Raw genomic sequence first — 461373 nt, forward strand, 5'->3', positions numbered from 1 at the left:
GACAGGAAACTGGATCAGCCATCGCCTGAAGCGCCGCAACGGCTCCAAGGCCGGCCTGGCCCTGGCAGAACCTGACTCTCGCTAATGGCATTTTGAACTTTATAAAAGGATCTGACATGAATCATAAAAACAACGCCGTCGCTCTTGATCTTCCTATTCCCGACGTTGCCGAGTTGCCGGACGACGTTCGTAGGTACTTCGAAATCTGCCAGGAAAAGCTGGGCATGATTCCCAACGTGCTGACCGCCTACAGCCAGAATTTGAAACAGCTGGACGGTTTTTCCCGCCTCTACAACGAGCTAATGATGGGCGAGGGCGAGCTAAGCAAGCTGGAGCGGGAAATGATAGCGGTGGTGGTATCCTCGGAAAACAAGTGCTTTTACTGCCTGGTGGCCCACGGCGCCGCGGTGCGTGTTCTGAGTGGCGACCCGACTTTAGGCGAACACCTGGTGATGAACTACCGCACCGCAACCCTGGATAAACGCCAGCGCGCCATGCTGGATTACGCTTCGCTCCTGACCCGTTCACCCGCCGCCGTCGGCGAAGAACAGGTGCAGGCCTTGCGCGACGCTGGTTTTAGTGACGGCGGCATCTGGGATTTGGGCAACGTGATCGGTTTCTACAACATGTCGAACCGCGTGGCCATCACCAGCGATATGCGACCCAATCCCGAATATCACAGCCAGGCCCGCTAACAGGAGGCAGACAATGACTCAGACTCTTCCAGGTAATCCTTTACCCAGTTATACCAGTGGCCCGTCCACCACCCCACTGCTGGGCATGACCATCGGTGAAATGCTCGACCGCACCGCCGGAAAGTTTCCTGATAACGAAGCCCTGGTGTGCCTGCATCAAGGCATTCGCTGGACCTATAAAGAATTCGTGGCCAGGGTCAACCAGGCCGCGCGAGCTTTTCTGGCCATCAACGTCAAGCGTGGCGATCGGGTGGGCATCTGGTCACCCAACCGTTACGAATGGACCGTTACCCAGTTCGCCACCGCCAAGATTGGCGCCATTCTGGTGAATATAAACCCGGCCTACGGTGCCCATGAGCTGGAATACGCCATGAACCTGTCGGGCATCAGCGTGTTGGTCACCGCTGACCGATTCAAAGGGTCTGATTACCGTAAAACCCTGTATGAACTGGCGCCCGAACTGAAAGCGAGCGCTGCCGGCAAGATCAAAGCCCGACGCCTGGCGGACTTGCGTGCGGTGATCAACATGGACACCGAACAACACGCCGGCATGTGGAGCTGGGAGGAATTTATCGGGTTTTCCGACCAGGTGGAGCAGCAGGAAGTTGACAAAGTTCAGAACCAACTGCAGTTCGACGACCCTATCAACATCCAGTTCACTTCAGGCACCACCGGCAGCCCCAAAGGCGCCACGCTTACCCACCACAACATTCTTAACAACGGCTTTTTTGTGGGCGAAAGCCAGCGCCTGAGCGAGAAAGACCGGCTGGTGATTCCGGTACCCCTGTACCACTGCTTTGGCATGGTGATGGGCAACCTCGGCTGCGTCACCCACGGTTCTACCATGATCTACCCCGGCGAAGGCTTCGAGCCAAAAGCCGTGTTGCAGGCAGTGCATCAGGAAAAAGCGACTGCGCTTTACGGCGTGCCCACCATGTTCATTGCGGAATTGGCAGAGCCAGAGTTTGAAACCTACGACTTGTCGACCCTGCGCACCGGCATTATGGCCGGCTCTATCTGCCCGGCCGAGGTGATGAAAAAGGTCAACGGCAAGATGAACATGAAGGAAGTTCAAATAGCCTACGGCATGACCGAAACCAGCCCGGTATCTACCCAGACCAGCTCCCAGGATCCGTTCGAGAAGCAGGTGACCACCGTAGGCCGCACCCAGCCCCACCTGGAAAGCAAAATTGTTGAGCCGGCCAGTGGTAATATAGTGCCCCGCGGCGAGATTGGAGAGCTGTGCACCCGCGGTTACAGCGTCATGCTGAAATATTGGAATAACGCCGAAAAAACCCGCGAAACCATAGACGATGCGCGCTGGATGCACACCGGCGATCTGGCCACAATGGACGAAGACGGCTACATCCAGATTGTCGGGCGCATAAAAGACATGGTGATCCGCGGCGGCGAAAACATCTATCCGAAAGAAGTTGAAGAGTTTTTGTACACCCACCCTGCCATTGAAGAAGTTCAGGTAACCGGCATTCCAGACGAAAAATTCGGTGAAGAACTGGTGGCCTGGGTGAAACTTCGGCCCGATGCAGACCCGGTCGATGCCGATGACCTGATCGCATTCTGCAAAGGCAAAATCGCCCACTACAAGATTCCGCGGAACTACAAATTTGTGGAGGCGTTTCCAATGACGGTGACCGGCAAGATCCAGAAGTTCAAAATGCGGGAAATGTCTATCGAAGAAATGGGGTTAAAAAAATAACACCTATGCCAAGTTCCACATCCAGGCCAAACCCCAGCCCTGGGCCCAATCCGAAACCCAGCTCCATACGCGTTGGCCATCGCTACCGCGCTAACCGCCTGAAGGGCCCTTTTGATGCCATTGTGATCGGCTCTGGCATTGGCGGGCTGGCCGCGGCGGCTTGCCTGAGCAAACTGGGTAAAAAGGTGGTGGTGTTTGAACAGCACTACACCGCCGGCGGCTTTACCCACAGCTACGACCGTAACGGCTACGAGTGGGATGTGGGCGTGCACTACATTGGCGATATGGGCGCCAGCCACACCCTGGGCCGGCGCCTGTTTGACCACATCACCGACGGCCAGCTGAAGTGGGCGCCAATGGACGCCCACTTTGACCGGATTTTTCTGGGCGACAAACACGTCGATCTGGTAGCCGGGCCAGAGGCTTTTAAGGCGGAATTGGTCGCAGCTTTTCCTGATGAAGCCAGCGCCATCGACACCTACCTGGACTACCTGCGCCAGGTGTCCAAGGCCATGCCCGGCATTGTGCTGGGCAAGATTTTGCCTGATCTGGCCGCAGGCCCGTTGGCGAAAATCACAAAACGCAAGGCGCCGGCATTTTTGAACAAGCCGACTCGTCAGGTTCTGGAAAGTCTGACTTCCAACCAGGAACTGATTGCCGTGCTCACTGGCCAATGGGGCGATAACGGCCTGCCGCCGGCCCAGTCCAGCTTTATCATCCACGCGCTGATTGCCCGGCATTATTTACACGGTGGTTACTACCCGATCGGCGGTGCGTCGGAAATGGCGAAAACCATTATTCCGGTGATTCAGAAAAGCGGCGGCGAAGTATTCACCTACGCTGACGTCACCCAAATCGTGATTGAAAATGGCAAATCCGTGGGTGTCACCATGGCCGACGGTAACGAGGTTCGTGCGCCATTAGTGATCAGCAACGCCGGTGTGTTTAACACCTTCAACACGCTGCTGCCAAAAGCGGCGCCAAGCTGGGACTACTATCAGGACAAGCTGACCACGGTAGAACGCTCCATGGCCAGCAACTGCCTGTACATCGGCCTGAAAGACACCGCCGAAAATCTGGGTCTGCCAAAAACCAACTACTGGATCTACCCCGGACCCCATTACGAGCAGCAGGTACAGGAGTTCATGGACGATCCTGACGCCAACGAAATCCCGCTAACCTATATTTCTTTCCCCTCCGCCAAGGACCCCAGCTTCGCCGAACGTTACCCCGGCCGCGCCACCATCGAAATTGTCGCCCCCGGCCCGTTTGAATGGTATGCAGAATGGGCGGGCAAAACCTGGGGCAAGCGCGGTGAAGACTACGAAGCCAAAAAGGAAGAATACGCCCAACGTTTGCTGACCAAGCTGTACCAGAAGTTCCCGCATCTGGAGGGAAAAGTGGATTACTACGAGCTGTCTACGCCGCTTTCTACCAATCACTTTTGCCGTTACAGCCAAGGCGAGATTTATGGCGTGGCACACACTCCAGACCGCTTCGAGCAGGACTGGCTAAAACCCAAAACTCGCATCCCCGGCCTGTACCTGACAGGCCAGGACATCATGACGTGCGGCGTCGTAGGCGCGATGATTGGAGGGCTGTTGACGGCCGTGGCAGTGAGCGGTTTACGCGGCCTGCCACTGGCCAAAAAGATGTTTGTAGGCTAACCCCACTTTTAGCCTCCGAGGCGTGAAATACACCCATCCGTACAAACCCAAAGCCCGCAACTAAAATTTTTGTAGCGCTCCGTACGTCCTCGTGTTAAAAATCGAGTAGATACGGCAGGTTCCCCACCGCCGTAGCAAGGACAAGCCTCAAAGGAGTCGCAGTGCGGTCTTCCCTCAGCTGACTTGCACAACACCGCGTGCGTCCTGCACGTTTTGTATTCATCCCTTTTAAGTGAGGGACTCCAAAATGTTCAAGTTGTGTAAGCCACAGGCGCTAGCCGCCGCTGTAGCCTTGTCGTTTTGCGCTTTCTCTGCACTCGCTGCGGAAGAAGTGCGTGTGTATAACTGGTCGGACTATATTGCCGAAGATACCCTGGCGAAGTTCACCAAAGAAACCGGCATTAAAGTCATTTATGACGTGTACGACAGCAACGAAGTGCTGGAAGCCGCACTCTTATCGGGCCGCTCCGGCTACGACATGGTGGTGCCATCCAACCACTACGTAGCCCGGCAGATTTCCGCCAAAGCGTTTGTGGCACTGGATCACAGCAAACTGCCGAACATGACCAACCTGAACCCGAAACTGATGGCGCAGCTGGAAGTGGTCGACAAAGGCAGCCAGTTCTCGCTGCCGTACCTGTGGGGTACAAACGGTTATGGCTATAACGAAGGCCGCATTCAGGAAATTCTGGGCGATAACGCGCCGGTAGATTCCTGGGCGCTGGTATTTGATCCGGACGTGACCACCAAGCTTGCAGCCGGTGGCTGTGGTATTGCCATGCTGGATTCCGGCGAAGAAATGGTCCGTGCCGCCATGGCCTACATTGGCCTGGACCCGAACAGCAACAGCAGCGACGACATCAAAAAAGGCGGTGAAGTGATCAGAGCCGTGCGCCCGAACATCACCTACTTCCACTCGTCCCGCTACATTGGTGATCTGGCCAACGGCGACCTGTGCGTAGCGGCCGGCTATTCCGGCGACATTCTGCAAGCCGCCGCCCGCGCTGAAGAAGCCAATAACGGCAACGTGATTCGCTACACCATCCCCAAAGAAGGCGCCACTCTGTGGTTTGACATGATGACCATACCGGTCGGCGCGCCCAATGTGGACAACGCCCACAAGCTAATGAACTTCCTGATGCGCCCGGACATCATCGCCGAGGTGTCTAACTATGTGTGGTACGCCAACCCCAACTTGGCGGCAAACGAATTTGTCGATGCGGATATCCTGAACGACACCTCCATTTACCCGACGGAAGCCGTTATGGACAACCTTTACCTGATGCAGGGCCGGCCGCAAGACGCACAGCGTCTGATGACCCGCACCTGGACCAGCGTAAAGTCGGGCCGCTAGGGGTGGCGGACGGCGTAAGCACCTCCGCAAACGCGAAGGTGCTACTCAGCATTCAGGGAATCTCTAAAAGCTTTGACAGCACACTGGCGGTAGACGACGTCAGTCTGAACATCAACAAGGGCGAGATCTTCGCCCTGCTGGGTGGTTCCGGGTCTGGCAAATCCACTCTGTTGCGCATGCTGGCCGGGTTTGAAACCCCGGACAGCGGCCGCATTGTGCTGGACGGGCAGGACATTACCGCCCTGCCGCCTTACCTGCGCCCAACCAATATGATGTTTCAGTCTTACGCGTTGTTCCCGCACATGACCGTGGAGCAGAACATCGCCATGGGCCTGAAGCAGGACAAGCTGCCAAAAGCCGAAATCGCCGCGCGGGTGGCTGCCATGCTCAAATTGGTAAAAATGGACGCCTACGCCAAGCGCATGCCGCAGCAGCTTTCCGGTGGTCAGCAACAGCGTGTGGCCCTGGCCCGTTCGCTGGCCAAGCGGCCAAAACTGTTGCTGCTGGATGAGCCCATGGGCGCGCTGGACAAAAAGCTGCGTTCGGAAATGCAGTTGGAGCTGGTGGATATTCTGGAAAACGTGGGCGCCACCTGTCTAATGGTGACCCACGACCAGGAAGAAGCCATGACCATGGCTAACCGAATAGCCATTATGTCTTACGGGCAGATTGCACAGGTGGGTTCACCCATCGATATTTACGAAAGCCCGAACAGCCGCATGACGGCGGAGTTTATTGGCTCGGTGAATATCTTTGAAGCCAGCATTCAGGAAGACAACTCCGACAATATTCTTCTGACCAGCAAGCTGTTAGACGCACCGGTGTTCATTGACCGCGGCGTAACCACGTCGGCCGAGAACACCGACACCCTGATTGCCCTGCGGCCAGAGAAAATCTATCTGACCAGGGACAAGCCAGAGGCTGAGTTTAACTGGAGCCAGGGCACGGTCGAGAATATCGCCTATCTGGGGGATATCACCTCGTATTACGTAAAGCTAGCCAGCGGCAAGCGTGTTCAAGCCACCATGGCCAACGTCGAACGCCGCGGTGAGCGGCCAACCTGGGGCGATCTGGTGTTTGTGTCCTGGGAAGCTTCCAGCCCCATTCTGCTTTGGAATTAATGCCATGAACAAGAACCCGATTCTCGCCTCGTTGATGGCGCGGGTACGTACACTGCTGTTCAATCGGCGCGTGCTGTTTGGCATTCCATTTGTATGGCTGATGCTGTTTTTCTTGTTGCCTTTCGCACTGATTTTCAAAATCAGTCTGACCTCGTCGGTCATGGCCATTCCACCCTACGAGCCGGTGTTCCGGTTCGCGGAAAACACCCTGTCGGTGGTGGTGAATTTTGGCAACTATCTGTTTCTGCTGTCAGACAGCCTGTACGTGGCCGCTTATTGGGGGTCACTGAAAACCGCGTTCCTGGCCACCGTATGCTGCTTGCTGCTGGGCTACCCCATGGCCTACGCCATGGCGCGAATGCCCAAACACTGGCAGCTGGTGATGCTGCTGATGATCATGCTGCCGACCTGGACCTCGTTTCTGATTCGGGTGTACGCGTGGATGGGCATATTGGGCAATCAAGGGCTGCTGAACAGCCTGCTGTTGTGGCTGGGCGTGATCAACGAACCACTGAAAATGCTGAACACCAATTTTGCAGTAATTCTGGGGATTACCTACGCCTATTTGCCGTTTATGGTGCTGCCGATTTACAGCAACCTGGTAAAAATGGACACGCGCTTGCTGGAAGCCGCCTCGGATCTGGGCTGTCGCTCAATGACCACCTTCTGGCGCATTACCCTGCCGCTGTCGAAAGCCGGCATTTTAGCTGGGTCCATGCTGGTGTTCATTCCGGCGGTGGGCGAGTTTGTGATTCCGGAACTGCTGGGTGGCCCAGACACCCTGATGATTGGCAAAGTGCTGTGGGAAGAGTTCTTCAACAATCGCGACTGGCCGGTGGCGTCGTCCCTGGCGGTTGTCATGCTGGTCATGCTGCTGGTACCCATTGTGCTGTTCCACCGTTTCCAGAGCCGGGAGATGTCGAAACATGGTTAACGCCCGAGGTATCAGTTTCTCTCGCTTTATGCTGGTCATTGGCCTGCTGTTTCTGTACCTGCCGATGTTTGTGCTGGTGGTGTATTCGTTTAACGCGTCACGGCTGGTATCCGTGTGGGCCGGGTTTTCTACCCAATGGTACGGCGCGCTGTTTGAAGACCAGCAGATACTGTCTGCGGTGTGGATGAGCTTGAGAATCGCCTTTTACGCCGCCAGCATGGCGGTGTGCCTGGGCACTTTGTGCGCATTTGTGGTGACTCGCTTCAAACGCATGCGGGGGCGCACACTGCTATCGGCGATGATCAGCGCACCGCTGGTGATGCCGGAAGTGATCACCGGTTTATCGCTGTTGCTGCTGTTTGTGCAACTGGCAGAACTGACCGGCTGGCCTGCCGATCGCGGTATGGTCACCATCTGGATTGCCCATACCACTTTTTGCAGCGCTTATGTGGCGGTGGTGGTTAGCGCGCGTTTGCAGGAAGTGGACCGCTCTATTGAAGAAGCCGCCATGGACCTGGGCTGCACCCCACTAAAAACGTTTTTTGTGGTCACACTACCGGTGATTACCCCGGCGCTGGCGTCTGGCTGGTTGCTGGCGTTTACCCTATCGCTGGACGACCTGGTGATTGCCAGCTTCGTGTCTGGCCCCGGCGCCACCACCCTACCCATGGTGGTGTTCTCGTCGGTGCGCATGGGTGTGTCGCCAAAGATTAACGCACTGGCCACGCTGATTATTCTGGCGGTATCGCTGGTGGCGTTTGTGGCCTGGTACCTTATGCGCCGCAATGAAAAAAAGCGGCGCAGTGGCCGCTTTTTTTAATGCCAAAACCGGGGACAGGTTTTGGGGACAGACTTGAAGTCTGTCCCCAACCTTGTTGGCAAAACCGGGGACAGATTTGAAATCTGTCCCTTATCTTCCGGCTTAACCGATATTTTTCTTCATGAACTTCTGTACCTGGCCAACAATCCCGCTCTGGAACATCAGCACGGTCAACACAAAGATAGCGCCAAGAATGGCATCTACCCAGTCAGCCAGCGGGCCTTGCGACAGCTGGTATTCCAGGTTAACCACAAAAGCTGCGCCCACCACCGGGCCCAGCAGGGTTCCGGTGCCGCCTAGCAGCGTCATCAGAATGACTTCACCCGACATGTGCCAATGGGCGTCATTGAGCGAGGCCAGCTGAAACACCACGGTTTTCATGGATCCGGCCAAACCCGCCAAGCCTGCTGAAATCACAAAAGCGATGATCTTGTAACGGTTGACGTTATAGCCCAGGGAAATCGCCCGTGGCTCATTCTGCTTGATGGCTTTGAGCACCTGACCATAAGGGCTGCCCACAATCCGCTGAACCAGAAGATAGCCGGCTAAAAACACCGCCAGCACAAAATAGTACATGTTGAGATTATCGTTCAAATCGATCAGCCCCAGGAACTGACCACGGGGTATGCCGTGCAAGCCATCTTCGCCGCCGGTGAAACTCGATTGCACAAATAAGAAAAAAACCAGCTGCGACAGCGCCAAGGTGATCATGGCAAAGTAGATACCTTGGCGACGAATAGCCACCAATGCGAAGCAGAGACCCAGCAAGGTTGCTACCAGTGTGCCGGCGATAATGCCAAGCTCGGTACTCAAACCCGAAAAAGTGGTTAATAGATAACCGGTGGTATAGGCACCACTGGCCAAGAAGGCTGCATGGCCAAACGACAGCAAACCGGTGAAGCCCAGCAGCAGGTTAAACGCGACCGCAAATAAGGCAAAGCACAGAATTTTCATCAGAAACACCGGGTACATTACCATCGGTGCCACCATAAGCAGAGCCAGCAACACCAGATTCAGTATCAAGCGCCGGCGATGTTCTGATTTTTGCTGATCGAGCATGGTTTTGTGAATATCAGCCGGATTTACGGAATTGCTCATGGTTACGCCTCCTTTCCAAACAAGCCCGATGGGCGCACAAACAGTACAACCACCATCACCAGAAAAATCACTGCCGACGAGGCCGGTGGGTAGAAGGTTTTGGTCAACCCTTCCACCACACCCATCAAGACTCCGGTAATAATCGCTCCGGAAATCGAACCCATACCGCCAATCACCACCACCGCAAACACCACAATGAGAATATGCGAGCCCATCACCGGTGTGACTGAGTAAATGGGTGCGGCCAGTGCGCCGGCAAAGGCGGCTAGCATCACCCCGAAGCCGTAGGTAAGGCTGACCAACAAAGGCACGTTAACGCCAAAGCCCTGCATCAATTGCGAATCTTCGGTACCGGCCCGCAGATAAGCACCAAGCTTGGTTTTTTCAATCATGAACCAGGTGCCAAAGCACACCAATAGCGCAATCACGATCACCCAGGCGCGATAATAAGGCAGGAACATGAAGCCCAGATTCATGCCGCCTTTGAACACGTCCGGCATGGAGTAACGCAAGCCAGACACGCCGTATATGTTAGTCAGCACGCCCTGAATGATCAGCGCGACGCCAAAGGTTAACAAGAGACTGTAAATATGATCCTGACCGGCGATTTTACGCAGCAGGAAATACTCGATGGCAACACCCACGCAGCCCACCAGAATCGGCGCGACAAACAGCGCCGCCCAATAGCTGATACCCAGGGTATCGAACAAAATGACTGTCGCCATGGCGCCGAGCATGTACAGAGCGCCGTGGGCAAAGTTGATAATTTTCAGAAGACCAAAAATCACAGCGAGACCAAGGCTCAACAGCGCGTAAAAGGCTCCGTTAATCAGCCCAAGCAGTAACTGGCCGAAGAGCACAGCGACGGGGATTCCCAGAATCATGGACATGTAGCTAACTCCAAAAGCAATGCAGGGGGCACCGGAGGTTGGTGCCTGTTCTGCTTGATTCCGAGGGCTCCCCGCCGCGAATGCCGGGAGCCCCGTGGTTCAACCGCTTACTTGCCGGTTATCAGCGGGCACTGGCTTTCAGACAGTGGGCGGAAAGCTTCCTCAGCCGGAATAGTGCGCACGATGTTGTACAGATCCCATTCGTTTGTGGACTCGGCCGGGGTTTTCACCTGCGCCAGGTACATATCGTGAACCATGCGGCCGTCTTCACGAATGCGGCCGTTGGTGGCGAACATATCGTTGATGGGCGTGGCCATCATCTGTTTGCGCACTGTTTGAGCTTCATCCGAATCGGTGGCTTTTACCGCATTCAGATATTGAATGGTGCTGGAGTAGATGCCGGCATGAATCATGGTTGGGCGCACTCCGGTTTTTTCCATAAAGCGATCGGACCAGGCCCGGGCGTCGGCATTCATGTCCCAGTACCAGCCAGTGGTCAGCTGAATACCTTGGGCCGCTTCCACGCCCAGTGCATGAACATCCGTGAGGAACAACACAAGAGCCGCCAAGGTCTGACCGGACTGGGTAAGACCAAATTCACTGGCGGTAGTAATGGCGTTTGTGGTGTCTGCACCGGCGTTGGCCAGAGCCACAACATCAGCTCCAGAGCCTTGGGCTTGCAGAATAAATGACGAGAAATCTGGCGTCGGGAACGGGTGGCGAATAGAACCAATGATCTCACCACCGTTGGCTTCCACTACCTTTGTTACGTCGGCTTCAAGAGATTGGCCAAAGGCGTAATCGGCAGCAAGAATGAACCATTTTTTACCGCCTTCTTTCACGATGGCGCTGGCTGTACCGTTAGCCAGTGGGTAGGTGTCGTACACATAATGAATGTGGTTAGGCGTGCAATGCTCGTTGGTAATACTGGAAGACGCAGACCCGGACACAATGCCCAACTTGCCATTTTCTTCCAGAATGTCGATGACCGCAAGAACAACTGACGATGCCACCAGGCCGGCAATCAAATCAACGTTATCGTTTTCAACCCAACGACGCGCGGTGCTGGAAGCCACATCGGGGCTGTTGCGGTCATCGGAGCTTATGACTTCAATCTTGGCGCCATTGACCGTGCCACCGAAGTCTTCGATCGCCATTTTGAGCGCGACTTCACCGTTGGGGCCAGCGAAGTCCCGGTAGGTACCCGACATATCTGCCAGGTAGCCGATTTTAACCATGTTGTCCGATATGGCTGCATGGGCACCACCGACCAGCATGGTTGAGGCAATGGCCGACGTCAGGAGCTTTTTCATAATTGTCATTGTTGTATTTCCATTAATGTCTTTGTTTTTGTTATCTTCTTATGGCTCGGAGCCAGCTGTTACCTCGTTACGTCTCCTATGGAGTACGCAAATCAACCGGCTCCGCTTTCTGCCTAACAGGCGTCAGACGCCAAAAGACTGGGAGCCCCGTGGTTCAACCGCTTACTTGCTGGTTATCAGCGGACACTGGCTTTCAGACAGCGGGCGGAATGCTTCGTCCCCTGGAATGGTGCGGATGATCTTATAAAGATCCCATTCATTTTTGGACTCGGCCGGAGTTTTTACTTGCGCCAGGTACATGTCGTGAACCATGCGGCCGTCTTCACGAATGCGGCCGTTGGTGGCGAACATATCGTTGATGGGCGTTGCTATCATCTGCTTGCGCACTGCTTGAGCTTCGTCTGAACCCGTGGCTTTTATGGCGTTCAGATACTGCGTGGTGCTGGAGTAGATACCGGCATGAATCATGGTTGGGCGCACTCCGGTTTTTTCCATAAAGCGATCGGACCAGGCACGGGTGTCGTCGTTCATATCCCAGTACCAGCCAGTGGTCAGCTGAATACCTTGGGCCGCTTCCACACCTAGGGCATGAGCGTCCGAGAGGTACAAGATAAGAGCCGCCAGGGTCTGACCGGACTGGGTAACACCAAATTCGCCGGCGGTGGTAATGGCGTTGGTGGTATCGGCGCCAGCGCTGGCCAAAGCCACAACATCAGCTCCAGAGCCTTGGGCTTGCAGAATAAATGACGAGAAATCCGGAGTCGCTAATGGGAAACGAATAGTACCAATGACTTCACCACCGCTGGCTTCGACAACCCTTGTTACGTCGGCCTCCATAGCGTGGCCATAGGCGTAATCGACGGTGAGGATGAACCAAGTTTTGCCGCCTTCGTTAACGATGGCGCTGGCTGTGCCGTTAGCCTGTGAGTAGGTGTCATAAATATAGTGGATATGGTTGGGCGTGCAATACTCGTTGGTAATGCTGGAGGCTGCAGATCCGGACACAATACCAAACTTGCCGCTCTCTTCCAGAATGTCGCTAACCGCGATGCTGACCGACGATGCCACCAGGCCGGCAATCATGTCGACGTTGTCATTTTCAACCCAACGACGCGCGGTGCTGGAGGCAATATCCGGGCTATTGCGGTCGTCTGCGCTGACGACTTCAATTTTTTTGCCGTTCATTTGGCCACCAAAGTCGGCCACGGCCATTTCCAGGGCTATCAGGCCATTTGGCCCCCCCATGTCACGATAGCCGCCTGACATATCGGCCAAATAGCCGATTTTAACCATATCATTGGAGATTTCTGCCTGGGCAGCGCCAGCCATCAGGGTGGTCGCTATGGCGGTGGTTAGCAGCTTTTTTATCATTGTCATTGTCATTGTTATTTCTCCACTACGTTCATACGTGATTTTTATTGGTTTTTAACGTCGATTACTGCACTTACACTTGTTTTTATTGAGCCCCGTTCTGCAAGTTTTTGTAATTACACCCCCAGATAGCCGTTCAGCAGAGAGCGTTTGGAGTCCAGTTCTGCGGCACTTACTTCCGCCACAATCTGGCCATGCTCGACCACGTAGTGCCGATCCGCCAGAGGCGCAGCAAAGTGGAAGTTCTGTTCTACCAGAATAATAGTCAGACCTTTATTTTTGAGCTTCATCAGAACCTCACCCAGCTTTTCCACAATCACCGGGGCCAAGCCCTCGGTAATCTCGTCAAGCAGCAGCATATTGGCACCGGTGCGAAGAATGCGTGCCAGAGCCAGCATCTGCTGCTCGCCGCCTGACAGTTTGGTGCCAGGGCTGGCGCGGCGCTGATACAGGTTAGGGAACATGGTGTAAATTTCTTCCAGACTCATACCACCACTGCGAACAACAGGCGGCAGAGTCAGATTTTCCTCTACATTCAGCGACGCGAAAATTCCGCGGTGTTCGGGACAGAACCCCACGCCAAGACGCGCTATGTGGTGGGGCGCGCAGCTCATGGTTTCTTCACCGTTGATCATGATCGAACCGGTGCGCCGGCCCACCATGTTCATGATGGCTTTGAGCGTGGTGCTACGTCCGGCGCCATTGCGCCCAAGCAGGGTTACCAGTTCACCCCGATTCACGACCAGATCAATGCCGTGAAGGATGTGGGACTCGCCGTAAAACGCATGCAAGCCAGAAACACGCAGCTGTTCGTAGTCTTTTTTTCCAACTTGGTTTTTGACAGCCTGGCTCATGCGCTGGCCTCCTGTTCCGACGCCTGAGGATCGCTGGCGCTGCCCATATAAACTTCCCTCACCCGCGGGTCTGCCGACACGGTTTTGTAGTCGCCTTCGGTAAGCACCGCACCTTGAGCCAGCACGGTAATGCGGTCACAGAGTTTACTGACAACACTCAGATTGTGTTCCACCATCAGCACTGTGCGGCCCGCGGCCGCTTTGCGCACCAGTTCGACCACCTGATCAACATCCTCAGCACCCATTCCCTGGGTGGGCTCGTCCAGCAACATCAACTGCGGCTCCATCGCTAGAGTGGTGGCCAGTTCCAACGCGCGCTTGCGGCCGTAGGCCAGCTCGACGGTGGTGGTGTGGGCGAACTCTGCGAGCCCTACTGAATCCAGCAACTCCATTGCGCGATGGTTCAGTTTGTTCAGACAGTTGCCGGACTTCCAAAAACTGAATGAGTTGCCTTCAAAGCTTTGCAATGCCACCCGGATGTTTTCCAGGGCCGTCATATGTGGGAACACCGCCGAAATTTGAAACGACCGCACCACGCCTTCGCGGGCAATAGCGGCGGATTTCATCGTGGTGATATCTCGACCATTGAATAAAATCTGGCCTCGAGTAGGAATCAGGAATTTTGTGAGCAGGTTAAACACCGTGGTCTTTCCTGCACCATTAGGCCCTATCAGCGCGTGAATATGGCCTTTGCGGATGTTCAGGTTAACGTCATCAACGGCGACAAAGCCTTTGAATTCCTTAACGAGGTTGCGCGTTTCCAGCACGTACTCTTCGCTCATGAGCCAATCTGCCTTTGTTATTGTTGTACATCAGAACTAATCATAGAATGTATTGACGTATACGTAAACGTCAATCCTTAATTTTGTGGTTTTTCCGTGTTTTTTTTGCTGACCACCTATGGACACAACGCTGAAGCCCTCTATTAACGTTGCGGCGGTATGGAGTAAGTCATCGTAGAATGTGCGACCGGCTCATCGACACCCAGGGAATATATAAACACCTCCCCTACCCCCATGGTTTTGCCGACCTTAAGCATGGTGGCACGGGCCCATATGGGCTGATGCGCTACCGGCTTACGCAGGAAGTTGATATTCAGGTTGGTAGTGACCGCCAGCGGCACCAAACCAATTCTGGACAGCAGAGCCGCGTAGAGCGTGACATCCGCCAACCCCATCATTACAGGACCAGACACGGTGCCGCCTGGGCGCAAATGGGTTTCGTCTACGTCGAGCATCATTTCGGCGGTGCCATCGCCCAGCTTGCACAGAGTGCCGAACGCAGCACCTTGCGGAAACTGCTCGTCCAGAAAAGCCTGCAACTGCTCTATTGTCACTTTCATTCGCTGGCGTCTTCTCGGGCGCGGTCGCGCAGAATAAAGCGTTGGATTTTGCCGCTAGGCGTTTTGGGCAGCTCGTCTACAAACTCGATCTCGCGGGGGAAGGCGTGCGTTGACAGGCGCCGGCGCACGTGGTTTTGCAATTCTTCTCTCAAAACCTGGTCATCGGCCGGAATCTGGTCGCTTTTGATCACCACGTAGGCTTTGATGATGGCGCCACGCTTTTCATCGGGCTTGGCCACCACACCAGATTCGGCCACCGCCGGATGCTCCAGCAATGAGCTCTCCACATCCGCTGGTCCTACCCGATAACCCGCAGTGGTAATAATGTCGTCGTCGCGCCCACTGAACGAGAAACTGCCGTCGCCGTTGTTAATGGCCATATCGCCGGTCAGGTAGTAACCATGGGCGAACGGGTCTTTTTCACCCCAGGTGTAGCCATCGAAATGAAACAAAGGTGATGCAGCCACATCAATGGCGACCTGACCGGCTTCGCCGGCACCCACCTCTTCGTTCTTCTCATTCAGTGCCACAACACGATGCCCCAGCGATGAGAAGCCCATGGCACCCTCTTTAACCGGGTGCGCCAGGCCGTGGAAGTTACAGCAGGTCATGCCTGTTTCAGTCTGGCCGTAGTGATCTTTTACCTCACAAAAGTGACGACGGCGAATCCAGTTAACCACTTCCGGGTTCAATGGCTCACCGGCGCTACTCGCTACCCGTAGCCCGAGATTTTCACCTTCAGGCAACACGTGATCATTCGCTTTCAGCAACCGATAGGCCGTGGGCGCCGCCGCAAGATTTGTAATTTTGTACTTGCGGATCATGTCGTAGGTGCTTTCAGGTGTGAACGCGTTGGGGTTGAAGTGGGTCGCGTGACCCATCAGCAGCGGCCCGATAACCGCGTAATACAAGCCGTAGGCCCAACCCGGATCGGCTACGTTCCAAAATGTATCGCTGTCACGAAGGCCCACCGCATCGCGCATGTAAACGTAAAATGACAAGAGTGCGCGGGCTGGAACAGACACCCCTTTGGGCTTGCCCACGGTGCCCGATGTAAACATTTGCAAGAAAGGATCAGTACCTTTGATCAGCACCGGTTCAAACTGGTCGGACTGCTCGCTCAGGGCCTGATAAAAGTCAGCATCACCATGACCAGCTTCCGCCGAATCAACACACAATACCGGCGGGCAGTTTTTAACGTCATCCAGCTTTGAACGGTTTGCCGGATTGGTGACAATCAATTTGGTGCTCGCCCGTTCCAGGCGGTATTCGATGGCGCCAGAGCCGAACGCGGTAAACAGCGGTTGATAGACAGCGCCAATGCGCCAGGCGCCCGCCATAACAATGAGCAGTTCCGGGGTGCGCGGTAACAAACCCGCAACACGGTCGCCCTTACCCACTCCCTGCGTCTTCAGGTAATTGGCAAAACGGGCGGACGTCTGCTTCAACTCGGCAAAGGTAAGAACGCCGTCACCGCCGTCTTCCGTCTCGTAATACAGCGCAACTTTTTCGGCATTGACTGCCCATTTGTCGCAAATTTCATGGCAAACATTCAGCCCGCCGTCCAGGCGACCATCCAATACCTCGGCCTCCAGAGCAGCAAGGTCAAAATGTTTGTACGCATCGACGTATTCCGGAAGGCTCATTTTTTGCTCCTGTTATTTTTGTCTGTGGTTCTACGTGCATCAGATTTATCATAGGCGCTAGTTTACGTAAAGGTAAACTTTAGGCCAAGACCCCGCCGGGCAACCGTTATCTGCTTTTTAGCGTGCAATAATTTTATAAACTGGACGGAGGCGTGGAATCTGCTTGAGTACACCCTGAATAACCGTCATCAAGGGTACAGCCAGTACCACGCCAACAGGGCCCCATAACCAACCCCAGAAAAAGATCGAAACGAATATAATGACCGGATTGATCGCCATGCGGAAACCGTAGATCCACGGCTCGATGAGTAGACTCACCATGGTGGTCATTATCAGATAACACGCGGGCGCAATGGCGATCATCCATAGAGCATCAAGGCTCACCGCGGACACAATGGTCAGCAGCACTAGGGTCAGAATAACGCCCAGATACGGAATAAACCGCGCCAGCCCGGCAAGCAGACCCCACACTGCCGGGTCGGGAAGGCCAATGGCCCAGGCCATCAGCCCGGTGGCAATGCCCACCGAGGTGTTGCTGATGGCCAGAACCCCCAGATACTGGGCAATCTGATGCTGGGAGTCACGGGTAATACGCAGTACACGCTTGCGTTCGCTAAGCGGCAATTGGCGCACAAAATTGCGGATAAGCCGGTCACCACTGACCAGCAGAAAATAGGTTAACGCCAGCGCCAGCGCCAGCCCCGCCAGGGCGCTACTGGCCTTGGTCATCAATTGACCACGCCATGATTCGGTTTGCAAAATCAGGGTGCGGGGTCCTTCGGTTTTGGCACCGCCGTCCCGTTCTGACAACCGCTCTACCGACTGCTCCACCCTTTCGGCGGACTGTGTCACCTTATCGATTTGCTGCATTAGTTGGCTGTCGTCTACGAGCAGCTTGGAAATACCCTCTGGCGCTTTGCCTGCCCATTCCAAAGCCGGGGTAACCACCGCGTACGACAGTCCGACAATTCCAGCCAGCAAAATCAGCACCAACACCAGTGAACTAACCATGCGGGGAATACGAAGCTGGGACAAGCGCGTTACCAGGGGCGACAACACCAGACTGGTCAGCAGTGCCAGCACCATCGGCAGAATTATTTGATGGGCCAGGTAAAGGGTGTACAAAATGCCTAAAATGAATAGCCCGTAAATGGGGGTCGCCAAATCGGCGATGGTTTTCTGCCGCGACGGCTCGGGCTCGCCGGGGCTCACTATGTGTTTTTCTTCCATGCTCGTAATAGGCCTACTGCCGCGCGGCAAAGCCCCTTGAGGAGGGGCCACTGCCGTCAAATGTGTGGAAGCCTCAGTAGCCAGACGGAACACCGGCGGCTGACAAAGCTTACAGACAGCTTACCTGCACCGCTGAATTAGCGCATTAGGGTTAAATAATGGCTCGCCCATTGCGATCAAAACCTTACCGCTTGCCTAAAAACCGTGGTTGCTCAATACCATGATGCTGCAGCCACCGATATATGGTGGGCCGGGACACGTCGAAACGCCTGGCCACTTCGGTAATGTTCCAGCGATAGGTTTCAAGTGCCACCAGCAGGCAACGGCGCCTGTCAGGACTTTCACTCAGCTCTGTAGGCACAGACACACTCTTTTGTTTCAAGCAGGCTTCTGGCAGATCTTCGGCGGTGATTTCGCGGTTATCACAGGTGGCTTCCGCAAAGGCCAAAGCGTTGACCAATTCACGAATATTTCCTGGCCAGTGGTACCCCAGCATCGCGCTCATGGCGTCGGCCCGAATGTGGACGTCCTGGACTTGATCCTGTTTAATCAACTTTCGCAATACGCTGTTAATAACATGCTGGCGATCGGCTCTCTGGCACAGCGAGGGCAATTTTAGAGTCGCACCGTTCAAGCGATAGTATAGGTCAGAGCGGAAAGCCCCCGCCTGAACTAGCTGTTCAAGATTCTGATGGGTTGCCGCCATGAAACGGCAGTTCACCCGAATCGGTGCCTCTGCGCCAACCGGCAGAATTTCGCCTTCCGCAAGCACCCGCAACAGCCGGGTCTGTAAATGCAGGGGCATGTCTCCGATTTCGTCCAGAAACAGTGTTCCGCCTTCTGCCTGTTGAATCAGGCCGCGCATGCCTTTGGCACGCGCGCCGGTAAACGCGCCGGCCACATAACCGAACAGCTCACTTTCAATCAGGGATTCTGGAATTGCCGCACAGTTAACAGCGATGAACGCGCCGCTCGCGCGGCTGCCTGACTGATGTATGGCCTTGGCCAGAACTTCTTTGCCAGTACCCGTTTCACCAAGAATCAGTAGCCCGACATCGCGATTTCGCAGGCGTTTAGCCAACGAAAGGGTACGTCGCATAACCGGGTCGTCGGCGGCCAGCTGATCCAATTCCGGCACGCGTTCGTCGTTACTGGCCTTTACGCTACCGGAGTAATCGGCCGGTTTGGCTTTTGGTTTGATCAGTGTGGCAAACAAGGTGTCTTTATTGGCGTGATGCCTGAAGGCCTTGACCTGATCATCATGATCGTAAGGAATGCTCCAGATATCCCGAAGATCGCATTCAAACAATTCGGTTACCCCGGAAACCCCATTCATAAGGCCGGCTGCATTTTCGGGCATGAGCGAGCGCCCTGCCGTATTGGCGGCTTCGATGCGACCACCTTCATCAATCGCAAGCAGATACTGGCCATTGACCTGGACAAATTCACGGGAAACGCCGCAGCGTAGAACGGTCTGATTACGGTAGCGCCGTAAGAAATAAGCGTCTTCAATCAGGCGTGCATAAAGTTGAGTCAGGTGCAGAGCGAAAGTCTGGCTTTCACGGGCGTTTGGCGAATCCAGGGCCGATATGTCGAGCACCGCAAGCAAATCGCCGGAAGGGTCGCGAATCGGCGCCGACGTGCAGGTAAGGCTGATGTGCGTTGCATCGAAATGGTCAACCCGGTGGCAGGTCAACGCTTGCTGTTCCTGGATGCAGGTGCCCACAGCGCAAGTGCCGGCATACTGCTCGTTCCAATCGGCACCTAGATAAAGCCCGGCTTTGCGCAAACGCCGGTCGTAGCGTCGGTCGCCAAGATATTGAACGGTAATCCCCCGGTGGTCGGTTAGCAGAACCACGTAACCCAGGCCCGCAATAATCCCGTAAAGCTGGTCTACCCCTGCCCGGGCTACGTTCAGGAATTCGTCCACCGAGTCCTGGTGCTCGCGCAAGGTCTGCTGCGTCACAATGCGGGCGCTGCGTGGCCGGCTCGGGTCCATGCCGTAGTCTTCAATGCAGCGTTTCCACGACCGCCCGATCAACTCGGCGCTTGGCGTTAGCGCCGGGTACGAGCCTTTTGCCGCAAAGTTCAGGATTGAATGAATATGACGACTCTGCGCCAGCTGATGGGTCATAACAGGCCTCGCGATGCTGTGCTTATTTTGTTGTTGTTCACGACGGATATAAAGGCAACCAACAAAGAGCATAGACCGCACAACCCCATAACGACATGCTTCGTTGGTACTCTTTATTCGTGCCCCCCGCATTACACCTGTAACACTATTGAACCCTGCTGTGTGTCAGGTGTAACGCCAGAACCCTCTAACGCCGGTTCCAACACCTTTTGCCACACAGTTTAAAAATATTTACTTCATTATTTTCAATGCTTTATATTTCGAAGATTTTTCTGAAAGAACTGGCATGCCTGCTGCAACCTGATAATTGTCATGAAAGGATCAATTCCTGCAGTGGGTGCCCCGCACCCCGGTAACAAAAACAATCCAACACCGGAAAGCTACGATGACGGAGACCAAGATGACTGAAACCAAAATGACAGCGACCCAACAAGCCAGGCAATGGCTTGACAATTTTGAGGAAACCCTGAATTCAGACAACCCCGCGCAAGCCGCCGACATGTTCGAAGACAATGGTTTTTGGCGCGATCTGGTCACCATGACCTGGAACATCAAAACCATGGAAGGGCGCGACGCCATTCGCGATATGCTCAGCGCCACGGCCAAACAAGCCCGGCCCGCGAACTGGCAGATTTCCGAGGAAGCCACCGAGCAGGACGGGGTGATTGACGCCTGGGTTAGCTTTGAAACCGTCGATGCCATCGGCAAGGGCCATCTTCGCTTGCGCGATGGCAAGGCGTGGACGCTGCTGACAACCATGCAGGAGCTGAAGGAATATCCGGAAAAGCGCAAATTTCGCCGCCCCAAAGGCGCAGAGCACGGCGCCAGCAAGTCGCGTAAAACCTGGCTCGAAACCCAACAGGACGAGCAGCAGGAATTAGGCTATAGCCGCCAGCCGTATTGCGTCATTATCGGCGGCGGCCAGGGTGGTATTGCCCTGGCCGCCCGCTTGAAGCAGCTGGACGTACCCACCCTTGTGATAGAACGCAGCGCCAAAGCCGGTGACTCCTGGCGCAACCGTTATAAGTCACTGTGCCTGCACGACCCAGTATGGTACGACCACCTGCCTTATTTGCCCTTTCCCGATCACTGGCCCGTTTTTGCACCAAAAGACAAAATTGGTGATTGGCTGGAAATGTACACAAAAATCATGGAGCTCAATTACTGGAGCTCCACCGAATGCACCGCAGCCCGCTATGACGAAACCAGTAAAGAGTGGGTAGTCGACGTGGTTCGTGACGGCGAAAAGGTGACCCTGCGCCCGCAGCAACTGGTACTGGCCACCGGCATGTCCGGCATCCCGAATATTCCTGACATTCCGGGTATGGACACGTTTGAAGGCGAGCAACATCACTCCAGCCGGCATCCCGGCGGCGAAGCCTTCAAAGGTAAAAAGTGCGTGATTCTTGGCGCCAACAACTCCGCTCACGATATCTGTGCGGCGCTTTGGGAAAACAACGCTGACGTGACTATGATTCAGCGCTCATCGACTCACATCATCAAGTCGGACACATTGATGGATGATGTTCTTGGCGGGCTCTATTCGGAACAGGCGGTTGCCGATGGCATGACAACGGAAAAGGCTGACCTTACCTTTGCGTCTGTGCCTTTTCGAATCATGCCTGACTTCCATATTCCGGTTTACCAACAGGTGGCCGAAAAAGACGCCGATTTCTACGGACGGCTGAAAAAAGCCGGCTTTATGTTGGACTTCGGCGACGACGGTTCCGGCCTGTTCATGAAGTATCTTCGCCGGGGATCGGGTTACTACATTGATGTGGGTGCGTCAGAGTTGGTGGCAGACGGCGAGATAAAGCTGAAAAGCGGCGTCAGTATTGAACACATCAACCCACACTCTGTGACCCTCACAGACGGCACAGAACTGCCTGCAGACCTGATTGTGTACGCCACCGGTTTTGGCTCTATGAACGGCTGGGCAGCACGCATTATTTCTGAAGAAGTTGCTGACAAGGTGGGGAAATGTTGGGGAATGGGATCGGACACCACCAAAGACCCAGGCCCGTGGGAAGGTGAACTGAGAAACATGTGGAAACCCACGCAACAGGAAGCCCTGTGGTTCCACGGCGGCAACCTGCACCAGTCCCGGCACTATTCGCTGTATCTGGCGCTGCAGTTAAAAGCGCGTAAAGAAGGCATTGATACGCCGGTGTATGGACAAGAATCGGTACATCATTTGTCTTGATTAACCACAAGGGCTGGCCGCAATGGTCAGCCCTTGTTATTTCCTGCCAGTTGCTCTCTACCGGATACTCTCTACCCGTTAAACTTTGCTGGTTTACTCTGGGCTGTAAAGCCGCTGAATACTGGAAAAATCCAGATCAGCGTTGCCCTGCCCTGCGTGCAACGAGAACAGATTACGAGCCAGTGAGCCCATAGGAATCGACGCCTGGTTTTTCACCGCGTTGTCGAATGCCAGGCCTAGATCTTTGGTCATCAGCTTTACCAAAAAGCCACCTTCGTAGTTGCGTGATGCCGGCGCCGCTTCCATCACTCCCGGCCAGGGGTTATACACGTTCAACGCCCAGTTACCGCCAGAGCTTTGCTTCATGATTTCCGACAGTACGGCTGGGTCCAGCCCGTTCTTCACACCCAGAGCCAGCGCTTCGCTGGTGCCTGACATGAGGATAGCAAGCAGCATGTTGTTGCAGATTTTGGCCACCTGCCCCGAACCGTGTTCACCGGCACGGAAAATATTCTTGCCCATGTCCTGCAAAATAGGCTGGGCCGCTGCGTAATCGGCCTCTGAGCCACCGCAGATAAACGTGAGCGTGCCGGCCTTTGCGCCACCAACGCCACCGGACACCGGTGCATCCAGAAAGCGGAGTTTGTGCTCTGAGGCTTGCGCCGCTACTTTTTTGGCGGTTTCAGGGGCAATGGTCGACGAATCGATCACCAGGGTGCCTTCAGGCAAAGCTGCCAGTAAGCCTTCAGCGCCCAGATAAACCGCTTCTACGTGCTGGCCAGCGGGCAGCATGGTAATCACGCACTCAGCGCCTTTAACGGCCTCATGGGCGGTATCGGCGGTGCTCGCGCCTTCGGCTTTCAGCGCGCTGACGGCGTCTGCCGACAAATCAAACACGGTGACTTGGTGGCCGGCTTTCAGCAGATTGCTGGCCATAGGGCCGCCCATATTACCAAGGCCAATAAATGAAATAATTGCCATCGTATTTCCCTCTTTTGTTTTAGTGCGGTTTCTTTTGTTAAGTGCTATTAAGTGCCCTGCTCATGGCTGCTCTAACAGGCTCAAACAAAAAATCCGTTAATCCATTCGTTATCGATGTCCGCCAGGGTGGCGTAACGCCATCTTGGTTGCTGGTCTTTGTCGATCAGCAACGCCCGCACGCCTTCGGCAAACTCACCTTTGCTCAGGCAGTTGGTCGACAGCAGCAATTCTTTATCAAACACCTGTTTCACGCCATCCAGGCGGCAGCGCTGCAGGTGTTCCCATACCAACGCAAAAGCCACCGGCGACGCTACCGCTAACGGCTTCACAGCTTTGGCCAGCCAGCCATCGCCAGACGCCAGTTCCTTCAACTGAGCAATGGTCTGCTCCAGGGTGTCGGCGTCGGTGGCACGGTTGATCTCATCAAAGTGATCGCGAACGGGTGAAGCCGGCTGCGCGTCGGTGCTCTGTTGCTCAAACTGACGCAATACCGAGCCTACGACCTCATGGCCATGGCGGTTGTGCCAGTTGACGCGAGTCAGTTCAGCAACGACCTGAGCCTTCAACTCGTGCTTTATAAAACGGTCAGCCAATCCGGTGAACAGCGCATCAGCTCCGTTCACACGGGCACCGGTCAGGCCCAAAAACAGGCCGGTGCGGCCGGGGCAGCGGTTCAGAAACCAGCCGCCGCCTACATCCGGGTAAAGCCCGATGGTGGTTTCAGGCATGGCCAGTTTTGAGCTTTCGGTCACTACCCGATGGGAAGCGCCCTGCATGATGCCCATGCCGCCACCCATCACAATGCCGTGGCCCCAGCACACAACCGGTTTGGGATAGCTGTGAATCAAATAATCCAGTTCGTATTCTTCGGTAAAGAACGCCTTGCCAATGTCCGCGCCTCCGGCCTCCGTCATACTGCGATACAGCGCAACAATGTCGCCGCCGGCGCAAAACGCCTTGTCGCCTTCGGCTTCCAGCCACACAGCGCGTACCCGCTCATCTTCAGCCCAGGCTTTCAGCTGTGGCGTCAGCAGGCGAATCATTTCCAGTGACAGAGAATTCAGCGAGCGCGGCGCGTTCAGGCGCACAACTCCGATGGTGGCGTCGCCTGACGTTTGCCACTGCTCAAATACAATCGGTTGATCACTCATGGTGAATCCTTTGGCCCGTGTGTCGGATTGGCGTTAGCGGTTTTTCCACTGGGGCTTGCGCTTGCCTAGAAACGCGGTAACGCCTTCTTTTTGGTCTTCAGTGGAGAACAGCTCAATGAACAGCTCCCGCTCCAGGCGCCAGCCGTCCTCATGGCTATGACCGTCGCGCGCGTTCATGATCAGATTCTTACAGCGCGAAACGGACGACGGGCTTTGCTTGCAAGCGCCTTCTGCCAGCTCCATTGCTTTCGCCAAACCTTGGCCGGTGGGAACCACTTCTTCCACCAGACCAATACTCAGGGCTTTGTCGGCTTTCACGCGCTCGCCGCACAAAATCATGCGCTTGGCCCAACCTTCGCCTACCAGCCAGGGCAGGTTTTGAGTGCCACCAGCGCAGGGCAGCAAGCCGACGGTGGCTTCTGGTAGAGCCATTTGCGCGTGCTCTTCAGCGATACGGATATCACAGGCCAACGCGCATTCCAGGCCGCCACCCATGGCGTAACCGTTAATGGCCGCAATGGACACGCCGCGAAAGTGGGTTAGCGCGTCAAACGCTGAGCCAAAAGCCCGGGACATGTCTGTGGCGCGTGCAATGTCGCCGTCGGCAAAGGTGTTCAAATCCGCCCCGGCCGAGAAGAATTTCTCGCCTTGGCCAGTAACCACCAAGGCAAAAATGTCTTTGTCAGCGTTCAATTCAGCGATGGTGTATTGCAATGCGCTTAACGAATCGCCGGTCCAGGTGTTCGCCGGAGGGTTACTGATTGTCAGCACGGCAATGTGGCCGCGCTTTTCCAGCTGCAGCTTGTCGCTCTTGAAATCGGGTGTGTCGCTCATAAGATCTCCACAATGTACTGTTAAATGGCTTCCGCTATGAAATCGGCTCTGCTACTGAATCGCTTCCGCGACGCCCGGCTCCAGAATACGGCGAGCCACGATCAGGCGCATGACTTCGTTGGTGCCTTCCAGAATCTGGTGCACACGCAAGTCCCGCAGGTAACGCTCAAGAGGGTATTCCCGAATATAGCCGTAGCCACCGTGCAGTTGCAGGGCATCGTTCACCACATCAAAACACACGTCGGTGGCAAAGCGTTTGGCCATGGCACAGTGCAGTGTGGCTTCGGGGTCGCCGTTGTCTAACTTGAACGCACCAAGGCGCACCATTTGCCGCGCTGCAACCAGATGGGTGGCCATGTCCGCCAGCTTGAACTGCAAGGCCTGAAACGCCGCCAGCGGTTTGCCAAACTGGGAGCGGGCGTGCATGTAGTCACGGGCACGTAGCAGCGCCGCCTGGGCACCGCCCAGGGAGCAGGTCGCAATGTTCAAACGGCCACCGTCAAGGCCCTTCATGGCAATAGCAAAGCCTTCGCCTTCGGCGCCTAAGCGGTTGGCCACCGGCACCCGCACATCTTCCAAGGTGACCGAGCGGGTCGGTTGGCTATGCCAGCCCATTTTTTTTTCATTTTTGCCATAGGACACGCCATCGGCGTCCGCCGGAATCAAAAACGCAGTAATGCCTTTAGCACCGCTGTCAGGGCCGCCGGTACGGGCCATCAAAACCATCACATCGGTGGCGCCGGCACCGGAAATAAATACCTTGCTGCCGTTGATGACGTAATCATCACCAATCCGTTGTGCCTTGGTGCGCAAGCTTGCTGCATCGGAACCTGCGCCGGGCTCGGTCAGGCAGTAAGACGCCAGTTTTTCACCACTGGCCAAGGTTGGCACCACATTCTGCTTGACCTCGTCTGTGCCAAAACTGGCCAGCATCCAGGTCGCCATGTTGTGAATGGTAATGAACGCAGCAGTGGAGGGGCAGGCCGCAGCCAGCTCCTCTACAATCACCGCTGTGTCTTGGCGCGACAGCCCCATGCCACCACAGGCTTCCGGCGTGTAGAGCCCGCAAAAGCCCATTTCTCCCGCTTGGCGCAGCACGTCTCTTGGGAAAATGCTCTCTTCGTCCCAGTGCGCTGCGAAAGGCGCCATGGATTTTTGCGCAAATGCCCGCGCTGCTTCGCGAAACGCCTGCTGGTCTTCGGTCAGGTCAAAGTTCATAGCTGGTTCCTGTTACCGACAAAATCAACGCAACTGAATAGAGAAGTTAGCTTCGGTGCTAGTGGCTTCCGAACTGAACCAGCGCGAGGTGACGGTTTTGGTTTCGGTGTAGAAACGCACAGCCTGCTTGCCATAAGCGTGCTGGTCACCGTAGAACGAACCTTTCCAACCGGTGAACGAGAAGAACGGCAGGGGCACCGGAATGGGAATATTTATACCCACCTGGCCCACTTCAATTTCGTGCTGGAAGCGACGGGCTGCACCGCCAGAACCGGTGAATATAGACGTACCATTGCCGTATGGGCTGCGGTTGATGAACTCGATGGCGTCGCCCAGAGAATCTACTTCGGAACAGCACAATACCGGGCCGAAGATTTCTTCGTTGTAGACGTCCATTTCGCTGGTCACGCCGGCGAACAATGTAGGGCCTACCCAGTTGCCATTCGGCAAGCCGTCCACGGTGCAATTGCGGCCATCCAACAGCAGCTGGGCACCCTGGGCTTCACCGGTTGCGATCAGCGCCTCGACACGCTCTTTGGCTTTCGGGCTGATAACCGGGCCATAGCTGGCGCCGGAGTCGTTCCAGGCGCCGGGACGCACTTTGGCCATGGCGTCTTTCAGCTCCGGAATCCACTGTCGGGCTTCGCCCACGAATACGGCAACGGAAATGGCCATACAGCGCTGCCCTGCCGCGCCCACAGAGGCACCTACAAGAGCGTTAAGCACCTGCTGTTTGTCGGCATCCGGCATGATAACCATGTGGTTTTTAGCGCCTGCGAAGGACTGCACACGCTTCATATTGCGGGTGCCGGTTTCATAGATGTAGCGCCCAACCGGCACAGAACCGACAAAGGAAATCGCTTTAACGGCAGGATCTGTCAGCAGTGTATCTACCTGCTCTTTACCACCGTGAACAACCTGCAGCACGCCTTTAGGCGCGCCGGCCTGTGCGAACAATTCAGCAAGACGTGTCGGTGTCAGGGGATCCTGTTCCGACGGCTTCAGAATAAAGGTGTTACCGCAGGCAATAGCCATAGGGAACATCCACAAGGGAATCATTGCGGGGAAATTGAATGGAGTAATGCCGGTGCACACACCCAACGGCTGAATCCAGGAGTGGGTGTCTACTGCGCGGGCCACATTTTCAACGGTTTCGCCCATCATCATCGACGCAACGTTAGCGGCGTGCTCAACCACTTCGATACCGCGCCACACATCGCCCTTTGCATCGTCAAAGGTTTTTCCGGTTTCCTGGGCCAGGATTTCGGCAATTTCATCGTGGTGTTCTTTCAGCAAAGCCTGATAGCGCAGCATCACCCTTGCCCGCTCTGACACTGGCACTTCTTTCCAGGTTTTGAAGGTTTCAGCCGCAAAATCGATGGCCTTGCGCATCTCTGCAGGCGTGGTATTCGGGGCCTTGGCGATGACTTCATTGGTGGCGGGATTGGTCACGTCAATCCAGCTGTCGGTCTGGCTTTGAACAAATTCACCTGCAAGGTATAGAGGGACATTTTTCATGGAGCGGATCCTGCCTGTTGTGTAGAGCGAGTGTTTTGTTGTTGTGCAAACGTCTTGCAAAACTGTGCAAATGTTGAGCTGTGCCGGATTATCGTGCGGATTAGCTCAAGCGTGTCATTCAGACTAGCACGGTAATTGGGGCCGTGTGATTGACTAAGTTTCGCCAATAATGGACTATCTTTCGATCACGAAAAGCGGGAATTCCATATGGCCCTAACGTCACAATGGCCGGCGCCGCCCGACAGCGTGCGCTACTTGCTACCCGAGCCCAGTGTTCGGCTTCTAAGCTCGCACCCGCTTACCCGCGAGCTCTATCCCATCGCTTTTGGCCACTATCGGCGGGCCAGCGGGCACCACATGCACCGGGAGCAGCCTGCGGACCATTTGCTGATCTATTGCAGCGATGGCCAGGGTTTTCTTAATGTGAATGGCGAAGCGTTTACTGTTAGCGCGGGAGATCTGGTGTTGCTGCCTGCCGGCGCTAGCCACCGTTATACCTCCGACCCTGCTAATCCCTGGACGATTCACTGGGTGCATTACACCGGCCCGTTAGCCGATGCTTTTACCGGCCACATGGGGTTCGACCGGCAAACACCGCTGCTTTATATCGGCCGCCAGCCAAGGCTGTTGGTGGATTTCAACGGTTTGCTGTCGGTGCGGCAAACCGGCTTTCGCACCAGCGGCCTGATTCACGTCGCCAATCGCCTGCGCCAACTGCTGGCGGCAATACCGATGATTGCGGAACACAGCGAACAAGACGCCGGTCCGGATCTGGAAGTGCTAAATAGTTATATGCGGGAAAACCTGGAACAAAGGCTGACGCTGGAGCAGCTGGCGGACTTGGCCGGTTTGTCGCCGGCGCATTTCGCTACCCGCTATCGCGAGCGCACGGGTATTTCACCCATCCAGCACTTTTTGCGTTTAAAAGTGGAACGTGCCTGCCAGCTGCTGGATAGTACCTCCTTGCCTTTTGCGGCTATCAGCCGGCAGTTGGGCTATGATGACGCCTACTATTTTTCACGACTGTTCAAAAAAATCATGGGAAAGTCACCGCGGGATTATAGACACAACGCACGGCACTAACTAAATGGAAGCGTAAGATGCGTCTGCACAACATTAGCAAGCGGCTGTTACGAAATTGATCTGGGGCAACGCTCTGTTTTGATTGATTCCGTAATCTCCGCGAGACTATTTAATGAGCGTCTTTCAGGAGAATAACATGGCCGCAGAACCCATTGTGCTGTTCGATAACGGGCACCACAAATGCCTGATGTTTGATTCGCTGGTTATTGGTGAAGGCGTTCAATCCAACCAATTTCTGCTGGTGGATGGCACACACGAAGCCTTGATTGACCCGGGTGGCGATCTTACCTATACGCCATTGGCCGTAGCTGCATCGCGTTTCATGAATATTCGCGAATTGGATTACGTATTTGCATCACATCAAGACCCGGACATTATTGGGGCCATTGACCGTTGGCTGGTGCACACCCGTGCCAAAGTGGTGACGTCCAAACTGTGGGCTCGCTTCCTGCCCCACCTAGTGTCTGACCATGTGGCTAAACTGGTGGGCGGCAACGTTTATGATCGTATTATGGCGATACCGGATACCGGAGCGAATGTTCGCTTTGGCGACACTTACGTGCAGTGTTTACCCGCCCACTTCATGCACTCGGTGGGTAACATTCAGTTTTACGATCCGATTGCGAAAATTTTGTTTTCCGGGGATTTGGGCGCGTCTATGGGTAGCCCCGATGAACACCTTCCGGTAGCCGATTTCGACAAGCACATTCCTTACATGATGGGCTTTCACCGCCGTTATATTGCCTCGCAGAAGGTATGCCGCCTGTGGGCGAATATGATTCGGGAAATGGATGTACAGGCCATTGTGCCTCAGCATGGTAAGCGCTTTGAGGGCCCGGAAATGGTGGAACGCTTTCTGAACTGGGTCAGCTCGGTAGAGTGCGGGATCGACCTTGTGACTCAGGATAACTACCGCCCACCGGTAGATTACGTCTAAAAGGAATAAACTCTGTTCCCTCCCTTCGTTGTCCAGTAAAATCTCGCGCTCTTAAAAGAGTTTCAACGGGGCCTTTAAAAAGTTTCAACGGGGCTTAAAGGGAGTTTCAACGGGGCTTATCGAAAGTTTCAGCGGGGCTTGAAAGAGCCCCACTCAGCAATCAACGAGGCAGCGCACATGGGCAGAGCCTATCAGAACCGCAAACAATCCATGGCCAAAACGGCCGACGCCAAGACCAAGGTTTACAGCAAGTACGGTCGTGAAATCTATATGTCGGCGAAATCCGGCGGCACCGACCCAGACGGCAACCTGTCTCTGCGCGGGCTGATCGATCGCGCCAAAAAAGACCAGGTTCCCAGCCACGTTATTGAAAAAGCCATCGACAAGGCCCGCGGCGGTACCGGTGAAGATTACTCACCAGCGCGTTATGAAGGCTACGGCCCGGGTAATTGCATGGTGATTGTGGACTGCCTGACCGACAACCCCAACCGCACCTTTGGTGATGTGCGCCTGGCGTTTACCAAAACCAAAGCCAGAATCGGAACGCCGGGCACCGTTGCCCACATGTTCGACCATTGCGCGATTTTTGCCTTCACGGGGCAAGACGAAGACGCCGTTCTGGAAGCGTTGATGGATGCGGATGTGGACGTAACCGACATCGAAACGGAAGACGAACTGATCACTGTGTTCGCGCCCCACACCGAATACGCTAAAGCCCGCCAAGCGCTAGTAGACGCGTTCGAAGGCATTGATTTCGACGCTGACGACATTCAGTTTTTAGCGAAAACGACCACTGAAGTCACCGGTGATGACGTTCCAATGTTCGAGAAATTCCTGGATATGCTGAATGACCTGGACGATGTTCAGAACGTGTTCCACAACGCGGAACTGCCGCAGGAACAAACTTCTTAAGCAGGAATCTTTTCGGCTATGACGACTCTGCTCGCTGACACTCGCAAGCCGCGCGTTATTATTGTAAAAACCGGCGAAACCTACCCACAGATTCGCAAATGCTGCGGCGATTTCGAATCCTGGTTTGTTCGTGGGCTGTCATCGGTGGCACGGTGGGTTACCATCCTGAAGGCCGTGAAAGTGGCACTCATACCGTTACACTTAAAGAGTCAGCCGCAACTGACGCTCTGTTTGGCACCATGCCCTCCCAGTTTTCAGCCCAGCTGACTCACAAGCAATCGGTGTTGAGTTTGCCGCCACAGGCGGTGCTGTTGGGTGCTTCGGATTTCGAGCCACATCAGGCTTTTCGAATTGGTGAATGTGCCTGGGGTGTGCAGTTTCATCCGGAGTTTACCGACGACGTAATGCGCGCTTATCTGGCGGTGCAGGCTTTGGATATAAACGCCGAGGGCGGTGATGCAGATGCTTTGCTGGCCGCGGTTAAGCCGGCACCGGAAGCCAGCAGCTTGCTGCAACGATTTTCGGAATTGGTTCTTTCGGGGCGGTATTAGAACACTGCAGCTGGCATTTACACTTCGGTGATAGGTTTTATGGTGGGCACCTTCACTGGTCAAAGAACAATCCTGCATGGTGGGCTCACGCGTTGAGTTTGGCCTTTGTAATATTCGGCGTGCTGGGTGCTGCTCTGCTCCACGCAGTCTGGAACACTATCGGTGAACTACCAACACTAAATCGAAGATTTTGAGTTGGCATCTGGGTAAACCTACTACGCGGCGATCTGATGCGCAGCATTTTCCCTTCTAATAACGACGGATTTGTGTGGCATAAGATCCATCATTATGGGGTTGGACACAAACCCCTTACAGGCTAGCCCTAAGGCCTCACCCGTTGCTTTTCTGAGGATATTAAGAGCGCCGTTGATGTCGGCGTTTATGATCCCGTGTTTGCTTTGATACAACCCTCGGCGGATTCGCTTTCCGCTGAATAGTGGTAAGACGTTTTTGGGTTTTTCACCGTAAACCGGCAGGACGTCATTATCTAGAGCGGAGGCTTTGGACGTGTACGACTCTTCCTGAATAACGGTGGTGATGCCCAGCCCGTGACACTTGTATTGGATTTGAGAAATCAAAATTGAGTGTGGAATGCCGACAAATTTCTGGTTGTTCACGCGGCCAATATTGACCTCTTGCTTCCAGTGTTTGTTATAACCGATGACCAGTGTGCCGATATTGTTCTCCAGGCAATAAGCGATCACCTTGCTGGAGGCTCTGTGCAGCAAGTCTTTTATTCGGCGATGACGCTTATTAGTCACGGCGCGAATGTGGGCGTATTTGCCTTGGGAGCGAAGTTTGGCCACACGTTTGTTGTACCAGGCATTGATCGATTTCAGCGCTTTACCGTTGATCAGAACAGGGCGAACGCCCGGCTGATCGGTTGCGAGTGCGATAAGGTTGTTGATGCCTAGATCGATCCCGGCCTTGCGGGATTGGTCGAGAAGACGGCAAAAGTTGCCCGCCTCCACAATTTTTGATTCGTTGTAGATGATTTCGATAATGAAGCAGTTGCCCCTGGGTACAATTCTGACTTCAAGCGCAACGGTGTCGCCGACAGACGCGTTCCATTTTTGTGAAAACCGAAACTGCGTTTTGATCGGTGGCAATACACCGTTGGCAAAATACAACGTGCCGTCGACAAACTTGAAGCCGTTTCGACCGATGTGCACGGTGGCCGCTTTGTGGGCGTAACCGGGCTTCTTCGGCTTGGCCTTGAAGCTGGAAGGCATCTTCTTGTACGCCCGCAGAGCCGCAAAATAAGAGGTCCATTCCTGGCCGACAATCTGAGTGCTTCGCTGGGCGATGGCTGATGGAAGCTTGGTGTACAGTTCCGGGTTGTTCCTCTTCAGCCATTTATCGGCGTCGCGATGCGATAGCCTCTGATCTTTGCCATCAGGATGGTGCTGCATCAGATAGGAGGTGGCGTTTTTAATTCGGCGAACAATCTGAGTGCAAACGCTGGCTCCGCGAAACGCCTCATGCTGCTTTCGAATGAGGATTTGCTGGGTGCGAATGTGGGTTGATTTCTCGTTGTTCATGTTGATAATATTACGACCTGACCTAATTGGTGTCAATAATTTATACAGTGAAATTTTCCGATGAAAAGAAGTCATAACTCGTGCGTTTACAAACTCCAATATCATCTGGTGTTGGTGACCAAATATCGGAACAAGTGCCTGAATGACGAGATGCTGCTTTGGCTTGAAGATGAGTTCATCCGACTGTTAAGCGCCGATGACTGCGGTCTGGATGAGTTCAACGGCGAAGCCGATCACATCCACGCACTGATCACGCTTCACCCGATGGTTACACCGGCAAAACTGATCAACACGCTGAAAACCGTCAGCAGCCGAATGACCAAAAAGGAGTATGGCGCCCAGCTCAAAGAGTTTTACTGGGGCACAAACGCGCTGTGGAGTCGGTCATACTGCTTGTTGTCAGTGGGTGGGGCACCGATCAGCGTTCTCCGTGCCTACATTGAGAACCAGGACCGACCAAAATAGTCGCTATCCATCCAACACTAAATCAGAAATTTTGAATTGGAATTTCGCTCATTTCGTTAAAGGGCATTCTGACAAACTTACGATGATGCTTACCATCGCCATCGTACAATTCTCAATAGCTGTGATGATGGTTCCTTTTCTTGGATATCCTGTTCCGGAAGCATGGATTTGGTTGAGCTTGGCAGCTGTGCCGCATACAACATATAAAATCGCTCTGGCAAAGGCCTATGAACTTGGCGAGATGACTAAAATCTATCCAATATCGCGCGGGTTCAGTATTGTATTGGTCACATCTGTAAGTATGTTAGTTTTTCACGACGAATTAACAGGTGTAATGCTTCTAGGTATCCTAATTATCGTTCTTGGTACTTTCGGTCTATCAGTGCCTGAAAATAGCAGTGCTGTACGGCTTAGTGGTGTTGCCCTAACTTTGTGTCTAGGGGCCGGATTGAGCGTAGCCGCATACACCATGCTCGACGGGGTCGGGGTTCGAGTCGGTGAAAATGCGACCACTCTCAAGTCCATCGCTACTTTTGCAGCTTGGCTCTTTATACTTGATGGATTGGGCATGATGACCTTCATGTACTTTTACCGTGGCCGGTCCGCATTTATAGCAGCAGTCGAAACCCGGGGCCGTGGCTTGCTCGCCGGTTTCGCAGCTTTTGCATGTTTCTGGATCGCGATTTGGGCGTTCGCCCACGCGCCTATTGCTTTGGTAGCAGTGCTGCGCGAGACCAGTGTTTTGTTCTCTTTGGTCCTTGGCAAACTTTTCCTCTCCGAAAAAATAGGTGTTCGCCGTTCATTCTTTGCGTTAGTCACGTTTTTTGGAATTGTTATCCTACAATTTTCTTAGATTGAAACTGTTATATGGCGTTGTTGCGGAATTCCAGCCGGAGGCATAATTGACTGCTTCCTCATTCGATGTATGCGGTAACTCCAAAGGAGAACAAGATGAAAGGCTATGAGTACTACCCTATCCGTATTTTCACTCCAAACATGGAGCTTCCTTTTGCCGGGCACCCGACGGTAGGGACTGCGCATCTGTTGGCGGAGCTAGGTATGGCTCTGCGCGACAGGCCGCTCACACTCGACGCCGGAGTCGGGCCTTTAGTCGTGGCCTACGACAAAAACCTAACCCGTTTTACTGTAGCGGCACCAATACATATCCAAACCAGTACTCTAGAAAAAGTAACCGCAGCTCAGTTGCTTGGACTGGAGCCGGAAGAAGTGGTCAGCAAGCCAGTACTTGCTTCGTGTGGACTCCCATACCATCTGATTGAGCTTGAATCGTTAAAAGCGCTCGGCCGCGTTCAACTCTCGCCCAGTATTTGGTCGGAGAACATATCACCCAGCGGCTGCGATCAAATTTACCTCTATGTGGCCGAGAATGCCTCAAGTGCTGAAAGCGTCCTGCGTGCCCGTATGTTCTGTGGCGAGGGAGGACAGCGAGAAGATCCCGCCACCGGAAGTGCCGCCGCAGCCTTGGTTGGCATGCTGGCAGTTGACGAAAAAATCCCTAGCTCACGGCGCTGGAAAATCAGCCAAGGCGTAGAAATGAACCGGCCGAGTCTCATCTTTGCTGAGACCGAATATAATCATAATAACTTGGTAATCCATATAGCTGGTCAAGCGGTGATTGTTGGTACTGGTATAATTGGGAAACTCCCTTCTTTGACTTCGCGCTCAACCAAGAAATTTTAACAGTCGAGTTTGGCATTTTACTCGAAGTGTTCTGACCGAAGCCTTTCTCTACTCGCTAAACTCGTTTAACGCAAGCAAAGCCTGCTCTGCCTTATCGTAAGACACAAATATATGGTCGTGATAATACGCGGCAATTACGTTAGCACTAATATTCTTTGAGGCTAGCCTTGTCGATACGGCAGCTGTTAAACCGACCGCCTCAAGACTTGAATGAACCGTTAATGTAATTTGGCGAAAAGAACTTTCGTACTTTAAACCTGCGTTTTGGGCCTGATGTTTTAGTAGCACCAATGTTAAACCTTCTAGCTCCAAGAACGTAGCCACTGGTCTTAAATGAGCATAATCGCTTAGTTCACCGACAACAGTGCAAAATACAAATTCATCATTCGTCAGTTTCGGTTTCATAGCGCTAAGCAATTTGTCAAGCTCTTTGATTCCTGACATGTTTACCTCTTTTTTCTCTACTTGATTTAACGCTAAGAAGTGAAAAGCGGTCAGCACAACCCCGACAGCTTGTGTACAAGATTACAGCTGTTTGTTCCCTCTGTCCTCCCACCCCACTAAAGCGTGATTAGCCGAAAATTCGCTGCTGCTCCTGAGTTGAAGCAAATGCATCTATTTTCGTCCGTTGAGCAACCGGCGCCTCATTTCACTCAACGCCACGCTCCCCCCTCACTCTGCTTTGGTGAAAATGGCCACGTCTTTTCTCGGTACCTCCAAAATCCACTGATGCTGCTTCGCTATCAACTCCAGTGTTTCTTCTTTATAAAACACCACGTGAGTCAGATCACGCCGGTAGTGCCAGCTTGCAAAGCGGGTGTCGTCCGTCTGAAAGCAGGTCATCACCGCCAGCAAACCGCCAGGTTTTAACAGGCCATCCAGCTGGCGTAAGACCGCCGCAGGCTGGTGCAAATGTTCCAGCACTTCGGTGCAAGTGATGAAGTCGTATTGCTGCTGCAAGACATCAGGCTGTGGATGAAAAAACGGATCGTACAGCGCCATGGTCATACCCGCTTCCTCCAGCATGCCAGCCAACACAGGGCCGGGGCCACAGCCAAAATCCAGGCCGTGAGCTCCGCGGGGAAGTCGGGGCAATAACGGATCAGCCACCTTGGACAGGAAACGACGGTACCCGGGATCGTCCGGATTGTTGTCGTGGTATTGGTAAATGGCTTTTTCCTGTTCGGAGCTTAAATGGCACTCGGGTGCCATCACGGTGCATTGGCATTCCGGGCAGCGCAAATAATGCTGTTGTTTGATGGTCTGAAAATCATGAAGCTGAGCCCGCTCGCAGACGGGGCAGTTGATTGAAAGCGTTGAGGGCATGGGGCGGTTCTGGTTGGGTGGGGCGGGCGTTATCTGGCAACAATGGCAGAGGAGGACATTCACGTCCAGCGCGCTCGCCTGTTATGATGCACCGCTTAATTGAACCCACACCCAGCCGGTGCCCTGCATGACCCAGTCTTCGTCCACACGCCTGAACAAATACATCAGCGAGAGCGGCATTTGTTCGCGGCGCGAGGCCGATCGATACATCGAGCAAGGTAATGTGCGAATCAACGGCAAGCGCGCCAGCGTTGGTGATCAGGTATTGCCGACGGATACGGTGATGGTCAACGGCCAAATAATTGAGCCCCGTGCTGAAGAAGATCAGGTATTCATCGCTCTGAACAAGCCGGTGGGCATTGTCAGCACCACCGACAGCGCCGAGCGCGACAATATTCAGCGCTTTGTCGGGCACACGGTGAGAATTTTCCCTATCGGCCGGCTAGACAAGGATTCTCAAGGGCTGATTTTTATGACCAGCAACGGCGATCTGGTCAACAAGATCTTGCGGGCGGGTAACAATCACGAGAAAGAGTATTTGGTCACCATTGATAAGCCCATCACCAAGACCTTTATTGATGGTATGGCCGGTGGAGTACCGATTCTGGGTACGGTTACAAAAAAATGCCGGGTGTCGCAGGAGTCGCGCTTTGTGTTCCGCATTGTTCTGGTACAAGGCCTGAACCGGCAGATTAGACGCATGGCGGAACATTTTGGCTTTGACGTAACGCGCCTGGAGCGACAGCGCATTATGAACATCAGCTTGGGCAATCTCCCCGTGGGCCAATGGCGGGATTTAACATCAAAAGAGCTGGCGGTGCTGATGGACAGCATTCGGGACTCTTCATCCGATGTTCCAGCCGCAGCTAAAAAATCCGGCAGCAAGGCAAAGCCAGCCACTGCACCAGCGCAAAAGCGCGACAACAACAAGCCACGCACGGGCCCACACACCGGTAACAAACCCCCAGCCCGGTCAGGTGCCAAACCTGCGGGCAAGCCCGGTGCACGGCCAGACAACCGCAAAGGCGTAAAGCCTGCTGCCAAGCCAAAACCCAAGCCGAAGAAGCAGCGCCAGCGCAGTCCAAAACGCTAACGCACACTTTCCTCTGTTTTCTCTATCGGCAGTTTTTTGGTCTATGAGTCTTTGATCGCCGGCGTAGGCCGCACCAGTATTTCGTTAACGTCGACATGAGCCGGCTGGGACACGGCATACATCACCGCGTTGGCAACATCGTCTGGCTGCAGCGCGTTGTCTGGCTGTTGGTCAAAAAAGGGCGTGTCTACCATGCCCGGCTCAATCAGGGTTACTCGAATACCAGAGCCCCGCAGTTCTTCGCGAGCGCCATAGCCAATGGCGGAAACCGCCCATTTTGTCGCGCTGTACATAGATCCCGGAATGGTTACACGCCCTGCGGCAGAACCCGTCAGTAACAGGTGCCCACGGCTTTCCCTCAGCGCCGGCAGGCAATGCTGCACGGTCAGGCCAACACCGTAGATGTTGGTCAGAATCATGTCTTTCCAGACTTCCACATCGGCACCACTGAACCCACCGGGCTCGCCTCCGCGGCCAGCGTTGGCGAATACAGCATCGATGCGGCCAAAACTGGCCAGCGCTTTTTTCACCATTTCACGCTGGTCTGTCTCGCTTTGCACGTCGCAGCGCACTGTTAATACCTGCTCTTTACCGCCCAGTTCCTGCTGCAACTTGTGCAGTTTATCTTCCGAGCGGGCCGCCAGTACCAGGCGATAACCCTGCTTTGCCGCTGCCCGTGCGGTAGCCGCACCAATACCGGAAGATGCGCCTGTAATCAGTAGTACGGGTTGATCGCTCATAATTAGCTTCACCGTGGTCAATGAAAGTTGATAACACTCATCTACTTTAGGCCGCCGGCTCACAGTTTCAACCGCGAGCGGTATAGAATCTGGCAACCAACGCGAGCTTATGTGATGCTTAAAACAGAAACTGCAAGTGGTTAGCGAGGCATTTTTATGATGTGGGCTCTGTATTTACTGATATTTATCGGGTTGTCTTTGCTGGTGTTTTTAGCCGTGTCGTTCATTCTGTTCCGGCCAGACGACTACTCGGCGTTTGATGGCCATGATTTCAAATCACGCACAGCGCTGCCTAGCCTCGCCAACAAAGACGTGATCGAACGCGTACGCAATATGGGCAAAGTACTGGATGGTGTTAGGGGGCGGGCGCGGATTCTTGCCATGCGCGAGTACATGGACAGCATCAGCGATGATCTGCAAATGGTGTCTACCGTCACCGCTACCGAACAACCCCGCGGTGAGTGGGTGATAGCCCCCGGCGCCGATACCCGTCGGCGCATTCTGTACATTCATGGCGGCGCCTGGATGGCGGGTAGCCCGCGCAGCCATCGCAGTATGACCGACCAGCTGTCGCAAATTGGCAAGGCCGCGGTGTTTGCGGTGGACTATCGGCTGATGCCGGAATACCGCTATATGGCCGGCGTGGAAGATTGCCGCAAAGCCTATGAGTGGCTGTTGCGCAATGGCCCGGAAGGCGAGCAGGAGGCTCAGATTATGGTGATTGCAGGGGATTCGGCCGGCGGTAGCCATACCCTGGCGCTGATTGCGTGGCTGCGCGACCAGAGGCTGCGCCAGGCCGATGCGGCCATCGCACTGTCGCCGTCCACCGACATGACCATGACCGCGCCCAGCAATCGAAGCAATATAGCCACCGACCCCATGCTGGGCCCGATGTTTGGTGGGCTGCAAAAAGTGCCGCTGCCGGTTTTGTGGTGGTTCAGTACGGCAACCTTCCGCATGCGACCGGCCAGCCCCGTGGCTTCGCCATTACGCGGACCGCTGCATGACCTGCCACCCACCCTGATTCAGGTCAGCGACTGCGAAATGCTGGCAGACAACGCAAGGCGCTACGCCGCCAAGGCGCAGGCAGCAGGCTCTCCGGTGGAGCTGCATATCTGGCAGGGTATGGTGCACGTGTGGCAAATTTTCGGCCCTATGCTGCCAGAGGCAGACGAAGCCTTTGACGACATGGCGGAGTTTCTGCGAGCTAACACCGGCGCTGCCCATCAGGCTGGGGTGGATTAAACCTGAACCTTTCCCCGCAACGCTTTGGTACGGCCCTTCTGCACTTTTCCGTCAGTGCGCTTACGCTTGGCGGATTTGCTGGGCCTTGTGGCGCGGCGAGCTTTTTGCGGTTTTGCGGCCTGCAGAATCAACGCCTTGAGCCGCTGCAGAGCGTCGTTTTTGTTTAGCTCTAGCGTACGGTGGCTTTGTGCTTTAAGCATAAGCACACCGTCTTTGCTGATGCGCTGATCGTTCAGCGCCATCAAGCGTTCTTTATAAAACGGTGGCAGCGACGAGTTCAGAATGTCAAAACGTAAGTGCACCGCAGAGGAGACCTTGTTGACATTCTGCCCACCGGCACCCTGAGCGCGGATCTGGGTGATTTCGATCTCCCAGTCCGCAAGTTCAACAGCGTTTGTTAATTTAAGCATAATCTACTTTACCACGCCGAACGGGACACTAGTCTGAAGCATGAACAAATATGCGCGCTTCTACCGGCAGGTTTGCCAACTTGCGATGCAGCCGGAATCTAAGGCGGTTGATATCATCTGGCCAGTTATCCGGCAGAGCCACTTCTACCATCAGTGATGGGCCAACCTTGATGGTGCTGGCACAGTCCGGGTGCAAGCCAACATCCCGCATGGCCTCGGACACACAGCTTTGCAACTCTTCAGACGGCGCAGACAAAAGCAGTTCACGCACAGCCGCCGCGGTCATTTTCACCGGAACTACCAGAAAGTAACCTGAAATCAACACCATCATCAGCGGGTCGGCGTACCTGGCCAGATGAGCCCAGGCACCGGTTTCCAGCAAAGCGGCTGCCAAAAAACCGATCAGCACGGCCGCACTCAGCGCCATGTCCATCAGCCACTGCTTCTTTTCTGCCAGCAGCAAACCGGAATGGCTGCGGCCCGTGGCCCAATGCAAATAGGCCCACACCAGCGCGCAACCTATTACGCTGATCACAGAGAAAATCAGAGCCATACCGGCATCAACCACCTGACCGCCGTTGATCAAAGCAGCAATGGCACAGAACAGTGAAATGACACACACCAAGGCAATCGTCAGGCCCTTTACTGCAATCACCAGGGGCTCCAAAGCACCACGACCCAAGGGAAACGCATCGCAGGCCGGTTTGCGCATCAGGCGCGCTGCATAAACCGACAACAGCGAGAGCATCAAGCTCACCAACGAATAGGCGCCATCAAAAAGAATAACCAAAGAATCGACCCACACGCCCCAGGTAATCCCCAAAATTGCAAACAGGGCAGCACCTATCGACGATAAAATCAGCGCCAGGTTTTCCCGCGCCAGAAAAGCAGCCATAAACACCTCCAGTGACTGGAGGCATATACTAATCACCTATACACTGAGGCGTGAGTCGCTGGCCGACGGTTTTCCCGTCGCTAATAAGGGTAAATACGCAATTTAAGGCGCTTTCTAAGTCAATTTCCAAGACACGTGCTAAGGAATTCTCCGAGGCACTTTGCAAGGTACTGCTAGCGTGAAAACATCACAAATACAGATTTTTCTGGCGATTGTGCGCTTTGGCACCGTTGCCGCGGCTGCCCGCGAGCTCGGCCGCAGCCGCACCACCGTCAGCACGGCATTGGCGGCGCTGGAAGACGAGTTGGGCGCGCAACTGTTCGAACGCAGTGGTAACCAGCTTCAGCTGACCGCTGTGGGCCACTCCATTGTGACCGACTGCCGGCGTTTTGATCAGGTAGCAGGACAGATCATGGCCCGTTGCCAGCACCATATTAGCGGTGCCGAAACCGCTCTGCGTATTGGCCGCGATGACTCTCTGCCCGATTCGGCATGGCGCAGCATTCTTCAGCGCCTTAAACAACGCTTCCCCCATACCAGTATTGCGGTGTATCTGGCCTCACCCCGGGAATTGCCGGCGCTGGTGGAGCATCAGTCGGTAGACGTGTGTTACGGCCTGATGCCCGAGCCCACCACCGAAGGCTATGAATGGCGGCGCGAGCTGGCGGATGTGCGCATGTTAACGGTGGCCGCCAGCAGCCACCCGTTGTGCCAGCTGGAACGGGTAACCCAAGATGACCTGGTGACGCACACCGAAATCACCCTGGCCTCTATACGCGATATGCGCCTGGAACCGGAATCCCCGGAAACCGCAAACTATTTAGCGTTTACCCAGTACGAGCTGATACGGGACTCGGTGATTGATGGCGCTGGCTGGGCGGATTTGCCGCTGCCACTGATTCGCGAGGCGTTGGCCAGCGGCGAGCTGACCACCATCCACCACCGCAGTGCCAAATGGTGGAAAGTGTTCAGCGCGCTGGAATCCGAGTACGCCCAGGGTGGCGCCGTGGTGGTCTGGCTGGGCAATGAACTAGAGACTTATCTGGCCGAGGTGGCCAGCTAGCCGGACCCATAGATGTTTTCAGTGCGGCTGAGTTGGCTTTGAACGGCGCTACAGACTGCCATTTAGAGCCAATTGCAACGCTATCGCCGCCATCATTAAACCAATCAGGCCATCAATAACACGCCAGGCCAGTGGCCGCGACAGCACCGGGGCCAATGCGGCACCGCCCCAGGCCAGCAGGCTGAACCAAACCACAGAAGCGGTGCTGGCGCCGATCACAAAAGCCACGGCGCTGCTCTGCTGGGCACCAATCGCTGGCACCAGCAGCAGCGTGTCGAGGTAAACCTGAGGGTTCAGAAGAGTGACCGCCAGCGCAGTCAGTATAACTTTGCGCAAACTGCCTCGAGTGGCCGCGCCAACTTTTAAAGCCGCGCGGCCCCTAAAGACACGCACGGCCGCCTGAAGCGCCAGCCAACCCAGAAAAACCACACCCAGCCAGCGCAAAAATTCCAGCGCCTGGGGCACCGCCATCAGCGCCGCGCTAACGCCGAACATGCCCAGGGCGAACAGACTGGCATCGCACACTGCGCAAATAGCCGCCACCGGCCAATGATGCTCCCGGCGAATGGCTTGGCTCAGCAGGTACGCATTTTGCGCGCCAATGGCGATAATTAAACCGCCGCACACCAGTAAACCGGTTAAGTAACTTTCAAGCACACGCAGGTTCCTTACAAAAGCTTGGCTTTTTAGACGCTGCGCAGAATATCGGCTTTACACCACAATCGCCATTAATGATCCATATTGGAATGATCTGTCGCGGAGTGATTCATCGTCGAGTGGTCCATACCAACATCGTCTTCGCCAGCATCGTCCAGTGACCTGACGTTCAGCACTGCGTGCTGCGCCGGGATGCGTTCAAACGTAAGCGTAACGGGGATTTTCTGCCCGACCTTTAACGGCTGCTTTAAACCTTCCAGCATCAGGTGATAGCTTAGGGGCTTAAACTCCACGCTCTGGCGAGCATCTATGTTCAAGCCATCCGGTAACGGTTTCATGCGCATCATGCCGTTGTCTGCAAGGGTTTCATGGATGGAAACGTCTGTGGCGACTTCGGTGGTGGCGCCAATGAGGCGGACTGCAGCGTCAGTGTGATTATGAATAACCATGTAACCAACACCGACCGCTGCGCCCGGTGGCGTTGGCCGGCTCCAACCGTGCTCTACCATAACACCGCTTACATAGGGAGTGGGAGCTGTGTCGGCAGCAGCCATCAGCGGGATGCAACTCGCGAACGCAGCAACAGCACTAACATGGCGGGCAAAGCGACGAATCAAGGAAGAGGGTTTCATCAAAAGCTCCTGCGGGGTCAAAATCAATAGTTAGCATAGCCTGCCACAAACAGTCACAGCAACGCTGCGACCAATTGTCGCTGGGCCAAATCAGTCAGACGGGACATTATTAATGGGGGGCTTTGGCTCAACAGTAAAAGCGGCCGGACGGCCAAAATAGTAGCCCTGAAACAGCGTGCAACCCATTGCCATTAACGCTAGGTATTGGCCTTGGGTTTCTACGCCTTCGGCAACCAGTTCAAGCTGATGACTGCGGGCAATACTGATAATGCTGGCGACCATTTTTTGGGCTTTGTGATCATCTAACAGTCCGTCAATGAAGCTCTTGTCGATTTTCAGCTCGTCAAGCGGCAGAGTTCTCAGCAAGCTTAGCGACGAATAACCGGTACCAAAATCGTCCATTGATACCCGCACACCCTGTTTACGCAATTCGTTGAGTATGACAAGTACATCATTGGCAAAACCCGGCTGCAAAAATTGCAATACCGATATGTTCACCGCCAGTTTCCACATTTCACCCTGGGCACCCACAAACTCGGAAAACTCGCGAATGCTGGTTTCCATCACAAACCGGCCTAATGCCGGCATAAGTCCGCTGGACTCGGCAATCCCGACAAATTCATCAGGGCCAACGTGGCCGAGTTCCTCGTCGTACCAGCGCACCAGCGCTTCATAACCATAAACGGCTTTGGCACAATCAACCTGAGGCTGAAACACCATGCTCAGCTGCCCCAGGCTCAACGCCTGGCGTAAGCGTTGTTCAATCTGTACTCGGCGGATGTAGGCCAGCTCAAGCTCTTCCCGATAAAGACACCAGTCATTACGGCTCTTTTTGGCCTGATACAGGGCCAGGTGCGCGCTGCGTAAAAGGGTATTCACCGAATCGCCATCACGGGGGTACACCGCTACACCGATGCTGGCACCCAGCTGCAAGGGAAACTGTTCCAGTTCCAGCGGTTTGTCCAGTTGGTGGCTAAGCTGGCGCGCATGACTCTCGATCGCCTGTAAATTCACCGCCTTAATCAGTAACACAAACTCATCGGCGCCCAAACGAGCAACTACGTCCTTTTCGTCGACTACGCTGAGCAGCCTGCGTGCAAATGCGCAGAGCACCTGGTCACCGTATTCTTGCCCAAAACGGTCATTAACGCCGCGAAAGTGGTCCATATTGATGACAGCCACCATAAATCTCTGTTTGCGCCGCAGCAGGCTGTCGATGCTAGCGCTTAGCCCCGAACGATTGCCCACTCCTGTCAGTTCATCGTGTCGCGACAGGTACATCAGCTCTTTGAGGCGCTTGGCTTCGGCTACCGCGATAATACGAAACATGATGAACAAGGTCAGAAAACTGCCTAGGGTCTGTTGATAATTCACATCGGCAGCCAGAGAAATGCACAAGCCAATGACACAATGCTCTCATAGTTACGAGTCAGTTTGTCATATCGGGTGGCGACGGCCCGATACTGCTTGAGCCTGGCAAACGCATTCTCGACCAGGTGTCTGAGCTTATACAAATGCCAGTCGAGCCCCTTGTTTCCCTTTATCGAGTTTTTCCTTCTGGGGATAATAACGCTCATTTCGAGGGCTTCTGCCTCAGCGCGTATCGTCTGACTGTCGTATCCTTTATCGGCTATGAGTATCTGTGCACCTTCAACTTTTTTGATGAGCGCGGGCGCTTCTGTACAGTCATTGATGTGCCCGGCGCTGGCTGCAGGCTGCCGAGCGCGCTCAGTGCATCTGGAATCAATTGCTGAACCTGGTCATGGACCGGCCGGGCAGCAAAATCCTAGAGCACGCCTGGCTGTAACAGCGGCCCGAGGAGCACGGTCAGATTGCGGTACAGAGCCCACGGCGGTGCTGACTGCGGCTGCCGTGTACCCAACGCTTGAAAGCCGCGTTCCAGTTCCTCGGCCTTGCCTGACTGCAGCGCTCGGAACGTCTGCACATAGGCCGCCAGCAAGGACGCTTCGACCGGTTGTATGCAGCCAAAATCATAGACCACCAGTTGACCCTCCTCCGTATAGGCGAAGTTGCCTGGGTATGCAGCAAAAAATTGCCGGAAATCTATCAGCCGCTGCATTTCCGCTGCGTAATCCAGCTCGGCTGTGATGGTTTGCTCCAGCTCCCGGTAAACCCCTTCGAGCTGCGCTGCCGGCGCCCGAAACAGCCGACCCAGAGGCAGCAGACGGCGTACCTGCTTGAGATCCGCGGTGCAGATCGCGGCAATGCCCGGATACTGGATCTTAAGCACCAGAGCCTGACCATCCAGTCCACGGCCGCGATGTACCTGCCCCAGCGAAGCCGCCGCGAAAGGCTGCTCATCAATATGTTCGAATTAGTCTGTCAGCTCGCCTTCGTAGACCCGCTGCAGGTGGGCCTGCAAATGCTGATAAGGAAGCGCCGGCACCTTGTTCTGCAGGGCGCCGAGGGCACGGGATACCGGTTCACGCAGCACATCATACCACTGCGACGCCATCTGCCCGAGCTTGAGAACAGGCCCTTTCATGTCGCCCACCGGCTGCCAGTTGATTCCCGAACGTCCGCGCAGCAGGCGCTGGCCGAGCACGCCACCGGCAATCCGGGTAGCGGTTCCGGCCAGACGCAGAAAGCGGCGGGCAGGCGGCAGTGCCATTAGGGTGCTCCATAAGCGGTTTCAGCGATACTGGGGCGGCCCGCAATCACGACACCGTAAGCAAAAATGACAGTCAGGTTCCGGCAAGTCTTTTAACCTGCCGGTTTGAGACCTAGTCCGACTTCTTCTAATATAGAGCCTAAGCCCACCTGCAGGAGTCCCAGTGGCGAACCCCTCAAGCAAGCCAGCCCGTCCAGCCGGTTCCCGTCGTCAGCCAGGCAAAACCACGAAAGCACTCAATGCATTATTCAGTTTCTGCTTCTGGCTGGGCGTATGGGCATTGCTGAGCAACGCAGAGGGCTGAGCATTCGGGATACCTCTGGCAGCGATAGCAACCTTCGCCGGCTACCGTCTCGAACTGCGTTGCGGCTCACTGCGGTGGCAGGCGATTCCAGCTTTTCTAGGATTCTTTCTGCGCGAGCTATTTTCGGGTGGCTGGGACGTAGCCCGCCGAGCCCTGCATCCGAGTTTACCGGTGTCACCGGCCTGGAAGACATTCGCTCTGACCAGCAGGGATCCGCGTGTTTGCCTGTTTTTATCGGCGATGGTTGGCCTGTTGCCCGGTACACTCTCATCGCACTATGAAGATCAAACGCTGCATGTGCATACGCTGGATCAGCATCAAGACTGGGAAAAAACCGTGGCACAACTGGAATTACGCTTGTCGCAATTACTCGGAGAACAAACCGCATGATGATGCTTGCTACCATATTGCTCGCAAGCATTGCCGTGGGTCTGTGGCGTGTGGTGCGCGGCCCGAGTCGTGCCGACCGCCTGCTCGCCGTGCAGTTGTTCGGTACTACCGGCGCAGCGGTGCTGTTATTGCTGGCCCATGGTCAGGGTCAGCCGGCGTTGATCGAGGCCGCGCTGGTGTTGGCCGTGCTGGCTGCAGTGCTCAGCGCGGCACTGGTCCAACTATTACGCCGGAGCCGACATGATTGAGCTGAACACCTGGCTATGCTGGCTTAGCTGGCCGTTTTTGTTGGCCGGGTTATTTTTCTTTCTGGCCGGCACAGTCGGGCTGTTACGTTTTCCCGACGCCTACAGCCGCCTGCATGCCGTCACCAAGGCTGACACCCTGGGCCTGGGTTTGCTCGTGGTCGGCCTATCGCTGCGCAGCGATAGCTGGCAATCGGTCACTCAGATGCTGCTGGTCTGGCTGCTGGTCATGGCCTCCGGGGCGACTGCCTGCCAACTATTGGCGCGCTACCAGCGCGACGCGGACAGAGCTGACGCCAAAACCCTTCAGGAGCAATCTTCCGATGGCCACTGAACTGGTCTTCGATCTGACGCTGATTCTGTTGCTACTCGGCCTCGCTGGTGCGGCGCTGCACACGCGTAGTCTTTATACCTCCATTGTGCTGTTCATCGTGTTCGGTCTCATGCTGGCGCTCACCTGGGCCCGGCTGGGCGCTGTCGACCTGGCACTGGCGGAGGCTGCGATTGGTGCCGGACTGATCGGCGTCATGCTGCTCGCAGCGCTGGCTCGCAGCGCCGCAGAGTCGACCTCCCAACCAGCCCGTGTGCCGCTGGCGATCAGCTTGCTGCTCGCTGTGCTGGTGCTGGCGTTACTGATCCGCGCGATACAACCACTGGCGGACAGTAACAGTGTGCTACCCGCCCTGGTCGATACGCACCTGGACGAGAGTGGCGTGAGCCATCCGGTCACGGCGGTGCTGCTGAACTTTCGCGCCTGGGATACGCTGCTGGAGCTGGTGGTATTGTTACTAGCACTGATCGGCGTTCGCCAGCTGGGCCGCTCTGGTATGGCTTTACCGCCGGCCTGGCCACTGCTACGCGCTTGGAGCCGAATGCTCGCGCCGCTGACGATCATCGTCGGCGGTTACCTGTTGTGGCGCGGCAGCCATGCACCTGGCGGCGCCTTCCAGGCCGGGGCCGTGCTCGCTGCCGGCGCGGTCATGCTGCGCCTCGCCGGCCTGCTGCCCGCTATTCGCTGGAGCCGCTGGCCGGTCCGCGCGCTTATGTTGGGCGGCGTGGCGACCTTTGCCCTGGTAGCCGCTGGCACCCACTGGATGGGTGCCAGCTGGCTAACCTACCCGCCCGGGTGGGCTAAGCAGCTGATCCTGCTGATTGAAATAACCGCCACCCTATCGATCGCCACCAGCCTGACCGTTCTGGTGATCGGCGAAAACGAACACCCCGCGCCATGACCAATGCTCTGATTTATCTGTGTGGTGGTGTCACCCTCTGGGTGGTGGGCCTGCACGCGCTGCTGGTTCAGCGCAATGCGTTACGCCGGATCATGGCGGTAAATGTGATGGGCAGCGGTGTGTTCATGGTCATGGTCGCGCTGGCCAGCCGGGACGCAGCCGTCGACCCGGTATTGCAGGCCCTGGTCGTCACCGGCCTAGTGGTGGCGGCGAGTGCCACCGCCTTTGCCCTGCGCCTGGCAACCGCCGATCCGCTCGACAAAAACGAACCGGAACGCAAATGAGCGCGGCGTTGCTCAGCCTGCTGATCCCATTGATCTCCGCGCTGGTCTTGCTGCTGTTGCGGGTCCGCGCCGGCAGCCTGGTGATACTGGCGAATGCGACCAGCCTGGGGTGCGCGGCACTGGCCCTGTACCAGGTCGTTATCAACGGCACACAGCAGCTCAATCTCGGCGGCTGGGAAACGCCGCTGGGGATACGCTTCGAGCTCGGCCCGCTCACCGCTCTGCTGCTGGTGTTTACCGCCCTGATTCATCTGCTGGTGGCGATTTATGCCCAACGCAGCCGTCACAGTCAGACCCGTGATACCGACTTCTGGCCCCTCTCCTGTCTGCTGCATGCCAGCCTGGGCGCACTTTGGCTGTCCCGCGATCTGTTCAATTGGTATGTCACCCTGGAACTGCTCGGGCTGGTCGCGGTGGCAATGGTGATTCTCTCTGGGCCGAGGTCACACGTACCAGCGCTACGCTATCTGCTGCTGTCCCTCGCCGCATCGCTGTGTTACCTGCTCGGCGTCGCACTGCTCTACGGCCAATACGGCGTGCTGGATATACGTGCGCTCGCCGGTGTCACATCCAATGACCAGGTCACGCGCCTGGCTCTGTTACTGCTGACGCTGGGGTTGATGGTAAAAGCCGCACTCTGGCCTTTGCATCAATGGCTTCCGGCTGCCCACGCTGCTGCGCCTACGGCGGTCAGCGCACTGCTCTCGGCGCTGGTGGTAAAGGGCCCCCTATTCATCCTCTGGATGCTCTGGGATAACGTGGCTCCAGTAGAGCTCGCCAGGCAGGCGGGTATCTTCTTCGCGGTTGCCGGTATTGCCGCCCTGGTCAGCGGCGGTCTGGCTGCACTGCGCACACCCTGGATCAAGGTGCTGGTGGCGTACTCCACGGTCGCCCAGCTAGGCTATGCCCTGCTGGCCCTGGGTCTGTTGCTGTATTGGCAGGATGCGAACATGTCTATCGCGCTGTGGCTGTTCGTGATTGCCCACGGCCTGGCCAAGGTGTCGATGTTCCTGGCCGCCGGCGAGATGCAGGCGACGCTGAGAAGCCGGCATGTCAGCGCGCTCAAGGGGGCCAGCCAGACCATGCCGATCGCCATGTTCGCGTTCGCAGTCGCCGGCGGCAGTCTGATCGGCTTGCCGCCCAGCGGCGGTTTCGTGGCCAAATGGGTGCTGCTGCAACCGCTATTTCTGGAACCTGCCCGCTGGCCCTGGGCGCTGGGCGTGCTGCTTGGCACTCTGGCCAGTGCCGGCTATGTATTCCGGGTGGTGGCCATCGCGTTTGATCGTGCCGACCCCAACCCGCCGAATTATGATTCCGATGTCTCGGCCCAGTGGCTCGCGATGTTGCCTGCCCTGATTGTGTGGGCCATGGCCTTGATGAGCGAGCCGCTGATCAATTGGTTCCGTGAGGTGGGGCTGTGATAACCGCCTGGACCACCCTGCTGCCGCCGGCAATCATACTCAGCTCGCTGTTGCCCGGCTTGGTCATATTCAGCCTGCGCGAAGATCAGGTGAAGCTGCGCATCGGCCTCAACCTGTTCGCCGTCATCCTCAAGCTATGCCTGGTCGGGGTGATGCTCTGGGGCGTCAATCAGGGGCTGGATTTTCGCTTCGCCATTGGCTTCCTGCCCGGTGGTGGCCTGGTGCTGCAGGGGGGTGCCACCTCGTTGCAGTTCGTTACCCTGTCCTCGGTGCTGTGGCTGGCAACTACCATCTATGCGATCGGCTATCTCGAGGATTCGCCACTGCGCTCACGGTTCTTCGGCTATTTCAGCCTGTGCGTCAGCGCGACGGTGGGCTTGGCTCTGGCCGGGAATCTGGTCACCTTTCTGCTTTTCTACGAACTATTGACGCTAGCAACATTTCCGCTGGTCGTCCACCGGGGCACGCAGAAAGCGTTGCGCGCCGGACGTGTTTATCTTGCCTACACACTGGGTGGCGGCGCGCTTCTATTGATGGGCATTGCACTGTTGCACAGCATCACAGGCAGCCCCGAATTCCAGGCAGGTGGCTACCTGGGGCCCCTGCTCGATGCTCATCGGCCCAGCCTGATACTCGCCTTCGCCCTGATGATCAGTGGTCTGGGCGTCAAGGCTGCATTGATCCCCTTACATGGCTGGTTGCCCCAGGCGATGGTCGCACCGGCTCCGGTCAGCGCTCTGCTACATGCTGTCGCGGTGGTCAAGGCTGGCGCCTTCGGCATCGTTCGGGTGGTCTATGACGTTTATGGCGTTGAGCAGGTGCAGGCGCTCGGACTGGCAATGCCACTGCTGGCTCTCGCAGCGGCAACGATCCTGTACGGTTCATTTAAGGCGTTGCAGCAGCAGGAATTGAAGAAAAGACTGGCCTACTCCACCATCAGCCAGGTGTCCTACATCACCCTTGGGGTCGCGCTGATGGGCCCGATCGCCGCGGTTGGCGCGCTGGCGCATCTGGTACACCAGGGCCTGATGAAGGTGACGCTGTTCTACTGCGCCGGCAATTTCGCAGAAACCCTGGGCATCCATCGGATAAACGAAATGAACGGAGTCGGCAAGCGTATGCCGCTGACAATGACTGCGTTCACATTAAGCGCATTGGGCATGATCGGCGTACCGCCAACCGCCGGCTTCATCAGCAAGTGGTATCTGGGCCTGGGCGCCCTGGAGGTCGGGCAGGATTGGGTGTTGCTGGTGCTGGTGCTTTCTGGTCTGCTCAATGCCGCCTACTTCCTTCCCCTGATCTATCGAGGCTGGTTTGCCGAGCCGCCGACGCAATGGCCGGAGGAACACGCCCTGGGTAACGGACGACCGGGGCTGGGAGAAACCCACTGGATGCTGCTCGCACCGGTACTGTTCACCGCAACGCTGGCCCTGTTGGCCGGCGTGCTGGCTGGCAGTGAGCTAAGCCCGCTGGCCTGGAGCCAACTGATCATCAATCGGCGGTTCGGCTTATGAGTGCTCTATTCTGGTTACTTGTGCCCCTCTCCCCGCTACTCGCGGGCGCCCTGCTGTGGCGCTGGCCAAATCGCATCGGCCCCTGGCTGTGGCTATGTTGTTTACCGGCACTGCTACTCAGCCTGTGGCCCGCTCCAACACTGGAGCCGGGAATACTCTGGCCGGGGGCAGCATGGGCCGCGGAGGATCTGCTCGCTCGCGCCTGGCTGGCATTCAGTGCACTACTCTGGGGCTGCGCAAGCCGTTTCGCGCACACCGATCTGGTCGGCGATCAACACCGTTTTCGCTTCTGGTCCAGCTGGCTATTATCCCTGAGCGGAAATCTGCTACTGGTAATAGCCCAGGATGCCGCCAGCTTCTATGTGGGTTTCAGTTTGATGAGTCTGGCCGCCTACGGGTTGATCGTGCACGAGCGCGGCCCTGCACCCCGCCAGGCGGGACGGCTCTACCTGCAACTGGCCATTTTAAGCGAAATGCTGATTTTCGCCGGCATGCTGTTGCGTATTCACGAAGCTGGCGGCGCGCTGGAGCTGGCGGCCTGGCAAGCCGTCCCTGTCGGCTCGCTGACAGCAATCGTACTGCTGGTTGGTTTCGGTCTGAAGGCCGGTTTCTGGCCACTGCACGTCTGGCTTCCACTGGCTCACCCGGCTGCACCGGCGGCCGCCAGCGCAGTGCTGTCCGGCGCAATGATCAAGGCGGGGATTCTGGGTTTATGGCGGTTCCTGCCAACGCAGGACCCCTGGCTGCAAAACGTCGCCCTGGCGCTATTGGCGATCGGCGCCATCAGCGCATTCTACGGTGTGGCTCTGGGGCTGATACAGAGCAGGGCCAAAAGCGCCCTGGCCTATTCGTCGGTCAGTCAGATCGGCTACCTGCTGGTGGTACTTGGCCTGGCCTGGTTGCATCCGGAGTCCACTGCCGCGGCTGCGACGCTATTGGCTCTTTTTGGCGTGCACCATGGTCTGGCCAAGGGTGCCTTGTTCATGGGTGCAGGCCTGGCAAGTCACTATCGGCTCAGCCCTCTGCACTGGCTGTTGATGGCTTTACCGGCAATGGCACTGGCGGGATTGCCGCTGACCAGTGGTGCGGCAGTCAAGATATTGCTCAAGGATGCGGTTTATGCCAGTGACGTCAGCCACTGGCTGATGCTATTGACAGCAGGCTCCGCAGCAACAGCAATGCTCTTGCTGCGCGCCCTCTGGCTAATGTGGCGGCACCAGCCTGAAGGCCGCGCCGCTTCCCCCCCGAAGGGTCAGTTACTACCCTGGGCATTGCTCTGCGTAATGCCGGCTCTGCTGCCGTGGCTTTGGCCCGAATTGCGCGAAGCGCTGGTAGCCAGCCTGCCGATAAAAACCTTGTGGTCGGCAAGCTGGCCACTGCTCGTGGCCGCGGCGGCCGCCTGGGCAGTCCACCAGTCTGGCTGGACCATTCCCGGGGCACTGCAGAAGTTGCCCAATCCAGCCCGAGCCGGATCGCTCAAGCTCAAGCGAATCATGCAGCGCCCGCCCGTGCCAGCAGTTGAAACGGAGATCCGGCGCCATCGCTGGCGCGACGTCGAGCGGCGCTGGAATCGGCTGTGGGGCAGCGGAGCCGTGATCACCAGCGCCTGGATCATTACTCTGCTGCTGCTCCTGGGCTGGCTGGGCTGAACAGTGTCAGCAGCCCTGCCAATGCTTCCGGCGGGACTGCCTCGCCATTGATTTGTCTGGGTGAGTCACTAGGCTACAGGTCCGTGCAACAGCTAACTTAGACATAGCCTTTAATAAAGCCAAAAAAGAAGCTTCCGCTAGGGTTGCAGGTTTTGCCGTCTTTTCACGGTGGTCATTTGGGATTAGCCATCTGCGACAAATACCTTATTTTAAGTCGCATATAGCAGCTAACTCTCAGATTTTCACAACCTGGAGCACATACCCCGCATCAGACTCTCTTGACGAACTCCGACTTCAGTTTCATCGGTCCAATACCGTCTATTTTGCAGTCAATATCGTGATCACCACCAACCAACCTTATACTTTTAACCTTTGTGCCCACTTTCACCACCAGCGAAGAACCCTTCACTTTAAGGTCTTTAATGACCGTTACGCTGTCGCCGTCTTGCAGTTCGTTGCCGTTGGCATCACGGATCATTTTCTCTGATTCTGCGGCGGCAGCCTCGGTTTCGCTCCACTCGTGGCCGCACTCCGGACACACCAACTGGGCGCCGTCTTCGTAGGTAAATTCAGAGGCGCATTGGGGGCAAGGTGGCAACTGTGACATGGCAGGTTTCCTCGGTGATTGAATAGGGTGCGCATTATAGCAGAATCACCCCCGACCCAGTCACACCGAGCAGCACTTGATCTGAGTGTTAACGTGATAGATCACTTTTACAAAGGAACTTGACCGGTCAGAGCCAGCGCGGCCAGCACAAGGCAGATAAACAAACCCGCAATTCCGGCAATTTTCAGCCCACCCATCAATTCCTGTTCCGGCGTCATAGCACTTCCTTGATTCCAGATGTATCCCAATTCAGCATTGGCCAACATTAAAGTGTCTTATGATGGCGCCGCTCATACGTGCGCAGTCACAAACATCAGTGAGACGTCACACAAACAATTTAATGCGAATAATTATTATTTGCAATTAATTTATCAGAACTGCCCCTAGCCAAATTGCCCATACAACTCAATGGGGGTCGTTCGTGCGCTCCGTCTTATCAAACTGTGGTAGCGAATCGGTGATCTGAAACCAGTCTGACTGCGCGTTTACATATACGTGTTGGGCCGCGACTTTGCCCAAAGGTTTTTCCAGCGCGCCTACCCGCAGCCGCAAAATGGCGGGAATGGCGTCTACCCTGCTATACAGCTGAGAGCCGCAGCGGCCACAAAAGCCGCGGTATTTGCCCGGACTGGAAGCGTATTCTTTTAGCTGGTCTGCGCCGATCAACCACTGCATGTGAATGGCCTGTGCCGGCGCGCTGGCAGAAAACGCACTACCGTGCGCTCGCTGACACTGTTTGCAGTGGCACAAAACCACCGGGCCCAAAGGGCCGTCATACTCAAACTGGACGTCGCCACAAAGACACTGGCCGCTATACGCCATTAATAGATCCCTCTCGTCAAACAGTTGTTCATTCAATGTCCTTTTATAAAAAAAATAACGAGCTAGAAAGAATATTTAATGTTTTGCCGAGCTTTGTGAATGGTAGCTCTGCGGAAAATAGGCTACTGTTAAATGTGTCGAAAGTTTAATCAATACGCAACGCCCGCCATGCAACTTCGGACCCTATTATGCCAAGCTCGTTATCCCCTGTGAACGCGTTTACTGCCTTGCCGGCTTCGGTTCGCCGCTTGCGTGGATTGGCGTTCGCTGCGCTGCTGGCGTGGCCGGTGCCTCAGGCCTTGGCCACAGATACAAATGGCCAAAGCGCGATGGCGCAGGCAGGCGCATGGAACGGCACTATGCGGGCCTATGCAACCAAATCACTGAACAGCGACAGCGCTTTGAGCATGGCTGCTATACCCATGAATGGGCCGGGCCTGGAGCAGTTTATCAATGCCGACACCCTGATGAGCCCTGGCTCCATCATGAAAGTCCTGACCACCTACGCCGCTTTGGAAATTCTGGGCCCCAACTACACCTGGGACACGGACTTTCTCACTGACGGTGACATGTCCGACAGCACGCTCAACGGCAACCTGTATGTACGCTTTGGCGGTGACCCGAAACTGACCTTCGAGCGGCTCTGGGAAACACTCAGAGAACTTAGGGATATGGGCATAACCCACGTCAATGGCGACCTGATTCTGGACGGCAGCTATTTTCAGATTGACGGTGGCTTTCCACCTTTCCAGGACAACGGCAGCAACCCCCACGCCCCGTTTCTGGTGGAACCCTCTCCGTATTTGACCAACCTCAATTTGAGCCAGCTGGAGGTTCGCTCAGACGAACGCGGCACCCGCGCTTGGAGCACACCGAACCTGGCTGAAGTGGTGATCGACAACCAGGTGATCAGCTCCGCCAAAGGTAACTGCCCCGGCCGCGGCTCATTCACCTGGACACCGGTTTTTCACAGTGACCAAAGTGTGACCGTAACGGTTAAAGGCACGCTGCCCAAGGGCTGTCGAACCACACGCTATTTGTCTTTGCAATCCCATGAGCGCTACAGCGCATCAATGATCCGCTCGCTACTGGCAGAAATGGGCGTACAAATCAGCGGTATCAACAGCGTGGGCATTACGCCCGAGAACGCCAAACTGGTTATGCGCACAACCTCACCCGACTTGGTGACCACGGTACGCGACATCAATAAATGGAGCAGTAACGTGATGGCGCGCCAGCTGCTTCTGGGTATTGGCGCAGAAAAGCGCAGAGCCACCGACAACGACGACCGGGTAGCCGCTATTCGCGCTATTTACAGCTGGCTGGAGGGCAAAGGTATTAACACCACCGGCATGGTGATCGACAACGGAGCCGGCTTAACCCGGCACGGTCGCATCAGCGCTCGCCAGGGCGTAGACATTCTGAGAAATGCGTGGAATAGCCGTTATTCAGCGGATTTGATGGCGTCTATGCCATTGATTGCAATGGACGGCACCATGGCCCGCAGGCTACGGAATACTGGTATGAAAGGGGAAGGCCGGATTAAAACCGGTTACCTGGAAAACGTACGCTCCATTGCCGGTTTTACCCGCGACGAAAACAACACCACCTGGGCTGTGGTGGGCATGGTTAATCACAATCCAGCCTGGAATGGTCAAGCGGTGCTCGACCGCATTCTGTATTCACTGCACCACAAACCGCCAGTGCCCACCACCCTGTCGCAATCCTCGCCCTAAAACAATTGTCGCATTGTGCCGGTATGGACAACTAACCGAGAAGCCCGCAGCACCTAGATGTCAAAGGGCTTTTCAGATTTTTGACCGGTAATCTGGCGCAGAGTGAACTCGGTCAGCTTGCCCGCTATGGGCGCGATAAATGTCACCAGTGGAAAAGCCACGCCCCAAGCCACAAGAAACGCACGCAACCAGCGGAACGCAAACTGAGCATCCAGCCCGGTATTCATAAAAGTAATTACCCCAGACATCAACAACGACATCATGCAGGACATGTAAAAACCAAAAATTAGCTGGCGCACTCGGGCAGATCTGAAGCGAGACATTAACATTCCTGTAGCGTCTGAAAGCAAACGGCTGTCGTATTTAGTTTAGCTGCTATAACGTATTTAGATGTCGTACGTATAGTAATAAGTAAGCGATCTTTTAGGTAGCTCTGAATGCTTGATTCCTCTCGGCCACGGCGTATCAAACCTGCAATACTTCTACGATGGGCAGTCACGCTGGTTTTAGTGCTTGCGATTGCCGGTTGTAGCTCTGCCAGGCTGGCTTACCGTTACGCGGACTGGGGCACGGTGTGGTGGATGGAAGACTATGTATCACTCACCGGCGCCCAACAGCAAGCCCTTGAACAGGGCGTTCGCGATTTTCGCCAATGGCATTGCAGCCGGGAGCTGCCCCGTTACGAACGTTGGTTAAGCACCGTTATAGCCGATGCAAATACAGCTGTACTGACGGATTCAGGGCGTATGGAGTTCCACCAGGAGCAACTGCTTGGCTTGCTGCCAGCACTCACCGAAAAAGCGACACCCATGGTAGTGGCCTTTCTTAAAACATTGAGTGACGAGCAGGTTCGGGAATTGGCGGCTAATATGGCCGACCGCCAGCAAGAGCTAGAGCAGGACTTGCTGAAGCGCTCGCCGGAAGCCACTGCCTCGGCTCGCGCCGAACGAACCGCGGAACGTCTTGAATCGTGGCTGGGCGACTTCAGTGATGATCAGTATTTCCGCATTCAGCGCTGGTCTGCAGCCCAAGCCGGCCAAACCGATATCTGGTTGGAAGGCCGCGAGCGCTGGCAGCAAGCGTTTCTGGCAGCCCTGCAACAGCGCCAGCAGGCAGAGTTCGCCAGCGTTATCTCCGATTTGTTGCAAAACCCCGAACAGGCACGTGGGCTGGATTACCAGCAGACCATGGCACAAAGCAAAAATGCGATGGCCACGCTGTTAAGCGACCTGCTGGCAATGGGTGGCGAACCTGCCCTGAAACACGTCAAAGCCAAGGCCACTGAACTGAAGAGCGACGTTGACGTACTCACCTGCCAGCTGCCTACAGCCTGAGGCAGTGCCATTCCGAAGCGCCAACTCAAATGGTTAAATAGCCACCGTCAGCGTTCACACAAGCACCGGTGGTGTAACTGGATGCAGCCGATACCAGATACAGCACTGTGCCCGCCATTTCGTCTGGGCTGGCTACCCGCTTCATGGGTATGTGCGCCATCGCCTGCTTTTTAATTGCTTCGTTGCTGGTCAGCGCGCTGGCAAATTTTGTATCGGTCAGCCCGGGTAAAAGCGCGTTCACCCGTATGTTTTTTGGCCCCAATTCCATGGCGAAAGACTTGGTCATGGAAATCACTGCGGCCTTGGTAATGGAATAAATACCCTGGAAATGGCCCGGGTTAACGCCGTTCACCGACGCCACATTCACAATGGCCCCGCCGCCGTGCTTTTTCATGAGCTGTGCACCCTTGGCGCACATAAAAAAGTAACCGCGAATATTCACATCCACGGTTTTATTGAAGGCGGCCATATCGGTGTCTTCCACCGGCCCAAAATAGGGGTTGGTAGCAGCGTTATTCACCAGAATGTCCAACTTACCGTGCTTTTGCTCTATATGTTCCCAAACCGCGTCAATCTGGTCCATTTCGCCAATATGGCAGGCGAAGGCCTCTGCGCTGCCGCCAGCGTTGCGAATACTGCTGGCCACCAACTCGCAGCCGTCCAGTTTGCGACTGCTGACAATCACGTGGGCGCCTTGGGCGGCTAGTGTGCGGGCGATGCTCTCGCCAATACCGCGGCTGGCACCGGTGATTAACGCGATTTTTCCGTTCAGATCAAACAAATTCGTGCTCATGGATTCCCCTGTTTTTAGCGAAATTGTTAGCGAAAGGTTACCAGGGCGGGGTCTTCCGCCTCCAGGTGGCTGTAATTGTTGAACACTGCCAAACTGCGCCGACTGTCGCTATGGCGCCTGCGGCTACTATAGAGCACTCGGGTAACGCTGGTGTTGGCGATCATGCTGTTCAAGTCCAGAGTGCGTTCATCGCTCAGATCGAGCAGCGCTTGCACGATCACTGCAATGGGGCCACCCGAGGTTGCAACCAACAGGTCACTACCCGCGGCGTAGCTGATTGCCTCATCTAGCGCTGCCAAAACCCGCGCCTTAAACCCGGGCCAACTTTCCGCGTATTCGTGATCAAAGCGGCCACTGGCCCAGCGCTGGACGGCCGCGACAAACTCCACTTGAAACATTTTAGCTGGCGCAGCCAACGCAGCCAGATCCCGCGTCATCACGCTATGGTCCTGCCACTGGGGCCGGTGGCGGTGAATCAGCGCCACATGATCAAACTCATCAAAACCGGACGCCACCTGCATAGCTGGCAGGCCGTCACCAAAACCGCTAGCCATAGCCTCCACGGTTTCCCGGTGACGCCGTAACGTCCCGCCAAACACCACCTGCGGCTTTGCTGTCGCCGCTTGCAAACACCTCAGTGCGCGCCCCAGCACCCGCCCCTGCTGCCAGCCGATTTGCGAGAGGCGATCGTAATCTTCCGCACCAAAACTGGCCTGGCCGTGGCGCACCAGATAGATCGTTGCCATTACAGACTGCTCTTTGAAATCAGCTTCTCACAGCGCATTTGCAAATAATTGGCGGCCTGACCAAACATCGCAAAACGCTTGTCGGCAGTCTGGCCGTGGTAATAGCGGGTGTAGATCTGCTGAACAATCACCGCCAGCCGAAACAGACCATAAACCTCGTAGAAATCGAAGTTTTCGATCTGTCGTCCTGATTGTTGCGCGTAATAGGTGACCACCTCGTCACGAGTCAGCATACCTGGCTGATGGGTTGGCTGACGCCGCAACATTTTGAACGACGCTTCGTCATCCGCCTGTACCCAATAAGCCAGACTGTTGCCCAGATCCATCAGCGGATCGCCAATGGTGGCCATTTCCCAGTCCAGCACGCCGATCACCTCAAACAGGTTGTCAGGATTCAGCACCACATTGTCGAAACGGAAATCGTTGTGGATGACCACCTGGGCGACATCGCCTGGCATCTTTTCATTCAGCCATTGCATTACCGCGGCAAAATCGCCTACGTCATCGGTTCGGGCTTTTACAAATCGCTCGCTCCAGCCACCAATCTGGCGCTGCACGTATCCTTCGCCCTTTCCAATATGGCTCAGGCCCGCGGCTTCGGCATCCACCTTGTGCAGCTCAACCAACTTATCGATCACGTTCTTGCAAAGTGTACGAACGTCTTCTGCTGGCATAGCCAGATCCGCAGGGAAATCCTGGCGTAGAATCACGCCTTCAAGGCGCTGCATTACGTAAAAATCACAGCCCAGAACGCTGTGGTCGTCGCAGGTAGCAACAATCTCCGGCACATAGCTGTACACCGGCTTGAGCGCTGCCATCACGCGGGCTTCGCGCAGCATATCGTGGGCTGAACGGGCAATCTTGCCGAGCGGCGGTCGGCGCAGCACAAACGAACGCGGGCCGTAATCCACCTGATAGGTCAGGTTAGACGCCCCACCGGGATACTGGCGAATTACCGGCTCGCCCTGCAGATTAGCCACCGCCTGCTTCATAAAGCGATCGACCGCTGAGGCATCCAGCTCCTCGCCATCGCGCACCGCCACCGCCTGATCAACCTGACTCATTATATCCACTCCCGTTTTACAAAATTCGACCGTGCCGGCACCTTCAGGATTTGGGCTTCGCACTCATCTTTTTAATCCAGCTCTTACTGCCCTGATGCATCAGCCAGTCAAAAGCCCAGGGGGCGTGGCGCTTGAGCACCCACATACGGCGCTCCTTAACGTGGGGCAGAACCCAGAAAGTGTTGCTTTGAACCGCCCGAAAAATATCATCGGCCACGTCTTCCGCAGAAATCGTGGAACGCTTCATCAACTTGGCGACATTGCCCTGAATACCGGGAATCACCGAACGCATACCTTCGGTCAGATTGGTCTGAAAAAACGCCGGGCATACACAACTGACCTGAATACCGTTCTCGCGCAGCTCCTGGCTCATGGTTTCCGACAGAGCAATGACACCGGCCTTGGACACGTTGTAGCTGTTCATCATCGGCGCCAGCATCAGGCCCGCCATAGACGCAATATTCACAAACGTTCCCGCGCCCTGCTGTTTGAACAAAGGCGTAAACGCCTTACAGCCCCGCACTACGCCCAGCACATTAATGTCCAGAATCCACTCCCAGTCCGCCATCGGCGTGTCTTCAATAGACCCGGCCGACGCCACACCGGCGTTATTCACCACAATATCCACCCCGCCCCAACGCGCGGCCAGATCCTCCCGAACCCGCTCCAGATCCTTCAGCCGGCGAACATCACAATCCACGTAATAGCCCTCACCTCCGGCCTTACAAATCTCCTGCTCCACCAAGGCGCCTTGCTGCGGGTTTACATCGCCAATACACACCTTCGCACCCTCACGGGCATAACGCAGCGCAATCGCCCGCCCCAACCCACTGGCCCCACCGGTAATAAACACTCTTTTTGTCATAATTATGTCCTGATGTGTGGAAAATACGACCTTACAATCGCCGAAGCCGAAGAGCAGCTTGCCGATGTAGCGGATGAAACTGTGCGGAGCCATGGATGGCGGAGCCCAAGCCGCGCAGGGAGCCTTGAGGCGTGTTTCAGCCGTTACGTCGGCAAGCTGCCAGACTCCGGAGCAATCAGTTATATTTACGCAACTCAAGCCGAGCCACCATAGCCCGATGCACCTCATCCGGCCCGTCCGCCAAACGCAACACCCGCGCATACGCGAACAACGCCGTCAGCGGAAAATCATCATCACTCACACCAGCCCCACCGTGAATCTGAATAGCGTCATCCACAATCGTCTGCAGCATCTGCGGCACCAGCGCCTTGATCATCGACACCTCCTGCAATGCTCCAGCGATGCCCTTGGTATCCAACGCCCAGGCGCACTTCAGCGTCAACAAACGCGCCTGCTCGATGGCCATACGCGCGTTGGCAATCTTGTCCACGTTGCCCCCCAGTTTAGCCAAGGGCCGACCGAACGCCTCGCGGGATAGCGCCCGTTTAATCAACAACTCCAGCGCCCGTTCGGCAGCGCCAATGGCACGCATGCAGTGGTGCACCCGCCCCGGCCCCAAACGGCCCTGGGCAACCTCAAAGCCGCGGCCAGGCCCGGCAATAAAAGCAGAGACCGGCAGTCGCACATTATTAAACGCCACCACGCCATGGCCGTAAGGCTCATCAAAGGCACCAAATACCGGCAACATGCGCTCAATGCTGACACCCGGCGCATCCATCGGCACCAACACCATCGAATGACGACGGTGCTTGGCAGCCTCCGTATCGGTTACGCCCATAAAAATGGCGACCTTGCAGTCCGGATGACCCACACCTGTACTCCACCACTTGCGCCCGTTCAGCACCACCTCATCGCCGTCCACCGTGGCAGTGGCCGCCATGGTCGTCGCGTCTGACGAGGCGACGTCGGGTTCGGTCATACAAAAGGCCGAACGAACTTCACCACTCAGCAGACGCGGCAGCCATTCCGCTTTTTGCTGGTTTGAACCATAGTGGATCAGCACCTCCATGTTGCCTGTGTCAGGCGCGTTGCAGTTGAAGATTTCCGGCGCAATAAAGCTGCGTCCGGTCTCCTCGGCAATCAGCGCGTAGTCGGAATTCAGCAGGCCACAACCGTAGGTGTCATCGGGGAAAAACAGATTCCACAAGCCTTGCTCACGGGCTTTGGCCTTCAGTTCGCGGATAACGGGCAGCACTACCCAACGGTTATCCAGCGCCGCCAACTCCCGGTGGTACTGTGCTTCTACCGGAACAATCTCGTCGGCCATGAAGCGTTTTACCCGCTCCAGATAATCCTGGCCCTTGGCTGAAATTGAAAAATCCATTGCTTTACCTCCTACGCTGACTGAGCGCTACTGACACCCGCGGTTTGCGACTGCTGTTCAGTGTACCCAGAAGCAGTGTAGGCACAGGCAAAGTATTACGCGACTGAATTATTCTTATCCTTTACCATTAGTAAAATTGATATCACTGCGCATCTCGGGGATGAAAAACATGGCGGCAAACCGGCCAGACCTGAATCTGCTTCAGGTTTTTGACACTATTTATCGCGAGGGCAGTCTGACCCGCGCCGCCAAGACCCTGCACCTGACCCAGCCTGCGCTCAGCCACTCGCTGGCGCGGTTGCGGGCCTGGTTTAATGACCCACTGTTCAGCCGCCAGGGCAATCGTATGGTACCTACGCCGCTGGCCACCCGATTTATAGACTCCATGCGGCCAGGGCTCAACCAGATACACAGCGCCGTCGCTCAGTTCCATAGCTTTGACCCGGCACATCAGCGTAAGACGTTTTCGCTGGCTCTGCGCGACATTTTGGAATCGACATTTTTGCCCCACCTGATGACGCAGCTAGCGCCCTATCCGGATCTGGACATTGTTAGTCAAAGAGTGGCGCGCCGGGACATGGAAAGCCAACTGGCGGCGGGAAAACTGGATTTTGCAATTGACGTGCTGCTGCCGGTGAGCGAACACACCGGCCACCAATGGTTGCACCAGGACCCGCTGGTGGTTCTGGCGCGCAAAGACCACCCGTGGGTGACTATGGCGCCGACTGAGACCAGTAGCGAGTTATCGGCTGAGCGCTATTTGGCAGCGTACCTGCAAGCACAGCACGTACTGGTGTCGTCGCGGGCCACAGGTTCAGGAGTGGAGGATTTCGAGTTATCAAGACTGGGACTGCAGCGGGATATACGCTTGCGCTGTCAGCACTATTTTGCAGCTTGCCGGGTGGTGGCCAACACTGCACTGTTGCTGACCATGCCGGCGTCTTACGCGCGGCTACTGGCCAGCCATCATGACCTTGCCGTTATGCCAACTCCGGCGCCATTTCCGCCGGTGAATGTTCATTTATACTGGCACAAAGCCTATGAGCAAGAACCCGCACTGGTGTGGTTTCGCCAAAAACTGATACGTGACCCACCTCAATAGGCGCCCACCAGCCCCAGAAAACCGAAGAAGCCGACCGCAGTGATGCCCAATGAGGCAGCCACAATCGCAAACCCCCACCAAATTGCCTTACCCGGGTCAACGGCCAGACCATACCCGCGCAAGGCGCGGTAAAATGCCAGGGGCCCCAATACAAAAGCGCCCCCAATGGCAAACACCAGGCCCACACTGATACCCAAAAATGTCCAGGTGGCCAAGTTGTTGGCGCGCTCCTGCAGCTGTTCGGTAACACCCTGACGCTGCAAAAACAGTCGGCAAAACAGCCAAACCAGAGCGAACAAAATGGCCACAAAAACGGCGCCACCAATAACGGTCAAAATACGATAAAACACACACACCTGCCTTGGTAGAAAGAAATAAACAAAACGCTTGTGCAGTGCACAGGCACAAGTTCGAGAAAATTACTCCTCCGGAAAAAAAGGTTCCGGCAGTTCTTCAAAGCCTGGCCGGGCAAACAAGTAGCCCTGAAACTGGCTGATGCCCTGTTGCCGAAGCCAGCAATATTCCTCCATGGTTTCCACCCCCAGGCGATCACTTGGCTAACCCGTTGGTCCGACATGACCAGCATACCGGTAACCACTGCCAGTTGGTTATCATTATGCTCATTACCACGCAACAGAGTCATATACTGCTTAATCAAGTTCGGCGGACTGGCAATCACCAGGCTGATGCGCGAATGAAAAAGCGACATCCAAACCTTCGTCACAGCCACATTCGTCACACCGGCTTTTTTCATATAGTTTTTCAGACAACGTCATTACCCTCTCTGCGTATATTTATGTAGGATTACGACACATTACCAACTCAGCCGTAAATAACTCATCGAGTCGGCCGGTGGCATTGGCTGCCATCACAGCTACACTCATCACAACGACGCTAACGTAGCGCTTTTTTTGTTTACCAACCAAGGAGTTTGAATGTCTGCTACAACCAACATCGCTATCACACCCGGCGACGGTATTGGCCCGGAAGTGGTCAATCAAGCCGTTCATTGTCTTGAGTTACTACGCCAGCGCTTCAAACTGGATCTGGGTTGGCACCAATTCCCCTGGCCCTCACACCATTGGCACCAGCAACACGGCGAATCCATGCCTGCTGACGCTCTGGATCAATTGCGCGCTTTTGATGCCATTTTGTTGGGCGCCTTGGGCGACCCTGGCCCGGTGACCGATCGCAATCGTTATCTGTTGTCTGACAGCGTGTCGCTGGCGCCCTTACTGCAGATCCGTAAGGGCTTTGACCAGTGGGTTTGCGAGCGGCCCGCGCGCTTGCTGCCCGGCGCTCGCCAGTACCTGGCGGACGATCGCGCACGCGACATCGACATGCTGGTCATTCGGGAAAACTCAGAGGGAGAATACGTCAGCCAGGGCGGGCGCCTGCGCCAGGGTACGCCCCATGAAGTGGCTACCCAGATTGAAGTATTTACCCATTTCGCCAGCGAACGCATCATTCGTTACGGCTTCGAGCAGGCCCGCGCCCGAGCCATTCACCGCAAGCAACACGACGAGACACGCCAGTTTCAGACATTAGATGGCCGCGTCTGTGAAAGCCAGGTTTGCCTCGTCACCAAACGCAACGCCTTGCGTTACTGGGGTGATCTTTATACCGAAGTGTTTGAGCGCATGAGCCTGGAATACCCGGATGTGGCAACCCATCATGAGCTGGTGGATGCCGCCTGCATGAAGTTCGTGCAGAGCCCGTGGGCGTTTGATGTGGTGGTGGCCAGCAATCTGCAGGGCGATATTTTAACCGATCTGGCTGCGGTGCTGTCCGGCGGCTTGGGGGTGGCACCATCCTGCAACCTGAACCCCACCGACCCAAGCATGCCGTCGATGTTCGAGCCCACTCATGGCAGCGCGCCGGATATTGCCGGCCAGGGCCTTGCGGACCCCACGGCCATGCTATTCACCACCGCGCGCATGCTGGATTGGTTAGCTCGTAAAGATCCGGCTATGGCCGCGGCAGGCCATGCCCTGTTTGAGGCCACAGCCGCAGACCTGGCAAAGCACGGCGGCAAGCGACGATCAACCGCAGAGATCGGCGCAGCCGTTTGTGCACGGTTAAGCGCCTGACCTAAAAGTAAACACCGCTGTGCCTAGTCGGCCATAACAAACTCAAGCCGGCCTGGCGCTAAGCGGATATCCATGGGCACCATGCCAAACAGTCGCTGGGCCATGCTGCTATCGTCTAAGCGATATATCGGCATGGTTTCCAGCATTTGCGCCACTACCCGCATAACCGTGTCGGTAACGGGCTTAAGGTCACCGCGGAACAGTGGTGATTCAACGTTGCTTTCCAATAATTGTAAACGACGAAGATACACCGCCTTTTCAGCGCTGTCATAAACCGGAGCACCTTCAAGCTTCAACGAGATATCCACTGGCAGTTTTGCCATCAACACATTGAGAGCTACTTGGCCCTTCAACCCTATTACGACTACGTCACGACCGTCAGGGCCAAGGGTGATGTCCGCGTCATTCAAGCTCAGACTTAATGGCGAGCCGTTTTGCAACTGCTTGCGATCATAATCGCGCACAGCATCCTGCAGGTGGCGTTCAAGCTCACCTTCGGACACTGCGTAAGGAGAAAGGCTGGCGCAACCGCTGGCCAGAACGGCCAGCAAAACAATGCACAACCAGCGTGTGGTGTTCGAAAATCCGATCATTAATGTTGCCTCCGTGGGTTCGGGCTCTATCCTGACCCACGGTTGCCAAGCGGGCAAGTCCCGCTTGGCATTATTGTTGCGCCGACAAAAAAGCTAGAAATTCTGCTTTGCCATCCACGGAATGATACGGTCAAATGCTGCATCCAGCTTTTCACAGGTGGTTGAAAAGCTGAAACGCAGGGCATTGGTGCAGCCCTCGCCAAAGGAATCTCCGGGCACGGCACAGACCCCGGTTTCTTTTAGCATTCGCAACGCCAAGTCGGTGCCATCCACATGGGGGGGTAAATCCGGAAAGGCATAGAAAGCCCCACCCGGCTTGTAGCCGGTCAAATGCGGCGTCTGGGCGATCAGTTCAACAACCTTGTCGCGACGCTCGCGGTAAATATCGACCATGTTCTTTACGCATTGCTGATCGCCGGTTAATGCTGCCACACCGGCGAACTGGGCCGGCGTGTTCGCCACCGACGTGGTAAACATGTGATAGCGCCGCAGCGACTTGATGGCCGCTTGGCTGGAGATTACCCAGCCAACTCTAAGGCCCGCCATGCTGTAAGTTTTGGAGAAACTGCTGATGCACATGATGTTGTCCAGATCCACCGCGCAGGTTAAAACACTGGCAAATTCATCGTCATCAAAAATCAGGTGATCGTAAACCTCGTCGGCATAAACCTGAATGCCGCGATAGGCACATTCTTCCAAGATGGCTTCCACGGTTGAACGCGGATACACCGCTCCGGTGGGGTTGTTCGGATTATTCAGAATCATCGCGTAGGTGCGCGGCCCAATCGCTCGGATAACGTCGTTTGGATCTAACTGGTGGTTGTTTTCCACGTGAGTCGGCACATATTTCACCTCGCCACCGTTCATACGGATCAGCGGTGCATACAGCAGAAAAGACGGATCTGTCACCAGAAACTGACGCCCGGGTGCGGCGGTTGCGGCTATAGCCAGGTACATGGCTTCGGTGGCGCCATTGGTCACCAGGATATTGTCGCGAGTAAGCTTGCGGTTGTAACGTTTGCTGTAATAGTCGCGCAAAGCCGTTACCAATTCTGGCAAGCCCGCATCCATGGTGTAGCCGGTTTGGCCGGCATGAAGAGCATCTACGTAAGCGTCAATGATGTGTTTGGGCGTGGGTAGATCTGGCTGGCCAATGGACAGATGAATCACGTCTTTCATGGTGGCCGCCAGATTCACCATGCGACGAATACCGGGTATGGGAACCGCCTGCATCGCAGGGTTCCAGCTGGCTTTGGTTTTGCGGTATTTGACGGTTCTGCTTCTAGCCTGGCCGCTTTCGTGGTTGGCGGACGCCACCATAAGTTATCTCCTGCAAGCTGCGACGACGTGAGACGGAAAATTCCGCTGTAACTGCAGGTTAGCCTCGTTAGGCAGGCTCTACAAGCACGCATCTACAGGTTGACCCCAGCCTATGCGCTGTCCAGACTGTAAGCACACTCGTTAATCCATTCACGCTCCAGGGTTCAAGGGAAAAACACTCATGGCCACACAGAAAAAACCGGTGATTACCATTCTGACTGCGCCCGGTGATCCGCAACCCGAGGGCTTACATGCTTTGCGGTCGCGCGTAGAAATACGTCACGCCTGGGACGAGAGAACACTGAAGAACACCTTGCCCGGTACCTCGGTGATGTTGGTCACTGATTTTCGCACAGAAGCGCTGGAAGCCGCCTGGCACTGCGCCAATGAGCTGCGTTGGATTCACGCCACCAGCGCCGGCGTGGATGCGCTTATGTTTCCGGCGCTGGTGAGCAGCAAGGTGATGGTCACCAACGCCCGCGGCATTTTCGATCGCACGATTGCCGAGTATGTATTGTGCACCATTCTCATGTTTGCCAAAGACTTCCCGGCATCGTTGCGATTTCAGTCAGCGCATCGCTGGCAGCACCGCGACACGGAAAGAGCAGAAGGCAAACACGTGCTGGTGGTGGGTGCCGGCTCCATCGGTCGACAAATTGCCCGTCTAACGAAGGCCATCGGCATGAACCCCCATGGCATCGCCCGCAGCGCCCGCCCGCAAGATGCAGACTTCGTTGCGGTACACGCCAACGATCAGCTCCATGAGCAACTTGGCAAAGCCGATTACGTGGTCATTGCGGCACCGCTGACACCACAAACCGAGGGCCTTTTTGACAGCGCCGCCTTTGCCGCGATGCGAAAAAGCGCACGCCTGATCAACATTGGTCGCGGCCCGATTGTTAAAACCGATGACCTGATCGCCGCTTTGGAACAGGGTCAGATTGCCGGTGCCGCGTTGGACGTGTTTGAAGAAGAACCGCTGCCGGCCGACCATCCGCTATGGGATCGGGAAAACGTAATCATGACGGCCCATATGGCCGGCGATTTTATTGGCTGGCGGCGGGCTCTGGTGGATCAGTTCCTGCAGAACTTTGATCGCTGGCACCAGAATAAAGAGGTGTTCAATCGCGTTGATAAAGGATTGGGCTACGCCGCCAAAGGCTGAACATACGGCGCCGAACAAAAACAGAAAGAAACAAAAAAGCCGACGGCTGTGACAGCACGTCGGCTTTTTGTTATCCGTTTTGGTTAGCTGCCCGAGAGCGACTGCTCCGACGGGTCAATCTCCATCTGCTGAATGGCAATCACAGCCTGGGTGCGATTACGCACGCCCAGTTTGCGGAAAACCGCCGTAATGTGGGCTTTGATTGTGGCTTCAGACACCTCCAGATCGTAAGCGATCTGCTTATTCAGCAGGCCTTCGGCCAACATACCCAACACACGAAACTGCTGTGGTGTGAGTGACGCCAGTTTCTCGGAAAAATCGGTGGCATCTGAATGCATGCGTTCGATTTTGTCCGCGGCGCCCTCAGGCAACCATACATCACCCTGCAGTACGTCCTGAATGGCCTTGGTGATGGTGGGCAGCGGCGCCGATTTCGGAATGAAGCCAGACGCACCATAGTCGATTGAACGGCGCACTACCTGCAACTGCTCCGAACCCGACACCACCACCACCGGCAAGCCAGGATACTGCCCGCGCATGAACACCAACCCAGAGAAGCCGTGAGCACCCGGCATGTTCAGGTCCAGTAACACCAGATCGGCATCCGGGTGAGCCTCTATCGCCGCTTGCAGCGCCTTGATGCTGTCGACCTCTACGGTAAGAGCATCGGGTACTGCCTGGTTCACCGCCTGCTTCAATGCTGCCCGAAACAGCGGGTGATCGTCCGCGACAATAATTGTTTGTGCCATTCCACGGTATCCTTGAGGTGCCCGGCGCTCGCCGGTCGATTGCTTTGACTGATGGCTACTTTAACTGACGGCTGCTGATCAGATCGTCAACGACGCTTGGATCCGCCAGTGTGGAGGTGTCGCCCAACTGATCGTACTCGTTGGCAGCAATCTTACGCAAAATACGGCGCATGATCTTGCCTGATCGGGTTTTTGGCAAGCCCGTTGCCCACTGAATCACATCCGGAGAGGCAATGGGGCCAATTTCTTTGCGCACCCACTGTACCAGCTCTTTTTTCAACTCGTCGGTCGGCTCTTCGCCCTGCATCAACGTAACATATACGTAGATGCCCTGCCCTTTGATGTCGTGGGGGTAACCTACCACCGCCGCTTCCGCGACTTTCGGATGGGACACCATGGCACTTTCTACCTCGGCGGTCCCCAGGCGGTGGCCAGATACGTTCAGCACGTCGTCAACTCTGCCGGTAATCCAGTAGTAACCATCGGCGTCACGGCGGGCACCGTCACCGGTAAAGTACATGCCTTTGTAAGCGCTGAAGTAGGTCTGAATGAAACGCTCATGGTCACCATAAATGGTGCGCATCTGCCCGGGCCAGCTGTCCATAATCACCAGATTGCCTTCGGCTTCGCCTTCCAGCAACGTGCCTTCGGCGTCTACCAGGGCCGGCTGAATACCAAAGAATGGCACGGTCGCAGAGCCCGGTTTCAAATCGGTAGCGCCCGGCAGAGGGGAGATCAGGATACCGCCGGTTTCGGTTTGCCACCAGGTATCTACAATCGGGCATTTGCCGTTGCCCATGACCCGGTGGTACCACTCCCAGGCTTCCGGGTTGATGGGTTCACCGACCGAACCCAGAATTCTCAGGCTGCTGCGATCGGTGCCATCCATGCAGCTTTCGCCCTGGGCCATGAGTGATCGAATGGCTGTGGGCGCGGTATACAGAATATTCACCTGGTGCTTGTCGACCACCTGGCCCATACGCGAGCTGTCCGGATAGTTGGGCACACCCTCAAACAGCAGCGTCGTGGCACCGTTGACCAAAGGGCCATACAGAATGTAGCTGTGGCCGGTAACCCAACCGAAGTCGGCGGTGCACCAGTACACATCACCATCGTGATAATCAAAAATGTATTGATGAGTCATGGAGGCGTACACCAGATAACCACCGGTGGTGTGCAACACACCTTTAGGCTCTCCGGTAGAACCGGAGGTGTACAGCATGAACAGTGGGTCTTCGGCGTTCATGGGCTCGGGCTTGCAGTCTGCCGAAGCCTTGGCCATCAGGTCTTCATAACGCTGGTCGCGGCCTTCTTTCCAAGCGATATCACCGCCGGTACGAGTGACCACAATAACGGTTTTTACGGTGTGGCGACCGTCGTTTTTAAGCGCCGCGTCGACGTTCTTTTTAAGCGGGATTTTGCGGCCGGCACGAAGGCCTTCATCGGCGGTAATCACGATGCTGGATTTGCCATTAACCACCCGGGAGGCAACCGCTTCTGGAGAAAAGCCGCCAAAGACCACCGAATGGATTGCGCCAATACGGGTACACGCCAACATAACCACAGCGGTTTCAACGATCATCGGCATGTAAATGGTGACCACATCGCCTTTTTTAACACCTTGGCTTTTTAGCACGTTGGCAAATTTGCACACCTGCTCGTGCAGTTCCCGGTAGCTGACGTTGCGGGAGTCCGAAGGGTCATCGCCTTCAAAAATGATGGCGGTCTGGTCGCCACGGCTTTCCAGATGGCGGTCCAGGCAGTTGGCAGACGCGTTCAGTTCGCCATCTTCAAACCACTTGATAGACAGCGCATTGTAATCGTAAGTGGTGTTTTTGACTTTGGTAAACGGCTTGATCCAGTCTACGCGCTTGCCATGTTCGGCCCAGAACTGATCCGGGTTTTCGATGGACTGCTTGTACATTGCCTGATACTGATCTTTATTAATGAGCGCGTGTTGTGCCACTTCCGGGGTTACCGGATACACCTGCTTATCAGTCATGTTGCTCCCCTTTTTCCTGGTCTATTGTCATTATGGGTTTGAAATTCAGAGCGAGCGAACCTAACGGCCCGCCATCGGGATACCTATAGTTAGCTACAGTTCACCACGCCGATGGCCTTTTGTTGAATTAGACGAACGTACTAATTAACGTGAACGTGTGGCAAAGTTGCAAAAAATGACGTCAACAAGACGGCAAATTGCGAGCTTACGCCGGCTTTAAATACGCTTCCACAAACCAATTATAGCACCGGGAGCAAGGCCAAGGTCGGTCATGAAATGTTCGATTCCGAGGGGCACTGACGCGGTGAACAGCGCCTGCTGCAAAGGCTTTGGCGGTATGCCCGGCTGCACCTGCAATGTGAGCGCTTGCGGTTGCGCTGATTTTAAGGAGACGAGCAACTGCTCTACCCTGCGCGCGATGGCATCACCACTGTCGACCCAAAACCGCACACCGGGCGCTGCCTGCGTCAAAGCAGGCAGCAGCAGTGGATAATGAGTGCAACCCAATACCACCGTGTCTACCCCTGCGAGCTCAAACGGAGCCAGAACGTCAGCCAGCTGCTCGTGCGATACACGTTCGCCCCGCGCCAGCGCCTCCGCCCAATGCACCAGATTTGGCTGCCCAATACGGCACACCTGGCAGTCAGAAGCGTAATCCGCAATCAGCTGGTCCAGATACGGCCTTGCCACGGTGGCCGGAGTCGCCAGTATCCCGATACGGCGATTAACACTGATCGCCGCCGCCGGCTTGATGGCTGGCACCACACCCACAACCGCCTGCGATACACATTGGCGCAACGCCGGCAACGCCGCCGTGCTGGCAGTGTTGCAGGCTATAACCACAATATGGCAATCAAACTCTGCCAAAGCGCTGGTGACCAGGCTGCAAGTACGCTTTACAACCTCCGCTTCGAGTTTGTCGCCATAGGGAAATCCTGCGTTGTCTGCCAGGTACACAATAGGTAATTGCGGGCAAAGGCGCCGAATGCTGGCAGCCACGCTGAGCCCGCCTACGCCAGAGTCAAACACCAGCACACTGGGGGGCGACACTTCGTTCACCGATTCGTCCTGTCCGCAATGTGCGCCAGAATTTCCTCAGACATCTCATGAATCAGCTGCCCGGAAATGGTGGTTAATGGCGGCACGGGCGGCGTGTGACCTGGCACAAACCAGCCGGCGTCTGCCAGCTCATCCTGCTGCAACACCAATTCACCACCATCATAGTCGGCAAAAAAACCGGCCATCAACTGATGAGGAAACGGCCAGGGCTGTGACAGCCGATAGCGTATATTGGTTACCTGCAAACCAGTTTCTTCCTTGACCTCGCGGGCCACCGCCTGCTCCAGACTTTCACCGGGTTCGACAAAGCCCGCAATCAGGCTGTACATCGGCCGGCGCGTGCGGGACGAACGCGCCAGCAACATGCGCTCGCCGCGGCGGATAACCACAATCACGCAGGGAGCAACCCGCGGATACCAGGGTATTTCACAATTCTGGCACCAGCGTGCGCGCTCACGGGCGTGAATTACGGTGGCCGTGCCACAGCGCCCGCAAAACCGGTGATCGCGCCACCAGTGCGCTAACTGCACGGCGATGCTGACCAGCGCTATCGGGGCGTCATCGGTGTGCAAGATCACGTCGCGCAGCAACAAGGGTTCCAGGCCTGCCAGGGCGCCGTCTGTCTGGTTGACCACAAACAGCGGCCGGCCCTGAAACTGGCCCAGCGAAACCGCACTGGCGGACAGCGACGCTACTTCATCGGCGGCTAACTGCTGCAACCAGCCGCTGGCGGGTTTCAGCACCATATCGCCGCTGACCCGCAACACCCAGTCACCAGCCTGCAACGGCTGTGGCCCCCAACCCGCAACCCAATTTGCTTCAAGCTCGCGACCACTTTGCTCGCGGGTGCGTTGATAGGCTGGAACGTTTCTCTGAGACATGGTTAAAACTCGATCCTGATATGACACCGGTGCACGATGTTCGCACCGGCACTAAGATTGATGGCTTTAATGTATCATAGCGCCTGCAGCCAAAGCACAGACAGCGCCTGCGCCGTCAGCACAGAATGGCGAGCCGCTTTTCCGGCGGGCTCCAAGCCGGTAAACTCGACAGCTGAATTTCTACGGAGCAACACCCCCCATGGCATTTTTCCAGGGCATTCGCCGCCTGATTCTCGCCATTTTTCGAAAAATCCTGTTTCTTTGGGTGCGCACTCAGGTTACCGGTGCCACGCCCGAAGCTCTGGGCCTGAACCCGCAGCAGCCCGTGTGTTACGTATTGCAGTACAGCTCGCTGTCCAGTCGCCTGGTATTAGAGCAAGAAGTCCTGCGCGCAGGTTTACCCCACGATACTCGCAAGAAAGCGCCCAGGTCTGCTGCCCTGCCCTGGTTTGTTTTTCTTTACCGCCGCGCAGGCAGGCTACTTCGGGGCGGGCGCCAAACGCCGGTGGCCACTGACGACTTCAAGGCGGTGGTTCGGCACGCGATCAAAAACCCCGATCAAGACTGGCACATTGTTCCAGTATCGCTGCTCTGGGGGCGCTCGCCAGACAAAGAAAAATCGCTATTCAAACTGTTGCTGTCAGACAGCTGGTCTGTGGCGGGCCGCTTGCAAAAGTTTTTGATCATTCTGGTGCACGGCCGCAACACTTACGTGCAGTTCGACAAAGCGCTGCGCCTGCAGCCGCTGCTGGAGGAATATCGCAACAGCGAAGAACTGGCCAGCCGCAAACTGGCGAGGCTACTGCGCACTCATTTCCGCCGGGTTCGCCAGGCCGTATTAGGGCCAGACCTGTCACACCGCCGCACACTGGTCGAAGATCTGTTGCGCACACAGGCTGTCAAACAGGCCATCCGTGACATAGCCTCGCAGCAAAACATGGCCGAAGACAAAGTGCAGCTCAAAGCCTACAAATACGCCGACGAAATCGCCGCCAACATGTCGGTAGCGACCGTCCGCGTTATGGACGTGTTACTGACCTGGCTGTGGAATCGCATTTATAACGGCGTTTCGGTGAATAACATTCAGGCTGTCAGAGACGTTGCCCGCGACAACGCGGTTGTTTACGTGCCCTGCCATCGCTCCCACATTGACTACCTGCTGCTGTCATACGTGCTTTATCAGAATGGCCTGGTACCACCGCACATAGCGGCGGGCATCAACCTGAATATGCCGTTAGTAGGGCCCATACTGCGCCGCGGCGGTGCCTTTTTTATGCGCCGCAGCTTTCGCGACAACCCGCTCTACGCCACCGTGTTCAACGAATACATGCACGTGATGCTGACCCGCGGCTACTCGTTGGAATACTTCGTTGAGGGCGGCCGCAGCCGCACCGGCCGAATGCTGCAGCCGCGGCCCGGTATGCTGGCAATGACGGTGCGCAGCTTTTTGCGCAATCATAAGAAACCTATTGTGTTTGTACCGGTTTACGTGGGCTATGAAAAAGTGATGGAAGGCCGTTCCTATTTGGGCGAGCTACGGGGCAGGAAAAAACCCAAAGAGAGCGTGTTTGGCCTGGCCAAAACCGTACGCAAACTCAATAAGTCCTTCGGCCGGGTTGCCCTCAATTTCGGCGACGCCATCCCCTTGGCCGAGGTGCTGGACCACACTCAGAGCGACTGGCGCGAACTATCCTATGGCGATGAATACCGGCCACCCTGGCTGAACCAGGTCGTCAGCGCGTTGTCTGCGCGCGTGGCGCAGAACATCAATGCGGCGGTCGCGGTTAACCCCATTGGCATGACCGCAACCGTGCTGCTGGGCAACGAGCGCCCGGCCATGGGTGAAACCCAGCTGGTTCGTTTGATGGACCAGTGCGCAGACCTGCTGCGAGCCTGCCCCTATGCCGACACAGTCACCCTGCCCGACGGCAGCGGCAGCGACTGGCTGGCGTATTCCGAAGCCATGGGGCTGGTGGGCCGTCAGCCGCAAAAGCTGGGGGACATTATCGTTCTGCAAGGCAGTAACGCGACCCTGATGACCTATTATCGCAACAACATTCAGCACCTGTTTGCCCTGCCCTCACTGATTGCCTGCCTGTTTGAAAACCGCCATTCACTGGCGCGGGAAAACATTGTGTCTCTGGCCAGCATCGCCTATCCCTATTTGCAGAACGAGCTGTTCCTGAAATACCAGGGCGATCAGCAGGTCACCCATATTATTAACCGCTGGCTGGACGTTCTGATCGCCCAGGGCCTTTTGCTAAAGCAAGAAGATGGGCGGATTGCGCGACCGGTTGACGGCACTGATGCCATGGTACGGCTCCGCTTACTGTCGCGGTTTATCATCCAGACGCTGGAGCGCTATCACATTGTGGTGGGCATATTACGCCGCTACGGCTCAGGTAAAATCACCACAGAGGCACTGGAGGAGCAAAGCACTCTTTTAGCCGAGCGCATGTCCATTCTGTTTGGTTTGAACGCACCAGAATTTTTTGACAAGAACCTGTTTCGCCAATTTATCAGCGCATTGCAGAGTAACAAGGTGATTAGCACCGACGAACAGGGGGTGATTTATTACGACGGCAGTCTGGACGAAGTCGCCAAAGATGCCCGACTGGTGCTCAGCGTGGAAAAACAGCTAGCCATTGAAAACGTTACCCGCATGGGAATTTAAAGGCAGGGGTTCAGGGTAGAGCCCGTAAACTGTAGATATCGTAGCGACTGCTCTTACCTTCTACCCGGGTGGTGGGTGTTGCGCCATCTATAGCCGGAGCTTTGCGCGGGCGTTTGACCACCACACGGTAGCGCGCGGCGTTTAACGCCAGCTGAAGCAACTGTGACGTGTCTTCATCCTGCCCCACCAGATGGCGGAACACCTGCATTTCTTTTTTCACCAGAGCGGTTTTGTCCTGGTGGGGAAACATTGGGTCCAGATAAATGACATCCGCCAACGCGTGTTCCGGCTCGCAGGATTCGACCTGGCTTAGAAAATCGAGACTGCTGCCGGCGCGCAGGTCCATGCGCGCAACCACCGGCGCGCACTCAACATTGAGTGCGGCGCGGGCCAAGCCGTCTTGCAGCAAAGCGTGAATGACGGGGTGGCGTTCAAACAGAGTCAACCGGCAGCCCAGGCCCGCCAGAATAAACGCGTCTTGGCCCAAGCCTGCGGTGGCATCCAGCACGTGCAAAGGGGTGCGCGTTTTATGCAGACCCACAGCCCGCGCCACCAGTTGCCCGGTGCCACCGCCGTGTTCGCGACGAAAACCCATTTTGCCGCTGACGAATTCGACCCGAACGGGGCCTGGCGCGCCCTTACCCGTCAGCTGCAAAGCTAGCCCTTGCTCATCCAGGGTCACCAGCAAAGGAACGCTTGTTACGCGGCGCGGATCTGTAGCGGCTACCAGCGACACGCCGAGCTCTGTGGCCAATTCCTGCGCACGGTGCTTATCGCCTAGTGCCGAGCAGGCTACGGCCAGATTTACAGCCAGAGAAACCTGCATTACTTGCGGCCAGGCAGTTTTTGCCAGGTTACTTCGTCGCGCAGGTACACAGGCTGAGCCTGCTGTGCCGACACACCGGCACCCGCGGCAAACTGTTTGGCGGCCATGCGGGCAACGCACGCAGCTCTTGGCACCAAATCAATGCTGGGCAAGGCCACCAACGCAGAGGTCACAGCCTCGGGCATCTGTTCACTCAAAGCCCAACCGGAACCGGCACCAAGCCAATCGGCGTCGTCGGCTCTGGCATGAGCACCTTCAACGTCGCCAGCAGAGCTTTCTGCTGCCGGCATTGCCAGCGCAGAGGGTGCGCAAACCCGCTCTTTTCCGAGCAGTACCGGTGCGCCATCAAGCAGCTGATAACAGCCCCAATACACCTCGCCCATCCGTGCGTCAAAGGCCACCGCCACGCGCTGGCCTTGAGTGGCGCCGGCCTGGATCAAGGCATCCAAGGCCACGGCCGCCAGCGATGACACCGGTATGACCGGTATGTTCAGCCCCCAAGCCAGGCCTTGCACCACGCCGGTGGCAATACGCAACCCGGTAAACGACCCCGGCCCGCAGGCGAAAGCGACTGCATCAAGATCAGCAGGCTCCAGCCCGTGTTCCTGCAACAGGCTGCGAACCATAGGCATCAGCAAACGGGTATGGCCCCGTGGCGCAATTTCAAAACGCTCATAGGCTAAACCCGCTTCTGCACTGCCCAGCCAGAGAGCCGCCGAGCAGCCTGCGGCCGAGGTGTCCAGTGCCAGTAATTTCATCGGCTTACTTCAGCTTGGCGCTGATCTGGGCGCGAATATCGTCCAGACTGCCAATGCCTTCAACTTGAACATAACGTGGCGCGCTGTCCGCATCTTTGGCAGCCCAACCCTTGTAGTAACCGATAAGCGGAGCGGTCTGCTGGTGATAGATACCCAGGCGTTTGCGCACGGTTTCTTCGCTATCGTCTTCACGCTGAATCAACGCTTCGCCGGTTTCGTTGTCTTCGCCTTCCACTTTTGGGGCATCGAATTTCACATGATAAATACGACCACTGCCTTCGTGCACGCGTCGGCCTGACAGGCGGCTGACAATTTCTTCATCGGCAACGGTGATTTCAACCACGTAATCAATAGCGATGCCCTGATTTTTAAGCGCTTCAGCCTGAGGAATGGTGCGCGGAAAGCCGTCGAGCAGAAAGCCGTTTTTGCAGTCCACTTTCTGAATACGCTCGTCAATCAAAGCGATGATGATGTCGTCTGACACCAATCCACCCGAGGCCATGACTTCCTTGACCTTACTGCCCAGATCCGACTCGGCCTTGACCGCAGCGCGCAGCATGTCACCGGTGGAGATCTGAGGAATATCGAAACGCTCTGTTATGAACTGAGCCTGTGTACCCTTACCGGCGCCCGGGGCGCCCAACATGATGATACGCATAGTTTATGCTCCTGAAATAATGACTAAATTGAAAAAGCTATGGCAAAAACACATGCCTTTGCCGCAGCCTCTCTGCTTTTTTACCCGAGTTAAGGCTTAAGGGTGGCGCATTATACGAAGTCGAGCCGTCAAGCGAAAGCCGACCTCAGTATCATGCCCGTTTGTATACAGTGGAATACCGAAATAAAGCCTGCCGTTAACTTAGCGCCGCCGCCATGGCGTCAAGATCGTCGGCCACATCGGCAACTTCCGCAAAGGCCTGTTCCAGATCGCGCTGTTCCAGGCCCAGCCTTGCGGCAAGAGCGTCGGTATCGTCAGGGACAAGTTCATCACCGATACCGATGTCTTTAAGAAGAGCATTTGCCAGCATGACCGCGTTTACATAAAGCTGATGCTCGCCACTGTATTCGCCGCGCTGGTGCATGGCGGCCGCTTTTATAACGGGCCCCGGCAAATTCCACAGCCGATGAAGAACACCACCGATAGTGCCGTGGCCCACTGCCACCATGGATTGGTCAGCACCGCCGAATATCTGCTGCTCCAATTGTTGCATACTGGCTTCTGGCTGCGTTTCACGCAACTCGCTGAGGCGAGCGTACTCTGCCGGCAACAGGTGCCCGATAAGCAGTAGCCCAAAATTATGCAAAAGCCCGCACATATAGGCCATACCGGGTTCGGCTCCGCAGCGGCGGGCCAGGCTGGCGCTCAAAAAAGCACAATACAAGGAATGGCGCCAGAATTGATCAATCCCCAACGGGCCTTCGCGGGGCACATCAAAGGCTTTTACCGCGGCAATACCCATAGCCACGTGGGCAACCCGCTCAAATCCCAGCACCCGGGCGACCGCGTCTTGCACCGAATTGATCTGGCCGCGATAGCCGAGCAGTGCGGAACGGGCGTAACGTATCAGCTGCGAGGTCATGCTTGGGTCTAGCTCAATCACCTCGGCCAACTGTTTTGCGGTCGCCTCCGGATTGGCCGTCAGCTCCAGAATCCGTAAAGCCAGGGCCGGCATCGGCGGCAGTCGGTACAGCTTCTGCAGCCTGGCGGCAACGTCATCCAGCGTCAGCTCTGCTGCCAATGGCCCTTTGCGGGCCGAAAACGGCTCAATACGCGGTGCAAAAGGCAAATTGAAACTCCAGAAAAGTGCGTTACAAAAACGGCGATGATATTCGCAGCGCCCGCCTTAGCCGGTGTTGCGCATACCCGCCGAGATGCCGGCCATGGTGACCTTCAGGGCCCGCTCAACCAGTTCCGGTACCTTTCCGCTATGGCTTCCGTCATGCTCGCCTGTGCCTTCGCTTTGGCGCTCGCGCCGCAGCAGTTCGGCCTGCAGATAATGCAAAGGGTCGGTATACGGATTGCGCACATTCATCGAATGAGCAAATACTGGCTCGTCTGCCAGCAGGTGGTCCTGCTGCTTCAATTCCAGCACCCGGTGAATGCAGCGGCTCAAGCGCTGGCGCAGATTTTCACCCAGGGCCCGCAACGCCGGGTCGTCCACCAAGGTCTGCTCGTAATAGCTGGCGATGCGCAGGTCGGCCTTTGCCAAAACCATCTCCAGCATATCGATGTAGGTGCGGAAAAACGGCCAACCCGCCATCATTTCCCGCAACTGGTCTGTACGTTGATCTTCGGCGGCTGCTTCCAGAGCTACGTCGCTGCCCAGCCAAGCCGGCAGCATCAGGCGCATTTGAGTCCAGGCAAATATCCAGGGTATGGCTCTTAGGCTTTCAACGCCACCACCGGCTTTGCGCCGCGCCGGGCGACTGCCCAAGGCCAGTTTGCCCAGCGCCTGCTCCGGGGTAACCTGTCGGAAATAAAGCACAAATTGCGGGTCGTCCCGCACCACGTCGCGGTAAGCCTTTAACGAGCGTTCAGTCAACCAGTTCATGGTGTCACGCCAACTGTCTTGGGGCTGGGGCGGCGGCGCCAGTGTGGCCTCGATGACCGCAGTGGTGTAGAGCGTCAGACTTTGCACGGCAAGATCCGGCATACCGAATTTGAAGCGAATCATCTCGCCCTGCTCGGTAATGCGGAAGCTGCCGTTGACCGATCCCGGCGGCTGCGACAGGATAGCCCGGTTAGCCGGGCCGCCTCCACGTCCAACCGTGCCGCCACGGCCGTGGAACAAGGTCAAGCGCATATCGTATTCTGCGGCCACTTTTGTCAGCGCTTCCTGGGCTTGGTACTGGGCCCATGCAGCCATCATCTGGCCGGCATCTTTCGACGAATCGGAATAGCCGATCATGACTTCCTGCTTGCCGTCGCAGTAGTCGCGATACCAGTCAATCTGATAAAGCTCGGTCATGCTTTGCGGCGCACCGCTCAGGTCATTCAATGTCTCAAACAGCGGTACCACCGCCATCGGGTACTGCATGCCCGCCTCGCGCAGCAGCAGAATAACGTTCAGCACATCGGACGGCTTACTGGCCATGGAAATCACATAGGAGCCCAACGCCTGCGGCGTTTGCTCGGCCACCACCTTGCAGGTGGCCAGCACTTCCTCCACCGCTTCACTGGGCTGCCAGTTACGCGGAATCAGCGGGCGACGGCCTTTAAGCTCGCGCACCAGAAACGCCTGACGTTCTACTTCTGACCAGGCCTGATAATCCCCAAGCCCCAGATAACCCACAATTTCGGCCACAGCCTCAGCGTGACGGGCCGCTTCCTGGCGAATATCAAGACGGCTCAATGGCAAGCCAAAGGTATGGGCACGGCGAATAGTGTCCAGTAGCGGTCCATTGGCGATGTGTTCAAGACCACACTCAACCAGTGAGCGGTAGCACAGCTCCAGGGGTTCGGTGAACTCACTGTTGGCGAACAATATGCGGTTGCTGTCGGCGGCAGCGCCGCTAATACTGGCTTCGGCCCAGTCACGGGTGCGGCTGAGCTGGTCGCGTAGCTCGCCCAGAATCTGGCGATAAGGTTCACGGGTATCGCCTACCCTTGATCGCAGCTCATCGCTGGCCTGCCACATAGACAGTTCGGCGCGCAGCGCTGTAATGTCTTTCATATACAGATCCGCAGCCATCCAGCGGCCCAGCAAAAACACCTTGCGCGTAACCTGGTGGGTGACGTTAGGGTTGCCGTCACGGTCACCGCCCATCCAGGACGCTACCCGCACCGGAGTGGCTTGCAGCGGAAGGCCTTTACCGGTGGCTTCGACCAGAGCGGTATCCAGGCTTTCGAGGAATCTTGGTAACGCTGTCCACAGGCTGTTTTCGATCACCGCAAAGCCCCATTTGGCTTCATCTACCGCGGTGGGGCGATCGTAGCGAATTTCATCGGTGTGCCAGGCCTCGGCAATCAGTCGGGTCAAACGGCGCACGATTTCGTCGCGCTCGCCGGGCATCAGATCCTGATGGTCCAGCTGCTCCAGGCAGTCCGACATGTCGTCGTACTTCATAATCAGGGTGCGGCGAGTCACTTCTGTGGGGTGGGCTGTCAACACAAACTCCACCCGCAGGTTGACCACCTGGCGGTGCAGTTCGTCAGCGCTTATGCCGCCGGCTAACAAACGCTGGAATACTTCGGAGAATGATTCCACCATCAGGTCAGCGCTGTGACCGCGATTGCGACGGATACCGTGATATTGCTCGGCCAGGTTGGCCAGGTTCAGAAACTGGTTAAAAGCGCGGGTCACCGGCAGGATTTCATCGTCGCCCAGCTGGCCCAGCAGATTCACCAGGCGTTGGCCCGAGCCGCTTTCCTGAAGCCGGTCCGCTTTGGCGGCAGCTCGTACTTCTTCAATTGTGTCGAAACACTGCTGCCCGGGGTGCTGACGGATACTCTGCCCTAACAGCTCTCCCAGCATCCTCACGTTTTCCCGCAAATCCGGATGTAATTCAGTCACATTGGCATCCTTTTGTCATGTTTAGGGCAGCATCAGATTTGTTCCTCGTTAAGATACTAAGGAACCACTGCCGAAGTCTACGCGGCTTGACCGCCTCAGCGCTGACGCTCCACACCTTTCACTGACTGCCAGATGGCGTCCAGCGCCTCCAGGGTTTCGCTGTCCATATCACGGCCCTGAGCCGCAAGCTCGGCCTCGATGGCGCGAAAGCGCGCTTCAAACTTATGATTGGTGCGTTTCAAAGCCTGTTCGGGATTCACTTTCATAAAGCGCGCCAGATTCACGCACACGAACATCACGTCGCCCAGCTCATCTTCCAGGGCATCCCGTTCGCCGCTGCCGTCATTGGCGGCCTGCCAGGCTTCTTTCAGTTCATCAATTTCTTCGTGCAACTTATCGAACACCGGGCCAATGTCGGGCCAGTCAAAGCCATGGCGGGCGGCCCGCTTTTGCAGTTTTTCAGCTCGCGCCATGGCCGGCAGAGTGCGGGCAATTGCGTCCAAGCGCCCCGCGGGCCCGGAACTGTCAGGGGCAGACTTTAGCGACCGCTCCTCCGCTTTGATGCGCTCCCAGCTCTGTTTGATCCAGTCTTCGCCCGGGCGGTTATGGGGATCGATCCGGCTTTCAAGTGTGCCTTCGGGAAACACGTGGGGGTGGCGGCGGATCAGCTTACGCACCAGATTGTCCACCACCGAATCAAAATCAAAATGCCGGGATTCCTGCCCGATCTGACTGTAAAAAATGACCTGGAACAGCAGGTCACCCAACTCGTCTTCCAAGTGGGGGTAATCTTTGCGCTCGATGGCGTCAGCTACTTCGTAGGCTTCTTCCAGCGTGTGGGGCACGATGGACGCAAACGTCTGGCGGGCATCCCACGGGCAGCCGGTGTCTGGATCGCGCAAGCGTTCCATCAGGGTTTTCAAGTCGTCCAGCGAATAGCTCATCAGCGTTTTCTCTTAGCCTCGATGACGTTGGGCAGGTTGCGGATCTGGGACAGCAGTTTGGCCAGTTGTTCCAGATCGGAGATTTCTACAGTGACCGTCAGGTTGGCCGTGTTGTCGTCACGATTGCTCTGAGTGTGTAACGCCAGCACATCGCAGCGCGATGCCGACAGCACTTGGGTGATATCGCGCAAAAGGCCCGAACGGTCATAAGCGTCAACGCTAATATCCACCGGGTATACCGAGGCTTGGCGCACGCCCCAACTGACCTCGATAATGCGGTGTGGCTCTGTTTCCACCAGACCCATGTAAGTGTTGCAGTCCTGCCGGTGAACGGTCACACCGCGGCCAACGGTAATGTAGCCGCCAATATCGTCACCTGGCAAAGGCTTGCAGCATTTGGCCACCTGGGTTTTCAATTGGCCCACACCCACAATGCGAATGTCAGATTCGGTATCGTAGGCTTTGCTTTGCTTGCGCAGCTTCAGTTCGGGCTGTTCATTTTTTGGTTCCAGCATTTGCTGGGCCACATTGGCCACTTGGGCCGGGCGCAGGTCGCCCGCGCCAATGGCCGCACACATGTCTTCAGCGCTGTGGTAATTCACTTTTTTGGCGAGCCGTTCCAGATTGCAGTCGTGCAATGACAAACGCTTGAATTCGTCGTCCAGAATGGTACGGCCATCGCTGATATTACGACCGCGATCCTGCTGTTTGAACCAGCTGATGACCTTGGCGCGGGAGCGCGAACTGCGAATGTAGCCCAGGTTGGGGTTGAGCCAATCGCGGCTGGGTGTCGCATTTTTAGACGTCAGTATGAACACTTGGTCGCCGGTTTTCAGCGGGTAGATCAAGGGCACGATACGCCCGTTGATGCGCGCGCCTCGGCAAGCGTGACCGACTTCTGTATGTACCCGATAAGCGAAGTCTACGGCGGTGGAACCCTGGGGCAGATCAACCACATGGCCCTCAGGCGTAAACACGTAAACCCGATCGGATGTCACCTCGGATTTCAGGTGTTCCGCCAAGCCGGACAAATCGCCCAACTCTTCTTGCCATTCCAGCACCTGGCGCAACCAGTTTATTTTGGCATCGTAACTGGTGGATTTGTTTTTGGTGTCGGTCCCTTTATAAAGCCAGTGGGCGCAGACACCCAGTTCGGCTTCTTCGTGCATCTTATGGGTGCGGATCTGCACCTCCATTACCTTGCCTTCAGGGCCGATGACCGCGGTGTGCAAAGACTGGTAACCGTTTTCTTTGACGTTCGCGATGTAGTCGTCAAATTCGTTAGGAATGTGGCGCCACAGGCCGTGAACGATACCCAACACGGCGTAACAGTCGCGCACCTCCGGAACCAGAATACGCACGGCGCGCACGTCATACACCTGGCTGAAATCAATGCCTTTGCGGCGCATTTTGCGCCAGATACTGTAGATGTGCTTGACCCGGCCCGACACATCGCCCTTGATACCGGCACTATCCAGTTCCGACTCCAGCGAGGCCACCGCCCGCTTGATGTAGCTTTCCCGATCCAGGCGCTTTTCATCCAACAGATTGGCAATTTTCTTGTAAGCGGTTTCGTGCAGGTAGCGGAAAGACAGATCTTCCAGTTCCCATTTGATATAGCCAATGCCCAGCCGGTGCGCCAACGGGGCATAGATCTCAAATACTTCCCGCGCAACTCGCATGCGTTTTTCCGGCAATGCGTCTTTCACTCCGCGGATGGCGCAAGTGCGCTCAGCGAGTTTGATCAGCGCAACCCGCACGTCGTCAACCATGGTCACCAGCATTTTACGCACGTTGTCGAGCTGGCCTTCGCTCTGGCCCAGAACATTGCCTTTCAGGGGATGATGGATAGACGAAATCGCCGCCATCTGCAGCACGCCGTTAATCAGGCCAGCCACTTCGTCGCCAAACTCTTTACGCACGGCTTCTAGCGTTACCCGTTCTTCGCGCACAGCGCGATACAGCACAGCAGCCGTCAGGCTGGCCTGGTCGAGGTGCAGCTCTGCCAGCACTCGAGCCATTTCAATGCCGGTGCGGAAACTGCTGGCGCCGGGGGTCCATTGTCGGTCTTCCCGATAGGCCTTAAGGTCAATAGCCGCGGCTCTTTCGCAAGCCTGGCGTAACAGGCTGTCATCCTCAAGATGGGTCTGCTCGGCCAGCTGACGCACACAGTGGGCAATGTCTACTTCACCGCTGCCGGTCACGGCGTAATCTTCGCGAACTTTTACCATGTCGACTCTTTTTCAGATTAGCCGGAATCGCGCTTAACCAGAATCACGCTCAAAAAGCGCTATGGATTCCACGTGAGTAGTATGCGGGAACATATCCATGACACCCGCTTGCACCAGGCGGTAGCCATTACGCACCATAACACCCGCATCCCGCGCCAAGGTGGCCGGGTTGCAAGACACATACACAATGCGGCTGGCGTTAAAGGCGGTTAAGTACTGGCAGATGTCTTCGGCGCCGGAGCGCGGCGGGTCAATCAGAATCTTGTCGAAACCCTCTTTGGCCCAGCTCTGGCCGGTAAAATCGCCGTGCAAGTCGGCGCCAAAAAAGGTGACATTATCCAGGCCGTTCAACGCGGCGTTCTCGCGGCCGCGCTCAACCATGGCGTCGTCGCCTTCAACACCGACCACTTGGCCACCACTGCGGGCCAACGGCAGGGTAAAGTTGCCCAAACCGCAAAAAAGATCCAAGACTCGCTCACCGGGCTGCACGTCCAGCCAGTCGATGGCGCGCTTAACCATCACCTGGTTGATGCTGGCATTCACCTGGGTGAAGTCCATTGGGTGAAACGCCAGGGTCAAATCAAATTCCGCCAAGCTGTAACTCAAACGTTCATCCTGGTGACCTGCAGATTCCGGCCAGATACGGTGAACCGTGTCCGGGCCTTTAGGTTGCAAATAAATGTGCAGATCGTGGTTTTGACCAAACACAATCAACTTGCTGCGGTCGCCGTCGCTCAAGTCCTCCATGTTACGGAACACCATCACGGCCACATCATCACCGCAGGCAACCTCTACTTGGGGAATGCGGTCAAAAGCATCCATGCCGTGCAGCAATTCGCGCAGCGGCATAATGCGTTCGCCAATACGTGGGTCCAGCACCAGGCAGCGGTCAATATCCGTCAGGAAATTACTGCTCTTTTCGCGGAAACCAACCAGCACTGATTCACGTGCCTTTACAAAACGCACACCCAGCCGCGCTTTGCGGCGGTAACCCATGGTGTCAGCGCGCAGAGGTTTAACCCACTGCTCGGGCTCGATACCACCAAAATGGGCAAAGTGCTCTTTCAGAGTGTTTTCCTTGAACGCAATCTGCGCCTCTGCGCTCATGTGCTGCAGGCTGCAGCCACCGCACACAGCGGCAAAATCGCAGGGCGGAGTCTGGCGGTCGGGAGCCGCGTTCAGTACCTCAAGTGTGCGCAATTCGTCAAATTTGCTGCGGCTGCCAACCATCTTGGCCATCACTGTTTCGCCTGGCAGCGCGCCGCTGACAAATTGCACTTTACCCTCGTTACGGGCAATACCACGGCCATCATGGCCGAGTTTTTCGACCTCGCAGCGCACAGGTTCCTGGGGCAACACTTTTCTGCGTCTTCTACTCATCAATTCTTCTCTTTTTTAATCAGGCTCAGGCGCTAGGAAATACGCCGGTAGACAGGTAGCGGTCACCACGGTCACAAATAATGCCCACGATAACGGCGTTTTCAAGCGTTTGGGAAAGTCGCAGCGCCGCGGCGATGGAACCGCCAGACGATACGCCGCAAAAAATACCTTCTTTTTCGGCCAGCGCGCGCATCGTGGTCTCGGCCTCGACCTGACCAATATCCATTACCTGATCAACCGCCTTGGCATCAAAAATTTTAGGCATATAGGCTTCTGACCAGCGCCGAATTCCCGGTATGGCCGCGCCCTCGCTGGGTTGCAGGCCAACAATGCGGACGTCGGGGTTGCGCTCTTTCAAGTAGCGGGACACGCCCACAACCGTACCCGTGGTGCCCATAGAGGCCACGAAATGGGTTACCCGGCCATTGGTCTGCTGCCAGATTTCAGGGCCGGTGGTGCGGTAGTGCGCCAGTGGGTTGTCAGCATTGGCGAACTGGTCCAGAACCTTGCCTTTGCCTTCGGCCTGCATGCGTTCGGCCAGATCGCGGGCGCCTTCCATACCGTCTTCCTTGCTCACCGCAATGATTTCGGCGCCATAAGCGCGCATGGACGCGCGCCTCTCTTCGCTCATATTGGAAGGCATGATCAACACCATGCGGTAACCCTTTATCGCCGCCGCCATAGCCAGGGCAATACCGGTATTACCGCTGGTGGCTTCGATCAGGGTATCGCCGGGCTTGATGTCGCCGCGGATTTCGGCTTGTTGGATCATGCTAATCGCGGGCCGATCTTTGACCGAACCGGCCGGATTATTACCTTCCAGTTTGGCAAGGATGACATTACTGGTATCGCCTGGCAGGCGCTGCAGGCGAACCAGGGGGGTTTTACCAACATAATCTTCAATGGTTGGAAAATACATAATGAGTCCCTGTGGTACACTTTTGGGGTTAAATCATACGCCTTATAGCGACTCCAGCCCAATACAGCTTATTGCTATCGCAAGAGCCTGGCGTTATAGCTACGAATTAGGTTAACGGCTGCCGGCAACAACACCCGTCGGGCGCAAACACCGAACCAACAGACTGATGCCCGTAGTACGCGGGCAAAATGCCATTTTTTGGAATTGTTTATGGGGCGCTGGGATTTTACCAACCGGGGTATTCGTCACTGGGGCATTCGCAACAAGGTACTGATGGCCACACTGATACCCACGCTGGCTACCACTTTACTGCTGGGCCTGTTTTTCAGTTCAAGTTGGGTTAACCAGATTGAAAGCCTGCTACGGGACCGCGGCGAAGCCTTGTCGCGGCAACTGGCGGCGGGCTCAGAATACGGCCTGTTTACGGCCAACCGGCACTTGTTAGACAGCCTTTCCAACGCCTTGCTGCAAGAGCAGGATGTGCGCTCCATCAGCTTTTTCGACAGCGCCGGCGAGCGTCTTCTGCACACCGGCCCAGACACCCACAAACGCGATATCGCCGAGCAGCTGCAGGGTCAGGTCGCGCAGCAGCTACCGCGCCAGCAGAGTACCTTTTTCATTACGCCGGTTACCCTGCAGGACCTGATGATCGAGAATCTGCTCAATGCCAATGGCGAGGCTGATGTGCCCAGTACCCAGCAAACTCTGGGCTGGGTGGCCGTGGAGATGTCCCATATCCGCACCGAAAAAGAAACCTACAAAGCCCTGTTGATTTCCCTGCTGTTAGTCCTTTCCGGTGTGGTGTTCAGCATGCTGGTGTCGTTGCGCCTGAGCCAGGCTTTCACCAGCCCGGTTTATAAACTTAATAAAGCCGTTGCCGAGCTTAAAGAAGGCAAATTGGAAACCCGGGTTTGTACTCGAGCGGGGCCCGAATTTCAACAGCTTGAGTCCGGCCTGAACGCCATGGCGGCCGCCTTGAGCAAGGCCCAGGCAGACATGCAGAAAAACGTGGACCAGGCCACCGAAGACCTACGGGAAACGCTGGAAACTATTGAAATCCAGAATATTGAACTGGATTTTGCGCGTAAGGAAGCGCTGGAGGCGAGCCGCATAAAATCAGAATTTCTGGCCAATATGTCTCACGAAATCCGTACTCCGCTCAACGGTATTATCGGGTTCACCGAACTGCTGTTAAAAGGCTCCCTGGCCCGCCAGCAAAGAGATCACCTGAACACGATTCGCAAGTCATCGGAGATCCTGCTGACCATCATCAACGACATTCTCGACTTTTCCAAAATCGAAGCCGGCAAGCTAACGTTGGACCGGGTACCGTTCCAGCTGCGGGATATTGTGGAAGAAGTCATGGTGATGCTCGCGCCGGCAGCGCACGACAAAAACCTGGACCTGGTGACCCTGGTTTACAACGATGTGCCCAACAACCTGATGGGCGACCCATTAAGGCTGAAACAGATTATTACCAATTTGCTCAACAACGCCATCAAGTTTACCCACACCGGCGAAGTGGTCCTGCGTGCCAGCCTGGAAGAAGAGGACGCCAATAATGGCTCCGTTACCCTGCGCATCAGCGTAGCGGATACAGGCATGGGACTGTCACGCGCACAACAGCGACCATTGTTTGATGCGTTTAGTCAGGCCGACGCATCAACCGCACGGCAATATGGTGGTACCGGGCTCGGTCTGGCTATATCCAAACGCCTGGCAGAGGAAATGGGCGGCAAGATCGGCCTGGAAAGCGAGCCTGGGAAAGGCTCTACATTCTGGTTCACCCTGACCAGCACGCGGGCCAGCCAAAACGATAGCGACAGTCCCCGTAACGGCCTGCGCGGTGAACGCATGATTTATCTGGAGCAACAAAAAACCACCGGCCTGGCGATGAAGCACCTGTTGCGGGACTGGGGCGTTACCGTAGAGCGGGTTAGCTCTCCTGACGCCATGCAAGAGCGCATCGAACAGGCGCAGCGAGAGCAGGCCGGCTTTGCCGTCGCGCTGATTGGTATTAATCGCCATCTGCTCAATTCCAGCCAATATCGCAGCCTGGTGCACAGCATTGAGGTTGACCGCGATTGTCGCACCCTGTTGCTGACGCCAACCTTAGAAAGCCACGACACCCCCCTGGTGGCCAATGTTAGCAGCCACCTGACCAAACCCGTTCTGCGCGGGGCGCTCTACAATGAGCTGATGTTATTGGTGCACGGCATCAACGCTAACGACCACACGCCCGATCGCGGTTACGGTCTGGCAACACCACAGCCGGAACCCGACAGAGAAAGCCTCAACCCCAGGGTTCTGGCGGTAGACGACAACGAAGCCAATCTCAAACTGGTGCTGACCCTGCTACAGGATGCGGGCGTAAACACGGTAGGCGCCGCCAGCGGCTTTGAAGCGCTGACAAAGGCCCGCTCCCGTCAATTCGATTTGATATTCATGGACCTGCAGATGCCAGGTATGGACGGCGTTGCTACTACCCAAAGGCTAAGGCAACTGGAAACCGCCGGCTGCCAGCGTGCCGCCATTATTGCACTGACCGCTCACGCCATGAGTGACGAGCGAGGCCGGTTGGCGCGGCAGGGATTCGACGGCTATATGACCAAGCCGGTCAGCAGCCGCCAACTGCTGGACGCCGTCGAGCAGCACACAGGATTGGTATGTTGCGACGGTGCAGGCGACGGCGGTCGAGCTAACGAAGTGCGCGACAGCCGCAGAGCACTGCGACCGTCGAGTCGAAAAATGACCAGGGAATGCATCAGTATTGAGGAAAGCCTGCGCCTGGCAGCCGGCAAAGCAGACCTGGCCGAAGAGTTATTCAGCATGCTGCTGGAACAAATAACACCCACCGTAGAAGCCATTGAGCAGCACTGGCACAGCGGCAATAGGCTGGAACTGCTGGAGTGCGTGCACAAGCTGCACGGTGGCGCCCGCTACTGCGGCGTACCGGAAGTTCGGGCCGCTGCAAATCAACTGGAGACCGCGTTAAAAACGGCTGACAGCGATATTGATACCCTGACCGATCAGCTGTTAAAAGCATTGAAGCGGCTATTGAACTGGGGCGACAACACCCATTGGCAGTTACTCTTCAGACAACACAGCAGCCTTACGCACTCTTAAAGCCGACGCATTCCTAACGCCGGCAAGCGTTATCAATCAGTGCTTTCATATCCCGCACGGCTTCTTTCAGGCCGGTGAAGACCGCCCGGGCGATAATAGCGTGGCCGATATTCAACTCGTTAATCCCGGCAATCGCGGCCACCCGCTCGGTGTTGTGATAATTCAGACCGTGGCCTGCGTTAACCACCAAACCCTTCTTGCGAGCGTAGGTGACCGCTTCCACCAATACTTTGAACGCCGCATCCGCAGCCGCGCCGCTGGCCTCGGCGTACTCGCCGGTGTGCAATTCAATTACCGGCGCGCCACAGCGTACGGCGGCATCAATCTGAGTTTTGTCCGGGTCGATAAACAGGGACACTTCCGCACCTATGGCCGCCAGGCGTTCGCAGGCTTTGGCGATGCGGGCTTCCTGGCCCTCAACGTCCAAACCGCCCTCGGTGGTCAGTTCTTCACGCTTTTCAGGCACCAGGCACACGCAGGCCGGGCGGATTTGTTCGGCAAAATCCAACATGGCGTCGGTTACCGCCATCTCAAGGTTCATTTTGGTCTGCAAGGTATCGCGTAACAGCAGCACGTCACGGTCTTGAATGTGGCGGCGATCCTCCCGCGGGTGAATGGTTATGCCGTCGGCGCCGGCTTCTTCCGCCAGCAATGCAGCCTGTACCGGATCGGGATACCGCGTGCCGCGGGCCTGGCGTAAAGTGGCCACGTGATCAATATTCACACCAAGTAATACTCTGGAGTTCATTTTACTGCTCCTGACTGGATAAAAAGTTGGCGGCTGTGCAGTGGTCGCCCTTGTAACAAATAGTCCACCAGCGCACGCATCACCCGTTTGGCGACGCGGCGCGCTTCAATGTCACTGTAATCATCGGCAGCCAGCGCGAGCAGCGCAACGCCACGGAGTTTTTTTACCCGCACATCGGCACCCGGGCGCTCAACAATGCCCTGCTGCGGATGGTATCCGTAAAACCAGCCTGCTTGCACCGGCGCACCGCTATCGGTCGCCAGATCCCAGGCGAAATCGTAACCCAAGGCCAGCGCCAGACTGCGTTCGAAACGCCGCAGCACCGGTTCCAGCTCAGCAGCAGCGGCAAGCTTGGCCATGGCATCCAGATAAGCAGCAAATAACAGCGGATAAGGGTCGGCCGCAGGCAGAATGCGTTGCATCAGTTCATTCAGATAAAAACCGCTGAACAGTGCTTGCGATTGCGCCAGAACCGGCGCCGGGCGAACCTCTACCTGAGTCAGGGTTTTTAGTCCCCCCTTGCCAGCCCAGTCCAACAATAGTGGCTGAAACGGTTGCAACTGGGCTTTGAGCGGGCTTTTGCTGGTACTGGCGCCACGGGCAATCAAGTCAACGCGGCCGTAATTCAGGGTGAACACGTCTATCTGCAAGCTGGTTTCACGCCAGGGCCGGCGATGAATTACATAGCCCGGCTCCTGCATTACCTTGCTGCTCATGGCAGACTCAGAAATCGTTCATGCCCAGGCTTTTCAAAGCCCGTTCACTGTCGGCCCAACCGCGTTTGACCTTCACCCAAAGCCGAAGCATGACTTTGTTGTCGAACATCCGCTCCATGTCAATCCGCGCATCCTGGCCAATGCTGCGCAGGCGGTCGCCCTTATCGCCAATGATGATTTTCTTCTGGCCTTCACGTTCAACCAGTATCACGGCTGATATGTGCAGAGTTTTACCATCGTGCTTAAACTCTTCTATTTCCACCGCCACCGAATAGGGCAACTCGGCACCTAGCTGGCGGGTGATTTTCTCACGCACCATTTCCGAGGCCATAAAGCGCTCACTGCGGTCGGTAATCTGGTCGTCTGGGTAAAAGTGCACGCTCTGCGGCAGGAAGCGGCCGACACATTCTTCCAGCGGTATCAGGTTCGTCTCGCGCAGTGCCGAGACGGGAATCATTTCGGCGAAATCGCGCTTACGCGACAGCATGTCCAGATGCGGTAGCAGGGTTTCCCGTTTTTCCATTTTGTCGACCTTGTTGATCGCCAGAATCACCGGGCATTTCAAGCTCGAAAGCTTCTCCAGCACCAGTTCATCGGCGGTGGTCCAGGCTAACTGGTCAACCACAAATACCACCACGTCGACACCTTTCAAGGCCGAAGTAGCAGCCTTGTTCATGTATCGGTTTATCGCCCGTGGTTGTTCTTCATGCATACCCGGTGTGTCGACATACACAGCCTGCACCGGGCCAATGGTTTTTATACCCAGAACCTGGTGACGGGTGGTTTGCGGCTTGCGCGAGGTAATACTGAGCTTCTGGCCCAGCATGTGATTCATCAGGGTAGACTTGCCCACATTGGGGCGTCCTACGATGGCCACAAAGCCACAACGGCTGTCAGGGTCTTGCGGGCGGGTTGTATCCGTCATCAATCGTTCTCCACACCCAGTTCTTTCAGGGCATTACGGGCGGCTTGCTGTTCGGCTATGCGGCGACTGTTGCCGCTGCCTGTGGTTTTGCGCCCCAATGAGGACAGCGCGCAGGATATGTGAAATGTCTGATTGTGGGCTTCACCGTCAACCGACAGAACGTCATAAATCGGCAGCGGAAACTGGCGCGACTGAAGATATTCCTGCAGGCGGGTTTTCGGGTCTTTCTGGGTATCCTGTAAGTCCAGATTCTGCAGGCGCAAATCAAACCAACGCAATATCTGAGCCTGACAGGTAACAAAATCACTGTCCAGATAGATAGCGCCGATGACCGACTCTACCGCATCTGCCAGTATGGATTCACGGCGAAAGCCGCCACTTTTTAGCTCACCTGAACCCAAGCGCAGATAGGAGCCTAAATCAAACTCCCGCCCAATTTCTGCCAGAGTTACGCCCTTGACCATGCGCGCCCGCAAGCGGCTTAGCTGCCCTTCACGGGCTTTGGGGAAGCGCCTGAACAAATGCTCGGCGATCACCATGTTTACAATGGAGTCACCCAGAAACTCAAGGCGTTCATTGTTTTGATTGCCGAAACTGCGGTGAGTCAGAGCCAGCAGTAAACGTTCCTGGGATTTGAACTGATAACCGATACGTCGCTGCAAGGGCTCAAGGTCGGGCTGAACGCTCATTGGCCACTCATATCGTAAGCGTGCTTGAAGTGCATCACGGCGTCTACGTTACTGATCACCGGCGAGCGCACTTCATAGTCCACCATAATCAGTACCCGATCACCGTCTTTGTCAACGGTAATGCTCTCGGCGCTGAGAGTGCGAACATTGTTCACGCTCAGGCGCTTATTAATCTGTGAACGCACTTCGGCTGGCCCCATTTCCGACAATCCTTTGGTATCGTTCAGACCTTCGAGTGCTTCCTGGATGGTGTAATCATCCATGTACGCTGGCCCAAGCTTCAGCAACAAGGTTAGCAGGCTGCCAAAAAACAGCACCATGACCAGCATGACCAGCCCGGATGCGCCGCGCTGCTTTTTCATATCTGACCCGCTGTTGTTATTCATTCCCTGCATCCCCATGCGGTTTCCCATTATTCTATGCCACCCACCCGGCGAAACGATGGCAAGCTGGCCAGCGACTCCCAGTGCATCCAGATGGCGAAGGCCTTGCCAACAACAAGGTCGTCTGGAACCGTGCCCCAGTAGCGGCTGTCATTGCTGTTGTCACGGTTGTCACCCATTACAAAATAATGACCTTCGGGCACTTGCCATTCGCCTTCACCACCGTTGCCCAGGCGGCCCTTGGTCAGAAAAATATCGTGTTCTACCCCACCCAGTTGTTCGCGCCTGTATTCGTTGGGCGGCAGACGCGCCACAAATCGCGACTCCACTTTTTCACCGTTAATAAACAGCGTTTTATCGCGGTAGCGAATCTGGTCACCGGGCAACCCCACCACTCGTTTTATGTAATTGGTTTTGCGATCTTCAGGGTAGCGGAACACCATCACATCACCGCGATCTGGATCATCGATGCTGACCACTTTTGAGCCCAAAACCGGCAGCCGAAGACCATAAGCAAACTTGTTCACCAGAATGAAATCGCCCACCTCCAGGGTAGGCAGCATAGAGCCAGAGGGAATCTGGAATGGCTCTACCAGAAACGAACGCAAAACCAACACAATGACCAATACCGGAAAAAAAGAACGGCTCAGCTCAACCAGATAAGGCTCTTTTGCGGCTGAGTCTGCCTCAGGCGCCGCGGCATTCGCTTTGGCGGCGCGGCGCGGGCGTAAAAACAGCTTGTCGGCGAGCCAGACCAAACCCGTTACAAAGGTCAGAATGACCAAAATTAGCGGAAAATCGATATCCATTCAGATGCCTACTTATCAGATGCCTGTTTATTAGGTGCCTGTTTATCAGACGCCCAATTTTTGTCGATTTTCTAGTTGTCGATTTTCAATACCGCTAAAAACGCGTCTTGGGGCACTTCTACGTTACCCACTTGCTTCATGCGTTTTTTACCGTCTTTCTGCTTTTGCAGCAGTTTCTTTTTGCGACTGACATCGCCGCCATAACACTTGGCGGTCACGTTCTTACGCAAGGCTTTCACCGTCACCCGTGACACAACCTGGTTGCCGATAGCCGCTTGAATGGCAATATCAAACATCTGCCGCGGAATCAGCTCTTTCATTTTTTCCACCAGTTGACGACCCTTGTGATTCGCCAGTTCACGGTGAACAATCAAGGCCAAAGCATCCACCCGCTCACTATTGATCAGCACATCCAGACGCACAAGATTGGCGGCCTGAAACCGGATAAAGTGGTAATCCAGTGATGCGAAGCCCCGGCTGACGGATTTTAGCCGGTCGAAAAAGTCGAGAACCACTTCGGCCATGGGCAACTCGTAAGTGAGCTGCACCTGTCTGGTGGTGAAGTGCATACTTTTTTGCACGCCGCGTTTTTGCTCGCAAAGGGCAATGACATTCCCCAAATGCTCTTGCGGCACCAAAATATTGGCTTGCACAATGGGCTCACGCATTTCCTCAATTGAGCCAATATCCGGCAACTTTGAGGGGCTGTCTACCGACAAGGTCTCACCCTGTTTGGTAAGCACCTCATAAATAACCGTGGGCGCGGTGGTGACCAGGTCAATATCGTACTCACGCTCCAGCCGCTCCTGAATAATTTCCATGTGCAGCATGCCCAGGAAACCACAGCGGAAGCCAAAGCCCAAAGCGTCAGAGCTTTCCGGCTCGAAAAACAAGGACGCATCATTCAGCGTCAGTTTATCCAAGGCATCGCGGAAATCGTTGTAATCGTCGGAGCTGACTGGAAACAGACCGGCGTATACCTGCGGCTGAATTTTCTTGAAACCCGGCAGCATAGGGGTTTCGTCGGCAAATTTGTGGTGCACAATGGTATCGCCCACCGGCGCGCCGTGAATGGCTTTGATACCGGCAACCACAAAACCTACATCACCCGCTTCCAGAATGTTGGTGTCGTGGGGCTTTGGGTTAAAAATGCCAACTTTGTCTGCATTCCAAGCCTTACCCGTCGACTTGATAACAATTTTTTCGCCCTTTCTCAGCACACCCTGGGTCACCCGCACCAGCGACACAACGCCCAGGTAGTTATCAAACCAGGAGTCGATAATCAGTGCCTGCAGCGGGGCAGAACGATCGCCTGTTGGCGGTGGAATTTTCTGGATCAGATCTTCCAGAACGTCTTCCACACCCATGCCGCTCTTTGCCGAGCAGCGCACGGCGCTGCTGGCGTCTATGCCAATGATGTCTTCAATCTCGGCGGCTACCCGCTCCGGTTCAGCCTGCGGCAAATCCATCTTATTCAATACCGGAACCACTTCCAGGCCCTGTTCGATGGCGGTGTAGCAGTTGGCCACCGACTGAGCTTCCACGCCTTGCCCGGCGTCCACCACCAGCAGCGCGCCTTCGCACGCGTAGAGTGACCGCGACACTTCGTAAGAAAAGTCCACGTGCCCCGGCGTATCAATAAAATTGAGTTTGTAAACCTGGCCATCACGAGCTGTGTAATTCAGGGTCACACACTGCGCTTTGATAGTAATACCGCGTTCACGCTCAATATCCATGGAATCAAGCACCTGCTCCGCCATTTCACGGGAGGTCAGGCCACCGCAGGTCTGGATAAACCGGTCTGCAAGTGTGGATTTGCCATGGTCAATATGGGCGATAATAGAGAAGTTACGGATTCGGCTCAGTTCAGTCACAGACAATGAATACTCGTATAAGACACAGGATTGAGCCCGGAAGGGGCCGTTGCCGGATCCGGCAACGGCGTGATTTTACAGTTTACCGGCCGCCATTGCCATTGCTGTCGGCGGCCGGACTTGAAGGGGCGTTAAGGTTTCATAACCAGATAGAGCGCACGGCCCTGGCGCACCACACGCACCGGCACGGCACGATCGTCGGCCAGATTGCCGGCAATGTCGCGGAAGTCCGCCACTGACGTCACCGCCTTGCGATCGATTTCAGTGATCACGTCATTGGGGCGTATACCTGCGTCGAAAGCCGGGCCACCCTGAACTTCCGCCACTAATACGCCGGCACTGATGCCCTGAGCATCGGTCATGCCCGCCGGCAGCGGCTCAACGCTCAGGCCAAACAGCGAAGACGCACTGTCACCCGGGGTTGCGGGGCTCTGCGCCTGGGCGCCGCGCTCGTCCGGTAGCTGGCCAATTTTCACATCAATAGACATTTCGTTGCCGCCACGCAGCACCGTTAAACGCGCTGACTCACCAATCGGCGTACGCCCCACCATCGGCGGCAGCTCAGATGACAACTGCAATTCTTCGCCGTCATAGGCCAACACAATATCACCGGACTGCAAGCCTGCAGCTTCTGCCGGTGAACCGCCAAGCACCTCGGCAACCAGCGCGCCGCGCGGGCGCTTCAAGCCAAAACTCTCGGCCAGATCACGGTTTACTTCCTGAATAAGCACACCCAACCAACCACGGGATACACTGCCATTGTCGCGAATCTGGCGGAATACGCTCATGGCGTCATCGATCGGAATGGCGAAAGACACGCCCATAAAACCACCGGAACGGGTATAAATCTGGGAGTTAATGCCAATCACATCGCCGTCCAGGTTAAACAAGGGCCCGCCAGAATTACCGGGATTGATGGCAACATCGGTCTGAATAAACGGCACGTAATTTTCGCTGGGCAAGGAGCGGCCAAGAGCGCTGACGATGCCGGCGGTGACGGTATAGTCAAAGCCGAAGGGTGAACCGATGGCAAAAACCCACTCGCCCACTTTCAAATCTTTCGATTTGCCCACCTGAACCACGGGCAGGTCGTCACCGGTTTCAATTTTCAACACGGCCATATCCGAGCGCGGATCCGTGCCAATCAGGCGCGCAGGCAATTCACGACGGTCGTTCAAGCGTACAATAATTTCGTCAGCGCCCTCCACTACGTGATTGTTGGTCAGCACGTAGCCATCCCGGGACACAATAAAACCGGAGCCCATAGACTGGATTGGCTGGGCGCGACCACCGTGGGGATTACCGGAGCCAGGGCCACGGAAAAAATCCTGAAAGAATTCTGGCATCTGCTCAAGCTGGCGCTCATCAAAAGGCAGATTCTGGAAACGGCTTGTATTTTCTGGCGCCGCCGAGGTGGTGCTGATATTCACCACCGCACCGGCATTGTCTTCAACCAGTTCGGTGAAGTCAGGCAGGCCACGTGCCTGGGTGGCTTGGCTCCATGCCAGCAGTATCATCAGGACAGTGGTCAGCAGTGCCGCCCACATCAAAGTAACGAGGTTGGTGGACTGCCTGGCAGCCACAACCGAGGGTGTTTTTAGCATTGAGCAACTCCCGTAATGAGTTCTGAGCTGACCTGAACAGCCAGCGAACAGTATTCACAAATGAGTGTGTGAGGGCAAAGCCCGCTGTTTCAATATACGGACGCTGAAGGAAATTATAACGCTTGGGCAGGGACGTTCTTACTAACCTTCATTAAATGTGGCTGATAATCACCGGGCATGCGGCGCTGCCATAGCCTTGCTACTACAAAGCCCGCACCCAGGCCGAAGCCGGCGGCCACAATAGCGACGCCGTCGCTGCCCGGTACCAACTGGCTTGCAGCCATGCTGGCAGCCACCATTAACAGCAGCGGTAACGCATACACCAATAGCGATGCCTGCAATAACGCCTGCTCCGCAATGCCCAGGGTTACCTCATCGCCCACACCCACATTAAGGGTGTTCAGAACTTGCACCTGATTGGCCCGACCACCGCTGGCAGCCGCCAGCACACGCTGACCGCAGCCACTGCGAGCGGAGCAACTCTGGCACACGCTCTGGCGAATGGTTTGCACCCAGACGGTGTTACCAGACACTGCGACCACCCGACCGCTTTCGGTGATCACCGGCTCGCGCCCTGATGCTCGACCAGGCTTGCGGTGGCGCTGTCAGCATTAGCTCTCTCAACCGCAGCACTGTCAAAACGCACCGACTCTGCCACTTTACGGGCGGTGACCGGAGGCACTTCGCCGACCACCGAAATCAGCACCTGGCGACCGTCTGACTGCACCGGCCGCAAATACACCGTGGTAGCGCCAATACGTGAAGCGCCTGTCGGCATATCCAGGCTGGCAATGTCTTCTACAAACACTGAAAAAGCCGCTAAACCATCACTGAACGCAATCACTTGGCGTTTATCCGATCGCGGGGTGGCCGCAGGTTCAAAACCTGCGGGCAGCCAATCCAACGACCAACCTTGCAGACGGGTCACCAGTTCGGTGGCCGGACTGCCAGGCTCAAGGCTGATGGTGCTGGTCTGATGCTTGTCTGCCGTTGCTATCTGCAACTCGCTGTCGGCAATATCATCGGTAATATCAAGACTGGTGAACTGGAAATGCTCCAGGATCTGGTCGTCGGCGTTACGGGTTTGACTTTTCACCAGCAGGCCGGTGTCTTTTTCCAGCCACAAGCGATAGCTGTAGCGGTAAGGGTCATTAGCGTTCAAGGCAATTTTTACAGCGGCGTAGCCTGCTACGCGGCCTTCTCCCAGCACTTGCGCCTCATACCAGCGCGTCGCAGGCAATAGCTGATCACTAAACGAGTCAGCCAGCGGCCCAGCGGGAATAATAGCATCTAGTGTGACGGTATCCTGAGCTGGCAACACGCAAATAACCTCCATGCCCCGACGCACAATTTCACCGCTCCCGCCGTCCTGAATAACCAGTCTTTCCTCAACCATACTGCCGTTGTAGCGGTGGGCCACTTGCATGGACTGCACCTGCTGGCCGCGGCCGTACACAAACACACCCCGGTAGGAGGTCGTGTTCATGGCCGGGCCCAGGCGCTGCAACCATTTGACCGCTTCTGCGCTATTGGTGGTTTGGGGCTGCGCCTCGGTCGCCTGTGCCGCCGCCGGCATCCACAAACCCATAACCGCAAGGGCCAGGAAAAAACGCAACCATACTGTGCCTGCCTGCCCGTTCACAGTTTAATAACCCCCTGCATCAACGCTGACCAGGCGCGCATAGCCCACCGAGCCCCGACCGGCACCCACACTGTTATGCTGGGCGTGTTCCAGCAGATAACGGTGAATCTGCTGCCGCTGCCTGTCATCCAGGCCCTGCAAGGATACTTCGCCGACCGAAGCCGCCGTTGCAGTCGCATTTGGTTCGGCCGTGGTCTGAGCAGCAACCAGCTCCAGCTCACCGGCGCTTTGCCAGCCTGAACCCGCGCCAAAACCCACCACCAGCGCCATGGCAATCATGGCTACCGCTGGCCAATGCCAACGCTGACGGCCTGTTGCCTTTGCCGCATTGTGCTCTGACGCCGGTACCCCGCCGTCAAGGCGTTGCCAGACACCGGCACTCACATCTGCGGCAGGCGAGACCGACTCGGCTGCGGCGCCCGTGCCATGCATCAGGTCGTGAATCTGCTGCCAGCGTTGCCACTGGCCGCGCACTTCATCCTGGTCGGAAAAGGACAGCAAACGCCGCACAGCGAGCTCGTCTGCTTCGTCGTCCATCATGGCCGACAGGGTTTCTCTGAGACGATCATCCATGGGATGCAACCTCAATTGCTTGCTGAATGGTTGAGCAAAGGGCCAAGATAGCGGTCTACCGCATCCCGGGCCCGAAAAATACGGGAACGCACCGTGCCAATCGGGCATTCCAGTATGCGGGCAATATCTTCGTAACTCAGGCCGTCGTACTCTCGTAGCAAAAACGCCGAACGCAATTCTTCCGGCAGTGCGTCTATGGCTTTATTCAGGGCCCGTTGCAACTGGTCGCGCTGCAGCAGCTTCTCTGGCGAAGCAATATCCCGCAGGCGCTGGCCATCGTCGTAATTTTCCGCGTCGGCCGAATCCGCGCTGCTCTGAGGACGCCGGCTACGGGCTTCCAGATAATTTTTGGCCGTATTAACCGCTATGCGGTAAAGCCAGGTGTAAAATGCGCTGTCTCCCCGAAAACGGTCGATGGCGCGAAAGGCTTTAACGAAAGTTTCCTGGGTAAGATCCATCACCTCGTGACTGTCGAATACATAACGACTGATGATAGACGCCACTCGCGACTGGTATTTCAGCACTAGCAAATCGAATGCAGAGCGGTCGCCATTGCGTACCTTGCGCACCAACTGCAAATCGGTCTGGCTGTCGCCCTGTTCAGGGGCTGTCTGGTCGATACTGGACGTCATGGACGGTTTGCCGGCACTCGCTGGTTCGGTGGCCTGAGTTACGGCCTGCTTGAGAATGGAATGCATCATGATGCTACTGCCCGGCGTCCGTTGATGGAGTCTTCGGGAAAAAAACCCGCTTAAAAGCGGCTTCCCGGTTCTGGCAAATGGACAGCGAGCACAAAGTTTAGTTCAATACACTTCCACATTATGGCCTGTGATACCAACCCAATGCCACAATCCTTCGAGTTCGATGTACTGGTAATCGGCAGCGGCGCCGCCGGTCTGACGGTTGCCCTGAATCTGCCGCCCCATTTGCACGTTTGCGTTCTCAGCAAAGCGGCCATCAGCAGTGGCGCCACGCTCTGGGCCCAGGGCGGAATTGCAGCGGTTCTTGACGGCGAAGACTCCGTTGAAAACCACATTCAGGATACCCTGGACGCCGGAGCAGGCCTTTGCCATAAAGATGCTGTGCGCTTTACTGTAGAACACAGCAGGGCCAGCGTTGACTGGCTGGTTGATTCCGGCGTGGACTTCACCCGCGATAACAACGCCGCTTTTCATCTGACACGCGAGGGCGGCCACAGCCATCGCCGCATTATCCACGCTGCCGATGCCACCGGGCAGGCGGTATCTACCACCCTCGTGGCCCAGGCCCAAGCACGGGCCAATATCACGCTGATGTCTGGCCGGGTCGCAGTAGACCTGATCACCAACCGCAAACTGTCGCTGCCTGGCAATCGCTGCGTTGGCGCCTACGTGCTGAATCTGGACGACAATCACGTTGAATTGATTCGCGCCCGCTTTACGGTCATTGCCACCGGCGGGGCCTCCAAGGCCTACCGCTACACCACTAACCCGGACGGTGCTTCTGGTGACGGCATTGCGATGGCCTGGCGTGCGGGCTGCCGCGTCGCTAATATGGAATTCAACCAGTTTCACCCGACCTGCCTGTACCACCCCCACGCCAAGTCGTTTCTGATCAGCGAGGCTCTGCGCGGCGAAGGCGGGCATTTGAAATTGCCGGACGGCAGCCGCTTTATGGACCGTTTCGACAGTCGTGCCGAACTGGCACCCAGAGACATTGTTGCCCGCGCCATCGATCACGAGATGAAGCGCCTGGGTGCAGACCACGTGTATCTGGACATCAGCCACAAGCCGGCAGATTTTATAAAACATCATTTCCCGACCATTTACGAAACCTGCCTGATCTACGGTATTGATATCACCCGCGAGCCGATTCCAGTGGTGCCAGCCGCTCACTACACCTGTGGTGGCATTATTAGCGACCAGCGCGCCAGAACCGATATCAACCAGCTTTACGTCGTGGGCGAAGCCGCTTTTACCGGCCTGCACGGCGCCAACCGCATGGCCAGCAACTCTTTGCTGGAATGCCTGGTGTATGGCCGCGCTGCGGCGGAAGACATTACCCGCCGGGAAGCCGATATACCCGCCGTGCCAGATGTTCCGGAGTGGGATGAAAGCCAAGTTAGGGATTCTGATGAAGACGTAGTCATTTCCCACAACTGGGACGAACTGCGCCATTTTATGTGGGACTATGTCGGCATAGTTCGCACCACGAAACGCTTGCAGCGTGCCAAGCACCGAGTCGATTTGCTGTCTCGGGAAATTGGCGATTTTTACAGTAATTACCGGGTATCCAACGATTTACTGGAACTGCGCAATCTGGTTACCGTGGCAGATCTTATTATTTGTTCGGCGCTGCAAAGACACGAAAGCCGTGGGCTTCACTACACCCTGGATTATCCGGCGATGCAGGCAGAAGCCCGCGACACTGTATTGGTACCCACCACGTACCGTACTTCTGCACCCTGATATCCCAATATGAGTGATATCAGGTAGTACTAAACCTATAACTGACAGGATGCGTTATGTCTGAAACTCAAGTCACTTCCAACTCGCCCGAGTTCAAGCGTTTATGGTGGCACAGCCGCCGCGGCATGCTAGAGCTAGACAATCTTCTGGTGCCATTTCTGGAGCAGGCATACTGTGATTTGAACCCGGATGACCAAGCCCGCTATGAAAAACTGCTGACCTGTGAAGACAACGACATGTTCGAGTGGTTTATGCAACGCAACAAGTCTGACGACCCGGACCTGCAGCGCATCGTTGAGGTTATTCTGAAACGTGTCCAGCCGGATTGATATCAGACTGCGCCCAACCTTGCTGGTGGGTGCTATCGCCGCCCTGCCCTGGCTGGTGCTAGCGGGTTTTGTAGGTCTATTGTCCATTGACGGCCATGTGTGGCTGTTGGCGATGGCTCCTTTGGCCACCGCTGGTGCGGTTTATGCCGTTCGCCGCCAGGGCTTGCTACGAGGGCAACATTGCGTGATCCGACTGCGCCTTCACGACGGCCAACTATGGGCCTTACACAGCAACGGTGAGGCGGTCGCCGTCAATCCGGGCCCTGGCAGCCGCATTGGTGCCCGCTTCAGTGTTCTGCAATTACGCCAGGCCCACAGCAACCGCTATTACACAACGGTATTGCTGCTTAGCGGCGACCGTGGCAACCTGCCCTCAGACGATGCGCGCCGCTTGCGCCTGTGGCTGAGGCTCGGGCAAAAACCGATGCCCGCCATCGTTTGACCCCATTTGCCTTTGTTTTGCGGAGTTTGTAATGAGCGATAACACCAAGGCCCTGTCGGCTGACAACCCCACTGCACTCTCTAATGCACTCCCTAATGCACTCCCTAATGCACTCCCTACTGCCCACTCCATTACAAACGTGGTAGCAGAGCAACCGCTGCCGGAAAACAACTGGGCAGAGCTGAGTGACCGCCTGATGGTGACGGTCAGCGGAGCTGGCACCGAGAAGTTTTTACAAGGCCAGTTCAGCCAGAACGTGAGCGAAGTAACCGCAGGCAAGTCCCTGCATGCAGCTGCCAGTAATCGCAAAGGCCGAGCCTACGCCCTGGTGCGCATGGTGCGCCACGATGACGCCATTCTGATGGACTTCAGCCGCGAACTGGCGGATGCCACTGAGGCCGAGCTGCGCAAATATTTGATGCTGTTTCGCGGCACCACCATGGCCCGCCCGGATAACAGCAAAATCATCGGCCTCTTTGGCAGTGAACTGGCACAGGCGGTGGCGGGTGAAAAGGCTGCGCTAGTCACCGATCTGCGGCAACCCGGAGACACCCTGACCACTGGGCACGGCCATCTGATTTTGCTGGAGCCTTCCATCGAAGGCCCTGCGCGCTATGAGCTCTGGTCACCGGACGGCGCCTTACCCGATGTACTCCAAACCAAACGTCAATGCAGCCTGGCTACTTGGCAAGCCGGACAAATTGCCGCCGGGGTGCCATGGCTGACCAGCGCAACCGCCGGCGCCTACGTACCACAAATGCTGAACTGGCAACATTTGGGAGGCGTCCACTTCAAGAAAGGCTGTTACACCGGCCAGGAAGTTATTGCGCGCATGCACTTTCTCGGGCAGCTGAAAAAGAGCCTTTACCGGCTGACCGTTACCGCCGATGCAGAACCGGCCGTTGGCGACGCTATCAGCAATGGCGAACGCAACGTGGGCGAAGTGGTCAATACCTTGCAGACCGGGCCGCAGCAATATCATTTACTGGCGGTCATTCGCCATGACGCCGCAAACGGCCCGCTCACACTGGCAGACAACGCCGATGCCAAAATACAGCTGTGCCCTCTGGCGTACGCCGTGCCGGAACGCGAACAGCCGCAGAAGACGGCAGATACATAAAGTGACAGGCAAGCGTCGCCAAATTTGCTATAAGCTAGTCGACGATGCGGATACCCAACAGGCCAGAGGCCCGCGCTTAACCGCTTAATTGCTTAACCGGATCTGATCATTCTATGTCGAACATTGCTGACACCATCAAGAACGACCTGATTACCGCCATCAATAGCGACAAACTCGTGCTGCCCACACTGCCCGAAGCTGCGCTTAAAGTTCGTGACATTGCACAGTCTGAAGACTCGGCAATCATAGATCTGGTCAAAGTAATCAGCAACGATACAGCGTTATCGGCGCGCCTTATTCGCGTTTGTAACAGCCCGTTGTTCCGCGGCAATCGCCCGATCGAGAACCTGAATATGGCGGTTAGCCGTCTGGGCATGACCTACACCAGCAGTCTGGCCATGGGCCTGGCCATGGAGCAGATGTTTCAGGCCACCTCGGACATGATTGACAAACGCATGCGCGCGACCTGGCAAGCCAGCATAGAAATCGCCGGTATTTGTCACGTTTTGGCCCAGAACTACACGCGTCTGAGGCCCGAACAGGCCACCCTCGCGGGCATGGTACACCTTATTGGCATGTTCCCGGTGCTGCGCTATATCGAAGACAATGACATCAAAATCAGCGGCATTGTGCTGGATGAAATCATTGCTGAACTGCATCCCCAGATTGGCGCCATTATCCTCAAACGCTGGGATTTCCCCGCCGACCTGCAGGACGTTCCGTTACTTTATAACCAGTTCGACCGCAGCCCGGCCAAGGCTGATTACAGCGATCTGGTGATGATAGCGAATCTGCAGAGAGTTGCCGGAACCGATCACCCCTGGGCTCAGATGGACTGGAGTAGCATTAGCGCTTTTGAACGGCTTGGGCTGGACCCGGACGGCAGCGACGATGAAAATCTGGACGCCCAGATGGCAGCCGCCATGGCGATGCTCCAGTAGCAAGCAAAGGGTAAGCCAACGCGGGAAAAATCAGGGGCGCTGGGGCAGCGCCCAGTCGATAGCGCCAAGACCCTTGTTACCTAACCATTGGTTGGCTAAGGAAAAGTGATGGCAACCAAAAAATCCGCGATAAGCACTCAGGGGTGATGGGTGCGGCGCTTCCAGCACCAAATGCCTCTGGTGATCAATACCCCGGCCTTTTTTGTGGGCGTAACTGCCCCACAGCATAAACACCACTCCCTGATCCTGCTCATTGACTGCGGCGATCACGGCATTGGTAAACTCTTCCCAACCCTTACCTTGGTGCGCACCAGCGCTTCCTTTCTCAACCGTTAATACGCTGTTCAGCAGCAATACGCCCTGATCGGCCCACGCCTGCAAACAGCCGTGGGCGGGAGGCTCTATGCCAAGGTCAGTGCGGATTTCTTTAAACATATTAACCAGCGATGGCGGCATACGAGTACCGGGCAACACCGAAAAGCTCAAACCGTTGGCCTGGCCCGGCCCATGGTAGGGGTCCTGCCCCAGAATCACCACTTTCACCTGTCCCAACGGCGTACTGTTCAGCGCGTTAAATACCTGGTGCGCCGGTGGATAAATGTTCTTACCCGCCGCTTCCTCTGCTGATAAAAACTGTGCCAAAGAAGCCATGTACGGCTGTTGAAACTCTTCCGCCAGCCGTTCCGACCAGCCGCGGCCGGGCAGCAGTTGCTGCGCCAGCCCCTGTAGCGGCGTCATCGCTTAGCCTTCACTCTTTTTACTATCCGCTTTATGTTCCGGACGCATGGCCGGAAACAGGATAACGTCGCGGATAGACGCAGAGTTGGTCAGCAGCATAGCCAGGCGGTCGATACCAATACCCTCACCTGCTGTGGGCGGCATGCCGTATTCCAGCGCCATCACATAGTCTTCATCGTAGAACATGGCTTCGTCGTCGCCGGCGTCTTTTTCCGCCACCTGGGCGCGGAAACGCTCGGCCTGGTCTTCGGCGTCATTCAACTCGGAGAAGCCGTTGGCAATTTCACGGCCGCCGACAAAGAACTCGAAGCGCTCGGTGACAAACGGATTGCTGTCTTTGCAGCGGGCCAGCGGTGACACTTCTTTCGGGTATTCGGTAATGAACGTGGGCTGCATCAAGCGGTGCTCGGCGGTTTCCTCGAAAATCTCGATGTGCACTTTGCCAAGGCCCCAGCTGGCCTTCACTTTAACGCCCAGGTCTTTCGCCATCTGCCGCGCAAAGCTTTCGTCCGCCAGTTGCTCAGCGCTGACGTTTTCGTTATAGCGCACAATCGCGTCAACCACGGTCAGCCGATCAAACGCTTTGCCAAAGTCATATTCAATGCGGGTTTCGTTACCGTCGGGGTCAACCGCCGTATTCACCACCAGGCTAGAGCCCAAAACCTGCTCGGCAACAGTGCGCAGCATGTCTTCGGTCATATCCATCAGATCGTTGTAGTCGGCGTAAGCCTGATAGAACTCGACCATGGTAAATTCCGGGTTGTGACGGGTCGAGAGCCCTTCGTTGCGGAAGTTACGGTTAATTTCAAACACCCGCTCGAAACCGCCTACTACAAGGCGTTTCAAATACAGTTCCGGCGCGATGCGCAAGTACATATCAATGCCCAAGGCGTTGTGGTGTGTCATAAACGGCCGCGCCGCAGCGCCACCGGGAATCACCTGCAACATGGGGGTTTCAACTTCCATGAAGTCACGGTCGGCAAAAAACTGGCGCATGGCGGTAATGATTTTCGAGCGCGCCAGGAACACCCGGCGACTGTCTTCGTTGACCATCAAATCTACATAGCGATGGCGATAGCGGGACTCGGTATCGGTCAGGCCTTTGTGCTTTTCCGGCAGTGGGCGCAGAGATTTTGTCAGCAGCCGGTAATCGTCCATGATGACGTAAAGATCACCCTTGCCCGAGCGCGCCAATATCCCGCGAACCCCGATAATGTCTCCTAAATCCCAGTGCTTTGTGGCCTTTTGCACATCTTTGGTGGCGTACACCTGAATTCGGCCAGTCACATCCTGAACCACCTTGAACGCCTTGCGATCCAGCATCATGCGGCCGGCTATGGCCACCGGGATCGCCATGTCTTCCAACTGCTGCTTGTTATAGTCCGCGTACTTTTCCAGCAGTTCGGCAGCGGTACTGTCGCGACGAAAATCGTTGGGAAACGCATTGCCCTGCTCGCGAATATCCGCCAGTTTAGCGCGGCGCTCGGCAATCAGCTTGTTCTCATCAGGCTGGGCATCGGGCTGGGCATTGTGCATCTGTTCAGTCATTTTGGCTCACTGGGAATAAGAATCGGGTTAATCCTGATCAAAGGGAAGGGCGCTGGATCACAGCGCCATTTTCAGGCTGGCTTCAATAAACTTGTCGATATCGCCATCAAGTACCGACTGGGTATTGCTGGTTTCTACCTTGGTGCGCAAATCCTTGATACGGCTGTCATCCAGCACGTAAGAGCGGATCTGGCTGCCCCAGCCGATGTCGGACTTGGAGTCTTCCAGCTTTTGCTTCTCGGCGTTACGGGCCTGCATTTCGTGTTCGAACAGTTTGGCTTTCAACTGTTTCATGGCCTGATCTTTGTTCTGATGCTGGCTACGACCGGCTTGACAGGCTACAACAATGCCAGTTGGGTTGTGAGTCAGGCGCACGGCCGACTCGGTGCGGTTAACGTGCTGGCCACCGGCACCAGAGGCACGATACACATCCACCCGCAGATCCGCCGGGTTGATTTCAATAACAAAGCTGTCGTCTACCTCAGGTGCCACAAACACCGATGAAAACGATGTATGGCGACGGTTGCCGGAATCAAACGGCGACTTGCGTACTAAACGATGCACGCCGGTTTCGGTGCGTAACCAGCCGAAGGCGTACTCGCCTTGAATGTGAAGCGTAGCGCTCTTGATGCCCGCCACTTCGCCTTCCTGTAGTTCAACAATCTCGGCCTTAAAACCACGGCGCTCCGCCCAGCGCAAATACATACGCAGCAGCATATTGCCCCAGTCCTGGGCTTCGGTGCCGCCAGAGCCGGCCTGAATATCCATATAGGCGTTATTGGCGTCCATTTCACCGGAAAACATGCGACGGAATTCGAGCTTTTCCAGATTTGCATCCAGCTCGGCAAGATCGTTTTCGATGTCGGCAACCGTGGCTTCGTCGTCTTCTTCAACGGCCATCTCAAGCAGGCCTTCGGCGTCGGTCAGGCCGCTGGTCAGTCGATCAATGGTGGACACGATCAGCTCCAGATCGGAGCGCTCTTTACCCAGAGCTTGCGCTCGCTCGGGATCTTCCCAAACGCTGGGCATTTCCAGTTCGCGCTCTACTTCGGTCAGACGTTCGCTGCGCTGGTCGTAGTCAAAGATACCCCCTGAGCGCTTCAGTGCGCTCGCGAAGTTCTTTGATCTTCATAACAATGGGATTGATTTCCATGAAATGCGGACTCGCTCTGGCAAGTGATGATTAAAACAGTGGCGTGATTCTACCGGAAATCCGCCGTTAAATCAGCCGCCACAAAGCCACACTCAGCGTGCTTTTTTTTGCGCTGGAGACACACACTTCTGCCTGGTTTGCCAATTCAGCAAGAAATTGGCAAGGGTTTCGCAAAAACTGGCATAAGTTTCGCTACGTCACCGTCAACACACGGTTAAATGCCGGCATAACTGCAGGGTTTTGCCGCTTCTTATGCGAACACGAGGTGCCCCATGCACGCACAGTCCGAAACCCGTCACAATCCCGTCCACCAAACCGAAACAGCCCGGCTGCTACTGCTGGCCAATGACACTTACCGCCGCTCTAACCAAAGCGACACGGCCTATGCTCAGCGCGTGGCCGCGCGTATCGAATGCCACGAACAGCTGCAAAGCCTGTTGCTGCGAGCGCCCGAAAATGCTCAGGCGCAAGGTTTGATGGGCAGAGTGGAGATGGACGATGGCAACCTGCAAAAAGCCCGCACCTTGTTTGACACAAGCCTGGCATTGCAACCCGGCCAGGCACAGCAATATATCAACCTGGGTTACTGGGCGCTTAAAGTTGAGCGCCCGGCCCAGGCCGAGCAATATTTTTCCCAGGCGTTGCAGCACGAACGGCAATCTGCTTCCGCATTTAGCGGCATCGCTCATGCAAAACGGCTTCAAAATCAATTTGATGTTGCCTATCTGCATTACCGCACACTGATTCGCAGCGGCCACGCCAACGCCAGGATGTACAGCGCGATGCTGGAGTGTGCCAGCCACCTTAGCGTTCATAAGGCTGACTCGCTGCTGCGTGCCGACGCCATTACCTTGCTCAACAAAAGCCACCTGGCGCACCAGAAAATCGGACGCTTTGTGTGTGAGATTCTGCGCCAGCACTATTCACCCGACACAGCAGCACCAGACACAACCGGCGCAATGGATGAACTGGCCGCTGCAGCCAACGACGAACTGCTGCTGCTGGCGTTGAACCAGATCATTCTGCCCGACCCTGCGGTGGAATCACTGATTACCTCGTTGCGACACCAGCTGGTGAAGCACATTGCCGACAGTGGCGAGCTAGAAGATGGCCTGCAACAGCTCGCGCTCGGGCTGGGTCGTTACGCCGAACGAACCGGTTACGCGCTGGCCACCAAAGATGACGAACAGCAACTGGCAGCGACCATAAACATCAATCTGCGAGCACAACTCACTCTGGGTGACGGCCCGGAGGCGTTGGCCGGCTCGGTCATTATCAGCGCGCTTTACGGCGCACTGTTCCACCAGGATTTTGCCGCAACCCTGGGGCAGTGGAATCTGGTGGATTGGCCGCTGGCGATGCAACCACTGATGGCGGCAAGTTATTACGACCGCGCCTGGGAAGAGGCGGTAAAACAGAATTTTGCAGAGAAAGCAGACGAGCTGCGCCTGGATCGCGACGACACGCCCCAGGCCTGGCCAGCCTGGGCGGAGCTCAATAACAACACGGAAACCAGCCTGAGGGCGCTGATGGCCAACGAATTCGGCCTGTCTGTCGAGCAGCTTCCAGCTACACTAAGGTTGATGGTGTGCGGTTGCCAGAGCGGCCAGCGAGCATTGGAACTGGCGCGCTATTTAAGCGATGTGGAAGTCATCGCGGTGGACGAATCTCTGGCAAATGTGGCCCGCGGCAGCGCCATGGCCGAGGCAACAAATATTGAAAACATTGTGTTCTGGCCATGGTCGTTAGCGCAGCGCTTTATTGCCGACGGCCACCAGGTGCACTGGGTTGAAATAGGCCGCCTGCCCTCGCCGGCAATGGCCGATCTGTCGCTGGCCAACCTGGTAGACCAGGTTGCCGCCTCTGGTGCAGTGGTCCATCTGCATACCGATATGGCCGAGCAAACCCGTGGCGACAAGCAGATACGCCGGCTTATCAGCGAGCACAGTTTGGAGCCTCGCCGTAATACCTTGCAGCAACTGCGGCGCATGGTACTGAATAATCGCTCAGGCGACCTATGGCAGAGCCTGCTGCAAGATGAAAATTTCTACAGTCTGGGCGGCTGCCACGACCGCTGGTTCCGGCCACAGAGCAAGCAGCAGCTAAAATCTGTGTTGGCCATGGTCAGTAACGAAGTGCAGTGGAAGCTGGTCAAGGCCCGCGACGAAGACGGTCACAGCCTGGCCACCGGCCCGGTACAGCAGCAGATTCGCAAGGAAGCCCTAGGCAGTCACGTTCAAAGTCTGCTGGGCCAGCAACTGAGCGTGTATTTTCAGCGTCGGCGCTAAAAATACACCTCTGACCCCACGACATTGCAAAGATCAACGGGCCTTCGCGGCTCGTTGATCTTTGCTTCTATCGATTACTCGCGTCTAAATATAAGGCGAAATTGCTTCACCATACAGATGCAGCTCTTCGAGAATGTGCCGCTGCTGCTGGGTTATATCTGGCTTAACCATCAGGCGCTGGAGTTCCGCGCCATACTCGGCAAGTGACAACCAACCTTTCACCGGCTGGGTCAGTCTTTGCTCGCGAAACTGCTCCCAACGTTCCATTTCCTCGCCGTTCAAGGTGTCCGGATAATTGCGGGCGCGATAACGAAATAGCATTTCGGCCAGGCGCTCGTCGGCAAACTGGAATTCGCTTTCGCCAAGCTGCTGCGGTTCCATTGCCATCGCGCGATCCAATTGCCCACAATCCCCCTGGCTAAGAAAGCCGCCCGCATAGATCTGTTCGTCCGGATCCGTCAGCTTGGTGTCGTAATCACGCTCGAAAGCAGCAGCCACGCGCTGCGCAAAATCTGGCCCTGCCTGGCGCAGAATCGCCAGATGGCGTCGCATCTGCTCACCATCCAGATCCAGCCGCTGCAAGCGTTCCGGCGAGAGCGTTGCCAGCATGGTCGCCGGCGCCAATACCGGGCACTTGTTCAGCTGAATCGCCTTTAACGGGAATCGGCGAACACCTTCAGGCAGCGCAGACTGCGCGGTAAAAACCCGCTCGCGAATCTGCTCAACGCTGGCGTTAATCAGTTCGGCGGGATTTTCACGCAAATCATACACAATTACCTGATTTTTGTTGCTGGCGTGCTCGGCAACTGGCGCTACCAGCGCGCAACTGCCCTGGCTCGCAGGGTACTTTCCAGACACGTGAAAAACCGGCTTTCGAGTGGCGGTATCCAGCATTTTGCGGGCCGCCTGCTTGGATTTGTTGGCCAGCGCAAATTCAAACAACCGGGGCTGACGTTCCTTGATCAGCCTCGCCAACGCAAGCGTCGCGGTTACATCAGACATGGCATCGTGGGCCTGGCCGTGTTCGACGCCATTGGCTCGGGCCAGATCTTCCAAGCGAAAGCTTGGGCTACCATCGGGTTTTAGCGGCCACTCTATGCCGTCCGGGCGCAGCGTAAAAGCCAGGCGCACCACATCAATCAGGTCCCACCGGGAATTACCATTTTGCCATTCCCGGGCGTAAGGGTCGCGCAGGTTGCGGTAAAGGGTATTGCGGGTTACTTCATCATCAAAGCGCAAACTGTTGTAGCCCACCACACAGGTGCCAGGCTGACTGAAGGCGTGGTTGATCATCGTAATGAATTCGGCTTCAGGATAGCCTTCCTGCATGGCTTGCTGCGGCGTTATCCCGGTAATCAGGCAGGCTTCCGGGGCCGGCAGATAATCATCAGCGGGCCTGCAAAAAATAACCAGAGGCTCTTCAATAATGTTCAGCTCACTGTCAGTGCGAACACCGGCAAACTGACAGGGCCTGTCGTGCAATGGGTCGACACCAAAGGTTTCGTAGTCGTGCCAGTAAAATGTGGGGGTCAAAACCGAAAACTCCTGCAAATATCACGGCGATGAGTCTAACAGAAAATACCGCCTGCGCCCGGTTGTAGCCGGCGCACCCATAGCACCGGGCATCTATATACATACAAAAATCATATAATTAGCGTAGCACCAATGTACATACAAGGCTTCACTGCTATAATAGGTGGCACTTCTATCTTTATCTGGGTTTGCATATGTTACCTGACATACTGATTTGCGACGATTCCGAGATGGCTCGCAAACAGATGGCACGAGCTTTGCCAACCGCACTGCGTCACCAGGTCAGCTTCTGCCGCAATGGTAGCGAAGCACTTGCGTACATACGCAACAGCGTGCCAGACCTCCTGTTTCTGGATTTGAACATGCCCGATCTGGACGGCTACGAGGTGCTCGAACATCTTCGCAGCGAACAGATCGAGCTGCTGACAATTGTAGTGTCTGGTGACATTCAGCCCCAGGCAAAGGCTCGGGTTTTCAGTCTGGGCGCCATGGCTTTTCTCAATAAACCGACAGCCCCGGAAAAGGTTGCCGAGCTTCTTGCCCAATACGGCATTTATCGCGAGTCAGACGAATCGCTAGCTTCGGGCTCGCAGCCTGAAACCGACACCCCGAGCCACCCTGCAAACACCAACCCTGACCTGCAGCTATTGCTGAATGACTACCTGCGGGAAATAGCCAACGTCGCCATGGGGCGCTCGTCAGACCTGTTAGCGCGTTTACTGGGTATTTTTGTGCGCCAGCCGATACCGAAAGTGGCTTTTATTGCCAGCTCCGAACTGCACATGACCATCGCCGCAGCCAACGATGAAGCCCATTATTCGGCAGTATGCCAAGGGTTTACGGGAGCCGGTGTTGCCGGCGAAGCTTTGTTGTTGTTCGCCGACAGCAGTTTTCGCGAAATGGCAGAAATGCTGCACTATGACAACCTAGACGGTCCGGAGGTCAATGTTGAGGTGCTTATGGACATGTCCAGCATTTTGTTCGGTGCATTTTTGAAAGGCATTGGTGATCAGATGGATTTACGGCTGGGCCTTAGTCACCCAACAGTGCTAGGACAGCATCGACAAATTGCCGAACTGCTAGACCACCATCATAATCACGAACAGCAATTGTTGTGCATTGAAATCACTTACACCATTGAAAACCATAATATCCAATGTGACATGCTTGTGCTGTTTACCGAAGATTCGCTGCCATTTTTGCAGCAACGTTTGCAATATCTGGCGGAGTAACGAATGCCATCATTAAACCCGGAAAGCGTAAGCTCGTTCCACTGGATGGCTGACATGGTTGAGTCTGTGGAGGTTGGGCTGGTCGTGCTGGACTTGGAATTTCGCGTGCAGATGTGGAACGGCTTCATGGAGCACCACAGCGGGATGACGGCTAGCAAAATTCATAATCAAGTGCTGTTCGAGCTGTTTCCAGATATTCCCCGCGCTTGGCTAAGCGGCAAAGTTGAAGCCGTGACGCTACTGAACACCCGCGCCTTTACGTCGTGGGAGCAGCGCCCTTACCTGCTGCGCTTTCGCAATACCCGGCCGATTACCGGTACCGAAGAGTTCATGTATCAGAACCTCACCATCAGCCCGCTATGCGGCCCATCCGGGAAAATAGACAAAGTGTGCCTGATGATCTACGACGTTACCGATATTGCAAGCAGCAAACGTGCACTGGAGCGTGCTAACGATCAACTTGCCAAGCTAAGCATGATCGACAAACTGACGGGACTGCTTAACCGCGGAACCTGGGAAAATCTACTGGATGCGGAATTTTCACGCCATCAGCGCTACGGCGGCAACAGCACATTGGTGATGTTCGATATTGACCGTTTTAAAGCCATTAACGATAGCTTCGGTCATCTGGTAGGAGATGAAGTCATTCGCCACACCGCGGCAACAACCCGCAGACACTTGCGCCATTCAGACAGCGCCGGGCGTTATGGCGGGGAAGAGTTCGCTATTATTCTGCCAGAAACCGACACGGCAGGGGCTCTCACTATTTGTGAGCGCATTTTGAGCGCCATTTCACGGGAAACTGTCACCGTAAATAGCCACAACATCAGCTACACCGTCAGCATGGGCATCGCGCCACTCAGCGATAGTCCAAAAAATTACTTAGCTTGGTTAGAACAGGCAGACCAAGCTATGTACTCGGCAAAGCAGGGTGGACGCAATCAGATTGTCACTTTCTCTTAACCGTTTTGATGTCAGCTGCGGCTAATCAATAACCACTTAAGCCCCGATCGTAATACTTGCCACCAGAAACGCAAAACGGAGCGCTGACAAATAAGCGCTCCGTTTTTTTTGCACACTATGACTGCATACAGATTATAGCTGGCAGATTAGTCCTGCCAGCTCTGTACCGCCTCTTTTCCGTGCTTTTCACGCCACTCATTAAGAGTCTTGTGGTTGCCGCCGCGGGTTTTCACCACTTCGCCGGTGTGCGGGTTGCGATAGGTTTTCTCAGGACGCTTAGCGCGATTTCCACCGCCAGTGGTGGCGGTTGATGCCGAAGCAATAGACGGATCAATCGCGGCCAGAATTTGCAGGACATCTTTCGGCGATTTGCTGTATTCGCCCATCAGTTCACGGACTTTGTTTTCAAACGCCAATTCGCTTTTCAACGCTTGATCTTCTTCCAGCTTCTCCAGCTCGGCTGCCAGCTTTTCCATCAGCTGTTTCTTTTGATAATAGTCGTTAATTTTCGCCATGAAATTTAAACCTTAAGGTCTGAAATGCTTGATATGAACGATGGCAATATACCGATAGTATGTAGCCACCAAAATGTCGATATCAATAGTAATGAATCAGTAACGCCAAATCAAAGGATTAATGAACTATCCACTGCATTAAAACTTACAATCACTTCAGATTCCAACATCTCTGAATTTTTTTAAAGGCATTATCAATTATCACTGATTTCTTAATGACGATATCGGTACAGATATACGCTGATTTTTCTGCATGAACTCAATCAACACAATTGCCCGCTCATCGCCATCGTAACATTGAAATATTGCCCGCATGCCAGCAAAGGGGCCTTCTGCAACGTCTACATCGTCGCCACTTTTAATGCCACCTGCGGACGCAACCTTGTCAAGACTGGCACGCAAATGATCGATCACTTCATCTTCAACTGGCAAAGGTTTACCACCGAACCCAACAATTCTTATCACACCGCGAGTCGAACGCAGTTTTGACCAGACGGGATTCGATTGCGATAAATTGATAAAAATATAGCCCGAGAACAGCGCCTCTAGCTTGCAACTACGCTTTCCCGAGCGCAGCTTCTCAACCATTACTTTCGGGTAAAAACAGGGAATGTCCTGATTTTGTAAATGCATAAGAGCGCGATCTCCTTGACCGGGCTTGCACTGCAGGACATACCACTTCATAACAGAGCCTATTAGTAATACTTAGTGGATTATACCTACGGCGAAATTGCTGATATGGCGCGCCTACCTACAACCCATCTTTAACATTCAATAGCAGCCAGTCGCAACGACCGCTATCGCCACATAGGCGTAGAGCGTAATTGTAACGCGAATGTGGCAGCAAGATCATTGGCAAATACTACTCACAAACAGCCCGTGAGCTACCCTGAAGTAGACACCGACTGAATTAAGGATGACATCATGAAGCTGAGATTTCTAGGCGGCGCCGGCACCGTTACAGGTTCACGCTATCTTGTTTCAGATGAACAGCATCGCCTTCTGGTAGACTGCGGCCTGTATCAAGGCGTAAAGATCTTGCGCCTGCGCAACCGGGCCCGCTTTCCGGTAGAGCCAGGCAGTATCGAAGCCGTTGTGCTGACACATGCCCACATCGACCATTCCGGCTACTTGCCAGCGCTGGTCAAAAACGGCTTTCACGGCAAAATTTATTGCATTCGCGCCACCCACGAACTGTGCAAGGTTCTACTGCCAGATGCCGGTTTTTTGCAGGAAGAAGACGCCCGTTATGCGGCGCGCAAAAAGTTTTCGAAACACGCCAACCCCGAGCCACTGTTCACCGTAAAAGATGCCCAACAGGCACTCAAGCATTTCGAATCTTTGGACTATCACCAACCCTTTGAGCCGGTGCCCGGCTTCTCCGTAAATTTCACACCAGCAGGGCACATATTGGGATCGGCCTGTGTGCACATACACCATGAAAATTCGAATCGCACCGTTGTTTTCAGTGGCGATGTGGGCCGCCAAAACGACATCATCATGCGACCTCCGGAACCCCTGAGCAACGCAGACGTTCTGGTGTGCGAATCCACTTACGGTGACCGTACTCACGGCACCAGCGACCCGGAAACCGAGCTTGCAGAGATCATCTCGGCAACAGCGGCCCGCGGTGGCTTGACGCTGATTCCGTCGTTTGCCGTAGGGCGCGCGCAAATGCTGCTGTATATAATACACAAACTGATCGCTGAAAAGCGCATACCGGATTTGCCGGTGTTTCTGAACAGCCCGATGGCGATCAAAGCGACCGAGATTTTCTGTCACTTTCATAAAGAGCACCGGCTCAACCCCGCCCAATGCCAAGGTATTGATGAGCACACCGTGTATGTGCGTAAGGTCGAAGATTCCATCAAACTCGATGCCGTTCGTTATCCCTGCATCATCATTTCAGCCAGCAGCATGGCAAGTGGCGGGCGGGTACTGCACCACCTGAAAACCCTGCTACCCAATCATCGCAACAGCGTTGTTTTTGCAGGTTTCCAGGCGCTGGGCACCCGTGGTGATAGCCTGGTTAACGGGGCCAGCGACGTAAAGATTCACGGTGAATATTGGCCGGTGAAGGCGCAAATACACAATCTGACCTCACTGTCGGCCCACGGCGACTACAACGAGATCCTTCAATGGTTGCAACAGGACCCCGCCCTAAAACCAGACAAGGTGTACGTCACTCACGGTGAACCGCTTGCCAGCGACCAAATGCGCCGTCGCCTGCATGAAACCCTGGGTTGGGACGCTGAGGTGCCAGAGCTGGGTGCTGAAGTAGATATATGATGTGACACGGGCTCTGGGTGCGTTTTTTGTAAGCCTGGACTTACACAATAAAGGGTAAAAGGCTTACAACAAAGCGTCGCAGGATTGGTTACACTTTAACGGTCAAGGATGACGCGCTGGCATGGAATGCCAACACACGGAAGATACCCCACGGAACCGGGGGCGCTCGAAGGAGTCGGGCATACAAGGATGGAATTCAGGGAAGATGCGCCCAGGATGGGCGAAGCCTGACGGATCAGGCCGGGGTCATAGTCACGGGTAACGTAGCTGGCAAGGATGTCAGCTGTGCCGTGCGCCCCGTAGCAACCTATTTTCTTATCTCTTGAAACTGCGCCGGCCCCTTTCGGCTCTGGTTTAGCCCTGTGTTGCCGTGTGGATACTAACCACAACAACCGACGAGAACGTCCGGAGTTAAATCATGAAACGCAGCTCACTGCTCGCTACGCTTACTCTTTTGTTAAGCCTTATGTCCGGCTTTGCTTTTGCTCAGGCGGCAAGCATCAATATCAATACCGCCGATAGTACCAGTCTGGCCTCGCTTTCAGGCATTGGCCAAAGTAAAGCCGAAGCGATTGTCGAATACCGAAAGGCCAATGGCCCGTTCGCCAGCACCCAAGACCTGGCAAACGTTAAGGGCATTGGCGCACGAACGGTCGAAAAAAATGCAAACCGGCTGACGATTCAAGACACAAACAGTCCCAAGACACCCTAACAAAACGGGTGGTTGCCATTACGCAACCACCCGTTTTGTTAACGCCAACCAGCCTGGCCGCCGCCTTATAGCATTTCGATCGCCATCGCCGTCGCTTCGCCACCGCCAATACACAGGACCGCAACACCTTTCTTTTTGCCGTAGCGCTGCAGCGCGTACATCAGAGTGACCAAAATTCGTGAACCTGTTGAGCCTACGGGGTGGCCCTGGGCACAGGCACCGCCATGAACGTTCACTTTATCCGGATCTAGCCCCAGCTCGTGAATCGGCATCATCGCAACCATGGCGAAAGCTTCGTTGATTTCGTACAGATCAACGTCGTCCTTACTCCAGCCAGTTTTGGCAAACAACGTTTCCAGCGCACCCACCGGGGCACAGGTGAACTCTGAGGGATGCTGGGATTGCGTGCTGTGGGCAACCACTCGGGCCAAAGGTTTGAGCCCGCGCTTTTCAGCCTCGGATTCGCGCATCAGTACCAGCGCAGATGCGCCGTCAGAAATAGAAGAGGCGTTGGCAGCCGTGATCGTGCCGTCTTTGCTGAACGCAGGACGCAAGGTCGGGATTTTTTCCAGGTTGGCGTTAAAGGGCTGCTCGTCGTGCTCTACCAAAATGTCACCCTTGCGGGTTTTCACGGTTACCGGGACAATTTCGTCTTTTAGCAGACCCTGTTCAATTGCGCGCTGCGCACGCTTGAGGGAGCTGATGGCGTAGTTATCCATGTCTTCGCGGGTATAGCCTTTTTTATCGGCCATTTCCTGAGCAAAAGCACCCATCAAACGGCCCGTTTCAGCATCTTCCAGGCCATCAAAAAACATGTGGTCCTGAGGTGCATCGCCTGGCCCCATGCGGTAGCCACTGCGTGCTTTTAACAGCAAATAGGGAGCGCTCGACATGTTCTCCATACCGCCAGCCACCATGATGTCGTTGCTGCCTGCTTTGATCATGTCATGGGCAAGCATCGCCGCCTTCATACCCGAACCACACAACTTATTGATGGCGGTTGCACCGGTGCTGTCTGGTAAGCCGGCTTTGCGCATGGCCTGTCGCGCAGGGCCCTGACGCAAGCCCGCGGGCAACACGTTGCCCATGATCACTTCCTGCACATCACCCGGCTGTAAACCAGCGCGACGCACGGCTTCAGCAATGCACACGGCACCCAGCTCCGGTGCAGGTACAGAGGATAAACTGCCCTGAAACCCACCCATTGGCGTGCGCACGCCACTGACAATCACTACCTGATCGCTGTTGCTCATATTGGTTTCTTATTCCCTTAATAATTGCATCGTTGTTATCGACGGAAGCTGGTTCGCCCAAGCTTATTTCAATGTTCAAGCCATTGCACGAAAGCTCACGGTTTATGGGGCGCAGCCAGATAGTCCTGGGACTGCATTTCGAGCAAGCGCGATTCCGTGCGCTCGAATTCGAAATTCAGCCGACCACCGGCGTATAACTCTACAATTGGCACCGCCGCCGAGATAATAACTTTTACATTACGATCGTAGAATTCGTCGATCATATTAACAAAGCGCCGCGCCTGGTCGTCTCTATCCTTGCCCAACAACGGCACGTTGCTGATGATAATAGCGTGGAACTGGCGGGCCAGCTCGATATAGTCATTCTGGCTGCGAGGACCGTCGCACACCGCCTCGAAATCGAACCACACCACATCATCGGCGTGGGCACGGGCTGGAATCTTGCGACCGTTTATTTCCATCGATTTACTATGCTTGCCTGCCTCCACCGCCAGATTCTCAAAGCTCTTGGTTAGACTGGCATCGGCTTCAGCCCCCAACGGTGAATGATAAAGCTGGGCCTGCTCCAGCGTGCGTAAGCGGTAATCTACGCCGCCATCCACATTCACCACATCGGTATGTTTTTTTACCAGCTCAATAGCCGGAAGAAAGCGCGCACGCTGCAGGCCGTCTTTGTACAAGCCGTCAGGAATAATGTTAGACGTGCACACCAGAGTAACGCCACGTTCAAACAGACCTTGCATTAAGGTTGCCAATATCATCGCGTCACCAATGTCGGACACAAAGAACTCGTCAAAACAAATAACCCGGGTTTCATCGGCAAATTTTTTGGCCACGAGCTCCAAAGGATTCTTCTGCCCCTTCAGCAGTTTAAGTTCGTTATGAACACGCTGCATAAAACGGTGAAAATGCACCCGCATTTTGCGATCGAACGGTAGAGCCTCAAAAAACGTGTCCATCAGGTAGGTTTTGCCGCGGCCAACGCCACCCCAAAAATACAGACCTGTGATCGGCTCCTTTTTGCCCTTGCCCAGCTTGCGCCGCAGTTTTGACATCTTGCTGCCGCGGGACCTTTCCGCTGCCACCAGTTTGTCGTAAAGTAACTGCAGACGCTTTACCGCATCCTCCTGCGCAGCATCACGCAGGAACTCCGGACGCTGGAGATCCTGCTGGTAGCGTTGCCAGGGTGGCATATTGATAGAACTGGCAGTGGGCATAGACGCTGTCATCAGTGGTTTCCGCGGGTTACTGGTTAATTTTGGCGCTATATTCTCGCGCAATTTGAATTTTTTCGCCATGTGGCGCCAGAGCGCGACAATAAGACGATTGGCTCAAGCTTTTGTCGTGGGCGTATGGAGTCAGTGACGTTATACTCATTACCTGTTCTACGGTTCACTATTTTTAAAAGGACAAAGCAACTTATGACAAACCTGATTATGGCAGCAGTTGCCGCCCTGGTGGTTGGCATTCTGATCGGGGTATTGCTGGGCCGCTCTACCGGGCAAGGCTCATCTTTGCGGCAGCGCCGCACCGAGCAGCAAGTTGATGAGCTACGCAACGAATACACCCGCTATCAGGCGCAGGTTAACGAGCACTTTATGGAGTCTGCCCACCTGCTGCGCCGTTTCAATGACAGCTATCGCGATGTTAATCAGCACATGGCCAAAAGCGCAACTCGCCTGTGTAACGACGACGAACTGATCCATGAGCTGGAACAGAACTCGGCCCAACGTCTGAAAGATGAGCGCAAGGAAGGTTCAGAACCGCCTCGCGACTATGCGCCAAAAGACCCTGACGGCTCTGGTACGCTGGCAGAAGATTACGGTCTGAAAGAAAAAGCCAAAGCTAAAGCCAACGCTAAAACCTGAACAAAGGCTGGTCTAAGCCGGGTTATCGCATTCGATAAACCGGTGGACCAGCCCCAACTCCTTCGCCAAAGCTTCCCCCAACGCCTGCACGCCGTATCGCTCGGTGGCGTGGTGACCAGCCGCAAAATAGTGAATCCCCCGCTCTCTGGCGGTATGTGTTGTGGGTTCTGAAATCTCTCCGCTTATGTAGGCATCCAGCCCCGCATCTGCCGCAGTATCAATAAAACCCTGGGCGCCACCGGTGCACCAAGCCACGGTTTTGATCAGGTCTGGCCCGCCTTCAATATGCAAAGGTTGCCGCTGCAAACAACCTGAAATACGCTCGCCTAGCGCCTGTGGCGTTAATGCCTGGGCAAACTCACCACGCCACACCAGACCGTTCAAAGGCTCCGGGTTATCAATACCCAACACCCGGGCCAGAGTGCGGTTGTTGCCATGCAGCGGGTGATCGTCCAATGGCAGGTGATAACCCACCAGATTGATCTCGTGAGTCAGCAGGGTTTTCAAACGATTGCGCTTGATGCCCACAACACGCTGGTCTTCACCTTTCCAGAAATAACCGTGGTGCACCAGAATCATGTCTGCTTTCAAGTCCACCGCCGCATCCAGCAGCGCCTGCGAGGCCGTAACACCGGTAATCACGGTGTGTATCTCGGCCTTGCCTTCCACCTGAAGCCCGTTAGGGCTGTAATCCTGAAATTTTTCGGGCGTCAGCCAGCTCTCCAGCAGCGCCATAATCTCGTTTCTATGCGCCATAATAGTGCCAGACCTCGATAATCAGGGTGCATCACAGAGCGTTTTTAATGCCTCCAACAGAGCGTCATTCTGCGGCGCTTTAGCGATGGTGATACGCAGAAACTCGCTGATCCGCGGCTTATTGAAGTGCCGAACGATCACGCCTTGCTCGCGCAAACCGTTCGCCAAATCCACTCCAGCCCGTTGCGGGTGGCGAGCAAACACAAAGTTAGCTCTGGACGGAAGCACCTCAAAGCCCAGTTTCTGCAGACCTTCGCTCACCCGCTCACGCTCACGAATTACCCCGTTTCGGCTGTCCTGAAACCAGTCATCGTCTTCATACGCAGCCTTTGCGCCCACCAAAGCAAGGCGATCAAGAGGGTAGCTGTTGAAGCTGTTTTTTACCCGATTCAGAGCCTCTATCAGTTCCGCGTTACCGGCGGCAAACCCCACCCGCAAACCCGCCAGCGAGCGTGATTTTGACAGGGTTTGGGTAACCAGCAGGTTAGGGTAAAGATCAATCAGGTTGATGGCCGTCTCGCCGCCAAAGTCGATGTAGGCTTCGTCAATAACCACTACCCGGTCGGGATTGGCTTTTAGCACCACAGCTATTTCGGTGAGGTTCAGATAGCGGCCGGTGGGCGCATTCGGATTGGGGAAAATGACGCCGCCGTTGGGCTGACTGTAGTCGTCAGGATCAATTGCAAACTCGTCATTCAATGGCACCGTACGAGCCTTGATGCCATAAAGACCGCAATACACCGGATAAAAACTGTAGCTGATGTCCGGGTAAAGTATCGGCTGGTCCTGCTGAAACAGTGCACAAAAAACGTGCGCCAGAACTTCGTCGGAGCCGTTCCCCAGAAACACCTGGTCGGTTTTTATATCGTGGTAGGTGGCGATCGTTGCCTTCAGCGCCTGACCTTCTGGATCCGGATACAGGCGCAGGTTATCGTTAAGCTCGGCCTGAATCGCATCGATGACCTTGGGCGACGGGCCAAAGGGATTCTCGTTGGTATTGAGTTTCACCAGATTAGCGATTTTGGGCTGTTCGCCAGGGACGTAAGGCACCAAATCGTGAACCAGTGGGCTCCAGAATTTGCTCATGGGTTTTCTCCGTGGCGGTCGCCGTTGGTAACGCGGCGTCTAATCTTGTTGAATTCGGTATTCTGCCGAGCGGGCGTGGGCGGTCAAACCCTCGCCCCGGGCCAGCACAGAAGCCACTTGCCCCATACGGCTGGCACCGTCTGCGCTAAATCCGATAATAGATGAGCGCTTCTGGAAATCGTACACACCCAGAGGTGACGAAAAACGCGCGGTACCGCTGGTGGGCAGCACGTGATTCGGACCAGCGCAATAATCCCCAAGGGCCTCGGCAGTATAGCGCCCCATAAAAATAGCGCCGGCATGGCGGATGTCCGCCAGCAACGCTTGTGGGTCGGCAACGGACAATTCCAGATGCTCTGGCGCAATTCTGTTTGATACTCTCGCCGCTTCTGCCAGGTCAGCAACCTGAATCAGCGCAGCGCGATCGGCCAATGAGGTGCGGATAATTTCCGCTCGTTCCATGGTGGGCAGTAGTCGTTCAATACTGGCTTCCACCGCATCCAGAAACCCGGCGCTGGGGCTGATCAGAATCGACTGGGCCTGCTCGTCGTGCTCGGCCTGGGAAAACAGATCCATCGCAATCCAGTCCGGATCGGTCTGACCGTCACAAATCACCAGAATTTCAGACGGCCCGGCAATCATGTCGATACCTACGATGCCGAACACCTCACGCTTGGCAGTAGCGACAAAAATGTTACCCGGGCCCACAATCTTGTCCACCGCCGGCACCGTGTCAGTGCCATAAGCCAGCGCGGCCACAGCCTGAGCGCCACCAATGGTAAACACCCGATCAACGCCGGCAATCGCTGCCGCAGCCAGCACCAAGTCATTCACCACGCCATCCGGGGTCGGTACCACCATAATCACCTCACCCACCCCGGCCACTTTTGCCGGTATAGCGTTCATCAGAACCGACGACGGATAGGCCGCCTTGCCACCAGGCACATACAACCCAGCCCGATCCAGCGGCGTAATCTTCTGCCCCAGCACCGTGCCGTCGGCTTCTTCATACTGCCAGGATTCCTGACTCTGGCGCTGGTGATAATCACGCACCCGGCGAGCCGCGTGCTCAAGGGCATCGCGCTGGTCCTGCGGAATGGTTTTCAAAGCATGCTGTAGCCGCTCCTGACTCACTTCCAACTCGGCCACGCTGCCAACGCTCAAGCGATCAAATTTGGCGGTAAACTCCAGAACAGCCGCATCGCCTCGTGTTTTCACCTCATGCAGAATATGACGCACCGACTCGTTCACCTGATGATCCACGCTGTCATCCCAGGCCAACAGGGCAGATAGCGCGCTGTCAAAGTCTGCATCGGAGGCGTTCAATCGCTGAATGTTAACGGTCATGTGCTAAACCCTGTAGTGAATAAAAACTGAGGTTGAAACTGAAAATTAATGATTATAGGCAACTCGTGCCAAGCGCTCGTAAAGGGCTTGCAACCACTCAAAGTTCGACTAAGGGACTGTGGGGCGGCCTACCAAAACTGTGCGGAGCCATGGATGGCGGAGCCCAAGCGTCACATGGATGTGCTTGAGCGTGTTTTGGTAGGCCGCCCCGCAGGCGCTAGAGCCACCGATGCAAGGGCGCAAGCCGTTTATGGACGCAACCTCGCACGTATCCGTGAACTAACGGCGTTTTTCCACCGCAGCCGACATCATTTCGATAATGGGATTTATACGTTCGTGTTTCATTTTCATAGAGGCACGATTCACAATTAATCGGGTACTGATGTGGTCGATCAATTCCCGCGCCTCCAAACCGTTGGCTTTCAGAGTATTGCCGGTATCAACAATGTCGACAATCTCATCGGCCAGACCCAGAATCGGCGCCAGCTCCATGGCGCCGTAAAGCTTGATGATGTCGGCTTGGCGGCCTTGAGCTGCATAATAGCGCCGCGCCAGATTCACAAACTTTGTAGCGACCTTCAGGCGCCCTGTTGGCACCGGACACCCTTTCGCGCCGGCGGTCATCAGGCGGCAGCGGGCGATATTCAAATCCAGCGGCTCGTAAAGGCCTTCACCGCCGTGCTCCATCAGCGTGTCTTTGCCCGTCACGCCCAAATCAGCGGCACCGTATTGCACATAGGTCGGAACGTCTGTGGCTCGAAGGATAAGCACCCGCACATGTTCGTTGGTGGTAGGAAACACCAGCTTGCGGGACTTATTTACATCGTCGATTAGCTCAATTCCGGCTTCTGCCAGCAAGGGCAAGGTTTCTTCCAGAATGCGGCCTTTCGACAAGGCAATGGTGATGGAATCTGTCATATCGTATCCGGTTTCCCGTTATCTCTTTGCTGCCGTGTTACTTAACCCGGCAAACGGCGAATGCTGGCACCCAGCAGCTGCAGTTTTTCCTCGATACACTCATAACCGCGATCGATGTGGTAAATACGATCAACCACCGTATCGCCCCTAGCTACCAGGCCGGCAATCACAAGGCTGGCAGAGGCACGCAAGTCGGTGGCCATAACCGGTGCGCCAGTCAGGTGGTCAACGCCCTTTATAATCGCTGCGTTGCCTTCCATGGTGATATCGGCACCCATGCGGATCAGTTCTTGCAAATGCATGAAGCGGTTTTCAAACACCGTTTCTATGATGGTGCCCGTGCCCTCGGCGATACAGTTCATGGCCGCAAACTGGGCCTGCATGTCGGTCGGAAAGGCAGGATAGGGCGCCGTACGAATGCTGACGGCTTTGGGCCGTTTGCCTTTCATATCCAGCTCTATCCAGTCTTTACCACTGGTGATGTGGGCGCCGGCTTCTTCCAGCTTGGATAGCACCACGTCCATCAGACCTTCGCGGGTATCTTTCAGCTTTATTCTGCCACCGGTAGCAGCGGCAGCCACCAGATAGGTGCCAATTTCAATTCGGTCTGGCAGTACATGATGGTGGCAGCCATGCAGACGCTCTACACCGTTAATCTCAATGGTAGACGTGCCATGGCCTTTGATATCGGCGCCCATGGCAATAAGGCACTCGGCCAAATCCACCACTTCTGGCTCGCAAGCAGCGTTTTCCAGAATGGTTCTACCATCGGCCAGAGTCGCTGCCATCAGCAGGTTTTCAGTACCGGTAACGGTCACCATATCCATGAAAATGTGCGCGCCTTTCAGGCGGCCATTGGTTTTGGCTTTTATGTAGCCATTTTCCACGGAAATCTCAGCGCCCATGGCTTCCAGGCCCTGAATGTGAAGGTTTACCGGGCGGCTACCAATGGCGCAACCGCCGGGTAATGAGACCTGGGCTTCGCCAAAATGCGCCACCAACGGCCCTAACACCAGAATGGACGCGCGCATGGTTTTCACCAGCTCGTAGGGCGCATGAAAATGTTTGATGGTATTGGCGTGAATTTCCACGCTCATCTTCTCATCAATCATCAGCTCAACGCCCATACGGCCAAGCAGTTCAATCATGGTGGTGACGTCGTGCAGGTGCGGCAGGTTGCTGATGGTAACCGGTTCATCGGCCAACAGTGTCGCAGCAAGAATCGGCAAAGCCGCGTTTTTGGCGCCGGAAATGCGGATTTCACCGTCTAGCGGCCTGCCCCCGCGAATAAGAAGTTTATCCACAACAAATAGTATCCTGTATTTTGCGGGCTATCAGCCCTGGCGCGCAGCCCATTCGGCGGGAGTAAAGGCCTTTGGATGCAGAGCGTGAATGGAGCCATCCATAATCATCTGAAACAGCGCTTTGTTGATCAGCTGTTGGCGCTTGATGGTTGATAAACCTTCAAAAACGTCGCCCACTGCCACAACCATGCAATGTGAACCGTCAACCTGCACCTGAATTTCACAGTCTGGCAGCTCATTCTGCACCAGCGTGGTAATTTCGGCGACATCCATAAACACTCCTTGGATATTGAAAAATCAAGGGGCGGAATTGTAACCAATTCCTCAGCCGGGGTCAGCTTTCGCATTGGATAATCCCCATCAATGCTGGCCGCCAGCGATGCTTGTCAGGTCAATCCGCGTTTACACCCGGCCCGGCAGTGGTAAACCCTGGTAATGCGTCATTCAGATTCGCCAGCGCGGCCAGCGCCAGCAAGCGCTCACCGGGGTGGTCAAAGCGCAGGTTCAGCGAACGCTCGCTGGCGAAGCGCTGCCAACACAAAAGTACCGACAGTAAGGAACTGCTGGCGCTGGATAACCTGGCCAAATCCACGGTAATGTCGCCTTTGGCCCCGGCCAGCAGAACCTCACCGCGCTGGCGCAGGTCGGCAGCGGCCATGGCGTCGGCTTCGCCGTCAATTCTCAGAGTATTATCGCTGAAATCAAGCCTTGGTTGCGGGTTACTCGCGCTCATTATTGCTCTGCTTTTTCGTCAATGGCCTGCTCCAGATCGAGACTATTAGCCGCATCATTCCAGCCGTCGATCACCACCTGCACCTGGTCCCGGTTGGCTTCCATTTCCTGACTGAAACGATCGCGGAATGCCAGTCCGATATTCACCCCTTCCACAATTACGTTTTCCATCATCCACTGATCGTTTTTAGCGCGATACATAGAATAGGTAACCGGGTAGCGATTCCCTGTCTCAGTGATGACCTGCATATCAACAGACGCACGGTTATCGTCGCGAGGGTTGAACGTAGCGCCTAGCACCTCGATGCGGAAGTTGCGCGACTCCACCAGAGCCTGGGCATAGCTCTCAAACAAGCTGCGCTTGAACTTTTCTACAAACTGATCACGCTGTTCGGGAGATGCCTGGCGGGCGTAACGACCCATTACCCGGGCCGCAATGCGGCGGAAGTCAACAAAACCCTCCATTGTCTGGTTCATGCTGCTGTAAAACGCTTCGGAGTCGTCCTGGTATAACCCACGCTCCCGGTTGAGCTGTTCAACCATGCGTTGGGTGTTATCATTTACATAGGCTTGCAACTGTTCTTCCGTGTTAGCTTGAGCAGCCACAGCCAGCAGACTGAGCAAAACAAACAGAAAAATGGATCGATAATGCGCGACGACCATCTTGGTGTCTCCGGTTGGGTGCTTGTTGCAAAGGCCTTAGCGGCCTGAGGCAAAATTACTGATCAGCCGTTCGATATTCATCGCCGACTGGGTAGTGTAAAAGTTGTCACCCGGCTGCAGGGACTCCAAATCACCACCAATGGATATGTCAATATACTGCTCACCCAGCAGACCGGATGTGCGTATCATTGCGGCGCTGTCAGCAGGAATGTTGTTTACATCCGAGTTGATAGACAATGTTACGCGGGCCTTAAACGTGTCGCGATCCAGCTCGATAGCCTCGATCGAGCCAACCTGCACGCCCGCCATTGACACTCTACCCCTCGGCCCCAGGCCGCCCGTATCGGTAAAGTCTGCATACACGGTGTAGGTGCTGCCAGCAGCAGCCAATGACAAACCGCTGACTTGCAGCGCCAAAAACATCATGGCACCCATGCCTGCCAGCACGAACAATCCAACAATTATTTCAGTGGTTCTTTGCGCCATCACCGGCTCCTGTTAATTTCCAGATAATCAGAAATTGCCGAACATTACGGCGGTCAATATAAAGTCCAGCCCAAGCACGGCCAGCGACGAATACACCACGGTTTTTGTGGTTGCCGAGCTGATGCCGGCGGAGGTTGGCACGCAGTCATAACCTTGGTACACCGCAATCCAGGCGCACACAAAGCCAAACACCACACTTTTTATGACGCCGTTCAGCACGTCGTCACGAAAATCAACCGAAGCCTGCATGTTGCCCCAGAACGAGCCTTCGAACACGCCCAGCCATTCCACCCCCACCAGCATACCACCAAGGATGCCCACCATCGAAAACACCAGGGCCAGAATGGGCATGCTCAGAAAGCCCGCCCATAACCGCGGCGCTATCACCCGTCGCAGAGGGTCTACGCCCATCATTTCCATGCTCGAAAGCTGCTCCGTGGCCTTCATCAGGCCAATTTCTGCGGTCAACGCAGAACCGGCGCGGCCAGCGAACAGGAGCGCGGTCACCACCGGCCCCAATTCGCGCACCAGGGTCAACGCAATCATCTGGCCAATGGCCGACTCAGAGCCAAAATCGCTGAGAATCGTGTAGCCCTGCAACCCAAGTACCATGCCAATAAACAGCCCGGAAACCACCACAATGACCAGTGATAGCACCCCAACCGAATATATCTGTTTTAACAGCAGTGGTAAGCCCACCGACGGTTTTGGCACACCGACCAGCACACCAAACAAAAACTGACTGGCTCGCCCGAAAGACGCCAGAAAATCCAGCGTGTTTTTGCCCAGGCGGGCAATCGCATCCATCATTGCTTTGCTCCCAGCCCGAAATCGACGGCTCGTTCTGGCGCCGGATAGTGAAAAGGTACGGGCCCGTCGGGTTTGCCCTGCAAGAACTGCTGCACCTTGTCTGATGAGTGCTCACGCAGCTGCTCTGGCGTGCCCGCGCCGATCACCTTGCCGTCGGAAAGAATACAGGCGTAGTGACAAATACTGAGAGATTCCGGTACGTCGTGAGACACCAGCACGCTGGTCAGACCCATGGCACTGTTCAGCTGTCGAATAAGCTTCACCACCACGCCCATAGCAATGGGGTCCTGGCCGGCGAAAGGCTCGTCGTACATAATCAACTCCGGGTCCAGCACAATGCTGCGCGCCAGGGCCACTCGCCGCGTCATGCCGCCGGACAGCTCTGCGGGCATCAGGTCGCGCGCGCCGCGCAGGCCCACGGCTTCCAGCTTCATCAAAACGATGTCACGAATCATGTCTTCCGGCAGTTTGGTGTGTACCCGCAACGGGAAGGCCACATTCTCGTACACGCTCACATCGGTAAATAGGGCCCCGCTTTGGAACAGCATGCCCATCTTTTTCCGCAGCTGATAGAGCGCACCGCGCCGCAGCTTGGGTATGTCGTGACCGTCAACCAGAACCGAGCCAGACTCGGGCTTCAGCTGCCCGCCAATCAAACGCAACAATGTTGTTTTCCCGGTGCCACTAGGACCCATGATCGCAGTGATCTTGCCACGAGGAATCTGCAAACTGAGGCCATCAAAAATACGCCGCCCAGACCGCGAAAAAACCACGTTTTCCAAGGAAATATAAGCAGCTTCTGCCATAACCCACCCCTTAAAAGAGCCGCTACATTATGCCAAGACGCACTCAAGCTCAATCCGCTATGGCTAAAATGTAACCTTGTGGACTTGCCGCAGCCGCGGTTTTGACCCATTCCGAGACAGCCGCCGGCTGTCCAATGTTATACTCTTCTCCATAGCAGCCCCAGCGGCGACATTTTGGCCATCAGCCGAATTAGGACCAAGAAAAGGAACAGGATGACAGACCCAGTGCCAAAGGATTTCCGAGAATCCGCGCTCAACACCATCCGCATCGAGCGCGACGCCATTACCAGCCTTGAACAGCGTATTGGTGAATCATTCACAAGTGCCTGCCAGGCAATTATGGCTTGCCGCGGCCGTGTAGTGGTGACCGGTATGGGCAAATCTGGCCATATCGGCAACAAAATTGCCGCGACTCTGGCCAGTACCGGCACACCGGCTTTTTTTGTTCATCCCGGTGAGGCCAGCCACGGTGATCTCGGCATGATTACCAGCCAGGACGTGGTGATCGCCATCTCCAACAGCGGCAATACCAACGAAGTCGTCACCCTGCTGCCCCTGTTGAAACGCATGGGTACACCGCTGATCAGCATGACCGGTAATCCGCAATCGGTGCTGGCACAGGAGGCACTGGCCAATCTGGACGTTAGCGTACTGAAAGAAGCCTGCCCGTTAGGCCTGGCACCCACATCCAGTACCACCGCCACATTGGTGATGGGCGATGCTTTAGCCGTTGCCTTGTTGGAAGCAAGAGGCTTCAGTGCCGAAGACTTTGCGTTTTCGCACCCGGGAGGGCGCCTGGGCCGCCGTTTGCTATTGCGAGTACTGGACATCATGCACAGTGGCGATAGTGTTCCGGTCGTCACTGAAGGCACGACCCTCAGCGGCGCGCTGCTGGAAATTTCCCGCAAGGGTCTGGGCATGACCACTGTGGTGGACAGTAACGGCGCCCTGATAGGTGTATTCACTGACGGCGACCTGCGCCGCAGCCTGGATAAAAACGTAGACGTACACACCACCGCAATAGAACAACTGATGACCCGTAACGGCAAAACCATCCGCGCCGACCAACTGGCGGCGGAAGCTCTGAATATTATGGAAGAAATGAAAATCAGCGCCCTGCCAGTAGTCAATGAACAGGGTGAGCTGGTGGGAGCCTTGAACATGCACGACCTACTGCGTGCTGGAGTCATTTAATGGACACTTCGATTGTCGGCAACACTCATGGCCGCCCGCAATGGCCGACCAGTGTGCTCGCCAAGGCAGCCAACATTCGCCTGATTGCTCTGGATGTGGATGGCATTATGAGCGATGGCAAGGTTTACTTCAGTGCCAGCGGTGACGAGCTAAAAGCCTTCAACATTCTCGACGGGCTCGGACTCAAACAACTGATGGCCGCAGGCATTACGGTTGCTGTCATTACCGGAAGGCGCTCACCACTGACCGAAAAACGCATGACCGACCTGGGCATTCCTCACCTGTTGCAAGGCCGCGAAGACAAACGCACCGCACTGCTGGAAATTGTCGATCTGCTGGGTATCCCGGCCAGTGATATTGCATATATGGGCGACGATTTGCCTGATTTGCCAGCGCTTCGCTACGCCGGCCTGGGCATTACTGTGCCTAACGGTTATTGGTTGCTACAGGAGCACGCCGATTTCTGCACCCGCAGTCGCGGCGGTGAAGGCGCCGTGCGCGAAGCCTGCGACCTGATTCTTGCGGCCCAAGGCAAGCTCGACACGGCCCTCGCGCCCTACCTTGAAACCCGCCTTGAGCCCTCCTGCGACTTGGAAAGCCGGCTATGAGCTTTGGTAAAGGCGGCAGCCTGCTTGTTGCGCTGTTACCGGAACAACGCCCCAGGTGGCGAACGGTTGCCCTTTTGGCCACTGTCATTGCCACCGTTGCCCTGCTGTGGCACAGCGACAACGAACTGCCGATGCCAACGCAAGATAGCGAACTGCGCGGTGATAGCGAGCCCGACAGCTTTGTGGTGGATGCCCTGTACACCTCGTACGACGAACAAGGCACCATCAAGATCCAGTTTGTCAGCCCCCGCATTGAACAATTCGAGACCACCGACTACGCCATTATGGCCGAGCCACAAGCCACGATCCAAGGCCAGCCCGGTTCAGAACCCTGGCAGCTCACCGCCAAACACGGCAAACTGCGCGATGGCAACAGTCTGCTGGAGCTTGAGGGTGATGTGCGCATTGTCCGACAGATTGGCGAGCGCAGCGCCATCTTGACCACCACCACATTAACGCTGGATAACCGCACCAATATGGCGTACACCGATGCTCCCGTCGAAATCGTTGACGCCACCGGAACTACCAACGCCACGGGTATGAAAGCCTGGCTCAATGAACGTATTCTGGAACTAGATTCCCAGGTAAAAGGACGCTATGAAACTGGCAACTGAACGTAACACCCCCTTTTGGCGTCGCGTGCGAGGCCGGGGCATGAGCCTCGGGCTGGCAGGCCTGCTCGTCAGCACGCCGGGCCTGGCGTTTGATCTTGATTCCAACATTCCCATCAACGTGGCCGCCAATTCAGCACGGCTGGATGACGCCAAAGGCGTGGCAACCTACACCGGCGATGTTGAACTGGTGCAAGGGGACACCAGGCTGTTTGCTCAAGAGGTGGTGCTCTACCGCGACATAAACGGGCTTAACCGCATTGAAGCCACCGGTACCCCGGCCCACTACGTTCAGCCCACAGCCAACGGAAAAGGGGAAACCGACGCAAAAGCCCTCTCCATAACCTGGTCTGCTGCCGAGAAGCAGCTGACCTTTGAACGCGACGCAGTGATCAGGCAAACTGGCAATATTTTTCGCGGTGAGCTGATTCTTTACGACACCGTGAACCGCGTCGTCACTGCCCAAGGCAGTACCGAAGCAGGCTCCGGGTCAGGCCGGGTAGAAATGACGATCCAGCCGCGCAGCACACAGGAATCCGATGGCCGTTCTCAGAGCCAGTAATCTGGCAAAAAGCTACAAACAGAAAAAAGTGGTGATTGACGTCTCGCTGGAAATTCGCAGCGGCGAAATCGTAGGACTGCTGGGCCCTAACGGTGCCGGCAAAACCACCTGCTTTTATATGATTGTCGGGCTGGTGCAGGCTGACCGCGGCCGCATTACGATCGATAACCAGGACATCACTCCGCTGCCCATGCACGGCCGGGCACGAAAAGGCATTGGCTACCTGCCCCAGGAAGCCTCGGTGTTCCGCAAGCTCAGCGTGCGCGACAACATCATGGCCATTCTGGAAACCCGAAAAAGTATGAAGCGGGCCGAGCGCGAGGCAAAACTGGAGGAACTGCTAGCTGAGTTTCACATCAATCACATCCGCGACAGTTTGGGAATGGCGCTGTCTGGGGGGGAGCGTCGCCGGGTTGAAATTGCTCGCGCTCTGGCTATGGAGCCCGCGTTTATCCTGCTGGACGAACCCTTCGCCGGGGTAGACCCAATATCGGTGAGCGACATCAAGCAAATCATTCGCCATCTGCGAGACAAAGGCATAGGCGTACTGATCACCGACCACAACGTGCGCGACACCCTGGACATCTGCGAAAACGCTTATATTGTATCCGGCGGCCATATTATTGCCTCCGGCAGCTCCGCCGAAATTTTTGCCAATCAACAGGTAAAAGAAGTCTATCTGGGCAATGAATTCCGGCTGTAATAGATCCTCAAAGTGTGCATACCGTGACATCGTAAAAGGTGAATCGGTTGATTCCCCGGCGAACTCTAGTAGACTCGGCAGAGAACTTGCTTGTGAACGCAAACCCCGGTTAGCCAACTTTTTTTTGCGGCTGCCACGCGCCAACCGATCGAGTAATGGACTTCCAAGAATGGTGATGAAAGCTTCTTTGCAGCTCAAGCTGGGCCAGAGCCTGACCATGACGCCCCAGCTCCAGCAGGCAATTCGCCTGCTACAGCTTTCCACCCTCGACTTGCAGCAGGAAATCCAGCAGGCACTGGAGTCCAATCCCATGCTGGAAGCACCGGAAGACGACGATCACGGCGATGAGGAACCTACGCACGCCGACACTAACAACGATCAAAATTCGGACGCCAGCGCAGCAGAGACCTCTCCAGACACCAGCAAAGACTGGGACGAAAACGAAAACGGTCCCGACTGGGCCAGCGAAAACGAAATCCCCGATACCCTGCCAGACGACCTACCGGTAGATACCGCCTGGGACGACGTATACCAGTCGGCGCCGGCACCGGCCAGCAGCAATGGCGACGATAACGACTACGATTTTGAAACCCGCAACTCGCCTACTGAAACCCTGCGCGATCACCTGGAGTGGCAGCTCAACCTGACCACCATGACCGACCGCGACCGCGCCGTGGCTCATGCCCTGATGGACGCCGTTGACGAGCGTGGCTACCTGACCAGCTCGCTGGCCGAGATTTATACCGGCCTGCAGGACGAGCACGACGACGACCCGCTGGAACTGGATGAACTGAAAGCGGTACTCAGGCGCCTGCAGTTTTTTGACCCCCCCGGTGTGTTTGGTCGTGACCTGCAGGAATGCCTGCTGATCCAGCTGAACCAGATGCCGCCAGACACCCCTTGGGTTGCTCAGGCGCGCATGGTGATCACCCACTACATCAGCCTGCTGGGTAACCGTGACTACGCCCAACTGCTGCGCCGTAGCCGCCTGAAAGAAGACCAGCTAAAACACGTACTGGCGCTGATTACCAGCTTGAACCCGCGCCCCGGTGATGTGATTGACCGGACCGAACCGGACTACGTCATTCCAGACGTCATTGTGTACAAGCGCAACGATCGCTGGCGGGTAGAGCTGAATCCAGAAATTGCACCGCGCATTCGCGTCAATGCCAGCTATGCTTCATTGATAAAGCGCGCCGATAGCAGCGCTGACAACACCTACATGCGCGATCAGTTACAAGAGGCTAAATGGTTCATCAAAAGCTTGCAGAGCCGCAACGAAACGCTGCTGAAAGTGGCTACCCGTATTGTGGAATATCAACAGGGATTTCTGGACCAGGGTGAAGAAGCCATGAAACCGTTGATCCTCTCGGAAATCGCCCAAGCCGTAGAAATGCATGAATCTACCATCTCCCGGGTGACCACCCAGAAGTTCATGCACACACCTCGCGGCATTTTTGAGCTCAAATATTTTTTCTCCAGCCATGTCAGCACCGACGCTGGCGGAGAATGTTCCTCAACCGCTATCCGCGCCATGATAAAAAAACTGATAGCAGTCGAAACCTCCAAAAAACCGTTGAGCGACAGCAAGATTGCGGCCATGCTTGGGGAACAGGGAATCCAAGTGGCACGGCGTACCGTGGCCAAATACCGGGAGGCACTGCAAATACCTCCCTCTAATGAAAGAAAGCGACTGGTGTAGCAGCGCCAATGTAACAACACCGATGCAATAGCAGGAGAAGCCTATGCAACTCAACATTTCAGGCCATCATGTAGAACTGACCGAAGCACTCAAAGATTACGTGAACGAAAAGTTCCAGCGCCTGGAGCGCCACTTCGACCAGATTAGCAACACCAATGTGATTCTGCAGGTGGAAAAATTGCGCCAGATAGCCGAAGCTACCGTAAATATCAGCGGTGGCGAATTGCACGCCAAGGCCGAAACCGAAGATATGTACGCAGCGATTGACGCTCTGGTGGACAAACTGGACCGCCAGATCCTCAAGCACAAAGAAAAGCAAGTGTCCCGGATGCATGGTAACTAACACCGGACACAACGCGTAAACGCTTCACGCGCTGCGGCATGACACCATGCTGCAGCCTTTTTTTAATGGAAGTGCCGTCGACCCATGAGCGAGACATCCCTGACCATAGAAACCATCCTTGCCCCGGAACTGACACTTTGCAACGTACCAGCGTCCAGCAAGAAAAGGGTTCTTGAGTTTATTGCAGAGCAGATTCACCTGCATAACGCCACCTTGGGCGACACTCAGATATTCAGCAATCTGATTGCCCGCGAGCGCCTGGGTTCCACCGGAATCGGCCAGGGCATCGCCATCCCCCACTGCCGCCTGGAAGGCCTGGAGCACGTTATTGGCCTGCTGATCACTCTCAGCGAAAGCGTGGATTTCGATGCCATTGACAACCAGCCGGTAGATTTGGTTTTTGCCCTGGTTGTGCCAAAAGAAGCCACCAGCGAGCACCTTGAGCTGCTTAGCCAGCTTGCAGAAAAGTTCAACGATCGGGCTTTTTGCGACCGCCTGCGCCAATCGGAAGATGCCATTACCCTATTTCAGCGCATGACCTCCGGACGCTGATCTGTCCTACTCCGACCGTTCGCACCTAAAGAGTTATTAACGATGAAACTGATTATTGTCAGCGGCCGTTCCGGATCGGGTAAAAGTACGGCGTTGCACGTACTTGAAGACCTAGGTTTTTACTGCATCGACAATTTACCCATTGGCTTGCTGTTCCCGCTGACCAAAGAAACGGCCGCACAAGAGCCGGCCGGCCGCTTGCAAAAAATGGCAGTAAGTATAGACGCGCGCAACCTGTCCGGTGAGCTTGCCAATTTCGAAGATATTCACGGACGCCTGAAGGACACCGGCGTCAGCGCTGAAATCATATTTCTGGACGCCGACGAGCAATCTTTGCTGCAACGCTTTCATGCTACCCGACGAAAGCATCCTCTGAGCGACGATCAGACGTCACTGCGCGAAGCCATCAGCTCGGAAAAAAAACTGCTGGAACCCTTGTCGAACCTGGCTGACCTGTACATCAACACCACTGGCATGGGCATGTACGAGTTGCGGGACATGGTCAAACAGCGGGTGGTCGGCCGCAAAGATCAGGAACTGGCGCTGCTGTTCCAGTCGTTTGGCTTCAAGCACGGCGTACCGGTTGATTCAGACTACGTATTTGACGTGCGTTGCCTGCCTAACCCCCACTGGGACACCTCTCTGCGCAAGTTCACCGGCATGGACCAGCCGGTGATCGAGTTTTTGGAAAACGAACCCATGAGCGCAAAAATGGTTCAGGAAATCATCGCTTTTCTGACCTCGTGGCTACCGGCATTTGCCGACAGCAACCGCAGCTATATGACCATATCCATTGGCTGTACTGGCGGCCAGCACCGCTCGGTTTACGTCTGCGAGCAGATAGGTGCCCACTTCCGCCAGCACAGCAACAACGTGCAAGTGCGTCACTCCGAACTGTTACACCTGAAAACCGTACAGGACGCCTGATTCAACCATGATCCGACGCCATCTGTTTATCATCAACAAACTGGGCCTGCACGCCCGCGCAACGGCCAAACTGGTGGCCACAGCGTCTGCTCACCAAAGCAAAGTCAGAATCGCCGGTAAAGGCCGTGAAGTAGACGCCAAAAACATCATGCAGGTGATGATGCTCGCCGCCAGCCAGGGCACCGAAGTAGAACTGATTGCCGACGGTGAAGACGAGCAACAGGCCATCATTGCGTTGACAGAACTGATCAACGATTACTTTGGCGAGGGCGAATAGTCGCTCACGCAGCGCCTGCAAGTCCGCTATAATACAGCCGTTTTCTGACCGCGGATGAGCCATGACCGATATTCTGGAAAAAAGCCAGGCACGCCAACGCCTTCGCTCATTAGGCGAGGCGCTGGACAGTGGCGCCCTGAAACAGGTCGCACGCATCCTCAATGGCGGCCTCAGCCCCAGTGATATCGCTCACCTGCTGGAATCATCGCCTCCGCGGCAACGGACGCTGCTGTGGAATCTGGTCGACAAACAGCTTGAAGGCGAAGTTCTTCAGTATCTGAACGAAGACATTCGGGGCGATTTCCTAAGCAAATTCAACGCTCAGGAGCTGGCCGATCTGATTGAAGACTTTGAGTCGGACGATCTGGCCGACTTACTTCAGCAGCTCCCCGACACGGTGATTCAGGAAGTTCTGAACACCATGGACGAACAAGACCGCCAGCGGGTGGAAGAGGTACTGTCGTACCCCGAAGACACCGCCGGCGGCTTGATGAACACCGACACCATTACGGTGCGCCCGGACATCAGCATTGACGTGGTGCTGCGCTATCTTCGCCGCCACCGCACCCTGCCCTCCATGACTGACAGCCTGATTGTGGTCAGCCGCCGCGATGAATTTATCGGCATGCTGCCGGTTACTTCCTTGCTGGTATCGAATCCTGCCGCCACCGTGCGTGAAGTGATGGACACCGATATTGAGCCCATCCCGGTCAGTCTGTCAGACACCAAGGTTGCCATCCTGTTTGAGCGTTATGACCTGATCTCGGCGCCGGTGGTGGCGGAAAATGGCAAACTGCTGGGCCGCATCACCATTGATGACGTGGTCGATGTTATCCGCGAGGATGCCGATCACTCGCTGATGCGGATGGCGGGTTTGGACGACGACGAAGATACCTTTGCGCCGGTGTGGAAAACCTCGCGCAGGCGCGCGGTTTGGCTGGGCATTAATCTAATGACCGCGTTTATCGCCTCTGGAGTGATCGGTCTGTTTGAAGAGACCATCACCAAGGTGGTGGCACTGGCGGTGCTGATGCCCATTGTGGCCAGTATGGGCGGCATTGCCGGCAGCCAGACCCTAACACTGGTCATCCGCGGTATGGCCGTTGGTCAGATCAGCAGCGCCAATGTAGGCTGGTTGTTAAACCGCGAGTTTCTGGTGAGTGCAATGAATGGCGTGTTGTGGGCTTTGGTAGTGGCCGGCGCGGCTACCCTGTGGTTCAAGGATATTATGCTGGGCGCTATTATTGCCGCGGCGCTGGTGATCAATCTTGTCGCTGCAGCCCTGGTGGGCACCGTGTTACCGTTGTTTCTGAAGTCGCGTAACATTGACCCAGCACTGGCTGGCAGTGTGATTCTAACCACCGTCACCGACGTTGTCGGGTTTGTGTCCTTTCTTGGCCTCGCGACTCTTTTTTATGCGTGAGTTGTTTAAATCCAGATAGTTTTTACATCTAAATAGCTTTTTACACCTAAGTAACCGGTAATATCATGATTGATCATAACGAAGAAGAGTTTGAATACGACGGCCCCAGCAAGTCCCAGCTCAAGCGCGAGATGCACGCGCTGCAAAGCATGGGCAAGCAAATGCTGGAGCTAAACCATGAGCAGCTCGACAGCCTGCAAATCAGCGACACGCTGCGCCGCGCCATCGACGAATCGGTCCGCATTCGCCAAAACGAAGCCAAGCGCCGGCACCTGCAATACATTGGCAAGATCATCCGTCAGGAGCCCGACCCCGAGGCCCTGCAGGCCGCTATCACCGCGTTCTCCGCGGGCAGTGTAGAGCACACCCGCCGCCATCACCTGGCTGAGCGCTGGCGCGACCGTATCATCACCGAGGGCGATAGCATTATTGGCGAGTTTTTAAGCCACTGCCCGAGTGCGGATATCCAGCATTTGCGCAATCTGGCACGTAATGCCCGCAATGAAGTGCAGAAGCCGCAAAGCGCCGGCCACGGCCGAAAACTATTCCGCTACCTGCGCGAGTGCATTGACGCCAACGAGCAAATGTAAGCCAGCCAAAAGCGTTTTGCGTGCTTACGTAACGGCCGTTACAGGCGGCGATGACTCCATACCGGCATGTGCTGGCGCAGTTGATCCAGCCAGTGTTTGTCCAGCGCTGCGGTTACCATACCGGGGCCATCCTCGCTAACCTCGGCCAGCACACTGCCCCAGGGGTCGCAAATCAAACTATGGCCGTAGGTGCGGCGCTGGCTGCTGTTGTGCCCGCCTTGCCCGGCCGCCACTACGTATAGCTGATTTTCAATGGCACGCGCCCGAATCAGCGCGTGCCAGTGGGCATTTCCGGTTTTCCAGGTAAAGGCGCTGGGCAGGCACACCCAGTCAGCACCTTTGTCACGGAGCGCACGGAACAGCTCCGGGAAGCGCAGGTCGTAGCAAACCGCCAGCCCCAGGCGCCCTGCTGGCGTGTCCACGGTAACCACCTGATCTCCCGCTTCGAAGGTATCCGACTCACGGTACTGGCCGTGGGCATCGTCCACTTGGGCATCAAACAGATGAATCTTGTCATAGCGCGCCACTTCGTCGCCCAGATCATTGAACACCAGGCAACTGGCTCGCACCCGGTCAGCAATGACCGACCCATCCGGGCGCAGAGCCAACGGCAATGAACCGCCTACAATCCAAAGCTTCAGGGTTTTCGCCTGTTGTGCTAGAAAAGTTCGAATAATGCTTTCGCTACCAGCCTCCTGCTGCCCGCAGGGAAGCATTTGATCGCTAGCCAACACTGCGAAATTTTCCGGCAGTACCGCCACCTTTACGCCCGCCTCCGCAGCCTGCTGTAAAAGTGCGGCGGCAGCCTTCAGGTTGTCCTGAAGCTGATGCCCACTGACCATTTGCAGGGCCGCCAAAAGCGCCGGGGATTGCTGTGTCATTGCCACACTCCTTCATTGTTATCGCCAGATATCTTTGTTGTTACTGCCCGATACCTTGCGTTTGTGCCCATTACCAACGCGATTATGAACCCTAACTGCAGCGGAGTTCAGTCACCTGCGCCAAACACACCCTGCAAGTTGGTTTTGGGCTCGTCCCAAGTTCCAGACACTTTATAACTGGCACTGGTCAGCTTGCTTAACGGATCGCCCAGTATTTTATCCAGCACAAACAGAGCACCGCCAATCGGTGCTCCTGCCCCCATTAGCAGAGCCGCCAAAGGCAGATTCTGGGTTAACGGCACCACCACTACAAGCCGCATATCCAGAGTCTCAGAAGCCATATCGGTGGTGCCGCTGAGTTTGAAAGCTCCGGAAGGGCCCACAATCTGTAATTCCGGGTTCAGGGTTAACCGCCCATTGGCAATCTGCGCCTTGCCGGAAAGCGCATCAAACGCCACGCCACGCTCATACAAGTCTGAGAAGTCCAACTGCAGCCTACGCCATAAGGTATCGGTGTTCAGCAGGTTGAACACGCGAAAAAGCTGGGCACTGTTGTTTTGTTGCAGAATCACACCGTCTTCCAGAGTCATACTGATATCGCCACTCAGCTGCTCAAGTCCAAACTGATCCGGGCGACCTGGCCATTCCAGCGCCAGTTCAATATTGGTCGCAAGGTTCTCTAGAGGTATATCCGCACCAAACAACCCTCCAAGTTCAGCCAGTTCGCCCCCCGTGACGCTACCTTTAAAACGGCTAACTTGATTTTGCCCTTGCAACAGCCAGTTGAATTCACCCGCCAGCGCCAGGGAATCCAATTTGCCCTCAATGGACCCGATGTTTACACCACCAGCCTGGGGGCGCAGCAAGAATGACCATTGCCCCAGCGGCTCGCCGGCCAGGGCGAGCTGAGCTATGCGAACATTTGCGGAAGGCCAGTCTTGGGGCCGCAGCTCGGCCGCGGCGCCTGAGTCAACGCTATCGCGCAGGTTCGCCGCTGCAGTAGGTGTTGGGTCCTGCGAATCGTTACGGGGCAAGTTCAGGTGTTGTAAATCCACCGTCAGCTCAGAACCGTCGTTCGGAACTTCAATGCGCCCGCTGACCAGGTCTGAGTCCAATCGCACTGTCCATTGTTTATCCAGATCCAGAGCACTGATGTTTATATCACTTAATCGACTGCCACCCAGTTGAAGGTAATCCACGCGGGCATCAAACCCGATGTCCAGTGTACGCACATAGCCATGGCCTCGATTTTCCCAATTCACTCCAAATGCCACACCGTCTTTCACCGACGAATCCAGAGTCAGGCGCAAGGGCGCGGTCTCGGCCGCCGCTTTTTCGAGAGACCCGGGCCAGTCTATAGCCAGACCGCGCAAGTCTGAATACAACTCCAGCTCTGGCGGGCTTGCCGCCATCAGAACCAGATCAGCGCTGTAGGCTAAGGCTCCGCTGATGCCGTAGCTGGCATCAGCGTCCACACCGGCTAATTGCCGAAGGGCTTCAGCGTCCAACTGGCCACTCTGGTTGACGGTTAACCCGTCCTGTTCGTTAATACCCAAACCGATGGTGACGGGCTGGCCTTCAAACACCCCCTGCATCGGTGCGCCACTGAAGCCTTGTTCGCTGCGATACCGGGCCTGCCCGCGAATCTGCGCCCATTGCAGACCTGAGGGCAAGTGTTGCAATCCAACATCGTTGGCCGCCACGAGGGCATCCACGGAAAACTGCCGGGGCTGATTTAAAGGTAAGCGCAATGCCAGCTGTAAATCCGCACTTCCGGTAAGCGCAATCTGGCTTAATCCATCGCCGGCTACTTCGCCCAGCGGACTGTTCTTCATCCACAGGTCGAGTGCCTGCGCAGGTACTCGAGCCGCTGTGTTAACACTCACCACAGAGCTATCATTACCGGTGACCAGTCGCACCGTGCTCGGCCGCAATTGCAAGCCACCACTATTTGCCTGTTCTACACTGACCACCGCCGAGCCGTTATGAACTTCCACCCGGCCGCGGGCGCCGGTCACCGCCGGCCACTGTGGATCATAGCGCAGAGTGGCTTCTTCGAACTGGTACCACATAGCCGACATAAACGAACCCGGTGGCGCCCCAGCGCCAATCTGGCCATGGCCGTAATAAGCGCCAGAGGAAATCCGACCGGCCTCAATGGCGGTGGTCAACCATTTATAAAGCTCCGGTGCCACGGCGTACTCTGGCACCAGGTCCGCAATCATTGCGGCGTCGCCGTTTTCAACCTGTACCTGCAAACCCAGATTATCATCGCCGTGCTGGTCCAGGCGCAGATCAAAACCGCCAATCAACTCGGTCTGCTCACCCACACCCAGGCGCATGCCTTCAGAAAATACCCGTATAAGAGCACCGTCAATCTGCCAAGCTACCAGGGCTTTGAAGCGGGGAAACTGCCAGCGTGCCGAAAACAGTTCAGGAAATTCAATTTCTACCGGCTGCTCTGCGGCATAGGTATCCACATAGCCGCCACGGCGGTCAACGTAGATATGCCCCTGCACTTGGCTGGCAGCAGGCGCGCCGTTATGTGCGTTAACTTTGACATCGCGCAGCCGGGCGCTAAGCTGAAAATCGGCCGGGTCCGCATGGGGTATGTCCAGCCTCATAGCGTCCAGAAAGCCTGCGGGTTTATAGTCGGCCAACGCCTCCTGGGCAAGCTGCGGCAATAACGGCAATGCCGCCATCAGCCGGCGCAATGGCCGCAGCGGCAGCGCATCGGCCACAAACCTTACGCCAGCGGAGTCATTACCGGCCTTGGCAGAGCTATTGGGCAGCGCTGTCAGCCGTGCGCTGAACGGCGATACCTGATCGCCGCTCCAACGCCACTGCAGCTGCCGCAGGTGCCATGCACCACTGCCGCCAAGTGTTTGGTCGTCGCGCCGCCATCCGAAACGGGCGCGAATGTCTTCCAGCGGAGCCAACGACATAGCGCCGGCCCCTAATTGCAAATAGGGGGTGCGCAAGGTCCCGTTGACCTGCTCCAACTGGCCGTCACGAAAACTGAGCCAGGCCTGGCCGCCCACATCAAAGCCTTCCACCCGCATATCGCGCCAGCGATAGTCGTCAATCAGACCATCAAACAGGCGCCCGGAAGCAACGTCTACGTAAAGTTGGCCGGTGAACTGACCCAACAGAAAGCTCCGGCCTACCAGGCGAAAACTGGCCAACTGCTGATTGGTGCCGGCTTGCATAGCGCGGCCGGAGGCGCGGAAAAGACCGCGCTGATAAAGCAGATCAAGTTGCGGAATGTCCAGTTGACGCAGGTTGCCACTGCTGTCGGAAACGGCCAGCTGAATGCGTGTGATGCGGACAAAAGGTTTTGAAAGCCAGCGTTCGGCCAAGGCGACCAAGCGCTGCAACGAATTGTCGCTGAACTCAAGACCGCTGCCGGCAAGGACCACCTGCCCAGTCGCTTTCTGGCGCAGGGCTAGATCCAGGCCGTCTGCCTCGAACTTTTCCAGCACCAGGCGCAAACGTAACATCGAGGCCAGAAAATCTACCCGCATTCGCAGATGTCTCAGGTAGGCCAAAGGCTCGTCCTCGTCCAGGCCGGTCTCTGCGACCGTCACATCTTGCGCGCTGAATTCCGGGTTCAACCAATACCAACGCGCCGACAGCTCACCAATGCTAACCGTATAGCCCAACTGCTCTGACAGCTGGGTCTGCAAGGTATCGCGATATTGGTTCATATCCGCGGTCAACTGGCGCCCCAGACCGGCATAAAGAGCTAACAGCAGCAACAGAGCCAGCGCCAGCCACCATACCAGCGTAGACAAACTCGCTAACCAACGCAGCGGCAGGGAATTCGGGGCCGGGGGCGGAGATTCCTGCTTTGACACTGGGCTTTACTCCAAACGCCGGTTGCCAGCAGCAAGCTTACAACAGCACAACATCGTACTGCTCCTGACTGTAGAAAGGCTCGACTTGAAAGCGAATGGTTTTGCAGATAAATGTTTCCAGATCAGCCACGTTATCCGACTCTTCATCAACCAGGAGATCGACAACGCTTTGCGACGCCATCACCAGATAGCTTTCGGTGTCATAAGCGCGATTCACCCGCAAAATTTCGCGGAAAATTTCGTAACAGACCGTTTCACCCGTTTTCAGAAAGCCGCGGCCGTCGCAAATCGGACAGGGCTCACACAGCACCTGGCCCAGGGATTCGGTGGTGCGCTTGCGGGTCATTTCTACCAGGCCCAGTTCCGACACCCCGGTAATCTTGGTTTTGGCGTGGTCTCGCTCCAGCATTTTCTCCAGCATGCGGTGCACCTGGCGTTTGTGTTCGGCGTCTTCCATATCGATAAAGTCGATAATAATAATGCCGCCCAGATTACGCAGGCGCAGCTGGCGACTGATGGCACGAGCCGCTTCCAGGTTGGTTTTGAAAATGGTTTCTTCAAGATTGCGGTGGCCAACAAAGGCTCCGGTATTGATGTCGATGGTGGTCATCGCTTCGGTTTGGTCGATAATCACATAGCCGCCCGATTTCAGCTGCACTTTGCGGCTAAGGGCTTTCTGGATTTCATCTTCTACCGAATACAGATCAAAAATCGGGCGTTCACCCGGGTAATACTCAACTTTATCGGCAAACTCGCTGACGAACTCATGCACAAACTCCATCACTCGCTGATGACTTTCACGACTGTCGATGCGTACTTTTTCAGTTTGAGGACGAATCAGATCGCGAATAGTGCGAATAAACAGCGGCAGATCCTGATAAATCACCGCGGGCGCCTGAACCTTGTCCATGCGCTCGTTAATAGACTGACCAAGCCGGTGCAAATATTTCATGTCGGCGGTCAGGTCCTCTTCGCTGGCAGCTTCTGCAGCGGTGCGAATAATATAACCACCCTGAATAGCTACGGAAGACGCCTGCTCTGCGGCGGCTTCACTCACAATCGCCTTGAGCCGGGCACGCTCGGTGTCGTCTTCGATGCGCTGGGAGATGCCAATGTGATTAACACCCGGCATAAATACCAGATAGCGGGAAGGAATCGAAAGCTGGGTGGTTAATCGTGCGCCTTTGGTGCCAATGGGGTCTTTGGTGACCTGCACCACCAGCGACTGGCCTTCACGCAGCAGGGTGCGAATATCGGGCACCACACGGGGGCCGTCGCTGATGTCATCACTGCCGGGCTGACTGGTAACCACGTCGGACGCGTGAATGAAGGCCGCACGCTCAAGGCCGATATCAACAAACGCGGCTTCCATACCCGGAAGCACCCGCACCACTTTGCCTTTGTAAATATTACCGACAATACCTTTTCGACTGGCGCGTTCGATGTAGGCTTCCTGCAACATCCCGTTTTCAACCAGCGCAACACGGGTTTCTACCGGCGTTACGTTGATCAGAATTTCTTCACTCATGATTGGCGCTCCTTACTGCATGGCCACTGGTTCCACACAGGATAGCCTGCTGCGCTCAGCAATGCCGCGGTTTCCTGCAGCGGCAAACCCACCACCGCGCTGTAACTTCCCTGCAATTGTTCAACAAATATGCCACCAAGGCCCTGAATGCCATAGCTGCCGGCTTTATCCATGGGTTCGCCGGTAGCCACGTAGGCGTCAATTTTCGCCTCCGTCAGACTGCAAAAACTCACGTTGGTGGTCACCAGGCAAGAACGGCAACCATCCGCGCTTACCAGCGCTACGGCGGTGAGCACCTGATGCTGGCGCCCGGACAACGCCCCCAGCATGATTTTGGCATCCGCAGCGTCAACGGGTTTACCCAGAATGACGCCTTCTACTATCACCGCGGTGTCAGCGCCCAATACCAGTGCACCGGGTTGCGCGGCAGCAGCCACAAATAGCGCTTTTTCCCGCGCCATGCGTTCAACGTAGTCGGCGGCAGTCTCAGCGGAGCGCGGGGTTTCATCAATAGCCGCAGGGCACACGTCGAAGAGTGCACCAATTTGCTGCAATAATTCGGCACGGCGTGGAGAAGCCGAAGCCAGTATCAGTGTCTGCATTGACTGCCTCTTGTGCGAGCTTAGCCCAGTCGGCGGTTTATATTGTCCAGCACCAGGCTCAAAAAGGGCCAGACCACCGCGCTGGTCAGCGCCGGCCACAAATACCCGAAACCGGTATTGTCTGCCCCCAGAGACTGCTTGATAACGTGCACCAGCATCTGATTAATCCCCAGCAGCAGAAACACAATGGCGCACTGTTGCGGCAGTGGGTACATACGCAGGCGCTGGTGTATGGTCAGAACCAGAAACGCCACAACCGCCATGGCCATGGCGTTCACACCCAGCGGCGTTGATTCCAGTACATCCAGCAGCAGACCCAGAGCGGCAGCGAGGAAAACGCCAAACTGCGCAGGCGCACGCACTGTCCAGTAAAACACCATTAACGCCAACCATTCGGGGCGAAACTCCAGCCACCCGGAAGGCACCGGAGCAATGCTCAACGTCAGCGCCAACAGCACCGACAGAGCAAACACCGGGTAACTGATCACCGACAGCATCAGCGTTCCTTCTGCAAACGATCAACCACGCTGGTGCTGCCTTTCGCAGGCTCAAGCTGATTTTCAGCACGTTGGTTATCGGGGACAAGAGCTTGAAACACAACCAGCAACATACGGCTCTGATTGAGCGTGGCGGTGGGTGTGGCCTCAATGGTAATAAACGGTTCGCCGGGTTCCTTGCTGATGCGGCTCACTTCAGCGACCGGGTAACCGCGAGGGAAACGCCCGCCCAGGCCGGAACTCACCAGTAGATCACCTTCACGAATGTTAGCGGTATCCGGAACGTGCACCAGTTCAAGGCTGTTCGCTTTGCCGGTGCCCAGCAAAATAGCCCGCAGGCCATTGCGCACCACTTCTACCGGCACCGCATGGCTGCTGTCAGATACCAACAAAACGCGAGCGGTTATCTGGCTGACCTGAATCACCTGCCCCATCAGGCCGCCGGCGTCCAATATGGCCTGGCCTTCGTGAACACCGTCGCTGCGGCCTTTATTGATAACCAGTTCATGGGAAAACGGGTCGGGCGACACGCTCACAACTTCGCTGACAATAACGCGGTCGTCAAGCACTTCGGAGGAGTTCATCAGGCGGCGCAGTTCATTATTTTCGGAGGCCAGAGCGGCATATTTCAGAGCCCGACGTTCCAGAATCAGCAGCCGCGCCTGCAGTTCGTCGTTGTCACGCTTGAGGTCATCTTTGTTGACGAACAAACTGGCCGCCCAATCAGAAAATTGAGTGGGCGCGTTGCCCAGCCAGTAGACCGGTGTCAACCCCGTGGCCAGCGTGCTGCGCACCACTGTCAGCCTGTCAAAGCGCGCATCAGCAACAATCAGCGCCAGCGCCAGCACCACAACCAACAGCAGCCGGAATCCCGGAATCGGTCCCTGCACGAATATGGTTTTAATAGCTTATTCTCCCCACGGGATCAGACCTCTGGGGAGAACATTCCAATGCCACCGCGGTCAATCACTTCCAACGCCTTGCCACCACCACGGGCAACACAGGTCAAAGGATCTTCGGCGATGATCACCGGTAGGCCGGTTTCTTCGCTAATCAGTTTGTCCAGCCCCCGCAACAAGGCGCCGCCGCCGGTCAGCACAATGCCGCGTTCGGCAATATCAGATGCCAGTTCCGGTGGCGCCTGTTCCAGAGCACTTTTAACGGTCTGGACAATTTGCGCCAGGGACTCTTGCAGAGCATCTAGAATTTCTTCGCTGTTTAGCGTGAACGCCCGCGGCACACCTTCAGCCAGATTGCGGCCACGCACGTCAATTTCACGAACTTCCAAACCTTCGTAGGCGCAGCCGATTTCATGCTTGATGCGCTCCGCGGTGGATTCACCAATCAGGCTGCCGTAGTTACGACGCACATAAGTGGCAATAGCTTCATCAAACTTGTCACCGCCTACCCGCACCGAGTCTGCATAAACAATGCCGTTCAAAGAAATAATGGCAATTTCAGAGGTGCCGCCGCCGATATCCACAATCATTGAGCCGCTGGCTTCTTCCACGGGAAGGCCGGCACCGATGGCTGCCGCCATAGGCTCTTCTATCAGGAACACTTCGCGCGCACCCGCACCCATAGCCGACTCGCGAATAGCCTTGCGTTCGACTTGAGTGGATTTGCTGGGCACGCACACCAAAACTCGGGGGCTGGGAGTAATAAAGCTGTTTTCATGCACTTTATGAATAAAATGCTGAAGCATTTTTTCAGTCACCACAAAGTCGGCGATTACGCCGTCTTTCATGGGGCGAATGGCGCTGATGTTACCCGGGGTACGGCCCAGCATACGCTTGGCCTCCGCGCCGACGGCAGCCACCATTTTCTGCGAGTTATGGGTACGAATGGCAACAACGGAAGGCTCATTCAGCACAATGCCGCGACCGCGCACGTAAATAAGAGTGTTTGCGGTGCCCAGATCAATGGACAGATCGCTGGAAAATAATCCTCGGAGTCTTTTAATCAACATTCGTGTAGTTTCAACCTAAGAGTGGCGGCTGCGAAAAGATGCGGCAACTTTAGCAGCGCCCCCCCGCACAGGCAAGGCGCAGCCTTCGCAAAAGCAAATGACCTGCCCGAGCATGAACAAAACGTCATGCATTTACGGGGCCAAAATGCCGCTTTGTGCGACTTGCCGTTTGACGAAAGTCAGCAACTAGACTTTGATTAGACTGAAAATAGCTAACACCAACGCCTTGGCTGGGCGGATTAACCCGCAATAGTGGAGACTTACTATGAAAATTCTCAACGCCTCAATTTTATTGATGGTTCTGGCGCTTGCCGGCGGTTTGTCCGGCTGCAACACCACCGCGGGCGTGGGTCAAGACATTGAAGCTGCCGGTGGTGCGATTGAAGGCGCAGCTGAAGACGCCAGTAATTAAGCATCCGGGATCCGCGGAAAATGTGGCAATGGCGTGGCGCCTATCGATTATTCTGGCGCTGGCTATTGCCGCTGGCCCATTTCCGGCTGCGTTTCGACCCGGCTCCGGCGGCTCTGTTGACCACAATCTCAGGCAAGTACCCGGAAGCGAACTCAGAAGCAGGCTCGCAATCCAAGAACATCAGCCCGATCACACCAACAGCCCTACCCCTGACTCCAGCCGATGAAGCGCTCAATGTGGCCCCGGACACCCACATACCCAAGCAGGTGCGAGAGGAGCGCAACGACGCCACCTCGGAAGACCTGCTGGACGATGCCAGGCCCGTTAAATAAACCTTGAGCTGCTCGTTTAAAGCACCGATCCAAAGTCAGCAGAGTGCCCCGTAACTCTCCCGCAAAGCCCTTAATCTGTTACTATGACGGCCTTATTGCCAAACTCAGATAGAGCGGGTGATGGCTGGGCTTTTCAAAACTGTGCGGAGCCATGGATGGCGGAGCCCAAGCGCCCCATGGATGGGCTTGAGCGTGTTTTGAAAAGCCCAGCCCTCACCCGCTCTTAACTCCCAACTGAAAAATAAGGCAGTGGCTGTCGAATAACCCCACTAGCCCAATGCAAAGAACCGGAGTCAACGTGACCATTTCCCGCGCAGACATTGAAAAAGTCGCCGTGCTGGCCCGTATCCGTCTTGATGACGAACAGATACCCGCACTGGAAAACGACCTGAGCAACATCCTCAGCCTGGTTGACCAACTCAGCGCCGCCAACACCGACAACGTAGAGCCTCTGGCCCATCCACTGGATGCGGTACAGCGCCTGCGCGCCGACGAAGTCACCGAAAGCAACCAGCGCGAAGCCTTTCAGGCCATAGCTCCGGTCACCGAGAGCGGCTTCTATCTCGTACCCCGAGTGATTGAGTGAATAAAGGGAATCGAGTGATCTGACGAACTATCCCATCAGGATTGAACATGCATAACAAATCCGTAGCAGAGCTTTCCCGCGAACTGGAAAGCGGCAAGATTTCAAGCGTGGAACTGACCCGTGAGTTCCTCGATCGCATCAAAACCGAAGACGGCCAATACAACAGCTTTATAACCATCACCGAAGACCTTGCCATGGCCGATGCCAAAGCCGCTGACGAACAGCGCGCGGCCGGCAATGCCAGCGTCTGGACAGGTGTGCCCTTTGCCCACAAAGACATTTTCTGCACCAACGGCGTGACCACCACCGCCGGGTCGAAAATGCTGGCGGATTTTGTACCGCCCTACGACGCCACAATTGTTGCCAACTTTCGCGCTGCCGGTGCCGTGTGCCTGGGCAAAACCAATATGGACGAGTTCGCTATGGGCTCTTCTAACGAATCCAGCTTTTTTGGCCCGGTTACCAACCCCTGGGGCATGAGTAAGGGCGAGAAGCGCGTACCCGGTGGCTCCTCCGGTGGTTCCGCTGCAGCTATCGCCGCGCGCTTGGTGCCGGCTGCCACCGCCACCGACACCGGCGGCTCCATTCGCCAACCGGCAGCGCTGTGTGGCGTGACAGGCCTGAAACCCACCTATGGCCGGGTGTCGCGCTACGGCATGATCGCTTTCGCCTCTAGCCTGGACCAGGGCGGCACCATGGCGCGCACCGCCGAAGACAACGCGCTGATGTTGAATATAATGGCCGGGTTTGACCCAAAAGACTCTACGTCTGCTGATCGCGCCGTGCCGGATTACACCACAACTCTGAACCAGCCTTTAAAAGGCCTGCGCGTGGGCCTGCCAAAAGAGTATTTCTCCGATAAGCTCAACGCCGCCATGGAGCAGCAGGTGCGCAACGCGGTGAAGGAATACGAAAAGCTGGGCGCCACAGTGAAAGAAGTGTCCCTGCCCCACGCCGAACTGGCTATTGCCGCCTATTACGTCATCGCTCCGGCCGAGGCTTCCGCCAACCTGTCGCGCTTTGACGGCGTGCGTTACGGCTATCGCTGCGACAATCCGCAGGATCTGAACGACCTGTACACCCGCACCCGTGCCGAAGGCTTTGGCAGCGAAGTTAAGCGCCGCATCCTGGTAGGCACCTATGCCCTGTCCGCCGGCTATTTTGACGCCTACTATTTAAAAGCACAGAAAGTACGTCGTCTGATTCAGCAGGATTTCATCAACGCGTTCAGAGAAGTGGACGTACTGATGAGCCCGGTGTCACCGTCGCCCGCCTTTGTCCAAGGCGAGAAAACCAGCGACCCGGTAACCATGTACCTGGAAGACATATTCACTATCGCAGTCAATCTTGCGGGCGTTCCGGCGATGTCGGTACCGGCCGGTTTTGTCGACGGTTTGCCGGTGGGCCTGCAGATAATCGGCAATTATTTTGAAGAAGCCCGTCTGCTGAACGCAGCCCATCAGTTCCAGCAGGTTACCGGCTGGCACCAGAAATTTCCCCAGTAAGCCTGAAACAGGAGAACCGTTATGCAGTGGGATATTGTGATCGGGCTGGAAATACACGCTCAGCTTGCCACCAAAACCAAGATTTTTTCCGGCTCTAGCACCGCCTTCGGCGCCGAGCCCAACACCCAGGCCAGCGCGGTCGACCTGGCCATGCCCGGAACCTTACCGGTGCCCAACGAGCAGGCCTTCCGCTACGCAGTGATGTTTGGCCTGGCGGTAAACGCCGAAATTGGCCGGCGCTCGGTGTTCGACCGCAAAAACTACTTTTACCCGGATTTGCCCAAGGGCTATCAGACCACGCAGTTGGACCACCCTATTGTGGGCCCAGGCTTCGTGGACGTTGATTTAGCCGGTGGCCGCAGCAAACGCGTTCGCATCCACCACGCACACCTGGAAGAAGATGCCGGCAAATCCCTTCATGAGGGTTTTCAAGGCATGACCGGTATCGACCTAAACCGCGCCGGCACTCCGCTGATCGAAATTGTTACCGAGCCGGATATGAACAGCGCGGAAGAAGCCGTCGCTTTCGCCAAAAAACTGCACAGCCTGGTGTCGTCTCTGGGCATCTGCGATGGCGATATGAGCCAGGGCTCGCTGCGCTTTGACGTGAATATTTCACTCAAACCCAAAGGCTCTGACACCCTGGGCACCCGCACCGAAACCAAAAACCTGAACTCTTTCCGCTTTATGGAGCAGGCCATCGCCCACGAAGTGGAACGGCAGATGGACATTCTGGAAGACGGTGGCCGCATCGTTCAGGAAACCCGCCTGTACAACGGCGATCGCGACGAATCGCGCTCTATGCGTAGCAAAGAAGAAGCCAATGATTACCGCTACTTCCCCTGCCCTGATCTGCTGCCGGTGGTGATCGATGAAGCCTTTATCGAAAGTGCGCGCATTCTGTTACCAGAACTGCCGGATGCCCGCAAAGCACGCTTCAAAGAGCAATATAGCCTGAACGACTACGACGCCAGCCTGTTGAGCGACGACGCTCGCCTGTCAGCATTTTTTGAAGACACCGCCGCTCACTGCAAAGACCCCAAGCTGGCAGCAAACTGGGTATTGGGCGAGTTCCTGGCGCGCCTGAACGCAGACAACAAAACCGTTGCGCAGGCACCGATAAGCGGCACACAGCTGGGCCAGCTTGTCGCGCGCATTGCAGACAATACCGTGTCGTCGTCAGGCGCAAAAAAGGTGTTCGAAGCACTGTGGAATGGCGACGGCGGCTCTAAAGTTAATGCGGCTGACGCCATCATAGAAGCCCAAGGTCTGAAACAGGTGTCAGACACCGGCGCTCTGGAAGCCATTGTGGATGAAGTACTGGCTGGCATGCCCGAGCAGATTGCCCAGTACCAGGAAGCCGACGAGAAAAAGCGAAAGAAGCTGATGGGCGGTTTTATGGGGCCGCTAATGAAAGCCTCAAAAGGCCAGGGTAACCCGCGCCTGTTCACCGAAATTCTGCAAAGAAAACTCAACGGCTAAAGTGACGCCTCAGGCGCTTCTATTGCCCGGAGCGCCTGAGGAACAACTGCTCAAACCGGCGGATATTCTGCTGCACATAATCAATAAACGCCCGCATGGCCGGGGTTGGGTGGCGCGCCTGCGGGTACACCACGCACCAGCTGCGCCTGAGCGGAAACCCGGCAATATTCACAATGCTCAGGCTGCCCAGGGCCAACTCGGACAGCACCCCCAGCTTCGGCAAAACAGCCACTCCCAAGCCTGCCAGCACCGCATGCTTTACCGCGTCGTTAGAGCCAAGCTCCATACTTGGAATCGCCCGCAAACGCTGATTCTGGCAGTGCAGCTCCAGCGCCAGGCGGCTGCCCGAGCCGCTCTCACGCACCAGCAAACCGCTGTCCAGAAACGCCTGGGCGCTCACGCTCGCCTGATTAAGCAACGGATGCCCCCGCGGCACCACCGGCACCAGCTCGTTGTCCAGAAATGGCAAAGAGGTCAGTGGCCGCTCCGCCGGCACCATGCCCATAATCACCAGGTCGTCGGCGTTGTCATTCAGCCTTTGCAGCGCCGTTGCCCGGTTCACCACCGACACCGACACGGTGACCTGTGGGTTTAGCTGCAAAAAAGCCCCCAACATATATGGCACCACATATTGCGCCGTATTTACCGCCACCAGCCGTAACTCCCCGGCCACCTGCCCTTCCAGCGCCGCCAAACTATTCTGCACCTGCTCCAGGGCGGCAAACACCAAACGCACACATTTCGCCATTTCCTCTCCGGCGGCGGTGCAATACAGCTTGCGCCCAACGTATTCAAACATCGGCAACCCCAGTGCCTGCTCCAGATGCCGCACCTGGCTGCTGATGGCCGGCTGCGTTAATCCCAACAACTCCCCTGCCTTGCTGTAGCTTTTCAAATCGTAAACCGCCTTGAACACCTGAAGCTGGCGAAAGGTCAGACGACTGGCGAGATTCTGAATGCTTAATGGCATGGAGTGGGGCCTTCCTGAATCGACTTATAAGAGATTACTTATACTTAAACAAAATAATATCAATTTTTACTGAAGAGTCGAGAGCGCTAATCTTTTTAAATGCGCCATTCGGGTGTTATTACTTTCATTAGGGACGAAGAAATGAGGAATCCCCCATGTTGAAGAAAGTACTCATCGCTAACCGCGGCGAAATTGCCGTCCGCATTGTGCGGGCCTGCGCGGAAATGGACATACGCTCAGTCGCCATCTACACCGAGCCAGACCGTTACGGCCTGCACGTAAAGCGCGCCGACGAAGCCTATTCTTTGGGCGAAGACCCATTGGCGGGCTATCTGGACCCAGCCCGCATCGTTAACCTTGCGGTAGAGACCGGCTGCGACGCCATTCACCCCGGTTACGGCTTTTTATCAGAAAACGCCAACTTTGCGCGCTTGTGCGAACAAAAAGGCGTGGCGTTTATCGGCCCAAAATCCGACGTTGTTCACAAAATGGGCGATAAAACCCAAGCTCGCGACAGCATGCGCGCCGCTGGCATACCCATCACCCCCGGCTCTGACGGCAATCTTGCAGATCTGGAGGAAGCCTTGAAACTGGCCAACGAGATTGGCTACCCGGTCATGGTGAAAGCCACCTCCGGCGGCGGCGGCCGGGGTATTCGCCGCTGCGACACCCCCCAGGAACTGACCGCCCAGTACCCGCGCGTCATTTCTGAGGCCACCAAGGCCTTTGGCTCTGCCGAAGTGTTTATGGAAAAATGCATTGTGAATCCGCGCCACATTGAGGTGCAGATACTGGCGGACAGCCACGGCAACGTTATTCACCTGTTCGAACGCGATTGTTCGATACAGCGACGTAACCAAAAACTGATTGAAATCGCACCCAGCCCGCAGCTTACGCCGGAACAACGACAGTACATTGGCGCCCTGGCCGTGCGGGCGGCCGAAGCCGTGGGCTACGAAAACGCCGGCACCGTGGAATTTTTGCTCGCCGGCAACGAAGTGCACTTCATGGAAATGAACACCCGGGTGCAGGTGGAACACACCATCACCGAGGCTATTACCGGTGTGGATATTGTGCGCGAGCAGCTTCGTATAGCCGCCGGCCTGCCCCTGAGTTATCGCCAGGAAGACATTCAGTTCCGCGGCTATGCGCTGCAATTTCGCATCAACGCGGAAGATCCGAAAAACGACTTTTTACCCAGCTTTGGCCGCATTACCCATTACTACGCACCCGGCGGCCCCGGCGTTCGAGTGGATACCGCCATCTACACCGGCTACGAAATTCCTCCCTACTACGATTCCATGTGCCTGAAGCTGGTGGTGTGGGCTCTGACCTGGGACGAAGTCATCGCCCGCGGCAAACGCGCCCTGGACGACATGCGCCTGCACGGCATCAAAACCACGGCCCAATATTACCAGCAGATTCTGGCGCATCCGGATTTTCGCGCTGGCAACTTTGACACCAGTTTTGTGCCCAGCCACCCGGAACTTTTGAAATATTCCACCAAATGCCATCCCAGTGCCATTGCGCTCGCCATTGCCGCCACCATCGCCGCGCACTCAGGCTGGTAATCCGCAGGAGAACAAGATCATGAGCCAAGCAAAACGAATTGAAGTAACCGACCTGATTCTGCGTGACGCGCACCAATCGCTGATTGCCACCCGCATGCGCACCGAAGACATGTTACCCATCTGCGGCAAACTGGACCAGGTAGGCTATTGGTCGCTGGAAGTCTGGGGCGGTGCCACCTTTGACGCCTGCGTGCGGTTTCTGAAAGAAGACCCTTGGGAGCGCCTGCGCCAGCTGCGCGACGCCCTGCCCAACACACGTCTGCAAATGCTGTTACGGGGCCAGAATCTGCTGGGCTATCGCCATTACGCGGACGACGTGGTCGAGGCCTTTGTGCAAAAAGCCGCTGACAACGGCGTCGACGTGTTTCGAGTGTTTGACGCCCTGAACGATCTGCGCAACATTGAAGTCGCCATGAAAGCGGTGAAAAAAGCCGGCAAGCACGCCCAGGGCACCATCTGCTACACCACCAGCCCGGTGCACACCGCAGAATTGTTCGTGCAGCAAGCCAAAGATATGCAAGCCATGGGCGCCGACTCCATCGCCATCAAGGATATGGCGGGACTGCTGACGCCTTACGGCACCTACGATCTGGTCAAAGCCATCAAGGCGAAAGTGGATCTGCCGCTGGTGATCCACAGCCACTCCACTTCTGGCCTGGCGCCTCTGTGCCAGCTCAAAGCCATTGAAGCCGGCGTAGACCGCATGGATACGGCCATTTCTTCGTTCGCCTCGGGCACCAGTCATCCGGCAACCGAATCCCAGGTGGCCGCGCTGAAAGGCACCGATTACGACACCGGCCTGGATTTGAATCTGCTGAGCGAAATCGCCGATTACTTCCGCGAAGTCCGCAAGAAGTACCAGCAGTTCGAAAGCGAGTTCACCCGCGAAGATGTATCGGTTCAGATTAATCAGGTGCCCGGCGGCATGATGTCCAACCTGGCCAACCAGCTCAAAGAACAGAATGCGCTGGACCGTATCCGCGAAGTGTTCGACGAAATTCCGCGGGTACGGGAAGACCTTGGTTTTCCGCCACTGGTTACGCCCACCTCACAGATTGTCGGTACCCAAGCGGTATACAACGTACTGGCCGGCCAGCGCTATAAAACCATCACCAACGAAGTAAAACGCTACCTGCAGGGTGGCTATGGTCGGCCGCCAGCGCCGGTGAACGCCGACCTGCGCAAAAAAGCCATTGGCAATAAAACCGTTGACGAAGGCCGCCCGGCCGATCACATCAGACCCGAAATGGACAAGCTGCGCAAAGACATTGGCGAACTGGCGCTCAACGAGGAAGACGTACTCACCTTCGCCATGTTCCCTGACCTTGGCCGCGAATTCCTGCAACAACGCAAAGACGGCACACTGGTACCGGAGGCCCTGTTGCCACCGGAAACAAGATCCCGTGATCGCCTGGTTACCGGTGTTGCCACTGAATTCCGCATTGAAGTGCACGGTGAAAGCTACGAAGTGGCCGTTACCGGCTCCGGCGAGTCGGGTGTGGGCAAGCGTAAGCTGTACCTCTCGCTCGATGGTATGCCGGAAGAAGTGGTGTTTGAATCCCTCAACGACTACGTGGCCGAAAACAGCAGCGGCCGTAAAAAGGCGTCCGCGCCCGGCCACGTCAGCACCGCCATGCCCGGCAATGTGGTCGAGGTTTTGGTGAAGGAAGGCGACACGGTGAGTGCCGGCCAAGCCGTACTGATCACCGAAGCGATGAAGATGGAAACCGAGGTGCACGCTGATATTGACGGCAAAATCGCGGCAATTTACGTCACGAAAGGCGACCGGGTAACCCCGGGTGAAATGCTGATCGACATTGTCTGATCGGCGCAAGATTTGGTTTGGATAAAAGCAAAAAGCCGCCCCTGAGATCAGAGGCGGCTTTTTTGGTTTCAATAAACGATCAGACCAGAGTCGCCCAAAGGTCATGCTCGTCAGCGTGCTCAACCACCGCCTGAACAATCTGCCCGGGCACCAAACCCGTGGCGTCATTCAGATACACCATGCCATCAATCTCTGGCGCGTCGGCTTTTGACCGCCCGATGGCGCCCTCTTCGTCTACTTCGTCAATCAGCACGTCAATGGTGGTGCCGATTTTCGCCTGCAAACGGGCGGCTGAAATTTCGGCCTGCTTGGTCATAAACCGCTCCAAGCGTTCTTCTTTGATATCTTCCGGCACGGCGCCTTCAATCTCGTTAGCCTTGGCTCCTTCAACCGCGCTGTAGGTGAATGCGCCCACGCGGTCCAGTTGCGCCTGGTCCAGCCAGTCCAACAGGTATTGAAAATCTTCTTCGGTTTCACCGGGGAAGCCCACAATAAAGGTGGAGCGAATGGTGAGTTCAGGGCAGATTTCCCGCCATTTACGAATGCGGTCCAGGGTTTTGCTGTCGTGTGCCGGGCGCTTCATGGCTTTCAGCACTTTCGGGCTGGCGTGCTGGAACGGAATGTCCAGATACGGAAGGATTTTTCCTTCGGCCATCAACGGAATAATATCGTCCACATGGGGATACGGGTACACATAGTGCAGGCGCACCCAAACGCCCATTTCGCCCAAGGCTTCGCACAGCGACTGCATTTTGGTTTTCAGCGGGCGCCCCTGCCAGAAACCGGTGCGGTACTTGGTGTCTACGCCGTAGGCCGAGGTGTCTTGGGAAATCACCAACAGCTCTTTAACGCCGGCGTCAACCAGCCGCTGGGCTTCGTCCATCACATCGCCAATGGGGCGGCTAACCAGGTCGCCACGCATAGACGGAATAATGCAGAAGGTGCAGCGATGATTGCAGCCTTCGGAGATTTTCAGGTAAGCGTAGTGCCGCGGCGTCAGTTTGATACCTTGGGGCGGCACCAGATCAGTAAACGGATCGTGCTTGCGGGTGGGCGGCACAAACTGGTGTACCGCACCGACCACTTCTTCATAGGCATGGGGGCCGGATACCGCCAGCACGCCGGGATGGGTTTCGCGGATTTTGTCTGCTTCCACGCCCATACAGCCGGTAACGATGACTTTGCCATTTTCATTGATGGCCTCGCCAATAGCGTCCAGTGACTCCTGTTTTGCCGCATCAATAAAACCGCAGGTGTTCACCACTACAATATCGGCGTCTTTATAGGTTGGCACTACGTCATACCCGTCCAACCTTAGCTGGGTAAGAATACGCTCGGAGTCTACCAGGGCCTTGGGGCAACCCAGACTGATAAAGCCAACTTTGCCGTTACTGGCCTTTGTGTTTTCGGTCTTTTCTATCATAGAGCGGTTCGTAGTTCCTGGTGCCGAGCGTATCAACGCAAATAAATGTAACCAGTATTTTACACCAGACGAGCGCGCCGCTACAGCAAAAGCCGAAACCTGTTCCATCTACAATGGATCATTCCAAGTGAAAATTTGTGAACATCCATCCGTAAAAAAGCGAATAATCTGCCACACTGTGAAACAAACGAATTTTAACCATATAATCATCAGACTGATTGAGCCCGACCACTGCCTATGAAATTCACATCTGCACAACCAAATCTACGCGATCAGCAACGGGTTGACGTTAAGGCCGATATCGTTCTTGAAAAGCCAGATGGTTGCCAGTGCAGTTGCACAACGACAAACTTGTCGCGTTCAGGTGTGATGGTATCGTGCAATCAATCGACGGCGAACCTTCTGGCGCAGGGCAACCGGGCGCTGGCGCCGGGAAACCCCATACCGGTGAAAGCCCGTTTTTCCGTGCCCATGCAACCGGCACAGCCGGTAATTATCGCCGCAGGTAATATTGTGCATTTTCGACGAATTGCCCAAGACCAGTTTCAGGTTGGCATTCAATTTGAAGAATTTGAAGGCGGTGGATGCGCTTGTGTTGACCACTATGTACGCAGTCTTCTTAATGATCGCGGCAAATCTGCCTGAAAGCCCCGAACTCCCCGCCAAAACCATTACAATACCCGGCCGCCTGAGCTGCAATCAGACTCGGCATTACTCGTTCACCAATCAGGGACCCGCTATTCCATGGCAATCAAATATCTTCGCACTGCTTTCGCCAGCCAATATCAGCCGGGGCAACCTGCACGCTTGCGCAGCGGCGAAGCTCTGGAAGAGCCCGGTGGCGATTACGAAAGCCTGCACAAGCAAATGAAACGCTTGTTCAACGCCAAACCCGGAAAGAAATTTGGCCGTTTCTCTGACGATATCGGCGAAAGCCCCTTCAGTAGCTGGCTGAAAGATTATCTGGAAGGCAAACAGGGCTTTGCGGCCATGAGCAGCCGGCTGTTCGATCAATGGCAGGAACTGCTCAGCGGCTGTCAGGAAGAGCATCACGGCCATTTGATGCTGGTGCACGAGGCCCTGGCGGATACAGAGGTTGCGTACTTGCTGGTTATAGAAGCAGACAGCGCCATGCGATTTGATGGCAACCAGGCGTTAGACGCCACCGACATTCTCAGCCTTTCACGGTTGAACCTGGCGCTGCGGATCGAGCTTACCGACTGGCAGCGTGATGGCGATGCCAGCAGCGACAGCAACTATCTGACGCTGGTACACGCCCGCGGCACCGCTGAGCCGGGTGAGCTGTTTATTCGCCTGTGCGGTTTTACCAATCAGGTAGATGTAGAAAAAGAGACCCTGACGTTTCTGGACGCGGTGGAAGCTTTCGCAAAAAACGAGCAGCCGGATAAAGCCGGCGAAGTGCGCAGCCGCGCCTATGAGTTCTGCAAGGAGCAGCACGCTCTGGGAGAGCCGGTGGCCATCGAGGCGTTATCGGGTTATCTGGATGAAGACCAACCTGAGCGTTTTCGCGAGTTCGCCAGTAAAACGACTGAGTTGCCGGAAAGCGGCGTGCTGCATCCGGATCATCGTAAGGTGAAGAAGCTGGTGCGGATTGGGGGATCGGGTGGTGGTATGAGCGTGTCGTTTTCTTCGGACTTGATGAATCAGGCGGTTTATTATGATCGCGACAAGGATTCTTTGACGATTACTCGTTTGCCTAAGGTTTTGCGGGAGCAGTTGCAGCGTTATCTTGATACTCGCGAGGAGTAAATTGGTTTGGTTTGGGTTGGGTTGGGTGGCTGAATCTTGGGGCTGAGCTTTGGTGGCTGGCCACGCGGCGGGGGGAGTCTTTTCTTATGGAAAAAGAACTCGCTGCGCTCAGACACCTTTTTCCTGCCAGAAAAGACTCCCCCCACCCCGCGACCGACTTAACCTTATAATTACGACCCCATAAATTTTAAAACTGATTAGATCGACTTTTATCTTTTTTAGGGAATTGGCCTGTTTCACTTATACTTATTTCTTTGAGCTGTTTATCAGCGGGCTTTTATTATGAATATCGATAAGGCAAAAAAGCGGATCGCGAAGCTGATAAAGAAGGGCTTTGATGGCTATCCGTTGATTTCGTTGGAATACTTTGGAGAGACGTCGGGTTCCGCTACGAAAGTCGTTATTTCATTTGTTGCGGAGGAGAACGCAGAGCCTCAGAAGCAGGCATTCTCGAGCGATACTGACGCACGGAAAGACGAAGCGATTCAATCGACCCTGGTGAAGATTATTGAGCGATCTGACGTTAGAACGGTGATTGAAGTTGAGGGTGTTTCAAAATGATACGGCTGACGAATATTCAACTGGCGCTTGATCACGATGATCAGGCGATGACCAGCGCTGTATTGGATCGTTTATCAATCACGGCTGAAGATCTGGTCAGCGTTCGCGTGCATAAGCGCGGATACGATGCTCGTAAAAAAACCAATATCGTGCTTATTTACACGCTCGATGTTGAGACAACACAAAACGAATCCCTGATCGAAAAATTTTCTGAACATCAGTTGGTTAAAGAAACTCCGGATATGAGCTACCAGTTCGTAGCGAACGCCCCGGCAGATTTACAGGAACGCCCGGTTGTCATCGGTTTTGGGCCCTGTGGTCTGTTGGCCGGATTGGTGCTGGCGCAGATGGGCTATAAGCCCATTATTCTGGATCGCGGCAAAGAGGTGCGTGAGCGTACGAAAGACACCTTTGGTTTTTGGCGCAAGAAAATTCTTAATACCGAATCCAATGTGCAGTTTGGGGAAGGCGGGGCCGGAACGTTTTCTGACGGCAAGCTGTACAGCCAGGTAAAAGACCCGAATCACTACGGTCGTAAGGTATTAACCGAGTTTGTGGCGTCCGGAGCACCGGACGAGATCATGTTTGTCAGCAAGCCGCACATCGGCACTTTTCGGCTGGTCACCATGGTTGAGCAGATTCGCGCGAAAATTATTGAGCTGGGCGGCGAGATACGGTTCAGCGCCCGCGTTGATAACGTGCAGGTCGAAAACGGCCAGATGACCGGTGTGGTTCTGGCCGATAACGAAGTGATCAAGTCTCGGCACATCGCTTTGGCGATTGGCCACAGTGCCCGCGATACTTTTCAGATGCTCTACGATAACAATGTGTATATCGAAGCCAAGCCGTTTTCTGTTGGCTTCCGCATCGAGCACCCGCAATCTGTCATTGATAAGGCGCGTTTTGGCAAAAATGTGGGCAACCCGATTCTGGGTGCAGCTGACTACAAGCTGGTTCATCACTGTAAGAGCGGCCGCTCTGTTTACAGCTTTTGTATGTGCCCAGGTGGCACAGTGGTAGCTGCCGCATCGGAAGAGCATGGCGTGGTGACCAATGGTATGAGCCAGTATTCACGTGCAGAGCGTAATGCCAACAGTGCGATTGTGGTGGGCATTGACCCGTCAGATTACCCGGGCAATCCATTGGCAGGGATCGATTTTCAGCGCGCACTCGAACGTAATGCCTACGTGTTAGGTGGCTCCAACTACGATGCGCCGGCGCAGAAAGTCGGTAACTTTTTAAAAGGAACGTCCTCCGAGACGGTCGGCAGTGTAGTGCCCTCTTTCCAGCCCGGCATCAAACTGACCGACTTGTCGAAAGCTCTGCCTGATTTTTGCATCGAGGCTATCCGCGAGGCCATTCCGGTTTTCAACAGGAAAATTAAAGGCTTTGCATTGGAAGATGCGCTATTAACCGGTGTAGAGACCCGGACCTCTGCGCCAATTTGCATCAAGCGCGGTAAAGATTTCCAGAGCATCAACACCCAGGGTTTGTACCCCGCCGGTGAAGGCGCGGGCTATGCCGGTGGCATTCTGTCGGCGGCCATAGACGGCATTAAAGTTGCCGAGGCTATGGCGCTTAGTATCAACAGCAGGCATCAAGAGTCTGCGTCAAAATACACTTGAAAGACTGAGCAGGTTTATCTTTCTGAACATTGGAGCTAGGCATTGAGGCTGGCCCCGCGGCGGGGGGAGTATTTTCTTATGGAAAAAGAACTCGCTGCGCTCAGACACCTTTTTCCTGCCAGAAAAGACTCCCCCCACCCCGTGGCCGATCAAGCACTGAGCTGCCGCTTTAATCTTTTTTTCATTAATGCTTAAAGTCAAGCCAAAGTCTTTCAAACAAAAAGCTAAGACAATATCACCAGATGATTTGGCAGTTCATTTTTCTGATGGGTGGCTGGCACGTGAGCTTTCAGGTGCGTTCCGCAAGCTTCTATACAGGTGACAAAGCCCGCCAGGGTTTTGCCCTGTTTCACCTGCTCAGTGAAATCCGCAACGATGGCTTCCCAGGCGCTGTTGTCTATTTTGCTGGAAATGCCCTGATCCACCAAAATTTCGACGTAACGCTCGGCTTCAGAGACGAAAATCAGCATGCCCGTAGCGCCGGCTGTGTGGTGCAGGTTCTGTTCCAGAAACTGGCGTCGGGCCAGGTTTGAGGCGCGCCAGTAGCGCACGGAGCGGGGGATCAGTCGCCTATTTATGCCGGGTATCCGGAATATAAGACTGAGCACTATAAACACGCCCCACTGGCCAAGCAGCAACGTGTCTGCGGTCAGCCAGCCAGCAAAGTAGTTGACGATGCCAGGCGCCACAAGCGCAATCAGTCCGGCCCAAAGTAGCGGGATATAGGCGTAGTTATCGGCTTGTGCCGTCAGCACGGTTACTATCTCCGCGTCTGTTTCCTGCTCGACGGCGCTGATGGCGGCCGCGACCTGTTCCTGTTCTTGCTTGGTTAATAATGTCATGGGGTATCGCTTTTAAAGGGTTTGAGGGCGGTCTTGGTGATGCTTGCCGTGTATTTACCAGCCACCGGAGGCACCTCCGCCACCGAAGCCACCGCCTCCGCCGCCAAAGCCACCACCACCAAAACCGCCGCCTCCACGGCCGCCCATGCTGGCACCCAAGAGCGCGCCCCCTAAGAGCGCTGCGCCACTGCGCCCGCCACGACCGCGACCACCACCCACGAAGTAAATCACGGCCATAATGATCAGAAACAGCAGCGATACGAGGGACAGTTCCGGTTTTTCCTGACCAACGCCGGGTGTCTGGTCCGGCACGGCCAATGGCTCGCCTCCCAGAACTTGCACCATGGCGGCAGCGCCGTCGAGAACACCCTGCTCGAACCGCCCCTGCTTAAACGCAGGCGTTATAATCTGGTTTATAATGGTGGCCGAAGTCGCATCGGTAAGGCGCCCCTCCAAGCCATAGCCCACTTCTATCCGAATCTTGCGTTCCTGCTCGGCAATAATAAGCAAGGCGCCATTGTCATCGCCTTTCTGGCCAATGCCCCAATGCCGGCCCAGCTGATAACCATAGTCTTCTATGGCGTAGCCCTGCAGGTCAGGCACTGTGACCACCACGACCTGTTCTGTGGTTCCCTGTTCGTGGGCCTGCAGCATCTGGGTGATCTGGGATTCGGTGGACGGGCTCAGTATTTCAGCCTTGTCCACTACCCGACCACTCAGCTCCGGGAATACCGGCGCAGATTGAGCCGGAGCAGCTGTCACCGGCAAAACGATCAGGGCAAGCAACGCCGCGACGAAGCGGCACAAAGAATATCGAGAAGGAAACTGCATTTAAAACGTCACCTTGGGTGCTTCTTCGGCGTTTTCTGCGGTAGCTTTGAAGTTTTCACGCCGCTCCAGATCGCTATAAAGAATGCTGTGCCAGATCTTTCCGGGGAAGGTGCGAATTTCGGTGTTGAAACGTTCGACCGACTGAATAAAGTCGCGCCGGGCCACTGCTATCCGATTTTCGGTCCCTTCGAGCTGCGATTGCAACACGAGGAAGTTCTGGTTGGATTTCAAGTCCGGGTAACGTTCGGACACAGCCATCAATCGACTCAATGCGCTGCTAAGCTCGCCCTGCGCTTGTTGAAATTGCTGAAGCTTCTCGGGATTGTTCAGAATGCTTTCATCTACCTGAATGGAGGTTGCCTTGGAACGTGCCTCGATAACGGCCGTCAAGGTCTCTTTTTCCTGGGCAGCAAAGCCTTTGACAGTTTCCACCAGGTTAGGTATCAGATCGGCCCGGCGCTGATACTGATTTTCAACCTGTGACCAAGCAGCCTTAACGTTTTCGTCATAGGTGGGAATGTTGTTAATGCCGCAGCCGGTTAGCAGGAGCGCCAGCATCAGCAGCGCCGTCAGTTGCCACACTGAGCGTATGGGTGTATCGACTGGCCTTGTTTGCATAGTATCGGGAGTCTCTGGAGATGGACGAGGCGCTTGAGCTGGGGCCGCGAATACTGAAGAGGATCTCACATTCAGCCATTTCAAAACAGCCCGGCGGTTTCTGTGATTCTTACAGATTATCGAGACAAGGCTGGTTGCGGAATGATCGCCCCGTTATAATGCGTAGTTGCTCTTTTCAGAATGTTTCCGAAAGCTTCTTGTCCGAAAATCCTGACTGCGGGCACCCAATACATCCAGTTGCGTTGAGACCCATGGCCAAAAAGTTATTCATTAAAACCCACGGCTGCCAGATGAATGAATACGATTCATCCCGCATGGCTGATCTGTTAAAAGTCGGTGAAGCGGTTGAAATGACCGACAGCCCGGAAGACGCTGATATTCTATTGTTGAATACCTGCTCCATTCGTGAAAAGGCCCAGGAAAAGGTGTTTCACCAGTTGGGTCGCTGGAAAAATCTCAAAAAGAACAAGCCGGGGCTGATCATCGGCGTTGGCGGTTGCGTGGCCAGTCAGGAAGGCCAGGCAATTATTGATCGCGCGCCGTTTGTGGATATGGTTTTCGGCCCGCAAACCCTTCACCGTCTGCCGGATATGATTACCGAAGTTCGGGTTAAGGGTAACGGCGTTGGCGTGGTGGACGTCAGCTTCCCGGAAATTGAAAAATTCGACAACCTGCCAGACCCCGGCGCCAATGGCCCGTCTGCGTTTGTGTCGATTATGGAAGGCTGCAGCAAGTACTGCACATTTTGCGTGGTGCCCTACACCCGCGGCGAAGAGGTCAGCCGGCCGGCGGACGATGTGATTGCGGAAGTGGCGCATTTGGCCTCACAGAACGTGCGCGAGATTAACCTTCTGGGCCAGAACGTAAACGCCTACCGTGGCGACACCCACGATGGTGATGTGATGGATTTGGCGGAGCTGATCACGCTGATCGCCACCATTGACGGCATCGACCGCATTCGCTACACCACCTCGCACCCGGTGGAGTTCACTGATGCGTTGATTGACGTGTACGAGCAAGTACCGGAACTGGTTAGCCACCTGCACTTGCCTGTTCAAAGCGGCTCTGATCGCATACTCTCGGCCATGAAGCGCGGTCATACGGCACTCGAGTACAAATCCAAACTTCGCCGCCTGCGCAAAATCCGGCCGGACGTCAGTTTTTCTTCGGACTTCATCATTGGTTTTCCCGGTGAAACCGAGAAAGATTTTGAAGACACTATGAAGCTGATCAACGACATTGGTTTTGATATGTCGTTCAGCTTCGTTTACAGCGCCCGCCCCGGCACTCCGGCGTCAGATTTGCCGGATGATACGGAGATGGTGGTGAAGAAGCAGCGTCTGAAGATTCTGCAGGATCGTATCAACCAGACGGTTATGGATATCAGCCGCAAGATGGTGGGTACAACTCAGCGCATTTTGGTAACCGGGCTGTCGAAGAAGGATCCGGGCGAGTTTTCAGGGCGCACGGAGAACAACCGCATCGTCAATTTCCGCCATGAGAATCCGGCGGTCATCGGGCACTTTATCGATGTTGAGATTGTAGAGGCTTATTCGAACTCTTTGCGCGGTTTGCCGGTGAATTCTGAATTGTACTGATAGAATTCACCCATCACCGATAGCAGCAAAATCTAAAGACACTCCCCTGCTAAACGACAAGGGAGTAAAACGGAGAGCACTTGGACACCAACGATTCCAGACAATTTGATTTGTACCCAATTGATCAGCGCCGTTTAACGACCCTTTGCGGCCAGTTTGACGAAAACCTGAAACAGGTTGAGCGTCGCCTGCAGGTTTCTATTAGCCGCCGAGGGCACCACTTCCGCGTTCAAGGTGCGACCGAAAATGTGGCAGCCGCCACTGAGGTTGTGCGGCACATGTATCGGGAAACAGAAGCCACCGAGGATCTGACGCCAGAGACCGTGCATCTGTATATTCGCGAAACCGGGTTTGAGCGGTTGCCAGAAGAGGTGCCGTTTGACGGTTCAGTCACCATTATCAAAACCCCAAAGCTGACGGCTAAACCCCGCGGTGCCAACCAGCAGCGCTATGTGCACAATATTCGCACCCACGACATTAACTTTGGCATTGGGCCCGCAGGCACGGGTAAAACCTGGCTGGCGGTGGCCTGTGCGGTGGAAGCATTAAAAGACGAGCAAGTCAAACGCATTCTGCTGGTGCGCCCGGCGGTGGAAGCCGGTGAAAAATTGGGTTTCCTGCCCGGCGATCTGGCACAGAAGGTTGACCCATACCTGCGCCCGCTGTACGACGCTCTCTATGAGATGCTGGGCTTCGAACACGTAACGCGCCTGATTGAAAAAAGCGTGATCGAGATTGCACCGCTGGCGTTTATGCGCGGACGCACACTGAACAACTCGTTCATCATTCTGGACGAAAGCCAAAACACCACTCGCGAACAGATGAAGATGTTTCTGACCCGCATCGGCTTTGGCTCCACCGCAGTGATTACCGGCGATACCACGCAAATTGACCTGCCCCGCGGCCAGAATTCAGGATTAATTCACGCCGCCACGGTGCTGAATAACGTCGCCGGGATAAGTTTTATTCGTTTTGAATCCAAAGACGTGGTTCGCCACCCGCTGGTTCAGCGTATCGTTGAAGCTTACGGTGCTATTAACGATGGCAACGATCGCAACGACGGCAACGAGCGGTGAACATCGTCACACTAGACTTACAGTTAGCCAGCGACGCGGTGAACATCCCGCCAGAAGACCTACTGCTGCAATGGTCGCAGCTGGCCTGGCAGGGCGATGAGCCAACCGAAGTGACCATTCGTATCGTTAATGAATTTGAAATGCAGACGCTGAATTGTCAGTACCGCGGAAAAGACAAACCGACGAACGTCTTGTCCTTTCCATTTGAAGCGCCCGCCGGTATAAACATTCCATTAGCGGGTGATCTGGTTATTTGTGCTCCAGTAGTTGCACAAGAAGCCCGGGAACAGTACAAAGACACTCACGCCCATTGGGCGCACATGGTTATTCACGGCATGCTGCATCTGCAGAGCTACGACCACATCGACGATAACGAGGCAGAGGAAATGGAAGGCCTCGAGATACGTCTGCTGTCGCAGATCGGCATTGCCAATCCTTACGACCACGCAGAGGTAACCGAAAAAGACTCATGAGCGATGATCACTCGAGTCGCAGCCAGGGTAGCAATAACAAATCTTGGCTGGAGCGTATATCACAGGCCTTTTCTAGCGGGCCAGAATCTGTAGAAGACGTGCTGGAAATTCTGCGCGATGCCGAAGCCCAGGAAATCATTGACACCGATGCCATGAGCATCATCGAAGGTGCGATGCAGGTTCTGGACATGCGCGTTGAAGAAATCATGATTCCTCGCTCGCAAATGATTACGGTGAAAGCCAACCAGGACCCCCGTGAATTCCTGGGTGAAATCATCTCCTCCGCCCACAGCCGCTTTCCGGTGATTGGCGACAACCCGGATGACGTCATTGGCGTGCTGCTGGCCAAAGACCTGTTGCCACTGGCGATGGATGGCGAGCTGGACTGGAATCATATCCGCGAAATTCTGCGACCGCCCAATTTTGTGCCCGAGAGCAAGCGTTTGAACCAGCTGCTCAAGGAATTTAAAGAAAATCGTAACCATATGGCGATGGTGGTCAACGAGTACGGCGGTACCGCCGGGCTGGTCACCATTGAGGACGTTCTGGAGCAGATTGTGGGCGAGATCGAAGACGAGCACGACTTCGACGAAGAAACCCACATCAAAGCCCACGGCGATGATAGCTGGGCGGTGAAAGCCGTAACCCCCATTGATGACTTTAACGAAGCCTTCAGCGCCAGTTTCGACGAAGAAGAATTTGACACCATTGGCGGCCTGGTTCTCAAAGAATTCGGACACCTGCCAAGGCGCGGTGAAAAGGTTGAATTCGGTGGCTTGCGCTTTACCATCGCCAACGCCGACAACCGTGTTATTCGCTTATTACAGGTTACCCGCAGTGAGTTGTAAGTGAACCACAGTAGCAACCAACGCCCCGCCAGCATTCCCTCTGCCGTCACCCGCTCACTGTCAGCCAACCGCTGGCTGGGAGCCGTGCTGCTGTTGATTGCCGGCGGGCTGCAAACCCTGACCTTTGCGCCCTACTATTTATGGTGGCTGGGGCCGGTTTCCATACTGCTAATTCTGTTGGTATGCGTACCTGTGGCTTCCGCCCAGTTGTTCCGCGCCGGCTGGCTCACCGGTTTGGGGTTATTCGCCAGCGGCGCCAGTTGGGTGTACGTCAGTATCGATCAGTACGGTAACACCGGTCGGTTGATTGCCATTGTTATGACGGTTCTGTTTGTGGCTGGATTAGCTCTGATTCATGGCTTGGCATTCTGGTTCTGGGGCAAGCTGGCCCGTTACAGCGCGGTGCGTCGGCTTTTGCTTTTTCCGGCTATCTGGCTGCTGGGCGACTGGGTACGGGGCTGGCTGCTCACAGGCTTTCCCTGGCTGTACCTGGGCACCGCGCACACCGACGGGCCGCTGGCCGGGTTAGCGCCCATAGGCGGAGTACATCTGGTTACTCTCGCCATAATAACCACCGCCGTTGCCGCCTATGGCGCGCTCTGGCTGATACTGCAGGCGCGACATACGTTTGCTGCCACCGTGGTGGTCGCGGGGCTATTGCCTTGGCTGATCGCCCCTGCCCTGAATCGCACAGACTGGACGAGCCTGGCACAAGAGCCCATATCGGTGGCCGCCATGCAGGGCAATATTCCCCAGCAGATTAAGTGGGATCCGGAGTTTCTGAAAGAGCAGATTGTAGCGTATCTGGGCATGACCGAAGACCACTGGAACACCGACATTATTTTATGGCCAGAAACCGCCATTCCTATCTCCCAGGATAAAGCCGGCAAAATCATTGACCATATTAACGAACGCCTGGGCGAAACCAGCACACTGATCACCGGCATACCCTGGTACGGCTTCAGCGAGCGTTCGGAAGGCTTTACTTACCACAACAGTATTACCGCGCTGGGCGCAGGCGAAGGCATTTATCACAAACAGAAACTGGTGCCATTTGGCGAGTACGTGCCGCTGGAGAAATATCTGCGCGGGCTGATCGGTTTTTTTGATTTGCCTATGTCCAGCTTTACGCCAGGCCCAAAAAACCAATCGGCTCTGACGGCTAATGGGCTGCGGATAATGCCGTTTATCTGCTACGAAGTGGCCTATCCGGATTTTCTGGCGCGCAACGCGTACAACACCGATCTTCTGCTGACCATCAGCAACGACGGCTGGTTTGGTGATTCCATCGGGCCGTTGCAGCACCTGCAACTGGCCCGAATGCGAGCCTTGGAAACCGGCCGCTATATGCTGCGCGGCACCAACAACGGCGTCACCGCGATCATCAATAATAAAGGCCAGATAACCGAACGCATTCCTCAGTTCGAGCGCGCCGTTATGACCGGCGAGGTCTACCGTGCAAGCGGCAGTACGCCTTACATGGTGACGTCATCCTGGCCGGTGCTGACATTTGCGCTCATCCTGATCGTTTTTGTACGCGAGCGAGTTATACCAAAGCCCTAGGGCAACAAATCAACTTTCCTTAATTGGCCAGCGACTGGTCACCCGCTCGTAATAGTGCGACCCGCAGGCCTCGCAGGGTTGCAGATGGCTGGTGGAAGTCAGGCACAGCATGTGCTCGCAGTTCAGGCAGCGGAACATGCCCGCGGTGGCCACTTCGCCGGAGATATACTGCCCGGCCTCGTGGCTTTCCAGCTTCTGGCGCAGTGCCAGAGTGTCGACCATCGTCTGGTCAGCAACCGACAGCAGGCGCTCGGTCAGCCGTTGCTCCAGCATCGACAAATCCAGCTGCAGCCATTCCGCCAGGCCTTCTCCGGTCTCCCCCACAAAGTTCAGCAGATGCTCCAGGTCCCGCTGCAGGTAAGCACCCAGCAGGCTAAGCTCATCACGAGTCATCTCCTGCAGTTCCTGCTCGGCTTCGATCGCTTTGTCGATTTCCTCTTCCAGGGTTTCCATCGAGGTTTCCTGCACCGTACGCAGGCGACTCTGTACCTGCTCCAGCATACGGTCGTAGGCCTCAAGGGCTTTTCCAGATAGCTGATTACGTTCGGGTTCGGTCATGGGCGTTTCCTTGTGGTTTGCTAATAACTTTGAGGGGCCTGGCATTTCAGGACACACTGAAAATGCAACACTGCCACCAGTTTCGGTGTTAGATCACTGGCGCTCCCCTATCTCATCATCATGGCACACTATTTCAAGATTGGCAGCGGGTGCCTCTGAAGCTGATGAGCGTTTCGGCCGCGTGCGCCACCACCAGAACGACGGGCAGACTACCTGTTACCGCCCGTGTGCGTTAGAATAACTGCCCGCTGCGAACATCATATTGATACAGGGTAACTTTGGTAATGGCAGGTATGGACGAGCAATACAATCCCCGTGACGTAGAACAGACCGCCCGCGATTTCTGGGCTGATAACAACACGTTTACGGTGAAAGAAGAACCAGGCAAACCCAAATACTACTGCCTGTCGATGTTCCCCTACCCCAGCGGCAAGCTGCACATGGGCCACGTTCGCAACTACACCATCGGCGACGTCATCTCCCGCTACCAGCGTATGCTGGGCAAAAACGTAATGCAGCCGATGGGCTGGGATGCCTTTGGCCTGCCTGCGGAAAACGCTGCCATTGCCAATAAGACTGCGCCCGCCAAGTGGACTTATTCCAACATTGAATACATGAAGAACCAGCTCAAACAGCTGGGCTTTGGCTACGATTGGAGCCGCGAGCTGGCCACCTGCAAGCCAGATTACTACCGCTGGGAACAGTGGTTCTTTACCCGCCTGCATGAAAGAGGCCTGGTGTACAAAAAGATGTCCACCGTGAACTGGGATCCGGTCGACCAGACCGTTCTGGCTAACGAACAAGTAGTTGATGGCCGCGGCTGGCGCTCCGGCGCGCTGGTGGAAAAGAAAGCCATACCCCAGTGGTTTATCCGCATTACCGATTATGCCGAACAACTGCTGAACGACATGGATGATATGGATGGTTGGCCGGAACAGGTCAAAACCATGCAGCGCAACTGGATTGGCAAATCCGTGGGTACCGAACTCACCTTTCCTTTAAAAGGCAGCGACGAGGGCCTGACGGTTTATACCACCCGCCCCGATACCTTGATGGGCGTAACTTACATGGCGATCGCCGCCGAACACCCATTAGCCAAAGCCTCAGCCGAGCGCCATCCGGACGTTGCCCGTTTTGTCGATGAGTGCCGCAACAGCAAAACCGCGGAAGCCGACATGGCGACCATGGAGAAAAAGGGCATAGATACCGGTTTCAAGGTCGTGCACCCGCTGACTCAGGAAGACATTCCGGTATGGATCGCCAACTTTGTACTGACCGATTACGGCACCGGTGCCCTGATGGCCGTTCCCGGCCACGATGAGCGCGACCACGAATTTGCCTTGAAGTACCGCTTGCCGATCAAACAGGTGATCTCCGCCAGCGACAAACCCGATATGGACGTGCAGGAAAAAGCCTTCACCGAAAAAGGCGTTCTGGTGTCGTCTGGCAAATACAGCGGCATGACCAGCGATGAAGCCTTCGAGGCCATCGCCGACCATCTGGAACACACAGGAATTGGCAAACGCACCATAAACTATCGCCTGCGCGATTGGGGCGTATCGCGCCAGCGCTACTGGGGCGCGCCGATTCCGATGATGACTCTGGAAGACGGTACCCAACGCCCGGTTCCAGACGACCAGCTTCCGGTATTGTTGCCCGAAGACGTCGAAATGACCGGCGTACAGTCCCCGATCAAAGCAGACCGGGAGTGGGCCAAAACCACCTTTGAGGGCCAGCCTGCCACCCGCGAAACCGACACCTTTGACACCTTCATGGAGTCGTCCTGGTACTACGCCCGCTTCTGCAGCCCCAACTACGACAAAGGCATGCTAGACCCGGCCGCAGCCAACTACTGGCTGCCAGTAGATCAGTACATTGGCGGCATTGAACACGCCATACTGCATCTGCTGTACGCCCGCTTCTTCCACAAGCTTCTGCGCGACGTGGGTCTGGTCATCAGCTCCGAGCCGTTCAAGAAACTCCTCACCCAGGGCATGGTGCTGGCAGAAACCTATTCCCGCGAAAACGCCAAAGGCGGCACCGTTTGGATTCCACCCACCGACGTGATCGCCGAACGCGATGACAAAGGCCAGGTAACCGGCTACGTCCATAAAGACGACGGCCAGCCGGTGCAGGCCGGTGGCGTGACCAAGATGTCCAAGTCGAAAAACAACGGCATTGACCCGCAGTCGATCATCGACGCCCACGGCGCCGATACCGTACGCCTGTTTATGATGTTCGCGGCGCCGCCCGAACAGTCTCTGGAGTGGTCAGACAGCGGCGTTGAAGGCGCCCACCGTTTCCTTAAGCGCCTGTGGCGGCTGGTGAATGAGCAAGTTGCCAGCACCGACACAGTGCCTGCTATAGACGTCTCGGCGCTGAATGATGGCCAGAAGAACCTGCGCCGCAAAACCCATGAAACCATTGTCAAAGTGAGCGACGACATCAGCCGCCGGCTGACTTTCAACACCGCCATTGCCGCGGTAATGGAACTGCTGAACGACGTCAGCAAGCTCAACAACAGCGAACCCCAAACCCGCGCCGTGCGCCAGGAAGCCCTGGAAACCGCGGTAATGATGCTGTCGCCGATTGTGCCCCACGTCTGCCACAGCTTGTGGCAATCGCTCGGCCACAACGAGCCGGTGGTCGATGCACGCTGGCCGGTAGCCGACGAAAGCGCCATGGTGCGCAGTGAAATCCAGATTGTGCTGCAGGTGAACGGTAAAGTGCGCTCCAAGGTAGACGTGCCGGCAGACATCAGCAAAGCCGACCTGGAAAAACTGGCCCTGCAAAACGACAACGTGATGCGCTTCACCGAAGGCAACACCGTGCGCAAGGTAATTGTTGTGCCCGGCAAACTGGTTAACGTGGTGGCTAACTGATATGACCCAACGGCAGCCCGCATCGCAACGAACACCGGCCTTGGCGCGCAGTGCTCTGCTGACTCTTGGCCTACTGGCAACGGCCAGCGGTTGCGGTTTCCAACTTCGCGGTGTAGCACCGGTTTCTGCTGCGCTACAACCACTGGCTTTGCAGTGCGCCAGTGATGTACCGATAGACCTGTGTCAGTCGGTTCGTCAACAGCTGACTCTGGGTGAGGTGGATGTTCGTGAAGCCGGCGCTGCCGATTATATACTTGCAATCGGCCAATACACCGAAGACCGCCGTGCCAGTGCTATTACGATTGACGCCGGTGCGGCAGAATACACCCTGCGCCAGTCGGTCAGCATCAACCTGATCAGTCGCGATAAGGTGCCCTTGATTGCAGACACTCGCCTGAATGCCAGCGAAAGCTATCGCTATGACGAAACCAACGTACTGGCCAAGCAGCGGGAAGAACGGACCTTGCAAAAACAGCTGCAAGAGAGGCTGGCCCAGCAAATTATTTTCCGTCTGGCACCTCTGACCCAAGCGCGTATCGATGTCCTACGTGAACAGTATCAGGATGCTACCGGCAACTCTGTGGAAAGCCCCGAAGCGGAACCGGCGGCCATGGCGCCTGTTCCAGCCCCATGAAAACCACACCGGCGCAGCTGCCCCAAAGCCTCAAGAAAGGCCTGGCGCCGGTGTACCTGGTATCCGGTGACGAGCCGCTTCTGGTGCAGGAATGCTGCGACCAGATTCGCAAAGTCGCCCGCGACCAGGGCTTTGCCGACCGGCTAACCTTTCACGCCGACAACCATTTTGACTGGAACATCGTGGCCGATGAATTCAGCGCCATGTCGCTGTTCGCTGAAAAACGCCGCATCGAAGTGCACTTACCCACAGGTAAGCTGGGTGACGGCCGCGCCGTGATGGAACGAATACTGGCGCAACCGGCAGACGACATCGTGCTGCTGCTGATCAGCGCCCGTCTGGACGCCGCTGAAACCCGCCGTAAGTGGTACAAAGACCTTCAAGGCAAAGGCCTGCACGTGCCGGTGTGGCCGGTAGACGCTGACAAATTTGCCGGCTGGTTACAACAGCGCGCCGCCAGCCGCGGCCTGACCCTCACCCGCGACGCTCTGGCAATACTGGCAGAGCGGCTGGAAGGCAATCTATTGGCCGCCAGCCAAGAACTGGAGCGCCTGGCGCTGTTCAGCAAAGGCGCTACCATTGACGAAGGCCTGGTTGAGCAGGCTGTGCAGGATAGCTCGCGTTTTAATGGCTTTGAGCTAGTCAGCGAGCTACTGACGGGAAACGCCCCGCACGCCTGTAAAATGATCGGCGTATTACAGCAGGAAGGCGAAAACCCCCTTGGCTTGCTCACTGTGCTGGCACGGGACATTCACCTGCTACTGGAACTGAAAGCCCCCGGGCAAAACACCGCGCCTGCGGCTTTTTTCAAAAAACGCGGCGTGTTCCAGCCACAGCGGGCAAAGGCGCTGGAGCAGGCGGCAAAGCGCCTCAACCGTGCCCAACTGAACAACGCCATTCACCTGTGCAGCGAAGTGGATCGTGCCGCCAAAGGCTTTGACCCACTGGGCCCCTGGCACTATTTAAGAGACATGTCCGCGCTGCTGGCCAGCAGATCCTGACGTAGATCAAACCGGCTTCGCTGCAGTACATCACACGCTTGAAAATTCCCGCCTTCCGGCGCATTGTTAAGTCATCAACAACGCAAGGAGCAGTGAAATATGGGACTTCAAAAAGAACTGAAAGCGCTGCCAGAAAAGATCAGACAATACCGCGATGAAGCGCGCGTGCAGCTCCATCTGGCACGTCAAGATGTCAAAGACGAATATGATAATCTGGAACAGGAGTGGGATCGATTCAAAGGCAAGTTTGATCACGCACTGGATGACGCAACCGAGGTTTCCACCGAAGCGCTGTTAACAGTGCAGGTTATGGGTGGAGACCTGAAGAAGGGTTATAAGAACATTCGCGATAAGATGAAGTAACACGCAGTAGAGCTTAGTAGAGTCCAGGCGTTTGATAACCCATAAAAAAAGCAGGCTCAGAAGCCTGCTTTTTTCGTTTAACGTCGACAGAAACGGATAAGAATTCTCTTATCAGAACTCTCTCATCAGAACTCTTCAGCCGTTAACGCCATCATCGAATCACTGCCGCTACGAATACCTTCCGCCAACGACACAGTTTTTGGCAACAGGCGATCATAGTAGAAACGCGCTGTTTTCAACTTGCCGGTATAGAAACCCGAGGTGTCACCCTCGGATTTCGCTGCGGCGGCTTTCACCATGCGGGCCCACATATAAGCCAGAGCGGTCAGGCCAAACAGGTCCAGATAATCTACCGAGGCCGCGCCTACAGCGTCAGGAGTTTCTGCTGCCTGATTGATCACGTGCTCGGTTACGTCGGACAGACGCTCAAGAGCGGCGGCCAATGGCTCCAGATAAGGGCGCAGGCTTTGTTCGTCGCTGTTTTCCTCAATGAACGCCGCTACGTCCTGGGCGAACAGTTCGTAAAGCTTGCCCTGGCTGCCCACAACCTTACGGCCCATCAGATCCAGCGCCTGAATGCCGTTGGTGCCCTCATAAATCTGGGTAATGCGGCAATCGCGCACTAACTGCTCCTGGCCCCATTCGCGGATAAAGCCATGGCCACCCAAAACCTGTTGGCCGATAATGCAGACGTCCAGGCCACGGTCGGTTAGAAAAGCCTTGGCCACCGGGGTCAGCAAAGACACCATGCCCTCGGCGTGGGTGCGGCGCTCCTGCTCGCTGTCGTCGGCGTATTTGGCAACATCCAGCCATTGCGCCACGTAGGTAGAAAAAGCCCGACCGCCTTCCACATAGCCTTTCATGGTCAGCAGCATGCGGCGAACATCCGGGTGCACCAGAATCGGATCGGCGGCTTTTTCAGGCTGCTGCGCTCCGGTGGGCGCACGGCTTTGAAGTCGGTCTTTGGCATATTCACGGGCAGTCTGCAGTGACGCTTCAGCCGCGCCCAGGCCCTGCACGCCAACGCCCAGGCGCTCATAGTTCATCATGGTGAACATGGCGTTCAAACCTTTGTTTTCTTCACCTACCAGCCAGCCTTTGGCTGCATCGTAGTTCATCACACAAGTAGCTGAACCTTTGATACCCATTTTCTTTTCGATGGAGCCGCAGGTGACCGGGTTGCGATCACCCAGGGAGCCGTCGCCATTCACCAGAAACTTTGGCACCAGAAACATGGATATGCCCTTGGGGCCTTTAGGCGCGCCCGGAAGCTTGGCCAGCACCAGGTGAACAATGTTCTCCGCCATGTCGTGCTCGCCCCAAGTGATGAAGATCTTGGTGCCGGTGACAGCGAAGGAGCCGTCATCGTTGGGCTCGGCTTTGGTGCGGATGATGCCCAGATCGGTGCCGGCGTGGGGCTCGGTCAAATCCATCGCGCCACTCCAAACACCGGAGTACAGTTTCGGCAAATACATTTCTTTCAATTCATCGCTGCCGTGAGCATCCAGCGCCAGGCAGGCTCCGGCTGTGAGCATAGGCGCCAGGCCGAACGCCATGTTGGCGCCCTGCAGCATTTCCTCAAACTGGGACACCAGAGTTTTTGGCATACCCATGCCACCTTGCTCCGGGTTGCCACCCAGGCCGTTCCAGCCGCCGTCAACGATGGTCTGGTAGGCTTCTTTGAAACCGTCCGGACTGGTAACACCCTCAGCCGTCCATTTGCAGCCCTGCTCATCGCCTTCGCGATTCAACGGTGCCAGCACGGCACTGGTGATTTTGCCGGCTTCTTCCAAAATGGCGTCGGCGGTGTCAGGGTCTACATTTTCTGCTACTTTTGGCAGCGACGCCCACAGTGCGGGGGCATCGAATACTTCATTCAAAACAAAACGCATTTCACGTAAGGGTGCCTGATAATCGGCCATTAACAACTCTCCAACATTCAGTAACAGTCTGTCTGGTCAGGACGCGATCCGATGGAAAAAAGCCGGTGCCCCTGTCTGTACGTGTGTCCGCGATTATTATTTTTTTACTGCACACAGTTTACCGCAATCCCGTCACTAACTCATGAAAAAAGGCCCGCCCCTTAACAAGGCGGGCCTTTTACGGCATTAACTATGAATCAAACGCTTCAGCGCTAGATGATGAACGCCTCTTCCGGCATATCCAGCAGGGTGTCAGCACCCGCCAGCATGGTGACTGCATGGGCTCGGGTGCGCGGCAGCATGCGAGTGAAGTAGAAGCGTGCAGTCTGCAACTTGGCGTTGTAAAACAACTCTTCAGTGCTGCCTTCTGCCAGCTTGTCCTGAGCCACTTTTGCCATCTGCGCCCACAGATACGCAAATACCGCGTAACCGGAGTACATCAGGTAATCCACAGACGCGGCGCCAATTTCTTCGCGGTTTTTCATGGCACTCATGCCCAGCTTCATGGTCAGCTCGCCCCACTCTTTATTGATCGCAGCCAGCGGCTCAACAAATGGCTTCATCTGCTCGTTATCGGCGTTTTCCTTACAGAAAGTGTGCACCAGTTTGGTGAAGCCTTTCAAGGATTCGCCCTGAGTCATCAGCACTTTACGGCCCAACAGGTCCAGCGCCTGAATGCCGGTGGTACCTTCGTAGATCATGCCGATACGGGCATCACGCACGTTCTGTTCCATACCCCACTCGGTAACATAGCCGTGACCACCAAATACCTGCATGCCCAGGCTGGCTGATTCGTATCCGATTTCAGTCAGGAACGCTTTGGCAATGGGCGTCAAAAAGCCCAGCAGTTCATCAGCGGCCTTGCGCTCTTCTTCGGTTTTACTGCGTTGAACAATGTCGGCTTTCTGTGCGGTCATGTAAATCAGCGCGCGGGCGCCTTCGGCGATGGCTTTCTGGGTCAGCAGCATGCGGCGCACATCCGGATGCACAATAATCGGATCGGCATAGCTATCCGGATTTTTGGTGCCGCTCAGTGCACGCATGGCCAGGCGATCTTTGGCGTAGGCCACTGAACCCTGAAGACCCAGCTCTGCCGCTCCCAGGCCCTGAATAGCGGTGCCGATGCGCGCCACATTCATAAAGGTGAACATGGCATTCAAACCTTTGTTTTCCGCGCCAACCAACCAACCCTTAGCGCCGTCGAAGTTCATCACGCAGGTGGCATTCGCGTGTATGCCCATTTTGTGCTCAATAGAACCGCAAGACAGCGCATTGCGCTCGCCAGCTGAGCCGTCCTGCGCGGGCAGGCACTTGGGCACCACAAACAGGGAAATACCCTTGGTGCCTTCCGGTGCGCCAGGCAAACGGGCCAGCACAATGTGAACGATGTTGTCGGTCAGGTCATGCTCGCCTGCCGAAATAAAGATCTTGGTGCCGATGATGCTATACGAGCCGTCCATATTGGGTTCGGCTTTGGTGCGCAGGGTTCCCAGATCCGACCCACAGTGTGCTTCGGTCAGGCACATGGTTCCAGTCCACTTGCCGCTGATCATCTTGGTCAGGTACGTCTGCTTCTGCTCTTCCGTACCGTGTTCTTCCAAAGTGTTGATAGCGCCGTGGCTCAAACCCGGGTACATGCCCCAAGACCAGTTGGCGGTGCCGTTCATTTCGCTCATCACGATACCCAGGGAGCTAGGCAAGCCCTGCCCACCGTGATCAGGGTCAGCCGCCAAAGACGGCCAGCCGCCCTCAACAAACTTGCTGTAGGCTTCTTTGAAACCGGCCGGTGTTTTAACGCCGCTTTCACTCCAGGTACAACCTTCACGGTCGCCGCTCTGGTTCAATGGCGACAGTACCTGTTCTGCAAATTTTGCACCTTCCTGAATGATCGCATCGATCATATCCGGCGTTGCATCTTCAGCGCCTTCCAGATTGGCGTAGTGGCTTTCGCTGTTCAGCAGCTCACTCATTACAAATTTGATGTCGCGCAGGGGTGCTTTGTAGTCAGGCATGTAATCGACCTCGGTTTTCAGTGATGGCCGCCTTGAATTGTGGCAGCTGGTAACCCGATGCAGCAGGACGAATTCCGGTGACGTGCTTCGAGTTCATTTAAACGGTTGTTTGAAACATACGTTTCGAAGCACAGAATTGTCAAGGATCGGGTCAAAAATAACTTGCTCTGCATCAACTGCCCTCCTGAATCCAGCATCCATCCACGATCGAAAACACAAAATAGGCGTTTGCTATCAGCGGCCCTATAAAAAGGATGATGGGATGCGTGGAAGGCTTTATCGCAGGTTGGTCGAGGGCGGGAAATAAAAGACTTTTCAGACAGAGACGTTCAGAAAACCGGTTGTGCGAGCGCTGTTATCGTCGCCAAAGGCGGACACTCTTGCGTAAGTATCGCGGGCCTGACGAGCGCCCAACGGTTCCTGTACGGCTGGGCCGGCCAGCTCTACCTGAGCTTGCAGTAGAGTCTGCTTGGCCTGGGCAGCCACCGCAAGATCTGCCGATGACGGCTGGGCGGGTGCCATGGCGGCCGCCCGCACGGTGCGCATTTTTTCAACCGTGGCCTGAGGGTCACCTGAAACCGCCGATACGCTGATGGGCACTTCACCGCCCACCGCGTATTGCACGCCGTCTGGCCCTTGCTCATAGGTGAGCGCCATTGCACCGGCATGCTGACCGCCCACCGCCTGATGGGCTGCCTCGTGGGCACGCACCTCCCGATCACGAGCTTTCAGCTGTGTCAGCAGTTTTAAATCGGATTCATTCAGGCGTGGTGACTGCTCGCTGGCAGACGACGGACGCGAAGTTATGGCGGATGTTTGAGGAGCAGCGGACGAAATGTTCATGGTGTCAAAAAATAACCCTACCTATCAGGGCGAGGGCCTTAACCCATGATATCGAGGAGCGACCCCAGGGTTTCGTCCGCGGTTTTGACCACCTGCGCGGACGCTTCAACGCTGCGCTTATACAACTGCAAATCGATCATGGGCTCGATCATCCCGCCTGCCGTCGGACCACCGCTACCCTGAGGGCCATCCACACCACCGCGGGCAATACGACGGGCGGCATCGTCCATGCCGGCGATACCGCTCTGAATGCCCTGCATACCGCTATTGAACGCACTGGGAAGAGCACTGTTGATCATGGTCACCTACCAGAGGATATGTCTACAAGCTTAGAGGATATGTCTACAAGCTTAGTAAGCCACAACGCTGTTCAATTTTCAATCAACGGCGTCACATTCAGGAATTTTGCCAAAGCCTGTGGCCGAGGCTCGCTCAGCCAGGGCATAACACCCAGGCACGGGCAACGCAGGTGCTGTTGCAGGTACGCCAGGGTATCGTTTTCACAGCTCATCACGGCTTCCCGCGGCCGGTTCGCCACCCAGCCCGCCAGTACCAGGCCATCGCGGTGAATGGCTTCGGCGCTCAGCAACGCATGGTTGATGCACCCAAGCTCCAGACTGACCACCAGAATCACCGGGATATTCAATTGCTGCGCCAAAGCACTGTAGGTTTCGCGATCGTTCAAAGGCACCCGCCAGCCTCCTGCCCCCTCGATCAGTAACAGATCTGCCGGGCGCAGCTGTATGCCGCGACAAAACCCGGCCAGGCGATCAACACTGATGCTGCGCCCGGCCTGCGCCGCCGCCACGTGGGGCGCAACAGCAGGCTCCAGGGCAACCGGATTGACCACGTCATAAGGCAGCTGTTCAGTCATCGCGTTCTGCAGAATAAGCGCGTCACTGTTACGCAAGCCATCTGGCGTTTGCACGCAGCCAGAGGCAACCGGTTTCATCGCCAGGGTACGTTTACCCGCCAGCTTCGCGGCCTCCAGCAACGCCGCGGTAACCACGGTCTTGCCCACGTCGGTATTGGTGCCGGTCACAAAATAGGTTTTTTTAGCCATTGAAGATGCCCTGACAGGGTTAGTGTTTAATCGCAGGTTAATGGTGTTAGCAGCGGTTTTCGCCATTCCAACCAGCCCGCGTGATAGCTGGCGACTATGCCTCCATCGGGCTGCTGCGGATAGTTCTGGCACATCTGTTTTAATCGCCCGGGTGCAGTGGCGGTCTTGCGCCGCTGAATGTCTTTATAGCCCGCCCCCAGTTGCTTGAGCTCGTTCATCAACGCCATGGGCGCTGGATAATCCAAAGTGATCATCTGCAAGCGCCATTGTGCCGCTGGCAAAATCTCAGCGGTGGTGGCCGCGAAATCCGCGGCAGAAATAAACCCGTTTACATGCTCCTGATGTGGGTCGGCCAGGGTCCACGCCTGTTGCAGCTCCTGAAGTGTACCCAGCAAAAGCGTTGACACCCGCAACTGACCACCCGGGCACAACACCCGCAGGCATTCTCGCAATACGCTCTGCGGGGAATGGCACCACTGAATCATCAGGTTGCTGTAAATCAAATCCACACTCTGGTCGGCCAATGGCAAGCATTCGGCATCTGCCTCTAGCCATTGGATAGTTTCAGGGACTTGGACTTGGACTTGGACTTGAGCTTGGGCGTACGCCAGCATACCGGGCGCCAGGTCTACACCCACGGTATGCGCACCAAAGCGCTGCGCCAACTGGCGCGTATACCAGCCAGTACCGCAGCCCAAGTCAACAACAGTGGCACCCTGCAATACCGGCTGGATAATCGTTGCCAACATGGCATCACCCATTTGCCGTTGCAGCCGTGCCGCGCCTTCATAGCTGGCGCTGGCGCAGCCAAAATCGGAGGCGACCGCCTGTTTAGTGGCAAACATCGTGTGAACTCGTTAGAAAATCGTGAATGGCTCGCCAGCATTCGGGGCCATAGTACTCGCCGGGCCAATGGCCCATGCCGTCGATGGTAACCGCCCGACTGTGAGCAGGCATGGCCATGTGCTGGGCCCAGGGCGGAACCACTGCATCGCAGCTGCCCCGCAAGTGTAAAGTTGGCACCGGGCACTGCCGCCAGGTGTCCAGCTGGCAGCTGTTCCGCAGCCAGCGCACGCCTTTTGCCAAAGGCTCAATCGGCTCGGGCGAGCCCTGTTGCAGCCAGGGTTGTATAGCCAGCGCCAGCCCTGCCTGCTGTTCGCTGCCATCAATCATCTGCGCGAAAAAGGACGTCCGACAGGCCTGTGGCTGGCGCTCAAAATATCGTTCAAAACGTCGAAAAATGGCGGTCGAAACGCCCCACGGCCAGTTTTGCGACGCCACAAATTGCGGAAAACCACCCAGGGTCACAACCGTATTAACCGAATGCGGATTCGCCTGAGCCGCTGCCATGGCAACGTGCGCGCCCAGCGACCACCCCAGCCACACCGCGGGCTCAGGGTAATGCTGGAGAAGCATCGCTGCCACGCTTGCCGGGCTGTCGCAGGTGCTTGAGCCGTCGTCGGTTAATGAAACGGTCTGTACTGAACCCTGCCAGTTCCGATACAGCGGCTCCAGCATGGCCGCCTGCACACCCCAACCGCCTATTACCACCAGTGAACTCGGGCGTGCCATCAAACACTCCCCACACAGGATTCACTCAACCCGGCGCCCGCAACACAATCAGCCCGACATTGAGCCAGTGCCTGCAGCAGGCGCTCCAGATCGTCAAAGCTATGGGCAGCGCTGAGGGTGATGCGCAAACGAGCCTGACCGTCGGGCACAGTGGGCGGGCGAATGGCCGTCACCAAAAGGCCGCGGCTTTGTAACTCAGCACTGAGCGCAAGCGCCGCTTCGTTAGAGCCCACTACAATCGGTTGAATGGGCGTGGCCGAGGGCATCAGGTGATACCCCATGCGTGTAACCTGATCGCGAAAACGGTCAATCAGCGCCGCCAGGTGCGCGCGCTGTGAATCAAAACCTTCGATCAGACTCAGACTATTGCAGCTGGCCCGCGCCAACGCCGGAGGCATGGCCGTGGTGTAAATGTAGGTCCGTGCTTTCTGCACCAGATATTCGGTTAACCACCCAGGACCTGCAACAAAGGCGCCGCTGGTACCTGCGGCTTTGCCCAGCGTGCCCATCAGCACCGGCACTTGCTCTTCGTTTAACCCGGCAGCCGCCACACTGCCACGGCCCTGGGGGCCCAGCACACCAAAGCCGTGGGCGTCGTCGATCATCAGCAACGCGTCGTGCTTTGTGCACAACTGGGCTAATGGTTCCAACGCGGCTACATCGCCATCCATGCTGAATACACCGTCGCTTACCACCAGTTTGTGGCCCGCGGTTTCTTCCAGCATTCGCGCCAACGCATCCAGATCGCCGTGGTGATACCGCCTGACCCTTGCACCACTGAGTTTGCAGCCATCTACAATAGAGGCGTGATTAAGGCGGTCCGAAAAAATCGTATCGCCGCGGCCTGCAAGCGCCGAGATTACACCCAGATTGGCCATGTAGCCGGTTGAGAACAGCAGGGCCGAGCTGCGTCTGGTAAAGGCCGCCAGTTGGTCTTCCAGCTGCTGATGAGCCCGGTGATGACCGCAAATCAGATGGGAAGATGCTCCGCCCAGGCCGTTATCATTAAGCGCATCAGCCAGCACTCTGCGGTTATCCGGATGATTGGCCAGCCCCAGGTAATCGTTGCTGCAGAACGACAACAAGGGCTGGCCATTCACGGTTAACGCCGGCCGCTGGGGCCCCGAGATTTCCCGGCACTGGCGATGCAGGCCGGCCTCGCGGCGTTGCCTAAGCTCAAGCTGGAAGTCACGCATACACGGTCACTCGCGGGTCAGGCCGATGCTGATTCGCGGGTCGCATCGTAAAACAGATGGCGTGTTGCCTCCTGATTGACGGCCTCTGCCAGCACCTCCTCGTGCTCTTGCTCTGTGCCGCACTGCTCACGCTGCTCCGGGCGAATCCCCAAACGGCGGAACAGGGCCATGTCGGCATCGGCTTCCGGGTTGGCGGTGGTCAGCAGTTTTTCACCATAAAATATGGAATTGGCGCCGGCCATAAAGCACAGGGTCTGCATTTGCTCGTTCATATTCTCCCGGCCAGCGGAAAGGCGCACGTGGGACGCAGGCATCATAATCCGCGCAACGGCAATCATGCGCACGAAATCAAACGGGTCCAGATCGGCCACGTTTTCCAGTGGCGTCCCCTTTACCTTTACCAACATATTCACCGGAACACTTTCCGGATGCTGGGGCAGATTGGCCAGCTGCATCAGCAGGCCAATGCGGTCGTCATCGTCTTCACCCATACCCAGAATACCGCCGCAGCAGACTTTCATGCCGGAGTTACGCACGTTGCTCAGAGTATCCAGGCGATCCTGATAAGTGCGCGTGGTAATGATATGGCTGTAGAATTTTTCCGAGGTATCCAGGTTGTGGTTGTAGTAATCCAGCCCCGCCGCCGCCAGTTCGTCGGCCTGGTCGGATTTGAGCATGCCCAGAGTCATGCAGGTTTCCAGACCTAAGGATTTCACCTGTTTGACCATATCCAACACGTAAGGCATGTCTTTTTTGGACGGACTGCGCCAGGCAGCACCCATGCAAAAACGCGAAGCGCCCTTGGCCTTGGCCGCGCGTGCCTCAGCGACGACTTTCTCAATGTCCAGCAGCTTTTCTTTTTCCAGCCCGGTGTTGTAGTGGCCACTCTGGGGGCAATATTTGCAGTCCTCCGGGCAAGCGCCGGTTTTTATCGACAGCAGAGTGCTGACTTGCACCTCGTTAGGATCAAAATACTGGCGGTGTAAAGTCTGGGCACGAAACAGCAGGTCGCTGAATGGCAGCTCAAATAATGCTCGGGCCTGTGGAAGTGTCCAGTCGTGACGGAGTTCATTGGCGCTCATGGGAGTTCCTGTTAACCTTCTAAGGATTATTGGTTTACGGAGAAGCCAAATGATAAAGCCATCGGAGTGGCTGTCAACCCTAAACAATTTTTTGGTTAACAGCCGAAGCGGATTTTTGGTTAATAATGAATGCCGAGCCGGGCGCTGTGTCGGCTGTTTAAACCCGGTTGCCCGCAATGGTCTGTGTCAGGGCTGTTACACCGACCTGCCCTGGAATCGCTGGCATTGCCGATGTTGCGCTCTACCCTTGCCATTTCCGGCAGCCGATCACCTGTGCGGCGAGTGTCTTCAGCGGCCACCGGCGTTTGACTTGACGCTGGCACCCCTACGCTATCAGTTTCCGGTGGCGGCAATGATCGGCCGTTACAAATACCAGGGCCAAAGAGCCTATGGCCGCCCGCTGACCGCCGCACTGGGAGAGTTGGCCAACGAAAGCCTGCTGCGCCAGCCGCAACTACGGCCGGATGTATTGATACCCGCTCCCATGCACCCCAAGCGCAGGCACCAGCGCGGTTTTAACCAGGCCAGGGATATTGCGGAACAGCTGAGCACGCGGCTAGATATTCCGCTGGCAGGCAATCTGGTGCAGCGTCGAAGCACTGTTCAAGCGCAACGCACGTTGAACCGTGCACAACGGTTAGCCAACCTGCAGGGCGTGTTTCAGGCCACCGGCACGCCTCCGCCACGAATTGCGATTATCGACGACGTTGTGACCACCGGCGCCACCGCGCGCTTGCTGGCGCAGGCGTTGCAGCAGGCCGGGGCTGAACATATCCAGATTTGGGCACTGGCGCGAACGCCGGGATAACCCGGATTAAGCGAGGCGCTCGGCAACTTCATCGGCAATGGCCAGGCAAGCGGTCAACCCCGGCGATTCTATACCGAACAGATTCACCAGCCCCGCGACGCCATGCTGGGACGGGCCATCAATGCGGAAATCACAAAAACCGCCGTCTGGCCCGGCCAGTTTCGGCCGAATACCCGCGTAAGCAGGCTGTAACTTTTCCGGATTCAGCCCAGGCCACCACTGGCGAATAGCGTCAACAAAGGCGGCCTTGCGCTCCGGATGCACACTGTAATCTTCACGCTCAATCCACTCCACATCCGGGCCAAACCGAATCTGGCCTGCCAGGTCCATTGTCAAGTGAACGCCCAGGCCGCCGGGTTCCGGCAGCGGATACACCAACTGACGAAACGAGTGCTGGCCGCTGTAGCTAAAATACACGCCGCGGGCGTACCACTGTTGCGGCTTCTGGCTAGCGGGCAACCCCTGCCAGTTGCCGGTTAGCGCAACCGCACCCAACCCTGCCGCGTTGATCAGGTTGTCTACTTCCAGCACGCAGGGCATAGCGCCACCCAGCGTCAGCCGATGCTTTCCACCGGCTGCGGCGTCGCCACTGTCAATAGTGTTGACCGGCGTATGCAAAGCCAGTTGGCCACCAGCGCTTTCCAGATCTCCGCGCAACGACAACATCAGCCCGTGGCTGTCTACAATTCCGGTACGCGGCGACCACAGCCCGGCCACAGCAGTCACCTCCGGCAGTGCCTTTTCTATCTCAGCCCGGCCGTGCAAAGCCAGCTCCACCCCGTTGCCAGCAGCCTGCGCCTGAATACCCGCCAAGCGCTCGGCCTGGGTTTCGCTGGTGGCCACCAGCCACTTACCGCAATTACTGACATTCACCTTGTGCTGGCGACAGTATTGGTAAAGTTGTTCACGACCTGCCACGCACAGCCGCGCCTTCAAGGAATCCTGAGGGTAATAAATGCCGGCGTGTATCACCTCGCTGTTGCGTGATGATATGCCCTCACCAATGTGCCCGGCAGCCTCCACCACAATCACTTCGTGGCCCAGTTGCGCCAGCCGGCGCGCCGCCGCCAAGCCAACAACACCGGCCCCGATCACGGCGGTTTTTGCGATTAACAACGGTAAGGCCATGATTCCCCCTGGTCTGGATGGCGTTATTGTGGACTGTGGAATTGTATCAGCCAAAACCGCGAGGCATAGGTGCGCTGTCAAGATTACGCCAGCGACGATACCGGTTATACTGATCGGCAAATTCATGGCGGCAGCGAATTCATGACTGAACATTCTGACAATGTGATTTCCGGACACCCATACGATGCCCTGAAGCCAGACGCACTTTTAGATGCGATGGAAGACGCAGGCTTTGCGGTCAGCGGCCGCCTGTTTGCGCTTAACAGCTATGAAAACCGGGTGTATCAGATCGGGCTAGACGAAGGCCCGCCGGTGATTGCGAAATTTTATCGCCCGGGACGCTGGACCGAAGCCTCGATTCGCGAAGAGCACAGTTTTACCAAAGAACTGGAGGCCGCAGATGTTCCTGTAGTGGCACCACTTACCCTGCCCAATGGCGATACCCTGGGCCAGAGTGGACCTTTCCGGTTCGCAGTATTTCCCCAGCGCGGTGGCCAGGCGCCGGATGTCAGCGTAGAAGACACTCTGTACCGGCTGGGCCAGTGGCTGGGCCAGATTCACAATGTTGGCGCTGCCCGAAAATTCAGCCATCGCCCTGACCTGTCGGTGGCGTCAATACCAATCGGCATCGAGCAAAATAATGAACTGTTGCTTGAAGGCAACTGGGTGCCGCGGGACCTGCGCCCGGCTTGGGACAGCTTGATGGCAGACCTGCTGCGCTTATGCCGTACCCGTATTAACGACGCAGGCAACATCAATACGTTGCGCCTGCACGGCGACTGCCACGCCGGCAACATTTTGTGCCGTGAGGACAGAATGTTGTTTGTGGATCTGGACGATTGCCGCAGCGGGCCCGCTATTCAGGACATGTGGCTGTTGTTGAACGGTGAAGATAGCGAGCGCGGAGCGCAACTGGGCGAAATATTGGAAGGCTATGAAATGTTCCGACCTTTTGAGCGCCGCGAACGCCACCTGATTGAGCCACTGCGTTGCTATCGCCAGGTCAGCCACTGCGCCTGGCTTGCGAAGCGCTGGGACGACCCGGCCTTTCCCCGGTTTTTCCCCTGGTTCGGCCAGCCGCGCTTCTGGTCAGACCAGATACTGTCGCTGCGCGAGCAACTTTCAGCCCTCCAGGCACCGGCGATTTCGCTGCCCGGTCAGTACTGAGCCTTTTCCTTATTTGCGATTACATTCTTTCAAACATTTTACAGAGGCCACTATGAGTCAGGATTCGAAACTCTACACCACCCGCAGTTTGATTCTTACCGCCGTCGTCGCCATCATCGGCTCGGTACTGGTGCTGGAGATCACCGGCAAAATTGATCATTCTGACAATAAAGAGAACCTCCCCATCGGTGAATTTACGGCCATTCAGGTCACCCCCGGGGAACCCTTTAACATGTCATCAAAAGCCTCTGAGCTGCACGCACGATGTGAAAACGGCTATCTGGCCATTGCCGCGGATATCGACTCTTCCTATCGCGGCGTTCTGGTGGATTACAAAAATCGTGGCGTGCGCTGTTCGCGTCCCTCACCGACCGGACCGTCAGCCCTGCCGGAGCCAGAAAACCCGGGGCAGCGGGACCAGAGCGATGACTGAACGCCCTAGACCGGTGGCGCCGCAGCAACTGACCGACCGGCTGTTTGCCACCGAGCGCAACCCGGACGACTTTCGCTTTGACGCCGCAGTCGCGCGAGTGTTTCCGGATATGATCCGGCGTTCAGTACCGGGCTACACCACAATTATCCCGATGATTCAGGTAATCACCGAGCAGTACATTCAGCCCGGTACCAACGCCTATGATCTGGGTTGTTCGCTGGGTGCGTCTACCCTGGCCATGCGCCATGGCATCCAGTACCGCGACTGCGAACTCATCGGTGTCGACAACTCAGAGGCAATGATCGAACGCTGCCAGCATTATGTGGCCCTGGATGACCACCCATTACCGGTCAGCCTGCGCTGCGAAGACATACTGACCACCGACCTTCGCAATGCCTCGGTGACAACCCTGAATTTCACCCTGCAGTTTGTACCGCTCTCTGATCGCGCAGATCTGCTGACGCGCATTGCCCGGGCCACGCGCCCCGGTGGCGCACTGATTCTGTCGGAAAAACTGCGCTTTGACGACGACACCGACCAGGAAATACAAACTCGCCTACATCACGAATTTAAACGTGCCAACGGCTATTCGGATCTGGAAATCAGCCAGAAGCGCAGCGCTATAGAGCACGTAATGATTCCGGAAACTCTGGAAAGCCATCGCCAACGTCTTTTAAACGCCGGTTTTGAAAGGGCTCTGGTGTGGTACCAGTGCTTCAATTTCGTCTCGATTCTGGCCATTAAATGAACTCTTTCAACTGGCAGACCTGTTATAACGACCTGTTCGAACACCTTGAGCAGCAACATCAAGGCGCCTGGGCCACGCAAATTCGCCAACAGCTGAGCCAACGCTTTGATGAAACGCCCCACGGCGACGTTCCGCGCTGGCAAAGTGCGTTGAATTTACTGCCGCCGCTGCCCAACGTGCAGACCATACTGGATGTGCCCGCCGTAACCCTGCGCGCCGGCCAAACCCTGGCACGGGAACAGTCTGCAGATCTGGAAACAGGATTGCGGGGCTTGATGCCCTGGCGCAAAGGCCCGTTTGATTTTTTTGGCACCGCGATTGATACCGAGTGGCGCTCAGACTGGAAATGGGACCGGGTGGCACCATTTTTGGCTGACCTGCACGGGCGCCAGGTATTGGACGTTGGCTGCGGCTCTGGCTATCACTGTTGGCGCATGCACGGCGCGGGTGCCGCGCGGGTGATTGGCATTGACCCGGGACTGCTATTTCTATTCCAGTTTCTAGCGGTAAAAAACTACCTGAACGATGTGCCGGTGGATCTGTTGCCACTGCGCATTGAGGACCTGCCGCCAAAACTTCAGGCTTTTGACACCACTTTTTCCATGGGCGTTCTGTATCACCGGCGCTCGCCGCTGGACCACCTGCTGGAACTCAAAGACACCTTGCGCAATGGTGGCGAGTTGGTGCTGGAAACCTTGGTAATAGAAGGCCCGGAAGGCGCCAGCCTGATGCCGGAAGATCGCTATGGCCAGATGCGCAATGTCTGGTTTTTGCCTAGCTGCGCGACTTTGCTGCGCTGGCTCGACCGTTGTGGTTTTGTAAATGCACGGGTGGTCGATGTGACTGCCACCAGCACCGAAGAACAACGCAGTACCGACTGGATGCGGTTCAATTCGTTACAGGATTTTCTTGACCCCGACGATCCCTCGCGCACCATTGAGGGTTATCCTGGCCCGCTGCGGGCGACCCTGATTGCGAACAAACCCAACTAAAAAGTCCGGGGACAGAGAGAATGCGGGGACAGATTTGAAATCTGTCCCCGGTTTAAAGACTAGGGACAGATTTCAAATCTGTCCCTGCACTTGGCGCACTACTCACCAAACGGATGGCGCAGAACAATCGTTTCAACCCGGTCAGGGCCGGTAGAAATGATGTCAATCGGCGCTTCAATCTGTTCTTCTAGGAAGCGGATATAAGCTCGAGCATTTTCGGGCAACTGGTCAAGCTCGGTCAGCCCTACAGTGCTTTCATGCCAGCCCGGCAGATCCACATAAATCGGCTCGATGTCTTTGTAAGTGTCGCAGCCAATGGGCGGGCGGGTAATTTCACCCTTCGGCGTTTTATAGCCGATGCACACCTTAACCACGTCCATGCCGTCCAGAACATCGAGTTTGGTCAGGCAAATACCCGATACGCTGTTAATCTGAATGGCGTGGCGCAAAGCAACCGCGTCAAACCAGCCACAGCGACGTGCACGACCGGTGGTGGTGCCTACTTCATTGCCTTTCACCGACAGGTACTCACCCATTTCATCAAACAGCTCGGTGGGGAACGGACCAGCGCCAACACGGGTGGTGTAGGCTTTGGTGATACCCAGCACATAATCAAGAAACAACGGGCCAAAACCAGACCCGGTCGCGGTGCCGCCAGCCGTGGTATTGGAAGAAGTCACGTACGGATAGGTGCCTAAATCGATGTCCAGCAAAGACCCCTGGGCGCCTTCGAACATAATATGTTCACCGCGTTTGCGGTAATCGTGCAGCAAATCGGTGACATCTGCAGCCATCGGCAGAATCTCTTCACCCATCTGGCGCAACTCGGCCAGAGCCGCATCTACGTCTTCGGCTTCTTCTTTGAAGTACTCGGTCAGCACAAAGTTGTGGTAACTCATGATTTCGCGCAGCTTGACTTCAAAATTAGCCATGTTGCACAAATCGCCCACCCGCAGGCCTCGGCGTGACACTTTGTCTTCGTAAGCGGGGCCGATGCCACGGCCGGTGGTGCCGATTTTATCGTTACCACGGGCGTGTTCACGGGCCACATCGATGCGCACGTGGGTACGCAGGATCAATGGGCAGGCAAGGCTGATTTTGAGACGGTCACGAACCGCTACGCCGTTGCTTTCCAGCTCTCGTACTTCTTTCAGCAGCGCTTCCGGCGAGAGCACCACGCCGTTACCAATCAGGCACTGAACGTCCCGACGCAAAATACCGGACGGGATCAGGTGCAAGGCGGTTTTCTTGCCCTCAATCACCAGCGTATGACCAGCGTTGTGGCCACCCTGAAAGCGCACGACTGCGGCCACTTTTTCGGTTAGCAGGTCTACAATCTTGCCTTTACCCTCGTCACCCCATTGGGTACCCAGCACAACAACGTTTTTGCCCATGATTCTCTCTCTGTGCGGCCGGCCAATAATGAACGGCCCGCAAGTTTGACTAAAAGTGCAATAAATACCGACGCGGTGCCGCGTCAGCCGAGTTTTTCAACAATCCACTGGCCTTGGTACTTCACCAGCTGGCGGTCGCAGCCGCGAGCGCCAGGATCGCAGTTGTGGTCCTCCGGCAGTGCGCGAATAACCGTATCGCTGTGTCGTAATTCCGCAATGGCCACGGCCAGTGTGGGATCAGGGTTCACCGGAGCCCAGATTGCGCCTTGCGCAGGCACCGTGCTGCTGCCCAAAGCCACCAGCGCGCGAATGTCCAGACTGAAACCGGTTGCCGGCCGTGAACGGCCAAAGTCACTGCCAATGGCATCGTAACGGCCACCTTTGGCAACTGCGTCGCCATGGCCGGGCACATAAGCGGCAAACACCAAGCCGGTGTGGTAGTTGTAACCACGTAATTCACAGAAGTCGAAGCCCAGGCGAATGCCCGGAAACTGTTGGCTAAGAGTATCAGCCACCCGACCCAGTTGATCCAGCGCCGCGTCCAGCTCGGCCGAAGCGCCCTGAACAATATCGCGCGCCTGATCCAGCGCCTCACGACCGCCGCTGACGGCGGCCAGGCGGCGCAAACGGCCACCGGCGCTATCCACAGCTTCGTTGCCCAGCAAAACGTTCAGTTCAGGCAGGGACTTACGGCCCATGGCGTCAAACACTGCCGCTTCGGTATCGCGATCAAAACCGGCATCGGCGATCAGGTGCTGATAAATGGCCACGTGGGCCAGATCCATGTGAATGGCCGGTAAGCCGGCAACACGCAGCGCTTCCAGCGCAAGACTGATGATTTCCATGTCTGCACTTTCAGAGCTGCTACCAAACAGTTCGCAGCCGGCCTGAATAGGCGTGCGGCCAGTCAGCATGTGCCTGGGACGGGTGTGTAACACGTGTCCGACGTAGCACAGCCGGGTTATGCCTTCCTCCGCCAGTGTATGGGCATCAATGCGAGCAGCCTGCGGCGTCATATCGGCGCGTACACCCATCATTCGGCCCGTCAGCTGATCCGTCAGCTTGAACGTTTGTAACTCCAGATCGTGCCCTGTGCCAGTAAACAGCGACTCCAGGTACTCTATCAGCGGAGGAATCACCAGTTGGTAACCCCAATGCTGGCATACGTCCATAATGTTGCGGCGCAAAGATTCAATCTGACCCGCCAGGGGCGGCAGAATATCCTCAACACCGTCTGGCAACAGCCAGCGATCAGATACTGTCATGAGATTCCGTTATCAGTTTTAGCCACGCCGGGAGCATCCCGGAACCCAAACCGGTCAGAGTCTACACTCTCGGCAGACACAAAAAAACCGGAGTACCTGAGTATTCCGGTTTTTTTGTTTTCTACTCGGGCTTAATTAGCGCCCTGGGGGTCCTTCAGGAACTTAAGGAAGGCGCTGTTGGCGTCGATCACCATCAGGTCATCCTTGTTCGCAAAGGTACTACGGTAGGCTTCCAGGCTTCGGTAGAAGCTGTAGAAGTCTGGGTCCGAGCCATAAGCGTTGGCATAGGTTCTTGCCGCCTGACCGTCGCCTTCACCACGAGTCGTTTCTGAGCGCGCGAACGCCTCTGCCAGAATGACGGTGCGCTGGCGGTCGGCGTCAGCACGAATGCCTTCTGCCAACTCGCGACCACGGGAGCGGAATTCCTGCGCCAGTTTCATCCGTTCTGTCGCCATACGGCGGAAAACGTTCTCACTAACCTGACCAGGAAATTCTATAGCTTTTACCCGTATATCCCGCACTTCGATGCCAAACTCACTAACGGAGGTTTGGTTAACCAGTTCGACCAGGTTCATCATCAGCTGGTCGCGCTCACCGGAAACCACCTCCACCATGGTGCGAACACCGAACTGATTGCGCAGACCGTTGTCGACCCGTGACAACAGCAGCGACTGAGCACGAACTTCGTCGCCACCGGTGGCACGATAGAACTGATCGACGTCACGAATCTTCCAGGCGATATAGGAATCCACATCCAACGGCTTCTTCTCCACCGTCAGGTACTGCCGCGTTGGCAGATCCATGGTCAAAATACGGATGTCAAACTCACGCACCTGGTCAATCACCGGCACTTTAAAGTGAATGCCGGCCTGAATATCGGTTTGCACCAGTTCACCAAAACGCAGTTTTACGCCGCGGTGAGTCTCCGGAATAATAAACACGCTCGACAATACCAGCAGGACTACGATCAGGGCGCCTGCAAGACCAACAATACTTTTAGGTCCCATGATTATCTGCTCCTTCGGGCGTTGGTGTCTTGACGAGTGTTCATTTCCTGGATCACCTGATTGGTGACATCCTGAATATCTGCCCGAGAAGCGCTGTCGCTATTGCCCCTGAGTGATGCCGCCGCGCCTTGGGTCAACCGATCCAGAGGCAACAGCATCATATTGCCGCTGCTTTCGGTATCAACCAACACTTTGCTGCTGTTTGAAAACACGGTCTCCATGGTCTGCAGATACATCCGCTCGCGGGTAGCGACCGGCGCCAACTGATACACCGCAAGCACCTCGAGGAAGCGAGCCGTTTCACCGTTGGCACGTTCGGTTACCTGCGCTTTGTAAGCGATGGATTCCTCAATCATGCGCTGGGCTTCACCGCGGGCCTCGGGAACCACCTTATTACGGTAGGTTTCCGCTTCTTCTTTCACCCGCTGCTCGTCTTCACGGGCGCGCTGTACTTCGCGGAACGCGTCCTGCACCGCGGGTGGCGGCTGAGTGCTTTCAACGTTGACTCGTACAATTTCCAGGCCTGTGCCGTAATCGACCAGAAATTTCTGCAGGCGCTGTTCAACCATCACGCCGAGCTGTGCACGGCCTTCGGTCAGAACGTCATCCAGCGTGGCGCTGCCCACTTCGTGACGCAGCGCACTGTCGGTGGCAAACGCCAAAGCCTGGTTGGAGTCACGCACGTTCAGAACGTAGGCTTTGGCATCGCCTACCCGGTACTGAACCTGAAGGTCAACGGTTACCAGGTTTTCGTCTCGGGTCAACATCTGGCCGTTCGACTGCGTGGTGCGCACGTTGGTTACGCCCACTTTTGTGACATCGTCAATCAGCGGCACTTTAAATTGCAAGCCCGGGCTTTCGGTACGATCATACTCACCGAAACGCAGAACTACAGCACGTTCCTGCTCGTCAACGGTGTAGAACGACTGAAAAACAACGTAGCCGACCACAAGTATGCCCGCCAGTGCCAAAACGGCACCAACGCCACCGGACTTGCCGCCGATGCCCATGTTGCCACCGCCGCCGGAGTTGCTGCCTTTGCCTTTACCACCCAGCAAGCTTTTGAGCTTGTCGAGGCCCTTTTTCAGCGCTTCGTCAAGATCTGGTGGTCCCTGATCTTTGCCGCCACGACCACCGTTGCCCCAAGGGTCGTTGTCGTTGCGGTTTCCACCCGGTTCATTCCAGGCCATAGTGCTCTCCGTTCTTAACATGTCGAATGGCTGCAAATACTAGGGAATTATTGGCTTACGGGCAATAGGCGATGACTTTCACTCGCTGCCTGCTCGAAACACCACTTCATCCTCCCGCACTCCCGCCCGGCTCAGTAGCTGATGCCAGTCGCGGTTTTGCAATCGCACTTCCAGTATGGTTTCACCGGTTTCCCGGCTGGACTCGCTCAATACCGAACCCGCTTCATGAAGCAGCGCACGGAACTTGCCATCGGCCGGTCCCAGCACAACAAAATGATGCACAACGTCTTGCGCCAGACGCTCTACAACGGCATCAAAAAGCCCCTGTAAACCGTCTCCGGTAACGGCCGATACCCAGGCCCTGACCGGCACGCCTTCTTGATTGCGATCCACTCGCGGAACAAAATCGTCTAGCAGATCCGTTTTGTTAAACACTTGCAGGACCGGCACTTCGTCAGCGCCGATTTCCGCCAGCACATTTTCTACCTGAGCTATATTGTCATCGCGACGTTCGTCGTGACAATCAATCACATGCAACAGCAGCGCGGCTTCGTTCGTTTCTTCCAATGTGGCGCGAAACGATTCTACCAGTTTGTGTGGCAAGTGGCGGATGAAGCCCACCGTGTCCGCCAGAATGACCGCACCGATATCCGGAAGTTCCAGGCGCCGCATAGTTGGGTCGAGCGTCGCAAACAACTGGTCAGCAGTGTATACGTCGGAACTGGTGATTCGGTTGAATAGTGTAGACTTTCCAGCGTTGGTATAGCCAACCAGCGACACCGTGGGCAAATCTGCCCGCACCCGCGCCCGACGCCCTTGGTCGCGCTGTCTGCGCACTTTTTCAAGGCGCTTGTTGATCGACTTGATGCGCTCGCGCAGCAACCGGCGATCTGTTTCAAGCTGGGTCTCGCCGGGGCCACGCAGGCCAATACCGCCTTTTTGACGTTCCAGGTGAGTCCAGCCCCGCACCAGGCGCGTTGACATATGCTGAAGCTGTGCAAGTTCTACCTGCAGCTTGCCTTCGTGAGTGCGCGCACGCTGGGCGAAAATATCCAGAATAACGCCCGTGCGGTCCAACACCCGGCACTGCAGTTCGCGCTCAATGTTGCGTTCTTGGCTAGGGCTGAGGGAATGATTGAACAGCACCACGTCGGCCTCTGCGGCGGCTACCGCGGCGCGGATTTCCTCAAGCTTGCCATCACCCACAAAAAAGCGCGGGCTCGGTTGCTTACGTGACCCGGTGACTGTACCCACCGGCTCTACACCGGCAGAAATGACCAGCTCGCGAAATTCGCCAGGGTCTTCATTACCATCGTGCGCGGTAAAATCAATATTGACCAGAACCGCGCGCTCACCAACGTCAGGACGCTCAAACAATGGGCAGTTTCTCCGGGTTACTCAAATAAAAACCAGACCTATATAAACAAACACCCGCTCCCCTGCGGAACCTTGGGGTTCGTCAGGAGCGCGGTTGTACCACCGTAACCAGCACAGCAAGACGGAAGAATCAGTCTTCAGACTCGCCTTCATCCTCGCCTGCGGGGTTCTGCGGTGGAATGCGAACATTTCGCGCCGGAACAACGGTAGATATAGCGTGCTTATAGACCATCTGACTGACGGTATTTTTCAGCAAAATAACAAATTGGTCGAAAGATTCGATCTGGCCCTGCAATTTGATGCCATTGACCAAAAATATAGAAACGGGAATACGCTCTTTTCGCAGCGCATTCAGGTAAGGGTCTTGTAAAGAATGCCCTTTTGACATGTGTATTCTCCTGTTTGAGTAAGTCAGATCGTTAATTTAAGGTTTAAATGTGGTGCTAAGACCGGCTTTTTTCAAGGCGTCCGCAACGATATCTTTGCTATCACTGTCCAGCCAAAGAGCATTTGGCCATTTTCGCAGCCATGTAAGCTGCCGCTTGGCCAACTGGCGGGTGGCGGCAGCCCCTTTATCCACAAAAGTCGCATGGTCGCACTGGCCAGACAAATACTCCCATGCCTGGCGGTAACCTACACAGCGCATAGATGGCATAGAAGGATCAAGATCACCGCGAGCCATCAGGCCTTCTACTTCGCTCAGTAGACCTGAATCCAGCATAGTCACAAAACGCTGGTAAATACGCTCATGCAGTATCTGGCGCTGCTGCGGCGCTATCGCCAACTGTGCAACATTATACGGAAGGCTGGGGCCTGCGTCTGCCTGCCAACGGGTGACATAAGTGTAATCCTCATTATCAGCGGCGTTGGCGCCCGCCGTGTTGGCGAACACTGCAGGCGGTGCTTGCCACAATGACGAAATCGGCTGCCCGGTCAGGCGCTGCACTTCCAATGCGCGAATCAGCCGCTGCCGGTTATTAGGATGAATAAGGCGAGCCGCAACCGGATCCGTCGCGGCTAATTCCCGATACAGCGCTTCCCAGCCTTGCAATTGAGCCTGCTGCACCAGCTGCTCGCGCACTTGCGGGCTCGCCGACGGCAAATCCGACATGCCATGAAGCAGCGCTTTGAAATACATCATGGTGCCACCCACTAACAGCGGAATGCGACCCGCTGCCGTGATTTTAGCCATTTCGGCCAGGGCATCGCGGCGAAAATCAGCCGCAGAATAGGTGTCAGCAGGATCACAGATATCAATCAGGTGATGAGGCGCCTGCGCCAGCTCGGCGGCGCTGGGCTTGGCCGTACCGATATCCATGCCGCGATAAATCATCGCCGAATCCACGCTGATGATATCGCAGGGCAGATGCTTGCAAAGCTGAAGGGCCAGGTCCGTTTTGCCAGAAGCGGTAGGGCCCATAATGAAAATAGCGGGGGGCAATGGTGCCGCCGCGGGTAGGCCTGCAGAATCAGCGGGGCTCATTAACGCCCTCGCAGGAACAGTTTGTCCAACTCGGCCAACGTCATCACCGTCCAGGTTGGACGGCCGTGGTTACACTGGCCGCTGCGCTCGGTGGTCTCCATGTCCCGCAGTAACGAGTTCATTTCCGGAATGGTTAACTGGCGATTGGCCCGCACCGACCCGTGGCACGCCATGGTGCCCAATAATTCCTGAGTGACGGCCAGAACCCGGTCACTCTGGCCATGCTCAATCAGATCAGACAGCACATCCCGCACCAGCTGCTCACCATCGGCACCGCGCAACAACGCCGGGATTTGTCGCACCGCCAGCGTCTCTGGCCCAATGCGTTCTATTACCAGGCCCAGCTGTTGCAGTTCGTCGCCGTGGGTCTCTACCAGTCCGGCCTCTTTTTGACTGACGGCCAGCGACAGCGGCACCAACAAAGGCTGGCTTTTCAAATCCTGCTGAGCCAACGCCTGCTTCATGCGCTCATACGTAATACGTTCGTGAGCCGCGTGCATGTCCACCATAATCAATCCGGCGCGGCTCTGTGCCAGAATATAAATGCCGTGCAACTGGGCAATGGCATAGCCCAAAGGCGGCTCTTGTTCGCTGTCTTCGGGCGTTTGCGGAAGGTGGGCGACAAGGCTTGCCTGGTGGCCCTCAGACGCACCGCCTCCGGCATTCAGGGCCTGATAAAAACCCAGCTGGTCACTGGACTGCCACTGATGTTGCGGATTTGGATGTGTAGCCTGGCCAGGCGTTCGCTCGAGACCGCCCGGGTAGCCCAAAGCCGGTCCATTCGCGGCCGAACCTGTCGACGGAAGCCCTTCAGCAGAAGCCGCAAACCCCGTACCGGCTGCAACCGCGTTTTCGCGGCCCAGGGACTCCGCCACCGCACCACGCAAGTGGTCGTCCGGACGCACATCTGCCAGCGCTTTATGCAGCGTACGAAACAGAAAATCGTGGACCAGACGACCATCGCGGAAGCGCACTTCGTGTTTGGTGGGGTGCACATTCACATCCACCGATCCCGGATCTACTTCCAGATACAGCACAAAAGCAGCGTGGCGATTGTTATAAAGCACATCACGGTAGGCCTGGCGTACGGCATGCGCTACCAAGCGATCACGAATCACACGACCGTTGACGAAAAAGTACTGAAGATCAGCCTGACTGCGGGAAAAGGTCGGCAGAGCAACCCAGCCCCAGAGTTTCAAACCAGTGGCTTCGGCGTTAATGACCACTGCATTGTCGATAAACTGCTGACCACACAACGACGCAATCCGCCGTTCTTTATCGAGCTCTGACAAAGCAGGTCGCAGGCTTTGCACCGCACGCTGATTATGGCGCAGATTGAAGCCGGTATCGAAGCGGCTCAGAGCCTGGCGCCGGACGCACTCTTCCACGTGGCCAAATTCGGTTTTTTCAGCACGCAAAAACTTGCGCCTCGCCGGCGTGTTAAAAAACAGATCGCGAACCTCTACTGTGGAGCCCACCGGGTGCGCCGCCGGCGATACGTGCGCGTCCATATCGCGACCTTCCACTTCGACTTTGCTTGCGGCTTCCTGATTTTCAGTGCGCGAGGTCAGGCTCAGGCGGGATACGGAACTGATACTGGCCAGTGCCTCACCACGAAAACCCAGCGACTCGACGGCCTCAAGGTCATCCAGACTGGTAATCTTGCTGGTGGCGTGGCGGCTAAGGGCCAGGGACAGGTCTTCAGCGGCGATACCACAGCCATCGTCGCGCACCCGAATCAGCTTGACGCCGCCCTGTTCTATGTCCACATCCACCCGACTGGCGCCGGCATCCAAAGCGTTTTCTATCAGCTCTTTGACTACAGACGCCGGCCGCTCCACCACCTCACCGGCGGCAATCTGATTCGCGAGCCGGGGGGACAGTAAATGTATGTGGGGCATGTCTGGCGCGGACCTCTTTTTTCAACGAATTATTTAGCTAACGGCTCAGCTGAGTGCTCAGCTGGCAGGAATGGTAATGGTCTCGCCTACCATAACACGGTCGCTTTGCATGCCGTTAAGGTGCATGAGTTCACGCACGGACAACTGATTTTCCCGCGCCAGATCGGACAGGGTGTCGCCTCGCTGGATGCGATAGCGGCTCACACTATTCTGCATCTGGCCGTTCTGCTTCTGCCACGCCAGCAAGGTACCCGGCGGTGGTGTTTTGCGGAAATAGCCGTCAATACCGGTCATAATTGCAGTGGATAAGCGCTTACGATAAAGCTCGGTGGATAAGTTCTTCTCTTCCTGGGGATTCGAGATAAAGCCAGCTTCCACCAATATAGACGGAATATCCGGCGACTTGAGCACCACAAAAGACGCCTGCTCTACGCCAGGCTTGTGAAGCTCTGTTACTCCGCCCAACTGCCCCAGTATTGCGCTACCCACGCCCAGACTGGCGTTAATGCTGGCGGTCATAGACAAATCCAAAAGAACTCCAGCAAGGGTGTCATCGCGGCCTTCCAGCGAAACGCCTGAGCCGCCAATCAGGTCAGAGCGGTTTTCACTTTGCGCCAACCAGCGCGCGGTCTCACTGGTTGCCCCGCGCTGCGACAGAGCAAATACCGATGCCCCTTTTGGCTGTGGCGTGCGGAATGCATCCGCATGCACCGACACGAAAAGATCGGCGTTGTATTTACGGGCTAGAAGCGTGCGATTACGCAGGCCTATGTAGTAGTCGCCGGTACGGGTCAGCTTGGCGCTGAAGCCCGGGCGGTTGTTGATAAGGTCGTGCAGGGTTTTGGCCATATTCAGCACCACGTCTTTTTCACGGGTACCGCGGGGCCCGATAGCGCCCGGGTCTTCACCTCCGTGGCCAGCGTCAATCACTATGACTATGTCGCGTTTGCCCGCGGAGTCGTGGGTAATGGTAGGCTTTGCCGCCTTGGCCCTATCAACGCGGGTGCCGCCCTCGTCAATCAGGTCTACCACCAAACGATGGCCGTATTGCTGGTTCGGTTTCAATAAAAAGCTGCGAGGTTTGACGCTTTTTTTCAGATCCAGCACAACCCTCAGATCGTTACCGTTGCGCACCGCGCTGCGAATTCGGCGGATAGGGCTGCCAGACAAGTCCAGCTTGTCCAGGCTCGCCTGCAACCGGGTGTCTTTCAAATCAATAACCAAGCGGTCTGGGCCAGCCAGCGCGAAAATAGTGTGATCTACTTCGCTGGCCGTATCAATGACCAAGCGAGTGTGGTCCGGCGCCGGCCAGATTCGCAGGCCTTCCACACGGGTACCTGCCTGCGCCACCTGCATGAGAGATAGCAGGTTGAGGGCCAGAAAAGCCAGCATACTCATGCCGCAGATCCTGTTATAGAAATAAGCCATTGAACATCCCTTTGTCACAAATCGATATAGTGCACGTCTTCCGGGCCGATTATTTCCAGCTCATTCAGCATATCGGCGCCCACCTGGGAGCCAGCGCGCAAGATGGCCGAGCGACCATTGCCCTGAGATTCCAGATGCACTGTCAGGTCCGCCATGGGCAGCAACTCTTCGCCCCTTTCCGGCCACTCCACCAGGCATAAATTATGATCATTGAAATAATCGCGAATGCCCATAAACTCCAGCTCTTCCGGGTCTTTCAGGCGATACAGGTCAAAGTGATACACCGGCGGCTGCAAATTTTCGTAAGGCTCTACAATGGTGTAAGTCGGACTTTTTACCGCGCCCTCGTGCCCTAATCCGCGCAGCAGGCCACGGCTGAGCGTGGTTTTGCCCATACCCAGATCACCATCCAGATAAATCGCCAGCGCGCTTTCTGCGCGCTGGACTAGGCGCGCTAACTCCCGGCCCAAACGTTCAGTTTCACTGTCATCCGCCAGGAACAGCCGGCGTTCATTGCCAAAAATTGTCATAGATCCTCCGGTGTACCGCGAACTCGTTTACACAACGCTCCGTTCAATGACTGTTCAATTCAATGCCCTGAGCAGACTAACACCCGGGGCAAAGCATCAATAACATCGGTTGGCTGCAGGCCCATATAGCCAAACTGCTGAGTTGCCAAGTTAGCTGCCGCCAGGTGCAGGGCTGCGGCCGTCACGACTGCCTGGGTCGAATCCGTCAGCTGAGCCAATAAACCACCCGCAATACCCGCCAGTACATCCCCCATCCCACCGGTAGCCAACCCCGGATTACTGCCGTTGACCACAAACATTTGACCATGCATGCTCGCAATCACGGTGCCGGCACCCTTAAGTAGAATGGTGCCTCCGTACCGCGACTGTAACTTGCGCGCTGCACTTAACCGGTCAATTTCCACCTCTGCAACAGTGCATCCCAGAAGGCGCGCAGCCTCCCCAGGGTGAGGAGTCAAAATACGATTGTCCGCGGCTACCGACGCTTTGTTCGCCATCAGGCCGCCCGCCATCAGATTTAAAGCGTCGGCATCCAGCACTTGCGGTTTGTTGCATGCCAACACCTGCTGCAGCATCTGTTGACCCCAGGCCGACTGGCCAAGGCCTGGCCCACAAACCACCACGGTTGCCGCCGCTAAAAGAGGTGCTAACTCAGAACCATGCACAACGCCGTGACTCATGACTGACGGACACCGGCTCAGGGCTGCAGCCACGTGTTCTTGCCGGGTCGCCAAGGAAACCAGCCCTGCACCGCTGCGGGCAGCAGCCTCTGCCACCAACAATCCCGCACCACCAAAACCAAGATCGCCGGCAACCACTAGCACATGGCCAAAATGGCCTTTGTGCGCGTTGGCAGCGCGCTTCGAAATACCCGAAGTAACGGAAGACCAGTCGGCCCGTGTGGCCAACACCGGCTCAGTGCAGCTACTAACCTGCTCGGCGACACCCAAATCTTCGAAAACCACCTCACCGCAAACCGCCGGGCCATGACCGGTGAACAAGCCGGCTTTCAAACCAATAAAGGTTACCGTGGCGTCTGCCGCCACGACATCGCCCGCGGCCGCTCCGGTGGTGGCGTTGAGCCCCGAAGGGACGTCCAGTGCCAAAACACCCGCGGCCGACTGATTGCAAAGCACAACAACCCGCGCGAATTCACCCCGTGGTGCGCCATTCAGCCCCGTGCCCAACATGGCGTCTACCGTAACATCGGCCTGTTCCAGCAAACTCGTTAAATCCTTGTCCGCCAACTGCGCTGCAGTCTCCATGCTGATTTTCTGATCGCTCGCCCGCTGCCAGGCTTTACGGGCATCACCCTGCAGTTTGGCGGGGTCTGTTAACACCAGGCAAGTTACGCCCAGGCCATGACGCAGAGCGCAAGTTGCCAATAAATAGCCATCGCCGCCATTGTTACCAGCCCCGCAAAGCACCAGCAGGTGACGACACCGGGGCCAGCGTCGCAGAAGCTGGCGAAAAGCACTGCGGGCAGCGGCCTGCATCAACTCAAAGCCATCAACTCCCTGTTCGTCAATCAAGTACCGGTCCAGATTGCGCACCGAACCGGCACTGTACAAAGCCAGAGGCAGACCCGCACCTTGCCCTGCGGGCGCTGACAGATCAGGCTTTGATAGACTGGGCTCTGATAGACGGAGCTCTGATGAACAGGACTCTGATAGACTGTGCCTTGCTGACCACGACATCGAACACCCCAAGCCAAAGAAACCGGTTTAAGACAAATTGCCAGCTATTTGTAAAGCATAGCAAAACCACAAAAAAGGTCACAACTTAATCAAATTAAATCTGCACGCTAACACCCGCAAAACGCGGATTCGCCAAACCTACACGGCCGGCCAATGACAGCATCACCCGCAACATCAACAACCTGCGCAAAAGACAGTCACCAGAAGGCAAATCTGCAGGCATTGGTGCAACAGATTCACGACTGGGCCCAAGAGCTGGGTTTTGCCGACCTGGGCATCACCGACGCCGATACCGGTGAGCACGCGGAGCGTCTTAAGCACTGGCTCGAACAGGGCTACCACGGCACCATGGATTACATGGCGAACCACGGCGATAAGCGCTATACCCCGGCATCGCTGGTTCCGGGTACCGCGCGCGTCATTTCCGTGCGTATGGATTACCTGACGCTGCCCGACAATCCACATCAGGCGCTACGCAATCGCGAAAACGCGTATATCAGCCGTTACACCCTGGGCCGTGATTACCACAAGCTGATGCGTAAACGGCTGGCACAGTTGGCCAAACGTATCGACAGCGCCCTTGAAGGCCACCAGCATCGCGCTTTTGTGGACAGCGCTCCGGTGCTCGAACGCGCTCTGGCCCAGCGTGCCGGGCTTGGCTGGATTGGCAAAAACAACATGGTAATACACCCCAAGGCAGGCTCGTTCTTTTTCCTCGGGGAGATTTATACCAGCGCGCCCCTGCCTGTAGACGCGCCCTTTACAACAGACCACTGCGGCAGCTGCTCGGCCTGCCTGCAGCTGTGTCCTACAAATGCCTTTGTAGACGCACACATGCTGGATGCGCGGCGCTGCATAAGCTACCTGACCATTGAACTGAAAGAGAGTATCCCGGAAGAGCTGCGCCCGCTGATGGGCAATCGAGTGTTTGGCTGCGACGACTGTCAGCTGGTGTGCCCGTGGAACAAGTTCAGCAAACACTCTGAGGAAGACGACTTCAAACCCCGCCACGGCCTGGATAACACGTCTCTGGCGGCGTTGATGATGTGGAGCGAAGAACAGTTTTTGCAGCGTACAGAAGGCTCGGCTATTCGCCGCACCGGTTATCACGGCTGGTTGCGCAATCTGGCAGTCGGGCTGGGCAACGCCCCTACCACCATTCCGGTAATAGAAGCACTGCGGGCGCGGCAGGATTATCCGTCTGAGATGGTGCGCGAGCACGTAGAGTGGGCGCTGGCCCAACACGGCCTGGCGCCTTGAAAGGCACCCCTTGCAGTCTGAGCACTTGTATGGCTTGAGCGCAGCTGAATTTAAATGACCTTACAGTTTGAAAAAGTGCTCGCGATAGTGGCGCAGCTCATTGATAGAATCGCGAATATCGTCCAGCGCCAAATGATTACCCTGTTTCTTAACCCCGTCCAGTACATCCGGGCGCCAGCGCCGTGCCAGCTCTTTAATGGTGGACACATCCAGGTTGCGATAGTGGAAAAACTCTTCCAGCTGTGGCATGTACTTCACCAGAAAGCGCCGGTCCTGGCCGATGCTGTTGCCGCACAGCGGGGAATCACCCGGTTCCAGGTGTTCGCGCAAAAACGCCAGGGTTTGCTGCTCGGCCTCGGCTTCGCTGATGCGACTGCCTTTTACCCGCTGGGTCAGACCACTTTCGCCGTGGGTACGGGTACACCATTCGTCCATCGCGTCCATCAGAGCGTCAGACTGATGCACCGCAAGCACCGGGCCTTCGGCAATCAGATTGAGTTCGGAATCGGTAATCAAGGTAGCCATTTCAATAATGCGCTCCTGCTCCGGATCCAGACCTGTCATTTCCAGGTCAATCCAGACCAGGCGATTGCCCTTTGCCATCGATATATCTCCTGCGTGGTGCTAACGGTAAAATCCGGAATTTATCGGCGAAACAGTCGGTAGTGCAGTCGCTAAACCGATAGTATGCCAATATGATGACACAGCAGCTTTGAAACAACCCCGAAACTTTATCCGGTTAATGAAAACTTTATGGCAAAACGGCGACTCAACAAACAGCAACAATGGCGCATCGAAAAAATTCAGGGCGAACGGACAGCACGTGCCGCGCGCAAGGAAGAACAGGTAAAAGATCAGGTCGATGCGGGTGAGTTAGGGCCGGAAGTTCAAGGTTTGATTATTGCGCACTACGGCCAGCAGCTGGACGTAGAAGCCCTTGAAGGCGAGCAACAAGGCACTGTTGTGCGCTGCTTTGTGCGCGCCAATATCGACAGCCTGGTCACCGGCGACAAAGTCATCTGGCGCTCCGGTAAAAATCTGACCGGGGTAATCGTCGCTCGCTGCGAACGCCTCAACCTGCTGCAACGGCCGGATAACTTCGGCGCGCTGAAACCGGTGGCGGCGAATATTGACTACATCATTCTGGTGATTGCCCCCGAGCCCGAGCCCCACGACAACCTGATTGACCGCTATCTGGTGGCATCAGAAACCACCGACATTCCAGCAATATTGCTACTGAACAAGACCGACCTGATCAACGACGACAACCGCGACGCCATAGACGCACTGTTGGCGCGCTATGAAGCACTGGGCTACCAGGTGGTTCGCACTTCCGCCGCCCTGGCCGGCAACCAGCCGCCGCCGGAGGTGGAAGCCCTGGTGAAAGATCGCACAACGGTGTTTGTGGGTCAGTCCGGGGTGGGTAAATCGTCCATTATCCAAACCCTGTTGCCCGATGAGGAGCTGCGGGTGGGCGCAGTGTCCCAGAGCACCGGCAAAGGCATTCACACCACCACCACCGCCAAGCTGTTCCATCTGCCCATCGGCGGCGACCTGATCGACTCGCCGGGCATCCGCGAGTTTGGCCTGTGGCACATGACACCGCAAGAAATCGAGTACGGCTTTCGTGAAATTCGCGACCTGATGGGCTACTGCAAATTCCGCAACTGCCGCCATGCCGGCGACCCCGGTTGCGCTATTGATGCCGCCGCGGAAGACGGCCGCCTGAGCCCGGAACGCAAAAGGAGCTTCCACCGTATTTTACAAGCTATGGCAGAGCAGCAGGCTCGCGGCCTAAAACTGGACCAACCCGGAACACGGTAGCACCTGAAATTTTGTGCGTTGGGGTATAAGCCTGTTGATGAAATGGGCCGTTTGCTAAACTTCGCGCCATCGTAGCCAAAGGATTTTCTGATGATGGAAAAGCTGTTTGTTCTAAGCCAGTATCTTACGCCCCAGCTCTCGCTTTCCCGCCTTGCTGGGCGCCTGGCTGACAGCACCGGTACACCAGCTTTGCGCAGCCGCTTCATACGCTGGTTTATTAACCGCTATGACGTAAACATGAGCGAAGCTGAAAACAGCGACCCAGATTCATACAGCAGCTTCAATGATTTTTTTACCCGAGCACTCAAGCCTGGCTTGCGGCCAATTGAGGGTAACGAAAGCACGCTGATTAGCCCGGTAGACGGTTGCGTCAGCCAGTTGGGCAATATAAGCGGGGGCCGCATCTTTCAGGCCAAGGGCCAATCGTTCAGCCTGCTGGAACTGTTAGGCGGTGACCAGCAACGGGCCGATATCTTTGCCGAAGGTGAATTCGCCACCATTTACCTGGCCCCCGGTGACTATCACCGGATTCACATGCCAATGGCCGGACAACTGCGGGAAATGGTGCACGTGCCCGGCAGCCTGTTCTCGGTAAATCCGGCAACTGCAGCCAACGTGCCCAACCTGTTTGCCCGCAATGAGCGCGTGGTATGCCTGTTTGATACCGCAACCGGACCAATGGCACTGGTATTGGTGGGCGCAATGATTGTCGGCAGTGTGGAAACACCCTGGGCCGGCGTCGTGAAACCGGGAGCGGCGCCAGGCGATGGCGGTGTCAGCCAGCAGAACTACAACGGCGAGCAGGCCCTCAAGTTTGCGCGGGGTGAGGAAATGGGCCGCTTCCGCCTGGGTTCTACAGTCGTGATGGTGATGCCAAAAGGCCGAGCGCAGTGGAATGATGCCCAAAAACCCGGAAAAAAAGTGCGGTTAGGCGAAGCTTTCGGTCAGGTCGAAGCCTGAAGTTTGAAGTTTGAACTTGAAAACTGTCGCGCTCAGGCGCTAGCGAATGGGAAGGCCAGCACCTCATCAATCGAGCTGGCACCCAGTTTCAGCATCAACAATCGGTCCAGCCCCAGGGCAACGCCGGCGCAATCGGGTAAACCGCTGTCTATCGCGGCCAAAAAAGCGTCGTCTTGTTCCATGGCTGCCTGGCCGCGGGTCTGTCGCAGCCGGTTATCCGCTGCAAAACGCCGGCGTTGCTCATCCGCATCCGTCAGCTCCCAGTAGCCGTTACACAACTCCAGTCCATTGATATACAGCTCAAAGCGATGAGCTACCGCAAAATCGCCAACCTGGCTGGTGCGCGCCAGCGAGGCCTGTGACGCCGGATACTGGTGGATAAACACCGGGCAATCCAAGCCTAACTTGGGCTCCACCGCAAAACTCATCAGTAAATCCAGGCAGTCATCGCGGCTCATACCCACAAGCTGCTGCGGCTCCATCCATTGCCCGCAGCGGGCGTGCAGCTGCGCATCGGTGCAGGTGAACGGATCAATATCCGCCCAGCGGCGAAGCGCTTCGCGATAACTCAGAGTTTCCGGTCGCAAGCAGTCAAGCCAGGAACACACCAGGTCCGCTACTTCGTTCATCAGCGCCTGGTCATCAAAGCCGCAACGGTACCATTCCAGCATGGAAAATTCGGGGTTATGCCGGCGCCCGCTTTCACCGTCGCGAAACACTTTTGTAACCTGGTAGATATCGCCACAACCGGCCGCCAGCAGGCGCTTCATGTGGTATTCCGGGGACGTCTGCAACCACCCGCCTTGACGGCCCGCTGCGTTAACCCGGGCAGCAATACCGCTCAGATTGGGATCAGTAACGCCGCAGCGGCCAAGCACCGGGGTTTCAACCTCCAGCACCTGGCGCTGCGTAAAAAAACCGCGCACAAACGACAATTGTTGTGCTCGGCTTTTCAGGGCTCGGCTGGCAGCGCTGGGCTGCCAGCTGTTAACGTTGCTCATCAACGCCCTAGTTTTTAACCCGGTTCATATATTCACCGGTGCGTGTATCTACTTTCAACACTTCACCAATGGTAATAAACAGCGGCACGCTTACCACCGCGCCAGTAGACAAAGTGGCCGGTTTGGAGCCGCCCTGGGCGGTATCGCCTTTCATGCCCGGATCGGTTTCAACCACTTCCAGCTCGACAAAATTCGGCGGCGTAATCGTCAGCGGCGCACCATTGAACAAGGTAACCGTGTATACCTCCTGTTCTTTTAGCCACTTCAAGGTGTCGCCCACGGCTTTTCCATCTGCCGCGTACTGTTCAAACGAACCATCGGTGAGCATGAAGTGCCAGAATTCGCCGTCGGTGTACAGGTATTCCATGTCCTGATCCATCACGTCTGCACCTTCCAGGCTTTCGTTGGACTTGAAGGTACGGTCCCACACCCGGTTGGTCATCAGGTTGCGCAGGCGCACCCGGCTGAAGCCCTGGCCTTTACCGGGTTTTACAAATTCGTTTTCCAGAATGATGCAGGGGTCGCCTTCAAACAAAACCTTAAGACCGCCGCGAAATTCGTTGGTAGAATATGAAGCCATGAAATGTCCACCTGCCAATAGGCTGTTCAGAATTTTAAGGCCGCTATGATACAGCGAACCCCCGTACGTATAGAAGCCCAGGCTTACCCGGAGCCTGGGGAAAATTCAGAGACCGCCAGCTGGCAACAGATTTTAGCCAGCTCCATCAACCGTCCGGCAGAACTGCTGGAACGCCTGGGGCTCTGCCCTGATCAATGGCTGGCCGGTGCCGATGCCGGGCACCGGCTGTTTTCAATACGGGTGCCCGAGCCTTTTTTGGCGCGCATGGAATACGGCAACCCTGACGACCCCTTGCTGCGTCAGGTATTACCATTAATAGACGAAACCCGCGCTCTGGCCGGATTTGTCGACGACCCACTGGCCGAAGCCGACGCCATGGCAACAACGGGGCTGATCCGCAAATACAAAAGCCGAGCCCTGCTTATGGTAACCGGGCAGTGTGCCATTAATTGCCGCTACTGTTTCCGCCGCCACTTCCCCTACAACGAGCAACGGTTAAATCCGCAAGACCGCCAAACCGTATTGGACACGCTGGCAGGCAGCCCGGAAATTAACGAAGTGATTTTCAGCGGAGGCGACCCCCTGGCCGCCAATGACAAATTGCTGGCGCAATGGGCCCAGGCCCTGGACCAAATCCCCCACCTGCGCAGGCTGAGGATTCACACCCGGCTGCCGGTGGTGATTCCGCAGCGGGTTTGTGATTCGCTGCTACAATGGATTCGTGCTACCCGTTTGCGGGTGGTTGTGGTGCTTCATATCAACCATCCCGCGGAAATCGACCAACCTACTGTACAGGCCCTGAAAAGGTTAACCGAGGCAGGTGTGACCCTGTTGAATCAAAGTGTTATCCTTCGCGGCGTAAATGACAGCGCCGACGTACTGGAACAACTCAGCGAAAGGCTGTTCGATGCCGGTGTTCTGCCCTACTACTTGCACGCGTTTGATCCTGTGGCCGGGGCCCACCATTTTGCCGTTCCGGACAGCGAGGCCAAGGCGCTGACACGCGACCTGCTAGAGCGCCTGCCAGGATTTCTGGTGCCACGCCTGGTGCGCGAGTTACCCGGCGCTGGCAGCAAAACGCCTCTTGATTTGGGGTAAAGCGAAACCGCTTACTTTGTAAAAGATTGTCAACTCGTTGATTTTCGCTTTCCGTATTGGCTTTACTGACCTACATTACGCAATAAATATATCTATATATTACCCCGGGCGTTGACACTCAACATGGAAGGCACCTCTCTGAAACCAGATATCCGGGTACCGGAGCAAAAAACCGCAAGCCTTTCGTTCTGCGACACCACACCCAAAGCTTTCAAACAATGGGTGGGGTTGCTGCCTATGGCCAATATTGGCGAAGTGTCGCGCCAGCTCTATCACGCCATTATTGAACTGAATCAGCTTTTTTTGTCGCCACAGCAACGCTTGCAACTGCTGGAGATTATTCGCGAAAAAATCCACTTTGTGTGCGCAGAGCTGTCCCGTCATTTCATCGGCACCGCGGTATCACTGCCGGAAAAGCAGCGCAAAATCGCCAATCTGGCGCAGGCCCTGCAATTACACCTGTCCGGCGGTTACAAACTCTGCGTATTGGAACTGTTGGATGCCGGCAACCCGGATAAAAGCCGCAAGGTTCTGGCCATCGCCGTTCACCGCAGCATTGCCGAGCTGTCAGGCACCATACTGCGGGCGTATCAGCTTTATTGCCCTACCCCACCAAACAGCTGGCTGGATTGTCATAAACTTTACCGGTTTGCGCTTGCGCACCAGTTAACCGCTATTGAGGTCAGCGACGCCACTCTTAGCCGGCGCAATTCAAGCAGCATTGAAGGTGCCTACAAACGCCTTTTATTGTTGGGTTGCGCCCGCCCTAATCAGCTGCGCCAAACAGAACTGAGCCAGCTTTTTACACTGCTGGAACCCTGGACCGATCTGACGGATTTCGCTCCCGGATCCCAAGGTGACAGCTTGTTTATGGTAAATATGAGCGCAGACAAGTCGCCGGTCTACCGCAGCCTGCTGGACACTGCCGACAAAGGCGACTTTTTCAGTTTTGACAGCCGCCGCCTGTCGGCCCAAATTAGCTTGGCCATTCAAACAGTTGATAGCAAAGAAACCAGCGAACTGCCGCTGCAGCCACATACCAGTGACGCCCTGCTGGCACACCTCACCCAGGCGCTGGGTACGCTTGCCAAACGCAATTTTAACCGCGTAACCAGCCATGGCAGCCTCGAGCTGTGTGTCGGGCTGACCGCCGTGCACTATTTTATGGCGGGCCGCAAAACCCTGAACGACTTCACCCGACAGCCCGAAGTCGAAGACACCGAAGACAACATGTTTATCCGCAGTTCCGCTCGAAGAAACGACGCCTGGGCCGGCGCGCACGACGCCGGCAACAGAGACGAAGGCATATTAGCCGGCAATACCCTTATTGACTTCACCAGCGCCAGCACCAGTTCCGCTGCGGCACTCAAAAATGCGCCTAGAGCCTGTCGCGCAAAAATGGTCAATACCAGCCCTGGCGGCTTTTGCATTGCCTGGGACAGCCAAATACCCAGCAGCCTGCAAACAGGCGAAATTCTTGGCGTAAGGGAACAAAGCTCACAACCCTGGAGTGTTGCCGTGGTTCGCTGGATTCGCCAGATTAAAAACGAGGGCACGCAGATTGGTATTGAACTACAGGCACCCAGGGCGACACCTTGCGCGGTGCGCCTGATCCAGAAACTGGGTAACAGTAGCGAGTACTTACGCGGGCTGATGCTGCCGGAAATCAGCGTCATTAACCAACCTGCCACGTTGATTGTGCCGCGGCTGCCCTTTCAATCTGGAAATCGTATTACCCTGCTGATTGATGATCAGGAAGAACAAGGCCAGTTGCTGAAAAAAATGACGGCGACCGGCAGCATCAGCCAATTTGAAATAAAACTTCAGAGCAGGCCTGACGCTAAAACCAGCACCAACAGAGCCAGCCCTGCCACCAGCGAAGACGAATTCGATTCGCTCTGTCCCTCGCTGTAACACGGGTAATCTCTTTGTATCATAGTGTCTGACCGTGCTCCGTGGATCAGAGTTTCGTATGTCTTAACTCAGCGCCAGGCCAGTGCCGGACTTGTTATTACCCGGCAACCTCTTCATCACTCATACTCATCCAGGAGCCCGGCCTTGTCAGCGGCCCGGCTCCGTCAGTGTGCAGCACGAGATTGTCGAGTCATGCAGAAGAAAGCCTCCACCGTTCATATGCTTATTCTGGATCCATCGCTGAATGACGCGGAAAACCTGATCAGCCTGTTACGCAATTCCGGTCGCGCTACCCGGGCCCATCGTGTTACCTCTGAGGAAGACCTGGAAGAAACGCTCAAAAGTGGCAACTGGGACATCTTACTGGCGCGGGACACAGAACAGGAATGCCCGGTAGACGCAGCGTTAGCCATGTTGCGGCGGCTTGGCAAAGACATTCCTTTCATATTACTGACCGATGACTACGACGCCGCCCGCGCCACGGCCGTTCTTAAAGCCGGCGGACAAGATACGGTACCTTACACCGAACAGGCACTGCTGGTACTGGTGGTGAATCGGGAACTGGCAGACCTTGACGAGCGCCGCCGTCGCCGGCTTTTGGAATCTCACCTGCGCGACGCCGAACATCGCTGCCAACGCCTGTTGGAAAGCTCAAAAGACGCCATTGCCTATGTCATTGAAGGCATGCACGTTTACGCTAATGAATCCTATCTGGAGTTTCTGGGTTACGACGACATCGACGAACTGATGTGTATCCCGGTACTGGACACCCTCGGCAGCCAGAGCCAGGACGACTACCGCCAACTGATCAAAGGCTTTACCGACCAAAGTAGCGAGCGAGTAAGCCAAAAAGTGACTGCGCGGCGCAGTGACGGCCGCGAGTTGGCCGCCAATATTCAGGCCTCAGCCGCCACCTTTGACGGCGAACGCTGCACCCAGATTGTGCTGCGGCCGGAACACAACGGCGAAGAACTGGAAGAAAAGCTGAGGAAAATCAGCAATCAGGACCTGCTTACCGGCCTGTATAACCGCCCGTTCTTCATGACCTCGCTAGCGGAAGCTATTACCCAAGCCGGTGCCAGTAGCGAAGCTGGCGCCCTGGCTTATATTTCATTGGATAACTTTGCGCCGCTGAAGCGGGACGTTGGCATTGCCGGCGTTGATTTTTTGCTGCGTGATCTGGCCACTCTGCTGCGCGATCAGGTAGGTGCAGACATTATCCTGGCGCGCCTGGGCGACGACTCGCTCGCACTGTTGTGCCTGCCGTTCAGCGAAAATGACATGGTCAGCCTGGCACAAAAAATCTGCACAGCCATTGAGGGTTCGCTGTTCGATGTCGACGGCCGCTCGGTGCAGCTCACGGTGAGTATCGGCGTTGCTGCCATCACCGAAAAGGCACCCAAAGCCGAAGAGTTGATGGCCCACGCGCACCGCGCTTCAGCCGAACTGAAAAAGCAGAACGAGCAAACCCCCGGCAACGGCGTGCGGGTACACAATTCCGACGAACACCGCATACTCAGCGATAACACTGCCATAGACAGCATACACCGCGCTCTGGACAACGATCAGTTTCGCCTGCTATTTCAGCCCGTTATCAATCTGCGCGGGGAAAACGAAGAACACTACGAAGTTTACGTGCGCATGCTGGACGACAAGGGCGAAGATGTGTCGCCTTACGACTTCTTGCCACCCCTGGGGCCCACAGACACGGCTATGAAGGTCGACCGCTGGGTCTTCTTGCAAGCCATAAAAAAACTGGCTGCGCACCGCGTGAAAGGCCAGAACGCCCGGCTGTTTCTGAACGTGACCGCTGAAACCCTGCACGACAAAACCTTCACACCCTGGCTTAGCGTGGCGTTAAAAGCCGCGCGCCTGCCCGGTGAAACACTGATATTTCAGCTCCGCGAATGCGACGCCAACAATTTCAAAAAACAGGCAAAAGACTTCGCAAAAGCCCTCCACCAGCTGCATTGCAAGGTCTCCATAACCCAGTTTGGCTGCGCCCTGAACCCGTTTCATGCGCTCAACCATATCGACACCGACTACGTAAAAATAGACGGCTCGTTTACCGAGGAGCTGCAGAGTGATCAGGACGCCCGCGAACATCTCAAGGAAATGGTGCAGTCACTGCAAAGCGCCGGCAAGCTGTCGATTGTGCCGCTGGTAGAAAGCGCCGGCATACTGGCCACCCTGTGGCAGGCCGGGGTAAATTACATTCAGGGCTTCTATCTACAGCCTCCCACCCCCGAAATGACCTACGATTTCAGCGACAACTGATCCCCAGGCGCTCTTTCAGGCACTGATTCAGGCACTGCTTATAGCACCGTGTCATGGTCCCTTGGCGGTTGCATCTGATGATTGGTCTCGCTTTCGCGAAACCCAATCAGGTACAGAATGGCGTCCAGCCCGAGCGTTGAAATGGCGTGACGGGCAGATTCTTTGACCACGGGTTTGGCACGGAACGCCACGCCCAAGCCAGCTTCGCTGAGCATTGGCAAATCATTCGCGCCATCACCCACTGCAATCACCTGTTCGTGGGAAATGTGTTCTTTTTTCGCAATTTCCAGCAGGAGTTCGGCCTTGCGCGCGCCGTCAACAATAGTTCCAGACACCCGCCCGGTTACTTTACCGCCTACAATCTCCAACTCGTTGGCGTACACATAATCAATGCCCAGCTGACGCTGAAGGTTGCGGGCGAAGTAGGTAAAGCCGCCCGACAGAATCGCCGTGCGGTAACCCAACGCCTTCAGGCTTCGAATCAGGTGCTCGGCGCCTTCTGTCATCTTCAAGCGCGCGGCAACCCGCTCCAGAACTGACTCATCCAGCCCCTTCAACAGCGCCAGGCGCTCAGCAAAGCTCTGGCTGAAGTCCAGCTCACCCAGCATGGCACGCTCGGTGATGGCTGCCACCTGCGGCCCTACACCAGCCTCCAGCGCAAGTTCATCAATCACCTCGGCTTCAATCAGGGTGGAATCCATATCGAATACCACCAGACGGCGGTTGCGGCGGAAAATAGAATCTTCCTGAAACGCGATATCCACGTTCATTTCGCCGGCAAGGTGCAAAAAGTCGGCTCTTAACTGAGCCAGATTGTCTGGCGTACCACGTACTGAAAATTCGACGCAAGCCGTGCGGTTTTCATCCACGTTCAGTGACGGCCGCGCCGACAGGCGCGTGATATTGTCGATATTGAGCTGGTGGCGCGCGGTAATCGCCGACACCCGCGCAATCTGCTCGGCGGTTATGTCCCGAGCCAGCAAGGTGACAATGTAGCAGGCGCGATTGCGGCCCTGAGCCCACTGCTGGTACTCCTCGGGGGTAATCGGCGCAAACCGCACCTGCAGATCCAGGGCATGCAAGCGAAATAGCAGATCGCGGATTACCGGTGACGAGTGAGACGCGTCTGGAATCTGGATCAGAATTCCCCAGGTCAGGTAGTCGTGAATCACCGCCTGGCCGATGTCCAGAATGCGCACCTCGTACTGGCCCATAATACCGGTAATCTCGGAGGTCAGGCCGGGCTTGTCGCGCCCGGAAACGTTGATCAGAACCAGTTCACTCACTGTCTGCTTGCTCCTGTTGCTGGGCCGCACCGGTTGCCGCCACCCCTACAGCCACAACCCCGATACGGTCAACCCGTTGCAGGCCCCGTGGCAGCTTGTGGCCGCGGCGGCCACGCTCGCCCAGATAATGCTCAAGATCGCTGAACTGAAGGCTCATTTTGCGTTTACCGGCGTGAATTTCGAGCTGGTCGCTGTGGGCGAATACCGCTACCGCGACCACAAACTCGTCACGGGACTGCACCCTCGCCGAAGGAATACTGATCAGCTTGTTGCCTTTGCCTTTAACCAGTTCCGGCAGCTCTGTGAGCGGGAACACCAACATCCGGCCTTCGTTAGACACTGCGGCCAAGTAAAGAGTTTCGCGGCTTTCAGGCGCCGTCAACGGCACCACCACCGGCGCCATAAGGCGCGCACCCTTAGGCACACTGACCAGGGTCTTACCGTTGCGATTCTTGCTCAGCATGTCACCCAGCGAGGTTGCAAAACCGTATCCGCCATCGGTCACCAGCACCACCTTGCGCTGGCTGTCGCCCATCAACACGCCGCAGAATTGAGCCCCAGGCGGGGGGTTTATATGCCCGCTCAACGGCTCACCCTGGCCTCTGGCCGACGGCAGGCTGTGGGCCATCAAAGCGTAGGCGCGTCCGGTCGAGTCAAGAAAAACAACCTGCTGGTTATTGCGCCCGTGTGCCTGCAAAGAAAACTTGTCACCGGCCTTGTAACTCAGACCCAGCGGATCAATATCGTGGCCTTTGGCCGCTCGCACCCAGCCTTTTTCAGACAGCACAACCGTGACTGGATCGTTGGACACCAGGTCAATATCACTGAACGCCCGGGATTCGCCACGTTCTACGATGGGTGAACGGCGGTCATCGCCGTAAGTTTCGGCGTCTTGCTGCAATTCGGTTTTAATCAGCTTCCGCAGCTTTTTCTCGGAGCCCAGAATGGATTGCAAGTGATCGCGTTCGGTGGCCAGTTCATCCTGTTCACCGCGGATTTTCATTTCCTCCAGCTTCGCCAGGTGGCGCAACTTCAGTTCTAAAATTGCCTCGGCCTGATCCGCCGACAGTGAAAATCGCGCTATCAACTCGGCTTTGGGTTTATCCTCATAGCGGATAATTTCGATCACTTCGTCCAGATTCAGGTAGGCAATCAGCAAGCCTTCCAACAAGTGCAGGCGTGCCAGCACTTTATCCAGCCGGTATTGCAGGCGCCTTATCACCGTGGCGCGGCGGAACGTGAGCCACTCGGTCAGCATCTGCACCAGGCCTTTCACCCCAGGGCGGCCATCGTTACCAATCACGTTGATATTCACCCGATAAGGCTTTTCCAGATCGGTACTGGCAAACAAATGTGCCATCAGGCCTTCGGCGTCTACCCGGTTTGAACGGGGCACAATCACCAGCCGGGTGGGGTTTTCGTGGTCTGATTCATCGCGCAAATCCGCCACCATGGGCAGCTTTTTGGCCTGCATCTGCTGGGCAATCTGCTCCAGCACCCGGTTACCGGATACCTGATGGGGCAAGTCAGTGATCACCAGGTCGCCGCCTTCACTCACCCAGCGCGCACGCATACGCAGCGAACCGCGGCCGGTTTCGTACATTTGCAGCAGGTCTTTACGGGGGGTAATAATTTCCGCCCGGGTAGGGTAATCCGGGCCCTGGATGTATTCGCACAGCTGTTCTACCGTGGCATCCGGCGCGTCCAGCAGGTGAATACAGGCAGCGGTCACTTCGCGCACGTTGTGGGGCGGTATGTCGGTCGCCATACCCACGGCTATGCCCGTGGTGCCATTAAGCAACACGTGGGGCAAGCGCGCCGGCAGTATCGAAGGCTCGTCCATGGTGCCGTCAAAGTTGGGCACCCAATCGGCCGTACCCTGGCCCAGTTCGCTCAGCAGCACATCGGCAAATCGAGCCAGGCGGGATTCGGTGTAGCGCATGGCGGCAAACGATTTGGGGTCGTCTGGCGAGCCCCAGTTGCCCTGGCCATCCACCAGCGGGTAACGGTATGAAAATGGCTGCGCCATCAACACCATGGCTTCGTAACAGGCGCTGTCGCCGTGGGGGTGGAATTTACCCAACACGTCGCCCACGGTGCGGGCCGACTTTTTGTATTTGGACGTCGATTTCAGGCCCAGTTCGGACATGGCGTAAATAATGCGCCGCTGAACCGGCTTCAGCCCGTCCCCGACATTGGGAAGAGCGCGATCAAGAATGACGTACATGGAGTAGTCAAGATAGGCTTTTTCCGTGTAGTCCCTGAGCGCAACCCGCTCAAAGCCCTCATCCGTTGTCTGAAACTCTGGCATGGATGCCTCTTTTGCCTGAATTATCTGAAGGAAATACAAAGCTGCCAACGCCGTGCGCGGTCAGTCTGGGACGGCACATTATATGGAGCCGGCGGCGGATACACCAATTCCAATAGCGGAATTCCCGAATGGAGCAGTTTCCGTAATCATCGTATGCTCCTCGGCAGTAATAGAAGACCGTTTTTTCTTTAACCTAAGCGGACCACTATGAAGCCAAACCTGAAAGCCTGCGGGCAAGCCATGATGACCGCGTTGGTAAATGCAGTGCTAGCATTAGTGCTGATGCTGTTGGTGGAGTTTGCAATCAGCGGCAGCTTCCGCCTTCCTGCGGCGTATCTTTGGGCCGGTCTGGTGATTTGGCTGGTTATTTTTGTCGGTCAGTTCTGGCGTATGCGTTATCTTTGCCAATGCCGTGAGCCGCGCCACAACAAAGCCTGAGCCCGCTCAATAAACGTCCAAACAAAGACGGCAGAGCCACACAGCTCTGCCGTTTCTTTTGCGCCGATTCACCACTCCCGCCATTTGGGAATTACTGGCGAATACCTTCCACCGAGATCTCCAGAGTAAGAACCTCTGCCGCCGGGCCCAAATTGGTAGGAATACCAAAGTCAGCAAGCCGCAACTCGGTTTCTGCTTCAAAACCCATGCGGTAGCCACCCCAGGGATCGGCGCCGTGGCCGACCATTTCTGCATCCAAAACGACTTCGCGAGTGACACCGCGCAGGGTCAGGTCGCCCACAATATCGGCTTCTCCTTCTTCGTCCAGACGAATGCCGGTACTTTTGAACGTCGCTTGCGGGTACTCACCGGTATACAGGAAATCTTCATTGCGGATATGTTTGTCGCGTTCGGCGTGGTTACTGTCAACACTGGTGGTATCGATGGACACCGTCACCGAGCTGTTCTGCGGATTTTCGGCGTCGTACACAAACTGCCCGTCAAAATCGTTAAAGCGCCCATACAGCCAACTGAAACCCAGGTGTGAAATGCGGAAGTTGATGAACTGGTGAGCGTCTTTTTTATCAAAAGCGTAGGTGCCTGAGTGGTCTGCCGCCTGTGCGCCACCGACCAGAGCCAAAGACACAGCCGATGCCAGAAATAATCGCTTCATAAGAAATTCCTCATCCGTTAAATGTCAGTACCAGAAATTTTCAACGCCCCAACATACGGCGCAGTGTATTGTCCCGGTCAATAAAATGGTGCTTGAGCGCGCCGAGCGCATGAATACCCGCTAATACGACGACACTCCAGGTTACCCAATAATGCACCACACCCGCGGTGTCTTCCATGCCCTTGATGCGACCCGTGATGGAGGGCACATCAAACCAGCCAAACACGCTCACCGAAGAGCCGTCGGCGGTAGAGATCAAGTAGCCGCTGACCATGGCAACAAACAGCAGCACATACAACAAACCATGGGCCAGGTGAGCCGCGACAAGCTCCCAGCGCCGATGACCCGGCACCGGTTCCGGCCGCGGATTCATCAGGCGCCACATAACCCGCAGCAGCATGGCAGTAAACAACAACACGCCTACACTGCGATGTATGTCCGGCCCCTGCTTGTACCAGGCATCGTAATACGTAAGCCCTACCATCCAATAACCCAAACCGAACATGCCCGCCACAGTCAGGGCCACCAACCAGTGCAGAAACACCGCCACCAGGCCATAAGTTGCCTGACTGTTACGCAGCTTCATAGCGCTTCACGCTCCTTTTCCGACATAAGTCATTTGCCGTATAGGGCATTTACGGATTGTTCAAAAATAGCTCAACGCTATGATGGCCATACTGAATCCCAATAAACAGAAAAAGACGCTTTATTATGGAACTTGAATTCGACGAACACGTGGTTGTACCCAGCAATAACTAAAGGCAACGCCAACACTGCAACGGCTCACGCCGGGTAAGTTGTTACGACTTCGCTGATTTCCCTGAACCCTTCGTAAAAGAAACTGGCCCGGAAAATCAGCGAAGTCGTTTTGCTTTTGGTGGGCCTATTTTCCCGACCCTATTGTGGATTTTAGGAGATCATTATAAAAATGCTCGCTAATCCCCAAACAACTCTCTATTTTTCACTAGAATCCTATAGATTTATTTATAGCATAAGTTTATAAAAATTATATATTTATCTAAAAAACCTTCGATTATACAATAGGTTTTCAGAAAACTTTATCACGCTCTACTGGATCAATCCGTAGTTTCCTGTAATACACCTTAGGCAAGCACTAAAAACAAACACACCAACAGCCTGCGCACTGTTCATCTAGCTAGTGCCCATCCAGAAACTAATAACCGGCTGATTTTCAGGAAATAATTCGGAGAAAGGTTAAAGAATCCTCTTGGCTTTGGTATGTTTTAAGTGCAACCCAAAAACATCAAACAACCAAGAGGATCCAGCATGCGCTACTAACGCATACGGCTCCTATCTTGAGTGTATACCGTCAAATCGTTTGTTTGGCCAAGGATGCACAACTCTGGGTTGTGGCAGCGCGTCTCGCAAGAACTGACCGAAGCGCGCCCACACGAGACGGTAGCGCTGGCTGCGGCGCCGTAACGCCTTCATCCAGAGCTTTCCAAGTTCCGTGTGAAAGCGGCTCACCCTGATGACGTTGCCTGGAACGGCAAAGTAGTTCAGGTGACCCCGCATCACCGCAGCCAACCAGCGTTTCTGCTCGCCAACCGGCCGATGCCTGTTTCGGTATAACCAGTCCTTTACGCTATGCAGCGTTCGTCGCGTGCGGCTCACAGATGTTTGCCGCAGCAACATGAACGTCCGTCTATCACGCAGGACCGCACAGCTGTGCGTGAACCCCAGAAAATCGAACGACTCAGGCTTTGGTCGCCCTGCTGTCGCACAGTCCTTCCGGGCAAAGCGTCCAAAGCGGATGAGCTTCGTCTTGTCCTCGTTGAGCGACAGTCCAAAGCGATCCAGCCTCTGGTGCAGCTGACTCAGGAACGCCTCCGCATCGTCCTTTCTCTGAAAGCCCGTAGCCGAATCAGACGCTTGTCCTTGATCCGATGCTGGATAAACGTGATCAGCCAATCCTGTTCAACCCGGTCGAAGGACGTCCGGATATCCAGATCCAGCACCCAGTTCACTTTTCGTCTCGTGATTCCCACGTAGAGCGCATCCAGCGCATCGTGCTGCCCCCTGCCGGGCCTGAACCCGTAGGAGAAGCCAAGGAAATCTTCCTCGTAAATGTGCTGCATGAGCGTAACGGTTGCCTGCTGGACCCACTTATCTTCCAAGCACAGAATGCTCAGTGGCCGCAGGCTGCCATCTGCCTTCGGGATTTGAATCCGTCTGGCAGGCGTCGGCCTGTATGACCCACTGTGCAAGCGGTGCAGGAGACGAGCCAGCCGCTTGTCCAACCCTTGAGCGTAAGCCTGCCATGACAGGCAATCAACGCCGGGAGTTGAACGGTCGCTTCAGCTTGTAAAAGCGGTCTGTCAGCAGCGTCCTTGTGAGGTGATGAAACAGTGAAGTGAACTGTGTTCGGCGATCTTTTGCCGCGACTTGGCGTACGCGAAGCAAGCGTGACGTAGCACTGATCCCGTTCTGAGCCGGGGTGCCGGCGTCCTGTTTCGCGTTCCTCTTGATTGAACCCCTTCCCTCCACAGCCTCCGCAGGGCCTTGCAGCCCCTTGTTCGGTTGCTTCTGCGGTACTATGAGTTCATCCGACTTCCCGGACTCTCGCAGGGTCGTGAGGCTATTGACCTTCACCATGCGGCCTCCACAGGCTGAGTGTGGAGGGTTGTCCGGGATCTCCCGAGTTCCGTACAGAGTGCTTATCTGCATGCTTAAGGTCTACGACTGCGGAAGAGTGGCCCATACCTTGCGGTTTGACGGTACGGGTCATGTTGCATTCTGCTTCGCTTAACAGCATCTGCCTCTCCAACTAATGATTTCGCAGCTCGATACTTCGCCTGCAAACACCCCTGTCAACACTTCACGGCGGCCCTTGCGGACAGTCGCGCATGACTCGGGGACGAAGCGGCCCGCCAGCCTTACCTCGTAGGGACTTTCACCCTGACACTCTGCCGATTTAGCTCGGCGTTCTAAGCGCCCTTAAACCGACCCACTTGCCCTCAGTCGAACTGCGGCACTTTTTTTGAGACTCGCTCTAGTTTGACGTTCCATGGCAGCAGTGCTTCCAGCTTCTCCAACGTGTCAGCGTCGGCAATGCGCTCCAGAACATGCTGGATATAAACCGACGGTTCCAGTTTGTTCGCTTTAGCGGTTTATGCCGAACCCAGAACTATGCCGCACCCCCCATTCGGAAGCCTGTATTCCCCGGACTTGCCGTCAGCCTATTCGGCATAGTTTGATCTCTCTCCCGTCATTCGATGAGGAGTAGAGGACATGACTGCCAATGCATACTTTACGTTACCAAAGGTACTTCGACGATTGTACGAAGGTCCGTTGGGGGATTACGTTGATCTTTATGCCGCACAACTGCTGAGAGAGGGGCATTGCTATCAGAGTGGGACGCGCTGTATCCGAATTGTGGGTGATTTCAGTCAGTGGTTGGCCCGCAAGCATTTCAATATTAGTGACGTGGACGAGAGTCTCGTGGTGCAGTACCTTCGTTTCCGGACGCAATACCAACGGCCGTTTTGCAGCGACCGGCCTGCACTTTGCCGACTTCTCGGACTGCTTCGACAGATCGATGTCATCGCGCCACAAACAATCATCCCGCCAAAGCCACTTGAGCAAATCGAACAGGACTTCGAGCATTACCTGTTACGAGAGCGCGGACTTTCTCAAACAACGGCGATTCGACATCGCCCCCCGCTTCGGAAGTTTCTTCAGGAATGCTGTCGCGAGGGAACGGCAAGGTTTTCGAGACTTTCCTCGGAAGACATTGTCCGTTTTATAGTCGACCACGCTCATGACCAGTCCCCCCGAACAGCAAGATCCATGTGCTGGACGCTGCGCGCATTCACTCGTTATTTGGTGTACAGGGGGTATATCGTTGACGATCTCGCCGCCGCTGTTCCCAGTGTGCGGAGCTGGCGATTCGGACCACTGCCTGATCATCTTCCACCTCCCAAGATCCAGCGTGTGCTCGATGGCTGTGACCGGACAACTGCGATTGGGAAACGAGACTATGCAGTGCTACTTTTGCTGGCACGCCTCGGATTGAGGGCCAACGAGGTTGCCACACTGGCGCTGGAAGACATCGACTGGCACTCGGGCCTCTTGACTGTACGGGGTAAGGGCCGTCAACTCGCCGTTATGCCCCTCTTGTCCGAGGTCGGCATTGCGCTGGCCGATTACCTGCAGCACGGACGATGGACTACTGACAGTCGCCGGGTATTCATCCGTTCACTCGCTCCACACCGAGGATTCACGTCATCGAGCAGTATCTCGATGATCGCTGTCTCTGCGCTGGAGCGGGCCGGAGTAGATGTGCCTCGTAAAGGTACCCACATTTTTCGCTACAGCCTTGCAACTCAGCTGTTAGGTGCCGGCGCTTCGTTGACGGAGATTGGCCAGGTTCTTCGGCACCAGAATCACGACACGACGCGTCTTTACGCCAAGGTGGATATCAACGCTCTTCGTAAACTCGGGCTGCCGTGGCCGGGAGGTGTTCAATGAGCACCTTGCGGACAGCGCTGCGAGACTATCTCTCGCTACAACGGGGCCTGGGATACAAGTATGTTCATCAGGAACGCACACTGACGAGCTTCGTCCTGTTTATGGAACAGCGCAAGACTGCTTTCATTACGACCAAGTTGGCGCTTGAATGGGCAACACAATCGCCCGGGAGACACGCCAGTTGGGCCATACATCTTTCCGATGTGCGCGGCTTTGCCCGGTATCTGCGTAACAGCGAGCCGCGTACAGAGATTCCTCCAACAGGACTCATCCCGCGTTCTGGACGAATTCGCCCCTACCTCTACTCCGATACGGAAATACAAACACTGCTGACAGCTGCATTGGCGCTGCCCCCCGAGCAAGCGCTTCGACGGTGGACATACCACTGTCTGTTTGGGCTCTTGGTGGTCACGGGTCTACGAATTGGCGAGGCACTGGCGCTGAGGCGTGATGATGTCGACATTGAAGAAGGTATCCTCACGATTCGTGGGGCCAAATTCGGCAAGTCACGCTTGGTGACAATACATCCGAGTACCCGACAGGTTCTATTGGATTATGCGCATCGACGGGATGTGCATCTCGCCACTCCCCACAGCCCGTATTTTCTCGTTGCGGAGCGTGGTGGTCAGTTGCTACCGCAGTCTGTCTATCGGGTTTTTTGGGATCTGTCGCGCCAGACCGGACTCCGAGCTGCGACCGCTCACACAGGTCCGAGGTTGCACGATTTTCGTCATCGATTTGCGGTGGCCACGTTGCTCGACTGGTACCGGGCCGGGAAGGATGTGGACAATCTGATGCCTGTGCTGTCGACGTATCTCGGTCATACGTGCATTCGTGACACCTATTGGTATCTGTCAGCTTGTCCCGAGCTCATGGAGCACGCCACGCGCCGACTTGAGAAACGCTGGGAGGCATTGCCATGAACACTCCCACTCTACCGGCTCTGCTGGAACGCTTCTTTACCGATCGGCTTATGCGTCAGCGACACGTCAGCGCGAACACCATAGCGTCCTATCGCGACACCTTCCGGCTGCTGCTGGTATTTACCCAAAAACAATTGGGCAAGCAGCCGTCATCTCTCAACTTGGAAGATATCGATGCGACGCTTGTCAGCGCATTTCTCGAGGATCTGGAAGTCAATCGTTCGATTAGCGCCCGGACCCGAAACCTGAGGCTGACTGCCATTCGATCTTTCTTCCGTTTTGTGTCCTACGAAGAACCCGCACACAGTGCACAAATCCAGCGAGTACTGGCAGTGCCCGGTAAACGTCAGGACAGGAGGATAGTGCATTTTCTGGCGAGACCAGAGATTGAGGCGCTACTGGCGGCACCGGATCAATCAACGTGGATCGGTCGTCGGGATCATACGTTACTGCTGCTTGCCGTACAGACAGGTTTACGACTTTCCGAACTCACAGGTCTTGATCGCGCTTCGGTTGTGCTGGGCAGCGGTGCCCACGTTCATTGTCTGGGTAAGGGCCGGAAGGAGCGGTGCACACCTCTTACACGCACTGTCTCAAGGGCAGTCCAGGAATGGTTAAAGGAACCGGCCAGGTGTGACAGCAAGGCATTGTTCTCGACAAGACAAGGCCGGCGACTGAGCGCCGACGCGGTCCAGTACCTTGTTGCAAAATATGCGGATATCACGCGAAAGCATTGCCCTTCACTAAAACAGAAGCGGATCACCCCGCATGTCCTGAGGCACAGCGCGGCAATGGAGCTGCTTCAAGCGGGGGTAGACTGTTCAGTTATAGCATTGTGGCTGGGGCATGAGTCGGTTGAGACCACCCAGGTTTACCTTCACGCTCATATGGCTCTGAAGGAAGCTGCGCTGGCAAAAATAGGTCCACTAGGGCATGCCGGAATAAAGCGCTATCAGCCCGGAGATGAACTGCTAGAGTTCCTGAATAACTTGTAGCTGATCGCAAACTATGCCGAATCGGCACCGTTAGTGAAAGACCCAAAATGGTGTGGTGTCGGCTTATTTACGCAAACGACAAAGCCAGTTCGGCATAGTTCTGGGTTCGGCATAAACCGCTCTATGCCGCATGCGGCATAGAGCGGTTTCGACTAGGGAATAACACGTGGCACTGGCACGGGCGCCCTGGGAGGTATCTGCAAAAAGCCATGCTTTTCGGTTATGCGAAGCTTTGCATAATCGCAATTATCTGCACCCGATAATTATGCAAGGTTCGTCGGAACACAAGCGGTGTTTTCAGGGGCGGAGCGCGAGCGGAGGCTTGCATAGTTTTAGAGACTTTCCAGGAACTGGAGGAGTGCGTCCGTCGGGCGGTAGCGCTTGTGCTGGGTCGCAGGTGGGGTGATGGCGGCAAGGGCCCGCTCCTTCATGCCCATGTCCGCTTCGACATAGCCGTGAGTGGTGACGGGGCTTTCGTGACCGAGCCACAACGCGATCACGGTCAGATCGACGCCCGCCTGCAACAGGTGCATGGCCGTCGTATGGCGCCAGGTATGCGGCGAGATCCTGCGGCCTGCTAACTGCGGGCACATCTTTGTCGCGGTGGTGACTGCCAGGTTCAGTCGTTCGGCCACATTGGTGCGCGTCATTGGCAATCCGCTGCGGTTTGGAATGAGGGGTTGCTCGACATGCAAGTCGGCGTATTTCAGCCACTGCCGAATTTCCTTCGCCGTTTCCTTCCATAGAGGCACGGTTCGTTGTTTTCGGCCCTTGCCATGCAGGCGCACCGAGGCAGTTGCCGCCAACGTGATATCGGTCACCCGGATGCCGATCAGTTCGGAAACGCGAGCGCCTGTGTTGTAAAGCATCGTGAGCATGGCGGTGTCGCGGCGCCCGCACCAGGTCGCTATACCCGGGGCTGCGAGCAGCGCGCGAACCTCGTCGCGAGACAGAAACTCAAGCATGGGTCGTTCGAAACGTTTCATAGGTATCGCAAGAATCTGTTGTGCAAGATGCAGGGCAGGCGGCGCTTGTGAGGCGACGTAGTGAGCAAAGGCACGTACCGCCGCCAATCGTGCATTGCGCGTACGAATCGTATTGTGCCGTTCGGTCTCGAGATGCGTGAGGAAATTCAGCACCAAGGCCGCATCGACATCGCACAGTGCCAGCATGGCAGGTGGCTTGCCCGTTGCGCGTCCCGCATAGTTCAGCAAGAGCTTGAAGGTATCGCGATAGGCAGCGACTGTTCGCGGGCTGACGTTCTGTTGCTGGATCAAGCGCTCGGCGAAGAAGCGCTGGAGCAACGCGCCGAATTCGGTGGGCGCGGTGAGCAAGGGGTTCATAACGTCTCTCCTTGCGTATAGAGGTGGAAGCGTTCGGCGGCGATCGCCATCAGTTCGGGAATGCCGGTGACATACCAGTAGGTGTCGCTCACCTTGGCGTGCCCGACGTAGGTTGATAGCGCCAGAATGGCACGATCAATATCTACGCCCTCTTCGTAGAGGCGCAGCATGCTTCTCACGATGAAGGTGTGCCGGATGTCATGCAGGCGGTGACGCTGATAGTCACCGCGCGTTTGCCAGTCCAGTTGCTGACACAGCCTCTGTAAGGCATACAGCATACTGGGCTGATTTACGCCGCTGCCATCATCACGCAGGAAGAACTTGTCACAACATGGCCGTGGCACGAGCCTATCTCGCTGTCGTGCATAGGCGCGCAACGAGTCGGTAACGCTCGGATGCAGCGGTACGAGACGCTGCTGATGGAACTTGGCTTCGCGGATATGCAAAACGCCACTGTCCATGTCGACGTCAGCCGCGGTCAGGGTCAGTGCTTCGGCGATGCGTAGCCCGGTCGCGGCGAGCAAGCCAAAAACACAGCGGCAAGTCGCTGGACGCAATCCCTCGGTGGGCGCCAAGCCATGCGTGGCTTCAAGCAGTGTGCACAGTTCGGCTTCTGTGTAGATGTGTGGGACGAGGCGCCGGTGGGCCGAACCAAAGAGACTTCGCGGTGGAACTTCCGTCGCCGGATCCTCGCGCTGGCAAAAGCGGGCAAAACCGCGAAGAATCCCGATGCGGCGCGCCCAGGTAAACGACGCCTTAAGCTGCGAAGTCTGTGCCCATGCGACAGCGAGCGGCACCGTCAGATGCCCTTCAGGAGAGACCTCATCCGCGAAACGGGCAAATGACTGAAGCTGCGTTGCGTCGATGGTTAGCTCGAATCCGTTACGACGACGATACGCCAGGTACGCTTCGACCCGCGCCATCCAAGACAACCGGGCGCTCATGACGGGCTCCCGGGCCACGGCAGTGCCATCGCGCGCAATTGCTCCACGTCAACGCGGGCGTAGCTGTAGGCAGTGTCAAGACTCTTGTGACGCAATACGTCGGCGATCTCTTTGACTGAGACCCCAGCGCGCTGTAGCTGCGTTGCCAGCGTTCGCCGCAGCACGTGTGTGTTGCAGAACTGATCGCGCAAACCGCAACGAACAAAGGCGCGGTTCATTGAATTGCGAATGGCCGGAACGCTCAGTGGCGTGTCGAGCGGTGCACGGTGCCGGACGAATAGTCTGCGGCTCGTCGTCTGCGTGCGTCCCTGTCGCAGATACTGCGCTATCGCCTCTCCCGTGGACGCAGGCAGGGGAAGCTGTTGAATGCGTTTACTTTTGGTACCGCTGATGGTCAGTATTGCCCTGCGCCAGTCGATCGACTCCAGCGTGAGGTAGGTTACTTCGTGACCGCGTAAACCCAGATCAAGCAGGCAGCGCGCGATGGCATAGTCACGCAGGCCAACGGGGTCCGTGCGATCGAAGGCATCCAGAAAGGCCGTTAGTTCGGCGTCCGACAATACCTTGGGCAACGTGGCCCGGCGCCAGTCTGCGATTCGTGGAAGCGCTGCCGCTAGCCCGTCGGTCTCGTCACCGCGCACGGCACGGTAACGAAAGTAGCTACGCAGACTGTTGCACACGATACGCAGCGATGCCGGCCGTAGGCGCGACGCCAGCGTCGAAAAGTAAGCATCTATGTCGGTCGCCGACAGCGACAAGACGCTCACGGTATCAGTAACGCCTACGTCGTAGAGGAACGCCCCAACGTGTTGAGCTCGGCTGTCACGGGTGGCTGATGATAGCCCGCAAGTATCCGTTAAGTACTCGGCGAACCGAGTGAGCTCGATCGTCACTGGATCCTTCGCCATCGTTGGCGATGGCTGTGAACGCATCAGTATTTTGAGCAGATGCCGAAGCGCCGCTCCGGAGCAGCCTACAGAATCGTAGCAGGGTACGGGACAGGTGCACGCGGGGAGGTGTTCACGCAAGAACCGTTTAATAAGGGATGAATCGACGTGCGTCAACTCGAGCTCTTCAGCTTTAAGCCAGAAACCAAAATGGGCAAGGCAGCCCAAATAGATTCTGATAGTGCGATCAGCGTAGCGCTGGCCTCGCAGCGCCTTAATGTAGGATGAAACGACGCTCTCGAGCGGACTATCAATCAGCCAGTTGTAGCGAACAAGGTTTGTGAGGGTTTTATCGGCGGGCATGGTGTGTGCTCCTGCGGTTAGGGACGAGCCCACAGGAAACACTGTTTTTATGCAAAGCTCGATAGCTACAACACAGCTAAAAGCTTCGTCGCCACTGGCCTTCGCCGGAATAGCCCAACAAACCTTGCATAATTATAGGGTGAGGATAATTTCGGCCAACTGCAAATGGACGGATGGCGTTTTCGGCCAGCACGTTGCTGATCTGTAGGTCGCCCCGTTCGCAGTAACCCACCAAGGTGGGCCACTGGTTCAACGTATAATCCATCGCGGTGCGTGTCAGAATGCCCTTTGCGACTTTGCCAGCGTTGGCCTTCAGCCAGGTCTTCAGTGTGTTCAGTCTGGGCACACTCAGTTCTTGGCGAATGCGGTAACGCTCCTCCACGCTTAACGCTTTGATCTTGCGTTCGATGGCGTAGAGCTTGTTGATGTGACTCAGAGCCACATCGGCTTTGGACACGTTCGTGGGTTTGCCTTTGCCTTGAGGCTTGGCCGCTTTGGTGGCTTCCACGAATTTACGCCGGGCGTGATCCTTATGCGGAGCTCCGCATAAGGATCATTATCCCAAGTCAATTTTTATCCGGAGTGTAGCCTGAGAATCCCAGTGTTCATGCGGCCGTGGGGCGGTCTTTTGACGGGATAAAATTACCAACTTCTACAGCGACGCCAAGAAGGCGAGCAAGTCAGCGCTTGGCTGCCACGGCTTTGCATTTGTCGGTTCGATACCGGCGCGTTTCCAGAAGGCTTCGAGTGCTTCTCGTTTCATCTGCAAATTGGTGGTGAAATAGCGACTGGTGGTGGCGATACTGGCGTGACCGAGATAATCGCGGATGACGGTAACGTCGACACCGGACTGCAACAGTGCGACCGCGCAACTGTGGCGAAGCACATGCGGGGTGATTTTTCGGCGCTGCAAGGTAGGGGCTGTCGGGATCGCGGCTACCACATACTTTTGAAGCAGATAGGCCGCGCCGTCGCGCGTCAATGGCTGGCCCTGTCGATTCACAAAGACAAATGCCCCTGGCGCGCCGTCGCGCACGGTAGGCAGGCGCAGAAGTGCCTGAGCAGTATCGCGCCACAGCGGGCAGAGCCGATCCTTTTTGCCCTTGCCGTGGAGGCGAACCTGCCGGGGTGGTGTCAGATGAAGGTCTGCACAACAAACGGTCAGGGCCTCGCTGATGCGTGCGCCCGTATTGTAAAGAAACAGCAATAACCCATAATCCCGTTGGCCGAGCATGGTATGGCAGTCAGGCTGGTCAAGGATGGCATGCACCTCCGCAACTTCGAGGTAGGGTGCCAGGTTTTGCCGGCACTTCTTCGCAGGCAAGGCCAAAATCCTCTGATACTGCTCGGCATGTGGAAGGTCAACGCGGATCAGATGCTTGCAGAAACTGCGAATCGCTGCGCGTCGGCAGTTACGCGTCGCAATCGAGTTGGCACGATCCGATTCCAACTGGGTCAAAAAGGCGGCCACCGCATCAACGTGCAGATCGCTCAGCCGCAGGTTAGCAACGGTGCCGTCCTTGGTGTCCGCGAGGTAAATGAAAAGCAGCCGTAGGGTATCTCGATACGCGCGCACGGTGTGTGCGCTGGCACCTCGCAATCGCTGTAAATAGTCGCGGAAGAAGCTCTCAACGCAAGCCAATAGCGGATCATCGGGCGCTCTGCTCATGACGTTTTATCGACGTGGTGCCAGTGTCGGGCGAAACGTTCACTGGCCAAGCGCATCAGTTCCGGCGTAGCCCTCAGATACACTTGCGTGCCGAGCACGTCGACATGCCCCATATAGGCGGAGAGCCAAGGCAGCCGGGCATGGATATCAACGCCCTCGTGATACCAGGCGGTCAACCGGTGGACGGCGAAGGCATGTCGGAACTCATAGGGTCGTGGTCCTGTCCGACCTTTGGCAGGCTTGAGTCCTTCCCGACGAAGCAGCCGACGAATGGCCTCTGACACGGCCTTCACCGGTAGCGCTTGGCCGCTATTGCGCAGCAACAGTGCTCCGGGATCAGCGGTTGCTATTGCTTCCAGAATGCGTCTGCGTAGCCGCAGACAATCGTTTAACTCGTGGGCCAGATCATCCAGAAACGGTACAATCCGGGACCTTCCTTTGCTCTGTCGGACAAGAAAGCACCGCTGTTCCAGATCGATATCGGACAGCTGCAATCGGGCGGCCTCCCCAAGTCGCAGGCCGGTACAATAGAGTATCAGCAACAACATTCGCAGCATGCCGGCACAGAGATGTCGGGTATCATGAGCGCTGGCTGCGGTGATGAGATGGACGACCTGGTCCTGGGTGAAAATATACGGTAGAAAGGTCGACGCCTTTATGGGTGCCCAGTCCTGTTCGGGCACAAAGCTGGCCGGATCCCGACGGCGGCGATACAGGCAGAGTTGGCGGATGACACCAAACTCCAGCCCCACGCTGACCGGCTGCCGATGTGGGTTACGTGATAACCACTCATGCAATACAGCGTCGAAAGGCACCTTGGCATGTAAACCGGCCCGATGCTCGACAGCGCACTGAAAGCTCTTAAGCGCAAGCTCACTGCGTTGGTATGAATGCCCCATCGCACGCTTGAAAGCGACAAAATGGACGATGTCTTCGGCGAGTTCGGCCGCGCAGATAAGCGTCATTTGGGGACCGGCAGAGGCAGTTGGCGTAAGTGCTTGGTGTCAATGCGCAGATAGGCGGAAAGCGACGCTGGTGATCGATGACCGAGAATGTCGCTTATGACCTTGGGCGAGGTCTCTAGCTCCATCTGCCGGCATGCATGTGTATGGCGCAGTACATGGCTACCCAAGTACGCGGCCGTAACGCCGGCAGTCCGGGCATACCCAGCGAGCATATGCCGTATCGCTGAAGACGCACACAAGGGGTAATGGGGTGCTCTCATTGATAGGAATAAATGTCGTGTCGGTGCCCGACGGGGCCGCCCACGCTTGAGGTAGCTGACCAATGCGCGGGCAAGTGCCGGCAACAGTGGCAGTGCGAAGGCGACACCGGTCTTTGGTCGTACGACATGCAAGGTGGCGGCTTGCCAACCGATATCGTCGAGCGTCAGACGGATCACCTCGCCAGCCCCCAAGCCGTAACAGCTCATCAACAAGAGTACCGTATAGTCGCGCAACCCGACGGGCGTCTTGCGATCAATGGCTGCCAGGATGCGGAGGACATCCGCCCACGGTAGCGCCCGCAGTGGCTGCTCGTAGCGGCGTATAACCGGGGTTACGACGCATGACGCAAGGTCATTGGACACCTGTCCGGTGGTCAACAGAAAACCCAAGTAGCGACGCAGGCTACAGCCAATGTCAGCTGTGGTCGTGCGGGCATAGCGCTTACTGCACGCCATCAGAAATGCATCGATATCCGTTAGCAAAAAGTCTTGCAACGACCGATGCCGGGTACCCATAAACGCCAAAAAATAACGTATATGAGCCAGTTTCTTCTTGATGGTACCTTCCGGGTTACCGCGGTGTTGGCGTAAATGTTCGGCGAAACCCTTTAGTTGGGGCTCGGGTTGAAAAGTACCGTTCATCCTGGCTTGCCACGGAGGGACCTCAACGCCTAAGGCGCTTAATCCAAATGCCCAGGCCCGCAAGGCAGACTGCGCTCCCTGGCAAGCACACTCCGTATCGACCCGCCGTTGTCGTGCATACCACTGGGCAAAGACGGTTACGCCGACCTGCGTCAGTTGCTCATTGGGACTTAGGGCTTCAGCCATGCAGTAATGATGAAAACGGCGTATCCAGTAGAGATACTGATCAATCGAAGCCCGTTTGAGGCTGCGGTTGTCTCGCCATACGCCATGAACCTTGGCTAATTGGGTCTCGAAATCGGGTACCACCTGCTTGCTGTGCACCGTTCATCTCCGGCAGTTGCCTTAATGCTCCGGTGACAACATTAATACCAGTCCCTGGGCGGGTCTGCCCCAGAGTTGTGTTGGGTGCGCTTTAAGTGCGGGCTTCGTGGGGCGAACCCTAAGGGCGCGGGTAACCTTGGCAGATAAACGGCGAGCGTGGTACGCAGCGCCATCAAAACACCGGTTCCCCGTAGTCTCCCTTGGAATGACGTGAGACTTGGCTGGCAGTCGCGAAACAATACCGGTGCGGCCTGCAAAGCACCGACCAATGCGCCTCGTACCAGATAAATCCGGCGGCGGACCCATCGAGCGGCACTGGGTAAGGAGATATCATCGGGACGCAGCGTATTCGCCGCAGCTTCGACACTGCTGGCGTGCTCGGCATGCAGAACAACCCGTTCCAATGCCACGAGCGTGCCGGGCAGACGAGAGGCCAGACAATCTGGCAAAAGGCTGAACGTGCGATGGCCCTTCGGGCAGTACCAGCGAGGTATCCGCGTACCAGTAGGCGTTACCCGGGAGTATGTGCCGTGTCGAGAAAAGGAACAGCCACCTTGCGGATGTAGCGGGCAACTTGGCAATCTCGCCATGCGCCACCCTTGAGTTGCCACATAGGCTTCGCCTGAAAGGGATGTCTCGAATCGGAGCTGCATCTGAGACCTGCACCATGGAATGTTGACAGGTATTTTATCCCGAGAAACAAAGCTGCACAGCGCCCATAAGCCCTGCGATCCCTCATTATACTCCACATAAAAATCGACTTGGGATAATGATCCCAACAGCCGATCCGGGTGATGCCGTTATTCCGACACACCTTGCCGTAACCTGAGTAGCCATCGGCTTGCAGGATGCCCTTAAAGTCGTCAAGCAGACGCACCGGCACTTTGCCCGCCCGTGAGGGGTCGTATTCAAACAGAACCGACGGTTGCCCTGGCGGGCCACCGCGGGTGAGCCACATCCATTTATCAGACTGCGCCGTTTTACCGTTTTCTTTTAAAACGTACATTCGGGATTCGTCGGCTTGCAAATAATCACCGCTGTTCTGCACTTCGCGCATCAGATTGATGAGCGGTTTAAACACGTCATCCAGGCGAATAACCCAGTGTGCCATGCTGGTGCGGCTGATCTCATGCCCCAGGCGTTTGAGCATGTGTTCCAGACGATACAGAGGCAGGCCATCGGCGTATTTTGAGGTGATGATGTACGCCAGCAACGAGGTGGTGGCCGTGCACTTGCCCAGCGGATGAACCGGGCGGGCAGCTGCCAGGATGCGCTCTTCGCCGTCTTGTTCGAACACGGCTTTTTCCTGCCAGTATTCCAGCACTTTCAACTGAGCGGGGATGAACTGCAGCTCTTCCTTAACCGTAACTATTCAGCTGGTTTGATTTAAAATGCTCTGATCATTACCTGCTGCCACCTCCATGAACGGTGGCACACTCCCCTCGAACAAATGCATCAGGGCTTTCGAGGCAGACACGTTCTGCTTGCGCGCCGTCGACAGATAACTGCGCACGCGACAGAAGATTTCGGCTCCTTCAAAGGATCGAAAACAACCCGATATTTTTTGCTGCACTTTGAACATGCGGATGTCCCGCTCACCTTGGTTGTTGGTAAACGGTACCTCTGGATTGTCGAGGAAGCGTAGCACATCCGATTCGTAGGCGATCAGCCGCTCCAGCAGGTTGCGGGCCCGCGTGCGTTTGAGCCGCCCGGGTTTGCCTTGGCGCAGGCTTTCATCCGGTGGCGGGCACTCTTTTTGCGCGTTTGCCAGGCAGCGTCGGTACACCTTGCGCCACCGCTGCGCTTTGTCCGGTGGCAGGCAGCCGCCGGCGTCGTCGACGCTGTCGGTCATGATGTTCAGTAGAGTTTGCATTCGTTGAGCCCACACCTGTTTATCCTGCTCCCAGGCGCGCTGAAGTTCTCGCAGGTGGTGCGCATTGCACAGAGAGTGCACGCATGAATAACGGTAATACGGCTTCCAATGATCATGACAGAGCACACCGTTGAAGCGCGGCAGGATGCCGATCGCATTCATCGCCTTCTGGCCTCGTTGTGCATGGGGCGCAAGCCAGGTCAGTCGGTCATTCGATGCGCCGTGCAGCCAGTGACGTTGACCACCGATGTTCACGCCTGTTTCATCGGCGTGAACCACCGACGCCTCGGCCAGGCGATCCTTGACCCACGGCTCAAATTCAGCGGCCTTATTGAAAGCGTCCTGATTGAAGTTGAACAGTGAGCCGACACTCAGTGGGATGCCGACCTGGTCTTCGAAGTACTCGCGGATGCGCTCATAAGGCAGGAGCTGGTATTGCGACAGATAGACCGCGTGGGCCTTCAACCGCGGGCCGTACTGAACCGAGCGTTCAACGCCGGCCGGAAAGGGCGCCACGATACGTTGCCCTTGGGCGTTTTCCAGGACCTCGGCCTGGTACTCCGTGACAAAACGGCGGATATCCAGGTCAATGACCTGACGTTTCTCGCAGCCCACGACCCGGAACCGGCTGCCTTTGGGTAAGGTGCGCCGGTCCAGCTTCACCCTCTGGATCGCATCCGGATCCGCCACCGGTTGCAGCGTCTTGCCAATGCGGCCGGGCTGCCCGCCCGGCTTGCGCCCGCTTTTAGTCCGGTTCTGTCTGGGGCGGTTCGGATCCTGGGACGGCGGCGTGCTGCTGTTGGCACTGTTGATGTTGAGCCGCCCGCTCAGTAGCTGGATCAGCACCATCAGCAACTCGATGGCCGCCCGCAGTGAAGGCTAGACGGTTGTGTCCTCCTGGAGTTGCTGTCTGACGTTCGCCAGCGCGGCGTCGACATCGATGTTGCTGATCTTCATGGATCTGAGTACCGTCGAGTGAAGGGTTATTATCGCACGACTTTTCCAGGCCGAATTTTCCTCCTGAGCGCGGATTTGACGGGGTTTTTCAAATCGGCGTCGCCCCGGGGATGGACAACAAAACGAAAGGGCCGTGAAGGGATCCTAGAAGCTTTGCGCGCCGCTTTAGGGTGTTGCGTTGAGTGTGGCCTAAATTCATGAAACTGGGGCCAAAACCCTGTCAAGAACTTTTTGAGAAAAATCGAGGTGAATAGTTACCCTTAACCTTGGTAAAAAAGGTCTTACTGGCGCCCACTTTTTCTTCGTCGCTGAGGGTCAGTTCAATACGCTCGCGCAGCAGTTTGTCCGAGAAGCCACGCTGGCGACGTTTACGGGAGGCCGGTGGTGCCTCTTCCTCTACAACATCGTCTGGCAGCTGATCGCGCAGAACATCAATCTCAACTTCCAGCTCGGCTTCGTCAAACAGATGAATCTGGTGTGCGGACTTCTCACTGCTGGCGCCGAACTGCTGAATCCGTTTCCAGCGCAGCAGTTCTTCGAGAATCTGGATATAGTGATCACGCTGTTGGATTCCAGCGCTCTTGGCCGACAGTTCCTGCTGAAGACCTTCGACAACCGACCGCAATTCAGCGGCCGAAAGGCCGCTGATATCGGGTGTTTTTGAAGGTGCTTCAGGCTTTAATCTCATGAACAAAGTATAGCAAAAACAACGCCCTAAAGCACCAAAAAAGAGCTAATTAACAGCCTCATAATGCAGAATTTTATGCCCTTTTAATAGGGCAATATCGTAGCCGTCCAGCAACCAGTTGATCTGCTCGCCCGTCAGTGGCATCAGCTCATCCGAGGCCTTAGGCCACTTGAACTTCTCCTCCGCCAACGCCTTATAATAGAGTACAAAACCGTTGTCTTCCCACATCAGGCACTTGATCTTGTTTCGATGCCGGTTGGTGAAGGCGTAAAGCGCTCCGGTAAATGGATTATGGCCCAGTTCCTGTTCAACCAAGACCGCCAGGCCCTGGGCCTGTTTGCGGAAATCAACAGGGGCCCGGTACAGATAAATCTCTGGCAACGACAGTGACGGGCGTAAATATCGGTGGCGCATCACAGTTGTCTCAAAACAGCGCCCAGCAACTCGATGTTGCCGGCGTGCAAACCGGTGATCGAGACACCACCGGGCAGCGATACGGTCAGGCCATCGGCTCCGCCGATGGTAGCGCCAGGAACAGAAACGACCCGAGCGAACCCGGTGGCCGCTTGCTCTTGCTCCAGGGAGTCTTCAATCAAGACCAGCTTCCGGCGCCAGTAAACGAATTGATGATAAACCAATGACTGCTGCTTGCAGTAAGCGCTGCCGGACACGCCGGTGGCTTCCCAGTCAGTGATATGCTGCTGCCAGACCTGTGCTCGTTCGGTGAGCGCAAAGCCCACCAGACACTTCTATCAGCCGCAGTTAATGCGCCGCTTCGGGCCTGGTGGGCTTTCAGGCAGGATTACTTCGCGGTGATGGTGGACATCACCAGCTTGCTGTCTTTCTTGATGGGGCCATCTTCTTTGGCGCCCAGGGTGTATTCAAAGATGGGGTATCCCTTTAGCTCCACAAATGGCAAAATCTCTCAATGGATGTGCCAACAATTGCTCCGATAGGTGGAAAAGATTATCCAACAACCTGGGTTCAATTCCTTGATTGGTTCCACTCTGAACAAGCGTGCCGGGATTTTTTGGAACAGCTACGCTGGTCGGACGGACTGATTTGCCCGAAGTGTGGGGTAATATCGCAAGTTCATCGACGCAGTCGCGGCAGATTGATCTGTCCAGCATGCAGACATCAAGCAACGGTAACAGCGGGCACCATTTTTGATAAAACGCGCACAGAGCTTCGCGTCTGGTTTGCCGCCATTTGGTACATCACCAACCAAAAGCATGGCGTCAGCGCATTGGGGTTGCAGCGTGTACTTGGCCTTGGCAGCTATGAGACAGCGTGGACCATGCTGCACAGGCTGCGCCGAGCAATGGTACGCACGGACAGAGAGTTGCTCCATGGAGAGGTTGAGGTCGATGAAACCTATCTTGCACTCACCGACCGAGCCGACCCGATTAGTGCGGTGGGACGTAAAAGCAACACCACCAAGGTGTTGGTCGCCATAGCAGTGGAGATACTGCAACCCAAGGGATTTGGAAGAATACGGATTCAACGGATTGAGCGTGGTGACAACGATAACCTGATGCCCTTCATCAAAGCCTTCATTCGTCCAGGATCGCTCATCCATAGCGATGGCTCACCTGCTTACCGCCTGCTCACGGAGAGTGGATATGAGCACCGACAAACGGTTCATCTTGGTTCAGCCACTCCAGCCCATGAATCAATGCCAGGCGTTCACCGTGTGGCATCACTCCTGCAACGCTGGATGATGGGCACACACCATGGCGCAGTCCAGCCAGGACAGTTGGATAATTATCTTGATGAATATGTATTTCGGTTTAATCGCCGTAAATCCAAATCAAGAGGCTTACTGTTTTATCGCTTGCTCCAGCAAGCAGTTGTGACAAAGCCGGTCACCTACCAAAAGGTGGTGGCACGGCGGGGAAAATCTGGAAATTGAAGTCTGTGGAGCTAAAGGGATACCCCGTATTCAAAGATACCCGTTTTCATACCGCCGTCTTCGCCGTGCACCATCAGCATGTCACCGGATTCGACGTTCTCCGTCAGGATGGCAGATACGTCCATGTTCTCGCCCTTTTTCAGGGGCGCGTAGCCAACCACCGGGCCGGATCGTATTGGCTCAGTGCCCCTTGGTCCAGTTGCATCTGATCCTGCGCTGTGGGTTGCCGGGCGACCCTTTCGTCCATTGCATCGTCGGTGGTGGTTCGGCCCGCAGGGTACTTTCGCAGCTCATCGATGGCCTTGTTCCGGGCAATGGACACCAGACAGGTAATTGGTGAGGCTTTACCTGCATCGAAGAGGCCTGCCCGCTGCCAGATTTTAAGATAAGCCTAAGACCCTGATGCGCCTGGATTAGTTGACCACTACACTTATGTGCCGGAGTATTTGCGCTACGCTGAGAAAGAAAAAGCTGACGCGAGATCACGTGCTAAAATGTGAAACTTGGCCGGCCAGATTCTGCGCCAATTCTGACAAATTCTGGCTAGCTTGAGCAATTTGATTGGATGAGGCCGAGGTTTGGTCAGCCACTTCGGAGATCTGCTCGATGTTTCTATTCATTTCCTCCGAAACCGCTGACTGCTGCTCAGTGGCCTTGGCGATCTGAGCTCCCATATCAGAGATGCGATCTACGCTCGCCATGATCGCCTTGAACGAAGACTCGGTTTTAAGCGCCAGGTTGACGGATTCCTCGCTTTCCTTTTGGCTTTTTTCCATGCTCTGAACCGCTGTTTTTGCCCCTTCCTGTAGTCGGTGGATGGTGTCGCGGATCTGTCCCGTCGAGGATTGGGTGCGCCCTGCAAGCGATCTCACTTCATCGGCTACCACCGCAAAGCCTCGCCCACTATCACCCGCCCGAGCAGCTTCAATGGCTGCATTCAGGGCAAGCAGGTTAGTTTGTTCCGCAATATCACTGATCACCTGCAAAACCGATCCGATCTCGGTACTGTGCCCATTCAGCGCCACCACAACTTGTGTTGACTGACTCAGCGCTTTTGCCAGCCCGGAGATCTGTTCCGTCATCTGGTGCAATACAGAATTCCCCTCGCTGGCCTCTTCATTGGCGTTTGCTGCAGCATCGGCGGCAATCACTGCGTTGGAGGCCACCTCACGTACCGTGGCCGAAAGCTCAGTCATGGCGGAGGCTATCTGATCCGTCTCATGCTTCTGCCGGTGAACCCCTTGGGCACTTTCTTCCGTCACGGCCGAAAGCTCCTCCGATGCCTGCGCCAGTTGTTCGGCAGATCCTGCAACTTGTCTGACGATATTCCTGAACTGCTCAGCCATCGTGTTGAGCGATTCAGAGACCTCCGTCAGTTCGTCATGCCCCAAACATTTCGCCCTGTATGTAAGGTCGCCCTTCGCGAGGGCTTCTGTGGTCTGCATAAGATTGCTGATACTCGCACTGACGCCCTTATAAAAAGATGTAAACAGGTAGAACATTGCGAGCAAAACAAGCGCTAACAAGCCGATGGTGGACTTATAGACAAAAGCAGCAGCAGCCTCCCTCTCTGCAAGGGCACCATCAACAAGAGGGATCAGACGGTCAAACTCGCTATAGACTTCATCAATGGCCTCCGTTGCTGCTTCATTGATCTGTTGTGCCGACACGCTGATTGTTTCTGGCTCGCGAAATTCTTTATGCAACAGTTCAATAAACCGGCTAACAACGCGCTTTATTTCCTCTCTCGCCTGGGTTAACTCCCTCTGAAGCTCAGGTTGGTAGGTTATAGAGTGGGATAAATTGTACTGGATCACGTCAAGGTACTGGTTTATCCGGTCTTGCCGATTGGCCAGAGCAATACGGCTATCACCTTGGTGGGCGCCTCTTGCTGCCACGCCCGTTGCGATGCCTCGGGCTTGCCCCATGGCTTCAGTAATTTGAGGGTAGGAGGTGGTTATAAGGGAAATTAGATAGTGGGTGTCAGCAGATGAATCCAGAGTAAGATTGGATTTTTCATGAATAGCGTCTCCTACCGCAAACAGATCCCTGAGCAAATCCGTGTGTTGCTGGAAGCTTTGACCCTGATCGAGATCTTGCAGCCTGCGTACCAGCTGCGCCCAAGCCACAGATACCTCCGACCCTTTTCCAGTCAGAGTGAGTTGATTCAATTGCTGCAAAGACTGCTGCACCCGCCCCTGAAGCGCCTTCATTGGCGCTGCAAAATTCTCCGCACCATTCAGATATGCGGCAGACATTCCGCGATGCTTCTGCACCAGCTCAATAGCCGAACGAACCTGTTTTATTTCTGTCAGACCAGCCCTTTGATTGGCCGTAAACTCCACAATGCCAGTTTTTTCCTGCAAAAGCAGAACACCAATGATCATCAGGGGGATGAGAAAGGCTCCTCCGATGATCATGAACTTTTTTGAGTATCGCAACTTTCCAAGAACATAAACACCAGGGGTCAAGAGTGCTTTCAGCATAACGTGCGGATCCTATTAATATTATTGTTTTATCTTTGGATTCAAGTCTCGAACTACCCCGGTTGCAGAAGTTCTTGCAGCTCGGTTGCATCCATGGGCTTTCCAAACAGATAGCCTTGTAATTGATCGCAACCGCAATGACGCAAAGCTTCTGCCTGGGCCTCGGTTTCCACACCCTCGCCGACGGCCGTAGCACCGAAAGCATGCGACATGGCTATCGTTGCTTTGACAATGGCAGCATCACCCTGATCAGTGAGCATGTCGTGCACAAACTCACGATCAATTTTAACTTTGTCAAATCTGAACAGCTTTAGAAAGCTCAGACTGGAATACCCTGTCCCAAAATCATCGGCAGCCAGCAGCACTCCCAGCGCCTGAATCTCATCGAGTATCTCGCGAGCAATAGCGGTCCCCTGCAAGACACTCCCTTCGGTCAACTCCAGTTCAAGCTTATCTGGCGCAAGGCCGCTAACTTCCAGCGCCGTCTGGACAGACTGGGTCAAAGCAGGCTCCCGCAACTGACGCGCCGAGACATTAACGGCGACAAAACCTAGTATCAGCCCGGAATCCTGCCATTTCCGCGCTTGCAGGCAAGCCTGCTCCAACACCCACTGCCCGATCTGGATAATCAGATCGCTTTCCTCCGCTATGGGAATAAACCGATCCGGCTGCATGAAACCGTGCTTGGGATGCTGCCATCGCAGCAGCGCCTCACAGCCAACAACAACTCTGGTCTTTGTGTCAATCACTGGCTGGTAGTGCAGCCTCAACTCATCGCGGGCCACAGCCTGCCGCAAATCATTTTCTATGTTCAACCGCTCTGACACCTGCAGGTTCATCTCGGGCACGAAGAAACAGTGCCTATTCCGACCTGCAGATTTTGCATGATACATGGCTGTATCAGCATGCATCAGCAAAGTTTCAGTATTGCTCCCATCAGCAGGGTAGACGCTGACCCCCATACTGGTGGTCACAATAAGTTCTCGCCCCCTCAAGCAGGTCGGCTGGCGCAGCGCCTCGCCAAGATTTTGAACAATTGGAATGGCTTCTTCCGGTTTGGACAGGCAATCCAGGATAACGGCAAACTCGTCGCCCCCCAGGCGCGCCTTCGTGTCATGCTTGCGTAAATTCGCATCCAGACGCCGCCCGATCTCACACAACAGCAAGTCACCAATGGCATGCCCCATGGTATCGTTGACCAGCTTGAAGTTATCAAGATCGATGAAGATAACGGCCACCATCAAATCACTCTGTTGCGCCTGACAGATGGCCTGTTTAAGTCGTTCCTCAAACAACACGCGGTTGGCCAAGCCGGTCAATTGATCGTGGGTCGCCCGCTGTAGCAACTCAGCCTCAAAACGCTTCTGCTCGCTGATATTTCTAGCGATTGCCGACAGATGTATTTCTTGCCCTTCCTCATTGGAGTGCGCAATCAGCAGCAACAAAACCGGAACTTCGCCCTTTGACTCACTCCACAGCATCAGTTCCCCGCTCCAGACGCCATTTGACAAGGCCTTGGGCAAAGCTTTTTCGCGCACCAGCCGCCGTGATTCCGCAGTCAGCAAATCATCAAACCGGCGGTTACCGACCTCCTCAACGAGCACCCCTGTCAGCTGTCTGCGTCCGGCCGGGTTGAGGTATATCAACTTGCGATCCACCGTAAACATAGTGATGATATCTGGGGTGGCGTCCATAATTGAGAGCAAGCGCTGCCGATCTGCCTCCATCTGCAAGCGCTGGGTGGCGTCGCGAACCACTGCGATCACTTGTCGCTGACTGCCACTTAGCTTCGGGCTAAGGCTAATTTCAACCGAGACCTCACTGCCATCCTTGCGCAGCGCCGTCATCGCCGACATGCCTCCTATTGCTTGAGAATATGGCGCCTCAACGTAACGCCTGTGATAAACACCCTGTGCCCGTCGATGGCGCAGCGGAACCAACTCATGCACCGTGCGCCCCACCAGATCTTCGCGGGAATAACCAAAAATTCGCTCAGCTTCCCGGTTGATACGAAGAATGCGGCCATCATTAGCGCTAATGACAATACCATCAGCAGCGGACTCCAATATGCTATCCGTCTCCTTCTCAGCACATTGCGCGATTTCCGCCTCCTCCCGGAGCTGATCGAGAAGGTGTTGGGTTCGAAGATTACCCTTATTAAATGCCTCAACCAGTTCGCCCACCTCATCACTGGCCTGATAATCAAAGCGCCACCCATAGCTGCCCTGGTCGGCCCGAAGCGCCAGGCGGGCCAGCTCACGCAAAGGCCGCACCCCCTGCCGATAACCTATTAAGGCAAACGCGATCAGCAGCAGCAGCCCCAGCAACTGCAACGCATTCAAAACCTTGTATTGCGCACTCTGAACGCGACGCTGGCTCGCAACCAACAGTTCGGTCAGAGCTTCAGCCCGAGTCAGCAAACGCTCATTGTTTGCTTCAAAGTACGAACTTTGATCAGAAAGCCCACCCCCCGCCATCGGTTTCAAAACAAGTTCTGTGACGGCTCGATACTCAATCCAGCCGGCCTGTAGCTCCGTGATATATGCTTTAAGCTGCTGTCTATCCCTCTTGAACAACAGGCCAAAAGGCGCACTCGCGACCGTTTTAAGACTTGAGTCATAGCTGTTGACGCTCTGCTTAATGGCCTCAAGACACGAGGCAATCGCGGCACTTTCATGAGGGGCATAACCGCCACATACTATCGACAGCAAAGCGATACGCTGACTGTGAATCCGCAGTTTGCCGGCCTCGTTCACCAGCCCGCTGAAAGAAGCGATCTGACTTCTCCCCAGATAGCCAACTCCTGCATGCGCACTCCATAACAGCAGAAAAATAAGCGTCACAAGAGTCAGTTTGCGGCCCAGCGTTAATCGGAAGATGCCTTGTTTGCGATGTTTAGGGGATGATGCGATGAGTTTTTGTTGCTTGTTTAGAGGCTCACAATCCATGATTAGCCATGCTTCTGTGCCATGTTTATGATTATTGTTAAATAATCAATATACACAGGCGAACCCTAGTCGTCTTGATACAAGTCATATTATTAGGAGAGTCTTCAGTCTGGTTATCCCCAATAAAGAGCGGAGGTGCATTCAACCGGTCACGACAACACCATTAATCTCCGCCCTAGCTGGGAGTAATGGTAGATGTCCACAACGAACCCAATGAACGCTGTGAGGAAAGTGTAGTGGTTCAATGATTCCGGACATCAACGTAGGTGGTAATATGGCTGCCCTAAGCGAGGCGCCTGATGACAGGAACACAACGTTCCTTTTCTCCCAAGTTAAAGCCGGACGCTGCCAGCCTGCTGCTTGACCAAGGATCTCGCGTTGCGCAGCGCTGTAAGTCTTTCTGTATGGGTGGAAGTACCCTATGGTGATGGGTGCAACAGCAAGCTGATGGGGGAGGCAATCGAGGAAATCGATCGCCGTCCGGACTTTCGGGGCGGCTGCTCTTGTTGTGAACTGGAAAGCCGATTATATGACGAACACTATTGAGTTTGGTGACGCTGATATTTTGTTCACCGATGTGGACGATACGTTGACCACAGAGGGCCGGCTGCTGCCAGAGACCAGCCTTTCCGTTATGTCGATGTGGCGGTGGACTACAACCAGCAACAGTCTTTGACGCCGGAACAGGTGGCGACGATTCACGACGCCCTGATAGCCCAGGGCTTCAACGTTCGGAAAAGTTCGATTCATCTCAACATATTTCTGGGCGACTTCGATAAATCCACCATGGCATTACGAGTAGGTCGTGAATTACTGGGCCTGGATCTGCAGGCATTGCAGCAGCGCTCGGTATTTATTGGCGATGCGCCCAATGACGAGAGCATGTTTCGCCACTTCCCATTGAGTGTTGGTGTAGCAAACATTCGCAAGCACTTGCCCGTGATGACCCATCGGCCGGCGGCAATCGTCAGCCAACGTTCGGGCCTGGGTTTTGCTGAGATGGCGGAGGCTTGGCTGCGCCAGCGCGCAGAATCCGGGCTGAAACCGGCCGATACACGCCTCGGATGATATCAACGAGGGTTAACTGATCGAGTATCTAGTCTGATGGGCGCCAAAGAACGGCAGCGTAGCATTCTGGAATGGGTGCATGAGCAGGAGCATGTCGAAGTTGAAGACATTGCGCAGCGCTTTGGCGTCACGACATCAACAAGCTGTGCGAACAGGGCCTCTTGCGCCATCGTTACGGTGGCGTCAGCTTACCTGCCAGCGTTGCTGCAAATCCCATTGATGATAACCAAGTGCGCAATTTACGGATCAAGCAGCAGATCGCTAAGCGCATCGCGGCTGATATTCCGGAAGCGGCCACCGTCAGCCTTGGTGTGGGCAGTACCATCGAACTGGTGGCGCAAGCGCTGATCCATCATCAATCACTCCGGGTTTTGACCAACAACCTCAGTGTGGCCTCAGCGCTTTCAGGGAATTCCGGCATCGAAGTGATCGTGTCTGGCGGACAATATCGGCACAAAGACCACGATGTGGTCGGTCAGGAAGTTACCAATTTCTTCAGTTCTTTCATCACCGACTTCGGCATCATCAGTACCGGCAGCATGGATCTGCAGAACGGGTTGATGGACCATGATATTCGCGAGGCCGAAGTCAGCCGAGCGATCATAGCCAATACCCGGACCCGCATGCCTGGTGGCTCATCACAGCAAATGGACTACGAGCTCACATTGCAAGGTAGCTTCGTTCAAGTACGTTGATCGCTTCTATACCGATGTCATCCGCAATCAGCAACGGGCGGGCCTACCTGGCTCGGTAGAAATCATCAATTTGGCGAACCGCTCATTTCTTATCTTCCTCAACACGGCGAGCAAAGTTGCTCAAGCACAGAAACTTGAACAACTATTGCCGTGGAATGCGTAATTGGAGCGGGCTTCAAAAAAAGTGGCTCAGTTCGGCTGTGGGTAAGGGGATCGGTGCCATACTGCACGCATGCATTAGCGTCACAAGTAAGGAATCGGATATATGGCGAATGGCACATGGAACTGGGATCCGAACAGTTTGCTCGATGATCTTCCAATGGAAGATACCCCCGGTGTAAAGCTTTTGCTTAACAGTGCCGGATTACTAATGGCCGACCGTGGCGAAATTATCGACAAGATTCTTAAGCCAGATGTAACTATTCAGCTCAAAAAACCCGTGAAAGTTCTTGACAGGGTTTTTGCTTGAATCTCTTCACCTTATTGGCATACGCACCGATGCTACTAGACAGGCCATAAGCGACGACATGAGAGCGATTGAAGGGCTTCAATGACCGATGCCTATCACGGGGCAGCCCCGGTTTTTTAATCGCCTTATAAGAGCGCTCAGAGCCAAAAATGTCGCCCTGAAAACCCGTGCGATAATGGCTGTCTTACAAAGCCATTCCGGTGCGGGTAGACATTGAAAATAGACAATATCGACATTGATTCGGCAATCGCCTCCGTCAAGAACCTTCTTGAGAAAGAGCGTGACCTGTCGCCTTCATTCAAGGCCGCTCTGGAAGTGCTGCTCGTTTTGGTGGCGCTCCTGCTTAACCGCACGACGCTCAATAGTAAAAATAGTCGTAAGCCGCCCTCAACGGATCCGAACCGTGACAAATCTTCCAGAAAGGGTTCCAGCAATAGCAAGCCTGGCGGACAGAAGGGGCGTATCGGAACCACCTTGCGGCCAGTCGATGATCCTGATGCCGTGAAAGCGCTGAAAGTCGATCGACGCTCTCTGCCAAAAGGACGGCGGTATCAAGAGGACGGTTATGAAACACGGCAGGTCATCGATATTGATATCGCGCGATTCGTGACTGAATACCGAGCACAGGTTATTAAAGACGATCAGGGAAATCGATTTGTTGCTGCCTTTCCGGACAGGGTCAATCGGTCGGTTCAGTATGGCATCGGCATCAAGGCCAATGCGGTCTATATGTCGCAGTTTCAGCTGTTGCCTTATGACCGAATCCGTGACCACTTTCAGGAGCAGATGGGCATTCCGGTCAGTGCTGGCTCTGTCTTCAATTTCAACAAAGAGGCCTACAAGAAGCTGGACCATTTCGAGCAGTGGGCGAAGGCTCAGCTCGCCAAGTCTGATCTCATGCATGTTGATGAGACCGGCATCAACCTAAACGGGAAGCGCCACTGGTTGCACTGCGCGTCCAATAGCGCATTAACGCTGCTCTACCCCCACACCAAGCGTGGCACCGAGGCCATGGACGAGATGAGCGTCTTGCCCTTCTTCAACGGAGTGTTGTGTCACGATCATTGGAAGCCGTACTACCGTTACGCGTGCACCCATTCCCTGTGCAATGCGCACCCTCTTCGAGAGCTGGAGAGGGCATGGGAGCAGGACGGTCAACACTGGGCCAAGGCGATGAAAGCCCTGCTGATCGATATGAACAATACGGTAGCGGATGCCGGTGGCCGCTTGCCAGCCACTGATGCTGAACGGTGGCGACAGCGCTATCGACAACGTCTCGAAGAGGCAGATAGCGAATGTCCACCACCCGATGAGAGCCAGCGAGAGGCAGGGAAACGAGGCAGGCTAAAACGATCAAAAGCCCGAAACTTGCTGGAAAGGTTACGAAACTTTGAGCACGACGTTCTGCGTTTCATGGATATCGAGTACGTCCCCTTCACCAACAATCAGGGGGAGAACGACCTGCGCATGACGAAAGTGCAGCAGAAAATATCCGGTTGTTTTCGATCCATGGCGGGGGCGAAGATCTTTTGTCGCGTTCGCAGTTACCTGTCAACGTGCCGTAAGCAAGGGATGTCAGCCACAGAGGCGCTGGCTTTACTCTTTCAGGGGAAAACCCTGCGTTTATGGATACCGATGAGACTCAATTTTAATGATCGTGGCAGATATGAGCTGAATAGTTACGCTTATTAATGAGTCAATGCGCAGAGGGGGCGTATTGATCGATCAGTATCATGGCATTACGCATCTATACGATAGAAGCGGTATTAATAATACTGCACGTGCAGTTCCTGCCTTCATTTTTAGCTTGATTCAGTGCTTTATCGGCTAGTTCGATCAATAAATCGGTAGTTTTATTACTATCTGGAATAAAGCTAGCCACACCAAGACTTGCTGTAACGTTTATTGTTTGATCTGAAAATATAATTTTTAAGCTTTCAATTTCATATCGAATACGTTCTGCGATATTCATCGCACCCTGGTGTTCGTTATCAGGTAAAATAATGACCAGCCCTATACCGGAACATCCGCCATATTACCGTAAGCTTCCAGCCAGGCACGCCGATCGGGCGCCCGCTTTTTACCCAATAACATGTCCATACAGCTGTCGGTGTCGTCACCGTCTGCAATGGTCAGCATCACCAACCTGCGGGTATCCGGCGCCATGGTGGTTTCGCGCAACTGCAGCGGGTTCATCTCACCCAGGCCCTTAAAACGCGTGACCGACACTTTTCCGCGGCTGTTCTCTGCCGCCAGGCGGTCGATAATGCCCTGCTTTTCCGACTCATCCAGGGCGTAGAAGGTCTGCTTGCCAAGATCTACCCGGTACAGCGGCGGCATAGCCACAAACACGTGGCCGGCGGCAACCACCGGCCGGAAGTGCTTCACAAAAAGCGCGCAAAGCAGCGTGGCGATGTGCAGCCCGTCGGAGTCGGCATCGGCCAGAATACAGACCTTGTTGTAGCGCAAACCGGCCAGCTCGTTTGAACCCGGGTCTACCCCGATGGCCACCGCGATGTCGTGAATTTCCTGCGACGCCAGCACTTCGCTGGAATCCACTTCCCAGGTATTCAGAATTTTGCCCTTTAAGGGCATAACGGCCTGAAATTGGCGGTCCCGGGCCTGCTTCGCCGAGCCACCGGCGGAATCGCCCTCTACCAGAAACAGTTCCGAGCGCGCGGTGTCACTGCCCGAGCAATCCGCCAGCTTGCCCGGTAGCGCAGGGCCCGAGGTAATTCGTTTACGGGCTACTTTTTTACTCGCTTTCAGGCGGCGCTGGGCGTTGCTGATAAAAAGCTCAGCCAGTATTTCGGCGATGTCGGTGTGCTGATTCAACCACAAACTGAAGGCATCTTTCACCACACCGGAAATAAACGCGGCAGCCTGGCGCGATGACAGGCGCTCTTTAGTCTGACCGGAAAACTGCGGCTCCTGCATTTTGAATGACAACACATAAACCACCCGCTCCCAGATATCCTCCGGTGACAACTTGATACCACGGGGCAGCAGGCTGCGGAACTCACAAAAGTCACGCATGGCTTCTAGCAGGCCTGTGCGCAGACCGTTGACGTGGGTGCCGCCCTGGGCGGTTGGAATAAGGTTAACGTAGCTTTCGGCAACGGCGTCACCGCCGTCGGGCAACCACTGGATGGCCCAGTCCACGATTTCTGTATTGCCAGAAAAACTGCCAGTAAACGGCTCAAGAGGCACCACTTCGCTGCCCGCCAGGGAAATACGCAAATAATCCCGCAGGCCGTCTTGATAACACCACTCGTCTTTCTCGCCGGTTTTTTCCTGGCTAAAGGTCACCGTTAACCCAGGACACAAAACCGCCTTGGCGCGTAGATTGTGGCGCAGGCGGCTGACCGAGAAATTGGCCGAGTCAAAATATTTAGTGTCCGGTGTGAATTTAAGCCGGGTACCGGTATTGCGCTTGCCGCAGCTGTCAACGACCTCCAGCTCAGTCACTTTATCGCCGTTGGCGAACGTCATCCGGTGTACCTGACCGTTGCGCCGAATAAGCACTTCCAGATGCGTCGACAGCGCGTTGACCACCGACACACCCACCCCGTGCAAGCCACCGGAAAAACTGTAGTTGCCCTCGGAAAACTTACCGCCGGCGTGTAGCCGCGACAGAATCAGCTCTACCCCTGGCACGCCCTCTTCCTTGTGCATATCCACCGGCATGCCCCGGCCATCGTCTTCCACGCTCAGTGAGCCGTCGCTGTAAAGCACGACATCAATACGTTTTGCGTGGCCGGCCAGAGCCTCGTCCACGCTGTTATCAACTACTTCCTGGGCAAGATGATTGGGGCGGCTGGTGTCGGTGTACATCCCCGGCCTTTTTCGCACCGGGTCCAAACCGCTTAAAACTTCAATGGCATCGGCGTTGTAAGTTTGCTCGCTCATGGGCGGGGTAAAGCTCCGAATGGGAAATAGTGGACCGCGGCCTAGCTTAGAGAATCAGCAGCAAAGTTCAACGGCTGTTTAATAACGTCAAGCCAGAGTGTCGAAAATCGGGGTGTGTGGGTAACTTCATTTATTTTGATGACGTGAAGGTCGTTTGGCTTCCCTAAATCGGGCTGGAACTTAGAGAAACTGATTTGGATCAACTACATCCCCCGGTTATGCGAGGATGACATTACCATAGATTCATGAAATAATTGGAGCCTGCCATGCGCGAGTCATCCCTTGCCAGGAACAACGACGAAAAAGGCGATGAAGCCACCAGCAAAGCGCTGGAATGGCAGATTGTACTCTTTGTTACGTTCATAATCCTGCCGGCCACCGAGCGCAATCAGAGTTGCCTTGACTGCCACAAGGGTATTGCCCACCAGCTGCCCAAGCAGATGAACACCAGCCTGGACCCCGCTCTGGCGCGCCTGATGAACCAGGCCAGCGGCGAGAGTCTGAGCAACGGCGAAACCTATTACACCGTCAAATCCGTTGATCTGTACAGCGATCCGCAAATGCAGCAGTTGGCGGGCTCACTGGAACCGGCTTCGGCGGTAAAAGTACTCAACACCCAGAACGATGCCGTGGAGATTCAGATATCAGCCTGGCGCAAGCAAAAAGGTTTTGGTCGGGTTATGTATGAAGACTTTGGCCTGAACGTAGCCAGCGCAGTGCTTGAAAAAGACGTAGCCACCGACGACACCCGCTTTATTGAAGGCAACAGCAGGGTAGACGATTTGACCGGCCTGGGCTGGCAGGAAGCCGACATCACCTTGTGGGTGAAAAAAGGCGGCTTCCTGCCGAGCCGCGACGCTCTGTGGGGCTACGCCGGCGACACCTATTCCGAAGGCTGCAGCGTTTGCCATGGCGAACCCGACCCGGCGCATTTTGACGCCAACACTTGGCCTGCCATGTTTGCCGGTATGGTCGGCTCCACCAACATGAACGCCGAAACCCAGGCTCTGGTGCTGAAGTATCTGCAGCTGCACTCCTCAAACTTTGCTGAAAACGCACACTAACCCCCGAGGCAAACATGGCAATTACACGCAGACAGTTTATGCAAGGACTTGCTTCGGTTTCTGCCGGAGCCATGATCGGCCCCGGCCTGCTTATGCAGGCCGCCCAAGCCGCCGTGTCCGCAGAAGGCAGCTGGAAGATCACAGGCTCCCACTTCGGTGCTATCAAGGCGCTGGTAAAAGGCGGGAAAGTAGCCGAGATCAAACCCTTTGAACAGGACCAACACCCCACCGACATGATCAAAGGCGTGCTGGGCATTATTTATAATCCGTCACGCATCCGTTACCCCATGGCGCGCCTGGACTGGCTTAAAAACCGTGAAAACAGCGACCGCACCCAGCGCGGCGACAACCGCTTTGTGCGCCTGACCTGGGACGAAGCTCTGGATCTGTTTTACGAGGAATTGGAGCGGGTACAGAAAACCCACGGCCCGTCCGGCCTGCACTCCTCTACCGGCTGGCGCCAAACTGGCCAGGTGCACAGCTGCGGCAACCACATGGAACGCGCCCTGGGCATGCATGGCAACAGGGTAGCAACCATTGGTGACTACTCCACCGGAGCCGCTCAGGGCATTCTGCCTTACATACTGGGGTCAACCGAAGTGTACAGCCAGGGTACATCCTGGCCGGTGATTCTGGACAACAGCAAAACCATTATTCTGTGGGCCAATGACCCGGTCAAAAACCTGCAGGTGGGCTGGAACTGCGAAACCCACGAGTCTTACGCTTATCTGGAACAGCTCAAGCAGAAAGTGGCAGACGGCAGTATTCGCGTTATCAGCGTGGACCCGGTGCGCACCAAAACCCAAAAGTTCCTGCAATGTGAACAGCTCTACGTGAATCCGATGGCCGACGTGCCGTTCATGCTGGCCATTGCTCACACCCTTTACACCGAAGAGCTTTACGACAAGACGTTTATTGAAACCTACGCTTTGGGTTTCAAAGACTTTATCGACTATGTGATGGGTGAAACCGACGACAAGGTGGAGAAAACCCCGGCCTGGGCCGCTGCCATTTGTGGCGTGAAAGAAGACCAGATTCGTGAATTTGCCCGCCTGTTGGCTTCAGACCGTACCCAACTGATTTTTGGCTGGGCCATTCAGCGCCAGCAGCACGGTGAACAGCCTTACTGGATGGGCGCCGTTGTCGCCGCCATGCTAGGCCAGATTGGCCTGCCCGGTGGCGGAATCAGCTACGCCCACCACTACAGCTCGATTGGTGTACCAGCCTCCGGTGCCAGCGCGCCGGGTGCATTCCCCCGCAACATCGATGCCGGCAAAGAACCCAAACACGCCAGTACAGATTACAAAGGCGCCAGTAGCACAATCCCGATTGCGCGCTGGATTGACAGCATCTTGGCGCCAGGCGAAAAGTTAGAATACAACGGCGGTGAAATAACCTATCCGGATATCCGTATGGTGGTCTTCAGCGGCTGCAATCCCTGGCATCGCCACCAGGACCGCAACCGGATGAAAAAGGCGTACCAAAACCTGGAAACCGCCGTTACCATCGACTTCACCTGGAACGCCACCTGTCGCTTCTCAGACTTGGTGCTGCCTGCCTGTACCCAGTTTGAGCGCAACGACATCGACATCTACGGCTCCTACAGCAATCGTGGCCTGCTGGCCATGCACAAGCTGGTCGACCCGCTGTTCCATTCGCGCACCGACTTCGAAATCTTTACCGAATTGTGCCGTCGCTTTGATCGCCACGATGAATACAGTCGCACTATGGACGAAGGTCAATGGCTGCGCAGTTTGTACAACGCCTGTCGCGACGACAACAATAAGAGCAGTGCGGCGAGACCCCAGGAAGGCGGTTTCAACATGCCGGAGTTTGATGAATTCTGGGAAGCCGGTTATTTCGAATTTGGCAATGGCGAATCCTGGGTGCGCCACGCTGATTTCCGCAAAGATCCGGAACTGAACGCACTGGGTACCCCTTCCGGATTTATTGAAATCAGCAGCCGCAAGATCGGCCGTTATGACTACGATGACTGCAAGGCTTACCCCAGCTGGATCGAAAAAACCGAAAGGTCCCACGGCGGTCCGGGCTCCGACAAGTTTCCCCTGTGGCTACAATCCGTACACCCGGACAACCGCCTGCACTCGCAGATGTGCGAATCTGAAGAATTTCGCGCCACCTACACGGTTCAGGGCCGTGAGCCGGTGTTTATGGGCCCGGAAGACGCCAAAGCCCGCGGCATCGCCGATGGCGACCTGGTGCGGGTGTTCAACGATCGTGGCCAGCTGCTGGCCGGTGCGGTGGTATCGGACGACTTTCCACCGGGCGTTATTCGTATTCAGGAGGGCGCTTGGTACGCCCCGGAAGACGCCAGCATTGGTTCCCTGGACACCTACGGTGATCCCAATACCCTGACCATGGACATAGGCACCTCGCGACTGTCTCAGGCCGTAAGCGCCAATACGTGTCTGGCGCAGATGGAGAAGTTCACCGGCAAAGCGCCGGCGGTAACCGCCTTTGGTGGCCCGATTGAGGTCGAGGTATGACCACCGCACCAGTCACCGAACCGGTCACCGAACCGGTCACTACACTGCAGGCGCCGGATTGGCGCCATGCGGCTTTGTGCCAATGGTTCGCGACGCTGTTTGCAGCAGAGCTGACCGAGGCACAGATACTGGCGTATCAACAGGGCGAGGGTGATGCCATTATTGATGTGCTGAGCGAAATACCGGAGCTGGCCGAGCCAGCCGCTCGGTTTCGCGATGCCTTCAACGGTCTGAACCTAATGGCTCACCCAAGGCTTGAGCTGGCGGCCGATTTTGCTGCCATGTTTCTGATGGACAAACGCAGCAGCGCCCTGCCCTACGCGTCGGTTTACACCTCACCTGGCGGCAACTTTTTCAGTAAGGCCCAGGAACAGATGCAGCAACGACTGGCCGCCAACAAGCAGGCGGTAAAACCGGGCTTTGGCGAACCTTCTGATCACCTTGCAGTGATGCTGGACTATCTGGGCGAGCAATTCGACCAGCTAACCGAACACACGGCCAGCGCCGAACAAACGCAAAAACTTATCGCCATTCAGACCTTTGTCGAGCGCGAGTTGATGAACTGGTTGCCCGCATTCGTCCAGCAGGGCACCACAGTCAACACCGTTTGTCAGATTTATCCAGCGCTGATGAATCTGCTACCGGCTTTCTGCCAGCACCTGCTGGCGCTGGCATACATGCCCGAAGGCCAGGCAAAAACCACAAGCAATTCGTGAAGCCGTACCCGCTAAACGCAAAAAAGCCGCATTCTGATCTAACGTCTGACGTCAATCATCCCTTGGCCTGAGAGCCGTCAGGCGTTAACATTGCCGTTTTTTAAGCAGCCCGATTTTTCCAATCAGACCGACTCCCGAAATCCCAGCATCTGTGAGGCAGACCCCCGTCATGCTTGAACGATTGTTTAAACTCCAGGCCCACGGCACCAACGTCCGTAAGGAAGTCGTTGCCGGTATTACCACCTTTTTGACCATGGCCTATGTGATCGTGGTTAACCCCAGTATTTTGTCGTCCACCGGTATGGATTTTGGCGCGGTGTTTGTAGCCACCTGCCTGGCAGCCGTTGTTGGGACGCTGATTATGGGCCTGTGGGCCAACTACCCGATTGCCCTGGCACCGGGCATGGGCCTGAACGCATTTTTCGCGTTCACCGTGGTGGGCAGCATGGGTTACACCTGGCAAGTGGCTCTTGGCGCCGTGTTTATGTCGGGCTTGCTGTTCTTCGCATTGAGTGTTTTCAAGGTACGTGAGTGGATCATTAACTCTATACCACTGTCATTGCGCTTTGGAATCTCTGCAGGCATTGGCTTCTTTCTGGCGCTGATTGCTCTTGAAAACGCCGGAATCGTGGTCGACAACCCTGCCACCCTGGTGGGCATGGGCGACATTAAAGCGCCCGAGAGCCTGCTGTTTTTTGGCGGCTTCATTCTGATTTGCGCGCTGTCGTTCCGCCGCGTTACCGGCGCGGTGATGATCGGCATTATTGCCGTTACCCTGGTAGCGCTGGCTACCGGCATGATTGAGTACAACGGCCTGTTTTCAGCACCGCCCAGCCTGGCCCCCACTTTTATGCAGCTAGACCTGGCCGGCGCGTTTAACGTTGGTATGATCAGCGTTATTTTTGCTTTTCTGTTTGTTGACCTGTTTGACACCTCTGGCACCTTAATCGGCGCCGCGCAGCGTGGCGGCCTGCTGGACAAAAATGGCAAACTGCCACGCCTGGGACGCGCGCTTATGTCAGACTCCGTGGCCACCATGTCGGGTGCTGTTCTGGGCACATCAACCACCACCAGCTATGTGGAATCCACCGCCGGTATCGCCGCGGGTGGCCGCACCGGCCTAACAGCGGTAGTTGTCGCCGGCCTGTTTGCCGCGTGCCTGGTACTGGCACCCATTGCCAGCATCATTCCCGCCTACGCCACCGCTCCGGCGCTGTTGTATGTGGCCGTGCTAATGGCCAGTGGCCTGAAGCTGATCGACTGGGACGACGTGACCGATGCCGCACCAGCAGTTGTCACCGCGCTGATGATGCCGCTGACGTTCTCGATTGCTAACGGCATCGCCCTGGGCTTTATCACCTACGCGGTACTGAAAGCCCTGAGCGGTCGTTGGTCTGATCTCAATCTGAGCGTGGTTGTTATCGCTCTGGTGTTTATTCTTAAATTCATTTTCCTGGATGTCGCGTAAGCGGCACTATCACGGCATTCCGGCGCAAGGCAGACGTTTCATGGATTACTTTTCCCAAAGCATCAAGCAGGCTATCCGTACGGTTCCGGACTGGCCGAAACCTGGTGTCACTTTTCGCGATATCACCACGGTGCTGCAGAACAAAACCGCGTTTCGTAAGCTGATTGATGCCTTTGTACACCGCTACCACGACCAGCATATAGACGCGATCGCTGCAGTAGACGCCCGTGGCTTTATCATTGGCTCTGCGCTGGCGTATGAACTGAACGCCTCGCTGGTGTTGATTCGCAAGAAAGGCAAGCTGCCGTTTGACACTTTGGTGGAAGACTACGAGCTGGAATACGGCACCGCCTCGGTGGAACTGCACAAAGACGCCCTCAAACCCGGCGACAAAGTGGTTCTGGTAGACGACCTGATAGCCACTGGCGGCACCATGCTAGCCGCCTCCCGGCTGATTCGGCGGATTGGCGCAGAGATTGTAGAAGTAGCGGCGATGATCGACCTGCCCGACCTGGGCGGTTCCGACAAGCTGCGGGCCGAAGACTTAGCGGTTTATACTGTATGCTCATTCGAGGGGGAATAAGCCGCCCTCAAACCTGAACGAATGCAGTAAGTTGATTATAAGAGCTGTGAGGGCGCTGTTCTTAATTAATTTCCTGCATTTACGCAGATTTCGGAGGACACTATCGTGAATTATCAGCACCATTGGCACGACGCCACTCCTATTCATTTGCCCCTTGGCAAAATTGTCTGCATCGGCCGTAACTATGCAGAACACGCCAAAGAACTAAACAACCCGGTCCCGACCGAACCTCTGTTGTTCATAAAGCCCGCCACCGCCGCCGTACACCTGACCAGACCTCTGGACTTCCCGCGGGATCAAGGCGCTGTGCATTTTGAAACCGAATTAGCAGTGTTGATTGGCAAGCCCCTGACCAACGCCTCCGCCAGCGATGCAGAAGCGGCGATACTGGGTTATGGCCTGGCGCTGGATTTAACCCTGCGTGACCTGCAAAGCCGGCTAAAAGAGCAGGGGCAGCCCTGGGAACGGGCTAAAGGTTTTGATCGCGCCTGCCCACTCACGCCGTTCGTACCCGCCAGCGATCTGGACCAGCGCCGCCTGCACTTCAGTCTGGATATAAACGGCGAGCGCCAGCAAAGTGGCGACACCGCCGACATGCTGTTTCCGGTGGTGCCCCTGATTGCCCACATCAGTACACAGTTCTCTCTGTTACCCGGGGATGTAATACTGACGGGCACGCCCAAAGGTGTCGGGCCACTGCAATCCGGACAAATTCTGCAACTGACCCTGGAAGATCGCCTGTCGGTGTCGACCAGAGTGATTTAGACAACAGCCTCAAGCGTAGTTTAACGTGACGACGCTGAATCGTTTTTTGGTTAGGAGCGTATATCTGGTATGGCAAAAAAACCGGTTACCACCCGCAGTGGTCGTTTCTTCAAACTCGCAGGTATGACTGCCTCCGTGGCCGGACAATTCGCTGGCCAAAAGGCGCGCAGTTTTTTCAGCAGTGAAAACGACGAAGGCGCTCGCAGTGAGAGCTACAGCCGTATGGCGGCGCGTATTACCGACACTCTGGGGGAAATGAAAGGCGCCGCCATGAAGGTGGGCCAGATAGCCTCGCAGACCCAAGACTTTCTACCCCGTGAATTTTCTGACGCCCTGCAAAAGCTTCAAAAAGAAGCGCCGCCCATGCCCTTCGAGGTGATTCGCCAGCAAATTGAAACTGCTTTGGGCAAACCGGTGCACGAGCTTTACGAGTATTTGCAGGAAGCCCCTTATGCGGCAGCTTCGATAGGCCAGGTACATCGAGCGCGGATGCACGATGGCACCGACGTAATTGTGAAGGTGCAGTATCCAGGTGTTGATGAATCTTGCGATTCGGACCTTAAACAGCTGCGCCTTGCTTTGAAGCTGGGCGGCCTGCTAAAAATGCCCAAGGAATCGGTAGACCAGCTGTTCGGCGAGATCCGCGAGCGTTTGCACGAAGAGCTGGATTACGACAACGAGGCCCGCAATCTTGATGTGTTCCGAGAGTTTCATCGCAACGATCCCTGGGTGGTTATTCCGGCGGTGGTGCGCAGCCATTCAACCCGCCATGTAATGACTCTGGAGCTGGAAGAAGGCGACCACGTAGGCGATATCACCCCGGAGCGTTACAACCAGGACACCATCAATCTGATCGGCCACCGCATTTTTACGGCGATGGCCGATCAACTGTTTCGTTTTCAGTGCATTCACGGTGACCCACACGCCGGTAACTTTGCTTACCGGCCGGACGGCACTATCGTGATGTACGATTTTGGCTGTGTAAAAAAGCTGAAACCAGAGATTGTAAGGGCTTACCGCAATGCTGTAACGGCTGCTTTAGACCAGGATTATAAGGCGTTGGACCAGTATTTGATTGATTTGGGTGCGCGGGTGGAGAGCCAACCGGCGATTGATGAGGCCTATTACGCCATGTGGCGAGATATTCTGGTGGTGCCGTTTGAGTCTGAACTGCCCTACGATTTTGGTCAGGCGCGGCTGCATAAGGATGTGGCGGCCAAAACCAGTACGGTGTTTAAGTATCTGGATTCTTTCAAGCCACCGGTGGAGAGTATCTTTATTGACCGGATGATTGCGGGGCATTATTGGATGATGAAGCGGTTGGGAGTTCAGGCGGCTTTTGGTAATGAGTTGCGGGCGTATTTGGCAGAGTTTGCTGATTAGGGGTTAACCGTATAGATCCAGGGCGGGAGTAAACGGCAGAGGGTTTTCAGTTGTCGCGGATAAAGTGCGGTCTCTGGCGCAACGAATCCAGACATCCACCTCTGAAATACGCGAGCTTATTGAAAGCCTAGTGACGGAAAGTCAGCAAACCGCCGCGGTTATGAAGGCAGTGGTTGCAGCAAGTGGAAGAAAATCGAGTGGCAAGCGATAAGGCCGCTCAGTCACTCAACGATATTGGTGACGCGATTGACCGTATTACCCGAATGGGGGAGCAAATCGCCCGCGAAGCAGAGCAACAATCCATCACTTCCGAGCAGGTCAATGGCAATATCACCAAAATTATTGAGAGGTCAGAGCCTACACTCTCCGGCGTCTAGCAATCCTCCACAGCAAGCGAATCACTTGCGCGCCTGGCAACAGAAATGAAAGACCGAGTGTCGGCGTTCCGCACTTCCTGAGACTGCGATTTTTTTGGTGACTAGCCCGGTGTTTTCCAGGCAGTTAACGGCATGTTAGAAAATGCCGGGAAAGGTTATTTTTCTGGGAATTTATTGATCATTCCAAGGTGCTGAATGAAGGATAGCGAGCCAACCCGTATTCCAGTGGCGTATAACTTTTTGCATAACGGATTGCCTAAAGCCGCGCCGCAGCTTTGGGCAATCCGAGTTATTGCGCCTATCAAATGCTTATAAATCTCTTACAAACGAGAGACCGTCTTGCGTCCCGTCATGAAGCGTCATTTGCAGTGTAAAGCGTCTTTCTTGATCAAATAATTGGCGTAATGCCCAAGAAGCTTGTTGCCCATTGGCTAAGTCTACACCAAGGGTAACAACATGATTCTCTTGATCCACGGACTGAACGGTAACGGGTATTCGCGTACCGTTTATATTTAGGTCTTTTGTTTTTTCGGCCAAAGAAATTGTAATCATTGCTCCATCCGTATTGCCACGCCAAACACCGCTAACGTCCGCCAGCGTCTGACTTCTTGTTTCTTCGACATAGGTGGGACCAAATGTTGACGCTCCAAACAAAAAAATCAAAGCCACTAGCGGAAATCCAATTGCTCCTGCTGGCTTCGACAGTATTTTTGGAGAGCCATGCCACATCTTTTCATCATGCATTACTTTTCGAAAGTAATCATAGTTGGCTAGCTGAGCGCAAATTACGGCTGATGGAATCCAATAAAGCACAGCCGGTAATGCAGTGCCAATAGCGGCTTCAACAAGGGTTAGCAAAACTGCCAGTACCCATGTCGCACCGACGATTGCAGCACCTTTGACCCACATTTTTTTACTAAAGTAGTAAAGAGGGCCAAACAAAAAAGCCAGGATATTGAAAGATATCTTGCTTTTCTCTTTAAAGCTAAGCTCTTTATATTCTTTAGAACTCATGGCTTTATAGACAAACTGTTTATCCGCGCCAATTTTTTGTAAAATTTTAAACCTTGTTTTCCAGGAATTGCTCACATTTAATAGGTCACGGTTTTCAGTAGACACGGTTTCAGTCATTTTAATTCTCCATTTTCTGGATTGCTGAGGTTTTGATATATCTGTTATTGATGTCGGTGAGCAGCACTTAATGTTGAGCTCACTGAAAAGTCAGAGGCATGTTTCTATAATATGTCTTGTATCTTCCACTGCCTTATTAAAACCAGCACGATGATTTGGGTAGTGGGGGGGGAGAGCCCCAGCTTTACGTTTCTTGATCACAGTACACGGCTTTAAGGCCAGCAGATTGAAACTTATACTCATCGACGTGAAGTAGTAGGGGCTTGCAATCGAGGAAGTGCCGTAATCACGCACCGTCTAAATAATTTTCACACAAAACTAGCGTAAAAACAGCTAATTACCACCATAAAATTGTAAAATATTGTAATATCTCAGTGCAATAAAAAAGAATTTAAGCGATTACGGGGAACTGTGTATGTTCCGAATAAAAAAAGGCCTGAAGCGCAAGCTCCGGGCCTTCCAATCCCACCACTAAGCTGTTGGTTCGCCGCACTGCCTCGGTTCCCCTTAACGTTCAATAGCCTCTGTGGAGGCCACTTCGGTGAGAAAGGGCAAGCGGCTGAATTCTCTGAGCAGGAAAGGGCGAAAGCTCGCCATGCTGGGGCCAGCACGACCCAGATCTGGCTATACACCCCGTTCGGTTGGAAACCGGGAAAACCGCGCCCGCTGTCTTTGGCAGCCAGAAACGGCGCAAGTAACTCTGGATTGCCGCTAATGACGTGAACGATTACATCTCGGTTGGCGCCTTCGCCGGTCACCAGCGGCGCTGCCTGATGATCGCCCTGCGGCACCAGCAGAGTATTCTCGTCCACATGGCGTGTCACATATCCAGTTGCTACATTCAGGGCGTAATTAATGGCAAGGGCGTAGTGTTCGCGAGCACTATCAGGCTCTCGCAACAGGCTGGCAGGTTCCTCACCGGCACCTTTCCATTGAGTGAACGCCGTGCCATTGCCTACACGCCTCCAATCATCCAGCACCGGCAAAATAGGCACCCAGACTGAGTGGCTGCTGGTCAGGGCTATTTCTGCAAACACCGACGCAGCGGTTTCTTCACGAACTCGTTGCTGAAACCGGGACTAGGTGTACTGATCCGGCATGGTTACCCAGTTAAACGCGGGCCCCTGGTACTTCATGGTGGTGGCTTCGTATATGCGGTTGTAACCTATTGCCCGGCCCTCTGGCCGCTTAACAACGTGGCGTGAGCCAGCCAGGATTGCCCGCCTTGCAATGGCGATCGCAAACGGCCAGAAACTATGCGTCGGCCCGCTGCGCGAACCACAGCCTCCATTTTGTCGAGGCGCGGGCCAATAGGGGGTTGAAAGCGAACATCCGCAAGAGCAGAGATACCGTAAGGTTCGATAAAGCCGAAAACTACATCAGTGTCTGTAAACCTCGATAGCGGTGAAGGTTTTCCTGCCGCCGGGTCGTCCGCCAGGCGCTGGCTGAATTCTGCCGTTGAGCGACGGGGGTTCAGAGCGAGCTGTGCCTGATCGGCTGTCAGCTGGGCGGCGCTGAGATCCACCACCAACTGGGGCAGGAATGACACCGCCACTATCAGCGACCCGGCGGCAAGCATTGCCTTGCTAAAACTTACGGGCACGCCGCTACCGAGCCGGTGCAGCAGTTGGCTAACCCAGAGGCCCAGGCCGCCAAACGCTATTAACGGAATTATCAGGATCGGCAATGAAAGGCCAACGCCGAGGTTACTTTGCATCAGATCGATCACTGAGCCGACCACGCATAATTTCGGGTAAAGGTTGAACCCCCGTCCGAGACTTTGGCGAACCAGCGGATCGCTTAGCGTAAATAATGCCAGCAAAGCATATAACGCACCCACTACGCCGGCCAGTGCCCGCGTGAGGAGGGATGGCAACAATAGGCTGAACACCGCACATACCATTAATGACTCGGCGGCAGCCCAGGGAATCCATGGATAACGTGGTAGCAGCAACGCCAGCAACAGGCCATTAAACAACAGCAGTGTGAGTGCAAAACGCTTCAAAGGGGGTTTCTTTAATAGAGGACGCCCGCCGTTGAGGGGCCCTGTTTCTTCGTCAGCAAAAGCGGAAAAGATACGCCTGGGGCGGAGGTTTCGGATGCAAATGTCGCTTAAGTATCTAAGGAGCCTCTGAATAACTCCTGAATCGTCTCTCCGCGAACTGAAGACTGTAGAGGCAAGGCGCGGCTCGCCGCCAATGGCCTAAGTCCTTGGCAAGAGTCGCAACGCCGCAGATGAAGCCTTCAGAGAGCGCTCTTCGGGGCTTTCAGAGAAATCCAGGAGTTGTTCAAAGGCTCCCTAGCTGGCTATACGTCTTTGTTTACCGCATAAAACTGTTTACCCATTCTGCTACACCTTCCACTGCGCTTTTTTGGATAAACCGGGCGCGGGAGACTCTTCCTGCGGGGGTGGCCGGGTCGATGACGGTTATGGGCACGTCGAGTTCTACTTCGTGAACCAGGCCGGCGGCTGGGTAAACTTGTAGGGATGTGCCCACTATGAGCAGGTCGTCGGCGCTGCGGACTATTTCTATAGCGGCTTCCAGCATCGGGACTTCTTCGCCAAACCAGACGATGTGGGGGCGCAGCTGGCTGCCGTCCTGGCTGCGCTCACCCAGGCTGATATCACGGTAGCCGATGTTGTGGATGATTTGGGGTTTCTTGCTGCTGCGAGCTTTGGTGAGTTCGCCATGCAGATGTAACACCTGGGTAGAACCACCGCGTTCGTGCAGGTCGTCTACGTTCTGGGTGACTATGGTCACCTGATAACGGAGCTCAAGCTCCGCCAGCAAGCGGTGAGCGCGGTTGGGTTGGGTGTTGGCCAGTTGGCGGCGGCGTTCGTTGTAGAAGCGAAGCACCAGCGCCGGGTCGCGCTGAAAGGCTTCGGGGGTGGCTACGTCGTGTACGTTGTGTTTTTCCCACAGCCCGTCGTTGTCACGGAAGGTGGCCAGGCCACTTTCGGCGCTGATGCCAGCGCCGGTGAGTACTACGATGTGTCGCTTCATGTCCGCGCTAGCCTTATCAGTCGAAGATTTTACCCGGATTGATGATGCCGTTAGGGTCAAAAACCTGCTTGATGCCTCTCAGATACGCAATTTCAACTTCGCTGCGGGTGTACTGTAGGTAAGCTTTTTTGGTCATGCCCACGCCGTGTTCGGCGGACACGCTGCCTTGGTATCTTTCGACGATTTCAAACACCCACTTGTTAACCTGCTGGCACTTTTCGAAGAAGTCTTCTTTCGCCATGTCCTCAGGTTTGAGGATGTTCAGGTGCAGGTTGCCGTCGCCGATGTGACCAAACCAGATAATTTCAAAATCCGGATAGTGGTCGCTGACCACCTGGTTGATTTCTTCCAGAAAGCCCGGCACTCGGGATACCACCACAGAAATGTCGTTTTTGTAGGGGATGCGCGGGGCGATGGATTCGGAGATGCGCTCACGTAGCAGCCACAGGTTCTGGGCCTGGGTTTCGCTTTGGCTGATCACGCCGTCGAGCACCCAGCCGTTTTCCATGCACTGCTCGAACAGCTCCATGGCTTGTTCCATCACCTGGTCAGACACCGCTTCGAATTCCAGCAGCGCGTAGTAAGGCGCTTCGGTGTCAAACGGCGCTTTTACCTGGCCATGGGCCAGCACGTGATTCATCGCCTGGTGTGAGAAAAATTCGTAGGCGGTTAAGTCCAGCTTGCTGCGGAAGGTATTCAACACGTCCATGGTGCTGCCCAGGTCGTTCAGGCCCAGCACCAACACGGTCAGGTTGTCGGGCTGGCGTGACAGCTTCATGGTGGCTTCGGTAATAAAACCCAGGGTGCCTTCAGCACCGATGAACAAGTGGCGCAGGTCGTAGCCGGTGTTGTTCTTTTCCAGGTCTTTGTTCAAGTCCAGCACATCGCCTTTACCCGTGACAACTTTCAGGCCGGCAACCCAATCGCGGCTCATGCCGTAGCGGATAACTTTGATGCCACCGGCGTTGGTGGACAGGTTACCGCCCAGCTGGCTGGAGCCGGCGGACGCAAAGTCCACCGGGTAATAGAGGCCGTTTTCTTCGGCAAAATTCTGCAGCTGTTCAGTAATAACGCCGGCCTGGCAACGCACGGTGCGGTCGCTGGCGTTGAAGTCCAAAATCTGGTTCATGTTGTCAAACGCCACCACCACTTCACCGTTGGCGGCTACGGCGCCGGCGCTCAAGCCGGTACGACCGCCCGAAGGCACCAAAGCAACTTTGTTTTGATTGGCGAACTGAACCAACGCTTGCACCTGTTCGGTGGTTTTTGGCAACACAATAGCGACCGGGTTCGGGGTGTATATCCGGGTCCAGTCGGTGCCGTAGGTGGCAAGATCAGTCGGATCTGTCAGCACTTTGCCCGGGGCGTCGCCCTGGGCCATCAGTTGCTTCAGGGCGGCAATGGTTTGTTCAGGTGTCATCAGGCTGGGTTCTCGCGCAAGTGTGTCTTAAAATAGGGCGGCAGGGTCAAAACGAGACCGGCTAGCAACGCCAGGTCCGCATAAAAACGGGGATGCCTGGCACGCTGCCAACGCCAAGGAATATGTTATCATGCCGCCCCTGTTCTGTGAGCCAGCCCATGCGATGTAAAGCTGAGATGCCTGGCCACGGGTGGTTAAACGCGACAAAAAGTTGGAAAGTAAGCCCATGTCCAATATGTCTCTGAAAAAAAGCAAGATCCGAATTCTGTTGCTGGAAGGCGTGCATCAATCTGCACTCGATTCTCTGCACGCCGCCGGTTACACCAACATTGAGTCCCTGTCGCACTCGTTGGCTGAAGACGAGCTGATCGAGAAAATCGCTGACGCCCATTTTGTCGGCCTCCGATCGCGCACGCAGCTGACAGAGGCCGTATTCGAAGCCGCCAAGAAACTGGTGGCGGTGGGTTGCTTCTGCATTGGTACCAATCAGGTAGACCTGCAGGCAGCCACGCGCCGCGGTGTGGCGGTGTTTAATGCGCCCTTCTCAAACACCCGCTCGGTCGCCGAACTGGTGTTGGCGCAAGCCATTTTTTTGCTGCGCGGCGTGCCGGAAAAGAACGCCAAGGCCCACCGTGGCGAATGGCTGAAATCAGCCAAACACAGCTATGAAATCCGCGGCAAGAAGCTGGGCATTATTGGCTATGGCAACATCGGCACCCAGTTCAGTGTGCTGGCCGAAGGCTTGGGCATGGAAGTGTACTTTTACGATGTTGTATCCAAACTCTCCATCGGTAACGCCACGCAAGTGGGTTCCATGCAGGAACTGCTAAACCTGTGTGATGTGGTGAGCCTGCACGTACCGGAAACCGCAGCCACCAAGTATATGTTCAAAGCCGAGCAACTGGCGCAAATGAAGCCGGGTTCTATTCTGATGAACGCATCCCGCGGCACCGTGGTCGATATTGACGCCCTGGCTGACTCCCTGCGCAGCGGCAAGTTGCTGGGCGCTGCCGTCGACGTTTTCCCGGTTGAACCAAAATCCAACAGCGAAGAGTTTATCTCACCGCTGCGCGAATTCGACAACGTAATTCTCACCCCCCACGTGGGTGGCTCTACCATAGAAGCCCAGGAAAATATCGGTCGTGAAGTCGCTGAAAAGCTGTCCATGTACAGCGACAACGGTACCTCTGTATCGTCAGTAAACTTCCCCGAAGTGGCCCTGCCCTCGCACCCGAACCAGCATCGGCTGCTGCACATTCACGAAAACGTGCCGGGCGTGATGTCAGAAATCAACCAAGTGTTCTCCACTAATGGCATCAACGTCTGCGGTCAGTACCTGCAAACCAAGGACGACATTGGCTACGTGGTGATCGACGTCGACAAAGCCTACGGTGAACTGGCGCTGGAAAAACTGCTGGAAGTGAAAGGCACCATTCGTTGCCGCGTGCTGTTTTAAGCTCGCAAGGCTGAATAGGAAAAACCGGGGCTCAGGCCTCGGTTTTTTTGCTCTTAGGGGACAGATTTGAAATCCGTCCCCGATTTTTTGGGCCCGCCCTCTCACTCAGCAAGCCTCTGGTTCCACCATAATCTGACGATGATAGCGTGGGGGAGTGTCAACGCGGCCAGCGCCCAGAACATGACTCTGACCGCTTCAACGAACAAACTCGGGGCAGGCTCGATAAGTACGATCACTCCCCAGGCGACGCACGCCATTGCGATCGCCCCCAGCGTTGCAGGCAAGACTTTACCGACCGGAAACGCCTGGAATAGACTTTTTTGATTCGACAACAAGCGGTGTTCTGCAATCGAAAGGAAATGACGCACGCTGTGAATCGCACAAAAATAGAACGCGAATCCAAGAAGCGGTGGCAATGCGATCAAGACCGCGCCCACCAAGCATAACTCCAACAACACTCTTGGATCTGGTCGGCTGAGGCGCCCAATCAACAGGTATCCGAAACCCAAAAGCCAAAGCACGGCCAAACACGGCCCAAGCCATACCAGAATGTCCAAAACTACCGGTGTTTCCATCTTAATCAGCCAAGCAAATAACTCGCTTGTTTGCTGCGGATGCCCGAGTATTGGCCCAAGAATGGGCATGCTGCCACTTAGCCAAAGCAATAAAGGGTTTTTCGCCGAGCTCAGGAACGCTTCGTCGGTATAGCCAAAATGCCAGATCGACAACCCCAGAAACACCAGCAGCGCCACCACCGGCAGCACCCAGATTAGCGCAACAAAAGCCAACGAGGCCATCAGGTAGGCGCACAGAACAACGAACAAACCGCTAGATGACGTTGCGGTCAGTTTCTTGAGAATCATGGGATCAGCGCCGCCGTGGGACAGACCGAACACACCAATCGGCAGCAACACAATCCAGAACTGTTGCTCAATCGACAGGGCCGGCAGCATAACGCCGACGATCAGCGCGAGGCTGGCAATAGTCAATATCACGCGCTGGTGACGGCGCCCGCCGGAACTCCGATAAAGCACATTGTCAGTCGTGGCGTTATCGTTTATCACCATGGCAGCGCCGCCCGCATAAAGGGCCCTGGCGGTAGCGCGCTGGCCACTGCTAGAGCATCACGCCAGCGTGGCTGGTCGTTCATGAACCGGCTCATTTGTGCCGCGCTAGTGGCGGCAAACAGCTTCACGAACCATTGTGGCGCTTTGTCCGGATGCCGCTTCAGTGCCCGCAGAAACACGCTGTCCATCCAGTCGAGCCAGCCAGCCCGCACACTTGGGCCCTGAAGCATCCAGTCGCCACTAGCGTGAGCCGCAAGAATTTGCCGGGCAAGAGCCGCGCTGCCTCTTTGGCAACTCACAAAATGATAACCGGTGGCGGCCCTCATCCAGCCTGCACCAACGCCTGCCCTGATCACCCGACCAGAGTTCTGAACATTCGGCATGCGTAACATAGGCAGGCTACCAGACTCCTCTCTTGTGACCTCGTAATACCCCAGCTCCTGCCGCTGCAGCCACGAATCAAGGTCTGAGCGATAGTCCGGCGCAGGCTCTTTTTCAGGTTGAAAGGCGGTCCATTCAATCAGAAAGTGATCCTCGTCGAGAGGCAACAGGTACAAAAAACACGGGTGCGGGTAGCCGGGCTGAAAATCCATCAGTGTGGCCGTAGAAGTGTCAAAACCATGCTTGGGACAGGCAATCTCAAGGCCTGAAAAAACCTGCCAAAATCCAACGCCGGATGTCAACTGACCCTTGCCGGGAGGGCGCGTGTCGATGACGGCCTTTGCCTGCCAACGGCGTTGATCCGCCGACACCAGAACGCCATCATCGGTGTGCTCAACGCCACTAACGGTGACACCAAGGTGCAAATCGAAAGCCAGTGTATCTTCTATTCTAGCCAATGCATGCCGATACAGAACATCCGCCGGCAGCATTGCGTAAGCGGCGTTTGCGTCAGACTGACAAGCAGATTGATTTCCCCGGCTGACCTGCCAGCGAAACCAGCGATGGGTAATAAGATCGCGAAAAGGGTGCGGATCAAGATCCCAGAAGCACCATGTTCGATCATTACTGTAGGATGTGCGGGGTTCTAACAAACAGACTCTGGGCAATGTTGCCTGCCCATCTTCTGCCAACTGCAGGAGCCAGCAGGCCAGGCTGAGCCCTGTCAATCCAGCTCCTATAATAACAAGGTCGTACTCACCGTTTGGCGCAGCGCGCTGGCTTGCAGATCTTGTCTCAGGTTCGGCTTCCGGTTCAAGTTCAGCTTCAAGACGACGGTTCATCGCTTTTCAGGCTGGCGCAGTTCAAGACTGGTTGTCAGGCCTTGATGCAATGCGTGATCGTGACGAATAGACTGGCGATTGACTGCACCTGCCGCCAGTTGAACAACGGCCCCCACAGACACCCTCAGTTTCTCGGCTGAGCCAACCACACATCGGCTCTGCCAATAGCGTTGTTCGCCCCTTTGCAGAATCTGTCGGCCAATTTGCCGATAGACCTTTGCAGCAACGGCAATGGCCAAACGTGCTCTGAACGGCAGATAACCCAACCCATGCCACCCACTGCGATAGTAGACCTCGGACATCCCAAGCAGATCGCGGACGCCCAACCAGGCTTGGTGCCGGGCAACTCGATTTCCAGCCACAATATTTTCTGGCTCAATCGTGCCCGCTGCCCCATCGGCCGGCAGGTAAAAGCGGTTCAAGTGGGCATCCTCCAGAACATCTCGAGAGATGTTGGTCAACTGCATGGCAATTCCTAAATCAATAGCGTGCGGTAGGGCTTTTTCCCGCTCACGTGCGTTCAACAGGCACGTCATCATAACCCCTACCGTTCCCGCCACACCGTAGCAATAACGAAGGAGTTCGGCCTGATCCGCCACTCTCACAAGGTCAAGATCCCGACGCACCGTGTCAACAAGATCACCCAATGCGCTCAGCGCCAACGGATGTTCTCCCAGCAGCAATTCCGCCTGGTGGTAGAGCTTGGGCTTTTCGTCAGCCAATGTTGGCCGGGATATCAGTGCCTGGTGAAATTCACCAAGCTGCCGGTCAGCTGCCATCGCCTGGGCGGGCGTGGATGCCTCGTCTGCCAGGTCATCTATGTTTCGGCATATCTGATACAGGCCTGCGGCGCTCTCAAGCTGTTCTGCGGTCAATAGCTGGCCAGCCCAATAAAAGCTCTTCCCCTTGCGCCGCAAAACATCGGCGCCGGTTGCGGATAGACTGGTCTCGGCAACCGACTCATTCATTTCACGCCTCTGATGGCGGTGCCTGCTGGCGCTCCCGCTTCGATGTCAGGCTGAGTTTCAAAGGCTCTGACCACTAAGCGCTCAACCACACCGGCCGAGCACACCACACCCGGCACGCCTGCGCCTGGATGAACACCAGCACCCACAAAAAACAGGTTTCGATAGCGCGGCGACTGGTTATGAAAGCGCAGCCCGGCCGACTGTGTGAGCGTAGGCGCAATAGAGAACCCGCTGCCAAAGGGACTGTTCAGCTCAGTGTGGAAATAGGTGGGCGAAATGCTGCGCTTGGCGCGGATCTGCTGCGGAAGGTCCGGCATGAGGCGTTGAGTCAAAATGCTGATAATTTGATTTTCAATGTCAGTAGAAATCTGATCCCAATCCTGATTGCCCTGAAGATTAGGAACCGGGGCCAGCACATAAAAGGCGTCACCATTTTTTGGCGCCATGGTCGGGTCTGTCGCGCCGGGCCGGTGCAAGTAAAGACTCAAATCTTCCGGAATCTGGCGCTGTTCAAAGATCTCGGTCAAAATTTCCCGAAAGGTTTCACCGAACACAATCGTGTGGTGCTCAATGTCGGAGTAAACCCGCTCGGTGGTGAAATAAAGCACAAACAGCCCCATAGACTGCTTTAACCGGGCCCTGTGGCTGTCGGCAAGCCGCTGGCGGGTGGTTCTTTCAATCCAGTGGTCATAAACGTAGAGCGGGTCCGCGTTACTCACCACCAAGTCGGCATCAAAACGTCGGCCCTGGTCGGTCACAGCGGCGCGCACGTTCAAGCCGTCCATGTCCAGATGCTGAACTGACTGGCCGACGTGCAAGCGACCGCCGTATCGCTGAAACAGCTCCGCCAATGCCTTGATTAGCGCACCGGTTCCGCCTTGTACATACCAAACACCGCTTTTACGCTCCAAAGCATGAATCAGGGCGTAAAGTGACGATGTCTGAAACGGGTTGCCCCCCACCAGCAGGGAAGGCACAGAAAAAGCTCTGCGCAGACGCTCATCGCTGAAAAACTGAGAAACAAATTGGTAAATACTCCGGTCGGCCCTGAGCTTAATGAGGTCTGGCAAAACCTCCAGCATGTCCGCAACCCGGGTAAAAGGCCGCTGTGCCAACTCGGTGAAGCCACGATCGTACATTGCTTCGGCGGCTTGTAGAAATTGCGGGTAATGTTCGCCTTCGCCCGGCGACAGCCGGTCAATCTCTGCAACCAGCGCCTCTGTTGTGCCGTGATAGTCAAAGTGACTGCCATCGGCAAAGTCCATGCGGTAAAAAGGCGACACCGGCAACAGTGTCACCTGATCTTTCAGAACTTCACCAAAACGTTCGAATAATTCAGCAAAAAGAAAAGGCGCGGTGATGACGGTTGGCCCGGCATCAAAGCTGTGGCCATCCAGCTCGAAGGTTCTGGCTCGACCCCCCAAATCCTCGTGCTTTTCCAGCAGATCGACCTTATAACCTCGAGCCAACAAGCGTAAGGCAACAGCAAGTCCGCCAAATCCGGCTCCGACAACCACCGCTGTTTTCGCCGCATTAACCCCACGAGCCCCACATAGTTGCTGAGTCATGGCATCACTCCCCATTCAATCCAAAGGAATAACGATGTGCTTGTGCTCTGCATTCCAATTTCATGAGTAAAGGGCCTAGTGTGGGCGTAATCGGCGTAGCCATCTGTGTTTCAAGACACTTAAGCTGGCGTCGGCCACGCCACAATGCAGCCAACGCGTGGCGAGTCGCCCTTTGAACTCTAAGTTCCGGACTGTCATTAAGTCTGCCACGATGGTGGTGCCAGGCATGGAAAGGATGAAGCGATTTTACCTTGCTTTTCAGATCAGCCATTGGCTCCGCCAGATCGTCCAGGTCGTCGATGATCTGATAGGCCAGACCAACTGCCTCTGCGAACCGCTTTATAGAGTCCAGAACCGACAGCTCAGACTTCGCCGCTATCGCACCTGTCATCAGCGGAAGCTGGATCAGTGGGACAGTTTTGGCCTGCGCGGCTTTAATATAGGCTCTAAACCGGGGCTGAACACCGGGTTTTACCGGTGCAATCTCAATGCTTTGCCCGACAATAACCCGACCGGTCATAGCCGCTAAATATTGCGTCAAAAGACGGGATTGCTGGGCATCCTCCAAACCAGAGGCCACGGCGAAAGCCGAACAAAGAAGCAAATCGCCGGCGCACAAAGCGACACCTCTGCCGTGTCTTTTCCACACTGTCGGCTGCCCTCTTCGAAGCTGATCGCCGTCGAGGAGGTCATCGTGTACTAAAGACGCGTTGTGGATGAGTTCGCAGCATGCCGCTGCAACCACCGCATATTCTTGGGAACATTCAAAACTTCTGCAACTGGCCAGCGCCAGACGGGCTCTCAACAAACTCCCTCTGGTACTGATCTGGTATTGGCTGGCGTTGTTTGCTGGCCCTTCCATTACAGCTTGCAAGGCATCGAGCATCAATGAACTAACCTGGTCTAACGCTCGCGCGTAATCGGCCTTATCGGCTGATGGGATCGCAGCAACGTTAGCACTGATGTTTTTTTTCAAAGGTACTTCGGCGCCTAAGACGGAAACAGTCATTGTTATTCTCCCTACGCGGGGATGATTACTGAAAGCCGCTTATTGAGCCCGCTTGATCCAGAAGTGAGAAAGCGGAACCGGCACGGACTTGGTCCGTGCCGGCTTTATCGCAATGGCTAACAATCAGCAGTCAAGTTCCGACAGATTTTACGACTGTTTTCAAGCGACTTTTTTCACCGGAGCCTTCTGCTCTGCTTGCGTGGCTGTTTCTGCGGGTACTTCCGAATGTTCGCGTTCATCTGCCCTGCTCTTACGCACAGCAATCGTAAAGATCAACAATCCGAAGACAGCTTTCGCAACAATGTCAGCAATGGTGTAACCGGTTTCCACAGCCACAATCGCTGCACCGCCTGTCACGCCCACCAGTGGCAGCAAATAGACGATCGGGTAGAACGCCCAGGAAGCAACGACCAGAATGGCAGCTGCGTTGATCAGGCCTTTGACTTCATCCGGCTGCTGCGAGATCGATTCTTTGAGACCGACAACCAACTCACGCACGATGTACAGGAACGGAATCATCGCTAGAATCCAGAAAATCGCCCGGGTTCCGACTTGATCCGACACTTCGCCCGGATAGCCAAGAATAACCATTAGCGCGGCTGCGCCGCCGAGTTTAACAGACCGGCTCACAGTCTCACTATTGCTGAGCTTCATCACCAAAATCAGCTCAACCAACAACAGCGGCACTGTTAACAGCCAGTCGACATACCGGTATGCACGGTTAAAGCCTTCTCCCGTTGCCACGATTTCCCCAGTAGTCACCGTCGCTGCCCCGTCCCAAGACAGCATGATTTGAAGATAATGGTAGGCCGCTATAGCCGTTACCAAACCGCTGATCGTGATAGCCATTTGATAGGCCGGCGCAACCGATGACCTCATCAGCCACAAGAACAGCGTGGCCGATGCCATGACGGCCAGACCAAAAGAGAAAACATTTCCGATGAAGCCATATTGACCAATCGATAGACTTTCGAGCTCTAGCATGCCCCTAACCCTCTAGATTGTTGTACTTTGAAATTAGCCATCTGCGGGCTTTAGAAGCCCTTTGGGCCGACGACCAACCTTGATAACGATATAAAACCTACATTACGGTAATTAACTACGCTGGGAGCCGCTTTTGGATCATGAACAAATCTTTATTCGGAAGATTTATTTTCAAGATTCAACGCCGCCTCATAATATTGCCAATCAAAAAGGCCTGCCCAAGATTCAACTCGCACAAGCTTTTAACAACCTTAATTTATTGAAAACGGCTCTTAGCAAACGCTAGATTTTACCCTTGCGGCTCTAACCGCTTCTGACAACTCCCGCGTTAAAGCCAGAACGTCATCACGACCTGCGGCTTCGGTTGCAGCGTTCGCCACGCACTCCACCAGAGCCGAACCCACCACTACGGCATCCGCAAAACGCGCAATGCGCTCAGCTTGGGGTGCGGTACGAATACCGAACCCCACGGCCACCGGCAAGTTTGTATGCTCTCGAATCCGCGCCAGTTCTTTTTCCACTTTTTCAGCGGTGGGTGCCGCAGAGCCAGTAACACCGGTGCTGGAAACGTAGTACAAAAAGCCGGAGGTATTTACCAGTACACCGGGCAGCCGGGCGGCATCGGTGGTGGGCGTTGCCAGGCGAATAAAGTGAATACCGACTTCGCGGGCCGGCACGCACAGTTCGTTGTCATGCTCTGGCGGCAAATCCACCACGATCATGCCGTCTACACCGGATGCTGCGGCATCGTCCAGAAAACGCTCTACACCGTAGCAGTAAATTGGGTTGTAATAGCCCATCAGTACAATCGGTGTGTCCTGATTATGCTCGCGAAATTCACGCACCATCTGCAGGGTTTTGATGGTGTTGTGACCACCGGCCAAAGCCCGCTGGCTCGCAAGTTGAATGGGCGCACCATCGGCCATAGGGTCGGTGAACGGCATTCCCAGTTCGATAATATCGGCACCGGCTTCAGGCAACCCTTTTAAAATCTCCGCGCTGTGCTGATAGTCCGGATAGCCTGCGGTTACAAACGTAACCAGGGCAGCACGGTCTTGCTGGCGCAAGGCTTCAAAACAACGATCAATACGACTTGCGCTCATATCAGGCTTTCCCTTTAACGTCTTTTCCAGCGTCTTTCTCAGCGTTTTCCGCACTGGCGTCTATGGCGGCAAGGACAGTAGACATGTCTTTATCACCGCGGCCGCTCAGGTTGATAACAATCAAATGATCCTGCGGCAATGTCGGGGCCACTTTCATCACGTAGGCAATAGCATGGGCTGTTTCCAGCGCCGGAATAATACCTTCGATGCGACACAGAGTGTGGAAGGCTTCCAGAGCTTCGTCATCGGTAATGGCGGCGTAGCTGACCCGGCCAATATCATTTAACCAGGCGTGTTCAGGGCCAATGCCCGGGTAATCCAGGCCCGCCGAAATCGAATGGGCGTCCTGAATCTGCCCGTCAGCGGATTGCAGCAGGAAGGTACGGTTGCCGTGCAATATGCCAGGGGTGCCGCCTTTCAGGCTGGCCGCGTGGCGCTTGTCCAGGCCTTCACCGGCAGCTTCAACACCCACCATGGCTACGCTGTCATCGTCCAGGAACGGGTGGAACAGGCCCATGGCGTTTGAGCCGCCACCCACACAGGCTACCAGCGTGTCGGGCAGGCGCCCTTCGCGCTCGAGAATCTGCTCGCGGGTTTCTTCACCAATAATCGATTGGAAATCACGCACCATGGCCGGATAGGGATGCGGACCTGCTACTGTGCCAATGATGTAAAAAGTATCAACCACGTTGGTAACCCAGTCACGCAGGGCTTCGTTCATGGCATCCTTAAGAGTGCCTGCACCGCTGGTGACCGGAATTACCTTGGCTCCCAGCAAACGCATGCGCTGCACGTTGGGCTGCTGACGGTGAATGTCGACGCTGCCCATGTACACCACGCACTCCATACCAAAGCGCGCCGCTACGGTGGCAGTTGCCACACCGTGCATGCCCGCCCCGGTTTCCGCGATGATGCGGGTTTTACCCATGCGTTTGGCCAGCAAAATCTGGCCCAGGCAATTATTGATCTTGTGAGCACCGGTATGCAGAAGGTCTTCGCGCTTCAGGTACACTTTCGCACCGCCGAGCTGTTCGGTTAACCGTTCAGCCAGATACAGCGGGCTCTTGCGGCCAACAAAGTCACGGCGCAGCCCGTCCATCTCATCAATAAAGTCTTTTGAGTTGCGTGCACTTGCGTATTCTTTTTGCAGCTCAAGAATGAGCGGCATCAGGGTCTCGGCCACAAAACGGCCACCAAAATGACCAAAAAAGCCGTTGATATCCGGGCCCTGTCGTAGCGTGGTTGCTGTGCTCATGGGATTTACTCCGTTGCGCTGATTCGATTTCTAATTAATAGTCAGTGTAAAGCAGGACAACACAGGGGGAAATCGATAAAATTGCACCAACCTGTGAGAAAAAGTAACCAATTTATGGAACATGCCAACCTGCCTTTACCGTCGCTGAATGCGCTGCGCGCCTTTAATGCTGCGGCACGCCTGCTAAGCATGAGCCGTGCCGCTGAAGCGCTTAACGTGACTCACGGTGCTGTTAGCCGACAAATTGGTCAGCTTGAACAACAACTCGGCATAGCGTTATTCGAGCGCCAGGGCCGCGGCATTGCCTTAACCGTCGCAGGCCACCAGCTGTTCGCTACCACGGATTCGGTTTTCTCACAGCTGGAACAGGTTTGCGAGCGCCTGCGGCGAGAGGCCCGTGATGCGCCCCTGGTGTTGAGCTGCTCGGGTAGCTTTCTGGCGCGCTGGTTTATTCCGCGCCTGGGCCGGTTGCGCCAGGACTGCCCCGATCTGGACATTCACCTGACCACCACCGACGAAGAGCTGCATCTGCCCGCAGGGGTAGACGCAGCTCTGGGCTTTACCTCAGCACCTACGCCCGCGGGGCAAAACCTGATTGTTCTGGGCCCTGAACGAATCGGACCGGTGATGGCCCCCAGTCTGGCCCCTGCCAACCCAGACATGCCGGCGAGCGCCCTGCTGGAGTTGCCGCTACTGGAAACCCTGTCACGGCCGCAAGCCTGGCCACAATGGTGTAAGCATCAGCAATTAGATACGCAGAGTTTGCCGATACGGCAATCGTTCGAACATTTAAATTACATGCTAGAGGCAGCATTGGTAGGGCTGGGCGTGGCAATAGCGCCGCAATATCTGGTGGAGGAAGACCTGCGCAGCGGGCGCCTGCTGGCGCCTTGGGGCTTTATAGAAACCCGCGATACACTGTGCCTGCGGCTTCCCGGTGATACGGTGTCACCGCGGGCCCAGCGCCTGGCCGATTGGCTGGCCAAGGCGCTGGCACGATGACTCTTATCCGGGATCTGAACTTGACTCTGCCGCGTTAGCGCGCGGGCAACGGCATTAGCCCATAGGCACCAGCGTTAGTTCAACGCGACGGTTCTGTTCACGGCCGGACTCGGTGTCGTTAGACGCCACCGGGGAACGCTCTCCGTAACCCATCGCGCGGGTACGCCTGGACTCAATGCCCTGATTCAGCAAAAAGTCACGAACCGACGACGCCCGACGCTCACTCAACAGCTGATTGTAGCTGTCTGCGCCCTGGCTGTCGGTGTGCCCCTCAATCTGAATAACGGTTTGATCAAACTTGTTCAACACAGCGGCAACGGATTCCAGAGTTCCGGCAAACTGCGAGCGAATACTGGTCTGATTCAGGTCAAAGGTAATGTTGCCTGGCATAATCAGCTCGATTTGGTCGCCGTTACGCACCACGCGCACCCCGGTACCCTCAAGCTGTTGGCGCAACTGCGCTTCCTGACGATCCATATACACACCGACACCGCCACCCAGAGCGCCGCCAGCGGCAGCGCCAATCAACGCACCTTTGCCGCGATCACTTTTGCTGGAGGTAGCCACACCGATAGCGGCGCCGCCAAGTGCGCCAATCACGCTACCCTTGGTAGCATTCGATGTTTTCTGTTCGCCGGTGTACGGGTCGTATGTCATACAGCCGCCAAGCGTCAGGCTGGCCAGCGTTACCGCAAGTATGGTTTTTTTCACAGCGTGTTCCTTATTTCCGTGGGTCTGCGACAGCGTGTTCACACGTCTGTCGTGAATGTATCGATAATGGTTTTAAACACAGTTGCCTGCAAATCGTGGGCCTCGTTGACCAGATGGTGCCGGCCGCGCGGCAACTTGACTTCATGGACCCGGGCAAACTTGTTACGAATAATCCGCAAATTATGAGGCCAATCTACGGTCAGGTCTTTTTCACCCTGGACGACGGTTATATCAAACTCAACCGGACGCGCCGACTCAATATGAGGCACCCACTGACGCAAGGCCGAAACCCAGTCAACGTGAATAGCACGTGCCTGCAAAGGGTCAGCCTTACGTAGAAATTTCAAAAACTCCGAGTTGCCGCTGTTGGCACTGAATACCCGCCGCCAACGGCTGACAAACGGCTTAAGCACCGTGTGCAACACGCGGGCCTTGACCCAGCCGGCAGGGCGTATCAGCGGCGCCAGTAAAACCACTTTGCGAAACTCTGATGTGTCCCGGGTATGATGATTCGACAACAGATAGTCAATCAATATGGCGCCGCCCGTGCTCTGCCCCACGGCATACCAGGGCCCGCGAATTTTCTGTCGCACCTTCTCCGTCACATCGCTGAGCACCTGCTGGTACTCCAAAAAGCTGCCGATGGCCGCCGGCGTACCGCTGGAAAGCCCGTGGCCTGGTTGGTCATACGCCAGCACATCGAAGCCTTCTCCCAGGCAGCGGTCTATCAGCTGGGTGTAAAGCCCGACGTGGTCAAAGTAGCCGTGCATGACAAACACCGTTCCACGGCAGTGTGTTGCCGCTGTGGTGCGGTAATAGTGCACCATGACCTGATGCTTGCCGGAATTCACATAGCCTTGATGATATGCCACCTGCGAATGCTCTACCCAAAGGTCCAGCCCATAAAAATGACAGTAAGCCACCATTTCACGGCTCAGCTCTCGATCGTTTTCCGGTTCGAACGCTTCCAGCCTGTCCAGCAACGAATTACGGTCCCAGTCGGGTATTTTTATAGTATCTGTTTTCCAGTACACGAGGGGCTAAACACCTGTGGTAATTAAGAAACATTCGTTGAGGGCGTCACGTTCTGCGCCTTTAAGCTCTCGAAACCTTACTGGTCGCGAAGCCAGTCGTCCAGCGTAAGCTGGCCATTGCACAGCGCCTCTTTACGGTTTTTGGGCCAGCGTTTGATTTTCCACTCCAGCTGCATGGCCTGGCCGCGGCCACCCACACAGCTCTGAAACGCCAGAACCAGCGGGCCCTTGCCGCGAAGGCTGCGGGCACCTCTGGCGCCGCCTTGATGCTCAGCAAAACGCCGTTCCACATCGATAGACACACCGGTGTACAAGGCGCCAGCGGCAGTTCGCACCAAGTAAACCGACCACTCAGCCGTCACCGCTCACGACTCCTGCGGCGACTTCCTGTTGCGGCTCGGCTTTTTTCTGCTGCAACCACAAGCCGGCCATAATCAGTACCAGCCCTACGTAAGTAGACGGCAAAATTCGCTCACCCAAAATAAACCAGATAAACACCAACGATAAAAACGGCGATATAAAAATAAGATTGCTGACTTTCGCCGTGTTTTCGGCTTTTTTCATGGCGTAGGACCACAGCACGAACGCAATGCCCATTTCAAACACGCCAACATAACCGGCCGCCAACAGTGAACCCGTCAGCGAAAAATGCAGGCTGTCGGTGGCTACAGCCGCTGCAACAATTACCGGCAAACCAAATAGAAAATTCAGGAACAAACCCACCACCGGATCACGGGTATCGCGGGTGGCAATAATCCAATAGCTGGCCCATACCAACGTACTGCCAACGGCAAAGGCCACTCCCAGCGGATCTGAAAAGCTCAGGTCGGTTACCGCGCCACGGGTGGCAATCACAAATACGCCGGCGTAACACACCAGCCCGGCCGCGATGTCGCGCCCGCGCAGGCGCTGGCCTAGAAACGGAACAGACAGGTAAGCCAACACCAGCGCCCAGGTATAATTGATGGGCTGGGCTTCCTGAGCCGGCAGGCGGTCAAAGGCGCCAAACAGAAGGAAATAGTACAGGCACGGGTTAATCAGACCCATCATAAATGACTGCGCATACTGCCCGCGGCGAAGCTGGAACACCAAGCGCCAGCGGCCCTGAACCACCAGAATGGTGCCCATCACCAAAATAGAGGCCACACAGGCAATTAACAACAGCTGCAGCGGGGACAAATCCGCCAGTGCCAACTTGAACGCGGTGGCCACGGTGGACCACAGTAATACCGTGGCGAGGCCGTACATCATGGCCTGTTTTTGATTGGTCATAGTTTAAACTCTCACCGCGGCTTTGATGCCGTACTATAGGCATCGAAGTATACCCATCCTTACCGGCCTTATACAGGTCGTTAATTTGCTAACAATATCGCCTTGTGCCAGCCTTAAGCCTGATTCTGTGCCATTACTGGAGGCTATCGCCATGAACAAACGAATTCAAAGCGTTCTCACCACCACAGCGCTTGTTAGCCTGCTAAGCGCTGCCAGCGCCTTGGCTCAGCAGACTCCGGCGATTGAGAAGATTACTGAAAGTTTCAGCGAGCCGGCAGCGGCCGGAACACACACGGCGTTTTACAACGATGCGCAGTTACATAGGTTCGTGAATGCGCAGCAACAGATTGGCAATTTACAGAATGATTACAAAGACCGCATTGACGGCGCCGAGTCTGAAGCCGATGTCAAAAGACTGGGCGAAGAAGTGAATGCTCGAATGGCAAAGATTATTGAAAGTCAGAATATGGATATTGACACCTATAACGCCATCGCAATCGCCTACAATAGCGAACCGAGTATTCGCAACCGAATTGACGCCTTGATGCCCTAATTCTCTGACGCCCGAGCGACTTGCCTGGCTCAGTTTCCTGTCATCAGTGCAGATACAAAACCGATACCCTCGGCAGCCATAACTTGCGCGCCAGTGGCTGTCAGTTCACTGATAAAGCGAAACTTGGCGCTTGGCTCTACAGGATAGGCTTTCAGCCTGTAAACCATACCCCAAGGCTTGTTAGACACCACAACCAATACCGGTTTCCAGGTTTTGGTGAGCGGGTGGGTGAATGCGACGGTGCGCAGCAGCGTCATCGCCCTCGCCCTCGCCCTCGCCCTCGCCCTCGCCATATCATGGTGGGGCTGCAGGTGAAACTCGGCAACGCACATAAGGTGATTGGTGCCGTCATTGCCATTGGCAATCAGCGAGTCCCACAGTTTGCTGTGAGGCACCACAATCACCGTGTCGTCTGGCGTTAACAGTTCGGCCGCGCGGGTGCCAATGGCGCGCACTTCGCCGTATTGGCCGTTAATTTCGATCCAGTCACCAGGCCGGTAAGGCATTTCGTAAAGGGTGACAATGCCGGCAATCAGACTATTGGCGTAATCTTTGAACGCAAAACCCAGGGCCAAACCACTCCTGTGGCGGCACCAGAAAGCGGCCAACTCGCTGATCACCCAGGGTTTATCCAAGGGTTGCTGCTGGCCCCGCTCACGCAGCGCTCGAATCGCATCAATGACCGCTTGGGCGTGTTCTTTACGATGTGGCCCCGGCGCTATCCTGTGCAGTTGCTCATCGCTCAGTTCGGGTATGCTGCCCAGGCTTTCGAACGGCTCTTCTCGCCGGGAAATAGTGGCTCCAAGCTGATCCACCCAGTGCGTTAAGCCTCCCATCAGAGTACGCCGGACAGATGCTTCCGCCCGCGTCCATTGTTCTATCGGGATCAACCCGCCCGGTAGCACCGGATTGTCGTTACCGTTACCGTTATCGCCATCTCCCTGCTCTGGCTTGTGCTTGGCCACTCGCGCTCCAATACATTAATAATTGTTAAAGACGTAATAACTCACAGCGTAGCTCGAAAGCGCAGCACCACGGTGCTATTCGGCAACCAGCCAGTCCATCTGTTGGCCCAGGCCCAGCCGCGCGGTCGGCTCCAGATCGCTCATCATCGCCGACAGCCGTTCATCCATACCCCAGGGTGGATTGATGACCAGCATTCCGGAACCCACCATGCCGCGCTCCGGTGGCGTATGCAGTCGCACTTCACTACGCAGGATTTTGCGAATCGGGTCGGCCCTGAGGCCATCCAGCAAAGTCTGCTCAAGACCAGAGGTCAAGATGGGATACCACACCAAAAACACCCCGTGGCGGCATTTTTGCCACGCACGGCTGAGTGTTTCGGCTACGGCGTTATAATCGGTTTTTACTTCGTAAGACGGGTCAATAAGCACGAGCAAGCGAGGCTGACGGGGTGGAAGCACTTTCAGCAGTCCCGCCATACCGTCCTGATGGGTTACTCTTAATCGTTTACCAGAAGCCCATTGGCTCAAACTGCTGGTTTCTGACGGGTGCAGTTCGAACACACCCAGGTTGTCTTGCGCGCGTAAAAAATGCCCAAACCATGCAGGCGACCCAGGATATTGGTGCAGGTTCGCGCCGGAGTTTAGTTGCTGTAAAAACGGCCGCAACAGCTGCCAATCGGCTGCCGCCAGGCTGTCCAGCTGGGGCCAGAGTTTGCGGATACCCGCATCAGCTTCGGCGGTTTTGCGGGCCCGCTCATCATCAAGATCGTAAAGCGCACTGCCTGCGTGGGTGTCGATACAGGCTATTCCCGACGCTTTTGCTTGCATCATATTCAGTGCCAGCACCAGCGCCGCGTGCTTGTGTACATCGGCGAAATTGCCTGCATGAAAGGCATGGAGATAACTCAGCATAAACGGGCTCCCGGTTAATGGGAGCCATTAAGCCCGACCACGACTGGTGTGTGCAAGCGCATCACAGCTGAACAACGCCCACCACAGTCACCCTGGTATATCAGGACGTATCAGCAACCACTTTTCCAGTGTGCTATTGCCAGTTTACCGGCGCTCATTACTGCGCTGTGGTCCAGCAGAGTCAGCCGTTCCTGACGATGCAGAGGAACTTTTTTTAATGTTTTGCCAGGCTGTAAAAATGCTGGCGGGCGTTCCTGCAAGCTGGATAACTGAGTTGCTCATGATCCCATTCTCCACGGTGTTTAATTGACGAGGGCGCACAAGAGGCGCACCAAACGCTCTCTTGACGTCAATGTAACAGCACGAATAGTTATTGCAAATCATTCTCATTTTTATTTTTGATAGAGATCAACTACAATTTGCGCAAGCGTCTTGTTGCACCTCAAAATGCAAACGCGAACTCGTATCATTAAAAATAACTTATTTTCGGAGTTGATTATGCCCTTTCTATCCCGCCCGGCGCCGCTGGCGATTGCCGTTTCTGTGTTACTTGTCGCCGGCTGCGGCACCAACGGTGCCGTTGCCAAAAACCAGCCCGCTGACCAGAATATTGGCAAGAACATTAATAACAGTGCAGTGGTAACCCACTACGCAGACGTTGCTCACGCCACCTTTGAAGATGCGTTGATAACCGCACGGGCTCTGAACGCCGCAACTGACCGCCTGATTACCAACCCCACCGAAGCCAACCTGAATGCCGCTAAAGAAGCCTGGTACGCAGCACGCGTTCCTTACCAGCAAAGCGAAGTCTTCCGTTTTGGCAACACGTTGGTTGACGACTGGGAAGGCCAGGTAAATGCTTGGCCGCTGGACGAAGGCATGATCGACTACGTCCAATCTGACGGTTACCAGTACGAGCTGGGCAACGCTGGCGCAACCGCCAATATTATCGCCAGCACCAGTATTAACGTGGGTGGCGAACAGCTGGACGTAAGCACTCTGACGGCTGAATTGCTGGCCGACCTGAACGAAATCGGCGGTTCCGAAGCCAACGTTGCCTCTGGCTACCACGCCATCGAGTTTTTGTTGTGGGGCCAGGATCTGAATGGCTTTGACGCCGGTAATGGCGAGCGGCCAGTCAGCGACTACCAGCAAGGTAAAGAGTGCACCAACGGCAACTGCGATCGCCGTGGCCAATACCTCGACGCCGTGACCGAGCTGCTGGTTGACGATCTGGAATGGATGACCGCGCAGTGGGCCGAGGGTTCCTCCGACAACTACCGCGCTCAACTGACGTCTGCCGATGCGGGCGAAGGCGTGCAAAAAATGCTGTTTGGCATGGGTTCCCTGTCGCTGGGCGAACTGGCAGGTGAACGCTTGAAAGTGGCTCTGGAAGCCAACTCCTTTGAGGACGAACACGACTGCTTCAGTGACAACACCCATAATTCGCACTACTACAACGGCCAGGGCATTCAAAACGTTTACACAGGAACCTATCGCCGGGTAGACAACTCTGTGGTCACCGGCCCGTCATTGGCTGATCTGGTCGAGCAAACCAACCCGCAGCTGAATGCCGAACTGAACAAACAGCTGGACGAAACCATGCAGGCGCTGGCCCTGATGAAAGCCAAAGCCGAATCCTCACAGGCCCCTATGGCGTTCGATATGATGATTGCACCAGGTAACGATGAAGGCGCGAAAATTGTTAACGACGCTATCATGGCATTGGTTGTTCAAACCGGTTCTATTGAACAGGCCGCCCGCGAACTGGGTATTGAAGCCCTGTCACCAGACGACGCCGGCCACGCATTCTGAGGCAAAATGAAAACAATTTTACTAACCGGAGCGCTGGCATTTGCCAGTGCTCCCCTGTTCGCCGGCGCTCAAATCGCCACTAAAGCCAGCGCCGACAGTTCTAGCGAACACGCCGGCTATGCGCTGCAAACCACCCCGATGACCGGTGGCGCCGGCACCGTAAACCAGTCCGATACCAACGCGTTTTCCCTGCCCCAGGGCAACCTGTCGATGACCAAGCGGCTCGATTTCAGCGTTGGGAACAGTTTTTTCCGCAACCCCTGGGTAGAAGCGCCTGCCAGCACCCAGGCTCGTGACGGCCTTGGCCCGCTGTTCAACACTAACACCTGCCAGGGTTGCCACTTGAAAGACGGCCGCGGCCACCCGCCGGCGGTTGATACACCCTCGGTCTCTTTGTTTCTGCGCCTGGCCGTGCCCCACGACCCTATTGAAGACGCCGACATTTTGCGCACCAACGGTTTCAAGCCCCACCCGGTCTACGGAGCGCAGCTGCAAACCTCTGCCCTGCCCGGCGCCAAGCCCGAAGCCGACATGGTTTTGAGCTGGGCAAAACGCGTTGACGTGCTTGCTGACGGTACTGAGGTAGAATTACGCGAGCCTGTGTACACCATAGAGAATGCTAACTATGGGCCTTTGGGAGACGACCTGTTGATTTCACCGCGAGTAGCACCCCCAATGATTGGCATGGGGCTGCTGGAAGCCATTCCCGCCGAAACGGTGGCAGCCCTAGCCGACCCGGATGACGCCAACAGCGACGGCATCAGCGGAAAGGTTAACCAGGTGTGGGACATCGCCAGTGGCCAGACTGTCGCCGGGCGCTTTGGCTGGAAAGCCGCGGAACCCGATGTGCACCAGCAGAGCATGGGCGCCTTTGCCGGTGATATGGGCCTTACCTCATCACTGAAAACCACCACCGACTGCACCCCAAGCCAGAACTGCGCCGACTGGGCCAATGGCGGCGAACCGGAAGTGACGGACAAAATTGCCGACTTTGTGACTTTTTACTCCAAAAGCCTGGCGGTTCCGGCCCGCCGCGATATGGGCAGCGGCGTCGTTCAGCAAGGCGCCCGGCTGTTCAACGAAACCGGTTGTGCGGCTTGCCACACACCCACCCACGTCACCGGTGTTGATCCACAACGCCCTGACCTGAGCAGCCAGACCATATGGCCTTACAGCGATCTGTTGCTGCACGACATGGGGCCGGCGCTGGCAGACGGTCGCGACGAGTTTCTGGCCGACGGTAACGAATGGCGCACGTCTCCTCTCTGGGGTGTTGGCCTGGCTCAACAGGTGAACCCGCTGGCCGGGTTTTTACACGATGGTCGGGCTCGCACCCTGGAAGAAGCTATTCTCTGGCACGGTGGCGAAGCGCAACCGGTCAGCGACCGTTATCGCCAGATGGCAGAACAGCAGCGCCAGGCACTGATTGAATTTCTGAACTCACTGTAAGGACGTTTTATGTTGCGATTGACCCGCTATTTCCGCACCGCCGCAATTGCCCTGTTAATGCCGACGCTGGCACTGCCAGGCCTTGCACTGGCTGCTTCTGCGGAATCCGGAACGGCTGTGGAACAGCAGACGCGCGCAGGCTGGCATCAGGCTATCGGCCGCGGTTATCAGGCTTTACCAGTCAAAGCAAGCTGCCAACTGCTGGTTCAGGTGGCCACCCATGTGGTCGATAACAGCCAACAGTTGGTCGCAGACTGGAGCGAGTTCAAACCCCACTATCTGGCCACCGACAACTACACCCACGCCACCATTCGCGCCGCCATAACCGCGCTGGAAGTGGCCGAAGAGCGCCGTCTGGCCACCCCCATGGGATTACGCGGTAATGGCAAACGCTCTGCTTATGCGGCTGACGCCTGGCGCAGTGGCAGCAGTCTGGCCAGCATTGGCGCCAGCGTTGACGGCTTGCAACAATACTTCCTGCCCGGTCTTGAAAAGCTGTTAACCAACCAGGGCGATAGCGATCTGGCGGAACGCATCCACAAGCAGTTTGGCGAAGTGCAGGAGCACTTTCCGGCGATGGACCTTGCGCTTGCGCCATTGCTGGAAGACGACAACGCCTTCCGCAGCCTTCAGGGTCTATATGTTGACTTGTCGCAGCTGACAACGCTGGTCAACGGCGAAGCCGCAACCAGCCTTGGGGTGATTCGTGGTTTTAACTCCAGTGATGGCGACTGAACCATTATGAGTTTAAGTCGCAGACATTTCCTGGCGGCCGTTGCTGGCGCCATGGGCGCAAACGGCTGGAGCCTGACTGGTTGCTCGCTGTTACCGGCAAAAGCTGACTCACTGAAAAGCCGCGAGTACGTGGGCGCCAGCAAACTCAGCGATGGCCGCTTTGCCGTGCAAAGCTTGAACAACGACAGCACACCACGCTGGCAAACCCCCGTTGAGGCCCGCTGCCACGGGGGCTGTTTTCGCCCGCATAATGCCCAGGTACTGATTTTCGAGCGCCGACCCGGCTGGTGGTTTCACGTGTTTGACAGCCGCAATGGCGAGCGCCTGGCACACATAAAAGCTAACGACGGCGAGCACTTTTACGGCCATGGCGTGTTCTCCCCCGATGGTCGCTATTTGTACACAACAGCCAGCCGCTACCAGCGCGGCGACGGCATTATTGCGGTGTATGACGCCCACGCCGGTTATGAACGTGTCGACACGCTCGACCTGGAAGGCATAGGCCCACACGAACTGCATCTGCACCCGGATGGCCAAACCCTGGTTGTCGCTCTGGGTGGCATAAAAACCCACCCGGATTACGATCGCATCAAGATGAATCTCGAGTCCATGGCACCCGCGCTGATGCTGGTAGACCGCACCACCGGCCAGGGCAAGCTGATCCGCATGGGCACAGGCGCGCCAGCACAGGAACTGGCGACTCTCCCCCTGCACTGGGACAACCATCTGGTTTAGCCCATCCACAGCGACTGGTATGCTTGGCACTCACTTTTCACAGGGAATGCCGGTGTGCCAACGTCCAAAACACCTCTAGACCGACTTTACGGGCTGATCGCCAACGAAGAAGACGCACGGGTCTGCAAAGACATTCCCGAATCAGCCTGCCGCGAAGTACCGCGCAACTTTTTCCTGATTCTGGCGGCAAACGTTCTCACTAAACTCGGTGATTTACTGATCAGTCCAAAAACGGTGCTGGCCTGGTTGATGAGCGCGGTTGGCGCCCCTGCCCTGGTGGCCTGGCTGGTACCCATCCGTGAATCCGGTTCTATGGTTCCGCAAATGGTGATAGCCGCCTGGGTGCGGCGTAAACCGGTGCGCAAATGGTTCTGGACTCTGGGCAGCCTGGGCCAGGCCCTGAGCGTGGCCGCCATGGCCGCCAGCGTCTGGTTTCTGGACGGTTACAGCGCCGGCTACGGCCTGATCGCCGCGCTCATCCTGTTCTCTCTGTCTCGCGGTTTCTGCTCGGTGTCAATGAAGGACGTTCAGGGCAAGTGCATTCCAAAAACCCGTCGCGGCCGCTTGTCTGGCCTGGCTTCCACCATCGGCGGCACGGCCACCGTTGCCCTTACCGTCCTATTGTTCTGGGATCGGGGCGATCCAAGCATGGCATTTTACAGTCTGCTGCTGTTGCTGGCTGCCGCTTTGTGGCTGATTGCCGGCGCGCTGTTTGCCGGCGTCGACGAGTACCCCGGTGAAACCGGCGGTGGCGGCAACGCCATCCACGATGCCATTTCCAGCCTGTCGCTGCTAAAAACCGATAAGCCATTCCGCCACTTTGTGATCACCCGCGCTCTGCTGCTGTGCTCTGCCCTGGCCGCACCGTATTTCGTGGTATTGGCTCAACAACAAACCGAATCCGGCTGGGCATTGGGGGTTTTCTTGTTGGCCAGCAGCCTGGCCAGTTCATTGAGTGCCAGTTTTTGGGGCTGGGCTGCCGATACGTCTAGCCGCAAGGTCATGATTCGCGGCGCACTCATGGCCAGTATAGTGTGCCTTGGCGTTGCAGGTACGGCTCTGGTAATGGGGGAATCTATGGGCGGTGTGTGGTTCTATCCAAGTGCCTTTTTTGTGCTCAGCATCGCCCACGCCGGCGTGAGGCTTGGCAGAAAAACCTATCTGGTGGACATGGCGGGGGGCAACAAGCGCACAGATTACACCGCGGTCAGCAATACCGTTATCGGTGTTTTACTGCTGGCAACCGGGGCCCTGACGGCGCTGATCTCAACCTTTTCGAATATTGCGGTTATTCTGGTGCTGGGGCTTATGGGCCTGGCCGGCGCGTTCAGCGCCATGGGCCTGAACGAGGTGACCGGCGACGATAACCGCTGAGCGTCAAGCACCGGCTGCGCTGATGTTTAAAAAGCTTTGCTAGCCCTTTGGATTGCTTTGAGGGTGGTAACCAATACGAAACCCACCCCAATGCTTGCCATCAATGTAAATAGGTACTGACAGGTCGTGCATGATTTCACCCGTGTCGCGGCGGTAGGTTTGCAGCAGCATTTCCTGGGTATGGCTGCCACAGCGAATGCCCGTGCGATCATTGAACAACCGTTTACTGCGGCTACGGGCCAAATCGGTGGCGGCGTTGCCGGTAGACGCGTGGGCGAACTCGCGGTTATGGGTAGGCACGTAGCCATCCGGAGCCGTGGTAATAGCGTAAACAATCTGTGCGTTGGCGCCCTTTATGGCTTCCTGAATAACGGGCAGGGCCTGATCAGTAAAGCGGTCATATCCGCAGGTGTATTTCGGCGGATTGGTGTTGGCCAAAGGCTGGCGATTGCGATCGAACAGGGCCGCGGCGTTGAGCTTATTGTCGCGTAGAGCTTGCTCAAAAACATCGGCAACCTGCGCTGCACCAACGCTGGCGTGCTGGAAAAACGGACGGTGGTAACTGGTCTCGCTGTTCAACGCAAACACCGCGTTCGTGGTTTCAGCAATTTCCATAAGGCGGGTAGCCTGCTGTGCCAGCGAAGCTACACTAACATCGCTCTCGGTGATGTCATCGCGCACCGTTTCAATCACTGTGAATATCTGCTGCAGATTGTGCTCGTTATCGCGATCGATACTGGCAATCTGCGCGACCTGCTGCTGAAGCTGGTCAGACTGCTCGCGAATGCCGTCCAGCTGTGTTCCCACCGATTCCACCGACGCCACACCCTGCTCAATACTGACGGTCAAGGCTTCTATGCCGGTCACAATCTGCGCGGTGTCTTCGCGAATTTCTCCCAGGGTGCCCGCAACATCGGCCGTGGCCTCTGCCGTGCGGCGCGCCAGCTGTCTTACCTCGTCGGCAACCACCGCAAACCCGCGCCCCTGTTCGCCAGCGCGAGCCGCTTCAATGGCCGCGTTCAAAGCCAACAGATTGGTTTGCTCAGCAATGCTCTGAATCGTGCTCGTGACTCCCTGAATACGATTAGACTTTTCGTTGAGCTGCTGAATGCGCAACAAGTTTTCATCAGACTGGCGGTGCACATTACGGATACGCTCGATCACCTGCACCAGCGCTTGGCGGCCGTCCTGGCTCGCCGAACTGGCCTGCTGCGCAAGGGCCGATGCATCATTGGCCTGCAAAGTCGATGCCTGAGTGGCGCCAGTAATCTCGCCGGCGAATTCGGCAAGCCTGGCGGTTTCCTTCACCTGGCGGTCCAGCCGCAGTTTCAGCTGATCGGCAGCATAAGACACTTCTGCCGCGGAAATGGCGTTGGTATTGGCGCTGTGGCGAAGATTTTCCAGCAGTGCGCGGCCTGCTCTCGCATCGCTGAGCAGCTGCGCGCACAAACTTGCAAGCGGGTGACCCGGCGCTAACTGGCCCTGGCTGAGATGAATGAGGCTGCGCTGTGCCGGAGCGAGAATCCGCAAAGTAACAAAAACACTGGCCACCACCAGGCCTGCGGCCAACCCAATCATTATAGAAACCAGATCGATCACGGTCACGAACGCAACCAAAACACCAGCGGCCAAAGTAAGCAGCACTGCCAGCAGGCCCCAGCCTTTCGCTGCTTTGTCTAAAAACACCATGTGTTCACCCCGTTGTTACCCTTGTTTTTTGTCGGACGCAGCACGCAATCTGCCGTTTTTCGCCAATGGCACCCACAGCTTATCTGAAAAATTATCATCGGGCCTTGTGACTTTAGTAAAAATTGAGGTGCACTCACTTAACGACTGCAACAGGCATTTCTGAAGCGAATAGCCAGTCTAAATGTGCAGAACAAAAAAAACCGGAGCCATGGCTCCGGTTTTTCGAACTGTGCTGATGCTTACTGGGTCACGTCGTCCATAGAATCTTCCACGTCATCCCCAGCTTCTTCTGCGGCTTCATCGACTTCTTCACCGGCATCTCCGACGTTGTCTTTGATTTCTTCCCCGGCGCTATCGTTCTGCCCGGTAGCGTCTTCATAGGTTTCTTCAACAGAATCGCCGGCGTCATCGGCCATATTGCTAATGTTATCGCCGGCCTCGTCCATATCTACCGTCTCGTCATCGTCAGAACTGCAACCCGCCAGGCCCAAAGTCAACACCAGTGCCAATGCGCTAATTGTTACTTTTTTCATGAGAATTCTCCACTGATCGTAATTGGAAACTGCGCTCAGATTACGCTGTGACCCCGCAATAACACAATTACACAAGGGTTACCCTTTGGTTAATCGGGCAAGGTGCTAGAACCACTCGGTTTTCATGGCCAAGCAGGTATCGTCCATGTTTCGCAGCAGGACCAGGTCATGGGCAGCAGTGGGTAATTCCCAGTGAAAAAAGTATTGTGCGGCCTGCAGCTTGCCCTCATAAAAATGGCGTTCTCGATCGTTGCTGGCATTGCTCAACCCTACCGCGGCAGCATTGGCCTGACGCAGCCACATCCAGGCCACACAGATGTGACCGAACAAGTGCAAATAGCAGGAGGCGTTGGCCAGGGTCTGCTCGGTTTCACCGGCCATCAGCGTTTTACCCAGGCTTTGGGTCACTTTTACCGCCTGCTGCAGAGTCTCGCTGAGTGACAGAGCCCAGGGCTCGCAGCGGGCGCTGGTGGCGGCTTGCAGATCGGCCTGCATGGCCTGAAGCAGCAACTGCAAGCCATGGCTTTGGTTCTGCCACACTTTGCGGCCCAGCAGATCCAGTGCCTGAATGCCATTGGTGCCTTCGTGGATCGGGTTCAACCGGTTATCACGCCAGCATTGCTCCACCGGATATTCTCGGGTGTAACCTGCACCGCCGTATACCTGAATCGCCAGATCGTTCGCTTTGGGGCCATATTCCGACGGCCAGGCTTTAATCACCGGGGTCAGAAGATCCAGCAGTTGCCCGGCTTCTTGGCGTTTTTGCGGCTCCGGGTGAGTGTTCTGGTCGTCCATCAGCCGGGCGCCATAAAGGCACAGCGCCAATCCACCTTCGCTGTAGGCTTTTTGGGCCAGCAGCATGCGCCTGACATCGGCGTGCTCAATAATCGGCACCTGTTCACTTTGCGGATTGTTATCCGCTGCCCGGCGCCCCTGCAGACGATCTTTGGCATAGGCCAGGCTGTGCATATAACCACGGTAACCAATCACCGCCGCGCCACAGCCCACGCCAACACGGGCCTCGTTCATCATCTGGAACATGTACTTCAATCCCTGATGGGGCTCGCCCACCAGGTAACCGTGGCATTCGGCGTCGTCACCAAAACTCAAGGCAGTAGAGGTGGTTCCACGGTAGCCCAGCTTGTGAATCAAGCCGGCCAAAGCCACACCGTTACGTTCTCCCAACCCGCCGGTTTCGTTCAAACGGAGTTTAGGCACAATAAAAAGTGAAATACCCTTCACACCGGCCGGCGCACCTTTTATCTTGGTCAGCACCATATGTACGATATTCTCGGTGATGTTTTGCTCACCACCGGAGATGTATATCTTCGCGCCCTTGATCAAGTAATGACCAGCGTTGTCAGGCGTAGCCGACGTGCGAATGTCTGCCAGCGACGAACCCGCATGGGGTTCGGTAAGGGCCATGGTGCCGGCGTATCGACCATCGAGCATGGGCGGCAGAAACAGGCTCTTCTGAGATTCATTGCCAAACACTCGAATCAGGTTTGCCGCTGCGGTGGTCAGGAACGGGTAGCCCGCGGTGCCGGGATTCGCCGCGGTAAAAAAGCCGTTACAGGCCGCCATGACCGTTTCCGGCAGCTGCATGCCGCCAAGCTCGTAATCGTAACGACCGGCAATGAAACCAGCGCGGGCATAGGCGTCAAACGCCTGTTTTACCTGTGGCAGCATGGCCACCTTGCCATCCACAAACCGGGGTTCGTCCTGATCGGCGGCCCGATTGTGATTGGCGAATGTCTCCCGCGCCATTTTGTCAGCGGTCTCGATGACGGCATCGAAGGTATCGCGGCTGTGGTCAGCAAAACGCTCGCGCTCCGCCAACACATCAATACCCAGTACTTCGTAAAGTTGGAACGACAGGTCGCGACGGTCAATCAGGGTATCGGTCATTACGCGGTCTCCGGCTTTGGGCCATTTTCATACGGCCGTTTTAAAATTGCTGCGCTCTTTATGCCACAGATAACCGCTGGATAGCCACTCTTTAACATGGCGCCAACATGAGCGCGGTTATAGCGCCAGGCCACAAGTTCCTTGACCTTCAGACTGCGGCACGTATCATTCTTTTGATATTTTTTATACGGAGTAATCATGACGGAGAGGTCGCACAACTGCTGGTTTACATCAGATCTACCTCGCCTGGATGACATCGCCCGCTATCGTGGCAAGCTTCCCTATTTTCCAGACCCTCCACGGCATTAGGCAGCTCATCGTTAACGGGTGCTAGCTCGCTGGTGATAGCCCGTTGGTAATAGATCGCTGGTACCATCTTTTTCTGTCCTACACCTACAATTGAGATTGCGATGTCGCTCCCCCTGGTTGTTTTACTGCCCTTCTTAGGCGCCATGGCCGCACCACTTTTCGCGCAAGGCGGGCGCACAGCCATCGCTATTGCGTCAACCGTTCCCGCGCTGATTGCGCTCGCCGCGTTGTTCCCCCACTGGCAAACACTGGCAGACGGCGGTGTTGTCCTGCACACCTACGAATGGCTACCTGCGATCGGGCTGTCGCTGAGTTTCCGCCTGGATGGCCTGTCACTGCTGTTCGCGCTGCTGATTCTGGTGATTGGTATCCTGATCATTCTTTACGCCCGCTACTACTTGAAACCTGAAGAAAACATTGGCAAGTTTTACGGCCTGCTGCTGTGCTTCATGGGCTCAATGCTTGGCATTGTGCTGTCCAGCAATTTGTTGCTGATGATGATTTTCTGGGAAATCACCAGCTTGGTGTCGTTTTTACTGATCAGTTTCTGGACCCACAAAAAAGGCGCGCGGCGCGGTGCCCGCATGGCGCTGACGGTTACCGGCGGTGGTGGCCTGGCCCTGTTGGCAGGTGTTCTCATAATTGGTCAGATTGTCGGCAGCTACGAGCTGGACGATGTGCTGGCCGCAGGGCCCATCATCAAAGCACACGCTCTTTATCCGGTTGCGCTCACCCTGGTACTGCTGGGTGCATTCACAAAATCGGCCCAATTTCCATTCCATTTTTGGTTGCCCCACGCCATGCAGGCGCCTACGCCGGTATCGGCCTACTTGCATTCGGCCACCATGGTAAAGGCCGGTATATTCCTGCTGGCGCGGCTGTATCCGGCGCTGGCAGGTACCGAACAATGGTTTTACATGGTCAGCTTTACCGGCATGGCAACGCTGCTGCTGGGCGCGTATATCGCCATGTTCAAGCACGACCTCAAAGGCTTGCTGGCGAACTCCACGATTAGCCATCTGGGGTTGATTGTTCTGTTGCTCGGCATGGGCACGGAACTCGCCACGGTTGCTGCCCTGTTTCACGTCATCAACCACGCTACGTTCAAGGCCTCGCTGTTCATGGCGGCCGGCATTATTGACCATGAAACCGGTACCCGCGACATGCGCCGTATAAACGGGCTTTGGCGATTCATGCCCCACACGGCCACCCTGGCCATAGTGGCAGCGGCTTCAATGGCCGGTGTACCGCTGCTGAACGGCTTTCTCAGTAAGGAAATGTTTTTCGCCGAGTCTCTGGCACTTAACCTACCCGGTTACTGGGCCTGGCTGCCGCCCATTGTGGCGACCCTGGCCGGCATTTTCGGGGTTGCTTACTCCGCCCGGTTTATCCACGACGTGTTCTTTAACGGCAAGCCGGTAGATTTGCCCATCTACCCACCTCATGAACCGCCGCGCTATATGAAGATCCCTGTGGAAATATTGGTGTTCGCCTGTCTGATGGTGGGTATGTTCCCGGCCATATCAGTGGGCCCCCTGCTTTACGCCGCATCTTCCGCAACCTTGGGCGTGCCGGCGCCGGACTATCGGCTGGCGGTGATGCACGGTTTTAACCTGCCACTGTTTATGAGCTTTTTGGCGTTCTTTGGCGGTTTGCTGATGTACAGCCAGCGCGAGCGTTTCTTTGCCTTTCACGACCGCTTCCGCGAGATTGATGAAAAAGCGATCTTTGAAAAAGTGGTGTTCAGTCTTGGCCTCAGGGCCAACCGGTTTACCGCCGCCACAGAGAACGGCTCGCTGCAGCGCTACGTTATGCTGCTAATTGTCAGCGCTTTAGCCGTGGCATTTTTACCGATCAGCAAAATGGGCTTTTTTATTGGCAGCAACGGGCTAACCCCGGTGGACTGGCCCACGGCAACTTTGGGTGCGGTTCTGATTGCCAGCGCTCTGGCCACTGCAGCCATGCACCGTGAACGCTTCTTTGCGCTGGTACTGATCAGCGTCGTCGGGTTGTTAACCGCGCTCACCTTTGTGCGTTTCTCGGCGCCAGATCTGACGATGACCCAACTGTCGGTAGAAGTCGTCACCGTTGTGCTGTTAATGCTGGCACTTTACTACATGCCCTCATGGACACCCGTTGAGAGCAGCCGTGGTCGCCGCGTTCGTGACATGGGGATAGCCCTGTTAGCCGGCAGCGGCATGACCATAATTACCCTGGCCATTCTGACCCAGCCGTTCAGTTCGATTTCCGAGTTCTTTCTGGCAAACAGCAAAACAGGTGGTGGTGGTACCAACGTGGTCAATGTGATCTTGGTGGATTTCCGCGGCTTCGACACCTTGGGTGAAATTTCAGTGCTGGCGATTGCAGCGTTGGGCATTTTTGCAATGCTCAAAAACACGACACTTACGCCGCCTCCGGGCGACGGCCTGGGCCACGCATGGGCCCGCCAAAGCCACCCCACCATGCTCAAACAGATTGCCCGTCCGATGCTACCAATGGCGCTGATGGTATCCGCGTTTATATTCCTGCGCGGTCATAACCTGCCAGGGGGGGGCTTTATTGCCGGGCTGATAACCGCCGTTGCGCTGATTCTTCAGTACATCGCCAGTGGCTTTTCCTGGACCGAAGACCGCATCGCCATGCGCTATCACAATGTGATTGCGCTAGGTCTGCTGTTTGCCGTTATTACTGGCGCCGGCAGCCTGGCGTTTGGTTATCCGTTCCTGACCTCCACATTCGGCTATATCACCTGGCCGGTGGTGGGTAAGTTCGAGCTGGCCTCGGCGCTGGTGTTTGACCTGGGTGTGTACCTGGCGGTGGTGGGTGCCACACTGCTGATGCTGGTCAGTGTAGGCCGCATCAACCCCCATTCCGCTATCCGTCCTGTAAACAGCGAGTCGAGCTACGGCGCTGACACGACTACCCTGACTCAAAGAGAGACCGAATAATGGAACTTGTATTCGCACTCGCCATTGGTGCGCTCACCGCCGGCGGAATATATCTGCTGCTGCGCGCCCGCACGTTCCCGGTGGTGCTGGGCCTGACCATGCTGTCGTACGGGGTAAATCTGTTCCTGTTCGCCAGCGGGCGCCTGGCCACCGGCAGCCAGCCGATTCTGGGCACCGCTGACCAGTACGCAGACCCATTGCCCCAGGCGCTGGTGTTAACCGCGATTGTTATCGGCTTTGCCATGACCGCATTCGTGGTGGTGTTATCACTGCGCAACCTGGCCGACCACGGTAATGATCACGTAGACGGCGACCCGAAAAAGCGTACGCCGGCTTCCAAGCATGCGCGGGAGCGTCGGCCACTATGACCCACTGGCTGCTTGCTCCGATTCTGATCCCGCTACTGGGCGCTATTCTGCAAATATTTGTAGGCTACGCGCCCATGCCGTTGCGCCGGGTGTTGGCCATTATTACCTCGGTTCTGACCTTGGCCGCCGCCATTGTTCTGCTAAATCTGGCCAGCGACGACACCTACCGTGTCTACGCCATGGGCAACTGGCAGCCACCCTTCGGCATTGTGATGGTGCTGGATCGTTTGGCGGCCATGATGTTGGTTCTAACGGCGTCGCTGGCACTGCTGTGCCATCTGTTCTCGATCGGGGGTGCCGACGAAGGTACGCGCCAGTTCCACAGCCTGTTCCTGTTCCAGCTGATGGGCCTGAATATCGCCTTTCTGACCGGCGACCTGTTCAACCTGTTTGTTGCGTTTGAGATTCTGCTGATTGCCTCTTACGGACTGCTGATGCACGGCAGTGGAAGCACGCGCTCAACGCCAGGGCTGCATTATGTCGTATTAAACCTGGTGGGTTCGTCGTTGTTTCTGATCAGCGTGGGCATGATTTACAGCGTTACCGGCACATTGAATATGGCCGACCTGGCCGTGAAAGTGCCACAGGTCAGCGGCGACCAACGTTTTCTGGTCGAAGCCGGTGGCATGCTGTTGTTGGTGGTATTTGCCCTTAAAGCAGCGGTGTTGCCACTGACATTCTGGCTACCACGGGCCTATGCCAGCGCTACCGCGCCGGTCGCTGCATTTTTTGCCATTATGACCAAAGTCGGTATCTACGGGATTATCCGGGTTTACCCGCTGATTTTTGGCGCCAACGCCGGCGAGATGGCTAATCTGGGCATGAACTGGCTTTTCCCGCTAGCGCTCGCCACCCTTATTATGGGCGTTATTGGCGCTATGGGCGCACAAACCTTGCGCACCCTGGTGACCTGGCAGCTGGTCATTTCGGTTGGCACTATACTGGCACCCATCGCGCTGGGCTCGCAAAAAGGCCTGGCTGCGGCCCTGTTCTACTTGCTTAGCACTACCTGGACAGTGGGCGGTTTGTTTTTGCTGATTGAGCTGGTGCGCAGCCAGCGCGGATCCGCTTCTGACAAAATCGTTATGGCGCCGCAGATTCGTCATCGAACCCTGCTTAGCTCGCTGTTTTTCTTTGGCGCGGTGTCCGCTGCAGGTTTACCACCACTAAGCGGTTTCTTTGGCAAAGTGATGATTCTGCAATCCACCACCAGCGGCGTGGAAATGGCGTGGCTTTGGGGTACGGTTCTCACGGGGAGCTTTTTCACTCTGATTGCCTATAGCCGCGCCGGCAGTGTGGTATTTTGGCGCAATATTGAAGGCGAAATTGAAAACAGCACCCCGGTAACGCCGTTGCTGGCCATTTCTACCGGCGCGCTGATTGGTATGAGCGTATTAATGGTGGCACTGGCCGGGCCTATCAGTGCCTATACCAACGCCACTGCAGTGCAGCTGCTGGACACCCGTGGTTATATCCAGACTTTGCAGGCGCCAATGGTTGAGGAGAGTTCGTAATGCTGGATCGCCTGAGTTTCCCGCAACCCTGGCTAAGCCTTCTGCTGTTCAGCATCTGGCAGTTGCTTGCCGATGGCGTTGGCGGTGGAAGCGTGGTTGTGGGTTTGATACTGGCCTGGGGTATTCCGCAGCTCACCCAAAGCTTCTGGCCTGAGCGCCCGGCGGTGTTCAAGGCTTGGCGTTTACCGGGTTATTTGCTGCTGGTGTTATGGGACATCGTGATTGCCAGCTTTGAAGTGGCCTGGCTGATTATCAGCCCGCGCCGGCCGGAACCGATGTTTATCAGCTACCCGCTGCAGCTTGACTGCCCACAGGCTATCGCTATTTTGGCCAGCACCATTTCCCTGACACCCGGCACGGTGACCGCCGATATCAGTGATGATCACAAGATTCTGCTGATTCACGCGCTAGACACCCGAACCGCAGAAGAAGTGATTGAGGCCATTCACAATCGTTATGAAAAGCCTTTGATGGAGATGTTCCAATGATTGTGATTGTCTTGAAGATATCCATCGCCCTGGTGGTGATTGCGGCCTTGCTTAACGTGTATCGTCTGATTGTTGGCCCACATGCCCCAGACCGGGTTCTGGCCATAGATACTCTGGCCATCAACGCCATCGCGCTCATCATTCTTCTGGGTATTACGTTGAACACCCGTCTGTACCTGGAGGCCGCGTTGCTGATTGCCGTCATGGGTTTTGTCAGCACGGTGGCTATGGCCAAATATCTGAAACGCGGCAGCGTTATTGAATAACAAGGGTGCAGAGCGAGGCGCCAGGCGCTTTGCAAAGGAGACGACACAACAATGAACCTGTTTATCGAATTCGTTATCGCAGCCCTGTTGTTGCTGGGTGCCGTATTTACACTGGTGGGCGCCATCGGGCTAACGGTCTTGCCCGATTTTTTTACCCGCCTGCACGGGCCGACCAAGGCCACCACCGTGGGCGTGGGAGCTATGGCATTAGCGTCGATGATTTGGTTCGCCAACCAGCCGGTGGGCACAGGCTTCGTGGAGATTCTGATTATGGTCTTTTTGCTGCTGACCGCACCGCCAAGCGCCAACATGATGGCAAAAGCCGCTATGCACATGGAAGTACCTAAAGTTGGCAATACCCGCGGCGACCCCTGGCAGCAATAAAACGCTGTCAAAGGGGCGGACGCAGAACTCGGAAAAAATCGTACGCGAAGGTTTTTCTTGCATTCGTAGGGGGCGAGATAGATGGCGACTGCCCGCCACCTATCTTTATTTGTTAGCATTAAGCAAATCTAATGATAATTCGCCTGTTGTGGCGGCTTTTCTTTTCAATTTTGCTGCACACAACGGCACCTATTTCGGCGGTATTACGCACATGAGTGCCACCGCAGGGTTGGACGTCCACACCGGGTATTTCAACCACTCGTACGGCTCCGGCAATGACCGGCGGGGCAACCAACTGCGTCCGGGTTAACTTCTGCACCTGATCGTTATCATCAGCAGAGATGCGTCTGATCGTCACATTGCGAGAGGCATTGATCAATTCGTTCAACTGTGTCGTTACGACCTCCTTGTCTGGCGATGTGTCGGGCAAGTCAAAGTCCAGTCTGCCCTTATCAGGGCTAATACTGCAGCCAGTTACCGGAGCATGGACAATCGCGCAAAGTAGATGGAGGCATGTATGCATCTTCATGTGCTGATACCTGCGCTCCCAATTGATTGAGCCAGTGACCATAAGCCCGGCTTCGATTTTTTCAGGCTGGGCAGCAATCTCATGCCAGATGAGATTCTTGTTTTTGGAGTCTCTGAATGTCTCTCTCACCACTATGGGTGTTCCATCTGGCATTAATAGGTGGCCAATATCCCCCGGTTGACCACCCCCGGTTGGATAGAAAAGAGTTTTATCTAAGGCGATTGCTGTTTCTCTAATTTCCACCACTCTTGCAGTAAATTCCGTCTGATACGGAGCATCATCGAATATCTGCAGAGTTTGACTAGTCTTCGTCATCAGGAGGCCCTCGTTTTTAGTTGGTTGGTAGCCTGAATAAGGTCTTATCTCGGTCCTCAGTGCTGAAGTACGCACCGACGTCGGGATGAGAGTGGTAAATGACTACGGCAGGATTATCACTTCGAAAACTTTTATTTAGCGCCACGGTACCAAGAACCGAGAAGGTATAACCATTAGCGGCATTGCGCTTATATGTATCAGGGTTTCTTTGATTTAACTCATTCTGAATATTTGTTCCGAGATGAATGGTTCCGTCGGCAAAAACAAAGCCACAGCATTCCTCTGGATACACACCAGAGGCGTGGCTGTAGATTCGTTCCAAGTTGTCAAAATTTAAAACGTCCATGTTTTCGCCAATTGATTAAGTGTTTTTGGTAAAGAGTTTTTCAATGGGGAGTTTTGTAATTGCAAATCCTGTCAGCAATATTCCTGAGTAAAGGGCAAGGTCATGTGATATCGGCCGCCCTTCATACCACGAGCCAATGGCCACAGCCACGACAGGAAAGATAATGAATACAAAGGAGAGGATGACTGGACTCAAGCGCTTCAAAAGAAAGAAGTACACGATAAAGCCGCCAATCGAGGCCACTAAACCAAGATACGCGAGTGCGCTCCATGACCTGATTGACACCGCTGCAAAATCGGGGCTCTCCAGAGCGTAGCCCGCAACTGTCAGCAATAGCCCTGCAATACCTATAGGTAGAGTGTTGAAGGTAATCACACTGATTTCAGCGCCACTCTTCTTAGTGATCACATAGCAAAGCCCATGCATCACTGCCGCTGCCAAGATGGCGACAATACCAACAAAATCTGCGTGATCAAGATACAGGCCCTGAGATCTGATGATCATAAACAAGGCACCGAATCCTATACCTATACCAACTATCTGCGAGAAATAAATTCTTTCCTTTAGGAAGATCCTAGAAAATATGAGAATGAAAACAGGCATCGTGCTGAACAATAACGCGGTCAAGCCGGAAGATACGTGCACTTCGCCGAAGTTCAGTAGGTAGTAAGGTAGAGTAAAGTAGGTCAAGATCACAAACACAAAGAACCCCGTCTTTTCTCGCGGGAACCAAATGGGCTCCCGGCGTATCAAGGCGAATACCAGGAACATCGGGAAGGCGATCAGGAACCGAACACCGGAGGATGTGATTGGTGGGACACTCTCAACAGCGATCTTTATTCCAAGCCAAGTCGTTCCCCAGCTCAAGCAGACGATCAAGAACAGAACGGATGTCACCACTTTAGCCGTCCACAGTTTAGGATATTTACTTGGCGCGCTGATTGCTTCAGACATTGACATGATGTCATTCCTTTTGGCTTGAGCTGAAATAGTGCTACAATTCGTTCAAATGTGTAAATAATTGTGTGAATTAGCGTAGAGGGATGAAATATGGGTGTCAAACCAAACATTGACACGGTGTTATTTCTTAAAGAGGCTCTTATTGCTGGCCAAGGCACGAAATACATGCGATTGGCTAATGCATTCGAAGAAAAAATTTCTGATGATTTTTTTCAAGAAGGAACCAAGTTGCCTCCACACCGCAGGCTAGCCGATCAACTCGGTGTCACGCCTGGAACCATCAGCCGTGCTTACGAGGAACTTGAACGCATGGGGCTGGTCCAGGCTCGTGTGGGTGATGGAACATTTGTGAGCAAACGGAGTATGGAACGGGAGCGCGAGGAGGGTTTTCGAAACTTCATTGAGAAGCCTTTGCAGCGTGTTGACATGAGCCGGAATATGCATATTCCAGGGCAGGAGACGATACTCTTGGCCGAAGCTCTGAGGCGCCTGGCCGATGATCAGCAGACGCTTCATGAGATTGCGCTTTATACCCCTGAAGCAGGTCTGTCACGCTATCGCCGCGCTGGCGCGGCCTGGCTCTCAACGGATAACTTCGAAGCTAATGCTGATCAAGTTCTCTGCGTCAATGGTGGCCAACACGGCTTGCTGTGCGCACTCATGGCATTGCTTCGGCCTGGGGACACTCTGGTTACTGAGCAGCTAACCTATCCAGGCTTGATCTCTGCGGCTCGTTTTCTTGGCATCAGGCTGCTGGGCGCAGAGATGGACGATCAGGGCCTGATCCCGGAGTCACTCGAAGAGATTTGCCGAAAGAACCGGGTATCGGCCCTGTATTGCACACCCACCATTCAGAATCCGACAACCGCAGTATTGAGCGCAGAGAGAAGGGAAGCAATCGCAACGATCTGCCGGAGCCACAACCTGTTCATTATCGAAGATGAGGCTCATGCTGTGTTTGTTGAGGATCGTCCACCTCAACTCAGCCAGTATGCGCCGGAAAGAGGGGTCATCCTTTCCAGCCTGAGTAAAGCCGTAGCAGCGGGGTTTCGAGTGGGCTACATTTACGCTCCGGCCCAGTTGATCGACCGTTTGGTTGCCGCACTGCGCGCCACGTGCTGGATGGCCACACCTCTGACGTTCGAGCTCGCCAGCTTGTGGATCGAAGACGGTAGCGCGAAGGCGTTGCTTAAGCAGCAGGTTGCAGAGATCCGCAGGCGTAAAGACCTCGTGGCGGGGCTATTGAGTGGGCTGAATGTTAGAACCCATCCCCATAGTCCGCATTTCTGGATTGAGGTGCCCGAGCCCTGGAGAGCTTCAGAAGTGGAAATCGAGCTGCGTCAGAAAAACCACCTAGTGGCTGCAGCTGAAGCTTTTGCCGTTGGGAGAGGCGCGGTTCCTCAATATATCCGGGCAAGCATCAGCACGCCGTTTGACAATGACAAAGTGTTATATAACGGATTTGCTACCCTTGCTGCCACACTCCAGCAAACTAGCCTAGCAGATGCAGTCGAGTAGGAACTATTCACTGCGTGACATGCTGCACTCTAGGGCTCTATGCCACTAACCGGGCTTAGCGTACGGTTTTTCCGAATTCTGCGTCCACCCCTCAAATGTGAGCGCTTGCGGCGGCAAAAACGGTAGCGGTGCGCTAAGTTAAATAGTGCGCTAGATTAGGCGCATATTGACTACGCAAAATGATTTCTGAAACAGTCCGACACGGAGTTCTGTTTATGCTTAAGGTAAATGAATATTTTGATGGCAAAGCAAAGTCGATCGCCTTTCAGTCAGACGCTTTACCCGCCACCATTGGCGTAATAAGCCCTGGCGAATACCAGTTCAGCACCCAGCAAAAAGAAACCATGACCATTGTCAGCGGTGTGATGTCGGTGTGCTTGCCAGGTGTGGAAACATGGATGACCTACGGTGCCGGTGAATGCTTCGGGGTTGCGCCCGATTCCACCTTTCGGGTTACCGTCGAATACGATACCGCCTATTTGTGCACCTACGGCTGAGGTAGCCCACCTCTCCCAACAACAAAAAGGATATTGTCATGGCTTCGACCCGCTTGCTAACTCCAGCAGAAAACGCCTATCAGTACCCATTACTGATCAAACAACTACTGGCTTCCGGGCCGCGATTCGCCGGCTCCCAGGAAATTATTTACGCGAACAAAAGCCGCTACACCTACACCGAGTTGCAAGCCCGTATCGGCCGCTTGGCTAACGCCCTGACCAAAGCCGGAGTTAAAGCCGGCGACACCGTTGCGGTAATGGACTGGGATACGCCCCGCTATCTTGAATGCTTTTTTGCAGTGCCAATGATTGGCGCCGTTCTGCACACTGTTAACGTGCGGCTGTCGCCAGACCAGATCGTATACACCATGAATCACGCCGAAGACGATGTGGTGCTGATACACGACGACTTCCTGCCCATACTCGATGCTGTTAAAGACCAGATCGAGACGGTAAAGCACTACATACAGCTGACCGATAACGACCAGCCTGCATCCGCCAGCGTGCCGGTACTGGGTGAATACGAGCAGCTTCTAGCCCAGGAAGACAGCCACTTCGACTTCCCGGATTTTGACGAAAACAGCGTAGCCACCTGCTTTTACACCACTGGCACGACCGGCAAGCCGAAAGGTGTGATGTTCAGCCATCGCCAGTTGGTGATGCACACTATGGCTATGGTGGGCACCCTTTCAATGTTTGACGAGGCGCCGCTGCTGCGCTCCAGTTCGGTTTACATGCCGATGACGCCCATGTTCCACGTGCATGCGTGGGGTGTTCCCTACGCCGCCACCTTGATGGGCACTAAACAGGTATACCCCGGGCGCTATGAACCCGAACTGCTGATGGACCTGATCAAAACCCACAATGTGACCTTCTCCCACTGCGTGCCCACCATTATGCAGATGCTGCTGGCCACCGAGTCCATCAAAGACGCAGATCTGAGCAACTGGCAGGTACTGATAGGCGGTAGTGCCCTCACCAAAGGGCTGTGTGAAGCCGGAGCCGAGCGGGGCATTCGCATGTACACCGGCTACGGCATGTCGGAAACCTGCCCGATTCTGACCGTCACCCACCTGACACCGGAAGATCTGGAGCTGCCGCTGGCGCAGCAGGCCAAAGTGCGGGTGAAAACCGGTGTCGCCATTCCATTGGTGCAAGTTGAAATTGTGGACACCAATGGCAAACCGGTCGCCCACGACGGTCAGGCCAAAGGCGAAGTTGTCGCGCGTACGCCCTGGTTAACCCAAAGCTATCTGAAAGAACCGGAAAAAGGCGAAGAACTTTGGCAACACGGCTGGCTGCACACTGGCGACGTGGCCAGTATGGAGCCGAATCGGACCCTGATGATCAAAGACCGCATCAAGGATGTGATCAAAACCGGGGGTGAATGGTTGTCGTCACTGGACCTGGAAAACCTGATCAGCCAGCACCCGGCGGTAGCAGCCACCGCGGTTGTCGGCGTTGCCGATGAAAAATGGGGCGAGCGCCCACACGCACTGATCACGCTAAAGCCCGGCCAGAATGCCACACAAGAAGACATTCAAGCGCACTTACAGCGCTATGTGGATAAAGGCGAAATCAACAAGTGGGCTATCCCCCGGCAAATGGACTTTGTGGACGACATTCCAAAAACCAGCGTGGGTAAGATCAACAAGAAGCAGATTCGCGATCAGTTAGGCTAGCTCAGTTACGTCACTGAAACGCCACTGAAGCGAAAATCCAGCTGCGGCGGCCGTCCGGCGATAATATCCGCCAGTGCGGCCGCTGACCCGCAGGCATGGGTCCAGCCCAAAGTGCCGTGGCCGGTATTCAGGAACAGGTTACTAATGGCGCTTTTACCCACGTAAGGCACACTGGAAGGCGTTGCCGGCCGCAACCCGCTCCAGTATTCAGCCTGCTCCCAATGACCCGCCTCGGGCATGACAGCCGCCACCCGGCGCAACACCGCATGGCAGCGGGTGACATTCAGGCGTCTGGAATAACCGCTGAACTCTGCCGTACCCGCAATGCGCATACGATCCCCCAAGCGTGAATAAACCAGCTTGTACTCATCGTCGGTCAGGCTGACATTGAACGCGGCATCGGGATTTTTCACCGGCACGGTGATGGAATAGCCTTTAGCCGGATAAATATTCAACGCCAGTCCCAATTGCCGCGCCAGTGGCGCGCTAAAGCTACCCAGGCTGAGAACCCAGGCGTCTGCGCGCAGACTATCGTGATGGCCTTGGGACAGGGTTTCCACCGCATCTACACGCCCGATACCGCGCTGAAACCCAACCACTTCGGTGTTGTGTTTGAAAACCACACCCGCCTGTTTGCAGCGCTCTGCCAGGGCTTGAGTAAATTTGCGGGCATCACCGGATTCGTCTTCCGCGGTGTAGGTGCCACCTGCGAGGCGATGCTTCAGGCGCGCCAGAGCGGGCTCCAGTTCGATTGCCCGCGCTGCACTTACCTCCTGCCGATCGCAGCCCAATTCGCGCATCTGGCGTGCCGGCTCCAGAGCACTGTCGAATTCTTTCTGGCTGGTGTAAAAGTGCAGAATTCCACGGGTCAGGTGGTCGTAGTCCAAGCCCAGCTCGGCTCGCAGTTCCTGTAATTTGCTGCGGCTGTAAAGGCCCAAGTTGACCATCTGACGCAGATTGTCGGCCGCCCGTGCAGATGTGCATTGGCCCAGAAACGCCAGCGCCCAGCGCCATTGGGCCGCATCCAGTCGCGGGCGGAACAGCAGCGGTGCGTCATTACGATGCAGCCATTTCAGAACCTTCAGCGGCGTTGACGGATTGGCCCAAGGCTCGGCGTGGCACACGGAAATCTGGCCGCCGTTAGCGTAACTGGTTTCAAGCCCGGCTGCTGGCTGGCGATCTATCACTGTGACCTGGTAACCCTGGCGCTGCAAAAACCAGGCACTGGTAACGCCAACCACACCCGCGCCTAAAACCACTACGTGCATACCCGTTCCCGTCGGTTGTTCGTGTTGTTAATCGTCAATTGCTGCTTGCAGATGGCTGTTTGTTGATGAGCAGGGTCAACCGCCGGAACGTTTTACTACCCAACCTTTCTGCATCAGCAACGGCACCAGAATATGCCGCTGGTCGCCCTGAATTTCGACAATACCGTCTTTAAGGGTGCCACCGGTACCGCATTTGGCCTTGAGCTCTTTGGTGTAAGCTTTCAACTCTTTCTCTGCCAAGGGTATGCCGCTAATCAGGGTAACGCCCTTGCCTTTACGCCCTTTGGTTTCGCGGCTGACCCGCACCACACCATCACCCAGCGGGCGTTGTTCCTTTCCGCAGCTGCACTGTTCCTGCGGATGACGACACTGAGGGCACATGCGGCCCTGATCGGTGGAATAAACCAGCCCACCGTCGTGCTTTTTACTCATTCAGTCCAGCCCTGGCGGATATTTGGTGAACATTTCCTGAACCACTTCGTCGATCAGCTTGCGCCGCGTTTCTGGCGACTGATTTTCGTTCAGGTAGCGCTTGCTGGCTGCGCGCCAAATCACCTGGCGGCTTTGTGCATCGGCCAGCTCAATCACCAGTTTACCCTCGTCGACTTCACGCACCGGAGGCGGTGCCGACAGGCCCCAACCAAAATTACCGGTACCGAAACCAAACCCCAGGCCAAGACCGCTTTGCTCCAGGCGCTCTTCCTTGGCAATGTGCCAATTTACCAGCACGTCCGCGTCAGCGGCGCTAACCAGCTTCATAGCCTCGCCTTCCAGCTCACGTTCCAGCGCGCTTTGAACGCGGCTGCCGTCGAGTGACAGAAAAGAATCGGCGCCAGCATCGTCGGCATAGGCCCAAGTGTTGTAATCACCAAAAACCGTGGCTGAATCATAATCCGTCACCACGTTGCTTGCGCAACCGGCCAAAGCCAGCGCTACAACTACACAGGTTACAAAGCGCATCATCGCGTTCTCCTCAAATTAACGGTTTGGAACAGTATACGCGCCGCCCGGCGAGCGGGTCAGGTATCGAAATGATAATTCAATCCGCGGGCGTTGCAAAAACCGGCAAAATCTTCTGTCGCAGGTTCTGGCACGTCGACAGATACAGCTACCTGCTGGCCATAATTGATCTCGGTAATGGTCGCGTTATGCAGTTCGCACCAATGCCGCAGAGGTTGTTCATCGGCAAAACCAATCATCGCCAAGGCCAACCGGCTGGGTTGGTGTACCACCCGCTCTACCGCCGACAGTACACTTTCTGCGGCACCTGCGTAGGCTCGCACCAAGCCTCCAGCGCCCAGCTTTATTCCGCCAAAATAGCGAATGACCAATACCAGCACATCCCCCATGTCTTTGTGCTGGATAACACTGAGTATCGGCTTTCCGGCGGTGCCAGAAGGCTCGCCATCGTCGTTCATGGCCGCTTCGGCCGCCGAGCCCGGGCGGCCAATCTGATACGCCCAGCAGATATGGCGGGCATCAGGATGATCTGCCTGCGCCTGTGCCAGCCATTGATGAACCTCATCGCGACTGTTTACCGGGGCCACGCGGGCTATAAAACGGCTCTTTTTAATTTCCGTGACCCGCTCAAGATAACCGGCGGGGACGGGGTAGTCTTTTTTCATTCGGTTTTGCCTGTTTGCCCGGAATATCTATTGGCTGTTGGCGGAGTGCATGCTCAGCTGACCACAAACACCGGCAGTTTTACCTGAACCACCAGGCCACCTGCGGCGGCGTTAACGGCAGTGACCTCACCATCGTGGGCTAAAATTACCTTTTGCGCGATTGCCAGCCCCAGGCCCCAGCCCGGGCCACCACGGGATTGGTCGCTGCGATAGAACGGTTCAAACAGGTGCGCCAGGGCTTCGTCTGGCGCACCGGGGCCGCTGTCGGTAATTTCAATCCATAGCCGGTTGTCTGCAACCGTGACCGCAACGGTCAAGGCTTGTCCTGGTGGCGTATGGTCCAGAGCATTCTGTAGAATATTGTCAAAGGCTCTGTGCAACAGGCCGGCATCACCCAGAACCAGCGTGTGAGTTGCCTGCTCGCTGGCATTCAGCCGGCATTGCACATCCCGTCCACGGGCATACCCTGCTGCGTCTTGCAGCAAAGCGTTTAATAGCTCCATAACAGCCACTGGCTGGCACGCAAACTGCTCGCCCTGGGCGGCCAGCCGATAAAGGGTCAGCACCTGCTCGGTCATGGCTTCCAGGCGCTCGTTCTGGCGCAATATGCTGTTGAGCAATGCACTATCCCCGCCACCGTCCAGCGCCAGCTCAATGGCTACCCGCTGCCGTGCCAATGGCGTACGTAAATCGTGGGATATATCCCGTAATAGCTGCTGCTGGCGGTCAAGAAGACCCCACAACTGTGCGGTCATGGCGTTAAATGCATTGGCCAGAGCGCCAATTTCATCACGGCGCGAGGCAACCTTGGGGTCAACCCGCAGGCTCTTGTCGCCGGCAGCGATGGCGCGAGCGGTGACTTCCATGGTTTTTAACGGCCGTGAAAGCCGCCGGGCAATCAGCCAGCAGGCCAGGGAGACCAGCACTACCGCAAAGCCGGCGTTTATGGCCCTCAAAGATCCGGGGGCCAACCAGCCGGCGGATTTGCCACGGGGCCAGGCAATCAATCTATGATTACCTGCCAATTCAATCGCGGCAGGTTTCAAGGCCAACCAGTGTGAATCCATACGGTTGTGAACATTAGCCGGCAGATTGCGACTATGGCCGAGACCATCGGAAGTCTCGGGCCCAGCCAGAATTAGATGCAGGCCCAAGGTTCGGCCTTGCTGGCGCAAAAACTTGCGGGCCGCGTCACCGCCGCCGCTCTGGCTGAGCGCCAGCGCTTCCTGGCCTAGCTCATACAACCCAAGCTGGCGCGCCATGGCCTGCTGTTCCTGTTCCACCAGCAGCCGTGATACCAACTGTCCAGCTACCAGTGTTAACGCCATGGCCAGCCATACCATTAAAAAAATGCGCCAAAACAGTGGCACCGCAAAGCGCCGCCCCGGCCCTGAAGCTCCGTCGGCGGCGTTAGTATTTGTGTTATGAGACGGCTTCATGCCACTACCCGGTAGCTATAACCAAGCCCGCGCACGGTTTCGATGCGGGGCGGTTCGTCGTTGCCGAGTTTTTTACGCAGATTGCTGATGTGCATATCCAGAGTGCGATCGTAAGTTTCAAGTCGCCGGCCCAGCGCCCACTGCATCAGATCGGTTTTACGCACCACACTACCGGCGTGAGCCAGAAGCACCTGCAGAACTTCGTATTCGGTAGCGGTCAAATCCAGCGGCGCGCCTTTCTGATGCACCCGCCTGTGGGCTGGCTCAAGGCGCAAGTCACCATAATTGCGACTGTCTTCCAGTTCCGCTTTCTGGTCCCACGCAATACGGCGCAACAGTGCATGCAAGCGCGCTACCAGCTCACGGGGGTTGCAGGGTTTGGGGATGTAGTCATCGGCGCCCACCTCAAAACCCACAATGCGATCGGTTTCATCACCGTGGGCGGTCAACAGAATCACTGGCAGATGAGTGCTGACACGCAGTTGTCGCAGCACGTCGAGCCCGTTGATATCAGGCAGCATAATATCCAGAACCACAATATCACAGGATTCGCTTCGAGCCAGTGCCAGTCCGTCTTTACCGTTGGCCGCTTCGCGCACAGTGAAGCCTTGGGTAACAAGGTAACGGGCCAGCAACATGCGTAGCTCGTCGTCATCCTCTATTAATAGCACCCGATTTTGCATGCCTTCTTCACTCCGTCTGGGACTGCTCTGGCTTAGCCCAAGTCTACCATGCCCGCACTTACCCAGCTTGGCTGGCCGCAAAGGCTTTACAGAACCTTTACCCAACGCTGACAGCGCTTGACACTGCCTTTGATAAGATGAACTCACCTTAAAAAAGCCACCTAAACGAAGCCACGAATCAGTAATGGCTTCATCACAAACGAGTTACCGGAGAAATCACCATGAAAACACGCCAATCTGTTCGCATCGCCGCAGCCCTGCTGACCTGCGCATTGCTGTCCACCGCTCCACTTGCCATGGCTCAGGGCTACGAAAAAGGCCAGGACAAGCATCAACGAATGCAAGAGCAGTGCGAACAAATGAACAGCGCTGATATACAGGCCCGTCATGGGGAGCGTCAGCAAGAAATGATGAAGCGCCACAACGAAACGGCCGATCGCCTTCAGCTGACCGATGACCAGCGCGAAATCTGGAGCGATATGCACAAAGAACGTCAGCAACAGATGCAAAAGAGAATGGAAAAACAGCAAAAGCGTTGCCACAAGATGGCTAAATGAATCGCAACGGGTGATCGCCTGGGGGGGTTCTGGCGTAAGGTATGTGCAGTGAGTGCACCGTCTTACAGGAAATCGAACTTACATGACCCACCGCGAAGCCCCCCCATTAAGCCTTACCTTTGACGGCCCTGCACAAAGCAAGATCCAGGTTTGCCGGTCTATCGACGATATTAACGTTATAGACTGGCAAAGATTGGCCGGTAGCGATTACCCCTTTGCGCGCTACGATTTTCTTCAGGCACTAGAGCACAGCGGTTGCACCAATGCTGCTACCGGTTGGCAGCCCAGCCATCTGGTGATCCGCCAGCAGGGTCAGGTTACCGGCATTATTCCAGCATTCTTAAAAAACAATTCCCGCGGCGAATACGTGTTCGATTTTGCCTGGGCCGAAGCCTACCAGCGGTACGGCCAGCCTTATTATCCCAAACTGCTGATGGCGATTCCCTTTACCCCGTCACAGGGTCCACGGCTTCTGCTGACGCCGCAGCTGCGCGAAATTCTGGACAGCGCATCGCTGCACCAGTTGCTTGATGACGCTATTACAGCAATCGGTGCCCATTCCTGGCATCTGCTGTTTCCCGACAGCGCGGATCAAGCACTGCTTGGCCAGCCGCAAACACCAGACAGCCCGCAATTGCACCGGCTAGGCTGCCAATTTCACTGGCACAATGCCGGGTACGAAGCCTTCGACGACTTTCTGGCGCAATTAACGTCGCGCAAGCGCAAGTCCATCCGCAAAGAACGCAAACAGGTCAGCGATCAGGGCATTGAGTTTCAGCGCGTCGGCGGCTCAGACATATCTGACCAAGTGCTTGATGGCTTCTACGTGTTCTACCAGGCAACCTATCTTAAGCGCGGCCAGCGGCCTTATCTGAGCCGTGACTTTTTTGAGCGTTTGTTCCGCCAGATGCCAGAGCATGTGCACATCGTGATCGCGCTCAAACAAGGTGAAATGATCGCCAGCGCGCTGTTTCTAAGCGGTTCTGACACCCTTTACGGGCGCTACTGGGGTTGCCTCGACGAGTACAATCATTTGCACTTTGAAACCTGCTATTACCAGGGCATAGAACTGGCCATAGGCCTTGGTCTGCAGCATTTTGACGCCGGTGCCCAGGGTGAGCACAAGCTGGTACGGGGTTTTGAGCCGCTACTCACCCACTCGTGGCACGGCATAGAACACCTGGGCTTTCGCGATGCCATTGCAAATTTTGTCGCTGAAGAGCGCGAGGGAGTTCGCAGCTATTTTGAGGAAAGTAAAACATTACTGCCATTTCGCCAGACTGAAAACGACAAAGGCGGCTGATTGCGCAGCCGCCTTTTTGATTTTGCCGTTCAACATAAGCTAGCGCGCAAAATCAGTCTTTACCAATGCGAAAGCCAATTTTTAAACTGACTTGGTAGTGGCCTACCTTGCCATCAACAATATGACCACGGGTTTCAACCACTTCAAACCATTCCATGTTACGCAGACTTTTACCACATTCGTCCAGAGCGTTCTGAATAGCCTCCTCAATGCTGTTGGGAGATGACCCTACAATTTCAACTTTCTTGTAAACATGCGAGCTGCTCAAAATTGAACTCCTCTTATCCTCATGAATTAACATGTACTTTCAGCCTAGAACAGGCTTTCATACAATGCAATTCCACGCTAACGGATTGTGCCCGGCCTGCGGTTAAAGCTGGTTAACGCACACCTGAAGGGTGTCCGAAATGCTGGCGTTCAGCCTGAGCGCTGCCAGAGATTCCGCGCGGGTCCGGCCCAAGTTCAATGTGGCGATGGGCTTACCCCATTCATGAGCGTAACGGCAAAAGCGGAACCCAGAGTAAACCATCAGCGACGAGCCAATCACCAGTAGGCCGTCGCTGGCTTTCAGCACGTCCAGTGCCGCGTAAACCCGCTGCTTCGGCACGTAATCGCCAAAGAACACCACGTCTGGCTTTAGAATACCACCACACACCGGGCAGTCTGCCAGCTGGAAATCTGCAAAATCGATGTCCAGATCAGCATCACCATCCGGCGCCACGTCCGCCGTATAAGCACTGAATTGCGGATTCAGAATCGCACAGCGCTGGTGAACCTCGTCCCGTTTGCATCGATAGTCACAGCTCATACACAGCACCTCGTCGGCGCGGCCGTGCAAATCGGTTACCGCCTGGGTACCTGCCTTCTGATGAAGCCTGTCAACATTCTGGGTAACCACCAGCGAACTGTGATTGAGCATTTCAAGTTGTGAAATACGATGGTGAGATGCATTGGGTGCAGCGTTGCGCATCAGCGGCCAGCCTATCAGGCTGCGGCCCCAGTAACGTTGGCGGGTTTGAACGCTGTCCATGAAGGCCTGATGCTGCACCGGCTGCTTGCGCTTCCAGGCGCCATCGCCGTCGCGGTAGTCGGGAATACCGGAATCTGTGCTGACACCGGCGCCGGTCAGAATCAACAATCTGGGATGGCTATGAATGAAGTCGGCGAGCATGGCACCGGCTTCCTCCGGCTGATGCAGGCTGGAAGCTATGTCACTATCCGGCAAGCGCTGATCGGAACTGAAGGGGCGGGAACGGTGACGGATTTCAGACATGCACACTCCGGTCAGGAAGGATTTTCCAGGCAGCTCGCCAGTAAGGCGCGCATTTTCTGGACACCCAGTTTTTGCGTGAGTTCAATATTACGCTCTGGTATGTCATCTACGTTCGGATAGTGATCAATGGCCACTTCCAGGCTGGCTTCGCGCAGCAGATGCAACATCGGGTAGGGCGATCGATTGGTGTAGTTTTCGGCATCATCCAGCCCGGTGCCAGCGAATTGATAGTGCGGGTGAAAACTGGCAACCTGGTAAACACCTTCCAGTTTCAAAACCGCCAACAGGCCGTTGGCTTCTTCCAGAAACTCGTTATACCGCCTGAAGTCTCCCAGCGCGTAAGGATGAATCAGCAGGGTGGTTTCCAAGTCTGGCTCGTCATTCAGGCGCTGGAGTTCCTGCTGCAAATACTGCAGCAGCTCCTCTTCGTTCGTCGCTTCACACACTGTAAAGCGCACGCTGTCTTTAACGAGTTCGCGCTTGGCGAACGGACAGAAGTTCAACCCAACGACTACCGTGTCCACCCAGTGACGGGTAGCGCTAATAATGTCTGACTGATTCACACCCTATCCTCTTGCATAACCACGTGCGTTACTTGCTCTTACTTATACGTAGCCGCGGCTGCGCAGGTATTCGTCGTAGTTGCCGCTGAAATCGATGACTCCGGTGGCATCAAGCTCAATAATACGGGTCGCCAGGGACGATACAAATTCCCGGTCGTGGCTCACAAAAATAAGCGTGCCTTCGTAGTTTTCAAGAGCCAGGTTTAGCGCTTCAATCGACTCCATGTCCATGTGGTTGGTGGGTTCGTCCAGCAGCATCACGTTCGGCTGTTGCAAAATCAGTTTGCCAAACAGCATTCGGCCCTGCTCTCCTCCTGACAACACGTGAACCGATTTTTCGATATCATCGCTGGAAAACAGCATACGGCCCAATGTGCCGCGAATCACTTGCTCGCCGCCGGTGGTCCAGCGTGCCATCCATTCGTTCACGTTCATGTCCTGAGCGAAATCTGACGTATGGTCCTGGGCGAAGTAACCAACCTGAGCACTGTCAGTCCACTTTACCTCGCCGCTGTCTGGCTGGTACTCCCCTGTCAGACATTGCAACAGCGTCGTTTTACCGACGCCGTTGGGGCCAATAATGGCAACCCGTTCACCGGCTTCAATTTGCAGACTGAGTTTTTTGAACAGCGGGATGTCGGTAAAACCCTTGGTTAATTCCTTCAGCGTTAACGCTTGGCGGTGAATCTTCTTGCCCGCTTCAAAACGAATAAACGGACTGACGCGGCTGGACGGTTTTACATCATCCAATTGAATCTTGTCGATCTGGCGCGCCCGCGAAGTGGCCTGTTTGGCTTTAGAGGCGTTGGCCGAAAAACGACTGACAAATTGCTGAAGCTCGGCAATCTGAGTCTTTTTCTTGGCATTTTCTGACAACATGCGCTCGCGGGCCTGGGTGGCCGCGGTCATGTACTCGTCGTAGTTGCCCGGGAACAAGCGCAACTCACCGTAATCCAGGTCCGCCATGTGGGTGCACACGCTGTTCAGGAAGTGGCGGTCGTGAGAAATAATAATCATGGTGCTGTTGCGCGCCACCAGAATGCTTTCCAGCCAGCGGATGGTGTTAATGTCCAGGTGGTTAGTGGGCTCGTCCAGCAACAACACATCCGGATTTGAAAACAGCGCCTGGGCCAGCAAAACCCTCAGCTTCCAGCCCGGCGCCAGTGCGCTCATCAGGCCATCGTGCTGGTTCAAAGGAATGTCCAGGCCCAGCAATAACTCACCGGCGCGGGATTCCGAGGTATAACCGTCCATCTCGGCAAATTGCACTTCCAGATCCGCCACGGCCATGCCGTCGTCTTCGGTCATCTCTGGCAGCGAATAGATACGGTCGCGTTCTTTTTTCACCGCCCATAATTCTTCATGGCCCATGATCACGGTATCAATCACCGTGGAGCTCTCGAAGGCGAACTGATCCTGGCGCAATTTACCCAGGCGAATATTGGAATCGAGCATGATGTGCCCTGACGACGGTTCCAGATCGCCACCCATGATTTTCATCAGGGTCGACTTTCCGCAACCGTTGGCACCAATCAGGCCATAGCGATTGCCGTTACCGAATTTGGCTGAGACGTTTTCGAACAAGGGCTTGGCCCCGAATTGCATCGTAATATTGGCAGTAGCGATCAAGGCAGCAACCTGTAGACGTAAGGCCGGTACCGGCAATTCACCAGGGAATCCGGAGCGGCTGAAAATAGACGCGACATTGTACAGGATTGCGCACAAAATGGTCAGCCAGCATTAACACTGACAAAAAGCTCTTGCCAGAGGCCGCCATGGCGGGCAGCATTCGCCAGTCGTCTTTAAACGCACAAAATCATTTGAGGAAGCGAAACATGGCACAAGCAACAGCGCGTCACATTCTGGTAGACACCGAAGCGAAGTGTGAAGAACTGAAAAAAGACATTAAAGGCGGAAAAGATTTTGCCGAAGTCGCCAAAAAATATTCATCTTGCCCGTCTGGCCGCAACGGCGGCGACCTGGGCTCCTTCGGCCCAGGTCAGATGGTTCCAGAATTCGACACCGTGGTTTTTAGCGCTGACCTGAACACCGTACAAGGCCCGGTTAAAACCCAGTTTGGCTATCACCTGCTGGAAGTGACCAGCCGCGGCTGATCTGTTCGCCCGGCGAAACGTTCATGAGTCGCCGGGCGCTTATTACAGAACTGCGCTCCTCATCCAACGATTACTTGGTGGTCTGCGGAGCTAAAAACTGGCCCAACTGCTCGCCAATACTCTCTACAGGCTCGATAACCGCCTGCTTCACACCACTGGACACCACGCGGGTAAAATCCGCACCGGCATCGCTTTCCAGAAAGCTTAGATACTGCTCCATTTCCGCAGCACTGATATCCTGGTAGGCATACAGGTAACTGTTAAACACCTGCTGCTCCACAACCCCTTTCAAAGCCGGGCGCTGGCTTTCTATGCGCCTTTGAAGCGTTTCGAAATTCACCGAATCGCTGCTGAACGCGGCCATGGCAGACGCTAACCCAAGCTGCACCGCAATGGTGGCATCGACAGCACTTTGGGTTGCGCGGGAAGCGCGGTCAAAGCGCACGAAACTCTTGGCGCGGTCGGTATTACCAAACCTTTGGACCAGTTGATCGGCCTGCGCGCTGATTTGCGGCCATACCGCCGGTGCTGATGCGGCGACTTCCGCTCGTGAAATTTTCTGGGCGACGGGCGTGTCGTACCAATCCGCCACGGCTTGCAACTGCCCATTGCTCAACTCCGCCTGCAGGCGGCCTGCCACCTGCTGTTCAATTTTCTGCGGGTTAAAACTGTTGCTGACCGCATACCCGACCGCATCAGCCACCATCGGCGGCACCTGGCCGGTCTGTTTCAGGCCATCGCGTATGCCCTGGCTCATCATAGCCGGGTACTGCGCAATAATTTCATCCATCGGCGAAGCTCTGAGCACTTGCCTTGCGTCTAACGTCTGCTGCTGTTTTGCAGCGGGTGATGCTGCCACAGCGGCAAGCGCAGGGCTGCCCAGCAGGGCCGCCGACATCAAAAAAACACAGATTTTTTTACCAGCCATCATAATGCCGCCATCCAAAGATAATGTGGGCTGTTTATGACACGGCCAACGCCCACGCGGCAAGTAAATCCCTGCGCGAGCGGATGACAGTTTGGTAGGGTTGATCGCCGTGCGGCACACAGCAACGAGCATTAGTAAGTGGTGCTGAACTCCAGGCTAGCCTCAAGGGCCCGCAGGCGGGATACCAGAAAAGCCATCACCAGCCGTACCCTCGCCATCTGCTGGGTGTCCTGATTCACGTGCAACCATAAATCCACACTTTCACCTTCCAGCGGCTCCGACAGGCGCCGCAACTCACGAGCGTCTTCGCCGAGATAGCAGGGCAATACAGCCACCCCTGCACCGCTGCGGGCCAGTGCCACCATTGCCTGCAAACTATTACAACGAATCACCGAGGTTACCTGTTTCAGGTGGCGACGGTACCAGCGCCCGGTAGCCAGCAGGCTGAAGGTTTCATCGGGGATAATCCAGCGCAGCTGTTCCGGCCGCTGGTCGATATCGAAACCGCGGTTACGGCGACAGTATCCCGGGGTGGCATACACAGCGTATTCCATCGCCGCAATGCGCTCACCTTCCCATGTCGCCTGGGGTTTGTTTTCCGGGCGCAGGGTCAAATCGGCTTCGCGATGGCTTAAATTGCTGACGTCGTTGTCGGTCAGAACTTCCAGCTCAATGTCCGGGTACTTTATAAGCAGGCTCGCCAGAATCGGCGCTAACAGCTCAGCCATCAGCGTGTCCGGGGTGGCGATGCGTATCTTACCCTCAAGCGCGGTTGTTTCCTGGCGTAATTTGCGCTCCAGGTTTTCCATTTCCGCCGCCAGTTTCTCAGCCTCGTGAAAAGCCATTTCACCGGCAGCCGTCAGCTTCAAACCTTCGCGGCTGCGCTCGAAAAACCGAACTGCCAGGGCCTCCTCCATGTGGTCAAGCCGACGCAGCACCGTGGTTTGGTGCACACCCAGTATTTCTCCGGCCTTGGCGAGGGTGCCACCTATTGCCAAAGCGCGTACATATCGTAGATAATCCCAATCCATAAATCACTGCATATTTGCAACGTGGATAGGGATTATAACGTATTTATACTGCAAATATGAATCTATATAGTTAACTATATATTCGGCAAATGCCCGAAATTCACTGTTGAGAAATTTCTTGAAGGAGGAAAGCACTATGGCCACCAAGCCAGTCGCAACCGTTCACCAGCTGCCGTCATCCATCCTCCACAACAGTGGGGCTATCCGGAGCCAGTACACTCGTAAAGCCAGCCGTCACATGGTTCAGGCGATCGCACGAAAATTTCGCTCCTGGAACAAAAGAGCGGTGGCTGTTGCTACCGACATGGGCCAAGTGCAGGGCGGCCACTAAGCCGACCTGACAATCAAAAAAACGCCGGCGAGCCCTTAGCCCCCGGCGTTTTTTTGTGGCTGAAATTTATCGATCGAAAACCCAACGCAAAAAAAGCACTCATGAGTGCCAGTCCCGTGCCATAGTCTATATCGACCAACCAGCCGTATAGCTGAATTCAATTATAAAAAAAGGAAAAAATCGCCATGAGACTGTCACGTAGAGCGCCTTACACCACGGCCGCCTGGGCCTTCATAATGATCGGCTCAACCGCGTTTTTCCTGTCCAGCTATTTTGGTTTTCTGAGTTAAAGTTCAGCTGGGGGTGCAGCTGGATTGAAAACCGGATCAGAGAAGGTAGAACCGTGTCAGCCCGTACATGAACTGCGGGCTGACACGTTCTGCCGAGATCGCGTTTACGACTTATTTATATCGCCGACGTTTTGCCTTTTCGCTTCCGATTCGGCGGCATCTGCGATGCGCTTGCCAGAAGATTTTGCCTCGTCGGCCAAGGCATGGCCTGCCGTGTCAGCAGGGGCGGCGTCATCGGCATTTTCCTTAGCTTCCCTGATAACCTTTTTGGCTTCATCCGTAGCCGCCTTTGCCACCTTGCCGAGCTTTTGCTTCTCTTCTTCGAAGATACGCTCCGCGTCGTTTAGCAATTTGTCGCTCTGTTCACCAAAGTACTGATCTTCCATCCGGCTGCGCGGGAGGGCGGCTCCCAAAGCGGCACCAAGGGCAACCGCAAGTGCACCGGCGATCAGCGGCTGCTCTTCAAACATATCCACCGCGCGATCGCGACCCTGGCGAGCATAGGATGCCGCAGCATCGCGTGCACCTATGGCACTTTCCCGCGCTGAAATGACGCGGTTACGCGCCTCCTCCGTGAAGTTTTCTGTGCCTTCGGCCAGCCGTTCTTTCCACGCGGCTGCCCGATCAGATGCCGAGGAAGCGAGGTTGTGTGCGCTATCCGCTACAGAATGGCCCGCGCCTGATATTGATCCTGCAGCACCTTTGGCTTTATCGGCGACAGTTGATCGGGCACTGTCACTGGAGGCCATATTACCCGCGCTTGCTCCAATGCCCTGCCCGTCGCGATAATTCGTCCGCGCCCATGGCGGAGTACCATTTGGGTAAGTGTAATGATCTTCATAGTGTGACCGGGGCGTATCGTCTGGTTTTGGACCAGGCGGGCGCCCGCCGCGATCATCATTTCGATCTTCGTTATAGTCAGATCGACCATAATTGCGGTTGTGGTCATTGCGATCACGCCCACCGGACTTGTCTCCCATGATCAACCAGGCAAGACCTACACCCGTTAGCGCCAAAGCCACTGGATTACGCTTAACCGCTTCTGACACAGAGCGCCCTATGTCACCACCGTGCTCACGGAACTGGTCCGAAACCTGACGCGCAATTGACTCAACCGAGAACTTATTCTGCAAGCCATCCAGCGCGTCGGTCAGGCCGGCACGTTCACGCTCAATCTCACGTTCAATTTCTTCGGGACTGCGTGAATCATTTTTCATCGTAAACCCCCTTTACGGCTTGCGCGTCGCGCTTTACATTTTTCGCCGTTCTTGTCGGAGCGAGACTGCTGAGTTCCAGCTCACTCATGCCCTTTTTGATCATCACAAAGGCAATGATCGCAAAGACCACCCCCACGATCAGCGCCGACCATCCTGCAGGCACGCCCGCTTCGATCATCGCTGCTACAAGTGCTGCTGACAACACGTTGAGCGCGGTCAAAGCCACCACTACGGCACCAATGATCACGCCAATGGCAACACCTGCGCTTTTAAGATTTTCATTGACTTCGGACCGGGCCAGATCGACTTCACTCCGAACAAGAGAACTGACGTGGTTCAGGGCGTCAGCCAGCAAACCTCCGGCGGATTTATTCGGATCGGTGCTCATATCGTGTTTCCTCCACGACTGGGTGTGCCTGCCGGGCCTTGGCCGCTGGCTGAACTGGAAGTGCCAAACCGGTCACCGGTGGAGTATCGATCCGGTTGGGTTCGATACTGGTCGGCTCCGTTGGAATCAGACCTGCCATCACTGGATGCCCTGGCAAAACGAGTTGCTGCGAAACCAATAAAAGCCGCGCTGCCGAGGAAAACCATCGGATTGCGCCGGGCAAAGTTTGTGACAGCACCTACCATCTCGCCCAAATCTTTGTCACGCATAGTATCAGAGGCATCCGCCAGTGCTTCTGCAATCTGGCTAAACGTCCGTTCCTGAGCAGAGCCACTGCGCATTTCTTTTGCAGCGGTCCGGAGGGCCGAAGCGACATCTTTAACCTCATCCGCTGCAGCCCCCTTCGCTTCATCAGCGTAATGGTCAGCTTCGGCTGACACTGTATCTGCGGCCTCCTGCGCACCGGCCTTCACTTCTTCTGAAGCAGCGCCGGCGGCTTGCCTGACTTGCTCTGTTATCGGCTTTTCACCGCGAGGATTATTTTCTTCAGTATTCGTCATAGTGAACTCCTTGAACTAAAAGACCAGATTGAAAACCACCAGAACAACAACGATAACTCCGATGAGATAGAAAATGTTGCGCATAGGATTTCTCCCTAACTACTAAAATTTTTGTTATCCAGAAGATAACGCTGGAATTCGTTTTCGGATACAAAAGTTAACAATTTAAATATAGAACCATGCGGACGCCTTTTCAAAGCGTTTCAGACATCATTACAGGTTAATAATAATGTGGTTTTGATTAACACACTTTAATCCAAAGCAAGAGTGTATTTATAGTGTGGGGTCTAGTTGGCATCGGCTTTAATGAGGGGAAGTTATGAAGTGTGGGGAAAAGTATTCTATTCTTAAGCCGTCGCGGTTGGTTATGTAATGAATGAATAAGCAATAGTGCCTTTTAATCCTACGGGTTATTACCTCCTGACATCCTCCAGATCTTCCCTTTCAACCTCAAACCACTCCCACCCTCCGTCAAGAGCCGGGTTCCGAATAACCGGTACACTCCGCTCGATAACCCTTTGGCCCCGCGGGTCAGTAAGGTCGTCATCGGCCCGCCCCCATGAGTGGTCAGTGTGGTCCACACCACATCAACCATGATGAACATGACAATGAAGGCCCCGGATAAAATCAAACCCATCTGGCTTCTCCTCCGGTGTGCCTGACCCAGCTATTGATAAACAATCCCGACTACGAATCTAACTGGAACCGCAGTCACAACCGGAATGGTTGCAGCCTTTACCTTCTGCGCACTCTCTGCTGCAGAATATTCCTATCGCGGTTTTAACATGTGTTTCATCGTCAGCCACTTTGCAATCGCAGCCCTCGTGCGCACACTTATAGGTGCCGTCAGCGCTTACATTGCCCATGATTTACTCCTTTACTTCATGATTGAGTTCAGAAATTTCACGTTACTAAGCAATTGACAGTTCAACCGGAAGATATCAAACCGACATCTTCTCCGGTCTTCTGAGTATAGGCGTAAAACACGGGCACTACCGATCACTACTAATAAGACTATCCTTAAATTTTTGTAAGTGCCCGCTTCTCATACCTGCCCTATAGTTCTGGACGGCGCCTTCGTCTTTTATAATTTACCGACGATCATGATGATCTGTAGCGCCGCATTGCATATCAAAATACTACGTATTTATGGGTATAAAGTATCGTCACGTTTAGCGCGCAATTTAAATGTTTATAGCCAGGGAGCAGGATTTAATGCCGGATTACAGCGTTCACACACAATCTGCTGCCACCGGACATTCTTCGCCTGCTGCTGAGGCCGTACTGCGCTATCAACAACAGCAGCAACATCAACAACAGCACGATCACAATTGCCAGCACCAGCACGCGATCCCGGTTTCAGGGATGGGCGCAATACTGGTGGTATCCCCCCATCCCGACGATGAAACCCTGGGCTGCGGGGGCCTGATCGCGCTTTGTGCCCGCGCTCAGCACCCCGTTTCAGTTCTGGCCATGACCAACGGTGAAGCGTCTCATCCTGGCGATCAGATATGGCAGCACAAGCTCGGTCAGATCCGCCAGCAGGAACAGCTCAACGCGCTGAAAACGTTAGGCGTTCCGAATCCTGATGTTATTTCTTTAGCACTTCCCGACGGAGGGCTCGACCGGCTGCGCGGCGACAAAACAAACGCGATCAGCGCGTTAATAGAAGAGAGCATGAAATCGCGCAACATTAAAACCCTTTTTCTGCCGGCTATTGATGATTGCCATAACGACCATCAGGAAACCGCCAGGCTACTCGCCAGGATCGCTACAAACTACCCGGCTAAGTTCATTTTCAGCTATCAGATCTGGCCACCCGTCACTAGGTCAGCGCAGGTATCCAGCAATGAAGCAGCTTACGCGCTTGATATTGCGCAGGTTCTTACTCTTAAAAAACAAGCAATCGAGGAATTTCGCAGTCAATTGGGCGATATCGAGCCAGCCCACACTGAGGGTTTCCGCATACCGCAAGTGCTGTTAGAAAAAAAATTGGAGGCTCATGAATCTTACGCACTGATCCAGAACGTTTTCGCCTGGAGCAGATGAGCACGAACATTACGGAGATACGATTGCACGGCCTTCTTACGCCGGGCGACTTTTAAAACCACGGAACGCGTTAGCGTGAGGCATCAAATGGAAAGGGTCTTCTCAGGTAAACCGTCCGGCGTGATCATGCACATCGCCCTTCAGGGGTGCCTTAAAGCAGGATCGATTCCCTATGGTTTGACGGCCGATACGGGCGGCCATATCCGTTACCTTCTGGAACTTGTTGCAGCCCTTGCTGAGTGTCCCGAGGTATCGCATCAAATCATCGTGACCCGGGCCTTCGACGATCCCCATCTGGGCACGGAATACAACCAGCAGGAAGAGAAAATGACCGACAGCGTCACCCTCTGGCGCTGTCAGGGACATTCCACAGCCTACTTGTCCAAAGAAGAATTATGGAAAGAGGTCCCTCACCTGGCCGACTGCCTTATCTCTAAGATGCAGCATTACGGCATTCGTCCGAACCTCGTTCACGCGCATTACGCCGATGCAGGTGTTGTCGCAATGCGACTGAAAGCCGCTTCAGGCATACCTTATGTGTTTACGGCTCACTCTCTGGGTGCCACCAAAGCGCAGCACAGACCGGCGAACAGCGATATCGGAAAAGACCTGAGGCGCCGAATCCGCTACGAAGAGCTGGCCATTAAACATGCCGACCAGCTGATCGCAAGTTCCGAACACGAAGCTCAGATTCAATACGGACTGTATAAATCGAACAATGCGCGCAAAACGCTGGTTAATCCACCGGGATGCCATGTGGAGAATTTCCGTCGTAGAGCGCCAGCACCGATAGCGAAGCAGATCGATTCGGAGCTAAAGCGGTTTCTTCGTGAACCGGATCGCCCCTGTATTCTGGCACTGGCCCGCCCGGTGGAGAAAAAGAACCTTTGTGCTCTGGTGAGAGCCTATGGCGAGCATCCGAACCTCCGTAATCAAGCTAACCTGGTGATCTACGCCGGAACACGACGTGAGATTGATTTGGGGGAACCGGAAGCTCGTCACGTATGGCAGCAGCTTTTAAAATTGATCGACCAGTACGATTTATACGGCCATGTTGCCTACCCAAAACACCATACCCTGGAACAGGTGCCAGCCATCTACCAGTGGGCGGCCAAACGCCGCGGGGTATTCGCCAATCCAGCCCTGATCGAACCGTTTGGGCTCACGTTACTTGAGGCAGCCGCTTCCGGGCTTCCGGTGGTGGCAACTCAGGAAGGCGGGCCCGTTGATATCCTCAACCGCTGCGGGCACGGGTTACTTGTGGCTCCGTCCGATATTCGCGGCATAGCGGACGCTTGCCATCGATTAATATCCAACGATATCGAGTGGCAGCATTACAGTTCACACGGGCACCGCAATGTCGACTTCTATACTTGGTTCCGTCACGCGCGCCAGTACGTCTTAGACATGGATCTTGCCGTGCCCGCAGACCCGATTCCTTTTAATGTCAGGCGAGCAAGGCAGTTACTTGCTACGGATATGGACGGCACATTACTCGGGGACCGCGACGGACTGAAGCGCCTAGCGATCTGGCTGGCGCAGAATCGACACTATTTGTTTGTAATAGCGACCGGCCGCTCTGTAGCAGCCGCCTTGCGGGAGCTGGAAATTTGGAAGGCGCCCTTGCCCGACTTTCTGATCACCGATGTCGGCTCGTCTATTTACCGAATCGATTGCCATAGAAAAACCCATCTAATCCACTCCTGGCACCGGCAACTGGACACAGACTGGCAACGCGACGAATGCGAACGGCTACTCAGTCGGCATTCTGCTCTGGAACTGCAGCCCCAGAACACACAGTCTGCGTACAAACTCAGCTTTTTTATACGAGCCACAGGAACCAACACACCAGGCCCCCGCCCCATGACGGCATCCTCTGCCTGGCACAATGAGGCTATAAAGAAAGAAGTGGAAAAAGTCTTGATGTCGGCCGGTCTGGTTGCCCGCGTTGTGCATTCCCACGGCAACCTTCTCGACGTTCTTCCTGAAGCGGGCGGCAAAGCTAAAGCCGTAGAGTTCCTTCGCAAGCGCTTCACCATAGATCGCCAGAAGGTTGTAGCATCTGGCGACTCGGGTAACGACACGGATCTTCTTCAGTACGCGGCGCTCGGCATTGTCGTCGCTAACCATACCGGCGAACTCGAAAGTCTGCGCGATTGTCGCAGTCTTTACTGGGCAGACGCTGACTACGCTAACGGTATTCTTGAGGGCTTAGAACGCTTCGAAAATCCAAAAAAGCTAAGCCAGCCGATGCGAAGAATCCCGGAAGTTAACACCGCCGAAACAGGAGATTAACATGGTCTCGCATCCGGTCATTACTGACAGTTCGACTCTTTCCCGGCGACCTGTCGGCTATTTTGTGCATCACCACGGCCATGGGCATGCTAAGCGTTGTCTGGCGATCGCACACCAGCTGAATCCGCGCCCGGTAATCATTTTCTGTGCCAAACCTGACATATTTCCAAACCTGCCAGATAACGCTGAAATCGTCAGCTTGCCGGATTTTCACGGCAAACAGGCACGATCAGAACACCTGCACCAACAACCACCCTGTTCGGCGCTGGACTGTGCACCGGTAGGCGTGTCGGCTATCCGCGAAGCCAGCGGCATCATTGCGGGCTGGCTCGCCCGCGAAGATCCGGCTCTGTTTGTGGTTGATGTGTCGGCAGAGCTTGCCCTGCTTAGCCGGATCTGCAGTGTGCCCGTTGTCAAAATCCGCATGCACGGCGACCGTGAAGATGCGGCGCACCAGGCCGCTTATTCCGCCTGCGCTGGCATACTCGCACCCTTCGACGAAATACTGGAACAGCCCGACTGGCCAGATCATTTACGCGCGCGAACTTTTTACGCAGGTGGCCTGATAGACACCCGCAATCCGGTCCCGGATAAAGCCGAGTCCCGTAAGCTCCTGGGATTACCCAAGCATCAGCAGATCTTTGTTATTGTCGCGGGAAACGGCGGCGTCGGTATTCCAATCGCACCGGTCACCCTGGCAGCGCGAGCCTATCCGGATGCACTGTGGCTGACCGTTGGCAAAACCGTTCGATACGGTCATGAAACCGACTTTTCGAACCTCAGAGATGTTGGCTGGGTTGATAACGTTAACGACTACCTTGCCGCCGCCGATGTTGTTGTGGCAACACCGGGCGACACCCTCACCCACGAAATTGCGCGGGTTGGCCGGCCGCTTATCTGCATTCCCGAATGGTGTTATTACAACGAACAGGTGCGTAAGGCCGAAGCGCTTGCCGCCCAGAATCTGGCCGTTTACTCGCCAACCTGGCCTGCCAGCTTCGGGCAATGGCGTAGTCTGGTGGAGCAGGCAGGCCAGTGTGATATTTCCCGACAGCGCCTGCTAGTGGATGACCGCGCCGCCAGCTGGGCCGCCGCCTGGTTAGAGGAACTTATTCAGAAGCTGTGGCTTGAGAGCACGCCTGACGAGCAGATGAAAGCGGAGAAATAATATGGCCTCCACTTTGCAGATACCTGTCGCAAGTGTATTGACACTCATCCGGGGCCGGCAAGGGCATCTTGATGCACTGATCAATGGCCTGCGCAACCAGACCTGCTTAAACTTCGAGCTCGTTATCGCTTATATGCAACCTGATCCGCCCAGGGTTGACCCGTCATTGCCGTTTCCGGTCACTATGGTCAGGGTTCCGGGCATCAGAATGCCGCTCGCAGCGGCCAGAAATACGGCAGCAGCGAAGGCTTCATTCGAGCGACTCATTTTTCTGGATGTCGACTGTATTCCGTCACCAAATCTGGTGCAAAGTTTTGTCCGGGAGCTGGACGCCTGTGGCCGCTGTCTTCTCGGGGAAGTCCGTTACCTGCCCGGAACTGTGTCGGAAAACACGCCAGCCGTTGCCGCATTCGGCGATTTGGCAGCGTTTGGCAAGCAGCATCCGGCACGCCCCCGTTTGCTGGGCGACGGCTGGATGGACGAGCCCAATCCCCGTGCGCTATGGGGGCTGTCATTCGCCCTCACCCTGGAGCAATACAACGCTGTGGGCGGAATGGACGAACGCTATGTGGGTTACGGCGGCGAAGAAACAGACTTAGCCGAACAGCTTGCGGCGAAAGGCATTAAATTCGGGTGGTGCGCAAATGCGCTGGCTTTGCATCAGTACCATGCTGTTTACACGCCGCCGCTGGACAGGTTTGACGACATTCTGGCCAACGCACTGTACTTCCATAAAAAATGGGGCAGCTGGTGCATGGAGTACTGGCTGAACTTCTTCGCTGGTTACGGCCTGATCGAATGGTCGCCGGGCGCTGCGACCGTTAACATTCTGCGCCACCCTTCCGAAGCAGAAATCCGCGCCTGTCGCCAACCGCCTGAGGTCGCATTCGCATGAGTTCACAAAAACAATCACCGCCTGAAGACAGCTTTCCAGACACTTCTCCCGAATTCTTCGAGCGGCTTTATCAGAATTCGGAGGATCCCTGGAACTTCAGGCGCTCTGCCTATGAGCGAGCCCGTTATCAGGCCATTGTTGACGGCATAAAGGATAAATTTTACGCCTCTGCCTTTGAAGCCGGCTGCTCGGTGGGCGAGCTCACGGCGCTGCTCGCACATTATTGTGACTCCCTGACAGCCATCGACTGTTCAGCAACAGCCGTTGAGATCGCCAAATCCCGATGTCAGGAATACCCACACGTGGACATCCGCCAGGGCACCTCACCTGGCGCCCTGCCAAAACACCGGTGTGATCTGATTGTCTTTTCTGAAATAGGTTATTACTTCTCGTGCGAGGACCTGGCATCGCAAATTGAGCAACTCTGGTCGCTTTTAACACCCGGTGGGCGGCTGATTGCGTGTCACTGGCTGGGCCATTCGGAAGACCATCTGCTTCACGGCGCGAAAGTACACGAAACCATCGGTCAGGTTCTGTCCGTGAGTAGCGACTTCACAATGCTGGACAACGGCTATGCGCTGCAACGCTGGAGTAAATCAACGCTATGAATTCAGACCACGGTCAGCTTGCGCTTTTACTCTCCTCCCTGCCCGATCGGCCGCTCGCCAGTGATTATCAGGCGGCCGCTAAGAAACTGCTGCCGTATATACAATCCAAGGTGCCGCCCATGGGTGAAGGCCAAAGCGCTGCCCGGCTGACTTTTCTGACCACCGTAGGGCGTGACGATTTAAGCCTTGCTCGCCTGATTGAAGGTCACCTGGACGCCACACAGATTTTGCGGGAGGCAAAGCGTCCTGTCGACAAACAGGCGCTTTACGCCATATGGGCTTCGGGTGGGCCGGCAGACAGCCTGCACATTACGCAGACTGCCCGGACCGCTTCCGGTCTGGAACTGACTGGCACTAAGCCGTTTTGCAGCGGCTCCGATATAGTTGATCGCGCGCTGATCTATATTTACCCCAACGAGCAACTTGTTGAAGTAGATATGCAAGCCGTTGGTGCGGTAGGCCGCATCGACTTTGACGGCAAAGCCTGGGAAGCCCCGGCTTTTTCTGAAACCCACACCTGGAATGTTGCGCTGCGACGCTTCCCCATCACGCAGGATAATTACATTGGTGGCTACAAATGGTACTTCGAGCGTCCAGGCTTTTGCCTAGGGGCGCTGGGGCCTGCGGCCTGCTGGACGGGCGGAGCAATGGCTCTGGTAGATTCGGTGCGCCAGAGAACGCTTAAGGATGGACACGCAAAAGCCCATCTCGGAGCCATGGCCGCCCTGGTATGCAGCATGCAATCACTGCTTCGGTGGGGCGCACAACAGATCGACGCCGACCCCACCAATAAGTCAGGGCAGTTATTCCCGTCAGCTTTGGTAGTAAGGCACCAGATCGAGCGTGGCTGCACGGAAATCCTTGATCGTTTTGGTCGCACACTGGGCCCACGGCCTTACGCCTTTGAGAGGGACAATTCTCGCCGTATCGCAGAACTCACTCTTTATATTCGCCAATGCCATGCCGAGCGGGATTTAGAAGAGCTTGGTAGCTATCTGGGAGAACACCCAGAATTTCTCTCAAATTCCGTATAAACAGGCCCGTTCTGCAATACTGAGGCAGCGAATTTAATAACATAAATAAGGGGGCACGATGTTTTTTTCAGACGTGTTTGCTGATGCAGTCGCCAAAGGGGCTCTGCTGAGCGCCTTTGGATTATTATGGGTCATTTTCCTTGTTCGGATCGTAGGGCTAAGGTCCTTTTCGAAAATGACAAACTTTGATTTTGTCATGACCATAGCCATGGGCTCCCTGCTGGCAAGCGCATCGCAGTCAGGCAACTGGCAGGGCTTTCTGCAAAGCCTTACCGCAATGGTCGGCCTGTTCGCCATGCAATATTTTGCTTCCATACTGCGTAAAAAATCGCCGGGGTTCGACAAACTGGTCCAGAACACGCCAGTCCTGCTTATGAAAGATGGAGTCATTATTCAGGAGGCTTTACGGGCCACTCGTGTTGCCGAGGATGACTTGATGGCCAAGCTGCGTGAAGCGAACGCGATCGATCTTTCAACCGTACGCGCGGTTGTGCTTGAAACGACGGGCGATATATCGGTGCTGCACGGTAAGCAGGTTGACGAGGCACTCCTCAAGGGTGTAGCTCAGATCCAAAGCGGTGATATGAGTTCTTGAATCATTCAATATGCGTTGTCAAACATGAAAAATTCGCCGCATTCATTTTTTCAAGATCCTTACTTAACTTATAGCGCTGTCGCAACGTCGCCAGCTGTTTTGTGTCCCAGGATCCGGGTGTCAGCACCAGGTGATCGCCATCGTACTTCAGATCGAAGCGGCGCTCAGCGCCGATGGGCATAGCCTCCGGCCCATAGATACCGATAAGGCGCAGCCTCAGGCAGTTCAGCTCTAGCTTGTCTTGCAGATTTTTCTCTCCATGACTCTCTGAATAATACTCCGGTGTATCTTCCCGGGTCGTCATCACTTCGTTCCGGGCAATACGTTGGATCAGTTCGTTGAAGGTGCCAATATGGAAAAATCCGCCAGGCGGTATCGGACCCTGGCGAGTATTTTCCGAGGCATTCAATGGTCGCTGATTGCCCGCTGCCTGATCGCTTTGCCCGTCACCCGAATCGCCACTTTCAAGGTATTCCAGCTCGAAATCAGTGACATCCAACGTTATCGTGCCTGATGAGGTTTCAAGCTCAGCGATGATGTACTCAATGAAAACCGATTCCGCGCTCATATTGCTGATAAGGCAGAGCGCATTGATATCCTTGTTACGACCACGATTAATGATCAGCCGGGGACTGCGTTGCCGGCGAAAACCCAGATACAGGAGTTGAGCGTAAACCAGCCAGACAATAACCGAAGCCAGGCTGGCGCACACAGAAAGCACCTTATAATTGTCAGCTATCCAATCGTACATAAAGCCGCTTTTCTCCTCTGAGTTCTGACCCACCCACCGGGCGCATACGTCAAAAAAATCAGCCGGACGTTTAGCTCAAAAAAAAGGGGGGGGATTCCGGACGAACTCCCCCAGCCGTTGTGAGCAGATGTCATTTCGAGAGGCGCTTTGCATTCGCCGTTGTGCGTTTATGAAGTGGTTTCAGACTACGCCGGCTGGTTGTCCACCAGGGCGTCTGGCCACCGAGCAGAATATTCAGCCACGCCTTCTGAACCTCAAGACCGACCTCCCAGCTCGCGGCGAGCTTCTCGGTCACCATGCGCTGGTTTTCATGAATCATTTTTGGGTCCAATGGCGACTTTGCCTCCCATAAAAACGTTCGCGATTTAATCGTCGAGAACGCTGAAGACCAAAATTCGGAGGTCATCTGCCCGAGCTTCCAGACTTCAGTAACTGCTGCGGGGGTGGTCGGAACAACGGAAAGTATACGTCTCTGATTACTCATTAATTTCTCCAGACGGTGAGTCAGTTTGGACACGAAAAGTTGTTTGATTTCTCGTAAGCGGGCATTTGGGCACCGACCTTCCATGAGGCGGGGAAGACGGCATTTTTCGGTTTATCTGTAGTGATCATCCAGATAGTCACGTTCACGATCGCACTAAAATGGCGCTCTAACGATTAAACAATAGTAGATTCCGGGGCATGACAGTCGATGAGAATCGATTAAATTTGGTCAATATTCCGGACACAAATGATTGGAAAGTAAACAAACTCAACAACCTGTCCAGATTCGTAAATCACTTCCCCCAGTTCAGGTTCAACGGGCTTGTTGAAGCCAACCCTAACTACGCAACCAGAAGACCGCTAAAACCTGTACATATTTATTACGATATAAAGTAAGCGTAAAGCAGTAAATACGTATTCATAGGGTACATATAATATTGAATCTGACAGGAGATGGGGCGAATGTGGATTAGCGTACAGACTTATTATGAGCGTTGAATTAAAAAAGAGTTGCTGGTATTTAATGTAACTGAATAATTATGCGTTACGCTCGCGTCAGCCGATCCCCCGGTGGCTGTGGGGCGCGGACATCAGCTTTATCGCATTTTAAAAGGACCTGAAACGATGCCTGACGCGACTGCACTGAGGTATTCATGGGGATTCACACGTCCCGAACGCTTATTCAGTGATCGCCAGTTCCTGTTAGCTTTAATTGCTGGCTGCAGCATAAGTTTCGTGGCGGGGGCGCTTGCTGGTGTATATTTCACATTTAAGACCGGTTTTTTAGTTGTGGCCTTTTTTATATTCGTTGCGCCTCTGTGTGAGGAGATCGTTTTTCGCGGTGTGGTTCAGAATTACCTCGGCAGGAACACTGCTGGAGTGCAATATCCGGCCCGGCTGTCGCCTGCCAACTTAATCACTTCTTTACTCTTTACGCTATCGCACTTGGTGTACAACGCCAATCTGTTCGCCTGGCTCGCGTTCTTCCCCGGGCTGGTATTCGGATACTTTCGTGAACGCTACAACTCGTTGCTTCCCGGAATAATTTTACATTCAGCGTTTAATTCAGCTTTGATTTCTGGCTGGTACTTAAGTACCTGATGCTGGGTTACGAAGACGCAACTTGCAGCGACAAATGGCAATATGCCGGAATACGACGTCGACGGGCCGGATGTGGATGTTGACACTAAAACGATGCGTGGCCTGGCAAATTGATACTGACATTATTCGGTAAATCTGACTTTTCTGAATAAGGCATTACGAATCTCCCTGTTTTGCAGCTCGGATGCTGCTTCAGCATCGCCCCTACGAACGCAGCACTTATTTATAATTAGCAGTCAGAAAACCAGGCTTCAAGCGCGCGATAACGGCAATCTTAAAGATTGGTCATAACACCCACCAAAGGCTGATCGGCGCACTAGTATGTATTAGATCGCCGTTAATCAGGGGCGGTCTCAAACAACCAATTGTGGGAACCGCACAGCAAGAACTTTATATCAAGGACTTTATAGCAAGAACTTTATAGCAAGAACTTTATAGAGGGAGAAGCCCGCTTATGTCTAAGCCCAAAAAACCATCGCAATATACACCTGGCCAGGGTGGCGAATTGCATCAGCATGCAAATGCCACGCATCCGACCATGACCACCCAGCAAGGCGCGCCCGTCGCCGATGACCAGAACTCACTGCGCGCCGGCGCTCGCGGGCCGGGGTTATTGGAAGACCACGTAATGCGTGAAAAGATCTTCCACTTCGACCACGAGCGCATTCCCGAGCGCGTTGTTCACGCCCGCGGGGTTGGCTTTCATGGCTACTTCGAAAACTACAGCAATCAGTCAGAACTGACCGCCGCCGACCTGTTCCAGCGCCCCGGTGAACAGACACCGGTATTTACCCGCTTTTCCACAGTAGCCGGTAACAAGGGGTCGGCAGACTTACCCCGTGATGTACGCGGCTTCGCCGTAAAATTTTACACCCAAAAGGGCAACTGGGACCTGGTGGGCAACAACATGCCGGTGTTCTTTATTCAGGATGCCATGAAATTCCCCGATCTGGTGCACGCGGTAAAAGAAGCGCCAGACCGCGGTTTTCCTCAGGCTCAGTCAGCACACGATAATTTCTGGGACTTTGTCAGTTTAATGCCAGAAAGCACGCACATGCTGATGTGGACCATGTCTGACCGCGCCATACCGCGCTCGCCCCGCTTTATGGAAGGTTTTGGCGTGCACAGCTTTCGCTTCGTAAACGCCGAAGGCGACTCGAAGTTTGTGAAGTTTCACTGGAAGCCAAAGCGTGGCATGCAATCGGTGGTGTGGAACGAAGCTCTGAAAATAAACGGGGCGGATCCCGATTTCCACCGCCGCGACATGTGGGACGCCATTCAGCGTGGTGATTATCCGGAATGGGAGCTGGGGGTTCAGATATTCGATGACGCCTTCGCGGAGGAATTTGAATTCGATATTCTGGATGCCACCAAACTTATCCCTGAAGAACAGGTGCCGATTACGCCGCTGGGTAAAATGGTGCTCAACCGGGTTGTCGATAACTTTTTTGCGGAAACCGAACAGGTCGCGTTCTGCACCCAGAATATTGTGCGGGGTATCGATCACTCGAACGATCCGCTGCTGCAGGGCCGCAACTTTTCTTACCTGGACACCCAGACCAAACGTTTAGGTGGCCCGAACTTTACCCACATTCCCATCAACGCCCCCAAGTGCCCCATGCATCATTTCCTGCAGGATGGCCACATGGCGATGACCAATCCCACGGGCCGCGCTAATTACGAGCCCAACAGCTGGGAGGACAGCCCGGGGCCGCGGGAAAATCCGGCCGAAGGTTTCCACAGCTACCCTGAGGAAATAGAAGGCACAAAAGTTCGTGAACGCTCTCCCACCTTTGCAGACCACTACAGCCAGGCCTTTCAGTTTTACACCAGCCAGACCGACGTAGAGCAGAAACACATAGTCGCGGCCTTCGTGTTTGAACTCAGCAAAGTTGAACGCGAAGACATTCGCCTGCGAATGATTGCGCACCTGCTGAACGTAGATGAGTCACTGGCTGAAAAGGTTGCGGAGGGCTTGGGGCTGGATACCCTGCCGAAAGCTGCTGAGCCGGCGATGAAACCCCGCAAAGACTTACCGGTCTCCGATGCGTTGAGCATACTCAAGAATGGCCCAAACAGCTTTGGCGGTCGAAAACTGGGCGTATTTGTCAGCGAAGGCACCAACGCCGAAACGTTCGACGCGTTAAAAGCAGCCGTAGAAAGCCAAAACGCCGTACTGGCCGTGATTGCACCCACTATTGGCGGCGTAACAGACAGTAACGGGCGCAAGATTGCAGCCAATGAAAAAATCGATGGTGGGCCATCGGTGCTGTTCGATGCTATTGCTTTATTGCCAGGCGCCGACGGAATTGACGAGCTGGCAGGTAAACCCCCGGTTCGCGATTTTATCAGCGATGCCCTCGCCCACTGTAAGTTCATCGGCTTTGACGACAATGGTGAACAGCTGATAAGCAGCGCCGGTTTCGGCACCCGGCTGGATGACGGGTGTATAAAGCTGGATGCAGACAAGGCTGAAAAAGCCTGCACAAAGTTCATCGAAAGCTGTGCGGCCTTACGTTACTGGGACCGGGAATAACTCTCCAGGCGCGTCTGGGGTAATCGCTGAAACCGCAACTTTTGCCTTTAGCCCCAGCGCGCCAGGGACGATGTCCCGTCTGCGTATTTCATGACGACACGTAGGCGTTGCCATTTTGTTAAGAAAATGCGTTCCATTGCAACTTCCTCATTTAAAAGTAAAGCTGGTCGCATTGATGAAACGTCTACGATGGTAAACAGCGCTTAACGAGCCGCATAGGCGATGACGGTATAAAGGATTCGTTCTATGGCAACAAGCAACAAACAATCATGTCCGTATGCCTTGCACAGAGCTATGGAGCATCAATCCGAAGGTGCCCTCGATGCGGGTGCGGTGGACAAAACCACCATCCAAACATTGCTCCTGGTGAACGTCATACTGACACCGGTGATCGGCGAAGTGGGTGTAAACGTCCTCTTCAAACGCTCGCTGCACCTGACGAGTAGAACCTTCCCGTGGCTTACAATGGCAGAGAATCACGGAGATACCGGCGATCTGCTCGCAAGTCTTAGTGCGCGTCTGGCGGGCCGCGATACGAATGAAGCTGTAGAGGCAAGTTCAGCCCTGCTGGTAGGCTTCACCGAACTACTGGCAACCTTGATTGGTGATTCCTTAGTCAAGACCTTGCTGGGTTCTCTCAGTGCGTCTCTGGCACCATCTTCTAATAAGCACGAGACCACACCTGAGCAAGACACAACATCATGAGCAAAAAGGTGACCATACATCCTCTCAAAACCGGTGTGCAGGGGCTTGATGATGTCCTGGGCGGTGGCATACCTGAATATTCCTTCAACCTCATTAGTGGGAATCCAGGTGCGGGCAAGACGACGCTGTGCCACCAGATCATGTTCGCCTTGGCAACGCCTGAGCGGCCTGCGCTATTCTTCACGGCGTTTGGCGAACCGCCGTTAAAGATGCTGCGTTATCAGCAGCAGTTCACCTTTTTCGACTCCGATAAGATCAATGAGTCAATTCACTTCATTAATTTGAGCGACGAGGCCGCAACGGGCGATTTTGATCAGGTACTGGCGCGCATCACCCAGGAGATCGTGGCATTTTCTCCAGCGTTGGTCTTTGTCGATTCGTTTCGCTCGGTTTTACGGGAGGCGGAACACCAACCCGAAGATGCGAACAACCTGCAACGATTCCTACAACTACTCGGGCTTCAACTGACCGGCTGGCAAGCCACCACCTTCCTGATTGGAGACTTTGTGTCGGACAGCGGCTCCCATCAGATCTTGACGGTGGCTGACGGTCTGCTGTCACTGGAACAATCTGTCGAACGGAATTCGATGGTGCGCAAGCTGCAAGTGATAAAAATGCGCGGCCAGGCGACCCTGCCAGGAAAGCATGCATTCCGCATTTCCAGTGATGGGGTCAATGTCTTTCCGGCGACCATCGTTCACAAAGACCCTGAGGATGTGGGAGAGGCCTCAGAGGCATTACTCAGTAAAAAGCGGGTTGCCATGGGCGTGCCGCGCCTCGATGACATGCTGGGCGGCGGCTTGCCGTCGGGCCATTCGCTGCTGATTGCGGGGCCGACCGGGTCGGGCAAGACCGTCCTTGCCACTGCCTTCCTGGCCGAAGGCGCGCGCCTGGGCGAAACTGGCGTGATTGTCGCGTTTGAACAAACGCCTGGCCAGTCCTGGATCCGTACGCTCGACGAAATGATTCAAGGCCGACAGATCGGCTTGATTAATGTCCGGGCCCTGGATCTGTCGGTCGACGAGATCGTACAGCGCCTGACTAACCTTATTAAGGAGATGAAAGCAACCAGGGTGGTCATCGACTCGCTGTCCGGGTTCGAGCTGGCGGTGGCACCCACGTTCCGCGAGGATTTCCGCGAGTCGCTGTTTCGCATGATCGCGGTACTCTCCGGCCTCGGCGTGACTGTGCTTATGACGTCGGAACTCGAGGACCGCTATACCGATCTGCGCTTCAGCCCCTACGGAGCCGCCTTTCTCACCGATGCGATCATCGTACAGCGCTACATCGAGGTTGAGAGCTGCTTACAGCGCGTCATGGCGGTCGTCAAAGTGCGTGCCAGTTCCCACAGCAACGAAATCAGACGATTCGATATTACGGATAAAGGTATGGTCATCGGTGACCCGGTGTCCGACTTTGAGGGAATCCTCGGCGGGCAGCCGACGCGGAAAAAAACAACCAAAAGCGTTGAGTGAGGTAAGGCGGGATGAGTAAGAAGGGATGCAAAGATCAAAACACCGGGACAGAACCGACCGTTCCTAGTCGTGCGGAGGCTGCCCAGGCGCTGTTGAAGGAAGCGAACGAGCGCCTGATCATCGCGTCAATTCACGCCCAAACCATGGCAGAGTCCGCCGAACTGGCCAAAGAGCAGATGGCTTATATGGTCGGTCGCGATTACCTGACCGGTTTGCCGAACCGTTCGCTGTTGAACGACCGTATGGCGCAATCGATTGAATTCGCGAAGCGTCACGGCACGAAGATTGCCCTGATGTATATGGATCTGGACAATTTTAAACACATCAACGATTCGCTCGGTCATGCGGTTGGTGATGAATTATTGAAGTCGATTGCAAAACGTCTGCAAGCCTGCGTTCGCCATTCCGATACGGTTTGTCGTCAGGGAGGAGACGAGTTTGTGGTGCTGCTGAACGAAGTTGCAGATGCGCGTGACGCTGTCGTCACGGCAGAGAAGATAATCGAAGCCATGGGTCTGCCGCATCTCGTCAGTGGTAGCCAGCTCAACGTTACTTTCAGCATCGGCATCAGTCTCTACCCCGACAACGGTGAGGATCTCGAAACAGTCGCAAGAAAAGCCGACGCAGCTATGTATCAAGCCAAGGAAAAAGGGCGCAATACCTATCGGATATTCATTCAGGAAATGGAAGTCCGTGCGCTAGCGCGGCAATCTATGGAGCAGAAACTGCATCGAGCACTGGAACAGAGCGCGTTTGTGTTGCATTACCAGCCAAAGGTGAACCTTAAAACCGGATCAGTGACCGGCGTCGAGGCGCTTATCCGCATTCGGGAACCAGATAACCAGCTCGTTTACCCGGTGCACTTCATCAGCATTGCTGAGGATTGCGGCCTGATTCTTCCGATCGGCAGATGGGTTCTTCATGAAGCCTGTCGGCAGACTCAGGCATGGTTGCAGGCCGGATTCGATATTGGTCAGATAGCGGTCAACGTCTCGGCCAGGGAGTTCCATAGCCAGGATTTTTTCTCTGGTGTCATTTCCGTACTCAATGAAACGGGTCTGGACCCGCGTCACCTGGAACTGGAAATTACGGAAAGCGGACTTATGGAGGACACAGAGCAGGTATTGGCGGTCTTGGACGCGCTCAAGAAACTCGGCGTGCGGATTGCTATTGATGATTTTGGCACCGGTTATTCCAGCCTGAGCTATCTGGCGCGTTTTCCCCTGGACACGCTTAAAATTGACCAGTCATTTGTACATGATCTGGATGACGCTTCACGCGATACAGAAAATGCCATCATCAGCGCCGTCATTGCGATGGGCGGGAGTCTGAAGCATCGCGTTGTGGCCGAGGGAATAGAAACGAAACAACAACTCGACTTTCTGCAATCTAAACACTGCACCGAAGGACAAGGTTATTATTTCAGCCGACCTGTGGCTGCCAAGGAATTTACCGCATTGTTGGCAACCATTGGCTGACGTCAGATATAACGGATTTAAGGGAACGGACACGCTCGTGGGCGCTTACCTTGAATGCGGGAAGGTTGGAGGAAGTAGGGGGGGATGCTGGAAGCGCCCTGCGGGGCGCTTCTTGAGGGGAGCGGGCTTACTCAGTCGCTTGCTCGACCTCGTCACCCATCTCTTCTACGCCTTGCTTGACATTATACCAGGCTGAAGAAGAAGCCTGTTTTGTGTTCTCCCAGGCGCTCTCACTAACTTCCCTAGTGTTTTCCCAGGCCTGTTGCAAGCTTTGGCTGGTCTGGTTCCACCAATCCTCGTTGTATTCTGGCAGTTTTTTCAACTCGTCCTGAGTCATTTCCATGTGGACTTCGTACACAATGCCGTCGAAGTCTGCATTGCCGGACTCCGTCACGACGGTAAAGGTGCCACGTTCCGCAACGACCTCACTGCCCCCGAGGCCCAGTATTTCACCAGTCTGGATAACCAACGAGTGTACCGACATATCGTTGCTCATCAGGATGTCCTCGACCTCACCGATCTCCTCGCCAGTACTGTCAAAAACATCGGCATCTTTCAGCTCGTCCATGGTGTACAGCCCCTCTGCCGCGAACGCTGAAAGACTCATAGCCATGCCACCTGCCAGCAGGGAGACACCCATTGCGCGAATAATAGGTTTACTCATTGTCGTACTCCTGTATGACGTCACTCCAGTGAGCGCCCGAGGCGAAGATGCACTGCGGACGCTGCTCCAGGAAGACGCGATCAATGTTCGAATTCACTGATTCAGTGAACTGCGTCACACTTTTTAACTTAGCAAAGGCTATGGCACATGCCAAATGACGTTCCCGCAATGATGCAGGAGGGTTTGGTGATGAGGGAAGTGAACGGCCGATTGACGGGTTTTGAACGATGATAGAGATTAAGCATTAATATATTATGAATTAAACGCAACTCCATAACCGTTGCTAAAAATCAATGGCTCTGCCATTTTGTGTTTCAGCGAAATACAGCATTTATATCGCGCTCTCTTCGATCATCCGAATGTCTTCAAACAGGCAGCCAATCAAAGTTCGCAAGCGCTTTATTTAACGTGTTTTGATTACTCATCATTGGGTTTTTTGGGAATTTTGCGGGCGCCGCCTTCAAAGACAGTCCCGCGCCCTGATCAATAGGGGGAATGGTTATCTGGTGGCTGCAGCGGCTTCTCAAGAGCCAGGGGTGTTATAAAAACGCTGAGGTAAACAATCGTCGTTTCCCAGCCGTCAGGCATCTCGCTTGTGGCGGCAATATTATTTGTGACACTAAACAGGCGGAAGATGCAACATGTCGAAATCTACAGATAGCCACGAGCGTTTGACTACTTTAGACGAATTCGGAACTGACCCCGGATCGTTACAATCATACACCTATATTCCAAAGAACTTTCCGAAGAACGGGCCGCTCGTCGTCGTACTACACGGCAGCACTCAGTCAGCGGAAAGCTATGATAGCGGATCAGGCTGGTCTGCTCTCGCCGACGAATGCGGGATAGCACTCCTGTTTCCGGAGCAAAGAAAAACCAACAACGCCATTAAAAGCTTCAATTGGTTCAAGTTTGGCGACAGCCACCGCGGCGGCGGCGAACCACTTTCTATTCGTCATATGATCAAGCAAGTCGTTGATGATCACCCCATTGATCCGTCCCGCGTTTTCATCACGGGGATGTCCTCCGGTGGCGCTATGGCAGCTGTGATGCTGGCGACCTATCCAGAGGTGTTCGCCGGGGGCGCGATTATCGCCGGACTACCCTACCGCAGCGCTGTCACCCTGATGGAGGCGCTCGTTCGAATGAGGGGATATGGTGGCCCTTCGGATAGTAAGCTCGACGCGCTTGTGCGCGGAGCCTCCACATTTGAGGGCCCCTGGCCAACGATCTCGGTCTGGCATGGCGGTAGCGATTTGACCGTCGACAACGCCAACGCAGACTCCATCGTCCGGCAGTGGCAGAAGATCCACAAGGTTGAAGGATCACCGACACGTGAGGAAGAGGTCGACGGTTTTCCCCGCCAGGTATGGTGCAATGCTGACGGGCGGGAGGTGATAGAGAAATACATCATCGGGGGAATGGCCCACGGCACGCCGATCATGGCTGGAGGGGACGAGGGTCTCGGGGAAGAAGGAAAATTTATGCTGGAAGTCGGCATTTCCTCGACCCGTCACATAGCAAATTTCTGGGGCCTTACCCAGTAAGGGAACTCTGGCCATTTGTTCTTCCAGCTCATCAAGGTGTCAGTTCTGACGAAAGCCATGATTAGATCTTCTCCAAATATTGTTCGCCTCTTCGAACAACACCTTGCCCGGACCGAGGCCCAAGTGCGACTAAAGCGCACTATGGGCGTCTCGATTTTCGTCCAAACAGATAAAAAACAATCGCGATTACACCCACCATAATCATCACCCATCCCGCACCACCACCCATGCCTGACGGGCCACTTCCCGGACCCAGCAGGATAATGGTGCCAAGCACGATACTGACAACACCCATGATAAACAAAATGATCAGACTTTTACGGGGCTCATGTTTTACAACTGTTTTTGGGTCTTCCATTTTATCCTCCACATTTCACACACTAGAGTAGCGCGGCTTAAAACACTTTTTCTAGTACCGCATCACTTAAACATAGCTGAGAATACGAGCTCATGACAACAAACAGCTAAAGATTAACTTAAAAAAATTAAGGGTTTCAAAAATAAAAATCACTTTATTAGACGAATTATAAATCGTTAATAAGCATTCAATAAATATGTAAAATCCATATTAAACATTATCTTAACCGTACATTGTCGTTATCTTACACTTTTGCAATTTGAGAAAAATCAGATGTTGTGCGATATTTAAAGCGGATTCAAAGGAAGGAGAAGTAAGATGCTTTATTGGGCTCTCGTATGTCTTGTGATCGCCATTGTGGCGGGTGTGCTCGGTTTTGGCGGTATAGCCGGTACAGCCGCAGGTTTTGCACAAATATTATTTTTCGTATTCATTGTACTGCTGGTGGTCTCCCTGATTGCTAATGCCGTGAGGGGCAAGGGCCCGAAGATGTAGTCTTATCAAAACAGCGTAAAAAAGCCCGCGAAGCGCGAAACTTCGCGGGCTTTTTTTATGTAACGATAACGAAAAGGCTACTCCCCGGTGCTGACAATGCTCGTCCCTATTACGCGCAAACACCCCGCGCGGCATTCAAAACTGACCGGCGTTTCACCAGCCTCATCGCCATCGGCGGTAAAAACCCGCGATGTGCGGGTTTCAATATGGCAGTCACGACCTTGCAAATGGACAATCGTGCTGGTTCGGTTCGGTTTGGTGTTTTTCCGGTAAGGCGAACCATAAAAAACGTCATCAGCAACTGCGGAATCGGTCTTGGTTTCACCAGAATAACGTGCAAAAGGCCATCATCGGCGGCGGTTTCAGGCATCTCGTTACCACCGCCAAAAAACGCACCGCTGCCGACTGCGATAGAAAGCCAGCGCCCCTTAACAACTCCCCCGCCACAGCGCACAGAAGCGTGAAAACCACGTTTGGTACCAAGCCGTCGTAGCAACTCGATACCATAACTGAATCGCCCCAAGAACTTCTTAACCGGCCCCCGAGATTCTGTAGCCGACACGCTACCAAGGCCAATGTGTGCAACGTTCAAAAACAGTTTATTTCCGTATTCAGCGACGTCCACTTGTAAAGTCGTGCCTCGGACAATCAACTGACACAGCTGTTTGGAGTCATCAGGCAGGCCCAGATTACGGGCAAAGTCGTTAGCCGTTCCGGACGGCAATACCGCCAGCGTGGCCTGTTTTTCAAGGCACAATTCGGCACCGCGATTAACCGAACCATCGCCACCGGCCACCATCACCACCGGCCACCATCACCACGTCGTCAGGCTGAACCCGCTTCATCCAGCGCTGATCGCCCAGGTCACAGCATTCCGGGTTGTGGATCCCCGCGTTCTGAAGCATGTTCAACCAGTATTCACGGCCACGTTTGCCGTCACCAGCCTCAGGATTTGCAACCAGCCAGTATGTCATCGGATGTTCCTCAGGGCGCTACCATCGGTGAATCGCGTGCAGGCTCATGCTGCCCTTCGTACCCTGCCCTGCCACGAGGAAATACTGTACACAATCAGCGCCAGCCAGATCACCATAAAACTTGTTAACTGAATAGGGCTCAGAGGCTCGTTGAAAACCAACAGGGCGATCACGAACTGCAGCGTCGGGTTTATGTACATCAGAAAGCCCACCGTGGCCAACCTCAGGCGTCGCGCGGCGCCGGCGAACAACAACAGGGGAATGGCCGTTAACACGCCGCTGGCCATCAACAGGCTGCCGGTGGGCAAATCCCGGGTAAAGTTCGAAGCGCCCGATGTGGTCAGCCAGCCAAAGGTCATTAAGCCCAAAGGCAGCAGCAGGAGAGTTTCCACGAATAAACCGGATAAACCGTCTAGCTGGATCTGCTTGCGCAGAAGCCCATACACGCCAAAACTGAATGCCAATACCAGGCTAATCCAGGGTAGCTCGCCCAGCATCAGCAGCTGGAGCGCGATGCCGACGCCTGCGATAGCGACCGCTGCCATCTGCCAGCGCCCCATTTTTTCGCGCAATATCACCATGCCCAAGGCGACATTCACCAGCGGCGTCAGAAAATAACCCAGGCTGGCCTGCAACACGTGGTGGGTTTCAACGGCGTAGATGTACACGCCCCAGTTAAGCGCTATAAGCAACGCGCAGCCCAACACACGCCAGAGTTGTCGCGGGTTGGCAAAAGCGTCTTTCACCGGCTGCCAACGCCTTAATCCGGAAATGACGATGGCCAAAAAAATACAGGACCAGATAATCCGGTGCACCAGAATCTCAAGGGCCGGTACGTCCTGGAACAGCGCAAAAAATAGCGGGAATGAGCCCCAGATAGTGTAGGCGCATATGCCGTACCACACGCCTTTGGTCTGTTCGGGCACTGGGACTCTCCACTGTGCAGCAGGCAATAAAAAAACCCCGGGTTCTGCGCCCGTAGCGCAGCCCGAAGTACAGGGTTTTATAATCAGAGAAATCAGGGATTAACGGACTATTTACTGCTCAGTATCGCAAGCAGCATTTGTGCCTGCTCGATCGCTTCGCTACCCAATGCGGTCAGGTAGCCGCCGTCGTCGCGGGTAATCAGTCCTTTATTGAACAAGCGCTCTGCCGCCGAAACCAGCTCCGGGGCGGCCTCATTGCGATGTACTTTGATACCCTCCTGGGCGGACGACGAATCGAACTGGGTTAAAAGATTCAGCTCGGCCAGGTGTTCTGCAGAGAATGCCATGTAATTTCCTCGTATGATGTCAGATGTCCGGCTTCAGGCCGGTTGTTACAGTCTATACCATGAGCGCCATGAAACTTTCCCGTATTGTCAGCAACCAACCCAATATCAGCCGCAAAAAAGCGAATTGGCTGATTGCCACCGGCCAGGTGCACGTTAACGACCTGATTTGCCGTATGGCAGACGCCGATGTGGACGAATTTGCGGTGGTCAGGGTCAACGGTAAAACCGTACAGCAGGGCCATTGTGCCCATTACATTATGCTGCACAAACCCGCAGGTTATCTTAGCGCTACCGAAGATGATACGCACCCTACGGTTCTACAATTGCTACCTCCCGCTTTGAGCCAAGGCCTGCACATTGCCGGCCGGCTGGATCGCGCCACTACCGGCCTGATGATACTGACCAACAACGGCACCTGGTCACGGCAATTAACGCTGCCCGGCATGGGCATTGCCAAGGTTTATCGGGTAACAACCGCCTACCCGATTGGGCCCGACACGGCGCTGCGCTTTACTGAGGGTATCTGGTTCGAATACGAGCAGCTAACCACAGCGCCCGCCACGCTTGAATTACTGGCACCAACACTGGCAAGGCTGACTATTTATGAAGGCCGCTATCACCAGGTGAAACGCATGTTTCACGCCACAGGCAATCGGGTCATTGCGCTACACCGGGAAGGGATTGGCCACTTGCAATTAAACAGCAATTTGGCGGAGGGTAGCTTCAGAATGCTGACCGGGTCAGAGATTGAAGGGCTGGATCGGTATTACACTTGAGGAATAACCCTTGTTGAAGCGATATACTTTATAGCTATGAAATACGCCCACACGTTTTGCTATCCGCTTCTCGCACTTTTTCTGGTATTTGCCAGCGGAGCGACCCATGGCGATACCATTAAGCGCATTGTGCACAGCGATGGCAGCGTGGAGTTCTCCAATGTAAAAATCGACAGCCCGCTGGCGTCGGATGGCGCAGCCACGGTGTACCGTTATCAAGACCAATACGGCGTGGTGTCCTACAGCGGCGAACGCCCGGCGAACACCACGTTTTCGGTGATTCGCTTTCACTGCTTCGCCTGCGACCCTTCGTCTACGGTGAATTGGGATACCACACCGCTGTTTGCATCCCGCTACAATGAACAGATTGCGACGGCTGCCAAAGAGTTCGATGTAGACCCCGCGCTGGTTCGCGCCGTTATTCACGCCGAATCCGCATTCAACCCCAGGGCACTATCGCCCAAAGGCGCGCAGGGTCTGATGCAGTTAATGCCCGCCACGGCTGACGAACTTGGAGTGGTCAACGCCATGGTTGCAGAAGAAAATATTCGCGGTGGCGCAAACTATCTGGCGCAAATGCTGGTTCGTTTCCGTGGCGACACCAAGCTGGCCACCGCGGCATATAACGCGGGCCCTGGCGCAGTCAGCCGCCACAATGGCATTCCGCCCTACGCAGAAACCCGGGCTTACGTAAAAAGGGTGGAGATTCTGCATCGCCGCTACGCCGCGCTTTAACGCATTTTCCCAAAACCCTGCCGGTTAACGGTCCGTTCAGCCCAAAGCCAACCAAACACCCACAAGTATCATCAGACTGCCCGAAATTCGATTGGCCAGCCTTACTTTATCGCCACTGCGCAGCGCCCTACGCAAGGTGCGCCCGCCATTGGCATAGAGTAGCAAGCACAAAAATTCCATGCTCAAAATAATCAGTATCAGCGCCGTAAGCTGCGGCGCCATTGGCAGCGAGCTGTCTATAAACGGCGGCAGCAATACCACCAGAAACGCCCAGCCTTTGGGATTGGCAATGGCTGTTACAAAACCCTGCATGGCCAACTGCCAGCGAGTGCTGCTGGGCAATATCGCGCCTTCTCCCGGCATCGCCATTTTGCCCCGGGAACGCCACATCTGTACGCCCAGCCATATCAAATAGGCACCGCCCGCGTACTTGGCAACTTCAAACACCGTGGGGTAACCCAGCATAAACGTAGCCACGCCCACAGCCGACGCAATGGCCACAACACCAACGCCCAGCAGTTCGCCGGCCATCATCCATAGCGCCCGGCGCACACCCACCGTAATGCCCAGCGACAACGCCAGGGTCATACACATGCCGGGTGTGATAGACACCACAAAAAAGGTGGGCAAAAACACCGACAACAACGCCAGATTCAGAACCGTCATAACCATCCTTTAAACATTTACAGCGACGCGGCGCTTAAATTTTCCAACATGAATCTTCTATAGCAGCACGCTGACCATGCCCACACTGCTGACGATTAACAGCACAATTCCCAGCAGGCGGAAAAACACCGGCGTTTCGGCTTTCAAAATACGGTCGTGAAAACGTAGACCTATTACATGGCCGATAGCGGCACAAGGCAACAGCCACAGATGGTGAATCAGCTGCAGGTCCAGCCCAACCCAAATAAACGCCGCCAGCTTGATAAACACCAGAATAAACCAGAGTCCAAATAAGGTGTCTCGCAGTTTTTCCCGGGGCAAATGCTGCGCCGCTACCGCAATAATCAGCGGTGCTCCAATCAGCGAGGTACCGCTGATGTAACCACCGGCCATCAGCAAGCCCACGTCTACTGCTTTGCTTTTGCTGCGAAAAGGCCGGTTGAGGATATAAGACACCGAATAAACCGCAACAATCACAAAGATGATGGCGCTCAATACATTCGCTGGCAGCGTAAACAGGCCAAACACGCCAATCAGTTTGGGTATGATCATAATGCGAAGCATACGCCACAGGTACGGCCAATCCACCGTGCCTTCCGAAGCTGTTGCGGCTGCATCCGGGCCAAAGCCCGTTAATGTCTGACTGTTTTTACCACCTTTCTGGCTTTGACTGCGGCGGTTGTTCATCCAAATGGTGAGTGATGAAAACACCAGCAGGTGAACGGCTATGAGCGGCAAAAAAACCAGCGGTTCGTCTTGCACCAGCAGCAAAAACGGTAACGACAACACGGCCCCACCGAAGCCCAGCCCGGAGCGTACAAAACCGCTCCAAATGAAGATTAGCGCAATCAAACCGTACTGAATTAGGGAAAGATCTGACATAACATCCTGAGCGGTAGGAACAAATTCGTTTGAGTGTAACGGTTTTTCAATAAAAAACACCGGGCAAAGCCCGGTGCAACTTGCGTAATCTATCCGCCATTGCGGTTTACCGGAGCGTTTAGTCGCTCACCGGGCCCTCCTTAATTGAGTTGCGCATACGCCGGCGCAGTGTTGGCCCAACCAGCGTTGGCAATACCAGACCCAAACCAGCAACCAGCCACAAACCAATGGCCAAAGGGCTGGACCAGAGTGTCATCCAGTCTCCGTCAGACAATATCAACGCGTGACCCAGGTTCTTTTCCATTTCTGGCCCCAATAGCAGGCCTAGAATAATGGGGACCATGGGAATTTCCAGTTTGCGCAGAATAAACCCGCCAACTCCAAACACAATCATGAAGTACAGATCAAAGGTGCTGTGGCTGATGGAGTAAATACCCACAAACGCTACCATGGTCACAATCGGTAGCAGGTACATCGGCGGCACTGATAACAACCGCACAAACACTCCAATCATCGGAATGTTCAGTATCAGCAGCAATACGTTGCCAATCAACAGCGCAGCAATCACCCCCCACACAATGTCAGCGTTCTGGGTGAACATTAACGGCCCCGGCGTGATATTCAGGGAAATCAGCATGGCCAGCAACACCGCTGTGGTACCACTACCCGGCACTCCCAGGGTCAGCATGGGTACCAAAGCACCCGATGCCGCACCGTTGTTGCCCGCTTCCGGCGCCACAACACCGCGAATGTCACCTTCGCCAAAGCGACCTTTTTTGCCGATCACAGACTTTTCCAGGGTGTAGCTGATAAAGCTGCCCAAAGACGCACCCGCCCCCGGCAGCACACCGGCAATAAAACCGAGCACACCACCGCGCAGTTGGGTGGGAATAGTCGACACAATTTCTTTGAAACTCAGCGTCAGTTTCCCCACCTTCACTTTGCTGCGGCCTTTGCCCATTCGTGCTTCAACAAAAAACAACAGCTCGGATATGGCGAACAGCCCAACAATCGCCAATATGAAGTCGATACCTTCATACAGCTCCAACACACCAGCGGTATAACGCTGGGTGCCAGTGGATATGTCGATACCCACGGTGGAAATCATGATGCCAAGCACTGCAGCAATCACCGTTTTCATCGGATTTTTGCCGGTTATGCCGCCAAGAGTGGCGAACGCCAGCAAAAACAGAGCGAAGTATTCCACCGGCCCGAAGGTCAGTGCGAATCGCGCCAACACCGGTGCCAATATGATCAGCCCTATCGTGCCGATCAGACTCCCCGCGAAGGACGCAATCGCTGAAATCGCGAGGGCATCCGCCGCTCGACCTTGTTGCGCCATGGGATAGCCGTCCAGGCAGGTCATCATGGCCGGCTCGTCGCCCGGTATGTTGAGCAGGATGGACGAAATTCGCCCGCCGTACATAGCGCCGGCATACACCGAGGTCAGCAGAATCATCGCCGTTTCCGGCGGCAGCCCCAGGGTGAAAGCCAGCGGAATAAGAATGGCAACGCCGTTAGCAGGCCCCAGACCTGGCAAGCAGCCAATCAGGGTGCCCGCAAAAGCGCCGAACAACGCAAACATAAGATTATACGGCGTTAGCGCCACCGCAAACCCGTCCATCAGAAAACCAATAGTTTCCATGGTTAGAAGCCTCCCAGCAGGCCGTTAGGCAGGCTCAGCGACAAGCCATAGTTGAACAATCCAAACACCACCACGGCACTGATTAAACCGGTCACAAATGCCCGCCGTGGCGGCGCACCCATGCGCCAACTTAAAACGCCGACTGCCAACGTGGTGGATATAATAAAGCCCAATGGCTCAAGCAGCAGCGCATAAACCACCAGCACAATGATCGAAATCACCAGTTCCAAAGCGGACTTGCCCACCGGCCATTTGGCATCGGCGTCTGGTTTGATCATCAGGTACAGGCTGCCCACCACCAGAACAACCGCCAGAATGGTGGGGAAAGTTTCTGGCCCTACGCCCTCGGCTCCGCCGAAGGGTTCAGGCCATTGCTGTGCTACCCAGCCATAGGCAACCGCCACTACCAGCAGGCACAAGCCCAGAATACGGTCGCCCACGCCGGTCATTTTAACAGACCAATTTCTCGGGACAGGTTTTCAATGTCCTGCACCTGATTGGTTACAAAGCTCTCAAACTCGCTGGCCTTGGGATGGAACGGAATCAGGCCGTTGCTTTTCATCACGGCTTTCCATTCTTCGCTGGCGTAAATAGTGTCCATCGCCTCTACCCAGTATTGCTGAGCTTCTTCCGAGGTGTCTTTGGGCATATAAAACCCGCGCCAGTTAGGGCCAAGCGCGTCAATACCCTGTTCGCGGGCGGTAGGTATGTTGCCAAATTTGCCCGGCAGGCGCTCTTCGGAAAGCACCGCCAGTACGCGCAAATCGCCCGATTCCATAAAGCCGGTCGCTTCAGATACGTCACCGGTAAAGGCATCTACATGGCCACCCACTACCTGGGTCATGGCTTCGCCGCCGTTGTTATAAGACAGATAAGGAATGGAAGGCAGCTTGTCGGCACCCGCCGCTTTTGCTGCAATCAGCACTTTCAAGTGGTCCCAACCGCCGCGAGCACTGCCGCCAGCAAACTTCACCGCGCGCGGGTCTTCTTTCAGCGCATCCATCAACTGGTTCAGATTTTGGTACTCGGAATCTTTGCTCACGGCGATAATGCCGTAGTCGGCTCCCAGGGCGCCGATCCACTTCACCATAGACGCGTCCATGCCCGGAAACTGCTTCTGCGCCAGGCGTGTGGTGGTCGCGGTAGACGCCGCAACAATCAGCTTGTCATCGTTTTTACGCTTGCTGACCGTGTGGGCATAAGCTACGCCGCCGCCGGCGCCAGCCATGTTGACGGTTTGTACAGAGCCTTCTACCAGCTTAAGCTGCTGCATAACGTTGCCAACGCTGCGGCAGGTGAAATCCCAGCCGCCGCCCGGGTCAGCCGGAGCCAGGCACTCTACTTTGCCGCTGGGCTGCCAGGCCATGGCAGACATACTGAAAGCGGCCGCCGCCGCGAATGTTATTGTTCTTTTAATAAACATATACGCCACCTTGCTGTTTCATTCAAAAGGTTGTTTCAGTAAACACAGTAGAAGGCAATGCGTAGTTGCTGAAGCTTGCGGGCGTAACGGATATAAAAAAACTAACGTTCATTTTGTGCATAAAGTTCACGGGCAAAACCGCATACGGTGTTTTACCCTGACAAATTCGGGCGCGCAGCGTCGACAGACCAAGCTGACGGACGCCTATGCCTTTAAAGCGACGCACGAAACTTAAAACCCGCATGATTCTCACCCTTGGCCTGGTGAGCGCTCTACAGACCGTATTTATTGGCGTGTTTGCCGGTTATTACCTCAGCGAATCCCTGTACAACGAGATTGGCCAACGCGCCTTGATGGTCGCCAAAACCATTGCCGCCAGCCCTGCGGTTATCCGCGGTATACAGCAGCGGAATCTTGACGACCTCAACACCCTCACCCGCACCCTGGCCCAAACAAACGAAGCTCTGTTTATTGTGATTGGCGATCACGACGCCATTCGCCTGGCGCACCCTTCCCCCGAGCGCATCGGACGCTCCATGGCCGACGACGAAGGTGATTATGGCCGCCGTGCACTGGTGGAGGGCAAGGGCTATGTCGCCCGTGCGCTCGGCAACCTGGGCGAATCCATGCGAGGCAAAGCACCGGTGTTCGAACCCGGCAGCGGTGCCATTATTGGAATCGTGTCGGTGGGATACAGCGTAAGCCAGGTAGAGGCCACGGTGCAGCGCTACAATTTTGTGCTTTACGGAGTTTTAGGCGTCGTTTTGCTGGTCAGCATTCTGGCCGCGGTAATGATTGCCAGCCGTTTCAAGCGCGCTATTTTTGGCCTCGAACCGGAGGAAATCGCCGGCCTGTTCCAGGAACGCAACGCGACGCTGCAATCGGTGCGAGAAGGCATTATCGCCATTAACCGCGAAGGCATTATTACCACAGTGAATCGTGCAGCTCTGGTCACCCTGGGGCTGGATCCCGACATGCCAGTGGCTGGGCGCCCAATTCACGAGATACTGCCAGAGAGCGGTTTGATGTCCGTTCTGACCACCGGTACGCCAGATTTTGACCGCGAAGTGTGGCTGCGTAACCGCCAAATGGTGGTCAACCGGCTGCCCATGCGCCAAGGCGACGACATAATCGGCGTAGTGGCCAGCTTCCGTTTGCGTAACGAGCTGGATCAAGTCAGCCAGCAGCTCACCCGCATCCAGCAATACGCCGACACGCTGCGCAGCCAAACCCACGAATACTCCAATAAACTGCACACCATCGCCGGGCTGATACAGCTAGGCGCCTACAACGACGCTCTGGGGCTTATTGGCAGCGAAGTCAGCAGCCATCAGGCATTGATTCACTTGCTACTGGAGGCTGTGCCCGACCCCATCATTGCCGGTTGTCTGCTGGGCAAACACAACCGTGCCCGTGAAATGGGCCTGCACCTGGACATAGACCCGGATAGCCAGATGACCGACTTACCGCACAACTTACCGCGGGAACAGCTCGTAAGCGTACTTGGCAACCTGATTGATAACGCCCTGGAAGCCACCCGCCTTCATACGGGTGCCAATGGCCGGGTACAGCTGTCGATGACCGATCTTGGCCAGGAACTGATTTTCGAGGTGGAAGACCAGGGCCCGGGTATAGTCCCGGAGGTGCAGAACCGAATATTTGAAAAAGGTGTTACCAGCAAAACGGGTACCCATCACGGTTTTGGGTTGCATCTGGTGCGCCAGTTTCTGGACAGTTGGGGTGGTTCGGTGACCGTGGAAAATCTGGGTGCCGCTGGCGGTAGCCGCTTTACTTTATACTTACCGAAATCATCCACCGGCAGGAGCCAGCCTTGACCCCCATCCGACTGCTGATAGCTGAAGACGACCGCCAGATTGCGGAAATCCAGCGCCGCTTTATCCAGCGGCTGGAACAGGTGGAACTTTGTGGCATTGCCCACACCCTGGCCGATGCCCGCGAGCAGGCGGACGTATTAAAGCCTGACCTGATACTGCTGGACGTGTATTTCCCCGACGGCAACGGATTAGATTTGCTGCGTGAACTGCGCGCCAGTAATAGCAGCAGCGACGTGATCCTGATTACCGCCGCCAAAGAAGTAGAAACGTTGCGGACCGCCCTGCGCGGTGGGGTGTTTGATTACATTCTGAAACCCTTGATATTCGAACGCCTGGAAGAGGCCATTAACCGCTTCTGTGACCACGTTGAACGCCTGTCAGCGCTGAAGCATTTAGGTCAGGACGAAGTAGACGCCCTGCTCCCGCGCAATAGCGGCGAAAGTGGCCACGACAGCCATCACCGACTGCCCAAAGGTATTGATGTGATAACGTTGGACCGCATTCGCGAGGTCATTGCCGACGGCAAGCGCTGGAGTGCTGAGGAGGTAGGCAGCGCCATGGGTGCATCACGCACCACAGCCAGGCGCTACCTGGAATACATGACCGGCACCGGCACCGGAACCCTGGTGGCCGAAGTTACCTATGGCAGTATTGGCCGGCCGGAAAGACGCTACCGAATGCAGCGCCCACCTGCCTGAGTGCGCCCCGCCTGGCCATAGCTCTTTATAAATAGCGCTTAACGCCAGACGGAACACCCACCTGCTATATCAGCTTCTGCGCTCGCGCCATGGCAAACGCAGCCTGCGGGCCGGTCCACAGCGACGGCAGAATAATCAGCGACACCGGAATTGCGGTTAGCACAATAAACTGTTGCAACACACCAATCTGGCCGGCACCCATGTACAGCAGAATCGCCGCCATGATAGCCATGGCTCCGCCCCAGAAGGCGCGAATGGCGTAGTGGGGTTCATCGTGGCCAGCGCCTACGGTGGCGATGGCGTAGCTCATGGAATCACCGGTGGTGGCGACGAAAATAGTGGTCAACAGCAGCACGGCTGCGGCCATCATTACGCCGCCGGGCAAGTTCTTGGCCACGGTCAGTGTGGCTTGATCAAAGCGGAACGCGTTCAGCGCTTCGGTCAGATCGAACACACCCGTGAGCTGGTAATACACACCCGAACCACCCAGCAGGGTAAACCAGATGGTAGTGGCGATCGGCGCCAGAACCGACACCGCCAGAATAGTCTGGCGAATGGTGCGACCGCGGGAAATGCGCGCTACAAAAATCGACATCAGCGGGGTGTAGCCAATAAACCAGGCGAAGAAGAATACCGTCCACCACTTCATCCACCATTCCGGCGCCGTTTCACTGGTCATAGTGGCCATGGCGAAGAACGACGTCAGATACTCGCCCATAGACGCAACATAGGTATTGACTAGAAACAGGGTGGGGCCGAACGCGAAGATCACCGCGCCGATAACCAGTGCCAGAATGACATTGAACCGGCTCAGCAACTGAATACCACGGTGAATCCCACTGACAGCCGATGCCATGTAAACCACGGCCAGCAGGCCAAGAATAATCAATTGGGTGCTGAATTCGTCTGCTATGCCGAACAGCTCATGCAGGCCGAAACTCATCTGTGTGGCCAAAAAGCCAATGGGGCCAACGGTACCGGCAACCACCGCAATGACACACATGGCGTCAACAACACCGCCTAACCAGCTGCTCATAATGCGCTCGCCAAACACCGGATACAGCAAAGTACGCGGCTGTAAAGGTTTGCCCTGAACGTAGTGGGCGTGAGCCAGAACCATAGCGGTTAACGACCCAAGTACGCTCCAGGCCAGGAAGCCCCAGTGCATAAACGCCTGAGCCATAGCCGGCGCAACGGCCTGTGCCGTGCCGGCTTCGGTGTCAAACGCCGGTGGCGTTACCACAAAGTGATACACCGGCTCGCCGGCGGCAAAGAACACACCGCCACCCGCCAGCAGGGTGCATAGAATCATCGATAGCCAGCGGAAGGTGCTGATTTCAGGCTTGTCCATGCCACCCAGGCGGGCGGCACCGGCCCGGCTAACAGCCACACCCATCGCAATGAAGAACGTCAGCAACAGCAACAGCTGGAAAAAGGTGCCCATATACTTGGCGGTCCAGGCGAAGCCTAGATCAATCACGGCTGCAAGACCGTCGGCATCCGTCAGCGACCAGCCGACGAACAGCAGAATGAAGCCAATGGTTAGAACCAGTACAACCGGATCACCAAAGCGGTGGGCACCTGCGGAGACAGCGGGGGAAGAGTCAAAGGCGGTAGAACAGGGGTTATCGGTAGTGCTTGCACTGCTTAAAGACATGTATCGGCCAGTTTCGAAATTTGGCCGGCCACCCTACACGCCTGGTTTCGTATTTTCCAGCACGTTCGGGCATTTTCGCTATCAAAGGTCTGTTTTTTCGGGTGGGCCCAGCTGCTTCAAATCGTCGTTATACAAGGCCGCCAGCAAGGGTTCGCCTTGTTCATTCACCCAAAACTGGCCGTACCTGGCGGCCTCGTAGTATTCAGCATCGCCTTCCTGGAAAAAGAACGCGTTGGTGGCAAACTGAACCCACAACAGCTGCCCATAAGCCTCCGTGGAAAAGCGGCCGTTAGGCTGAAAGTACAACGTTAGGGCGAAGTTAACCAAAACGGCCCAAAGCACCCATAGCGGTGCAAATCGGCCAATCAGGGCAAAGGGTGTTAGCAGTAACATCCACACAAAAAACAGCTGCTAGGGGTCTGCACCGGTCTGGTAGGTTTGCCCGAACAGGGCCAGCAATCCGCCCAACAGAAGACCGGTCGAAAGCAGCGCGACCTTGCCAGCCAAGGTTTCGCGCCCAGCCAGCCAGTAACCCGCAAAGGCCAACAGCACAGCGCCTTCGACCAGCGCGAAACGAGCCAGTCGGCCCAGCTCGCCCCAGTTGAAGGCCACAAAAAGCAATACAGAAAAAGCCAGCGCCGCGCCACCCAGGCACGTGCCCGTTACTCCGCGGTTGCGCGCCCCATGAACCTACGTTCTTCAACGTTCACTTTGATGCGGTCGCCGGTAGAAATATGCTCAGGCACTTGAATCACCAGCCCTGTGACCATAGTCGCCGGTTTGGTTCTGGCGGTGGCGGAACCACCTTTCACCGAGGGAGCCGTGTCCATTATTTCAAAATCGACCGTGGGAGGCAGCGCCAGCGCTACGGGTGTATCTTTAATCAACACAACCATCATGCCTTGGGTTTCTTCGGTAACAAACAGCAGTTCTTCAGCAATGGCGTCTTTATTCAACATGTACTGTGTGTAGTCTTCGGTATCCATGAACACATATTCTTCGCCATCGGCGTAAGAAAACGACGCAGTACGGCGGGTCAAATCCGCCAGATTCAGCATATCGCCGTCTTTGAAGGTTTCGTCTTTCTTGCTGTTGGTGACCACATCGTACAAACGCATGCGGTAAAGACTGCCGCCGGCACGGCCCTGAGGTACAGACCGCTCGATGTCCTTGACAAAATACACCCGACCTTCAAACTCGACAGCAGAGTTTTTCTTGATTTCACTTGCTCTAGGCATTTTCAAAGCTCCAAAACAGCATGATAAACAAACCGGTGCCAAGCAAATGCCGGCGCGGGTTCAGACCCGGTGATTCTACCGTCAGATGCACTTTGCTGGTAGCTCTCACAGATCAACACAACCAAAACCGATTTGATGTAAGATTGCGGCCCTATGAAAACACCAAAACGATTACAATCCCTTTTAGACGACGGGCTGATAGACAGCGTGCTGTATCAGCTCATGAGCGGCAAAGAAGCACAGGTATATGTGGTGCAGTGTGGCGACCAGGTTCGCTGTGCCAAAGTGTTTAAAGAAGCGTCAAAACGCAGCTTCAAGCAGGCCGTGGAATACCAGGAAGGCCGCAAGGTGCGCAACAGCCGCCGTGCCCGCGCAATGGGTAAAAAAACCCGCTTCGGCCAAAAAGAGCATGAAAATGCTTGGCTGAACGCCGAGGTAGACGCCTTGTACCGCCTTGCGGACGCCGGTGTGCGCGTGCCGCGGCCATCAGGCTTTGTTGACGGTGTACTGCTGATGGAACTGATCAGCGACGCCGACGGCAAAGCTGCACCACGGCTGGGCGATGTTGAACTGACCCGCGAACAGGCGCTGGATTTTCACCAACAGGTAATTGCCGACGTTGTGCGTATGCTCAGCGCCGGGCTGATTCACGGCGACTTGTCGGAGTTCAATGTGCTGCTGGACAACCAGGGGCCGGTTATCATCGACCTGCCCCAGGCCGTGAATGCTTCTGGCAACAACAACGCCGAACGCATGCTGGAGCGCGACGTAGACAATATGCGCCGCTATTTTGGCAAGTACGCGCCGGAGCTGATGAACACCGACTACGGCAAAGAAATATGGGAGCTGTACGAAAGTGGCCGACTGCACCCCACCAGCAAGCTGACCGGATGCTTTATTCACGACACCCACAGTGCGGACCTGGGTGAAGTAATGGCTGTGATTGACGCAGCCAAAGAAGAAGAGCGCGATCGGCTGGAGCGCCAGCAGGCCAACGACGAAGAAGATTAACCCATATCGAAGCAAAGCTGGCGCCGAAACGTCGGCTTTTTTTACACCTGCTCTTGAAGTCTGCTTAAAAACCCCGCAACCCTATTACTAATCGATTGTTTTCTTTCCACTCTCCGTGAAGCGGCTTTACTTTTGCTTGCTTATCTGACGTCACCCAATCCCGGGTCGCGGCGAGCTTTTTTGTTGGCGCCTAATTATAAAAGGTGTGCTTCATGAATAGAAATATCAGAACCGTCCCGCTGTTTAAACGTTTCATTTTTGCCACATCTATCACTCTTACTAGCAGTCTAGCCCTCGCCGGTCCATTGTCGTTTAACGACATTTTTGTGTTTGGCGATAGCTTGTCTGACACCGGGAATAACCGGAGCAAGGTGCCATTTGGCAGTTTCGCCCCTATTGCCAACTTCGTGGGCTATGGTAGCAATGGCCGCTTTTCCAACGGCCCGGTATGGCACGAATACTTGGCTGACGCATTGGGCATACCACGCGCGACCAATTCGGAAAGCGGCGGTAATAACTACGCCTTTGCTGGCGCCGAGATCAATAACGATCGCGGCTTCCTTGGCGCCACTTCCGGCATACTGGTTCAGGAAACACTCTACAACAACGATTTAGCGGGCAGCGCAAACGCAAACGACCTCTACATCACTTGGGCTGGCGGCAATGACATGCGTGGACTGACAGACGCTACCGACCCGATCGCTGCCATTAACGCCCAATTGGACAGTTTTGTCGGGGTTATGAGCCGGTTAGTAGGCAACGGTGTAGGCACGCTTCTGGTGCCCAACCTGCCGGACCTTGGCCTGATTCCGGAGTTTGCCGGCTCAGCTAACAGCGCCGCAGCGACAGCCGCCAGCGAAGCCTGGAATACCGGCCTGGAGCAGCGTCTGATTAGTTTGAGCGCAACTACCTCAGCTTCTATATTTTACCTGGATGTTTTCGGTATATTCGGATCTGTTCTGGACGGTACTTCCGTCGCCTCAGGAATTACCAATACCACCGACCAGTGTCGGTCTGTGTCGGGCTTTTTCGGCCAAAATGAAAACGAATGCGCCAACGCTGACAGTTATCTGTTCTGGGACGAAATACACCCCACCACCGCCGCTCATAAGTTCCTAGGATTAGAAGCCTTTGCGCTGCTGGCTTCAGGCAATTCGGTACGTGCCGTGCCCGAACCGGCGGTAATCTGGCTGATGCTGCTGGGCCTTGGCGCTGTTTTTGGGCGCCGGAAGGTGGCCGTTAAAGCCGCTTGATTCAGCACAATTAAATACCTGTAGCAAAAGCCCATCGGGATATCCCCATGGGCTTTTGCTGGTTCATAATCCAGCAAACCGAATTGCTTAACCAGTGTGTTTTCGCACGCAACCGGCTGTGCAATTGCCGTATTGGCTCAGCAAACTCCGGCAACGGTCCTTCCACTGCCCCGTGTCGTAATATTTTCCGCGGCCCAATGGAGAATCTCGAAAGGCCCATAATTAAGACCATCTTAACTCTTCGTTAGCTGGAAATTTTAACGGCAATGTCAGCTACTCTGAAACGATGCCTGGCCTGTTTCACTCACCGGCAGGCATCGTCACCACAAGAGGAAAACGATCATGCTGAGAAAGCTCTTACTTTCAACTGCCATTTCAGTCGCTTTGTTACCCTCCGTAGCGCTGGCTCAGGGCCTTCCCGCTCCCAGCAACAACTACCCGCGCACCACCGGCCAGCAAATTGGGCCGAACGATGCCGGAGGCCAGGCCAGCGTGGAAAGCGATAAGGATGAGAAGCAAAAAGATAACGATAAAGGCACTAAAAAGAACGAAAAGTCAGACGAGCCTGATAATGGCGAACTGAACAGCAATAAGGATGACGCTATGCCCGGTGAAAAACCTCGTAAAGACGCAAATCAGGATTAATGTAAATCGAAGCAATAAAGCCCAACGTTGCGGTTGGCTTGTTGTCAGGCCAGAAAACGGTGGCAAAAACAGCCTTAACCACCGTTTTTGGCCACAACCGGATTATTCAGCTCCCATCTCGGCTCTCCGACCGGGCAATAACAGACGTACCCACCAGATCACCGGTCACGTTCAGGCCGGTTGCGCCCATACCCACGAGGGCATCAATAGACACCAGCAGGGCCACAGTTTCAATCGGCAGGCCGACCTGTGCAAACACCGTGGCAATCATCACAATACCGGCGCCAGGCACGCCCGCGGTGCCAATGGATGTAAGCGTGCCAATCAGCACAATCTCGGCCATGGTCATCAAGTCCAGCGGAACACCCACCACATTGGCGGCGAATACGGCGGAAATGGCGATGCGAATGGCAGCGCCGTCCATATTAATGGTTGCACCTAACGGCAAGCTGAAACCATATATCCGCTGGGGTATCTTCAGCTTGCGGGCTGCGGTAATGGTCAGCGGCAAGGTGCCAGAACTGCTCTGGGTAGCGAAAGCCGTCGCCATGGGCGTTCTGGCTTCGCGGAAAAATTCACGTACGTTCACACCAAAACCGCGCATTATCACGCAATACACCACCAACTGAACGGCTAGCGCAATGTACAGCACCACCACCATGTCGCCCAAAGCCAGAATAGTTTCCATGCCCTGCTCACCGGCGGTTTTCGCCACGATCGCAAACACCCCGATGGGCACGTATTGCAGCACGCCTGCCATTACCTTCAGGGTCATTTCACTGAGCCCCTCAATCACCTTATAAAGGTGTTCGCCAAGCTCAGCGTGTTGTTCTGACTCCCGCAGTTTTAACAGCGCAATACCGAATACAACGGCGGTGAAAATAATCCCCAGCAGATTCAGTTCGGTAAACGCGGTAAAAATATTATTCGGAATAATGTTCAGCAACACCGCTGCAAAGCCCGGGTTGTCCGGAACTTTTACCGTCGCATTTTCATTCAGAGTCATGCCACTGCCGGGCTCGAGCCAGGTTGCAACGGCCAACCCAACAATAATAGCCAGCGCTGAAGTGGCAATGTAGTACAGCATCAGTTTGCGACCGACCCGCCCCATACTGCCGATATTGGCCTGGTTGATACCCACCATTAAAGTGAACAGTACGATGGGTACAATCAGGAATTTCAGCAAACGCAGTAACAATTCGCCAAACGGCGCCAGCCAGTCAGCCACAGGCTGGCCACCAATAAGCCCAACGGCGATGCCCAACACCAACGCAATGCTGACGCGCAGAATCAATGACGAATTGAGGTAGCCCTGAAACAAAGCTTTCATCGGCCGACTCCCGACAAAACTGAACAATCGTGTGCCATAAAACCGGTTCCTGATTTTGAATGGCGCCGATTGTGGTGGAAATTAACCGATAGGTAAACTGATGCAACTAAGCATAAGCTAATAGCTTCAGTGAGTTTCTATCTTTGGCTGAGCCGGGAATTTTTACCCACAAAAGCTGTGGATAACCTTGTGAGAAGCCTTGGGACAGCCTCGCATAACCCTGTAGCCATGGGCACAGACGGAAGTTGGCGGGAAATTGACCGGCTGATAAGTGATGCCCGCCAAACACCGCACTGGCCTGTTTCAGATTGCAGGTCCATTATCAGAGTTATGCCCTCGGTATAAGGACAATTGCTATGCCAATGATCGGTTGGATTATCTTACTCGCCTCACTGGCGCTGATTTTAGGCAGCCTGTTTATGCTGCGTGACACGTCCGGCACCATGAGCCTGTCTGGCGAAAAACTGGAAAAGGTGCGCAAACGCAAAGCCGAGCAGGAAGCTCTCGACAAACAGGATGAACAGAAAGACTGATCTCATTCAGGCTACTTCACCTGAGCGCCCAGCCACTGATCAATCTGAGCCTGATTCATGGCGCCACTCTGACGAGCATGCTCGCGGCCATTGCGAAACAGAATCAGCGTGGGAATACTGCGAATCCCAAACTGCCCCGACGGGCCTGGGTGCTGCTCGGTATTCAGCTTGGCAAAGCGTACTTTACCCTTCCAGTCTTTCGCCGCCAGCGCAAACTGCGGCGCCATAGCCTTGCAGGGGCCGCACCAGCTGGCCCAAAAATCCACCAGCACCGGCAAGTCGCTACGAGCGATGTGAGTGGCGAACGCCTGTTCAGTAAACTCAGGCACGTTATCTGGCCACAACAGCTGCTTGCACGCACCGCAGGTGCCACCCGCTGACAAGCGACTGGCAGGAACCCGATTTACTTTGTTGCAGTTTGGGCAAACGATGTGACGGTTTTCATCCACCATGGAATTACCTCACTTAAGATGCTATTCAAGATATTGCTTAGGATACTGTTCAAGATACTACTCAAAAGCCGCACTTTACGTTAAGGTCAACTTTTCCATCGGCGAGTTCGCACAATGCGTTCTATACTGTGGAAAAGATTAGCACCCTTAAGCTGACAAAACCAAAGCCCTCACAAGGGGCTCTGTGTTCCTCAAGCCACCACCCAAGGACGAGGATAATGACAACAACAAAGTCAAAAACCGTGCACTCCCCCATTTTCACTGATGGCGCGGAGTTTCGAATTTCCACCTTCAAACTGCTCAAACAGGACGGCTCGCTGTACAAAGGCGGTAAAGCGCCTGATATAAGCAAAGAAAAAGCCCTGCGCATTTACCACGCCATGGTCACCACCCGCATTCTGGACGAGCGCATGTTAGCCGCCCAACGCCAGGGCCGGCTCAGCTTTTACATGCAATGCACCGGTGAAGAAGCCGCCGTTATTGGCAGTGCAGCAGCACTGGGTGATAGCGACATGATTATGGCCCAATACCGCGAACAAGGTGCGCTGGCCTACCGTGGATTCACCATCGACGAGTTCATGAACCAGCTGTTCGGTAACGACAAAGACTACGGCAAAGGCCGGCAGATGCCGGTGCATTACGGTTCGAAAAAACTCTATTACATGACCATTTCATCACCGTTGGCCACCCAGATTCCCCAGGCCACCGGTTATGCTTATGGCCAGAAGCTGGCCGGTGAAGGCCACTGTACACTGGTCTACTTTGGCGAAGGCGCCGCCTCCGAAGGCGACTTCCATGCGGCTCTGAATATGGCCGCCGTTCACCGGGTACCTGTGATCTTTTTCTGCCGCAATAACGGTTATGCGATTTCCACACCGGCCTCCGAGCAGTTCGCTGCCGATGGTATAGCGCCGCGGGCCTACGGCTACAAAATGGACGTGATTCGGGTAGACGGCAACGACGTTCTGGCGGTGTACCAGGCCACCGAAAAAGCCCGCCAGCTGGCCGTAGAAGAGAACCGCCCGGTACTGATTGAAGCCATGACGTACCGCTTGGCCGCCCACTCGTCCTCCGATGACCCCTCCGGCTACCGCAGCAAAGACGAAGAAGCCATCTGGCGTGAAAAAGATCCAATTCTGCGTACTCAAAACTGGCTGAAGTCACACGATTGGTGGACAGACAGCGAAGAAAAAGAATTACAGGAACGCCTGCGCCGCGAGGTTCTTGAAACCATGAAGCAAGCGCAGAAGCGGCCACCACCGGCACTGGAAACCTTAATCACCGATGTTTACAAAGAAGTGCCGCCAGCCCTGAATGCGCAGTTCGAGAAACTGAAAGCGCACATTCGCCGGCACCCGGACGCCTACCCGAAGAGCGCGAACGATCCGGCTATTACTGGAAAACCCGCTAGCACCCAAAAAGGAGAGGCTTGAAATGGCTAAGATGAACATGCTGCAAGCCATTAACAACGCCTTGGATACAGCCATGGCGGCGAATGAGCGGGTGCTGTGCTTTGGCGAAGACGTGGGCATTTTTGGCGGGGTATTCCGCGCCACCAGCAATCTGCAACAAAAGTACGGCAAGACGCGCTGTTTTAACACGCCTTTAGTGGAACAAGGCATCATCGGCTTCGCCAACGGTCTGGCGGCGCAAGGCTCGGTGCCGGTGGCGGAAATACAATTCGCCGACTACATTTTCCCGGCCTTTGACCAGATCGTGAACGAAACCGCGAAATTCCGTTATCGCTCCGGCAATCTGTTTGACGTCGGCGGGCTGACCATTCGCGCACCTTACGGCGGCGGCATTGCAGGCGGCCTGTACCACTCCCAGTCACCGGAAGCCTATTTTGCCCACACACCGGGCCTGAAAGTGGTAGTGCCACGCAATCCACATCAGGCCAAAGGCCTTTTGTTGGCCGCCATTCACGACCCCGACCCGGTGCTGTTCTTCGAGCCCAAGCGCCTGTACCGGGCATCCGTGGGCGAGGTGCCGGAAGAAGCCTACCAACTTCCACTAGGCGAAGCTGAAGTCCTCAAAGAAGGCACAGACGTGACGGTTCTGGGCTGGGGTGCGCAAATGGAAGTCATCGAACACGCGGTGGAGATGGCAGAAAAAGACGGAATTTCCTGCGAAGTAATCGACCTGCGCAGCATATTGCCCTGGGACGTTGATACTGTGGCCAAATCGGTTCTGAAAACCGGGCGACTGGTGATTACCCACGAGGCCCCGTTAACCGGTGGCTTTGCCGGCGAAATCGCGGCCACTATTCAAGAGCGCTGCTTTCTATATTTGGAATCGCCTATTGCCCGGGTAGCCGGAATGGACACGCCCTTCCCGCTGGTGCTGGAAAAAGAACACTTTCCCAATCTGTTGAAGGTGTATGAAGCCATTTGCGACAGCGTCGAATTCTAACCCGGTATCAGGACAGGAGAACAAACATGAGTGATTTTATACTGCCCGATATCGGCGAAGGCATTGTAGAGTGCGAACTGGTGAAGTGGCTGGTCAGCGAAGGCGATATGATCGAAGAAGATCAGCCGGTGGTTGAAGTAATGACCGACAAAGCGCTGGTGGAAATACCCGCACCTCACAAGGGACAGGTCAAACGGCTTTATTACAAAGAAGGCGATATTGCCAAGGTGCACGCACCCCTGTTTGAATTGTCAGAAGAGGGTAGCGAGCAGGAAGAGAGCGTCGCCAACAATGACGACGGCTCCGCCCCAGAAAAAGCTAACATAAGTTCAGCGCCGGCCAGTCAAAAGGCCGAAACAAAAAAACAGGCGAGCGATAGCAACGGCTCTAATGAAACAACAAGTGCAACGGAAATCAAAACCCCGGCCAGCCCGGCGGTAAGACGCCTGATGCGCGAGTACGATTTGTCGTTGGGTCACATCAGCGGCTCCGGCAGAGACGGCCGGGTGCTGAAAGAAGATGTGCTGGCTCACCTGAAACAGCCAGAAGGCCGAACAAACGAGTCCGTGGGCGCTCAATCAGCGAAGCGCTCCGGCGCCATTGACCAGCAGGTTCGCATAGAACCGATCAAGGGTATGAAGGCAGTGATGGCCAAACGCATGGTGGCTTCAGCCTCCACCATTCCCCACTTCATCTTCAATGAAGACATTGATGTAACCGAACTGCTGGCTCTGCGCGCGCAGCTCAAACCCTTGGCCGAAGCCAGCGGATCACGGCTCACCTTGATGCCGTTCATCATGAAAGCCATGGCCCTGGCCATTCGCGACTACCCAATTCTGAACAGCCGGGTAAACGACGAGGTCACTGAAATCCATTACCAGCCCCAATGCAACATTGGTATGGCGGTGGACAGCAAAGCCGGGCTGATGGTGCCCAATATCAAAGGCGTGGAACACCTCACCCTGCTAGAAATTGCCGATGAAGTGACGCGCCTGACCGAAGCGGCCCGCGAAGGCCGCGTGGCTCAAGACGACTTGAAAGGCGGCACCATCACTATTTCCAACATTGGGGCATTAGGCGGCACCTACGCTTCACCCATCATCAACGCACCGGAAGTGGCGATTGTAGCCTTGGGCCGCACCCAAACACTGCCGCGCTTTGATCAGGCAGGCAATGTAACTGCGCGCGCTATTATGCCCGTCAGCTGGGCGGGGGATCACCGCATAATCGACGGCGGCACCATTGCCCGTTTCAGTAATTGCTGGAAAGGCTATCTGGAATCGCCACAGTCCATGCTCTTGCACTTGGGCTAAGCCAGATGGCCCGGCCGAAAAAAATGCGGGGGCAGCCGGCAACGCCCTCGCAGATTCAACAGTTCTACATACCCGAAGAGCAGTCCATTTACCTGCTCAGTCACGATGATGCGCGCAAACTGAAAAACTGGGTTGCGCTCTGTACTACCCAACTGCAAACGCTGGGATATCGCGACATCGAGATGATCGGCAAAGGCGCTTACGGCTTTGTGTTTTCCGGCAAACTAGCGCTGGAAGGCGCCAGCGACCTGGAACACGTGTTCAAATTCATCCGCATCAATCTGCCACGCCACCTGCATGATCGCTTAGAAGACGAAGCCTATATTCTGGAACAGGTAGAGCACCCGCGGGTGCCGCGCCTGATTGCTTTCCAACGGGCGCGCAGCCAACCCATTCTGGTGATGGAACGAGCGCCAGGGTTAAATTTGGAAGTGGTATCGCTGCGCGAAGGGCGCCTGAAGCCGCGGCTGATCATCCGCATCGCCGACCAGCTGGCAGACATTCTGCGCAATCTGCGCCGGGAATCCACCGATGGCAAACGACCCATTGTGCACGGCGACATCAAACCCTCGAATCTGGTCTTCGACGCCAAGCACGAAAACACCGCCCTGATCGACTGGGGCTCGTCGGTGTTCGCTCAACTGGATGCCAACCAGCAGTTTCTTAACAACAGCGTGATGGAGCTGATGTCAGACAACCTGCAACAAACCAACGCACGGCTGGGCGACGTGTACTTTATTGGCGAAGAGCAACTTTACGGCGGGCTGTCATCGCCGCGCTTCGATGAGCAAGGCGCCGCAGCTACTCTTTACGCTCTGGCCTCCGGCCAATCCTGCCGCTTTGGCCACCAAGCGATACCCGCCGACTCGTTGGGACTGCCCATGGAATTCGCCCGCATGCTGGACGGCATGCTCAGCCCTGACCCTCAGCAGCGCCAACAAGCCGGTGACTACTACATTCGGGAAATGCCCAGAATGGCGCGCACGGTGATGATTGATCTGCCCGAACCTGCGCCCGTTCCACTGGTGCCAGTTTGGATACGCCAGCCCGGTCGCGAAATCGACACGGTGGTGTACAGCTCGCGCAAATCCTTCCTGCGCCAGGAAGGCGCGGTAAACACATTAGACGACGTTAACGACGTGCAGCTAGACCGTTACTACAAAAACTTCATGCAGGGCATGGGCGACACTGAAAAAGCGTTCCTGGCTGCGGTCAGCCGCCTTGGCCGCTACCCGTTAGAAGGCGGCTTGGCAGTACGTTGGGAGCCTGACGGCATTTATGTAGACACCTCCTTGCACCTGCACGACCCACAACTGAAAGGCGCCTTCACCACTGCCGTCAACAACATGGTCAACCTGGCCCAGGCCATCTACCGCCAGGGCATCTTTAAAAGCTGCCTGTTCAACGCCCGCGACACACTGCACATTGAACGCGATCAAGCCGACCAGCCGTTTGTGACGCCGCCGACCATGCATTTGCCGTATCAGATCAGTTCGGCACCAGAGGTAGAAGACCGTTCACGAGTACACTCTTACTTTGAAGACGGCCCAGACCCCGAAGAGTTTCTAGTGCTGCCGCCCACTATCATTACAGCGCTCGAAGCCTTGAACAGCATCCGCCATACCGGCATGCTAATTTTTGAAGCCCTGCCCCTGCACCTGAAAATTCACAGCCAATACCGCCTTCTGGACCCCGCCAAAGAGGACGAATTCCGCGAGCACCTGGACGAAATTCTGGCCGCTGTTGATGAGATCACCGGCCTTGGCGTGTCCGGCTTTATGAAAATGCCTTACAAAGACACTCGCTTCTTTCCCCACATCGAACGCCTGCCGGAACGCTATTACCCCCGCAACCCACGGCAGGAGGCCGCGCAAGCAATCTAGATTGCCTGGGGCGCCGCACCCTTCGCAAACACAGCACTTTGGGATAGGATGCTGCGCCAACCTATTTATCGCCAACACGCTCTATTTACCCCTCACACACTCAGGCTGCTATGTCCTCCAACGCGCTCTACACCGACCTGTCGGGCTATTACGATTTGTTGTGTACCGACATCAACTACCAGGCCCAGAGCCACAGCGCACAGCGCCTGCATCAGTTGTTCGGTAATGGCGGCAACAGCCATCTGGATCTGGCCTGCGGCACCGGCCCCCACGTGCGTTACTTCATCGATGCCGGCTACAACAGCTGCGGGCTGGACATCAGTCAGCCCATGCTAGAAATGGCAAAAGTCCGCTGCCCCGAAGCACAGTTTGTACTGGGCGACATGTGCGATTTTCAAGTGAATGAGAGGCTGGACGTGATCACCTGTTTTCTGTACTCCATTCATTACAGCGGCGAACTTGAGGCGCTACAAAAATGCCTCGCCTGCGTGCACCAGGCGTTAAAACCGGGTGGTGTGTTCTGTTTTAACGCGGTCGACAAACACAAAATCGACAACAACCTATGCGTCAGCCACACCGTCAGCCATGAGGGCAGCCACTTCACCTTCAGCTCGGCCTGGCATTATGGCGGCACGGGCAACCGGCAATCGCTTAAACTGGGCATTGGCAAAACCACAGACGGTGTTATACAAACGTGGCAGGACGAGCATCCGATGGTGGCAGTGAGCTTTAATCAATTAAAAGAGCTTCTGTTGCCGTATTTTGACGTTCACATCTTCGAACACGATTACGACACAATCGCTCTTTGGGACCAGACCTCGGGAAACGCGCTTTTTGTCTGTGTGAAGTTGTAGGCGAGAGTTCAAAACCGAGAGCTGGCCCCTAGATTTATCGCAAACGCACTGTTAACGTTCAACCCGGATTTTTCAACAAATACACATATTTTCAAGGACTGAAGATATGCACCAAGCAAAAGGACTGCAGTTCACTGCCCATGTTGGCGAACTGCCCGAAAATGTTTTCTCCGTATTCGGCCTTGAGCTCACCGAAGGCCTGTCGGAGCTGGTTCATGGCCGTCTTAAAATGGCCAGCAACCTGCCGACGCTGGCGGCCGCTGACATATTAGAGCAGTGGTTAGAGCTAACCATCTGGCAGAACGGCGCAGCAATTCGCCGCTTTACCGGTGTTGTCAGCGAGTTTGTCCGCGGCGACAGCGGGCACCGCCGTACTCACTACGAAGTGGTTATCCAACCGCCTCTATGGCGCCTAGGGCTGATGCACAACAGCCGCATATTCCAAAGCCAAAGCACCGACAACATCCTGAGTACGCTTGTACGCGAGAGGGGCATTGCTGATGCGGTGTTTGATCTGCAACACACGCCGCCAGAAAGAGAATATTGCGTGCAACACCGGGAAAGCGATCTTGCTTTTCTTGAACGGCTTGCCGCCGAAGAGGGCTGGCACTATCGTTATCAACACGGGCGTTATCAACACGGGCGTTATCACCACGGCCGCTATCAGCACGGCAGCGTTGACGGCCAGGAACAACCCTCCCTGATTGTGGCCGACAACCATCGCAACGCCCCCAGGCTGGAAGCTGTTGAATACAACGCCAAAGCCGGTGGCAGCAGTCGGCAACCCGCGGTATTCCGCCTGCGTTACGAGCAACGGGTAAGAACCGCAGCGGTGGCCATGAAAGACTACACCTTCCACAAACCCGCCTACGGACTGATGCACGAACACACGGCCAGCAGCCTTGAGCACCGCGATGACTACCAGCACTACGAATACCCCGGGCGTTTCAAAACCGATGCCAGCGGCAAACGGTTTACCCAAGTCAGGCTGGATGCCTTAAGGAATGACGCCAGCGTCGCCAGCGGCGAAAGCAACCGCCCTGATTTTACCTGCGGCGCCAAAGTACAGCTCACCCGTCACAACAACGAAAGATTCAATCAGGACTGGCTGATAACCCGCGTTACTCACAGCGGTAGCCAACCACAAGCGCTGGAAGAAGAAGCCGGTGCTGAACCAACCACCTATCACAACCGCTTCAGTGCGGTTCCCGCACATATCAACTGGCGCCCCCGATGCACTCAGCGCCCGTTAATGGACGGACCCCAGATTGCTATTGTCACCGGCCCGGATGGCGAAGAGATTCACTGCGACGAATATGGGCGAGTAAAGGTGCGCTTCCCGTGGGATCGCTACTCAGAGAACAACCAACACAGCAGCGCATGGCTGCGCGTGAGCCAAGGCTGGGCCGGCGGCCAGTATGGTTTTATGGCCCTACCGCGCATTGGCCACGAAGTGATCGTGTCGTTTCTGGACGGCGACCCGGACCAGCCCATCATTACAGGCCGCACCTATCACGCCACCAACACACCGCCTTACGCCCTGCCCTTGCACAAAACACGCACCACCCTGAAAACCCAGACCCACAAAGGCGAAGGCAGCAACGAACTGCGCTTTGAAGACGAAGTCAACAAAGAACACATCTACGTCCACGCCCAGAAAAATCTCGACCTGCTCACACAGAACAACCGCACCGAAGTCATCAAAAATGACAGCCATCTGACCGTTGGGCAAAACCGCTTCAGCCACACCAAAGGCAACGAACACAGCACGATCAACGGCGAACAGCGCCAGCACATCGGTGGCGATTACAGCCTCACCACGGGCGGCAGCCACCACAGCCACTTCGGCAAAGCCCAACTGGTCGAAGCCGGTACCGAAATTCATCACAAAGCCGGCCTGAAAGTGGTGATTGATGCAGGGGCAGAGGTCACACTGTCAGCCGGCGGCAGTTTTCTGAAGCTCGACCCCAACGGCATAACCATATCTGGGCCGTTAGTGCGATTCAATTCGGGAGGCGGCCCTGGAAGTGGCTCTGCAGCGACCGCTCAGCCACCAGAACTACCCCAGGGCCTTAATGGGCATGAGCAGCCAGATAAAGGCTCAGCGCAGCTGACTGACATTGGTCAGCGTCAGCATACGGCAACTGAGCCAGCCATCATTTCCGATCTCTCTTCCCTAGATAAAAGGATTAAAACCCGGGCAGCCAAAGCTGGGCATCTCTTTGTGTCTGCCTGTGAAATGGACTCTAGCGGGGAGTGTGCTATTCATGACCACGATTGAGCGCGCTTTTCAAAACATTCGTGAGCTCCTAAACACTTGCGAGATTCATTTGTTCCGCAGTGACAATTTATGGTTTGATTCAAGCGACTGTATCAAAAAGACAATCTACATCAGGATATCACCCAGCAATGGCGCTCCCCTACTTCCTCGGCTGCCCGCAATGGCAAGATCCGGCCTGGAACAACTCGCTACCGCCGGGCCAGTCGCCACTGGTTCGTTACAGCCAGGTACTGAATTGTGTGGAAGGCAACACGACGTTTTACGCCACGCCTAGCCAGGAGCAGTGCCGCCAGTGGCGCTTGCAGGTGCCGGACGATTTTCGCTTTCTGTTCAAATTTCCCCGTCGAATTACTCACGATCAATTACTGTCAGGTATAACAGCTGACACAAACGCATTTTTGGACATACTTTCGCCGTTGAATGACGTGCTCGGCCCAATGTTCATTCAGCTGCCGGCGGCTTTTAAGCCGGAACATCTGGATCGGCTATGGCGGTTTATGGATAAATTGCCAGAGTCTCTCACCTGCGCTGTAGAAGTGCGTAACAGCGCATTTTTCAGTAAGGGCGAGGCCGAAAAATCGCTCAACCGCGGGCTGCGTGAGCGCAACAAGTCCCGTGTCTGCTTGGATAGTCGTGCGCTGTTCTCGGCAGAACCCGGCACCGATATCATTCGCGATGCCCAGCGCAAAAAACCGAGGGTTCCGGTTCATCTCCTGCCGGTGAACGCGCCACCAATGATCCGCTACATCGGTCATCCACAACTTGAGCATAACCCTCCTTTTCTGGCGCCTTGGGTAGAGCGTGTCGGCCAGTGGATTGAACAGGGCCAACAGCCCTTTGTGTTCATGCACATGCCCGACAACGGCGATGCACTGGCTCTGGCGCAACTTTGGAGTAAGCTGTTACAGGAACGCCTGCCGCAGGTAGCTGCTTTGGATCTGGCCGCACAACGGCCCCAGCTTGGATTGTTTTAATGCAAAAAACGTCGCTCACCGATGAAAGCCTTGATTACGGAGCACAGCAGCTGGCCGCTGTCGATGCGGATCTTGGCCACATTTATGCCCGCCTGGGTACGCCGCCGCTGTGGGCGCGGGAACCTGGTTTTGCTTCACTGGTGCACATTATTCTGGAGCAACAAATTTCTATAAAAGCCGCGCAAACCGTGTTCGAACGGCTATGCACGCACCTGGGTGAAATGTCGCCGCAACGTGTGGTTTCAGCAGGTGAGGAAGAACTGAAAGCGTTTGGGCTAACTCGTCAAAAAGCCCGTTACTGCTTTGGATTGGCAGAGCGCATTCATACCGGCAAACTCAATTTGGCGCAGTTAGACGCTCTGAGCGACACAGAAGGGCGCAACGCGCTCTTGGCTGTCCCCGGGCTAGGCCCATGGAGCGTTGACGTATACTACTTGATGGCATTGCGCCGGCCGGATGTTTGGCCGCTGGGTGATTTGGCACTGGCGGCGGCCATGCAGGAAGTAAAACAACTGGATGCACCCGCAACCCGCCAGCAACAGGTGGACATTGCCAACGCTTGGTCGCCTTGGCGCGCCGTCGCAGCGCGGCTGCTGTGGATGCACTATCTAGACAGTCGCTAGACGCCCACGAAAAAAAACGCAGCGCCAAAGCGATATACCTCATTATTTATCAACTTATCCACTGACAGTTACCCACAAAAGCTGTGGATAACATTGTGAGCAGGGCAAGGATAGGTCCAGTGAGCCGCTACAACACAGGGCCTGCGGGCATGTGGTGCGAAAATGATCAGCTTGGGTAAGTTGATTTCATTCCGCTTGACACTGAGGGCAATAATACAACCGCCGGCTGGCAACGCTGCTTTTTACGATGGGCGTTTCGCATTCGTAGCAAGGCTCGGAGTCGCGATTGAACACCATAAATCGGCGCTGGGAAAAGGTGCGCCCTTCCCGCTTTAGTCTTTTCACTCGTTCAGGATCGTTGGTAATGCCTTTCAGGCGGTAAGTTCGTTCAATCAGAACCAGAATGGCCTTGGCCAATCGCTCACGGGCTTCTGCTGACAAGTCCTTTGGCTTCGCCGAAGGCATCAAGCCCGCTTCAAACAGGATTTCCGAGCGCAGATAATTGCCCACGCCGGCGATAAACCCCTGGTCCAAAAGCAAACCACCCAGGCCGCGGCCGCGAAAGCGCTTATCATCAAATTGCGCGAGCACGTTTTCGACCGAAACGGTCTGGTTGACCGGATCAGGCCCCAACCGCACCAGATACTCCACCTGTTCCAAATCGTCAGGCCGCACCAGTCGAATGTCAGATGCACTATAAAGCCAAGCGGCTTTTTCTGACCCGATAACCGCAAAGCGCAGTTGGCGTCCGGTTTTTGGTTGGGTGTCCGCCTTGCTAATTCGCCACTGGCCGTAAAGCTGGTTGTGGCTGTACACGCACCAAGGTCCGTCATCGCCGAGGGCCGAAAAAAAAACCAGTACGGCTTTACCGCGGGCCTCTACCGACGTTACCAGGCGGCCGGCCAATGTTGGTTCAAAGCTTTTGAAGCGGTCGAAGGCGAAAAACACCTTGTCCGCCTTGCATTGGCCAACGGCGCTTTGAATATCGTCGACCATGCGACGTATTTCGGGTCCTTCAGGCACTGCTGCTCTCCATTAATGTTCGCCATCACTGTTCGCCATCAATTAAATTGTCATTCAATCTACGGGGCTTAAAACTTGAATTCAGGAACAGAACCGATGACATCACAACGCCACCAACGCCTCATCCACCGGCGTCGTACCAGAGAGCACTTCGAATGTGCGGTTATCGCAGTTGTCTGAATTCAACACCGCCAGCAGTACATTGGCTACGTCTTCCCGGGGAATGTCGCCCGAGCGGTCGAGGGTTTCACGAATATCGACCTTACCGCTGCCCGAATCTTCAGTAAGTGGCCCGGGGCGTACAATGGTGTAGGTAAGGCCGCTGGCCACCAGATGCTCGTCTGCTTTGTGTTTTGCTTCCAGATAATGGCGAATCTTTTCAGGGGCATCGCCAGGCTTGTCTGCGCGCATGCTGCTAACAATTATAAAGCGCTTGATACCCATTTGTTTTGCGGTTTCCATCAGGTTGATGGCGCCGTTCTGGTCTACGTCGACGGTTTTTTCAGGGCCGGTTTTGGGGCCTGAACCTGCGGTAAAAATAACCGCGTCACAACCACGTAACGCTTCGCGGCAATCACCTTCCAGATCTCCCACCACGGTTTCGGTGGCGCCCAGTTTTTGCAGGTCCGGCCCCTGCTCCGGGTCGCGAATCAAGGCCCGTGCCTCGTGCTCGGTGTCTGCCATCTTTTCCAATAAATGACGGCCTATCTGACCGTTAGCTCCAGCGATTAATACGCGCATAGTGTGATCTCCTGTTGCAATAACTCCATACTGTACCTAACGACCTTCGTGCGCCAGCACCCTCTTTCAAGGCCCTATGGCATTAGATGGGAACTAAGGATGAACCGGGGATGAAAAGACTCTTAGGTGTATTTGTATTGGCCGCCTTACTGGCCACTTTCTTCAGCCTTGCTGCCGAACCCGTTCCGGTTGAGCAAAAACTCATCCGCATTCACGCCAGCGATGTGTTGGGCGAGCTCCCCGGCCTTGAGCACGAATCCGTTGATTTGCAGGCTGTTCTAGCGGATATGGCTGATGATCCTCTGCTGGTGCTAAAGGCAAGAACCGCTCTGTTGAAATACCCGGTTATGGCCCGCCAACTGCTACTCATTTACGGCGGCGAGCCGGAGTTTCAGGAAATTCTGCGGCAACATGGCGATTCGGTGTTGCCTCCCATCCACTATTTTGTGTCCAATTCTGTTGGGTCCATTGAATGGATGAACCGGGCTGGCACGCAATACCAGCTGTTCAAACAATGGTTTACCGATAACGAAAACAGCTCGACGATCGTTAATACTGTACAGCCACTAACACCCACCGAGCGCGGTTGGTACGCGGTTCAATACATTCATACCGAAGGTCATGATTTTCTGGGTCAGTTTCTGGTTAATCCAGAGGGCAAGGTTGAGTGGATTGCAAGCGAGCGTGTTCTGGAAGGGCTGAACCAGTTTTTCGCCGGTGGCCTGCGCCAACTGGAAAAACGCCATCGCATGAATGAACCCATTGGCGCCGCTGATATTGGCTGGGCGGCGCTGGATGTGGTGGTGTTCGCCAGCGCGGTGAAAGTTCTGCGTATTGGCCGATTCGCTGCGGCAACCACCCAGAATGCCAGCCGCGGCACGCGCTCTGCGGCCCTGGCCGTCCGTTTCAGTCGCGGTGGCCGTTTGGTACTCAGCAGCGCCCGCTATGCAAAGTGGCCGCTGATTGTAGGCGCAGGCTATCTGGTAATTACCCACCCCAGCCTGATTAACGACTTTCTGGTCGAACTGGCCGACGTGATTGGCGCACCGGCCTTACTGATTCAATGGGTTGGTTGGTTATTGCTGCTAATGCCGGCTCTTTATCTTTTGCGCGGCCTTCTTTGGCTGACAACGCCTCTGTTGCGCGTTGTACTTTGGAGCACCGGGCGACTGCTAGCGCAGCTTAGCGGTCGCAGCGCGGCGTAAAGATGTTCGCAACCCCGCAGTGCGTGACATTGTCACTGAACCTTCTACCACAGTGTTCTATGGTGAATGCAACTCGAATTCATCAAATCACTCAGGAGTTTCAAACCATGATGAAATCATTCAAAACACTGGCAGTCGCCGCTGTGATGTCTGTGACGGCTATGGGCCCAATGGCTGCGCAAGCGGGGGATCAGCAAATGATTGACGAAGTACTGATAATTCTGTCCAGCGAATCCCTGCAAACACAGGGTATGGCCATGGTACTGTCCAACACAATGGCCCAGAAAGGTGCCAAGGTGAATGTGTTGCTGTGTGACAAAGCCGGCGACCTGGCCTTGAAAGCTTACGACGCACCGGCCCTGAAGCCGAAAGACGTGACTCCGGGCCAGATGCTTCGTGGTCTGTTGAAACAAGGCGGCACTGCCAACGTATGCGCGCTTTACCTGCCTAACAGCGATTACAGCAAAGAAGACCTGCTGGACGGCGTGGGTGTTGCTACGCCACCGGAAATGGCAGAACAGATGTTGAATTCAGAAATGCGCACTTTTACGTTTTAAGTACAAAGCCGAGCGCCGAGCCCAGCTTTAAAAGGCGCAGCGGTTCCTACGGGCAACGCCTGAAAAGTGCTCGAGAATTGGCTAAAAGGTAACAACAAAGCAACAACGGCCGCCCTGGAAACGGCGCAGCCGTTGTTTTGTCTCGAACAAACACAAACGGGCTGGTCGCAACAGGCCCCAACGCCTATCATAGCTTCCTTTCTTTTTGCCGGACGTTGTTATGCTCAGGGGTGTATTGCTGATCGCGTTTGCCGCCGTGCTCTGGTCTACCACCAGCATCGTCGCTAAATTTCTGTTTGCCAGTTCTGATTTGGGAGGCCTTACCCTGGGCTTACTCAGATTAATGGTGGCCCTGCCGTTTTTTTGGCTGCTGATGCGCCGTGAGCAGCACCAGTTGGCCAGTCAACAACGGCAAAACCCGACAGACGGCCCTGCACCGCTCACCCGCCTGGGCCAGCTTCCGTTAAAGGCCCTGATACCACTGGCCGGACTGGGCATTTTTCAGGCTGTGTATCAGGGCAGCTATTTGGTGGCGGTGGATTTGACCGGTGCCGGCATTGCCACGTTGATTTCGCTGTGCCTGCCACCGGTGTTTGTGGCCCTGCTGGCGGCGCCCATACTGGGTGAAAAACCGGGCGCGATTACCCTGGCGGCACTGTTCGTGGCCATAGCCGGTACCGTTATGCTGGTGTTGAGCGATATGGAAACTGCGGGTACGCTACGCTTGGCCGGTATTTTAATGTCGCTGCTGGCCGCAGCTGTATACACCGGGTTCAACCTGACCAGCCGTTACAACTCTGCGCGAACGCCGGTGTTTACCACCGCCTTTCTGTGTTTCTTCACCGCTGCGTTGGTCTTGCTGCCAGCGGTCTATTTCAGTGGCGGCTTTGCCGATGTGCAAAACCTTCGATGGCAGCACTGGCTGATGGTGATTTACATCGGGATAGTGCCAACCTGTATTGGCTACCTATGCTTTTTTGCAGGCATGCAAACAACGCCGGCCACCCTGGCCAGCATCATTGTTATCTTGGAACCCTTATTTGTCGCACTACTGGCATGGCTGATTCTGGGCGAGGAATTAGGCACAATCGGCCTTGCGGGCGCGTTTATACTCACCGTAGCAGTGGTGGTGGCGTCACGCTACGGTAACCCACCACGGCCAGCCAACTAACGAGTGAGCGTTAAAGGCTGACCGCGCGCATCAGTCTTTGCGCTGGTGTTCAAGCATATCGGGCTGCAGAATTTCAATCCAGTAGCCGTCGGGGTCTTTGATAAACGCCAGGCCCTTCATCTTGCCGTCATCCGGCTTTTTCACAAAATCGACGTGCAACGCCTCGAACCGATCACAGGCCGAGTACACATCCGGCACCGCGATACCAATATGGCCAAAGCCCTGGGGCTGGTCGTTGCCGTTGTGGTAGGCAAAATCGTCGTCGTTCTCTGTGCCCCAGTTGTGGGTCAGCTCCAACATGGCTTCGCGGCCAAAGGTGTAAGTGGTGCGGTGGGCGTTATCGGTCGGCACCATGCTGGCCTGACGATCATCCAGATACCCCAGAAAATACAGGGTGAATTTCATTTCCGGAAAATCCAGTTTGCGGACCAAACGCATACCCAAAACCCGACTGTAAAAATCCAGGGATTTTTGCGGATCTTTTACTCGCAGCATAGTCTGATTAAACACAAAGCCTTCCGTCTCTGGCACTGGCTCGTGATGAAGTCCGGGCGCCTGTTCAAAGTGTTTTGGCATAATAAAAACCTGTTGGTAAACCGCGCAACGCCTGTAAGCACGCAGTCAATGAATGGCAGGTGTACAAGGTTTAATTGTGATCTGCCGAGGGCTTTTCAAGGTTATGTTAGGCTACACACTCTTAATCGGCCATGCAGCTTTTATAAGTCTGACTTGAGTACCTTTGCTGTGAACCAGCCCACTAAAAGACATCTAACCCGCCCACAAGTGTCCGAACCAAGACCAAAAGCGCAGGCAGACAGCGCCGGCAAACGTGCCGTCAATTCAAATCAACAAAACACCTCTGGAAGACGTCTGGCGCTGTTCAGCTTTTTGTTCCTCGTGCTTACAGGCGTTGGCCTATACACCGTTTATACCCATTTTGCAGACAAAACCCTGAGCTTTGACAACCGCTTGCTGGAACCGGCTACGCTGCTGTCGCTGGCTGCCCTGCTTTTTGTTTACTACGGTGCTGACGCCTTACGCCTTCATTTTACTCTGCGCGCGCTGGGGCACCGGCTGAACACCAGGGTTATCGCCCGGCTGGTGTTTATCAATCTGTTTTTCTCAAACGTCACGCCTATGGCTACCGGCGGTGGTTTTGCGCAAATCTGGTATCTGCACAAGCATGGTGTGCCCATTGGTACCGCAACTGCAGCCACGACTATCCGGACTCTGTTAGCCGTTATTTTCATTTTTTCGCTGACACCGGTGTTTCTGCTGTCACTGGGGGCATTGGAGGGACGCGCAATCAGCGGCAATGTGGGTATCGCACTGACGTTTTTCATCTTGCTGTATCTGGGGTTTTTCGCGGTGTTATTAATGCGCACACGCTGGCTGATGGCGCCTTTGGCGAAACTGCTGACGGTTTTGTGGCACCTGAAGCTGATCAGCGCCGAACGCCACCGACACTGGCAGTTCAAAGCCAAGCGGGAGATGCTGCGATTTTCCGCCAGTTTTAGCGATTATCTGCGCGGCCAGCCAATGTATATTGCGCTATCGGTGTTTTTGACCGCTGTATTTCTGCTCAGTCTGTTCAGCTTTCCGGCCCTTTTGCTCCACAGCCTGGATTACACGGTGGACTATATAACAACGCTAGGCTTGCTGGTGGTCACAACCTTCATCATGTATTTCTCGCCCACCCCGGGGGCATCAGGCATTTCAGAAGGCGTGTTTGGCAGTTTTTTCAGCGAGATCCTGGCGCCCTCACATCTTCTGCTGGTGATTGTGGCCTGGCGTTTTCTGACAATTTATCTCGGTATGCTGATTGGCCTGGTGGTCATGCAACGGGAGTTGATAAGGCAACGGAGAGCCAAACCATGAATCGCCCACCGCTACTGAAATGGCTTTTTTACCTTTGCCTCACCGTGGTGGTTCTGCTGGTGGGCTACAAGGTATACCTGAACCTGTTTATGAAGGACTTCAACTCCCTGCATTCCGAGCAGGCAGAGCGTATTAGCGAGGCCCTGGCAAACGACCAACCACTAAGCTTCGCGGTGGTTGGCAACATCAATAACTCCATCGGTATTTTTGAGGAACGTATCGTGCCAGCGCTAAACGCGGGCGAATACGACTTTATGGTGTCCGCCGGTAATGCGGTCAGCAGCGGTGGCGAAGACAAATACCGGGCGTTGTTTGGCTCGCTGGGGCACCTGAACATTCCCTGGTTGATGACCTTTGGCGACAACGAATACGACAATTTTGGCAGCTTTCGCTTTTACGATCATTTCGGCCCGCATTTTTACAGCGTGCGCGCCGGTGTCAGCCGGTTAATCTTCCTCGACAGCACCGGCAAAACCGCCTGGCAATGGCAACTGCGTTGGCTCGATGAACTGCTGGCCGAAGACACCTCCAAGGCCCGCATTATCTTTATGGGTGACCCGCCGTTACATCCATCCCAAAGTGCACCTTTTGACCAGAGTGACGACTATCTACAGCCACCGGAATTCCGTAAGGCGCTGCTGGACATCGTCAAGAAGTACGACGTAAACGCGGTCATCTCTGCAAACCTGTCCCTTTACGACGAGCAAATAATCGACAACACCCTGTTTATAACCACCGGCGGTGCGGGCGGCCTGGTAATGAATGACGACATCAGTTTCTACCACTATCTGACGCTGCAAATTGATACTGACGGCAACGTCAGCCACACACTGCAAAGGCTGGAGGTGGGCCAGCATCCGCTTTTGAAAAAACTGGAAAGCCTGTGGTTCTTTATCTATTCGCTGTTTTATACCGGCTACCTAAATTTCTTTTTGCTGGTGGCTGTGTTTTCCGCGGTGAATATTAAGCTCTACGGCCTTATTTTCGTTGGCAAAGACTACTACCCAGACTACGATCTTGACGCCTCGCCGTTTTTGCAAAAGCCCATACGGGTGGCCATGTTCACCAACAATTATTTGCCGTTTATTGGTGGCGTGCCTATATCCATTGCCCGTTTGCGCCGGGGGCTGGAAGCCATGGGCGACAGCGTACTGGTGGTGGCACCGCGTTATCAGAACCAGCCGGCACAGGAAGAAAGCATCCTGCGGGTACCGGCGCTGCTCACCATGGGCTCCAAGCGCGAATTCCGCTTGGCCAATATATTTCTAAGCCGTATTCGCAAGCGCCTGCGGGCCTTCAAGCCAGACATTATTCACCTACACCACCCCTTCTGGCTGGGCTCGCTCGGGCTGTTTCTGGCCCGCCGGTTAAACATACCCGCGGTGTACACCTACCACACCCGGCTGGAGCATTACGCTCACTTTGTCCCCCTGCCAGGCATGCTATTTCGTAATCTGATTTCCCACGCGCTGATCAAACGCTTTGCCAACAAGTGCGACACGGTGATTGTTCCCACTTACTCGATTGAAGAATATCTTCGGATGATCGGGGTTAAATCCCCCGTTTACGTGCAGCCTACCGGCATTGAGTATGAGCGTTTCCAAGCTGTGAACCCTGCCGACGTGCAAAAATTGCGCAAACGATTGGGCCTGAAAAACGAGAAAGTGCTGGTGAGTGTGTCGCGACTGTCGAACGAGAAAAACATCGACTTTATGATCGATGGGCTGAATGAACTGCGCCGTAAAACCGCCGTTGCGTTTCACTTTGTCATGATTGGCGAAGGCCATCAGCGTGAACGCCTGCAACAAAAAATAGACGACCTGGGCTTGCAGCAGCACATCACCCTGGCCGGCAGCATTGAGCCTGCGGTTATGGCCACCTGGTATCAATTAGGCGACATCTTCGTGTTTGCGTCGAAATCAGAAACCCAGGGCATGGTGATTCTGGAGGCTATGGCGGCGGGCTTACCGGTCGTGGCCGTGCGTTCAAGTGGAATTGATGACGTCGTGCGCCAAGGTGTCAACGGCTTTAAAACACCGGAGAAACAAAGCCTGTGGTGCGAGCGAGTACAACAATTAATGGAACAGGATGGGCTGCGCCATCAGTTAGCAGAACAGGCCCTGGCGTTTGCCAAGGACTATTCGGTAGAGCAGTTTGCCAAAGACGTGCGCAGAATTTACGGCGAAACACTGGCCCTGGCCGCCAAGAAGGCCAAACCTAAAAAGCCTTAAAGAAGCAGGCCGCTAACGGCTTTTCTGATGCTCACTTCTTGCGCTGGGTCTAGCGTTGAGCCCATCAGGAGCGGGCTTTTTCGCCGTCCAGGCTTAATTTGGCCTGACGTGCGCACTCGGCCTGCTTGCGCTTTTTGCGTTCAGCAACAACGCGGGCCGCATCGCCTCCTACGTGAACTTCACCACGCTCCTCTGCCAGGCGCATTTGCCGTTCGCGCTCGGCAAAACGCGCCTTTTGAGACTCGCTTGATACGCCAGCGCACTGGTGACAGCTCACGCCTTTGCTGTATTCCGGCCGCAGCTTGTTAGCCTCCGTGATCGGGCGACGGCAGGCGTGGCACTGGTCGTAGTCACCACGTTCAAGGCGATGATTGACCGTGACACGATCGTCAAATACAAAACACTCACCTTCCCACAAGCTTTTCTCTTCCGGCATCTCTTCCAGGTATTTCAAAATGCCGCCTTTGAGGTGATACACCTCGTCAAAGCCCTGCTCTTTCATATAAGCCGTCGACTTTTCACAGCGGATACCGCCGGTGCAAAACATGGCGACCTTTTTGTGTTTGGCCGGATCAAGGTTCTGCCTTACATATTCGGGAAATTCGCGAAACGTATCCGTGGCGGGGTTGAGGGCGTTTTTGAAGGTGCCAATTTCCACTTCATACTGGTTGCGGGTATCAACCAGCACAACGTCTGGATCGGAGATCAATTCATTCCACTGCTCGGGATTCAGGTAGGTGCCCACGATGCGCTTCGGATCAATGCCCTCGACGCCCATGGTGACAATTTCTTTCTTCAGCTTGACTTTGGTGCGCTTGAACGGCTGCTCGCCGACAAACGATTCCTTGTATTCAATGCCGGCAAAACGGTCATCGCTGTTAATCCAGGCCTTTATCGCATCAACGCCGTCGCGGCTGCCGGCTACGGTGCCATTTATACCCTCACTGGCCAGCAATAATGTGCCATGCACACCTTTTTCCAACATCAGGCTCAGCAGCGGCTGGCGCAGCGCCTGGTAGTCATTCAGAACCGCGAATTTATACAGCGCACACACAACAACGGAATCAGTCATAGCAATCTCCTGCGGGCCGGATCGTAAATCCGGAGCATGGTTGGGGTAGTCGAGCATTCAAAGAGGGGGTGATTTTAGCCCATTAAGGCGATGGATCAAGTCAGGAGTGGCCGCAGCAACACGCTGCGGCCGGGTATCACCTAAAAATTAGCGGCGGGCAGCCAGTTCGCGTTCTACCACGGCAGACAGCTGACCCCAGCCCGGGCGGGTCAGGACGATGTTGTCGACCATCACAGTGGGTGTGCTGACCACCCGTAACTGGGTTGCCACTTTGGCGCTTTGTTCGATGGCCTCGCGGTGCAGTTCGGTTGCCATACAGCGGCTGAAGCGATTTTCACTCAGGCCAAGGTCGCCGGCATAACGGGTGAACGTTGCCTGCGGATCTGATACGTCTGACCAGCTCGACTGATTGCTGTACAGTGTTTCGTGCATAGGCCAATAGGCATTCTGGTCGCCCGCGCAGCGTGCGGCCTGGGCCGCCGGCATGGCATTGGCATGTTGTGACAGCGGCAGATCAAAATACACAAAACGCACCTTACCGCTTTCCACATACTCTTTTTTCAAGCGTTGGCTAGCGTCGGCAAAACGGGCACATGCCGGGCACTGATAATCCGCAAATTCCCGCACCACAACCGGCGCATCAGCTGCACCCACTGAAACGCCAAACTGATCCAGCTCGGCTGGAAACGCCGGCGTGCCTTGCTGCGCAACTGGCAATTCGTCAGAATCTGGCGACGGGCCAGACGTTATAAAGAACAGGCCAATCAACATCACGACGACAACTATGGTCATAACACCCAAGGCCAGTGAGCGTTTGCTGGCCGGTTTACGAGCCGCAGCGTGACCGCTGTGCTGGCGACGTTTTGCTTCACCCATGAAAACCAACTCCGTTGTGTGTTTAAGGCCCAGCAGTAAAGCACAATCCAGTCGTGTTGGCCTAGTCATCGGATTCGATATACTTGCCGTATACATCCAAAATATTATTGAAGGAGAGTAAATGCATGTTTGGATTATTTAAAAGCGACCCGAAGAAAAAGCTGCAAAAAGCCTACGAGGCCAAGTTGGAGAAGGCACTGCACTATCAGCGCAATGGAGATTTACGCACCCACAGTACGCTCATGTTAGAAGCGGAAAGTCTGTATGCGGAAATTCAAGCGCTCGAAAAGAGAGCTTAGAAAACGGAATAACGGCGCTGCTGTCATCAACACGCGCCGATTGCTTACGTTTAGCCTATTCGCCTGATAGCTGTCGAAGGCGCTGGTTCAGGCGACTCACTTCCCTACGCATTTGCTGAACTTCATCCAGCAAATCGAGCGATACCGCCAGACCAGGCAAATTCAGTTTCAAATCCTGCTGCAATCTTAGGGCCCGCTGCAGGCGTGTTAAGGCCATTACATCGAATTGCCAGTCCCGCGGAAGATGATGCTCTTCGATGGGCGACACAATGCCGTAGTTCACCAGCTTAATCACGAATTCTGCGTGGCATTCGCCACGCTCGCAAATCTCGTGCAATGTAAACACGCCACCGTCGGCATCGGTAATTTCTACAGTCAAAATGTGGTCTTGTCTGCTCATCCCAAACCTCCGGTTACACGTGCAGTCTGGCGCGTGGATTGAAGTCTTTTTCGGCGTCTGCCAGCTGCTGGTAAATGGCCAACGCTTGTTCCGAGTGCTCCTCAGGTAGCGTCACCTGCAACGTCACAATCTGATCTCCGACGTGTTTGCCAGGCAAGCCTTTGCCTTTCAGGCGCAGCTTACGACCGCTGGAAGAACCTTTGGGTACCTTCACGCTCACTTTACCACCGACTACCGGCACCGTAATACTGGCGCCTAACGCGCCCTCCCACGGGCTGATAGGCACGGTGATCAACACATCGTTACCGTCAACTGTGAACTGAGGATGGGGCGCCAGTTCCACTTCAATAAACAGGTCGCCGGCGCTGGCACCACCCACACCGGGCGAACCCTGGCCTTTCAGGCGAATGTGCTGACCCTCGCGCATACCGGCGGGAATTTTAACTTTGAGGGTTTTCTGCCGCGCCACAACCCGGCCACGCTCGTCTGCGTCGTGCACAGCGAACGAAACCTGTTTGTCACAACCGTTGTAGGCTTCTTCCAGAAACAGCGCCAGCCGGGCATGGATGTCTTCACCGCGCATGCGCATGTTCTGACGAAAACCGCCGCCACCGGCTTGCTGGCCACGGCCAAACATCTGCTCGAAAAAGTCGCTGAACTGGCTGGCATCGGCTTCAGTATAGCCACCGCCACCAAAACCGGATTCACTCTGCCAGCCAGGAGGTGGCTGGAAAGAACCGTCAGGTTGCGCGCCGTACTTGCGCAACTGGTCATATTCGGTACGTTTTTCCGGATCTTTCAGAACTTCGTAAGCTTCGCCGACATTTTTGAACATCTCATCGGCGTTGTCTTCCTTGCTCACGTCCGGATGGTATTTCCGCGCCAGTTTGCGATAGGACTTTTTAATGTCCTCGGGAGAGGCAGACTCGCTCACACCAAGCACGGCGTAATAATCTTTGAAATCCATGGTTCTCCTCATATCGGCGCACGGCGGCTCGCAGCGGCTCAAAGATGATTGTCCTACTATCTATAATTGGCGCAAACGGGAAAATTGCAAGTGAATCCTGGGTGTTAAAGGCGTGAAATGAATCCCGCTGTTCACTCGCGTATAATACCGTCACCTTTATTGGTACCGCAGTAAATCTGCCCGAATATTACTTCAGGAGAACTCGATGATCTGGACTGTCTATCTTTCTGGCGAAATTCATACCGACTGGCGTGAACAAATTAAGGCGGGCGCAGAAGCCGCCGGCCTGCCGGTGGAATTCACCGCCCCGGTCACCCATCACGAAGCCAGCGATGCGGCGGGGGATATGCTGGGTAAGCCCGATGTGGCGTTCTGGCGCGATCACCAGTCAGCCAAAGTGAATGGTATTCGCACCAAGACGATGCTGGAGCAATGCGACCTTGCAGTGATTCGCTTCGGCGACAAGTACAAACAGTGGAACGCCGCTTTTGACGCTGGGTTCTGCGCCGCCATGGGCACGCCTTACATTACCCTGCACAGCGACGACATTGTTCACCCCCTGAAAGAAGTGGACTCCGCCGCCATGGCGCGGGCGCAGACGCCTGAGCAGGTGGTTGAGGTTTTGAAGTACGTGACGGCGGACCCCTACCCTACCTAAAAGCTCGACATCTCTTCTTGCAGATCGCGCTTTAGTTCTTCCGGTGAGGTAATCCACAAAGTACCTTCCGCGCCGGGGAACACGCCCACTTCCAGTTTGTCTTTGGTCAGGCCCGGCACCCATTTTTTGAAAAAGTCTGGCAGGGAAATGCTTTTCGGGGTCAGATCGTCTGAGCCTTTGGCATATTCCGCTGCGAACTCGGCGCTGGGCCACACAGGCACGTGTGCCACGCCCTCCTCTTCCGAAACAAGTTTCAGAAAACGGTTGTCGGCGTTGATCAGTATCCAGACGTCCCGTTCTTCGAGCACGGCGCTCAAAAAGTAGTCGTAGCGCTCTTCGCCATTCATTTCGAGCACGTCGGTTAATTCATTACTGCTCATAAGAATTCCATCAATTTAAAGATTTGAACTCGAGTTATCTTGCTCAGGAGTTTGACACAGGCTGCCGGGAGAACCGAATAAACTCATAGTCATCCGCAAGCGCTTCCGCAATGTGCCGCACGTGCTCCGGTGTAATCTCGCAGCAGCCGCCAATAACTGTCGCCCCATCAGCTAGCCACTGGCGCACATGGGCCACATAGGCCTGTGGGGAAATATCTTCCCGCGTCTCCAGGGCATCCACCAAACCACCCCGCGCCATAGCCTCCACAGACTTGAAGGCGTTGGCATAACCGCCGACGCACGGATACAACCTAACAAGCTCGGGCATAGCTGCAGAAATCAACTCGGGATCACAGCAGTTCAGCATCACGGCCGTGGGTGAGTAAGGGGAAACCGCAGCAACCGCCTCCGCCAGGGTTTCGCCAGACATCAGTTTGCCGTCTGCCTCAAGGCGAAACGCGACGCTATAAGGCTTGCCCAACTCGCTCGCGGCGGCACAGGCCGCACACGCTTCCAGGGTATTGGTCATGGTTTCAATCAGCAGTACATCAGCGGCGGCCTGCAGCTTTACCAACACCGCGTACTCATCTCGCAAGTCTTCAAACGAACGCGCGGGCTGGCCCTGATAACTTCCAGCCAGGGGCGGCAGGCAACCTGCAATATCCACACACGCGCTGGTGGCTTTTACAGCCTGCCCCAGCAACTCGAAAGCATTTTGGTGAATGGCCGCCAATTGCTCCAACTGGCCGTGCTGCAACAAACGGGATGGCGTGGCAGCATACGTGTTTAGCGACAATGTTTTGGCTCCAGCGCGGATAAAATCAGCGTGTACTGCAGTAACCACGGCTGGCTGCTCGTGCATAACCGCAACCGACCACAGCGGCGAACTGACAGTAGCAGCACGCCGGTAAATTTCTTGGCCAAGGCCACCATCAAGAAGCACTACAGAGCGCATAGAGCGTTTCAATTCCTTAAAATGAACGTGTGAGTCTGGACATTGCTGGCGCTACTTTGCCACGTGCCCTACATAAGCCGCTGTAAACGCGGTTTCCTGAAAAATCTTCAGACCGGTGTCTGCAAACGGAACAGGCAAAGGATTAGATGAGAGCGTCGATTTAATCAGTGCGGGCGGAAGCAACACAACCTCAATGTCAGCACTGGCCATTAATTGAATAGCGGCCTCTAACTTGAAGCTGATGGCACCCCCGGCGAACTTTCCTTTCGGCATGCGCTCTTTAATAGCTACTTTATTAACGCCGTGCTCGGCCAAAAATTTCACGATGGACGCTTGAAACTCTTGAAGGTCGCCACGGGTGTGGTTTTTCTTAAGGCTTAACTTACGAACCTTACTGTCTGGCAGACTGAAATGCCCCTGATCCAGGTTCAGCAAACACACCACGGCATCGCTGCCGGTTAATTCAACACCACAAACGCGCATACACTATCCCCGCGGCTTAACCGCAGCACTTTTTGAATTTAACACCGCTGCCGCAACTGCAAGGATCGTTCCGGGCAGGTACTTTAGCCTGCGTTACCGTTACGCCCTTGTCCAGAATCGTCGTTAGCTCACCAATGGACTCAGCCGCATCCGCACTTGCGTCTACCGTAATGCTGGCGAAAAGATCTGCTTCGGCTACGAGAACTTCAACTTCTTGCTTCCGTGCTTCGCTGGTAACAATCAACGTTAACGGGAACTTCTTACTACCGGGCTTTTTGCTGGCATTAATTTGAAAACCGCCGCGCGCCGTGTGGTGCTGACGGGCATCCTGCCTGCCTTTAAAAAAGAACTTGTCGGACATGCTGCTATCTCTGATGGGTAAAAACGATGTGCCCGAGCCTATAAACGCAGGTTGCTGTCGGGGGGGAAATGGTTTTAGCACGGTTATCGAGCGGGATATATAGTAGATGGTGGAAAATACGATGTCGTTTAACCCATTTAACGAGCGTACATAAGAAAATCCTCTACTGGCTCCCGCAGTACAGGTTGTTCATTATCATTCACCAAAAGACTTCAGTAAGCTTCGGGCACAGTGAATAGACCTGCAGCAACCATCAAAGGCCATAAATATGAAAAGCATTACCCTTTCAAGCCCCGGCGGCCTGGAACACCTCAAGCTTAACAATAGCGCGGCACCTGGCGCGCCTGGGCCTGGCCAAATGCGGGTACGCATTCATGCCTGCTCCCTGAACTATCACGATTATGCAGTGGTTGTCGGGGCAATCCCAACCGAAGACCAGCGCATCCCCATGGCTGATGGCGCTGGTGTTGTGGATGCCATCGGTGAAGGTGTCAGCGAATTCAAGGTTGGCGACCATGTGGTGTCAACCTTCTTCCCTGAATGGCTGACTGGCGCCGCCCCTATTGATAATTTCAGCACCACACCCGGTGACGGCCAGGATGGTTACGCCCGCGAGCAGGTCATCCGCCCAACCAGCTGGTTTACCCACGCACCGAAGGGCTACACCCATGCTGAAGCGGCTACTCTGACCACAGCAGGCTTAACAGCATGGCGAGCGCTGGTTGTTAATGGTGGTTTAAAAGCAGGCGATACCGTGCTCACGCTGGGTACCGGTGGGGTGTCTGTGTTTGCACTACAGTTCGCCAAGATGATGGGCGCGCGAGTTATTTCCACGTCGTCTTCAGACGAAAAACTGGAGCGGCTTACAGCATTGGGTGCAGACCACACCATCAATTACAAAACAACGTCGGCTTGGGGGGCGCGAGTCCAGGAGCTGACAAATGGCGTGGGTGTTGATCACGTTATCGAAGTGGGTGGCCCTGGCACTCTTCCGGAATCCATCGATGCCGTTCGCATTGGCGGCCATATCGCGCTTATAGGCGTACTGACCGGCCGGGCTGGCGATATTCCCACCGCAAAACTGATGGCAAAACAGGCCCGGCTGCAAGGCTTGATTGTGGGCAGCCGGACCCATCAGCAAGAGATGATTCGCGCGATTGAAGTGAACGACATGCATCCGGTTCTTGACCGGTCTTTTGCGCTGGAAGACATTGCTGATGCTTTTCGCCATGAAGAATCCGGAAAGCACTTCGGGAAAATCTGCCTGGAGTTCTAATACGGACGCCTAGTTTATTAACCGGCCACTCCGCACGGTGGTCTGGTTACACCCATGCGTAAAGCACGAGTTTGTTGTCAGGAGTTTGTTATGCCCGAAGATATACACTTCTACGAACCCGCCAATGGTCACCGACTTGCACACGACCCATTCAATGCCCTGGTGGCCCCACGGCCGATTGGATGGATTTCAACGAAAAGCCGTGACGGCGCGCTTAATCTTGCGCCTTATAGCTTCTTCAACGCCTTCAACTATGTTCCCCCAATCGTCGGATTCTCCAGCGTCGGCTACAAAGACTCCGTGCGTAATGCGGAAGAAACCGGTGAGTTTTGCTGGAATCTGGCGACTCGTCCCCTGGCAGAGGCCATGAACCAAACCTGCGCCGCTGTCGGGCCTGAAGTTGATGAATTCGCCCTTTCAGGGCTGACCCCGAAGCCTTCGCGGATTATCTCCGTGCCGCACGTGGCGGAAAGTCCGGTAACATTTGAATGTCGGGTCACGCAGATTATTCAGTTGGCAGGCGTCGACGGTCAGAAGGTCAATACCTGGATGGTGTTCGGCGAGGTGGTGGGCGTGCACATAGCGCAACACCTGCTGCGGGACGGCGTTTACGATACGGCAGCGGGCGAACCCATTCTTCGCGGCGGCGGACCGGCGGACTACTTTGCAGTAAACGCGTCGCAAAAATTTCAGATGCATCGGCCGAAATAAATCAGCCCCGACTTAACCGGAGTGCGTTAAATTTCGCTGCGTTAAAAATAGCGGCGCTAACATCAAGAAGCTGCAAACAGCTCGCGCGCGTTTTTTTGCAGCCTTAGTCATTCAAAAAGCGATACCGCTATCGGCTCACGAGCAAGAACCGCAGCAAACGCCCGAGTCGCCGTGTTTACCTTTCTTTTTGGGCAGCATCTCGGCATCAACTGCGGCTTCTTTTTGTGCTTTTGGGTCGAAGTGCTGAGCTGAATCCACTTGTACTGCCGCAGCTTTTTTCCCTTTGAATACGTCTTTAAATGATTGAACCATTGGATTGCACCTTGGTTTTGGTCTTTAACATTTATTTATAATGAATCTTATTGGTTGGGCCAAAAGTAGTCAAGAGGTTCTTTGCCCGCGGGGCGTGTTGCGTTAAAAAAACGCTAAAACCCGGCTTCCATTCATAGAGGGGCTTCTGCGACCTATGTACAATGCTCTTCACGGCTAATTCTTTGTTGCGAATCAGCCTTCCGAAACCTTCACCAAACCATTATGCAATCATCAACTACGCACACAGACCCTCACAGCTTATCAGCATTCCTGGTTTTTCTCGGCGCCGCCTTCGCATTCAGCGTGGTGATGATCGGCACCACCATGCCGACCCCGCTCTACCCCATCTATCGGGAAGCCTTCGGGTTTTCTCAGTTGATGATCACTATTATCTTTGCGGCGTACGCCTTCGGTGTCATTGCAGCACTGGTGATCACTGGCCGCTGGTCTGATCAGCTGGGCCGCCGGCCATTGCTGTTTGCCGGCATCGTCTGTTCGATCATCAGCGACCTGATATTCTGGCAGGCTGACGGTCTGGCAATGATTCTTGCGGGCCGTGTCCTGTCCGGGCTCTCGGCGGGTATTTTTACCGGCACCGCGACCGTGGCCGTGCTGGAGCTGGCGCCACCACACTGGCGTGAGCGGGCCACGTTTTTTGCCACCGCAGCGAACATGGGCGGACTGGGCCTTGGCCCTATGCTGGCGGGCGCGCTTTCGCATTACCTGCCCTCTCCACTGGAATTGACCTACCTGATACACATCGCGCTTGCTCTGTTGGCGCTCATCTGCATCTGGCGGGCTCCGGAAACCGTGAAAAGACCGACGCACCCAAAGCTGTCACTTCAGCGCCTGAATGTGCCCCAGGAAGTACGCGGTGTGTTTATACCCGCCGCCATCGCGGGCTTTGCTGGTTTTGCGGTTTGTGGCTTTTTCACCTCGATTGCACCGGCAATGATGGGCAATGTGCTGGGTTATGATAACCGTCTGCTGATCGGCGTTGTCGCGGGCAGTATCTTTATTGCCTCAACACTCGGCCAGTTCCTGCAGGATAAACTGCCGCTGCGCCTGCGTTTACCCATCGGATGCGCCACGCTTGTTGCTGGCGTGACGCCCGTAGCGCTCGGTATCCATTTCCAGTCGCTTACCCTGTTCATGGCCGGTGCAGTCATCGCTGGCACGGGCCAGGGAATCGCTTTTCGCGCCGGCCTGGGCGCTATAAACGCAGCTTGTCCGCCAGCGGAGCGCGCCGCAGTAACCTCAACCTTCTTTATTGTTGCCTACATTGCCATCTCGGTGCCAGTGATTGGCATCGGCTTGATGGCCAGCCTGCTCAGCCTTAAAGCGACCGGTATTATCTTCTCCGTCTTCGTTGGCTCTCTGGCGGCTGTGGCATTGCTGATTCTTTTATGGCGTGATCACCGAACAAACTGATAGGTACAAAGGGTGCGACCACAAAACGCGTAGTGAGCACAAAATTTGCTCAGAACGCACTCGAAAAAATATGTTAGGTTATTAGTACCTATTCCCCAAGAATCACCGGGGCATAGGCGCTGTCCTACAGGTACTTGTACCGGGACCGCGCCTCGAAAATAACCATCAGGTGATGCAAGAGCCAAGGAACCTGCTCGACAGTGTCGCAACCCAGAACTCAAGCAGGACAATGACATGATGTACTTTGCCCACGAGATAGGCCGCGCCGCGCTCAAGCCCATGCGCATGCTCACCAGCGCCCACAGCACCCTACTCCAACACCGCCTGAGCCCCTTATCCCGCATTCCCGGGTCACGCAGCATTGCCTCGGCTTACGATGTGTTTGGGGATCTTACTCACCGTTACCCGAAACCGGCTTTCAATCTGTCCACTACCCTCTGTGACGGCCAGCAAGTCGACGTCCATGAAGCCATTTTATGCCGCAAGCCGTTTGCGCAGCTCAAACACTTTAAACGTGACGTAGCGCGGCCCGATGACCCCAAACTGCTGATCGTAGCGCCGCTGTCCGGCCACTTTGCCTCGCTCCTGCGCGGCACCGTGGAGGCCATGTTGCCAGACCATGACGTGTACATTACCGACTGGCGCGATGCCTGCAAGGTTCCGCTGTCAAAAGGTGATTTTGGTCTTGATGATTACATCGACTACGTTATTGACTTCATCGACCACCTTGGGCCAGACATCCACGTACTGGCAGTCTGCCAGCCAGTGGTGCCAGTGCTTGCTGCCACCGCCATCATGGCAGAGGATGGCCACCCCGCCGCACCTCGCTCGCTGACGTTGATGAGCGGCCCCATAGACGGACGCATCAACCCTACAGCGCCTTGTAAAGTAGCCACTGAACACAACCTGGCGTGGTTCAAACGCAATCTGGTCCATCCGGTACCCGCGCCCTACCCCGGAGCCATGCGTAAGGTTTACCCTGGATTCCTGCAGTTGACCGGATTTGTAAACATGAATTTCGACCGCCACGTTGATGCCTATCGCGGGCTGTTCAGATCCATTCGCGACAACGAGACCGAGAAGGTCAGCCGCCACCGCGAGTTCTATAACGAGTACCTGGCGGTAATGGATTTGCCAGCCACTTATTATCTCGACACCATTGAGCGCGTTTTTCAGGAGTTTCATCTAGCTCGGGGCTGTTTCAAGCACCGCGGGCGCCTAGTGAATCCGGCTGCCATTCGCAACACGGCCTTGATGACTATCGAAGGTGAGAAAGACGACATTTCGAGCCCCGGACAAACCCGGGCCGCGCAAGATCTGTGCATCAATGTACCAGACTCCCGCCGACTGCATCACCTGCAACCGGATGTTGGCCATTACGGTGTGTTCAACGGCAGTAAATGGCGTGAATCCATTGCGCCGCGGTTACGGGAATTTATCCGCGCGGCCTGAACGGCTGGCGTGTTCAGCGCCCCTGTTATGCAGGAAAAGGGCCTGTGAGCCCTTAAAAAACAGCTAAGTTATAGCCCTGATTTTTACTAGCTATAATTTAGCTTTACCCAACTTCTTCTGCAATTTTTATACAATCTACATTGTTTTTAATTTCTTATATAACGACGTCTGTTATGTATGAACAATTATCTTCACGGCTGATTCATTATTATGAATCAGCCTTTCGAAACCTTCAGCCACCAAATCTTCAAGTTTGATTCGCTGGGTAATGAAGGGCTCCAGGTTCACTTTACCTTCCTCTACCAGCTTAATGGTGTCTGCATGGTTGTTTGCGTAAGCAATGGTTCCACGCACGTCCAGTTCTTTCATAACAACGCTGTGTACATTCACCGTCGCCGGGTGGTTCCAAATCGATACGATGACAACGGTTCCGCTCGGTTTTGTCGCCTCGACCAGGGTATCCAGTACTTCGTTGATGCTGGTGCACTCAAACGCAACATCCACACCCCGCCCTTCAGTTATCTTCATAACCTCTTCGATAACGTTGACTTCAGAGGGGTCCAGAACATGGTCCGCAACGCCGGTTTCTTTCGCTTTCTCTTTACGTTTCGCACTCAGCTCCGTAAGGATAACGGTTATCCCCTTTGCCTTTAATACTGAAGACAACAACAAACCAATAGGGCCACCACCGCCTACCAGCGCAACGTCACCGGCTTTGGCACCGCTGCGAACAAACGCGTGATAACCAACTGTAAGAGGTTCAATCAAAGCGGCTTGATCGAGGGGAATAGCGTTAGAAATCGGATGCACCCAGCGACGTTTGACTGCGATTTTTTCGGATAAGCCGCCACCGTGGCCACCAAGGCCAATAAAGTTCATGTTTTTGGACAACTGGTAGCTTTCACCTGGGCCCGTGTCCACATCATCCGCAATAATATAAGGCTCAACCACAACGTGCTGACCGATTTCAATATCGTCTACACCGTCACCCACTTCGTAAACCACGCCTGAAAATTCGTGCCCCATGGTGATCGGAGCAGATTCTCCTGAGACCGGGTGGGGGTGACCGCAGGGCGGAATAAAAATGGGCCCCTCCATAAACTCATGCAAATCGGTACCACAGATGCCGCACCAAGCTACATCTATGCCTACAGTGCCGGGTTCTACTGTCGGTTCGGGGATATCTTCTATGCGAATATCACCTTTGTCATAAAAACGAGCAGCTTTCATCTGAATCTCCTTGCCTTTAATTAAAAAGAACCGCTAGATCTTCACCATCAACTTACCTTTGTTACCGCCGCTCAGGAACAGATTCAGGCCGTCCATCGCCGACTCTAGCCCTTCCAGAACGTGAGTACGATATTTAATATCGCCATTCTGAACGTAGGGGGCCAGCTTGGCTTGCAGCTCCTGCGCCTTGTGCATGTGGTCGGGCATAGTGAAGCCCTGAATGGTTAGGCGCTTTTTGATAACACGCATCCAGCTTGGGCCAGGGCGAGGGGTTTCGGCGGTGTAATCGGCAATCATCCCGCATACCACAACACGGCCGTGCGCATTCATGCGATCGAACACGTAATGCTGAATCGGGCCACCGGTGTTTTCAAAATACACATCAATGCCATTGGGTACCAGTTCGTCCAGTTTCGCACCCAGGTCGTCGGTCTTATAATTCACGGCACCGTCGAAACCCAGCTCGTTAATAATCCAGTCCGCCTTCTCTTGGCCGCCAACAACACCAATAACTCGCAGGCCTTCAGCTTTGGCCAACTGGCCGACAATCGAGCCGACCGAGCCCGCCGCTCCAGACACCACCAGCGTTTCACCCGACTTGGGATGACCACAGCCGAACAGCCCCTGAGTGGCAGTCAGCCCCGGCAATGCAAAAACCGCCAGCGCCATTTCCAGTGGTATTTTTTTATCCACCTTGTTGATACCTTTACCGTCTGTCAGAGCCATTTCCTGCCAGCCGAACATTCCCATCACCTGATCGCCCACGGCAAAATCAGCGTGCCTGGAGGCAACCACCTCACCAACGCCAGATGAACGCATCACCGTTCCCAGCTCTACGGGTGGGATATAGCTATCGGTGTCGCCGGTCATCCAACCCATCATGGCCGGGTCCATAGACATGTAAGCCTGCTTGACCAGAAATTCGCCGTCGCCAGGTTCCGGTACGGTTTTTTCCACCACCTCAAACAGCTCCGGTCCGGGCTTTCCCTTGAGGTGCTTCACCAGATTGATCGCTTTATAGGTACTCATAAATAAGTCTCTCCTGTGATGATTAAGGGATCGCTATTGGCTATTGACGGTTAAACTCTAACGCAGCCAGCGTCGAAACTGCATTGCCATAAAGACACAAACAAACGATTCAAGAGAGGTGACGGGAAAACCCTGTGGAAGAAATTAATCTGCCCCGATTTTTTGAATCAGAACTATCCTTAAACCTTATCGGCTTTCTTGATCTAGATACCGAGTCAACCCTTGCTCCGCGATGCACAGGTGGTTGGCGATCCGCGCTTACTCCGCTGCCCCAGGAAGGAGAACACCATGCCCCGTCGGAAATCAGCCCGTTTCGATACTTCTAGTCTGAAAACCCACATTGACGCCATGGCGGAGCAAACGGTGGACATATCTCCGGACGCCTCGTCCCGGCATTTGCACAATGGAGTGGATACCCCATTGCCACCTGCGGATCTGCATGGGAGCTATGTCAATCACCGCCCGCTGCCCACCGAAGGCGTTGACCAGCGCCATGCCTACATTGTGGGTAGTGGGATCGGCGGCCTGTCCGCAGCCTTCTTCCTGATCCGCGACGGTCACATGCCGGCAGAAAACATCACCATTCTGGAGTCCCAAGAGGTCGAGGGAGGCGCACTGGACGGCGCGGGCAATGCCGAGGAAGGCTACATCGTCCGCGGTGGCCGCGAAATGGAAGCGACCTACCAGAACTTCTGGGACGTTTTCTCGGAAATACCGGCACTCGAGCTGCCAGCACCCTTTACCGTGCTCGACGAATACCGGATCGTTAACGACGCCGACAAAAACTGGTCAAAAGTCCGACTTCTGGAAAAACAGGGCCAGATTCAGGACTCCTCAATCATGGGCCTCAGCCGCCTGCAGCAGCTTGAGCTGGTTCGGCTTTTCCTCGCACGCAAGGAAGACCTGGACAACATCACGGTTGAGGAATGGTTCAGTGAAGGCTTCCTGAACACCAATTTCTACACCTTCTGGCGCACCATGTTCGCCTTCCAGAACTGGCATTCCGTGCTGGAAATGAAGCTGTATATGCACCGCTTTCTGCACCTGCTGGACGGTTTGAATGACATGACCGCTCTCGTTTTCCCCAAGTACAACCAGTACGACAGTTTTGTACGGCCGTTGATGAGCTGGCTTAGGGATCAGGGCGTTAACGTTCAGTACGACACGATTGTGAGCAACCTGGAAATAGGTATCCGAGGCGAATCCAAAACCACCACTGCAATCCAGTGCCGCAACACTGATGGCGAAAAGACCATCAAGGTGCGCCCGCGTGACCTAGTATTCGTGACCATCGGCTCCATCGTCGAAGACACCGCCTACGGAACAGATGGCACTGTGCCCAAACTGCAGGTGAACCAGCCGGATCCGCTGACCGGCTCAAGCTGGCAGCTTTGGAAAAAGCTCGCCGAAAAATCCCCCGACTTCGGGCGACCCGAGAAATTCTGTGCCGACGTACCGAGTTCAACCTGGGAATCGGCAACACTGACGTGCAAACCCTCCCCGCTGACCGAGAAGATCACGGAACTGGCGGTCAACGACCCCTATTCCGGAAAAACCGTAACCGGCGGCGTCGTGACCTTCACTGACTCCGCATGGCTGATGAGCATGACCGTCAACCGCCAGCCACACTTTCTGGACCAGCCCTCCGACGTGATCGTGCCTTGGGTGTATGGGCTGCTCATGGACAAGCCCGGCGATTATGTGAAAAAACCTATGCCGGAATGCACCGGAGAGGAAATCCTGACCGAACTGTGCTACCACCTCGGGCTGATCGATCAGGTCGGCGACGTCATTGCCGCGACCATAGTACGTTCCGCGCTGATGCCCTACATCACCGCTCAATTCATGCCCCGTGCGCAAGGAGACCGCCCCTGGGCGGTGCCGACAGGCTCTACCAACCTCGCCTGCCTCGGCCAGTTCGTTGAAACCCATAACGACGTGGTGTTTACCCTGGAAAGTTCCGTGCGCACGGCCCGCATCGGTGTCTACAGCCTGCTGGGCGTCAAGAAGCAGGTGCCCGACATTTACCCGGGCCAGTACGACATCCGCCGCCTGCTACGGGCAACACGCACACTGAACAATGACGAGGCATTTCTCGGCGGGGGCTTGCTGCGCCGGTTTCTGGAGGGGACTTATCTCGAACATATCCTGCCCCTTGGCCCCGACGAAACACCCAATGACCTGAAAGGTACCGGTCTGTTCGAGCAACAACTGACCAATTTGCGTGAGCTAGTCGAGGGCAAACATTCAGTGGCGACCGCTAAGGGGTGGCTCCAGGAAACGATCAAGAAAATTCGCAAACGTCACTGAACGAGCAAGCCAATGTGCTTCTGTCTGGTTCATGTGGAAGTGCGCTTTAGCCCATAGCCTTTAAAGCCGGCCTTTAATCCATTCCAGGGGGTTTCCAGACCGGAACATCCTCAGGCTTCGGTGCTTCCCAATCACCCTGCATGGATGTGCTCAAGGCTTCTTCGAGCTTCATGAACAGCTCACCATAGCGGGGGCTGAAGTTAATGCCTTCCTCGATTTCTTTCCAGGCTTCGAATAGCTGTGCATCTTGGGCCCGCTCATTTTCGACGAAGGCCCAGGTCATCTGTTTTGCTCGCATTGGGTGCACGCCCATCGCCGTAAGCGCATGGCCACCCAGCTCCAGAGCAGAGCGATAGGTTTCGCTCATCACATCATCAGCACCCGCCTTCAGAAGCTGATATCCGTGGCCACGGTCGAAGGCGCGCGCCAGCACCCATACATCGGGGAAAAACTTTTTTACATGTTTCACCATCGCCACAGCGCGATCCCGATCATCAATCGCCACAACTAAAAGGCGAGCCTGTTCAATACCCGCCTTTTCCAGCACGTCAGGGCGACTAGCATCTCCGAAGAAGCTCTTGATGTTGATTCGTCGAACATTTTCAATTTGCTCGAGTTCATGATCGAGCACCACCATGGGAATGCTGTTAGCCCGCAGCAAACGGCAGACAATCTGCCCAAACCGCCCCACGCCAGCCACGATAACCGGGGCTTGCTCATCAATGGTGTCCGCATCCCGATCATCGTTTTGCGAGCGTTGGTAACGGGGCAGCACAATGCGGTCGTAAGCGATAAACAACAGAGGTGTGAGGAACATAGACAGCGCAACAACCAGAGAAAGAATCTGGGAGATTTCCGGCGGAATTACATCGCTTTGCACGCTGTAGGTGAGCAACACAAAACCAAACTCGCCAGCCTGTGCCAGCCCCAGAGTAAACAGCCAGCCGTTGCTGCTGTGAATTCCGAACATCTTCGCAAGCGCAAATAGAATAAGCGCCTTGACCACAATAACCGCCGCGCCCAAAGAAACAATGGTGCCCCACTCGGCCACCAATACCTCGAAGTTGATTCCGGCACCCACAGTGATAAAAAACAGGCCCAGTAACAGGCCTTTGAAAGGCTCGATGTTGGCTTCCAGCTCATGGCGGAACTCGCTGTTGGCTAAAACCACACCTGCCAGGAAGGCCCCCAAGGCAGGCGAGAGGTTTACGACACTCATGAGCGCGGCAATGCCAATAACCAACATCAGCGCCGTGGCGGTGAACACTTCTCGCAGCCCGGACTGCACCACGTAACGAAACAACGGACGGCTCAGGTAATAGCCGCCAACAATGACGGCAGCGACCGCGCCTACAACAACAAGGGCATGAGCCCAGCCCGGCAGGCCGGCCACCAGGCTCAGGCCCGCGTCTTCGTTGGACCCAGAGGCTGAGTCGCCCTTCAAGCCCGGCAACGCTAACAGCGGAATCAGGGCTAACATGGGAATAACAGCGATGTCCTGGAACAGCAACACGGAAAATGTATTGCGGCCGCCTTCCGTCTTTGACAGCCCTTTCTCGTCGAGGGTTTGCAGCACGATGGCCGTAGACGAGAGCGCGAAAATAAGGCCCACCGCCAGGGCCGTCTGCCACTGAAGCCCAAGCCACCAGGCGCCAGTCATCCCGGCCGCCGCCGTCAACGTAACCTGAAGGCCGCCGAGCCCCAACAGGCGAACCCTCTTGACCCAAAGCGCTTTCGGATCGATTTCCATACCGATCAGAAACAACATCATAACAACACCGAATTCCGCAAAATGCTGGATGGTGTTGGTTTCCTGCCCTACCAGCCCCATAACCGGCCCGATCACCACGCCGGCAACCAGGTAGCCAAGTACGGAACCCAGGCCAAAGCGTTTTGCCAAAGGCACTGCGATCACAGCAGCCAAAAGGTAAATAAAAGCTTGAATGAAATAGGTCGTCATGGACTGGTTACCATCGTGCTAACAAACATCTGATGCAATCATCCTTCTGCAAAGTGATTCGTCACGATGCCTGACTGTGGGTTAAGAAAAAACCAATATTATTGCTAACCAAAAAAACGGCCGCGAAGGCCGTCTTTTTTCTATTCAATCTCTTTCAGTTCTGTCTCTACGGCATCAGCACCGTATCAATCACGTGCACTACGCCATTGGACTGCATCAGATCTGCCGCCACCACTGTGGCCATATTTCCTTTTGAGTCCTCGATCATCAACGAATCGCCCTCGAGACTGAACGTAAGCTCATCGCCCTGGACCGTGGCTACTGAGGCCGATCCACCACCATCCTGAACCATCTTAATCGCTGCCGCCGCCGGCGCTTTGGTGGCCAATACGTGATAGGTCAGAATCGATTGGAGTTGTTCTTTATTTTCTGGTTTCAACAATGTTTCAACGGTGCCTGCGGGCAGTTTCGCAAACGCTTCGTTGGTGGGTGCAAATACTGTGAAAGGGCCTTCTCCGGAAAGCGTTTCTACCAGACCGGCGGCTTTAACCGCAGCAACCAAAGTACTCAAGCTCTCTGTCTCTACCGCTTTCTCAACAATATTCATCGAATCCATTTTACCCATCTTATGATTTTCAGCAAAAGCTGGCAAGGCAACCACTGCAGCGCCCAACATCAGCGAAGAAATTACAAGCGACTTTACGATTCCTGTTTTTTTCACGTCATCATCCTCTGGTTTAATTCGGGTAATTACACCTATGTTTACGGACACCCGACGGTGGCGGATTCTGACGATCAGCTTAAATTGATTAACTTTTATACAGAACAGCTTTGCAGGCTTCATTACTTACCGGCGCAACCGAAAATAGAACCAGCTCGCCATCGCCCCTGCCAGCTTGTCAAAAAACCAGCTTCAGGCCGGCGACAATAATCCCAAACAGAATGGACAACCCCACCAAAATCTTCCAGGGAAACGGTGGCGCAGGCGGCTCTACAGCGAGTTGCTCTTCCAGATAACGTCTCAGCAACCGTGTATTACGAGTATTGGCCTTGTAGATGGCATCAAAGGCATCTCCCACCACGGGTAACAGGCCACCTATAAAATCGATACCCATATTCCGCAGCATGCGCAGCTTTACATCCTTGCTGGCCCCGGCCCGTTGCGCTTCGATCAACACGTAACCGGACAACGCCAGACCCGCGATGTCTCCCACCACCGGCACCAGGCCGATAACGGCTTCAGCCCCAATCTTGAAGCGGGTGAAGGGGATGCCGATGCTGCTGTCGGTGAAGCGGCTAAACCTGTCCAGCCGTTCAAGGATCGCCCGTTGCCGGGCTTCGGTGGGCTTTGCCATTGCATCTCCAGATACCAGGTAAAAAAACGGATGTAAAACAGGTTAGCAGAAAACAGATCTGCCCCACATTTCACAGGCACGGGACGTATTTATTCTTCAAGGCCGCGCAAGTATCGCAGACCGGACAACTGGTCCATTTGGCCCCGAATCCACGTAACCCGACCCCATACATAATCTGAAGGCTGGGCGGCGCTGAGCACTTTCGGATTCGGAAGAACCGCCGCAAGCCTGGCCGCCTGGTTTTGCGACAGCTGGCTGGCTGAAATACCAAAATACCGCCTGCTGGCCGCTTCTACTCCGTAAACTCCACGGCCAAATTCGGCAATGTTCAGGTAAACCTCAAGAATTCTGCGCTTCGGCCAAAGTGCATCAATTGCAATGGCCAAACCGGCCTCCAAAGCCTTGCGAACAAAGCTGCGACCATTCCAGAGGAACAGGTTTTTAGCGGTTTGTTGGGTAATGGTGCTGGCGCCACGCAAGCCTTGCCCCTTTTTATGCTCTGAAACGGCTTTGCGGATAGCCGCAAAATCAACACCATGATGCTCAGGGAATCGTTGATCTTCGCTGGCGACCACGGCCAGCGGCATCCAGGGAGAGATATCCGATAGCGCCACCCAGTCATGTTGCAGCTCAGGGTTTGAATCAGTTACCAGATAAGCCAGGATAAACGCAGAGGTTGGCGGGTTCACAAACCGGAACAGCAGTATCATCATCAGCACCAAGAGCACACACCCGGCAAGGAACCAGGTAGAGCGGCGCAATGATGTTCGAATCAATGATTGTAGGGCCACAGTTTTGTCGTCACGCAGTTTTTGGGTCAGAATCGAATCTGAACAGAAACCGGAGGAACTTTCCATGAAACATGTAACTATTGATATTGTGTCGGACATTGCCTGCCCTTGGTGTGCGATTGGCTATGCACGGCTGGAAAAGGCCATGGAAGAGCTGAAAAACGAAATGGATTTTGCCATCGAATGGCACGCATTCGAGCTCAACCCGGACCCATCCGGCGACGGCGAACCCATACTCCCGGCACTGAGCCGCAAGTATGGGCGCAGCGAGGACGAAATGAGGGCAAATCAGGCCCAGATGATAGACGTCGCCCACAGCCTCGGCCTGAATTTCGAAAAACTGCAGGAACGCTATACCCGCAATACGTTTGACGCTCATAGATTGGTGAAGTGGGCTGGACAGCACAACAAGCAGACGGCGATGAAACAAGCATTTTTCGAAGCCTATTTCGGCCGCGCCGAAAATATCGCCCAGGCGGACATTCTGGTTCAATGCGTGGAGAAGATTGGCCTGAACAGTTCTGAAGCCCGAGAGGTTCTTACCTCAAACCGGTATGCCGATGATGTAAGACAAGACGAAGCTAAATACCAGCAAGCCGGGGTTTCGGCCGTGCCTGCCTATATCGTTGATGGCAAATATATGATTTCTGGGGCCCAGGAACCGGAAACGCTGGTCAAAGCCTTGCGGGAGATTGCAGCGGAACCGGTCTAGGTCTTCTCATTACCGGGCGTGGGGGCCCTTCCATGGGTTCCCTGCGCCTTGTTACGAGACCGCTTATTCAGACGCAGCAATCAGGCTGGCATTACCGCCAGCAGCCGTTGTGTCAACACACAGATGGCGCTCGATCACGTACCGCTGATCAAGTTTATGCTCCGTAATCAGCGGCAGCAGCGCACCATCGCGCTTTCTCAGCGCCTGCCGATACGGTTTTAGCACAGCGTGCTCGCCACAGCTGACCGCTGCTTCGAAGCCCTTGACGGTTTCAAGAGCATCCGGCTCCAGCTGGCCTTCCACACCAACCACTGGCAAACCAGCCTTGGCAGCACGATCTACGGTGTCACTGACACCCGGCGCAACCACCACTACCTTGTTGCCCTGAGCCAGTGCCATGATCATCTGCTCGATCGCTGTGTCTTTATCCGGACCCAGACACAGCACCGTGCCACGGGCGTGATTGGTCAGAATGTTGCTTTCACCGGTTGGCCCCGGCATTACCTCTTCGTGGGCGTCAAGTGGCTCCGGAACACTGTCGAAGACCGACTGCATGGCCTCAACCCGCGCTTTTGGCACTTGGGTGTTCATTCTGCCAAGCTTGCCGATCAGGCTCTCCAGCGCTCTTGCATCCACATTCTTGCCACCCGATTCTGCCGGCCGCTGAACCGTCTCGCCTTTCATAAACCGACGCACATACTGCGGGCCACCGGCTTTCGGACCAGTCCCTGACAAACCTTCGCCACCGAACGGCTGAGAACCCACGACCGCACCGATCTGATTCCGGTTGACGTAGATGTTACCCACCTTGATGCGACGGGAGATACGGTCAACTCGGCTATCTACCCGGCTATGAACACCAAAGGTCAGGCCGTAGCCCTTTGCGTTAATGTCATCCACTACCTTGTCGATATCTTTCGCATCAAAAGTAGCCACATGCAGAACCGGGCCGAAGATTTCTTCTTCCAGATCCCCAATGCCGTTCACCTTGATCACCGCAGGAGACACAAAGTTGCCTTTGTGCGGCACTGACAGTTTCTTCAGAAGCTGGTCCTTGTTCTCGAACTTCTTGCAGTGATCGATGATTTTCTTCGCGGATGGTTCGTCAATGACCGGGCCTACATCTGTAGACAACAGCCACGGATCACCAATGCCCAGCTCTTCCATGGCGCCGTACAGCATTTTCAGCAGACTATCGGCAATGTCCTTCTGCACATACAACATCCGCAGCGCAGAGCAACGCTGGCCCGCACTCTGGAAGGAAGAAGCCAGCACATCACGAACTACCTGTTCCGGCAGTGCGGTGGAATCTACAATCATGGCGTTCAGGCCGCCGGTCTCTGCCACCAAGACGGCATCCGGTGCCATGTTTTCGGCCATGGCCTTGTCGATAACCTTGGCGGTATTGGTAGAACCGGTAAAACAGACGCCGGCTATACGGGAATCCGAAGTCAGGCCCGCACCCACGGTGGCACCGGTGCCCGGCACCAGTTGGATCGCATCCTTGGGAATGCCTGCCTGATGCATCAGCTCTACTGCTCGAACGGCTAGCAGCGACGTTTGCTCGGCTGGCTTGGCCAGAACGACGTTACCCGCCACCAGGTTAGCCAGAATCTGACCGGTGAAGATAGCCAGCGGAAAATTCCAGGGTGAGATACACACCACCGGGCCTATGGCTTCACCGCTGTTTTCATAGCGAACGCCTTCGTTGGCATAATAGTGGGCAAAGTCCACCGCTTCACGAATTTCAGCGACTGAGTCCGACAGCGATTTACCCGCCTCGCGGGTGGCCAGTGCAAACAGCTCGAGGGTGTTCTCTTCATAAAGATCCGCGACTTTGCGCAGGCAGGCGGCACGTTCTTCTACTGGCGTGGCAGACCATGACTTAAAACCTTTCTGCGCGGCAGAAATTGCGGTTTCGATATCGGCCTCGTTGGCCTGGGTAACATGACCCACCAAATCTTCCGGGTTGGCCGGGTTGCGAACTACCTGTGCTTCGGTGCCCGATACCTTACCCGAAATCAGCGGCCCGCCTTTCCAATGGTGCTCTTTGTAAGCATCGCGGCCCTTATCAATGGCTTCGATGGTGACCGAATCAGTCAGGTCCCAGCCTTTGGAGTTGCGGCGATTCTCACCAAAAAGCTTGGTTGGACGCACAATCGCCTTGCTGGAAATGTCGTCACCCATTTCCTTAACCAGATCGATCGGGTCTTTTGCGATCATTTCAGGCGGAATATCTTCATCCACAATTTGGTTTACGAAGGAGCTGTTGGCACCGTTTTCCAGCAGGCGACGCACCAGATACGCCAGCAGTTCGTGATGGGGGCCTACCGGCGCATAGATCCGGCAGGGTACGCCGCTGTCGCCCATAACTTGGCCGTGCAGAGATTCACCCATACCGTGCAGGCGCTGAAACTCGTAGTTGGCTTCACCACGAACTCTGGCCAGCTCAAGAATTGCCGACACGGAGTGCGCGTTGTGGGTGGCGAACTGAGGGTAAATGCGATCCGTCATGTTCAGCAATTTGGTAGAGCAAGACAAGAACGACACATCACTACAGGCCTTGCGGGTAAACACAGGGAATCCGTCCAGGCCCATGACTTGGGCACGCTTGATTTCAGCGTCCCAGTAGGCACCTTTAACCAGCCGCACCATGATGCGGCGATCGTATTTTTTAGCGATCCCGTACAACCAGTCCAGCATGAAAGGCGCACGCTTACCGTAAGCCTGCACACAGACGCCGAAGCCATTCCAGCCTGCAAGTTCGGGATCACTCAGAAGAGCCTCGATGACGTCCATTGACAGTTCCAGCCGGTCCTGCTCTTCCGCGTCAATATTGAAGCCCATGTTAGCGGCGGCCGCTTTTTTGACCAGTCGCATAGCCCTAGGCACAAGCTCCTTCATGACCCGCTCTTTGTTGCCGTACTCATACCGTGCAAGCAGCGCAGAGAGCTTGACAGAAATGCCCGGATTTTTGCGAACGTCACCACTGCAATGTTTGGCAATACTGTCTATGCCGTCAGAGTAGGCGTTGTAGTAACGCTGGGCGTCATGATCCGTGCGGGCCGCTTCTCCCAGCATGTCATAAGAGTAGGTGTAGCCCTTTTTCATGTAGCCTTCACTGGCTTTCTGGGCTTCCTTGATATCGCGCCCCAGAACGAATTGCCGCCCCATCTCCTTCATGGCTTGGCTTGCCACCGTGCGAATCACCGGCTCGCCCAAACGTTTCAGAAGCTTACGCAGGGTTTCGCCTACGCTCTTGCGCTCTGAATCTTTGAGCAGGTTGCTGGTGATCAACAAGGCGATGGTCGCCGTGTTGATCAAAGAAGAGGAAGCCTTGCCCCGATGGTCGCCCCAGCACCCGGACGTGATCTTGTCTTCGATCAGGTCGTTGACAGTTGTAGCGTCCGGCACACGCAGCATGGCCTCAGCCAGGCACATGAGAGCAACGCCTTCTTTCGTAGTTAGCCCGTACTCGGCCAGGAATTTTTCCATGATGGTGGGCTTGGCGTTCTTCCGAACGCCACGAACCAGGTCGGCCGCTCTGGCAGAGATAGCCTTGCTCTCGGACGGGGATAATTGAGCGCCAGCAATCATCTCGTGAACGACGACATGCTCGTATGCAAGATAATAATCGCGGATCGCCTGTCGGCTGTCGACAACTGCGGGAGTCTCTGATTGCTGCGGTCTCATGGTTGTACCCTCTTCTTCATTGTTTGTATTGCTCACCGTTGCGGCATTCTACCGAGAACAGCAAAAAAGTTTTCACTGTAAAAAAGGAATTTACAGACCAATTTATCTTTTTTTGGAGGTAAAAAATGGCAAAAACTCTGAGACCGCGCTGCTAGATAGGCTAAACTCCCAGATCTGAACGCTTTAGTACCACTATTTCTTCTGAGAAAAGCACACTTCCAAACCTTCAGCGTAGCCTTAATGTCGGTACTTTGCAGAAATTAACGTGCGCGAAATCAAAACCCAGATAACTCCATTCCGGGCATTATCCAGATTTTACGTACGAACTACGGAAAAGTTCAAACAGACCGGAGCACACCCAGCAGGAGATAATGATCGTGGAACTGGACCGGATTGACCACTCAATCATTCGCGAATTGCAGAAGAATGCCCGAGTCACCGTTACAGAGTTGGCGTCCCGGGTTGGACTGTCCAAGACGCCCTGCCAGGTTCGCATGCGGCGGCTGGAAGAACAGGGCTACATTACCGGGTACACAGCACTGGTCAATCACACCAAACTGCAACAAAGCCACATCGCGTTTGCGGAAGTAAAACTGAGCGACACCAACATCTACGCTCTAAACGCGTTCAACGAGGCTGTCATCCAGATCTCCGCCGTTGAACAGTGCCACATGATTGCCGGTAACTTCGATTATCTGCTCAAAGTCCGCACCCGCAACATGGCCGAATACCGGCAAGTTCTCGGTGAACAGATTTCAGCTCTGCCCCACGTTTTACAAACCAGTACCTTTGTGGTGATGGAGAACGTCAAAGACGTGGGAGTCTAGAGCGTAAACCTGAACAAAGCTGGTGATTAGAGCGCACGCCAGCGAGCTTTCTTGCCTTTATCCAAGTTGTCGGATAGTCTCCCAAGTGATTGAGAAAGAAGCGATAATTAACGTTTATGAGTTGGTTCCTTACCGGCAGTAACCTAATTATTTCGAAGGGTCTGACTGGAGCGCGATCAAACTATGCTATTGGCTGTATTATCAGGATTTTTACTCGCGATGGTCGTCCCGGCGCTGCACCGGGTGACCGGAAGGTACATCGGTTGGGCGCTTGCCCTGCTGCCAGCCAGCCTAACAATCTACTTCGTCAGTCTGATTCCAGCCGTCCAGGCGAATGGTTCGCTGGTCATCGAATATGCCTGGTTGCCTGGCCTGGATATCACGCTGAATTTCCTGGTAGACGGGCTTTCTCTGGTTTTTGCATTGCTGATCAGTGGTATCGGCACATTTATCCTTATTTATTCCGGTTCCTATCTTGCCGGACATAAATATCTGGCCCGGTTCTTCGTGCTGATGTTGTCTTTTATGGCGTCGATGTTTGGTCTTGTGCTTTCAGACAACCTGGTAACGCTCTTCGTGTTCTGGGAATTGACCAGCATTACTTCCTACCTGTTGATTGGCTTTAATCACGAAGACATGGCAGCCCGCAAGTCTGCCCTGCAGGGTCTTTTCGTAACGGTTGCCGGCGGCCTGGCACTGATGGCGGGGCTGATTCTGCTGGCGATCATGAGCGGTAGCTATTCGCTGTCTGAAATCTTGTCGTCGGATATGCCGTTGCACGAGCACGCACTCTACACCGCAGCGGTCATTTGTATCCTGGCAGGCACGTTTACCAAATCCGCCCAGGTGCCCTTCCATTTCTGGCTCCCCAACGCCATGGCCGCACCGACGCCGGTTTCCGCGTTTCTGCATTCCGCTACCATGGTAAAGGCTGGCATTTACTTGATGGCGCGACTGAACCCCTCTCTTGGCGAAGGTGAACTCTGGAGCCAGGCGCTCATGCTTTTCGGCGCCGCTACTATGCTGACCGGAGCCTATCTGGCGTTCAGTAGCACCGGTATCAAGAAGGTATTGGCCTATTCCACCATAATGGCACTGGGCACCCTGACCATGCTGATCGGCGTAGGCACGGAGCTGGCCCTGACCGCTTTTATCTGTTTTTTAGTAGCGCATTCTCTGTACAAGGGCGCCCTGTTCATGGTCGCCGGGGCACTGGATCACGAGACCGGCACAAAAGACATCACCGTTATGGGCGGGCTGCGAAAGGCCATGCCGATTACGGCGGCAATTGCCTGCCTCGCCGCTCTTTCCCAGGCAGGGCTACCACCGCTGTTTGGCTTTATCGCCAAAGAGCTGCTGTTTGAGTCTCTGCTTGAGTCGCCACTCTGGTCAGTCGGACTAACCATCACAACGGTCTTGGCAGCGATGCTGCTCGTGGCCGTGGCCGGGTTGGTTGCGATCAAACCGTTCTTTGGGAAAGTCGGCAACACACCCAGAATCCCCCATGAAGCGCCCTTTGGCATGCTGATTGGCCCGGCGGTGCTGGCGGTGACGGCCCTGGTGTTCGGGCTGCTGCCCTTTCTTCCCGAAGCGGCATTACTGCAAGCGGCGATTGGTAGCATCAATGGGTCCGCCGTCGAAACCAATTTGGCGCTTTGGCATGGCGTCAACAAGCCCCTGATGCTGTCAATCGTTAGTCTACTTCTGGGGTGGGGCCTGGTGGCCAGCTGGAATCGGCTCCGATCTCCTCTTGCTGCGATCAATACGTCAGCCGCACGATTTGGCCCGGAGGCTGGATATTTCAAGTTCATGGAAGGCATCACCATCATCGCCGCCTGGCAAACCCGGGTACTTCAGAACGGTGTTCTTGGGCTATACCTTCTTATTCTGGTTGCCGTAACCTTCGGTTTAACCGGCTACACGCTGCTGACCAAACACGGAATCAATCTGACGCTCGACCTTGCCGACAGTCACTTTTATGAGTGGGGCATTGCGCTGTTATTGGTAGCGGCCGCGACTTTCTCCAGCACGACCCATTCACGCCTTGGCTCTGTTGCATCCATGGGCGTGCTTGGCTTCGGTGTCGCACTCACGTTCATTTTGTTCAGCGCGCCGGATCTGGGCATCACCCAGCTGCTGGTAGAGACGTTAACAGTGATCCTGCTGGTGCTGGTGCTGTTCAAACTGCCTGAATTTGGCAACCTGTCGTCCCCGTTTGAGCGTTATCGCGATCTTGCGGTTGCGATTTTCGCTGGCATAGTTATGACCCTGGTGATTCTTGCGGCGCTGGACGTGCAGTACTTCGAGAGCATTTCGAGTTATTACATCGAAAACAGCGCAACGCTTGCCTACGGCCGCAACATCGTAAACGTCATTCTGGTGGACTTCCGGGCGCTGGACACTCTGGGCGAAATCTTTGTTTTGTCTCTTGCTGCTCTGGGTGTGCTTTCAATGATTAAACTGAAGGCGGAGGATCAGCACAAACCATGAAAACAAACACGCTGATTCTGCACACAGCGGCACTATTCATTATGCCGCTGCAGTTGATGTTCTCGTTATTTCTGTTGCTCCGGGGCCATGACGAACCCGGCGGCGGTTTTATCGGCGGGCTTGTAGCCGCAAGCGCGTTCGTGCTTTATGCCTTCGCATTCGGTTCGACAGCCACACGGCGCATTCTTCGGGTCGATCCCAGGGATTTACTGTCAGCGGGCCTGCTATTCGCCCTTGCATCAACGCTTCCCGCTTTTTTGGCCGGCCAACCCATGTTAACGGCCCATTGGTGGGAACTGCCTTTGCCCGGCGATACCTATCTCAAGCTGTCGACCGTGCTAATTTTCGATATCGGCGTCTACGCGGCCGTGCTCGGAACCATCATGACGTTTGTGATCAACCTGATGGAGTCGGAGGAATGATTCAGGATTATCGTAACCACTCGCCCCCGTTGAACACACAAGGAGCGCCAGTATGGAAAGCTTGATGGCTTATGTCGTCGGCATCCTGTTCGCTGCAGCGATTTACATGATGCTGCGCCGCTCCATCGTCAAACTGGTTATCGGTCTGATCTTGTTAAGCAACGCTGCCAACCTCCTTATTTTTGTGGTCTCAGGCATGACCCGCGGAGCGCCGCCGCTGCTTCCGGAAGGGACCAATGCACCATTGGGTGCCATAGCTGACCCGCTACCCCAAGCGTTAATCCTCACAGCGATTGTTATTGCCTTTGGTGTTCTGGCATTTGCAGTGGTTCTGATACGCCGCGCCTATGAAGTCGTGGGAACCGATGACCTCGACCAGATGAAGGATACGGACACTTGAACCTGGAACTTGCCCTACCGATTCTGATACCGCTGACTGCCGGCGCAGTGTCGATAGCGCTGTGGCGGTCAATTCGCTATCAGCGCATCATTGCCGTGTTAGCGACCGCTTTGCTTCTTGCAGCCAGCGTATGGTTGCTGCGCTCCACCATAGACCAGGGGTTTCTGGTTATGGAAATGGGAAGCTGGCCGGCACCTTTCAGCATTGTGTTTGTCTCCGATTTGCTCAGCGCCATCATGATCGTGCTGACCGGCATCATAGGGCTGGCCATCGCCATCTATTCGCTGGCTTCCACGCCCAAAGGTCACGAGAAGTTTGGCTATTACCCACTGATGCATCTGCTGCTGGCAGGCGTTGCCGGCTCTTTTCTGACTGGCGATATTTTTAATCTTTTTGTTTGGTTTGAGGTAATGCTGCTCGCCTCCTTCGCCCTGCTCACCCTGGGAGGCGAACGGGCACAAATGGAGGGCGCGATAAAATACGTCACTCTGAACCTGTTCTCCTCGGCCATTTTCCTGTCTGCAGTGGGTTTGCTTTACGGCACGGTCGGCACACTGAATATGGCCGACATTGCTCAGAAAGTAGCAACCATTGAAGACCCCGGTATGGTGACCGTCATATCGATGATGTTCATGGTGTCCTTCGGTATAAAGGCGGCGGCCTTCCCACTGTTTTTCTGGCTACCGGCCTCTTATCACACCCCCCAAGTGGCTGTTTCTGCACTGTTCGCCGGCCTGCTGACCAAGGTAGGTGTCTACGCCCTTTATCGCGTTTTCACGTTAATTTTCACTCAGGACATTGATTATACCCACACCATTCTTCTGTGGACTGCGGCGCTGACCATGCTGACCGGTGTGCTTGGGGCTGCCGCGCAGTTCGAGTTCCGCCGGATCCTGTCTTTCCACATTGTCAGCCAGATTGGCTACATGATTCTGGGCCTGGCGCTGTTCACGCCGCTGGCCATCATTGGCGGGGTGTTTTATATCATGCACCACATTATTGTTAAGACGAATCTGTTCCTGATCAGCGGTATCACCTATCGGTTACTCGGCAGTTACGACCTGAAAGACCTCGGTGGCGTTTACAAAGAACGTCCTCTTTTGGCGCTGCTTTTCCTTATCCCCGCCCTGTCACTGGCGGGCATTCCGCCGCTGTCCGGTTTCTTTGCAAAATTCGTGGTTATCCGCGCTGGTCTGGAAGCGGAGGCCTATGTTGTCACCGGTATTGCCTTGCTAGTGGGTTTGCTGACTCTCTATTCCATGATTAAAATCTGGGCGGAAGTGTTTTGGAAGAAAACACCGGAACACGTGACCGATTTGCGCCGTTTGCGGGGCGAGGTGAAAGACAAACACAACTGGGCCTACTTCGTGCCGGTGATCGGCCTTGCGGCCTGCACCGTGTTTATCGGCCTTAATGGTCAGCCGATCTATGAGCTGGCAGAAATGGCGGCACACCAGCTGTTGAATCCGCAGCTTTATATCGAAGCGGTTCTGGGGGCACAGCAATGATCGGTTTTTTCTGGAACATCATGCTGGCGCTGGCATGGGTAGCTCTGAGCGGCAGCTTCAGCGGCATGAACTTCGTGGCAGGCTTCTTCTTCGGTTACCTGGCGCTCATGGTCTTGCAAAGACAGGTGCCGGTACTTAAAGGTTATTCCAGGCGCATTCCGAGGGTCGTCACGTTTTTGGTATTCTTTATAAAGGAATTGGTAAAAGCGAATTACCGCGTCGCCTACGACGTTGCCACACCGGTCTGGTATATGAAGCCCGGCGTTATTGCGTTTCGCCTCGAGGCCTGCACCGATGTCGAGATTATGTTCCTGAGCAGCGTGATTTCACTGACACCCGGTACCCTGAGCCTGGACGTGTCCGACGACAAAAAGGTGCTTTATATACACGCCATGTTTCTACAGGATGAAACAGAGTTGCGGCAAGACCTCAGGGAACTTGAGCACAGAATCCTGAAGATCTTGCGCTGAGGAGCCAAAACGTGATCCCGTTTGTCATCAATATTGTTTATTTTCTGCTTTCCCTGGCGCTCTTGCTTGCGTTCATTCGCCTGACGCGGGGCCCGTCTCTTCCGGACAGAGTGGTGGCTTTGGAACTGATTGCATCGATCGTGGTGGGCTTTGTGGGAGTTCATGCGATTGACACCGGTATTTCAAGCCTGCTGGACGTCGCGATTGTTATCGCCCTGACTGCGTTTCTTGCTGCCATCGGCTTTGCGCGGTTTCTGGAACGGGGGACGCAAGAATGACGGATATCATCGTATCCATACTGCTACTGGCCGGCGCCGGCTTCATGTTGCTGGCGGCCGTTGGCATCGTTCGTTTACCGGATTTGCCCACACGCATGCATGCATCCACCAAGGCGGGGGCCATGGGAGCCATGTTCACCATGGCTGGAGTGGCGTTTTTCTTTGCCGACGGCGTCGTATTGGCACGGGCATTCGCCATCGTCGTGTTCATCCTGATTACCTCGCCGATTGCAGCTCATGTTATCGGGCGTGCCGGTTACTTTATTGGGACACCACTCTGGAGCGGCACAGTAAAAGACGAACTTCGGGACAACTATGACCCGCAAACCCACTCACTTAGGAGCGGTTTTGAGGGTAGCCCTGAAAGCGTGACTCCACCTCCCGAGCCGAAACCGGACAAGAACTCTTAAGCGCACCACCACTCCTTTAACAGGAAAACAAAAAAAGGGGTCGAGTTTTCACTCGACCCCTTACAGATTCAAATCAGCATTATCGTATCAGCGTACTTTTGACAGGAATTTCTGAGTTAACGGGTTTTGCGGATCGGTAATAACCTGTCTGGCCTCGCCAAGCTCGGCAATAACGCCTTCATGAAAGTAAGCCACGCGATCAGACACATCACGCGCGAAACTCATTTCATGTGTTACGCAGATCATGGTCATTCCCTCATCCGCCAAAAGCCGCAACGTATCCAGAACCTCGCATCAAGGGCGGATGTAACCTCATCAAAGAGCATGTAATCGGGCTTCATGGCAAGGGCGCGGGCAATCGCCAGGCGCTGCTGTTGGCCGCCAGACATTTTTGTAGGGTAAACGTCAAACTTGTCACCCAGACCCACATGCACGAGTTCCTTTTTGGCGACTTCAATCGCTTCTGCCTTGCTCATTTTTTTGACAATTCTCGGTGCCAAGGCCGCGTTTTCCAGCACGGTCATGTGCGGAAAAGAGTTCCATTGCTGAAACACCATGCCCAATTTTTGGCGCAGCTTATCTTTGTTGGTCTCTTTGCTATGAACATCAACCTCATCTACAAAGATTTTACCTTTGTGAATACCCTCGATGGCATTGATACAATACAAAAAAGTCGACTTACCGCTACCGGAACCCCGATAATGCTGAGAACTTCGCCTTTTTGGACATCCAGGCTAACGCCTTTCAGAACTTCAAGATCGCCAAAGGATTTATGGACATTCTGGATACTAATCATATTGCCATTTTCCTCTCAACATACCGACCATATGACGATAAGGGGTATGAAATAATAAAGTAAAAGATACCAACACCGATCGTGACCTTACGGCAGCATAGCGCAACTTCGCGCTACGCTTGTGCTAGACCTGTCTGGAGGGCGTGCTCAGGCGGCCTTGACGTCTTGACTGCTATGGCTTTGATAGGTCCACGGCAACCAGCTCTGCGGGCTTTGCCTGGCTTCGCTGGCATGACGCTGGACGCTGCGCAGATAGGTCAGCGGATTGATCCCGGCTGCGGCACAGGTTGCAATCACTGAGGTGATCACATCGGCGATGGCCGCACCGGCGGCGCTCTTGAAGAACATGGCGTTCTTGCGATTGCGGATCGGCAGCTTGAGACCACGCTCCATGCGATTGTTGTCGAGCGGTGCCCCCTCCTGGCGGCAGAACGCGCTGAGTCCGTTGAAGTGCTTGTTGAAGTAGTTGACCGCCTGGCCAAAGCTGCTGTTGGCTTCAGCCGCGTTCGCAGCCAGCCGGTCTGCACCATAGCGGCGGATGTCTTCCATCACCGGAAGTGAGTGCTTGCGGTGATGGGCCAGCCGCTGCGCGGCCGTCATCTGCTGCTCAGTCGCTTCAGTGTCGTGTTGCCAGATCAGCTGGTAACGCGTCAGTACCGCCTCCGCCTCTTCAGGAAAGTGCACCACCAGATCCGCAAAGTTGCGCCGGCCGTGTGCATTGCACAGGGCGATGCGCAGCGGGGTGCGGCTGACATGGTTGGATGAGAGCGCATCACTCATCACCAGCGGCGGCGGGCTGCCGTCACTGCGCAGGCGCAGGACATCGTCCAGTAATTCACCGGCATGGCTGAGCGATGTCTGGTACAGCACCAGGGGCGGACCGTCACCTTGCTCGGCAATCATACCGGAGGTATGAATGCCGGAGCGTAGTCGCTCACGGCCGTCATGGCGACTGCGTTTCATGACCGGCTTCTGATCCAGTATCCGGTTCCCGGTATCGTCGATATGATACAGCCAGGCGTCGGCGGCCAGCTTGAGCAGGGTGTCATGCACCGGCTTGAGATCATTGGCCAGATGCTCGCACTGATCGAAGATCGTCGAGGCTGTCATTGGCACGCCCAGGAGCTGATTCAGGGTGCCCTGACGGTAAAACGGGTGGCCGGCGAAGTACTTGTTCATGGCCATCAGGGCTCTGGCGCCGTAGCCGTACTTCTGGCCTCGCCCGCCGTCCTGCAGAACAGAGTCTGGCAGTGTGGCCGTGATGAAGACACCGCAGGCGTTGCAGCGCAGGCGCTCGGCCACGTGCTGCACGGCATTGAACGGTGGCTGACTCTCAATGCGGACGAAGCTGGCCGGATCGTACTTGTAGAGCTTGCCGGTCTCGCATTCAGGGCAGTCGTCGCCCTTGCTGACGTCTTCGAGCGCATGATGTTCGACCGTCGGTGGCACCGCCTCGACAGCCGGTGGTTCGGCCGAGATGGCCGGACTGCGTGATGAGGCTTTGCGTGATCCGCTCTTCCCAGTGGCGGTGCCCAGCAGACTGCTGAGCTTTTCTGAAGCATCGACCAGGCCTGCCAGCTTCCGCAGCTTGTGCAGGCCGACTCTCTTGGACTTGATGCCAGCCTGCAGCTTCGCCAGCGTCATCAGCGCATCGAGCAGCAGCCTGACATCTTCGGGTGGTAGGGCCAGATCATGATCCAGCGCATGCTGCACGCGCGTGGTCAGCGCTTCTACCTGCGCTTCGGTCAGTGTTGTGGCACTGGCAGTCATGATCTGTTCCTGTTGTGAGTCTGTTTGAAGGTGTTGGCATAGCCTACTGAGTTTTCGAACGTTTTCAAGATAATTTCTCGACAGGGCCACGCAGCCACTGCCGCAGCTGCGCCGCCTCCAGCACGGTCAGCGCACTGCCTGCGGCCGGCCAGCGGGTAAAGCGGCCTTGCGAGAGGCGTTTGGTCATGAGCCAGAACCCGCTGCCGTCATAGCAGAGCACGCGGACCATGGTGCGGCTTTTGTTGGTGAAGACGAAGCGGGTATCACCGCGGGGGTCTTGTCTGAGCTGATCACGGCACAGGGCCACGAAGCCATCGATGCCGCGACGAAAGTCAGCCGGCTGCGCTGCCAGCAGGATGCGGCTCGAGCTGGTCAGCAGGATCATGCGCCCGCCGTGGCGCAGAGCGCCAGTACCAGCGCACTCACCTGAGCAGGACTGCAGGCCCCTTCGATGGTCAGCCGTTGCCCTGATGAGGTCGAGAGGGTGAAGGTTGGCAGGGCGGCATCGGCGACAGTCTGTTCAAGTGGCACGAAAGTTGGCGCTGCGGCGCCAGTGGAAGTCGATGGGTGTGAAGTACCACGCCGACGTGTCGTGGCCTGCGCCTGCAGTTTCGGTGACCAGGCACTCAGCATGGTGTAGCTGACGCCGAGCGCCTTGCTGACACAGACCCGCGAGGATGCCAGTGCCAGCGCGACGGCCCTGTCGCGCAGTGACTGAGGCACGGCCGCACGCTGGTGTGGTCGTTGCGCACGCCAGCGCGTGAAGTCTGCGGCCAGCGAATCGAGCCGCCTCTGGAGCTGAACGGTATCGTTGACGGGGGTTAGTGGAATCATGACTGCCTCCTGATAGGGTTGAGGCATTCATTGAATCAGAAGCTCAGCAGGAAGTTGCGCTATGCTGCCGTAAGCTCACAATAGAGTCGGCACCATCGGTCACCATCGGCCCCCTGATCAACGCCAAAGCAGTGGCCAAAGTAAAGGGACTGGTGGCCGAGGCCGTGAAAACCGCCAACGACACCCCATTCGGTTTGGCCGCCTACTTTTACGCCCGGGACATCGGCCGTATCTGGCGGGTCGCCGAAGCGCTGGAATACGGAATGGTGGGCATCAACGAAGGGATAATTCCCACCGAGGTAGCTCCCTTTGGTGACGTCAAAGAGTCCGGCATTGGGCGCGAGGGCTCCAAGTACGGCATCGACGACTATTGATTAAAGTCGCTCAACAGCCTTTGGTAAAGAACGGAGAATACGAAACATAAACCCGCTTTACCGGTATTACTGCAACCTGCGCCTGTTTCGGTTTTTTATTTCAGCCTTAAAACAAGCCGAGCCAGTTGCTCGCTGGTGCTTTCAAGGTAATGTGCCGCACGTGCGATAGCGTCGTTTTTACTGATTGGCCCTGGGGCAATCGAGAAGACAGCCGTAATACCCGCCTCATGAATGGCCGTCATATTATCGCCTCCCAGCATGCCGGCAAGGCCAATAACAGGTACCTGATAGCGTTGCGCCAGCTTGGCAACGCCTGTTGGTGTTTTACCGGAAGCACTTTGGCCATCGATCGCTCCTTCGGCCGTAATCACCAGGTCGGCGGCCTTCATCTGCGCCTCCATACCCACGGCGGCCATCACCAATTCGATACCGGGCTTTAAAAGCCCACCGAGAATCCCGGCAACCGTTCCCCCAATGCCGCCAGCTGCACCACTTCCCGCAAAGCTGCTTATGTCGTAACCATTTTGCTCCACACACCGAGCAAAGTGGCTAAGGTTGGCGTCGAGCAGCTTGACATCGTCTGGCGAGGCACCTTTTTGTGGCCCGAATACGGCTGCGGCGCCCAAGTCGCCGAGCAAGGGGTTAGTTACATCGCAGGCAACCACAACGTCTATGCCTGCCAGGCTTGCTTTCGCGTCGGTAACATCAAAGTGGCTGATGTATTTTAAACCCGCACCGCCAGAAGTTATGGACTGACCCTTACAGTCCAATAATTGTGCGCCCATAGCTTGTAGCAAACCTGCGCCGCCATCGGTGGTGGCACTGCCGCCCAAGCAAACGATGAGAGTCTTCGGCTGGTGTTTCAAAGCGGCCATAATGAGCTCACCAGTGCCATAACTGGACGCTGTCATCGCATTACGGTCGGGCTCGGCCACGCAGTGCAGGCCGCTTGCCTCAGCAACTTCAACAATGGCGGTTTTCCCGTTATCTATCAGCCCGTAACTGGCGTTAACCAAAGCACCGGAAGGGCCGCTTACCCGTGCCTGGAGCAACCTGCCCTGCATAGCCCCCACAAGAGTGGCCGTTGTGCCTTCGCCACCATCTGCCAGTGGGATCTTAATAACCTGATCATCTGGAGCACCGCGTAACCAGCCGACGGCAATGGCGTCAGCGACGGCTTCCGCCGTCAGGCACTCTTTAAACGAATCAGGGGCAATAAGTACGCGCATGCTGCAGCCCTTAACAGTAATTGTTTAAATATCCCTAATGCCCCTTATAGGGCTACCAGGGAAACCAGCCATACGGAAGTAATAGTCACCAGGCCCATAAACAGTGTTGCCGCGGTGTGTGAGCGATACGCCGTTGCAACGTCCATTTTACTGAACTGGGATACCACCCAAAAATAGCTGTCGTTGGCGTGGGATACAGTCATTGCGCCCGCACCAACGGCCATAACCGTTAAAACGCGGCCCATATCTGAGTCCAATCCCAGCTGCGGCAACAACGGAGCAACCAGCGCAGAAGCGGTAACCAGAGCGACAGTTGAAGAGCCTTGCGCCGATTTGAGCGCAGCGGCCACAATGAAAGGCATGATAACCCCCAGACCCAATGTAGACAGGTTCTGCCCAAGGAAATCACCCAGCGGTGTAGCGGCAAGCACAGCACCGAATGCCCCACCCGCACCGGTAATCAGAATAATCGGCGCCGAGACAACCAGACCTTTTTCAGTGTGACGGGCAAATCCTTTGAGTTTCTCATCACCTTGAATCAGCAGCACGGCAAACCCGAGGCCAATCAACAGAGCATTCAGCGGCTTACCAAGAAAGTTCAGCGCTTCATGCAGAAACCCATCACCCAACGGGGCGGTTGGGTAACTGGCTACTGAGCCTAAACAAATAAGGACAATAGGCACAAAAATAGGGGCAAAGGCTTTCCATGGACCAGGCAGTTCGCCGTAATGCTCTTTGCCTTCCTCAAACGCTTCTTCTGTCAGATCCAGCTCTGTGCTGGGAAGATTTCGTGAGAAATAGGCCCAAATCAAACCCGCCGTCGCCGCGATTATGGCAAAAACAAGGCCGACGCCGATAACCAGCCCCAAGTTGTTTTCCAGCCCCAGGTTGCCCGCTGCCGCAATCGGGCCAGGCGTGGGCGGTACAAGGGTATGGGTTGCAAATAGACCGGTAGAAAGCGCAACCGTCATTGCTACGGGGGATACGCTAAGGGTTCTTGCCATGGAGCGCTTCAGGCTGTTGAGAATGACGAAACCGGAATCACAAAATACCGGAATAGACACAATAAAACCGACGATAGACATCGTCATGGTGGGAAACTTTTTCCCTAAAAATTTGATGATGGTTTCAGCCATTACAATAGCGGCACCGGTGCGCTCAAGAATCACACCAATGATGGTACCCAAAACAATAACCAGGCCGATATAGCCGAGAATTTTACCAAAACCCCCACGAATCGTTGATTCGATGGAGTCGAGGGGCAGGCCAAATGCGAAAGCGGCGATGAACGATGCCAGCAAAAGTGTGATGAAAGGATTGAGCCGCAATTTACTCGTTGCGAACACAATAAACGCAATAAGAGCGATTAAAATGAAAACCATGTGCATAGAAAATCTCCGGCATCGCTTCAATTATTATTTTCCCAAGAAGGGAGCTCAGTACAATCACTGAGTCTAGAATCTGAGCGGAGATTCGTCTTTAGTCAAATATACTGAAAATTGAGCCAAAACTTGCTCTTTTTTGTGCAAACCGACAAATCAATGGCTTTTGGAGAGGCTGCCTGCGCTCAATGCCAGATACAAATGGAGAAGTTCCGGGAGCTTGAAAGGAGACAAACCGGTGAGCTGCTCAATGCTTTTCAAACGGTATCGAATGGTATTGCGGTGCAAGTGCAAGGCCGACGCACATTGTTGTACATCGCCATTGGCGTCAAAAAATGCGTTTAAGGTTCGCACATACAGAGAATGGCGGGGATGAGCATGCAGCGCTTGCAAAGGGCGCAACAGTTCATGCTGTTGCCAGCCAGGATTTAGGCTCTCCCATAAAATGGTCACTGGATTGTTTGAATAACAATGAACTGTATTTTGTGGCGACTCACGTCGGCCATGAGTCATTGTTGCCAGGGCAGATTCGTAACATCCCTGCAGGTTGCCCTCCATGTGCTGCCCAACAGCGACCACAATCGACATGTGAGTGGCTGACGGTAAATGACGCTGCAAGCGTGTCAGCGCTTGTTCTGTTATTGAGCGCTGCTCCGAGGCACCTGGCGCCTTTACCGGCACAACAACAAGAAGTCGCTGGGGCGCTACCTGGGCCAATAACAAGTTTTTGTCGCTGAACTCAAGCTGTCGCGTCAGCGAAATGACAAAATCGTCGGGACCGGGTAACTGAACAGGCTCTATGATCAATGCAAGGCGTGGCTGAGCCTGATCGAAGCCGACTCGTTCCAACCAAACCTGCGGTACGGTGCGTCCATTAATCAGGGCTAACAACGTATCCTCAATTTGCCGGCGACGGTGCTGGCCTAGTTCCAGCAGAGCGGTATGTTCCAGCATGAGCTCTGCCGTAACCTTCACCAAATCTGCAAACGGCAAGACTTTGGCCGGTTCCCCGGAAATGCCAACAACAGCAACGACTTGATGACCGACCGTAATAGGAACGTTAACACCATGGCGAACCCCGGGGAATTGCTCGGCATTGTGAGCATCAACCGCCAGCGACTCCCCTCGCACAGCCACATGCCGTGCGCCCTGATGAATTTCACCAACTCGTAGCGGATCACCTGAAGCGATGATCACGCCGTCGGGCGTCATCACATTTACCGAGTGGCCAATAACCTGCATTGCCCTGTCTACGATGCGCTGAGCTGTCGTTTGGTCAAGTGTAATCATAGGCGCACCTTACCACAGGGTATTGCGGAGCAAATGGACGCCCAGCCACTTGAAAGCCTGCTTCTTACGACAAAAAGAGAAAGCATTCAAACACTTGGCGATCAGGCGGTAAACCAACCGATTGAGGCTGACGCTATTCGACAACGCTATGTTCTATCGTCTTACTCATCACTCACAGTGATACCAGAAATATCAGACAACAATTATTCAACCTAGCTCTTCATCCTGATAATGCTCTCATCGGATTCGAAAGCACCCACGTGATTTCCAGTCCCTGACACACCAATCGATGATCCTTAGGAGAATAACCATGCGTAAAATTACTGCAACCGCACTCGTAGCAGTCCTAGTCGCTTTTGCCCTCCCAGCCTCTGCCAGCTTGGCAGACCGGAAGTCCGACGAGCAGAAGACCGAGCAGCCAGCAGCGCCCGCTCCATACAGAGGTCACATCGTAATTCGCGGCGAGATTGTTGCCGTTGACCACACATCTGCCCAACGCACATCTAAAATCTAAGTAGCGTAGCCATTGTGCTTAAGAACTCAGCCGTCGGGATGTATTTTTTACCAACTGCTCGGCGGTAAAACGTATTTCCCCCGACCCGCTGGGCTTAACTCTGTACTTAAAATATCATCGAAAATGATGATTTAGTCAGTCATGTCCATGATGCTTGAGTAACGCTCTTTCATCGAGCTCTCGATCAACTCTCGCAGCCAGACAATGCCAGGATCGCGGTCGTGCCTAGTGTGCCAAAACAGGTAGAGACTACTGGGATCAAGGTCAAACGGCAAAAGCGCGACCCACAAACTCATTTACCGTTACCGCAATGCGCCGGTTTAGCCCTTTTAGATCAAGATAGCTGTCGACAAGCCCGTGAGCTTCGCCGGACATCGTCACCAGCAAGTGCCGCGCATCTATGAAATCTTCCATAGAGAGCTGTTTACCTGCCAGCGGATGGTCGGCCCGCATTGCAACCTGATAACCCCCTTGGAACAGCCAGATACTTCTAAGGCTATTGTCATGGTGGCTGATTGGTCCAATGGCGAGGTCTACGTTGGCTTCGCGTAAATCACTGTGGGTTCCTTCCGGCGTAAAAGGAACAGCGTGAAGGTCAACGCCTGGCGCCACGCGCTCGAGTTTTTCGGCCAGTTGGCGCCAGATCATTTCTACGGTGAGATCCGTGACCGCAATCCGGAAAGTCCGGCGTGCCTGCGCGGGATCGAACTTAGTGGATCTGACGGCGGTTGACAGGTCATAGATTGGGCCCCGAATACGGTCCCAAAGGCTGAGCGCATAAGATGTCGGTTCTATTTTGCGACCCTTTCGCACGAACAGCGGGTCATTCCAAACCTGCCGCATTCGCGAAATCGCGTTGGATACCGCCGGTTGCGTCATTGCCAGGCTTTCAGCCGCGCGAGTGACCGAACGCTCGGTCATGATCGCATCGAACACATAAAGCAGATGCAGCTCCTGGCTTTTCATCGAGCGGTTTTACTCCGGCCTGGAATGTCCCGCTGTTCGTGCGAAAGGGGCGCAGGAAAACAGTCGTCGCATGCCGTAAACGCCCCAGCTTAAGCTTAGCGCACGATCATTACCGACATCTTGGCATGATGCACCACGTGCTCGGCGTTGGGGCCGAGCACGTAATCGGCGAACTTACGCTTGTTATGGGACGCCATAACGATCAAATCGATATCAAGTTGCTTTGCCACCTTGATGATCGCCTCCCAGGGCGAGCCATCGACAATGACACTTTGCGCCCTTACATCCGCGGGCACGTTCGCTTTAATGAAGGCATGCTGAGCCTCGGCTATCGCCTTATGGGCCTTTTTTGCGAAGTCTTTAGGAAAATAAGACCCCACTATCGGCATATTGTAATCCGGCAGAACCGTAACCAGATGCAACGATGCGCCGAAACTTCTACATAGCGTCAAAGCGGTGGGGAACGCTTTGGACCAAGACGCCTCTTCATTAAGGTCCAGTGGCAACATGATCTTGCTGTACATGGCAATCTCCTTCAAGCAGTGGCGGTAGCCGCCGTTTTGTCACGACGCCGGCGCTGCAACAGTATGACCAGCCCGAAAACCAGGAAGGCGGGGATCCACATCAGCTCCTTGGTCCAGCGGTCAACAGGAGCCAGTACCTCAATGATTTCCTGGTCAAAATCGAAGCCAAGATCCGACGCCTGGCTGCCATAAGCCACCATATCGACAATTGCCTTATCGCCTTCGATCAACAGCTCCAGGCCCAGATTATCCAGCCGCTCCTGCCCGCTATCGCCGTCTGGCACTGGCACGGTCATGTAGGTGGTCATGGGGTCGCCGAACGCATCAAGACCTGCGATCTGTATGCGCAAGGTAGAGTCTTCATCGGCACTGCCGATGGCCTCTACGAACTGTGCAGGTGGCATGGACTCATAGGGATCGTGAATCATGTCCATCCAGAACCCGGGCCGGAACAGCGTGAACGCTATGAGCAACAACACGGCGGATTCGTACCAGCGGCTGCGGGTAATCATGTAACCCTGAGTCGCCGCCGCGAAGATCAGCATGGCAATGGTCGACACCACAAAGATCAAAATCCCCTGAAAGAAGGTTACATCGATCAGCAACAGGTCGGTATTGAAGATAAACAGGAACGGCAAAGCCGCGGTACGAAGGCTGTAATAGAAGGCCTGGAAGCCGGTCCGAATTGGGTCGCCACCGGAAACCGCAGCCGCCGCAAAGGACGCCAGCCCCACCGGCGGCGTCACGTCGGCCATAATGCCGAAGTAGAACACGAACAGATGCACCGCAATCAACGGCACCAGCAGGCCGTTCTCGGCCCCCAGCTGAACAATAACCGGCGCCAGCAGCGCAGAGACCACGATGTAGTTGGCCGTAGTGGGCAGACCCATACCAAGAATCAGACTAAGCACCGCCGTAAGCAGCAAGATCAGCAGCAAGTTCCCCATCGCCAGGATCTCAACCACCTCTGCCAGCACCAAGCCGACCCCGGTCTGCGACACAGCCCCGACGATGACGCCAGCGGTGGCCGTGGCAATGCCGATACCAATCATGTTGCGGGCGCCGGTGACCAGGCCAACCCATAAATCCATGGCGCCTTCGCGCAAATCGGCGCCCATTTTACTACGGCCGCGGAAGATTGAGGTGATAGGGCGCTGGGTAAGAATGATAAACACCATGAACACCGTGGCCCAGAAAGCCGACAAGCCCGGCGACAGGCGCTCGACCATCAAACACCAAACCAGCACAACCACCGGTAAGATGTACTGCAAACCAACCAGCACCGTGGGCCTGGTTTGCGGCAGGGAATAGATCGGCTCATTGGGGTCATCCAACTCCAGTTCAGGGTAGCCGGCTGCCAGTTTAAGCAAAGCGACATAAATCACCGCCAGCCCAACCGAGACCACCCAAGGAGTGGCATCGCCGAGAACCGGCTTGAGCCAGCCAAGGCCGTAATAGACGACCATAGCCGTCACCATCATCAACAGAAGCCCACCGAGAAAGCCCATCACCTTGCGCACCAGAGGCTTAGGCGGATTGCTGCTTTCAAGGCCCTGCATATTAGCTTTCAGGGCCTCCAGGTGAACGATATAAACCAGTGCGATATAAGAGATCAAGGCAGGCAAGAAGGCATGCTTGATGACATCGACATAGGAAATGCCCACATACTCGACCATCAGGAACGCGGCCGCGCCCATGACAGGCGGCATGATCTGGCCATTGACCGAAGACGCCACCTCGACAGCCCCGGCCTTTTCAGCGGAAAAGCCGACGCGTTTCATCATCGGAATAGTAAAGGTGCCCGTGGTGACCACGTTGGCAATAGATGAACCGGATATCAGCCCGGTCATAGCAGACGCCACTACGGCAGCCTTAGCCGGCCCGCCCTTGTAGTGGCCAAGCAGCGAGAACGCCACCTTGATAAAGTAGTTACCTGCCCCGGCCTTGTCGAGCAGTGCGCCGAACAGAACGAACAGGAACACAAAACTGGTCGAGACCCCCAGCGCAATACCAAAGACACCTTGGGTGGTCAACCACTGGTGATTGATCAGCCCGAACAGGCTAACGCCTCCATGGGAGAGGATACCGGGCATCCAGGGACCAGCAAGACTGTAAATAAGAAACACCGACGCCACAATCATCAGCGGCGGACCCAGCGCGCGGCGGGTTGCCTCAAGCAGCAGCAGAATCCCTGCCACGCCTACTATCACATCCTGCAATATCGGCGCGCCGGGGCGCTGAGACAGACCTTCGTAGAAGATAAACATGTAAGCGCCGCAGAAGGCCGCCACCGAAGCAAGCACCCAATCCAGATTAGGGATTCGGTCACGGGGCGAACACTTGAGTGCCGGATAGGCCATGTATGCCAGAAAAAGCGCAAAGGCCAGGTGAATAGAGCGGGATTCCGTGGCACTGAACACACCGAAACCCAGAATAAAGGGCACCGGAGAAGCAATCCATAATTGGAACAGCGACCATGCCGCTGCAATGCTCACCAATAGCTTACCGGGCATGCCAGCTGGTTTGCGGGCTCCCGAGTCAGTGGAGGCAACCATGTCCTCCAAATCGGCACTCGAATCCCGAGGTTTTGTATTGTCGTCAGTCATACCCAGCCCTATCCGCCGTCAGTCAGGTTGCTATTGATATTATTGTTGCGCTTGGAAACGGCACCACAAACGCAATGCGCGGATACCTGTAAGCATCCGCGCATCGGTCACTCAGTCATAACAGCCATCAAAAACAGCCGTCAAAGCATAATCACTCAATCCAGCCTTGCTCGCGATAGTAACGGGCAGCTCCATCATGCAGCGGTGCTGAAAGACCTTGGGTAGCCATTTCCTGAGGAACCAGGTTTTCAAAGGCAGGATGCAAACGCTTGAAGCGATCGAAGTTATCGAAGACCGCCTTGACCGTCTGGTAGATAACTTCCTCATCAGCCTCAGCGGTGGTCACGAAAGTTGCCGCAACGCCGAAGGTTTCAACGTCTTTGTCATTGCCCTTGTACAGACCACCAGGGATCACCGATGCGGAGTAGTACGGATACTCGGCGACGATGCCTTTAACATCTTCGTCGTTCAACGGGATAAGGCGAGCATCAACGGTTGTGGTCGCTTCCTGGATGGAACCGTTGGGGTGCCCAACCACATAAACCATCGCATCGATGTTGTTATCGGACAGCGCTGAAGCTTGCTCGGCGGCATCCAACTGCGACGCCAGAGAGAAGGTATCCATGGTCCAGCCTTTGGCGTCCATCACCACTTGCATGGTGTTGCGCTGGCCAGAACCAGGGTTACCGATGTTGACGCGCTTGCCCGCAAGGTCATCCAGGGTAGTAATGCCAGAATCGGCGCGAGCCAGCAGAGTCAAAGGCTCGCCGTGAACCCGGAAAACGGCACGCAGGTCTGTGTAGGCGTCGCCTTCAAAGTTGCCGGTACCGTTATAGGCCTGATACTGCACGTCTGACTGAGCCACACCCATATCTAGTTCGCCGGACTTGATGCCATTGATGTTGGCAACAGAACCACCTGTAGACGGCGCATTACACTTGATATTGGCATCTTCCAGACGGTTAACCAAACGACAGATCGACTGACCGACGACGTAGTACACGCCGGTCTGGCCGCCAGTGCCGATGGTAATGAACTGCTCTTTATCTTGGGCCATCGCAGGTGTTGCAAACATAGCAGCACTCAGCAGGGTGCCGGCAAATGCGGCGGAGAAAGCATGGCGTTTCATAAACACACCTCAATAATTGTCATTATGATCGGTAGAAAGCGAAAAAATTACACGTATGGAAAAACGCCTGCTTGATGAGGTCTGTTTCCCTTATTTCCCAGTTTAGCCGCGACTTACGTGAAGTAAAGCTTAATTTACAGACCCAAACGCCCCAAGGCCCAACTGTTTTGGGCCAGGTGCATGGCCTGTTTTACGTCATCGTTTGGAATATCACCCGGCTCACCCTTTTCGAGCGGGTCGTAGTGAAACACGTACAACCGCGAGGCGAACTCGGCCACCGGCAACGAGGCTTCACCATAGAGCTCGCCGTGGCCCTGGGTCGAGGTGACAATTCCCTGACCCCAGTTTTGCCCGCTGTCGTTATTGGGATTAAAGAAATAAACGCGCATAACCTCATCGGGGTCCAGCGCAAGCCGCTGGATAGTGATGGCGTGCCAGCCGAGAAAGCGTGTGGCGCTGTCGGTCACTGCAATGCCGGCCGGCTGAGGATTAATAACCGGAATGTTGCCGTTGTAAAAAGGGTGATAGGCGGCATAAAAATCTCGAATAAACCCTTCAAAGTCTTTCAGGCCACCGGTGAATACGTCGACCGCTATGCGAAATCCGTGGCCTACATGATCACCGTGGAATGCGGAGTTAACCCATTTGTGCGGATCTTCTCCACGCCCGGCGCTGCGACGACCCATTTCGAAGTAGATGCGGTCGAGGTGCGGCACAGTCAGCAGTGAAACGGCATCTACATCCACCGGAGGCTCGCTGGCCAGCCCGGCGCCCAGATCCCGCGAAGAAATACTGTTGCCTTCAAAACGCATCACTACTTCATCATCGCGCGCGGCCCAAGCAAGAATCCGCAGCAGTTCCGCCGGCATGTTGTAAGCCCACATAGACAAGGCGCGCGTAGACTGACACGTCGGATAGTTCCCTTGCCCCACCCCCAGCGGGCGCCCGAGCACATTGAGCACATCCGCAAGCAGAAAGCATTCCGGCGAACGGCTGCGCCCAAATACAGCCACAATTTTCTCGGCTGCGGCCTCGCACAGCGACAATCGTATCTGTCGCCACAGAGACGGCGCCACCGGGGGTGCGTAAAGGATGCCCCGCTCGAGCATCATGGCCAGGCCGTAGGCACACTGGCTGGTCTCGGGAAACAGGGCCTCATCAATCAGGGTGTGAATCAACGCCGGGTAGCAGTGAAAGGCGTCGGCACCCGTATGGCTCAGGCCCAACGCTGTAGGAATCAGGTCGTTCCAACGGCTACGCAAGTAACGTATGAACCCCGGCATATAGGGTGAAACGAGGCCGGTACTGTGTATAGCCTTGGCAAAGGCGATGGCCTCTTGCAGCAGGGTGGCATCGTCCATCTGTGCCAGGCGTTCAGCGTAAACATCGAAGCCGGGATCTTCGCGGCAGCCCTCGGTAGGGCTGAATACGGCATGGATCAGTTGCAGCGCGTCATCGCCGACGTCGCCACCGAGCGCATCCGGCTTTTGCAGACAGACGGCGATCTGCGTCACCATCTGTTTAACACCATCCACCTGAACCGGCCGTTGCGCGAGAATCCGCCAGACTTCGGCCACCAGATCTTCCAGAAGATTCTCGTAACCCAGATGCTGGAGCAGAAAGTGATACAGACCCTGAACGGCGAAGCCGATCCCGTCCGGCCGCAGCCGGTCACTCTCCTGAAGATCACTGACCACCATATCCAGGTTCATCGCCAATACTTGGGCAAGAAAGTGCTGAGCGTGTTCTGCAGAAATAGAAGGGTGTACGTAGTGGCCTTTAGCCACCGCCAGAAGGCGAATCTGACTCAGGCTTTCAACCAGGGTTACCACCGGTTCGCCATGGCGAATCGTGCGCACTGCCAATGAGGGCACCAAGGTCTGCGGATAATCCCAATCACTGCCGCCAAAGCACCCGGCCGCCTCAATCGCCGGCACGCGCTGGTAAAGAACTTCGAGGCCTTCGTCAGTGAACATCAGGGCCCGTGCTGCTTCGATGACCTCCAAAACGGGCGAGACGCCCTCAGTTGCATTGATTTCGGCAAGGCGTTTGATGGCTGCGTCAAATGACTTCACTAGCTCATCTGGCGCGGCGCTATGCTGATTCACGGGTGTGTATGTGGCTCTACTCATACCTCATGATCCTCCGGTCAATCCCGGGACATGTCAACCTGACCGACTTTCCACGCGCACAATACCCGGGCGGAAAAGACGCCACTCATTGTGCCTGCGATTCTGCGCGACTGACCCGCCAGATGATATTGCCCACGTCATCCGCCACTAAAAGCCCACCCTGCTTGTCGATAACAACGCCAACAGGACGCCCCTGGGCTTTGTCGTCGGCATTGATGAACCCGGTGAGTATATCGACCGGCTGGCCATAAGGTTCGCCATTGGCGAAAGGAACAAAAATGACTTTATAGCCACTGCGGGGTTTGCGGTTCCAGGAACCGTGCTGGCCTACAAACATACCGTTGTTGAATTGTTCAGGAAGCGTGTTGCCCTCGGCAGCCGTTAACCCCAGTGAAGCGGTGTGCGTCCCGAGGGCGTAATCGGGCTTGATGGCCCGGGCCACTTTTTCCGGATGCCGCGGTTTTACCCGCTCATCCACATTCTGGCCAAAATAGCTGAAGGGCCAACCGTAGAAACCACCATCCGCCACCGATGTCATGTAGTCCGGCACCAAATCACTGCCCAGCAGGTCACGCTCATTGACAGCAACCCAGAGCTCGCCGCTTTCCGGCTGCCAGGTCATACCCACGGGGTTGCGTAGTCCAGTGGCAAATTCGCGGTGCTGACCGGTTTCGGGGTCGATTTCCCAAATGGACGCGCGACCTTTCTCCTTTTCAAGACCGTTTTCGCCGATATTACTGTTAGAGCCCACACCGACGTAAAGCTTGTTGCCATCCGGGCTGGCAACCATGCTCTTGGTCCAGTGGTGGTTAATCTTTCCGGCTGGCAAATCGGTGACTTTGGTGCCTTCGGCGGTGATGCGTGTCTGGCCCGTCTCATAGGGAAAGCGCATGACGGCGTTGGTGTTGGCAACGTAGAAGTCGTTCCCGATCAGCGCCATGCCAAATGGAGAGTGCAGGTCTTCCAATAGCGTCGAGCGTTTGTCAGCCACGCCGTCACCATCACTGTCCCGCAGCAGGGTAATCCGGTCGGCGCTGGGAACGGTGGCACCGGCACTCTCCATTATCAGCCCCTGGATCCAGGCGCGAATTCCCCCGCCACTGTCCGGTTTCGGCTGCGCATTGGTTTCAGCGACTAACACGTCACCATTCGGCAGAACATAAAGCCAGCGAGGGTGTTCGAGGTTGTCTGCAAAGGCGACCACCCGGGTTCCCGCGACAGCATCGGGTTTTCCGCCGGAAGGCCAACCGGTGGCTTTGGCAATATTGACGGTGGGAATCAGGGATTCGCTCGGGCTGGGTAATATTGGATTAGGGCCGGTGCCTTCGGCAACGGAGAGTTGAGCGACATTCCCGCAGGCAGTAAGCGTGAGTGCCAGACCGATGGGCAATAACAGGTGATGCTGTTTCATACTAATAAATTCCAAAACCAGAATAACCAAAGCGTAGGCCGATTTCGTTGCAATTGCTTTCTCTACGCCACAAAACTTGCATTCAGCGAGCCGTGCAGTATCAGCTTCTGTTAGAAAGTCGCGACGACTTAGAGGGCAACTGCGATGGCGGGATTTTTTATCACAATGCCGGTACAGGCTATAACTTCTGAATACTGCGGGAGGATGCTCGTGCACAAGCAGTGTTCACACGACCCAAGTTGTTGTTGGTTAAGTCTTTTGCCTTGTGTTCTTATTTCATTTGCTTTGGGTTGATTTTATTTTTCCTCAGCGCAGCACTTAACCTTTTTTTATCGAATCACAGCCCCGGGTTATGGTCAATCAAATTTGTACTCATATGAATCGAGAAATTAGCGCTGCGTAACCTGATGTCAATCTCACTCACATGTCGCAATTTTAACGCACTGCTGTCCTCTACTTGATATAACTTGGTAGTACATGGGAGCGAATCCATTGGTGGTTTTCAGGGGGGAGCATTGTGGAAAAACCTACATTCGATGAGCTCAGAAACCTTTCAGAGAATCACCCGGAGCGGTTTGAACAATTACGGGCGGAGTTGATAGAAGACTGTATTCGCAGCAGCAGCAAAGCCAGCCAGGACCGCCTGCGCGGGTTACAGTTCGTCATTGATACCCGCCGCCGACTGGCTAGCAACCCCATGAAAGCTCTGCTTGAGATCCAGGAGATGATGCACGAATCCCGCCAACGCCTGAACCGCGCCCTTCATGCGCAGGCCGAAACACAACCAGCGCAGGAAGCACGCATACTGGGTGGCCAACAACGATGGCCGCGTCAGCATGACCGGGCGGAACTGCACTGACGCGGTGCTGAAAAGCTAGATGCTGTGATTACCGAACTGACCTCGCTCTACCCGGAAATCACGGCCATACCCTGCTCTGGTGATATTGGAACAGCTTCCGGCCGAAAGACTTTGTCGACGATTCTGGAAGATATCGTTAGCTTCACTGTTCACGGTGCCGGCGAACGGGCATCTTAAGCAAAACCCTAAAGGCTGGCGAAATCCCGTACCCTGCTGGAGCTCACAATCTGTGTCAGGATTAGCCCATGACAGACACAACCGACAACAAGCAGCCACACCTAAGCCCAGTTCGACAGTGTCTTCAATTCGCACACCGGGTTTTACGCAATTTTCTGCGCAATCATGGGGTGTTGCTGGCGGGCGGGGTTGGCTATAACGTACTTCTGTCGGCAGTGCCGATGCTTGCCGTGCTGACGGTATTGCTTACCCGCGTAGTGAACGAAGAGCAGTTGCTGGAAGTCATGGCGGTGCAGACACAGCATTTTGCCCCGGCCAATGCCAGCCTGCTGCTCGATGCGGTCCGGGCTTTTATGGAGTCAAGGGACATCATCGGTATTGTCGGCGTGCCGGTGATGCTATTTTTTAGTTCGTTTGCTTTTCGTATGCTGGAAGACTCCATTGCCATTATTTTCCATCGGCCCGACAACCCCCGCCGTAGTTTCTGGGTGTCTGCCTTCCTGCCCTATGCTTTCATCTTGATTTTGGGCGCAGGTTTGCTGGCCCTAACCCTGCTGTTCAGCCTGATCAACGCATTTTACGAAGCCCCGGGGCTGATTCTGTACCTGATCAGTTTTGTTGGCGTATTTATTCTGTTCAGCGCCATTTATAAGGTTCTACCCATTGTGCGTATCTCTCCCCGGAGGGCCATTGTGGGTGGTCTGGTTGCAGCCATTCTCTGGGAAGCTACCCGTTTGCTGTTGATGTACTACTTTCTCAATATATCCTTCGTTAATGTCATTTATGGCTCCCTGGCTACCATCATTGTGATACTGATCAGCCTGGAAATTGCTTCCATTATCCTGCTGCTCGGGGCCCAGGTGATCGCGGAGCTGGAACGGAGCGAGCGGCTGGGCCTGCGCTGGTATGTTTCTCCGGACTGAAGCCGATGAACACTTTTGCCGTTCAGCGAATGTTTTCTTATGCCGGGCGCACAAAAAAGGGAGGCACGAAGGCCTCCCAAGGACACACAATTTTTTTCTATCAGGCAGAAGCGGTGGTGCTTGTCTTCTTGGCTGCGCTTTTCGTAGCAGTCGGCTTCTTGGTGTTGACCTTGTGTTTGGTAGACTGCGCCACACTGGTTACATCATCAGCGGCGTCAGATACAGCGTCAGCGGCCGCATCGGTGCCTTCAGCTGCTTCTTTCTCAAGCTTTGACAAGATGTCAGCAGCAAAGCTACCCATACGCAAATTCAGGCTGCGAAGCTGGCTGAACAGCGTTTCACTGTAGCCGTAGTAGTGTTCGCGCACTGACTTAACGCTGTATTCGCGGGCACCAGATTCCAGTTTCTCGGCGTACTCGAAAGGCTTGGCAGACAGCTTTTTCTGTTGCGCTTCTGCAGCATTAATGCCTTTCTCGACAATTTCCTGAATCTGTTGCTGATATGTCTTGAGTTTACCCATTTTGAATCTCCTGATTGCTAATGATCGCTTTGATTGAAGAGGGGTTCACCAAGCGAGTTTGTCGACAAAAGTCCGTCGAACTTCGATCTCAGGATCTACAGTACGGTGAAAAATTAGAGTGTTCATACTAGATCGCGAAAAAATCGGAAAAGAAAAACAGTTTTATAATTCCGGATCGCGTTGAATCGAACGCTACGCCGTCAAAAACTCCAAAAAGTGACTGTACATCCCGATACCAATCAATACGTTGAACGGAAAAGTCACACCAAGAGAGGCCAGCATCGCCAGCCCAATGTCCGCTTCGGGAATGGCGTGCCGCACGGCCACCGGCGCAGCAATGTAAGAAGCACTGGCGGTAAGAGCGCCCAAAATTACAATAGTTCCGGTCTCCAGGCCCAGCCAGATGCCCACTAAAAGCCCTGGCACCGACAGGATCGGGGGCATGCAAAGGGCGAAAGCAATCAAACGCCAATGGCGCAGCTGAACCTTGCGCAGGGTTTCCGCCGCAACCAGGCCCATCTCCAACAAGAACAGCGAAAGCACCAGGGAAAAAGCACCCGTTAACGGGGCCGTAACGCCATCACCCTTGTCGGGCCCGTAAAGAATGCCGATAACCACGCCACCCACCAGTAAAACCACACTTCTGTTAGTGAGGGTTTCTTGCCAAAGGGGTGTACCCGTGCTGCTTGTTTGAGCCGCCTCCTGGGTGTAGCGCCGATAAAGCCACAAGCCAGTAAGAATCGCCGGCAGCTCCAACAGGACCAAGTACAAAGTAACCTGCCCGTTAGTCGCCAACCCCCGGGACTCAACCCAGGCCAACGCCACCGCGAAAGTACCTGCACTAACAGATCCATAGTGGGCGCAGAAACTGGCGGCGTCCGCCACATTCAAGCGAACAAGGTAGCGGAGCATCGGAAACAGCACCAAGGGAATGGCAAAACCCAGCGCCATAATCGCCAGCACTTGCGAAATCAGACCCCAATGAAGATTGCCATGCAGGGCCATGCCGCCCTTAAGGCCTATGGTCAGCATCAGCAGAAGGCTGAGAATATCGTAAACGGCCTTCGGGATCGTCAGGTCAGAGCGAAGGGCTCCCGCGATCACTCCAAGCAGGAAAAACATCACGATGATGTCGGGCATGAATCAAAAACTCCGGTGAATCAACCTAGGGGGCGATAGAATAACTAATCATTCCCCTGCCACAACATCTGGCAAGCGCAGCCGCACCATATGGCTCAAGGCGCGTTAAGCTCTTTCGCAATAGCCAGAGGAACAACAATGAAATTCACCTTTTTGGGCACAATCTAATATAGTGGCATTTAATGAATGCATGACTCTGTTAATGAACGGGACCCACGATATGAGCGCACACCTCTCTCCCTGGATTCAAGTATTAAGTGCAGCACCGCTCAGTACATCCATGTACAGGAGGGTCGGTTTCTGATCAACCTCAAGGACTAGAGGCTGTTACGCGCCCGGACCTTTTGCTTTCTCGAAAGCCTCGGGATAGCGCCGTTTCATTTTCGCCAACCGGTATATGGTGATGAAGTTAACGACCAACACCATGGCCTCCGCCAGCGTGCCACCCACCGAACCGATGGCAATATTGTTCAGCATCCAGGCAACCGCGGCGGCGGCCAGCATTAGCCGCATGGGAATGCCCCTGAGCATGAACATGCCTAAGGTGCCAAAAATAGCCGCCGCAATGGCAAAAAAATCTACCGGACTGCGCCAGGTCAGTAGCGCAGCCACCAGATTCACCCCCAATACCGCCAGCATCACCTGCCAGCTGCCCATATAGCGCCGCGCCAGCATAATGCGGCCGATCACCAGCAAGCTCAGGGTCGCCGCCGTCCAACTGCCAAACAGCGCAAACTGCAGCGCAAAGGCCACATTCGCCGCAATCAACAGCACCATCAGCCGGTCATCGTGCTTGCTGGTAAAGCCGACAATGCAGAAGCCCAGCGCAATAAGGCTGACAATCTGGCCCGCCAGTTCTGTGTAACTCATCTCCTCGAACATCATCAAAGTCTACGGCACAGGCACTATCGAGAGAAGCCAGCCAGATAGCCGGCACAGATTTATTTTCCGGAGCACAGACTCAATCCTGATTTCCCGTATTGCTGCACCGGATACCCGTACGCTAGTGTCACGTCTTTCAGTCCACCACTGCCAGCATGACTACTTGTTTCAGGAAACATAATGACAGACAGAGCTGCACGCCCTCCCCGGGGACTGGCCCGCATTAAAAGATGGGCAATACGACTGATCTACTCCCGGCACGCTTTCTGGGGGCTGGGTATCGCGTCTTTTCTTGAGTCCATTCTCATACCCATTCCGCTGGAAGTAATCCTTGTTCCCTTGATGCAGGCCCGCCGCAGTCAGATATTCCTCCTCAGCACTATTGCCTTACTCGGCTGTCTAGCAGGCGCCACGGTCGGCTATTTTGTCGGCTATTTCGTGTTTGATGCTGCTGGGCAGTTGCTCGTGGAAATGGTCTCGACGCCCGAACAATTCGAGCATGTGCGCATGCGGATGGAGGGGGACGGATTCTGGTTCATTATGAGTGTCGGGGTTATTCCGATTCCGTTTCAAATTGCCATGCTGGCAGCCGGGGCCACCCGCTATTCCTTCTTCCTGTTTATGCTCGCGTCTGCTTTGTCCCGGGCACTGAGATACTATGGTCTGGGAATGCTGGTTCTCATTGCCGGCAATCACGCGCAAGCTATTTTCGAGCGTCACAAAGTGTCTGCTGCCATAGTGGTTACAACAGTGGTGCTTGTGATCTGGGCTGCGGTTTTATTGGGCGGGTGACAAAAATTCTGTCCCGGTTTTTCTGAGGAATACATGACACTGTTTGAAATCGTCGCCATCCTACTGAGCCTCTCCGCATTGTTCAGTTACATCAATGCCCGGTTTATCGGTTTACCAACGAGTATCGCCGTGATGGCGTTTTCGCTGGCCTTTTCGCTGGCTCTGGTCGGTATCAACCACCTGGGCGGCCAGGATCTGACACGCTGGGCAGAGCAGCTGATTGCGCAGGTTGATCTGGGTGAAACACTGCTGAACGGCTTATTGAGCTTTTTGTTGTTTGCCGGTGCCTTACACGTAAAACTCGCCGATCTGGCCGACCAGAAATGGCTGGTGGCGCTGCTGGCGACCCTGGGTGTCGTGGTCACCACATTTTTAGTGGGATGTGCCATGTGGCTGGTGCTGGGCTGGCTCACTATTCCGCTGCCGTTTATCTACTGTCTGCTCTTCGGCGCTGTGGTGGCGCCCACCGACCCAGTGGCGGTGTTGGCTATTCTTAAATCGGTGGACACACCCAAAGCCTTGTCCACCAAAATTGCGGGTGAGTCCCTATTCAATGATGGCGTTGCGGTGGTCATGTTTATCGCCATTCTGGGCATTGCACAGGGAGACAGAGAGGCTTCGTTTCAGGGCATTGGCCTGCTGTTTCTGGAAGAAGTGGCGGGTGGATTGGTGTTGGGCTTTTTACTGGGGTGGGTGGGGTATCACCTGCTGCGCCGGCTCGACAATTACCAGGTCGAAATTCTGGTTACCATTGCCTTGGTGGCAGGCGGCTACGCGCTCGCCAGCCGGTTGCATATGTCCGGCCCGTTGGCGGTGGTGGTCGCGGGGCTGATGATCGGCAACCATGGTCGACGGTATGCGATGTCGGAACAAACCGAGCGGCAGTTGGATACGTTCTGGGAGTTGATCGATGAGGTGCTGAACGCCGTTCTGTTTTTGCTGATTGGTCTTGAAGTCCTGATCGTCACGTTTGAATTACCGGTGCTGTTGGCCGGACTTGCTGCGATTCCGCTGGTCCTTCTGGCGCGGCTGGTGGCGGTGGGTGTTCCGGTGATGGCGTTAAAACCGTTCCAGGAACATACCTCAAGCTCCATTCTGGCGCTAACGTGGGGCGGCCTGAAAGGCGGCATCTCCGTTGCATTGGCATTGGCGCTACCCGCAGGGCCGGAGCGGGATCTGATTCTGCCGATGGCCTACGTGGTGGTGGTATTTTCCATCCTGGTTCAAGGCTTGACGGTGAAACCGTTTTTGGGGCGCGCGGCGCCGAAATAACTGGCCGGTGCTAACGTAACAGTGTATCCGGGCGGCGTGCTTGAAGGCGCCACCCGGCTAAAACGGAGCGGATTAACGCTCTATGGTTTGTGAGGGTCTATTGCGACGCTTCATCAAGGCGTTCCATTGCTCGCTCAAGCACTGTCAATGATTCGCTGTGCTTGCCTTGCTGATGCAACTTTTCACCCTGATCCCGCAGGGCTTGGATCTCACTTACTGCTTCCGCAGGTAATTGCCTGCTTTCCAATTCGCTGTCAATTTTATGGACCAAGGTCGGGCATTGGCTTGCCTGGGCTGTGCCAGCCAGGAATAAACCGACAACGAGTGCGATAACATAGCGCATGGTGGTTCCTCCGTGAATTGAGTGATGATCGTTTTCAGTGTAGTACGGCACTTTCGTAATTGCGGTATTGGGCGGATTAAACTTTCTATAACTAGCGCCGCTGGTTGCGGAAGAAAAACTTAAAATACTGCCCGGGATTAGTTGACCACTGCACAAAAATACTAGGAGACTGTCGGACTGAAGCGATCGTAGCGAGCAAGGTGGGAAACCGAGGACAGTTTTTGGGTTTTAAGGCACCTAGCGTCCCGACGGCAATACCCGATCATTCAGCGTACCCCAAAACAACCATCAGGAGAGCCAATGCTAGTGGATCTGGAACTCATGCTCGCATGACGTCAGCATTGTCTGGCTTGGTTCAATGGCCAGCCTCTTGGCAGGTCTGGGAACGGGCGTTGGCGCCTTGGGTATATTTCTGGTCCGAAAACTGCCGGGCTCCTTAGAAGACAGCCTTTTAAGCGCTGCCGCCGGCGTAATGCTGGCGGCCTCGTTTTTCTCGCTCTTGCTGCCCGGGATCGAGTACGGCGAAACCCTGACGGGCGAAACCTGGTCAGCAACGCTGGTGGTCATTGCGGGGCTGTTGATGGGGTCGGTCGGACTCTACCTGATTCACCAATGTTTTCCCCATGAGCATTTCAAGCTCGGGCGGGAGGGGCCGGACCCGGCTCGGGTACGCCGCATCTGGCTGTTCGTCATCGCCATTGGCTTGCATAACTTTCCGGAAGGCATGGCGGTCGGTGTCGGATTTGCCGGGGGCAATATCGGTAACGGTCTGGCGCTGGCCATCGGCATCGGCTTGCAGAATATTCTCGAGGGCGGCTGTCGCCGTCTCGCTTCTGGCCATTCAGCATTCCAGACTCAAGGCCTTCAGCATTTCGCTGCTCACCGGGCTGGTGGAACCCCTCGGCGGCCTGTTCGGTGCCACCATGGTCTGGTTGGCCGAGCCCTTAATGCCCTGGACCCTGGGTTTCGCGGCGGGCGCCATGCTATTTATCATCAGCGATGAAATCATTCCGGAGACCCACCGCAAGGAACACAAAACTCTTGCCACCTTTTCACTGCTCGGCGGCTTTGTGGTGATGATGTTTCTGGACGCGACCCTGGGCTGAGCGTTTACCGCTCAGGTAAAACAATGTACTGGGCAAACGATTGACTGACTCTATCAATCCGATAATTTTTCAGCGCCGGTGTTTTCTTGACTCATTCAAGTTAATCGCCAATGCTTATTTTCGCGATGAACAAACAAATTTCGACCGTCAACCAGGAACTGCGGGCGCACGAGCAGCAACCTCAACTCGACGACGCTGGCATACGACACCAAGGCAGTCGTCAATTATAAAGGGAAGCTTAGTATGAGCGAAGAAATCAAAATCGGAGGCAAGTGCCCCTTCGCCGGTAATACGGTGGGCGGCGCGGCAGGTTCCGAGCCGACCCTGCCGCACTGGTGGCCCAACCGACTGCAGGTAGAACTGCTGCACCAGAACCCGCGCGAAGCCAACCCTCAGGACAAGGACTTCAACTACGCCGACGCCTTCAACAAGCTGGATCTGGCCGAGCTCAAGAAGGATATCAAAGAACTGTTAACGACGTCGGTGGATTGGTGGCCGTCCGATTACGGCAACTATGGCCCGCAGATGATCCGCATGGCCTGGCATTCCGCCGGTACGTATCGCATCGCGGACGGCCGTGGCGGTGCCGGCGCAGCCATGCAGCGTTTCGCGCCGATCAACAGCTGGTGGGACAACGGCAACGTCGACAAGTCCCGTCGTCTGCTTTGGCCCATCAAACAGAAGTACGGTGAGTCCATCTCCTGGGCAGATCTGATCGTGCTCACGGGCAACTGCTCGCTGGAAATCATGGGGTTCCCGACTTTCGGCTTTGCCGGCGGTCGCATTGACGCATGGGAGCCGGACACCTTGACCTATTGGGGCCCGGAGGGTTGGTTCGGCAAGAAACCAGAGGATGCCCCGCACGGCCCGCTGGAAGGTCATCCGGACCAGATGGTCAACCGTGACCTGCGTTGGACCGGTGAAGCCGGCGACGAGGATTACGATCTGGAAGCGCCGCTGGCCGCTTCAAATCAGGCCCTGATCTACGTCGATCCAGAAGGATCGGCCAAGAAGGGTATTCCGGAAGATTCGGCAGTCGATATCCGCATCACGTTTGGCCGCATGGCCATGAACGACGAAGAAACCGTAGCCCTTATCGCCGGTGGCCATGCCTTCGGCAAATCGCACGGCATGACGCCGCCGGATCAGATCGGTGCCGCGCCGGAAGGGGCGCCCATGGAAGCGCAGGGCCTGGGTTGGCACAATCCGCGTGGCAAGGGCAAAGCCGAAGATACCATGACTAATGGTATCGAGGGCTCCTGGACCCCGAATCCAACGGTCTGGGATAACGATTACCTCGAATCGTTGTTCAAGTTCGAGTGGAAACAGACCCGCAGCCCGGTAGGCTCCTTGCAGTGGACGCCGGTGAACACTGACGCCCCGCGCACGCCAGACGCGCATCTGAAGGGCGTCGATCACCCTTTGATGATGATGACCTCAGACATCGCACTGAAGGTCGACCCGTCTTATCACAAGATTTGCGAGAAGTTCATCGAGGACTTCGATTACTTCACTGACGCGTTCTCGCGTGCCTGGTACAAGCTCACGCACCGTGACATGGGCCCGAAGTCGCGTTATCTCGGCCCGGAAGTACCCAAGGAAAATCTGATCTGGCAGGACCCGATCCCGGTTGTGGATTTCGATCTGGTCGACGACAACGATATTGCCAAGTTGAAGGACAGGATTCTGGACACTGGCCTGAGCGTCTCCGAGCTGATCGGTGTGGCCTGGGGCGCCGCCTCAACGTTCCGTACCTCCGACAATCGCGGTGGTGCCAACGGCGCCCGCATCCGCCTTGCGCCCCAGAAGGACTGGCCGGTCAACAACCCGGGTGAAGTGGATAAAGTCGTCAACACGCTGGAAGGCATCAAGCACGACTTCGACGCGGCTCAGTCGGGCGGCAAAAAGGTCGCGCTAGCAGATCTGATCGTGCTAGCCGGCTGCGCCGGTGTCGAAAAGTCGGCCAGGGACGCCGGTATCAACGTGATGGTGCCCTTCACCCCGGGTCGTAACGACGCAACGGTTGAACAGACTGACGAGCAGACCTTTCGCTGGCTCGAGCCGGTCTCGGACGGTTTCCGTAATTTCCATCGGCACGACGTCAAATACAACGTCTCGCCGGAGCGGATCTTCCTTGATCGTGCTGCTCTGCTGGGTCTGAGCGCGCCGGAGTGGGCGGCTCTCACCGGTGGTCTGCGCGTGCTGGACATCAACTCGGACGGTCATTACAAGCAACACGGCGTGTTCACGCACAAGCCGGGCGTGCTGACCAACGACTTCTTCGTGAACTTGACAAGCCCGGAGTTTGAGTGGAAGAAAGTCGACGAGGAAGGCATGGAATTCACGCTGGACGATCGCGAGAGCGGCGACACGAAATTCAAGGCCACACGCTGTGACCTGATCTTCGGTGCCAACGCGCAGTTGCGTCAGCTGGCCGAGTTCTACGCGCAGAAGGGCGGCCACGAGAAGCTGGTCAAGGACTTTGTGGCGGCCTGGAACAAGGTGATGATGCACGACCGTTTCGACGTCGCTGGCTGATAGACGGCAGCCGGTTCGGAGGCCCCGCCGGGCTCCGGATCGGTTTATACCGGGGCGTCCTGGCGCGGATGGTGGCAACATTGCGTTCATCAGACATCGACCAGACCCCTTCAGAAACATGAACGCAATACAGTGTAAGGCTCTATCGCTTGACCTCATCCACCGACAGAATATGGTCGAAAAAGTCACTTAGGCCTGCAAACTCCAGCTGCTTCCTGGCGGCGGCAAGTGTGCTGTTGGTCAGCGCGGTCAGTTTGTAACCGTTGTCCCGAAGCAAAGTCAGTGCCTGAGGCACATCGTCATGGGCTGGCAGACTGAGAATGCCGTCAATAAGAGCACTCTGATCCTCCTCCGACACGTCAATGTCACGCCGTTTGCCCACCATCACCAACGCACTCTTCGCCAGATCACCAAACGGCGGGTAATCATCGATTATGGTCGCGGTAAGCCAGTTTTCCTGAAGGGTGAGAAACCATTCCTGTCGGGTCGACGCATCATTGAAAAGCCGTTCAAATAATGGATCCAGAGCGGAAACGTCCAGCAGGGTTTCGTTCACATCAAATACCAAATGCTGTGTTATGACTATCCTCTCGTATTCAGTGAGTTTGTGAGCTCGGGTAACAGCTCAATCCCATCCACCGCGTGAATCAGGCCTTCAGCCAACACTAGCACTATTACCAGCAGACCTTCAGCAACCGCTATTACCGCCGGCGTCTGTGGCACTGAATCCTTTCAATGCCACAGACGCAAACGTTAACCGAGGTGCTGGGCGCTCCATTGTTCGTCTTGGTCAGTTGGCCGATTTACGCGTGGTTTCCGGTGCTGTCTCCTTCAAGCGATTCGTCCATTGCTGAGCAGATTCGGTATTGCCCGCCTCATTGGCAGCGCGCAAGGCACCAGCCAGTGTGTTATAGCGTTGAGGCCAGGTCTGATCCGATCTTTCGTAAGCAGCGAGGGCCTCAATCGGACGGTCAATGGAGAGTAGTAGGTCTCCCAGTGACTCGTAGGGTGGCAGCAGAGAGCCTGGTGTCACAGGATGCTTTTCCACCGTAGCTTCAAGCTCCCCGGCAGAGTCCATCAATTCGATGGCGCGTTCCGGGTCACCTTCAGCATTGGCGATCCAACCGGCAAGAATTCTGCGATCAACCTCCAGATAAACTGAAAAGCGCTTATCGGGTGCTGATTTTGCGCTTTCCACCAGCGTCGCCATGCGCTGTTCCGCTTGGCGGGCGGTCGCAAGATCACTGGTATGTAAAGCACCCAGACCGCGGGCAAACCAGCTCAGCCCGTCCGGCCAGGCAAACTGTCCCAACTGATGTATGCGGGTTCGCGAGGCATGAGGGCTGCGGCGGCTTCCCAGTTTCGATTCTCAACAGCCAGTCTGGCCGGTATAGACGCCAAGTGGTAGGCCCCGGGGAAATTGCCCTGCTGTGGTCCGTTGGCCTGTGCCGTTTTCCAGACGGCTTCAGCCGCCTTGTCCTCTCCGCGTTGGAGATGTCCGTAGACCAGGTAGTCCAGTGCGTGAATGTAGTGAAAGGATGTGGCGCCATCCACTTTATGATCTTTCGCAAATTCAGCGGATCGGCGATTCCATTCAATCGTCCTGGGCCAGTCGCCAAGCCGCACATAGATGTGGGAAGGCATATGCAGGGCATGGGGCACGTTGGGAGCAATCTCCCCGTAGGAGTCCACAATTTGTGTGGCATTTCCCCCGCGGCCATCGGCATCGGTTGCGTGAATGGTGTAATGGACAGCCCCCGGATGGGTCGGCTCGGTTTTCCAGGCGGAACGCAGTACTTGCTCCGCCTCATCGTGCAGGGCTTGCCGATTGTCGGCGGAAAGCGCCAGCGTCAGGCGTGAAAGGGCATAAAGCGTGGCCACGTTGAGATCTTTCGGGAAGGCCTGATAGGCCTTTTCCATACCAGCTATCCAGCCTGCAAGGCGCTCGCGGACCTGATCGGTTTCCGGCTCGAAGAATGCGGCGGTTGCCTCAATCAGCAGTTTCTCCCGCTCGTCCTCGACGGTTGCACGGGCTTTTCCGATCGCCTCTCGTCCCCGTGTGATATCCGCTGCACTCGGGGTTGTTCCCCACAATGGCTGTAACAGCGAGGTGGCGACACCCCAATGAGCTGCGGCGCAGCCCGGAGCCGTTTCGGTAATGGTTTCGAATTCAGCACCCGCCTGGGTGTACATCATGTGATGCATCATTCCCAAGGCGTGATCGATGTCAGGACGCAGGTTCTCGGCACAATTGGCCTGAAAATCAACAGCGCCGGTGTCATCCGCGGCGCTAGCCGGAAGAGTCATACCGAATGAGACTGCAAGAATGGCATAGCGTAAGTAAGAATTCATGACAAGACTCCTGAGGACCGTGATGGTTTGGAGCGGGCATGACATAAATCGGGTCAAGGACTGAATATCATACTGCCAGTGGTGGCCATGCATGCGCAGCCTGCCATTCTGACGTTACGCCTGTTTCGTTCACGTGGCGAGAGAAAATCTTCGGCCTGGGACATGGATGCCACCTTCCGCCAGTGTATAAATCTGTCCTGGTTTTACCGACCTATCTTTGTTTTTTACACCGCAGTTCCAAGTCATGATCGTGGTATTTTGTTGCGTAAAGTCACTGTCGGAACCCGCACGACCGCCACCTCCGGTCTCGTCACCATAAGAGGGTTTCCACAACGAGAATGTCGGCCGCCTTTAGTTTCTCCCAGATCGCAGGCTACTCGTCTATGGCCCATCCATGCCCGGTCCCATCAGGACAGACGCCCGGTGGAACGTCGTGTGCAGCCAAATGCAGGTGAAAAGCGACAATCGTGAGGTCATTGAATAGAAAAAGGGGCCAGATTTATTTTTCAGGCAAGGTAAGCCAAAAAAAAGATCTGACCACCAACGTTGCAGTGGTGGTTATTCCGTGAAGTGATCCTTCAGGAAGTTTGCAGCCTCAGTGATCGCCGCCGTCGTCGCAGGCGTCTGCGCGTAGGCGTTGAGCATCACAAAATCATGCGTCGTGAAACCGTAACGCGTGCTCTGCGTCTTCACTCCGGCCAACGTCAACTTAGACGCAAAGGCCTCACCCTCATCGCGCAGCACGTCATTGGCATCAGTGATGACGAGCGATGGCGGCAGGCCTGCAAGTTCTTCCGCACCGTAGTTCAGCGGCGAAATCGAGGGATCGCCGATGTCAGTATCCTCTTCCAGGTAGGCCTCCCAGAACCACGCCATGCTGGCTTTGGTGAGCCATGGCCCCTCTGCGAACAGCTCGTACGAGTGGCTAGTCAAGTCTGCGGTGGTGACCGGATAGAACAGGACCATCGAGTCGAGCGCCAGACCATCGGCTTTGGCGCGCACGGCGCTTACGGCTACCATCTGACCGCCGACCGAGTCGCCTGCGATGGCCAGTTGGTTGGCATCAATGCCGAACTCGGCGGCGTTCTCTGAAACGTATTTCAACACGGCATAGACCTCATCCAGCTGAGCGGGATGCTTCTGCTCGGGCGCGGGGCTGTATTCCACAAAGACCATCGCTGCATTCGCCTGTGTCGCCAGATCACGCATCAATCTTTCATGGGTGGCAAAATTGCCGAGCACCCAACCGCCACCGTGGAAATAAACAACGCCCGGCAGTGACTCGCCTTTATTACCCGCAGGGCGGACGGTATAGACCTTCACCTCACCGATGGGACCAACCTTGAGGGTCATCTCCTTAACGTCCGCGTCGGGCATGGTGGTGTTGCCCTTGGTCTGGGTATCGATCAAGACCTGACGCGCCTTTTCATAGGGCAGCTGGTTAATTGGCGTCGACCCTTTCAGACTATCGATGAACTGCTGTGTGGTCTGTTCCAGCACGACAGCAGGAAGATCGGTATTCGGTGCTGTAGTGTCCTGCGAGAAAGCGAAAGTTGGCATGGCAGCAATGACTACGCTGGTTGTGAGGGTGCGAAGGATGGTCATATAAGTCTCTTTGTAATATGAAGTTAACATTTAACGCCAGGGCCCACATCGGTTTGATAGGGCGATGCGTCCAGCCAAACTTCGTGTGCTTGAGCAGATGTTATGCCCCGCGACAACAAAGCTGTTAAGGACACAAGCAACTATCTTCTGACCTACGTTTGTCTGTCTGTTCGTTAACGCACGCACCGCCCTAGCTACTGGCCAACTAATCCAGGATCAGCGCAAGTCAGTTTTACTGTCTAAACTAAACCGAAATGACTGGTTATCAGGAGCGCCGTATGCACGAACTGGATCGCTATATCTGCCCGCCTGGGTTTTGTGGTGCTGCATGTGTCTGGTGCAATGTGCCACTGGAAAATAAAGCGCGGTAGCGTTATAAAGCGTATGAGCCTGCTCGATTAAGAAATAAGATCACGGCAGATTTTCGGGAATAATTTGAGCCCTGCGAGCAGAGCATTGTGAACGGCCTTGGCCGGAGTGCAGGATTTTGAAGCATTGGCCGGAGGCTGAACTATGAGGGAAGCGAAGGAGAGCATGAATCACTTTAGGGATAAAATCATTCCCTATTGTATTCAAACCACGGACCTCCATTCGCCTCTGAATTCCGCAAATTCACGCAACGGTGTCAGGCCAGCGCAGCCCGCACCTTCTTGCCCAGATGACCCATGTCGACCCGACCAAGTACCTGAGGGCGCAGCTCGTTCATCACCCGGCCCATGTCCTGCATTCCCTGGGCATCGGTTGAGCTGATAGCGCCACGGACCAAGCCGTCCAGGTCGTCTTCAGTCAGGGCGGCGGGCATGAATTCCTCAATAACCACCATTTCCTCCCGCTCGATGTCGCCCAGTTCCTTGCGACCGGCATCGTCGTATTGACTGGCAGAATCGCGGCGCTGTTTAAGCATTTTGTCCAGCACCTTCAGAACGTCTTCGTCATTCACCTCGCGGCGCTCATCAATCTCGATCTGTTTGACCGCGGCCTGAACCAACCGCAGGGTGCCAAGCCGAAATTTTTCCCTACTCCGCATCGCGTTTTTTACCGCGCTGCTCAATTGTTCCTTGAGTGATAATTCCGCCATGGTCGAACTCCTGTTCCATAAGTTAAAAGGACTAGTTTCGCATTAAACGAAGAAGTAGGTGTGTTTGTCATCACCAAATTAGAGGCTGCAAAGACTTCGACAAATCAAAACCCAACGGCTGCCGAAAGCTCATCGCCTCTGGAGCAACGAGCAGCCAGCCCAGAGCGCCCACATTTGCGAGAACAGCCAGCCATCCAGAATGGCAAAAAGTACCCGCTACCGAGCGCAAGCCGTTAACCAAGGCGACTTGATCAGGCCTAACTAGCCTGTTGGGAGGTGGCAGCAGTCTGAGCGAAAGCCCTCAATACAGGCGATCGATATAGGACTCGTGCGGCTTCGCCGTACGGTTGTCGTCGTGCGACCATTCGCGCGGAGGCAGGTCCGGGACAGGCGGCAGATCGCGGCTATAATCGAATTGCTCCAGCAGATTGCTGATACAGTTCAACCGGGCATGGCGCTTAACGTCGGCGTCTACCATCCGCCACTGTGCGTATGGCAGGTCCGTGTAACGCAGCATTTCGTCCTTGGCCCTTGAGTACTCGGCCCACAGTTCGCGCGACTTGAGATCCATCGGGGATATCTTCCAACGCTTGGTAGGGTCAGCGGCACGCGCCTGAAAGCGCTGCTCCTGGACTTCCTCGCTGACCGAGAACCAGTACTTCAGCAGAATAATACCTTCCTTGACAAGCATGCGCTCGAATTCGGGGCAGGTGTGCATGAACAGCGCGACCTCCTCGGCCGTAGCGAACCCCATCACCCGTTCAACGCCGGCCCGGTTGTACCAGGAGCGGTCAAACAGCACCATCTCGCCGGCCGCCGGCAGGTGGGACACGTATCGCTGAAAGTACCACTGGCCACGCTCGCGATCGGACGGTTTGCCAAGTGCGACCGTACGCACAATCCGAGGATTCGTCTTCTCGGTAATGCGCTTGATGGTACCGCCCTTGCCGGCGGCATCGCGTCCCTCGAATAAGACCACGATGCGCAGGCCTTGGTCGGTAATGGTGCGCTGAAGCTTGGCCAGCTCCTCCTCCAATCGTGCCAGTTCCTCCTCGTAGATTCCCTTCTTCAATATACCGTGCTTATCATAAGCATCGTCGCTGAAGCGACGACTCGGCGACAATGACTGCATGCAACTTCTCCAGATTGACTGTCCGGCTCTTGACTTCCTGAGCTTACTTACATTACAGAAATGTGACAAAGTAGTATATGTAATCGACTCCTGCCATATCGATGGCGTCGCGCCCTGACTGCGCGAAGTCAAACCCGCGCCAATAGCGGGAAGGGTAAGCCAATGAACTACCGCCAACTCGTCCTCGCCGGAATACTCAGCCTTCTGGCTTTTGCACTCTGGACGAGCCCCGAATTCAAACAGATTGCCGCCGGTGTTGCGATCTTCCTGTTTGGCATGCTCTCACTCGAGAACGGGTTCCGCCAATTCACCGGCGGATTCTTGGAAAATGTGCTGCGCCGAACAACAGACACGATTCCGAAGAGTCTCGGTTTCGGCATCGTCAGCACCGCTATTATGCAATCCAGCTCCCTGGTATCGGTCATCACGATATCGTTCGTGAGCGCCGGCCTGCTCCCCCTGATCACCGGCATCGGCATCATTTTCGGAGCCAACCTGGGCACCACAACCGGCGCGTGGCTGTTCGCCACCATCGGCATGAAAATGAGCCTCTCGGCCTTCGCGCTGCCCATGCTCGTCTTCGGCGTTGTGCTGAATTTCCAGCAACCCCGCGCACTGAAAGCCATCGGCGCGATTCTGGCCGGTCTCGGGTTTCTGTTTCTCGGCATCGATTTCATGAAGGAGGGGTTCATAAGCTACCAGTCGGCGGTCGATCTGCGTGAATATGCGATGACGGGCGTAACCGGACTGCTTGTTTATGCGGGGCTCGGAATTCTGGCGACGGTCATCATGCAGTCGAGCCACGCAACGCTGGCTCTAACCCTGGCCGCCCTGGCCACAGGCCAGATAACCTACGAGAACGCGCTCGCCCTGGCTATCGGTGCCAATATCGGCACAACGGTGACCGCGCTGATCGGCGGTCTTGGCGCAAATATCGCCGGCAAGCAACTGGCAGGCGCCCACCTTTTGTTCAATATGGCGACGGCGGCGATCGCCTTGATACTGATCGAGCCCCTGCGCTGGTCCGTTGACTTTCTGTCGGCGCTCATGTCGATCGCCGAAGATGATTATACGGTCAAGCTCGCCATGTTCCACACCCTGTTCAACTGCCTGGGTGTCGCCGTGATGTTGCCACTTATATCGCGGATGGCGAGCGCACTGGAACGCTGGTTGCCGGAACGAGAAGAGGAATCCGCGGCGCAGCCGAAGTACCTGAACCCCGCTGCGATGGACTCCCCCGATAGCGCAAACGCAGCAGTCCGCCGGGAAGTCTGGCACCTGTTTGACCAGGCCTTCGCCATCCTCGCCCATGGCCTCCACCTGCACCGCGAACAGATCCGCAACTGCGATGACCTGGAAGCAACGATCAATAACAGCCGAGAGCACATCAACATCAACATCGACTTGGTCTATCGGCAGCGCGTCAAGCGCCTTTATAGTGCTATCCTCGATTTCATTTCCGGGCGAATGACGCGAATATCGTCGGCCAGTTCCACCGAAGCACTCTACCGCCTGCAGCACGCCGCCGGCGAAATGGTGGAGGCCATCAAGCACGTTAAGCACCTGCGCAAGAATCTCACTTTCTACATGGTTGCGGATAACACCGCTATCCGTAAAGAGTACAACGATCTGCGGCTGCGGGTCGCGATGGTGCTGCGGGAAACCCATCGGTTTTACGAGGGCAAATTTGACGACGCCAGCACGGCCATACTGGAGCTCGACGAGATCGCTGTACGTGCCCGAGTGGACCGCGAATCCATGGTCGCGCGCGTCACGAAACTCCTCGGCGCAAAGCGGATCGACTCAGCAATGGCCACTTCCCTGCTCAACGATTCCGCTTATGCCAGCGAGACAGTGGATGCTATTCTGACCGGAACACGTGCGCTCCTGACAGCCACGGATGTGGAAGCCGCCCGGACCACAGAGGCACTGTCTGTGAGCGATGCAGGCCAGGCAGACATCATCGTCTGACGCGCAATGGGCTCGTGACGGCGTCCCCGCCGACCAATCTTCGAACACGGAGGATTCAGGCAATGGGTTTCAAAGACTTGGTGGCAACGTTCGACGATGCACTGCGCAAACACGACAAGGGCAATTCCCTCAAGCGCAAGGAACTGAAGCATCTCGAGCAGGCACTGAAAAAAAAACGAGCGAAATATCGCGAACGGCTGAACTCCGGCTCGTCAGAGGAAACACCCGCCCAAACCGAGGTTCGCCTGCGCGTAGTCGAGGCGCAACTCGCTAAGCTGCGCGAGCTCAGGGCAGAAGCATCCCTCTGATAGTATAGAACAGTAAAGCCGCTAGCAGTCCCGATACCGGTACCGTAATCAACCATGCAGCCACGATCTTGAACAACGCCGATCGCTTGACGAGCTCCTCGCGGTACACTTTTTTCAGGCCCTTGCGGTCTTTTTTCGAGATCGGCGAGGTGCTGGTGCCATCCTTTTGCTTTTTGAGATTCCCGAGGATTTCTCCCTTCCCTTCGAACGAGGTCTCATCGAACTCCTTAAGCAGACGCTCTACTTTTGCCCGGCTTTCTCCGGCATGGTGCGCCTTGATCTCGTCAATCTTCTGGCGATAGGTGGTTTTGAGATGCTCGCGCAGAAAGCCGACTCCGAACACACCCCCTATGGCAATGTGGGTCGAGCTCACGGGAAGGCCCAGCTGGCTTGCGATAATAACGGTAACCGCCGCGGCCATGGCCACGCAGAAGGCACGCATGCGGTCGAGTTCCGTGATCTCCGATCCGACAGTGCGTATAAGCTTGGGGCCATACAGTGCCAGGCCGAGTGCAATCCCGAGTGCGCCCACCAACAACACCCAGATAGGGATTGCCGCCTTCGCCGCCACGCCACCTTGCAGCACAGCTTCATTGATCGCGGCCAGCGGCCCTACCGCGTTAGCAACGTCATTCGCCCCGTGCGCGAAGCTCAGAAGCGCAGCCGAAAAAATAAGCGGGAAGGTGAAAAGGCTGTCGACTCCAGCTTTACTGTTTTCCACCTCGGCCGACGGACGGGCAATAAGCCATTTTGTGAGCCACCATACGATGGCGCCAACAATCGCGCCAAATCCGCCCGCAGGCAATAACCCGATGTCGACGACCTTACCTAGCCCCTTTATCAAGAGATACGTGGCAAAGACCCAAGCCATTATTGCGACGAACACCGGTACGTTCTTTCTGGCGGCTTGAGCAATGTCCTGCTTGTAGGTAATCTGGCGCTTAATGAGGCACAGGGAAAGTGCTGCAATGACCCCACCCAGCACCGGCGATATAACCCAGCTCGCGACGATCTGGCCAAACTGGCTCCAATCCACTATATCTGCGCCACCCGCCGCGATACCCGCGCCCATGACACCGCCGACGATTGAGTGGGTCGTGGAGACGGGCGCTCCGACGTATGTGGCCGTATTCAGCCAGAGCGCTGCGGCAAGCAGTGCCGCCATCATAAGCCAGATGGTAACTATTCAGCTCAAATTTTCTAAAAAAGTTCTTGACAGGGTTTTGACTTCAATTCCGAGAACTTTGGCCGCACTCAGTGCGAGGCCATAAAGTCGTGCGCAGAACCTCCACCATCCTCTCGGTGCAGTCTTGTGCTGTCGCTCATCCCCTGGGCGCAGTGGCCTTGAAAAAGTCGCTCAAATCCGCGTTCAGGACGAAAAATTCGACCTGAAAAAGTCGTGCGATAATAAGGCATCACTCGACGGTACTCAGACCCATGAAGATCAGCAACATTGATGTCGACGCCGCGCTGGCGAACGTCAGACACCAACTCCAAGCAGACACAACCGTCGCGCCTTCCATGCGGACGGCCATCGAGTTGCTGATTGTGCTGGTCCAGATACTGAGTGGGCGGATTAACACCCACAGTGCCAACAGCAGTAAGCCGCCGTCTCAGGATCCGAACCGCCCCAGACAGAACCGTTTGAAGAGCGGGCGTAAGCCAGGCGGGCAGCCCGGCCGCGTTGGGAAGACGTTGCAACCGGTGGTAGATCCGGATGCCATCCAGCGGGTGAAAGTGGATCGGCGCACCTTACCCAAAGGCGGCGCATTTCGGGTTGTGGGCTTCGAGAAACGTCAGGTCGTTGATCTGGACATCCGCCGTTTTGTCACCGAGTACCAGGCCGAGATCCTGGAAAATGCCCAGGGGCAACGTTTTGTGGCGCCTTTTCCGGTCGGTGTAGAACGCTCGGTTCAGTACGGCCCGCAGCTGAAGGCCCACGCGGTCTATCTGTCGCAATACCAGCTCCTGCCCTATGATCGCATCCGCGAGTACTTCGAAGACCAGGTCGGCATCCCGCTGAGTGTCGGCTCACTGTTCAACTTCAATCAGGACGCTTTCAATAAGGCCGCTGAATTTGAGCCGTGGGTCAAGGATCGCCTGGCCGAGGCGTCGGTGGTTCACGCCGATGAAACAGGCGTGAACATCGGTGGTCAACGTCACTGGCTGCACGGCGCATCGAATGACCGACTGACCTGGCTTGCGCCCCATGCACAACGAGGTCAGCAGGCGATGAATGCGATCGGCATCCTGCCGCGCTTCAACGGTGTGCTCTGTCACGATCACTGGAAGCCGTATTACCGTTATTCATGCTTGCACTCTCTGTGCAATGCGCACCACCTGCGAGAACTTCAGCGCGCCTGGGAGCAGGATAAACAGGTGTGGGCTCAGCGGATGCAAACTCTACTGAACATCATGACCGACAGCGTCGACGACGCCGGCGGCTGCCTGCCACCGGACAAAGCGCAGCGGTGGCGCAAGGGGTGTACCGACGCTGCCTGGCAAAAGCGCAAAAAGAGTGCCCGCCGCCGGATGAAAGCCAACGCCAGGGCAAACCCGGGCGACTCAAACGCACGCGGGCACGCAATCTGCTGGAGCGGCTGATCGCCTACGAAGCGGATGTGCTGCGCTTCCTCGACAATCCAGAGGGTCCGTTTACCAACAACCAAGGTGAGCGGGACATCCGTATGTTCAAAGTGCAGCAAAAAATATCGGGTTGTTTTCGATCCTTTGAAGGAGCCGAGATCTTCTGTCGCGTGCGCAGTTATCTGTCGACGGCGCGTAAGCAGAACGTGTCTGCCTCGAAAGCCCTGATGCATTTGTTCGAGGGGAGTATGCCGCCGTTCATGGCGGTGGGTGCGGGTAATGATACGACCGTTTTAAATCAAACCAGCTGAATAGTTACATATGATTTAACATCCGTTGAGGAGCAGCTACAGACATGGCCAACACCAAAGCATACGCCGCACAATCTGTGGAATCAGGCGTCGCACCGTTTGGTTTCGACCGCCGGGAACCTCGGCCCGACGATGTATCCATCGAAATTGATTACTGAGGTGTCTGCCACACCGATATTCATTTCGCGCAGAATGACTGGGGAGTGACTGTTTACCCGGTGGTTCCGGGCCATGAGATTATTGGCCGGGTTACCTCTGTAGGCAGCGATGTCTCAGCCTACCAAGTTGGGGATACCGTTGGCGTGGGTTGCATGGTGGACTCCTGCCGCACCTGCTCCGCCTGCGAATCCGGCCTTGAGCAGTATTGCAAAGAGGGTATGACCGGCACCTACAACGGCGAAGATCGTTACGATCAATCCGTCACTTTTGGTGGCTATTCAGACAACGTGGTCGTCAGCGAGCGTTTCGTGGTCAGGATACCGGAGAAGCTGGACCCCGCCGCCGCTGCACCGCTGCTTTGTGCCGGCATTACCACCTATTCCCCACTGCGCCACTATGGTGTCAAAAAGGGTGACAAAGTGGGGGTCATCGGGATGGGCGGCCTCGGCCATATGGGCGCGAAGATCGCCAAGGCGCTGGGTGCTGAAGTGACCATCTTCACCCGTTCTGAAAGCAAGGTCGCAGAGGCCAAGAAACAGGGCGCCGACCATGTGGTGATTTCCACCGATGAGCAGCAGATGAAGGATGCCACTGAAACTTTTGATTTCATGCTGGATACAGTGCCGGTTCAGCACGACCTGAACCCCTACCTGAACTGCCTCAGCCATGATGGCACCCACATTCTGGTGGGTCTTCTGGAGCCGATTGACCCCGCGCTGGAAGCTGGCAATCTGGTCCTTAAACGTCGGGTGTTGGGCGGTTCGCTGATCGGTGGCATGCCAGAAACCCAGGAAATGCTCGAATTCTGCGCTGAACACGACATTAGCTGCGATATCGAGATGCTCGATATCAAGAATATCAACGAAGCTTACGAGCGCATAAAAAAAGGCGATGTGAAGTATCGCTTCGTGATTGATATGGCAACTTTGAAAGACGCCTGATTCAATAGAGAAGCTGGGACAAAGCTATTTTTAAGCGCCTAACCCGCCGCAAAAGAAAACGTTGCAGAACTCTACCAGCGGTTTGTCTTGCCGCTTCTGTAGGGTTGAAGTGATCACTCTTTCTACAGCGACCGCTAGGGCCCCAAAGCTCACGCCCCCTTAAGCTTGCGCGCCACCCGTTCTTCGCCCCAGCGCGGCATCAGTTTCTGATCAACACCCAAGTGATCCAGCAAACGCGCCACCACAAAATCCACCAGATCGTTGATGGTTTCCGGGTTGTGATAAAAGCCCGGGCTTGCCGGCATGATGACGGCGCCCATGCGGGTCAGTTTCAGCATGTTCTCCAGGTGCACTTCTGAATAGGGCGCCTCCCGCGGCACCAGTATCAGCTGGCGGCGTTCTTTCAGGGCTACGTCCCCTGCCCTTTCTATCAGGTTGTTGCTAGCGCCTGTGGCCAGGGCCGACAGGGTGCCGGTGCTGCAGGGGCAAATCACCAGCGGGGCTTTTTCGCCGGAACCGGAGGCCGGCGGTGAAAACCAGTCTTCGCGGCCAAATACCAGTACCTGGCCTGGGGCTGCCTGGCTGTATTCGCTCAGGCACTGTTGCATGGCCGGCGGTGTGCCGGGCAACTTCAGGTCGGTTTCGGTGGCAATCACAATCTGCGCGGCTTTGCTGATCATCACCTGAACCCGGCAGCCGGCGGCTACCAGGCATTGCAGCAGACGCAGGCCGTAAGGCGCGCCAGAAGCGCCGGTAAACGCCAGATTGATGACTCGCTGGGCATTGTCTGTTGCTGCTGTGTCACTCACTGCGGGCACCTCACTCATGCACGGCTTGCTCCGATTCCAGGGCTGCGTAATTTGAATTACCCGTTGATACGTTCGATTTCAGCAATCAGTCGTTGATGAATGCCGCCAAAACCACCGTTGCTCATAATCACAATGTGGCAGGGGCTGGGTAAGTCGGCCATTACCCGCGCAATCACATCGTCTACCGATGCTTCTACCTGATGCAAGCTACTGTCGGCGTTGACCTGTTGCCAGCGCTCAACCAGTTCCGGCAACCAGCTGGAATCGTTCAGGTTGGCCCAGAGCACGCGATCGGCGGCGGCCGCGCTGGGCAACAGGGTGTCGCTGTGTACGCCCTGTTTCATGGTATTGGAACGGGGCTCGATCAACGCCAGCACCGGCTCGTCGCCCACCTGTTTACGCAATCCGTCCAGGGTAGTGGCGATGGCTGTGGGGTGATGGGCGAAGTCGTCGTATACCTTGACGCCATTGATGTCCGCCAGCAGCTCCATACGCCGTTTTACTCCCGAAAACCGGCACAACGCGCTAATGGCATGATCTGGAGTAACGCCCACATGACGCGCTGCGGCAATGGCCGACAGGGCGTTACGCACGTTGTGCAGGCCAGTTTGGGCCCACTTTACGGCGGCCACCGGTTGCTCGTGATGCAGCACCATGAAATGGCTGCCGTCGTCGCTCAACAGCTCGGCTCGCCAGTGGCTTGGGCTGTTTGCTTCACCACCAATAGAAAGCGTTTGCTGCGGGGTCCAGCAGCCCAGGGCAATGGCGTTGTCCAGGTGGCTATCCAGCGTCGGGCGCAGAATCAAGCCCTGGGACGGCACGGTGCGAATCAGGTGATGGAACTGGCGCTCGATGGCTTCTACGTTGTCAAAAATATCGGCGTGGTCGAATTCCAGATTGTTCAGAATCAAGGTGCGAGGGCGGTAGTGGACAAACTTCGAACGCTTGTCGAAAAACGCGCTGTCGTATTCGTCGGCTTCAATCACAAAAAAGTCACTGCTGCCCAGGCGCGCAGACACCGGCAAATCCTTCGGCACGCCGCCTACCAGATAACCGGCGTCAAACCCGGCCTGCTCCAGTATCCACAGCAGCATGGCGGTGGTGGTGGTTTTGCCGTGGGTGCCGGCTACCGCCAGCACCCAACGCTGGTGTAACACTTCCCGTGCCAGCCATTCGGGACCGGACATATAGGGAATATTGCGGTTAAGCACCTGTTCCACTTCGGTGTTACCGCGGGACATGGCGTTGCCGATCAGCACCAGATCGGGCCGCGGTTTGAGGTTGTCAGGGTGGTAACCTTCAATCAGCTCGATTCCCTGAGCTTGCAGCTGGGTACTCATGGGCGGATAAACGCCTAGATCAGAGCCTGTCACCTTGTGCCCCAGCTCACGGGCCAATACGGCCAGGCTACCCATAAAGGTGCCGCAAATACCCAATATATGAATGTGCATGAAACCGACCGCCTCCTGATAAAAACGCTGCCAAGCGTCCCCCATACGCTGCGGTCCGTCAAGCATGCGATGCTGACCGTTTCAGTTTTACCGGTCATGAAAATTGCCGGCAATTGTCGTATCATGCGCACCATCGTCGAACCAGTGAGAGGCTTACCTGCCAGATGGCCATTAAAAACGCATTTTACGCACAATCCGGTGGCGTTACCGCCGTTATAAACGCCAGCGCCTGTGGCGTTATTCAAACCGCCCGCCGGCACCCCGACAAAATCGGCAAGGTGTACGCCGGTCGTAACGGTATTCTCGGTGCGCTGAAAGAAGAACTGATCGATACCAGTCTGGAATCTGACGACGCCATTGCCGCCCTGATGCATACCCCCGGCGGTGCTTTTGGATCCTGTCGCCACAAGCTGAAAAATATTTCCGAAAACCGCCGCGAATACGAGCGTTTAATTGAAGTGTTCCGCGCTCACGACATCGGTTATTTCTTTTATAACGGCGGTGGCGATTCCCAGGACACCGCTTACAAGGTATCGCAGATCAGCGAAAAAATGGGCTATCCCATTACCTGCATCGGTGTGCCCAAAACCGTTGATAACGATCTGCCCTTCACCGACTGCTGCCCCGGCTTTGGCTCGGTTGCCAAGTACATTGCCATCTCCACGATGGAAGCCAGCCTGGACATCAAATCCATGTGCGAGACCTCCACCAAGGTGTTCATTCTGGAGGTGATGGGCCGCCACGCTGGCTGGATTGCAGCCTCCGGCGGGCTTGCCGGTCAGGGCGAAGGCGAGCCGCCGCACATTATTCTATTCCCGGAAATCCCGTTTGATCGAGAGGCCTTCCTGGCCCGGGTGGATTTTTGCGTGAAGGAATACGGTTATTGCGTCATTGTTGCGTCCGAAGGCGCCCAATACGAAGACGGCCGCTTTCTGGCGGAAGCCGGAGCCCGCGACGCCTTTGGCCACACCCAGCTAGGTGGCGTTGCACCGGCGCTGGCAAATCTGATGAAGCAGGCTCTGGGCTACAAGTACCACTGGGCCGTAGCCGATTACCTGCAGCGCAGTGCACGCCATATCGCCTCGGCCACTGACGTAGAGCAGGCCTACACCGTTGGCAAGGCGGCAGTGGAAATGGCCATTGCCGGCAAGCAGGCGCTGATGCCCATCATCGTTCGCGAGCAAGCCAAGCCTTATCGCTGGAGAGTGGGCGAGGCACCGCTGAGCGAAGTGGCTAACCAGGAAAAGAAAATGCCCATTCACTACATCACCGATGATGGCTTTGGCATTACCCAGGACTGCCGTGACTACCTGAGCCCGCTGATTCAAGGCGAAAGTTTTCCACCTTTTGAAAACGGCTTGCCAAAAGTAGCCAAACTGAAAAACCAGCTGGTAGAAAAGCGCCTTAAAACTGCATTCGAACTCTGAGACAACCCCTTCATTACTCAGTGCGGTAGCCCCCGGCTGCCGCACTGCCAGCGTCGCAGTCAAAAAAATATCCGGTGTTTGAGCGGCAGCTGCTTTATTGTATGCTGAGAACTGTCTTGGCTTTGAAGCCAGTGTTATTCCCTGGGTGCTAATGATTCATGCCGAACTCACCAAAACCCGATACTAGCTCTTATTGCATTGCTCTGCAGCCAATTTGCGACGCCAATATGGCCCACGTGGCCGACGAGCTGCTTTACCGAGCCACCTCAGGCGCGAGTTCCGCTGTTATAGAAAATGGCCTTACCGCCACTGCGCGGGCCTGCAATGCGGCCTTTTACGAAGCCGGTATAGAATCACTTTGCGGCCGTAGGCAGCTGTTTTTCAATGCCCCGCGCGAATGGCTGTTGAACCCGGCATTACTGCCGCCCAGCCCAAAGCAGGTGGTTATTGAGGTACTGGAAAGCGTAGAGGGTGACGAAGAGGTCCTTGCAGCACTGAGGCATATAAAATCCCAGGGCTACACCGTAGCACTGGATGATTTTGTACTGACCGACTCCACCCAACCGCTTTTGGACCTGGCCGACATTATCAAACTGGACATGCTGGAGCAGCCTCCTACCAGAAAGCAGGTAGAACACTACCTGGCTCGCGGCATCACCCTGCTGGCCGAAAAGGTGGAAACCAAAAAAGAGTTTGATCAGGCCAAGGCCATTGGATTTACTCTTTTTCAGGGTTACTTTTACGCCCATCCGGAGACCCGTCAATCCACCGCCTTCAAGCGCGGGCGCAATCAATCGGCACAACTTCGCCTTCTGGGCGAATTACAAAAACCCGAAGCGGACTACAACGAACTGGAGCGGTTGCTGGTGCAGGAACCCCAGCTGGGGGTGCAAATGCTGCGTACAGTGAATTCGGCAAGCTACAATCTGTCTCAGAAAATCGTTAGTTTGCGCCAGGCCATGGGACTTCTGGGGCTGAACCGCCTTCGTAATCTGGTCACCATGCTGGTACTGGCTCATGACGACCCGTGCAACATGTTGCTATTGCCACAGGCGCTGACCCGTGCAGCCATGTGCGCACGGCTGGCCGCACGAGACTGCAAGGAGAACAAAGAGCCCGCATTCATGGTGGGCTTGCTGTCGATGGTTGATGTGCTGCTCGGCCAAAAGTTGGAGCTGTTGTGTGACCATATCGCCCTTGCTCCAAATATCAGGCAAGCTCTGCTTGCTCACAAGGGCCCTCTCGGCAAGACCCTTCATTTGGTAAAAGCCTTTGAGAAGGGCCGCCTGAAAAATGCCAGTGACGAAACGGTCACCACACTTAACCAATATTTTCTGGAAAGTCGGATCTGGACCAATCAGGTTCTGGATGGAATGGACAAATAGACGCGATTAATGCTCGGCTGTTTCTTGCTGGCGTACAAAAGCGGAGAATTCATCATAACCGCCAATGTGTTGTTCACCCACGAAGATCTGCGGCACAGTATGAACAGGCTTGCCGATTTTCTGAGCAATGTCCGCCTTGGTAATGTCTTCTTCAATCATGTCGACCCATTTGAACTCGAAACCGCGAGCTTCGCACAGACGAATGGCCCCTACGCAGAAACCACAGCTGGTACGACCGAAAATTGTAACCTTTTCCATAACTCGCTCCCGTTATCAATGCTTGCCTGTTCGTTTGACGGCTATTAGCTTGGTGAATGTTGGGTGTGTATTTAAGGATATGATGGCATGGCTGCCAGGGAATGAAAATTGACTGTTTGAATAGACGCGATAGTCTAGTATCAGGTTTAGCCAGCTATGCTGTAGGCCAGGGCTGAGCCAATCAATCCTCAACCGGAGAACCCGTGGTATACCTGACCCTGTTCGCCACTGCTTTTGCCGCTGCTACGCTGCTGCCCGCGTATTCGGAAATCCTTCTGGGCACCCTTCTGGCCCAGGGCTATGGGCCATTCTGGTTGTGGTTTGCGGCCACAACCGGAAATACACTGGGATCTGTGGTGAACGGAATCATCGGGCGCCAAGTGGATCGATTCAAGCACAAGCGCTGGTTTCCGATGACCGAAGTGCAGCTGCACAATGCGCGCAACCGCTTTAACCGCTTTGGCCAATGGTCGTTACTGATGGGCTGGCTACCGATTGGCGGCGACGCGCTTACGCTAGTCGGCGGTATTATGCGCGTGCCCTGGCTGAACTTTGTCATTCTGGTCGGCATCGGCAAGGGTCTGCGCTATGCCATTGTGATGTGGCTGGTACTCAGTGCCTACGGTCCCGAAATCGAGTCGCTGGTGTCTGGTTTAGTGCTCTCGGGATAAAGATAACGCCGTAGCATTGGCTCGCCGTTGAACTCTGACTGCAAAACGGCAATAAACGTGTAAACCCCGATCAACTTGCGATTCAGAAACACGAATTCTTTTGGTGGCACGCGAAAGTAACGACTAATGGCAGAACGAGCGGCCTGGCGCGCTACTCTTGAAGGCAGGTCGCTTTGTTTCCAGCGATACTGGCCTGCGCTGTTCACAGCCTCGGCTGGCCATTCGCTGGGGTCGCCAATCAACGGCTCCAACACTGACATACACACCCGACCAAAGGTTTCCAGCACCTCAGTGGGCCAGTCACGGCTCATAAACCGGAGTTGCACGCCGCCATCGATTACCGCGTCCAGATCGCTTTCATAGGAGGCACGAATCATCTGGATAACCGGCTGTAGAAACTCATCGCTATAGCGCTGCACCGCGCCAAAATCCAGCAGCACAATACGATCGTGGTCTGCTTCTGCGCCCGGCTCCCCGGCCAGGCGAATGCGATAGTTGCCAAAGTTCGGATCGGTCTGAATTTCACCCCAGTCAAACAACTCGCGAAAGAACAGCTCCAACGCGGCCTTACCCAGTTCACTGCGGCGCTCCAACGAGATTCCGGCAACCGTGGACGAATTAACCGAGTGACCGCGCTCATAAGTAGAGGCAATCACCTGGCCGCTGGAGTATTCCGGCAGCACCCGCGGCACAATGAAACGCGGATCGTCTAGCAGCATTTGACGAAAACGTTCAGTGGTGTCAGCTTCCAGGCGGTAATCCACCTCGCGGTGCATCATGACACGCACTTCGTCCAGCCAGTCGTCGAATTCCGGGCCAAAATTAACTAAACGGGCCATTTTCAGCATCTTGGCAACGGAGTTCAGATCGCTGTCGACCGCATCCCCCACACCGGGATACTGCACTTTCAGCACCAGTTCCAGGCCATCACTCAGGCGCCGGGCGCGATGAACCTGGCCCAGTGAAGCGGCGCCAATAGGCTGATGCTCAATGTCCAGCTGCGCCAGGCGCTCATTGCCCAATTCCGATTGCAGCACGCGCTCGATGGCCGGCCACGCCAAAGACGTGGTCTGATCTTCCAGCGTGTGCAGCGCTTCGGTGACTTCATCGGGCAGAAAATGCTCGCCGTACAAGGCCATCACCTGGCCAATCTTGACCACGCTGCCTTTTAGCTGGCCCAGCTCGCTCACCAGAAAGCGGGCCTGGGACGACATCATGGCTTTGTGACGTTGTTCGCGGCGCTCCTTACCACCCAGCCAATTGGTCGCCATGTGGGAAGCCATGCGGGTGCCGGCAAACAGACCGGCACGGGTGAGGCTTAGCCTGCGTTCGAAGCTGCCGGTTTTTATGCGTGAGACAGAGTTGTCTGATCCCTTTTTTGCCATAAATACTCTCCAGCCCTAAATCTCTCCAGCTTAAATGCTCTTTAACTTAAAGACTCTTTAACTCAAATATTCACGAACTTAAACTTTTTTAGCCCGGCATTGCCACATCTTGACGCAGATTTACCAGCTCTGCTGCCAGCTTACCGAGCCCTCGCCTGCCAGGCTATGGCCCAGAGCAGCCACCAGATGTTCGGCAAGCTGCCGCTCTATTTGTGCAAATGTGGCGTGCTGCGCAAAGTCCTGAACCTGGCACATGGCCATACCGGCATAGCCACACGGATTGATTCGCGCGAAAGGTTCCATGTCCATGGCAACATTCAACGCCAGGCCGTGAAATGAACAACCACGCCGCACACGCAAACCCAGCGAGGCGATTTTCGCGCCATCCACATAAACCCCCGGCGCATCGGCCCGCGGCGCGGCGCTTATACCCAAAGGTGCGAGAGTGTATACGATGGACTGTTCAATATGGCTGACCAACGCGCGAATACCCAAGGCACTGCGAGTCAGGTCAATCAACAGATAAATGACCAATTGGCCGGGGCCGTGGTAGGTCACCTGACCACCCCGGTCTACCTGAACCACCGGTATATCACCGGGCGCCAGAATATGCTCGGCCTTACCGGCCTGCCCCTGGGTATAAACCGGCGGGTGCTGCAGGCACCAGAGCTCGTCAGCGCTGTTTTTATCACGGCTGGCGGTGAATGCCTGCATGGCATGCCAGGTTTTCAGGTAGGGCTGCTCACCCAATGAGCGCACAATCAGTTGGCTCACGGTTACAACACCATGTGCACACGGCCGCTGACTTTAAGCTCGTTAAAAAGCGCCTGCAGTTGTGGCTCCCCGGTTGCAACCATGGTCAGCCGCACCGAGCAGAAACGGCCGTTGCGGCTGTCGTTTACAGTCACGGTGCTGGCATCTGGCCTCGGTGCATGGCGCTCAACCACTGCCAGCACAAACTCCCTGAAATCCGGGGCTGCATTACCAATCACTTTGATCGCGTAATCGCAGGGGAATTCGATTTTTGGCGCTTTTTCGTCACTCATCTTGCTGTCCGGCTATAGGGTTATGGCTTACTGAAAAAACTTCACAAAAAACAGTTTTACCGCGTCCCAGATACGCTTGAAAAACCCGCCCTCAGGCACATCTACCAGCGCCAACACGGGCTGATCTACAAGCACTTCGCCCTGAAACGAAACCTTGATGCGGCCCAGTTCATCGCCAGCACTGACCGGTGCTTTAACCACTGAATCCAGGTCTATGACAGATTCCAGCTGATTGCGGGCACTGCGGGAAATGGTGACATAAACATCTTCAAGCACCCCAACCGGCAAGGTGTTGGCAGCACCACCCCAAACCGGCGACTGGATCAGTTCCTGGCCTGCACTGAACAGGCGCTCGCTCTGATAGTAACGGAAGCCGTAGTTCAGCATTTTCTGCACTTCCTGTGAGCGCGACTCCGCACTGCGAGCGCCCATCACCACCGCTATAAAACGGGTGTCATCGCGTTTTGCCGAGGCAACCAGACAATATCCGGCCTCTTCGGTGTGTCCGGTTTTCAGCCCGTCTACGCTGTTGTCACGCCACAACAAGCTGTTGCGATTTGGCTGCCGGATGTTGTTGAAAGTGAACTGCTTTTCGGCGTACATCGGATAGGTTTCAGGGTAGTCGTTGATAGTGGCCTGAGCCAAAAGAGCCAAGTCTTGAGCGGTTGAATAGTGGTTGGGTGACGGCAATCCGGTGGCGTTCTCGAAATTGGTATTGGTCATGCCCAAGAGTTCAGCCTGCTGATTCATGATGTCGACAAACGCACCCTCGCTGCCGGCAACAAATTCCGCCAAAGCCACAGAGGCGTCGTTACCGGATTGAATCACCACTCCACGTAACAAATCTTCTACCGATACGCTGGTGCCCTCACGCACAAAGGTACGGGAACCTCCGGTTTGCCAGGCAGTAACGCTGATGGGCACCATGTCGCCCATGGCAATGCGGCCTTCATCCAGCTCGCGCTCAACAATGTAGGCAGTCATCATTTTAGTCAGGCTGGCAGGCGGCAGGCGCTCGCTGCTGTTGTTTGCCATAATGAAGTGCCCGCTTTTGGGCTCCATCAACACGTAGGAACTGCCGGCAATCTGCGGCGGCGCCGGTATCAGTACGGTCTGGGCCAGTGCGTTGCCAGCGACGACCAGCAACAGTGTGTACACAAAAAAAGCGGAACGGAACAGAGATATAAAAGCCATGGTTTTTTTCATTTATCGGTCAGTGTATGGATAGGATTTACCGGCGGCTCTTCTGCCTAGATAAGCCAGCGCGAATCGGTCAGCGAGCGTCCGTCAGCAAAATGGTTTGATTGAAGCCGTGGGTCTGCAGCAACTGCTGGGCTTGCAGGGCGCTCTGTTCATTGTTGAAAGGGCCGGCCTGAACGCGGTGAAAACGCCCGCTACCGGTGTCAGCCACTTTAACCCGCATGGGTGTCTGCATCTGGTCTTGAACCTTTCGTATCAGATTTTTTGCCGCAACGTTGCTGGAGAATGACGCCAACTGCACGAATACTCCTTGAGCTGCAGACGCGACGGCTGTTGCGCTATCCGGACGTTCTGCCGGAGCCGGAGCCGGCCCCGCCGCCACCACAGGTTCACGCTGAGGTTCTGGGCCCTTGGGCTTTGATTGCACAGCCACCGCTTGCGACCTGGCAGCTCCACCAAACGGTTTATTGGCCAAGAACATGGCGCCGTCCGGGCTAACCGTTATCGCTGCCACTTCTACCTTTGCGACACCCTGGCCCTGGTAACCCAGCCGTTTGGCTGCAGCGTAAGACAAATCAATCATCCGGTCGCCATGAAAAGGACCGCGGTCGTTTACCCGCACAATTACCGAGCGG

General features: G+C 55.3%; 431 protein-coding genes and 16 pseudogenes (2 of these 447 only partly in view). 195 read left to right on the forward strand and 252 right to left on the reverse strand.

The genetic code is table 11. The annotated features are described in order from the left end of the window. The 8 genes from ATG98_RS01060 to ATG98_RS01095 form a co-directional block, all read left to right on the forward strand. Positions 1 to 85, forward strand: the 3' end of a protein-coding gene (locus tag ATG98_RS01060) for a hydroxymethylglutaryl-CoA lyase (RefSeq protein WP_098421942.1). 827 nt of this gene lie to the left of the window's left edge; only the last 85 of its 912 coding nucleotides appear in the window; its start codon lies off the left edge, out of view; its stop codon occupies positions 83 to 85. A 31-nt stretch (positions 86 to 116) separates the two neighbouring features. Then, positions 117 to 695 (forward strand): peroxidase-related enzyme, encoded by a 579-nt coding sequence (locus ATG98_RS01065; protein ID WP_098421943.1) that lies wholly within the window; start codon positions 117 to 119, stop codon positions 693 to 695. Between the two features lie 13 nt (positions 696 to 708). Further along, complete coding sequence (locus ATG98_RS01070; RefSeq protein ID WP_098421944.1) at positions 709 to 2412, forward strand: AMP-binding protein; 1704 nt, start codon at positions 709 to 711, stop codon at positions 2410 to 2412. A 5-nt stretch (positions 2413 to 2417) separates the two neighbouring features. After that, entirely contained in the window at positions 2418 to 4079 is a 1662-nt protein-coding gene (locus ATG98_RS01075) for a phytoene desaturase family protein (RefSeq protein WP_098421945.1), read from the forward strand. Positions 4080 to 4326: 247 nt separating this feature from the next. After that, on the forward strand, positions 4327 to 5433 hold the full coding sequence (locus ATG98_RS01080) for a polyamine ABC transporter substrate-binding protein (RefSeq protein ID WP_098421946.1): 1107 nt from the start codon (positions 4327 to 4329) through the stop codon (positions 5431 to 5433). 2 nt (positions 5434 to 5435) lie between these two features. Then, on the forward strand, positions 5436 to 6554 hold the full coding sequence (gene potA, locus ATG98_RS01085) for a polyamine ABC transporter ATP-binding protein (protein ID WP_098421947.1): 1119 nt from the start codon (positions 5436 to 5438) through the stop codon (positions 6552 to 6554). A gap of 34 nt (positions 6555 to 6588) precedes the next feature. Continuing rightward, positions 6589 to 7488 (forward strand): ABC transporter permease subunit, encoded by a 900-nt coding sequence (locus tag ATG98_RS01090; RefSeq protein WP_098424346.1) that lies wholly within the window; start codon positions 6589 to 6591, stop codon positions 7486 to 7488. Beyond that, on the forward strand, positions 7481 to 8308 hold the full coding sequence (locus tag ATG98_RS01095) for an ABC transporter permease subunit (protein ID WP_098421948.1): 828 nt from the start codon (positions 7481 to 7483) through the stop codon (positions 8306 to 8308). Before ATG98_RS01090 ends, ATG98_RS01095 begins: the two co-directional genes overlap by 8 nt. Positions 8309 to 8410: 102 nt before the next feature. Here the strand turns inward: ATG98_RS01095 and ATG98_RS01100 are convergent, their stop codons facing one another. From ATG98_RS01100 to ATG98_RS22815, 10 genes are all read right to left on the reverse strand, one after another. After that, on the reverse strand, positions 8411 to 9406 hold the full coding sequence (locus tag ATG98_RS01100) for a branched-chain amino acid ABC transporter permease (RefSeq protein ID WP_098421949.1): 996 nt from the start codon (positions 9404 to 9406) through the stop codon (positions 8411 to 8413). Between the two features lie 2 nt (positions 9407 to 9408). Beyond that, entirely contained in the window at positions 9409 to 10296 is an 888-nt protein-coding gene (locus ATG98_RS01105) for a branched-chain amino acid ABC transporter permease (protein WP_098421950.1), read from the reverse strand. A 107-nt stretch (positions 10297 to 10403) separates the two neighbouring features. After that, entirely contained in the window at positions 10404 to 11618 is a 1215-nt protein-coding gene (locus ATG98_RS01110; protein WP_098421951.1) for an ABC transporter substrate-binding protein, read from the reverse strand. A gap of 162 nt (positions 11619 to 11780) precedes the next feature. Continuing rightward, positions 11781 to 12995: an ABC transporter substrate-binding protein gene (locus ATG98_RS01115; RefSeq protein WP_098424347.1), complete on the reverse strand. Its 1215-nt coding sequence runs from the start codon at positions 12993 to 12995 to the stop codon at positions 11781 to 11783. A gap of 110 nt (positions 12996 to 13105) precedes the next feature. Then, a complete protein-coding gene (locus ATG98_RS01120; protein WP_098421952.1) occupies positions 13106 to 13843 on the reverse strand; it encodes an ABC transporter ATP-binding protein in 738 nt (245 codons plus the stop codon). Then, positions 13840 to 14625 (reverse strand): ABC transporter ATP-binding protein, encoded by a 786-nt coding sequence (locus ATG98_RS01125; protein ID WP_098421953.1) that lies wholly within the window; start codon positions 14623 to 14625, stop codon positions 13840 to 13842. Before ATG98_RS01125 ends, ATG98_RS01120 begins: the two co-directional genes overlap by 4 nt. A gap of 143 nt (positions 14626 to 14768) precedes the next feature. Continuing rightward, positions 14769 to 15185, reverse strand: a complete 417-nt coding sequence (locus ATG98_RS01130; protein WP_098421954.1) for a PaaI family thioesterase — start codon at positions 15183 to 15185, stop codon at positions 14769 to 14771. Beyond that, positions 15182 to 16831, reverse strand: coding sequence for an AMP-binding protein (locus tag ATG98_RS01135; protein ID WP_098421955.1), 1650 nt, complete (start codon positions 16829 to 16831; stop codon positions 15182 to 15184). Before ATG98_RS01135 ends, ATG98_RS01130 begins: the two co-directional genes overlap by 4 nt. Before the next feature lie 117 nt (positions 16832 to 16948). Continuing rightward, positions 16949 to 18061, reverse strand: coding sequence for an AI-2E family transporter (locus ATG98_RS01140; protein ID WP_098421956.1), 1113 nt, complete (start codon positions 18059 to 18061; stop codon positions 16949 to 16951). A gap of 184 nt (positions 18062 to 18245) precedes the next feature. After that, the gene (locus ATG98_RS22815) at positions 18246 to 20195 is read right to left on the reverse strand and encodes a sigma-54-dependent Fis family transcriptional regulator (protein WP_098421957.1); all 1950 of its coding nucleotides are present in this window, start codon (positions 20193 to 20195) and stop codon (positions 18246 to 18248) included. A gap of 400 nt (positions 20196 to 20595) precedes the next feature. Between ATG98_RS22815 and ATG98_RS01150 the strand changes: the two genes are divergently transcribed. Next, on the forward strand, positions 20596 to 22398 hold the full coding sequence (locus ATG98_RS01150; protein ID WP_179888003.1) for an NAD(P)/FAD-dependent oxidoreductase: 1803 nt from the start codon (positions 20596 to 20598) through the stop codon (positions 22396 to 22398). A gap of 93 nt (positions 22399 to 22491) precedes the next feature. Here the strand turns inward: ATG98_RS01150 and mmsB are convergent, their stop codons facing one another. The 5 genes from mmsB to ATG98_RS01175 form a co-directional block, all read right to left on the reverse strand. Then, entirely contained in the window at positions 22492 to 23379 is an 888-nt protein-coding gene (mmsB, locus tag ATG98_RS01155) for a 3-hydroxyisobutyrate dehydrogenase (RefSeq protein ID WP_098421959.1), read from the reverse strand. 80 nt (positions 23380 to 23459) lie between these two features. Continuing rightward, a complete protein-coding gene (locus ATG98_RS01160; protein WP_098421960.1) occupies positions 23460 to 24530 on the reverse strand; it encodes an enoyl-CoA hydratase/isomerase family protein in 1071 nt (356 codons plus the stop codon). Between the two features lie 33 nt (positions 24531 to 24563). Continuing rightward, positions 24564 to 25364: an enoyl-CoA hydratase gene (locus ATG98_RS01165; protein WP_098421961.1), complete on the reverse strand. Its 801-nt coding sequence runs from the start codon at positions 25362 to 25364 to the stop codon at positions 24564 to 24566. A gap of 51 nt (positions 25365 to 25415) precedes the next feature. Next, a complete protein-coding gene (locus ATG98_RS01170) occupies positions 25416 to 26582 on the reverse strand; it encodes an acyl-CoA dehydrogenase family protein (protein WP_098421962.1) in 1167 nt (388 codons plus the stop codon). A 24-nt stretch (positions 26583 to 26606) separates the two neighbouring features. Beyond that, positions 26607 to 28100 carry a CoA-acylating methylmalonate-semialdehyde dehydrogenase gene (locus ATG98_RS01175; RefSeq protein ID WP_098419144.1) on the reverse strand — a complete coding sequence of 498 codons (1494 nt, stop codon included), beginning with the start codon at positions 28098 to 28100 and terminating at the stop codon, positions 26607 to 26609. Between the two features lie 207 nt (positions 28101 to 28307). Here ATG98_RS01175 and ATG98_RS01180 point away from each other — a divergent pair, with 207 nt between their 5' ends. The 4 genes from ATG98_RS01180 (at position 28308) to ATG98_RS01195 (ending at position 31583) form a co-directional block, all read left to right on the forward strand. Then, entirely contained in the window at positions 28308 to 29183 is an 876-nt protein-coding gene (locus tag ATG98_RS01180; RefSeq protein WP_098419145.1) for an AraC family transcriptional regulator, read from the forward strand. Between the two features lie 136 nt (positions 29184 to 29319). Further along, a complete protein-coding gene (locus ATG98_RS01185) occupies positions 29320 to 30120 on the forward strand; it encodes an MBL fold metallo-hydrolase (RefSeq protein WP_098419146.1) in 801 nt (266 codons plus the stop codon). 177 nt (positions 30121 to 30297) lie between these two features. Continuing rightward, the gene (locus tag ATG98_RS01190; RefSeq protein WP_098421963.1) at positions 30298 to 31032 is read left to right on the forward strand and encodes a YebC/PmpR family DNA-binding transcriptional regulator; all 735 of its coding nucleotides are present in this window, start codon (positions 30298 to 30300) and stop codon (positions 31030 to 31032) included. A gap of 98 nt (positions 31033 to 31130) precedes the next feature. Beyond that, complete coding sequence (locus tag ATG98_RS01195) at positions 31131 to 31583, forward strand: glutamine amidotransferase-related protein (protein ID WP_323807746.1); 453 nt, start codon at positions 31131 to 31133, stop codon at positions 31581 to 31583. A gap of 215 nt (positions 31584 to 31798) precedes the next feature. On the opposite strand, the gene ATG98_RS01200 is transcribed toward ATG98_RS01195, so the two are convergent. Beyond that, entirely contained in the window at positions 31799 to 33124 is a 1326-nt protein-coding gene (locus tag ATG98_RS01200; protein ID WP_228705988.1) for an RNA-guided endonuclease InsQ/TnpB family protein, read from the reverse strand. Positions 33125 to 33184: 60 nt separating this feature from the next. On the opposite strand from ATG98_RS01200, the gene tnpA (ATG98_RS01205) reads away from it, so the two are divergent. From tnpA (ATG98_RS01205) to ATG98_RS01215, 3 genes are all read left to right on the forward strand, one after another. Further along, entirely contained in the window at positions 33185 to 33589 is a 405-nt protein-coding gene (gene tnpA / locus ATG98_RS01205) for an IS200/IS605 family transposase (protein WP_098419150.1), read from the forward strand. A gap of 31 nt (positions 33590 to 33620) precedes the next feature. Beyond that, a complete protein-coding gene (locus ATG98_RS01210) occupies positions 33621 to 34442 on the forward strand; it encodes a DMT family transporter (protein WP_228705989.1) in 822 nt (273 codons plus the stop codon). A gap of 98 nt (positions 34443 to 34540) precedes the next feature. Further along, positions 34541 to 35290 (forward strand): PhzF family phenazine biosynthesis protein, encoded by a 750-nt coding sequence (locus ATG98_RS01215; RefSeq protein ID WP_179888005.1) that lies wholly within the window; start codon positions 34541 to 34543, stop codon positions 35288 to 35290. 48 nt (positions 35291 to 35338) lie between these two features. On the opposite strand, the gene ATG98_RS01220 is transcribed toward ATG98_RS01215, so the two are convergent. Together ATG98_RS01220 and ATG98_RS01225 are read right to left on the reverse strand one after the other, a co-directional pair. Further along, positions 35339 to 35734 carry an ACT domain-containing protein gene (locus ATG98_RS01220; RefSeq protein WP_098421965.1) on the reverse strand — a complete coding sequence of 132 codons (396 nt, stop codon included), beginning with the start codon at positions 35732 to 35734 and terminating at the stop codon, positions 35339 to 35341. Between the two features lie 228 nt (positions 35735 to 35962). Further along, positions 35963 to 36616: a class I SAM-dependent methyltransferase gene (locus ATG98_RS01225; RefSeq protein ID WP_098421966.1), complete on the reverse strand. Its 654-nt coding sequence runs from the start codon at positions 36614 to 36616 to the stop codon at positions 35963 to 35965. Between the two features lie 127 nt (positions 36617 to 36743). Between ATG98_RS01225 and rluF the strand changes: the two genes are divergently transcribed. After that, positions 36744 to 37709 (forward strand): 23S rRNA pseudouridine(2604) synthase RluF, encoded by a 966-nt coding sequence (gene rluF, locus ATG98_RS01230; protein WP_098421967.1) that lies wholly within the window; start codon positions 36744 to 36746, stop codon positions 37707 to 37709. A 41-nt stretch (positions 37710 to 37750) separates the two neighbouring features. Here the strand turns inward: rluF and ATG98_RS01235 are convergent, their stop codons facing one another. Continuing rightward, positions 37751 to 38449: an SDR family oxidoreductase gene (locus ATG98_RS01235; protein ID WP_098421968.1), complete on the reverse strand. Its 699-nt coding sequence runs from the start codon at positions 38447 to 38449 to the stop codon at positions 37751 to 37753. Positions 38450 to 38605: 156 nt separating this feature from the next. Between ATG98_RS01235 and ATG98_RS01240 the strand changes: the two genes are divergently transcribed. Beyond that, entirely contained in the window at positions 38606 to 39694 is a 1089-nt protein-coding gene (locus ATG98_RS01240) for an alpha/beta hydrolase (RefSeq protein WP_323807645.1), read from the forward strand. Here the strand turns inward: ATG98_RS01240 and arfB are convergent. Together arfB and ATG98_RS01250 are read right to left on the reverse strand one after the other, a co-directional pair. Beyond that, positions 39691 to 40104, reverse strand: coding sequence for an alternative ribosome rescue aminoacyl-tRNA hydrolase ArfB (arfB, locus tag ATG98_RS01245; RefSeq protein WP_098419159.1), 414 nt, complete (start codon positions 40102 to 40104; stop codon positions 39691 to 39693). The genes ATG98_RS01240 and arfB overlap by 4 nt on opposite strands. Before the next feature lie 28 nt (positions 40105 to 40132). Then, a complete protein-coding gene (locus ATG98_RS01250; RefSeq protein WP_098419160.1) occupies positions 40133 to 40999 on the reverse strand; it encodes a cation transporter in 867 nt (288 codons plus the stop codon). A 178-nt stretch (positions 41000 to 41177) separates the two neighbouring features. Between ATG98_RS01250 and ATG98_RS01255 the strand changes: the two genes are divergently transcribed. Then, positions 41178 to 42062, forward strand: a complete 885-nt coding sequence (locus ATG98_RS01255) for a LysR family transcriptional regulator (RefSeq protein ID WP_098419161.1) — start codon at positions 41178 to 41180, stop codon at positions 42060 to 42062. A gap of 48 nt (positions 42063 to 42110) precedes the next feature. Here the strand turns inward: ATG98_RS01255 and ATG98_RS01260 are convergent, their stop codons facing one another. The 6 genes and pseudogenes from ATG98_RS01260 to ATG98_RS01285 all read right to left on the reverse strand — a co-directional run bounded on the left by ATG98_RS01260 (position 42111) and on the right by ATG98_RS01285 (position 45983). Continuing rightward, entirely contained in the window at positions 42111 to 42719 is a 609-nt protein-coding gene (locus ATG98_RS01260; protein ID WP_098419162.1) for a LysE/ArgO family amino acid transporter, read from the reverse strand. A gap of 71 nt (positions 42720 to 42790) precedes the next feature. Then, complete coding sequence (locus ATG98_RS01265) at positions 42791 to 43351, reverse strand: copper chaperone PCu(A)C (protein ID WP_098419163.1); 561 nt, start codon at positions 43349 to 43351, stop codon at positions 42791 to 42793. 90 nt (positions 43352 to 43441) lie between these two features. Then, positions 43442 to 44725: a putative bifunctional diguanylate cyclase/phosphodiesterase gene (locus ATG98_RS01270; RefSeq protein ID WP_228705990.1), complete on the reverse strand. Its 1284-nt coding sequence runs from the start codon at positions 44723 to 44725 to the stop codon at positions 43442 to 43444. Next, a pseudogene (locus tag ATG98_RS01275) lies at positions 44722 to 45057 on the reverse strand (IS5 family transposase); the annotation flags it as partial. The pseudogene ATG98_RS01275 and the gene ATG98_RS01270, both read right to left, overlap by 4 nt. 80 nt (positions 45058 to 45137) lie before the next feature. Further along, entirely contained in the window at positions 45138 to 45677 is a 540-nt protein-coding gene (locus ATG98_RS01280; protein ID WP_098421969.1) for an AarF/UbiB family protein, read from the reverse strand. Positions 45678 to 45686: 9 nt separating this feature from the next. After that, positions 45687 to 45983 carry a hypothetical protein gene (locus ATG98_RS01285; RefSeq protein ID WP_098419165.1) on the reverse strand — a complete coding sequence of 99 codons (297 nt, stop codon included), beginning with the start codon at positions 45981 to 45983 and terminating at the stop codon, positions 45687 to 45689. Between the two features lie 319 nt (positions 45984 to 46302). On the opposite strand from ATG98_RS01285, the gene ATG98_RS22900 reads away from it, so the two are divergent. The 8 genes from ATG98_RS22900 to ATG98_RS01325 are packed head-to-tail and all read left to right on the forward strand — an operon-like array spanning position 46303 to position 53022. Further along, complete coding sequence (locus ATG98_RS22900) at positions 46303 to 46677, forward strand: Na+/H+ antiporter subunit E (protein ID WP_416376589.1); 375 nt, start codon at positions 46303 to 46305, stop codon at positions 46675 to 46677. Then, the gene (locus tag ATG98_RS01295) at positions 46674 to 46925 is read left to right on the forward strand and encodes a monovalent cation/H+ antiporter complex subunit F (protein ID WP_098419167.1); all 252 of its coding nucleotides are present in this window, start codon (positions 46674 to 46676) and stop codon (positions 46923 to 46925) included. Before ATG98_RS22900 ends, ATG98_RS01295 begins: the two co-directional genes overlap by 4 nt. A gap of 1 nt (position 46926) precedes the next feature. After that, a complete protein-coding gene (mnhG, locus tag ATG98_RS01300) occupies positions 46927 to 47256 on the forward strand; it encodes a monovalent cation/H(+) antiporter subunit G (protein WP_416376590.1) in 330 nt (109 codons plus the stop codon). Then, entirely contained in the window at positions 47246 to 48154 is a 909-nt protein-coding gene (locus tag ATG98_RS01305) for an MnhB domain-containing protein (protein ID WP_098419169.1), read from the forward strand. The genes mnhG (ATG98_RS01300) and ATG98_RS01305 overlap by 11 nt, the downstream gene beginning before the upstream one ends. Beyond that, on the forward strand, positions 48151 to 48438 hold the full coding sequence (locus ATG98_RS01310) for an NADH-quinone oxidoreductase subunit K (RefSeq protein WP_098419170.1): 288 nt from the start codon (positions 48151 to 48153) through the stop codon (positions 48436 to 48438). Before ATG98_RS01305 ends, ATG98_RS01310 begins: the two co-directional genes overlap by 4 nt. Beyond that, complete coding sequence (locus ATG98_RS01315) at positions 48435 to 49859, forward strand: complex I subunit 5 family protein (RefSeq protein WP_098421970.1); 1425 nt, start codon at positions 48435 to 48437, stop codon at positions 49857 to 49859. Before ATG98_RS01310 ends, ATG98_RS01315 begins: the two co-directional genes overlap by 4 nt. Next, positions 49856 to 51373 (forward strand): complex I subunit 5 family protein, encoded by a 1518-nt coding sequence (locus ATG98_RS01320; RefSeq protein WP_098421971.1) that lies wholly within the window; start codon positions 49856 to 49858, stop codon positions 51371 to 51373. The genes ATG98_RS01315 and ATG98_RS01320 overlap by 4 nt, the downstream gene beginning before the upstream one ends. Next, entirely contained in the window at positions 51370 to 53022 is a 1653-nt protein-coding gene (locus ATG98_RS01325; RefSeq protein ID WP_098421972.1) for a complex I subunit 5 family protein, read from the forward strand. The genes ATG98_RS01320 and ATG98_RS01325 overlap by 4 nt, the downstream gene beginning before the upstream one ends. Before the next feature lie 268 nt (positions 53023 to 53290). Here the strand turns inward: ATG98_RS01325 and ATG98_RS01330 are convergent, their stop codons facing one another. The 3 genes from ATG98_RS01330 to ATG98_RS01335 form a co-directional block, all read right to left on the reverse strand. After that, positions 53291 to 53629, reverse strand: coding sequence for a zinc ribbon domain-containing protein YjdM (locus ATG98_RS01330; protein ID WP_098419174.1), 339 nt, complete (start codon positions 53627 to 53629; stop codon positions 53291 to 53293). Positions 53630 to 53736: 107 nt separating this feature from the next. Further along, positions 53737 to 53895: a hypothetical protein gene (locus tag ATG98_RS21775; protein WP_179888007.1), complete on the reverse strand. Its 159-nt coding sequence runs from the start codon at positions 53893 to 53895 to the stop codon at positions 53737 to 53739. A gap of 139 nt (positions 53896 to 54034) precedes the next feature. Continuing rightward, a complete protein-coding gene (locus ATG98_RS01335; RefSeq protein ID WP_098419175.1) occupies positions 54035 to 54451 on the reverse strand; it encodes a GFA family protein in 417 nt (138 codons plus the stop codon). A gap of 188 nt (positions 54452 to 54639) precedes the next feature. Between ATG98_RS01335 and dacB the strand changes: the two genes are divergently transcribed. Beyond that, positions 54640 to 56187: a D-alanyl-D-alanine carboxypeptidase/D-alanyl-D-alanine-endopeptidase gene (dacB, locus tag ATG98_RS01340; RefSeq protein WP_098419176.1), complete on the forward strand. Its 1548-nt coding sequence runs from the start codon at positions 54640 to 54642 to the stop codon at positions 56185 to 56187. 53 nt (positions 56188 to 56240) lie between these two features. Here dacB and ATG98_RS01345 read toward each other — a convergent pair whose 3' ends face one another. Beyond that, positions 56241 to 56510, reverse strand: coding sequence for a DUF2798 domain-containing protein (locus tag ATG98_RS01345; protein ID WP_098419177.1), 270 nt, complete (start codon positions 56508 to 56510; stop codon positions 56241 to 56243). Between the two features lie 114 nt (positions 56511 to 56624). Here ATG98_RS01345 and ATG98_RS01350 point away from each other — a divergent pair, with 114 nt between their 5' ends. After that, positions 56625 to 57521, forward strand: a complete 897-nt coding sequence (locus ATG98_RS01350) for a DUF6279 family lipoprotein (RefSeq protein WP_098421973.1) — start codon at positions 56625 to 56627, stop codon at positions 57519 to 57521. 25 nt (positions 57522 to 57546) lie between these two features. Here ATG98_RS01350 and ATG98_RS01355 read toward each other — a convergent pair whose 3' ends face one another. The 5 genes from ATG98_RS01355 to ATG98_RS01375 all read right to left on the reverse strand — a co-directional run bounded on the left by ATG98_RS01355 (position 57547) and on the right by ATG98_RS01375 (position 62373). Then, positions 57547 to 58314 carry an SDR family oxidoreductase gene (locus ATG98_RS01355; RefSeq protein ID WP_098421974.1) on the reverse strand — a complete coding sequence of 256 codons (768 nt, stop codon included), beginning with the start codon at positions 58312 to 58314 and terminating at the stop codon, positions 57547 to 57549. Positions 58315 to 58340: 26 nt separating this feature from the next. Then, positions 58341 to 59060 (reverse strand): histidine phosphatase family protein, encoded by a 720-nt coding sequence (locus ATG98_RS01360; protein ID WP_098421975.1) that lies wholly within the window; start codon positions 59058 to 59060, stop codon positions 58341 to 58343. Next, complete coding sequence (locus tag ATG98_RS01365) at positions 59060 to 60124, reverse strand: phosphotransferase family protein (RefSeq protein WP_098421976.1); 1065 nt, start codon at positions 60122 to 60124, stop codon at positions 59060 to 59062. The genes ATG98_RS01360 and ATG98_RS01365 overlap by 1 nt, the downstream gene beginning before the upstream one ends. A 43-nt stretch (positions 60125 to 60167) precedes the next feature. Beyond that, the gene (locus ATG98_RS01370; protein WP_098424348.1) at positions 60168 to 60989 is read right to left on the reverse strand and encodes an SDR family oxidoreductase; all 822 of its coding nucleotides are present in this window, start codon (positions 60987 to 60989) and stop codon (positions 60168 to 60170) included. A gap of 175 nt (positions 60990 to 61164) precedes the next feature. Beyond that, positions 61165 to 62373 carry an acyl-CoA dehydrogenase family protein gene (locus ATG98_RS01375; protein ID WP_098419182.1) on the reverse strand — a complete coding sequence of 403 codons (1209 nt, stop codon included), beginning with the start codon at positions 62371 to 62373 and terminating at the stop codon, positions 61165 to 61167. Between the two features lie 169 nt (positions 62374 to 62542). Here ATG98_RS01375 and ATG98_RS01380 point away from each other — a divergent pair, with 169 nt between their 5' ends. Further along, positions 62543 to 63475 (forward strand): LysR family transcriptional regulator, encoded by a 933-nt coding sequence (locus tag ATG98_RS01380; protein WP_098424349.1) that lies wholly within the window; start codon positions 62543 to 62545, stop codon positions 63473 to 63475. On the opposite strand, the gene ATG98_RS01385 is transcribed toward ATG98_RS01380, so the two are convergent. Next, positions 63469 to 63825 (reverse strand): hypothetical protein, encoded by a 357-nt coding sequence (locus tag ATG98_RS01385; RefSeq protein WP_098419184.1) that lies wholly within the window; start codon positions 63823 to 63825, stop codon positions 63469 to 63471. The genes ATG98_RS01380 and ATG98_RS01385 overlap by 7 nt on opposite strands. Then, positions 63807 to 64229: a hypothetical protein gene (locus ATG98_RS01390; protein WP_179888008.1), complete on the reverse strand. Its 423-nt coding sequence runs from the start codon at positions 64227 to 64229 to the stop codon at positions 63807 to 63809. Before ATG98_RS01390 ends, ATG98_RS01385 begins: the two co-directional genes overlap by 19 nt. A 181-nt stretch (positions 64230 to 64410) precedes the next feature. Between ATG98_RS01390 and ATG98_RS01395 the strand changes: the two genes are divergently transcribed. Further along, positions 64411 to 65565, forward strand: coding sequence for an isocitrate/isopropylmalate dehydrogenase family protein (locus ATG98_RS01395; RefSeq protein ID WP_098419185.1), 1155 nt, complete (start codon positions 64411 to 64413; stop codon positions 65563 to 65565). A gap of 23 nt (positions 65566 to 65588) precedes the next feature. Here ATG98_RS01395 and ATG98_RS01400 read toward each other — a convergent pair whose 3' ends face one another. Both ATG98_RS01400 and ATG98_RS01405 read right to left on the reverse strand, forming a co-directional pair. Beyond that, entirely contained in the window at positions 65589 to 66158 is a 570-nt protein-coding gene (locus tag ATG98_RS01400; protein ID WP_098419186.1) for a DUF1439 domain-containing protein, read from the reverse strand. 93 nt (positions 66159 to 66251) lie between these two features. Continuing rightward, on the reverse strand, positions 66252 to 67478 hold the full coding sequence (locus tag ATG98_RS01405; protein ID WP_098419187.1) for a pyridoxal phosphate-dependent aminotransferase: 1227 nt from the start codon (positions 67476 to 67478) through the stop codon (positions 66252 to 66254). 181 nt (positions 67479 to 67659) lie between these two features. Here ATG98_RS01405 and ATG98_RS01410 point away from each other — a divergent pair, with 181 nt between their 5' ends. Continuing rightward, entirely contained in the window at positions 67660 to 68643 is a 984-nt protein-coding gene (locus ATG98_RS01410) for a D-2-hydroxyacid dehydrogenase (protein ID WP_098419188.1), read from the forward strand. 83 nt (positions 68644 to 68726) lie between these two features. On the opposite strand, the gene ATG98_RS01415 is transcribed toward ATG98_RS01410, so the two are convergent. The 4 genes from ATG98_RS01415 to nudC form a co-directional block, all read right to left on the reverse strand. Continuing rightward, positions 68727 to 69392 carry a LuxR C-terminal-related transcriptional regulator gene (locus tag ATG98_RS01415; RefSeq protein WP_098419189.1) on the reverse strand — a complete coding sequence of 222 codons (666 nt, stop codon included), beginning with the start codon at positions 69390 to 69392 and terminating at the stop codon, positions 68727 to 68729. Between the two features lie 55 nt (positions 69393 to 69447). After that, positions 69448 to 71394, reverse strand: a complete 1947-nt coding sequence (acs, locus tag ATG98_RS01420) for an acetate--CoA ligase (protein ID WP_098419190.1) — start codon at positions 71392 to 71394, stop codon at positions 69448 to 69450. Positions 71395 to 71610: 216 nt separating this feature from the next. Then, positions 71611 to 72453 (reverse strand): glutamate racemase, encoded by an 843-nt coding sequence (murI, locus tag ATG98_RS01425; protein WP_098421977.1) that lies wholly within the window; start codon positions 72451 to 72453, stop codon positions 71611 to 71613. After that, a complete protein-coding gene (nudC, locus tag ATG98_RS01430; RefSeq protein ID WP_098421978.1) occupies positions 72450 to 73334 on the reverse strand; it encodes an NAD(+) diphosphatase in 885 nt (294 codons plus the stop codon). The genes murI and nudC overlap by 4 nt, the downstream gene beginning before the upstream one ends. A 199-nt stretch (positions 73335 to 73533) precedes the next feature. Between nudC and plsB the strand changes: the two genes are divergently transcribed. Then, a complete protein-coding gene (gene plsB / locus ATG98_RS01435) occupies positions 73534 to 76008 on the forward strand; it encodes a glycerol-3-phosphate 1-O-acyltransferase PlsB (RefSeq protein ID WP_098421979.1) in 2475 nt (824 codons plus the stop codon). 10 nt (positions 76009 to 76018) lie between these two features. Here the strand turns inward: plsB and ATG98_RS01440 are convergent, their stop codons facing one another. The 9 genes from ATG98_RS01440 to cysM form a co-directional block, all read right to left on the reverse strand. Continuing rightward, on the reverse strand, positions 76019 to 76834 hold the full coding sequence (locus ATG98_RS01440) for a class I SAM-dependent methyltransferase (protein ID WP_179888010.1): 816 nt from the start codon (positions 76832 to 76834) through the stop codon (positions 76019 to 76021). Further along, complete coding sequence (gene tsaB / locus ATG98_RS01445) at positions 76834 to 77592, reverse strand: tRNA (adenosine(37)-N6)-threonylcarbamoyltransferase complex dimerization subunit type 1 TsaB (RefSeq protein WP_098419194.1); 759 nt, start codon at positions 77590 to 77592, stop codon at positions 76834 to 76836. The genes ATG98_RS01440 and tsaB overlap by 1 nt, the downstream gene beginning before the upstream one ends. 4 nt (positions 77593 to 77596) lie before the next feature. Next, positions 77597 to 78250: an adenylate kinase gene (gene adk, locus ATG98_RS01450; protein WP_098419195.1), complete on the reverse strand. Its 654-nt coding sequence runs from the start codon at positions 78248 to 78250 to the stop codon at positions 77597 to 77599. Positions 78251 to 78446: 196 nt separating this feature from the next. Further along, a complete protein-coding gene (locus ATG98_RS01455; RefSeq protein WP_228705991.1) occupies positions 78447 to 79379 on the reverse strand; it encodes an HDOD domain-containing protein in 933 nt (310 codons plus the stop codon). A gap of 57 nt (positions 79380 to 79436) precedes the next feature. Further along, positions 79437 to 82106, reverse strand: a complete 2670-nt coding sequence (gene ppc / locus ATG98_RS01460; protein WP_098419196.1) for a phosphoenolpyruvate carboxylase — start codon at positions 82104 to 82106, stop codon at positions 79437 to 79439. A gap of 95 nt (positions 82107 to 82201) precedes the next feature. Next, positions 82202 to 83050: a nucleoside triphosphate pyrophosphohydrolase gene (gene mazG, locus ATG98_RS01465; protein WP_098419197.1), complete on the reverse strand. Its 849-nt coding sequence runs from the start codon at positions 83048 to 83050 to the stop codon at positions 82202 to 82204. Continuing rightward, the gene (gene relA / locus ATG98_RS01470) at positions 83050 to 85281 is read right to left on the reverse strand and encodes a GTP diphosphokinase (RefSeq protein ID WP_098419198.1); all 2232 of its coding nucleotides are present in this window, start codon (positions 85279 to 85281) and stop codon (positions 83050 to 83052) included. The genes mazG and relA overlap by 1 nt, the downstream gene beginning before the upstream one ends. 33 nt (positions 85282 to 85314) lie before the next feature. Then, positions 85315 to 86661: a 23S rRNA (uracil(1939)-C(5))-methyltransferase RlmD gene (gene rlmD / locus ATG98_RS01475; RefSeq protein ID WP_098419199.1), complete on the reverse strand. Its 1347-nt coding sequence runs from the start codon at positions 86659 to 86661 to the stop codon at positions 85315 to 85317. Between the two features lie 25 nt (positions 86662 to 86686). Further along, complete coding sequence (gene cysM, locus ATG98_RS01480; protein ID WP_098419200.1) at positions 86687 to 87580, reverse strand: cysteine synthase CysM; 894 nt, start codon at positions 87578 to 87580, stop codon at positions 86687 to 86689. Between the two features lie 210 nt (positions 87581 to 87790). On the opposite strand from cysM, the gene ATG98_RS01485 reads away from it, so the two are divergent. Continuing rightward, positions 87791 to 90706, forward strand: coding sequence for an ATP-binding protein (locus ATG98_RS01485; protein ID WP_179888012.1), 2916 nt, complete (start codon positions 87791 to 87793; stop codon positions 90704 to 90706). 13 nt (positions 90707 to 90719) lie between these two features. Here ATG98_RS01485 and pdxJ read toward each other — a convergent pair whose 3' ends face one another. From pdxJ to rpoE, 12 genes are all read right to left on the reverse strand, one after another. Beyond that, positions 90720 to 91454: a pyridoxine 5'-phosphate synthase gene (gene pdxJ / locus ATG98_RS01490; protein WP_098419201.1), complete on the reverse strand. Its 735-nt coding sequence runs from the start codon at positions 91452 to 91454 to the stop codon at positions 90720 to 90722. After that, on the reverse strand, positions 91451 to 92170 hold the full coding sequence (gene recO / locus ATG98_RS01495; RefSeq protein WP_098419202.1) for a DNA repair protein RecO: 720 nt from the start codon (positions 92168 to 92170) through the stop codon (positions 91451 to 91453). The genes pdxJ and recO overlap by 4 nt, the downstream gene beginning before the upstream one ends. A gap of 7 nt (positions 92171 to 92177) precedes the next feature. Further along, entirely contained in the window at positions 92178 to 93095 is a 918-nt protein-coding gene (gene era / locus ATG98_RS01500) for a GTPase Era (protein WP_098419203.1), read from the reverse strand. After that, the gene (gene rnc, locus ATG98_RS01505; protein ID WP_007350855.1) at positions 93095 to 93784 is read right to left on the reverse strand and encodes a ribonuclease III; all 690 of its coding nucleotides are present in this window, start codon (positions 93782 to 93784) and stop codon (positions 93095 to 93097) included. Before rnc ends, era begins: the two co-directional genes overlap by 1 nt. Next, positions 93781 to 94170, reverse strand: a complete 390-nt coding sequence (locus tag ATG98_RS01510) for a DUF4845 domain-containing protein (RefSeq protein ID WP_098421698.1) — start codon at positions 94168 to 94170, stop codon at positions 93781 to 93783. The genes rnc and ATG98_RS01510 overlap by 4 nt, the downstream gene beginning before the upstream one ends. Before the next feature lie 26 nt (positions 94171 to 94196). Further along, entirely contained in the window at positions 94197 to 94976 is a 780-nt protein-coding gene (lepB, locus tag ATG98_RS01515) for a signal peptidase I (protein WP_098419204.1), read from the reverse strand. A gap of 71 nt (positions 94977 to 95047) precedes the next feature. Then, the gene (gene lepA / locus ATG98_RS01520) at positions 95048 to 96850 is read right to left on the reverse strand and encodes a translation elongation factor 4 (protein WP_098421699.1); all 1803 of its coding nucleotides are present in this window, start codon (positions 96848 to 96850) and stop codon (positions 95048 to 95050) included. Positions 96851 to 96981: 131 nt separating this feature from the next. After that, the gene (locus ATG98_RS01525; protein ID WP_098421980.1) at positions 96982 to 98454 is read right to left on the reverse strand and encodes a DegQ family serine endoprotease; all 1473 of its coding nucleotides are present in this window, start codon (positions 98452 to 98454) and stop codon (positions 96982 to 96984) included. A gap of 113 nt (positions 98455 to 98567) precedes the next feature. Next, positions 98568 to 99017 (reverse strand): SoxR reducing system RseC family protein, encoded by a 450-nt coding sequence (locus tag ATG98_RS01530; protein ID WP_098419206.1) that lies wholly within the window; start codon positions 99015 to 99017, stop codon positions 98568 to 98570. After that, positions 99014 to 100069, reverse strand: coding sequence for a MucB/RseB C-terminal domain-containing protein (locus tag ATG98_RS01535; protein WP_098419207.1), 1056 nt, complete (start codon positions 100067 to 100069; stop codon positions 99014 to 99016). Before ATG98_RS01535 ends, ATG98_RS01530 begins: the two co-directional genes overlap by 4 nt. Positions 100070 to 100099: 30 nt before the next feature. Beyond that, positions 100100 to 100669, reverse strand: coding sequence for a sigma-E factor negative regulatory protein (locus ATG98_RS01540; protein ID WP_098419208.1), 570 nt, complete (start codon positions 100667 to 100669; stop codon positions 100100 to 100102). Positions 100670 to 100680: 11 nt separating this feature from the next. Beyond that, positions 100681 to 101367 carry an RNA polymerase sigma factor RpoE gene (rpoE, locus tag ATG98_RS01545; RefSeq protein WP_098421700.1) on the reverse strand — a complete coding sequence of 229 codons (687 nt, stop codon included), beginning with the start codon at positions 101365 to 101367 and terminating at the stop codon, positions 100681 to 100683. 144 nt (positions 101368 to 101511) lie between these two features. Here rpoE and nadB point away from each other — a divergent pair, with 144 nt between their 5' ends. The 5 genes from nadB to ATG98_RS01570 all read left to right on the forward strand — a co-directional run bounded on the left by nadB (position 101512) and on the right by ATG98_RS01570 (position 105948). Next, positions 101512 to 103116, forward strand: coding sequence for an L-aspartate oxidase (nadB, locus tag ATG98_RS01550; RefSeq protein WP_179888014.1), 1605 nt, complete (start codon positions 101512 to 101514; stop codon positions 103114 to 103116). Positions 103117 to 103172: 56 nt separating this feature from the next. Beyond that, complete coding sequence (locus tag ATG98_RS01555; RefSeq protein ID WP_098419210.1) at positions 103173 to 103445, forward strand: succinate dehydrogenase assembly factor 2; 273 nt, start codon at positions 103173 to 103175, stop codon at positions 103443 to 103445. Beyond that, positions 103429 to 103887 (forward strand): hypothetical protein, encoded by a 459-nt coding sequence (locus ATG98_RS01560; protein ID WP_228705992.1) that lies wholly within the window; start codon positions 103429 to 103431, stop codon positions 103885 to 103887. Before ATG98_RS01555 ends, ATG98_RS01560 begins: the two co-directional genes overlap by 17 nt. A gap of 31 nt (positions 103888 to 103918) precedes the next feature. Further along, the gene (locus tag ATG98_RS01565; protein WP_179888016.1) at positions 103919 to 105007 is read left to right on the forward strand and encodes a YgfZ/GcvT domain-containing protein; all 1089 of its coding nucleotides are present in this window, start codon (positions 103919 to 103921) and stop codon (positions 105005 to 105007) included. Between the two features lie 113 nt (positions 105008 to 105120). Continuing rightward, entirely contained in the window at positions 105121 to 105948 is an 828-nt protein-coding gene (locus ATG98_RS01570; RefSeq protein WP_098421981.1) for an HDOD domain-containing protein, read from the forward strand. 30 nt (positions 105949 to 105978) lie between these two features. On the opposite strand, the gene ung is transcribed toward ATG98_RS01570, so the two are convergent. The 3 genes from ung to prfB all read right to left on the reverse strand — a co-directional run bounded on the left by ung (position 105979) and on the right by prfB (position 109387). Next, a complete protein-coding gene (gene ung, locus ATG98_RS01575) occupies positions 105979 to 106686 on the reverse strand; it encodes a uracil-DNA glycosylase (RefSeq protein ID WP_098421982.1) in 708 nt (235 codons plus the stop codon). A gap of 3 nt (positions 106687 to 106689) precedes the next feature. Then, entirely contained in the window at positions 106690 to 108234 is a 1545-nt protein-coding gene (lysS, locus tag ATG98_RS01580) for a lysine--tRNA ligase (RefSeq protein ID WP_098419213.1), read from the reverse strand. 57 nt (positions 108235 to 108291) lie between these two features. Then, positions 108292 to 109387, reverse strand: a protein-coding gene (gene prfB / locus ATG98_RS01585; protein WP_098419214.1) for a peptide chain release factor 2 whose coding sequence is annotated in 2 segments (ribosomal slippage) — positions 108292 to 109314 and positions 109316 to 109387 — 1095 coding nt in all. Because the reading frame shifts where the segments join, the coding sequence is not laid out codon by codon here. Between the two features lie 272 nt (positions 109388 to 109659). Between prfB and ATG98_RS01590 the strand changes: the two genes are divergently transcribed. Continuing rightward, positions 109660 to 111675, forward strand: a complete 2016-nt coding sequence (locus tag ATG98_RS01590; RefSeq protein ID WP_098421983.1) for a tetratricopeptide repeat protein — start codon at positions 109660 to 109662, stop codon at positions 111673 to 111675. 84 nt (positions 111676 to 111759) lie between these two features. Here the strand turns inward: ATG98_RS01590 and sbcB are convergent, their stop codons facing one another. Next, positions 111760 to 113208: an exodeoxyribonuclease I gene (gene sbcB, locus ATG98_RS01595; RefSeq protein ID WP_098421984.1), complete on the reverse strand. Its 1449-nt coding sequence runs from the start codon at positions 113206 to 113208 to the stop codon at positions 111760 to 111762. Between the two features lie 194 nt (positions 113209 to 113402). Here sbcB and ATG98_RS01600 point away from each other — a divergent pair, with 194 nt between their 5' ends. Together ATG98_RS01600 and ATG98_RS01605 are read left to right on the forward strand one after the other, a co-directional pair. Next, positions 113403 to 114440: a response regulator gene (locus ATG98_RS01600; protein WP_098419217.1), complete on the forward strand. Its 1038-nt coding sequence runs from the start codon at positions 113403 to 113405 to the stop codon at positions 114438 to 114440. Positions 114441 to 114443: 3 nt separating this feature from the next. Next, positions 114444 to 115403, forward strand: coding sequence for a GGDEF domain-containing protein (locus ATG98_RS01605; RefSeq protein WP_098421985.1), 960 nt, complete (start codon positions 114444 to 114446; stop codon positions 115401 to 115403). Positions 115404 to 115549: 146 nt separating this feature from the next. On the opposite strand, the gene ATG98_RS01610 is transcribed toward ATG98_RS01605, so the two are convergent. Continuing rightward, positions 115550 to 115918, reverse strand: coding sequence for a histone-like nucleoid-structuring protein, MvaT/MvaU family (locus tag ATG98_RS01610; protein WP_007350830.1), 369 nt, complete (start codon positions 115916 to 115918; stop codon positions 115550 to 115552). A gap of 201 nt (positions 115919 to 116119) precedes the next feature. After that, positions 116120 to 116602, reverse strand: coding sequence for a transcription/translation regulatory transformer protein RfaH (gene rfaH, locus ATG98_RS01615; protein ID WP_098419219.1), 483 nt, complete (start codon positions 116600 to 116602; stop codon positions 116120 to 116122). A gap of 240 nt (positions 116603 to 116842) precedes the next feature. Here rfaH and ATG98_RS01620 point away from each other — a divergent pair, with 240 nt between their 5' ends. Together ATG98_RS01620 and ATG98_RS01625 are read left to right on the forward strand one after the other, a co-directional pair. Further along, entirely contained in the window at positions 116843 to 118207 is a 1365-nt protein-coding gene (locus tag ATG98_RS01620) for an MBL fold metallo-hydrolase RNA specificity domain-containing protein (RefSeq protein WP_098421986.1), read from the forward strand. A gap of 418 nt (positions 118208 to 118625) precedes the next feature. After that, entirely contained in the window at positions 118626 to 118919 is a 294-nt protein-coding gene (locus ATG98_RS01625; protein ID WP_098421987.1) for a ComEA family DNA-binding protein, read from the forward strand. Between the two features lie 65 nt (positions 118920 to 118984). Here ATG98_RS01625 and ATG98_RS01630 read toward each other — a convergent pair whose 3' ends face one another. Both ATG98_RS01630 and zapE read right to left on the reverse strand, forming a co-directional pair. Next, positions 118985 to 120172: a thiolase family protein gene (locus tag ATG98_RS01630; RefSeq protein WP_098419222.1), complete on the reverse strand. Its 1188-nt coding sequence runs from the start codon at positions 120170 to 120172 to the stop codon at positions 118985 to 118987. 95 nt (positions 120173 to 120267) lie between these two features. Next, positions 120268 to 121365 carry a cell division protein ZapE gene (gene zapE / locus ATG98_RS01635; RefSeq protein ID WP_179888252.1) on the reverse strand — a complete coding sequence of 366 codons (1098 nt, stop codon included), beginning with the start codon at positions 121363 to 121365 and terminating at the stop codon, positions 120268 to 120270. 228 nt (positions 121366 to 121593) lie between these two features. Here zapE and ATG98_RS01640 point away from each other — a divergent pair, with 228 nt between their 5' ends. Beyond that, a complete protein-coding gene (locus ATG98_RS01640; RefSeq protein ID WP_098419223.1) occupies positions 121594 to 122040 on the forward strand; it encodes a YhcB family protein in 447 nt (148 codons plus the stop codon). A 12-nt stretch (positions 122041 to 122052) separates the two neighbouring features. On the opposite strand, the gene ATG98_RS01645 is transcribed toward ATG98_RS01640, so the two are convergent. The 11 genes from ATG98_RS01645 to ATG98_RS01695 form a co-directional block, all read right to left on the reverse strand. Next, positions 122053 to 122796, reverse strand: a complete 744-nt coding sequence (locus tag ATG98_RS01645) for a Nif3-like dinuclear metal center hexameric protein (protein ID WP_098421988.1) — start codon at positions 122794 to 122796, stop codon at positions 122053 to 122055. Positions 122797 to 122817: 21 nt separating this feature from the next. Then, positions 122818 to 123882 (reverse strand): histidinol-phosphate transaminase, encoded by a 1065-nt coding sequence (gene hisC / locus ATG98_RS01650; RefSeq protein ID WP_098421989.1) that lies wholly within the window; start codon positions 123880 to 123882, stop codon positions 122818 to 122820. A 39-nt stretch (positions 123883 to 123921) separates the two neighbouring features. After that, complete coding sequence (gene hisD, locus ATG98_RS01655; protein ID WP_098419226.1) at positions 123922 to 125229, reverse strand: histidinol dehydrogenase; 1308 nt, start codon at positions 125227 to 125229, stop codon at positions 123922 to 123924. A 279-nt stretch (positions 125230 to 125508) separates the two neighbouring features. Next, the gene (gene hisG, locus ATG98_RS01660; protein WP_098421990.1) at positions 125509 to 126147 is read right to left on the reverse strand and encodes an ATP phosphoribosyltransferase; all 639 of its coding nucleotides are present in this window, start codon (positions 126145 to 126147) and stop codon (positions 125509 to 125511) included. A gap of 41 nt (positions 126148 to 126188) precedes the next feature. Then, a complete protein-coding gene (gene murA, locus ATG98_RS01665) occupies positions 126189 to 127451 on the reverse strand; it encodes a UDP-N-acetylglucosamine 1-carboxyvinyltransferase (RefSeq protein ID WP_098421991.1) in 1263 nt (420 codons plus the stop codon). Between the two features lie 30 nt (positions 127452 to 127481). Beyond that, a complete protein-coding gene (locus ATG98_RS01670) occupies positions 127482 to 127724 on the reverse strand; it encodes a BolA family protein (RefSeq protein WP_098419229.1) in 243 nt (80 codons plus the stop codon). Between the two features lie 118 nt (positions 127725 to 127842). Then, on the reverse strand, positions 127843 to 128184 hold the full coding sequence (locus ATG98_RS01675; RefSeq protein WP_098421992.1) for an STAS domain-containing protein: 342 nt from the start codon (positions 128182 to 128184) through the stop codon (positions 127843 to 127845). After that, on the reverse strand, positions 128184 to 128846 hold the full coding sequence (locus ATG98_RS01680; protein ID WP_098419231.1) for an MlaC/ttg2D family ABC transporter substrate-binding protein: 663 nt from the start codon (positions 128844 to 128846) through the stop codon (positions 128184 to 128186). Before ATG98_RS01680 ends, ATG98_RS01675 begins: the two co-directional genes overlap by 1 nt. A gap of 36 nt (positions 128847 to 128882) precedes the next feature. Continuing rightward, entirely contained in the window at positions 128883 to 129332 is a 450-nt protein-coding gene (gene mlaD, locus ATG98_RS01685; protein WP_098419232.1) for an outer membrane lipid asymmetry maintenance protein MlaD, read from the reverse strand. 27 nt (positions 129333 to 129359) lie between these two features. Then, positions 129360 to 130142 (reverse strand): lipid asymmetry maintenance ABC transporter permease subunit MlaE, encoded by a 783-nt coding sequence (gene mlaE, locus ATG98_RS01690; RefSeq protein ID WP_098419233.1) that lies wholly within the window; start codon positions 130140 to 130142, stop codon positions 129360 to 129362. Further along, positions 130139 to 130948, reverse strand: a complete 810-nt coding sequence (locus ATG98_RS01695) for an ABC transporter ATP-binding protein (RefSeq protein ID WP_098419234.1) — start codon at positions 130946 to 130948, stop codon at positions 130139 to 130141. The genes mlaE and ATG98_RS01695 overlap by 4 nt, the downstream gene beginning before the upstream one ends. A gap of 213 nt (positions 130949 to 131161) precedes the next feature. Here ATG98_RS01695 and ATG98_RS01700 point away from each other — a divergent pair, with 213 nt between their 5' ends. The 12 genes from ATG98_RS01700 (at position 131162) to yjgA (ending at position 140440) form a co-directional block, all read left to right on the forward strand. Beyond that, positions 131162 to 132142: a KpsF/GutQ family sugar-phosphate isomerase gene (locus ATG98_RS01700; RefSeq protein WP_098421993.1), complete on the forward strand. Its 981-nt coding sequence runs from the start codon at positions 131162 to 131164 to the stop codon at positions 132140 to 132142. Beyond that, positions 132142 to 132750, forward strand: a complete 609-nt coding sequence (locus tag ATG98_RS01705; RefSeq protein WP_098419236.1) for a KdsC family phosphatase — start codon at positions 132142 to 132144, stop codon at positions 132748 to 132750. Before ATG98_RS01700 ends, ATG98_RS01705 begins: the two co-directional genes overlap by 1 nt. Continuing rightward, positions 132747 to 133364 carry an LPS export ABC transporter periplasmic protein LptC gene (gene lptC, locus ATG98_RS01710; protein ID WP_098419237.1) on the forward strand — a complete coding sequence of 206 codons (618 nt, stop codon included), beginning with the start codon at positions 132747 to 132749 and terminating at the stop codon, positions 133362 to 133364. The genes ATG98_RS01705 and lptC overlap by 4 nt, the downstream gene beginning before the upstream one ends. Then, positions 133348 to 133923: a lipopolysaccharide transport periplasmic protein LptA gene (lptA, locus tag ATG98_RS01715; RefSeq protein WP_098419238.1), complete on the forward strand. Its 576-nt coding sequence runs from the start codon at positions 133348 to 133350 to the stop codon at positions 133921 to 133923. Before lptC ends, lptA begins: the two co-directional genes overlap by 17 nt. After that, positions 133901 to 134626: an LPS export ABC transporter ATP-binding protein gene (lptB, locus tag ATG98_RS01720; RefSeq protein ID WP_098419239.1), complete on the forward strand. Its 726-nt coding sequence runs from the start codon at positions 133901 to 133903 to the stop codon at positions 134624 to 134626. The genes lptA and lptB overlap by 23 nt, the downstream gene beginning before the upstream one ends. A 169-nt stretch (positions 134627 to 134795) precedes the next feature. Then, positions 134796 to 136328 carry an RNA polymerase factor sigma-54 gene (locus tag ATG98_RS01725; protein WP_179888019.1) on the forward strand — a complete coding sequence of 511 codons (1533 nt, stop codon included), beginning with the start codon at positions 134796 to 134798 and terminating at the stop codon, positions 136326 to 136328. Between the two features lie 43 nt (positions 136329 to 136371). Further along, positions 136372 to 136671, forward strand: coding sequence for a ribosome hibernation promoting factor (hpf, locus tag ATG98_RS01730; RefSeq protein ID WP_098419240.1), 300 nt, complete (start codon positions 136372 to 136374; stop codon positions 136669 to 136671). An 84-nt stretch (positions 136672 to 136755) separates the two neighbouring features. Continuing rightward, on the forward strand, positions 136756 to 137223 hold the full coding sequence (ptsN, locus tag ATG98_RS01735) for a PTS IIA-like nitrogen regulatory protein PtsN (RefSeq protein WP_018402366.1): 468 nt from the start codon (positions 136756 to 136758) through the stop codon (positions 137221 to 137223). Positions 137224 to 137265: 42 nt separating this feature from the next. After that, positions 137266 to 138150: an RNase adapter RapZ gene (rapZ, locus tag ATG98_RS01740; RefSeq protein WP_098419241.1), complete on the forward strand. Its 885-nt coding sequence runs from the start codon at positions 137266 to 137268 to the stop codon at positions 138148 to 138150. A gap of 7 nt (positions 138151 to 138157) precedes the next feature. After that, positions 138158 to 138427, forward strand: coding sequence for an HPr family phosphocarrier protein (locus ATG98_RS01745; protein ID WP_098419242.1), 270 nt, complete (start codon positions 138158 to 138160; stop codon positions 138425 to 138427). A gap of 61 nt (positions 138428 to 138488) precedes the next feature. Then, positions 138489 to 139850, forward strand: a complete 1362-nt coding sequence (gene mgtE / locus ATG98_RS01750) for a magnesium transporter (protein WP_098419243.1) — start codon at positions 138489 to 138491, stop codon at positions 139848 to 139850. A gap of 65 nt (positions 139851 to 139915) precedes the next feature. Further along, positions 139916 to 140440 carry a ribosome biogenesis factor YjgA gene (gene yjgA, locus ATG98_RS01755; RefSeq protein WP_098419244.1) on the forward strand — a complete coding sequence of 175 codons (525 nt, stop codon included), beginning with the start codon at positions 139916 to 139918 and terminating at the stop codon, positions 140438 to 140440. 38 nt (positions 140441 to 140478) lie between these two features. Here yjgA and ATG98_RS01760 read toward each other — a convergent pair whose 3' ends face one another. The 7 genes from ATG98_RS01760 to ATG98_RS01790 form a co-directional block, all read right to left on the reverse strand. Further along, positions 140479 to 141321, reverse strand: a complete 843-nt coding sequence (locus tag ATG98_RS01760) for a carbon-nitrogen hydrolase family protein (RefSeq protein WP_098419245.1) — start codon at positions 141319 to 141321, stop codon at positions 140479 to 140481. Between the two features lie 107 nt (positions 141322 to 141428). Beyond that, positions 141429 to 145178: a YhdP family protein gene (locus ATG98_RS01765; protein ID WP_098421994.1), complete on the reverse strand. Its 3750-nt coding sequence runs from the start codon at positions 145176 to 145178 to the stop codon at positions 141429 to 141431. Between the two features lie 37 nt (positions 145179 to 145215). After that, entirely contained in the window at positions 145216 to 146706 is a 1491-nt protein-coding gene (rng, locus tag ATG98_RS01770) for a ribonuclease G (protein WP_098419247.1), read from the reverse strand. After that, a complete protein-coding gene (locus tag ATG98_RS01775; RefSeq protein ID WP_098419248.1) occupies positions 146703 to 147308 on the reverse strand; it encodes a Maf family protein in 606 nt (201 codons plus the stop codon). Before ATG98_RS01775 ends, rng begins: the two co-directional genes overlap by 4 nt. A 20-nt stretch (positions 147309 to 147328) precedes the next feature. After that, entirely contained in the window at positions 147329 to 147805 is a 477-nt protein-coding gene (mreD, locus tag ATG98_RS01780) for a rod shape-determining protein MreD (RefSeq protein ID WP_098419249.1), read from the reverse strand. Further along, complete coding sequence (gene mreC / locus ATG98_RS01785; RefSeq protein ID WP_098419250.1) at positions 147805 to 148695, reverse strand: rod shape-determining protein MreC; 891 nt, start codon at positions 148693 to 148695, stop codon at positions 147805 to 147807. Before mreC ends, mreD begins: the two co-directional genes overlap by 1 nt. Before the next feature lie 35 nt (positions 148696 to 148730). After that, positions 148731 to 149771 (reverse strand): rod shape-determining protein, encoded by a 1041-nt coding sequence (locus ATG98_RS01790; protein WP_098421705.1) that lies wholly within the window; start codon positions 149769 to 149771, stop codon positions 148731 to 148733. A 268-nt stretch (positions 149772 to 150039) separates the two neighbouring features. Between ATG98_RS01790 and ATG98_RS01795 the strand changes: the two genes are divergently transcribed. From ATG98_RS01795 to gatB, 5 genes are all read left to right on the forward strand, one after another. Next, positions 150040 to 150186 (forward strand): entericidin A/B family lipoprotein, encoded by a 147-nt coding sequence (locus ATG98_RS01795; RefSeq protein WP_098419251.1) that lies wholly within the window; start codon positions 150040 to 150042, stop codon positions 150184 to 150186. Between the two features lie 20 nt (positions 150187 to 150206). Next, positions 150207 to 150518 (forward strand): hypothetical protein, encoded by a 312-nt coding sequence (locus ATG98_RS01800; protein ID WP_098419252.1) that lies wholly within the window; start codon positions 150207 to 150209, stop codon positions 150516 to 150518. Between the two features lie 298 nt (positions 150519 to 150816). Further along, positions 150817 to 151104: an Asp-tRNA(Asn)/Glu-tRNA(Gln) amidotransferase subunit GatC gene (gene gatC, locus ATG98_RS01805; protein WP_098421995.1), complete on the forward strand. Its 288-nt coding sequence runs from the start codon at positions 150817 to 150819 to the stop codon at positions 151102 to 151104. A 47-nt stretch (positions 151105 to 151151) separates the two neighbouring features. Beyond that, on the forward strand, positions 151152 to 152609 hold the full coding sequence (gatA, locus tag ATG98_RS01810) for an Asp-tRNA(Asn)/Glu-tRNA(Gln) amidotransferase subunit GatA (protein WP_098421996.1): 1458 nt from the start codon (positions 151152 to 151154) through the stop codon (positions 152607 to 152609). 21 nt (positions 152610 to 152630) lie between these two features. Next, positions 152631 to 154091 carry an Asp-tRNA(Asn)/Glu-tRNA(Gln) amidotransferase subunit GatB gene (gene gatB / locus ATG98_RS01815; RefSeq protein ID WP_098421997.1) on the forward strand — a complete coding sequence of 487 codons (1461 nt, stop codon included), beginning with the start codon at positions 152631 to 152633 and terminating at the stop codon, positions 154089 to 154091. A gap of 19 nt (positions 154092 to 154110) precedes the next feature. Here gatB and ATG98_RS01820 read toward each other — a convergent pair whose 3' ends face one another. Then, the gene (locus tag ATG98_RS01820) at positions 154111 to 155061 is read right to left on the reverse strand and encodes a LysR family transcriptional regulator (RefSeq protein WP_098421998.1); all 951 of its coding nucleotides are present in this window, start codon (positions 155059 to 155061) and stop codon (positions 154111 to 154113) included. A 155-nt stretch (positions 155062 to 155216) separates the two neighbouring features. Between ATG98_RS01820 and ATG98_RS01825 the strand changes: the two genes are divergently transcribed. Together ATG98_RS01825 and oadA are read left to right on the forward strand one after the other, a co-directional pair. Next, complete coding sequence (locus ATG98_RS01825; protein WP_098421999.1) at positions 155217 to 156632, forward strand: acetyl-CoA carboxylase biotin carboxylase subunit; 1416 nt, start codon at positions 155217 to 155219, stop codon at positions 156630 to 156632. A 19-nt stretch (positions 156633 to 156651) separates the two neighbouring features. After that, positions 156652 to 158457, forward strand: a complete 1806-nt coding sequence (gene oadA, locus ATG98_RS01830; RefSeq protein ID WP_098419257.1) for a sodium-extruding oxaloacetate decarboxylase subunit alpha — start codon at positions 156652 to 156654, stop codon at positions 158455 to 158457. A gap of 79 nt (positions 158458 to 158536) precedes the next feature. Here oadA and rimO read toward each other — a convergent pair whose 3' ends face one another. After that, positions 158537 to 159880: a 30S ribosomal protein S12 methylthiotransferase RimO gene (gene rimO, locus ATG98_RS01835; protein ID WP_098419258.1), complete on the reverse strand. Its 1344-nt coding sequence runs from the start codon at positions 159878 to 159880 to the stop codon at positions 158537 to 158539. Between the two features lie 237 nt (positions 159881 to 160117). On the opposite strand from rimO, the gene ATG98_RS01840 reads away from it, so the two are divergent. The 4 genes from ATG98_RS01840 (at position 160118) to ATG98_RS01855 (ending at position 163836) form a co-directional block, all read left to right on the forward strand. Further along, the gene (locus ATG98_RS01840; protein ID WP_098419259.1) at positions 160118 to 160525 is read left to right on the forward strand and encodes a PilZ domain-containing protein; all 408 of its coding nucleotides are present in this window, start codon (positions 160118 to 160120) and stop codon (positions 160523 to 160525) included. Positions 160526 to 160624: 99 nt separating this feature from the next. Next, a complete protein-coding gene (locus tag ATG98_RS01845; RefSeq protein WP_098422000.1) occupies positions 160625 to 161650 on the forward strand; it encodes a nucleoid-associated protein in 1026 nt (341 codons plus the stop codon). 282 nt (positions 161651 to 161932) lie between these two features. After that, positions 161933 to 162211, forward strand: a complete 279-nt coding sequence (locus tag ATG98_RS01850) for a hypothetical protein (RefSeq protein ID WP_098422001.1) — start codon at positions 161933 to 161935, stop codon at positions 162209 to 162211. Beyond that, positions 162208 to 163836, forward strand: coding sequence for an NAD(P)/FAD-dependent oxidoreductase (locus ATG98_RS01855; RefSeq protein WP_098422002.1), 1629 nt, complete (start codon positions 162208 to 162210; stop codon positions 163834 to 163836). Before ATG98_RS01850 ends, ATG98_RS01855 begins: the two co-directional genes overlap by 4 nt. Before the next feature lie 224 nt (positions 163837 to 164060). Here the strand turns inward: ATG98_RS01855 and ATG98_RS01860 are convergent, their stop codons facing one another. The 3 genes from ATG98_RS01860 to ATG98_RS01870 are packed head-to-tail and all read right to left on the reverse strand — an operon-like array spanning position 164061 to position 166127. After that, positions 164061 to 164678, reverse strand: a complete 618-nt coding sequence (locus ATG98_RS01860) for a TPM domain-containing protein (RefSeq protein ID WP_098419263.1) — start codon at positions 164676 to 164678, stop codon at positions 164061 to 164063. Between the two features lie 54 nt (positions 164679 to 164732). Continuing rightward, the gene (locus ATG98_RS01865; protein ID WP_098419264.1) at positions 164733 to 165509 is read right to left on the reverse strand and encodes a TPM domain-containing protein; all 777 of its coding nucleotides are present in this window, start codon (positions 165507 to 165509) and stop codon (positions 164733 to 164735) included. Beyond that, complete coding sequence (locus tag ATG98_RS01870; protein WP_098419265.1) at positions 165510 to 166127, reverse strand: LemA family protein; 618 nt, start codon at positions 166125 to 166127, stop codon at positions 165510 to 165512. Positions 166128 to 166378: 251 nt separating this feature from the next. Between ATG98_RS01870 and miaB the strand changes: the two genes are divergently transcribed. From miaB to lnt, 5 genes are all read left to right on the forward strand, one after another. After that, positions 166379 to 167725 carry a tRNA (N6-isopentenyl adenosine(37)-C2)-methylthiotransferase MiaB gene (gene miaB, locus ATG98_RS01875; RefSeq protein WP_098422003.1) on the forward strand — a complete coding sequence of 449 codons (1347 nt, stop codon included), beginning with the start codon at positions 166379 to 166381 and terminating at the stop codon, positions 167723 to 167725. A gap of 80 nt (positions 167726 to 167805) precedes the next feature. Next, the gene (locus ATG98_RS01880; RefSeq protein ID WP_098422004.1) at positions 167806 to 168801 is read left to right on the forward strand and encodes a PhoH family protein; all 996 of its coding nucleotides are present in this window, start codon (positions 167806 to 167808) and stop codon (positions 168799 to 168801) included. Beyond that, entirely contained in the window at positions 168798 to 169274 is a 477-nt protein-coding gene (ybeY, locus tag ATG98_RS01885; protein WP_098422005.1) for an rRNA maturation RNase YbeY, read from the forward strand. Before ATG98_RS01880 ends, ybeY begins: the two co-directional genes overlap by 4 nt. Next, positions 169271 to 170122: an HlyC/CorC family transporter gene (locus tag ATG98_RS01890; protein ID WP_098422006.1), complete on the forward strand. Its 852-nt coding sequence runs from the start codon at positions 169271 to 169273 to the stop codon at positions 170120 to 170122. Before ybeY ends, ATG98_RS01890 begins: the two co-directional genes overlap by 4 nt. Next, positions 170123 to 171685, forward strand: coding sequence for an apolipoprotein N-acyltransferase (gene lnt, locus ATG98_RS01895; RefSeq protein ID WP_098422007.1), 1563 nt, complete (start codon positions 170123 to 170125; stop codon positions 171683 to 171685). It abuts the gene before it with no gap. Between the two features lie 9 nt (positions 171686 to 171694). Here the strand turns inward: lnt and ATG98_RS01900 are convergent, their stop codons facing one another. Next, a complete protein-coding gene (locus ATG98_RS01900; RefSeq protein ID WP_098419271.1) occupies positions 171695 to 172243 on the reverse strand; it encodes a zinc ribbon-containing protein in 549 nt (182 codons plus the stop codon). 293 nt (positions 172244 to 172536) lie between these two features. On the opposite strand from ATG98_RS01900, the gene leuS reads away from it, so the two are divergent. The 4 genes from leuS to ATG98_RS01920 all read left to right on the forward strand — a co-directional run bounded on the left by leuS (position 172537) and on the right by ATG98_RS01920 (position 177123). Next, complete coding sequence (leuS, locus tag ATG98_RS01905) at positions 172537 to 175125, forward strand: leucine--tRNA ligase (RefSeq protein WP_098424352.1); 2589 nt, start codon at positions 172537 to 172539, stop codon at positions 175123 to 175125. A 1-nt stretch (position 175126) separates the two neighbouring features. After that, positions 175127 to 175759 (forward strand): LPS assembly lipoprotein LptE, encoded by a 633-nt coding sequence (gene lptE, locus ATG98_RS01910; RefSeq protein ID WP_098422008.1) that lies wholly within the window; start codon positions 175127 to 175129, stop codon positions 175757 to 175759. Beyond that, positions 175756 to 176760, forward strand: a complete 1005-nt coding sequence (holA, locus tag ATG98_RS01915) for a DNA polymerase III subunit delta (RefSeq protein WP_098422009.1) — start codon at positions 175756 to 175758, stop codon at positions 176758 to 176760. The genes lptE and holA overlap by 4 nt, the downstream gene beginning before the upstream one ends. Before the next feature lie 99 nt (positions 176761 to 176859). Continuing rightward, positions 176860 to 177123: a hypothetical protein gene (locus ATG98_RS01920; RefSeq protein ID WP_098422010.1), complete on the forward strand. Its 264-nt coding sequence runs from the start codon at positions 176860 to 176862 to the stop codon at positions 177121 to 177123. A gap of 125 nt (positions 177124 to 177248) precedes the next feature. Here ATG98_RS01920 and ATG98_RS01925 read toward each other — a convergent pair whose 3' ends face one another. The 9 genes from ATG98_RS01925 to bioB form a co-directional block, all read right to left on the reverse strand. Beyond that, a complete protein-coding gene (locus tag ATG98_RS01925) occupies positions 177249 to 179045 on the reverse strand; it encodes an acyl-CoA dehydrogenase C-terminal domain-containing protein (protein WP_098422011.1) in 1797 nt (598 codons plus the stop codon). A gap of 212 nt (positions 179046 to 179257) precedes the next feature. Continuing rightward, positions 179258 to 181057, reverse strand: a complete 1800-nt coding sequence (locus tag ATG98_RS01930) for an acyl-CoA dehydrogenase C-terminal domain-containing protein (protein WP_098422012.1) — start codon at positions 181055 to 181057, stop codon at positions 179258 to 179260. Between the two features lie 315 nt (positions 181058 to 181372). Then, positions 181373 to 181900 (reverse strand): putative metalloprotease CJM1_0395 family protein, encoded by a 528-nt coding sequence (locus ATG98_RS01935; RefSeq protein ID WP_098422013.1) that lies wholly within the window; start codon positions 181898 to 181900, stop codon positions 181373 to 181375. A gap of 38 nt (positions 181901 to 181938) precedes the next feature. Beyond that, on the reverse strand, positions 181939 to 182199 hold the full coding sequence (locus tag ATG98_RS01940) for a flagellar biosynthesis protein FlgE (RefSeq protein WP_098422014.1): 261 nt from the start codon (positions 182197 to 182199) through the stop codon (positions 181939 to 181941). Positions 182200 to 182270: 71 nt separating this feature from the next. Then, entirely contained in the window at positions 182271 to 182963 is a 693-nt protein-coding gene (gene bioD / locus ATG98_RS01945; RefSeq protein ID WP_098422015.1) for a dethiobiotin synthase, read from the reverse strand. A gap of 26 nt (positions 182964 to 182989) precedes the next feature. Next, the gene (bioC, locus tag ATG98_RS01950) at positions 182990 to 183808 is read right to left on the reverse strand and encodes a malonyl-ACP O-methyltransferase BioC (protein ID WP_098422016.1); all 819 of its coding nucleotides are present in this window, start codon (positions 183806 to 183808) and stop codon (positions 182990 to 182992) included. Further along, complete coding sequence (locus ATG98_RS01955; protein ID WP_098422017.1) at positions 183795 to 184535, reverse strand: alpha/beta fold hydrolase; 741 nt, start codon at positions 184533 to 184535, stop codon at positions 183795 to 183797. The genes bioC and ATG98_RS01955 overlap by 14 nt, the downstream gene beginning before the upstream one ends. Then, positions 184535 to 185731: an 8-amino-7-oxononanoate synthase gene (gene bioF / locus ATG98_RS01960; protein ID WP_098422018.1), complete on the reverse strand. Its 1197-nt coding sequence runs from the start codon at positions 185729 to 185731 to the stop codon at positions 184535 to 184537. Before bioF ends, ATG98_RS01955 begins: the two co-directional genes overlap by 1 nt. 17 nt (positions 185732 to 185748) lie before the next feature. Further along, positions 185749 to 186813 carry a biotin synthase BioB gene (gene bioB / locus ATG98_RS01965; protein ID WP_098422019.1) on the reverse strand — a complete coding sequence of 355 codons (1065 nt, stop codon included), beginning with the start codon at positions 186811 to 186813 and terminating at the stop codon, positions 185749 to 185751. 49 nt (positions 186814 to 186862) lie between these two features. Between bioB and ATG98_RS01970 the strand changes: the two genes are divergently transcribed. Next, positions 186863 to 187621 (forward strand): ComF family protein, encoded by a 759-nt coding sequence (locus ATG98_RS01970; protein ID WP_098422020.1) that lies wholly within the window; start codon positions 186863 to 186865, stop codon positions 187619 to 187621. Between the two features lie 6 nt (positions 187622 to 187627). Here ATG98_RS01970 and ATG98_RS01975 read toward each other — a convergent pair whose 3' ends face one another. Continuing rightward, a complete protein-coding gene (locus ATG98_RS01975; RefSeq protein ID WP_098419285.1) occupies positions 187628 to 188749 on the reverse strand; it encodes an NAD(P)/FAD-dependent oxidoreductase in 1122 nt (373 codons plus the stop codon). A 69-nt stretch (positions 188750 to 188818) separates the two neighbouring features. Between ATG98_RS01975 and ATG98_RS01980 the strand changes: the two genes are divergently transcribed. The 4 genes from ATG98_RS01980 to cmoB are packed head-to-tail and all read left to right on the forward strand — an operon-like array spanning position 188819 to position 192089. Continuing rightward, entirely contained in the window at positions 188819 to 189916 is a 1098-nt protein-coding gene (locus ATG98_RS01980) for a serine/threonine protein kinase (RefSeq protein ID WP_098419286.1), read from the forward strand. A gap of 52 nt (positions 189917 to 189968) precedes the next feature. Beyond that, positions 189969 to 190349, forward strand: coding sequence for a kinase (locus tag ATG98_RS01985; RefSeq protein WP_098419287.1), 381 nt, complete (start codon positions 189969 to 189971; stop codon positions 190347 to 190349). After that, a complete protein-coding gene (gene cmoA / locus ATG98_RS01990; protein ID WP_098419288.1) occupies positions 190342 to 191097 on the forward strand; it encodes a carboxy-S-adenosyl-L-methionine synthase CmoA in 756 nt (251 codons plus the stop codon). Before ATG98_RS01985 ends, cmoA begins: the two co-directional genes overlap by 8 nt. Next, complete coding sequence (gene cmoB / locus ATG98_RS01995) at positions 191094 to 192089, forward strand: tRNA 5-methoxyuridine(34)/uridine 5-oxyacetic acid(34) synthase CmoB (protein WP_098419289.1); 996 nt, start codon at positions 191094 to 191096, stop codon at positions 192087 to 192089. Before cmoA ends, cmoB begins: the two co-directional genes overlap by 4 nt. A 98-nt stretch (positions 192090 to 192187) precedes the next feature. On the opposite strand, the gene ATG98_RS02000 is transcribed toward cmoB, so the two are convergent. The 11 genes from ATG98_RS02000 to ATG98_RS02050 form a co-directional block, all read right to left on the reverse strand. Next, positions 192188 to 193483, reverse strand: a complete 1296-nt coding sequence (locus ATG98_RS02000; RefSeq protein WP_098422021.1) for an adenylosuccinate synthase — start codon at positions 193481 to 193483, stop codon at positions 192188 to 192190. A gap of 83 nt (positions 193484 to 193566) precedes the next feature. After that, complete coding sequence (locus ATG98_RS02005; protein WP_098422022.1) at positions 193567 to 194748, reverse strand: ATP phosphoribosyltransferase regulatory subunit; 1182 nt, start codon at positions 194746 to 194748, stop codon at positions 193567 to 193569. 131 nt (positions 194749 to 194879) lie between these two features. Next, complete coding sequence (gene hflC / locus ATG98_RS02010) at positions 194880 to 195755, reverse strand: protease modulator HflC (RefSeq protein ID WP_098419292.1); 876 nt, start codon at positions 195753 to 195755, stop codon at positions 194880 to 194882. Positions 195756 to 195757: 2 nt separating this feature from the next. Next, a complete protein-coding gene (hflK, locus tag ATG98_RS02015; RefSeq protein ID WP_098422023.1) occupies positions 195758 to 196945 on the reverse strand; it encodes an FtsH protease activity modulator HflK in 1188 nt (395 codons plus the stop codon). A 78-nt stretch (positions 196946 to 197023) separates the two neighbouring features. Next, a complete protein-coding gene (gene hflX / locus ATG98_RS02020; RefSeq protein ID WP_098422024.1) occupies positions 197024 to 198322 on the reverse strand; it encodes a ribosome rescue GTPase HflX in 1299 nt (432 codons plus the stop codon). Positions 198323 to 198452: 130 nt separating this feature from the next. Then, positions 198453 to 198710 carry an RNA chaperone Hfq gene (gene hfq, locus ATG98_RS02025; protein WP_098422025.1) on the reverse strand — a complete coding sequence of 86 codons (258 nt, stop codon included), beginning with the start codon at positions 198708 to 198710 and terminating at the stop codon, positions 198453 to 198455. A gap of 36 nt (positions 198711 to 198746) precedes the next feature. After that, positions 198747 to 199805 (reverse strand): tRNA (adenosine(37)-N6)-dimethylallyltransferase MiaA, encoded by a 1059-nt coding sequence (miaA, locus tag ATG98_RS02030; RefSeq protein WP_098422026.1) that lies wholly within the window; start codon positions 199803 to 199805, stop codon positions 198747 to 198749. Continuing rightward, positions 199805 to 201706, reverse strand: a complete 1902-nt coding sequence (gene mutL, locus ATG98_RS02035) for a DNA mismatch repair endonuclease MutL (RefSeq protein WP_098422027.1) — start codon at positions 201704 to 201706, stop codon at positions 199805 to 199807. The genes miaA and mutL overlap by 1 nt, the downstream gene beginning before the upstream one ends. A gap of 57 nt (positions 201707 to 201763) precedes the next feature. Beyond that, entirely contained in the window at positions 201764 to 203104 is a 1341-nt protein-coding gene (locus ATG98_RS02040) for an N-acetylmuramoyl-L-alanine amidase (RefSeq protein ID WP_228705994.1), read from the reverse strand. Between the two features lie 44 nt (positions 203105 to 203148). After that, entirely contained in the window at positions 203149 to 203664 is a 516-nt protein-coding gene (gene tsaE / locus ATG98_RS02045; RefSeq protein WP_098419299.1) for a tRNA (adenosine(37)-N6)-threonylcarbamoyltransferase complex ATPase subunit type 1 TsaE, read from the reverse strand. A gap of 59 nt (positions 203665 to 203723) precedes the next feature. After that, positions 203724 to 205235, reverse strand: a complete 1512-nt coding sequence (locus ATG98_RS02050) for an NAD(P)H-hydrate dehydratase (protein WP_098422029.1) — start codon at positions 205233 to 205235, stop codon at positions 203724 to 203726. Positions 205236 to 205514: 279 nt separating this feature from the next. Between ATG98_RS02050 and queG the strand changes: the two genes are divergently transcribed. Further along, positions 205515 to 206621: a tRNA epoxyqueuosine(34) reductase QueG gene (queG, locus tag ATG98_RS02055; RefSeq protein WP_098419301.1), complete on the forward strand. Its 1107-nt coding sequence runs from the start codon at positions 205515 to 205517 to the stop codon at positions 206619 to 206621. A gap of 60 nt (positions 206622 to 206681) precedes the next feature. Here the strand turns inward: queG and orn are convergent, their stop codons facing one another. Next, positions 206682 to 207224: an oligoribonuclease gene (gene orn / locus ATG98_RS02060; protein ID WP_098419302.1), complete on the reverse strand. Its 543-nt coding sequence runs from the start codon at positions 207222 to 207224 to the stop codon at positions 206682 to 206684. Between the two features lie 150 nt (positions 207225 to 207374). On the opposite strand from orn, the gene rsgA reads away from it, so the two are divergent. Together rsgA and asd are read left to right on the forward strand one after the other, a co-directional pair. Continuing rightward, a complete protein-coding gene (gene rsgA / locus ATG98_RS02065; RefSeq protein WP_098419303.1) occupies positions 207375 to 208445 on the forward strand; it encodes a small ribosomal subunit biogenesis GTPase RsgA in 1071 nt (356 codons plus the stop codon). A 90-nt stretch (positions 208446 to 208535) separates the two neighbouring features. Next, the gene (gene asd, locus ATG98_RS02070; RefSeq protein ID WP_098419304.1) at positions 208536 to 209405 is read left to right on the forward strand and encodes an archaetidylserine decarboxylase; all 870 of its coding nucleotides are present in this window, start codon (positions 208536 to 208538) and stop codon (positions 209403 to 209405) included. A gap of 32 nt (positions 209406 to 209437) precedes the next feature. On the opposite strand, the gene epmA is transcribed toward asd, so the two are convergent. Together epmA and efp are read right to left on the reverse strand one after the other, a co-directional pair. Further along, the gene (gene epmA / locus ATG98_RS02075) at positions 209438 to 210406 is read right to left on the reverse strand and encodes an EF-P lysine aminoacylase EpmA (RefSeq protein WP_098419305.1); all 969 of its coding nucleotides are present in this window, start codon (positions 210404 to 210406) and stop codon (positions 209438 to 209440) included. Positions 210407 to 210413: 7 nt separating this feature from the next. After that, positions 210414 to 210986, reverse strand: coding sequence for an elongation factor P (efp, locus tag ATG98_RS02080; RefSeq protein ID WP_098419306.1), 573 nt, complete (start codon positions 210984 to 210986; stop codon positions 210414 to 210416). Between the two features lie 45 nt (positions 210987 to 211031). On the opposite strand from efp, the gene epmB reads away from it, so the two are divergent. From epmB to ATG98_RS02095, 3 genes are all read left to right on the forward strand, one after another. Beyond that, the gene (gene epmB / locus ATG98_RS02085) at positions 211032 to 212084 is read left to right on the forward strand and encodes an EF-P beta-lysylation protein EpmB (protein WP_098419307.1); all 1053 of its coding nucleotides are present in this window, start codon (positions 211032 to 211034) and stop codon (positions 212082 to 212084) included. Positions 212085 to 212207: 123 nt separating this feature from the next. Continuing rightward, the gene (locus tag ATG98_RS02090; RefSeq protein WP_098422030.1) at positions 212208 to 213998 is read left to right on the forward strand and encodes a GTPase; all 1791 of its coding nucleotides are present in this window, start codon (positions 212208 to 212210) and stop codon (positions 213996 to 213998) included. 192 nt (positions 213999 to 214190) lie between these two features. Further along, complete coding sequence (locus tag ATG98_RS02095; RefSeq protein WP_098422031.1) at positions 214191 to 216275, forward strand: EAL domain-containing protein; 2085 nt, start codon at positions 214191 to 214193, stop codon at positions 216273 to 216275. A gap of 38 nt (positions 216276 to 216313) precedes the next feature. Here ATG98_RS02095 and serB read toward each other — a convergent pair whose 3' ends face one another. Then, a complete protein-coding gene (gene serB, locus ATG98_RS02100; protein WP_098422032.1) occupies positions 216314 to 217561 on the reverse strand; it encodes a phosphoserine phosphatase SerB in 1248 nt (415 codons plus the stop codon). After that, a complete protein-coding gene (gene parC, locus ATG98_RS02105) occupies positions 217554 to 219872 on the reverse strand; it encodes a DNA topoisomerase IV subunit A (protein ID WP_098422033.1) in 2319 nt (772 codons plus the stop codon). Before parC ends, serB begins: the two co-directional genes overlap by 8 nt. A 207-nt stretch (positions 219873 to 220079) precedes the next feature. On the opposite strand from parC, the gene ATG98_RS02110 reads away from it, so the two are divergent. Continuing rightward, entirely contained in the window at positions 220080 to 220310 is a 231-nt protein-coding gene (locus ATG98_RS02110; protein WP_098419311.1) for a hypothetical protein, read from the forward strand. 91 nt (positions 220311 to 220401) lie between these two features. Here ATG98_RS02110 and ATG98_RS02115 read toward each other — a convergent pair whose 3' ends face one another. The 4 genes and pseudogenes from ATG98_RS02115 to ATG98_RS02130 form a co-directional block, all read right to left on the reverse strand. After that, a complete protein-coding gene (locus tag ATG98_RS02115) occupies positions 220402 to 220983 on the reverse strand; it encodes a YceI family protein (protein WP_098419312.1) in 582 nt (193 codons plus the stop codon). Between the two features lie 40 nt (positions 220984 to 221023). Beyond that, positions 221024 to 221569 (reverse strand): cytochrome b, encoded by a 546-nt coding sequence (locus ATG98_RS02120; protein ID WP_098422034.1) that lies wholly within the window; start codon positions 221567 to 221569, stop codon positions 221024 to 221026. A gap of 1252 nt (positions 221570 to 222821) precedes the next feature. Then, entirely contained in the window at positions 222822 to 223121 is a 300-nt protein-coding gene (locus ATG98_RS22120) for a reverse transcriptase domain-containing protein (protein WP_267283823.1), read from the reverse strand. Between the two features lie 840 nt (positions 223122 to 223961). Further along, positions 223962 to 224114, reverse strand: a pseudogene (locus tag ATG98_RS02130) (transposase domain-containing protein); the annotation flags it as partial. Between the two features lie 121 nt (positions 224115 to 224235). On the opposite strand from ATG98_RS02130, the gene ATG98_RS02135 reads away from it, so the two are divergent. From ATG98_RS02135 to ATG98_RS02145, 3 genes are read left to right on the forward strand one after another with little or no spacing between them, the layout of a single operon-like run. Next, positions 224236 to 225474 carry a tyrosine-type recombinase/integrase gene (locus tag ATG98_RS02135; RefSeq protein WP_098422035.1) on the forward strand — a complete coding sequence of 413 codons (1239 nt, stop codon included), beginning with the start codon at positions 224236 to 224238 and terminating at the stop codon, positions 225472 to 225474. Further along, on the forward strand, positions 225471 to 226397 hold the full coding sequence (locus ATG98_RS02140; RefSeq protein ID WP_098422036.1) for a tyrosine-type recombinase/integrase: 927 nt from the start codon (positions 225471 to 225473) through the stop codon (positions 226395 to 226397). The genes ATG98_RS02135 and ATG98_RS02140 overlap by 4 nt, the downstream gene beginning before the upstream one ends. Next, positions 226394 to 227392 (forward strand): tyrosine-type recombinase/integrase, encoded by a 999-nt coding sequence (locus tag ATG98_RS02145; protein ID WP_098418111.1) that lies wholly within the window; start codon positions 226394 to 226396, stop codon positions 227390 to 227392. The genes ATG98_RS02140 and ATG98_RS02145 overlap by 4 nt, the downstream gene beginning before the upstream one ends. A gap of 332 nt (positions 227393 to 227724) precedes the next feature. Here ATG98_RS02145 and ATG98_RS02150 read toward each other — a convergent pair whose 3' ends face one another. From ATG98_RS02150 to tnpA (ATG98_RS02210), 12 genes and pseudogenes are all read right to left on the reverse strand, one after another. After that, complete coding sequence (locus tag ATG98_RS02150; protein ID WP_098422037.1) at positions 227725 to 228735, reverse strand: tyrosine-type recombinase/integrase; 1011 nt, start codon at positions 228733 to 228735, stop codon at positions 227725 to 227727. Then, positions 228732 to 229679: a tyrosine-type recombinase/integrase gene (locus ATG98_RS02155; RefSeq protein ID WP_098422038.1), complete on the reverse strand. Its 948-nt coding sequence runs from the start codon at positions 229677 to 229679 to the stop codon at positions 228732 to 228734. The genes ATG98_RS02150 and ATG98_RS02155 overlap by 4 nt, the downstream gene beginning before the upstream one ends. After that, positions 229676 to 230929 carry a site-specific integrase gene (locus ATG98_RS02160; protein ID WP_098422039.1) on the reverse strand — a complete coding sequence of 418 codons (1254 nt, stop codon included), beginning with the start codon at positions 230927 to 230929 and terminating at the stop codon, positions 229676 to 229678. The genes ATG98_RS02155 and ATG98_RS02160 overlap by 4 nt, the downstream gene beginning before the upstream one ends. Before the next feature lie 151 nt (positions 230930 to 231080). Next, positions 231081 to 231458: pseudogene (locus tag ATG98_RS02165) on the reverse strand (IS66 family transposase); the annotation flags it as partial. Between the two features lie 123 nt (positions 231459 to 231581). Next, positions 231582 to 232598 carry a site-specific integrase gene (locus tag ATG98_RS02170; RefSeq protein WP_098422040.1) on the reverse strand — a complete coding sequence of 339 codons (1017 nt, stop codon included), beginning with the start codon at positions 232596 to 232598 and terminating at the stop codon, positions 231582 to 231584. Further along, the gene (locus ATG98_RS02175) at positions 232595 to 233497 is read right to left on the reverse strand and encodes a tyrosine-type recombinase/integrase (RefSeq protein ID WP_228705995.1); all 903 of its coding nucleotides are present in this window, start codon (positions 233495 to 233497) and stop codon (positions 232595 to 232597) included. The genes ATG98_RS02170 and ATG98_RS02175 overlap by 4 nt, the downstream gene beginning before the upstream one ends. A gap of 62 nt (positions 233498 to 233559) precedes the next feature. Further along, entirely contained in the window at positions 233560 to 234789 is a 1230-nt protein-coding gene (locus ATG98_RS02180) for a site-specific integrase (protein ID WP_098422042.1), read from the reverse strand. Positions 234790 to 235558: 769 nt separating this feature from the next. Then, a pseudogene (locus ATG98_RS02190) lies at positions 235559 to 236152 on the reverse strand (IS66 family transposase); the annotation flags it as partial. Between the two features lie 9 nt (positions 236153 to 236161). After that, positions 236162 to 237619 (reverse strand): annotated as a pseudogene (gene tnpC / locus ATG98_RS02195) (IS66 family transposase). Between the two features lie 259 nt (positions 237620 to 237878). After that, positions 237879 to 238313: pseudogene (locus tag ATG98_RS02200) on the reverse strand (transposase domain-containing protein); the annotation flags it as partial. Between the two features lie 39 nt (positions 238314 to 238352). Next, positions 238353 to 238721: an IS66 family insertion sequence element accessory protein TnpB gene (gene tnpB, locus ATG98_RS02205; RefSeq protein WP_098418651.1), complete on the reverse strand. Its 369-nt coding sequence runs from the start codon at positions 238719 to 238721 to the stop codon at positions 238353 to 238355. Beyond that, complete coding sequence (tnpA, locus tag ATG98_RS02210; protein WP_098422044.1) at positions 238721 to 239047, reverse strand: IS66 family insertion sequence element accessory protein TnpA; 327 nt, start codon at positions 239045 to 239047, stop codon at positions 238721 to 238723. The genes tnpB (ATG98_RS02205) and tnpA (ATG98_RS02210) overlap by 1 nt, the downstream gene beginning before the upstream one ends. A gap of 188 nt (positions 239048 to 239235) precedes the next feature. Here tnpA (ATG98_RS02210) and ATG98_RS02215 point away from each other — a divergent pair, with 188 nt between their 5' ends. Continuing rightward, positions 239236 to 240219, forward strand: coding sequence for an IS1595-like element ISMrsp3 family transposase (locus ATG98_RS02215; RefSeq protein ID WP_098422045.1), 984 nt, complete (start codon positions 239236 to 239238; stop codon positions 240217 to 240219). Positions 240220 to 240701: 482 nt separating this feature from the next. Here the strand turns inward: ATG98_RS02215 and ATG98_RS02225 are convergent, their stop codons facing one another. Both ATG98_RS02225 and ATG98_RS02230 read right to left on the reverse strand, forming a co-directional pair. Continuing rightward, positions 240702 to 242705, reverse strand: coding sequence for a methyl-accepting chemotaxis protein (locus ATG98_RS02225; RefSeq protein ID WP_098422046.1), 2004 nt, complete (start codon positions 242703 to 242705; stop codon positions 240702 to 240704). Positions 242706 to 242758: 53 nt separating this feature from the next. Next, on the reverse strand, positions 242759 to 245653 hold the full coding sequence (locus tag ATG98_RS02230; RefSeq protein ID WP_098422047.1) for an EAL domain-containing protein: 2895 nt from the start codon (positions 245651 to 245653) through the stop codon (positions 242759 to 242761). Between the two features lie 529 nt (positions 245654 to 246182). On the opposite strand from ATG98_RS02230, the gene ATG98_RS22125 reads away from it, so the two are divergent. The 6 genes and pseudogenes from ATG98_RS22125 (at position 246183) to tnpC (ATG98_RS02250) (ending at position 249537) form a co-directional block, all read left to right on the forward strand. Beyond that, the gene (locus ATG98_RS22125; RefSeq protein ID WP_228705996.1) at positions 246183 to 246329 is read left to right on the forward strand and encodes a hypothetical protein; all 147 of its coding nucleotides are present in this window, start codon (positions 246183 to 246185) and stop codon (positions 246327 to 246329) included. Next, positions 246326 to 246721: a hypothetical protein gene (locus ATG98_RS02235; RefSeq protein ID WP_228705997.1), complete on the forward strand. Its 396-nt coding sequence runs from the start codon at positions 246326 to 246328 to the stop codon at positions 246719 to 246721. The genes ATG98_RS22125 and ATG98_RS02235 overlap by 4 nt, the downstream gene beginning before the upstream one ends. Positions 246722 to 246757: 36 nt before the next feature. Then, positions 246758 to 246850: pseudogene (locus ATG98_RS22130) on the forward strand (DeoR family transcriptional regulator); the annotation flags it as partial. Between the two features lie 32 nt (positions 246851 to 246882). Further along, on the forward strand, positions 246883 to 247416 hold the full coding sequence (locus tag ATG98_RS22135) for a DeoR/GlpR family DNA-binding transcription regulator (RefSeq protein ID WP_228705998.1): 534 nt from the start codon (positions 246883 to 246885) through the stop codon (positions 247414 to 247416). A 265-nt stretch (positions 247417 to 247681) separates the two neighbouring features. Continuing rightward, on the forward strand, positions 247682 to 247885 hold the full coding sequence (locus ATG98_RS02245; protein WP_098422048.1) for a hypothetical protein: 204 nt from the start codon (positions 247682 to 247684) through the stop codon (positions 247883 to 247885). Between the two features lie 213 nt (positions 247886 to 248098). After that, positions 248099 to 249537 (forward strand): annotated as a pseudogene (gene tnpC / locus ATG98_RS02250) (IS66 family transposase). 95 nt (positions 249538 to 249632) lie between these two features. Here the strand turns inward: tnpC (ATG98_RS02250) and ATG98_RS02255 are convergent. Then, positions 249633 to 249902, reverse strand: a complete 270-nt coding sequence (locus ATG98_RS02255; RefSeq protein ID WP_228706237.1) for a GGDEF domain-containing protein — start codon at positions 249900 to 249902, stop codon at positions 249633 to 249635. Continuing rightward, positions 249899 to 251794 (reverse strand): DNA topoisomerase IV subunit B, encoded by a 1896-nt coding sequence (parE, locus tag ATG98_RS02260; protein ID WP_098422050.1) that lies wholly within the window; start codon positions 251792 to 251794, stop codon positions 249899 to 249901. Before parE ends, ATG98_RS02255 begins: the two co-directional genes overlap by 4 nt. Positions 251795 to 252060: 266 nt before the next feature. Between parE and ATG98_RS02265 the strand changes: the two genes are divergently transcribed. The 9 genes and pseudogenes from ATG98_RS02265 (at position 252061) to ATG98_RS02305 (ending at position 260657) form a co-directional block, all read left to right on the forward strand. After that, the gene (locus ATG98_RS02265; protein ID WP_098422051.1) at positions 252061 to 252858 is read left to right on the forward strand and encodes a hypothetical protein; all 798 of its coding nucleotides are present in this window, start codon (positions 252061 to 252063) and stop codon (positions 252856 to 252858) included. A 14-nt stretch (positions 252859 to 252872) separates the two neighbouring features. Next, on the forward strand, positions 252873 to 255365 hold the full coding sequence (gene torA, locus ATG98_RS02270) for a trimethylamine-N-oxide reductase TorA (RefSeq protein ID WP_098422052.1): 2493 nt from the start codon (positions 252873 to 252875) through the stop codon (positions 255363 to 255365). Beyond that, positions 255362 to 256081, forward strand: a complete 720-nt coding sequence (gene torD, locus ATG98_RS02275; protein ID WP_098422053.1) for a molecular chaperone TorD — start codon at positions 255362 to 255364, stop codon at positions 256079 to 256081. Before torA ends, torD begins: the two co-directional genes overlap by 4 nt. A gap of 169 nt (positions 256082 to 256250) precedes the next feature. Then, complete coding sequence (locus ATG98_RS02280; RefSeq protein WP_098419316.1) at positions 256251 to 257549, forward strand: NCS2 family permease; 1299 nt, start codon at positions 256251 to 256253, stop codon at positions 257547 to 257549. A 40-nt stretch (positions 257550 to 257589) separates the two neighbouring features. Continuing rightward, on the forward strand, positions 257590 to 258132 hold the full coding sequence (locus tag ATG98_RS02285; RefSeq protein ID WP_098419317.1) for an adenine phosphoribosyltransferase: 543 nt from the start codon (positions 257590 to 257592) through the stop codon (positions 258130 to 258132). Positions 258133 to 258237: 105 nt separating this feature from the next. Beyond that, the gene (locus ATG98_RS02290) at positions 258238 to 258897 is read left to right on the forward strand and encodes a fumarylacetoacetate hydrolase family protein (protein WP_098422054.1); all 660 of its coding nucleotides are present in this window, start codon (positions 258238 to 258240) and stop codon (positions 258895 to 258897) included. 69 nt (positions 258898 to 258966) lie between these two features. After that, on the forward strand, positions 258967 to 260280 hold the full coding sequence (locus ATG98_RS02295; protein WP_098419319.1) for an ABC1 kinase family protein: 1314 nt from the start codon (positions 258967 to 258969) through the stop codon (positions 260278 to 260280). A 28-nt stretch (positions 260281 to 260308) separates the two neighbouring features. Continuing rightward, a pseudogene (locus tag ATG98_RS22905) lies at positions 260309 to 260491 on the forward strand (methyl-accepting chemotaxis protein); the annotation flags it as partial. Next, complete coding sequence (locus tag ATG98_RS02305) at positions 260478 to 260657, forward strand: hypothetical protein (RefSeq protein WP_098419321.1); 180 nt, start codon at positions 260478 to 260480, stop codon at positions 260655 to 260657. The pseudogene ATG98_RS22905 and the gene ATG98_RS02305, both read left to right, overlap by 14 nt. Before the next feature lie 309 nt (positions 260658 to 260966). On the opposite strand, the gene ATG98_RS02310 is transcribed toward ATG98_RS02305, so the two are convergent. Further along, a complete protein-coding gene (locus ATG98_RS02310) occupies positions 260967 to 261788 on the reverse strand; it encodes a DUF2628 domain-containing protein (RefSeq protein ID WP_098422056.1) in 822 nt (273 codons plus the stop codon). 719 nt (positions 261789 to 262507) lie between these two features. On the opposite strand from ATG98_RS02310, the gene ATG98_RS22140 reads away from it, so the two are divergent. Beyond that, complete coding sequence (locus ATG98_RS22140) at positions 262508 to 262792, forward strand: hypothetical protein (RefSeq protein WP_228705999.1); 285 nt, start codon at positions 262508 to 262510, stop codon at positions 262790 to 262792. Between the two features lie 161 nt (positions 262793 to 262953). Here the strand turns inward: ATG98_RS22140 and ATG98_RS22145 are convergent, their stop codons facing one another. The 3 genes from ATG98_RS22145 to ATG98_RS02325 all read right to left on the reverse strand — a co-directional run bounded on the left by ATG98_RS22145 (position 262954) and on the right by ATG98_RS02325 (position 266213). Beyond that, entirely contained in the window at positions 262954 to 263793 is an 840-nt protein-coding gene (locus ATG98_RS22145; RefSeq protein WP_228706000.1) for a hypothetical protein, read from the reverse strand. Between the two features lie 316 nt (positions 263794 to 264109). Beyond that, positions 264110 to 264793 carry an SIR2 family NAD-dependent protein deacylase gene (locus ATG98_RS02320; protein ID WP_098422057.1) on the reverse strand — a complete coding sequence of 228 codons (684 nt, stop codon included), beginning with the start codon at positions 264791 to 264793 and terminating at the stop codon, positions 264110 to 264112. Between the two features lie 16 nt (positions 264794 to 264809). After that, complete coding sequence (locus ATG98_RS02325; protein WP_098419324.1) at positions 264810 to 266213, reverse strand: FAD-binding oxidoreductase; 1404 nt, start codon at positions 266211 to 266213, stop codon at positions 264810 to 264812. A gap of 226 nt (positions 266214 to 266439) precedes the next feature. Here ATG98_RS02325 and serA point away from each other — a divergent pair, with 226 nt between their 5' ends. Then, positions 266440 to 267669 carry a phosphoglycerate dehydrogenase gene (serA, locus tag ATG98_RS02330; protein ID WP_098419325.1) on the forward strand — a complete coding sequence of 410 codons (1230 nt, stop codon included), beginning with the start codon at positions 266440 to 266442 and terminating at the stop codon, positions 267667 to 267669. Positions 267670 to 267770: 101 nt separating this feature from the next. On the opposite strand, the gene ATG98_RS02335 is transcribed toward serA, so the two are convergent. The 8 genes from ATG98_RS02335 to trpB all read right to left on the reverse strand — a co-directional run bounded on the left by ATG98_RS02335 (position 267771) and on the right by trpB (position 276846). Then, positions 267771 to 268736 carry a Brp/Blh family beta-carotene 15,15'-dioxygenase gene (locus ATG98_RS02335; RefSeq protein ID WP_098422058.1) on the reverse strand — a complete coding sequence of 322 codons (966 nt, stop codon included), beginning with the start codon at positions 268734 to 268736 and terminating at the stop codon, positions 267771 to 267773. Further along, positions 268730 to 269959 (reverse strand): lycopene cyclase family protein, encoded by a 1230-nt coding sequence (locus ATG98_RS02340; protein ID WP_098422059.1) that lies wholly within the window; start codon positions 269957 to 269959, stop codon positions 268730 to 268732. The genes ATG98_RS02335 and ATG98_RS02340 overlap by 7 nt, the downstream gene beginning before the upstream one ends. Then, positions 269956 to 270927 (reverse strand): phytoene/squalene synthase family protein, encoded by a 972-nt coding sequence (locus ATG98_RS02345; RefSeq protein ID WP_098419328.1) that lies wholly within the window; start codon positions 270925 to 270927, stop codon positions 269956 to 269958. The genes ATG98_RS02340 and ATG98_RS02345 overlap by 4 nt, the downstream gene beginning before the upstream one ends. Further along, positions 270924 to 272495, reverse strand: coding sequence for a phytoene desaturase family protein (gene crtI / locus ATG98_RS02350; RefSeq protein WP_098419329.1), 1572 nt, complete (start codon positions 272493 to 272495; stop codon positions 270924 to 270926). Before crtI ends, ATG98_RS02345 begins: the two co-directional genes overlap by 4 nt. Positions 272496 to 272499: 4 nt before the next feature. Next, positions 272500 to 273504: a polyprenyl synthetase family protein gene (locus ATG98_RS02355; RefSeq protein WP_098422060.1), complete on the reverse strand. Its 1005-nt coding sequence runs from the start codon at positions 273502 to 273504 to the stop codon at positions 272500 to 272502. A gap of 159 nt (positions 273505 to 273663) precedes the next feature. Further along, positions 273664 to 274488: a bacteriorhodopsin-like gene (locus ATG98_RS02360; RefSeq protein WP_098419331.1), complete on the reverse strand. Its 825-nt coding sequence runs from the start codon at positions 274486 to 274488 to the stop codon at positions 273664 to 273666. A gap of 272 nt (positions 274489 to 274760) precedes the next feature. Continuing rightward, on the reverse strand, positions 274761 to 275591 hold the full coding sequence (gene trpA, locus ATG98_RS02365; protein ID WP_098419332.1) for a tryptophan synthase subunit alpha: 831 nt from the start codon (positions 275589 to 275591) through the stop codon (positions 274761 to 274763). A gap of 1 nt (position 275592) precedes the next feature. Beyond that, positions 275593 to 276846: a tryptophan synthase subunit beta gene (gene trpB / locus ATG98_RS02370; protein ID WP_098422061.1), complete on the reverse strand. Its 1254-nt coding sequence runs from the start codon at positions 276844 to 276846 to the stop codon at positions 275593 to 275595. Between the two features lie 114 nt (positions 276847 to 276960). Here trpB and ATG98_RS02375 point away from each other — a divergent pair, with 114 nt between their 5' ends. Next, positions 276961 to 277848, forward strand: coding sequence for a LysR family transcriptional regulator (locus ATG98_RS02375; RefSeq protein WP_098419334.1), 888 nt, complete (start codon positions 276961 to 276963; stop codon positions 277846 to 277848). Between the two features lie 54 nt (positions 277849 to 277902). Here the strand turns inward: ATG98_RS02375 and ATG98_RS02380 are convergent, their stop codons facing one another. From ATG98_RS02380 to ATG98_RS02395, 4 genes are all read right to left on the reverse strand, one after another. After that, positions 277903 to 278559 carry an OmpA family protein gene (locus ATG98_RS02380; RefSeq protein ID WP_098422062.1) on the reverse strand — a complete coding sequence of 219 codons (657 nt, stop codon included), beginning with the start codon at positions 278557 to 278559 and terminating at the stop codon, positions 277903 to 277905. A 38-nt stretch (positions 278560 to 278597) separates the two neighbouring features. After that, on the reverse strand, positions 278598 to 279593 hold the full coding sequence (locus ATG98_RS02385) for an alpha/beta hydrolase (protein ID WP_098419336.1): 996 nt from the start codon (positions 279591 to 279593) through the stop codon (positions 278598 to 278600). Between the two features lie 77 nt (positions 279594 to 279670). Next, positions 279671 to 279955, reverse strand: coding sequence for a GIY-YIG nuclease family protein (locus tag ATG98_RS02390; RefSeq protein WP_098419337.1), 285 nt, complete (start codon positions 279953 to 279955; stop codon positions 279671 to 279673). After that, positions 279945 to 280865 carry a DMT family transporter gene (locus ATG98_RS02395; RefSeq protein WP_098419338.1) on the reverse strand — a complete coding sequence of 307 codons (921 nt, stop codon included), beginning with the start codon at positions 280863 to 280865 and terminating at the stop codon, positions 279945 to 279947. The genes ATG98_RS02390 and ATG98_RS02395 overlap by 11 nt, the downstream gene beginning before the upstream one ends. Positions 280866 to 281016: 151 nt before the next feature. Between ATG98_RS02395 and ATG98_RS02400 the strand changes: the two genes are divergently transcribed. Continuing rightward, on the forward strand, positions 281017 to 281418 hold the full coding sequence (locus ATG98_RS02400; protein ID WP_098422063.1) for a DUF4168 domain-containing protein: 402 nt from the start codon (positions 281017 to 281019) through the stop codon (positions 281416 to 281418). A gap of 29 nt (positions 281419 to 281447) precedes the next feature. Here ATG98_RS02400 and ATG98_RS02405 read toward each other — a convergent pair whose 3' ends face one another. Continuing rightward, on the reverse strand, positions 281448 to 282383 hold the full coding sequence (locus ATG98_RS02405; protein WP_228706001.1) for a mechanosensitive ion channel domain-containing protein: 936 nt from the start codon (positions 282381 to 282383) through the stop codon (positions 281448 to 281450). A gap of 75 nt (positions 282384 to 282458) precedes the next feature. Next, entirely contained in the window at positions 282459 to 283295 is an 837-nt protein-coding gene (locus tag ATG98_RS02410) for a 23S rRNA (adenine(2030)-N(6))-methyltransferase RlmJ (protein ID WP_098419340.1), read from the reverse strand. A 498-nt stretch (positions 283296 to 283793) separates the two neighbouring features. On the opposite strand from ATG98_RS02410, the gene ATG98_RS02415 reads away from it, so the two are divergent. The 5 genes from ATG98_RS02415 to ATG98_RS02435 are packed head-to-tail and all read left to right on the forward strand — an operon-like array spanning position 283794 to position 289403. Further along, positions 283794 to 285110, forward strand: coding sequence for an imelysin family protein (locus ATG98_RS02415; protein ID WP_098422064.1), 1317 nt, complete (start codon positions 283794 to 283796; stop codon positions 285108 to 285110). Positions 285111 to 285116: 6 nt separating this feature from the next. After that, positions 285117 to 286559: a di-heme oxidoredictase family protein gene (locus tag ATG98_RS02420; RefSeq protein WP_098422065.1), complete on the forward strand. Its 1443-nt coding sequence runs from the start codon at positions 285117 to 285119 to the stop codon at positions 286557 to 286559. Positions 286560 to 286568: 9 nt separating this feature from the next. After that, complete coding sequence (locus tag ATG98_RS02425; protein WP_098422066.1) at positions 286569 to 287294, forward strand: imelysin family protein; 726 nt, start codon at positions 286569 to 286571, stop codon at positions 287292 to 287294. A gap of 6 nt (positions 287295 to 287300) precedes the next feature. Then, a complete protein-coding gene (locus ATG98_RS02430; protein WP_098419344.1) occupies positions 287301 to 288029 on the forward strand; it encodes a DUF1513 domain-containing protein in 729 nt (242 codons plus the stop codon). Between the two features lie 54 nt (positions 288030 to 288083). After that, positions 288084 to 289403, forward strand: a complete 1320-nt coding sequence (locus ATG98_RS02435) for an MFS transporter (protein ID WP_098422067.1) — start codon at positions 288084 to 288086, stop codon at positions 289401 to 289403. A 39-nt stretch (positions 289404 to 289442) separates the two neighbouring features. Here the strand turns inward: ATG98_RS02435 and ATG98_RS02440 are convergent, their stop codons facing one another. The 3 genes from ATG98_RS02440 to ATG98_RS02450 all read right to left on the reverse strand — a co-directional run bounded on the left by ATG98_RS02440 (position 289443) and on the right by ATG98_RS02450 (position 293533). Further along, positions 289443 to 291092 (reverse strand): methyl-accepting chemotaxis protein, encoded by a 1650-nt coding sequence (locus ATG98_RS02440; RefSeq protein ID WP_098419346.1) that lies wholly within the window; start codon positions 291090 to 291092, stop codon positions 289443 to 289445. Positions 291093 to 291331: 239 nt separating this feature from the next. Then, on the reverse strand, positions 291332 to 291625 hold the full coding sequence (locus tag ATG98_RS02445) for a hypothetical protein (protein ID WP_098419347.1): 294 nt from the start codon (positions 291623 to 291625) through the stop codon (positions 291332 to 291334). 105 nt (positions 291626 to 291730) lie between these two features. Continuing rightward, positions 291731 to 293533 (reverse strand): acyl-CoA dehydrogenase, encoded by a 1803-nt coding sequence (locus ATG98_RS02450; RefSeq protein ID WP_098422068.1) that lies wholly within the window; start codon positions 293531 to 293533, stop codon positions 291731 to 291733. 410 nt (positions 293534 to 293943) lie between these two features. On the opposite strand from ATG98_RS02450, the gene ATG98_RS02460 reads away from it, so the two are divergent. The 6 genes from ATG98_RS02460 to ATG98_RS02485 are packed head-to-tail and all read left to right on the forward strand — an operon-like array spanning position 293944 to position 299810. Further along, positions 293944 to 296790, forward strand: coding sequence for a monovalent cation/H+ antiporter subunit A (locus ATG98_RS02460; protein ID WP_098422069.1), 2847 nt, complete (start codon positions 293944 to 293946; stop codon positions 296788 to 296790). After that, a complete protein-coding gene (locus ATG98_RS02465) occupies positions 296790 to 297158 on the forward strand; it encodes a Na+/H+ antiporter subunit C (RefSeq protein ID WP_098419351.1) in 369 nt (122 codons plus the stop codon). The genes ATG98_RS02460 and ATG98_RS02465 overlap by 1 nt, the downstream gene beginning before the upstream one ends. Then, positions 297155 to 298672 carry a monovalent cation/H+ antiporter subunit D gene (locus ATG98_RS02470; protein ID WP_098419352.1) on the forward strand — a complete coding sequence of 506 codons (1518 nt, stop codon included), beginning with the start codon at positions 297155 to 297157 and terminating at the stop codon, positions 298670 to 298672. The genes ATG98_RS02465 and ATG98_RS02470 overlap by 4 nt, the downstream gene beginning before the upstream one ends. Further along, on the forward strand, positions 298672 to 299160 hold the full coding sequence (locus tag ATG98_RS02475) for a Na+/H+ antiporter subunit E (protein ID WP_098419353.1): 489 nt from the start codon (positions 298672 to 298674) through the stop codon (positions 299158 to 299160). The genes ATG98_RS02470 and ATG98_RS02475 overlap by 1 nt, the downstream gene beginning before the upstream one ends. Next, the gene (locus ATG98_RS02480) at positions 299157 to 299426 is read left to right on the forward strand and encodes a K+/H+ antiporter subunit F (protein ID WP_098419354.1); all 270 of its coding nucleotides are present in this window, start codon (positions 299157 to 299159) and stop codon (positions 299424 to 299426) included. Before ATG98_RS02475 ends, ATG98_RS02480 begins: the two co-directional genes overlap by 4 nt. A gap of 51 nt (positions 299427 to 299477) precedes the next feature. Beyond that, positions 299478 to 299810: a Na+/H+ antiporter subunit G gene (locus ATG98_RS02485; RefSeq protein ID WP_098419355.1), complete on the forward strand. Its 333-nt coding sequence runs from the start codon at positions 299478 to 299480 to the stop codon at positions 299808 to 299810. A gap of 118 nt (positions 299811 to 299928) precedes the next feature. Here the strand turns inward: ATG98_RS02485 and ATG98_RS02490 are convergent, their stop codons facing one another. The 3 genes and pseudogenes from ATG98_RS02490 to ATG98_RS02500 all read right to left on the reverse strand — a co-directional run bounded on the left by ATG98_RS02490 (position 299929) and on the right by ATG98_RS02500 (position 301960). Then, positions 299929 to 300657: an alanyl-tRNA editing protein gene (locus ATG98_RS02490; protein ID WP_098421708.1), complete on the reverse strand. Its 729-nt coding sequence runs from the start codon at positions 300655 to 300657 to the stop codon at positions 299929 to 299931. Between the two features lie 31 nt (positions 300658 to 300688). Then, positions 300689 to 301000, reverse strand: a pseudogene (locus ATG98_RS02495) (Mov34/MPN/PAD-1 family protein); the annotation flags it as partial. Between the two features lie 15 nt (positions 301001 to 301015). Next, positions 301016 to 301960 carry a DMT family transporter gene (locus ATG98_RS02500; protein ID WP_218925827.1) on the reverse strand — a complete coding sequence of 315 codons (945 nt, stop codon included), beginning with the start codon at positions 301958 to 301960 and terminating at the stop codon, positions 301016 to 301018. A gap of 90 nt (positions 301961 to 302050) precedes the next feature. On the opposite strand from ATG98_RS02500, the gene ATG98_RS02505 reads away from it, so the two are divergent. From ATG98_RS02505 to ATG98_RS02515, 3 genes are all read left to right on the forward strand, one after another. Continuing rightward, on the forward strand, positions 302051 to 303478 hold the full coding sequence (locus ATG98_RS02505; protein WP_098419357.1) for a PLP-dependent aminotransferase family protein: 1428 nt from the start codon (positions 302051 to 302053) through the stop codon (positions 303476 to 303478). Between the two features lie 215 nt (positions 303479 to 303693). After that, a complete protein-coding gene (locus tag ATG98_RS02510; protein ID WP_007350561.1) occupies positions 303694 to 303975 on the forward strand; it encodes a pyrimidine/purine nucleoside phosphorylase in 282 nt (93 codons plus the stop codon). Between the two features lie 38 nt (positions 303976 to 304013). Then, a complete protein-coding gene (locus tag ATG98_RS02515; RefSeq protein ID WP_098422070.1) occupies positions 304014 to 305657 on the forward strand; it encodes a fatty acid--CoA ligase in 1644 nt (547 codons plus the stop codon). A 5-nt stretch (positions 305658 to 305662) separates the two neighbouring features. On the opposite strand, the gene ATG98_RS02520 is transcribed toward ATG98_RS02515, so the two are convergent. From ATG98_RS02520 to ATG98_RS02545, 6 genes are all read right to left on the reverse strand, one after another. Continuing rightward, positions 305663 to 306925 carry a D-amino acid dehydrogenase gene (locus tag ATG98_RS02520; protein ID WP_098422071.1) on the reverse strand — a complete coding sequence of 421 codons (1263 nt, stop codon included), beginning with the start codon at positions 306923 to 306925 and terminating at the stop codon, positions 305663 to 305665. A 75-nt stretch (positions 306926 to 307000) separates the two neighbouring features. Further along, entirely contained in the window at positions 307001 to 307357 is a 357-nt protein-coding gene (locus ATG98_RS02525) for a translation initiation factor Sui1 (protein WP_098419360.1), read from the reverse strand. Continuing rightward, positions 307358 to 307885: a DUF4136 domain-containing protein gene (locus ATG98_RS02530; RefSeq protein ID WP_098421710.1), complete on the reverse strand. Its 528-nt coding sequence runs from the start codon at positions 307883 to 307885 to the stop codon at positions 307358 to 307360. Positions 307886 to 307944: 59 nt separating this feature from the next. After that, a complete protein-coding gene (locus ATG98_RS02535; RefSeq protein WP_098419361.1) occupies positions 307945 to 308550 on the reverse strand; it encodes a YigZ family protein in 606 nt (201 codons plus the stop codon). A gap of 53 nt (positions 308551 to 308603) precedes the next feature. Continuing rightward, complete coding sequence (locus ATG98_RS02540; protein ID WP_098419362.1) at positions 308604 to 309989, reverse strand: HAMP domain-containing sensor histidine kinase; 1386 nt, start codon at positions 309987 to 309989, stop codon at positions 308604 to 308606. Next, entirely contained in the window at positions 309986 to 310672 is a 687-nt protein-coding gene (locus tag ATG98_RS02545) for a response regulator transcription factor (RefSeq protein ID WP_098419363.1), read from the reverse strand. Before ATG98_RS02545 ends, ATG98_RS02540 begins: the two co-directional genes overlap by 4 nt. A gap of 221 nt (positions 310673 to 310893) precedes the next feature. On the opposite strand from ATG98_RS02545, the gene ATG98_RS02550 reads away from it, so the two are divergent. Beyond that, positions 310894 to 311229 carry a hypothetical protein gene (locus tag ATG98_RS02550; protein WP_098422072.1) on the forward strand — a complete coding sequence of 112 codons (336 nt, stop codon included), beginning with the start codon at positions 310894 to 310896 and terminating at the stop codon, positions 311227 to 311229. Between the two features lie 82 nt (positions 311230 to 311311). After that, entirely contained in the window at positions 311312 to 312532 is a 1221-nt protein-coding gene (locus tag ATG98_RS02555; RefSeq protein WP_098422073.1) for a GNAT family N-acetyltransferase, read from the forward strand. 52 nt (positions 312533 to 312584) lie between these two features. Here the strand turns inward: ATG98_RS02555 and ATG98_RS02560 are convergent, their stop codons facing one another. From ATG98_RS02560 to ATG98_RS02575, 4 genes are all read right to left on the reverse strand, one after another. Then, positions 312585 to 312800 carry a dodecin gene (locus ATG98_RS02560; protein WP_098419366.1) on the reverse strand — a complete coding sequence of 72 codons (216 nt, stop codon included), beginning with the start codon at positions 312798 to 312800 and terminating at the stop codon, positions 312585 to 312587. A gap of 102 nt (positions 312801 to 312902) precedes the next feature. Then, a complete protein-coding gene (locus tag ATG98_RS02565) occupies positions 312903 to 313805 on the reverse strand; it encodes an NAD-dependent protein deacetylase (protein WP_098419367.1) in 903 nt (300 codons plus the stop codon). Positions 313806 to 313816: 11 nt separating this feature from the next. Continuing rightward, complete coding sequence (locus ATG98_RS02570; RefSeq protein ID WP_098422074.1) at positions 313817 to 314368, reverse strand: DUF1415 domain-containing protein; 552 nt, start codon at positions 314366 to 314368, stop codon at positions 313817 to 313819. Between the two features lie 42 nt (positions 314369 to 314410). Beyond that, a complete protein-coding gene (locus tag ATG98_RS02575; RefSeq protein ID WP_098421711.1) occupies positions 314411 to 315997 on the reverse strand; it encodes an ABC-F family ATPase in 1587 nt (528 codons plus the stop codon). Positions 315998 to 316203: 206 nt separating this feature from the next. Between ATG98_RS02575 and ATG98_RS02580 the strand changes: the two genes are divergently transcribed. Beyond that, positions 316204 to 316482: a peptidylprolyl isomerase gene (locus ATG98_RS02580; RefSeq protein ID WP_098419369.1), complete on the forward strand. Its 279-nt coding sequence runs from the start codon at positions 316204 to 316206 to the stop codon at positions 316480 to 316482. A gap of 70 nt (positions 316483 to 316552) precedes the next feature. On the opposite strand, the gene ATG98_RS02585 is transcribed toward ATG98_RS02580, so the two are convergent. Together ATG98_RS02585 and ATG98_RS02590 are read right to left on the reverse strand one after the other, a co-directional pair. Further along, positions 316553 to 317413, reverse strand: coding sequence for a DUF2059 domain-containing protein (locus tag ATG98_RS02585; protein WP_098421712.1), 861 nt, complete (start codon positions 317411 to 317413; stop codon positions 316553 to 316555). 128 nt (positions 317414 to 317541) lie between these two features. Then, positions 317542 to 318441: a LysR family transcriptional regulator gene (locus ATG98_RS02590; RefSeq protein ID WP_098422075.1), complete on the reverse strand. Its 900-nt coding sequence runs from the start codon at positions 318439 to 318441 to the stop codon at positions 317542 to 317544. Between the two features lie 136 nt (positions 318442 to 318577). On the opposite strand from ATG98_RS02590, the gene ATG98_RS02595 reads away from it, so the two are divergent. Beyond that, positions 318578 to 318772: a hypothetical protein gene (locus ATG98_RS02595; RefSeq protein WP_098419371.1), complete on the forward strand. Its 195-nt coding sequence runs from the start codon at positions 318578 to 318580 to the stop codon at positions 318770 to 318772. 394 nt (positions 318773 to 319166) lie between these two features. Here the strand turns inward: ATG98_RS02595 and ATG98_RS02600 are convergent, their stop codons facing one another. The 3 genes from ATG98_RS02600 to ATG98_RS21780 are packed head-to-tail and all read right to left on the reverse strand — an operon-like array spanning position 319167 to position 321227. Continuing rightward, complete coding sequence (locus ATG98_RS02600; protein ID WP_098419372.1) at positions 319167 to 320279, reverse strand: DUF3618 domain-containing protein; 1113 nt, start codon at positions 320277 to 320279, stop codon at positions 319167 to 319169. Then, the gene (locus ATG98_RS02605) at positions 320269 to 320667 is read right to left on the reverse strand and encodes a phage holin family protein (protein WP_098419373.1); all 399 of its coding nucleotides are present in this window, start codon (positions 320665 to 320667) and stop codon (positions 320269 to 320271) included. The genes ATG98_RS02600 and ATG98_RS02605 overlap by 11 nt, the downstream gene beginning before the upstream one ends. Beyond that, entirely contained in the window at positions 320664 to 321227 is a 564-nt protein-coding gene (locus tag ATG98_RS21780; protein WP_179888022.1) for a hypothetical protein, read from the reverse strand. The genes ATG98_RS02605 and ATG98_RS21780 overlap by 4 nt, the downstream gene beginning before the upstream one ends. Positions 321228 to 322442: 1215 nt before the next feature. Between ATG98_RS21780 and ATG98_RS02625 the strand changes: the two genes are divergently transcribed. From ATG98_RS02625 to ATG98_RS02655, 7 genes are all read left to right on the forward strand, one after another. Continuing rightward, a complete protein-coding gene (locus ATG98_RS02625; protein WP_179888024.1) occupies positions 322443 to 323276 on the forward strand; it encodes a PIG-L deacetylase family protein in 834 nt (277 codons plus the stop codon). 126 nt (positions 323277 to 323402) lie between these two features. After that, the gene (locus ATG98_RS02630) at positions 323403 to 325571 is read left to right on the forward strand and encodes an HAD-IIB family hydrolase (protein WP_179888026.1); all 2169 of its coding nucleotides are present in this window, start codon (positions 323403 to 323405) and stop codon (positions 325569 to 325571) included. Between the two features lies 1 nt (position 325572). Continuing rightward, positions 325573 to 326739: a glycosyl transferase gene (locus tag ATG98_RS02635; protein WP_098419379.1), complete on the forward strand. Its 1167-nt coding sequence runs from the start codon at positions 325573 to 325575 to the stop codon at positions 326737 to 326739. Between the two features lies 1 nt (position 326740). Next, positions 326741 to 327634, forward strand: coding sequence for a glycosyltransferase family 2 protein (locus tag ATG98_RS02640; RefSeq protein ID WP_098422076.1), 894 nt, complete (start codon positions 326741 to 326743; stop codon positions 327632 to 327634). Continuing rightward, positions 327631 to 328242, forward strand: coding sequence for an SAM-dependent methyltransferase (locus ATG98_RS02645; RefSeq protein ID WP_098419381.1), 612 nt, complete (start codon positions 327631 to 327633; stop codon positions 328240 to 328242). The genes ATG98_RS02640 and ATG98_RS02645 overlap by 4 nt, the downstream gene beginning before the upstream one ends. Next, entirely contained in the window at positions 328239 to 329276 is a 1038-nt protein-coding gene (locus tag ATG98_RS02650) for a hypothetical protein (RefSeq protein WP_098419382.1), read from the forward strand. Before ATG98_RS02645 ends, ATG98_RS02650 begins: the two co-directional genes overlap by 4 nt. A 58-nt stretch (positions 329277 to 329334) precedes the next feature. Beyond that, positions 329335 to 329871, forward strand: coding sequence for a DUF421 domain-containing protein (locus tag ATG98_RS02655; protein ID WP_098419383.1), 537 nt, complete (start codon positions 329335 to 329337; stop codon positions 329869 to 329871). 1 nt (position 329872) lies between these two features. On the opposite strand, the gene ATG98_RS02660 is transcribed toward ATG98_RS02655, so the two are convergent. Together ATG98_RS02660 and ATG98_RS02665 are read right to left on the reverse strand one after the other, a co-directional pair. Then, a complete protein-coding gene (locus tag ATG98_RS02660) occupies positions 329873 to 330622 on the reverse strand; it encodes a hypothetical protein (RefSeq protein WP_098422077.1) in 750 nt (249 codons plus the stop codon). A 130-nt stretch (positions 330623 to 330752) separates the two neighbouring features. After that, entirely contained in the window at positions 330753 to 331106 is a 354-nt protein-coding gene (locus tag ATG98_RS02665; protein WP_098419385.1) for a hypothetical protein, read from the reverse strand. A 623-nt stretch (positions 331107 to 331729) separates the two neighbouring features. On the opposite strand from ATG98_RS02665, the gene mrtJ reads away from it, so the two are divergent. The 5 genes from mrtJ to ATG98_RS02690 all read left to right on the forward strand — a co-directional run bounded on the left by mrtJ (position 331730) and on the right by ATG98_RS02690 (position 338400). Further along, positions 331730 to 332206 (forward strand): JDVT-CTERM system glutamic-type intramembrane protease MrtJ, encoded by a 477-nt coding sequence (mrtJ, locus tag ATG98_RS02670; RefSeq protein WP_098422078.1) that lies wholly within the window; start codon positions 331730 to 331732, stop codon positions 332204 to 332206. Between the two features lie 454 nt (positions 332207 to 332660). Beyond that, complete coding sequence (locus ATG98_RS02675) at positions 332661 to 334742, forward strand: catalase (protein ID WP_098422079.1); 2082 nt, start codon at positions 332661 to 332663, stop codon at positions 334740 to 334742. Between the two features lie 246 nt (positions 334743 to 334988). Continuing rightward, on the forward strand, positions 334989 to 335447 hold the full coding sequence (locus tag ATG98_RS02680) for a hypothetical protein (RefSeq protein ID WP_143751425.1): 459 nt from the start codon (positions 334989 to 334991) through the stop codon (positions 335445 to 335447). Further along, on the forward strand, positions 335444 to 336922 hold the full coding sequence (locus ATG98_RS02685) for an ATPase domain-containing protein (protein WP_098422081.1): 1479 nt from the start codon (positions 335444 to 335446) through the stop codon (positions 336920 to 336922). The genes ATG98_RS02680 and ATG98_RS02685 overlap by 4 nt, the downstream gene beginning before the upstream one ends. Before the next feature lie 11 nt (positions 336923 to 336933). Next, positions 336934 to 338400, forward strand: a complete 1467-nt coding sequence (locus tag ATG98_RS02690) for a putative bifunctional diguanylate cyclase/phosphodiesterase (RefSeq protein ID WP_098419390.1) — start codon at positions 336934 to 336936, stop codon at positions 338398 to 338400. Between the two features lie 127 nt (positions 338401 to 338527). Here the strand turns inward: ATG98_RS02690 and ATG98_RS02695 are convergent, their stop codons facing one another. Next, positions 338528 to 339064 carry a PRC-barrel domain-containing protein gene (locus ATG98_RS02695; protein WP_098422082.1) on the reverse strand — a complete coding sequence of 179 codons (537 nt, stop codon included), beginning with the start codon at positions 339062 to 339064 and terminating at the stop codon, positions 338528 to 338530. Positions 339065 to 339705: 641 nt separating this feature from the next. Between ATG98_RS02695 and ATG98_RS02700 the strand changes: the two genes are divergently transcribed. After that, on the forward strand, positions 339706 to 340611 hold the full coding sequence (locus ATG98_RS02700; RefSeq protein WP_098419392.1) for an alpha/beta hydrolase family esterase: 906 nt from the start codon (positions 339706 to 339708) through the stop codon (positions 340609 to 340611). A gap of 139 nt (positions 340612 to 340750) precedes the next feature. Here ATG98_RS02700 and ATG98_RS02705 read toward each other — a convergent pair whose 3' ends face one another. Further along, a complete protein-coding gene (locus ATG98_RS02705) occupies positions 340751 to 340969 on the reverse strand; it encodes a hypothetical protein (protein WP_098422083.1) in 219 nt (72 codons plus the stop codon). Positions 340970 to 341287: 318 nt separating this feature from the next. Here ATG98_RS02705 and ATG98_RS02710 point away from each other — a divergent pair, with 318 nt between their 5' ends. Beyond that, a complete protein-coding gene (locus ATG98_RS02710; protein WP_098419394.1) occupies positions 341288 to 341464 on the forward strand; it encodes a DUF1328 domain-containing protein in 177 nt (58 codons plus the stop codon). 109 nt (positions 341465 to 341573) lie between these two features. On the opposite strand, the gene ATG98_RS02715 is transcribed toward ATG98_RS02710, so the two are convergent. The 4 genes from ATG98_RS02715 to ATG98_RS02725 all read right to left on the reverse strand — a co-directional run bounded on the left by ATG98_RS02715 (position 341574) and on the right by ATG98_RS02725 (position 343711). Beyond that, positions 341574 to 342263 carry a diacylglycerol/lipid kinase family protein gene (locus ATG98_RS02715; RefSeq protein ID WP_228706239.1) on the reverse strand — a complete coding sequence of 230 codons (690 nt, stop codon included), beginning with the start codon at positions 342261 to 342263 and terminating at the stop codon, positions 341574 to 341576. Beyond that, a complete protein-coding gene (locus ATG98_RS22150) occupies positions 342235 to 342438 on the reverse strand; it encodes a hypothetical protein (RefSeq protein ID WP_228706002.1) in 204 nt (67 codons plus the stop codon). The genes ATG98_RS02715 and ATG98_RS22150 overlap by 29 nt, the downstream gene beginning before the upstream one ends. A 44-nt stretch (positions 342439 to 342482) precedes the next feature. Next, positions 342483 to 343364, reverse strand: a complete 882-nt coding sequence (gene rarD / locus ATG98_RS02720; RefSeq protein WP_098419396.1) for an EamA family transporter RarD — start codon at positions 343362 to 343364, stop codon at positions 342483 to 342485. A gap of 107 nt (positions 343365 to 343471) precedes the next feature. Then, positions 343472 to 343711, reverse strand: a complete 240-nt coding sequence (locus tag ATG98_RS02725; RefSeq protein WP_098419397.1) for a TIGR02647 family protein — start codon at positions 343709 to 343711, stop codon at positions 343472 to 343474. A 68-nt stretch (positions 343712 to 343779) separates the two neighbouring features. Here ATG98_RS02725 and ATG98_RS02730 point away from each other — a divergent pair, with 68 nt between their 5' ends. Both ATG98_RS02730 and ATG98_RS02735 read left to right on the forward strand, forming a co-directional pair. Further along, positions 343780 to 344487 carry a pseudouridine synthase gene (locus ATG98_RS02730; RefSeq protein WP_098424354.1) on the forward strand — a complete coding sequence of 236 codons (708 nt, stop codon included), beginning with the start codon at positions 343780 to 343782 and terminating at the stop codon, positions 344485 to 344487. 36 nt (positions 344488 to 344523) lie between these two features. After that, positions 344524 to 345222, forward strand: coding sequence for a lytic transglycosylase domain-containing protein (locus ATG98_RS02735; RefSeq protein WP_098422084.1), 699 nt, complete (start codon positions 344524 to 344526; stop codon positions 345220 to 345222). A 36-nt stretch (positions 345223 to 345258) separates the two neighbouring features. Here the strand turns inward: ATG98_RS02735 and ATG98_RS02740 are convergent, their stop codons facing one another. The 5 genes from ATG98_RS02740 to ATG98_RS02760 form a co-directional block, all read right to left on the reverse strand. Beyond that, entirely contained in the window at positions 345259 to 345888 is a 630-nt protein-coding gene (locus tag ATG98_RS02740) for a LysE family translocator (protein ID WP_098422085.1), read from the reverse strand. 57 nt (positions 345889 to 345945) lie between these two features. Beyond that, on the reverse strand, positions 345946 to 346770 hold the full coding sequence (locus ATG98_RS02745; RefSeq protein WP_098424355.1) for a sulfite exporter TauE/SafE family protein: 825 nt from the start codon (positions 346768 to 346770) through the stop codon (positions 345946 to 345948). A 118-nt stretch (positions 346771 to 346888) separates the two neighbouring features. Continuing rightward, a complete protein-coding gene (locus ATG98_RS02750; protein WP_098422086.1) occupies positions 346889 to 348415 on the reverse strand; it encodes a tripartite tricarboxylate transporter permease in 1527 nt (508 codons plus the stop codon). Positions 348416 to 348417: 2 nt separating this feature from the next. Continuing rightward, the gene (locus ATG98_RS02755; protein WP_098422087.1) at positions 348418 to 348864 is read right to left on the reverse strand and encodes a tripartite tricarboxylate transporter TctB family protein; all 447 of its coding nucleotides are present in this window, start codon (positions 348862 to 348864) and stop codon (positions 348418 to 348420) included. Continuing rightward, positions 348861 to 349838, reverse strand: a complete 978-nt coding sequence (locus ATG98_RS02760) for a Bug family tripartite tricarboxylate transporter substrate binding protein (protein ID WP_098422088.1) — start codon at positions 349836 to 349838, stop codon at positions 348861 to 348863. Before ATG98_RS02760 ends, ATG98_RS02755 begins: the two co-directional genes overlap by 4 nt. 206 nt (positions 349839 to 350044) lie before the next feature. Between ATG98_RS02760 and ATG98_RS02765 the strand changes: the two genes are divergently transcribed. Together ATG98_RS02765 and ATG98_RS02770 are read left to right on the forward strand one after the other, a co-directional pair. Next, the gene (locus tag ATG98_RS02765; protein ID WP_098422089.1) at positions 350045 to 351673 is read left to right on the forward strand and encodes an ATP-binding protein; all 1629 of its coding nucleotides are present in this window, start codon (positions 350045 to 350047) and stop codon (positions 351671 to 351673) included. Further along, on the forward strand, positions 351670 to 352371 hold the full coding sequence (locus ATG98_RS02770) for a response regulator (RefSeq protein ID WP_098422090.1): 702 nt from the start codon (positions 351670 to 351672) through the stop codon (positions 352369 to 352371). Before ATG98_RS02765 ends, ATG98_RS02770 begins: the two co-directional genes overlap by 4 nt. Positions 352372 to 352435: 64 nt before the next feature. Here ATG98_RS02770 and ATG98_RS02775 read toward each other — a convergent pair whose 3' ends face one another. The 4 genes from ATG98_RS02775 to yeiP form a co-directional block, all read right to left on the reverse strand. Beyond that, complete coding sequence (locus ATG98_RS02775; protein ID WP_098419402.1) at positions 352436 to 354028, reverse strand: BCCT family transporter; 1593 nt, start codon at positions 354026 to 354028, stop codon at positions 352436 to 352438. A gap of 81 nt (positions 354029 to 354109) precedes the next feature. Continuing rightward, positions 354110 to 354421, reverse strand: a complete 312-nt coding sequence (locus ATG98_RS22155; protein ID WP_323807667.1) for a GDYXXLXY domain-containing protein — start codon at positions 354419 to 354421, stop codon at positions 354110 to 354112. Between the two features lie 18 nt (positions 354422 to 354439). Further along, on the reverse strand, positions 354440 to 354679 hold the full coding sequence (locus tag ATG98_RS22160) for a DUF2157 domain-containing protein (protein ID WP_228706240.1): 240 nt from the start codon (positions 354677 to 354679) through the stop codon (positions 354440 to 354442). 11 nt (positions 354680 to 354690) lie between these two features. Then, entirely contained in the window at positions 354691 to 355266 is a 576-nt protein-coding gene (gene yeiP / locus ATG98_RS02785; RefSeq protein WP_098422091.1) for an elongation factor P-like protein YeiP, read from the reverse strand. 153 nt (positions 355267 to 355419) lie between these two features. Between yeiP and ATG98_RS02795 the strand changes: the two genes are divergently transcribed. The 3 genes from ATG98_RS02795 (at position 355420) to ATG98_RS02805 (ending at position 358175) form a co-directional block, all read left to right on the forward strand. After that, positions 355420 to 356277, forward strand: a complete 858-nt coding sequence (locus ATG98_RS02795; protein ID WP_098419405.1) for a PA4780 family RIO1-like protein kinase — start codon at positions 355420 to 355422, stop codon at positions 356275 to 356277. 212 nt (positions 356278 to 356489) lie between these two features. Beyond that, complete coding sequence (locus ATG98_RS02800) at positions 356490 to 357530, forward strand: SGNH/GDSL hydrolase family protein (protein WP_098422092.1); 1041 nt, start codon at positions 356490 to 356492, stop codon at positions 357528 to 357530. 342 nt (positions 357531 to 357872) lie between these two features. Then, complete coding sequence (locus tag ATG98_RS02805; RefSeq protein WP_098422093.1) at positions 357873 to 358175, forward strand: hypothetical protein; 303 nt, start codon at positions 357873 to 357875, stop codon at positions 358173 to 358175. Positions 358176 to 358281: 106 nt separating this feature from the next. Here ATG98_RS02805 and ATG98_RS02810 read toward each other — a convergent pair whose 3' ends face one another. Beyond that, positions 358282 to 359505: a dicarboxylate/amino acid:cation symporter gene (locus ATG98_RS02810; RefSeq protein WP_098422094.1), complete on the reverse strand. Its 1224-nt coding sequence runs from the start codon at positions 359503 to 359505 to the stop codon at positions 358282 to 358284. Positions 359506 to 359861: 356 nt separating this feature from the next. Here ATG98_RS02810 and ATG98_RS02815 point away from each other — a divergent pair, with 356 nt between their 5' ends. Then, positions 359862 to 360038, forward strand: coding sequence for a DUF2897 family protein (locus tag ATG98_RS02815; RefSeq protein ID WP_098419409.1), 177 nt, complete (start codon positions 359862 to 359864; stop codon positions 360036 to 360038). Positions 360039 to 360049: 11 nt separating this feature from the next. Here ATG98_RS02815 and trxC read toward each other — a convergent pair whose 3' ends face one another. Next, positions 360050 to 360490 carry a thioredoxin TrxC gene (trxC, locus tag ATG98_RS02820; protein WP_416376565.1) on the reverse strand — a complete coding sequence of 147 codons (441 nt, stop codon included), beginning with the start codon at positions 360488 to 360490 and terminating at the stop codon, positions 360050 to 360052. 218 nt (positions 360491 to 360708) lie between these two features. Here trxC and ATG98_RS02825 point away from each other — a divergent pair, with 218 nt between their 5' ends. The 8 genes from ATG98_RS02825 (at position 360709) to ATG98_RS02860 (ending at position 370830) form a co-directional block, all read left to right on the forward strand. After that, positions 360709 to 361923 (forward strand): thiamine pyrophosphate-dependent dehydrogenase E1 component subunit alpha, encoded by a 1215-nt coding sequence (locus ATG98_RS02825; protein ID WP_098422095.1) that lies wholly within the window; start codon positions 360709 to 360711, stop codon positions 361921 to 361923. Position 361924: 1 nt separating this feature from the next. After that, positions 361925 to 362902 (forward strand): alpha-ketoacid dehydrogenase subunit beta, encoded by a 978-nt coding sequence (locus tag ATG98_RS02830; RefSeq protein WP_098419411.1) that lies wholly within the window; start codon positions 361925 to 361927, stop codon positions 362900 to 362902. A 26-nt stretch (positions 362903 to 362928) separates the two neighbouring features. After that, positions 362929 to 364215, forward strand: a complete 1287-nt coding sequence (locus ATG98_RS02835) for a 2-oxo acid dehydrogenase subunit E2 (RefSeq protein ID WP_098419412.1) — start codon at positions 362929 to 362931, stop codon at positions 364213 to 364215. Positions 364216 to 364220: 5 nt separating this feature from the next. After that, on the forward strand, positions 364221 to 366098 hold the full coding sequence (locus ATG98_RS02840; RefSeq protein ID WP_098419413.1) for a protein kinase domain-containing protein: 1878 nt from the start codon (positions 364221 to 364223) through the stop codon (positions 366096 to 366098). Positions 366099 to 366208: 110 nt separating this feature from the next. Continuing rightward, on the forward strand, positions 366209 to 366952 hold the full coding sequence (locus tag ATG98_RS02845; protein ID WP_098419414.1) for a class I SAM-dependent DNA methyltransferase: 744 nt from the start codon (positions 366209 to 366211) through the stop codon (positions 366950 to 366952). A 106-nt stretch (positions 366953 to 367058) separates the two neighbouring features. Next, positions 367059 to 369233, forward strand: a complete 2175-nt coding sequence (locus ATG98_RS02850; RefSeq protein ID WP_098422096.1) for a type VI secretion system Vgr family protein — start codon at positions 367059 to 367061, stop codon at positions 369231 to 369233. 128 nt (positions 369234 to 369361) lie between these two features. After that, on the forward strand, positions 369362 to 370207 hold the full coding sequence (locus ATG98_RS02855; RefSeq protein WP_098422097.1) for a DUF72 domain-containing protein: 846 nt from the start codon (positions 369362 to 369364) through the stop codon (positions 370205 to 370207). Next, on the forward strand, positions 370207 to 370830 hold the full coding sequence (locus ATG98_RS02860) for a DNA-3-methyladenine glycosylase family protein (RefSeq protein WP_098419415.1): 624 nt from the start codon (positions 370207 to 370209) through the stop codon (positions 370828 to 370830). The genes ATG98_RS02855 and ATG98_RS02860 overlap by 1 nt, the downstream gene beginning before the upstream one ends. A 186-nt stretch (positions 370831 to 371016) precedes the next feature. Here ATG98_RS02860 and nei read toward each other — a convergent pair whose 3' ends face one another. After that, positions 371017 to 371853: an endonuclease VIII gene (gene nei / locus ATG98_RS02865; RefSeq protein WP_098422098.1), complete on the reverse strand. Its 837-nt coding sequence runs from the start codon at positions 371851 to 371853 to the stop codon at positions 371017 to 371019. A 102-nt stretch (positions 371854 to 371955) separates the two neighbouring features. Beyond that, entirely contained in the window at positions 371956 to 372594 is a 639-nt protein-coding gene (locus ATG98_RS02870) for an SDR family oxidoreductase (RefSeq protein ID WP_098419417.1), read from the reverse strand. A gap of 110 nt (positions 372595 to 372704) precedes the next feature. Here ATG98_RS02870 and ATG98_RS02875 point away from each other — a divergent pair, with 110 nt between their 5' ends. The 3 genes from ATG98_RS02875 (at position 372705) to ATG98_RS02885 (ending at position 375527) form a co-directional block, all read left to right on the forward strand. Continuing rightward, the gene (locus ATG98_RS02875) at positions 372705 to 373799 is read left to right on the forward strand and encodes a hypothetical protein (RefSeq protein WP_098422099.1); all 1095 of its coding nucleotides are present in this window, start codon (positions 372705 to 372707) and stop codon (positions 373797 to 373799) included. Between the two features lie 107 nt (positions 373800 to 373906). Beyond that, the gene (locus ATG98_RS02880) at positions 373907 to 374356 is read left to right on the forward strand and encodes a hypothetical protein (protein WP_098419419.1); all 450 of its coding nucleotides are present in this window, start codon (positions 373907 to 373909) and stop codon (positions 374354 to 374356) included. A 220-nt stretch (positions 374357 to 374576) separates the two neighbouring features. Then, complete coding sequence (locus ATG98_RS02885; protein ID WP_098419420.1) at positions 374577 to 375527, forward strand: DMT family transporter; 951 nt, start codon at positions 374577 to 374579, stop codon at positions 375525 to 375527. Between the two features lie 30 nt (positions 375528 to 375557). Here the strand turns inward: ATG98_RS02885 and gloA are convergent, their stop codons facing one another. Beyond that, positions 375558 to 376103 (reverse strand): lactoylglutathione lyase, encoded by a 546-nt coding sequence (gene gloA / locus ATG98_RS02890; RefSeq protein WP_098419421.1) that lies wholly within the window; start codon positions 376101 to 376103, stop codon positions 375558 to 375560. A 207-nt stretch (positions 376104 to 376310) separates the two neighbouring features. Between gloA and ATG98_RS02895 the strand changes: the two genes are divergently transcribed. Together ATG98_RS02895 and ATG98_RS02900 are read left to right on the forward strand one after the other, a co-directional pair. Next, positions 376311 to 377405, forward strand: coding sequence for a lysylphosphatidylglycerol synthase transmembrane domain-containing protein (locus tag ATG98_RS02895; protein WP_228706004.1), 1095 nt, complete (start codon positions 376311 to 376313; stop codon positions 377403 to 377405). Continuing rightward, entirely contained in the window at positions 377402 to 379636 is a 2235-nt protein-coding gene (locus ATG98_RS02900) for a glycosyltransferase (protein ID WP_098419422.1), read from the forward strand. The genes ATG98_RS02895 and ATG98_RS02900 overlap by 4 nt, the downstream gene beginning before the upstream one ends. A 64-nt stretch (positions 379637 to 379700) precedes the next feature. Here the strand turns inward: ATG98_RS02900 and ATG98_RS02905 are convergent, their stop codons facing one another. After that, positions 379701 to 380708, reverse strand: coding sequence for a rhodanese-related sulfurtransferase (locus ATG98_RS02905; protein WP_098419423.1), 1008 nt, complete (start codon positions 380706 to 380708; stop codon positions 379701 to 379703). A gap of 147 nt (positions 380709 to 380855) precedes the next feature. After that, positions 380856 to 381584, reverse strand: coding sequence for a DsbA family protein (locus ATG98_RS02910; RefSeq protein WP_098419424.1), 729 nt, complete (start codon positions 381582 to 381584; stop codon positions 380856 to 380858). Between the two features lie 125 nt (positions 381585 to 381709). On the opposite strand from ATG98_RS02910, the gene ATG98_RS21410 reads away from it, so the two are divergent. Next, positions 381710 to 381883 (forward strand): DUF6435 family protein, encoded by a 174-nt coding sequence (locus tag ATG98_RS21410; RefSeq protein ID WP_143751152.1) that lies wholly within the window; start codon positions 381710 to 381712, stop codon positions 381881 to 381883. 55 nt (positions 381884 to 381938) lie between these two features. On the opposite strand, the gene ATG98_RS02915 is transcribed toward ATG98_RS21410, so the two are convergent. Together ATG98_RS02915 and ATG98_RS02920 are read right to left on the reverse strand one after the other, a co-directional pair. Further along, complete coding sequence (locus ATG98_RS02915) at positions 381939 to 382283, reverse strand: chaperone modulator CbpM (RefSeq protein ID WP_098419425.1); 345 nt, start codon at positions 382281 to 382283, stop codon at positions 381939 to 381941. Positions 382284 to 382296: 13 nt separating this feature from the next. Beyond that, on the reverse strand, positions 382297 to 383250 hold the full coding sequence (locus ATG98_RS02920; RefSeq protein WP_098422100.1) for a DnaJ C-terminal domain-containing protein: 954 nt from the start codon (positions 383248 to 383250) through the stop codon (positions 382297 to 382299). 205 nt (positions 383251 to 383455) lie between these two features. Between ATG98_RS02920 and ATG98_RS02925 the strand changes: the two genes are divergently transcribed. Next, the gene (locus tag ATG98_RS02925; RefSeq protein WP_098422101.1) at positions 383456 to 383908 is read left to right on the forward strand and encodes a YtoQ family protein; all 453 of its coding nucleotides are present in this window, start codon (positions 383456 to 383458) and stop codon (positions 383906 to 383908) included. Here the strand turns inward: ATG98_RS02925 and ATG98_RS02930 are convergent. Genes ATG98_RS02930 through ATG98_RS02945 form a run of 4 tightly spaced genes read right to left on the reverse strand, consistent with a single transcriptional unit; the run spans position 383905 to position 386087 of the window. After that, positions 383905 to 384288: a DUF2750 domain-containing protein gene (locus tag ATG98_RS02930; RefSeq protein ID WP_098422102.1), complete on the reverse strand. Its 384-nt coding sequence runs from the start codon at positions 384286 to 384288 to the stop codon at positions 383905 to 383907. The two genes, ATG98_RS02925 and ATG98_RS02930, sit on opposite strands and share 4 nt — an antisense overlap. Before the next feature lie 43 nt (positions 384289 to 384331). Further along, positions 384332 to 385243, reverse strand: coding sequence for a homocysteine S-methyltransferase family protein (locus ATG98_RS02935; protein ID WP_098422103.1), 912 nt, complete (start codon positions 385241 to 385243; stop codon positions 384332 to 384334). A 51-nt stretch (positions 385244 to 385294) separates the two neighbouring features. Then, positions 385295 to 385726 carry a DUF3010 family protein gene (locus ATG98_RS02940; RefSeq protein ID WP_098419430.1) on the reverse strand — a complete coding sequence of 144 codons (432 nt, stop codon included), beginning with the start codon at positions 385724 to 385726 and terminating at the stop codon, positions 385295 to 385297. A 16-nt stretch (positions 385727 to 385742) separates the two neighbouring features. Next, positions 385743 to 386087 carry a PBPRA1643 family SWIM/SEC-C metal-binding motif protein gene (locus tag ATG98_RS02945; RefSeq protein ID WP_098419431.1) on the reverse strand — a complete coding sequence of 115 codons (345 nt, stop codon included), beginning with the start codon at positions 386085 to 386087 and terminating at the stop codon, positions 385743 to 385745. Positions 386088 to 386355: 268 nt separating this feature from the next. Between ATG98_RS02945 and ATG98_RS02950 the strand changes: the two genes are divergently transcribed. Both ATG98_RS02950 and ATG98_RS02955 read left to right on the forward strand, forming a co-directional pair. Beyond that, positions 386356 to 387363 carry a zinc-dependent alcohol dehydrogenase family protein gene (locus ATG98_RS02950; RefSeq protein WP_098422104.1) on the forward strand — a complete coding sequence of 336 codons (1008 nt, stop codon included), beginning with the start codon at positions 386356 to 386358 and terminating at the stop codon, positions 387361 to 387363. A 90-nt stretch (positions 387364 to 387453) separates the two neighbouring features. Continuing rightward, entirely contained in the window at positions 387454 to 388074 is a 621-nt protein-coding gene (locus ATG98_RS02955) for a flavin reductase family protein (protein ID WP_098419433.1), read from the forward strand. Between the two features lie 135 nt (positions 388075 to 388209). Here the strand turns inward: ATG98_RS02955 and ATG98_RS02960 are convergent, their stop codons facing one another. Further along, on the reverse strand, positions 388210 to 388386 hold the full coding sequence (locus tag ATG98_RS02960; RefSeq protein ID WP_098419434.1) for a CCGSCS motif protein: 177 nt from the start codon (positions 388384 to 388386) through the stop codon (positions 388210 to 388212). Positions 388387 to 388608: 222 nt separating this feature from the next. Between ATG98_RS02960 and ATG98_RS02965 the strand changes: the two genes are divergently transcribed. Then, complete coding sequence (locus ATG98_RS02965) at positions 388609 to 389817, forward strand: MFS transporter (RefSeq protein ID WP_098422105.1); 1209 nt, start codon at positions 388609 to 388611, stop codon at positions 389815 to 389817. A 234-nt stretch (positions 389818 to 390051) separates the two neighbouring features. Continuing rightward, positions 390052 to 391269 carry a polyhydroxyalkanoate depolymerase gene (locus tag ATG98_RS02970; protein ID WP_098422106.1) on the forward strand — a complete coding sequence of 406 codons (1218 nt, stop codon included), beginning with the start codon at positions 390052 to 390054 and terminating at the stop codon, positions 391267 to 391269. Positions 391270 to 391440: 171 nt separating this feature from the next. On the opposite strand, the gene ATG98_RS02975 is transcribed toward ATG98_RS02970, so the two are convergent. Both ATG98_RS02975 and ATG98_RS02980 read right to left on the reverse strand, forming a co-directional pair. Further along, positions 391441 to 392499 (reverse strand): 2,3-butanediol dehydrogenase, encoded by a 1059-nt coding sequence (locus ATG98_RS02975; RefSeq protein ID WP_098422107.1) that lies wholly within the window; start codon positions 392497 to 392499, stop codon positions 391441 to 391443. Positions 392500 to 392532: 33 nt separating this feature from the next. Further along, positions 392533 to 393528 carry an NADP-dependent oxidoreductase gene (locus ATG98_RS02980; protein ID WP_098422108.1) on the reverse strand — a complete coding sequence of 332 codons (996 nt, stop codon included), beginning with the start codon at positions 393526 to 393528 and terminating at the stop codon, positions 392533 to 392535. Positions 393529 to 393816: 288 nt separating this feature from the next. Between ATG98_RS02980 and ATG98_RS02985 the strand changes: the two genes are divergently transcribed. Then, positions 393817 to 395838 carry an oleate hydratase gene (locus ATG98_RS02985; protein WP_098422109.1) on the forward strand — a complete coding sequence of 674 codons (2022 nt, stop codon included), beginning with the start codon at positions 393817 to 393819 and terminating at the stop codon, positions 395836 to 395838. Positions 395839 to 395911: 73 nt separating this feature from the next. On the opposite strand, the gene ATG98_RS02990 is transcribed toward ATG98_RS02985, so the two are convergent. The 4 genes from ATG98_RS02990 to mtgA form a co-directional block, all read right to left on the reverse strand. Next, entirely contained in the window at positions 395912 to 397798 is a 1887-nt protein-coding gene (locus tag ATG98_RS02990) for a monovalent cation:proton antiporter-2 (CPA2) family protein (RefSeq protein WP_098419440.1), read from the reverse strand. Positions 397799 to 397964: 166 nt separating this feature from the next. Beyond that, a complete protein-coding gene (locus ATG98_RS02995) occupies positions 397965 to 398642 on the reverse strand; it encodes a fasciclin domain-containing protein (RefSeq protein ID WP_228706005.1) in 678 nt (225 codons plus the stop codon). Between the two features lie 55 nt (positions 398643 to 398697). Beyond that, complete coding sequence (locus ATG98_RS03000; RefSeq protein ID WP_098422110.1) at positions 398698 to 399153, reverse strand: DUF4112 domain-containing protein; 456 nt, start codon at positions 399151 to 399153, stop codon at positions 398698 to 398700. Positions 399154 to 399242: 89 nt separating this feature from the next. Beyond that, entirely contained in the window at positions 399243 to 399944 is a 702-nt protein-coding gene (mtgA, locus tag ATG98_RS03005) for a monofunctional biosynthetic peptidoglycan transglycosylase (RefSeq protein ID WP_179888256.1), read from the reverse strand. Positions 399945 to 400008: 64 nt separating this feature from the next. Between mtgA and ATG98_RS03010 the strand changes: the two genes are divergently transcribed. Further along, a complete protein-coding gene (locus ATG98_RS03010) occupies positions 400009 to 400656 on the forward strand; it encodes a DsbA family oxidoreductase (protein WP_098422111.1) in 648 nt (215 codons plus the stop codon). Positions 400657 to 400719: 63 nt separating this feature from the next. Here the strand turns inward: ATG98_RS03010 and putA are convergent, their stop codons facing one another. Continuing rightward, on the reverse strand, positions 400720 to 404349 hold the full coding sequence (gene putA, locus ATG98_RS03015; protein ID WP_098419444.1) for a bifunctional proline dehydrogenase/L-glutamate gamma-semialdehyde dehydrogenase PutA: 3630 nt from the start codon (positions 404347 to 404349) through the stop codon (positions 400720 to 400722). Positions 404350 to 404720: 371 nt separating this feature from the next. Here putA and ATG98_RS03025 point away from each other — a divergent pair, with 371 nt between their 5' ends. From ATG98_RS03025 to mnhG (ATG98_RS03060), 8 genes are all read left to right on the forward strand, one after another. Continuing rightward, complete coding sequence (locus ATG98_RS03025; protein ID WP_179888028.1) at positions 404721 to 405176, forward strand: Lrp/AsnC family transcriptional regulator; 456 nt, start codon at positions 404721 to 404723, stop codon at positions 405174 to 405176. A gap of 183 nt (positions 405177 to 405359) precedes the next feature. Then, positions 405360 to 407666: a putative monovalent cation/H+ antiporter subunit A gene (locus ATG98_RS03030; RefSeq protein WP_098419446.1), complete on the forward strand. Its 2307-nt coding sequence runs from the start codon at positions 405360 to 405362 to the stop codon at positions 407664 to 407666. Beyond that, the gene (locus tag ATG98_RS03035) at positions 407663 to 408088 is read left to right on the forward strand and encodes a Na+/H+ antiporter subunit B (RefSeq protein ID WP_098419447.1); all 426 of its coding nucleotides are present in this window, start codon (positions 407663 to 407665) and stop codon (positions 408086 to 408088) included. Before ATG98_RS03030 ends, ATG98_RS03035 begins: the two co-directional genes overlap by 4 nt. 52 nt (positions 408089 to 408140) lie before the next feature. Next, on the forward strand, positions 408141 to 408488 hold the full coding sequence (locus ATG98_RS03040) for a Na+/H+ antiporter subunit C (protein WP_007350771.1): 348 nt from the start codon (positions 408141 to 408143) through the stop codon (positions 408486 to 408488). Next, positions 408485 to 409996, forward strand: coding sequence for a Na+/H+ antiporter subunit D (locus tag ATG98_RS03045; protein ID WP_098419449.1), 1512 nt, complete (start codon positions 408485 to 408487; stop codon positions 409994 to 409996). Before ATG98_RS03040 ends, ATG98_RS03045 begins: the two co-directional genes overlap by 4 nt. Beyond that, on the forward strand, positions 409993 to 410466 hold the full coding sequence (locus ATG98_RS03050) for a Na+/H+ antiporter subunit E (RefSeq protein ID WP_098419450.1): 474 nt from the start codon (positions 409993 to 409995) through the stop codon (positions 410464 to 410466). The genes ATG98_RS03045 and ATG98_RS03050 overlap by 4 nt, the downstream gene beginning before the upstream one ends. Before the next feature lie 11 nt (positions 410467 to 410477). After that, positions 410478 to 410744 carry a monovalent cation/H+ antiporter complex subunit F gene (locus tag ATG98_RS03055; RefSeq protein ID WP_007350768.1) on the forward strand — a complete coding sequence of 89 codons (267 nt, stop codon included), beginning with the start codon at positions 410478 to 410480 and terminating at the stop codon, positions 410742 to 410744. Continuing rightward, the gene (mnhG, locus tag ATG98_RS03060) at positions 410741 to 411154 is read left to right on the forward strand and encodes a monovalent cation/H(+) antiporter subunit G (RefSeq protein WP_098419451.1); all 414 of its coding nucleotides are present in this window, start codon (positions 410741 to 410743) and stop codon (positions 411152 to 411154) included. Before ATG98_RS03055 ends, mnhG (ATG98_RS03060) begins: the two co-directional genes overlap by 4 nt. 87 nt (positions 411155 to 411241) lie before the next feature. Here the strand turns inward: mnhG (ATG98_RS03060) and ATG98_RS03065 are convergent. The 4 genes and pseudogenes from ATG98_RS03065 to ATG98_RS03080 form a co-directional block, all read right to left on the reverse strand. Further along, positions 411242 to 411950, reverse strand: a pseudogene (locus tag ATG98_RS03065) (amino acid ABC transporter ATP-binding protein). Between the two features lie 147 nt (positions 411951 to 412097). Further along, on the reverse strand, positions 412098 to 413810 hold the full coding sequence (gene tnpC, locus ATG98_RS03070; protein WP_218925828.1) for an IS66 family transposase: 1713 nt from the start codon (positions 413808 to 413810) through the stop codon (positions 412098 to 412100). Continuing rightward, positions 413785 to 414105, reverse strand: a complete 321-nt coding sequence (gene tnpB, locus ATG98_RS03075) for an IS66 family insertion sequence element accessory protein TnpB (protein WP_018405611.1) — start codon at positions 414103 to 414105, stop codon at positions 413785 to 413787. The genes tnpC (ATG98_RS03070) and tnpB (ATG98_RS03075) overlap by 26 nt, the downstream gene beginning before the upstream one ends. Continuing rightward, entirely contained in the window at positions 414102 to 414554 is a 453-nt protein-coding gene (locus ATG98_RS03080) for a hypothetical protein (protein WP_098422113.1), read from the reverse strand. The genes tnpB (ATG98_RS03075) and ATG98_RS03080 overlap by 4 nt, the downstream gene beginning before the upstream one ends. A gap of 155 nt (positions 414555 to 414709) precedes the next feature. Here ATG98_RS03080 and ATG98_RS03085 point away from each other — a divergent pair. Then, a pseudogene (locus ATG98_RS03085) lies at positions 414710 to 414928 on the forward strand (aldehyde dehydrogenase family protein); the annotation flags it as partial. Between the two features lie 95 nt (positions 414929 to 415023). Here the strand turns inward: ATG98_RS03085 and ATG98_RS03090 are convergent. The 9 genes and pseudogenes from ATG98_RS03090 to ATG98_RS03135 form a co-directional block, all read right to left on the reverse strand. After that, positions 415024 to 416157 (reverse strand): glycerate kinase, encoded by a 1134-nt coding sequence (locus ATG98_RS03090; RefSeq protein ID WP_098419454.1) that lies wholly within the window; start codon positions 416155 to 416157, stop codon positions 415024 to 415026. Positions 416158 to 416201: 44 nt separating this feature from the next. After that, positions 416202 to 417545, reverse strand: a complete 1344-nt coding sequence (locus ATG98_RS03095; RefSeq protein WP_098422114.1) for a GntP family permease — start codon at positions 417543 to 417545, stop codon at positions 416202 to 416204. A 150-nt stretch (positions 417546 to 417695) separates the two neighbouring features. Continuing rightward, positions 417696 to 418829: a sugar diacid recognition domain-containing protein gene (locus ATG98_RS03100; protein WP_098419455.1), complete on the reverse strand. Its 1134-nt coding sequence runs from the start codon at positions 418827 to 418829 to the stop codon at positions 417696 to 417698. Between the two features lie 645 nt (positions 418830 to 419474). Then, positions 419475 to 420309: pseudogene (locus ATG98_RS03110) on the reverse strand (LysR family transcriptional regulator). A gap of 95 nt (positions 420310 to 420404) precedes the next feature. Beyond that, a complete protein-coding gene (locus tag ATG98_RS03115) occupies positions 420405 to 420833 on the reverse strand; it encodes a universal stress protein (protein ID WP_098419457.1) in 429 nt (142 codons plus the stop codon). 11 nt (positions 420834 to 420844) lie between these two features. After that, positions 420845 to 423439 (reverse strand): TRAP transporter permease, encoded by a 2595-nt coding sequence (locus ATG98_RS03120; protein WP_098422116.1) that lies wholly within the window; start codon positions 423437 to 423439, stop codon positions 420845 to 420847. Positions 423440 to 423590: 151 nt separating this feature from the next. Next, positions 423591 to 424568 carry a TAXI family TRAP transporter solute-binding subunit gene (locus ATG98_RS03125; RefSeq protein ID WP_098419459.1) on the reverse strand — a complete coding sequence of 326 codons (978 nt, stop codon included), beginning with the start codon at positions 424566 to 424568 and terminating at the stop codon, positions 423591 to 423593. A 134-nt stretch (positions 424569 to 424702) separates the two neighbouring features. Next, positions 424703 to 426700, reverse strand: coding sequence for a hypothetical protein (locus tag ATG98_RS03130; protein ID WP_098422117.1), 1998 nt, complete (start codon positions 426698 to 426700; stop codon positions 424703 to 424705). An 85-nt stretch (positions 426701 to 426785) separates the two neighbouring features. Further along, positions 426786 to 428111, reverse strand: a complete 1326-nt coding sequence (locus ATG98_RS03135; protein WP_098421718.1) for a PQQ-dependent sugar dehydrogenase — start codon at positions 428109 to 428111, stop codon at positions 426786 to 426788. A 517-nt stretch (positions 428112 to 428628) separates the two neighbouring features. Here ATG98_RS03135 and ATG98_RS03140 point away from each other — a divergent pair. Both ATG98_RS03140 and ATG98_RS03145 read left to right on the forward strand, forming a co-directional pair. Beyond that, positions 428629 to 428970 carry a DUF3135 domain-containing protein gene (locus ATG98_RS03140; RefSeq protein ID WP_179888030.1) on the forward strand — a complete coding sequence of 114 codons (342 nt, stop codon included), beginning with the start codon at positions 428629 to 428631 and terminating at the stop codon, positions 428968 to 428970. Between the two features lie 245 nt (positions 428971 to 429215). Further along, the gene (locus tag ATG98_RS03145) at positions 429216 to 430070 is read left to right on the forward strand and encodes a YihY/virulence factor BrkB family protein (protein WP_098419462.1); all 855 of its coding nucleotides are present in this window, start codon (positions 429216 to 429218) and stop codon (positions 430068 to 430070) included. A gap of 100 nt (positions 430071 to 430170) precedes the next feature. Here ATG98_RS03145 and ATG98_RS03150 read toward each other — a convergent pair whose 3' ends face one another. From ATG98_RS03150 to ATG98_RS03160, 3 genes are all read right to left on the reverse strand, one after another. Continuing rightward, positions 430171 to 430590: a hypothetical protein gene (locus tag ATG98_RS03150; protein WP_098419463.1), complete on the reverse strand. Its 420-nt coding sequence runs from the start codon at positions 430588 to 430590 to the stop codon at positions 430171 to 430173. Between the two features lie 192 nt (positions 430591 to 430782). Next, entirely contained in the window at positions 430783 to 431730 is a 948-nt protein-coding gene (locus ATG98_RS03155; protein ID WP_098419464.1) for a sodium-dependent bicarbonate transport family permease, read from the reverse strand. A gap of 327 nt (positions 431731 to 432057) precedes the next feature. After that, a complete protein-coding gene (locus tag ATG98_RS03160) occupies positions 432058 to 432612 on the reverse strand; it encodes a YgjV family protein (protein WP_098421719.1) in 555 nt (184 codons plus the stop codon). A 180-nt stretch (positions 432613 to 432792) separates the two neighbouring features. Here ATG98_RS03160 and ATG98_RS03165 point away from each other — a divergent pair, with 180 nt between their 5' ends. Together ATG98_RS03165 and ATG98_RS03170 are read left to right on the forward strand one after the other, a co-directional pair. Continuing rightward, entirely contained in the window at positions 432793 to 433404 is a 612-nt protein-coding gene (locus tag ATG98_RS03165; RefSeq protein ID WP_098419465.1) for a YqaA family protein, read from the forward strand. 33 nt (positions 433405 to 433437) lie between these two features. Then, positions 433438 to 434676: a cation:proton antiporter gene (locus ATG98_RS03170; RefSeq protein ID WP_098422118.1), complete on the forward strand. Its 1239-nt coding sequence runs from the start codon at positions 433438 to 433440 to the stop codon at positions 434674 to 434676. 97 nt (positions 434677 to 434773) lie between these two features. On the opposite strand, the gene ATG98_RS03175 is transcribed toward ATG98_RS03170, so the two are convergent. Next, a complete protein-coding gene (locus ATG98_RS03175; RefSeq protein ID WP_098419467.1) occupies positions 434774 to 435019 on the reverse strand; it encodes a hypothetical protein in 246 nt (81 codons plus the stop codon). Positions 435020 to 435642: 623 nt separating this feature from the next. On the opposite strand from ATG98_RS03175, the gene ATG98_RS22165 reads away from it, so the two are divergent. Beyond that, positions 435643 to 436125 carry a ZIP family metal transporter gene (locus ATG98_RS22165; protein ID WP_228706006.1) on the forward strand — a complete coding sequence of 161 codons (483 nt, stop codon included), beginning with the start codon at positions 435643 to 435645 and terminating at the stop codon, positions 436123 to 436125. 243 nt (positions 436126 to 436368) lie between these two features. Continuing rightward, positions 436369 to 438663, forward strand: a complete 2295-nt coding sequence (katG, locus tag ATG98_RS03185; RefSeq protein WP_098422119.1) for a catalase/peroxidase HPI — start codon at positions 436369 to 436371, stop codon at positions 438661 to 438663. Positions 438664 to 438805: 142 nt separating this feature from the next. Here katG and ATG98_RS03190 read toward each other — a convergent pair whose 3' ends face one another. The 6 genes from ATG98_RS03190 to ppk2 form a co-directional block, all read right to left on the reverse strand. Continuing rightward, entirely contained in the window at positions 438806 to 439231 is a 426-nt protein-coding gene (locus tag ATG98_RS03190; RefSeq protein WP_098422120.1) for an HAD family hydrolase, read from the reverse strand. Positions 439232 to 439453: 222 nt separating this feature from the next. Further along, positions 439454 to 439975, reverse strand: coding sequence for a hypothetical protein (locus ATG98_RS03195; RefSeq protein WP_098422121.1), 522 nt, complete (start codon positions 439973 to 439975; stop codon positions 439454 to 439456). Beyond that, positions 439945 to 441015 carry a hypothetical protein gene (locus tag ATG98_RS03200; protein WP_098422122.1) on the reverse strand — a complete coding sequence of 357 codons (1071 nt, stop codon included), beginning with the start codon at positions 441013 to 441015 and terminating at the stop codon, positions 439945 to 439947. The genes ATG98_RS03195 and ATG98_RS03200 overlap by 31 nt, the downstream gene beginning before the upstream one ends. 558 nt (positions 441016 to 441573) lie before the next feature. Then, the gene (locus ATG98_RS03205; RefSeq protein WP_098422123.1) at positions 441574 to 442620 is read right to left on the reverse strand and encodes an alpha/beta hydrolase; all 1047 of its coding nucleotides are present in this window, start codon (positions 442618 to 442620) and stop codon (positions 441574 to 441576) included. Between the two features lie 625 nt (positions 442621 to 443245). Then, complete coding sequence (locus ATG98_RS03210; RefSeq protein ID WP_098422124.1) at positions 443246 to 443698, reverse strand: GatB/YqeY domain-containing protein; 453 nt, start codon at positions 443696 to 443698, stop codon at positions 443246 to 443248. A gap of 301 nt (positions 443699 to 443999) precedes the next feature. Continuing rightward, complete coding sequence (ppk2, locus tag ATG98_RS03215) at positions 444000 to 444830, reverse strand: polyphosphate kinase 2 (protein ID WP_098422125.1); 831 nt, start codon at positions 444828 to 444830, stop codon at positions 444000 to 444002. 162 nt (positions 444831 to 444992) lie between these two features. On the opposite strand from ppk2, the gene ATG98_RS03220 reads away from it, so the two are divergent. Further along, entirely contained in the window at positions 444993 to 446801 is a 1809-nt protein-coding gene (locus ATG98_RS03220) for a Na/Pi cotransporter family protein (RefSeq protein WP_098419472.1), read from the forward strand. Between the two features lie 62 nt (positions 446802 to 446863). Continuing rightward, positions 446864 to 447109 (forward strand): hypothetical protein, encoded by a 246-nt coding sequence (locus ATG98_RS03225; RefSeq protein WP_098422126.1) that lies wholly within the window; start codon positions 446864 to 446866, stop codon positions 447107 to 447109. Here the strand turns inward: ATG98_RS03225 and ATG98_RS03230 are convergent. Continuing rightward, positions 447087 to 448286: pseudogene (locus tag ATG98_RS03230) on the reverse strand (inorganic phosphate transporter); the annotation flags it as partial. The gene ATG98_RS03225 and the pseudogene ATG98_RS03230 sit on opposite strands and share 23 nt — an antisense overlap. 260 nt (positions 448287 to 448546) lie before the next feature. Between ATG98_RS03230 and ATG98_RS03235 the strand changes: the two are divergent. Both ATG98_RS03235 and ATG98_RS03240 read left to right on the forward strand, forming a co-directional pair. Next, a pseudogene (locus ATG98_RS03235) lies at positions 448547 to 450006 on the forward strand (IS66-like element ISMrsp4 family transposase). Between the two features lie 44 nt (positions 450007 to 450050). After that, positions 450051 to 451106, forward strand: a pseudogene (locus ATG98_RS03240) (NAD(P)-dependent alcohol dehydrogenase). A 149-nt stretch (positions 451107 to 451255) separates the two neighbouring features. Here ATG98_RS03240 and ATG98_RS03245 read toward each other — a convergent pair. Together ATG98_RS03245 and mpl are read right to left on the reverse strand one after the other, a co-directional pair. Next, positions 451256 to 451933 carry a flavin prenyltransferase UbiX gene (locus ATG98_RS03245; protein WP_098419475.1) on the reverse strand — a complete coding sequence of 226 codons (678 nt, stop codon included), beginning with the start codon at positions 451931 to 451933 and terminating at the stop codon, positions 451256 to 451258. Positions 451934 to 451971: 38 nt separating this feature from the next. Continuing rightward, on the reverse strand, positions 451972 to 453366 hold the full coding sequence (gene mpl / locus ATG98_RS03250) for a UDP-N-acetylmuramate:L-alanyl-gamma-D-glutamyl-meso-diaminopimelate ligase (RefSeq protein WP_179888032.1): 1395 nt from the start codon (positions 453364 to 453366) through the stop codon (positions 451972 to 451974). Positions 453367 to 453530: 164 nt separating this feature from the next. On the opposite strand from mpl, the gene ATG98_RS03255 reads away from it, so the two are divergent. Then, positions 453531 to 454793 (forward strand): 6-phosphofructokinase, encoded by a 1263-nt coding sequence (locus ATG98_RS03255; RefSeq protein ID WP_098419477.1) that lies wholly within the window; start codon positions 453531 to 453533, stop codon positions 454791 to 454793. A gap of 158 nt (positions 454794 to 454951) precedes the next feature. Beyond that, entirely contained in the window at positions 454952 to 456178 is a 1227-nt protein-coding gene (locus ATG98_RS03260; protein ID WP_098422127.1) for an EAL and HDOD domain-containing protein, read from the forward strand. 6 nt (positions 456179 to 456184) lie between these two features. On the opposite strand, the gene ATG98_RS03265 is transcribed toward ATG98_RS03260, so the two are convergent. Next, entirely contained in the window at positions 456185 to 456436 is a 252-nt protein-coding gene (locus ATG98_RS03265; RefSeq protein WP_098419479.1) for a GrxA family glutaredoxin, read from the reverse strand. A 203-nt stretch (positions 456437 to 456639) separates the two neighbouring features. Here ATG98_RS03265 and ATG98_RS03270 point away from each other — a divergent pair, with 203 nt between their 5' ends. After that, positions 456640 to 457107 (forward strand): YqaA family protein, encoded by a 468-nt coding sequence (locus tag ATG98_RS03270; RefSeq protein ID WP_098419480.1) that lies wholly within the window; start codon positions 456640 to 456642, stop codon positions 457105 to 457107. On the opposite strand, the gene ATG98_RS03275 is transcribed toward ATG98_RS03270, so the two are convergent. The 5 genes from ATG98_RS03275 to ATG98_RS03295 all read right to left on the reverse strand — a co-directional run. Next, complete coding sequence (locus ATG98_RS03275; protein ID WP_098422128.1) at positions 457056 to 458492, reverse strand: ABC1 kinase family protein; 1437 nt, start codon at positions 458490 to 458492, stop codon at positions 457056 to 457058. The genes ATG98_RS03270 and ATG98_RS03275 overlap by 52 nt on opposite strands. A gap of 120 nt (positions 458493 to 458612) precedes the next feature. Then, a complete protein-coding gene (gene lipB / locus ATG98_RS03280) occupies positions 458613 to 459266 on the reverse strand; it encodes a lipoyl(octanoyl) transferase LipB (RefSeq protein ID WP_098419482.1) in 654 nt (217 codons plus the stop codon). Positions 459267 to 459268: 2 nt separating this feature from the next. Then, positions 459269 to 459538 (reverse strand): YbeD family protein, encoded by a 270-nt coding sequence (locus tag ATG98_RS03285; protein ID WP_098422129.1) that lies wholly within the window; start codon positions 459536 to 459538, stop codon positions 459269 to 459271. 27 nt (positions 459539 to 459565) lie between these two features. Then, positions 459566 to 460732 (reverse strand): D-alanyl-D-alanine carboxypeptidase family protein, encoded by a 1167-nt coding sequence (locus tag ATG98_RS03290; protein WP_179888034.1) that lies wholly within the window; start codon positions 460730 to 460732, stop codon positions 459566 to 459568. Positions 460733 to 460811: 79 nt separating this feature from the next. Then, positions 460812 to 461373, reverse strand: partial view of a septal ring lytic transglycosylase RlpA family protein gene (locus tag ATG98_RS03295; RefSeq protein ID WP_098424357.1) — the 3' portion only. Its footprint extends 407 nt past the window's final position; the window shows 562 of its 969 coding nt (coding positions 408-969); its start codon lies off the right edge, out of view — the gene reads right to left on this strand; it ends in the stop codon at positions 460812 to 460814.

Origin of the sequence: Marinobacter sp. LV10R520-4 (assembly GCF_002563815.1) — a bacterium.
In the GTDB taxonomy this organism is placed as follows: Bacteria; Pseudomonadota; Gammaproteobacteria; order Pseudomonadales; family Oleiphilaceae; genus Marinobacter.

Bases quoted from the DNA above. Each gene is read 5' to 3' on its own strand.
- ATG98_RS01870 (WP_098419265.1), bottom strand. From the start codon at position 166,127: ATGCAAACAAGGCCAGTCGATACACCCATACGCTCAGTGTGGCAACTG.
- ATG98_RS21780 (WP_179888022.1), bottom strand. From the start codon at position 321,227: ATGACGAATACTGAAGAAAATAATCCTCGCGGTGAAAAGCCGATAACA.
- ATG98_RS01350 (WP_098421973.1), top strand. From the start codon at position 56,625: ATGCTTGATTCCTCTCGGCCACGGCGTATCAAACCTGCAATACTTCTA.
- cysM (WP_098419200.1), bottom strand. From the start codon at position 87,580: ATGTATTTTCCAACCATTGAAGATTATGTTGGTAAAACCCCCCTGGTT.
- ATG98_RS02530 (WP_098421710.1), bottom strand. From the start codon at position 307,885: ATGCGCTTTGTAACCTGTGTAGTTGTAGCGCTGGCTTTGGCCGGTTGC.
- ATG98_RS01630 (WP_098419222.1), bottom strand. From the start codon at position 120,172: ATGAGCAACAGCGATCAGGTAGTGATTGTCAGTGGCGTGCGCACGCCA.
- leuS (WP_098424352.1), top strand. From the start codon at position 172,537: ATGGACGAGCAATACAATCCCCGTGACGTAGAACAGACCGCCCGCGAT.
- ATG98_RS01975 (WP_098419285.1), bottom strand. From the start codon at position 188,749: ATGGCCTTACCGTTGTTAATCGCAAAAACCGCCGTGATCGGGGCCGGT.
- tsaE (WP_098419299.1), bottom strand. From the start codon at position 203,664: ATGACAATTTTTGGCAATGAACGCCGGCTGTTCCTGGCGGATGACAGT.
- ATG98_RS02400 (WP_098422063.1), top strand. From the start codon at position 281,017: ATGAACAAACGAATTCAAAGCGTTCTCACCACCACAGCGCTTGTTAGC.
- ATG98_RS01065 (WP_098421943.1), top strand. From the start codon at position 117: ATGAATCATAAAAACAACGCCGTCGCTCTTGATCTTCCTATTCCCGAC.
- ATG98_RS03120 (WP_098422116.1), bottom strand. From the start codon at position 423,439: ATGACTGACGACAATACAAAACCTCGGGATTCGAGTGCCGATTTGGAG.
- hflC (WP_098419292.1), bottom strand. From the start codon at position 195,755: ATGGGACCTAAAAGTATTGTTGGTCTTGCAGGCGCCCTGATCGTAGTC.
- lptC (WP_098419237.1), top strand. From the start codon at position 132,747: ATGAGCTTTGGTAAAGGCGGCAGCCTGCTTGTTGCGCTGTTACCGGAA.
- ATG98_RS02690 (WP_098419390.1), top strand. From the start codon at position 336,934: ATGAGTAAGAAGGGATGCAAAGATCAAAACACCGGGACAGAACCGACC.
- ATG98_RS01355 (WP_098421974.1), bottom strand. From the start codon at position 58,314: ATGAGCACGAATTTGTTTGATCTGAACGGAAAAATCGCGTTAATCACC.
- ATG98_RS01125 (WP_098421953.1), bottom strand. From the start codon at position 14,625: ATGAGCGAAGAGTACGTGCTGGAAACGCGCAACCTCGTTAAGGAATTC.
- miaB (WP_098422003.1), top strand. From the start codon at position 166,379: ATGGCCAAAAAGTTATTCATTAAAACCCACGGCTGCCAGATGAATGAA.
- rpoE (WP_098421700.1), bottom strand. From the start codon at position 101,367: ATGCATTCCATTCTCAAGCAGGCCGTAACTCAGGCCACCGAACCAGCG.
- ATG98_RS02885 (WP_098419420.1), top strand. From the start codon at position 374,577: ATGCTCAGGGGTGTATTGCTGATCGCGTTTGCCGCCGTGCTCTGGTCT.
- ATG98_RS01130 (WP_098421954.1), bottom strand. From the start codon at position 15,185: ATGAAAGTGACAATAGAGCAGTTGCAGGCTTTTCTGGACGAGCAGTTT.
- ATG98_RS01235 (WP_098421968.1), bottom strand. From the start codon at position 38,449: ATGAGCGATCAACCCGTACTACTGATTACAGGCGCATCTTCCGGTATT.
- ATG98_RS02700 (WP_098419392.1), top strand. From the start codon at position 339,706: ATGTCGAAATCTACAGATAGCCACGAGCGTTTGACTACTTTAGACGAA.
- ATG98_RS01310 (WP_098419170.1), top strand. From the start codon at position 48,151: ATGACCAATGCTCTGATTTATCTGTGTGGTGGTGTCACCCTCTGGGTG.
- rnc (WP_007350855.1), bottom strand. From the start codon at position 93,784: ATGAGCGTTCAGCCCGACCTTGAGCCCTTGCAGCGACGTATCGGTTAT.
- ATG98_RS01095 (WP_098421948.1), top strand. From the start codon at position 7,481: ATGGTTAACGCCCGAGGTATCAGTTTCTCTCGCTTTATGCTGGTCATT.
- orn (WP_098419302.1), bottom strand. From the start codon at position 207,224: ATGGCAAAGGGCAATCGCCTGGTCTGGATTGACCTGGAAATGACAGGT.
- ATG98_RS02840 (WP_098419413.1), top strand. From the start codon at position 364,221: ATGGCCCGGCCGAAAAAAATGCGGGGGCAGCCGGCAACGCCCTCGCAG.
- ATG98_RS02710 (WP_098419394.1), top strand. From the start codon at position 341,288: ATGCTTTATTGGGCTCTCGTATGTCTTGTGATCGCCATTGTGGCGGGT.
- ATG98_RS02425 (WP_098422066.1), top strand. From the start codon at position 286,569: ATGTTGCGATTGACCCGCTATTTCCGCACCGCCGCAATTGCCCTGTTA.
- ATG98_RS01240 (WP_323807645.1), top strand. From the start codon at position 38,606: ATGATGTGGGCTCTGTATTTACTGATATTTATCGGGTTGTCTTTGCTG.
- ATG98_RS01140 (WP_098421956.1), bottom strand. From the start codon at position 18,061: ATGGAAGAAAAACACATAGTGAGCCCCGGCGAGCCCGAGCCGTCGCGG.
- hpf (WP_098419240.1), top strand. From the start codon at position 136,372: ATGCAACTCAACATTTCAGGCCATCATGTAGAACTGACCGAAGCACTC.
- ATG98_RS03050 (WP_098419450.1), top strand. From the start codon at position 409,993: ATGATCGGTTTTTTCTGGAACATCATGCTGGCGCTGGCATGGGTAGCT.
- ATG98_RS02360 (WP_098419331.1), bottom strand. From the start codon at position 274,488: ATGCTAGAGCTCGAAAGTCTATCGATTGGTCAATATGGCTTCATCGGA.
- ATG98_RS01285 (WP_098419165.1), bottom strand. From the start codon at position 45,983: ATGGCACTGCCGCCTGCCCGCCGCTTTCTGCGTCTGGCCGGAACCGCT.
- queG (WP_098419301.1), top strand. From the start codon at position 205,515: ATGACAGCATCACCCGCAACATCAACAACCTGCGCAAAAGACAGTCAC.
- ATG98_RS02650 (WP_098419382.1), top strand. From the start codon at position 328,239: ATGAATTCAGACCACGGTCAGCTTGCGCTTTTACTCTCCTCCCTGCCC.
- ATG98_RS02480 (WP_098419354.1), top strand. From the start codon at position 299,157: ATGATTGTGATTGTCTTGAAGATATCCATCGCCCTGGTGGTGATTGCG.
- ATG98_RS02930 (WP_098422102.1), bottom strand. From the start codon at position 384,288: ATGAGCAGTAATGAATTAACCGACGTGCTCGAAATGAATGGCGAAGAG.
- katG (WP_098422119.1), top strand. From the start codon at position 436,369: ATGAGCGAAGAAATCAAAATCGGAGGCAAGTGCCCCTTCGCCGGTAAT.
- ATG98_RS01075 (WP_098421945.1), top strand. From the start codon at position 2,418: ATGCCAAGTTCCACATCCAGGCCAAACCCCAGCCCTGGGCCCAATCCG.
- ATG98_RS02340 (WP_098422059.1), bottom strand. From the start codon at position 269,959: ATGAACCGTCGTCTTGAAGCTGAACTTGAACCGGAAGCCGAACCTGAG.
- rlmD (WP_098419199.1), bottom strand. From the start codon at position 86,661: ATGAGTAGAAGACGCAGAAAAGTGTTGCCCCAGGAACCTGTGCGCTGC.
- ATG98_RS02880 (WP_098419419.1), top strand. From the start codon at position 373,907: ATGATGAAATCATTCAAAACACTGGCAGTCGCCGCTGTGATGTCTGTG.
- nadB (WP_179888014.1), top strand. From the start codon at position 101,512: ATGCCACAATCCTTCGAGTTCGATGTACTGGTAATCGGCAGCGGCGCC.
- tnpA (WP_098419150.1), top strand. From the start codon at position 33,185: ATGAAAAGAAGTCATAACTCGTGCGTTTACAAACTCCAATATCATCTG.
- ATG98_RS02470 (WP_098419352.1), top strand. From the start codon at position 297,155: ATGACCCACTGGCTGCTTGCTCCGATTCTGATCCCGCTACTGGGCGCT.
- ATG98_RS01135 (WP_098421955.1), bottom strand. From the start codon at position 16,831: ATGAGCCTTCCGGAATACGTCGATGCGTACAAACATTTTGACCTTGCT.
- ATG98_RS02640 (WP_098422076.1), top strand. From the start codon at position 326,741: ATGGCCTCCACTTTGCAGATACCTGTCGCAAGTGTATTGACACTCATC.
- ATG98_RS02660 (WP_098422077.1), bottom strand. From the start codon at position 330,622: ATGTACGATTGGATAGCTGACAATTATAAGGTGCTTTCTGTGTGCGCC.
- ATG98_RS01250 (WP_098419160.1), bottom strand. From the start codon at position 40,999: ATGGCTGCTTTTCTGGCGCGGGAAAACCTGGCGCTGATTTTATCGTCG.
- ATG98_RS02685 (WP_098422081.1), top strand. From the start codon at position 335,444: ATGAGCAAAAAGGTGACCATACATCCTCTCAAAACCGGTGTGCAGGGG.
- ATG98_RS21410 (WP_143751152.1), top strand. From the start codon at position 381,710: ATGTTTGGATTATTTAAAAGCGACCCGAAGAAAAAGCTGCAAAAAGCC.
- ATG98_RS02510 (WP_007350561.1), top strand. From the start codon at position 303,694: ATGCTTAAGGTAAATGAATATTTTGATGGCAAAGCAAAGTCGATCGCC.
- ATG98_RS03150 (WP_098419463.1), bottom strand. From the start codon at position 430,590: ATGGGTAAACTCAAGACATATCAGCAACAGATTCAGGAAATTGTCGAG.
- ATG98_RS01440 (WP_179888010.1), bottom strand. From the start codon at position 76,834: ATGCAGGTTTCTCTGGCTGTAAATCTGGCCGTAGCCTGCTCGGCACTA.
- ATG98_RS02705 (WP_098422083.1), bottom strand. From the start codon at position 340,969: ATGGAAGACCCAAAAACAGTTGTAAAACATGAGCCCCGTAAAAGTCTG.
- ATG98_RS01120 (WP_098421952.1), bottom strand. From the start codon at position 13,843: ATGAGCCAGGCTGTCAAAAACCAAGTTGGAAAAAAAGACTACGAACAG.
- ATG98_RS03000 (WP_098422110.1), bottom strand. From the start codon at position 399,153: ATGGCAAAGCCCACCGAAGCCCGGCAACGGGCGATCCTTGAACGGCTG.
- ATG98_RS03170 (WP_098422118.1), top strand. From the start codon at position 433,438: ATGACACTGTTTGAAATCGTCGCCATCCTACTGAGCCTCTCCGCATTG.
- ATG98_RS03100 (WP_098419455.1), bottom strand. From the start codon at position 418,829: ATGATTACACTTGACCAAACGACAGCTCAGCGCATCGTAGACAGGGCA.
- ATG98_RS02625 (WP_179888024.1), top strand. From the start codon at position 322,443: ATGCCGGATTACAGCGTTCACACACAATCTGCTGCCACCGGACATTCT.
- ATG98_RS02795 (WP_098419405.1), top strand. From the start codon at position 355,420: ATGAAAACACCAAAACGATTACAATCCCTTTTAGACGACGGGCTGATA.
- ATG98_RS02520 (WP_098422071.1), bottom strand. From the start codon at position 306,925: ATGCACGTAGTGGTTTTAGGCGCGGGTGTGGTTGGCGTTACCAGTGCC.
- bioD (WP_098422015.1), bottom strand. From the start codon at position 182,963: ATGGCTAAAAAAACCTATTTTGTGACCGGCACCAATACCGACGTGGGC.
- ATG98_RS22155 (WP_323807667.1), bottom strand. From the start codon at position 354,421: ATGTTACTGCTAACACCCTTTGCCCTGATTGGCCGATTTGCACCGCTA.
- ATG98_RS02175 (WP_228705995.1), bottom strand. From the start codon at position 233,497: ATGGGGCATTCATACCAACGCAGTGAGCTTGCGCTTAAGAGCTTTCAG.
- ATG98_RS02920 (WP_098422100.1), bottom strand. From the start codon at position 383,250: ATGGATTTCAAAGATTATTACGCCGTGCTTGGTGTGAGCGAGTCTGCC.
- ATG98_RS01695 (WP_098419234.1), bottom strand. From the start codon at position 130,948: ATGGCAGAAGCTGCTTATATTTCCTTGGAAAACGTGGTTTTTTCGCGG.
- ATG98_RS02590 (WP_098422075.1), bottom strand. From the start codon at position 318,441: ATGGATTGGGATTATCTACGATATGTACGCGCTTTGGCAATAGGTGGC.
- mlaE (WP_098419233.1), bottom strand. From the start codon at position 130,142: ATGATGGATGCGATTGCCCGCCTGGGCAAAAACACGCTGGATTTTCTG.
- rapZ (WP_098419241.1), top strand. From the start codon at position 137,266: ATGAAACTGATTATTGTCAGCGGCCGTTCCGGATCGGGTAAAAGTACG.
- ATG98_RS01935 (WP_098422013.1), bottom strand. From the start codon at position 181,900: ATGAACATTTCGTCCGCTGCTCCTCAAACATCCGCCATAACTTCGCGT.
- ATG98_RS01105 (WP_098421950.1), bottom strand. From the start codon at position 10,296: ATGTCCATGATTCTGGGAATCCCCGTCGCTGTGCTCTTCGGCCAGTTA.
- ATG98_RS02630 (WP_179888026.1), top strand. From the start codon at position 323,403: ATGCACATCGCCCTTCAGGGGTGCCTTAAAGCAGGATCGATTCCCTAT.
- gloA (WP_098419421.1), bottom strand. From the start codon at position 376,103: ATGCCAAAACACTTTGAACAGGCGCCCGGACTTCATCACGAGCCAGTG.
- ATG98_RS01265 (WP_098419163.1), bottom strand. From the start codon at position 43,351: ATGAAACCCTCTTCCTTGATTCGTCGCTTTGCCCGCCATGTTAGTGCT.
- ATG98_RS02985 (WP_098422109.1), top strand. From the start codon at position 393,817: ATGCCCCGTCGGAAATCAGCCCGTTTCGATACTTCTAGTCTGAAAACC.
- ATG98_RS01640 (WP_098419223.1), top strand. From the start codon at position 121,594: ATGACAAACCTGATTATGGCAGCAGTTGCCGCCCTGGTGGTTGGCATT.
- bioB (WP_098422019.1), bottom strand. From the start codon at position 186,813: ATGAGCGCCAATGAACTCCGTCACGACTGGACACTTCCACAGGCCCGA.
- ATG98_RS03090 (WP_098419454.1), bottom strand. From the start codon at position 416,157: ATGCGCGTACTTATTGCCCCTGATTCGTTTAAAGAGTGCCTGACGGCG.
- ATG98_RS02095 (WP_098422031.1), top strand. From the start codon at position 214,191: ATGCAGAAGAAAGCCTCCACCGTTCATATGCTTATTCTGGATCCATCG.
- ATG98_RS02550 (WP_098422072.1), top strand. From the start codon at position 310,894: ATGAAAACACGCCAATCTGTTCGCATCGCCGCAGCCCTGCTGACCTGC.
- ATG98_RS01605 (WP_098421985.1), top strand. From the start codon at position 114,444: ATGCCATCATTAAACCCGGAAAGCGTAAGCTCGTTCCACTGGATGGCT.
- crtI (WP_098419329.1), bottom strand. From the start codon at position 272,495: ATGACTCAGCAACTATGTGGGGCTCGTGGGGTTAATGCGGCGAAAACA.
- ATG98_RS01115 (WP_098424347.1), bottom strand. From the start codon at position 12,995: ATGACAATGATAAAAAAGCTGCTAACCACCGCCATAGCGACCACCCTG.
- ATG98_RS01610 (WP_007350830.1), bottom strand. From the start codon at position 115,918: ATGGCGAAAATTAACGACTATTATCAAAAGAAACAGCTGATGGAAAAG.
- ATG98_RS02995 (WP_228706005.1), bottom strand. From the start codon at position 398,642: ATGAAGCCTGCAAAGCTGTTCTGTATAAAAGTTAATCAATTTAAGCTG.
- ATG98_RS02750 (WP_098422086.1), bottom strand. From the start codon at position 348,415: ATGGAAACTATTGGTTTTCTGATGGACGGGTTTGCGGTGGCGCTAACG.
- ATG98_RS03135 (WP_098421718.1), bottom strand. From the start codon at position 428,111: ATGAAACAGCATCACCTGTTATTGCCCATCGGTCTGGCACTCACGCTT.
- era (WP_098419203.1), bottom strand. From the start codon at position 93,095: ATGACGGATACAACCCGCCCGCAAGACCCTGACAGCCGTTGTGGCTTT.
- ATG98_RS02565 (WP_098419367.1), bottom strand. From the start codon at position 313,805: ATGTCTGAAATCCGTCACCGTTCCCGCCCCTTCAGTTCCGATCAGCGC.
- ATG98_RS02215 (WP_098422045.1), top strand. From the start codon at position 239,236: ATGGATGTGCCAACAATTGCTCCGATAGGTGGAAAAGATTATCCAACA.
- ATG98_RS02415 (WP_098422064.1), top strand. From the start codon at position 283,794: ATGCCCTTTCTATCCCGCCCGGCGCCGCTGGCGATTGCCGTTTCTGTG.
- ATG98_RS01090 (WP_098424346.1), top strand. From the start codon at position 6,589: ATGGCGCGGGTACGTACACTGCTGTTCAATCGGCGCGTGCTGTTTGGC.
- ATG98_RS01215 (WP_179888005.1), top strand. From the start codon at position 34,541: ATGAAAGGCTATGAGTACTACCCTATCCGTATTTTCACTCCAAACATG.
- ATG98_RS01860 (WP_098419263.1), bottom strand. From the start codon at position 164,678: ATGACATTATTAACCAAGCAAGAACAGGAACAGGTCGCGGCCGCCATC.
- ATG98_RS02120 (WP_098422034.1), bottom strand. From the start codon at position 221,569: ATGAAGCTGCGTAACAGTCAGGCAACTTATGGCCTGGTGGCGGTGTTT.
- ATG98_RS02755 (WP_098422087.1), bottom strand. From the start codon at position 348,864: ATGACCGGCGTGGGCGACCGTATTCTGGGCTTGTGCCTGCTGGTAGTG.
- ATG98_RS01295 (WP_098419167.1), top strand. From the start codon at position 46,674: ATGATGATGCTTGCTACCATATTGCTCGCAAGCATTGCCGTGGGTCTG.
- oadA (WP_098419257.1), top strand. From the start codon at position 156,652: ATGAGCCAAGCAAAACGAATTGAAGTAACCGACCTGATTCTGCGTGAC.
- ATG98_RS01955 (WP_098422017.1), bottom strand. From the start codon at position 184,535: ATGGCACGCCCGAGTTCACTGGTGGTAATAGGCGGTTGGGGTGTGCAG.
- ATG98_RS02535 (WP_098419361.1), bottom strand. From the start codon at position 308,550: ATGAAAAAAGACTACCCCGTCCCCGCCGGTTATCTTGAGCGGGTCACG.
- ATG98_RS02335 (WP_098422058.1), bottom strand. From the start codon at position 268,736: ATGGTGATAAACGATAACGCCACGACTGACAATGTGCTTTATCGGAGT.
- ATG98_RS01865 (WP_098419264.1), bottom strand. From the start codon at position 165,509: ATGCAGTTTCCTTCTCGATATTCTTTGTGCCGCTTCGTCGCGGCGTTG.
- ATG98_RS02440 (WP_098419346.1), bottom strand. From the start codon at position 291,092: ATGGTGTTTTTAGACAAAGCAGCGAAAGGCTGGGGCCTGCTGGCAGTG.
- ATG98_RS01110 (WP_098421951.1), bottom strand. From the start codon at position 11,618: ATGACAATTATGAAAAAGCTCCTGACGTCGGCCATTGCCTCAACCATG.
- ATG98_RS03285 (WP_098422129.1), bottom strand. From the start codon at position 459,538: ATGAGTGACGAAAAAGCGCCAAAAATCGAATTCCCCTGCGATTACGCG.
- ATG98_RS02970 (WP_098422106.1), top strand. From the start codon at position 390,052: ATGATGTACTTTGCCCACGAGATAGGCCGCGCCGCGCTCAAGCCCATG.
- ATG98_RS01175 (WP_098419144.1), bottom strand. From the start codon at position 28,100: ATGAAAAATGTCCCTCTATACCTTGCAGGTGAATTTGTTCAAAGCCAG.
- ATG98_RS03080 (WP_098422113.1), bottom strand. From the start codon at position 414,554: ATGATTCCACTAACCCCCGTCAACGATACCGTTCAGCTCCAGAGGCGG.
- ATG98_RS03035 (WP_098419447.1), top strand. From the start codon at position 407,663: ATGAAAACAAACACGCTGATTCTGCACACAGCGGCACTATTCATTATG.
- ATG98_RS22150 (WP_228706002.1), bottom strand. From the start codon at position 342,438: ATGACATACTGGCTGGTTGCAAATCCTGAGGCTGGTGACGGCAAACGT.
- ATG98_RS01900 (WP_098419271.1), bottom strand. From the start codon at position 172,243: ATGACCGAACCCGAACGTAATCAGCTATCTGGAAAAGCCCTTGAGGCC.
- ATG98_RS02990 (WP_098419440.1), bottom strand. From the start codon at position 397,798: ATGACGACCTATTTCATTCAAGCTTTTATTTACCTTTTGGCTGCTGTG.
- ATG98_RS01190 (WP_098421963.1), top strand. From the start codon at position 30,298: ATGGGCAGAGCCTATCAGAACCGCAAACAATCCATGGCCAAAACGGCC.
- ATG98_RS22165 (WP_228706006.1), top strand. From the start codon at position 435,643: ATGAGCATTTCAAGCTCGGGCGGGAGGGGCCGGACCCGGCTCGGGTAC.
- ATG98_RS03245 (WP_098419475.1), bottom strand. From the start codon at position 451,933: ATGAGTGAGGTGCCCGCAGTGAGTGACACAGCAGCAACAGACAATGCC.
- ATG98_RS02145 (WP_098418111.1), top strand. From the start codon at position 226,394: ATGAACACTCCCACTCTACCGGCTCTGCTGGAACGCTTCTTTACCGAT.
- ATG98_RS02975 (WP_098422107.1), bottom strand. From the start codon at position 392,499: ATGAAAGCTGCTCGTTTTTATGACAAAGGTGATATTCGCATAGAAGAT.
- ATG98_RS02655 (WP_098419383.1), top strand. From the start codon at position 329,335: ATGTTTTTTTCAGACGTGTTTGCTGATGCAGTCGCCAAAGGGGCTCTG.
- ATG98_RS03010 (WP_098422111.1), top strand. From the start codon at position 400,009: ATGAAACATGTAACTATTGATATTGTGTCGGACATTGCCTGCCCTTGG.
- ATG98_RS02905 (WP_098419423.1), bottom strand. From the start codon at position 380,708: ATGACTGATTCCGTTGTTGTGTGTGCGCTGTATAAATTCGCGGTTCTG.
- ATG98_RS03095 (WP_098422114.1), bottom strand. From the start codon at position 417,545: ATGCACATGGTTTTCATTTTAATCGCTCTTATTGCGTTTATTGTGTTC.
- ATG98_RS01760 (WP_098419245.1), bottom strand. From the start codon at position 141,321: ATGACACAGCAATCCCCGGCGCTTTTGGCGGCCCTGCAAATGGTCAGT.
- mutL (WP_098422027.1), bottom strand. From the start codon at position 201,706: ATGCCCCACATACATTTACTGTCCCCCCGGCTCGCGAATCAGATTGCC.
- ATG98_RS01305 (WP_098419169.1), top strand. From the start codon at position 47,246: ATGGCCACTGAACTGGTCTTCGATCTGACGCTGATTCTGTTGCTACTC.
- ATG98_RS03040 (WP_007350771.1), top strand. From the start codon at position 408,141: ATGGAAAGCTTGATGGCTTATGTCGTCGGCATCCTGTTCGCTGCAGCG.
- ATG98_RS02285 (WP_098419317.1), top strand. From the start codon at position 257,590: ATGGATTACTTTTCCCAAAGCATCAAGCAGGCTATCCGTACGGTTCCG.
- holA (WP_098422009.1), top strand. From the start codon at position 175,756: ATGAAAACCACACCGGCGCAGCTGCCCCAAAGCCTCAAGAAAGGCCTG.
- epmB (WP_098419307.1), top strand. From the start codon at position 211,032: ATGATACAGCGAACCCCCGTACGTATAGAAGCCCAGGCTTACCCGGAG.
- ATG98_RS02170 (WP_098422040.1), bottom strand. From the start codon at position 232,598: ATGAGCAGAGCGCCCGATGATCCGCTATTGGCTTGCGTTGAGAGCTTC.
- ATG98_RS02715 (WP_228706239.1), bottom strand. From the start codon at position 342,263: ATGGTGGCCGGTGGCGATGGTTCGGTTAATCGCGGTGCCGAATTGTGC.
- cmoB (WP_098419289.1), top strand. From the start codon at position 191,094: ATGAACTCTTTCAACTGGCAGACCTGTTATAACGACCTGTTCGAACAC.
- ATG98_RS02850 (WP_098422096.1), top strand. From the start codon at position 367,059: ATGCACCAAGCAAAAGGACTGCAGTTCACTGCCCATGTTGGCGAACTG.
- lysS (WP_098419213.1), bottom strand. From the start codon at position 108,234: ATGACTGAACAGATGCACAATGCCCAGCCCGATGCCCAGCCTGATGAG.
- ATG98_RS01400 (WP_098419186.1), bottom strand. From the start codon at position 66,158: ATGATCGGATTTTCGAACACCACACGCTGGTTGTGCATTGTTTTGCTG.
- ATG98_RS01200 (WP_228705988.1), bottom strand. From the start codon at position 33,124: ATGAACAACGAGAAATCAACCCACATTCGCACCCAGCAAATCCTCATT.
- ATG98_RS02345 (WP_098419328.1), bottom strand. From the start codon at position 270,927: ATGAATGAGTCGGTTGCCGAGACCAGTCTATCCGCAACCGGCGCCGAT.
- ATG98_RS02410 (WP_098419340.1), bottom strand. From the start codon at position 283,295: ATGCTGAGTTATCTCCATGCCTTTCATGCAGGCAATTTCGCCGATGTA.
- ATG98_RS02810 (WP_098422094.1), bottom strand. From the start codon at position 359,505: ATGAAAGCTTTGTTTCAGGGCTACCTCAATTCGTCATTGATTCTGCGC.
- ATG98_RS01410 (WP_098419188.1), top strand. From the start codon at position 67,660: ATGGCCACACAGAAAAAACCGGTGATTACCATTCTGACTGCGCCCGGT.
- ATG98_RS03115 (WP_098419457.1), bottom strand. From the start codon at position 420,833: ATGTACAGCAAGATCATGTTGCCACTGGACCTTAATGAAGAGGCGTCT.
- ATG98_RS01645 (WP_098421988.1), bottom strand. From the start codon at position 122,796: ATGGCGCATAGAAACGAGATTATGGCGCTGCTGGAGAGCTGGCTGACG.
- ATG98_RS22125 (WP_228705996.1), top strand. From the start codon at position 246,183: ATGACGAACACTATTGAGTTTGGTGACGCTGATATTTTGTTCACCGAT.
- ATG98_RS02320 (WP_098422057.1), bottom strand. From the start codon at position 264,793: ATGAAGCGACACATCGTAGTACTCACCGGCGCTGGCATCAGCGCCGAA.
- ATG98_RS02595 (WP_098419371.1), top strand. From the start codon at position 318,578: ATGGCCACCAAGCCAGTCGCAACCGTTCACCAGCTGCCGTCATCCATC.
- ATG98_RS02460 (WP_098422069.1), top strand. From the start codon at position 293,944: ATGTCGCTCCCCCTGGTTGTTTTACTGCCCTTCTTAGGCGCCATGGCC.
- ATG98_RS01160 (WP_098421960.1), bottom strand. From the start codon at position 24,530: ATGAGTGATCAACCGATTGTATTTGAGCAGTGGCAAACGTCAGGCGAC.
- ATG98_RS01840 (WP_098419259.1), top strand. From the start codon at position 160,118: ATGAAATTCACATCTGCACAACCAAATCTACGCGATCAGCAACGGGTT.
- ATG98_RS02280 (WP_098419316.1), top strand. From the start codon at position 256,251: ATGCTTGAACGATTGTTTAAACTCCAGGCCCACGGCACCAACGTCCGT.
- ATG98_RS02815 (WP_098419409.1), top strand. From the start codon at position 359,862: ATGCCAATGATCGGTTGGATTATCTTACTCGCCTCACTGGCGCTGATT.
- ATG98_RS01395 (WP_098419185.1), top strand. From the start codon at position 64,411: ATGTCTGCTACAACCAACATCGCTATCACACCCGGCGACGGTATTGGC.
- tnpB (WP_098418651.1), bottom strand. From the start codon at position 238,721: ATGCGCCACCGATATTTACGCCCGTCACTGTCGTTGCCAGAGATTTAT.
- ATG98_RS01185 (WP_098419146.1), top strand. From the start codon at position 29,320: ATGGCCGCAGAACCCATTGTGCTGTTCGATAACGGGCACCACAAATGC.
- mnhG (WP_098419451.1), top strand. From the start codon at position 410,741: ATGACGGATATCATCGTATCCATACTGCTACTGGCCGGCGCCGGCTTC.
- ATG98_RS01345 (WP_098419177.1), bottom strand. From the start codon at position 56,510: ATGTCTCGCTTCAGATCTGCCCGAGTGCGCCAGCTAATTTTTGGTTTT.
- ATG98_RS01700 (WP_098421993.1), top strand. From the start codon at position 131,162: ATGACAGACCCAGTGCCAAAGGATTTCCGAGAATCCGCGCTCAACACC.
- mlaD (WP_098419232.1), bottom strand. From the start codon at position 129,332: ATGGCGCAAAGAACCACTGAAATAATTGTTGGATTGTTCGTGCTGGCA.
- ATG98_RS02695 (WP_098422082.1), bottom strand. From the start codon at position 339,064: ATGAGTAAACCTATTATTCGCGCAATGGGTGTCTCCCTGCTGGCAGGT.
- ATG98_RS01370 (WP_098424348.1), bottom strand. From the start codon at position 60,989: ATGACAAAAAGAGTGTTTATTACCGGTGGGGCCAGTGGGTTGGGGCGG.
- ATG98_RS03275 (WP_098422128.1), bottom strand. From the start codon at position 458,492: ATGGCAAAAAAGGGATCAGACAACTCTGTCTCACGCATAAAAACCGGC.
- ATG98_RS21775 (WP_179888007.1), bottom strand. From the start codon at position 53,895: ATGTTGGCCAATGCTGAATTGGGATACATCTGGAATCAAGGAAGTGCT.
- ATG98_RS01315 (WP_098421970.1), top strand. From the start codon at position 48,435: ATGAGCGCGGCGTTGCTCAGCCTGCTGATCCCATTGATCTCCGCGCTG.
- ATG98_RS01940 (WP_098422014.1), bottom strand. From the start codon at position 182,199: ATGATCAACAGTGCTCTTCCCAGTGCGTTCAATAGCGGTATGCAGGGC.
- ATG98_RS02600 (WP_098419372.1), bottom strand. From the start codon at position 320,279: ATGAAAAATGATTCACGCAGTCCCGAAGAAATTGAACGTGAGATTGAG.
- ATG98_RS01485 (WP_179888012.1), top strand. From the start codon at position 87,791: ATGGGGCGCTGGGATTTTACCAACCGGGGTATTCGTCACTGGGGCATT.
- ATG98_RS02395 (WP_098419338.1), bottom strand. From the start codon at position 280,865: ATGACCAATCAAAAACAGGCCATGATGTACGGCCTCGCCACGGTATTA.
- hflK (WP_098422023.1), bottom strand. From the start codon at position 196,945: ATGGCCTGGAATGAACCGGGTGGAAACCGCAACGACAACGACCCTTGG.
- ATG98_RS01970 (WP_098422020.1), top strand. From the start codon at position 186,863: ATGATAAAGCCATCGGAGTGGCTGTCAACCCTAAACAATTTTTTGGTT.
- ATG98_RS02295 (WP_098419319.1), top strand. From the start codon at position 258,967: ATGGCAAAAAAACCGGTTACCACCCGCAGTGGTCGTTTCTTCAAACTC.
- ATG98_RS02500 (WP_218925827.1), bottom strand. From the start codon at position 301,960: ATGTCAATGTCTGAAGCAATCAGCGCGCCAAGTAAATATCCTAAACTG.
- zapE (WP_179888252.1), bottom strand. From the start codon at position 121,365: ATGCCACCCTGGCAACGCTACCAGCAGGATCTCCAGCGTCCGGAGTTC.
- ppk2 (WP_098422125.1), bottom strand. From the start codon at position 444,830: ATGCAGTCATTGTCGCCGAGTCGTCGCTTCAGCGACGATGCTTATGAT.
- ATG98_RS01850 (WP_098422001.1), top strand. From the start codon at position 161,933: ATGAATATCGATAAGGCAAAAAAGCGGATCGCGAAGCTGATAAAGAAG.
- ATG98_RS02915 (WP_098419425.1), bottom strand. From the start codon at position 382,283: ATGAGCAGACAAGACCACATTTTGACTGTAGAAATTACCGATGCCGAC.
- ATG98_RS01675 (WP_098421992.1), bottom strand. From the start codon at position 128,184: ATGAGCGCGAGTAACCCGCAACCAAGGCTTGATTTCAGCGATAATACT.
- efp (WP_098419306.1), bottom strand. From the start codon at position 210,986: ATGGCTTCATATTCTACCAACGAATTTCGCGGCGGTCTTAAGGTTTTG.
- ATG98_RS02310 (WP_098422056.1), bottom strand. From the start codon at position 261,788: ATGACTGAAACCGTGTCTACTGAAAACCGTGACCTATTAAATGTGAGC.
- arfB (WP_098419159.1), bottom strand. From the start codon at position 40,104: ATGCTTAAATTAACAAACGCTGTTGAACTTGCGGACTGGGAGATCGAA.
- ATG98_RS02545 (WP_098419363.1), bottom strand. From the start codon at position 310,672: ATGCAAAATCGGGTGCTATTAATAGAGGATGACGACGAGCTACGCATG.
- serA (WP_098419325.1), top strand. From the start codon at position 266,440: ATGTCCAATATGTCTCTGAAAAAAAGCAAGATCCGAATTCTGTTGCTG.
- ATG98_RS01600 (WP_098419217.1), top strand. From the start codon at position 113,403: ATGTTACCTGACATACTGATTTGCGACGATTCCGAGATGGCTCGCAAA.
- asd (WP_098419304.1), top strand. From the start codon at position 208,536: ATGATGGAAAAGCTGTTTGTTCTAAGCCAGTATCTTACGCCCCAGCTC.
- ATG98_RS02845 (WP_098419414.1), top strand. From the start codon at position 366,209: ATGTCCTCCAACGCGCTCTACACCGACCTGTCGGGCTATTACGATTTG.
- ATG98_RS02950 (WP_098422104.1), top strand. From the start codon at position 386,356: ATGAAAAGCATTACCCTTTCAAGCCCCGGCGGCCTGGAACACCTCAAG.
- ATG98_RS03220 (WP_098419472.1), top strand. From the start codon at position 444,993: ATGAACTACCGCCAACTCGTCCTCGCCGGAATACTCAGCCTTCTGGCT.
- ATG98_RS02005 (WP_098422022.1), bottom strand. From the start codon at position 194,748: ATGACAGTATCTGATCGCTGGCTGTTGCCAGACGGTGTTGAGGATATT.
- trxC (WP_416376565.1), bottom strand. From the start codon at position 360,490: ATGGTGGATGAAAACCGTCACATCGTTTGCCCAAACTGCAACAAAGTA.
- ATG98_RS01890 (WP_098422006.1), top strand. From the start codon at position 169,271: ATGAGCGATGATCACTCGAGTCGCAGCCAGGGTAGCAATAACAAATCT.
- ATG98_RS03160 (WP_098421719.1), bottom strand. From the start codon at position 432,612: ATGTTCGAGGAGATGAGTTACACAGAACTGGCGGGCCAGATTGTCAGC.
- acs (WP_098419190.1), bottom strand. From the start codon at position 71,394: ATGACTGATAAGCAGGTGTATCCGGTAACCCCGGAAGTGGCACAACAC.
- ATG98_RS02730 (WP_098424354.1), top strand. From the start codon at position 343,780: ATGAAACTTTCCCGTATTGTCAGCAACCAACCCAATATCAGCCGCAAA.
- ATG98_RS03200 (WP_098422122.1), bottom strand. From the start codon at position 441,015: ATGAATTCTTACTTACGCTATGCCATTCTTGCAGTCTCATTCGGTATG.
- ATG98_RS02505 (WP_098419357.1), top strand. From the start codon at position 302,051: ATGGGTGTCAAACCAAACATTGACACGGTGTTATTTCTTAAAGAGGCT.
- yeiP (WP_098422091.1), bottom strand. From the start codon at position 355,266: ATGCCTAGAGCAAGTGAAATCAAGAAAAACTCTGCTGTCGAGTTTGAA.
- cmoA (WP_098419288.1), top strand. From the start codon at position 190,342: ATGACTGAACGCCCTAGACCGGTGGCGCCGCAGCAACTGACCGACCGG.
- lptB (WP_098419239.1), top strand. From the start codon at position 133,901: ATGGCCGTTCTCAGAGCCAGTAATCTGGCAAAAAGCTACAAACAGAAA.
- ATG98_RS02040 (WP_228705994.1), bottom strand. From the start codon at position 203,104: ATGAGTATGCTGGCTTTTCTGGCCCTCAACCTGCTATCTCTCATGCAG.
- ATG98_RS02325 (WP_098419324.1), bottom strand. From the start codon at position 266,213: ATGACACCTGAACAAACCATTGCCGCCCTGAAGCAACTGATGGCCCAG.
- ATG98_RS02525 (WP_098419360.1), bottom strand. From the start codon at position 307,357: ATGAGTAAAAAGCACGACGGTGGGCTGGTTTATTCCACCGATCAGGGC.
- ATG98_RS03155 (WP_098419464.1), bottom strand. From the start codon at position 431,730: ATGCCCGACATCATCGTGATGTTTTTCCTGCTTGGAGTGATCGCGGGA.
- ATG98_RS03030 (WP_098419446.1), top strand. From the start codon at position 405,360: ATGCTATTGGCTGTATTATCAGGATTTTTACTCGCGATGGTCGTCCCG.
- ATG98_RS01620 (WP_098421986.1), top strand. From the start codon at position 116,843: ATGAAGCTGAGATTTCTAGGCGGCGCCGGCACCGTTACAGGTTCACGC.
- ATG98_RS02420 (WP_098422065.1), top strand. From the start codon at position 285,117: ATGAAAACAATTTTACTAACCGGAGCGCTGGCATTTGCCAGTGCTCCC.
- ATG98_RS01365 (WP_098421976.1), bottom strand. From the start codon at position 60,124: ATGAGTCAGGTTGATCAGGCGGTGGCGGTGCGCGATGGCGAGGAGCTG.
- ATG98_RS03260 (WP_098422127.1), top strand. From the start codon at position 454,952: ATGCCGAACTCACCAAAACCCGATACTAGCTCTTATTGCATTGCTCTG.
- relA (WP_098419198.1), bottom strand. From the start codon at position 85,281: ATGGTAAAAGTTCGCGAAGATTACGCCGTGACCGGCAGCGGTGAAGTA.
- ATG98_RS01510 (WP_098421698.1), bottom strand. From the start codon at position 94,170: ATGAATAACAACAGCGGGTCAGATATGAAAAAGCAGCGCGGCGCATCC.
- ATG98_RS02465 (WP_098419351.1), top strand. From the start codon at position 296,790: ATGGAACTTGTATTCGCACTCGCCATTGGTGCGCTCACCGCCGGCGGA.
- ATG98_RS01220 (WP_098421965.1), bottom strand. From the start codon at position 35,734: ATGTCAGGAATCAAAGAGCTTGACAAATTGCTTAGCGCTATGAAACCG.
- ATG98_RS02900 (WP_098419422.1), top strand. From the start codon at position 377,402: ATGAATCGCCCACCGCTACTGAAATGGCTTTTTTACCTTTGCCTCACC.
- nudC (WP_098421978.1), bottom strand. From the start codon at position 73,334: ATGTCTCAGAGAAACGTTCCAGCCTATCAACGCACCCGCGAGCAAAGT.
- ATG98_RS02935 (WP_098422103.1), bottom strand. From the start codon at position 385,243: ATGCGCTCTGTAGTGCTTCTTGATGGTGGCCTTGGCCAAGAAATTTAC.
- ATG98_RS02725 (WP_098419397.1), bottom strand. From the start codon at position 343,711: ATGGCATTCTCTGCAGAACACCTGGCCGAGCTGAATCTTTTAACCCAG.
- hfq (WP_098422025.1), bottom strand. From the start codon at position 198,710: ATGTCAAAAGGGCATTCTTTACAAGACCCTTACCTGAATGCGCTGCGA.
- mazG (WP_098419197.1), bottom strand. From the start codon at position 83,050: ATGAGCTATTCGCTGGACGACTTGAAAACCCTGATGGAACGCTTGCGC.
- ATG98_RS02450 (WP_098422068.1), bottom strand. From the start codon at position 293,533: ATGACCGATACCCTGATTGACCGTCGCGACCTGTCGTTCCAACTTTAC.
- ATG98_RS01325 (WP_098421972.1), top strand. From the start codon at position 51,370: ATGAGTGCTCTATTCTGGTTACTTGTGCCCCTCTCCCCGCTACTCGCG.
- ATG98_RS03290 (WP_179888034.1), bottom strand. From the start codon at position 460,732: ATGGCTTTTATATCTCTGTTCCGTTCCGCTTTTTTTGTGTACACACTG.
- ATG98_RS02445 (WP_098419347.1), bottom strand. From the start codon at position 291,625: ATGAAAAAAGTAACAATTAGCGCATTGGCACTGGTGTTGACTTTGGGC.
- ATG98_RS03265 (WP_098419479.1), bottom strand. From the start codon at position 456,436: ATGGAAAAGGTTACAATTTTCGGTCGTACCAGCTGTGGTTTCTGCGTA.
- bioF (WP_098422018.1), bottom strand. From the start codon at position 185,731: ATGCGTGACTTCCAGCTTGAGCTTAGGCAACGCCGCGAGGCCGGCCTG.
- rluF (WP_098421967.1), top strand. From the start codon at position 36,744: ATGACCCAGTCTTCGTCCACACGCCTGAACAAATACATCAGCGAGAGC.
- ptsN (WP_018402366.1), top strand. From the start codon at position 136,756: ATGAGCGAGACATCCCTGACCATAGAAACCATCCTTGCCCCGGAACTG.
- ATG98_RS02675 (WP_098422079.1), top strand. From the start codon at position 332,661: ATGTCTAAGCCCAAAAAACCATCGCAATATACACCTGGCCAGGGTGGC.
- ATG98_RS02800 (WP_098422092.1), top strand. From the start codon at position 356,490: ATGAATAGAAATATCAGAACCGTCCCGCTGTTTAAACGTTTCATTTTT.
- gatB (WP_098421997.1), top strand. From the start codon at position 152,631: ATGCAGTGGGATATTGTGATCGGGCTGGAAATACACGCTCAGCTTGCC.
- hisG (WP_098421990.1), bottom strand. From the start codon at position 126,147: ATGACAGATTCCATCACCATTGCCTTGTCGAAAGGCCGCATTCTGGAA.
- dacB (WP_098419176.1), top strand. From the start codon at position 54,640: ATGCCAAGCTCGTTATCCCCTGTGAACGCGTTTACTGCCTTGCCGGCT.
- ATG98_RS01775 (WP_098419248.1), bottom strand. From the start codon at position 147,308: ATGCAGACACTGATACTGGCTTCGGCTTCTCCACGCCGTGCCGAATTA.
- ATG98_RS01540 (WP_098419208.1), bottom strand. From the start codon at position 100,669: ATGGATGATCGTCTCAGAGAAACCCTGTCGGCCATGATGGACGACGAA.
- mrtJ (WP_098422078.1), top strand. From the start codon at position 331,730: ATGCCTGACGCGACTGCACTGAGGTATTCATGGGGATTCACACGTCCC.
- ATG98_RS01565 (WP_179888016.1), top strand. From the start codon at position 103,919: ATGAGCGATAACACCAAGGCCCTGTCGGCTGACAACCCCACTGCACTC.
- ATG98_RS01820 (WP_098421998.1), bottom strand. From the start codon at position 155,061: ATGCCATTAAGCATTCAGAATCTCGCCAGTCGTCTGACCTTTCGCCAG.
- ATG98_RS02665 (WP_098419385.1), bottom strand. From the start codon at position 331,106: ATGAGTAATCAGAGACGTATACTTTCCGTTGTTCCGACCACCCCCGCA.
- ATG98_RS02745 (WP_098424355.1), bottom strand. From the start codon at position 346,770: ATGTCAGATCTTTCCCTAATTCAGTACGGTTTGATTGCGCTAATCTTC.
- rfaH (WP_098419219.1), bottom strand. From the start codon at position 116,602: ATGAAGTGGTATGTCCTGCAGTGCAAGCCCGGTCAAGGAGATCGCGCT.
- ATG98_RS02980 (WP_098422108.1), bottom strand. From the start codon at position 393,528: ATGAGTACCTATAAAGCGATCAATCTGGTGAAGCACCTCAAGGGAAAG.
- ATG98_RS01195 (WP_323807746.1), top strand. From the start codon at position 31,131: ATGCTGCGGCGATTTCGAATCCTGGTTTGTTCGTGGGCTGTCATCGGT.
- putA (WP_098419444.1), bottom strand. From the start codon at position 404,349: ATGAGACCGCAGCAATCAGAGACTCCCGCAGTTGTCGACAGCCGACAG.
- ATG98_RS01845 (WP_098422000.1), top strand. From the start codon at position 160,625: ATGGCAATCAAATATCTTCGCACTGCTTTCGCCAGCCAATATCAGCCG.
- ATG98_RS01415 (WP_098419189.1), bottom strand. From the start codon at position 69,392: ATGGCACAAACAATTATTGTCGCGGACGATCACCCGCTGTTTCGGGCA.
- yjgA (WP_098419244.1), top strand. From the start codon at position 139,916: ATGATTGATCATAACGAAGAAGAGTTTGAATACGACGGCCCCAGCAAG.
- ATG98_RS02870 (WP_098419417.1), bottom strand. From the start codon at position 372,594: ATGCGCGTATTAATCGCTGGAGCTAACGGTCAGATAGGCCGTCATTTA.
- ATG98_RS01670 (WP_098419229.1), bottom strand. From the start codon at position 127,724: ATGGATGTCGCCGAAATTACCACGCTGGTGCAGAATGAGCTGCCAGAC.
- ATG98_RS01360 (WP_098421975.1), bottom strand. From the start codon at position 59,060: ATGGCAACGATCTATCTGGTGCGCCACGGCCAGGCCAGTTTTGGTGCG.
- ATG98_RS01335 (WP_098419175.1), bottom strand. From the start codon at position 54,451: ATGGCGTATAGCGGCCAGTGTCTTTGTGGCGACGTCCAGTTTGAGTAT.
- ATG98_RS02430 (WP_098419344.1), top strand. From the start codon at position 287,301: ATGAGTTTAAGTCGCAGACATTTCCTGGCGGCCGTTGCTGGCGCCATG.
- ATG98_RS01170 (WP_098421962.1), bottom strand. From the start codon at position 26,582: ATGAACTTTGACCTGACCGAAGACCAGCAGGCGTTTCGCGAAGCAGCG.
- ATG98_RS01930 (WP_098422012.1), bottom strand. From the start codon at position 181,057: ATGCCTGACTACAAAGCACCCCTGCGCGACATCAAATTTGTAATGAGT.
- ATG98_RS01570 (WP_098421981.1), top strand. From the start codon at position 105,121: ATGTCGAACATTGCTGACACCATCAAGAACGACCTGATTACCGCCATC.
- trpB (WP_098422061.1), bottom strand. From the start codon at position 276,846: ATGAGCACAGCAACCACGCTACGACAGGGCCCGGATATCAACGGCTTT.
- ATG98_RS02775 (WP_098419402.1), bottom strand. From the start codon at position 354,028: ATGTCTTTAAGCAGTGCAAGCACTACCGATAACCCCTGTTCTACCGCC.
- ATG98_RS02150 (WP_098422037.1), bottom strand. From the start codon at position 228,735: ATGAACCCCTTGCTCACCGCGCCCACCGAATTCGGCGCGTTGCTCCAG.
- mpl (WP_179888032.1), bottom strand. From the start codon at position 453,366: ATGCACATTCATATATTGGGTATTTGCGGCACCTTTATGGGTAGCCTG.
- ATG98_RS01390 (WP_179888008.1), bottom strand. From the start codon at position 64,229: ATGAAAAAAGCCGGTGTGACGAATGTGGCTGTGACGAAGGTTTGGATG.
- adk (WP_098419195.1), bottom strand. From the start codon at position 78,250: ATGCGTATCATCATGTTGGGCGCCCCGGGCGCCGGTAAGGGTACACAG.
- rng (WP_098419247.1), bottom strand. From the start codon at position 146,706: ATGAGTGAAGAAATTCTGATCAACGTAACGCCGGTAGAAACCCGTGTT.
- ATG98_RS02860 (WP_098419415.1), top strand. From the start codon at position 370,207: ATGCAAAAAACGTCGCTCACCGATGAAAGCCTTGATTACGGAGCACAG.
- ATG98_RS02585 (WP_098421712.1), bottom strand. From the start codon at position 317,413: ATGATGGCTGGTAAAAAAATCTGTGTTTTTTTGATGTCGGCGGCCCTG.
- ATG98_RS01330 (WP_098419174.1), bottom strand. From the start codon at position 53,629: ATGTCACAGTTGCCACCTTGCCCCCAATGCGCCTCTGAATTTACCTAC.
- ATG98_RS01150 (WP_179888003.1), top strand. From the start codon at position 20,596: ATGACTGAAACCAAAATGACAGCGACCCAACAAGCCAGGCAATGGCTT.
- ATG98_RS03255 (WP_098419477.1), top strand. From the start codon at position 453,531: ATGGCCATTAAAAACGCATTTTACGCACAATCCGGTGGCGTTACCGCC.
- ATG98_RS02355 (WP_098422060.1), bottom strand. From the start codon at position 273,504: ATGACTGTTTCCGTCTTAGGCGCCGAAGTACCTTTGAAAAAAAACATC.
- ATG98_RS01680 (WP_098419231.1), bottom strand. From the start codon at position 128,846: ATGGTCGTCGCGCATTATCGATCCATTTTTCTGTTTGTTTTGCTCAGT.
- hisD (WP_098419226.1), bottom strand. From the start codon at position 125,229: ATGACCGTTAACATTCAGCGATTGAACGCCTCCGATGCAGACTTTGAC.
- ATG98_RS02515 (WP_098422070.1), top strand. From the start codon at position 304,014: ATGGCTTCGACCCGCTTGCTAACTCCAGCAGAAAACGCCTATCAGTAC.
- ATG98_RS03145 (WP_098419462.1), top strand. From the start codon at position 429,216: ATGACAGACACAACCGACAACAAGCAGCCACACCTAAGCCCAGTTCGA.
- ATG98_RS01800 (WP_098419252.1), top strand. From the start codon at position 150,207: ATGTGGCAATGGCGTGGCGCCTATCGATTATTCTGGCGCTGGCTATTG.
- mreD (WP_098419249.1), bottom strand. From the start codon at position 147,805: ATGCTGTCGGTGATCAGTTACCCGGTGTTTGCTCTGTCGGTGCTGTTG.
- ATG98_RS02155 (WP_098422038.1), bottom strand. From the start codon at position 229,679: ATGAGCGCCCGGTTGTCTTGGATGGCGCGGGTCGAAGCGTACCTGGCG.
- ATG98_RS02765 (WP_098422089.1), top strand. From the start codon at position 350,045: ATGCCTTTAAAGCGACGCACGAAACTTAAAACCCGCATGATTCTCACC.
- ung (WP_098421982.1), bottom strand. From the start codon at position 106,686: ATGACGCCGCTACAGGGGCTGGCGCAGCAACTGCTGCCCGGCCGCGGC.
- ATG98_RS01825 (WP_098421999.1), top strand. From the start codon at position 155,217: ATGTTGAAGAAAGTACTCATCGCTAACCGCGGCGAAATTGCCGTCCGC.
- ATG98_RS01555 (WP_098419210.1), top strand. From the start codon at position 103,173: ATGTCTGAAACTCAAGTCACTTCCAACTCGCCCGAGTTCAAGCGTTTA.
- ATG98_RS02140 (WP_098422036.1), top strand. From the start codon at position 225,471: ATGAGCACCTTGCGGACAGCGCTGCGAGACTATCTCTCGCTACAACGG.
- ATG98_RS01725 (WP_179888019.1), top strand. From the start codon at position 134,796: ATGGTGATGAAAGCTTCTTTGCAGCTCAAGCTGGGCCAGAGCCTGACC.
- ATG98_RS01375 (WP_098419182.1), bottom strand. From the start codon at position 62,373: ATGGATTTTTCAATTTCAGCCAAGGGCCAGGATTATCTGGAGCGGGTA.
- ATG98_RS02090 (WP_098422030.1), top strand. From the start codon at position 212,208: ATGGAAGGCACCTCTCTGAAACCAGATATCCGGGTACCGGAGCAAAAA.
- ATG98_RS02000 (WP_098422021.1), bottom strand. From the start codon at position 193,483: ATGGGCAAAAACGTTGTTGTGCTGGGTACCCAATGGGGTGACGAGGGT.
- ATG98_RS01925 (WP_098422011.1), bottom strand. From the start codon at position 179,045: ATGGCCGATTATCAGGCACCCTTACGTGAAATGCGTTTTGTTTTGAAT.
- ATG98_RS01855 (WP_098422002.1), top strand. From the start codon at position 162,208: ATGATACGGCTGACGAATATTCAACTGGCGCTTGATCACGATGATCAG.
- ATG98_RS01920 (WP_098422010.1), top strand. From the start codon at position 176,860: ATGGGACTTCAAAAAGAACTGAAAGCGCTGCCAGAAAAGATCAGACAA.
- epmA (WP_098419305.1), bottom strand. From the start codon at position 210,406: ATGAGCAACGTTAACAGCTGGCAGCCCAGCGCTGCCAGCCGAGCCCTG.
- torA (WP_098422052.1), top strand. From the start codon at position 252,873: ATGGCAATTACACGCAGACAGTTTATGCAAGGACTTGCTTCGGTTTCT.
- ATG98_RS02265 (WP_098422051.1), top strand. From the start codon at position 252,061: ATGCGCGAGTCATCCCTTGCCAGGAACAACGACGAAAAAGGCGATGAA.
- ATG98_RS03165 (WP_098419465.1), top strand. From the start codon at position 432,793: ATGACAGACAGAGCTGCACGCCCTCCCCGGGGACTGGCCCGCATTAAA.
- plsB (WP_098421979.1), top strand. From the start codon at position 73,534: ATGGCATTTTTCCAGGGCATTCGCCGCCTGATTCTCGCCATTTTTCGA.
- ATG98_RS03225 (WP_098422126.1), top strand. From the start codon at position 446,864: ATGGGTTTCAAAGACTTGGTGGCAACGTTCGACGATGCACTGCGCAAA.
- pdxJ (WP_098419201.1), bottom strand. From the start codon at position 91,454: ATGAACTCCAGAGTATTACTTGGTGTGAATATTGATCACGTGGCCACT.
- hisC (WP_098421989.1), bottom strand. From the start codon at position 123,882: ATGAGCAAATTCTGGAGCCCACTGGTTCACGATTTGGTGCCTTACGTC.
- ATG98_RS01180 (WP_098419145.1), top strand. From the start codon at position 28,308: ATGGCCCTAACGTCACAATGGCCGGCGCCGCCCGACAGCGTGCGCTAC.
- ATG98_RS03025 (WP_179888028.1), top strand. From the start codon at position 404,721: ATGATCGTGGAACTGGACCGGATTGACCACTCAATCATTCGCGAATTG.
- ATG98_RS02940 (WP_098419430.1), bottom strand. From the start codon at position 385,726: ATGCGCGTTTGTGGTGTTGAATTAACCGGCAGCGATGCCGTGGTGTGT.
- ATG98_RS02740 (WP_098422085.1), bottom strand. From the start codon at position 345,888: ATGACGGTTCTGAATCTGGCGTTGTTGTCGGTGTTTTTGCCCACCTTT.
- lepB (WP_098419204.1), bottom strand. From the start codon at position 94,976: ATGGATATCGATTTTCCGCTAATTTTGGTCATTCTGACCTTTGTAACG.
- ATG98_RS03175 (WP_098419467.1), bottom strand. From the start codon at position 435,019: ATGCGCTATGTTATCGCACTCGTTGTCGGTTTATTCCTGGCTGGCACA.
- mgtE (WP_098419243.1), top strand. From the start codon at position 138,489: ATGACCGATATTCTGGAAAAAAGCCAGGCACGCCAACGCCTTCGCTCA.
- ATG98_RS02855 (WP_098422097.1), top strand. From the start codon at position 369,362: ATGGCGCTCCCCTACTTCCTCGGCTGCCCGCAATGGCAAGATCCGGCC.
- ATG98_RS02635 (WP_098419379.1), top strand. From the start codon at position 325,573: ATGGTCTCGCATCCGGTCATTACTGACAGTTCGACTCTTTCCCGGCGA.
- ATG98_RS01225 (WP_098421966.1), bottom strand. From the start codon at position 36,616: ATGCCCTCAACGCTTTCAATCAACTGCCCCGTCTGCGAGCGGGCTCAG.
- ATG98_RS01100 (WP_098421949.1), bottom strand. From the start codon at position 9,406: ATGAGCAATTCCGTAAATCCGGCTGATATTCACAAAACCATGCTCGAT.
- torD (WP_098422053.1), top strand. From the start codon at position 255,362: ATGACCACCGCACCAGTCACCGAACCGGTCACCGAACCGGTCACTACA.
- ATG98_RS02375 (WP_098419334.1), top strand. From the start codon at position 276,961: ATGGAACATGCCAACCTGCCTTTACCGTCGCTGAATGCGCTGCGCGCC.
- ATG98_RS02760 (WP_098422088.1), bottom strand. From the start codon at position 349,838: ATGTTTATTAAAAGAACAATAACATTCGCGGCGGCGGCCGCTTTCAGT.
- lptA (WP_098419238.1), top strand. From the start codon at position 133,348: ATGAAACTGGCAACTGAACGTAACACCCCCTTTTGGCGTCGCGTGCGA.
- ATG98_RS03130 (WP_098422117.1), bottom strand. From the start codon at position 426,700: ATGAGTAGAGCCACATACACACCCGTGAATCAGCATAGCGCCGCGCCA.
- ATG98_RS01705 (WP_098419236.1), top strand. From the start codon at position 132,142: ATGGACACTTCGATTGTCGGCAACACTCATGGCCGCCCGCAATGGCCG.
- rimO (WP_098419258.1), bottom strand. From the start codon at position 159,880: ATGATAGAAAAGACCGAAAACACAAAGGCCAGTAACGGCAAAGTTGGC.
- ATG98_RS02925 (WP_098422101.1), top strand. From the start codon at position 383,456: ATGATCTGGACTGTCTATCTTTCTGGCGAAATTCATACCGACTGGCGT.
- ATG98_RS02475 (WP_098419353.1), top strand. From the start codon at position 298,672: ATGCTGGATCGCCTGAGTTTCCCGCAACCCTGGCTAAGCCTTCTGCTG.
- ATG98_RS02875 (WP_098422099.1), top strand. From the start codon at position 372,705: ATGAAAAGACTCTTAGGTGTATTTGTATTGGCCGCCTTACTGGCCACT.
- ATG98_RS02580 (WP_098419369.1), top strand. From the start codon at position 316,204: ATGGCACAAGCAACAGCGCGTCACATTCTGGTAGACACCGAAGCGAAG.
- tsaB (WP_098419194.1), bottom strand. From the start codon at position 77,592: ATGAAATTACTGGCACTGGACACCTCGGCCGCAGGCTGCTCGGCGGCT.
- ATG98_RS01165 (WP_098421961.1), bottom strand. From the start codon at position 25,364: ATGAGCGACACACCCGATTTCAAGAGCGACAAGCTGCAGCTGGAAAAG.
- ATG98_RS01985 (WP_098419287.1), top strand. From the start codon at position 189,969: ATGAGTCAGGATTCGAAACTCTACACCACCCGCAGTTTGATTCTTACC.
- ATG98_RS02910 (WP_098419424.1), bottom strand. From the start codon at position 381,584: ATGGGTGAAGCAAAACGTCGCCAGCACAGCGGTCACGCTGCGGCTCGT.
- ATG98_RS01525 (WP_098421980.1), bottom strand. From the start codon at position 98,454: ATGCTAAAAACACCCTCGGTTGTGGCTGCCAGGCAGTCCACCAACCTC.
- bioC (WP_098422016.1), bottom strand. From the start codon at position 183,808: ATGTTTGCCACTAAACAGGCGGTCGCCTCCGATTTTGGCTGCGCCAGC.
- parE (WP_098422050.1), bottom strand. From the start codon at position 251,794: ATGAGCGAGCAAACTTACAACGCCGATGCCATTGAAGTTTTAAGCGGT.
- ATG98_RS22815 (WP_098421957.1), bottom strand. From the start codon at position 20,195: ATGACCCATCAGCTGGCGCAGAGTCGTCATATTCATTCAATCCTGAAC.
- ATG98_RS02680 (WP_143751425.1), top strand. From the start codon at position 334,989: ATGGCAACAAGCAACAAACAATCATGTCCGTATGCCTTGCACAGAGCT.
- ATG98_RS02115 (WP_098419312.1), bottom strand. From the start codon at position 220,983: ATGAAGCGATTATTTCTGGCATCGGCTGTGTCTTTGGCTCTGGTCGGT.
- ATG98_RS03210 (WP_098422124.1), bottom strand. From the start codon at position 443,698: ATGGCGGAATTATCACTCAAGGAACAATTGAGCAGCGCGGTAAAAAAC.
- ATG98_RS02110 (WP_098419311.1), top strand. From the start codon at position 220,080: ATGAAGCCAAACCTGAAAGCCTGCGGGCAAGCCATGATGACCGCGTTG.
- ATG98_RS02825 (WP_098422095.1), top strand. From the start codon at position 360,709: ATGACAACAACAAAGTCAAAAACCGTGCACTCCCCCATTTTCACTGAT.
- ATG98_RS02945 (WP_098419431.1), bottom strand. From the start codon at position 386,087: ATGTCCGACAAGTTCTTTTTTAAAGGCAGGCAGGATGCCCGTCAGCAC.
- lptE (WP_098422008.1), top strand. From the start codon at position 175,127: ATGACCCAACGGCAGCCCGCATCGCAACGAACACCGGCCTTGGCGCGC.
- ATG98_RS02135 (WP_098422035.1), top strand. From the start codon at position 224,236: ATGACTGCCAATGCATACTTTACGTTACCAAAGGTACTTCGACGATTG.
- ATG98_RS02605 (WP_098419373.1), bottom strand. From the start codon at position 320,667: ATGAGCACCGATCCGAATAAATCCGCCGGAGGTTTGCTGGCTGACGCC.
- ATG98_RS02960 (WP_098419434.1), bottom strand. From the start codon at position 388,386: ATGGTTCAATCATTTAAAGACGTATTCAAAGGGAAAAAAGCTGCGGCA.
- ATG98_RS02645 (WP_098419381.1), top strand. From the start codon at position 327,631: ATGAGTTCACAAAAACAATCACCGCCTGAAGACAGCTTTCCAGACACT.
- ATG98_RS02805 (WP_098422093.1), top strand. From the start codon at position 357,873: ATGCTGAGAAAGCTCTTACTTTCAACTGCCATTTCAGTCGCTTTGTTA.
- tnpB (WP_018405611.1), bottom strand. From the start codon at position 414,105: ATGATCCTGCTGACCAGCTCGAGCCGCATCCTGCTGGCAGCGCAGCCG.
- ATG98_RS02245 (WP_098422048.1), top strand. From the start codon at position 247,682: ATGGCGAATGGCACATGGAACTGGGATCCGAACAGTTTGCTCGATGAT.
- recO (WP_098419202.1), bottom strand. From the start codon at position 92,170: ATGAGCAGCAAGGTAATGCAGGAGCCGGGCTATGTAATTCATCGCCGG.
- ATG98_RS01080 (WP_098421946.1), top strand. From the start codon at position 4,327: ATGTTCAAGTTGTGTAAGCCACAGGCGCTAGCCGCCGCTGTAGCCTTG.
- ATG98_RS02225 (WP_098422046.1), bottom strand. From the start codon at position 242,705: ATGCTGAAAGCACTCTTGACCCCTGGTGTTTATGTTCTTGGAAAGTTG.
- ATG98_RS02540 (WP_098419362.1), bottom strand. From the start codon at position 309,989: ATGAAGCCGTCTCATAACACAAATACTAACGCCGCCGACGGAGCTTCA.
- ATG98_RS02830 (WP_098419411.1), top strand. From the start codon at position 361,925: ATGGCTAAGATGAACATGCTGCAAGCCATTAACAACGCCTTGGATACA.
- ATG98_RS02555 (WP_098422073.1), top strand. From the start codon at position 311,312: ATGACCCACCGCGAAGCCCCCCCATTAAGCCTTACCTTTGACGGCCCT.
- ATG98_RS01380 (WP_098424349.1), top strand. From the start codon at position 62,543: ATGGCGGCAAACCGGCCAGACCTGAATCTGCTTCAGGTTTTTGACACT.
- ATG98_RS02160 (WP_098422039.1), bottom strand. From the start codon at position 230,929: ATGCCCGCCGATAAAACCCTCACAAACCTTGTTCGCTACAACTGGCTG.
- parC (WP_098422033.1), bottom strand. From the start codon at position 219,872: ATGCCAGAGTTTCAGACAACGGATGAGGGCTTTGAGCGGGTTGCGCTC.
- ATG98_RS03125 (WP_098419459.1), bottom strand. From the start codon at position 424,568: ATGAAACGCCATGCTTTCTCCGCCGCATTTGCCGGCACCCTGCTGAGT.
- ATG98_RS01745 (WP_098419242.1), top strand. From the start codon at position 138,158: ATGATCCGACGCCATCTGTTTATCATCAACAAACTGGGCCTGCACGCC.
- ATG98_RS02230 (WP_098422047.1), bottom strand. From the start codon at position 245,653: ATGGATTGTGAGCCTCTAAACAAGCAACAAAAACTCATCGCATCATCC.
- ATG98_RS02485 (WP_098419355.1), top strand. From the start codon at position 299,478: ATGAACCTGTTTATCGAATTCGTTATCGCAGCCCTGTTGTTGCTGGGT.
- mmsB (WP_098421959.1), bottom strand. From the start codon at position 23,379: ATGGCAATTATTTCATTTATTGGCCTTGGTAATATGGGCGGCCCTATG.
- ATG98_RS03205 (WP_098422123.1), bottom strand. From the start codon at position 442,620: ATGACCATCCTTCGCACCCTCACAACCAGCGTAGTCATTGCTGCCATG.
- ATG98_RS01625 (WP_098421987.1), top strand. From the start codon at position 118,626: ATGAAACGCAGCTCACTGCTCGCTACGCTTACTCTTTTGTTAAGCCTT.
- ATG98_RS02735 (WP_098422084.1), top strand. From the start codon at position 344,524: ATGAAATACGCCCACACGTTTTGCTATCCGCTTCTCGCACTTTTTCTG.
- ATG98_RS01405 (WP_098419187.1), bottom strand. From the start codon at position 67,478: ATGGTGGCGTCCGCCAACCACGAAAGCGGCCAGGCTAGAAGCAGAACC.
- ATG98_RS02955 (WP_098419433.1), top strand. From the start codon at position 387,454: ATGCCCGAAGATATACACTTCTACGAACCCGCCAATGGTCACCGACTT.
- ATG98_RS01795 (WP_098419251.1), top strand. From the start codon at position 150,040: ATGAAAATTCTCAACGCCTCAATTTTATTGATGGTTCTGGCGCTTGCC.
- gatA (WP_098421996.1), top strand. From the start codon at position 151,152: ATGCATAACAAATCCGTAGCAGAGCTTTCCCGCGAACTGGAAAGCGGC.
- ATG98_RS02835 (WP_098419412.1), top strand. From the start codon at position 362,929: ATGAGTGATTTTATACTGCCCGATATCGGCGAAGGCATTGTAGAGTGC.
- miaA (WP_098422026.1), bottom strand. From the start codon at position 199,805: ATGAGCCCCGCTGATTCTGCAGGCCTACCCGCGGCGGCACCATTGCCC.
- ATG98_RS01590 (WP_098421983.1), top strand. From the start codon at position 109,660: ATGCACGCACAGTCCGAAACCCGTCACAATCCCGTCCACCAAACCGAA.
- trpA (WP_098419332.1), bottom strand. From the start codon at position 275,591: ATGAGCGCAAGTCGTATTGATCGTTGTTTTGAAGCCTTGCGCCAGCAA.
- ATG98_RS02965 (WP_098422105.1), top strand. From the start codon at position 388,609: ATGCAATCATCAACTACGCACACAGACCCTCACAGCTTATCAGCATTC.
- ATG98_RS01070 (WP_098421944.1), top strand. From the start codon at position 709: ATGACTCAGACTCTTCCAGGTAATCCTTTACCCAGTTATACCAGTGGC.
- rsgA (WP_098419303.1), top strand. From the start codon at position 207,375: ATGGCAAAACGGCGACTCAACAAACAGCAACAATGGCGCATCGAAAAA.